At 46.2% G+C, this 461,373-nt stretch carries 364 protein-coding genes, 3 pseudogenes, 2 riboswitches and 1 other annotated feature (2 of these 370 only partly in view); of the genes and pseudogenes, 234 read left to right on the forward strand and 133 right to left on the reverse strand.

Features of this window, described 5'->3' with window-relative positions; genetic code table 11:
* The 3 genes from ACDE64_RS10190 to garR form a co-directional block, all read right to left on the reverse strand.
* On the reverse strand, positions 1-1,052 hold the 5' portion of the coding sequence (locus ACDE64_RS10190) for a GntP family permease (RefSeq protein WP_411346351.1). It extends 307 nt beyond the left edge of the window; 1,052 of the gene's 1,359 nt are visible here — the first part of the coding sequence; it begins with the start codon at positions 1,050-1,052; its stop codon lies off the left edge, out of view.
* 66 nt (positions 1,053-1,118) lie between these two features.
* On the reverse strand, positions 1,119-2,564 hold the full coding sequence (locus ACDE64_RS10195; protein WP_411349915.1) for a four-carbon acid sugar kinase family protein: 1,446 nt from the start codon (positions 2,562-2,564) through the stop codon (positions 1,119-1,121).
* Positions 2,565-2,694: 130 nt separating this feature from the next.
* Complete coding sequence (garR, locus tag ACDE64_RS10200; protein ID WP_411350263.1) at positions 2,695-3,612, reverse strand: 2-hydroxy-3-oxopropionate reductase; 918 nt, start codon at positions 3,610-3,612, stop codon at positions 2,695-2,697.
* 179 nt (positions 3,613-3,791) lie between these two features.
* Here garR and ACDE64_RS10205 point away from each other — a divergent pair, with 179 nt between their 5' ends.
* The 4 genes from ACDE64_RS10205 to ACDE64_RS10220 all read left to right on the forward strand — a co-directional run bounded on the left by ACDE64_RS10205 (position 3,792) and on the right by ACDE64_RS10220 (position 6,053).
* Positions 3,792-4,412: a GntR family transcriptional regulator gene (locus tag ACDE64_RS10205; RefSeq protein ID WP_411349916.1), complete on the forward strand. Its 621-nt coding sequence runs from the start codon at positions 3,792-3,794 to the stop codon at positions 4,410-4,412.
* Between the two features lie 107 nt (positions 4,413-4,519).
* On the forward strand, positions 4,520-5,071 hold the full coding sequence (locus ACDE64_RS10210; RefSeq protein WP_411349917.1) for a GNAT family N-acetyltransferase: 552 nt from the start codon (positions 4,520-4,522) through the stop codon (positions 5,069-5,071).
* 2 nt (positions 5,072-5,073) lie between these two features.
* Positions 5,074-5,625, forward strand: coding sequence for an NUDIX domain-containing protein (locus ACDE64_RS10215; RefSeq protein ID WP_411349918.1), 552 nt, complete (start codon positions 5,074-5,076; stop codon positions 5,623-5,625).
* Positions 5,622-6,053, forward strand: a complete 432-nt coding sequence (locus ACDE64_RS10220; protein WP_411349919.1) for a VanZ family protein — start codon at positions 5,622-5,624, stop codon at positions 6,051-6,053. Before ACDE64_RS10215 ends, ACDE64_RS10220 begins: the two co-directional genes overlap by 4 nt.
* Positions 6,054-6,273: 220 nt before the next feature.
* Here ACDE64_RS10220 and ACDE64_RS10225 read toward each other — a convergent pair whose 3' ends face one another.
* The 3 genes from ACDE64_RS10225 to ACDE64_RS10235 all read right to left on the reverse strand — a co-directional run bounded on the left by ACDE64_RS10225 (position 6,274) and on the right by ACDE64_RS10235 (position 9,370).
* On the reverse strand, positions 6,274-7,359 hold the full coding sequence (locus ACDE64_RS10225; RefSeq protein ID WP_411349920.1) for a S66 peptidase family protein: 1,086 nt from the start codon (positions 7,357-7,359) through the stop codon (positions 6,274-6,276).
* 230 nt (positions 7,360-7,589) lie between these two features.
* Complete coding sequence (locus ACDE64_RS10230) at positions 7,590-8,567, reverse strand: aldo/keto reductase (protein WP_411346358.1); 978 nt, start codon at positions 8,565-8,567, stop codon at positions 7,590-7,592.
* A 20-nt stretch (positions 8,568-8,587) separates the two neighbouring features.
* The gene (locus tag ACDE64_RS10235; protein WP_411349921.1) at positions 8,588-9,370 is read right to left on the reverse strand and encodes an ABC transporter ATP-binding protein; all 783 of its coding nucleotides are present in this window, start codon (positions 9,368-9,370) and stop codon (positions 8,588-8,590) included.
* Between the two features lie 105 nt (positions 9,371-9,475).
* Between ACDE64_RS10235 and ACDE64_RS10240 the strand changes: the two genes are divergently transcribed.
* From ACDE64_RS10240 to ACDE64_RS10275, 8 genes are all read left to right on the forward strand, one after another.
* Positions 9,476-10,441: an ADP-ribosylglycohydrolase family protein gene (locus tag ACDE64_RS10240; RefSeq protein WP_411349922.1), complete on the forward strand. Its 966-nt coding sequence runs from the start codon at positions 9,476-9,478 to the stop codon at positions 10,439-10,441.
* Position 10,442: 1 nt separating this feature from the next.
* Entirely contained in the window at positions 10,443-11,186 is a 744-nt protein-coding gene (locus ACDE64_RS10245; protein WP_411349923.1) for a DUF1361 domain-containing protein, read from the forward strand.
* A gap of 19 nt (positions 11,187-11,205) precedes the next feature.
* Entirely contained in the window at positions 11,206-12,990 is a 1,785-nt protein-coding gene (locus ACDE64_RS10250; protein ID WP_411349924.1) for a sensor histidine kinase, read from the forward strand.
* A 57-nt stretch (positions 12,991-13,047) separates the two neighbouring features.
* Positions 13,048-14,658 carry a response regulator gene (locus ACDE64_RS10255; RefSeq protein ID WP_411349925.1) on the forward strand — a complete coding sequence of 537 codons (1,611 nt, stop codon included), beginning with the start codon at positions 13,048-13,050 and terminating at the stop codon, positions 14,656-14,658.
* A 903-nt stretch (positions 14,659-15,561) separates the two neighbouring features.
* Positions 15,562-17,226: an extracellular solute-binding protein gene (locus ACDE64_RS10260; protein WP_411346364.1), complete on the forward strand. Its 1,665-nt coding sequence runs from the start codon at positions 15,562-15,564 to the stop codon at positions 17,224-17,226.
* A gap of 123 nt (positions 17,227-17,349) precedes the next feature.
* Positions 17,350-18,243, forward strand: a complete 894-nt coding sequence (locus ACDE64_RS10265; protein ID WP_367057191.1) for an ABC transporter permease — start codon at positions 17,350-17,352, stop codon at positions 18,241-18,243.
* Between the two features lie 27 nt (positions 18,244-18,270).
* Positions 18,271-19,149 (forward strand): carbohydrate ABC transporter permease, encoded by an 879-nt coding sequence (locus ACDE64_RS10270; RefSeq protein ID WP_411346365.1) that lies wholly within the window; start codon positions 18,271-18,273, stop codon positions 19,147-19,149.
* A gap of 534 nt (positions 19,150-19,683) precedes the next feature.
* Entirely contained in the window at positions 19,684-21,759 is a 2,076-nt protein-coding gene (locus ACDE64_RS10275; protein ID WP_411349926.1) for a beta-galactosidase, read from the forward strand.
* Between the two features lie 162 nt (positions 21,760-21,921).
* Here ACDE64_RS10275 and ACDE64_RS10280 read toward each other — a convergent pair whose 3' ends face one another.
* Positions 21,922-22,953: an arabinogalactan endo-beta-1,4-galactanase gene (locus tag ACDE64_RS10280; protein ID WP_411349927.1), complete on the reverse strand. Its 1,032-nt coding sequence runs from the start codon at positions 22,951-22,953 to the stop codon at positions 21,922-21,924.
* Between the two features lie 842 nt (positions 22,954-23,795).
* On the opposite strand from ACDE64_RS10280, the gene ACDE64_RS10285 reads away from it, so the two are divergent.
* The 3 genes from ACDE64_RS10285 (at position 23,796) to ACDE64_RS10295 (ending at position 28,663) form a co-directional block, all read left to right on the forward strand.
* A complete protein-coding gene (locus tag ACDE64_RS10285; protein WP_411349928.1) occupies positions 23,796-25,328 on the forward strand; it encodes an N-acetylmuramoyl-L-alanine amidase in 1,533 nt (510 codons plus the stop codon).
* 323 nt (positions 25,329-25,651) lie between these two features.
* Complete coding sequence (locus ACDE64_RS10290; protein ID WP_411349929.1) at positions 25,652-26,851, forward strand: SH3 domain-containing protein; 1,200 nt, start codon at positions 25,652-25,654, stop codon at positions 26,849-26,851.
* 192 nt (positions 26,852-27,043) lie between these two features.
* Positions 27,044-28,663 carry an ATP-binding protein gene (locus ACDE64_RS10295; RefSeq protein ID WP_411349930.1) on the forward strand — a complete coding sequence of 540 codons (1,620 nt, stop codon included), beginning with the start codon at positions 27,044-27,046 and terminating at the stop codon, positions 28,661-28,663.
* A 209-nt stretch (positions 28,664-28,872) separates the two neighbouring features.
* On the opposite strand, the gene acsA is transcribed toward ACDE64_RS10295, so the two are convergent.
* Positions 28,873-30,597, reverse strand: coding sequence for an acetate--CoA ligase (gene acsA, locus ACDE64_RS10300; protein WP_411349931.1), 1,725 nt, complete (start codon positions 30,595-30,597; stop codon positions 28,873-28,875).
* Between the two features lie 480 nt (positions 30,598-31,077).
* Here acsA and ACDE64_RS10305 point away from each other — a divergent pair, with 480 nt between their 5' ends.
* The 7 genes from ACDE64_RS10305 (at position 31,078) to ACDE64_RS10335 (ending at position 40,258) form a co-directional block, all read left to right on the forward strand.
* Positions 31,078-32,184, forward strand: coding sequence for an acyltransferase family protein (locus tag ACDE64_RS10305; protein WP_411346373.1), 1,107 nt, complete (start codon positions 31,078-31,080; stop codon positions 32,182-32,184).
* 329 nt (positions 32,185-32,513) lie between these two features.
* Positions 32,514-33,146 (forward strand): GNAT family N-acetyltransferase, encoded by a 633-nt coding sequence (locus ACDE64_RS10310; RefSeq protein WP_411349932.1) that lies wholly within the window; start codon positions 32,514-32,516, stop codon positions 33,144-33,146.
* A gap of 123 nt (positions 33,147-33,269) precedes the next feature.
* Positions 33,270-34,448 carry an acetoin utilization protein AcuC gene (locus ACDE64_RS10315; protein ID WP_411350264.1) on the forward strand — a complete coding sequence of 393 codons (1,179 nt, stop codon included), beginning with the start codon at positions 33,270-33,272 and terminating at the stop codon, positions 34,446-34,448.
* Positions 34,449-34,782: 334 nt separating this feature from the next.
* Complete coding sequence (locus ACDE64_RS10320) at positions 34,783-35,340, forward strand: imm11 family protein (protein ID WP_411346375.1); 558 nt, start codon at positions 34,783-34,785, stop codon at positions 35,338-35,340.
* Positions 35,341-35,527: 187 nt separating this feature from the next.
* Complete coding sequence (locus tag ACDE64_RS10325) at positions 35,528-36,661, forward strand: glucose-1-phosphate adenylyltransferase (RefSeq protein WP_411346376.1); 1,134 nt, start codon at positions 35,528-35,530, stop codon at positions 36,659-36,661.
* Between the two features lie 21 nt (positions 36,662-36,682).
* Positions 36,683-37,786 (forward strand): glucose-1-phosphate adenylyltransferase subunit GlgD, encoded by a 1,104-nt coding sequence (glgD, locus tag ACDE64_RS10330; RefSeq protein ID WP_411346755.1) that lies wholly within the window; start codon positions 36,683-36,685, stop codon positions 37,784-37,786.
* A gap of 33 nt (positions 37,787-37,819) precedes the next feature.
* Complete coding sequence (locus tag ACDE64_RS10335; RefSeq protein ID WP_411349933.1) at positions 37,820-40,258, forward strand: glycogen/starch/alpha-glucan phosphorylase; 2,439 nt, start codon at positions 37,820-37,822, stop codon at positions 40,256-40,258.
* A gap of 129 nt (positions 40,259-40,387) precedes the next feature.
* Here the strand turns inward: ACDE64_RS10335 and ACDE64_RS10340 are convergent, their stop codons facing one another.
* Entirely contained in the window at positions 40,388-41,668 is a 1,281-nt protein-coding gene (locus tag ACDE64_RS10340) for a helix-turn-helix domain-containing protein (RefSeq protein WP_411349934.1), read from the reverse strand.
* 344 nt (positions 41,669-42,012) lie between these two features.
* Here ACDE64_RS10340 and bglX point away from each other — a divergent pair, with 344 nt between their 5' ends.
* The 3 genes from bglX to ACDE64_RS10355 all read left to right on the forward strand — a co-directional run bounded on the left by bglX (position 42,013) and on the right by ACDE64_RS10355 (position 48,350).
* The gene (gene bglX / locus ACDE64_RS10345) at positions 42,013-44,268 is read left to right on the forward strand and encodes a beta-glucosidase BglX (protein WP_411349935.1); all 2,256 of its coding nucleotides are present in this window, start codon (positions 42,013-42,015) and stop codon (positions 44,266-44,268) included.
* A 1,120-nt stretch (positions 44,269-45,388) separates the two neighbouring features.
* Complete coding sequence (gene licT, locus ACDE64_RS10350) at positions 45,389-46,246, forward strand: BglG family transcription antiterminator LicT (protein ID WP_411346380.1); 858 nt, start codon at positions 45,389-45,391, stop codon at positions 46,244-46,246.
* 175 nt (positions 46,247-46,421) lie between these two features.
* Entirely contained in the window at positions 46,422-48,350 is a 1,929-nt protein-coding gene (locus ACDE64_RS10355) for a beta-glucoside-specific PTS transporter subunit IIABC (RefSeq protein ID WP_411349936.1), read from the forward strand.
* Positions 48,351-49,111: 761 nt separating this feature from the next.
* Here ACDE64_RS10355 and ACDE64_RS10360 read toward each other — a convergent pair.
* Positions 49,112-50,413 (reverse strand): oligosaccharide MFS transporter, encoded by a 1,302-nt coding sequence (locus tag ACDE64_RS10360; RefSeq protein WP_411349937.1) that lies wholly within the window; start codon positions 50,411-50,413, stop codon positions 49,112-49,114.
* Between the two features lie 230 nt (positions 50,414-50,643).
* On the reverse strand, positions 50,644-51,618 hold the full coding sequence (locus ACDE64_RS10365) for a family 43 glycosylhydrolase (RefSeq protein WP_411349938.1): 975 nt from the start codon (positions 51,616-51,618) through the stop codon (positions 50,644-50,646).
* A 540-nt stretch (positions 51,619-52,158) separates the two neighbouring features.
* Here ACDE64_RS10365 and ACDE64_RS10370 point away from each other — a divergent pair.
* From ACDE64_RS10370 to ACDE64_RS10415, 10 genes are all read left to right on the forward strand, one after another.
* Positions 52,159-52,584: a chemotaxis protein CheW gene (locus ACDE64_RS10370; protein WP_411349939.1), complete on the forward strand. Its 426-nt coding sequence runs from the start codon at positions 52,159-52,161 to the stop codon at positions 52,582-52,584.
* Positions 52,585-53,003: 419 nt separating this feature from the next.
* Complete coding sequence (locus ACDE64_RS10375; protein WP_411349940.1) at positions 53,004-53,675, forward strand: phospholipase D-like domain-containing protein; 672 nt, start codon at positions 53,004-53,006, stop codon at positions 53,673-53,675.
* 188 nt (positions 53,676-53,863) lie between these two features.
* Complete coding sequence (locus ACDE64_RS10380) at positions 53,864-54,430, forward strand: GNAT family N-acetyltransferase (RefSeq protein ID WP_411346386.1); 567 nt, start codon at positions 53,864-53,866, stop codon at positions 54,428-54,430.
* A 12-nt stretch (positions 54,431-54,442) separates the two neighbouring features.
* Positions 54,443-54,901, forward strand: a complete 459-nt coding sequence (locus ACDE64_RS10385; protein ID WP_411349941.1) for a GNAT family N-acetyltransferase — start codon at positions 54,443-54,445, stop codon at positions 54,899-54,901.
* Positions 54,902-54,915: 14 nt separating this feature from the next.
* Complete coding sequence (locus ACDE64_RS10390) at positions 54,916-55,461, forward strand: GNAT family N-acetyltransferase (protein WP_411346387.1); 546 nt, start codon at positions 54,916-54,918, stop codon at positions 55,459-55,461.
* Between the two features lie 12 nt (positions 55,462-55,473).
* The gene (locus ACDE64_RS10395; protein WP_411349942.1) at positions 55,474-56,013 is read left to right on the forward strand and encodes a GNAT family N-acetyltransferase; all 540 of its coding nucleotides are present in this window, start codon (positions 55,474-55,476) and stop codon (positions 56,011-56,013) included.
* Between the two features lies 1 nt (position 56,014).
* Complete coding sequence (locus tag ACDE64_RS10400) at positions 56,015-56,719, forward strand: response regulator transcription factor (RefSeq protein ID WP_411349943.1); 705 nt, start codon at positions 56,015-56,017, stop codon at positions 56,717-56,719.
* Positions 56,716-58,179 carry an ATP-binding protein gene (locus ACDE64_RS10405; RefSeq protein ID WP_411349944.1) on the forward strand — a complete coding sequence of 488 codons (1,464 nt, stop codon included), beginning with the start codon at positions 56,716-56,718 and terminating at the stop codon, positions 58,177-58,179. The genes ACDE64_RS10400 and ACDE64_RS10405 overlap by 4 nt, the downstream gene beginning before the upstream one ends.
* 99 nt (positions 58,180-58,278) lie before the next feature.
* Complete coding sequence (locus ACDE64_RS10410; RefSeq protein ID WP_411349946.1) at positions 58,279-59,304, forward strand: PepSY domain-containing protein; 1,026 nt, start codon at positions 58,279-58,281, stop codon at positions 59,302-59,304.
* 528 nt (positions 59,305-59,832) lie between these two features.
* Positions 59,833-60,468 carry a PepSY domain-containing protein gene (locus tag ACDE64_RS10415; RefSeq protein WP_411349947.1) on the forward strand — a complete coding sequence of 212 codons (636 nt, stop codon included), beginning with the start codon at positions 59,833-59,835 and terminating at the stop codon, positions 60,466-60,468.
* 186 nt (positions 60,469-60,654) lie between these two features.
* On the opposite strand, the gene ACDE64_RS10420 is transcribed toward ACDE64_RS10415, so the two are convergent.
* From ACDE64_RS10420 to ACDE64_RS10430, 3 genes are all read right to left on the reverse strand, one after another.
* A complete protein-coding gene (locus tag ACDE64_RS10420) occupies positions 60,655-60,837 on the reverse strand; it encodes a hypothetical protein (protein ID WP_411346393.1) in 183 nt (60 codons plus the stop codon).
* Positions 60,838-61,240: 403 nt separating this feature from the next.
* The gene (locus ACDE64_RS10425; protein ID WP_411349948.1) at positions 61,241-61,654 is read right to left on the reverse strand and encodes a hypothetical protein; all 414 of its coding nucleotides are present in this window, start codon (positions 61,652-61,654) and stop codon (positions 61,241-61,243) included.
* A 253-nt stretch (positions 61,655-61,907) separates the two neighbouring features.
* Positions 61,908-62,963, reverse strand: a complete 1,056-nt coding sequence (locus ACDE64_RS10430; protein WP_411346395.1) for a LacI family DNA-binding transcriptional regulator — start codon at positions 62,961-62,963, stop codon at positions 61,908-61,910.
* Positions 62,964-63,647: 684 nt separating this feature from the next.
* On the opposite strand from ACDE64_RS10430, the gene ACDE64_RS10435 reads away from it, so the two are divergent.
* Genes ACDE64_RS10435 through ACDE64_RS10445 form a run of 3 tightly spaced genes read left to right on the forward strand, consistent with a single transcriptional unit; the run spans position 63,648 to position 67,131 of the window.
* Entirely contained in the window at positions 63,648-64,940 is a 1,293-nt protein-coding gene (locus ACDE64_RS10435) for an extracellular solute-binding protein (protein ID WP_411349949.1), read from the forward strand.
* Positions 64,941-64,942: 2 nt separating this feature from the next.
* On the forward strand, positions 64,943-66,292 hold the full coding sequence (locus ACDE64_RS10440) for an ABC transporter permease subunit (protein WP_411349950.1): 1,350 nt from the start codon (positions 64,943-64,945) through the stop codon (positions 66,290-66,292).
* Positions 66,289-67,131 (forward strand): sugar ABC transporter permease, encoded by an 843-nt coding sequence (locus ACDE64_RS10445; RefSeq protein WP_411349951.1) that lies wholly within the window; start codon positions 66,289-66,291, stop codon positions 67,129-67,131. Before ACDE64_RS10440 ends, ACDE64_RS10445 begins: the two co-directional genes overlap by 4 nt.
* A gap of 311 nt (positions 67,132-67,442) precedes the next feature.
* On the opposite strand, the gene clpP is transcribed toward ACDE64_RS10445, so the two are convergent.
* Together clpP and ACDE64_RS10455 are read right to left on the reverse strand one after the other, a co-directional pair.
* On the reverse strand, positions 67,443-68,024 hold the full coding sequence (clpP, locus tag ACDE64_RS10450) for an ATP-dependent Clp endopeptidase proteolytic subunit ClpP (RefSeq protein WP_411349952.1): 582 nt from the start codon (positions 68,022-68,024) through the stop codon (positions 67,443-67,445).
* Between the two features lie 137 nt (positions 68,025-68,161).
* Complete coding sequence (locus tag ACDE64_RS10455) at positions 68,162-69,322, reverse strand: RNA polymerase sigma factor (RefSeq protein WP_411349953.1); 1,161 nt, start codon at positions 69,320-69,322, stop codon at positions 68,162-68,164.
* A 378-nt stretch (positions 69,323-69,700) separates the two neighbouring features.
* Here ACDE64_RS10455 and ACDE64_RS10460 point away from each other — a divergent pair, with 378 nt between their 5' ends.
* Positions 69,701-70,186 carry a DNA topology modulation protein FlaR gene (locus tag ACDE64_RS10460; RefSeq protein WP_411346401.1) on the forward strand — a complete coding sequence of 162 codons (486 nt, stop codon included), beginning with the start codon at positions 69,701-69,703 and terminating at the stop codon, positions 70,184-70,186.
* A gap of 153 nt (positions 70,187-70,339) precedes the next feature.
* Here the strand turns inward: ACDE64_RS10460 and fabF are convergent, their stop codons facing one another.
* Positions 70,340-71,578: a beta-ketoacyl-ACP synthase II gene (fabF, locus tag ACDE64_RS10465; RefSeq protein ID WP_411349954.1), complete on the reverse strand. Its 1,239-nt coding sequence runs from the start codon at positions 71,576-71,578 to the stop codon at positions 70,340-70,342.
* A 136-nt stretch (positions 71,579-71,714) separates the two neighbouring features.
* Here fabF and ACDE64_RS10470 point away from each other — a divergent pair, with 136 nt between their 5' ends.
* Together ACDE64_RS10470 and ACDE64_RS10475 are read left to right on the forward strand one after the other, a co-directional pair.
* Positions 71,715-72,560: a helix-turn-helix transcriptional regulator gene (locus ACDE64_RS10470; protein ID WP_411349955.1), complete on the forward strand. Its 846-nt coding sequence runs from the start codon at positions 71,715-71,717 to the stop codon at positions 72,558-72,560.
* A 207-nt stretch (positions 72,561-72,767) separates the two neighbouring features.
* Positions 72,768-73,634 (forward strand): MBL fold metallo-hydrolase, encoded by an 867-nt coding sequence (locus ACDE64_RS10475; RefSeq protein ID WP_411349956.1) that lies wholly within the window; start codon positions 72,768-72,770, stop codon positions 73,632-73,634.
* Positions 73,635-73,645: 11 nt separating this feature from the next.
* Here ACDE64_RS10475 and ACDE64_RS10480 read toward each other — a convergent pair whose 3' ends face one another.
* On the reverse strand, positions 73,646-74,170 hold the full coding sequence (locus ACDE64_RS10480) for a histidine phosphatase family protein (protein ID WP_411349957.1): 525 nt from the start codon (positions 74,168-74,170) through the stop codon (positions 73,646-73,648).
* A gap of 161 nt (positions 74,171-74,331) precedes the next feature.
* On the opposite strand from ACDE64_RS10480, the gene ACDE64_RS10485 reads away from it, so the two are divergent.
* From ACDE64_RS10485 to ACDE64_RS10515, 7 genes are all read left to right on the forward strand, one after another.
* Positions 74,332-74,535: a DUF4177 domain-containing protein gene (locus tag ACDE64_RS10485; RefSeq protein WP_411346406.1), complete on the forward strand. Its 204-nt coding sequence runs from the start codon at positions 74,332-74,334 to the stop codon at positions 74,533-74,535.
* 106 nt (positions 74,536-74,641) lie between these two features.
* Complete coding sequence (locus ACDE64_RS10490; RefSeq protein ID WP_411349958.1) at positions 74,642-76,189, forward strand: SMI1/KNR4 family protein; 1,548 nt, start codon at positions 74,642-74,644, stop codon at positions 76,187-76,189.
* 401 nt (positions 76,190-76,590) lie between these two features.
* Positions 76,591-76,790: riboswitch (cyclic di-AMP (ydaO/yuaA leader) on the forward strand.
* A gap of 83 nt (positions 76,791-76,873) precedes the next feature.
* Positions 76,874-77,086, forward strand: a riboswitch (cyclic di-AMP (ydaO/yuaA leader).
* A 287-nt stretch (positions 77,087-77,373) separates the two neighbouring features.
* Positions 77,374-77,454, forward strand: a complete 81-nt coding sequence (gene kdpF / locus ACDE64_RS10495; RefSeq protein WP_367061244.1) for a K(+)-transporting ATPase subunit F — start codon at positions 77,374-77,376, stop codon at positions 77,452-77,454.
* Positions 77,455-77,485: 31 nt separating this feature from the next.
* A complete protein-coding gene (gene kdpA, locus ACDE64_RS10500) occupies positions 77,486-79,150 on the forward strand; it encodes a potassium-transporting ATPase subunit KdpA (RefSeq protein WP_411350265.1) in 1,665 nt (554 codons plus the stop codon).
* 172 nt (positions 79,151-79,322) lie between these two features.
* Complete coding sequence (gene kdpB, locus ACDE64_RS10505) at positions 79,323-81,350, forward strand: potassium-transporting ATPase subunit KdpB (protein WP_411349959.1); 2,028 nt, start codon at positions 79,323-79,325, stop codon at positions 81,348-81,350.
* A 46-nt stretch (positions 81,351-81,396) separates the two neighbouring features.
* The gene (gene kdpC / locus ACDE64_RS10510) at positions 81,397-81,978 is read left to right on the forward strand and encodes a potassium-transporting ATPase subunit KdpC (protein WP_411349960.1); all 582 of its coding nucleotides are present in this window, start codon (positions 81,397-81,399) and stop codon (positions 81,976-81,978) included.
* A complete protein-coding gene (locus tag ACDE64_RS10515) occupies positions 81,975-84,314 on the forward strand; it encodes a histidine kinase (RefSeq protein ID WP_411349961.1) in 2,340 nt (779 codons plus the stop codon). Before kdpC ends, ACDE64_RS10515 begins: the two co-directional genes overlap by 4 nt.
* Positions 84,315-84,376: 62 nt before the next feature.
* Here ACDE64_RS10515 and ACDE64_RS10520 read toward each other — a convergent pair whose 3' ends face one another.
* Together ACDE64_RS10520 and ACDE64_RS10525 are read right to left on the reverse strand one after the other, a co-directional pair.
* A complete protein-coding gene (locus ACDE64_RS10520) occupies positions 84,377-85,318 on the reverse strand; it encodes a DUF4097 family beta strand repeat-containing protein (protein WP_411349962.1) in 942 nt (313 codons plus the stop codon).
* A 159-nt stretch (positions 85,319-85,477) separates the two neighbouring features.
* Entirely contained in the window at positions 85,478-86,623 is a 1,146-nt protein-coding gene (locus tag ACDE64_RS10525; RefSeq protein ID WP_411349963.1) for a family 10 glycosylhydrolase, read from the reverse strand.
* 723 nt (positions 86,624-87,346) lie between these two features.
* Between ACDE64_RS10525 and ACDE64_RS10530 the strand changes: the two genes are divergently transcribed.
* Entirely contained in the window at positions 87,347-88,447 is a 1,101-nt protein-coding gene (locus tag ACDE64_RS10530; RefSeq protein WP_411349964.1) for a hypothetical protein, read from the forward strand.
* A gap of 108 nt (positions 88,448-88,555) precedes the next feature.
* Here the strand turns inward: ACDE64_RS10530 and ACDE64_RS10535 are convergent, their stop codons facing one another.
* Both ACDE64_RS10535 and thrS read right to left on the reverse strand, forming a co-directional pair.
* A complete protein-coding gene (locus ACDE64_RS10535; RefSeq protein WP_411346414.1) occupies positions 88,556-88,888 on the reverse strand; it encodes a DUF3219 family protein in 333 nt (110 codons plus the stop codon).
* A 125-nt stretch (positions 88,889-89,013) separates the two neighbouring features.
* Entirely contained in the window at positions 89,014-90,933 is a 1,920-nt protein-coding gene (gene thrS / locus ACDE64_RS10540) for a threonine--tRNA ligase (protein ID WP_411349965.1), read from the reverse strand.
* Between the two features lie 653 nt (positions 90,934-91,586).
* On the opposite strand from thrS, the gene ACDE64_RS10545 reads away from it, so the two are divergent.
* Both ACDE64_RS10545 and ACDE64_RS10550 read left to right on the forward strand, forming a co-directional pair.
* The gene (locus ACDE64_RS10545; protein WP_411349966.1) at positions 91,587-92,951 is read left to right on the forward strand and encodes a hypothetical protein; all 1,365 of its coding nucleotides are present in this window, start codon (positions 91,587-91,589) and stop codon (positions 92,949-92,951) included.
* Between the two features lie 40 nt (positions 92,952-92,991).
* On the forward strand, positions 92,992-93,951 hold the full coding sequence (locus ACDE64_RS10550) for a D-2-hydroxyacid dehydrogenase family protein (protein WP_411349967.1): 960 nt from the start codon (positions 92,992-92,994) through the stop codon (positions 93,949-93,951).
* Between the two features lie 463 nt (positions 93,952-94,414).
* Here ACDE64_RS10550 and ACDE64_RS10555 read toward each other — a convergent pair whose 3' ends face one another.
* On the reverse strand, positions 94,415-95,320 hold the full coding sequence (locus ACDE64_RS10555; protein WP_411349968.1) for an alpha/beta hydrolase: 906 nt from the start codon (positions 95,318-95,320) through the stop codon (positions 94,415-94,417).
* Positions 95,321-95,519: 199 nt separating this feature from the next.
* On the opposite strand from ACDE64_RS10555, the gene ACDE64_RS10560 reads away from it, so the two are divergent.
* On the forward strand, positions 95,520-96,440 hold the full coding sequence (locus tag ACDE64_RS10560) for a helix-turn-helix transcriptional regulator (RefSeq protein ID WP_411350266.1): 921 nt from the start codon (positions 95,520-95,522) through the stop codon (positions 96,438-96,440).
* Positions 96,441-96,486: 46 nt separating this feature from the next.
* On the opposite strand, the gene cls is transcribed toward ACDE64_RS10560, so the two are convergent.
* Positions 96,487-97,938 (reverse strand): cardiolipin synthase, encoded by a 1,452-nt coding sequence (cls, locus tag ACDE64_RS10565; protein ID WP_411346418.1) that lies wholly within the window; start codon positions 97,936-97,938, stop codon positions 96,487-96,489.
* A 276-nt stretch (positions 97,939-98,214) separates the two neighbouring features.
* On the opposite strand from cls, the gene ACDE64_RS10570 reads away from it, so the two are divergent.
* The 5 genes from ACDE64_RS10570 to ACDE64_RS10590 all read left to right on the forward strand — a co-directional run bounded on the left by ACDE64_RS10570 (position 98,215) and on the right by ACDE64_RS10590 (position 104,045).
* Positions 98,215-99,264 (forward strand): NAD(P)/FAD-dependent oxidoreductase, encoded by a 1,050-nt coding sequence (locus ACDE64_RS10570; protein WP_411346419.1) that lies wholly within the window; start codon positions 98,215-98,217, stop codon positions 99,262-99,264.
* A gap of 278 nt (positions 99,265-99,542) precedes the next feature.
* Positions 99,543-100,757 (forward strand): threonine synthase, encoded by a 1,215-nt coding sequence (locus ACDE64_RS10575; protein ID WP_411350267.1) that lies wholly within the window; start codon positions 99,543-99,545, stop codon positions 100,755-100,757.
* Between the two features lie 195 nt (positions 100,758-100,952).
* Positions 100,953-101,522 (forward strand): hypothetical protein, encoded by a 570-nt coding sequence (locus tag ACDE64_RS10580; RefSeq protein WP_411349969.1) that lies wholly within the window; start codon positions 100,953-100,955, stop codon positions 101,520-101,522.
* Between the two features lie 440 nt (positions 101,523-101,962).
* Positions 101,963-103,276, forward strand: coding sequence for an amidohydrolase (locus tag ACDE64_RS10585; RefSeq protein WP_411349970.1), 1,314 nt, complete (start codon positions 101,963-101,965; stop codon positions 103,274-103,276).
* A 169-nt stretch (positions 103,277-103,445) separates the two neighbouring features.
* The gene (locus tag ACDE64_RS10590) at positions 103,446-104,045 is read left to right on the forward strand and encodes an undecaprenyl-diphosphatase (RefSeq protein ID WP_411350268.1); all 600 of its coding nucleotides are present in this window, start codon (positions 103,446-103,448) and stop codon (positions 104,043-104,045) included.
* 78 nt (positions 104,046-104,123) lie between these two features.
* Here the strand turns inward: ACDE64_RS10590 and ACDE64_RS10595 are convergent, their stop codons facing one another.
* Positions 104,124-104,477: a DUF3243 domain-containing protein gene (locus ACDE64_RS10595; RefSeq protein ID WP_411346422.1), complete on the reverse strand. Its 354-nt coding sequence runs from the start codon at positions 104,475-104,477 to the stop codon at positions 104,124-104,126.
* 581 nt (positions 104,478-105,058) lie between these two features.
* Between ACDE64_RS10595 and ACDE64_RS10600 the strand changes: the two genes are divergently transcribed.
* Entirely contained in the window at positions 105,059-105,640 is a 582-nt protein-coding gene (locus tag ACDE64_RS10600) for a hypothetical protein (protein ID WP_411349971.1), read from the forward strand.
* A gap of 268 nt (positions 105,641-105,908) precedes the next feature.
* On the forward strand, positions 105,909-106,439 hold the full coding sequence (locus ACDE64_RS10605; RefSeq protein ID WP_411346424.1) for a hypothetical protein: 531 nt from the start codon (positions 105,909-105,911) through the stop codon (positions 106,437-106,439).
* 181 nt (positions 106,440-106,620) lie between these two features.
* On the opposite strand, the gene mprF is transcribed toward ACDE64_RS10605, so the two are convergent.
* On the reverse strand, positions 106,621-109,272 hold the full coding sequence (gene mprF / locus ACDE64_RS10610) for a bifunctional lysylphosphatidylglycerol flippase/synthetase MprF (protein ID WP_411349972.1): 2,652 nt from the start codon (positions 109,270-109,272) through the stop codon (positions 106,621-106,623).
* A gap of 331 nt (positions 109,273-109,603) precedes the next feature.
* Complete coding sequence (locus ACDE64_RS10615; RefSeq protein WP_411349973.1) at positions 109,604-111,220, reverse strand: multicopper oxidase family protein; 1,617 nt, start codon at positions 111,218-111,220, stop codon at positions 109,604-109,606.
* A 461-nt stretch (positions 111,221-111,681) separates the two neighbouring features.
* Here ACDE64_RS10615 and ACDE64_RS10620 point away from each other — a divergent pair, with 461 nt between their 5' ends.
* Together ACDE64_RS10620 and ACDE64_RS10625 are read left to right on the forward strand one after the other, a co-directional pair.
* Positions 111,682-112,602 carry a cellulose binding domain-containing protein gene (locus tag ACDE64_RS10620; protein WP_411346427.1) on the forward strand — a complete coding sequence of 307 codons (921 nt, stop codon included), beginning with the start codon at positions 111,682-111,684 and terminating at the stop codon, positions 112,600-112,602.
* Between the two features lie 257 nt (positions 112,603-112,859).
* Positions 112,860-113,726, forward strand: a complete 867-nt coding sequence (locus ACDE64_RS10625) for a VOC family protein (RefSeq protein WP_411349974.1) — start codon at positions 112,860-112,862, stop codon at positions 113,724-113,726.
* A 174-nt stretch (positions 113,727-113,900) separates the two neighbouring features.
* Here ACDE64_RS10625 and ACDE64_RS10630 read toward each other — a convergent pair whose 3' ends face one another.
* Together ACDE64_RS10630 and ACDE64_RS10635 are read right to left on the reverse strand one after the other, a co-directional pair.
* Positions 113,901-114,326 carry a DUF4190 domain-containing protein gene (locus tag ACDE64_RS10630; protein WP_411346429.1) on the reverse strand — a complete coding sequence of 142 codons (426 nt, stop codon included), beginning with the start codon at positions 114,324-114,326 and terminating at the stop codon, positions 113,901-113,903.
* Between the two features lie 277 nt (positions 114,327-114,603).
* Positions 114,604-115,071, reverse strand: coding sequence for an IDEAL domain-containing protein (locus ACDE64_RS10635; RefSeq protein ID WP_411346430.1), 468 nt, complete (start codon positions 115,069-115,071; stop codon positions 114,604-114,606).
* Positions 115,072-115,326: 255 nt separating this feature from the next.
* On the opposite strand from ACDE64_RS10635, the gene ACDE64_RS10640 reads away from it, so the two are divergent.
* From ACDE64_RS10640 to ACDE64_RS10680, 9 genes are all read left to right on the forward strand, one after another.
* Positions 115,327-115,851 (forward strand): mismatch-specific DNA-glycosylase, encoded by a 525-nt coding sequence (locus tag ACDE64_RS10640; protein WP_411349975.1) that lies wholly within the window; start codon positions 115,327-115,329, stop codon positions 115,849-115,851.
* A gap of 209 nt (positions 115,852-116,060) precedes the next feature.
* Positions 116,061-116,663, forward strand: coding sequence for a TetR/AcrR family transcriptional regulator (locus ACDE64_RS10645; RefSeq protein WP_411349976.1), 603 nt, complete (start codon positions 116,061-116,063; stop codon positions 116,661-116,663).
* Between the two features lie 77 nt (positions 116,664-116,740).
* On the forward strand, positions 116,741-118,222 hold the full coding sequence (locus ACDE64_RS10650; protein ID WP_411350269.1) for a DHA2 family efflux MFS transporter permease subunit: 1,482 nt from the start codon (positions 116,741-116,743) through the stop codon (positions 118,220-118,222).
* Positions 118,223-118,433: 211 nt separating this feature from the next.
* Positions 118,434-119,051, forward strand: coding sequence for a flavin reductase family protein (locus tag ACDE64_RS10655; protein ID WP_411346433.1), 618 nt, complete (start codon positions 118,434-118,436; stop codon positions 119,049-119,051).
* Between the two features lie 61 nt (positions 119,052-119,112).
* Positions 119,113-119,928, forward strand: a complete 816-nt coding sequence (locus ACDE64_RS10660; RefSeq protein ID WP_411349977.1) for a uroporphyrinogen-III synthase — start codon at positions 119,113-119,115, stop codon at positions 119,926-119,928.
* Positions 119,929-120,104: 176 nt separating this feature from the next.
* Positions 120,105-121,046, forward strand: a complete 942-nt coding sequence (locus tag ACDE64_RS10665) for an oxidoreductase (RefSeq protein WP_411349978.1) — start codon at positions 120,105-120,107, stop codon at positions 121,044-121,046.
* Between the two features lie 316 nt (positions 121,047-121,362).
* A complete protein-coding gene (gene thiD, locus ACDE64_RS10670; protein WP_411346436.1) occupies positions 121,363-122,172 on the forward strand; it encodes a bifunctional hydroxymethylpyrimidine kinase/phosphomethylpyrimidine kinase in 810 nt (269 codons plus the stop codon).
* 135 nt (positions 122,173-122,307) lie between these two features.
* Positions 122,308-122,988 (forward strand): hypothetical protein, encoded by a 681-nt coding sequence (locus ACDE64_RS10675; protein ID WP_411349979.1) that lies wholly within the window; start codon positions 122,308-122,310, stop codon positions 122,986-122,988.
* Between the two features lie 263 nt (positions 122,989-123,251).
* Entirely contained in the window at positions 123,252-123,530 is a 279-nt protein-coding gene (locus ACDE64_RS10680) for an HPr family phosphocarrier protein (RefSeq protein WP_411346438.1), read from the forward strand.
* 233 nt (positions 123,531-123,763) lie between these two features.
* On the opposite strand, the gene ACDE64_RS10685 is transcribed toward ACDE64_RS10680, so the two are convergent.
* A complete protein-coding gene (locus ACDE64_RS10685; RefSeq protein ID WP_411346439.1) occupies positions 123,764-124,633 on the reverse strand; it encodes a helix-turn-helix transcriptional regulator in 870 nt (289 codons plus the stop codon).
* Positions 124,634-124,935: 302 nt separating this feature from the next.
* Here ACDE64_RS10685 and ACDE64_RS10690 point away from each other — a divergent pair, with 302 nt between their 5' ends.
* The 4 genes from ACDE64_RS10690 (at position 124,936) to ACDE64_RS10705 (ending at position 128,788) form a co-directional block, all read left to right on the forward strand.
* Complete coding sequence (locus ACDE64_RS10690; protein WP_411349980.1) at positions 124,936-126,192, forward strand: ABC transporter substrate-binding protein; 1,257 nt, start codon at positions 124,936-124,938, stop codon at positions 126,190-126,192.
* Positions 126,193-126,286: 94 nt separating this feature from the next.
* The gene (locus tag ACDE64_RS10695) at positions 126,287-127,159 is read left to right on the forward strand and encodes a carbohydrate ABC transporter permease (protein WP_411349981.1); all 873 of its coding nucleotides are present in this window, start codon (positions 126,287-126,289) and stop codon (positions 127,157-127,159) included.
* Between the two features lie 58 nt (positions 127,160-127,217).
* Entirely contained in the window at positions 127,218-128,027 is an 810-nt protein-coding gene (locus ACDE64_RS10700) for a carbohydrate ABC transporter permease (protein WP_411349982.1), read from the forward strand.
* A 149-nt stretch (positions 128,028-128,176) separates the two neighbouring features.
* Positions 128,177-128,788, forward strand: a complete 612-nt coding sequence (locus tag ACDE64_RS10705) for a GNAT family N-acetyltransferase (protein WP_411349983.1) — start codon at positions 128,177-128,179, stop codon at positions 128,786-128,788.
* Between the two features lie 283 nt (positions 128,789-129,071).
* Here the strand turns inward: ACDE64_RS10705 and ACDE64_RS10710 are convergent, their stop codons facing one another.
* The 3 genes from ACDE64_RS10710 to ACDE64_RS10720 are packed head-to-tail and all read right to left on the reverse strand — an operon-like array spanning position 129,072 to position 131,495.
* The gene (locus tag ACDE64_RS10710) at positions 129,072-129,773 is read right to left on the reverse strand and encodes a response regulator (RefSeq protein WP_411349984.1); all 702 of its coding nucleotides are present in this window, start codon (positions 129,771-129,773) and stop codon (positions 129,072-129,074) included.
* 34 nt (positions 129,774-129,807) lie between these two features.
* Positions 129,808-130,995 (reverse strand): sensor histidine kinase, encoded by a 1,188-nt coding sequence (locus ACDE64_RS10715; protein ID WP_411349985.1) that lies wholly within the window; start codon positions 130,993-130,995, stop codon positions 129,808-129,810.
* Between the two features lie 59 nt (positions 130,996-131,054).
* The gene (locus ACDE64_RS10720; RefSeq protein ID WP_411349986.1) at positions 131,055-131,495 is read right to left on the reverse strand and encodes a hypothetical protein; all 441 of its coding nucleotides are present in this window, start codon (positions 131,493-131,495) and stop codon (positions 131,055-131,057) included.
* 356 nt (positions 131,496-131,851) lie between these two features.
* Here ACDE64_RS10720 and ACDE64_RS10725 point away from each other — a divergent pair, with 356 nt between their 5' ends.
* The 23 genes from ACDE64_RS10725 (at position 131,852) to ACDE64_RS10835 (ending at position 156,225) form a co-directional block, all read left to right on the forward strand.
* On the forward strand, positions 131,852-132,997 hold the full coding sequence (locus ACDE64_RS10725) for an iron-containing alcohol dehydrogenase family protein (RefSeq protein WP_411349987.1): 1,146 nt from the start codon (positions 131,852-131,854) through the stop codon (positions 132,995-132,997).
* A gap of 127 nt (positions 132,998-133,124) precedes the next feature.
* Entirely contained in the window at positions 133,125-134,195 is a 1,071-nt protein-coding gene (locus ACDE64_RS10730) for an ABC transporter substrate-binding protein (protein ID WP_411349988.1), read from the forward strand.
* A gap of 149 nt (positions 134,196-134,344) precedes the next feature.
* A complete protein-coding gene (gene ssuC, locus ACDE64_RS10735; protein WP_411346449.1) occupies positions 134,345-135,292 on the forward strand; it encodes an aliphatic sulfonate ABC transporter permease SsuC in 948 nt (315 codons plus the stop codon).
* Positions 135,293-135,362: 70 nt separating this feature from the next.
* Complete coding sequence (locus ACDE64_RS10740) at positions 135,363-136,223, forward strand: ATP-binding cassette domain-containing protein (protein WP_411349989.1); 861 nt, start codon at positions 135,363-135,365, stop codon at positions 136,221-136,223.
* A gap of 66 nt (positions 136,224-136,289) precedes the next feature.
* Positions 136,290-136,934, forward strand: a complete 645-nt coding sequence (locus ACDE64_RS10745) for a GNAT family N-acetyltransferase (protein ID WP_411349990.1) — start codon at positions 136,290-136,292, stop codon at positions 136,932-136,934.
* A gap of 88 nt (positions 136,935-137,022) precedes the next feature.
* Complete coding sequence (locus ACDE64_RS10750; protein ID WP_411346452.1) at positions 137,023-137,328, forward strand: glutaredoxin family protein; 306 nt, start codon at positions 137,023-137,025, stop codon at positions 137,326-137,328.
* 48 nt (positions 137,329-137,376) lie between these two features.
* Positions 137,377-138,702, forward strand: a complete 1,326-nt coding sequence (locus tag ACDE64_RS10755) for an LLM class flavin-dependent oxidoreductase (RefSeq protein ID WP_411349991.1) — start codon at positions 137,377-137,379, stop codon at positions 138,700-138,702.
* A gap of 238 nt (positions 138,703-138,940) precedes the next feature.
* Complete coding sequence (locus ACDE64_RS10760) at positions 138,941-139,858, forward strand: LysR family transcriptional regulator (protein WP_411346454.1); 918 nt, start codon at positions 138,941-138,943, stop codon at positions 139,856-139,858.
* A 791-nt stretch (positions 139,859-140,649) separates the two neighbouring features.
* Positions 140,650-141,492 carry a transporter substrate-binding domain-containing protein gene (locus ACDE64_RS10765; protein ID WP_411350270.1) on the forward strand — a complete coding sequence of 281 codons (843 nt, stop codon included), beginning with the start codon at positions 140,650-140,652 and terminating at the stop codon, positions 141,490-141,492.
* Between the two features lie 51 nt (positions 141,493-141,543).
* The gene (locus ACDE64_RS10770) at positions 141,544-142,317 is read left to right on the forward strand and encodes an amino acid ABC transporter permease (protein WP_411349992.1); all 774 of its coding nucleotides are present in this window, start codon (positions 141,544-141,546) and stop codon (positions 142,315-142,317) included.
* A complete protein-coding gene (locus ACDE64_RS10775) occupies positions 142,314-143,024 on the forward strand; it encodes an amino acid ABC transporter permease (RefSeq protein WP_411346456.1) in 711 nt (236 codons plus the stop codon). The genes ACDE64_RS10770 and ACDE64_RS10775 overlap by 4 nt, the downstream gene beginning before the upstream one ends.
* Positions 143,021-143,773, forward strand: a complete 753-nt coding sequence (locus ACDE64_RS10780; protein WP_411349993.1) for an amino acid ABC transporter ATP-binding protein — start codon at positions 143,021-143,023, stop codon at positions 143,771-143,773. The genes ACDE64_RS10775 and ACDE64_RS10780 overlap by 4 nt, the downstream gene beginning before the upstream one ends.
* Before the next feature lie 126 nt (positions 143,774-143,899).
* Positions 143,900-144,967: an LLM class flavin-dependent oxidoreductase gene (locus ACDE64_RS10785; RefSeq protein WP_411349994.1), complete on the forward strand. Its 1,068-nt coding sequence runs from the start codon at positions 143,900-143,902 to the stop codon at positions 144,965-144,967.
* Between the two features lie 48 nt (positions 144,968-145,015).
* Entirely contained in the window at positions 145,016-146,179 is a 1,164-nt protein-coding gene (locus ACDE64_RS10790) for an amidohydrolase (RefSeq protein WP_411349995.1), read from the forward strand.
* Between the two features lie 52 nt (positions 146,180-146,231).
* Positions 146,232-147,479: a PLP-dependent aminotransferase family protein gene (locus tag ACDE64_RS10795; RefSeq protein WP_411349996.1), complete on the forward strand. Its 1,248-nt coding sequence runs from the start codon at positions 146,232-146,234 to the stop codon at positions 147,477-147,479.
* A 327-nt stretch (positions 147,480-147,806) separates the two neighbouring features.
* Entirely contained in the window at positions 147,807-148,241 is a 435-nt protein-coding gene (locus ACDE64_RS10800; RefSeq protein ID WP_411346461.1) for a MarR family winged helix-turn-helix transcriptional regulator, read from the forward strand.
* Between the two features lie 491 nt (positions 148,242-148,732).
* Positions 148,733-149,401 carry a hypothetical protein gene (locus tag ACDE64_RS10805; RefSeq protein WP_411346462.1) on the forward strand — a complete coding sequence of 223 codons (669 nt, stop codon included), beginning with the start codon at positions 148,733-148,735 and terminating at the stop codon, positions 149,399-149,401.
* Positions 149,402-149,573: 172 nt separating this feature from the next.
* On the forward strand, positions 149,574-150,200 hold the full coding sequence (locus ACDE64_RS10810; protein ID WP_411349997.1) for a GNAT family N-acetyltransferase: 627 nt from the start codon (positions 149,574-149,576) through the stop codon (positions 150,198-150,200).
* A 2-nt stretch (positions 150,201-150,202) separates the two neighbouring features.
* Positions 150,203-150,646: a GNAT family N-acetyltransferase gene (locus ACDE64_RS10815; RefSeq protein ID WP_411349998.1), complete on the forward strand. Its 444-nt coding sequence runs from the start codon at positions 150,203-150,205 to the stop codon at positions 150,644-150,646.
* Positions 150,647-150,999: 353 nt separating this feature from the next.
* Positions 151,000-152,112: a carbohydrate-binding family 9-like protein gene (locus ACDE64_RS10820; protein ID WP_411349999.1), complete on the forward strand. Its 1,113-nt coding sequence runs from the start codon at positions 151,000-151,002 to the stop codon at positions 152,110-152,112.
* Entirely contained in the window at positions 152,109-154,850 is a 2,742-nt protein-coding gene (locus tag ACDE64_RS10825) for a transglutaminase-like domain-containing protein (protein ID WP_411350001.1), read from the forward strand. Before ACDE64_RS10820 ends, ACDE64_RS10825 begins: the two co-directional genes overlap by 4 nt.
* A gap of 224 nt (positions 154,851-155,074) precedes the next feature.
* Positions 155,075-155,728 carry a YdcF family protein gene (locus ACDE64_RS10830; RefSeq protein ID WP_411350002.1) on the forward strand — a complete coding sequence of 218 codons (654 nt, stop codon included), beginning with the start codon at positions 155,075-155,077 and terminating at the stop codon, positions 155,726-155,728.
* A 38-nt stretch (positions 155,729-155,766) separates the two neighbouring features.
* Positions 155,767-156,225: a hypothetical protein gene (locus ACDE64_RS10835; RefSeq protein ID WP_411350003.1), complete on the forward strand. Its 459-nt coding sequence runs from the start codon at positions 155,767-155,769 to the stop codon at positions 156,223-156,225.
* Positions 156,226-156,524: 299 nt separating this feature from the next.
* Here the strand turns inward: ACDE64_RS10835 and ACDE64_RS10840 are convergent, their stop codons facing one another.
* Positions 156,525-156,896: an iron-sulfur cluster biosynthesis family protein gene (locus tag ACDE64_RS10840; RefSeq protein WP_411350004.1), complete on the reverse strand. Its 372-nt coding sequence runs from the start codon at positions 156,894-156,896 to the stop codon at positions 156,525-156,527.
* A gap of 308 nt (positions 156,897-157,204) precedes the next feature.
* Between ACDE64_RS10840 and ACDE64_RS10845 the strand changes: the two genes are divergently transcribed.
* A complete protein-coding gene (locus ACDE64_RS10845; protein WP_411350005.1) occupies positions 157,205-157,669 on the forward strand; it encodes a hypothetical protein in 465 nt (154 codons plus the stop codon).
* A 145-nt stretch (positions 157,670-157,814) separates the two neighbouring features.
* On the opposite strand, the gene ACDE64_RS10850 is transcribed toward ACDE64_RS10845, so the two are convergent.
* Positions 157,815-158,792, reverse strand: a complete 978-nt coding sequence (locus tag ACDE64_RS10850) for a pectinesterase family protein (protein ID WP_411350271.1) — start codon at positions 158,790-158,792, stop codon at positions 157,815-157,817.
* Positions 158,793-159,077: 285 nt separating this feature from the next.
* Between ACDE64_RS10850 and ACDE64_RS10855 the strand changes: the two genes are divergently transcribed.
* The 10 genes from ACDE64_RS10855 (at position 159,078) to ACDE64_RS10900 (ending at position 171,683) form a co-directional block, all read left to right on the forward strand.
* Positions 159,078-160,142 (forward strand): AraC family transcriptional regulator, encoded by a 1,065-nt coding sequence (locus ACDE64_RS10855; RefSeq protein ID WP_411350006.1) that lies wholly within the window; start codon positions 159,078-159,080, stop codon positions 160,140-160,142.
* A 340-nt stretch (positions 160,143-160,482) separates the two neighbouring features.
* Positions 160,483-161,823: a branched-chain amino acid transport system II carrier protein gene (brnQ, locus tag ACDE64_RS10860; RefSeq protein WP_411350007.1), complete on the forward strand. Its 1,341-nt coding sequence runs from the start codon at positions 160,483-160,485 to the stop codon at positions 161,821-161,823.
* Positions 161,824-162,058: 235 nt separating this feature from the next.
* Positions 162,059-162,955 carry an aldo/keto reductase gene (locus ACDE64_RS10865; protein WP_411350008.1) on the forward strand — a complete coding sequence of 299 codons (897 nt, stop codon included), beginning with the start codon at positions 162,059-162,061 and terminating at the stop codon, positions 162,953-162,955.
* Between the two features lie 293 nt (positions 162,956-163,248).
* Complete coding sequence (locus tag ACDE64_RS10870; RefSeq protein ID WP_411350009.1) at positions 163,249-164,241, forward strand: LacI family DNA-binding transcriptional regulator; 993 nt, start codon at positions 163,249-163,251, stop codon at positions 164,239-164,241.
* A gap of 185 nt (positions 164,242-164,426) precedes the next feature.
* Positions 164,427-165,329: a ribokinase gene (gene rbsK, locus ACDE64_RS10875; RefSeq protein WP_411350010.1), complete on the forward strand. Its 903-nt coding sequence runs from the start codon at positions 164,427-164,429 to the stop codon at positions 165,327-165,329.
* Positions 165,326-165,724 carry a D-ribose pyranase gene (gene rbsD, locus ACDE64_RS10880; protein ID WP_411350011.1) on the forward strand — a complete coding sequence of 133 codons (399 nt, stop codon included), beginning with the start codon at positions 165,326-165,328 and terminating at the stop codon, positions 165,722-165,724. The genes rbsK and rbsD overlap by 4 nt, the downstream gene beginning before the upstream one ends.
* Positions 165,725-166,254: 530 nt before the next feature.
* Entirely contained in the window at positions 166,255-167,736 is a 1,482-nt protein-coding gene (locus tag ACDE64_RS10885) for a sugar ABC transporter ATP-binding protein (RefSeq protein ID WP_411346477.1), read from the forward strand.
* 2 nt (positions 167,737-167,738) lie between these two features.
* Positions 167,739-168,704: a ribose ABC transporter permease RbsC gene (gene rbsC / locus ACDE64_RS10890; RefSeq protein ID WP_411346478.1), complete on the forward strand. Its 966-nt coding sequence runs from the start codon at positions 167,739-167,741 to the stop codon at positions 168,702-168,704.
* 239 nt (positions 168,705-168,943) lie between these two features.
* On the forward strand, positions 168,944-169,876 hold the full coding sequence (gene rbsB / locus ACDE64_RS10895; RefSeq protein ID WP_411350012.1) for a ribose ABC transporter substrate-binding protein RbsB: 933 nt from the start codon (positions 168,944-168,946) through the stop codon (positions 169,874-169,876).
* A gap of 697 nt (positions 169,877-170,573) precedes the next feature.
* The gene (locus ACDE64_RS10900; protein ID WP_411350013.1) at positions 170,574-171,683 is read left to right on the forward strand and encodes a hypothetical protein; all 1,110 of its coding nucleotides are present in this window, start codon (positions 170,574-170,576) and stop codon (positions 171,681-171,683) included.
* 161 nt (positions 171,684-171,844) lie between these two features.
* Here ACDE64_RS10900 and ACDE64_RS10905 read toward each other — a convergent pair whose 3' ends face one another.
* Positions 171,845-172,390, reverse strand: coding sequence for a MerR family transcriptional regulator (locus tag ACDE64_RS10905; RefSeq protein ID WP_411350014.1), 546 nt, complete (start codon positions 172,388-172,390; stop codon positions 171,845-171,847).
* Between the two features lie 430 nt (positions 172,391-172,820).
* On the opposite strand from ACDE64_RS10905, the gene ACDE64_RS10910 reads away from it, so the two are divergent.
* Complete coding sequence (locus ACDE64_RS10910) at positions 172,821-173,735, forward strand: SDR family NAD(P)-dependent oxidoreductase (protein WP_411350015.1); 915 nt, start codon at positions 172,821-172,823, stop codon at positions 173,733-173,735.
* A 309-nt stretch (positions 173,736-174,044) separates the two neighbouring features.
* Here ACDE64_RS10910 and ACDE64_RS10915 read toward each other — a convergent pair whose 3' ends face one another.
* On the reverse strand, positions 174,045-175,511 hold the full coding sequence (locus ACDE64_RS10915; protein ID WP_411350016.1) for a glycoside hydrolase family 1 protein: 1,467 nt from the start codon (positions 175,509-175,511) through the stop codon (positions 174,045-174,047).
* Positions 175,512-175,877: 366 nt separating this feature from the next.
* Here ACDE64_RS10915 and ACDE64_RS10920 point away from each other — a divergent pair, with 366 nt between their 5' ends.
* From ACDE64_RS10920 to ACDE64_RS10940, 5 genes and pseudogenes are all read left to right on the forward strand, one after another.
* The gene (locus ACDE64_RS10920; protein ID WP_411346484.1) at positions 175,878-176,222 is read left to right on the forward strand and encodes a hypothetical protein; all 345 of its coding nucleotides are present in this window, start codon (positions 175,878-175,880) and stop codon (positions 176,220-176,222) included.
* Positions 176,168-176,959, forward strand: a pseudogene (gene yidC, locus ACDE64_RS10925) (membrane protein insertase YidC); the annotation flags it as partial. The gene ACDE64_RS10920 and the pseudogene yidC, both read left to right, overlap by 55 nt.
* Before the next feature lie 601 nt (positions 176,960-177,560).
* Positions 177,561-178,196: a CidA/LrgA family protein gene (locus tag ACDE64_RS10930; protein ID WP_411350017.1), complete on the forward strand. Its 636-nt coding sequence runs from the start codon at positions 177,561-177,563 to the stop codon at positions 178,194-178,196.
* The gene (locus tag ACDE64_RS10935) at positions 178,193-178,882 is read left to right on the forward strand and encodes an LrgB family protein (protein ID WP_411350018.1); all 690 of its coding nucleotides are present in this window, start codon (positions 178,193-178,195) and stop codon (positions 178,880-178,882) included. The genes ACDE64_RS10930 and ACDE64_RS10935 overlap by 4 nt, the downstream gene beginning before the upstream one ends.
* 345 nt (positions 178,883-179,227) lie before the next feature.
* Positions 179,228-180,283: a cation diffusion facilitator family transporter gene (locus tag ACDE64_RS10940; RefSeq protein ID WP_411350020.1), complete on the forward strand. Its 1,056-nt coding sequence runs from the start codon at positions 179,228-179,230 to the stop codon at positions 180,281-180,283.
* A gap of 201 nt (positions 180,284-180,484) precedes the next feature.
* Here ACDE64_RS10940 and ACDE64_RS10945 read toward each other — a convergent pair whose 3' ends face one another.
* Entirely contained in the window at positions 180,485-180,862 is a 378-nt protein-coding gene (locus ACDE64_RS10945; RefSeq protein ID WP_411346488.1) for an ArsR/SmtB family transcription factor, read from the reverse strand.
* 434 nt (positions 180,863-181,296) lie between these two features.
* Between ACDE64_RS10945 and ACDE64_RS10950 the strand changes: the two genes are divergently transcribed.
* On the forward strand, positions 181,297-182,598 hold the full coding sequence (locus tag ACDE64_RS10950; protein ID WP_411350021.1) for an arsenic transporter: 1,302 nt from the start codon (positions 181,297-181,299) through the stop codon (positions 182,596-182,598).
* Positions 182,599-182,890: 292 nt separating this feature from the next.
* On the opposite strand, the gene ACDE64_RS10955 is transcribed toward ACDE64_RS10950, so the two are convergent.
* Complete coding sequence (locus ACDE64_RS10955; RefSeq protein WP_411350022.1) at positions 182,891-183,388, reverse strand: DinB family protein; 498 nt, start codon at positions 183,386-183,388, stop codon at positions 182,891-182,893.
* Between the two features lie 409 nt (positions 183,389-183,797).
* Here ACDE64_RS10955 and ACDE64_RS10960 point away from each other — a divergent pair, with 409 nt between their 5' ends.
* From ACDE64_RS10960 to ACDE64_RS10980, 5 genes are all read left to right on the forward strand, one after another.
* The gene (locus ACDE64_RS10960) at positions 183,798-184,352 is read left to right on the forward strand and encodes a CGNR zinc finger domain-containing protein (RefSeq protein ID WP_411350023.1); all 555 of its coding nucleotides are present in this window, start codon (positions 183,798-183,800) and stop codon (positions 184,350-184,352) included.
* Between the two features lie 67 nt (positions 184,353-184,419).
* Positions 184,420-184,717: a binding site (T-box leader), on the forward strand.
* A 175-nt stretch (positions 184,718-184,892) separates the two neighbouring features.
* Positions 184,893-186,707 (forward strand): glutamine--tRNA ligase/YqeY domain fusion protein, encoded by a 1,815-nt coding sequence (locus tag ACDE64_RS10965; RefSeq protein WP_411350024.1) that lies wholly within the window; start codon positions 184,893-184,895, stop codon positions 186,705-186,707.
* Positions 186,708-187,068: 361 nt separating this feature from the next.
* Positions 187,069-189,456: a heavy metal translocating P-type ATPase gene (locus ACDE64_RS10970; protein WP_411350025.1), complete on the forward strand. Its 2,388-nt coding sequence runs from the start codon at positions 187,069-187,071 to the stop codon at positions 189,454-189,456.
* Between the two features lie 485 nt (positions 189,457-189,941).
* Positions 189,942-190,592 (forward strand): flagellar brake protein, encoded by a 651-nt coding sequence (locus tag ACDE64_RS10975; protein ID WP_411346494.1) that lies wholly within the window; start codon positions 189,942-189,944, stop codon positions 190,590-190,592.
* Between the two features lie 592 nt (positions 190,593-191,184).
* The gene (locus tag ACDE64_RS10980) at positions 191,185-191,634 is read left to right on the forward strand and encodes a C40 family peptidase (protein ID WP_411346495.1); all 450 of its coding nucleotides are present in this window, start codon (positions 191,185-191,187) and stop codon (positions 191,632-191,634) included.
* Positions 191,635-191,834: 200 nt separating this feature from the next.
* Here ACDE64_RS10980 and ACDE64_RS10985 read toward each other — a convergent pair whose 3' ends face one another.
* The gene (locus ACDE64_RS10985) at positions 191,835-194,381 is read right to left on the reverse strand and encodes a DsrE/DsrF/DrsH-like family protein (protein ID WP_411350026.1); all 2,547 of its coding nucleotides are present in this window, start codon (positions 194,379-194,381) and stop codon (positions 191,835-191,837) included.
* Positions 194,378-194,692: an ArsR/SmtB family transcription factor gene (locus ACDE64_RS10990; RefSeq protein ID WP_411350027.1), complete on the reverse strand. Its 315-nt coding sequence runs from the start codon at positions 194,690-194,692 to the stop codon at positions 194,378-194,380. The genes ACDE64_RS10985 and ACDE64_RS10990 overlap by 4 nt, the downstream gene beginning before the upstream one ends.
* Positions 194,693-194,984: 292 nt before the next feature.
* Here ACDE64_RS10990 and ACDE64_RS10995 point away from each other — a divergent pair, with 292 nt between their 5' ends.
* Positions 194,985-195,215, forward strand: a complete 231-nt coding sequence (locus ACDE64_RS10995; protein ID WP_411346498.1) for a DUF896 domain-containing protein — start codon at positions 194,985-194,987, stop codon at positions 195,213-195,215.
* 121 nt (positions 195,216-195,336) lie between these two features.
* Here the strand turns inward: ACDE64_RS10995 and ACDE64_RS11000 are convergent, their stop codons facing one another.
* A complete protein-coding gene (locus ACDE64_RS11000; RefSeq protein WP_411350028.1) occupies positions 195,337-195,552 on the reverse strand; it encodes a hypothetical protein in 216 nt (71 codons plus the stop codon).
* Positions 195,553-195,851: 299 nt separating this feature from the next.
* On the opposite strand from ACDE64_RS11000, the gene ACDE64_RS11005 reads away from it, so the two are divergent.
* The 11 genes from ACDE64_RS11005 (at position 195,852) to ACDE64_RS11055 (ending at position 210,389) form a co-directional block, all read left to right on the forward strand.
* A complete protein-coding gene (locus ACDE64_RS11005; RefSeq protein WP_411350029.1) occupies positions 195,852-196,439 on the forward strand; it encodes a TetR/AcrR family transcriptional regulator in 588 nt (195 codons plus the stop codon).
* An 80-nt stretch (positions 196,440-196,519) separates the two neighbouring features.
* Complete coding sequence (locus ACDE64_RS11010) at positions 196,520-199,690, forward strand: bifunctional cytochrome P450/NADPH--P450 reductase (protein WP_411350030.1); 3,171 nt, start codon at positions 196,520-196,522, stop codon at positions 199,688-199,690.
* A gap of 254 nt (positions 199,691-199,944) precedes the next feature.
* A complete protein-coding gene (locus tag ACDE64_RS11015; RefSeq protein ID WP_411350031.1) occupies positions 199,945-200,577 on the forward strand; it encodes a GNAT family N-acetyltransferase in 633 nt (210 codons plus the stop codon).
* A 132-nt stretch (positions 200,578-200,709) separates the two neighbouring features.
* Positions 200,710-201,759, forward strand: a complete 1,050-nt coding sequence (locus ACDE64_RS11020; RefSeq protein WP_411350032.1) for an LLM class flavin-dependent oxidoreductase — start codon at positions 200,710-200,712, stop codon at positions 201,757-201,759.
* Between the two features lie 145 nt (positions 201,760-201,904).
* A complete protein-coding gene (locus ACDE64_RS11025) occupies positions 201,905-202,204 on the forward strand; it encodes a hypothetical protein (protein WP_411350033.1) in 300 nt (99 codons plus the stop codon).
* A gap of 93 nt (positions 202,205-202,297) precedes the next feature.
* Positions 202,298-203,164 carry a prolipoprotein diacylglyceryl transferase gene (locus ACDE64_RS11030; protein ID WP_411350034.1) on the forward strand — a complete coding sequence of 289 codons (867 nt, stop codon included), beginning with the start codon at positions 202,298-202,300 and terminating at the stop codon, positions 203,162-203,164.
* A gap of 43 nt (positions 203,165-203,207) precedes the next feature.
* Positions 203,208-204,620 carry a radical SAM protein gene (locus ACDE64_RS11035; RefSeq protein WP_411350035.1) on the forward strand — a complete coding sequence of 471 codons (1,413 nt, stop codon included), beginning with the start codon at positions 203,208-203,210 and terminating at the stop codon, positions 204,618-204,620.
* A 948-nt stretch (positions 204,621-205,568) separates the two neighbouring features.
* Positions 205,569-206,090, forward strand: coding sequence for an SMI1/KNR4 family protein (locus ACDE64_RS11040; RefSeq protein ID WP_411350036.1), 522 nt, complete (start codon positions 205,569-205,571; stop codon positions 206,088-206,090).
* Between the two features lie 752 nt (positions 206,091-206,842).
* The gene (locus ACDE64_RS11045) at positions 206,843-208,045 is read left to right on the forward strand and encodes a GTP-binding protein (RefSeq protein WP_411350037.1); all 1,203 of its coding nucleotides are present in this window, start codon (positions 206,843-206,845) and stop codon (positions 208,043-208,045) included.
* Positions 208,046-208,339: 294 nt separating this feature from the next.
* Positions 208,340-209,539, forward strand: a complete 1,200-nt coding sequence (locus ACDE64_RS11050; RefSeq protein ID WP_411350038.1) for a GTP-binding protein — start codon at positions 208,340-208,342, stop codon at positions 209,537-209,539.
* Between the two features lie 25 nt (positions 209,540-209,564).
* A complete protein-coding gene (locus ACDE64_RS11055; protein ID WP_411346510.1) occupies positions 209,565-210,389 on the forward strand; it encodes an AAA family ATPase in 825 nt (274 codons plus the stop codon).
* Here the strand turns inward: ACDE64_RS11055 and ACDE64_RS11060 are convergent.
* Positions 210,365-210,925 carry a hypothetical protein gene (locus ACDE64_RS11060; RefSeq protein ID WP_411346511.1) on the reverse strand — a complete coding sequence of 187 codons (561 nt, stop codon included), beginning with the start codon at positions 210,923-210,925 and terminating at the stop codon, positions 210,365-210,367. The two genes, ACDE64_RS11055 and ACDE64_RS11060, sit on opposite strands and share 25 nt — an antisense overlap.
* Before the next feature lie 164 nt (positions 210,926-211,089).
* On the opposite strand from ACDE64_RS11060, the gene ACDE64_RS11065 reads away from it, so the two are divergent.
* Entirely contained in the window at positions 211,090-211,557 is a 468-nt protein-coding gene (locus ACDE64_RS11065) for a DUF6678 family protein (RefSeq protein WP_411346512.1), read from the forward strand.
* Positions 211,558-211,740: 183 nt separating this feature from the next.
* On the opposite strand, the pseudogene ACDE64_RS11070 reads toward ACDE64_RS11065, so the two are convergent.
* Together ACDE64_RS11070 and ACDE64_RS11075 are read right to left on the reverse strand one after the other, a co-directional pair.
* Positions 211,741-213,459, reverse strand: a pseudogene (locus tag ACDE64_RS11070) (alpha-amylase family glycosyl hydrolase); the annotation flags it as partial.
* Between the two features lie 350 nt (positions 213,460-213,809).
* Positions 213,810-214,256, reverse strand: coding sequence for a hypothetical protein (locus ACDE64_RS11075; protein WP_411346513.1), 447 nt, complete (start codon positions 214,254-214,256; stop codon positions 213,810-213,812).
* Positions 214,257-214,725: 469 nt separating this feature from the next.
* Between ACDE64_RS11075 and ACDE64_RS11080 the strand changes: the two genes are divergently transcribed.
* From ACDE64_RS11080 to ACDE64_RS11145, 14 genes are all read left to right on the forward strand, one after another.
* Positions 214,726-218,400: a nitrate reductase subunit alpha gene (locus ACDE64_RS11080; protein ID WP_411350039.1), complete on the forward strand. Its 3,675-nt coding sequence runs from the start codon at positions 214,726-214,728 to the stop codon at positions 218,398-218,400.
* A complete protein-coding gene (narH, locus tag ACDE64_RS11085; RefSeq protein ID WP_411346515.1) occupies positions 218,390-219,970 on the forward strand; it encodes a nitrate reductase subunit beta in 1,581 nt (526 codons plus the stop codon). The genes ACDE64_RS11080 and narH overlap by 11 nt, the downstream gene beginning before the upstream one ends.
* On the forward strand, positions 219,933-220,538 hold the full coding sequence (narJ, locus tag ACDE64_RS11090) for a nitrate reductase molybdenum cofactor assembly chaperone (protein ID WP_411350040.1): 606 nt from the start codon (positions 219,933-219,935) through the stop codon (positions 220,536-220,538). Before narH ends, narJ begins: the two co-directional genes overlap by 38 nt.
* Positions 220,531-221,211, forward strand: a complete 681-nt coding sequence (narI, locus tag ACDE64_RS11095) for a respiratory nitrate reductase subunit gamma (protein WP_411350272.1) — start codon at positions 220,531-220,533, stop codon at positions 221,209-221,211. The genes narJ and narI overlap by 8 nt, the downstream gene beginning before the upstream one ends.
* Positions 221,212-221,260: 49 nt before the next feature.
* Positions 221,261-221,719, forward strand: coding sequence for a GAF domain-containing protein (locus ACDE64_RS11100; protein WP_411346517.1), 459 nt, complete (start codon positions 221,261-221,263; stop codon positions 221,717-221,719).
* A 35-nt stretch (positions 221,720-221,754) separates the two neighbouring features.
* Positions 221,755-222,795, forward strand: coding sequence for a sensor histidine kinase (locus ACDE64_RS11105; RefSeq protein WP_411350273.1), 1,041 nt, complete (start codon positions 221,755-221,757; stop codon positions 222,793-222,795).
* Complete coding sequence (locus ACDE64_RS11110) at positions 222,792-223,439, forward strand: response regulator (protein ID WP_411346518.1); 648 nt, start codon at positions 222,792-222,794, stop codon at positions 223,437-223,439. Before ACDE64_RS11105 ends, ACDE64_RS11110 begins: the two co-directional genes overlap by 4 nt.
* A 565-nt stretch (positions 223,440-224,004) precedes the next feature.
* A complete protein-coding gene (locus ACDE64_RS11115; protein WP_411350041.1) occupies positions 224,005-225,507 on the forward strand; it encodes an MFS transporter in 1,503 nt (500 codons plus the stop codon).
* A 223-nt stretch (positions 225,508-225,730) separates the two neighbouring features.
* A complete protein-coding gene (moaA, locus tag ACDE64_RS11120) occupies positions 225,731-226,747 on the forward strand; it encodes a GTP 3',8-cyclase MoaA (protein WP_411350042.1) in 1,017 nt (338 codons plus the stop codon).
* 176 nt (positions 226,748-226,923) lie between these two features.
* Positions 226,924-227,637 (forward strand): YwiC-like family protein, encoded by a 714-nt coding sequence (locus ACDE64_RS11125; RefSeq protein WP_411350043.1) that lies wholly within the window; start codon positions 226,924-226,926, stop codon positions 227,635-227,637.
* Between the two features lie 37 nt (positions 227,638-227,674).
* Entirely contained in the window at positions 227,675-228,955 is a 1,281-nt protein-coding gene (locus ACDE64_RS11130) for a radical SAM protein (protein ID WP_411350045.1), read from the forward strand.
* Positions 228,952-230,451: a protoporphyrinogen oxidase gene (gene hemG, locus ACDE64_RS11135; RefSeq protein ID WP_411350046.1), complete on the forward strand. Its 1,500-nt coding sequence runs from the start codon at positions 228,952-228,954 to the stop codon at positions 230,449-230,451. Before ACDE64_RS11130 ends, hemG begins: the two co-directional genes overlap by 4 nt.
* 390 nt (positions 230,452-230,841) lie before the next feature.
* Positions 230,842-231,354 (forward strand): histidine phosphatase family protein, encoded by a 513-nt coding sequence (locus ACDE64_RS11140; protein ID WP_411350047.1) that lies wholly within the window; start codon positions 230,842-230,844, stop codon positions 231,352-231,354.
* Positions 231,355-231,405: 51 nt separating this feature from the next.
* A complete protein-coding gene (locus tag ACDE64_RS11145; RefSeq protein WP_411350048.1) occupies positions 231,406-232,254 on the forward strand; it encodes an LD-carboxypeptidase in 849 nt (282 codons plus the stop codon).
* Between the two features lie 253 nt (positions 232,255-232,507).
* Here ACDE64_RS11145 and ACDE64_RS11150 read toward each other — a convergent pair whose 3' ends face one another.
* From ACDE64_RS11150 to ACDE64_RS11160, 3 genes are all read right to left on the reverse strand, one after another.
* On the reverse strand, positions 232,508-232,747 hold the full coding sequence (locus ACDE64_RS11150) for a hypothetical protein (protein ID WP_411346526.1): 240 nt from the start codon (positions 232,745-232,747) through the stop codon (positions 232,508-232,510).
* Positions 232,748-232,839: 92 nt separating this feature from the next.
* Entirely contained in the window at positions 232,840-234,519 is a 1,680-nt protein-coding gene (gene hcp, locus ACDE64_RS11155) for a hydroxylamine reductase (RefSeq protein WP_411350049.1), read from the reverse strand.
* A gap of 223 nt (positions 234,520-234,742) precedes the next feature.
* The gene (locus tag ACDE64_RS11160; protein WP_411346528.1) at positions 234,743-235,465 is read right to left on the reverse strand and encodes an SDR family NAD(P)-dependent oxidoreductase; all 723 of its coding nucleotides are present in this window, start codon (positions 235,463-235,465) and stop codon (positions 234,743-234,745) included.
* 160 nt (positions 235,466-235,625) lie between these two features.
* Between ACDE64_RS11160 and ACDE64_RS11165 the strand changes: the two genes are divergently transcribed.
* On the forward strand, positions 235,626-236,114 hold the full coding sequence (locus ACDE64_RS11165; protein ID WP_411350050.1) for a TetR/AcrR family transcriptional regulator: 489 nt from the start codon (positions 235,626-235,628) through the stop codon (positions 236,112-236,114).
* 184 nt (positions 236,115-236,298) lie between these two features.
* On the opposite strand, the gene ACDE64_RS11170 is transcribed toward ACDE64_RS11165, so the two are convergent.
* Positions 236,299-237,180: a LysR family transcriptional regulator gene (locus tag ACDE64_RS11170; protein ID WP_411346530.1), complete on the reverse strand. Its 882-nt coding sequence runs from the start codon at positions 237,178-237,180 to the stop codon at positions 236,299-236,301.
* A gap of 333 nt (positions 237,181-237,513) precedes the next feature.
* Here ACDE64_RS11170 and ACDE64_RS11175 point away from each other — a divergent pair, with 333 nt between their 5' ends.
* From ACDE64_RS11175 to ACDE64_RS11250, 16 genes are all read left to right on the forward strand, one after another.
* Positions 237,514-239,229: an NAD-dependent malic enzyme gene (locus ACDE64_RS11175; RefSeq protein ID WP_411350051.1), complete on the forward strand. Its 1,716-nt coding sequence runs from the start codon at positions 237,514-237,516 to the stop codon at positions 239,227-239,229.
* A gap of 332 nt (positions 239,230-239,561) precedes the next feature.
* A complete protein-coding gene (locus ACDE64_RS11180; RefSeq protein WP_411350052.1) occupies positions 239,562-240,527 on the forward strand; it encodes an AEC family transporter in 966 nt (321 codons plus the stop codon).
* 421 nt (positions 240,528-240,948) lie between these two features.
* Positions 240,949-241,458, forward strand: a complete 510-nt coding sequence (locus ACDE64_RS11185) for a GNAT family N-acetyltransferase (protein WP_411350053.1) — start codon at positions 240,949-240,951, stop codon at positions 241,456-241,458.
* A 366-nt stretch (positions 241,459-241,824) separates the two neighbouring features.
* Complete coding sequence (locus tag ACDE64_RS11190; protein WP_411350054.1) at positions 241,825-242,961, forward strand: NAD(P)/FAD-dependent oxidoreductase; 1,137 nt, start codon at positions 241,825-241,827, stop codon at positions 242,959-242,961.
* The gene (locus ACDE64_RS11195; RefSeq protein ID WP_411350055.1) at positions 242,955-244,631 is read left to right on the forward strand and encodes a nucleoside recognition domain-containing protein; all 1,677 of its coding nucleotides are present in this window, start codon (positions 242,955-242,957) and stop codon (positions 244,629-244,631) included. The genes ACDE64_RS11190 and ACDE64_RS11195 overlap by 7 nt, the downstream gene beginning before the upstream one ends.
* A 39-nt stretch (positions 244,632-244,670) precedes the next feature.
* Complete coding sequence (locus tag ACDE64_RS11200; protein WP_411350056.1) at positions 244,671-245,036, forward strand: DUF3024 domain-containing protein; 366 nt, start codon at positions 244,671-244,673, stop codon at positions 245,034-245,036.
* Positions 245,033-246,127 (forward strand): CobW family GTP-binding protein, encoded by a 1,095-nt coding sequence (locus tag ACDE64_RS11205; RefSeq protein WP_411350057.1) that lies wholly within the window; start codon positions 245,033-245,035, stop codon positions 246,125-246,127. The genes ACDE64_RS11200 and ACDE64_RS11205 overlap by 4 nt, the downstream gene beginning before the upstream one ends.
* 18 nt (positions 246,128-246,145) lie before the next feature.
* Positions 246,146-247,147, forward strand: a complete 1,002-nt coding sequence (gene folE2 / locus ACDE64_RS11210) for a GTP cyclohydrolase FolE2 (RefSeq protein ID WP_411350058.1) — start codon at positions 246,146-246,148, stop codon at positions 247,145-247,147.
* Between the two features lie 64 nt (positions 247,148-247,211).
* A complete protein-coding gene (locus ACDE64_RS11215; RefSeq protein WP_411350059.1) occupies positions 247,212-247,925 on the forward strand; it encodes an MBL fold metallo-hydrolase in 714 nt (237 codons plus the stop codon).
* A 79-nt stretch (positions 247,926-248,004) separates the two neighbouring features.
* Positions 248,005-248,481, forward strand: coding sequence for a MarR family transcriptional regulator (locus ACDE64_RS11220; RefSeq protein ID WP_411350060.1), 477 nt, complete (start codon positions 248,005-248,007; stop codon positions 248,479-248,481).
* A 130-nt stretch (positions 248,482-248,611) separates the two neighbouring features.
* A complete protein-coding gene (locus tag ACDE64_RS11225) occupies positions 248,612-249,856 on the forward strand; it encodes an MFS transporter (RefSeq protein WP_411350274.1) in 1,245 nt (414 codons plus the stop codon).
* 89 nt (positions 249,857-249,945) lie between these two features.
* Positions 249,946-251,121 (forward strand): sensor histidine kinase, encoded by a 1,176-nt coding sequence (locus ACDE64_RS11230; RefSeq protein ID WP_411350061.1) that lies wholly within the window; start codon positions 249,946-249,948, stop codon positions 251,119-251,121.
* 9 nt (positions 251,122-251,130) lie between these two features.
* Entirely contained in the window at positions 251,131-251,805 is a 675-nt protein-coding gene (locus tag ACDE64_RS11235) for a response regulator (protein WP_411350062.1), read from the forward strand.
* A gap of 304 nt (positions 251,806-252,109) precedes the next feature.
* On the forward strand, positions 252,110-253,660 hold the full coding sequence (locus ACDE64_RS11240; protein WP_411350063.1) for an efflux RND transporter periplasmic adaptor subunit: 1,551 nt from the start codon (positions 252,110-252,112) through the stop codon (positions 253,658-253,660).
* Positions 253,657-256,782 (forward strand): efflux RND transporter permease subunit, encoded by a 3,126-nt coding sequence (locus ACDE64_RS11245; RefSeq protein ID WP_411350064.1) that lies wholly within the window; start codon positions 253,657-253,659, stop codon positions 256,780-256,782. The genes ACDE64_RS11240 and ACDE64_RS11245 overlap by 4 nt, the downstream gene beginning before the upstream one ends.
* A gap of 120 nt (positions 256,783-256,902) precedes the next feature.
* Positions 256,903-257,679, forward strand: a complete 777-nt coding sequence (locus ACDE64_RS11250; RefSeq protein ID WP_411350065.1) for a hypothetical protein — start codon at positions 256,903-256,905, stop codon at positions 257,677-257,679.
* A 78-nt stretch (positions 257,680-257,757) separates the two neighbouring features.
* Here ACDE64_RS11250 and cyoE read toward each other — a convergent pair whose 3' ends face one another.
* A complete protein-coding gene (gene cyoE / locus ACDE64_RS11255) occupies positions 257,758-258,684 on the reverse strand; it encodes a heme o synthase (RefSeq protein WP_411350066.1) in 927 nt (308 codons plus the stop codon).
* Between the two features lie 371 nt (positions 258,685-259,055).
* Positions 259,056-260,330, reverse strand: a complete 1,275-nt coding sequence (locus ACDE64_RS11260) for an MDR family MFS transporter (protein WP_411350067.1) — start codon at positions 260,328-260,330, stop codon at positions 259,056-259,058.
* 188 nt (positions 260,331-260,518) lie between these two features.
* Between ACDE64_RS11260 and ACDE64_RS11265 the strand changes: the two genes are divergently transcribed.
* The 4 genes from ACDE64_RS11265 (at position 260,519) to ACDE64_RS11280 (ending at position 265,557) form a co-directional block, all read left to right on the forward strand.
* Positions 260,519-262,264, forward strand: a complete 1,746-nt coding sequence (locus tag ACDE64_RS11265) for an ABC transporter substrate-binding protein (protein WP_411350068.1) — start codon at positions 260,519-260,521, stop codon at positions 262,262-262,264.
* Between the two features lie 178 nt (positions 262,265-262,442).
* A complete protein-coding gene (locus ACDE64_RS11270; protein ID WP_411350069.1) occupies positions 262,443-262,952 on the forward strand; it encodes a hypothetical protein in 510 nt (169 codons plus the stop codon).
* A 270-nt stretch (positions 262,953-263,222) separates the two neighbouring features.
* On the forward strand, positions 263,223-264,191 hold the full coding sequence (locus ACDE64_RS11275; protein ID WP_411350070.1) for a helix-turn-helix domain-containing protein: 969 nt from the start codon (positions 263,223-263,225) through the stop codon (positions 264,189-264,191).
* A 169-nt stretch (positions 264,192-264,360) separates the two neighbouring features.
* Complete coding sequence (locus tag ACDE64_RS11280; RefSeq protein WP_411350071.1) at positions 264,361-265,557, forward strand: MFS transporter; 1,197 nt, start codon at positions 264,361-264,363, stop codon at positions 265,555-265,557.
* Positions 265,558-265,663: 106 nt separating this feature from the next.
* Here the strand turns inward: ACDE64_RS11280 and ACDE64_RS11285 are convergent, their stop codons facing one another.
* On the reverse strand, positions 265,664-266,920 hold the full coding sequence (locus ACDE64_RS11285) for a sensor histidine kinase (protein WP_411350072.1): 1,257 nt from the start codon (positions 266,918-266,920) through the stop codon (positions 265,664-265,666).
* Entirely contained in the window at positions 266,917-267,675 is a 759-nt protein-coding gene (locus ACDE64_RS11290) for a response regulator transcription factor (protein ID WP_411350073.1), read from the reverse strand. Before ACDE64_RS11290 ends, ACDE64_RS11285 begins: the two co-directional genes overlap by 4 nt.
* Positions 267,676-267,836: 161 nt before the next feature.
* Here ACDE64_RS11290 and ACDE64_RS11295 point away from each other — a divergent pair, with 161 nt between their 5' ends.
* The 4 genes from ACDE64_RS11295 to ACDE64_RS11310 all read left to right on the forward strand — a co-directional run bounded on the left by ACDE64_RS11295 (position 267,837) and on the right by ACDE64_RS11310 (position 274,272).
* The gene (locus ACDE64_RS11295) at positions 267,837-268,325 is read left to right on the forward strand and encodes a hypothetical protein (RefSeq protein WP_411350074.1); all 489 of its coding nucleotides are present in this window, start codon (positions 267,837-267,839) and stop codon (positions 268,323-268,325) included.
* A 73-nt stretch (positions 268,326-268,398) separates the two neighbouring features.
* Positions 268,399-270,129: an ABC transporter ATP-binding protein gene (locus ACDE64_RS11300; protein ID WP_411350075.1), complete on the forward strand. Its 1,731-nt coding sequence runs from the start codon at positions 268,399-268,401 to the stop codon at positions 270,127-270,129.
* Positions 270,122-272,017: an ABC transporter ATP-binding protein gene (locus tag ACDE64_RS11305; RefSeq protein WP_411350076.1), complete on the forward strand. Its 1,896-nt coding sequence runs from the start codon at positions 270,122-270,124 to the stop codon at positions 272,015-272,017. Before ACDE64_RS11300 ends, ACDE64_RS11305 begins: the two co-directional genes overlap by 8 nt.
* A 128-nt stretch (positions 272,018-272,145) precedes the next feature.
* On the forward strand, positions 272,146-274,272 hold the full coding sequence (locus tag ACDE64_RS11310; RefSeq protein WP_411350077.1) for a subtype B tannase: 2,127 nt from the start codon (positions 272,146-272,148) through the stop codon (positions 274,270-274,272).
* Between the two features lie 367 nt (positions 274,273-274,639).
* Here the strand turns inward: ACDE64_RS11310 and ACDE64_RS11315 are convergent, their stop codons facing one another.
* Entirely contained in the window at positions 274,640-275,680 is a 1,041-nt protein-coding gene (locus ACDE64_RS11315; RefSeq protein ID WP_411350078.1) for an NAD(P)-dependent alcohol dehydrogenase, read from the reverse strand.
* A 649-nt stretch (positions 275,681-276,329) separates the two neighbouring features.
* Between ACDE64_RS11315 and ACDE64_RS11320 the strand changes: the two genes are divergently transcribed.
* From ACDE64_RS11320 to ACDE64_RS11335, 4 genes are all read left to right on the forward strand, one after another.
* Positions 276,330-278,687: a cytoplasmic protein gene (locus tag ACDE64_RS11320; protein ID WP_411350079.1), complete on the forward strand. Its 2,358-nt coding sequence runs from the start codon at positions 276,330-276,332 to the stop codon at positions 278,685-278,687.
* Positions 278,688-278,737: 50 nt separating this feature from the next.
* Positions 278,738-279,208, forward strand: a complete 471-nt coding sequence (locus ACDE64_RS11325; protein ID WP_411350080.1) for a hypothetical protein — start codon at positions 278,738-278,740, stop codon at positions 279,206-279,208.
* A gap of 560 nt (positions 279,209-279,768) precedes the next feature.
* A complete protein-coding gene (locus ACDE64_RS11330) occupies positions 279,769-280,620 on the forward strand; it encodes a hypothetical protein (protein ID WP_411350081.1) in 852 nt (283 codons plus the stop codon).
* Positions 280,621-280,768: 148 nt separating this feature from the next.
* Entirely contained in the window at positions 280,769-281,638 is an 870-nt protein-coding gene (locus ACDE64_RS11335) for an aldo/keto reductase (RefSeq protein ID WP_411350082.1), read from the forward strand.
* A gap of 223 nt (positions 281,639-281,861) precedes the next feature.
* Here ACDE64_RS11335 and ACDE64_RS11340 read toward each other — a convergent pair whose 3' ends face one another.
* Positions 281,862-282,905 (reverse strand): 2-dehydropantoate 2-reductase N-terminal domain-containing protein, encoded by a 1,044-nt coding sequence (locus ACDE64_RS11340; protein ID WP_411350083.1) that lies wholly within the window; start codon positions 282,903-282,905, stop codon positions 281,862-281,864.
* A gap of 172 nt (positions 282,906-283,077) precedes the next feature.
* On the opposite strand from ACDE64_RS11340, the gene ACDE64_RS11345 reads away from it, so the two are divergent.
* The 3 genes from ACDE64_RS11345 (at position 283,078) to ACDE64_RS11355 (ending at position 285,158) form a co-directional block, all read left to right on the forward strand.
* On the forward strand, positions 283,078-283,677 hold the full coding sequence (locus tag ACDE64_RS11345) for a TetR/AcrR family transcriptional regulator (protein WP_411350084.1): 600 nt from the start codon (positions 283,078-283,080) through the stop codon (positions 283,675-283,677).
* A 101-nt stretch (positions 283,678-283,778) separates the two neighbouring features.
* Positions 283,779-284,360, forward strand: coding sequence for a LysE family translocator (locus tag ACDE64_RS11350; protein ID WP_411350275.1), 582 nt, complete (start codon positions 283,779-283,781; stop codon positions 284,358-284,360).
* A 60-nt stretch (positions 284,361-284,420) separates the two neighbouring features.
* Positions 284,421-285,158 (forward strand): AraC family ligand binding domain-containing protein, encoded by a 738-nt coding sequence (locus ACDE64_RS11355; RefSeq protein WP_411346766.1) that lies wholly within the window; start codon positions 284,421-284,423, stop codon positions 285,156-285,158.
* Between the two features lie 99 nt (positions 285,159-285,257).
* Here ACDE64_RS11355 and ACDE64_RS11360 read toward each other — a convergent pair whose 3' ends face one another.
* Positions 285,258-286,181: an AraC family transcriptional regulator N-terminal domain-containing protein gene (locus ACDE64_RS11360; RefSeq protein WP_411350085.1), complete on the reverse strand. Its 924-nt coding sequence runs from the start codon at positions 286,179-286,181 to the stop codon at positions 285,258-285,260.
* A gap of 223 nt (positions 286,182-286,404) precedes the next feature.
* Here ACDE64_RS11360 and ACDE64_RS11365 point away from each other — a divergent pair, with 223 nt between their 5' ends.
* The 6 genes from ACDE64_RS11365 (at position 286,405) to ACDE64_RS11390 (ending at position 295,619) form a co-directional block, all read left to right on the forward strand.
* The gene (locus ACDE64_RS11365) at positions 286,405-286,608 is read left to right on the forward strand and encodes a hypothetical protein (protein ID WP_411350086.1); all 204 of its coding nucleotides are present in this window, start codon (positions 286,405-286,407) and stop codon (positions 286,606-286,608) included.
* A gap of 30 nt (positions 286,609-286,638) precedes the next feature.
* On the forward strand, positions 286,639-287,619 hold the full coding sequence (locus ACDE64_RS11370; protein ID WP_411350087.1) for an aldo/keto reductase: 981 nt from the start codon (positions 286,639-286,641) through the stop codon (positions 287,617-287,619).
* A gap of 213 nt (positions 287,620-287,832) precedes the next feature.
* Positions 287,833-288,747, forward strand: a complete 915-nt coding sequence (locus ACDE64_RS11375) for a hypothetical protein (RefSeq protein ID WP_411350088.1) — start codon at positions 287,833-287,835, stop codon at positions 288,745-288,747.
* Positions 288,748-288,891: 144 nt separating this feature from the next.
* Positions 288,892-290,949 carry a beta-galactosidase gene (locus tag ACDE64_RS11380; RefSeq protein ID WP_411350089.1) on the forward strand — a complete coding sequence of 686 codons (2,058 nt, stop codon included), beginning with the start codon at positions 288,892-288,894 and terminating at the stop codon, positions 290,947-290,949.
* A 471-nt stretch (positions 290,950-291,420) separates the two neighbouring features.
* Positions 291,421-294,729 (forward strand): GNAT family N-acetyltransferase, encoded by a 3,309-nt coding sequence (locus tag ACDE64_RS11385; protein WP_411350090.1) that lies wholly within the window; start codon positions 291,421-291,423, stop codon positions 294,727-294,729.
* A gap of 20 nt (positions 294,730-294,749) precedes the next feature.
* Complete coding sequence (locus ACDE64_RS11390) at positions 294,750-295,619, forward strand: amidohydrolase family protein (RefSeq protein WP_411350091.1); 870 nt, start codon at positions 294,750-294,752, stop codon at positions 295,617-295,619.
* Positions 295,620-295,820: 201 nt separating this feature from the next.
* Here ACDE64_RS11390 and ACDE64_RS11395 read toward each other — a convergent pair whose 3' ends face one another.
* Positions 295,821-296,603, reverse strand: a complete 783-nt coding sequence (locus tag ACDE64_RS11395) for a PhzF family phenazine biosynthesis protein (RefSeq protein WP_411350092.1) — start codon at positions 296,601-296,603, stop codon at positions 295,821-295,823.
* Between the two features lie 258 nt (positions 296,604-296,861).
* Here ACDE64_RS11395 and ACDE64_RS11400 point away from each other — a divergent pair, with 258 nt between their 5' ends.
* The 5 genes from ACDE64_RS11400 (at position 296,862) to ACDE64_RS11420 (ending at position 301,674) form a co-directional block, all read left to right on the forward strand.
* Positions 296,862-297,560 carry a response regulator transcription factor gene (locus tag ACDE64_RS11400; protein WP_411350093.1) on the forward strand — a complete coding sequence of 233 codons (699 nt, stop codon included), beginning with the start codon at positions 296,862-296,864 and terminating at the stop codon, positions 297,558-297,560.
* 2 nt (positions 297,561-297,562) lie between these two features.
* Complete coding sequence (locus ACDE64_RS11405; protein WP_411350094.1) at positions 297,563-299,029, forward strand: ATP-binding protein; 1,467 nt, start codon at positions 297,563-297,565, stop codon at positions 299,027-299,029.
* A 2-nt stretch (positions 299,030-299,031) separates the two neighbouring features.
* Positions 299,032-300,183, forward strand: a complete 1,152-nt coding sequence (locus ACDE64_RS11410) for a hypothetical protein (protein ID WP_411350095.1) — start codon at positions 299,032-299,034, stop codon at positions 300,181-300,183.
* Between the two features lie 247 nt (positions 300,184-300,430).
* Positions 300,431-301,249 carry a hypothetical protein gene (locus tag ACDE64_RS11415; RefSeq protein ID WP_411350096.1) on the forward strand — a complete coding sequence of 273 codons (819 nt, stop codon included), beginning with the start codon at positions 300,431-300,433 and terminating at the stop codon, positions 301,247-301,249.
* 44 nt (positions 301,250-301,293) lie between these two features.
* Positions 301,294-301,674, forward strand: coding sequence for a hypothetical protein (locus ACDE64_RS11420; RefSeq protein ID WP_411350097.1), 381 nt, complete (start codon positions 301,294-301,296; stop codon positions 301,672-301,674).
* A 40-nt stretch (positions 301,675-301,714) separates the two neighbouring features.
* Here ACDE64_RS11420 and ACDE64_RS11425 read toward each other — a convergent pair whose 3' ends face one another.
* Entirely contained in the window at positions 301,715-302,530 is an 816-nt protein-coding gene (locus ACDE64_RS11425) for a hypothetical protein (RefSeq protein WP_411350098.1), read from the reverse strand.
* 324 nt (positions 302,531-302,854) lie between these two features.
* Here ACDE64_RS11425 and ACDE64_RS11430 point away from each other — a divergent pair.
* The 18 genes and pseudogenes from ACDE64_RS11430 (at position 302,855) to ACDE64_RS11515 (ending at position 325,972) form a co-directional block, all read left to right on the forward strand.
* Positions 302,855-303,826 (forward strand): annotated as a pseudogene (locus tag ACDE64_RS11430) (hypothetical protein).
* A 250-nt stretch (positions 303,827-304,076) separates the two neighbouring features.
* Positions 304,077-304,577 (forward strand): hypothetical protein, encoded by a 501-nt coding sequence (locus ACDE64_RS11435; RefSeq protein ID WP_411350099.1) that lies wholly within the window; start codon positions 304,077-304,079, stop codon positions 304,575-304,577.
* A gap of 163 nt (positions 304,578-304,740) precedes the next feature.
* Positions 304,741-305,265: a hypothetical protein gene (locus tag ACDE64_RS11440; protein ID WP_411350100.1), complete on the forward strand. Its 525-nt coding sequence runs from the start codon at positions 304,741-304,743 to the stop codon at positions 305,263-305,265.
* 107 nt (positions 305,266-305,372) lie between these two features.
* Positions 305,373-306,053, forward strand: a complete 681-nt coding sequence (locus ACDE64_RS11445; RefSeq protein WP_411350101.1) for a response regulator transcription factor — start codon at positions 305,373-305,375, stop codon at positions 306,051-306,053.
* Positions 306,054-306,080: 27 nt separating this feature from the next.
* Positions 306,081-307,856: a sensor histidine kinase gene (locus tag ACDE64_RS11450; RefSeq protein WP_411350102.1), complete on the forward strand. Its 1,776-nt coding sequence runs from the start codon at positions 306,081-306,083 to the stop codon at positions 307,854-307,856.
* Positions 307,849-308,412, forward strand: coding sequence for a hypothetical protein (locus tag ACDE64_RS11455; RefSeq protein WP_411350103.1), 564 nt, complete (start codon positions 307,849-307,851; stop codon positions 308,410-308,412). Before ACDE64_RS11450 ends, ACDE64_RS11455 begins: the two co-directional genes overlap by 8 nt.
* 691 nt (positions 308,413-309,103) lie before the next feature.
* A complete protein-coding gene (locus tag ACDE64_RS11460) occupies positions 309,104-310,087 on the forward strand; it encodes an ABC transporter substrate-binding protein (RefSeq protein WP_411350104.1) in 984 nt (327 codons plus the stop codon).
* Between the two features lie 151 nt (positions 310,088-310,238).
* A complete protein-coding gene (locus ACDE64_RS11465) occupies positions 310,239-311,252 on the forward strand; it encodes a FecCD family ABC transporter permease (protein WP_411350105.1) in 1,014 nt (337 codons plus the stop codon).
* Complete coding sequence (locus ACDE64_RS11470; protein ID WP_411350106.1) at positions 311,249-312,292, forward strand: FecCD family ABC transporter permease; 1,044 nt, start codon at positions 311,249-311,251, stop codon at positions 312,290-312,292. The genes ACDE64_RS11465 and ACDE64_RS11470 overlap by 4 nt, the downstream gene beginning before the upstream one ends.
* A gap of 23 nt (positions 312,293-312,315) precedes the next feature.
* Positions 312,316-313,134, forward strand: a complete 819-nt coding sequence (locus ACDE64_RS11475) for an ABC transporter ATP-binding protein (protein ID WP_411350107.1) — start codon at positions 312,316-312,318, stop codon at positions 313,132-313,134.
* Positions 313,106-313,903, forward strand: a complete 798-nt coding sequence (locus ACDE64_RS11480; RefSeq protein ID WP_411350108.1) for an IucA/IucC family C-terminal-domain containing protein — start codon at positions 313,106-313,108, stop codon at positions 313,901-313,903. Before ACDE64_RS11475 ends, ACDE64_RS11480 begins: the two co-directional genes overlap by 29 nt.
* A gap of 600 nt (positions 313,904-314,503) precedes the next feature.
* Entirely contained in the window at positions 314,504-315,562 is a 1,059-nt protein-coding gene (locus tag ACDE64_RS11485; protein ID WP_411350109.1) for a hypothetical protein, read from the forward strand.
* 1 nt (position 315,563) lies between these two features.
* On the forward strand, positions 315,564-316,913 hold the full coding sequence (locus ACDE64_RS11490) for a diaminobutyrate--2-oxoglutarate transaminase (protein ID WP_411350110.1): 1,350 nt from the start codon (positions 315,564-315,566) through the stop codon (positions 316,911-316,913).
* Positions 316,913-318,355 (forward strand): MFS transporter, encoded by a 1,443-nt coding sequence (locus ACDE64_RS11495; protein WP_411350111.1) that lies wholly within the window; start codon positions 316,913-316,915, stop codon positions 318,353-318,355. The genes ACDE64_RS11490 and ACDE64_RS11495 overlap by 1 nt, the downstream gene beginning before the upstream one ends.
* Complete coding sequence (locus ACDE64_RS11500; protein WP_411350112.1) at positions 318,324-322,100, forward strand: IucA/IucC family protein; 3,777 nt, start codon at positions 318,324-318,326, stop codon at positions 322,098-322,100. Before ACDE64_RS11495 ends, ACDE64_RS11500 begins: the two co-directional genes overlap by 32 nt.
* Positions 322,100-322,876: an HpcH/HpaI aldolase family protein gene (locus tag ACDE64_RS11505; protein ID WP_411350113.1), complete on the forward strand. Its 777-nt coding sequence runs from the start codon at positions 322,100-322,102 to the stop codon at positions 322,874-322,876. Before ACDE64_RS11500 ends, ACDE64_RS11505 begins: the two co-directional genes overlap by 1 nt.
* Entirely contained in the window at positions 322,873-324,165 is a 1,293-nt protein-coding gene (locus tag ACDE64_RS11510) for a type III PLP-dependent enzyme (RefSeq protein WP_411350114.1), read from the forward strand. The genes ACDE64_RS11505 and ACDE64_RS11510 overlap by 4 nt, the downstream gene beginning before the upstream one ends.
* Positions 324,116-325,972, forward strand: a complete 1,857-nt coding sequence (locus tag ACDE64_RS11515) for an IucA/IucC family protein (protein WP_411350115.1) — start codon at positions 324,116-324,118, stop codon at positions 325,970-325,972. Before ACDE64_RS11510 ends, ACDE64_RS11515 begins: the two co-directional genes overlap by 50 nt.
* Positions 325,973-326,197: 225 nt before the next feature.
* On the opposite strand, the gene ACDE64_RS11520 is transcribed toward ACDE64_RS11515, so the two are convergent.
* Positions 326,198-326,878 carry an expansin EXLX1 family cellulose-binding protein gene (locus ACDE64_RS11520; RefSeq protein WP_411346767.1) on the reverse strand — a complete coding sequence of 227 codons (681 nt, stop codon included), beginning with the start codon at positions 326,876-326,878 and terminating at the stop codon, positions 326,198-326,200.
* A 439-nt stretch (positions 326,879-327,317) separates the two neighbouring features.
* Between ACDE64_RS11520 and ACDE64_RS11525 the strand changes: the two genes are divergently transcribed.
* Entirely contained in the window at positions 327,318-331,214 is a 3,897-nt protein-coding gene (locus ACDE64_RS11525; protein WP_411350116.1) for an S-layer homology domain-containing protein, read from the forward strand.
* A 200-nt stretch (positions 331,215-331,414) separates the two neighbouring features.
* Here the strand turns inward: ACDE64_RS11525 and ACDE64_RS11530 are convergent, their stop codons facing one another.
* Positions 331,415-332,791 carry an SMP-30/gluconolactonase/LRE family protein gene (locus ACDE64_RS11530; RefSeq protein ID WP_411350117.1) on the reverse strand — a complete coding sequence of 459 codons (1,377 nt, stop codon included), beginning with the start codon at positions 332,789-332,791 and terminating at the stop codon, positions 331,415-331,417.
* A gap of 270 nt (positions 332,792-333,061) precedes the next feature.
* Between ACDE64_RS11530 and ACDE64_RS11535 the strand changes: the two genes are divergently transcribed.
* Positions 333,062-333,280 carry a hypothetical protein gene (locus ACDE64_RS11535; protein ID WP_411350118.1) on the forward strand — a complete coding sequence of 73 codons (219 nt, stop codon included), beginning with the start codon at positions 333,062-333,064 and terminating at the stop codon, positions 333,278-333,280.
* A 320-nt stretch (positions 333,281-333,600) separates the two neighbouring features.
* Positions 333,601-333,969 carry a hypothetical protein gene (locus tag ACDE64_RS11540; RefSeq protein WP_411350119.1) on the forward strand — a complete coding sequence of 123 codons (369 nt, stop codon included), beginning with the start codon at positions 333,601-333,603 and terminating at the stop codon, positions 333,967-333,969.
* A 470-nt stretch (positions 333,970-334,439) separates the two neighbouring features.
* Here ACDE64_RS11540 and ACDE64_RS11545 read toward each other — a convergent pair whose 3' ends face one another.
* The gene (locus ACDE64_RS11545; RefSeq protein ID WP_411350120.1) at positions 334,440-335,393 is read right to left on the reverse strand and encodes an alpha/beta hydrolase; all 954 of its coding nucleotides are present in this window, start codon (positions 335,391-335,393) and stop codon (positions 334,440-334,442) included.
* A gap of 348 nt (positions 335,394-335,741) precedes the next feature.
* On the opposite strand from ACDE64_RS11545, the gene ACDE64_RS11550 reads away from it, so the two are divergent.
* From ACDE64_RS11550 to ACDE64_RS11585, 8 genes are all read left to right on the forward strand, one after another.
* The gene (locus tag ACDE64_RS11550; RefSeq protein ID WP_411350121.1) at positions 335,742-336,872 is read left to right on the forward strand and encodes a tyrosine-type recombinase/integrase; all 1,131 of its coding nucleotides are present in this window, start codon (positions 335,742-335,744) and stop codon (positions 336,870-336,872) included.
* Entirely contained in the window at positions 336,865-337,680 is an 816-nt protein-coding gene (locus tag ACDE64_RS11555) for a hypothetical protein (RefSeq protein WP_411350122.1), read from the forward strand. The genes ACDE64_RS11550 and ACDE64_RS11555 overlap by 8 nt, the downstream gene beginning before the upstream one ends.
* 182 nt (positions 337,681-337,862) lie before the next feature.
* Positions 337,863-338,696: a BglG family transcription antiterminator LicT gene (gene licT / locus ACDE64_RS11560; RefSeq protein WP_411350123.1), complete on the forward strand. Its 834-nt coding sequence runs from the start codon at positions 337,863-337,865 to the stop codon at positions 338,694-338,696.
* A gap of 229 nt (positions 338,697-338,925) precedes the next feature.
* On the forward strand, positions 338,926-340,917 hold the full coding sequence (locus ACDE64_RS11565; protein ID WP_411350124.1) for a beta-glucoside-specific PTS transporter subunit IIABC: 1,992 nt from the start codon (positions 338,926-338,928) through the stop codon (positions 340,915-340,917).
* Between the two features lie 164 nt (positions 340,918-341,081).
* Positions 341,082-342,584, forward strand: coding sequence for a 6-phospho-beta-glucosidase (ascB, locus tag ACDE64_RS11570; RefSeq protein ID WP_411350125.1), 1,503 nt, complete (start codon positions 341,082-341,084; stop codon positions 342,582-342,584).
* Positions 342,585-342,925: 341 nt separating this feature from the next.
* Entirely contained in the window at positions 342,926-343,990 is a 1,065-nt protein-coding gene (locus ACDE64_RS11575; RefSeq protein ID WP_411350126.1) for a fatty acid desaturase, read from the forward strand.
* An 85-nt stretch (positions 343,991-344,075) separates the two neighbouring features.
* Positions 344,076-345,200 carry a sensor histidine kinase gene (locus ACDE64_RS11580; RefSeq protein WP_411350127.1) on the forward strand — a complete coding sequence of 375 codons (1,125 nt, stop codon included), beginning with the start codon at positions 344,076-344,078 and terminating at the stop codon, positions 345,198-345,200.
* A gap of 36 nt (positions 345,201-345,236) precedes the next feature.
* Positions 345,237-345,842: a response regulator gene (locus ACDE64_RS11585; RefSeq protein ID WP_411346611.1), complete on the forward strand. Its 606-nt coding sequence runs from the start codon at positions 345,237-345,239 to the stop codon at positions 345,840-345,842.
* Between the two features lie 209 nt (positions 345,843-346,051).
* Here ACDE64_RS11585 and ACDE64_RS11590 read toward each other — a convergent pair whose 3' ends face one another.
* The gene (locus ACDE64_RS11590) at positions 346,052-346,798 is read right to left on the reverse strand and encodes a GTP pyrophosphokinase family protein (RefSeq protein WP_411350128.1); all 747 of its coding nucleotides are present in this window, start codon (positions 346,796-346,798) and stop codon (positions 346,052-346,054) included.
* Positions 346,799-347,108: 310 nt separating this feature from the next.
* Here ACDE64_RS11590 and ACDE64_RS11595 point away from each other — a divergent pair, with 310 nt between their 5' ends.
* Together ACDE64_RS11595 and ACDE64_RS11600 are read left to right on the forward strand one after the other, a co-directional pair.
* Positions 347,109-347,411 (forward strand): Dabb family protein, encoded by a 303-nt coding sequence (locus ACDE64_RS11595; RefSeq protein ID WP_411350129.1) that lies wholly within the window; start codon positions 347,109-347,111, stop codon positions 347,409-347,411.
* Between the two features lie 224 nt (positions 347,412-347,635).
* On the forward strand, positions 347,636-348,730 hold the full coding sequence (locus ACDE64_RS11600; protein ID WP_411350130.1) for a glycosyl hydrolase family 18 protein: 1,095 nt from the start codon (positions 347,636-347,638) through the stop codon (positions 348,728-348,730).
* 5 nt (positions 348,731-348,735) lie between these two features.
* Here the strand turns inward: ACDE64_RS11600 and ACDE64_RS11605 are convergent, their stop codons facing one another.
* Positions 348,736-349,674 (reverse strand): AraC family transcriptional regulator N-terminal domain-containing protein, encoded by a 939-nt coding sequence (locus ACDE64_RS11605; protein ID WP_411350131.1) that lies wholly within the window; start codon positions 349,672-349,674, stop codon positions 348,736-348,738.
* 172 nt (positions 349,675-349,846) lie between these two features.
* Between ACDE64_RS11605 and ACDE64_RS11610 the strand changes: the two genes are divergently transcribed.
* The 4 genes from ACDE64_RS11610 (at position 349,847) to ACDE64_RS11625 (ending at position 358,147) form a co-directional block, all read left to right on the forward strand.
* Positions 349,847-350,581, forward strand: a complete 735-nt coding sequence (locus ACDE64_RS11610; protein WP_411350132.1) for a glucose 1-dehydrogenase — start codon at positions 349,847-349,849, stop codon at positions 350,579-350,581.
* 161 nt (positions 350,582-350,742) lie between these two features.
* Complete coding sequence (locus ACDE64_RS11615; protein WP_411350133.1) at positions 350,743-355,521, forward strand: S-layer homology domain-containing protein; 4,779 nt, start codon at positions 350,743-350,745, stop codon at positions 355,519-355,521.
* 254 nt (positions 355,522-355,775) lie between these two features.
* Positions 355,776-356,561, forward strand: coding sequence for an aldo/keto reductase (locus tag ACDE64_RS11620; protein ID WP_411350276.1), 786 nt, complete (start codon positions 355,776-355,778; stop codon positions 356,559-356,561).
* A gap of 1,034 nt (positions 356,562-357,595) precedes the next feature.
* Positions 357,596-358,147, forward strand: a complete 552-nt coding sequence (locus tag ACDE64_RS11625; protein WP_411350134.1) for a hypothetical protein — start codon at positions 357,596-357,598, stop codon at positions 358,145-358,147.
* A 365-nt stretch (positions 358,148-358,512) separates the two neighbouring features.
* Here ACDE64_RS11625 and ACDE64_RS11630 read toward each other — a convergent pair whose 3' ends face one another.
* From ACDE64_RS11630 to ACDE64_RS11665, 8 genes are all read right to left on the reverse strand, one after another.
* Positions 358,513-360,015: an extracellular solute-binding protein gene (locus ACDE64_RS11630; RefSeq protein ID WP_411350135.1), complete on the reverse strand. Its 1,503-nt coding sequence runs from the start codon at positions 360,013-360,015 to the stop codon at positions 358,513-358,515.
* 33 nt (positions 360,016-360,048) lie between these two features.
* The gene (locus ACDE64_RS11635; RefSeq protein WP_411350136.1) at positions 360,049-360,924 is read right to left on the reverse strand and encodes a carbohydrate ABC transporter permease; all 876 of its coding nucleotides are present in this window, start codon (positions 360,922-360,924) and stop codon (positions 360,049-360,051) included.
* A 1-nt stretch (position 360,925) separates the two neighbouring features.
* On the reverse strand, positions 360,926-361,891 hold the full coding sequence (locus tag ACDE64_RS11640; RefSeq protein ID WP_411350137.1) for an ABC transporter permease: 966 nt from the start codon (positions 361,889-361,891) through the stop codon (positions 360,926-360,928).
* 271 nt (positions 361,892-362,162) lie between these two features.
* A complete protein-coding gene (locus tag ACDE64_RS11645) occupies positions 362,163-364,502 on the reverse strand; it encodes a helix-turn-helix domain-containing protein (protein ID WP_411350138.1) in 2,340 nt (779 codons plus the stop codon).
* A gap of 220 nt (positions 364,503-364,722) precedes the next feature.
* Positions 364,723-366,228, reverse strand: coding sequence for a discoidin domain-containing protein (locus ACDE64_RS11650; protein ID WP_411350139.1), 1,506 nt, complete (start codon positions 366,226-366,228; stop codon positions 364,723-364,725).
* A 103-nt stretch (positions 366,229-366,331) separates the two neighbouring features.
* Positions 366,332-369,985, reverse strand: coding sequence for a carboxypeptidase regulatory-like domain-containing protein (locus tag ACDE64_RS11655; RefSeq protein ID WP_411350140.1), 3,654 nt, complete (start codon positions 369,983-369,985; stop codon positions 366,332-366,334).
* A gap of 276 nt (positions 369,986-370,261) precedes the next feature.
* Positions 370,262-370,873: an SGNH/GDSL hydrolase family protein gene (locus tag ACDE64_RS11660; protein ID WP_411350141.1), complete on the reverse strand. Its 612-nt coding sequence runs from the start codon at positions 370,871-370,873 to the stop codon at positions 370,262-370,264.
* Positions 370,870-371,808 (reverse strand): glycoside hydrolase family 43 protein, encoded by a 939-nt coding sequence (locus ACDE64_RS11665; RefSeq protein ID WP_411350142.1) that lies wholly within the window; start codon positions 371,806-371,808, stop codon positions 370,870-370,872. The genes ACDE64_RS11660 and ACDE64_RS11665 overlap by 4 nt, the downstream gene beginning before the upstream one ends.
* A gap of 598 nt (positions 371,809-372,406) precedes the next feature.
* Here ACDE64_RS11665 and ACDE64_RS11670 point away from each other — a divergent pair.
* Complete coding sequence (locus tag ACDE64_RS11670; RefSeq protein ID WP_411350143.1) at positions 372,407-374,359, forward strand: hypothetical protein; 1,953 nt, start codon at positions 372,407-372,409, stop codon at positions 374,357-374,359.
* A gap of 272 nt (positions 374,360-374,631) precedes the next feature.
* Here ACDE64_RS11670 and ACDE64_RS11675 read toward each other — a convergent pair whose 3' ends face one another.
* From ACDE64_RS11675 to ACDE64_RS11685, 3 genes are all read right to left on the reverse strand, one after another.
* A complete protein-coding gene (locus ACDE64_RS11675) occupies positions 374,632-378,327 on the reverse strand; it encodes an S-layer homology domain-containing protein (protein ID WP_411350144.1) in 3,696 nt (1,231 codons plus the stop codon).
* Positions 378,328-378,780: 453 nt separating this feature from the next.
* Positions 378,781-379,347: a GNAT family N-acetyltransferase gene (locus tag ACDE64_RS11680; protein WP_411350145.1), complete on the reverse strand. Its 567-nt coding sequence runs from the start codon at positions 379,345-379,347 to the stop codon at positions 378,781-378,783.
* Positions 379,348-379,465: 118 nt separating this feature from the next.
* Positions 379,466-380,314, reverse strand: a complete 849-nt coding sequence (locus ACDE64_RS11685; protein WP_411350146.1) for an ArsR family transcriptional regulator — start codon at positions 380,312-380,314, stop codon at positions 379,466-379,468.
* Positions 380,315-380,625: 311 nt separating this feature from the next.
* Between ACDE64_RS11685 and ACDE64_RS11690 the strand changes: the two genes are divergently transcribed.
* Positions 380,626-382,122, forward strand: a complete 1,497-nt coding sequence (locus tag ACDE64_RS11690) for a glycoside hydrolase family 43 protein (protein ID WP_411350147.1) — start codon at positions 380,626-380,628, stop codon at positions 382,120-382,122.
* Positions 382,123-382,369: 247 nt separating this feature from the next.
* On the opposite strand, the gene ACDE64_RS11695 is transcribed toward ACDE64_RS11690, so the two are convergent.
* Positions 382,370-385,495 (reverse strand): cadherin-like beta sandwich domain-containing protein, encoded by a 3,126-nt coding sequence (locus tag ACDE64_RS11695; RefSeq protein WP_411350277.1) that lies wholly within the window; start codon positions 385,493-385,495, stop codon positions 382,370-382,372.
* 374 nt (positions 385,496-385,869) lie between these two features.
* On the opposite strand from ACDE64_RS11695, the gene ACDE64_RS11700 reads away from it, so the two are divergent.
* Entirely contained in the window at positions 385,870-386,229 is a 360-nt protein-coding gene (locus ACDE64_RS11700; protein WP_411350148.1) for an MmcQ/YjbR family DNA-binding protein, read from the forward strand.
* A gap of 147 nt (positions 386,230-386,376) precedes the next feature.
* Here ACDE64_RS11700 and ACDE64_RS11705 read toward each other — a convergent pair whose 3' ends face one another.
* From ACDE64_RS11705 to ACDE64_RS11740, 8 genes are all read right to left on the reverse strand, one after another.
* Entirely contained in the window at positions 386,377-387,027 is a 651-nt protein-coding gene (locus tag ACDE64_RS11705) for a sugar O-acetyltransferase (protein WP_411350149.1), read from the reverse strand.
* Between the two features lie 186 nt (positions 387,028-387,213).
* Positions 387,214-387,357 carry a hypothetical protein gene (locus ACDE64_RS11710; RefSeq protein ID WP_411350150.1) on the reverse strand — a complete coding sequence of 48 codons (144 nt, stop codon included), beginning with the start codon at positions 387,355-387,357 and terminating at the stop codon, positions 387,214-387,216.
* 1 nt (position 387,358) lies between these two features.
* Positions 387,359-388,588, reverse strand: coding sequence for an MFS transporter (locus tag ACDE64_RS11715; RefSeq protein WP_411350151.1), 1,230 nt, complete (start codon positions 388,586-388,588; stop codon positions 387,359-387,361).
* A gap of 507 nt (positions 388,589-389,095) precedes the next feature.
* The gene (locus ACDE64_RS11720; RefSeq protein ID WP_411350152.1) at positions 389,096-390,094 is read right to left on the reverse strand and encodes an ROK family protein; all 999 of its coding nucleotides are present in this window, start codon (positions 390,092-390,094) and stop codon (positions 389,096-389,098) included.
* Between the two features lie 70 nt (positions 390,095-390,164).
* Positions 390,165-390,962 (reverse strand): NRDE family protein, encoded by a 798-nt coding sequence (locus ACDE64_RS11725; RefSeq protein ID WP_411350153.1) that lies wholly within the window; start codon positions 390,960-390,962, stop codon positions 390,165-390,167.
* A 392-nt stretch (positions 390,963-391,354) separates the two neighbouring features.
* A complete protein-coding gene (locus ACDE64_RS11730; protein WP_411350154.1) occupies positions 391,355-392,695 on the reverse strand; it encodes a dihydrolipoyl dehydrogenase family protein in 1,341 nt (446 codons plus the stop codon).
* A gap of 292 nt (positions 392,696-392,987) precedes the next feature.
* Complete coding sequence (locus ACDE64_RS11735) at positions 392,988-393,866, reverse strand: Cof-type HAD-IIB family hydrolase (protein ID WP_411350155.1); 879 nt, start codon at positions 393,864-393,866, stop codon at positions 392,988-392,990.
* A gap of 170 nt (positions 393,867-394,036) precedes the next feature.
* Complete coding sequence (locus ACDE64_RS11740) at positions 394,037-396,043, reverse strand: TerD family protein (protein ID WP_411350156.1); 2,007 nt, start codon at positions 396,041-396,043, stop codon at positions 394,037-394,039.
* Positions 396,044-396,325: 282 nt separating this feature from the next.
* Between ACDE64_RS11740 and ACDE64_RS11745 the strand changes: the two genes are divergently transcribed.
* Both ACDE64_RS11745 and ACDE64_RS11750 read left to right on the forward strand, forming a co-directional pair.
* Positions 396,326-396,691: a BlaI/MecI/CopY family transcriptional regulator gene (locus ACDE64_RS11745; RefSeq protein ID WP_411350157.1), complete on the forward strand. Its 366-nt coding sequence runs from the start codon at positions 396,326-396,328 to the stop codon at positions 396,689-396,691.
* The gene (locus ACDE64_RS11750; protein WP_411350158.1) at positions 396,684-398,261 is read left to right on the forward strand and encodes a M56 family metallopeptidase; all 1,578 of its coding nucleotides are present in this window, start codon (positions 396,684-396,686) and stop codon (positions 398,259-398,261) included. The genes ACDE64_RS11745 and ACDE64_RS11750 overlap by 8 nt, the downstream gene beginning before the upstream one ends.
* Positions 398,262-398,523: 262 nt before the next feature.
* Here the strand turns inward: ACDE64_RS11750 and ACDE64_RS11755 are convergent, their stop codons facing one another.
* The 5 genes from ACDE64_RS11755 to ACDE64_RS11775 all read right to left on the reverse strand — a co-directional run bounded on the left by ACDE64_RS11755 (position 398,524) and on the right by ACDE64_RS11775 (position 402,020).
* Complete coding sequence (locus ACDE64_RS11755) at positions 398,524-399,087, reverse strand: GNAT family N-acetyltransferase (RefSeq protein ID WP_411350159.1); 564 nt, start codon at positions 399,085-399,087, stop codon at positions 398,524-398,526.
* Between the two features lie 100 nt (positions 399,088-399,187).
* Positions 399,188-400,108: an NAD(P)/FAD-dependent oxidoreductase gene (locus tag ACDE64_RS11760; RefSeq protein WP_411350160.1), complete on the reverse strand. Its 921-nt coding sequence runs from the start codon at positions 400,106-400,108 to the stop codon at positions 399,188-399,190.
* 207 nt (positions 400,109-400,315) lie between these two features.
* Positions 400,316-400,723: an RrF2 family transcriptional regulator gene (locus ACDE64_RS11765; protein ID WP_411350161.1), complete on the reverse strand. Its 408-nt coding sequence runs from the start codon at positions 400,721-400,723 to the stop codon at positions 400,316-400,318.
* Positions 400,724-400,892: 169 nt separating this feature from the next.
* Positions 400,893-401,294 carry an NUDIX hydrolase gene (locus ACDE64_RS11770; protein WP_411350162.1) on the reverse strand — a complete coding sequence of 134 codons (402 nt, stop codon included), beginning with the start codon at positions 401,292-401,294 and terminating at the stop codon, positions 400,893-400,895.
* Positions 401,295-401,324: 30 nt separating this feature from the next.
* A complete protein-coding gene (locus tag ACDE64_RS11775; RefSeq protein ID WP_411342397.1) occupies positions 401,325-402,020 on the reverse strand; it encodes a Crp/Fnr family transcriptional regulator in 696 nt (231 codons plus the stop codon).
* Between the two features lie 184 nt (positions 402,021-402,204).
* Here ACDE64_RS11775 and ACDE64_RS11780 point away from each other — a divergent pair, with 184 nt between their 5' ends.
* Positions 402,205-402,795, forward strand: coding sequence for a GNAT family N-acetyltransferase (locus tag ACDE64_RS11780; protein WP_411350163.1), 591 nt, complete (start codon positions 402,205-402,207; stop codon positions 402,793-402,795).
* Between the two features lie 209 nt (positions 402,796-403,004).
* Here the strand turns inward: ACDE64_RS11780 and ACDE64_RS11785 are convergent, their stop codons facing one another.
* The 27 genes from ACDE64_RS11785 to ACDE64_RS11915 all read right to left on the reverse strand — a co-directional run bounded on the left by ACDE64_RS11785 (position 403,005) and on the right by ACDE64_RS11915 (position 436,368).
* Positions 403,005-403,433: a DMT family transporter gene (locus ACDE64_RS11785; RefSeq protein ID WP_411350164.1), complete on the reverse strand. Its 429-nt coding sequence runs from the start codon at positions 403,431-403,433 to the stop codon at positions 403,005-403,007.
* Positions 403,434-403,522: 89 nt separating this feature from the next.
* Positions 403,523-404,194 (reverse strand): serine/threonine protein kinase, encoded by a 672-nt coding sequence (locus ACDE64_RS11790; RefSeq protein ID WP_411350165.1) that lies wholly within the window; start codon positions 404,192-404,194, stop codon positions 403,523-403,525.
* Positions 404,195-404,565: 371 nt separating this feature from the next.
* Positions 404,566-406,401, reverse strand: coding sequence for a UbiD family decarboxylase (locus ACDE64_RS11795; protein ID WP_411350166.1), 1,836 nt, complete (start codon positions 406,399-406,401; stop codon positions 404,566-404,568).
* A gap of 329 nt (positions 406,402-406,730) precedes the next feature.
* Positions 406,731-407,198, reverse strand: coding sequence for a DinB family protein (locus ACDE64_RS11800; protein ID WP_411342402.1), 468 nt, complete (start codon positions 407,196-407,198; stop codon positions 406,731-406,733).
* Positions 407,199-407,294: 96 nt separating this feature from the next.
* Complete coding sequence (locus ACDE64_RS11805) at positions 407,295-408,248, reverse strand: MBL fold metallo-hydrolase (RefSeq protein ID WP_411342403.1); 954 nt, start codon at positions 408,246-408,248, stop codon at positions 407,295-407,297.
* 467 nt (positions 408,249-408,715) lie between these two features.
* Positions 408,716-409,381, reverse strand: coding sequence for an S-layer homology domain-containing protein (locus tag ACDE64_RS11810; protein ID WP_411350167.1), 666 nt, complete (start codon positions 409,379-409,381; stop codon positions 408,716-408,718).
* A gap of 314 nt (positions 409,382-409,695) precedes the next feature.
* Positions 409,696-410,418 (reverse strand): YebC/PmpR family DNA-binding transcriptional regulator, encoded by a 723-nt coding sequence (locus ACDE64_RS11815; protein ID WP_411350168.1) that lies wholly within the window; start codon positions 410,416-410,418, stop codon positions 409,696-409,698.
* Between the two features lie 169 nt (positions 410,419-410,587).
* Entirely contained in the window at positions 410,588-412,144 is a 1,557-nt protein-coding gene (locus tag ACDE64_RS11820; protein WP_411342406.1) for an ABC-F family ATP-binding cassette domain-containing protein, read from the reverse strand.
* Positions 412,145-412,488: 344 nt separating this feature from the next.
* Entirely contained in the window at positions 412,489-413,664 is a 1,176-nt protein-coding gene (locus ACDE64_RS11825) for a sugar ABC transporter permease (protein ID WP_411342407.1), read from the reverse strand.
* An 11-nt stretch (positions 413,665-413,675) separates the two neighbouring features.
* Positions 413,676-415,196 carry an ATP-binding cassette domain-containing protein gene (locus tag ACDE64_RS11830; protein ID WP_411350169.1) on the reverse strand — a complete coding sequence of 507 codons (1,521 nt, stop codon included), beginning with the start codon at positions 415,194-415,196 and terminating at the stop codon, positions 413,676-413,678.
* 177 nt (positions 415,197-415,373) lie between these two features.
* Positions 415,374-416,501: a sugar ABC transporter substrate-binding protein gene (locus ACDE64_RS11835; RefSeq protein WP_411342409.1), complete on the reverse strand. Its 1,128-nt coding sequence runs from the start codon at positions 416,499-416,501 to the stop codon at positions 415,374-415,376.
* A 296-nt stretch (positions 416,502-416,797) separates the two neighbouring features.
* Positions 416,798-418,105: a D-xylose ABC transporter substrate-binding protein gene (xylF, locus tag ACDE64_RS11840; RefSeq protein WP_411350170.1), complete on the reverse strand. Its 1,308-nt coding sequence runs from the start codon at positions 418,103-418,105 to the stop codon at positions 416,798-416,800.
* Positions 418,102-419,643: a response regulator gene (locus ACDE64_RS11845; RefSeq protein WP_411350171.1), complete on the reverse strand. Its 1,542-nt coding sequence runs from the start codon at positions 419,641-419,643 to the stop codon at positions 418,102-418,104. The genes xylF and ACDE64_RS11845 overlap by 4 nt, the downstream gene beginning before the upstream one ends.
* A complete protein-coding gene (locus ACDE64_RS11850) occupies positions 419,618-421,084 on the reverse strand; it encodes a sensor histidine kinase (protein ID WP_411350172.1) in 1,467 nt (488 codons plus the stop codon). The genes ACDE64_RS11845 and ACDE64_RS11850 overlap by 26 nt, the downstream gene beginning before the upstream one ends.
* Positions 421,081-422,058, reverse strand: coding sequence for a sugar ABC transporter substrate-binding protein (locus ACDE64_RS11855; protein ID WP_411350173.1), 978 nt, complete (start codon positions 422,056-422,058; stop codon positions 421,081-421,083). The genes ACDE64_RS11850 and ACDE64_RS11855 overlap by 4 nt, the downstream gene beginning before the upstream one ends.
* A 411-nt stretch (positions 422,059-422,469) precedes the next feature.
* Positions 422,470-423,030 carry a cysteine hydrolase family protein gene (locus tag ACDE64_RS11860; protein WP_411350174.1) on the reverse strand — a complete coding sequence of 187 codons (561 nt, stop codon included), beginning with the start codon at positions 423,028-423,030 and terminating at the stop codon, positions 422,470-422,472.
* Positions 423,031-423,196: 166 nt separating this feature from the next.
* Complete coding sequence (locus ACDE64_RS11865) at positions 423,197-423,781, reverse strand: hypothetical protein (protein ID WP_411350175.1); 585 nt, start codon at positions 423,779-423,781, stop codon at positions 423,197-423,199.
* 94 nt (positions 423,782-423,875) lie between these two features.
* On the reverse strand, positions 423,876-424,412 hold the full coding sequence (locus ACDE64_RS11870; protein WP_411350176.1) for a cysteine hydrolase family protein: 537 nt from the start codon (positions 424,410-424,412) through the stop codon (positions 423,876-423,878).
* 718 nt (positions 424,413-425,130) lie between these two features.
* Positions 425,131-426,855: an assimilatory sulfite reductase (NADPH) hemoprotein subunit gene (gene cysI, locus ACDE64_RS11875; protein ID WP_411350177.1), complete on the reverse strand. Its 1,725-nt coding sequence runs from the start codon at positions 426,853-426,855 to the stop codon at positions 425,131-425,133.
* Positions 426,856-426,907: 52 nt separating this feature from the next.
* Positions 426,908-428,749 (reverse strand): assimilatory sulfite reductase (NADPH) flavoprotein subunit, encoded by a 1,842-nt coding sequence (locus tag ACDE64_RS11880; RefSeq protein ID WP_411350178.1) that lies wholly within the window; start codon positions 428,747-428,749, stop codon positions 426,908-426,910.
* Positions 428,750-428,988: 239 nt separating this feature from the next.
* Positions 428,989-429,849: a hypothetical protein gene (locus ACDE64_RS11885; RefSeq protein WP_411350179.1), complete on the reverse strand. Its 861-nt coding sequence runs from the start codon at positions 429,847-429,849 to the stop codon at positions 428,989-428,991.
* Between the two features lie 120 nt (positions 429,850-429,969).
* Positions 429,970-430,512, reverse strand: coding sequence for a GrpB family protein (locus ACDE64_RS11890; RefSeq protein WP_411350180.1), 543 nt, complete (start codon positions 430,510-430,512; stop codon positions 429,970-429,972).
* A gap of 135 nt (positions 430,513-430,647) precedes the next feature.
* Positions 430,648-432,309 carry a DUF6138 family protein gene (locus ACDE64_RS11895; RefSeq protein ID WP_411350181.1) on the reverse strand — a complete coding sequence of 554 codons (1,662 nt, stop codon included), beginning with the start codon at positions 432,307-432,309 and terminating at the stop codon, positions 430,648-430,650.
* Between the two features lie 154 nt (positions 432,310-432,463).
* A complete protein-coding gene (locus tag ACDE64_RS11900) occupies positions 432,464-433,660 on the reverse strand; it encodes an alanyl-tRNA editing protein (protein WP_411350182.1) in 1,197 nt (398 codons plus the stop codon).
* On the reverse strand, positions 433,657-434,130 hold the full coding sequence (locus ACDE64_RS11905) for a GNAT family N-acetyltransferase (protein ID WP_411350183.1): 474 nt from the start codon (positions 434,128-434,130) through the stop codon (positions 433,657-433,659). The genes ACDE64_RS11900 and ACDE64_RS11905 overlap by 4 nt, the downstream gene beginning before the upstream one ends.
* A gap of 223 nt (positions 434,131-434,353) precedes the next feature.
* Positions 434,354-435,181 carry an aldo/keto reductase gene (locus ACDE64_RS11910; RefSeq protein ID WP_411350278.1) on the reverse strand — a complete coding sequence of 276 codons (828 nt, stop codon included), beginning with the start codon at positions 435,179-435,181 and terminating at the stop codon, positions 434,354-434,356.
* A 164-nt stretch (positions 435,182-435,345) separates the two neighbouring features.
* A complete protein-coding gene (locus ACDE64_RS11915) occupies positions 435,346-436,368 on the reverse strand; it encodes an acyltransferase family protein (RefSeq protein ID WP_411350184.1) in 1,023 nt (340 codons plus the stop codon).
* A gap of 254 nt (positions 436,369-436,622) precedes the next feature.
* Here ACDE64_RS11915 and ACDE64_RS11920 point away from each other — a divergent pair, with 254 nt between their 5' ends.
* The gene (locus ACDE64_RS11920) at positions 436,623-437,630 is read left to right on the forward strand and encodes an AraC family transcriptional regulator (protein ID WP_411350185.1); all 1,008 of its coding nucleotides are present in this window, start codon (positions 436,623-436,625) and stop codon (positions 437,628-437,630) included.
* 217 nt (positions 437,631-437,847) lie between these two features.
* On the opposite strand, the gene ACDE64_RS11925 is transcribed toward ACDE64_RS11920, so the two are convergent.
* The 4 genes from ACDE64_RS11925 to ACDE64_RS11940 form a co-directional block, all read right to left on the reverse strand.
* Positions 437,848-439,425: a sugar hydrolase gene (locus tag ACDE64_RS11925; RefSeq protein WP_411350186.1), complete on the reverse strand. Its 1,578-nt coding sequence runs from the start codon at positions 439,423-439,425 to the stop codon at positions 437,848-437,850.
* 241 nt (positions 439,426-439,666) lie between these two features.
* Entirely contained in the window at positions 439,667-441,088 is a 1,422-nt protein-coding gene (locus ACDE64_RS11930; protein ID WP_411350187.1) for a glycoside-pentoside-hexuronide (GPH):cation symporter, read from the reverse strand.
* Positions 441,089-441,425: 337 nt separating this feature from the next.
* Positions 441,426-442,472, reverse strand: a complete 1,047-nt coding sequence (locus ACDE64_RS11935) for an LLM class flavin-dependent oxidoreductase (RefSeq protein WP_411350188.1) — start codon at positions 442,470-442,472, stop codon at positions 441,426-441,428.
* An 82-nt stretch (positions 442,473-442,554) separates the two neighbouring features.
* Positions 442,555-444,207 carry a diguanylate cyclase gene (locus tag ACDE64_RS11940; protein WP_411350189.1) on the reverse strand — a complete coding sequence of 551 codons (1,653 nt, stop codon included), beginning with the start codon at positions 444,205-444,207 and terminating at the stop codon, positions 442,555-442,557.
* 381 nt (positions 444,208-444,588) lie between these two features.
* On the opposite strand from ACDE64_RS11940, the gene coaA reads away from it, so the two are divergent.
* Both coaA and ACDE64_RS11950 read left to right on the forward strand, forming a co-directional pair.
* Positions 444,589-445,518, forward strand: a complete 930-nt coding sequence (gene coaA / locus ACDE64_RS11945; protein WP_411342430.1) for a type I pantothenate kinase — start codon at positions 444,589-444,591, stop codon at positions 445,516-445,518.
* Between the two features lie 50 nt (positions 445,519-445,568).
* Positions 445,569-445,940: a DUF423 domain-containing protein gene (locus ACDE64_RS11950; RefSeq protein ID WP_411350190.1), complete on the forward strand. Its 372-nt coding sequence runs from the start codon at positions 445,569-445,571 to the stop codon at positions 445,938-445,940.
* A 224-nt stretch (positions 445,941-446,164) separates the two neighbouring features.
* On the opposite strand, the gene ACDE64_RS11955 is transcribed toward ACDE64_RS11950, so the two are convergent.
* The 14 genes from ACDE64_RS11955 to ACDE64_RS12020 form a co-directional block, all read right to left on the reverse strand.
* On the reverse strand, positions 446,165-448,975 hold the full coding sequence (locus ACDE64_RS11955) for a chitinase N-terminal domain-containing protein (protein WP_411350191.1): 2,811 nt from the start codon (positions 448,973-448,975) through the stop codon (positions 446,165-446,167).
* Positions 448,976-449,289: 314 nt separating this feature from the next.
* Positions 449,290-450,393 carry an AI-2E family transporter gene (locus tag ACDE64_RS11960; RefSeq protein ID WP_411350192.1) on the reverse strand — a complete coding sequence of 368 codons (1,104 nt, stop codon included), beginning with the start codon at positions 450,391-450,393 and terminating at the stop codon, positions 449,290-449,292.
* A gap of 77 nt (positions 450,394-450,470) precedes the next feature.
* Positions 450,471-451,349, reverse strand: coding sequence for a fumarylacetoacetate hydrolase family protein (locus ACDE64_RS11965; RefSeq protein WP_411350279.1), 879 nt, complete (start codon positions 451,347-451,349; stop codon positions 450,471-450,473).
* A 147-nt stretch (positions 451,350-451,496) separates the two neighbouring features.
* A complete protein-coding gene (locus tag ACDE64_RS11970; protein ID WP_411350193.1) occupies positions 451,497-451,808 on the reverse strand; it encodes an L-rhamnose mutarotase in 312 nt (103 codons plus the stop codon).
* Positions 451,809-451,927: 119 nt separating this feature from the next.
* Entirely contained in the window at positions 451,928-452,803 is an 876-nt protein-coding gene (locus ACDE64_RS11975; RefSeq protein ID WP_411350194.1) for an MBL fold metallo-hydrolase, read from the reverse strand.
* A 214-nt stretch (positions 452,804-453,017) separates the two neighbouring features.
* Positions 453,018-453,701, reverse strand: a complete 684-nt coding sequence (bshB2, locus tag ACDE64_RS11980; protein WP_411342437.1) for a bacillithiol biosynthesis deacetylase BshB2 — start codon at positions 453,699-453,701, stop codon at positions 453,018-453,020.
* Between the two features lie 20 nt (positions 453,702-453,721).
* Positions 453,722-454,069 (reverse strand): YojF family protein, encoded by a 348-nt coding sequence (locus ACDE64_RS11985; protein ID WP_411346774.1) that lies wholly within the window; start codon positions 454,067-454,069, stop codon positions 453,722-453,724.
* Between the two features lie 275 nt (positions 454,070-454,344).
* Positions 454,345-455,457 carry a rhamnogalacturonan acetylesterase gene (locus ACDE64_RS11990; RefSeq protein ID WP_411350280.1) on the reverse strand — a complete coding sequence of 371 codons (1,113 nt, stop codon included), beginning with the start codon at positions 455,455-455,457 and terminating at the stop codon, positions 454,345-454,347.
* Between the two features lie 468 nt (positions 455,458-455,925).
* Entirely contained in the window at positions 455,926-456,354 is a 429-nt protein-coding gene (locus tag ACDE64_RS11995; protein WP_411346905.1) for a universal stress protein, read from the reverse strand.
* 16 nt (positions 456,355-456,370) lie between these two features.
* Positions 456,371-457,465, reverse strand: coding sequence for a YhgE/Pip domain-containing protein (locus ACDE64_RS12000; RefSeq protein ID WP_411346906.1), 1,095 nt, complete (start codon positions 457,463-457,465; stop codon positions 456,371-456,373).
* 97 nt (positions 457,466-457,562) lie between these two features.
* Positions 457,563-457,994 carry a MarR family winged helix-turn-helix transcriptional regulator gene (locus ACDE64_RS12005; RefSeq protein ID WP_411346907.1) on the reverse strand — a complete coding sequence of 144 codons (432 nt, stop codon included), beginning with the start codon at positions 457,992-457,994 and terminating at the stop codon, positions 457,563-457,565.
* Between the two features lie 103 nt (positions 457,995-458,097).
* Positions 458,098-458,349 carry a YolD-like family protein gene (locus ACDE64_RS12010; protein ID WP_411346908.1) on the reverse strand — a complete coding sequence of 84 codons (252 nt, stop codon included), beginning with the start codon at positions 458,347-458,349 and terminating at the stop codon, positions 458,098-458,100.
* 327 nt (positions 458,350-458,676) lie between these two features.
* Entirely contained in the window at positions 458,677-459,105 is a 429-nt protein-coding gene (locus tag ACDE64_RS12015; protein ID WP_411342442.1) for a universal stress protein, read from the reverse strand.
* 325 nt (positions 459,106-459,430) lie between these two features.
* Positions 459,431-461,373 carry the 3' portion of a glycoside hydrolase family 127 protein gene (locus tag ACDE64_RS12020; RefSeq protein WP_411346909.1) on the reverse strand. The gene runs 16 nt beyond the window's last position, so the window shows 1,943 of its 1,959 coding nt (coding positions 17-1,959); its start codon lies beyond the right edge, outside the window — the gene reads right to left on this strand; the stop codon is at positions 459,431-459,433.

The raw sequence follows: 461,373 nt of genomic DNA on the forward strand, positions 1-461,373 counted from the left end.
AAGAGTGGTGACAGATGCGCCGTCTGGGCAAAGGCAGCGATAGCATCACCGACACCACTGGCAGTCAGAATTTTGTTGAATCCGCCACCTGCACCGATCAGCAATACGATGGAAGCGACCGGACCAAGACAATCATTAGTAAAGGTGAGCAATTGCTTGCTGTTGAATCCGCGTGCATACCCGAACGAATAGAGCGAGAATAGCAGCGCGATCAATAGTGCAATTACGGGACTACCAATAAAATCAACGACCTGACGGAACATATTCGTTTCCGGCAAAATCAGACTGACAACGGTGGAGATCAGCATCAGAATCACCGGCAGCAAAATCGTAAACAATGTAATGCCGAAGCCGGGTAATTCCTTTTGCTTCGTTTCGGTAAATTGCTCCATCAGCTCGCTGCTGCCTTGAACTACAATCCGTTTGGAAATCCAGCTGCCGTACAGTGGACCGGCAATCGCTGCCGCCGGGATAGATACGATCAGCGCGAGGAAGATTGTTTTACCAACATCCGCGCTGAAAATGCCTACTGCCAGCATTGCCGCCGGATGGGGCGGAATCAGACTATGTACAACCGCAAGCCCAGCGAGCAGCGAGATGCCGATTTTGATCAGCGAGGTGCCGGTTTTCTTGGCGATGACAAAGACGAGCGGGAATAGCAGTACAATACCAACCTGAATAAAGACGGGAATCCCACAAATGACAGCGACAACCATCATCGCCCAGTGAACATTTTTCTCGCCAAAGACGCGTACCATTGTATTGGCAATACGCTCGGCACCGCCGGATTCCGCCATCAGTTTACCAAGCATCGTACCGAGTCCCAGTACAATTGCGATAAAGCCGAGGACACTGGCGACTCCTTCCTGAAACGAGCTAACGATATCTTTGAGCGGCATACCGGCGATCAGACCCATAAATACCGCACCGAGAATGAGGGCGATAAACGGATTCATTTTGAAGCGGGCAATCAATACGATCAGCCCGATGATAGAGATGGCTGCATAGAGCAGCAGACTAGCATTATGACTTAAACCGAATACAGCGTACATAGGTTGTCCCTCCTGCATACATTTGGTAGGGAGAGCAGTGAAGGCTCTCCGTCTACCGATTGGAATTTACGAGTGATGCTGTTGTATGTTGTCTACAGTTTCCCGCAGTGTGGTATCGTTGCCGACATTGCCAGGGAATACGATATAAGGAATGCCATGGAATTTGGCTTCTGCACCTGTCAGCCAGACCGGGATACCAGCGCTCACCTGACCAAGTACTAGCGCACGTTGAATGGATAGACCACGGGTAGCGACATCACTTGAAGTGATTCCGCCCTTGGCGATAATAAACTTCGGAGCGACCTGCAACGATTGCACAATATGCACCAGCGCCGCAGAGACGGTAGCACTAATCTGGAAATTGTCCACCTTAGTACTTGCGGTAATCAGGCGACGACTGCTATACACAACGACATTGGTTCCGCTAGATAGATGGGTATTGGCTGCATGCTGTACACGCTGGATTTCTGGCTCACGGGTAGCATCATCCAATAGCTGCTCCACATTCATTTCCAATCCGATCACATGCTCCAATTGCAATAACTGCTCCAGCTGGCGCGTTGTCTTCTGTACGTACGAGCCAACAATGACGATACCGCCGTGCTCACTTTGCGCATCCGCAATGAGCTGATCCGCCGAAAGGTAATCTACATCGTTAATGCCTGCATACGATTTGACAAAGGAAGCTGCTGTACGGAAAATAAAGCGTTTACCATTTTGCTCTGCCCGTAGTAGTGCCAATGACAGCAGATCCATATCAGCGTACGAGATGACATTTGCGATAATCGGTACATTGTCTGTTGCCTGCATGAGCAGTGCATCGACCTGTTGGGGATGGCTACGCAGTTGCTCTAGCGAAATGACCAGACATTGAGAGGCGGTGAAGCGATCTGCCGTTTTCTCGGCTACCCATTGTGTAAGATCGCCGTTCTTGTATCCGAATACGCTATCCTGTGCAAATTCGGTTTCGTGCACTGGAATCAGCACAGCGTTATCTAGCATATAGTGGGTATTATTGATCGTAAATCGTCCGCCTTCTAAGAAAGCCGGAATGATCAGGTGCCCATCAAAAGAATGCCCCTGTCGCTTCGACACCTCCTCTGCCAGCACATCAATTTCCAGCGGATAATACCCGCGCAGCATCGAATCACTGCGGCTAATAAATGTAAATTCCTGTCCAACCTTGTCTGCCACTTTGCATACATTAGCGGCAATCTCGCGATTGATGCGTTCAGCGCTATCCGCATCCATTCCGCGTGTATTGGTCAAAATGTAAAACACCGGCTCTGGCGCCAGAAAAGCCTGTCGCAATAGTTCCTCATCCCACTGCGTGAGTACATAAATATCATGTACCGTCTGTACACCGGTTGGATCATCATCCAACACGATGATTTTGCGATTGCGTTGTTGTTGCCACTTCGCAATTTGCTGCCGTGCGCCGTCCAGCGGCGCTTCAGCAGGCAGATGTTGCGAAAGTTGTTCCAGTGTTACTTTGGAAAAAGGGGTATTCATTCTGCTCACCTCATGTCGTGATTTTGGTAGTATTTGTACGGCGGGCTAATATATGCGATGAATTGGCGGGTATTGGTGAAAATGACTCTTATCCCATACAGTCATGCTAATGATCAGTGGATCACAGATATCAATTTGCGGAATTCGCTCGAACCTCAACGCCTGCCAACTTTTCAAAATACTGCACGATTCCGCCGTGATCATCTGCTGCTTTGCCATCAATTTTTAACGCATGGAAGATTTCGAGCAGTTGGCTGCTGAGCGGTAGCGGAACTCCGATGTCATGCGCTGTTTCCATTACATTGGTCATATCCTTCAGATTAATATCGATTCGTCCGCCAGCGACAAAGTTACGTTCCAGAATGAGCGGTACTTTGGCATCCAGTACGGCACTGCCTGCCAGACCGCTACGAATCGCCTGATACATATTGCCAATATCGATCCCGGCTTTGGCAGCGAAGACGAGTGCTTCCGACATCGCAGCAATATTCAGGTTGACGATAATCTGGTTTGCCAGCTTGGCAGTCGCCCCAGAGCCGTTATCGCCGACTCGAATGACCTGACTACCCATCACTTGCAGTATTGGCAAAATAGAAGTGAATACGCTCTCATCTCCGCCTGCCATAATAGCCAGCGTACCGTCGATCGCTTTGGGTTCGCCACCACTAACAGGGGCATCGATCATATGTAAACCGGCAGCTTGTACAGCGGTGGCAATATCCCGTGAGATGACTGGTGATATGGAACTCATATCGACAATAATAGTGCCTGGAGCCGCCCCTTGCAGAACACCATTCTCACCAAGTACGACCTGCTGTACATGACTGGAGTTCGGCAACATCGTGAACACGATCTCGCTCTGCGCTGCCACATCTGCCGGAGTTGCACCACTATTCGCACCTTGTGACATGAGATGATCTACGGCGGCTGTATTAATATCGAATACAGTTACCTGATGACCAGCTTGTAGCAAGTTACTCACCATAGGTCGTCCCATAATACCTAACCCGATAAATCCTAAACGTTTTTGCATTGTATTTCCTCCTATCCTGCTTTTGAAAGCGGTATCAGTCTCTCTTCGAAAGTTATTGTACACAATAATTTAATTTTTGTATACAATTTTAAAGAAAATGTATTCTTTTTAAATTTGATCTCTTGAAAGCTTCTTAGTATCAGGTTGTGCATTAAAATGATTTTCGCTAAAGTAAACTACAGAGGTGAACAACAATGGAACAGGATCATGGCAAAGTGCGTTCCGCTTATGCACAATCGTATGAAGTGCTGCGGGATATGATTTTGAACGGTCATTTAAAACAGGGAATCAAGTTAACTGAGGAAAAGCTGGCTACCGAGCTAGGTGTCAGCCGTACACCGATTCGTGAAGCGATCCGCAAGCTGGAGCAGGAAGGGCTAATCGTCAACAAACGAGTGGTCAAGCTGACGGAGACGGATTTGCGTAATACATTTGAATTACGCATGCTGCTCGAAGGGTATGCCGCGCGCAGTGCCGCCACATTTCTATCCACCGCTGAGCTGGATAAGCTCAAGCACTGTGTGCAGATTGGCAGAGAAGGTAGCAAGGACGAGATTATGGAAGCTAACCGCGAATTTCACGAGATCATTATGCAGGCGAGCAACAATGCACGGATGATCGATCTGTTTGATCAGATGCAATCGGTCATTTACTTGTTCCGGCAAAAGGTTGTACTGCATGACCGACCATTTCTGATCGAAGAACATGCGCGGATTTGCGAAGCGATTCAGGCGCATGACGGCGATACGGCAGAGAAGCTGATGAAGGAGCATTTACAGGCGGATTTGGACTTTTGTCTGCATTTGATTCGTTAAGGGGTAGTATGTATTCGTAAGTTGATCGTTCATAAGATGATCTCAAAGAAGCAAGCTAAGATTGCAAACAAGTATGAAATCCACACAACCAAAGGAGGTCGCACAACATGATTATCCGCCATGCCAGACCGGGCGATGAAGCAGGGATTGCCATCGTTCATGTACATAGCTGGCAGACGACCTATGCTGGGTTGCTGGATATGGCGTATTTACAGCAATTGTCCGTGCCGCAACGTCAGCAGGCATGGCAGGAGCAATTGAAACGAATGAATGAGCAGTATCAGTTACTAGTGTTAGAGAATGAAGCGGGCGTAATTACCGGCTTTATTAGCGGTGGAAGCAGTCGTGAACTATCTGTATCCAACATAAACGGACAGCGCGAGGGGGAGATCTACGCGCTGTATTTGGTATCATCTGCACAAGGGCAAGGCTGGGGTGGACAATTGCTGTCCCGAATGCTGCAATGGCTGCAACAACAGCAGTATGATCATGTGATCGTCTGGGCACTGCGCGACAATCCAGCTGTGCGCTTTTACCAGCATTACGGAGCTGTACCTTACAAGGAACAAACGATCAAAATCGGCCGCAAATTGTACCGTGAAACCGCACTGCGATGGAGAGATATACAGAAGCAATCATACATAGCAAAGGAGTGGTGAAGATGAGTATACGCATATCCTGTCTCTGTCTGTTTGAGCATGAGGGACGATATTTGTTTCAAGAAGCGATTTATGCCAGTAGTGGACGTATCATGTATCGTCCAATCGGCGGAACGATAGAATATGGCGAGCGCAGTATCGATACCGTTGTGCGCGAAGTGCAGGAGGAGATTGGTGCTGTTATTGAGCAGCCTAGCTTACGTTATGTGATCGAAAATCATTACCAAACCAATAGACTGGAAATCGCCGAAATCAACGGTGTACAGGTAGAGGAGCTGCCTGAACATCCGCAATACGGGCATGACCTGGCTTTTATTTATGAAGGGAAGTTGCCGGATCAACAGTGGTATGAGCAGGAAGTGATCGAAGGTATAGAAGGAGAGGCGACGTATCGAGCGGTGTGGAAAACGCTAGAGGAAATAGAGCACCATCCACATGCATTGCTAGTACCGAATGGATTGCTGGAATTGCTGCTTGCTGATACGACGGGGGAGCACTACACTTCGCTTGAGCATCATAGAGTACAATCGCCATCTTCCATGCAATCTGTATGATGCGAACAAGAATCGCTGCTTTTTTGGTGATTGGGTATACGATTTTGCTGGTGTATTGGATGTTTTTCGGATTTGGTCGTCATGCGCCCGACGAGGATACGCCGTATCGGTATAATGTGATTCCGTTGCGAACCATTGCTGATTTTGCAACGATGCGTATTGGGACGACGATGGATCAGTGGATTAATTTGCTAGGAAATGTCGTTGTGTTTGTGCCGTTTGGTTTGTTGATTCCGGTCGTGCGTAGTGTGAGGGTGCTGCCGTTTGCAGGTGCATTTGCATTATTCATTCTAGTACTGGAAATCTTGCAGTTGATAACGAGACGTGGAACATTCGATGTGGATGATATTGTGCTGAATACGCTGGGCGCTTGTCTGGGCTACGGTATTTTGCATGGCGTTCGGCATCTATTAATAAGAAGAAAATGATAACATCCCCTGTGGCTGCATCTGGATCGTACACTGACTTGGGAACGGATTATTTTTAAAGTTCCGGCAGGTACAAGTCAATTTATCGATATGAGCAGCACAGGGGATGTTGTGGTAAGAATACGTATGAAGTTAGGATTGAAGGTAAAGCTGTTGATCAAGTGATGCTTTGCTGCATCTAGTAAAGTTTTTTTAGAAGGTAGTTTTCAAAATGTAGCGCTTAGTTCAGCGTCTGAACAATGGTTCCTTTGCCGTCTGTTACTGTAAGCTCTGCTTTTGCGCCGTTAATCAACGTTACCTGCGGCGGAATATGACCGATATCCACGTTGTAAATAACCGGGAAATCCAGCTCGTCAAACGCACTATGTAACGCATCGATCAGTTTGAAGTTTTTTACCGGTACATAACCAGCAGGACGACCGATCAATACAGCACGCGTATGCTGGAACCAGCCATTTTGCTGTAATTGCCATAGATGACGGTATATATCGGCGGCGTTCATCTCGCAGCTCTCTAGATACCAGATGATACCGTCTTCTTTTCCATATTGCTCAATAAAAGAGGGAACTGGTGCCCAAACGGTTCCTGTTAACGGTGTTAGTACATCCAGACATCCGCCCAGCAGTCGACCAGACACCCTGATCTCGGCTTGCTTCTGTTGTTCCTGACCGAGAATCTCCCAGCGTGTCGGCGCATCCAGCTTGAATCCCGCTTTGCTAAAATCACTAGTTGATTGGTAATGAGCAGACGACTGCTGTTCCACTGGTTGCCCGGCAACGGCGGTCAACAGATCATGCCAGCGCGATGTCGTCTCGTCATCCGCCCGTGCAATATCGACGCCGCTCGGTCCGTGAGCACTAGCATAACCAGTATACAAGGTATATACGAATGTTAACGTACTCGTATCAGAAAAGCCCAGAATCCATTTTGGTGGCAATGTCCGAATTTGCTCCCAATCTAGTAGCGGCAGTAGTTCCATCAGAAATTCGCCGCCCCACGGTGGAATGATGGCTTTGATCTGCGGATCAAGCAGGAATTGTTGCAGCTCAGCGGCACGTTCTTTTTTCGGTACACTTACGCATTTGTCATCTGTCCATACACTGGTGCCGATCACTGGCTCATAGCCAAGTGATGTCAAATAATCGCGCATATCATGAACAAGATGATGCAGCTGGGTGGGCACTCCACTGGATGGCGCGGTAACGGCAACCTTGTCGCCGGGCTGTAATGCAGGTGGAAACTGTATGTGCTGTGGATATGTAAAATTCGAATCGGTATGAGCGGAATGCTTGGAGAAATGGGACATCGGTTAACCTCCTTTGAATAGGAACAACATAGTAATATAACTAGAAGATGCGTAGAATGTGCATCCAACATAGAGTATGAAATCATTGCATATAACGCATAGTATAATCGTAACGTATGCAGGAAAAGGATGTAAACATGGATCAACAGATTGCATATCCATGTACATCCCGTATACCTCTGTAAGAGGCTAAACCTACATAACAAGGGTGGAGAGAACGATCATGTTGCTTACCAGAGACGATAAGTAGCGAATGGTTCACTATAACGAAACGGCTTGCTCAGATGCTCCAATTCTGCCTTTACTTCATCGCTCAGCGTAATATTGACGCTATGCATATTATTGTGTAGCTGGGAAACGGACGTAGCACCGGCGATGATGCTGGATACTGCTGGTTGCTCCATCAGCCATGCTAATGACAATACCGCCGGATCGATAGACATCGAGCGCGACAACCAGCTGATTCCGTCAGCCAGACCGATACGTTCGCCAGTCATCAGACGATTAAATGAAGGGTCTTTATCCGCACGCGACCCAGCTGGTGCTTCGTCCTCTTGCGAATATTTGCCAGTCAGAATGCCACCTGCCAATGGAAAATAAGGAATGATACCGACGCCCTGATCCAGACAAAGCGGAATCAATTCCTGTTCCGGAGTACGGTCGGCAAGGGAATACGACGTTTGCAAAGAGATAAAGCGCTCTACTCCCAAGCGGTCGCTCAGACCTAGCGCCTTCATTAGCTCCCATGCAGCATAGTTGGAAGCGCCGATATATCGAACTTTACCGGACTGCACCATATGCTCCAGCGTACGCAATGTTTCGTCCAGCGGCGTTTTCGGATCAAACGTATGAATCTGGTATAGATCAACATGATCGGTTTGCAGTCGGCGCAGACTGTCATCCAGCTCACGTTGCAAATGATACCGCGACGACCCTTGCTGATTGGCACCATCCCCGCGTGGTAATCCTGCTTTGGTGGCGAGAATGACCTGCTGCCGTTTGCCATTTTTCAAGCCTTCGCCAATAATTTCCTCCGAAGCAGTATTGGCGTAAATGTTGGCAGTATCAATAAAGTTAATGCCGCTATCAATGGCAGCATGCAAAATTTGAATTGATGTTTTTTTATCGGCACGTTTACCGAAGGAATTGGTTCCGAGACCGAGCAGGGAAACTTGCAAGCCGCTGCGGCCGAGATATCTGTATTTCATAGATGAATGACTCCTTTCGGCTAGTTGCCAGTTAGACGGATGGAATAGCGTTCTCCAGGTTCTGGGCGCACATCGACACCGGTTTGGAAAAATTCGCTCAGACGCTGGGAGTCCAGCATATCCGCTGTATTGCCAGCGGCGAATATATCGCCATCGCGCAGCAACAGCGTTTTGTTAAAGCAAGGCATAATCTCTTCAATATGATGGGTGACATAGATTAGTGTTGGTGCGTTTTCCTGCATGGCAATTTGTTGAACCCGGTGCAATAGCTGATCGCGTGCGAAAATATCCAGCCCGGTACATGGCTCATCCAGAATGAGCAATTCCGGTGACGCCATCAGTGCGCGGGCAATGAGGATACGTTGCCGCTCTCCTTGAGATAGGGTATCATAAGTGCGTCCGGTCAGATGCTGCGCATCCAGTTGACGCATCAGGAGTTGTGCTTGTTCGCGATCACTGTCGGCAACTTCGGTATAAATGCCGATTGATGCAAATTTGCCGCTCAGTACGATCTGTTCTGCCACATCGCGACCGTGTAATCGCTGCTGTAATGAAGTACTAACCCAGCCGATCTTTTTGCGATGCTCGCGCAGATTGACCTCGCCGAATCTCTCCCCAAGTACAGAGATATTTCCGGTGGTGGGCCAGATGTATCCGTTGATCATGTTAAGCAGTGTCGTTTTGCCGGAGCCGTTCAGACCTAGCAGACACCAGTGTTCGCCAGGCTGTACTTGCCAAGACACGTCGCCGATGATCAGCCCGGTTTCCCTGCGCCAGCTGGCGTGCTGAATATCAATAATCATGCTGCTCACTCCTCTATAGATTACATACGATTATAGCATCAATGTTATGTGGAATCATACGCATAAACAAGGAATATACCAACTTACCGAAAGGAAAGATACCTTATGAATACAAATGAACGTGTACGCGATGGCATTATTGGGCTGTTTGTCGGTGATGCAGTAGGCGTACCTTATGAATTTCAAAATCGTCAGGAAATTGCCGCTCATCCAGCTACAGATATGATTGGCTATGGCACGCACAATCAACTGCCAGGCACATGGTCTGACGATAGTACGATGACGTATTGTTTGTTGTACAGTTTGATAATGCATCCACAATTGAATACAGATGATCTCGGTCGCCGATTTATTCAGTGGTATCGGCAGGGATTATGGACAGCACATGATGAACTGTTTGATATCGGTATTGCGACTTCGCAAGCGATTGCCCTCATCGAAAGTGGCACTGTGCCTGTAGAAGAAGCGGGCGGAACGGACGAATATAGCAATGGTAACGGTTCGCTGATGCGTATTTTGCCACTTGTATATCGACTGGATGGACTGGATATTGCGACACGGTATGAATGGGTGCGCCGTGTATCTTCGCTCACGCATCGGCATCCGGTATCGCTACTGGCAGGCGTGATCTATATCGAACTCGGACTGGAATTGCTACATGCTGACAGACGTTCGATCGCCGATTGTTATGCGTCAGCATGTCAGACGATACAAATGAATTATGCACAGCATGCTGAATATGCACGATTTGAACGTGTGGTAAACGGTTCGCTGACGCATGCTTCTATAGAAGAAATCTCATCAAGCGGCTATGTGCTGCATACGCTGGAAGCGTCGATCTGGACACTGCTGCATACAGATCATTATGAAGATGCGGTGCTGAAGGCGGTTAATCTTGGGCTGGATACCGATACGACTGGTGCAGTAACGGGCGGGCTTGCAGGCATTTATTACGGATATGAGCAGATTCCTGCACATTGGCGGAAGCAACTGGTGCGGCGGGAAGAAATTGAGGAAGTTTGTGAGCGATTTGCCGCGACATTGTCTCATACAGGGCAAGGAGGGGCGTAGGATGAATGATAGTATCTGGGGAACAAAGCCGTGGACAGGCAAGTTGATATTATTAGGTGCTCTCTTAGTCGCGACATTGTTCTGCGTCTGGCTCGGTATGCATCTGCGCGTATATACGGGACGTGAGCTGTATCGATTTTTGAACTGGGATATCTTCCTTGCGTGGGTGCCGGTTGTACTTGCACTTATACTGGATGGCATATTGAGTTTGTATACACAGCGGCGCATGCGCTGGCACGGTAAGCTGCTGGTTGGATTTGTGGGCTTGTGCTGGTTGTTATTTTACCCGAATGCGGCTTATCTAGTGACAGATCTGATTCATCCGTTTGTGCATTATCGTCCGAATGGACGTTTTGTTAAGGATCTGGAATTCTGGTATCATCTGTATTTATTTTTCAGTGCTGGGTTGCTTGGTTTGGGGTTGGGGGCTTATGCGCTATCGTCGGTGCAGCAGCATATTGCTGAAGCTTACGGGCAGGTGCGCGGCTGGATTTTCGCGGCGATGATTCTGGTATTGAGCAGCATTGGTATTTACATTGGGCGATTTATTCGCTGGAATAGCTGGGATGTATTTACTGATCCCCATAAGATTCTAAATGATGTTATGATGATCATAACAGACCCGTCGGAGCTTCATTTTATGGTCGTATTTACCGGCATGATCCTGATGATCAGTGTGCTGGGTTATATTTTGATGAGAGGCGGCATGTATATGATCCGCCGCACCAGCCAACGCTGGGGATGATGAAGGAGTGCGAAGAACGATGTACCGCTATAACCTATTCACCAAGATTGTGCTGCTTGTCGTATTGATGTTGATTCCGGTAATTGTGCTGTATAGTTATTCTAATCGGACGACTGCGGATGTGCTGAGTGAGGAGCTTAACAAGTCCAATATGAATCAGCTGAGCTTTTTTCAAAATCAGGTGAATACGAATATCGAGCTGCTGGCATCGTGGCCGAATCTGCTCATTCATGATCCCGATATTGTCAGCTTTAACGATCTGTATTTGCAAAATGATTATCTAAATCTGGATGCAATCAATTTGGTCAAGCGTATCCAGAGCAAGCTGGCAATTCAGGAAAGTTCCTCGAACTGGCGCAGCCATCTGTCCATTTATTCGCCGTCCCTACAGCGACTTGTAACGGATAACGATGTGACCAGCATTAACAAAAGGGAAGCCTTGCAAAGCTTTCATTCTGGTTGGCAAGTAAGTCGTGAACCGGGCGGGAATATGACAGGTACGACGAATGGCACAGCGACGACGTTGCCGCCAACGTTTCTATTCTCATGGACATCCATTTCACCATATAATGCAACCGTAGAAGCAGACAATATTAGTACCGTTGTCAAAGTACAATTTGATAGCGGTAACATACAGGATATGCTAGATAAATTCAAAAGCGATGGACGTCGCGATCCATTTTATTACAATCCGTCCTTCGGCACCATCTATAATCGTTCGGCAGATCACGGGCTGACTGATCAATTGATTGCGTCCTTGCATGAACAGCCGCTGCAAGATTTGGAAAGTCGGACGATCAATGTGCAAGGCAAGCCGTATATGGTCAACGTAGTGCGTTCCGAGGCGACAGGCTGGTATATGGTTGATTATATTCCGCTGGATGATATTTTGAAGCCGATCTACGATTCGAATCGGCTATTTTATTTGGCGATGATTGTACTGCTGCTCATGAGCTGCCTGGCTTCTTATCTGCTGTATGCGCAGGTGCAGGTGCCGATGCGGCAATTGATCTACGGATTCAATCGACTCAAGCAGGAAGATTACTCCGTTCGCATCAAGCCGAAGGGACGTAACGAATTTGCATATTTGGCGGATCGCTTCAATTCGATGGTATCGCAGATTCAGACGCTGTTTGAACATGTCTATTTGGAAAAGATTCATGTGCGTGAGGCACGTCTGAAGCAGCTGCAATCGCAGATCAATCCGCATTTCTTCTATAATTGTTTTTCATTTATTACGAGTATGGCGAAGCTGAACAACCAGCAGGCAGTGATTGCGATGTCCAAAAATCTATCCCAGTATTACCGTTATACAACGCGTCAGGAGCGCGATCTGGTGCCGCTAGCAGAAGAAACAGCGTTTGTTAGCAACTATTTGGCAATTCAGCAAATGCGCATGTCGCGGCTTCATTATACAATTGAGTTAGAGGATGAACTGCGCGAAGTGCCGATTCCGCCGCTTATGATCCAACCGTTAGTCGAGAATGCAGTTATTCACGGAGTAGAGCCGTATTCGGCAGCAGGGCATATTGGTATCAAAGGCTGGCGTGAACAGGATCGCTGGTATATTAGCGTCGAAGACGATGGCAAAGGATTAGATGAGGAACGTCGCTTTAAATTGTGGAACAGCTTGCAGCAGCCACTTGGTGAGGAAATGGGCTGCGGGCTGTGGAATGTACATCAACGGATGCAATTACGCTTTGGCGAGGATGCGGGTGTCATTTTGTCGCAATCTGATCTGGGCGGACTAAAAGTAACACTGAGTTGGCAAGTGGAAATGGCAGACAGCCGTACCATTGCGTAAACGGCTTACATGCAATGGACAGAGTATCAGAGAAAGAGATCGGGGAAGTGAATGAACATGGTAAATATTTTGCTGGTGGATGATGAATCGTATGTAACGGAAAGTTTGGCGCTGACCATTCCGTGGGAACAACTGCGCATTGATCAAGTATTTTGCGCCGAATCAGTGAATCAGGCATTATCGCTGCTCACGGAAAAGGAGATCGACATCGTGGTGACCGATATTCGGATGCCGGATCGTGATGGGTTGGAGCTGCTAGGCGAATTGTCCCGCAATTGGCCTGCCGTACGCTCGCTCGTGCTGACCGGACATTCGGATTTTGAATACGCGCAAAAGGCGATTCGATTGAAAGCGAGCGATTATATTTTAAAACCTGTGGACGACGACCAGTTTATGGAGAGTGTCGGCAAGGCAGTGACTGCGATTGAGCAGGAATGGGGACAGCTGGATAAATACAATCGGCTTGCTTATCGCCGTCAGTCGGAACTGGAAGTGCTGCGCGACGGATTGCTAAGCGATATGCTGCTTGGGCGTGAACTGAATGAACGCGAGCTGCTGGAACGACTGAGCAATTACGAGATTGCCTTACAGCCTGGGCGTGTAGCACGGATGTTATACATGTCTACAGGCAATTCGCTGCGTGGGATGGAGGAGAGTGAAGCCAGACTGCTGGAATATGCTGTTGGTAATATTGCTGTTGAATTGCTCGGCAGTCAGGCACCTGTCTGGTTTGGTCGCGCTCCGCACAGTGGGCTAGTTATGCTCTGGCAGACATCTGCTGATGCGCTTAGCGATGAGGAGAGCCAGCGTTTGCAGGAGTTGGTCGATAGTGCACGTACGTATTTGAAAATGACATTGTCTGTCTATGTGAGTGAGCCGTTCGCGTTCCCCACGGAGATTGCGACTGCGTATCGCCATGTACTGCGCTCTGCCCAGCATTCATCCGGCAACAATGAGCCGCAGATTCACCTGCTACAACCGGAAGGCACCGTTCGTGAACGTCCAGTAATTATCAAATACATGGAGCCTCTGTATCGTCCGCCTACTCTGATCCATCTGTTGGAATCCGGTCAATGGAGCGGTGCACGTGATAAAGTGATGGCAGTGCTGGACACATTAGAGCCGTTGCCGCTCACCCATGAACATCTGTATGAAGTATATTTGGCAGTTAGCAATGCGCTCGTATACATGTCACACCACCATGGACATATGCTAGGCGAAAGTGATGCAGGCGGACTTGATCCATTTTCCGCTCAACATATTACAGGCTCGCTGGATCGCCTACGGAGTTGGTGCATCAATGTATTGGGACGCTTGGAAGTCCAACAAACCGCATCCCATGCCGAACCAAGTCGTAGCCGCGTCGTCAAACAAGTACAAGAAATCGTCTCCGAAAGCCTCGGTCAAGATGTATCCGTCAAAAGCATCGCCGACCGTGTCTATCTGCATCCCGTGTACCTGTCTAAAATCTACAAAGCCGAAACCGGCGAAGGTCTGGGCGACTACATTATCCGCATTCGCATGGAAAAAGCATTATACATGCTCAAACATACCAATCGCAAAATTTACGAAATCACCGCCGAACTAGGCTATCAGAATCCACAATACTTTAGCAAATTGTTCAAAAAGCACTACGGCATGACACCAAACGAATTCAGAGATAGCTGAGACGAGATCAATAATTTCGCTGGAGCGAGGACCGCTCCGCAAAGGGACAAAGGCATGAACTCCGATGGACGGACGAGAATCTACGAATGAGAAGGTAATTGTAGATTCCCGCCCATTTCCATTTCACACGCTAGAAAAAGCATAATCCATCGTCGCTCAGATCAAACCGCACCACCAAGCCCAATACGGCAGTATATTTGCTACATACAACAAACAAAGCAGATGCTTCAATGACAAAGACCAGCACGAACCCAATGAGCCTCAATTACAAAAAAGATGGATTGCCAACCAAATACTCCAAAAACCCATTTAAATAATATAATAAATGTTACTAAAACAAGCACAAATAAAAATCAAGAAAATGAATTCTACATACATAAGCGATACAACATTAACGATAAAATTCTGCAATCAAATACTATCCACAAAGTAACAAACCAACAAAGCAACAAACCAACAAGAGAACATCGCAAAATCTCCATCCACCAACCTACTACTCCCTCCCCAAAGTTGGATTATTGCCACCCTCCTTCATCGAAGTTGCTTTCAACCCGATCACCATACATGAGGGAAATGCGTCTAAGCGGAGGGAAGGGAATTGGGGAAAAGGACGACTTTGGAGCTGCGGGAATCTACAAGTATCACCTTTATCCGTAGATTCCCGCGGCTCCACCTGAGTCCGTTCCCCAATCCCTTCCCGCAGCGAGGTATGCCCCCCACCAAACTAAAGGTTTAAACAACCCCCCTACACCACCCAGTGGCAAAATCCCCCCCCAACATGTTGCAAAAGGTGCAGGAATATTAACTTCGTATCATAGGCGGAATCGTAACCCTCCCGTATAATAAAAACATGAACAACAGATTACGACATGCAGTGTTTAACCTGAAGGGGGAGCAAGAAACATGGGAATGAAAAAATTAGCTGCGGTTCTGCTGACAACCGTGCTGACAGCTGGAAGTTTAGCGGCGTGTGGCGGCGGTGGCGGAAGCAGTACAACGGCATCGGCTACAACTGAAAACGCATACAAAGAGAAATACGATCCACCGGTAACGATCTCGACCGTATGGGGAGTCGATCCGACACTGCAATTTAAAAATGGGGAAACGATTGAAAACAACGTAGCGACCAAATGGGCAAAAGATAAACTCGGTATTGATATCAAGTCACTCTGGTCTGTAACAGACACGAACGGAGCATTTGCTACCAAAATGCGTCTGGCAATGTCTTCTGGACAGGAAATGCCTGATGTTGTAACGATCGGCGACGCACAACTCGCACAGGATCTGATCGACTCCGGTATGTTCAGCGAAGTAGGACCACTGTTTGACAAATATGCATCTGATACATGGAAAAAAGCAATGGAGCAAGACCCGAACGCATGGAACCCATACATCCGCGAAGGCAAAAAGATGGGTATCCCGGTTCTCGATTACGCATACAACCACGATTATGTACTCTGGATTCGTCAAGACTGGCTGGACAAGCTGAACATGAAAGCACCAACCACGATGGACGAGCTGGAAACCGTAATGGCAGCATTCAAAGACAAAAACCCGGATGGTCTGTCCCCGGATAAAGTCGTTCCACTGAGCATCGGCTTCAAATCGTCGATGAACACATGGATGGGCGATCCATCTTGGATCTTCGGTGCTTACGGCACATTGCCACAACAATGGAATGTAGCTGCTGACGGCACGCTGCAATACGGTTCGATCCAACCGGGCATGAAGCAAGGTCTGGAAAAACTGAAAGAATGGTTTGACAAAGGCTACATCCCGAAAGAAGCAGCACTGTGGGATGAGAACAAAACATCCGAACCAGCTGTTGCAGGTACGGCAGGTATCATCCCAGGTCCTTACTGGATGAGCGGCTGGCCGCTGCAAGACACGGTGAAAAACGCACCGGGTGCAGTATGGAAACCAATCTCGATTCCTGTAGGTCCTGACGGTAAAGCAATGCGTCACGGCACAAGCACAACGAACGGCGTCATTCTGATCAACAAAAACATGAAACACCCTGAAGCTCTGTTCACGTACGAAAACTACATGTTCGATAACCTGGCGAACCCGACCAAAGATAGTGAGTTTAATAACGGTCTGTTCAAAGGATATGACTATGATCTCGACGCATCTGGCAAAAACGTGCCAATCGACAAAATCGATGGCGGCTACGTAAACAGCGTTCGTTACTTGCTTGTACGCGACGGTGCTCGTATTCCGAATGCACAAATGGATGCGCTGCTGAAACTGGCTGACGGTTCCCAACCGGAAACTCGTCTGGAACGCGACGTTGCTACTAACTATGGTAAAGAAACACCGGATGCAGCCAAAGTGCTGATGTCCCAAAAAGACATTTCGTATCCTGACATGTTTACTGGTCCAACCACACAAAGCATGAAAACAAAAATGGACTATCTGAACAAAATCCAAAGCCAGACCTTCAACGAAATCATCTACGGCAAATCTCCGATCGATTCGTTTGATACGTTTGTACAAACATGGAAATCGTCCGGTGGCGATGATGTAACCAAAGAAGTCAACGACTGGTATAGCAGCATCAAAAAATAAACTAGAATAGCAAACCAACTGTAGCAGGTACAGCCGCATACAAGGAGATAACGACCTGGACTCCGGGTCGTTATTTTCTTAAATGGCTATACCCGCATCGCCCCAACTGTAGGAGGAGAGTATATGAAAACATTAAAGAAAACGTGGCCGTTCCACGTGATGCTGCTACCGTCAATGATTTTCCTGCTGTTATTCAGCTACCTGCCGATGGGCGGGATTGTGATGGCATTTCAAAATTACAAGCCTTGGCTCGGTTTCACCGGTTCCGAATGGGTCGGGCTGGACAACTTCCGCTATCTGTTTGAACGTCAGGATAGCGTACAGGTGATCTGGAATACGCTGATCATCGCTGTACTGAAATTGATCTTTAACCTGCTTGTCCCATTTGTATTTGCGATTTTGCTGAATGAAATCCGTCGCGTCAAATTGCAACGGACGATTCAGACGCTTGTCTATCTGCCTCACTTTCTGTCCTGGGTTATCCTGGGCGGTATCCTGATCGACCTGCTGGCAACGGATGGTTTTGCCAACCGGATTCTCAGCTCGGTCTTCGGCATTCAGCCAATCTTTTTCCTCGGAGATAATGACTGGTTCCGCTTTACGGTGATCGTATCGGATGTGTGGAAGGAATTTGGTTATAACACGATCATCTTCCTCGCTGCTCTGGCAGGCATCAACCCGGCGCTGTATGAAGCTGCCGAAATGGATGGAGCTACTCGCTGGAAACAGACACTGCATATCACGATGCCAGCGATCTTCCCGATTGCAGCCGTTGTCGGCACACTCGCACTCGGTAACGTTTTGAACGCTGGTTTTGACCAGATTTTCAACCTGTACAACCCGCTCGTTTATGAAAAAGGCGATATTATCGATACGTTTGTGTATCGTACCGCAATCTTGAACGGCGAAATGGGCTTTGGTACAGCAATTGGTCTGTTCAAATCGGTTATCAGTATGGTGCTGATCCTGCTCGCTTACCGTGCTGCTGCCAAATGGGCGAACTATCGCATCTTCTGATGACTTACGAGGGAAAAGAGGGGAACTATGTACTATAAAACAAGCGGTTATCGCATTTTTAATGTCTTCAATATTATCTTTCTAGTCTTCCTGTCCATTATGTGTATCATTCCACTGATCCACGTACTGGCAGTATCATTCAGCTCCAAAGCGGCAGCTGACGCCAACTTGGTTGGACTGTTACCCATCCAATTTTCCATCGAAGCGTATAAGAAGACAATGTTCAATCCAGTCTTCCTGCATTCAATCTGGATTTCCGTACTGCGTACTGTTATCGGTACAGCGATCACCTTGTTCCTGACCTTCTTGGCAGCTTACCCGCTGTCCAAGGAAGAATCGGTATTCAAAGGACGCACCATTTATTCATGGTTGTTCGTATTCAGTATGGTATTTACCGGCGGTCTGGTGCCATTTTATATCGTCATTCAGAAGCTTGGTCTGATCGACTCCTTCTGGGTACTCGTATTGCCAGGTGCGGTAAACACATTCCTCGTCATCCTGATGATGAACTTCTTCCGCGGCATTCCAAAAGAACTGGAAGAAGCAGCATTTATGGATGGTGCAGGTCCATTCCGCACACTGTTCACCATGTATCTGCCGATCTCGATGCCATCGATTGCAACCATTACGCTGTTTAGCATGGTATTCCATTGGAACTCTTGGTTTGACGGTTTGCTGTATCTGAACAATTCCAATCAATTTCCACTGGCAACGTTCCTACAAACGGTTATTATCCAGCAAGATATGAGCTCGATGAGTGCCAGTCCAAAAGAGATGGAACTGATCTCCCAGACTACAGTCAAAGCAGCGCAAATCTTTATCGGTGCAGCGCCGATCCTGATCGTATACCCATTCCTGCAAAAGTTCTTTGTGAAAGGAATGACGCTCGGTTCGGTAAAAGAATAGGTAACAATGATTATCCAAAAATATAGTCAATCGTAGCAAGAACAATCGGTGGCTTGAAGATGGCATGAATGTCATAAGTGCATCCAATCTTGCCACATAGTAGATCGACCAAGTAGCCTGTCACCTCATAAGTGGAATCGAAACAGAGAGAAAAGCAACGGCTGGCGATGATCCATCCCAACCAACGGCTCCATCCTGACCATTCATTCAAGCCATCACTTGAAATGAACAATCCGGTAAGGTCACTCAATAGCTCTATCACCGTAGATCTACCCAAGCTGTATGATTGCAATCCAATGATCGCAAACGAGAACGGATCATACAACGCGTATTCGAATACACGCATCATCTACAAGCATCATTCAAATTGAATAGCTCAAAGCGGCTAAAGTCTGCACGCCGGTCTGCATTTCAGCGCTGTACCAGCAGCGTAGAGAATGTAGTCGGTGTACGGACTTTATGCTTTGATGATTACAAAACGTTCGTCAATGCATTGATATTTGTATTTTTGAACCCATCATAAAGGAGCTTATTATGACGAATCTAACGAACAACGTAACCCCAACCTGGACTGCCATGCTGCATGGTGCCGATTATAACCCGGAGCAGTGGAGACATCGCCCAGACATTCTGGAAGAGGATATCCGTCTGATGAAGCTGGCAAAATGTAATGTGATGTCGGTCGGCATTTTCTCTTGGGTATCATTGGAGCCAGAAGAGGGCGTATATACATTTGAATGGCTCGATCAGGTGCTGGATCGGTTTGCTGCCAATGGCATTTCTGCATTTTTAGCAACACCAAGCGGTGCACGTCCGGCATGGATGTCTGCCAAATACCCGGAAGTATTGCGCATTGAGAAGAACCGCGTTCGCAATCTGCATGGGTTCCGTCACAATCATTGCTTCACTTCGCCTGTTTACCGTGAAAAAGTGGAAATTATGAACACCTTGCTGGCAGAGCGTTACAGCGATCATCCAGCTGTTATCGGTTGGCATATTTCCAATGAATACGGCGGCGAATGTCATTGCGATTACTGTCAGGAAGCATTCCGCGGCTGGGTGAAAGCAAAATACAACAACGATCTGGAGCAGCTCAACCGTGCATGGTGGACGACATTTTGGAGTCATACATACACCGATTGGTCACAGGTCGAATCGCCAGCGCCACATGGAGAAACGCAAGTACATGGTATGAATCTGGATTGGAGACGTTTTGTTACTGATCAGACGGTAGATTTTTGTCGTCATGAGATTGAGCCGCTGCGCAAAGTAGAGCGTCTGCTGCCAGTAACGACGAATTTTATGGAATTTTTCGAAGGGCTGAATTACTGGAAATTCGCTGATCTGCTGGATGTTCTGTCATGGGATAGTTATCCGACATGGCATGATCTGGAAGGCGACAGTATGCAGGGCGCGAAGATTGCTATGATGCACGATATTGTGCGTTCAATCAAGCAACAACCGTTCCTATTGATGGAGAGTACACCAAGTTTGACCAACTGGCAGCCGATCAGTAAAAACAAACGTCCGGGCATGCATCTGCTGTCTTCGCTTCAAGCAGTAGCGCATGGTTCTGATTCCGTCCAATATTTCCAATGGCGTAAGAGTCAAGGTTCCAGTGAAAAGCTGCATGGTGCAGTTGTCGATCATGCCGGGCATGAGCATACGCGCGTATTCCGTGATGTCCAAGATGTCGGTCAAGCGCTGGAACAATTGCAAGCTATTCGTGGCAGTCAGGTGAAGGCAGAAGTGGCAGTTATTTTTGACTGGGAAAATCGCTGGGCAGTAAACGATAGTCAAGGTCCACGCAATAGTGGCATAGGCTATGAGCAGACGGTACTCGACTTCTACCGCGAATTCTGGAAACGAGGCATCGCTGTCGATGTGATCGATATGGAACAGGATTTGTCCAAATACAAAGTTGTTGTTGCTCCGATGCTGTATATGGTTCGCGATGGCGTAGGCGCAAGCTTTGAACAATTTGTGAGTAGTGGTGGTACATTGATCAGCAGCTACTGGTCAGGCATTGTGAATGAGAACGATCTGTGTTTCCTCGGCGGCTTCCCGGGTCCACTACGCAAAGTGTTAGGCATCTGGTCAGAAGAGATTGACGGATTGCATGAAGGTGAGCGTAACCGCATCATTCCGAATACAGGCAATACTTTATCGCTGGAAGGTGAATATGCGGTGCAGGATCTGTGCGATCTAGTACATCTGGAGAGTGCACAAGCACTGGCAACGTATGGCGATGATTTCTATGCAGGTCGTCCAGTACTGACAGTCAACTCATTCGGTGAAGGCGAAGCGTATTATGTCGCAGCTCGTACCCGCGATCATTTCCTCGGCGATCTGATCGAAGGAATTGCAGATCGTGCGCAGGTTACGCGTACACTGACGACTGTACTGCCACAAGACGTAACCGCTCATGCACGCGTACAGGGCGACAGCGAATTTGTATTCCTGCAAAATTACAGCGAAGAAACACGCAACGTACAGCTGGATGATCGCGATTATTCCGATCTGCTGAGTGGTGATAACATCGTTGCAGGTAGCAGTGTTGAGCTGGAATCGTTTGGTATCCGTGTACTGAAAAGAGCAGTAACCGTTTAATTCCAACTTTGAATTTCCAATGAACAAAAGATTGTGAATCAATAAAACAGCCGCAGTATCGTTACACAATAACGATACTGCGGCTGTTTGGATTATGTGTCTGGATGTACACGGATGTGCGTCCGTCTGCATCCATTGTTGCAGTAGATCAGTTCTCAGAGGTTAGTTCAGGAATGCGTCCAGTGCTACCGTTACTTTCCCTTTGGAATCAAAAGCACCTTTGGTGTATGCGTACCATGTGCCGTACGATTCAGGCTCCCAGTAAAATACGCCCAGACCTTTACCGCCCGAAACGGAGCGAGTTTTGGCAAGAATATCGGTCAGGAATGCTTTGGCAGTCGTTGGATCGCTTGCATCCATACCAACTTCGCAGACCATGACTTCTTTACCATAGCGAGATACCATATCGTTCATATTGGTCAGCGCTTGTTGATCCAGCGTTTTCCAGTTACTTTTATCTGGATAGAGGGACATACCGATGACATCATACTTTGCACCATTGGCTTTCAGACCATCGAACATCCAGCGGAACAGGGCATTGTCGTATCCATTGGACAGATGCACGATCACTTTTGTACCGGAATTTACCTTTTTGACTGCATCATAGCCGGAGTTGATCAGCTGGGCAAAATTGCTCATGCTTTTGGACGCGCGTCCATCTTCCCACAGCATACCGTCGTTGGTCTCATTGCCGACCTGTACCCATTCTGGTGTAACGCCTTGCGATTTCAGTGTATTCAGCACATCGTAAGTATGATCATAGACTGCCTGCTTCAGACCGCTAAAGTCTTTGCTAGTCCATGCAGATGGTTTCGATTGTTGAGCCGGATCTGCCCATTTATCGCTGTAATGGAAATCAATCATAATGCGGAAGCCCATGTTTTTGGCACGTACTGCCTGCTTCACAACATCTGCTTTATTGGAGAAATTGATCGATGGATTCACCCATACGCGCAAACGGATCGAGTTTACCCCGTGATCTTTCAAAATTTGCAGCGCATCTTGCTTGTTACCAGCATCATTATAGAAAGACCAATTGTAATTTTCCATCTCTGAGAGCCAACTTACATCCGCACCTTTGGCAAATGCCGTTGCTGCTTCCGCACGCGGAGCAGGGGAAGTCGCTACGCTCAGCCCGCCGATCAATGTAAAACTGAGAGCCAGCGCCGTAATCCGTTTCATCATTTTTCTCATCGTTAAGTGTTCGCCTCCAGCATGTTTGTATGCGTTTACAAAAATTAGTATTCCCAAAATGTTCTTCGCGAAGGAACATATTCATTGTAGCGTGAGCACGTCGTTATGGGTACAGACAAAAAGTCAATATTTCAGCACTTTTATAAAGATTGTGATGATGAGAAAATATCATTTTCGCAATCACTCCTAAATGATTGTCTCAGCTCGGCAGAAAGGTAACATTTTGCCCTCTGGCAGCAAGCAAAGTTTACAAGCCGCCAGATTCTGATTATCATAATAAAAGATATACATAGTGTACGGCATCATCAATCAGATGAAAGCGTACCACAGGACACACGCAGGCAGAGCGCAAACTTATTCGCAGGGTAACATCATTTGCAGACGAAGGGAGGCAGCGGCAACAACAGGTTGATCTGTTATTGGCAAGCCGGGATCAATTATGTACTGACGTGGACGGCAATATTGACTGGCATCATTTCGTCACGATTAATACAGGCAGCACATCCGCGATATTGTATCCAAGCTGTAGCATACATCTGGTCGTATTCATCGACAACCAGCTTGTATGGAATATCGGGTATGTAGAGCTGCCATTCATATACAGGTGAACACGGACAGAACGGACAATGAAATGATGTCAAGACTGTGCAATCTGTTATTTGCATCCGATATAATCGATAAGATATTTTGCTGAGGTCATCATCGCTTGTATGAACTCGTATATTTGAATATCATATGCAGATGAATCGGTATGAACATGCAGAAATGGCGCAGACAAACACAATACGGACTGGGGTATGACACAAGCTACAATCGTCAACCAGAGAATGGCAGGGGGATTTATGAACAAAAAACACAACTGGATACTGGGATTGATGCTAGTGTTATTCATGCTAGTACTTCCAACAGCAGTGCATGCAGCGGATCAGGCACATATTAACCTCAATGGCAAAAGCATTGACGTGCCGTCCAATGTGCAGATCACAAGTGTCAAAGGCAGTGTAATGGTGCCATTGCGGCTTGTCGTGGAACAGCTTGGTTACAAAGTAACCTGGTCTGATTCTACTCAGACGGCTACGATCAAACAAGGCAGTACTGTCGTGGCGTTAACTGCGAATAGCACAACAGCCAATGTGAACGGGAATGCGATTGATCTCGAAGCAGCCCCATTTGTAAAAGGCGGAACAACGCTCGTTCCATTGCGCTTTTTGAGCGAAAATACAGGCGCCACGGTCAAATGGGATAATAGTTCCAAAACCGTCTTCCTGAGCACGCCGTCCAAGTCACCAACGACTACACCGACAACCGGAACGACGGACAATGGTTCATCGTCTACACCAACAGACGGTACGGCAACGACTGCAAATGCAACGGTTGATTCGATCAGCTTCAGTGACAATCGGATGACGATCACAGTCGAAGGCAATGTGACGCCTAAGTCCAGCTCGCTGACCAATCCGAATCGAATTGTACTCGATCTGCCCAAAACAGCATTTTCCGCTGCTTTTCTGAATGGACAGCAATTGAGTGTCGGAGACATAGGCAAAGTGGATGTGACAGGTTATCCGCAAGTGTCCGGCATTCGCTACTCACTGTTTAGCGGCAATCCATCCGCTGTACGCGTAGTAATGGATCTGAATACAGCACAGAAATACAAGGTGATTACCGATACACCGGGCGTGATTATTGTCGAGCTGGATGGTGATGTGACTCCTTCCACAGGCAGCACTACGACTGGAACCAATACTCAGACTGGCGGTACGCCAACTGGTACAACGGATAACGGTTCGACAGCTGTACCAGTTACACCAAGTTCCGGTCCAGGTGATGATGGCAAGAAAATCGTCGTGATTGATGCCGGTCATGGCGGTTCCGATCCGGGTGCAATCAGCATTACGAAGAAGAACGAGAAGGACTTCACGCTGGCAGTCGTATTGAAAATTCAGGCACTGCTCCAGCAGGACCACAATATCGACTTCGTACTGACACGTAGCGATGATAGCTATCCAACCTTGCCGGATCGCGTCAAGATCGCCAACAATCTGCATGCCGATGTATTTGTTTCCATTCATGGTAATAGTACATCGTCAGCCGTATCACCGAGCGGCACAGAGATTTATTACACACGTTCCGACAGTGTAGAATTTGCCGATATGGTTCACGATCATGTCGTTCAAGCACTTGGTTTACCGGATCGCGGTATTCATGCCAAAAGCTTACATGTAATACGCGAAACGACCATGCCTGCTGTATTGGTTGAAGCCGGGTACTTGAGCAATATTGGCGATGAATCGTTAATGTATAGCGATGATTTCCAGCAGAAGCTGGCGCAAGCTGTTGTTGATGCGATCAAGCAATATTTGAATGTACAATAATGCTGAAACGTTAACAAAAAAGTGAAGCTATTGTTATTTTTGATCGACAGCATTTGATGAAGTGTGGTATAAATGTGGTAAGCAACTGTGATGAGAATATGACGTCGCTGTCATTTTCTACTCTACACAGACAGGCTTACCACATTTTTTTATCATTTTTGCACATATTTCATCATTTTTGCACATATTTCATCATATTTTCTTCATAACTTCTGTTGTTTTTGTCATTTTTGATTAATGGTTCTGACGGGATTGTCAGATATTATACATAACCCCATGATTACGCAGCATGAACAGCCCCATAACCGCTGAGGAGGACATCCATGAAAAGAAAGCTCATTACACTACTGACTGCTGCTGTATTATTAACTTCCGCTCCGGACATAAGCCAGGCAGCTGCAACGACCGTACCGGTCGGTAAAGTGAATATGCCGGTGAATTTCCGTTCCGGTCCTAACACAGACAGTTCCGTGTACAGTACACTCCAACCGGGAACAAGTATCAAAGTGCTACGTCAGGTGAACAATTACTGGCTGCGTGTCAAAGTCGGCGTCAAAACCGGCTATGTATCCGCTAGCTATATCGACTATAAACCTTCGGCTGAATGGGTCGCTGCGAATAGCAGCACGTCTGTCAGTACCAAAGATTCGGATACAACCACATCTGGCAGTGCGACTGGTAATGGTACGGTGACTAATGCTGCATCATCCGTAGTGAAAACGGGCAGTAATGTAACCGCATCCGCTGCCCCGGTAGGTAGCACTCCTTCGGCTAGCCTTCCTACTAGCACGGTCATTACACCGCCTGCTGTACATGCACCGGGCACCGGTCTGGTAGAAAGAGGCGTGAATTTCCGCGCCGAGCCGACAACTGGTAGCGCAGTGCTGCGCGTATTGCCTGTAGGCGAATCCTTCAGCGCTCTGGAACAGCCAAGTGCTGCATGGATTAAGATTCAGGACAAAGATGGCATTACTGGCTATGTATCCGCAGATTATGTGTCGTATACATTGCCAGCTTCGCAAACAGCTGTATTGGCGGAAATGCCCTCGCAAACGGTAGATGAAGTCGATGCGCAACCATTCAACCCACCAGCTCCATCGATCAGTTTCCCTTCCTTGTCTACCGGTTCGCCGCTAGACGAAGCGTCCGCTGACCGTATTATTGCCAGCGCGCTTGCATTGCAAGGTGTAACACAATATGGCTTTGGTAAAAACGAAGCTCCGACATTGTTTGATTGCTCCTCCTTTACTCGCTATATCTTCGGATTGGAAGGGATTGATCTGGCATGGGGAACCCGGTATCAAAAAGATGTCGGTATTGAGGTAGAACGAGGACAATGGCAAAAAGGGGATCTGCTCTTCTTCTCCGGCGGCGATCCTAACGTCATTACGCACGTAGGCATCTACGCTGGCGATAACAAGCTGATTCATAATAGCCCAAGCCTGAACGGAATCGCCATTTCCAATCTGGATCTGCAATACTGGGTGGATCATTATGTAACTGCACGCCGTATTTTGCGTTAACTGCACACAGATCTCTGCCTGTTCGGGTTAGAAAATAAAACCTGAGCAGGTTTTTTGTGTCTGAAATGCACCAAAGTGTCGTGTCCAATGGGTAGATGCATGGTAAAAACATATGTTTGTATGGTATGCTAGAAACATTATAATGGTAACGTATACTTACTGCAATTGATTACACCCACTTAGGGAGGCAGCATGAATATAGATCCTAAATTTCCAGCAATCGATTGGGAATATATAGTACAAAATCTAAAATCGTCTGTTACGATCGCAGATGCGCGCAAACCCAATTGCCCGCTCGTGTTTGTGAACAGCCATTTCACGGATCTGACCGGATATACCCATGAAGAGGCAGTCGGTCATAACTGCCGCTTTTTACAGGGAGAGGATACCAATCCGACTGCGGTTCAGATGTTTCGAGATGCTTTGGCAACCCGAACGTCAGCAACGATCGAAATTTTAAATTATCGCAAAGATGGAACTTCCTTCTGGAACGAGGTCAATTTGGACCCGATCTTTGACCAGAATGGAGAATGTCATTACTTTGTCGGTATTCAATTTGATATTACCAAACGTAAAGAAGCAGAATTTCAGGTAATGGATGCCAAAGATCAGGCAGAGAGCGCCAATGTCGCGAAAAGCCGCTTTCTGGCGAATATCAGTCATGAGATTCGTACACCGCTAAACGGGATTATCGGTATGACTGAATTGATCTTGCTGAATGAAGTAGAGGAAGATCTACGAGACAATATGAAAATTGTACAAAATAGTGCGGAAACATTATTAACATTGATCAATGATATTCTTGATTTCTCCAAAGCAGAAGCAGGTAAGATGAGCCTAGAAAGTATTGAGTACAATCTGTACGAATTGATGGATATGACGATCAAGGCGCACCGTCCGCTCACCTTGCAGAAGAAGATTAATCTGAATCTTCATATTGGTCATAATGTACCGGAGATCGTATATGGCGATCCACATCGGCTCAAACAGGTATTGAATAACCTGATTAGCAATGCAGTCAAGTTTACCCGTCATGGCGCAGTCGATGTGTCTGTGAATGGTGCGGGTGATACCGGTGAAGAGATTCAACTGCATTTCCGAATCAAAGATACCGGACTGGGTATTGCTGCCAAAGACCTGAACAAGCTGTTCCAGAGCTTTAGCCAAGTAGATGATTCTCAGAGCCGTGAGTTTGGTGGCACCGGATTAGGTTTGGTGATCAGTCAGCAGATTGTGGAACTGATGAATGGTAGCATTACAGTGGAAAGTGAGCAGGGACAGGGGAGTACATTCCAGTTTACAATTCCAGTACGTTATCCAGCCAAATCGAATCCGCGTAGCGATGCTAGTACAGTAGTTAAGAAGCTGTCCGAAACCGTCGTCGCGCATCAGCCCAAACTTGTCCATGGATTGGATAAACAATCTGCTCGTCTCAACGTATTATTAGCAGATGACGATCGGATCAGCTGTATCATTACATCGCGTATGTTGAACAAGCTAGGGTATTATGTCGATGTAGTGGACAACGGTCTGGAAGTGATTCGTATGCTAGAGCAAGATGACAGTTATGATCTGGTATTGATGGATATTCAAATGCCTGTAATGGACGGTCTCAAATCGACGCAAGCGATCCGCAATTCCAATACGATCGCAAATCGGAATATTCCGATCATCGCAGTAACCGCCAATGCCTTCAAAGATGACGAAGACAATGTGATTGCAGCTGGTATGAATGGAGCGCTGTCCAAACCGGTTCAGATGGAGCGTCTTGCTGAATTGGGACAACAATTGGAAAAGCAGAAAAATCGGTAACTACAAGTCGTCTGACAAACAAATAAGTATTTTATGCAACTGTAACAAGCTTGTATCGTCTATTAGTGCAGTATTTCAATAGACAAGTGTAAAAGATAATAGTGTCAAAGTATAAAAGCCATTTCTCAGTTATAGAGAAATGGCTTTTTTGATGAATGTTGTGATTTTTGGTACGATTTGATTTCTAATAAATCATTAATTATTACTCATTAATCCTCCAGTGTAGAGAGATCGCCTGTCGGCAATTCCAGCTCCCATGCTTTCAATACACGTCGCATAATTTTACCGCTACGTGTCTTCGGCAGCTTGTCTTTGAACTCAATCTCGCGCGGAGCAGCATGAGCGGAAAGTCCCTCTTTGACAAAACGAGTGATTTGCTGCTTCAATTCATCAGATGGCTCGAAGCCTTCACGAAGGGAGATGAAAGCCTTAATAACCTCACCACGTACAGGATCAGGCTTGCCGATAACACCTGCTTCGGCAACGGCTGGATGCTCTACCAACTTGCTCTCTACTTCAAAAGGCCCAACCCGTTCGCCAGATGTATTGATCACATCATCAATGCGCCCTTGGAACCAGAAGTATCCATCTTCATCCATATAAGCGGAATCTCCTGAAATGTACCAGCCATCAATCCGCATATACTCTTCATACTTGGCAGGGTTGTTCCAGATTTTGCGCATAATTGACGGCCACGGCGTTTTGATCGCCAGATTGCCCATGCGCAGCGGTGGCAATTCATTTCCTTGATCATCAAGAATCGCAGCTTCGATCCCCGGTAGCGGGCGACCCATAGAGCCGGGACGAATATCCATCCGTGGATAGTTACAGATGAGCTGTCCGCCCGTTTCCGTCATCCACCACGTATCGTGAATCCGTTGCTTGTACACGCGATGTCCCCAACGGATGACTTCTGGATTGAGTGGTTCACCGACACTGAGTACGTGACGAAGTGAGGAGAGATCGTATTGTTCAACTGCTTCATCCCCAGCGCCCATCAGCATACGGAAGGCGGTCGGCGCACTATACCAGACGGTAACTTGATACCGCTGAATCGTCTCATACCAGTCTTGTGGACTGAAGCGACCGCCGCGAATGACATTGGTGGCGCCGTTCAGCCATGGAGCAAAGATACCGTATGACGTTCCGGTAACCCAACCCGGATCGGCAGTACACCAGTAAATATCGTCAGGCTGCAAGTCGAGCACGATTCGTCCGGTATATTCATGCTGCACCATCGCCCCGTGTACATGATACACACCTTTCGGTTTACCGGTCGAACCTGATGTATAGTGTAGAATCAATCCATCTTCCTGATCCACCCATTCGATCTCTGCTTCATCGGACGCTTCTGCTACTGCATTGCCCCAGTGAATCTGACCTTCGCCCAATTCTGCTTCGTCTCCATACACAATAATGTGCTTTAATTCTGGCAATTCGGCAGCAGGGACACGATCTACCAGCTTGGGTGTGGTGACAATCGCAACCGCACCGCTATCTTGCAAACGATCCCGTACCGCAGTCTCCATAAATGCTTCGAATAATGGACCTGCAATAGCACCGACTTTGATAATACCGAGCAGAGTGAAGTACAGTTCCGGCGTGCGAGGCATGAAAATAAACACCCGATCACCTTTGCCAATGCCCAGCTTGCGCAGCATATTCGCCGCTTTGTTCGACTCACGACGCAATTGTTCAAACGTATACGATTCATCGCGTTGCAGATCGCTGTAGTGAAGAGCGATTTTATCCTTCAACTCAGATTGTGCATGACGATCAATCGCTTCATAAGCTAGATTGACCTTACCGGTTTGATGCCAGCTAAATCGTTTCTCGACATCTGCCCAGCTGAATTGCTGACGTGCCTGTTCGTAATCCATTAGATTTGCTTGCCCAGCTTCTACAGCAATGACTTCAATCGTGTCTTTTCCCATAATGACCTCCACAAATCAGAAATAGTGATGTTCAGTTGAGATGATTTCTTTCATTTACCATATATAGCGCTTACAAAATAACATACTACCATTTCACAAAATGTTCAAATATTTCTCCTCTATTGACCCAAATCATGCAAGAATCGTCTCAATTTACGAAAAAAAGCTGAAAATGCAAACGGATTCATGAATATTAATCATAAAATTAACACATTTTTCCACATCTTATTTTAAACATAGTGTACAATATACAAAAATTAACAACAGTTATTCAAAACGAGAACTTTTCAGAAGGCAGTCAAATCTGTATACTAGTGTACCGTACAACAAAATGGTAAAAGAGAATGCCAAAATCTGGTGATACGCACCATAATGAGAAAGAATGACTGCTATTCTGGCGATCCTACATACAAGGGAGGTATGCGAAACGCGAACTTTGAAACAATATTACGAATTGGATAAAGGAGGATGTATAACGTAATGAGCAATCAATCAATCAAGGCAACACCTAAACGGACGATCAGCGAAGTGTCGATCGTACGCGCCATTGCCTGCATGAGTGTAGTGTTGCTGCATTCGATCAAATTTTCAACAGGAGAAAGTACAGAGGGACCGGTTCAATTCGGGATGTGGACATTAGCAGGCTTGCTGTCGTTTGGTACATCGACGTTTGTATTTATTTCGGCATTGATTCTGGCATATTCCTATCCGAAGGACTTACCGAAAGGATTCTACAAAAAACGGATTCAGTTTCTGTTTATTCCATTTGCCTGCATGGCAGTCTTTTACGCGATTACATCGGGCATTATGAATGACTGGTCGATTCCGAAGCTTATTGTGTATAATATGTTAGGTGCATATCACGGCTGGTTTGTGCTTGTCATTTTTCAATTTTATATTTTGCATCAACTGTATGCGCGGTATATTGACCGTTTTCGTCCGATCACGGTATTGGCGGTATCGCTCGTAATCAATGTAGGCTACCTTGCCTTTTTCAATCTGGTACCACCGATCAGCGACAATCAGTATATTGCGTACATATGGGATCGTGGATATTGGATGCCATTTACCGGTTGGTTGTTTTATTTTTCGCTAGCCTATTATTGCGGCAAAAATTATCAACAATTCCTTGCTATTTTGGAAAAATACAAATGGTGGATATTGGCAGCCTTGCCGGTGTCTATCGGTCTGATCATTTACAATAATGCGTTCTCCAGCTTTGGATTTGGTTCCAAGCGCATGGATATGATTTTGTTTACCGTGGTCGTTATTTTCCTAATGTTCCTAGCATTCCGCCGGGTAACGACGATTCCGCCAGTGATCAACCTGATCAGCCAATATTCATTTGGCATCTACCTCGTGCACTGGTTCTATCTGGAAATGATGGACTTGGCAATCGAGACGTTTGGCATTCAGATTGGGTATTTGGAAATCCCACTGTTGTTCTTCACTGGAATTGCGCTATGTATCGTAACGATCAATCTGTTTAATCGCTTCAAGTTGGGACAATACGTAGTTGGACGAATCAATGTGCGTCGTCCTGCAAGTGAGAAGCGTTCATTCGGCACAGCCGCAGCTGAAAATTAAAAATCATCCTTCGCCTATTCAGTTGCATTGGTAAGCAGGAATGCAAGCAGCGAATATGTGTATAAAACAAGAAAAGCCTTCTCCAATAACCTGTACAGTTCTGGATCTGTATAAGGCGGGAGAAGGCTTTTTTGTGATTTTGCATATATTTTATGATTTTATTATATTTTATGATTTTGTATATATTGATCTGGAAGCATACTCACTATTGTCATGCTGGAAATGACATCATAGTATTCAGCAGGCATGCAAATATTGTAAAATCAGCTATAATCAAAGCAAGCATCATTATCGTAAGCGTTATCATAACGATTAGAAAGGATACCGTTATGGAACATATCAAACTCAAACAAACCGAGGTACTGGAGCATAACCATCTTCGACTTGTATTGGAAGGACCGGTGCCATCACAACGGATTGCTGCATGTCAGATGCATGCGCAATTGGATGCATTTCGCCGTCCTATTGAACAGCAAGAAGCTTTAGTCGAAATTGCCGAATTGCCGGAAGGACGCATCATTATGGCAACAGACGGTGATCTGATCGTTGGCTATGTCACCTTTCACTATGCTGATGAATACGAGCGCTGGTCGGAAGGCAACATGGAGGATTTGATCGAATTGGGCGCGGTGGAGATCGCTAACGATTATCGCGGGCTAGGACTCGCCAAACGATTGATCCAGCTCGCTTTTCGTGAATCTCAGCTGGATAACGTCATTGTGTTTACGACAGAGTATTACTGGCATTGGGATCTGGAGAGTACAGGTCTCAGCGTCTGGGACTATCGCAAAATGATGGAAAACTTGATGAAAAATGTAGATATGATCTGGTTTGCTACGGACGACCCGGAAATTTGCTCCCATCCTGCCAATTGTCTGATGGTGCGTGTGGGGCGACAGGTGCCGCAGGAGTCGGTGGAGGCGTTTGACCGTCTTCGTTTCCGACAAAGGTTTATGTATTGAAGCATCCGAGCAGCATCAGTGCCAGACAATGAATCGTCAAAAGGAACAGCAAACACAAGCGCAACAATCGCACCATCTAAATGGTCAAATCATCATTACGTTAGTAGGAGAGGAGACATGACAATGCCAGAAGCAGCGTATGTGTATCACCCGGATAGTCTGAATTATGTATTTCGCCGCGATCATCCATTTGATCAGCGTCGCTTGGTGATGACGATGGAATTGCTGCAACAGGTTGGCGCACTGGATGACTCCGCTCTGATTCAGCCGCCATATGCGTTAGATGAACAGTTACTACGCAGCATTCATATTCCGCAGTATGTCGATACCGTGAAGCAGCTCAGTCTGGACGACCCGGAAGAGCGCTATATTAGCCTTGCAGGTCAATATGGTCTCGATTATGATGAGACGCCTTTTTTTCCAGGAATGCATAAGAGTGCCAGTGCAATCGGAGCCGGATCGGTTCATGCTGCTGAATTGGTCATGAGTGGGCAGTATAATCATGCTCTGCACCTGGGCGGCGGTCTGCATCACGCACTACCACAAAAGGGAGCAGGCTTTTGCATTTACAATGATGCTTCTTTGGCGATTCAGCATATTCGCCATCAGTATGATGCCAAAGTGTTGTATATCGATACCGATGTGCATCATGGAGATGGCGTAGAGATGAGCTTTTATACCGATCCACATGTGTTTACGTATTCCATTCATGAAACTGGCAAATATCTGTTTCCCGGTACTGGGCGAGTGGAGGAGCGAGGCGCAGGTGAAGGATTCGGTTGTACGATCAACCTACCCGTAGAGCCGTATACGGAGGATGATTCATGGCTGGAATGCTTTGGCACACTGCTGGATCAAGTATTACAGCGTGCACAGCCAGACATTATCGTGAGCCAGCATGGCTGCGATGCCCATGCGCTGGACCCGCTCTCCCATATTCATTGCTCGATGCGCATTTATCGCGAGATGCCTCAGCTTATTCATCAGGCGGCTCATGAGTGGTGCCAAGGACGATGGGTAGCATTAGGCGGCGGTGGATATGATATTTGGCGTGTTGTGCCGCGAGCATGGTCATTATTGTGGCTAGAGATGAGCGAGCATCCGTTACTGCAAACACTTGATCATGATCCGCAGCTATTATTGCCAGAGCACTGGGTGAATCGCTGGCAAGCGCAAAGCCCTGTCGAATTACCACGTACATGGCTAGATGATGTGAGTCGCTGGGAACCGATGCCGCGGCGGCAGGAAATTATGAAGCAGAATCGGCATATATGCGAACTGGCTGCTTCTTATTTGAAGTGAAATTGCATCACAGCTATCTACAGAAAGTAGTGAAATGGATCTTCATCTGTCACATCATCGTAACAAAGCCGCTCTGCCAGGCATACACTGCGGCTTTATGAACTTATGGTGTAAAAAAGTGGCATTATGGGTGGATTCGGGTATATAGACTTAGCTGGATACAAATGTCGTTACTCATTCATTTGCACAAAACGCTCAACTTGTTGCCTATTGGCAGAAGGTGAAATGAATCTTCATGTCGAAATAAACAGCAGCAGGTAATGAAACAGAATCATCATGTTTGGATCAAGCAATACATATGATGATTTCCATGTTGCGAAAGGATGAGGTATGTATGTGTTATGTCCTGCTGCCGGCGGATATTTACCCGGACCGTTACTGGTTCAAGTACAATTTCAACGAATCTCCAGATCATCTCAGTTTCAAAAAAGGCACGCCGCAGCGCGATTGGGCGAAACCTCCCCGCTTTCATTTGCAGGGAAATATTGATCTGGATCGGTTGCTGCTGTTTGACTGGTTTATGACCGATGGACCCGATCTGATCGGACCGCGTCTTACAGCTATTATTCGTCAGTATGCGCCGAACGATGTGCAGCTGGTTGAAGCAGAGGTTATGGTCAATGGAGAGCCACTGCGTGGTTTTCATGTACCGAATATCACGACCGTGATCAATTGTCTGGATATGGAAGAATCGGTTTATGTGCCGCTATTGCCCGGTATACACGGCAGTCCGCCACATTTTATCTCGGTTGCCTTCCGACCCGACGCGTTGAAAAGACATGGACTTGTACGTTCCAACGAAGATATTAGCCTGATTGTGGCATCTGACGAATTTGCACAGGCTTGCCAGGCACAGAGTATTACCGGTATTCGATTTCAGCAAAATATCTGACTTTCCGTGGCGCGCCCTGATAACACAGCCCGTACAACAGCATATGGTGAGCTGATTCCAGCGGGAAAGTCTCCTTACATTTTCATTAGCGGCCAGTACTTGTTAAAACATGATTTTGCATTTGGTCTCTCTGCGTTATCGTATTTCAGCTAAAGAATATGACAACTTACACGAAGGAGGCTTTTCCATGAGTAAAAAAGAAGTCGTGGCTATGCTGCTTGCCGGAGGTCAAGGCAAAAGGCTAAAAGATTTGACCAAGTCCCTGGCAAAGCCAGCCGTTTTCTTCGGCGGCACGTATCGGATTATCGATTTTCCGCTGAGTAATTGCGCCAATTCCGGCATTGATACTGTTGGTGTATTGACGCAATATGAACCGACACTCCTGCATGCATACATAGGTGTAGGCAATGATTGGGATATGGATCGCAAAAATGGTGGTGTGTTTGTTTTGCCACCGCATGAACGGCAGGAAGGTAGCAGCTGGTATCAGGGAACCGCGGACGCCATTTATCGCAACCTGAAATTTGTGGAAAGCTTTGACCCGGAACATGTACTGATTCTGTCCGGTGACCATATTTACAAAATGGATTATCAAAAAATGATCGATTACCATAAAGAAAAAGATGCGGATTGCACCATTTCCGTAGTCAATGTGACGTTGGAAGAAGCGAGCCGCTTCGGCATGCTGAACACACATGACGATCTCAAAATTTACGAATTCGACGAAAAACCGAAACATCCGAAAAGTACACTTGCTTCCATGGGTGTCTATCTGTTCAAATGGGATGTGCTCAAATCGTACCTGATCAAAGATGAAGACAATCCTGCTTCTTCTTATGACTTCGGTAAAGACCTGATTCCTTTATTGCTTGGCGATAATAAAACATTGTATGCGTATCCGTTTGATGGATACTGGCGCGATGTCGGTACGATTCAAAGTCTGTGGGAAGCGAATATGGACATGCTGTCCGAGAATCCGCAGCTGGATCTGAATGATCCAGAATGGCGCATTTTCACCCGTAGCCCGAATCAACCGGCTGCCTTTATCGCACCTTCTGCTAATGTGCAAGATAGCATTATCAATGAAGGCTGCATCATCAATGGAGAAGTGAAGCATTCTGTGCTGTTCTTCAATGTGGAAGTGGGCGAAGGCAGCGTTATTACCGACTCCGTCATTATGCCAGGCGCCAAAATTGGCAAAAATGTACGTATTCACCGTTCGATTGTCAATGAAGGTATTATTATTGAGGACGGCGCTCAGATCGGCACCGAACAAGCCGAGAATAGTGAAATCGAACTGATCACAAGCAATCAATCATAAGAGACAGGGACGGTGACTGGAATGAAAGGATTTGTAGGCGTTATTAATCTTGATCATGAACTGGATCAACTGAAGGAACTGACGTATTTCCGCTGCGGAGCGGCCGTCCCGTTTGCAGGTCGCTACCGACTGATCGACTTTGCTCTGTCCAACATGATGTATGCGGATGTACAGGACATTTCATTATTTGTACGTCGGAAATATCGCTCGCTGATGGATCATCTGGGAGAAGGTCGTCCATGGGATCTGGATCGTAAGCGTGGCGGATTATTCATTTTGCCACCGGATTGGCATGACCCGACCGACACTTCCCTTGGTGATTTGCAACATATTCACAACAATATGGACTTCTTTTACCGTAGTCTGGGTGATACGGTTGTGCATACCGGCACGCAGCATGTGAACAAAGTCGACTACAAGGATGTATATGCATACCATCTGGAAAAGGGCGCCGATGTAACTGTCGTTTACAAAAAAGTCGATGAATTGTTGCCTGAACATGGAGCATGTCGTCGGATAGAAGTGGACGAGAATGGCTTTGTCACTGATATTCATCAAGATCGCAGCCATCATAACATCTACATCGAACTGTTTATTATGAGCAAGGAGCTGTATCTGGAGCAAGTGAACTACTGCATCGCGCATGGTAAGAGCTATTTCTTCCGCGATGTGATCCAGAACAATCCGAACAATCTGAAGATTGCTGGATATGAATATAAAGGCTATAACGCCGTTATTAACTCGGTGGAAAGCTATTATAAAAACAGCATGGATCTGCTATGCCCGGATACGTATCAGCAGTTGTTCCATGAGAAGCCAGTACAGACCAAGATCAAATACGAAGCACCAGCCAAGTATTTGGAAGGCGCGAACGTTCGCAATTCACTTGTTGCCAATGGCTGCGTACTGGGCGGCGATGTTGAGAACAGCATCCTGTTCCGCGGTGTAAAAGTGGAAAAAGGCGCCCGTGTCGTCAATTCCATCATCTTGCAGAAATGTACGATTGAAGCGGGAGCGGTACTGGAAAATGTCATTCTCGATAAAGATGTACAGATTTCCCACGACCGCACGCTGATCGGCGATGTAAGAAGACCATATGTAACTGCCAAGAGCACTCTTCTTTGATGCCGCAAAACTGACTTCAGGAGGAATGGCCACTTGTTTACCACTAAAGAGGAATTTAAGCAGATTTTTCAGGATAATGTTGTTTCCAAATTGGGCAAGCCGCTGGAGGAAGTCTCGCACGAAGATGTGTATACGATTCTAAGCCGGATGATGAGGGAATTTGCTGGTCGTGAATGGGCGGCAACGAATCGGGAGTTGCGCCAAGATCAGGAGAAGCAGGTATATTATCTGTCACTTGAGTTTCTAATTGGCCGTTTGCTCGGTAATAACTTGCTCAATATGGGCATGTTCCATATCGTGCAGGATGGGCTAGCTGAGTTGGGAATTTCGCTGGATGATATTGAGGAGCAGGAAGCGGATGCCGGTCTCGGCAACGGTGGTCTTGGTCGTTTGGCTGCCTGTTTCCTCGATTCACTGGCATCGCTTGGTTATGCCGGACACGGCTGCGGTATCCGTTATCGGTATGGTTTGTTCGAGCAGAAGATTGTAGACGAGAATCAGGTGGAACTGCCGGATGATTGGCTGCAAAAAGGATTTGAATGGGAAGTTCGCCGTGCTGATCGCCGAGTCGAAGTACGATTCGGTGGGCAAGTAGAGACGCGGGAAGAAGAGGGGCAATTGCGCTTCTCCCTGCGCGACTATGAAGCGGTATGGGCGATTCCATATGATGTGCCAGTTATCGGCTATCGTGGTGGTAAGGATGATTACCATATCAATACGTTACGATTGTGGAGCGCTGAACCGGTTCGTGAGATGGCAAATCGCAATCTGGGCGGTTCCAGCAATTATTACAGCTATCTCAACTACAATCGTTCGGTAGAATCGATCTCCGAGTTTCTGTACCCTGACGATTCTCATTATGAAGGGCGTTTGCTGCGCTTGAAGCAGCAATACTTCCTCTGCTCGGCTGGATTGCAGAGCATTCTGCGTACGTATGACAAGCTGAATGTAAGCTACGATCAGCTGCCAGACAAGATTGCCATTCATATTAATGATACGCATCCAACGCTCGTAATCCCTGAGCTGATGCGTATTCTGATGGATGAGAAGGGCTATAGCTGGGATCGGGCATGGGACATTACGACACGAACGGTGTCGTATACGAACCATACGATTTTAAGCGAAGCATTGGAAAAGTGGCCTGCTCAGATGATTCGTGATCTGACACCACGTGTGTATATGATTATCGATGAGATCAATGCACGTTTCTGCCGTTTGCTCATGGATAAGTACCCGGATGATCCAGATCGGGTTGCACATATGGCAATCGTTTACGATGATCAGGTGAAAATGGCGCATCTAGCGATTGCGGGCAGTTATAGCATCAATGGAGTAGCTGCGCTGCATACCGATATTTTGAAAGAGCGCGAGATGCGTAATTTCTACGAATTGTATCCACAGCGCTTCAACAATAAGACGAATGGCATTACGCATCGTCGCTGGCTTATGCACGCCAATCCGCAGCTCAGCGATCTGATTAGCGAATCAATTGGCAAGCGTTGGATTACACATCCGCAGGAATTGACGAATTTGATCAAATTTAGTGAAGATGCGTCCTTCCAGCAGCAAGTTGCGGGCATCAAGCAGCATAACAAGCAGCGACTGGCTCAATACATTGAGCAGAAGTACGGAACGGTTGTGAATACGGAATCGATCTTTGATGTGCAGATTAAGCGTCTGCATGCGTATAAGCGTCAATTGCTTAATATTTTGCATGTGATGTACTTGTATAACCAGATCAAGTCGATGCCATCGCAGAGCACCGTGCCGCGTACGTTTATCTTTGGAGCTAAAGCAGCTCCGGGTTATTATCTGGCCAAAAGCACGATCAAGTTGATCAATCGGGTCGCCAATGTTGTTAATAACGATCCAGATGTGAAGGATAAATTGAACGTCTTTTTCCTAGAGAATTACTCGGTATCGCTGGCCGAGAAGATTATTCCCGCAGCCGATATTAGCGAGCAAATCTCGACCGCTAGCAAAGAAGCTTCCGGTACAGGTAATATGAAGCTGATGATGAACGGTGCGCTGACCGTAGGTACGATGGACGGAGCGAATGTGGAGATGTTCGAGATGTTGGGCAATGCCAATATGTTTATCTTCGGACTGAGTGCCGATGAAGTGATGAACTATTACCAGCACGGTGGTTATGTGGCGCGTGATGTGTATAATAGCGATCCACGTATCCGCGAAGTGGTCGATCAACTGATCGTACCGGGAGCATTTGCGTATAACTCGTATGAGTTTGAATCGCTGTACCGTTCACTGCTGGATAGCAATGACGAGTACTTTATGCTCAAGGACTTCGATTCTTACGCAGAATCGCATGTACAGATCGAAGCCGCCTATCGCAACCAGAAAGAATGGCTCAAAAAGTCGATCCACAACATTGCTCATTCCGGCAAATTCTCCAGCGACCGCACGATCAGTCAATACGCGGCAGAGATCTGGAAGATCAAGCCAATCCATTAGCAATTCAGATGATCAACACCGGTGCAGGATACTCTCTGCACTGGTGTTTCTTTTATAATGGATGGACGTTCTACAGGTAGACATACATATCACGTTCAAAACGATGGACAGGCTTTCATTTGTCGCATTCTATCGCTGCATATGCTTGTCCAGCACCACCCGCTCACCACCGCTTCGCCGACTACTATATTGCTTCGGCGTCATCCCAACGACCTTTTTAAAAATCTTCGTAAAATAACTCTGATCGTGAAACTGTAACATCGCTGCGATCTCCGCGAACGCATAATGGGAACTGATCATCAGGCGCTGTGCCTCCTGCACACGAACTCGCTGTAGAAATTCCACTGGCGATACACCTGTTTCCTGCTTAAAACGCCGTGACAAATAATCTCCGCTCAATCCCGCCGCTTCTGCCAGTTGTTCCAATTGCACTGGCTCATACAGATGATTGAACATATAATTTCGCGACTTATTCACTTCTTCCGAATACTGCTGCCGCTGACTTTCCAGCACACGATCCACAAAATCGGTATGGCACTTCCGCAGCACATCCTGCACCTCTGCTGGATTCTGACATTCCTCAACACCCTGAATGTAAAAATCACTCAGTGTATACCCAATCTCTGCATTTACGCCGCCATCCATCGCTGCCCGTGTAGCAAGAGTAATGGAGCAAATCGCCAGATTTTTCTCGCTGCGCAGCAGGCTTTTTTTGGATAGCACGCCCAGCTTTTCTGTTGGAAATCCCAGCTCCCAGCGTACCAGATCTTCTTTACGCCCATCACGAATGTATTGCATAAAGATTTTCTCCATCTCCGGGTTATGGTGATAAGTCGTTTGCGGATAATGCTCATACTCATCATAAGGGGAGGGAAGTGTCGTTCGCTGGGTTGCAGGCTGAATATGAATATGCAGATTATGCTGAATCACCGCCGCGATATCGAGCTGCTCCTGATATAGCATATAATGAATCATTACCGCTGCATTATAAATACGCTCCTTCGAGATCAGCGGCACCTGATGGTAAAAGTCCTGAATGACATCCTGCTGTCGAAAGGACAGATGATAATCGCGAATAATCCCATTGACCAGCTCATCCGGCACAATCGCATGGAAAAAAGGTCCGGCAATCAACGTTCCTTCCTCCGTATCAGCGTCCCTCAACGGAATAATCAAATAATGCTCCAGTACATTGGTCGCCCGCACAGCCGGATAACGATCATGTTCCGATACCCGTGTCGCTAGCAACGCTAACGTCTGTTCTTGGCTTTCGTATATCGGATTAAAGGGACGCGCTGGATGCTGCTCCAGCAGTTGCCCCTTTTGATTCACTACATAGAGAGTAACCTGATATTCCGTATGAAGGAGTTTAAGCAAAAAGCGCAATGTATTACTAAATGACGGTTGCATGGTGCTACCCTCCATTTCTATCGAATAGATGCTGATCTATATGGTATCTAACGTATTCAGATTGTATCCAGAACTACACATTTATGAATGTAGCCAATGAGTTGTTATAGCAATCTTTATCTTTTGCAATCCAAATCCAGAATGTACAATTTCTGCAATTCTGTCGAAGAGGAAGAGACGTTTCTACTTTCAGTTCGCACATATTGTCTGTTATTTTACCAAAAAAGCAGGAATATAACCATAAATCAAATCCGTAAACGCCTACATTAATACTGTAAGCTGTATCACACTGCAATACCGAATACAGCAGGTTCACTTATTACAACGAAATGAGGATGATCTCAATGACAAATGTACAACATACGGAGACTCAGGAATTGGCGGCACTTGTAGCGCCTTATCATAAAACAGGTGTAACACCGCGTAGTGAAGAAAATATCACCGCAGCGGTTGAGGAACTGCTTGGGCAGATGACACTGGCAGAGAAGATCGGTCAGATGAGCCAATGCGCCGATTCAGAATTTGCTTTTGGTGGAGATGTAGAAGCCGATCCAACCGATATTTTGGTGCGGGAGGGACGTGTTGGTTCCATTCTGGGCGCATTCAATAGCCGCCGTACATTTGATTTGCAAAAGCTGTCAGTCGAGCAATCCCGTCTACGCATTCCGCTGTTATTCAATGCAGACGTGATCCACGGCTACCAGACGATCTTCCCAATTCCGCTCGGCTGGGCAAGTAGCTGGGATTTGGAGCAGATTAAAAATGCTTGTGTCATCGCCGCTCGTGAAGCGACTGCATCCGGTATTACGTATAACCACGCACCGATGGTCGATATTACGCGCGATGCACGCTGGGGACGTGTGATGGAAGGCGCAGGAGAAGATCCATATTTGGGTTCCCTGATTGCCAAAGCTCAGGTAGAAGGGTTCCAAGGTGAAGATCTGTTTAGCGAAGAAACGTTGATTGCTTGCCTGAAACACTTTGTTGCTTATGGCGCATCCGAATCCGGTCGCGATTATAATACAGTCGATATTTCCGAATGGACGCTGCGCAATGTGTACTTGCCACCGTTCAAAGCCGGGCTGGAAGCAGGCTCCGCTTCGGTCATGAACGCATTTAACTTTTACAATGGCGTACCGATTGCTGGTAACAAATTCATTCTGAATGATCTGCTGCGCAAAGAGCTTGGCTTTGACGGTATGCTGATCTCTGACTATGGTGCGATGGATGAGATTTATATTCACGGCGCCGCTCGTGATCGCAAAGAGGCAGCGCGCATGTCGCTGGATGCAACGATGGATATTGAGATGGTGACACAGCTGTATGAACAGTATTTGCCGGACCTGATTGCCGAAGGTAAAGTGGACATTGCTCAAGTGGACGCTGCCGTACGCCGTATTCTGACATACAAATACGTGATCGGTATTATGGATGATCCGTTCCGTTATATTCGTCCTGACAAAGAAGCTGAATACCATTTCCATCCAGAGCATCTGCAAGCAAGTCTGGAGCTGGCACGTAAATCAATTGTCCTGCTCAAAAATGAAGATCGTATCCTACCGCTGTCCAAAACAGGCGTGCTGAACGGTGACAGCACGATCGCTCTGATCGGTCCATTCGCAGATAGCAAAGACTTGCTCGGCGCATGGCAATTCTCCCGTTACGGTGAACAAACTGTAACCTTGCGTGAAGGTTTCCAAGCAAAAGGCATCAGCGACGACAAGCTGCTGTACGCACAGGGTAGCGCAGTAAACGAAGCTATCTCCGGTGGCATCGAGCAAGCGCTGCAAACTGCCCGTCAAGCTGATGTGGTCGTACTTGCACTGGGCGAAGATAGCGAAATGTCTGGCGAAGCCGCATCGCGTATGGATATTACCATTCCCGCATCACAGCAAAAGCTGGCGGAAGCAATCGTTAAGCTGGGCAAACCAGTCATTCTCGTATTGACCAACGGACGCCCGCTCGTGCTGGACTGGTATGAACAAAACGTCGATGCCATCGTCGAAACATGGTTCCTCGGCTCGCAAGCTGGTCATGCCATCGCCGATGTCCTGCTGGGCGATTACAATCCATCCGGTAAACTCACGATGAGCTTCCCGAAACATGGCGGACAAACGCCAATTTACTACAACCGTTTCAATACCGGACGCCCGCTGAATGACCAAAATAAAGACGAGAAATACATTTCCAAATACTTAGACGGTCCTAACGATCCACTGTATCCATTCGGTTACGGTCTGAGCTATACCAACTTTACCTATTCCGCCTTGAAACTAGATCGGGATATCATCAAACGCGGCGAATCCATCACCGTGCGCGCAACTGTAACCAATACAGGTAACGCAGCAGGCGAAGAAACCGTACAAATGTACATCCAAGATCTGTACGGCAGCACCGTCCGCCCAGTCAAAGAACTCAAAGGCTTCCGCAAAATCCAACTAGCTCCGGGTCAAAGCACACAAGTCGAATTCAAAATCTCTGAATCCGACCTGCAATACTGCAACGCGAAGCTCCAATGGATCGCCGAAGAAGGCGAATTCAAAGTATTCGTCGGCACCAACTCCAACGAAGTCATCGAACGCACCTTTGAACTCATTTAATTGTCTTCCATAGTTCTAATCTTTGAATTGATCTAGAACTAGCGCTCTTTGAATGAATATAGCCTTCACCGAACAAACCATATCATTCAAAACAAATAAAACAAATAAAATAAACATCACTCCAAACAAACCATCAAATATGACAACCAATAAAGGGATAAAGCCTGCCATCACCAAAAGCAGCCTTTATCCCTTTATTTGATCCAAATACAAATATATGTTAATTTCATATAGAAGATATCCTAAACTAAACAAACCAATCATAAGCCAACCCACCCAATCACCATTACCATCCAACAAAGAAAAGAGGAATCTCCCATGAAATCCAAATCCACAACCCGACGAATCCTAATCATATCCACCATCGCCCTAATCCTACTCGCCGCTTGGTTCACCCTTGCCCTAATCGTAAGATCCGTATCCGCAGCTGCTTAACTCTAACTCCAAATCCAATCACCAACCCAATTATCAAAAAAACGAACCCCCAACCCACAACGCCCTATATCAAAATAACGCCAAACTAAGCCACCACCCCAATCCCAAAAATCACCATCTAACCATCATCACATCCAGAATAAACCCTATACTTCAAAGCCCATATCCTTAAACCCCCACCAACCATAAACAAAACCACCTTAAACAAACAAATAAATCTTCATCCCCAACACAAATACATACATAAAACTCACCAGCCTGCCACCTTGCTCATCACCAAGATCTTCTCCCTACCACTACCCACCACAATGTTGTGTGTGCGGCGGAGCGGAGGGGGAGGAAAAATGCCATAAGGTCGACTTTGGAGAGTGGAGTTTTTACCGCTCACTACCTCATCCGTAAAAACTCCACTCTCCACCGGAGACCGTTGGCATTTTCCTCCCCCGCAGCGGTCCACCTCACAACCAACATATCCATCCATTTCAATCCGTCCAAAGTAACAATTACACACGTCAACTCGAAAAGGCTTACAAAAACGGTTGTCATTTTATGTCGGCTATGTTAGTATGAAAATATAGAAACCAAAAACACGGATTGTTACTGAGTAATCAGGCAAAACCGAAACTGACAATAGTGTCAATTTTGGTTTTGCCTTTTTGAGCATTCATATAAAAAGGTGATGAAGATGAGGATATCGCAGGTTCTGAATAACAATGTCGTCACCGTTGTTGATTCCGGCAAACAGGAACTGGTCGTTATGGGCAGGGGCATCGGATTCAAAAAACATCCAGATGACTTGGTTGATGAAGCGAAGATTGAAAAGGTATTCAAGCTGGAAAATAAAGAGATCTCAGACAAGCTGACCGCGTTGCTATCGGACATTCCGATGGAATATGTGGAATGCTCAGATGAGATTATCCGATACGCACAGACGGTACTGGGCAGCCAGCTTCATGACAGCATCTATATTTCGCTTACCGATCATATCCATTTTGCGATTGAACGGCACCGACAAGGATTGGAAATCAAGAACGCCCTATTATGGGAGATCAAAAAGCTCTACCGCAAAGAGTATTACATTGGAATCAAGGCACTCCAGATGATCGAAGATATGCTGGGCGTCTCGCTTCCCGAAGATGAAGGCGGCTTCATTGCACTGCATTTTGTCAACTCTCAGCTCAATGGACAGATGAGCGAAACTGTTAGCATGACGAATATCGTCAAGGATGTGCTGCGGATCGTAACTCGCCATTTTGTGATCGAGCTGGATGAGGAATCGCTGAATTACTTCCGCTTCCTCACGCATTTGAAATTTTTTGCCCAGCGTGTCATTAGTGGCACAGCAAGCGAGCAGGGGGATAGCCCGCTGCACGATATGGTCAAAAATCAGTACCCTCAGGCATATGCCTGTGCGCTGAAAATTCAGGACTACACGCGTAAGATTCATCAGCGTGACCTGTCCAATGAAGAACTGCTGTACCTGACCATTCATATCGAACGGGTCACCAAAAAGGAACATGTCGATTCATCAGAAAGCAATTGAATACCGGCTAGAGGGATTGTTACTTTGGGTAGGCAAAACCTAAATGTCGAAGAATGTTTACATCAAAATGTGCGGATGTTGCGCACCGATGGTATCATTCCTCTGCATTTAGGTTTTTTTATATCCCAAAACGGATTACAAACATGTAGAACAGCAATATAGAGGAGTGTTCATTATGGATAAAGTAAAAGTAGCTCAGGACGTATTGAAACTAGTAGGCGGCGAGCAAAACGTAGATCAGGTGACTCACTGTATGACGCGTTTGCGTTTTAACCTGCATGACGATAACAAAGCAGACAAAGCGCAACTGGAGAAAACAGAAGGCGTTATGGGCGTGATGAAAAATGGCGGTCAGTTCCAAGTGATCATCGGTAACGAAGTAGCTGGTGTATACAAAGAAATGACTGCAAAGATGTCTGGCGGCGGTGCCAAACAAGCACCAGTAGAAGGCGCAGCTCCCGAGCAAAAACGTAACGTAATCAGCGCACTGTTCGACTTCATTTCCGGTATCTTTACACCGATCCTGCCAGCGATTACTGGTGCAGGTATGATCAAAGGGATCGTGGCAATTCTGGTCGCACTTGGCTGGATGTCCAGTACAAGCTCGACGTACATTATTTTGTCAGCGATTGGCGATGGGGCGTTCTACTTCCTGCCGATTATTCTCGCTGTTAGTGCTTCACGTAAGCTTGGTAGTAATATTTATATCGGGGCGGCATTGGCTGCTGCGATTATGCACCCGACGATTACAGCATTGCTGTCTTCTGGTGAGAGCGTAAGCTTTGCCAGCATTCCAGTCATTGCAGCAACATACTCATCGACGGTTATCCCGATCGTTATTGCAATCTGGATCGCATCGTATGTAGAAAAAGCAGTTGATCGCATTACCCATTCTTCTATTAAATTGCTCGTCGTACCAACAGTTACTCTGCTGATTATGGTTCCACTGACGTTAATCGCAATTGGACCACTCGGTTCGATTATCGGTAACGGACTGTCAGGCGGTATCTCGTGGTTGTTTGATAATATGTCGATTGTTGCAAGTATTCTGATTGGTGGTACGATGTCCCTGCTGATCATCACTGGTATGCACTATGCATTGCTGCCAATCATCGTTGGTTCGATGACATCGCTTGGTTATGACTTTATCATTCCATTGATGTTTGCAGCGAACTGGGCACAAGCTGGTAGCGCATTTGGTGTCGGTCTACGTTCCAAAAATGGTAAAACCAAATCGCTCGGCTTCTCAACTGGTCTGACAGCGGTTATGGGTATTACAGAACCGGCAATGTACGGTGTGAACATGAGATTCAAAAAGCCATTTATCGCCGCTCTGTCTGGTGGTGCCATCGGTGGTGCCTTTATGGGGATCTTCCACGTCAAAGCTTATGTTATTACCGGTCTGGTCGGTTTGCCGAGTGTGGCTGCATTTATTAGCCCATCGATCAGCACACTGATCTATGCAATCGTTGGTGGTTTGATTGCACTGGTTGCCGCAGCGGTTATCACATACATTATTGGAATTAAAGAAGACGTACAACAAGAAGCAGAAGTGGCTGCTGTAACAGAACAACCGTCCACTAATGCAGTGGAACAAGCAGACGCTGTAGCAGCGACTCTGATCGAGAACGAAACGGCTCCACGCGCGATAAAAGCTACTCAAATTCTGAGCCCGATGAATGGCGAAGTGAAACCGCTAAGCGAAGTACCTGACCCTGCATTTGCTGAAGAAATTATGGGTAAAGGCGTAGCGATTGAGCCATCCGAAGGACGCGTTGTCTCACCAGTTAATGGTACGGTATTCTCAGTATCCAAAAGCGGTCACGCGATCGGACTCGTAAGTGAAGACGGTACAGAAATGCTGATCCACATCGGTATCGATACCGTGAAGCTAAAAGGCAAACACTTCACGCCACACGCTCGTTCTGGTCAAGAGATCAAAATCGGTGATCTGTTGATGGAATTTGATCTGGAAGCAGTACGTAGCGAAGGCTATGCGACAATCACACCAGTCATCGTGACCAATATCCACGATTACAACAATCTGGATCGTGCTGATCATGTACAAGTGCAACAGGGCGATATGCTCTACAAGTTGAACTAATATAGTAGAATGTAACATCAATTTCAATATCGATAGGCTTTAGCTTTAGTATGAATTGCAAAACTGATGATTGTATGTATTCCAAATCAGACAAATCAGTTATTACCTGCCATTCATCGTTCCTATCCAAAGAATCAATAGAATGCCAAAAGCCTGTAACCAAAGCGCATGATGAAGATGCGCAGGTTACAGGCTTTTTTCGTTTGATTGAAGGAAAATACAGTGGTACGTGCAGCAATATATGAGCAAGATACCTGCTACATACAAGCTTCTATCCTGACAAGATAAGCGTAGTAACAGTACAGTTTACAGATCGCCGCTGAACATTTTGATCACGACAATACCGCCCCATACAATCACGATACCAAGTGCTGCGTATAACCGATCTTTTACAGATGGATTCAATGGTCTAACCCCTTTGTTCATTTTGTGATAACCTCACATCATATGACCACATTGTACCAGACTGACAGAATGCCGCAAGCGAATTTGCGAAAAAAGAGGACAAGTGTAAGAGTATAATTATGCTGTAGTGTAGTCTAGAATTATAATCAAATGGGGATAACGCCCAGTATTGGTGCGTGGCAAGATCATCGTACTGAAAATATAGACATTGTTGTTAGGTGGTATAGTATCGCAATAGTCGCTATGCTCGTTATCCATACTTTATTATCGGAAGATCTGCCGAAACGAATAAGAGCCAAACGCTACTTAAAAGCAAGTGGCGTTTGGCTCTCTTGTTAAAGATACGGTTTGAATAGTTATACTTTTGATACACTCATAGCAGGTGACGCTTTGGTAGAAGCTGTATTCGTTGCTCCAACCGGATCGCGTCGTCTGCGGTCATTGGATAGCCCGAAGATCGAGATGATCGTAATAATCAGTACGATAGCACTCAGGAAATAATACGTATTCTGAAAACCAATATTGGTGTACATCTGACCGGCGATACTGGAGAAGATAACAATTGCTGCTTGCTTCGCAAAGTTGAATGCCAGCAGGTAGATCGTTGCTGAGAGTCGTACATCAAACACACCGGTAATGTATTTGAAGATGGATACGAGCAATAAAGGCATTTCAACTGCGGCAATCAGGCGCAGTAGCGACAAGCTAATGGTATCGGTTGCAACAGCGCTTCCAAAGATACGAACAAAGGTCAGCAAACCGAATAATAGCAGTCCATTTTTGGCACCGATGCGATTGATGATCCATGGCATGAAGATCATCAGCACGGCTTCAATTGCTGTTTGCAGCGATACTAGCTCACTGAAGCGCTGTGTACCGATCTGAGTCGTTGGGAAGAACTGATTGTAATAGTTCGGGAATTGCTGGTCAAAGACATCGTATACACTCGCTGTACCGACAATCAGTAAGGAAAGGAACCAGAAGTTTTTCAGCTTGAAGATGGAGAAGACGCGTTCCTTCGTAATCTCGCTGCCACCATCACCTGGTTCTGCGGCTTCAGCTGCTGCGGTAGATGGATCCACTTTAACCGTTTTCAACAGAATACCGAGAATGGCTGCCGAACCAGAAGCAAACCAGAAAATGCTAATCGGATTCGCTAGATACATCATACCGCCGATCAATGTCGCCGTTGCACCAGCGATCGAACCGAACAGACGCACACGACCATACTCAATCGAACTAGCGCGACTCGCACGCTCGATGTATGCTTCTACCACACCGACACCTGCTTGGAATACAGCACTGAGATAAATACCACCGATGATGGCACCGACCCAGATATTGTATTTTAGCAGCGGGATGAACAGCCAGGTGAAGAATGGACCCATCAACAGTGCCGCAACTACTACAAACCAGAATAGATTTTTGCGGAATCCGAGTTTATCGGAGATGACGCCGAAGAATGGTTGATAGCACAGTGCAATCAGCGAGATTGCCGAGAAGACCAGCCCGGTATGACCAGCATCCAGTCCCGCTTCTTCCTTGAGCCAGATTGGCAAAAAGGCAAGTACGACTGCCCAGATTAAGAAATAGAAGAAAAACAAACCGCCAAAGTTCCAGAAGTTCCATTTTGGTAATTTCAGATTACGTATATTCATGATGTTGCCTCCTATCCACAGTACTGCTACGCCGTTTGGTTTATGTAGGACGAGCAGTGAAGCTTATTTGGTTACCCCGTATGAAATGATGAATCCGCTGTTGCTCTGTTCTCATCAGAGAATGGAGGACGAGAACAGGACGACAGCTTGAACATTGAACATGCATTTGACTGCTTGAAGATGACAATTGTGCTATGGACAAGCAGGTTCTATAAGGTTTGTTGTATCGCTCAAGAATGAACGAATCCTTCGTCTGGTACTGGCTTGCCAAAGTTAGGCGTACCATCTTCGTTCCAAGAGATCAGCTGCGCACGAGTGTGCCGATTAGGATCGTACAGCGGATCGCCCACGATCTCGGTATAGTTACGTGCATGATAGATCAGTACGTCATGCTGATCATCTTCAGTACGTGTGAAGCTGTTATGTCCTGGACCGTATTGACCATTTTCCGGTGCGCTACGGAAGACTGGTTGCTCCGATTTGTGCCACGAGTTAATATCCAGCAGATCGCTATTCTCGTCAGCGGTGAGCAGACCCATGCAATAGTTGATGTCTGTTGCACTTGCAGAATACGTAATGTAGATTTTGCCGTTCTTTTTCAATACAGCAGGACCTTCGTTTACGAGGAAGCCGATAATCTCCCAATCCAGTTCAGGTTTGGTCAGCATCAATTGAGGACCTTTGAGTGTCCATGGGTTCTCCATTTCGGAAATGTACAGATTGGAGTTGCCCGGAATGTCATAATCACGCTGTGCCCAAACATAGTACAGTTTGTCGTTGTGCTGGAACGTCGTTGCATCCAGTGCGAACGATTCCCACTCTGTCACGACCTGTCCTTTTTCTACCCATTCGCCTTCTAATGGATTACTGGAACCGTTCTCAATCACATACATGCGATGGTTGAACGTATCGTTGACCGGATGATCGACATTCGCTGCGGCGAAGTAGATATACCATTTGCCATGAATATAATGAATTTCCGGTGCCCAGATCAGCTGGCTGAGTGGACCTTCGTCATGCTTGCGCCATACGGTAACTGCGGGCGCGTCAGCGATACCTTGAATGGTTTTGGAACGACGAACTTCCAGACGATCGTATTGCGGCACGGAAGCAGTAAAGTAGTAGTAACCGTCCGTATGTTTGTACACCCACGGATCGGCACGCTGCTCAACGACCGGGTTTTTGAAAGAGTATTCTGAATTCATACTTGGACAACTCCTTTTATAAAGTGGAATCATGTCGGCATAGTCATGTAAACGCCTGCAAAGAAAGGATGAGGAATAGTTCTGATAGGCATAGTTCGGCTGCATTGCAAAATATACAGATCAATAGCAATGAATACGGCATATCTTATGTAGAAAGCAATGCGTATCACTAACCCTTAATGCAACTATACACTCTTTGCGAGGGAACGCTTACATACACCAACAAAATAAATGTACGTACAAATATAATTAATATAAACATTAATAATAAATATTTACGTACATGATATGATTAAATCCTAGCACTTTTGCTTGCCGAAATCAACACTCTGGCGGAACTTTGCAAAACGAAATGCAGCATGCCTATTCTCAAATAGAGAAGGATGTCTGTTTTGACGCGGAAATTCCTATTCTTGTACGTACATCGTTTTTGCGAGAATTTCCTTACGATAAGCAGCTAAACAAATGGGTGTCTGCGGTCGATATAAACATATATATCATGGATTTGTAAGCCAGAAACCAGTTGAGGAGCTAAACGCTATGAAAATCGAGCTTATTGTCTTTTACGTGGCGAATCAGCCGTATGCAATCAGCTTTAATGAGATTGAAGAAATTCAAACTTCCAAAAAAGGCACACCGTTGCCGTTTGCCGAAGAATGGGATGAAGGTCTGATCACGATTCGTGGATCACTGTATCCGCTTGTGAATCTGCGCAAGCTGATGGCAGTATCTTATGACGGTCCCAAAGACACCGACAAGATGATTCTGCTCAGTCGTGCCCGGGTTGCCCTGCTTGTAGACGAGCTGGATAATACAGCGATTGTGGACGAAAGTGATCTGCGGGAAAATCCAGAAGTGAACAGCCGCGATATTTTACCGAACGCGTTTGAAACGGATGGCGGCAAAATTGTACCAATCGTGAATGTAGAGACACTGCTGGCATACACACGCAGCTCGTACGTATAAGTCGGGATATATGTAATCACGTAGCTTCATTGGTACGATGTTAAGCAATAATCGAAATGAATATGTAGCTAATGAGTCCCTTGTTCTCCTAAACTGTCGCTTGTAATGAGCGATAGATGGGAGAACAGGGGATTTTGGCGTTGATTTGTAAAAGGTGATTTTACCGTATGTTCGCATCTGGGTGTGAAATCTCGTATAATGAAATGAAATCCTTTCGTTGGCTATACGGATTAGTGTCCCTCTCTACATTTGCTTTATAATGAACAGAGAGTTATCGAATACGTCACAATCTACGCCTCCTTGGAGCGGATGGATGTTCTTATATGCAATGGTTGTATAGTCTCATAGGAAGAGGATGAACGGTAACCTCTATCTGTAATATGCAACATTGCTTATCTTCTCCGAAAGGAATGAATACGATGAATCAACAACTTTTCAACGATAGAGACGCACGTCGACATGGACGTGGCAAATGGATGCTTCCCGGCGCGATAGTACTTAGCGGCAGCTTGCTGCTAAGCGCATGCAGTTCGGCAACTAGTACGGATGCAGCTGCTGAGACGACGCCTAATACCAATACTACAGAAGCGTCATCTGCGGGAACATCAACGAATGGCGCAACTACAAACAGTTCGACTTCGATTGATTATGCTTTTACATCGCAGGGGCAAGATGCCGAAGGTATGGTTGTAGATGCGATCAAAGGCGCTACAACATCCATCGATCTAGCTATGTACAATCTGTCACGCGGCAAAATCATTGATGCCCTCGAAGAAGCCAAACAGCGCGGAGTTGACGTGCGCATCATTAGCGAACAGACCAAAGTGACCACGGCAGATCTACAGCCACTATTAGACGCGGGCATTCCGATCAAAACCAATACCTTTGACGGCAAAATGCATGAAAAGTTAATGCTGATCGATGGGAAAACTGCACTCACTGGTTCGTTCAACTATACCAAGGCATCAAGTGAACAAAATGATGAGATGATCATCAATATCCACGATCCATCGCTAGTGGGCAAATGGGTAACGATATTCGATCAAATGTGGAATGATACGCAGCGTTACGGAGATTGGACAGGGGAATGAGCTATTTGCTATAAACATGATACACGGATTGCTATACCTTCAAATGAAGTGTCTACGTAAAAGAGTACTGTTGTTGAGACAGTGCTCTTTTGCTTATATAGACAACAGGTTTTTCCAGATCGAATTGTGCTAAACTAGAACTAGTTATTTGATATCCATTCCAATATACATACAAAGGAGCGAACCCTATGAAAATTGAAGACGTATTTGGACAATTGCCCGTACTGGAGACGGAAAGGCTGATTTTGCGACCGCTCAAATGGGAAGACCGAGACGATATGTTTGCTTATGGCTCCGATCCTGAAGTGACGCGCTATGTTACGTGGTATACACATCAAAAAATAGAGGATACGGAAGAATTTATCCGTACTGTTCTGCATAACTATGAAACTGGGCAACTCGCTCCATGGGCTGTCGAGGAGAAGGCTTCTGGCAAAATGATCGGCACCGCCGGTTACGTTGGCTGGCAAACACGCCATTTCCGTGGTGAGATTGGGTATGCACTTGCCCGTCCGTATTGGAACCGCGGCTATGCAACCGAAATTACCAAACCTGTTCTGCAATTTGGTTGGGAAAAAATGAAGCTTATTCGGATCGAAGCGCGATGTATGCCCGGCAATATCGGTTCGTCCAAAGTCATGGAAAAGCTTGGCATGCAATATGAAGGCTTATTACGCAAGCATCTGTACGCCAAAGGCAGCTTCCATGATGCCAAAATGTATTCCATTATCCGTGCAGTTGACGATTACATTTGAGAGATGTCATCTATGCTATCCAAACTGAACCATTCTACAATCGCCCCCCAGCAAATTGCTCAACTACTGTCGATCTGCATGTGGACAGATGGCGATCTATCGCAGCTACTACGCCAATCGACAGCAGCATACGAACAGTATAGAATCCAACCAGAACGTGATTTATATGGTTGGCTGGATGAATATCGCGGTGCGTTTACAGGTGTTTTGGGAATGACTATACAGGATCGCATAGCTGAAAAAGATGAACCTATTTGTCATGTGATCAGTCATCTGGCAGTCTTGCCGGAATTACAGGCAATGGGAATTGGAAGACGCATGATAGAAGATTATATTAAGCAGCATCCAGACGTTAGCTTATACGCTGAAACAGACAGTGATGCGGTCGGATTTTACCAGCGGTGCGGATTTGACATAGTGGCGCTTGGAGAATATTATCCGGGCGTCTTACGTTTTGGCTGTACACGGTGAAAGGAGAGGCAGATATGGATGGGAATGCAAAACAGGGGTTTCGGTCACCGGAGCAGTCGGACGTGTCACGGCAACAGCTAGAGTTGTATTTATATGATCCGCAGTATTTGGACGATCTGTTAGAATTCACTTTGCCGCCAGAACAGCATCGGTTTACAGCGCTGCCAGCGGAGGTACTATCGATTTCGCTGCGCGATCCTGAACGTCATCCGATTGTAATGGTAGTGAATGGACGCGCTGTTGGTTTTTTCGTCCTGCACGAAGGAGATGGCATCATAACCTATCAATCGTATACAGATACGCCGCCAGACCAATTAATGTTACTACGTGCCCTGCTAGTGGATTCTTCTGAGCAGGGACACGGATATAGCAAGCAGGCGATGAATCGACTGGGAGAATTGGTGCGGAACCAGTTTCCACACATTCGCGAAGTGATTCTAGCTGTCAATGAATTGAATGAACGAGCGTGTCAGGTGTATTTGGCAACTGGATTTGAAGATCGTGATATTCGTCGTCAAGGAGCGCTTGGGTTACAGCGAATATTGCATTATTTGATATGACGGGGGATTCCTATGCAGACAACAATCACGTTTGATACGATTCAGGAGCAGCATTTGCCTGAAGTGTTGGACATTTACAATCATTATGTACAACATACGACTATCTCTTTTCATACTGAGCTACAGACGTTAGAGCAGATGCGTGAGCAGATTTTGCAGGTGCCGGAGCGTTATCGTTCCTATGCTATTTTGGAACAGAACAATGAAGCGGAAGAGCAGAGTGGACAGAAGTTGCTTGGCTACATACTGATCACCCGTCACAAAAACAAGCAGGCGTACGATACGACTGCCGAGATTACCGTCTACTTAAAGCCTGATCAGACAGGCAAAGGGCTTGGAAGCCAGTCGTTAACATTTATCGAACAAGCGGCTGTAGATAGTGGCTTTCATACGCTGGTAGCGACCGTTTGCACAGAAAATGAAAACAGTATCCGGCTATTTGAACGCCGTGGATATGAGAAATGTGCTCATTTCCGCGAAGTCGGACGCAAATTTGACCGTTGGCTGGATATTGCCAGCTATCAGAAAATTATCGGTAAACAGGAGGAATGAGATGCCCCGCATATTAATCGTTGAAGACGAACACAAAATCTCCCGTCTGCTGCAAATTGAGCTGGAAGCGGAAGGATACGAGGTCACCCAAGCTTACAATGGGGCACAGGCATGGGATATATATCAGGAAGGACAATGGGATCTCGTATTGCTGGATGTGATGCTGCCAGAGATGAGCGGAATCGAGATTTTGCGCCGTATTCGTTCGGTTGATCCCAGTATAATTGTTATTTTGCTGACTGCGCGTGACTCGGTTGAGGACAAAGTTGCCGGGCTGGATCTGGGTGCCAATGATTATGTAACCAAGCCATTTCAAATTGAAGAATTGTTGGCTCGGATTCGTGCTTCGTTGCGTTTGCGGGAACAGCAGATTCAAGCGACTTCAGCAGACGTCCATATCGACGGTTGGTTGCAGGCAGCAGATCTACGCCTGAATGAAGGCACACGCGAAGTGGAACGTGCCGGACAATCTGTGGAGTTAACGCCGCGCGAATTTGATCTGCTCGCGTATCTGCTCAAAAATAAACGTCAGGTATTGAATCGTGACCAGATTCTGGCGGCGGTCTGGGGTTACGATTATTATGGCGATACGAATGTGGTGGATGTCTACATCCGCTATGTGCGCAAAAAGATCGACCACGGTCATCAGCATGAGTTAATCCAGACCGTACGCGGCGTTGGCTACGCACTGCGAGAGCCATCATGAAGCTGCGTCACAAGATTCACTTATACTCGTCGGTCTTGTTTGCGTTACTGTTTATTGCGACCAATGTGCTTGTTTACTTTGTATTCAGCACCTTGACCATCCGTGAACAACAGAATCGTATCGAATCGCAGACAAGCAAGACAGCCGATAACATCCGTCTGTCATCGGCAGATACACAGGCAGCAGATCTATTGCGTGCGTATGTTCCGCTGGAAGGTATGATTCGCATTGTAACTGAACAAGGAAGCAACTCGCTGCTAGTCACTTCGTCTGGTGAGCAGGAGCTGTCCAAGCGTGCGGTGAGCTACAATGAGAGTCGGGTCTCAGAGGTGTTGAAGATTGGATCTCATCGGTATGTATTTGTATCTGTGCCTGTTATCTGGAGCGATGGACGTGTCGTGGATATTCAAGTGACTGAGAGCTTGCGGCAAACCGAAGAATATTTAAACGTGTTAGAATGGGCTTTGCTCATCGTAACCAGTCTGGCGATGATTCCAGTATTCCTATCCGGTCAGGTGTTGGGACGGATTGTGATTCGTCCGATTACCGCGCTTACGTCAACGATGAAGGATATTCGTCGCAATGGCAAATTCAAACGCATCGAGCTACCGGAACGTTCGCGTGACGAACTGTATGAGATGGGCGAGAACTTTAACCGTATGATTGATCTGTTGGAAAATAACTATGATAAGCAAAAGCAATTCGTTTCCAACGCTTCCCATGAATTGCGCACCCCGTTAACGATTATCGAGAGCTATGCTAGTCTATTAAAGCGGCGTGGATTGGATCGGCCAGATCTATTTCTCGAATCGGTAGAAGCGATTCATTCGGAAGCAGTACGGATGAAAGAAATGACGGAACAGCTTCTGTTGCTTGCTCGTCATGAGGAGCAGTGGAATATGACATTGGAGCCAGTTCATCTGCGTCAACAAGCGGAGCAGCTGGCTCGTGAATTTCAGCAGGCATATCATCGACAGCTGGATATTGAGATTGATGAACCTCTGCGTAGTGATGAAGCGTTGTTGGTTATTCAGACCGATGCAGGCAAACTGCGTCAGTTGTTATTCATTCTGCTGGATAATGCGCGTAAGTACAGTAGTGACGGTATTACACTCACCCTTTCACTGGATCAGACTGATACATCTTCGCAAGTGGAGCGAGCATCTGTTTCTACTGCTACTGCTCAGCGGAATCGATGTATCCGCATTACCGACCGCGGTATCGGTATTCCAGAAAAAGAACTGCCCAAAGTGTTTGATCGCTTTTACCGGGTAGATCAGGCGCGTGTGCGTCAAGATACGGGTGGCTCTGGTCTAGGATTAACGTTGGCGCAGCGCATTGCCGAAGCACTCGGCGGCTCGGTGCGACTGGAAAGTGTAGAAAATGAAGGCACAACCGCTATCGTCACATTGCCTGCAACGGCGGAACATCTTGCGCTTTTCTCAGCGAATTCTAATTAAACGCCTGTATACTGTTTCTTAAGAGACGGTACACAGGCGTTTTGGCGTTATTGTACCGATGACAGTCATTGTTATGATGTATCAGAGGGGGAATATGAGATGAAAAGTACAAACAGACGCTGGTGGCTGACCGGAGCGGCTGTATTGATTATAATAGCCTGTGTGTGCATTTTGACGTGGAATACGCTTCGCCAAGCACAGCCGCAATTGACGGCGGCTCAGATCAATGAACGCGTGCAGGCAGAATACCCGGGACAGATCACACAGATTATTCAGGAAAATGGTACGTATCAGGTGCAATTGAAATCGCAACAGGGAACCTACCTACTCACAATGGACGGACGTAGTGGAGAGATGCAGAGAATCAAGCAACTCGAAGCTGCTTCAACAACAGTAGCTACTGACCCTAATGCAAACAGCAATAACGATACAACAGCGTCTGCTAATACAGATACGAATGGAAATGACAATACCGATGCGACTGGGCAATCAGATACAACGGGGCAAACTAGCAACCCATCATCTTCGGATTCACCTGATAAGGATACCAATGAATCTAGCTCATCGCAGAATGATTCCACATCCAGTACATCTTCCAATACAAATGGCAGCACAACTAGCAATTCCAACTCATCCGATTCCACAGAGAGCCAGAGTTCTAATTCTAAGCCATCCAGTAATACAGGAAGTAGCTCTAATTCACAGGGATCATCAGGAACGAATACATCCAACAGTTCCCAAGAGAATAGCAATTCCAAAGGCAATAGCAGTTCAGCAGCGAATCCGACTCCGTCCGGTTCCAACAATTCAGCAAATCAGTCCAGTTCGTCAAGCAGTCCTGCAAAGGGCAATGCGGATAAAGGAAATTCGTCTAATTCATCCAGTTCCCAATCACCTACTGCCATTTCTGTAACTGAGGCACAAGCAAAACAAATCGCACTGAGTCAGGTGAAAGGCGAAGTGGATGATGTAAAATATGAACACAATTCCAAAAACGGTCAACAATATTATCTGGTCGAAATCGATACACCAGATGATCGCGAAGCTGTCATCCAAATCAATTCCATCACTGGTGCCGTCATGTCAGTTACCTGGGATGATGAAGACGATGATGATGATAAATAAGAATGATCGTAATGAATGAGTCATGATAAGTAGACCACAACTCAGTTGTATTGAAACCAGCTTGTATGACGTCATGTCAGCAGGCTGGTTTTTGATATTTAGTGCATAATCGCAATAGACAACAGGTGACTTCAAGCATGTAACCCACTGTATATACGTATAGGCATACGTCAAGGGGAGAATTAATGCTTTTCTAATGCTACTCACAATGCATGTAATCTTTCTCATCAATTTCTAATCTGATTATCAGAGTCATCTCATTTGCAGACTTTATATTTATATCATAGCCCGGCAGGCACAACCGGAACACACATCACTTCGGTTGCAGCCAGGCAGATCCAGGCAATAACTTGCAGCGTAACATGGCAGCATAAATAGGAACTTTATTTTACCGGCTTACAGAACATATCGGGTTCCATCGCTGGCATAGAATAAGGGCACTATAACATCAAGAACTGCCTGGTACAGCCATCAGACCGGCTGGAAAATCAAAAAACTTTTAGAAGAATTTAGAGGAGGAACTACACAATGATGAACAAATGGATGAACCGCAAAGCAGGAATTGGCGTACTTACCGCAGCGATTACACTCGGTACAGCAGGTACTGTAGTTGCCGCAACGAACAATAACAATACATCAGGCACAACGCCTACGAACAGCAGTAACTCCACTAGCGTAATTGGCATTCAGCGTGCAGAATCAATCGCTCTGCAACGCGTACCGAGCGGTGTGGTAGACAGCATTGAATTGGAGCGCGACAACGGCAAGCTGTACTATGAAGTAGACGTAGATCGCACGAATGCTTCTGATGTAGATGTGCATATTGATGCGCTGACAGGCAGTGTTATCCGTTCGGTAAATGACGATAACGACGATGATGATGCGTATGATCGCAATAACAGCAACTCGTCTGCTACAACAACCAACAACAGCAACCTGAAAATCAAAACTGCTGAGCAAGCCATTGCTGTTGCCAAAACAGCGGTGAATGGTACAGTAACCGATGTAGAGCGTGACCGTGAAAATGGACGCATTCAATACGAAGTAGAACTGAAATTCACTGGTGGTGAAGCAACGGTTGAAGTAGATGCTGCTACTGGTAAAGTCGTAACGGTCGACAAAGACTATGACGACAATGATGACGACGATAACGACAACGATTAATAACAGTTAATCAAAATCGTATCTTGAGGTAAACACGTCAGAGCCGTTGGGGTAACGGCTCTGATGTGCTGGAAGAAACGATACAGGGTACATCGTGAAATCATAAAAGCCAACATGTCGCTGGCAATATACAACAAACCCTCCATCATTGATGGAGGGTTATTTTAATATAACATCAGCAGATGATTATCGAAGGGAATGGTGTTCCAGCAAATCATAACGATTGCGCAACTCAAGGTGGAAACGGATACTTTCCAATAGCAACGGATTGTGTTCCTGTTCTGCTTCGGTCAGACGTTCTTCCTTGATGGAATCGGGGCTGCACAAAAATTGCGTCATCCACAGGGATAAATCAGTATCCTTTTTCATGATGGAGCCCTCCTCGTGATCAGAATCAATGCCGGTAGCGAATATCGTGTAAGCAACCGGTACAGTATAGTTACAGATAGGGAACTGGTTGTAAAGGCTGAGGTGTCTGCCTGTCTGTTATTTGTATTGTAGCGCCTGATCTTTAATACAATGTGATGTACTGCTTAAAATTACATTAAAATATACGCATTTTTTTGTAAAATGGCATAGATCTATTGTTTTTGTTTCTATGTATATTGCTTTACGATACTAATCATGCAATCGAAATACATACAAAAAGCATAAGAAGATCAAGAAGGAAATAACGAAAAAGCGTTCGCTTCTGTCTGAAGATTCAGAAGAAGCGAACGCTTAGAGATTGCAGGATTAAGCAGTGTACATAATTCTCATTTCAACACATGTATTACAAATAGCTTAATGAGAATGTACCACTACCATTACTAGATGTTACCTGAACGGAATAATTTCCTACCCAGCCAGTATTATTATTGAAGAAAGTGTACGAGCTACTACCGCTATACACTTGATTAGAAACAATGCTACCTGTGCTTACATTAACGATCTGAAGATTGAATGTACCATATCTCGCTGGGTTAACAGTCACAGCAAGTTCCCCGCGTAAAGGAACCAGAACTGCGTTACCATTAACTGGATAAGGTCCAGATACAGCGTCAACCGAAACAGAATCTTGTGAAGTGACCGGAGGGTTGTTTACAGTAACATTAGGTGATTCGGAACTAGCAAAACCTGTAGGTGCTGCGGTCAGAGTGACAGCCAAGGACAGAGCCGATAATAGTGCGATGTTTCTAGTTTTCATAATCATGTCTCCTTCATGTTAGATTTACAACCAACCCCATAATAACTTTAAATTTCATTAAATTCCACTAAATGGAATAATGTTCACATAATAGACAAAATTTTACAATGTGCATAAATGCGTCTATATATGAAGGGATTAACGTATACATTATATAAAAAATCAAATACCCTGATTCATATCCAACTCATAATTTGATAGTTGGAATGCAATCAGGGTATGAACATAATCGCTAAATGATTGAAAAAATATTTTACGAAGATGGTTTTGTATCTGATGGAGAATAGATAGACGATTCGCGCAAAACGAGACGATGTGGCACAATATGACGTTGATATACGCGCTCAACATCATCCTTATGCTTGTCTTGAATCGCCTGAATGAGAGCTTGCGAAGCGGTATAACCAAGATGGTAAATACCGATATCAATACTCGTCAGCGGTGGTGAGGACAGCTCAGACAGCGCGATATTGTTAAAGCTCGTAATCGCAATATCTTCCGGTACTTTATACCCCAGCTCATGCAGTCCACGCAAAATACCAAAACTGACCACATCATCGACCACCACGAGTGCAGTGGGGCGTTCCGGTAAATTCATGAAAAAGGACATGGCCCGATAACCGCTCTCTTGCAGAAATTCGCCTTCCACGATCCAATCCTGACGGAATTCCAATCCGGCTGTCTGCAATGCGCGCTTAAAGCCTTCCATTCGGTCAAGCGACACGACCAGCTCCGGTGGTCCACTTACAAAGCCGATCCGTCGATGCCCCATCTGGATCAGATGGCGAGTAGCATCTTCGGCTGCCTGCACATTGTCTGTATCGACAGTAATGATATTGTCATGCTGCTCACTGCGTCCGACCAATACCGCTGGAAACTGATTTCGACTCAAAAAGTCGACTACTGGATCGTTTTTACGTGAATACAGCAAGATCGCGCCGTCGATCCGTCCGCCATATACGAGCCGAGATACCGCATCTACTTCTTCCTGCTCGCTGGAGCCGGAGCTGAGCACCACATCATAGCCGCTTCGATTCGCCTGCGCGACAATTCCGCGAATCAATTCCATAAAGAATGTATTCAAAAATAGTTCTTCCGCCGGTTTTGGCAAAATAACACCCAGACTGTTAGTCGTTTTGGAAACGAGGCTTTTCGCCATAATATTCGGATGGTAGCCCATCTCTTCCATGATCGCCTTCACTTTCTCGGAAGTGGCATGGCTAATGCGTGGATGATTGGACAGCACACGCGATACAGTAGAAGGAGATACGCCCGCTCGTTTGGCAACATCTTTGATTGTAACTGACATATGTACCTCCTTGAATGATCATCTATCGTACATAGAGGATGCGAAGGAGCACGCTCTACAACGGATTTAATATGCAAAAACCAACATGAACGTCTATCTTATTATCCTCATTTGACGCCAGTTCTGCAATTCATAATCTGCGAAAAGGGTGCGGGATGTGTTTATATGGTAATCGAAATTCCGTACAGGTGTAAACCTTCCATTTATCATAACCGGAATGCCGTAAAATGAAAATATATTGTATGCGAAGCAGATAGACAGAGCATAGTAGCGATTATCTATATAAAATGAACATAAATCGCTATAAATGATTTGTGCAAACGTTTTAACAAAAATGAATTATGAGTTATGATGAATTTGCTTGATTAAGCGCTTCCAAAGCAGGATATACATATTTTAATTGGTATAAATGGAATTTTGTTGTTGGTTATAATAGGATGCTTTTATTAAAATGAACAAACGTTTGCGCAAATGCTGACATAGACTTGGCTGGCAACGGTTTTGTGAGTCTAAAGCAGTAGCCCAGCTTGTTCATTCATACTGATTTGTTCTGGAGTGCGTCAACATGTATACATGTTGCTGCAACTTATAACCGTATTCCATTTGCCGATTATCATCAAGATCATTGCTGGACTGCATACGTGGAAGCGCTACATCGATTACATAATGGAAGGATGAATGAATATGTTACGTCAAAAGTATGGTGCTCTGTTCAGTGCACTTCTCGTTCTAGTGCTGTTATTGTCAGCATGCGGTAGTGGAGGAAGTGGAAGTAGTACAACATCCGATCCAGCGGCAGCGCCGGCAACAGGTGAGGATATGCAGGAGCTGTTGCCTGAGGATGGAGCCAAGTTAACGGTATGGGATAGTGGGGATCAGAAAGCATTTATTGAAGAAGCAGCGAAGGCGTTTAAGGAAAAATACAATGTAGATGTCACGTTCGCGGAACTAGGACCGGATAAGTCAATGGGACAGATGGTTACGGACGGTCCGGCAGGCGTAGGTGCTGATGTATTCGCTGGTGTACATGACCAGATCGGACAAGGGGAATCGGCAGGTGTCATCTTACCGAATGACTGGTTCGAGGAAGAGACACGTTCCCGCAATAGTGATCTGGCGATTCAAGCGCTGACGTACAATGATATTCTGTACGGATATCCGAAGTCGGTTGAGACGACAGCTGTGTTTTATAACAAAGATCTGATCGACAGTGTGCCAGCAGATTGGGATGGCGTTATCAAATTCGCTGATACATTCAATGATGCCAAAGCGAACAAATTCGCAATCATGTGGGAAGTGGGCAACGGTTATTATGTATTCCCATTCTTGGGTGGATATGGAGCCTATGTGTTTGGCAGCAACGGTACAGATGCCAATGATATCGGTTTGAACAGTGAACAGGCGGTAGAAGGAGCGACCTTCATTCAAGGTTTGAATAAAATATTGCCACTCAAAACGTCCGACATTAACGCTGATATCAAAAAATCGCTGTTCACGTCGAACAAGCTGGCGATGAATATTAGCGGACCGTGGGATACCGGTTCACTCAAAGAAGGCGTGAAAAACCTAGGCGTAGGCATGTATCCGAATTTGCCAAACGGCAAGCCGATGACGCCATTCTCTGGTATTAAAGCGTACTTTGTTAACGCCTATACAAAATATCCGAATGCGTCCAAGCTGTTTGCCGATTTTATTACATCGGAAGAATGGCAGTTAAAAAACTTTGAGATGAACGGTGCGTTGCCTTCCAACAAAGAAGCTGCCGCTAGCAAAACGGTTCAGAGCGATCCAGTTGCATCCGTATTTCTGAAGCAATTTGAAAATTCTGTTCCGATGCCGTCGATCCCGGCAATGGCACAATTCTGGTCGCCGATGGAAGCAGCGATGTCGTCGATCTGGAACGATAACAAAAATCCCAAAGAAGCGCTGGACAATCTAGTCAACCAGATGAAAAGTAACATTACAACAGGGCAATAACGATGAATAAGGCAGCCATTCATTCAAAAGAAACTGCTGGAATGGGGAGCGCAGCGACAGCCGCTGTGCTCTCCGCTGTCATTATGGGTGCCGGGCAGATGTACAACCGACAGTGGATCAAGGGCGGACTGTTTCTGCTCGCTGGTCTAGTGAGTCTGTATCTCATTCTGAACGGGCTTGCCACCAATCTGTGGGGACTGGTTACACTGGGTGAACAACCTGCTCATCTGGAAAAGGTCGGTCGATTGTATCGCAATGTGCCGGGTGACCATTCCATCTTTATGATGATCTACGGTCTGGTGGCGCTTCTGTATATCGTGCTGCTGGCGTGCTTTTATGTCGCTAATATTAAAGACGCCTATACCATTGGCAAAAAGCGGGAACGCGGCATACACGTAAACGGCTTTCGTCAGACATGGCGGATGCTGGGCGATCAAGGCTTTCCGTATGTGCTGTTAGCGCTACCGACAATTGGGGTGCTGGTATTTACGATTTTGCCGATTATTTTTATGGTATTGATGGCATTTACGAATTACTCGGCACCAGATCATATTCCACCAAAAAATCTGGTCGATTGGGTCGGGCTTCGTACATTTACCAATCTGGTGACGCTAGAAGCGTGGAGTCATACGTTTGTCGGTGTACTGACATGGACGGTGATCTGGGCAGTTGTAGCGACCGTTACGACTTACTTTGGCGGGATTCTGGTGGCATTGCTCATTGAGCAGCAGGGGATCAGGTTCAAGGGCTTCTGGCGGACACTGTTTATTTTGCCGTATGCGATTCCGCAATTTATTTCGCTGCTCATTATGCGCAATCTACTGAATTATCAGTTTGGTCCTGTCAATCAGTATTTGCGTATGCTTGGACTGGGTGGTGTGCCTTGGCTAAACGATGCCTTCTGGGCAAAAGTGACGGTCATTCTCGTGAATATGTGGATCGGGATTCCGGTATCGATGATTCTAGTACTGGGCGTATTGACGGCGATTCCGCGTGATCTGTATGAAGCGGCAGAGGTGGATGGGGCGACCGGTTTTCAGAAATTCCGCAATATTACGATGCCATTCGTGCTGTTCCAGACTGCACCCATTCTCATTATGCAGTTTGCGGGCAATATCAATAACTTTAACGTGATCTTCCTGCTCACGAATGGCTTGCCAGCGAACGGCGATTATGCGTATGCAGGCAGTACGGATTTGCTAGTTACATGGCTGTATAAGCTAACGCTAGACAATCAGCGCTATAACTTCGCTTCGGCGATTGGCATTATTATCTTTATCATTATTGCGGCATTCTCGCTGTACAATTATCGACGTAGCCGCTCCTTCAAAGAGGAGGATATGATCCAATGAAGCAGAACAAACGTTTCAAGCTCGCGATCAGCTATATTTTACTTGGCTTGATCGCTATTGCCTGTGTATATCCAGCGATGTGGATCATTTTATCCTCATTTAAGGAAGGCGACTCGCTTTACAGTGAAACGCTCATTCCGCAAAAGCTGACGCTTCAGCATTATGCCGATCTGTTCCGTACGCAGTCGGATAAGGACTTGCCGTATGTACAGTGGTATTGGAATACACTCAAAGTGGCGGTTAGCAGTATGGTGCTCGGTACGCTGGTGCAGATTTTGACCGCGTATGCGATGTCGCGTTTTCGGTTCAAAGGTAGACAGACGATGATGTCGGTCATTCTTATTCTCGGTATGTTTCCGGGCTTTATGAGCATGATCGCGGTATATGTCATCCTGCTGCAAATGAATCTGCTGAACTCGCCGTGGGCGCTTGTGCTAGTATACACATCGGGAGCGGCGCTAGGGATGTTTGTCGCCAAAGGCTTTTTTGATACGATTCCGCGTGCGTTAGAGGAATCAGCGCTACTGGATGGGGCGAGTCATTTTCAGATTTTCCGGAGAATCATTTTGCCGTTGTCTACGCCGATTATTACGTATATTGCGATTACAACCTTTACCGGGGCGTGGGTTGATTTTATTTTTGCCCGACTAATCTTACGTTCGCGGGAAAATTGGACGCTCGCGGTGGGATTGTATGAGCTGGTAAGCAGTTATTCGAGTACGGAATTTACATTGTTTGCTGCGGGTTCAGTGCTGGTGGCGCTACCGATTACGGTGTTGTACATGTTCTTGCAGCGATTCCTTGTGCATGGACTGACGGCTGGGGCGACGAAGGGATAAGCGAAGCCAAGCCAAGCAGAGGTTAGAAGAAATCATAAGAAGTAAGAAGTAAGAAGTGAAAACAGGAAGAACGTTGTTTGTATGAAGCGGATCGTCAATATATTGGATGTTTGACAGTAATCCGTATCGAATGCAAAATAGTGAATCGAAACTGTCTTTACATTAGAACTATACGATATACGATCGCTTTAAGCTTTTTTTGAAAAAGAAAACAAGCCTGCTCACAGCTGGAGGAGAAGATATCCTGTAGCTGTTGGAGCAGGCTTGTTTGTTCACTATTTATCTTGAGGCGCTGATACCTATGCTAGCAATCAGCATTTGCTAACGATTTTGTCCACTAGTCCGTATTCGACTGCTTCTTCAGCGCTAAAATAGAAATCGCGGTCGGTGTCTTTTTCGATCTTGGCAATCGGTTGACCGGTGCGATCAGACAGTAATTCATTTAACTTTTTACGGCTGCGCAGTAAGCGTTCTGCATAGATCAACACGTCGGAAGCTTGCCCTTTTGCCCCGCCAAGCGGCTGATGAATCATAATCTCGCTGTTGGGCAGCGCTAGCCGTTTGCCTTTGGTACCACCAACGAGCAAAATAGTGCCAAAGCTTGCTGCCATACCTGTGCAAATAGTGGAAATGTCCGGTTTGACGAACTGCATCGTATCGTAAATGGCAAAGCCTGCACTAACCGAGCCACCCGGGCTATTGATGTACATATGGATATCCTTTTTGTCATCCTCAGCTGCCAGATGCAGCAGCTGGGCGACGATCAGATTCGCCATCTGGTCTTCAATTTCACCGTTGATCATAATGATACGGTCTTTTAACAGGCGGGAATAAATATCATAACTGCGTTCACCACGGTCGGTTTGTTCAATAACATAAGGGATCGTTGCCATATTGTTCAGCTCCTGATCTGCCTGTTATAGGCATGAAATGGGAAATGAACCATTCAGCAGATAATGCACATTTTATGAGTATCCTGTCTGTATTCGTACTTATGATAGCGAGGAGCCGTATAAGCAGTCAGATGATTCTATGCGGAATATCGATAGTCGGTATGCTCAGCTCGAGTATAAACAGATTGCAAACGCATAGACGAAGTAGAGTCAAAAGCATTGCTGGATGGCGTAGAACCAAGAACACTACCCGACGGCGTACGTGTCAGTTGTCCAATCACAACTGGTGCGAGTGCGGCTGGATCGGCAGTTGTGCTCAGAATGAGCTGAATCAGCTCAGCCGTCTGTCCATTGCGAAAAGCAGCCAGATAATCGCGCAGTAGCTTGCCATTGTGCGGCTGGATGTGTACGTTCGCGGCAGAAGAGGCAGGCTTCTTAGAAGATTGTTGCACCTCATCGTTATGTTGACTGTCGGATGTAACATCCGTGTCTTCGGCAGAACTGGATGCTTCGTTTCCGAGAGCTTGCCGATTGCGCTCAAGTGTCATGCGGGCGCGCTTGAGTGCCGATTTGACTGCGCCTTCGCTTGTGCTCAATAACTGCGCTGTTTCTGCTGCGGTATAATTCAGCAGCTCACGTAGCACATATGCAACATGTTGAAGTGGAGAGAGCACATTCAGCAATTGCTGTACAGCTAGCTCCGCTTCCAGCTGCTGCTCAGCAACGTTGCCAGTTTCCGTCTGCTCTAGCGTTCCACCTAGCAGCTGCAACTTATGCTGCAATACGGTGCGACGCCGTACCGTATCTGTCCACAGATTGCGTGCAATTCGGATCAGATAGGCTTCCTGATACTGTGAAATGTCGCGACAATCGGACTTCTGACGTAACCAGGCACGCAGTAGCGTATCTTGCATCAGATCCTGTGCATCCCATTCGGAACGTGTCAGACTGAGGCAATAACGATACAGTGGTCTGATCATATCAGTCAGCTCATCTTCTATAGATGTGGAACCGTCAGAAGATACAGCGACTTCGCCATACTGCTCATCTGTCACTGAGACGCTGTAAGACATATGCTGCTCGCTATATTCAGCATTGGATACATCATTATGTGCATTCTGCTGATGGTCATCATAAGCAATAGCTTGTTCATGAATAGGGATAAGCAGCTCGTTATTGGGATTCTTTTCAACATACGATTGTGCATGTGACGAGGAAGATGTTACCTTTTCCTGCATGATTTGCTTTTGCCTGAATATATCGCTGCGATCAATAATTACGGAGTTCACAAAGGCCATAGAGGGGGCCCTCCTTTGTTGATTCCGGTTACGGAATATTTAGTTGTATGCATCATAGCACGTTCAGCCGGCTGATACTCTGTAAACGAATAAATGTTGCAAAAAGATACGCCTGTGCCGATTGAATTGTTGTAATCGTTCTTCGCGCATATTTCCTTCCACACGACAGTTCTGGTAGTATGATAACAGATCAGCTGACGACTTGTTGGCTCAGGTAAGCGGCGAGATGTTGCAGGCTTGCTTATGACGGGTTAATGATAGGATAAGAACGTATTTGGCTGCAAACATACTAATACGATACACACCAATGTCTGTTATGATCCGGCATGGTGCAAGCGCTCCGAACAAGAGCGCTGAATGAGGAGGTCGTCGTCAGTCATGCCATCGTCCAAAAGAATACATATTGTCGGCGCACCTGGAAGCGGCAAAACTGAGCTGGCGATCCGCTTGTCGGATAAGCTGGGCATTCCATTTTACTCGCTGGAATCACTGCTGTGGACAAGAGACGGCAGGCGCAGACGCCGCAATACTCCGGCAGTACGACAGCGATTGTTAATGGATATCATTGCACAGGAAACGTGGATTGTGGAAGGGAATCTGATGGAGTGGCTTATTCCTAGCTTCGCACTGGCAGATCAGATCATTTTCCTGACACCGTCACCATTTGTGCGAGACGGTCGGATGCTGCAACGCTTTTTACGGCAAAAAATCGGAACCGATCCAGATCGCGAACGAATCAATTTGCTGGAATTGATGGATCGATTGTACTGGAATCATCGGTTTGAGCGTGAATCCAAACCAGCTATTTTAAAAGTGGCTGAGCCGTACAAGCATAAGCTTGTTGTGACCCGGCAGGTCGACTGATGCAGCACAAAGCAGATAGCAACGCATAAGGCTGTACTGTTTATCGTGACAGGTATTGATTCGCCAATAGTATATCTGGATAGACAATCGTAACTGGATCAACAAGTAAAACGGTATGAATACATTCATACCGTTTTTGTTATGTCTATACAATTATTGTTCATACGCTTTGAGCACAATGACCGCATTGTGACCACCGAAGCCGAATGAATTAGACAGTCCAATCTTCATATCTGCGTGACGTGCAGTATTGGGCACATAGTCCAGATCACACGCTTCATCTCGGTGCTCCAGATTGATCGTAGGCGGAATCAGTCCATGACGCAGTGTTTGTACAAGTGCAATCGCTTCTGCACCACCTGCGGCGCCTAGCATATGCCCAGTGATCGATTTGTTCGCGGTAACCGGAATAGTATAGGCGCGCTCGCCGAATAGTTCTTTGATCGCTTTGGTTTCTGAAATGTCACCCACGGATGTGCTGGTTGCATGGGCGCTGATTACATCAACTTCGTCTGGCGTAATACCAGCGTTTTTCAGTGCTTGACGCATCGCTTGTACGGCACCGCGTCCTTCTGGATGAGTGGCTACCATATGGTATGCGTCTGAACTGGCGCCATAACCGATCACTTCCGCATAAATATGTGCTTGCCGAGCCTGCGCATGACGCAATGATTCCAGTACGACGATCCCCGCACCTTCCGCCATCACAAAGCCGTCACGTTCCGCATCAAATGGTCGGCTGGCGCCAGCCGGATCATCATTGCGCTCGGACAATGCGGTAGCGTTGCTGAATCCGGCAAGAGCGACTTCATTGATCGCCGCTTCTGCACCCCCCGCAATGACCACATCGGCATCACCTGAGCGAATGAGTCGAAGCGCTTCGCCAATAGCGGTATTACCGATGGAACAGGCGGTGACCGGACAGAGCGTCGGACCCCAGCTTCCCAATCGAATGCTGATCGTCGCTGCTGCACTATTCGCAATCATCACCGGCACTAGCAGAGGGCTGATACGTTCCGGTCCGCGTTGGGAGAGAATCGTTTGCTGGTCGATCAGCGTATCAATACCACCGATTCCTGAACCTACATATACAGCGACCCGTTCACGATCGACTGATTCCATATCCAGCCCCGCATCGTGTACTGCCTGTTCGGCTGCCGCTACCGCAAATTTGGCGAATCGATCCATCCGACGTGCATCCTTGCGACCGAATAACGCATCCGCATCAAAGTCCCGTACAATGCCAGCAAATTTCGTTTTGAATCGTGCTGTATCAAAAGCATCGATAGCAGAAATGCCAGATTGCCCGCTGCTCAATGCCTGCCAAAATGTATCCACATCGTTTCCAATCGGGGAGATGATCCCCATACCTGTAATGACTACCCGTTCCATATAACATCCTCCTTGTATCGTGCTAATGATGTCATCATGACATGTAAAATATCCTAGTACAAGTTATCGTTTATACTGGTATAATTTATAACAGGCTAACAGGCTAACAGGCTAACAGGCTGGAACAGGAGGCGTTATGAATCAGCAGGCAAGATTGCACGCACTATCCGACTTTTTAAAAGCAAGGCGTGCGCGGATTACACCACAATCGGTCGGACTGAGCGCAGGTTTACGACGACGCACGCCTGGACTTAGGCGAGAAGAAGTAGCGCAGCTCGCTGGAGTTAGTACGACTTGGTACACATGGCTGGAGCAGGGAAGAGACATTCAGGCATCTGCCTCTGTACTGGAAAATATCTCGTCCGCATTACAATTGACGAACGATGAGCGCAAATATTTGTTTTCACTAGCGATGGATAAGAGCGCTAGTATGGTGCCCGCTGTAGAGGAGATTCCGCAGATCAGCCCCTCGCTAGCAAAGATTTTGGAACAGCTGCGGTACTGTCCAGCGATCATTTCCGACCGTCATTGCAATATCGTTGGTTGGAACGAAGCTGCCCGGCATGTATTTCTTGATTTTGAACAGGTGCCGGAAGCACAGCGCAATATGATTAGTTTGTTGTTTGAACGAAAGGAATTTCGCCGTCTGGCAGTGAACTGGAATGATTTTGCTGGTGATTTTCTATCGATTTTCCGAGCATATTATGGGCAATATGTTGATGATGAATGGTATGAGCGTTTTTTGGAAACGATGAAGGAAACGTATCCCGATTTCCATCCATTGTGGGAAGAGAGTAAGGTGAGTTCGGCGCCGCATGTTGTGTTGGAGTTCCGGCATGCTCGTGGTGGCAAAATGCTGTTTGAGCTTAGCTCGTTCATCGTACAGGGCAGTAGCGATCTGCGTTGTAGCATTTATACTCCTGTGCAGGATTCGGCAACAGAGGTCAAACTGATGGCGCTAATGGAGCGGGCAAGAGAATAAGTACAAGATAGTTTAGAAAATGGACGGTTGTTCTTATGTATATGTTCATACAGGGCGACGTTTGGGCGAACGCCGATTCGTGTAGTACAATAGAGAGATGCACCATACTATCTAAATGATGGATATGCACAACGACAACAAGCAAGATGAATCATTGTCGACATATCAGCACACTGTCGATGTTCATCGGAACAGGAGCAAGAACCTATGCAAATTATGCAGCATCTATCTTCGCATATTCATTATTTAACTCCTTATCAGGAAACAGATCGACCGATTCTCGCAGCGGTCACTGGTACGAAGTCTACATTGCTAATTGATGCGGGCAATTCATCCGCACATATTCAATATTTTATCGATCAATTGGTCAAGCTGGATATATCGCCACGCTGTCTCGTATTGACGCACTGGCACTGGGATCATGTCTTCGGTATGAATCAGGCGAACACAACGATCATTGCACAGACGATGACGACCGAAGCGATCAAACAGATGCAGCAATGGAGCTGGAGTGACGAAGCGCTGGATCAGCGGGTGGAAGACGGCAGTGAGATTGCCTTTTGCGCCGATGCGATCAAGAAGGAGCATGTCGAGACTCGCGATATTTTATTGCCAACACCGGATATTACCTTTGAACGCAAACTGGAGATTGATCTGGGGCGTGTTCATTGTATTATCGAGCATGTAGGTGGCGATCATTCCGCAGATTCCACCATCGTATATGTAAAAGAAGATAAAATGCTGTTTCTCGGCGATTGCATCTATCCGAATATTCATGTAACCCCGAACGAATATACAGCCGAAGGTGCATTGCAGCTTGTACAGGCGTTGCGACAATATGATGTAGATACTGCTTTGCGGTCGCATCATACCGAGACGTGGGATGGTGAACAATTCCGCCATCAGCTGGATATACTGGAAACGGTTGCTCTATTGGTGCGCGACGAGGACAACGATGAGGTATTCATACGTCAGCAACTGCAATCCAAGCTAGAGCGTGAGCTGAACGAGGAAGAATTGGAGATCATTGAACAGTTCATAAACGGACGAAACCGTCAGCAGCACAACGGCTAATAGTAAGCGGCTCAGGTATTCTTTTGCCGTACTCTTTGCCGCCGTACTGCTTCAGCTTCATGATCGCGGAACAGATGCAGCTTGCCATTCTCAACCATTCGCATACGCGGACCGGTAAACCCACGCTTGATCAGCTGCTTACGCATATACAGCATAAGTGCCCAATGGCTGACGATGAGAATATGCTCCGCTTCGGATGCGAGAATAACATCCAGCGCCCGGTCGATTCGTGCGTTCGCTTCGGCAACCATACGCTTGTACCGTCTGCTTAATAACGGCGCGATACGAGCGAAAGCAGCCCAGCCGATAAATGGAAAACGCAGCTCGGTATTAAACGTAGGCGGTGTAATCTCACGCAGCTCTGGCATAATGATAATCTCGCCAGAATAAATAGACTGCGCTGTCTTGATTGCACGCGGCAGATCGCTGGCAAAGCATAGTTCCCAGTTCAGCCCGCGTAGATCCGTCGTGCCCAATTCGATCTCGGCTACATCATATTCTTCAAGCCAAGTGACCAGTTCGCTGACGGTGACCATCTGCCGGATCGGAAACTCCTTATTCACTTTGAAATGTCGGACAAGTCCAATAGTCTTCATTAGGGGTCGTGTGTAACTCCTTATTCGTAATATGCTACAATAATGATTATACCCATTTCCGATAGGAACCGTATAATTGCTTCAGAAAGGAAGATCATAACATGAGTCAATGGGAATATAAAACGATAAAATTGGAACCGGGTGGTTTTCTTGGTGGCAAAGTCGATATGGACGATCTGCAAGGAACGTTGAACGACCTCGGCTTTGACGGCTGGGAGCTGGTATCTTCCTTTGATACAACCATTTCGCAAGGCAGCTCGCGTGAAGTTATTCTAATCTTCAAACGCAGTGCACTGCTGGATTAACTCTCGATAACGGTTACATAACCATATGGGACCTGTTAAAAACGTTAAAACGAAACATGACAACTGCGTTTGGCAATGACAAACGCCATACAGAGGAGGCAATCGCATGATCGGAACATGGATGGAAGAGATCAAATCCATTTTACGTACCGAGTTAAGCAGCCTGGAAGATTTTTTGCTGCCGCCTGCTGGCGATGTGGAAATTGCTCAAGTAGAGCAAGCGATGAATATTACATTTCCAGATGAATGGAAGCAGCTATATCATACGCATAACGGTGAATCCCGCAGCGGTCCAGGATTGTTTTTTGGGCTGCAATTTCTGAGCTTGAACGAAATGCTCAGCGAGTGGAAAATTTGGTCTGATTTGGAGAGTGATTATCAGGAGCTTGGTGATCATTATTCGATTCCTTCCGGCTGGGTCAAGGAGCAATATATTAACCGCAAATGGATTCCATTTTGCCATGATGGTGGTGGGAATCATCTCGGTATTGATCTGGACCCTGATGAGAACGGCGTTGTCGGTCAGGTGATTAACTTTGGGCGTGATGAAGAAACGAAATTTGTCATCGCTCATAATTTGGGTGAATTTATCCATTTCATGCGCAACACAGTGCGTGAAGGTAATTATACAGTCGAGCAAGAGGATGGCATGGGATACTGGATGTATGGACGCAATGATCAGGCGCGACTGTTGCGTGATGCTCAGCAGTTTGCACTGGGTGACGTAGTATCCTCGACATCTGTTCCTGCCTCGGCGACGGAATTTGCAGATTGGATGGGGCGCTTGTCTTTGCCATGGCAGGATTTGATTCGTATGGAAAATGCAGCTCCAGAAGACTTTGAACGTCAGTATCGCATTTATTTGACTGATGAGAATTTGACCGATGTGAGCGGACTGGAACGATGCAAGGAAGTACGTGAGCTGAGTTTGTCACGCAATCAGGTGACGGATATCCAGCCACTTGTTCATTGCCGGGAATTGAAGAATCTGTATTTGATCAAAAATCCGATTAGCGATCTGCGTCCATTGTCTCGGTTGCCTTATTTGTATTATTTGAACATTTCGGGCACAGCAGTGAGTGATCTAAGCCCTCTTGCTGAACTGCCACGTCTTACGCAACTGGATTGTAGCGATACCCCTGTTGAAGACTATCGTCCGTTAACAGGAATCGCTACATTGACCGATTTGACAATCTCATCACCTTCGCATGAGACGGCACAGATCATCAGTAGCATGCGTCAATTGCGTCATTTAACGGTGAACGAAGCCTATGCCTGGCGATTGCAGGACTGGCAGCAGATTGCCACCTTACCGTTAACTTCCTTGAAGGTCAACGGTGCTGCGTGGAACGATGTCGAGCATCTACGTGCATTGGATCAATTACAGGAACTATCGTTACAAAATGTACGTCTGGATGACGCTTCTGCGTTGGCACATATGCCATCTTTGCAAAAGTTAAGTCTGTTGCAAAATACTGATGTAGGGGAATTGGTGAACATCACTTCTTCGCCGACACTACGCAGTTTTCTCGGTAGCTTTGTACAATTCGATCAGGTAAAAGATGGCTTTGTGCAGAATGTCGATTTTTCTAGTTTGATTGGTGATGTAACCGATGAGCAAAGAGAAGTCTGGTCGAATTACAACCGCCGCTAAATAAACAGATACCTGCCGGAGCACGCATTGTGCTTCGGTTTTTTGGCGTGTCTATCATATCCACGCAGAGTAGTATTTATGAATACATAGGCTTACAAATGACATTGAAAATAATGACATATCTTGTTTCATTCAGTTGCGAAAACGATGCGTGATATGTCGAAATAAAATGTAAAAATTGAGCAAATGAGAGTAAAACGGAGGAAAAACTAGCCTGCGATAGGTAGCAATTTACTAAAGTTTTAAAAATCAAACTTGCGGGCAAAAAGGGCTTTTTTTGCCTTTTTGATCCACTTTACTCTTGAGAGCGACAGGCGTAATATACATTTCAGGATTTAGAGATTCACCGGTAACGGGAATCACTATTGTTCAGAATGAATCATAGCATCACAATGTTTCTTGTTCTTGTATTGCTGAGTTTCCGGTCATGCCGGAAAACGGGGGAACCAATCTGTAGTATGACGGAGGTGTGAGAGCCGCCGTTAGACTGCACGGGGTGAATCCGTCAGCACTGGTAACCATGGGACCGGCGCTGATGGTAGGGCGACTCTCACCGCCCGAATCCGACAGCTAACCTCGTAAGCAGAAGTCGAGAGAGGAGTGTGGAACTTGTGCCTACATGACACAGGGTAAACAAAGCTCTGTGTTTTCTTGTGCTCTTTTGGGAATATTCTGAACCTTGTACAATCAATTGCGCTTAATTTCCGAATGGTGGGCAGCTTCATCGTCTATCCGCCGGAAAGCGGGGGAACCAATCGTCACGCTGTATAGGCTGGTATTGCTTAGGCAACCGCTTTGTACAGTATAGACATGGGGTGAATTCCGGTAGTAACCGGAACGGGCAATCTTCCAGCCCGAACCCGACAGCTAACCTCGTCAGCGAATCAGGGAGAACTTATATCCGGCTTGAACCGGCGAAACGATTGCAGTCATCATATTATGACTGTGCAGGTTTCGTGCGGTCCATAGGAGAAGCCCGGTGAAAAGTTCCATTTTACCGAGGCTTCTTTTTTTGCGCCCAATTTCAGGATATATACGATGTTGACAAGTAATTAATTTGGATTGAAGGAGTTACGTACCATGCTAGATTTGATCATGATTGTGTTGATACTACTCATTGCATTCGCGCTTGGAGGACTGGGAGAATGGTCGTCCAGAGTGATCGGGGAAAGAGGGAAGGAACAATGACCTGGTTATTATGGATTATCATTGCAGGCGTACTGTTGTATCTATGTTATGCCCTAATCTATCCCGAGAAATTCTAAACCGAAACCAACAGAAGAGAGTGGAGTGAGTATGTTAGCATACATCGGAGTTGCTGTTACTTTATTAATCGCGCTGTTACTGGCTCGTCCAATGGGCTTGTATATGGCTCGCGTATTTGATTATAATCCGGGGCGTCTGGATCGCTGGTTCGGACCACTGGAGAAATTGATTTTTAAAATAGGCGGTATTCGCCAGAGCAACCAAACGTGGAAGCAATACGCCGCAGCGTTGCTAGTGAGCAATACAATTCTGATTTTGATTGTATATATCGTTTTTCGATTGCAGGACAAGCTGCCGATGAATCCTGCGGGTATCGCAGCGATGAGCCCGGACCTAGCGTTTAACACGGCAATCAGTTTTATGACAAATACAAATTTGCAGCATTATAGCGGAGAAAGCGGATTGTCGCTGTTCTCGCAAATGACAGCGATCATTCTAATGATGTTCATGTCACCAGCTACTGGTATTGCTGTAGCAATCGCATTTATTCGTGGGCTGGCGGGCAAGCCACTTGGTAACTTTTTCGTCGATCTAACACGAGCAATTACACGTATTTTGTTACCATTAGCGATTGTGGCTGCACTGGTATTCATCAGTCTGGGCGTACCGCAAACGATGCAAACGTCGGTTACTGCCAATACGATGCAGGGTGTACAGCAAGAGATTGGCATGGGACCAATCGGCAGCTTCCTGGCGATCAAAGAACTGGGCAATAACGGCGGTGGCTTCTTCGGTGCCAACTCAGCGCATCCATTTGAGAATCCGAACGGTTTTAGTAATATGCTGCAAATGCTGTTGATGCTGCTTGTACCGATGTCCCTGCCTTTTACGTATGGACGTATGGTGAACAATCTGAAGCAAGGACGCGTATTGTTCGTTTCGATGGCGATGATGTTTATTGTCATGCTGAGCGTATCGCTATACGCCGAGCATCAGGGCAATCCGCTGATCAATCAGCTCGGATTGCAGCAAAGTGCAGGTTCAATGGAAGGGAAAGAAGTACGCTTTGGCGTAGAGCAATCATCATTGTATTCGGTCGTAACGACTGCTTCTGAAACAGGCGCAATCAATACGATGCACGATACGTTGACACCGCTTGGCGGCATGGTCACGATCAGCAATATGATGCTGAATACAGTCTTCGGTGGCTCTGGGGTCGGTATGATGAACGTACTCATGTATGCGATTATATCAGTCTTTCTGTCCGGTCTGATGGTTGGGCGTACACCAGAATTCCTCGGTCGTAAGATTGAAGGAAAAGAGATGAAGCTGATTGCGGTTACGCTATTAATTCAGCCACTACTCATTCTGGCACCTACGGCGCTGGCACTCACGTATTATCCAGATACAATCTCCAATCCGAGCTTCCATGGATTGACGCAGGCATTATACGAATTTACATCTTCTGCGGCTAACAACGGATCAGGGTTCGAGGGATTGGGCGATAATACGCCATTCTGGAATATTTCGACTGGTGCAGTCATGTTTATAGCACGCTTCTTTTCGATGGTAACTCTGCTTGCCGTTGCTGGTTCGTTGCTCGCCAAGACGCCAGTTCCAGAAAGCAGCGGTACACTGCGTACCGATCAAGCGATATTTGGTGGTGTGTTCGTTGTGATCGTCGTGTTGGTTGGCGCATTGACCTTCTTCCCGGCGCTCGTACTGGGGCCGATTGCAGAACAATTGACCCTGTAATCTCATAACATGCTATATATCGCGCTGTATCCCACAAGCGATATCGTGATATCACCAACGTCGTTATATCATTAACGACATAGGCTGCGCCATGAATCCAAACATCAATACGTGTACATTCAGGTATGTCCATACAATAGAAATAAGTGACAATCAGGTGGAGGAATCAGCAATGAAAAATCAAGCTTCCGTGATGAACCGGGAACTGATAACGAAAGCATTACAGCAGTCGTTTGTAAAATTAAACCCGCTGCTTATGATCAAAAATCCGGTCATGTTTGTCGTCGAAGTTGGACTGGTGATTAGCATTCTACTGATCTTCGTTCCAAACGCATTTGGCGAATCGGTATCGACTGGTTTCAATATTACCGTTTCTCTGATCCTGCTGCTGACGATACTATTCGCCAATTTTGCCGAAGCACTCGCAGAAGGACGCGGTAAAGCACAAGCAGATTCACTCAAAAAAACGAAAAAAGAAATTACCGCCCACAAAGTCGATGGGGAACGCATCATCGAAGTACCGTCCACCGATCTGCGCAAAGGCGATATCGTCAAAATAACGCAGGGTGAAATGATCCCCGGTGACGGTGAAGTGATCAAAGGTCTGGCATCTGTAGATGAATCCGCCATTACCGGTGAATCAGCACCTGTAATCAAAGAAGCCGGTGGCGACTTTAGCGCTGTGACTGGCGGTACCATGGTCATCAGTGACGAGATCATCGTGCGCATTACTAGCGATCCCGGTGAATCGTTTATGGATCGTATGATCAGTCTCGTGGAAGGTGCTGAACGTCAGAAGACGCCGAATGAGATTGCGCTCAATACCGTACTGATCAGCTTGACCATCATCTTCCTCATGGTCGTTGTGACCTTGCCATTTATGGGCAACTATCTCGGCATCAATCTGGCTGTACCGGTATTGATCTCACTGCTAGTCTGTCTAATCCCGACAACAATCGGTGGATTGCTATCTGCAATTGGGATCGCCGGGATGGATCGGGTTACCCGCTTCAACGTACTGGCAATGTCCGGTAAAGCAGTCGAAGCATCCGGTGATATCAATACGATCATTCTCGATAAAACAGGTACAATCACCTACGGTAACCGGATGGCGAGCGAATTCGTTCCAACCGACGGTCATACCGCTGAAGAAGTCGGACAATGGGCAGCGATCAGCTCTGCTTACGATGAGACACCAGAAGGACGTTCCGTACTGGAATTGATGAAAAAGCAAGGCTGGACGTTTGATCAGGATGCACCTGTCGGTGCTGATGTGATTGAGTTTAAAGCCGAGACGCGCATGAGCGGTCTGGATTTAAACAATGGACGCAAAGTACGCAAGGGCGCTGTTGATGCAGTTCGTAACTGGGTGACCGCTCAGGGCGGAACGATCCCGCCATCGCTGCAAGCAAGCAATGACAAGATTGCTTCTGCGGGCGGTACACCACTCGCTGTTGCTGTCGATAACGAAATCTACGGATTGATTTATTTAAAAGATACCGTCAAAGCAGGCATGCGCGAACGGTTTGAACAAATGCGCAGTATGGGGATCAAAACGATCATGTGTACCGGTGATAACCCGCTGACCGCTGCTACGATTGCTCGCGAAGCAGGGGTAGACGACTATATCGCCGAAAGTACACCAGAAGACAAAATTGCTGTTATTCGCCGTGAACAGGCACAGGGCAAACTGGTCGCCATGACCGGTGACGGTACGAACGATGCGCCTGCGCTGGCACAAGCGGATGTAGGTATTGCGATGAACAGTGGTACAGTGGCAGCGAAGGAAGCTGCCAATATGATCGACTTGGATTCCGACCCATCCAAAATTATCGAAGTCGTCGCGATTGGTAAACAATTGCTTATGACTCGCGGCAGTCTGACGACCTTCAGTATCGCCAATGACGTCGCCAAATATTTTGCCATTATCCCGGCAATGTTTATGGTCGCTATTCCTCAAATGCAGCTGCTGAACGTCATGAATCTGCATTCACCAGCATCAGCGATTCTGTCCGCCCTGATCTTTAACGCGATCATTATTCCCATTCTGATTCCGCTGGCGATGAAAGGGGTCGCTTACAAGCCGATGAGTTCCACCCGATTGTTGCGCCGCAATTTGCTCATGTACGGCGTGGGTGGTGTAGTGGTTCCATTTATCGGTATCAAGCTGATTGACCTTATCGTCCAATGGTTTGTCTAAACGACATCCTATCCAGCAAACCCCAATTTGAGAGGAAGACATTATCGTGAAAAATGTATGGATAAGTTTGAGAACAACGGCGATCTTTTTCCTGATCTGTTGTGTCGGTTACCAGTTGATCGTGACTGGTATTGCCAGCGTCGCTCTGCCCAAGCAGGCGGCAGGCAGTCTCATTTATAACAAAGACAATCAAGTGATCGGATCCGAGTTGATTGGTCAATCCTTTACTGATCCACAGTACTTCCAAGGACGCGTATCCAGTGTCGAATACAATGCCAACGGTTCAGGCTCGTCCAACTTAGCGCCTTCCAATCCAGAGCTGATCAAACGGATGCAGGAGTCCATCGCCACTTGGCAGCAGCAAAATCCGAATGTGCCGATATCTCAGCTGCCGATGGATCTGATCACCAACTCCGGTTCCGGTCTTGACCCGGATATTACACCGCAGGCAGCACAGGCGCAGATTCCGCGTATTAGCAAGCTGACAGGCGTGTCAGAGCAACAATTGCAAAGTCTGATCACGCAACATACTACTTCGCCGCAACTGGGTATCTTCGGTGAACCGGCTGTGAATGTACTCAAGCTGAATATCGCACTGCAACAATTCAAAGCAGGTTCAGGATCATGAGTACCTTCCGGCGCAAAACGCCTGAAGAACTGCTGCAGATGATCTCCAAGCTCAAACAGGGAAAACTAAAAATCTATATCGGAGCCGTTAGCGGCTCCGGTAAAACATATCATATGCTGCGTGAAGGCCAACTGCTCAAACAGGAAGGTCTTGACGTGGCATTATGTGCTGTCTCGACCTTACAACGTCCAGAAACGGTGCAGCAATTGGGCGATCTGGAGCGTATTCCGAGTATCCACTGGATGAAGACGGACAAGTCCGGTCAACCGGTTGAGCAAAAGGATCTGAATCTCGATGCCATTATAGAGCGCAATCCAGAAGTATTGCTAGTCGATCATCTCGCTCATCGCAATCGTCCAGACGCAACTCATGAAACTCGCTGGGAGGATATCCAGTTCTTGTTGCAGCGCGGTATTAGCGTGATGGTTACGGTCAATGTGTATGAGCTGGAAGGAGCGGCGCAACTCGCACGGCATTATGTTGGTCGCGAAGTTGATTGTACTGTGCCAGAGGATGTGCTTGTGCAGGCGGACGAGGTACGATTGATTGACGTAACGCCGGAAGTGATCTTGCAACGTCATTCTGCCGGACATCTGTCAGGTAGCACAGATAGCGATTATTTTGAAAAAGGTAATCTGTCTGTGCTGCGCGAACTGGCACTGCGTACCGTAGCAGAAGGTGTGAGCGGTACATTGGAAAAGCATCGCGCCGAACAAGGCTTGAGCGGACCAACCGGTACAACAGAGCGGATTATGGTGCTGGTACAATATCATTGGAACGGTTCGATTTATATCCGGCGCGGGCAACAGATTGCGCGGCGTCTAAGCGGTGATCTGCTAGTCGTTTCCTTTCGCAATCGCGGAGTGAAACCAACGAATGAGGAAAGCACCTTTCGGCGATCTTTTCGCGATTTGACGGATCAGGTAGGCGGCGTATTTGAGGAGATTCTAATTCGCTCACGCTTTGATCTGTCCCGGCAAATGGTGCAATTCGCTCGTCAGCATCAGGTGACTCGCATCGTACTTGGTCATTCCCGGCAAAAGCGCTGGCAGGAGCTAATCAACAGTTCGGTGGTGAACGGATTGCTGCTGCATACACGGCATATCGATATTTTCCTAATGGCAGATCGTGCCGAACAGGAGGGAGAGCGCATTTTGCCAGCTCGTACTGCCGCTGTGAAAAAGCCGGAAAATTATCGTCGTCTGCCGTCCGATGAGATCAAGCGTCAGATTGAGCACATTCAGCGTGGCACATTCAAAGTGTATGTAGGCGCAGCGCCTGGTGTCGGCAAGACATATACAATGTTACGTGAAGGCAGAGAACTGATGCGCCAGGGCATCGACGTAGTGATCGGTCTACTAGAAACGCATGGACGAAAAGAAACTGCTGAACAGGCAGAGACATTGCCCTTAGTACCACGTCAACAAATTCCATATGGTGAACGGATGCTGGAGGAAATGGATGTGGATGGTATTATCCGCCGCAATCCTGAGGTAGTACTAGTGGACGAACTTGCGCACAGCAATGTACCGGGGAGTCGCAACAGTAAGCGGTACGAGGATATTCGCGAGCTACTGGATGCAGGGATTGCTGTCATTTCCACTGTGAACATTCAACATTTGGAAAGCTTGAACGATGCAGTGGAGCAGATTACGGGGATCAGGGTGCGAGAAACGGTGCCAGATTATATTTTACATCTGGCAGACGAAGTGGAAATGATCGACGTGACACCGCAAACGCTACGTCAACGGCTAAGTGAGGGCAAAATTTATGCCGCCACCAAGGTGGAACAGTCGCTGAATAACTTTTTCAAGCTAGGCAATCTGATTGCGCTGCGAGAATTGGCATTACGCGAAGTAGCGGATGATGTAGATGAACGTCTGGAGTCGTGGGAGCGCAGTGCATCATTACGTGGACCGTGGCGCAGAGAGGAAGTGATCTTTGTCGGAGTGAAGCTGGATCATGAAGCCGAACGATTGATCCGCCGCGGATTCCGTACCGCCTACCGGTTAAAGGCAAAGCTGATCGTGACGTATATTCATACTGGTAGTGAACAGTCGATGACTGAGGAGCAGCGAGGGAAAGCTGACAAATTCGGCAAATTAACCCGGCGATTGGGCGGACAATTTGGAGTACAATATCGCCCTCAATGCGCAGGCATGAAGCAGCTCGCACGCTGCATTAATGAAGAAGCAGTACGGCATGAAGCGACTCAGATGCTACTCGGACAATCAAGCACACCACGCTGGAAACGATGGGGTCGCGAATCGATTTTGAAAAAAGTACTGCGTGAATCGCGGAATATGGATGTGTTAGTCGTAGCCGACAGGGATTGAATGCTCCTGTGCGGCTACGACTTTTTTGTGTTTTGTCTCTTCACAGTAGTATCGTTGTATACTCATGAACCGATACGGATATTCCCTGATGTCGAGCGGAGCTGAATCTCACTTTTGGGATTGATATTGTGCTGTGGAGCCGTTACTGTACCGGATTCCGATTGTGCATCATATCCAGTAGAAGTAGCTGGAGGATGAGCAAGTATAATATCGCCAGAATCAGTCGTAATCTGCAAGGATTTGTGTTTGGATGGATTCTTATTCTGGTCAGTAAGCGTCGTCTGATTAATGACAATGTCACCCGATTCCGATTGAAGATGAGCGGAACCATGCAACTGCTGTACATTCAGTTTGCCTGAGCCAGCGTTAGAAATTAGCTCGCCTTGAACCGAACCGAGCTTCATATCACCGGAACCAGATTGTACATTCAGTGACGAGCCTTCCCATTGTTGCAATATCATATCGCCTGACGATGTTTTTAACGTTACATCACCATTCAGATGTTCTGCTTTGATTCGCCCAGACACGGACTGCACAGTGATCTGTTGTGCCTGCACATGATTCAGGTTCGTCTGCGCGGATGTAAGATGGAAATCGGCACTGTCCAGACTATCAGGATTGGCAAGCTGCACAGTAATATGCTGTACGTGCGGAGATAATTTGGGCGTTCGTAGCTGCCATGGCTTGCGCTGCAATTGCATCTCGATATTCAATATTCCATTTTGCACATTGGTTTGCTGCAAGTTGGTGCGAATAGCCGAGGTGACTTCACCTTCCAGCATAATATGATCCTGCTGATCTGGGCTATCTGTAAATTGGACGGCAATCTCATAGCCGGATTGAATGCGTAGATGCTTGAACTCACCGCTCTTTGCTTGCCATTGCCGGGTATAGACTTCATTGGTCGGTGGACCATTCAGTTGTAGTGCATTCACGCCCCATATGCCTGCTAATACGATCAGCAGCACGGGCACAATTATGTAAATCCATCTATTTCGCATCATTACCTCCTACGGTGGATACGGGTTAGATTATCGTACCATTCCCGTTTTACGAAAGCAAAATGGACAAATAAAAATCGCTTCATGCCTGACTTGCAGACATGAAGCGGTGGAGTAAAGCGTCATATGTGGATCAATCATTGCAATGAGACGTAAATGAACTTAGTAATTAACGCGTGTACCGATACTGTTCAGCATCGCTTCGGTAAATTCACCAGTTGCTACATAGTTTACAGTTGTGATATCGGATTGAGTGCTATGCAGACCATTGTAGATTTGTACAGAAGCATCGTTAGTCAGACCTGCGCTCAGTGCTGGAATGATAGTTTGTTTGGTATCAACTGTATCACCAGCTTGTGCTTGGCTGATTACGCCGTCTTTGCTGTAAACCCAATCGATGTTGCGACCCAGTTGTTGATAATCAGCAACCGGAGTGATGAAGTTTACGGAAGAGCTGTAAGCTGCTACATTTGGCGTGGTACCTTCTGTGTTACTTACATTGCTGTATACGCCAACAGTCAGATCTGGTTTGATTGTTTTGATGTCTGTGCTTACTTCTGTGATGTAGTTTGCCAGTTGATCGGATTTCCATTGATTCCATTGTGCAATTTTGGAGTTGCTGGAGCTTTTAGTGAAATCGATTTTTTTCGGATCAACATTGTTAGTGCTGCGGAATTGACTGATCGTTGTTGTATTCATATCAACACGGTTCGTATCAAAGTCCATGCCGCTTAGTACAACGCCGTCTACATTGTAGTTTGTAACTACTTCTTTGACAATGGAACGTTCGTAACTTTGAACATCAGTATCAAACGGATTTACATAGTAGCTGCTACCGTTTTGACCAGTGTAAGTGGAGATGTTGCCGTTATCGTTGATCGTACGCATTTGCCAAGAAGAGTTTACACCGATTGCGGCTTTATCTTGGAATTGTGGAATCCAAGCTTGTACTTTGATGCCATATTCATGTGCTTTTTCAATAACAGCTGCCAGAGCGTCAAAGTCAGTGTAACCTTCAGCTTCAGGAGCGATTTTGCTATCGTAGAACGCATAACCGGATGAACCGTTTACGTCGCTATCTTGTTTTACGCTCATGTTGATGACGGATACGTGATTGCGTGCTGCTTGTATAACAAACGAGTTCACATCATCAGCATTTTTGAAATTGGCTTCGGTTTGGACGGTAACTTCTGTAGTGATTGGAGTGGTGGTTGTCACGGCATCTGCTGCATTTGCAGTAGAGACTTGCCATGGCATAATAGTCAGAGCCAGCAGAGCGGCAGACAGGGAGTAAGCTAATTTTTTCATCGTTGATCGCGATCCTTTCGTTATGGAAACATGGTGTATAAAAGTGGGCAAATTCTTAAAACGACACATTCTTACTTTTTACAACTGTATCATTATAATATGAATAAATAATGAACGGTAGCGACAGCAGAGCGTGTAACACAGAGCCAGCAGAAGAAAGACGGACGAAAGGTTGGAAACCTTACAATTTTGCCAGCAATAAACTTAATTTTAAAGAATTTTGCACTATTATATTAGGTATACTATATATTACGTAAGCTAAACAAAAAAAGTTGCATTTATTTTTAAAATATTTTGAAAAAAATAAATTTATTTTGAGAATCGGCATTTTATTAACGAAAGACAATTATTGGTTTACAAAATAGATCGCTATTATTGTTAGTATGCAGATGATCAATGATGGGCAAAGTTTTAACTTGCCTGCTTTTCATGGTAAGGTAGAGAGGTGTCTCTACCTGAGGTATTACCCGTTTTATCGGCAGCGGTACAAAAGATTGAAGGGATTGGAACAACTTTTTGTAGGGATTCGCGTTTAACCACATAGAGACCAGATTATGAATGAATGCTCAAGTTTCTCCGCTGGAAGCTAAGCGGCTGTCTATTTGCTGGTGAACGGACAGTCCACCATCGCTGCATACATAAAGACAGACAGTGATATATCGGAATTCAATCGGTTATTGGCAGACATCAACTATCATTTTACGAACAGAAAGGATCGACATCATGAAGACATTCAAAACATTACTATCTCTTGGCTTGCTCGTAACTTCATTTACACCGGCATTGGCAGCACATGCAGAATCATCCACCACGACTCCGCAGGCAACGGTTCAGACAACGACTGCAACAACGGAATCAACCAATGATGCTTCAGCATCACAGAATACAGCACAGGAACAACCATCCATCAATTCGCAATTTTTTGCCAAGCAAAAAGCGGCAGTGTTGCGCGATCTGGCTGGTAGCGATCCAGTAACAACTGCGGGTACGGAAGATCAGAGCACAACGAGCACAAGTCAACAATTGAAAAAAGCAGATTATACCTATATGACTGTTACCGGGGAAGTGTACAGCTCCCAGCGTGGTTATCTCGGTTCAGCGAAAAAGGATGACGAGACTGACAACTCGCGTAGTGCCACCCAGTTTGATCCGAACAGTCCGATTTCGGTCAAAGATGTGAATGGTGGAACAACAGGTGCGTTTGAACGTCGTCAGCTTGATTTTGAAGGCTTTGATAGTATCAACTCGGACATTACCTTGCCAACAGTAAGCGGATTGGGTGAAGGGGAGCAGCCGTGGGTATATTATGGTTTTGATTCGCAAAGCGGCAATGCGATCGAAGCCGGGTACGCATATCAAACGGGTACGCATCGCTGGTTGCCTTATATTCGTTCCAATGGATTTTACTATGGTGATTCTACCGTACAGAAATACGATACTAACCAGATCAAAAATGTGAAATTCTATCTGGCAAAAACGGTTAGCTCGGATACGTATTACAGTGCCTATTTTGTCGTTGATAATGCGCAAATTCTGATCGCACCTACCAAATGGACAGACAGCGATACGAACTCGACTTCGGTCAAACGTGTAACGTCTATTGCCAAAAAAGCATTTGATGGCAGCAATATTCTAGGTCGTACGATGAATCAGCGTTACGAGAATGTACAGGTGTCTCGTTTTAATGAAGAACAGGCGTATCCATGGAGCCAGTACACCGAATATACGGAAAATCGTAACGGACGCTGGTACGGAACACTTGATAATTCACCGAAATATGTACATCGTGACTGGATTAATTCTTCTATTTATAGCGATAATTAAAAGACGCATCTACTATATGCTCCCAAATAAAACCAGCGTTTCCCTATATCTGCTAAGGGAAACGCTGGTTTTTCATGATGCTGCTCATTTTTAATTGGAGTAGTGCAGTTAAATTTTCACGCTTGGCGCTACTTGTAACAGTTCCAGATGCACATCAACGGTATCTTCTTCATTTTCAAGCTTCGGCACCGAAGTGAAATAACTGTGTACCGTTGCTTGGAATGCAAGTTGACGGCCGGGCACCTGAACATTGATGACCGACTCATATAATGTAGAAGTGACATCATGATACTCCTGTTGACCTGTAATCACAAAGTCAAAAACAATCAGTGTACGTCCGGTTCCTCCATCTGCATCATTCAATTGGTCTTCCCGGTAATTCAAACCTTCTATTTGCAAATCGGCAATATGGATTAACGTGGATACGTCGGAAGTTGACATGGGATATCATCCTTTCTTATGCACTACCTCATAATAAATGTTTGTAGTTCACGTTAACCGAATTGTTCATGATTCAATCAGTACTCATCCAATCTTCAGATATCTGCTATGGCAGTTAGAATAGATTATCGCTTGTGCTGAATTTCTTCCTGTGCGGCAGTGATCCATTCTTCGATTGCAAGTGGCTGTTGCTCTGTCTCATTATAGCGGCGCACATTCACCAAACCGGATTGTTGTTCCTTTTCACCCACAACGAGAATGTAAGGAATCTTTTCCTGCTGTGCCTGACGCATTTTGTAGCCGAGCTTGTTGCTGGATAGATCGGCTTGTGCACGAATACCGGCAGCCGCCAGCATTTGTTTCACCTCATGTGCATAATCGGTATAGTGAGGGGAGACGGGCAATACTTTGGCTTGGATCGGAGCAAGCCATAACGGAAAGGCACCTGCATAATGCTCAGTTAAAATGCCAAGAAAGCGGTCAATGGAACCATATACCGCGCGGTGAATCACGACTGGACGATGCTTCATACTATCTTCGCCGATATAAGAGAGGTCAAATTTCTCTGGCATCTGAAAATCCAATTGAATCGTTCCACATTGCCAGCTTCGTTTTAGCGCATCCAGCACATGAAAGTCGATCTTCGGACCATAAAAGGCACCGTCGCCTTCATTTAACCGATACGCCACTCCGCGTCGCTCCAGCACATTACGTAGCGCTTGCTCTGCTTGCTGCCACAGTTCCTCAGAACCCATAGAATCATCAGGACGTGTCGATAGCTCCACTTCATAATCAAAGCCAAACACTGCATACATCTCATCAATCAGATCCATCGCACGCCCGATCTCGTCTTCAATTTGCTTTGGCAATACATACAGATGCGCATCATCTTGGCAAAATGTCCGTACTCGCATCAGTCCGTTTAATGCTCCGGAAAATTCATGTCGATGCACCTGACCGAACTCCATCATCCGCATTGGTAGATCACGATATGAACGCAGTTCGTTTTTATAAATCAACATATGCCCCGGACAGTTCATCGGTTTAAGGGCGAAGCTCTCCTGATCAACCTCGGAAAAATACATATTGTCCTTGTAATGATCCCAGTGACCAGATTGTTCCCACAATTCGCGATTCATCATAAACGGAGTACGTACTTCTTCATATCCACGCCGTAGCTGAATATCACGTGAGAAAGATTCCAGCTGTGTACGCAGCGCCATGCCTGCTGGCAAATAAAATGGCATTCCCGGCGCTTCTTCTGAGAACATAAATAACTTCAGCTCGCGACCAAGTTTACGATGATCACGTCGACGTGCTTCCTGCAACCATTGCAGATGCTCATCAAGCTGTGCCTTATGTGGGAAAACAACCCCGTATATGCGCTGCAAAACGGCATTGTCAGCATCACCACGCCAATACGCGCCAGCAACACTCATTAATTTGAAATGCTGCAATTTGCCTGTCGATGGTAAATGTGGACCACGATCCAGATCGCTAAACTCTCCCTGGTCATAGATCACAAATTCATCATCCTGCTGATTATCTTCAATCATTTGCAATTTATAAGGCTCATCACGCTGACCGAAAAAGTCCAACGCTTCTTGCCGATTCAGTACACGGCGAGTGATAGGAAGCTGCTGCGAAGCAATGCGCCGCATCTGTTTTTCGATAGCGGCAAAGTCATGCTCTGACAATCGTTGCTCCAATGCAAAATCATAATAAAAGCCCTGATCTACAGACAGCCCGATCCCCAGCTTAACCTGCTGCTCGCCGTATAATTGCTTAACTGCCTGAGCGAGAATATGAGCGGCACTCACCTGATAAATCGGCAATGCAGCTGGATCATCATCAGTGATAATTTCGAATGTGCCATTTGCGTGTACCGGAGTTTGCAGATCGACCAATTGCCCGTTCAACCAGGCAGCGACAGCACGTTTACCGAGCGAAGATTGGATAGAAGTGGCAATGTCATGCAGTGAAGTACCTTGTTCAACGATGCGTACTGAGCCATTTGGTAATTCCAATTGAAGTGGATATAACATAGTGAAAACCTCCCAATGAATGCAATGATGAAAGCGCAAAAAAACACTCAATCCCAGTAGGGACGAGTGCGCTTAGCTCGTGGTTCCACCCTTGTTCGATCTGTTTCCGTAGTGACATGAAGCAATGATCCTGATAGTTGCATCCATGCCCGCCCGAAAGCAGATCCTCATTGGCATCCGTTAACGAGGATGAATCGGCAAACCCTAGACATACGCAGCGGACAGCGACAGGTAATGTTACTTACGACAAACTGTCCGGCACATGTTCGGCATTGCAGCTACAGAGTGGTAATTCCTCAACCGTCGACTGGAGAAGTTCTCAGCAATCACTTCTCTCTCTGGACAGCGCATGAAGGGAATCCTGTCTCCGGTCATCGCCAAAATGTGTTATTGGTTCTCGATTATAGGAGTCGTTTGGAAAAAGGTCAAGAGGGGAATTGGAATTTATTTTTCAGAAGGAGTGTATGTGGAGATGAAAAGAGACAGGAATTTTCAAGAGAGATGATAACGTAAAAACGATTTTTCTAGTGAAGTTATAACAAGAGCAACAAGCGAAATTGTCCAGAAATGGTAAAGACAGAAAGCGAGCAAGCAGTTACAATAAAATAGGACACAGAAATATAAAATAGATAGAAACAAAGGGGAAATATGGCATGTTAGGTGAAGGTCTTATTTGGAAAACGGCAAGTAAAGTTGTACTGGCAGGCAGTCTGTTCGCAGCAGGCTTCCAGCCGATCAGTGTAAACGCAGCAGTAGCAGTACAAACAGCCAATACAACGTCGACAGCACAAGCGCAAAAGAGTGTAAGTGTTATACTCGACGGCAAAACATTAAGCGGTGTAAAAGCGTTTTACAAGGAAAACAAAGTATGGGTTCCGGTGCTATCGTTTAGCAAAGCGGCTGGCATGAAGATCCAGTATACGTATGAAGATGGGTTAAAAAAGTGGGAAATGTCGTATAAGCAGCATGCAATTACTAGCCAGTTAAACACGTTTTACCTATATGTAGAAACAGATGATGTATATCTGATGACTGAAGGCGGTAGCTTTTTTGAAAATTTGAAAGTGATAAAAGGGATAGTATATGCACCTATTGATGCATTGTCGGCGCTGGCACAGTATAACACGATATATAAAAAATCCAATCAAGCGCTATATGTAAATACTATTGGGAAAAGTCAGGATCAGTCGATTCGCAAGCTTGCCTTTGCTTATTTAAAGGATTATGAACATGTAAACCAAATGAATCTAAATTTGTACCATCCTAATTATTTGTATTGGCAGTACATCACGAAGTATCCAACATTCATGAGTTCAATCCAGCCTGGAGAATCTGGAAATTCAAAAGATTCAAAAGTTAAAGTGGATGGTATTCAGCTAAACTCTTTGATGTACAATAACAAAGCTACTAAAGCTCAACTTGAACTAAAATATACTATTTCAAATACAGCACTACCAGTACATTATGATGTTGATTCCACAGTATGGTTGAGCAAATTTCATGGCAATTGGACAGTTGAATTTATTCGTGACGGCTATACAACTCGAATCAATACAGATGTTTTACAAAAACAACAGAATATACAGCAAACACAACCTCAATTGGTTAATAAGATCAAAGAAGATGCTACGCAATATTACAATGCATGGACTAATAAAGATGCAAAGCTGGTAACTTACTGGACGAATATGAGTAATCAATTGCATGATGATGGAAAGCCATATAGCGAAGAGCAATTTCAAAAGGAAGTAAATGATTTATTTGCATATTCATATGTTGAAAGAGAGTTAAAGGAAATTGAAATTATCAATATTGATCATGATATAGCTCTAGTAATGAAAACAGAAAATAATTATGATGTTGCCCAATTTTATGAGGGAGAGCCTATCGTTCAGAAGAAATTGAGTCGATTCAAAATGATGGAGGATGGTAGATGGGTATTTGACAGCGATATTGATTACATTAACGAAGTAACAGCTGGAAATAGCGGATATGGTCCTGCTACTACAGAGCAATAAATGAACGTGCGTTGAAATTTTAAACAGGAGAGGATACCAAATGACACTTCATTGCTCTATTTTGGATGATTATCAAAATGTTGCGTTTTCGATGGCGGATTGGTCTGTGCTGGACGATCAAGTGGAAGTCAGAAACTACAATCAGTATTTTCAATCCGCAGATGAACTTATCCATGCTGTGCAGGATTGCGAAATTCTAGTCATTATGCGTGAGCGAACCAAATTTCCAGCGGACGTGTTACAGCGTCTGTCCTCTCTAAAGCTTCTCGTGACGACCGGGATGCGCAATGCGTCTATCGATCTACAGGCAGCACACCAACTCGGCATCACAGTATGTGGAACAGGTGGCAAAGGTGCAGCACCAACTGAGCTGACATGGGCACTCATTCTCGGAATTACGCGTCATGTGGTGCAGGAAAATAACGCTTTTCGCCAAGGCGATGCATGGCAGAGTACCATCGGCATTGGTTTGTATGGGAAAACGCTCGGTTTGATTGGACTGGGCAAAATCGGTAAAGCTATGGCAACAATCGCGCAAGCGATGGGCATGTCTGTGCTGGCATGGAGCCCCAATCTAACTGCTGAACGTGCGCAGGAAGCGGGTGTAACCTTGGCAACTTCCCTGCATGAATTGCTGCGTCAGAGTGATATTGTGTCAGTGCATATGGTGCTGAGTGAGACGACCCGGCATTTGCTTGGTAAGCAAGAGCTGGAGCAGATGAAACCAACCGCGTATTTGATCAATACTTCGCGATCTGGATTGGTTGACCAACAAGCGATGGTAGAAGCTTTACAGCAGCACACAATCGCGGGTGCAGGATTGGATGTATTTGACGAGGAGCCTTTACCACTGGATCATGTGCTACGGACATTACCTAATGTATTGGCAACACCGCATATTGGATATGTATCAGACGATAATTATCAGACATTTTATCAGGATGCGGTGGACGATATTGTGCAATTTTTGCAAGGAACGCCAGTAAGAGAGTTGAAGTAATTGCCGGAATATCCAAACTTTGAATCTCAACTATAAGCCACATGCAGCTTGTATTTGCATGTGGCTTATATTCGTATGTAGAACTTTTATTTACGTTTATACAACTCTCTATACTTAGATTAAAAAAATCAATACATGAAAAATTCACAATAGAAAACCACATATATGATACCTTGTTCATATGAACATTTGCACTGTATCGTGCACTCTACACCATAACAAAGTAACAATAGTGATAGTACTTCAAATGAAAAACAATACCAATCAATGCTATTTGCATCCAAGAACAATAGTATGCATTGAGTAAATGAACAGCGATACGATCCGTTGTTTGGAAGCAAGCCCTTATTTGCAAAATAAAACAAAGGATTCAACCTCTCCAATCGCAATTCCAATCGAAATACATCAATATACAAAGAGCAGAACGGCTTCTAGCCAGAAACCATCCTGCTCTTTTATCAGATTACGCTTGTCCTTGTCCTATATGCTGTTTAATAAACAATGCAGCCCGATCAAGTGCCTGATCTGCTTCGTCTAATGTACCTGTGAACGCTTGAAACACATGTGGAACATCAGCGGTAATATCCAGAATCACATCGACACCTGCCGCGCGTGCACGCTCTGCAAGCATAGTCGAATCGTCCAGCAGCAATTCATTCGTGCCAACTTGAAGTAATAATGGCGGGAAGCCTTCGAGCTTGCCATACGTAGCCGGACTGACCCATTCATGACGAGGGTCTTGCCCTGCAAGAAACATAGCATCTGTATGATCAAAGTTCTCACGGGCGAAGAATGGATCGACATCTGCCTTGCTGCTCATGCTGGCACCAGAGTGCGTTTTATCCAAACCTGCCGAAAAGGTAATCACTGCCGCGGGTATCGGTAAACCAGCATCGCGAGCCATCATACATACAGCAACAGCAAGTCCACCTCCTGCCGAATCGCCAGCGAGTACGATATCAGCTGCATTCGTTCCGTTTGCCAGCAATTCTCGATAAGCCGCAAGACCATCTTCCATCGCTGCTGGAAAAGGATGCTCCGGTGCTAACCGATAATCGAGCGATACCGCACGAATACCGGTTCGGCTCACCAGACTACCTGTCAGCGACATTGCGGTAGTTGGAGAACCGACAACATAAGAACCGCCGTGAAAATACAATATGATTCCGGCATGCGTATGTTGTTCATGATCCACCTGTATTGCCGGACGATTGCCAAGCGTAATCGGAGTTTGTGTAATCATAGTGGGCACATACATATTCGACATCAAAGCGGCGAATCCGGTACGCATTTGCTCTGGTGTTTGTGGGACGAAGGTGGCGGGGCGTTTTAGCTTTTGATTCAATTGGGTGCGTTGTTGTCGTGTCATGGATATACCTCCAGCATGAGTGATTTTGTACAATGCAGTGTATGCAATGCAGTATACTGCTTGTCATCTATATGCAGTATAGATCATAATAGTGACAGAAATTGTCGTAAATATTCATACATATAGAATCTATCCAGTTAACAGTGAAAGTGAAGTGAGCATATTGTCCAAATCAGATCTATCCAAAGCACAGCGATTGATGCAATTGATGATGGCAGTCAATCGCAAGCGACAGTTCAAAGTTCGTGAGCTGGCAGAAGAATTTGAAGTATCTACACGCACGATTTTGCGGGATTTGCAGGAATTGAGTGAACTGGGCGTTCCGCTGTATTCAGAAGTCGGTCCACATGGCGGCTACAAAGTACTGCGCGAACGTGTATTACCGCCTATTGCGTTTACCGAAGTGGAAGCGGTAGCGATGTTTTTTGCTTCTCATGCGCTTCGTCACTATTCATCTCTACCATTTGAAGATGAATCGGTGTCTGCACTGCGCAAGTTTTATTTACATTTACCGGGTGATGTACGAGACAGTATTGATCGTATGAAAAGTCGGCTTGATTTTACCGCGCCTACTAGGCGGCAAAATGCACCTTATTTGCCCCTGCTGTTAGAGGCGGCAGTAGCGCAAAAAGTGCTAGATATTACTTATGAGCCAGAAGATCGTGCCAGTAGCCAACGAGCGATTCAACCGGTATTCATATATACCAATCAGGGATTTTGGTATTGCTCGGCGTATTGCTTTTTGCGTCAAGGGTACCGCCTGTTTCGCTGTGATCGTATTCGAACGGCAGTGTATGATACATCCGGCTTGCAGCCATTGGAGTTAGAACCTTCGAGTAGTAGCGGCTGGTATGAGGAACCGTCTGTTCCACATTCATATCGTATTCAAGCCAAGCTGAGTCGACGGGCGGTGCAGCGTTGTGAAGCGGAGATGTGGATCTCACTGGATATACACGAAGATGGAAGCGGGCAATTGGATACAATGGTGCCAGAAGAGGAATTGAGCTTTTATGCTAATTTTTTCATTGGTTTAGGTACAGAGGTGATAGTCGAACAACCAACAGAGTTAAAAGATGAGATTCGTCAACAGTTGTCTGATCTGGCTGCACATTACAAATAACCCCAGCATAACAGCGATCGTACTGTTACACTGGGGCAGATTGGTATTATAAAATTGGGGATAACAGACGGGCGAACGATTCGACCACTTTGCGATACCATGGGCGATTCTCGTATGCTTCCAGTGTCAGCACATCACTATCACGAATATCTTGCAAGAACAATGCTTCCAATTGCTGTGCTGTCTCAGAATCGTATAAAACTGCATTGATTTCAAAGTTCAGCTTGTAGCTACGAATATCCATATTCGCGGTTCCGACCGAGGCGATTTTACCGTCGATGACCATCGTTTTGGCATGCAAAAATCCTTTATTGTACAAATAGCAATGCGCATCCAACTCCAACAGCTCCTGCAAATAGGAGTACGAAGCCCAATACACCATCAGGTGATCCGGTCGTTTGGGAATCATCAGATACACTTCCACACCAGATAAAATCGCCGATTTGATCGCTGTAATCATACTCTCATCTGGGATAAAATACGGTGTTTGAATCATAACGCTACGTTTCGCTTCATAGATCATTTTAATATAGGAGTACTTGATCGTTTCCAGACTGCTATCCGGTCCGCTGGAAATAATCTGCATGCCGATATTACCGGAAAATGGCTTGGATACAGCAAACAACGAATAATCCTGATTCATATGCGTATTCAGTGCCAGATGCCAGTCACGTAGAAAATGCGCCTGCATTTGCAAAATCGCTGAGCCTTCTACCCGCAGATGCGTATCGCGCCAGTAGCCGAACTTTTTCACATGACCGAGGTATTCGTCGCCAACGTTGAACCCGCCGATATACGCGCACTCGCCGTCGATAATAACAACTTTGCGGTGATTGCGATAATTCATTTTGAAGTTGATCAGCGGAATACTGGGCGGGAAGAAGGCAGCTGCATGACCACCCGCATCTACAAAATCTTTGAGAAACTTCTTATTCACTTTGGAGCTGCCCCACGCATCATAGATCAGCCGCACGGTAATGCCCTGTTTAGCCTTTTCCGTCAGAGCAGCCAATAGCTGACGACCAAGATCATCGCGTTGAATGATGTAATACTGGATATGAATATATTCTTTGGCACGCGCGATATCACGGAACAGTGCATCGAACTTTTTCAATCCATCTGAGAAAATTTGTACACTGTTGTCCTGGGTATAGAGCGAGTAATTGCTGATCAGATGCATATGCACCAGTTCATGATACTTGTTGATCGACTTATCATTGAAGCTGAATGTGTAGTTATCAAATTCGGCAAGTTGATCATTGACTGCCGATTCAATAATAGAACGGAATTCTTTGCGTAGCCGGAAACGCTTGACCCGGCTCAGATTCTGACCGAGGAACAGATACACGATAAAACCGACAATCGGGATAAATAGCAAGATCATCAGCCACGCCCATGTCGCTCCAATATTGCGACGTTCCAGAAAGACGATAAATAGCGCCAGAAATAAGTTGATTACAAGTAATATCCAGGAAAAATGCGAGTAAAAGGTCAACATTCCCAGCTTCCCACCTTAATTAAATTGTCCATCATAAATAAGCACTTTACCAACAGCATACCAAAAAATACAAGATCACACACTACATGTTTATCATTCATATTACAAAATGTGGTAAATAATGCATCGTCATCTTGAAATCATAACTTATTTGTCCATTTTTCATTGCATAAGCATCTATCGTAAACTATAATGATAATCATTATCAATTATGTTTTGCAGATATCATTTTATAACAAACTGCATGAGCAGTTATGTATACAGGGGGAGCTACATATGACACAACAAGGACAGCTGGAACTTTATGATGTAACGATTATTGGCGGTGGACCGGCAGGACTGTACAGTGCCTTTTATAGCGGGATGCGTGATATGAAAACCAAGATTATTGAATTCAATCCGACACTGGGTGGCAAAATTCTACTGTATCCTGAGAAAATCATCTGGGATGTAGGCGGCGTGCCACCAATCAGTGGTGCCGGACTCATCCAGAATCTGACGGAACAGGCGATGATATTTGAACCTACGGTTGTGTTAAACCAGCAAATCACTGGTTTGGAGCGACTGGAAGATCAGACATTGCTGCTTACATCTAGCACAGGTGAACAGCATCATACCCGCACAGTTATTCTGGCGCTAGGTCATGGCATTCCGAAAATGCGCAAGCTTGAGATTGAAGGCGCTGATCGCTACGAAGTGACCAATCTGCACTACACTGTGCAGGAGCTGTCGATTTTCAAAGATAAGCATATCGTTATTTCCGGTGGTGGAGATTCCGCGGTGGATTGGGCGAATGCGCTGCATCCGCTAGCTGCGAGCGTAACCGTTGTACACCGCAGAGAAGAATTCGGTGGTCACGAACGTAACGTAATCAGTATGAAGCAAAATTGCAAAGAGATCATTACATCTTATGAACTGACAGGTCTGCAAGGACAGGGCAGTCTAGTAGAGGAAATTACGATTTGTCATGTAGAAACGAAAGAAACACGTACACTTCCAGTAGATGCACTGATCGTCAACCACGGCATGACGAGCGATCTGAAACCGCTGCTGGATTGGGGTATGGAGCTGGGCGAATACAACAAGCCTGTCGTAGACGAACGTCGTCAAACGAGCATTCCGGGCGTCTTCGCCGCAGGAGACGTCGTTCAATATAACGGCAAATTGTATCTGATCAGTGGAGCACTCGTAGACGGTGCAACCGCAGTGAATAGCGCCAAGCAATATTTGGAGCCAGACGCTTATTCTCAGGCATATGTATCCTCTCACAACAAGAAATTTGAGGATAAAAACAAGGAATTGGAACAGCAGACAGCACGCGTATAATATCGTTGTTTGTAGATTGGTAATGACTGTAATGACTGTAATGACGGTCATGAATCGCTAACAATGTTACTCGTTTAGAAGTAATAAGGTCCGGTGGCTCAGGTATATGCCTGAATCGCCGGACTTTTTTGTTGAAAATCAAGCACAATCTTCTTGATGCAATGATCCCAAACCTTGTCATATAACCAAGTGAGTAGATAAGAATAATTGGCAAAATAAAATCAGACTGGTATGATACTTATTAGTGTGTTGAACAAAGTGAAAACGGGGGATTCATGATGACCTATAGTTATGTATCGCATTTGCAGTGTCCGGTTTGTCAAACACAGTATGATACGGAGCATATTCACCAGTTGTGCGCATGTGGTTCACCGCTGCTCGTGGAATATAATCTGGAACAGTTAAAACAACAAGTAAAACGCGAAGATATTCAGCAGCGTAATCCGGATCTGTGGCGGTATCACGAATTGCTACCAGTGAGCAGTTCAGAACATGTTGTTACATTAGGTGAAGGGATGACACCATTGTTGCATCTGCCTACACTTGGTGAGCGCTACGGCATCAACCATCTCTATATGAAAGATGAGAGCCTTGTTCCAAGCGGAAGCTTCAAGGCACGCGGTGCAGCTGTTGGTGTGTCCAAAGCATTAGAGCTAGGCGTGGAAGAATTTGCGATGCCGACGAACGGTAATGCAGGTGCAGCATGGGCATTGTACGCTGCCCGTGCGGGTATTCGTGCGACGATTGTAATGCCGCAGGATGCGCCGCAGATTACACGTAGCGAAGTTGCTCTGGCAGGCGCATCTCTTTTTCTAGTAGATGGATTGATCAGTGACGCTGGTAAAATGGTTGCCGAGAAAGTGAAGCAGGATGGCGTCTATGACGCTTCCACATTAAAAGAACCTTACCGAATCGAAGGCAAAAAAACGATGGGACTAGAAATTGCCGAGCAATTGGGCTGGCAAATGCCAGATGTGATTTTGTATCCAACTGGCGGCGGTGTAGGATTAATCGGTATTCACAAAGCATTGAAGGAATTGCAACAGCTTGGTTGGATTAGCGGTACATTGCCACGTCTTGTTGCGGTACAGGCAGAAGGCTGCGCACCTATCGTCAAGGCATGGGAGAAGCGGCAAGAACGCTCGGAATTCTGGGAGCAGTCGACAACGATTGCGTTTGGTATTAATGTACCTAAAGCGCTGGGGGATTTTCTTGTGTTGCGTGCACTATACGAAACGGATGGTGTTGGCATCGCGATATCTGATGCCGAGTTGTTAGAAGTACAGCGCGAAGTTGCTTCACTGGAAGGATCATTTGTCTGCCCGGAAGGTGCAGCCACCTTTGCAGCGGCGCGTAAGCTTGCCGCAGACGGCTGGATCAAACCTGATGAAACGGTTGTAGTACTCAACACGGGCGCAGGCATCAAATATCCAGACACTGTACAGACAGAAGCACCATTGCTGCAAATCGGTGACTCTATCGTTGGTCGCTAATTTTTATTCACTATTCGCAACATAACGGTGTGGAAATATCGTACACTCTATTTTTCATATCTCTGACATGGTACTCTAAAAGAACGAGAGCAGACACTGAAGCGGTACCATATATCGTTCCGCGTTCAGATTTTCAACCTGCAAGATCGGCTGTTATCTAATATAATAGCCGATTTAGAGAGTATAGGAGGATTCATGTCCTGGAGTAAATTGAAGCAACAACTGGAAGGGTTTCTTAGCCCGGCACTGGTCGGTAAAGTAGAATACCGGGCGACTAGCTACCGATATCTGCCTGACAAAGCGGGGAACTGTTATATTTCCGTCAACAAAAAGAACGTGTTGCAGATGAACGATGTGACTGGTCCGATTCGCTGGTATCAGTCAGAGCAAGAGATCAAGAGCGATCCTACTATTGATATTCCAGTTACAGCAGCAGACATCGAAGCTGTGCGTGTCACAATGGGCGAGAATGTTCCTGAAGATCGTTTACAGGTTATCGCACGGAATCGCAAAGTAACGGAATATGCCAAAGAAATGATAGTGTTGCAGGCAGCATTGAGCAAATCGAACTTTACAACTGCTTCGACACGATTTCTAGCTACATCGATAGAAGAAAGTCTAGAAAGTAGCGATATGATGCTAAATATACTAGCTCTGATCGATCGTAGAGTAGGCAAAAAGCGGATTCTCAATATGAGTCAGACAATCAAGCTGAAGCATCCTGCTGTGCAATATTTTTACGAATTGCGGCGTAGTTATTCCTAAATCGTTGCCACAAGATACACACAGCCACGTAAAATATTGTTGATGTTGATGTTGATGTTGATGTTGATGTTGATGTTGATGTTGATGTTGATGTTGATGTTAGTTTTAGTGATGGCGGTAGAATAAGAAGCGTTGTAGATGGCGCGTTTTATTTTATCGCCATCTTTTTGTTTTGCAAACTCGATGCATCTCTATGCCAGCAGAGTATCCACTCCACTTATTGACTCCACATCCAATCCCACTACATCATCTAATTCCTTGTTATAGAACGAAATAAATCGTTATCTATTATCATCTATGTAATTACATAACATTCATGGTATCCATACTCATTTCTATATTGACCTTAACGTTACGTCAATGATTATGCTAGTCATAGGCGGAACGGAAGATTGTCCATTCCGGTCATAATCATATCAAAACTAGAGGAGAATGCTGTGATGAGAATATGGATTAGAAATGCGATCATTATTACGATGGAAGACGGGGATACACCATTTAACGGCGATATAACGATTGAAGGCGATCGAATTACTGGATTGTATCGTGAAGAAGATGTTCATCAGCATCAACTATCTTCGCAACAGTTTGACCGCATGATTGATGCTAATCATATGATTGCAATGCCGGGGCTGATCAATGCGCATCAGCACAGTCCGATGAATCTGTTAAAAGCCTTTTCCGATGATCTGAAGCTGATGGATTGGTTGGAGCAGAAGATGTTTCCAGCCGAAGCACGTATGACCGCAGAAGATATTTACTGGGGTAGCAAAATGTCGATGGCAGAGATGATTCGTAGTGGTACAACGACATTTGCTGATATGTATATTCATATGAACGACATCGCTACTGCGGTAGAGGAGACGGGTATGAGAGCATCGCTGACGAGAGGGCTTGTATTTATCGACGATCAAGCACAGCAGCGCCTTGTTGAAGCGGTAGATTTGGTTGAGAAATGGCATCATGCAGCGGATGGACGAATCACAACTATGTTTGGACCGCATTCGCCTTATCTCTGCCCACCAGAACAATTGCGTCATGTGATTGAGCTGGCAGAGCAATATAAGCGCCCGATCCATATTCATTTGGGTGAAACGAAGGAAGAGGTCGCTATTATGCGCGAACGTTACAATCAGACGCCAACACAGTATTTGCATGAGCTGGGTCTATTTGAGAATGCACATATCTTGCTGGCACATGGTGTCCATTTGAATACGGAAGATATTCATGCGTTAACAGGTATGCGTGGCGGAGTGTCACACAATCCGGTTAGTAATCTGAAGCTGGGCTGCGGTATTGCCCCGGTCACGGAGTTGCAGCGTAACGGTATTACAGTCGGCTTGGGAACGGATGGTGCAGGGAGTGCAACAACGCTGGATATGTTTGCTGGTATCAAAACAGCGACATGGCTGCAAAAGCTGCATTACGGTGATCCCACTGTCCTACCAGCGTACAAGGCAGTACAAATGGCGACACTAGACAGTGCGAGGTTGCTTAATATAGATCATGAGACTGGGTCATTGCAAGTTGGCAAAAAGGCTGATGTTATCTTGATTGATCTGGATAAGCCGCATGTACAGCCTGTACATGAACCGGTATCCTTACTTGCTTATGCAGTACAAGGAAGTGATGTGCATACAACGATTGTAAATGGACAGATTCTAATGGATAACCGTGAACTGGTCACTATGGATGAACAACTCGTGTTAGCAGAAGGCAAACAGCGGGCAAAGCGTATCGTAGAGGGTGTCTAATATTGGCGTGTGTGATTGTTGAAGCAGTCATGACATTTTACATTACATTTACACTGGTTTTACACAGAGTTGATATATGTCATGAACTGCTTTACAATTTTACAGGAAATCACACACGACAATACATACGCTGATTGCTTGATCAGCGGAGGGGAGTACATCATTGACTATGGAGCACATGGACGAATGGTTGTTTTTATGGATTAACGGTGGGGCAGAACAATTGGTATTTTTGAATCCGCTGATGATCTTTTTATCCAAATATGCGGTTCTGTTCTTTATGATCGGAGCGCTCGTATACTGGTTTACGAGAGCACGGGATAATCGGCGTATGATTGCGGAAGCGCTGTTGTCTGGGTTAATTGGAGTTACGGTAAACTGGATAATTGGAGAGATCATATACAGGGACAGGCCGTTTGTTACGCTGCACGCCATTCAACTGGTCGGTCATGAAGCCAATGCTTCGTTTCCTAGCACACATTCCCTTGGCGCATTTGTTGTTGCGATGACGATCTGGCAGTTCCGTCGTCGTGCAGGCTGGGTATGGCTGATTCTGGCTGCTGGTATCGCGCTCGGACGCGTCTGGACAGGTGTGCATTATCCAGGTGACGTGTTGGCAGGCGCATTGATTGGTATGCTGATCTCGGTGCTGGTGCATCGTTTGTTCACCCGCATCTCGCTGGCAAGCAATCTGATGGAGTTAGGCATTTACTGGTACGAACGAATGGAAAATAAAGTGTGGCCGCGTGCCAGCTACCGAAATCGTTAACTGAACGTATACAAAAAGAGCGCATCCTGCTATCAAAGCGGATGCGCTCTTTTGTATGTGATTGATTGGAATGCAGGATTAGCGTGCTTCCTGTGTATTTTTGACCATTTTAACAAGCATATGCGCCAGCTTGTGACGTTGTTCCTCGTCTCCCACTTTCCACAATTCATATAGCAGTTTCTCTTCACTGTTTTGTGGCTGCTCATGGGTAGCAAGATAATCGGCGATTTTTTGTGTAAGCTTGGCAATATTTTCTTCACTTAATCCAATAATTTCTGCCATGTGGATACGTTTGCTCAGATACGAACGGAACGACTCAAAATCATCCAAGATCTGCTTTTTCTGCTCATCACTGATTCGATTTAATGCCGCTTCGACTTTGTCTGGTTCGACCTGCCCCGATTTGTTCACAATATGATCTTGTTCTGACATGATGTACTCCTCCTCGGTGTCTGTTAATGGCTTTGCTTCTACGTATTTAACCGAAAAAAATGAAATCAATCCTATATTTATCTTTGGATCAAATAAATATCGATTACATTATGTTATAAGCATTTTCAGGCGTGTATTATTGATACTTAATCATAGTTAGGGCTAGATTTTAGAACCTGGTATTAATTTTGTAAATGAGTATTAACATTATTGCAACCAATTCAGCGAAAACAGGGTGTATAGTGGAGTAACAAAGCAAGCAATTCTATATCTCATTCGTTCCTAAACGATAAGACGTAAATACGAATTGGAAAATTTTTGAATGGTTCTTGCGTAAAGGTTTCTGGTTAATAACTTCTACACAGCAATCCATCATTGTACATATCGTACAGTGTGAATGCTGTAGCAAAGATCACAGAATATTGCCGGGCTTTGCAACAATTTGGGCGGATTGGTCGTTAGTAATAAGAACGACAATCATCCGCACAGACAATGTCAACATAAGTACATTGCAAATGGTAAGCGAGTTTCCTGACATTTCGTCAGACCAACCGGCCATTTAGAGAAGGGGAGATGCAGCGATGATGAAAACAATGATGGGAATACTAGGAGCAGGTGCTGCTTCTTTAATCTTTCTGACTTCGGGAAGTCTGGCAACAGGGAATACCGTAGATTCCACTACCAATGTCGCACAGGCGGCAACAGTAACCACGAGCGTTTACAAAGACACGTACAGCAGTACAACACCTGCTGACGGTACGTATACGGTATTTATTAATGATATTAAGCGTGATTCCAACGGTCAGTACAATCTAACCATTGATCCAATTAACTGGTACACTGGCGATGAAGCCAACAAAATCTTCGTCAAAGAAAATCCAGACAGTGGTCTGGACGGTGCACCAGATGGATATTACATCACGAATACAGATACCACCACATATCAATATGAAGCTCCAACCAGTGCTCAAGTATTGATGCAGATTTATGATCATACAGGCAACTGGGAAGACATCGACATCAACTGGAATGAGTCGATTACAATGTCCAAGCTGAATGCTATTTTCCAAAAACCGGATCTGCTCGATCCAACCGTTTTCCCTTATCATGTCACAGTGAAAAACGGTGAAATTGTCAAAGTCGTACAGCAATATATCCCTTAAATCACATTTATGACTGTACCGGGCATTATGCATTATCAAACTAATTAACCATTGATCCAAGGGATTGCTGTTCCGGTGCAAGTTGCATGACCGGCGTAGCAGTCCCTTTTTGCATAGTGGCTATGTGTGAATCAAGGAAGAGCGGCGATATTTTATTCGCTGCTCATTATCTGGTATGATGCTAATGGATGTTGTTTTGCCTGGTTGCTGAATTTGAAGCAACTTTTGGCGATGTGATGCGTTACACTATTGAGGAGGTGCATTTACGATGCAACGAAATAACCAATCATGGATGAAACGGAGTCCACTGGCGATTCTGCTGCTGCTCGGGGTGATTCTGCTCGCGGCATGTGGCAACAATCAATCCCAGCAACCTGCGGCAGCGCCTGCCGAGAATGGCAGTACGAGCACTGATACAGAAGTGACACAACCGCAGGATAACACAGAAACGACTCCTGCTGACAACGGTTCTACTGGAGAAGACAATATGGCATCTCCTGAAACGAATGAAGGTACGAGCAGTGAAGGTACAACCGAAGGCACTACAGATACCACTACTGGAGATGACCAAATGGCAACTCAAGTCGCAACCGGTACATTTTCTGGTCTGGCTGATGAGCACTCCGCTGAAGTCATGGTAGACGGTAGCCCGGTCGTTTATCAACTCGATGACAGCGTCCGCGATGCTGCCAACAAGCTGAAAGAAGGCTCCGAGATTACGTTCAAGTATACCGAAAAAGCGATTCCCGGCGATGCTACAACTAAGCTGAGAACGATCGTTGAACTGGAAAGCAAATAATGAAGGCATAACAAAAGCCCGACTGCGGATCGTGATGATTCGTAGTCGGGCTTTTTGCATACATGTTAGATTGAGTGTTGTAGGAAATAATGTTTTTATTACAAGCGAAGCGACAGATAAAATTTAGTTGATCTAGTTGATCTAGTTGATCTAGTTGATCTAGTTGATCTAGTTGATCTAGTTAAATCGTATGCTCCATTTTGCCAGGTTTACGCGATACGAGACGCACCAGATCGATCGTCAGGAACGGCAGCTGCATGCCTGCCGGGTAAGCGAGATAACGTGCTTCCCATTCGGGTGAGAATTTCTCTTTGTAGCGGCGTAGCCCTTCAAAGCCGTACCAGTGTCCGCCGTATTGGAATACGAGTCGTGCAAGTTTTTCCTCGCGATGGGCATTGGCATTTTCACCGACGCTGGATAAGGGAGACATGCCCAGATTAAAGTAGGCATAACCGGATTCTTTTGCCCATTCGATCAGGCGGACGAATAATACATCCATCGTACCGTTTGGCGTTTCGTTCAGATGACGCATCAGATCAATCGAAACGATCCGGTTATTGTCGTATGCTGGTGCCAGTGTAGCAAAGGCGAGAATACGACCACTGGCTTCACGTAGCAGCGCAATCGGTGCGCGCTGGAGATACGATTCATGAAACCAGCCAAGAGAGTAGGCTTTTTCCTTACGATCGCCCAGCCATTCGTTGGAGATTAATCGCAATTCGCTGATCAATTCAGCCGAGAATGGCGGTTGCAGAACCTCGAACAGCTGTCCTTCACGTTCAGATTTATTTTTGGCAGTACGTAGTCCTTGATTGCTTTTGCCAGATAGGGTGAATTTGTCTAGCGGCACCAAGGCTTCCTCACCAAGCTTGAAGAAGTTATAACCATTCTCGTGGTAAATGGACAGATACTCTGGTGCTGCTTGGTAGAATACAACGGTTAGTGCAAAATGATCGGCATAGCGTTGAAACTCCTGAATGGCAGCGCCAGCCAGTGACTTGTCACCAATCGGATCGCCCAGCACGACCAGCTTATCACGGACACGAGAGTAAGGAATCAGAATCTTGCCTTCTTGTGCCCAGTATAATGTTTTGTCACCTAGATAGAGTAGATGACTAAGCAGATTCCCCTGTTGATTTTGCAAAAATTCATTTAATTTATCTAACTGCTCGGCATCTGGCAAATCTTCTACATGTCGGTTAGGACGAAGAGCGAAGATTGCTGCCAGTACGATCAGTGCGCTAATAAAAGCAATCACTGCTGTTACGGCATACTCATGCGGATCAAGGAACCATTGCTGTGCTCGTGCAGGCAGATGGCGCAGTAGTGAAGGATGAATCTGCGAACCAACGAGATAGTAGCAGAGTGACGAGATAAAGGCGAGTATGACCCACACACCGATACTGCGTGGCGACAAGCTGGCACTTTCCCGATTAAATTTGGCACGGGACACCCAGAGGATGATCGCGACAATCATCAAAATGATCGCTTCTTCATAATCAAAGCCCTTGGCAAATGTAAATACCGCACCCGCAATGAGTAGCCCTGCCGTCCATACAAAGGCGCGGCGGATACGCAGCGAAATGCCGCGCGAGACGATAATCAGCATAATACCGATTACAACCGATAATTGCTCAGAAAGACGCATAATTGGCAAAGACAGAATATTTTCCATAAATCGCATACGTTCGATCAAGCCCGGTGTCGCTGCGGATAGCAACAAGATGATTCCGCTCGCAAGTACAAGCTTGCCGAGCGCCCATGCACCCAGATCACCGAGCAGACCAAATTGCGAAGGCCAGCCCCAGAATTTGGTCCACGCATTACGCGATGAATCCAGCCCGTTTGTAACCATATCCTTCATCTGTCGGCGGCTTGGAGTAATCTCAAAGGCTGCCAATACAAGACCGATTAACCAAGGAATCAAGAAGTAGAACATTCGGAACAATACGAGTGCTGTAATCGCACGCGTTGAATCGACACCGATCGTTTGCAGACCGAGTAGTGCTGTCAAATCGAATGCGCCGATACCACCTGGCGCCATACTGATAATTCCGGCAATGGCAGCGACCACATAGATTCCGATTGCAGTTGCAAACGGCAGATGATCCAGATCATGATACAGAATTAGCCAGAATAATACAGCCGCACACGCCCATTCCAGAAACGACGCACCGACCGAAGCGATTACGATGCTCCACGGCAGCTTGCCTTCGCCTTCTTTGTGGAACCATTTGGCGAATAAGGAGGAGCGCTGCATTAATAGGAAAAATGGCAAATACAGCGATACGCCCCAGACGGCAAATCGCAACCATGGATGTGCATCAAACATCGGCTCTACCGGGAAAATGCCGATAATCGTCAGCCAACCGAGTAGGGACAAACCAACCAGAATGATGGGCGATAGAAATAAAATGGCAGACCCCATCGTTTTGATCGGTACACCGCTCTTTTTGTATAGAATGGCACGTAGACCAACGCCAGTTAGACCAGCAAATCCAATCATGTTATTGAATGTATTGGCGATCCATGCGTAGCGGAAGGCAGCCTTCCATTCTACATCCAATTTAAAATGCTTGCGTAGCAAATAATCATAAGTACTCATCGCCGACACAGCGATGAAGGAAGCCAGTGAGATTTGAATAATTGCCGACACCGGCATACGGTGCAGCTCAAATAATACACGGCCCAGATTAATATGTTCAATTTCTTTGCGTCCTTGGATAATAATGATCACCAAAATAATAATGGGGATCAGAATTTTGATAATACGCGCTCTGAATAGAGCTGTCATCAGTTGAAGTATTTTAAGCTTGCGCAGCGTTTCTCTCATGTGATTATGAACTCCACCTTTGTCGATATAATGGGCGATTGCTGGATGATTCCATGATCGGAATTACGGTCTCTGCGTTGTCAAAAATCGCATTTACCCGGATCTGCTCAGATACTACATCGGTATATTGTGGAGCATTCATAAATGCTTTCCAAATAAATCCCATTACTATTGTATAACACCATTCGGATAAAGTTAAATGCGTTTACAGCAAAAAAGACGCCATCGCCGATAGAAATGCACATGCTCTATCATAAGGGAGGACGTCTTGTTATAGGATACAGGAATGTCATAAATGAGAATGCTGCGGCTAACTACGCTGTAAGTGAAGCTATTCAGAGATATTGTCGACCTTGGTATCAGGCTGATAGGACGTTTGAAAGTCTTCGTAATTGAAGTCAATCATCATGCCCATAGAAGCGTGATGAAGCTCATGACAATGGAGCATCCAGTTGCCTGGATTGTTTGCGAGCAAGGCGATTTCGTACGTTTCTCCAGGTCGTACATTGAGTGTATCTTTCCATACTGGAGCACCGGAAGCCGCTTTGCCATTACGGGATAGCACCTGAAATACATGACCATGCAGATGCATCGGATGATCTTCATTACCGGAAGGAGCAGACAAGGTGATGTGTACCGTATCGCCCGTTTTGACAGTCAATGCTTTGAGATGGTCGTAGGATTCATCATTGATCGTATATGTCATTTTGCCATCGCTAACGCCCATAGACAGCTTGAGATCGTAATTGCGATCATATTTCTGATTTAATGTAAATGTGGAAGCTGTTGGTTGTCCATAATTCATTAGATCCAGCTCTGACCAACGGGATACGTTAGCTGCTGTTAGATTCTGTTGCTGACGCTTCACTTCATCAATGACTTGCTGCTGATTAGGCTGCTGCCCACGATCAGATACCACAATCGGCAGACGCATAGAGCGGGCAAAGTCGGAATCGCCCACAGCTCCGATAGGAGCTACACCGTTGTCCGTAGCGGTAAAAGCGAGATCATACCGTTCGCCCGGAGCGATACGTAGCAGCCCTTTATTTAACGTCTGCGGCTGATAAATTTCTTCTCCATCTGTAGAGACGACAGTATAGGAAGATAGCGGAATGTACAACAATTGAGTCATATTACCTGCATTGACGAAGCGTAGACGTACATGCTGACCGTTGTTCACATATAGCGGATCAATTTGATCACCGCTGCGTCCATTAATCGTATACAGATTGTACGCACCCATATTGCTATTCAGCGCTGCCGTATTAGATTCCGTATTTGCCGGATGAGTATTAGGATCATTCCATTCGTCCAATACAAATGTTCGATCCACATCGGCAGTTGATGGTTGTTTTGGATGAACAACGAATGTACCATATAATCCGCGACCGATCTGATTCAAGCTATCCTGATGCGAATGATACCAATACGTGCCAGCGTGCAGCGCTTGAAAAGTATACGTAAATGTTTGGCCCGGCTCAACAGCATCCTGCGTCACACCAGGAACACCATCCATATCGTTAGGTAGAACAACACCATGAAAATGAATCGATACCGGCACGTCCAGCTTGTTTTTCAAATGAACGGTAACGATATCGCCTTCTGTAACTTCGATTTGTGGACCAGGTACGGAGTTGTTGAATGTCCATACCGGCAAGTATTTTCCTTTTTCTACTTCCAGATACGAAGATTGTGCTGTTAATGTAACTTCCTTGCCATTCACAATCTGTTGATCTGTAGTGATGCTGTTCGGAGTCGTAGACTGGCTGCCTTCCGGTGCAGCCATATTGCTCATATCGCCATGACTCATCGTATGACCGGACGTTGCTGTGGCTGCATCCGTTTGTGTAAGAGAAGAATCGCTTGAAGTCGTTGACTGATGATGAGTATGACCGGTGTCGGCAGAGCTGGAAGATGATCCGCTGCATGCACTAAGAACCGCAATCATGCATAACCCCAGCACAACATATGAAAAATAAGAATAAAGCCGCAGTGGCTGAATGAATGTATATTTCAATGCAAATCTCTCCCAGATTCAGAATAAACAACAAAAAGGGACACAGAGTCTTATTTTATTATGCCGTAACCTGAGTGGATGTAGGTCTAATGGAATTGTCGGTTTGTTGACGATTGCATCTTATCGTCTATCTGCAATTGATGACAAAAATGTTATAATTTGAGCTTGGTAAGTGTTTTATTTGATATTGTACTGTTTAATAATGGTGCACATGTCTCAAACGTGAAGAGATTCACAGGATATGCATTTGTTTGCAAACGGTAATAATATACCAAACAAAGGAGGGAAAAGGTACACCCACACATAGAGTTCTGAGCCGAATACTTAGCAGCACGATTCAGCAACCAAGAACATATAACTAACACCCATATAAACGGAGGTAGATGATAATTATGATTACCATGTCCAAAAAAGCTTCATTTATGCTGGCTGCATCCATTCTGGCGAGTGGAGGTAGTCTGTTTGCTGCGCCAAGCGCACATGCAGCAATTCAGTCCAATGTGGTGACAAACGATATCGCGTGGACTAACACATCCGCACCGGCTGCACCTACGAATGTAGCTGCGCGTTCTGGTTCTAATCAAGTCGTATTGACTTGGTCTCCAGTTGAAAATGCAAGCAGTTATGAAGTACGCCGTTACGATGTGATCAACAACACGTATAATAGTGTACAATCCAATACGTATACTGTACTGACTACAGGTGTCACAGATGCAGTATATGCGGATACATCTGTAACGAATGGCGAAGTGTACGGCTATGTAGTCAATGCAGTATTGGCTGACGGTCAAGTGACGCAAATGTCTTCACCTGTTGTAGGGACTCCAGTTACTCGCTCTGGCAATGTAAAACAGTCACTCATTTTGCAATACAAAGCTAACGGTAGCGGTTCCGGTGCGATTCGTCCAACGATCAATATCATGAACACTGGTACAGAAGATGTAAACTTGAGCGATATTCGCGTGCGTTACTACTTCACTGGCGGTAACGGTCTGACTGCACGTGATATATCGATAAACAGCGTACCGTTCAGCACTAACAATGTAGAGGCTCATATCGTTAATATGGAGCAACCACAAGCTGGAGCAGATAGCTACGTAGAATTGATCTTCAATGCTGAAGCAGGTATTGTTCCTGCTGGTGGAGATAGCGGAGATATTAGCTTCACAGTACAGAGAACATCTGGCGGTAACTCTTCGTCCGATTACTCTTACAGCGACAACACATCTATGGCAGATAACAACAAAATCGTTGTTTACTATCAAGGTGGTCCAGTATGGGGCTCTGATCCGGGTGTAACCGAAGAACAATAATACGACCATCGGTACTATGCGAATGGTAATACACAAATCGTTGCATCATATAAGGATTCATGCGTAGCATGGTGGAAGATATAAAACGCGATACAACATGCAAACGAATCATAGAGCGGAAGTCGGATCACCATTGTAGCGGCAATGGTGATCCAACTTCCGCTTTTTGTATTCTATATTTTACCGCTTGCATAGCTGCTTACAAAATGTTATCATAGTTACAAATAATAACTTAATTAACGAAAGGAACTTACCTTATGAGTACTTCCACCATTCATCCTGATCTTGAGATCGGACTTGTGAAAATTAAAGTGAGTCAATTGGAGCGTTCTGTTGCTTATTATTCTGACATCATTGGTTTGAAAGTATTAAATCAAACGGAAACCACTGCTGAAATGACGGCAGACGGACACAATCCGCTGCTTATTATAGAAGAAATTCCAAATGCGACGATCCCGCGCCGTCAATCCGTAGCTGGATTGTATCATTTTGCGATTCTGCTGCCTGATCGTACCAGCTTGGGATTAGCATTACGTAATATGGCAGAGCATCGTCAGCCGATTGGACAGGGTGACCACCTTGTAAGTGAAGCGTTATACCTATACGATCCTGATAATAACGGAATTGAAGTGTATGCCGACCGTCCACGTTCAACATGGCAAACAGATGAGCAAGGCTACTACGTCATGGGCACTGAGCCTGTCGATGTAGACGGATTGTTAGAGCTGGCAGAAGGGAAACCATGGACTGGATTGCCTGCCGGCACCAAAATTGGACATGTGCATTTCCATGTATCCAATCTGGAAGAGGTTCGCAAATTTTATGTAGATATCCTTGGTTTCGAAATTGTCCTGACAGATAATCGTTCAGTGCTGTTCATTGCTGCTGGCGGATATCATCATCATATGGGGTTGAATATTTGGGCAGGTGAAGGTGCTCCCAAAGCGCCTGCTCACTCTACAGGCATCGATTATTACACGCTGCAATTGCCTGATCGTGCTGCGTTACAAGAAGTTGCTGACCGCATTACCGCAGCGGGCTTGCCTTTTGAACAAGGAACAGATGAATTATGGATTACTGATCCGTCCAATATTCGCGTTCGTCTGTATGTACCCGCAGTATAATCTAGTAGTAGCTCATTCATTTGAATATGTACAAAAAAGGTTAGCGCCGGCGTGTGTGGCGCTAACCTTTTTCTTGTGTGCTGCTATCATATGCTGGTATAGTACGCTATGTTTGTACTCATTTCATAAGGAAGCTAGAAATCTAATCAAGCTTTTGCAGTAGTCATACTCATGTTAGTAAAAGTCAGAAGTGCCGTCCTGCTGAAAAGTCGGTGCCCAAGAATCGGTGCCATTTTCTGAATATTCGCCCAATGATAACAGGATTGCAAAAACAATAAATACAATGACAGCCGTATGCAGCAGAAACCCGACGATTGCACAGATTAGTCCGCTAATTGCCATGCCTCTGCCGCCTTCCATGCGGCGGGGAATTTCTTTGAGAGAAAGAATACCAAAGATTACACCTAGTATGCCAAGAATGATACCAATGCCCGGTAAGAAGAAGAGCGTTACAATAGACGAAATACCCAGCACGAGTGCAGCAATGGCTTTGCCATTATTCGGTCGTGGAGCATAGGGATGGTAAGGATCATACTGACCGTAAGGCGGCTGTGAACCATACGGTGGCGGAGATTGATAGGGCGGGCGGTTCGGATCCATAGTTGTTCCTCCTTTATCGATATGTATATGCCGTAAGCGTGTTTGCTGCTATTCAGCTATATACTATGTATTCAACCATCTTTTCTATCATAGCAACATTTTTCAGAAAAAGCATAACAATAAATACCTTTTATCTTGTAAAAGGTTTCAAAAAAATCTGCATGGTAGGCATGATCAGGCGTAATGGTCATGCATGTACATAAAAACAGGACTTTCCGCAAAAGGGAAAGTCCTGTTGACAGCAGAGCGGTGCAAAGCGCGTCTGCCGGTGTAATCATTACATAGTGCTGGATACGGAACTTGGCAATGGACGAGTCATGTTCAGATAGGAAGCAGTCAATTCTTCGAACCATTGTTTGTCTTTGACAACCAGTGCCAGATCGATCATTGCTTTTAATTGCTCAGCTTCCAGCGCGACATGATCCTGGAACGAAATTTCAGCGGTGGCATAAACTTCACCATCGGTATTTTGTTTCATGAATACGCGGATCGTGCTGTCCATATACTCTTGACGCAGGAAGTAGATTACTTCGCTCATGAGGATTGGACGGGAGTGAGTTGGATAGACGCAGTCCATTACTTTTACCCAGTAATGTTTGTTGGACAATTCGACTTCGCCTTCGGCATTGATGAGGCGGCTATCCGCTTCGATATGATAATTCAGTTCCATCGATTGTACTGGGAAGTTACGGTTCAATTGTTTATGGAGGACAGCATAAATTTGCTTTTCGTTTAATTGGATCATGCTAATCATTCCTTTTCTATATTATCGGATTATTCATTATGATGCCTGACGATTCATCGTATGAGGCAGTGTCAGTCGCTGTCTGTCCATCAATCTCATTCAGCGTTTCAATTGTGAAGTGAATGTGTGTTTTACCTGTCGTTGAATAAATATATCGGTCAATAGTCACGGATATTGTATAGTGTTTATGTCGAAAAAGATAAAAAATTGCTGAAAATGTTAAATTTTATAGTACAAACCAATGGAGGAATCATCGTGCCCACTATTCCCGATCATCTGCAAAATCATCTTGATATCTTATTTGTCGGTTTTAATCCTAGTCTTCGTTCCGGGGAGGTAGGGCATCATTATGCGAATCCACGCAATCGGTTTTGGCAAATTCTATACCGTTCTGGTCTGACACCTCGTCTATACACGCCGGATGAAGATGGTGATCTGCTGAAACTGAGTTATGGGTTTACGAATATCGTGTCTCGTCCCACGCGTGGTGTAGAGGATATTAAACCGGAAGAGTATGCACAAGGGCGAGTGGAGCTAAGAGCCAAGCTAACGGAATATCGTCCGCAGATCGCTTGTTTTGTTGGGAAAGGGGTATACACGCAGTACAGTAAAAAAGCAAAAGCACCGTGGGGATTTCAGGATGAATCCATTACGGAAGGTGTACGTGAATTTGTTGCGCCTTCGTCGAGCGGGCTTGTACGTATGCCGCTGGACGATATCGTCGACATTTACCGTGAATTGAAAGAAGGATTGGATTTGTTAAGAGAGGGACAAGCATGAGAAGGTATCGTAAGTCTTGCTTGACGGCGGAGTTTACAGACATAAGATTCAAATTGACAATGGGATTATAATTTTCTGGTATAAGTTATGTATCGGTTTGCATGCAAGCATTTTAAATTACAAATGAATTGACTTTTAAAATATTTTGCGTTTTAATTATATAGACCAATCGTTATAATTGGAGAGACGGAGAAAAAGGAGTGATTGGATTGGGCGAAAAGTCCAATGCAAAGAAGCAGATTGTTGATACAGCAGCGCGGTTGTTTTTCTCCCAAGGATATCATGCGACGGGACTCAGCCAGATTATTAAGGAGAGCGAAACGCCGAAAGGCTCGTTGTATCACTATTTTCCCAATGGCAAGGAACAACTGGCCCTCGTGTGTATACAGGAGGCCAATAAGCATGTTACGGACAAGTTCCGGCGCACCTTTGGCAAGTATGACAAAACGGGTGACGCCGTTTATAACTTTGTGCATGATATGGCGTTGGAGACGGAAGCGTCTGGATATACCGGCTTTATTCCGTTTAGCTTCTGGGCAGCAGTAGAGACATCCTGCATTAGCGATACGCTGCGTACCGCGTGCAAGCAAGTATTTGCTGACTGGCAGCAAATTATTGCGGAACGTCTGCTGTTGGAAGGAGCAAGTGAGGAGCAGGCTCAGGATGGTGGACTGCTCACGCTGTCGATGATGGAAGGGGCGCTGATTATCAGCCTTACCAACCAGAACAACAAGCCGCTACTAACGGCTGCCAAATATTTGTCCATGGTTATGAAAAGCTATGGAAATCAGCCGGGCGAACAACAGGATTGATAACATAATGCCCGGCGACAAACAAACTACACATAGACAGAAAAATAGTCAAGGAGGATGGGCTCGTGGATGCTTCCATGAAAAATGATCCTGCACAGGGTCAACAAGAAACAACGCAATATAAGGTATTACCGATTTTGTTCGCTATGCTACTCAGTGGATTCATCGGTCTGTTCGGTGAAACTGCGCTGAACGTAGCGATTACACCGCTGATGGGTGTACTGGGCGTAGGTGCTACAACAATCCAGTGGCTAACGACGGGCTATTTGCTCGTTATGGGTATTCTCGTGCCTGTATCAGGCTTGTTGCTGCAATGGTTCTCAACGAGACAGCTGTTTACAACTTCGCTTCTATTTTCCATTGCAGGGACGATTGTAGCGGCGATGGCACCAAGCTTTGAAATTTTGATGATTGCGCGCTTGTTGCAGGCAGTTGGTACAGCATTGCTGCTGCCGTTGATGTTTAATACGATTCTGGTTATTTTCCCAGTGGAGAAGCGTGGTTCGGCGATGGGATTGATCGGTCTCGTTATTATGTTTGCGCCAGCAAGTGGTCCGGCAATCTCCGGTTTGATTTTGGCGAATCTGACGTGGCACTGGATTTTCTGGATTTCGTTGCCTTTCTTCATTATCTCGTTGTTATTCGGTCTAAAATTCTTGCCTAACATCTCACGTTTGACTAAACCGAAGATTGATGCGCTATCGATTGTGTTATCGACGCTTGGTTTTGGCGGAATTGTGTATGGATTTAGTAGTGCTGGTGGACATGGCGATGCAGGCAGTGGTTGGAGCAATCCGATTGTTATTGCGACACTAGCAATCGGTATTATTGCGCTGGTATTGTTCAGTATCCGTCAATTGCGGATGGAGCAGCCGATGATGGATCTGCGTGCATTCAAGTATCCGATGTTTACGATTGGATTGATCCTTGTCTTTATTTGTATGATGATGATTCTGTCATCGATGCTGATATTGCCAATGTACTTGCAGCAAGGACTGGCGTTAACGGCGCTGGCAGCAGGTCTGATTCTGCTTCCAGGTAGTCTGCTTAACGGTTTCCTGTCGCCAGTTATGGGTCGTCTGTTTGATAAATTCGGGCCCAAATGGCTCGTTACGATTGGTATGGCGCTGGTAGCGATTGTGCTGTTTATTTATACAAGTATTGATGCGTCTACACCGGTTGGCTTGATCATTACGCTTCACGTCTTTATGATGGTTGGCATTTCGATGATTATGATGCCGGCGCAGACGAACGGTCTGAATCAGCTGCCAAGTCACTTTTACCCGCATGGTACAGCGATTATGAACACGTTGCAACAAGTAGCAGGTGCGATTGGTACGGCACTGGCAGTGAGTATTCTGAGCGCTGGTCAAGCCAGCTATCTCAGCGGTGTTGCTGATCCGTCCAGTCAGGCGAATCAGGCAATGGCATTTACGACAGGTATTCAGCACTCCTTTATCTTCGCACTGGTATTGGCAGTGATTGGATTGGTATGCTCGTTCTTCGTTAAGCGTGTCATTGTGAGCAAGCAGGCAGGCGCGCAAGGTCCAATGCATTAATGAAATTGCACATAACCCCGGTCTTCAAATGATGAAGATCGGGGTTATTTTGTATGAAGATTGCAGTTATGTTTTGATATCAGCTTTTGTCTTGAAGCATAATGGGGAGAGTCTGCATTGATGCTTGCATCTAACGGTGATGGATAACCATTTCGCTGCACTCTGAATTCTGCTATGCTGAATCCACTTTTCCATTACAGGAGGTCTTCTTATGATTACGATTGATCCGCAATCTATTACCAGTGTTCAGAATTACAAGCTTGTGACCGGTGCTGTTATTCCGCGCCCGATCGCTTGGGTTAGTACGTTATCGGAAACTGGCGTGTACAATATTGCGCCGTTCAGTTATTTTAATATCGTCGCTTCTGATCCACCGATTGTATCGGTATCGGTTGCAAGACGCGAAGGTCAAATGAAAGACACAGCGCGCAATGTCATTGACAACGAAGAACTGGTCATTCATATTGTGAATGAAGAATTGACTGAGCAAATGAATATGACGGGCTCGACGCTGCCGCCGGATCAGAGTGAATTGGAATTAACGAATCTCACCACCGTACCAAGTGACAAGGTTGCTGTACCGGGGATCGCCGAGGCGCTTGTACGATTTGAGTGCAAGCTGGAAAAGCATATTCCGATCAAAAACGATCAAGGCGAAATTGTGCAGGATCTGCTGCTGGCGCGCATCATATGGTATCATTTTGATGAAAAGGTAATTCAAGCCGACAAGTTTTATATTCATGCCGCCGAACTGAAGCCGGTAGCACGTATTGCCGGGAATGAATATGCTCGTTTGACCGAGCCGTTTGTGGTGGAGCGTCCGCTATAATCCGTCAGGCAACAGGGCTACTGGAACCGTTTTGGCAAAACAGACAGAGGGGGAGCATGTTTTGGCCAGAGCAATGGAAGGAAAAACAATTGTCATCGCCGGTTCGCGTAAGCTGGACGAGATGACATCGCTGATTGCGAGACAGGGCGCACAGGCCGTCGTCCGCTCGCTTCAGGGAATGACGATGTTTAAAGAAGAAGAAATGGAGCAGGAGCTGCGCGAGGTTATCGCTCAGCAGCCGGACTGGTTTGTATTTACAACAGGTATCGGTACTGCGGCACTGTTCGCAGCCGCTGATCGCCTCGGTATCGGGAAAGAGTTTCGTGAAACGGTACGGGGTGCGCGTATTGCGATTCGTGGCTACAAAACCTACAGTGCGCTCAAGTCTGAAGACCTTGCACCGGATGTGCGCGATTCCGACGGTACCGTCCGGGGACTAGAGGAACAACTGGAGGAAGTGGACCTACAAGGGGCACGTATCTGGGTACAGCTGCATGGTGAACCTGCGCCGACTCTTGTCTCTTTTCTAGAGCAAAAAGGGGCAGTCAGTGTGCATACACTGTTACCGTATCTGAGTGTTCCGCCTGAAACGGATACGTTGGAGCAATTGCAGCGAGAGATTGAACAGGAGACGGTGCATGCGATTTGCTTTACGACCGCGGTACAGGTACGACATCTGTTCGCTCATGCTAAGGAGCATAGTTACACAGAACAATTGCGTGAGAAGCTGCAAGGTCCGGTATTGGCAGTCTCTGTTGGTAAAGTGACTTCGGAAGCACTGCGCCAAGAACAAGTAACACGCATTGTTGCTCCAGAGAATGAACGGATGGGTGCAATGATTATCGAAATGACACGTTATTATGAGCAGCAGTCCTGATTTCCAGGGCTGCTGCTTGTTCATATTGTGCGAAATTGGGTTTTGCGGGTAAATGAAAGTATACTATACAGTAATGGAGCAATCTGCATTCGGTTCATACCAGAACGGATTGCAATCTGCCTTTCATCACAGTCAAATAGTAGCAGACATAATCACATGAGACGGGAGAGGATAGTATGAGTACACAATGGACAGCAAAGCAAATACCTGATCTTACAGATAAACAGGTGGTTATTACCGGTGGTAGCGGTGGGCTTGGACTGGAAACCGCAAAAGAACTTGCTGCACACGGAGCCAGCTTAGTGTTGGCTGTACGCAATCTTGAAAAAGGGCATCAAGCGGCAGCTGATCTGCTACGTCAATATCCACGCTCCAAAGTGGAAGTCATGCATCTTGACCTCGCTGATCTGCAAAGCGTGCATCAATTTAGCCAAACCTATATTCAGCGCCATACGTCACTCGACATCTTAATTAATAATGCAGGTGTTATGATTCCACCGCTGGGTCGAACCGTACAGGGCTTTGAGCTGCAATTTGGCAGTAACCATCTTGGTCACTTTGCATTGACTGGGGAACTTCTTCCTGTGCTGCTGGACACACCGGACTCGCGAGTCATCACTTTGAGTAGTATCGCTGCGCGCAGCGGATACATTTATTTCAATAATCTGAACGCCCAGATTGGCTACAGCGCGATGAAATTTTACGGTCAAAGTAAGCTGGCTAACCTGCTATTCGCGCGTGAACTGCAAAAACGTCTGCAAGCAACCGGCGCATCCACAATCAGCATCGCTGCTCATCCCGGTGTCGCCAACACCAACCTGATCTCCCGCGGCTCCGGTCAAAAAGCTGGCAAAGCTTCCAGCTTCATATGGAGCTTACTAAGCCAATCCGCCGAAATGGGCGCTCTACCAACACTATACGCAGCTACCAATCCATCTCTAAAAGGCGGCGAATACATCGGTCCCGACGGCAAAGGCAGCCGCAAAGGCTACCCACACATCGACCGCACCTTTGATCACAAATACAACGACAGCACCGCCGACAAACTCTGGAAACTCTCCGAAGACATGACCGGCGTCTACTACCAATTCCGCCAACCAGAAGCTATCGAAGAATAATTCCCAAGCCTACATTTCTACAAGCACCCCTATAAAATATTAACAATGGCTGTACGATCAATTGAATCGTACAGCCATAAACTTTGCATTCTCAACTCTAGAGGGGCGGGAATCTTCATTCTTTCTTACATTCAAAAGATTCCCGCGGCTCCACCGGAGTCCCGTTCCCTAATCCCTTTCCGCAGCAAAGTACCTCCAACACGCCCTGCACCCAACCCACCCAGCATGAAAACAAATGGACTTTTCATGAAAACCTATATTCTCATGTCAGCTTGTGTTAAAATAAAGTCATATTAAGCGAAGGAGAATCACTCACATGACCATACCCAAAACGTTAACGATAGCTGGCTCGGATACGAGCGGCGGTGCAGGCATACAGGCGGACCTGAAAACTTTTCAAGAGCTAGGCGTATACGGCATGACTGTGCTGACTACTATTGTGTCGATGGAGCCGAAGACATGGAACCATCAAGTATTCCCGGTAGAGCTGGGCGTAGTAGAAGCTCAATTGCGTACTGTAATGGAAGGCATCGGTTTTGATGCAGTGAAGACAGGTATGCTCGGTTCGGTTGAAATTATTGAACTGGTAGCCAACTACCTGAAGCGTTTCCCACTGAACCGTATCGTCATCGATCCGGTTATGGTATGTAAAGGTACGGATGAAGTGCTGCAACCAGAAAATACGGAAGCGATGCTGGAGCTGCTGATCCCGGGTGCAGATCTGGTAACGCCAAACCTATTTGAAGCATCTCAATTGGCGAAAACGCCATTGATCCGTACTGAGGATGAAATGAAGGAAGCAGCTGTGCGCATCTATGAGCGCGGTGCCAAGCATGTATTGATCAAAACGCGCGGCAAAGTCAAAGCAGGCAAAGCACTGGATTTGCTATACGATGGTAAAGAGTTTGACTGGTTTGAAGTGGATGCAATCGCAACCGAGTTTACACACGGTGCAGGCTGTACGACATCCGCTGCGGTAACAGCAGGGCTAGCCAAAGGCTTGACCGTCAAAGAATCATACAGTGAAGCCAAAAACTTCATTACGCAAGCTATCGCAAATGGCTTCCGTCTGAATGAATTTGTCGGACCTACACTGCATGCGGCACATCGTCTGCAATTGAGCTAAAGATACGAAGTATCGATATGGCAACTGCAATCCTTTGAATCCTCCGAAGCAGGCTATATAGGCTGCTTTACCAAGATCACTTTTCGTTGAACGATGTGTTTAACATTCGCAAGCACTGGAAATGGAGGAACTCCGATGAATCGCTTAAGTAAATGGGTGCTAGGGTCTGCGTTAGCGCTGATGATGATCATCGTCAGTGCATGTTCATCAGGCAATTCTGGTGAATCGGCACAGACACCACAGCAACCAACAACGAACAATGAATCTACCGGTACGACCGAGACCCCGGGAACGGATAATACGGGAACAGATGCAACTGGCGGTGGTGCAGGAGGTATGGACAATTCAACCGGCACCGACAATCAGGGATCGACTGAAGACAATACTGGCAGCAACGAATCTGGTACTGGCACAACGCCAGGAACGGGAAATAGCGGTTCCGGCAATACGAATGGCGGCTCCGAAGTCAATAACAACGCAGACCCGGAATTGACTCCACAAACGACAGAGCTGAAGATCAGCACAGTACAGCAGGGTCCTGGTCAAATGTTCCTGCGCGTGGAAAGCTTGCCGCAAGGGTACGGCGTTAGCCAGATGGAGTGGGAATCTAAAGGTTATACAGAATCAGCTACCTTTGATCAGGCAGTACAAAACGGAAAAAACGGCAAAGACGGTTTTTATGCAAGCAGTGACCAGCGTAATTTTGGTTTTATTTATAATCAGAGCCACAGTGGACAAACAGGCAAAATCACTCTGACGTTAAGCAATGCGTCAGGCGATGAATTAACCTGGTACGATGATGTGACCTTACAGTAAATAAAATGTCGAAACGCTCTTACCCGCACAAAAGCCTCTGCCGATAATAAAGGCAGGGGCTTTCCTACTGTATGGTAATATTTGTCGGAAATGATGATAAGAGCAAATCAATGATTGTAAACATTAAAATGTGGAAACAATGGAACATCGGTTGAAATTCTATACATGAACAAGGTATCATTTGCTGCGAAAAAAGGTAATGAATATCTATACCGCTTATTGAATATCGACACGTATCCATGATGAGAAAGGATATGAACAAAATGAGAGTACATCAATTTACGATTCAACACACCCTAGATCGCGCACATCTGCTGCGTATCGCCAATGAAGCATCAAGCTTCGCATCTGATATCCGTATCGCTTTTGGTCCAGAACAAAGTCGTCGTGAAGTAGACGTGAAAAGCCTGCTAGGTATGATGCTGACTATTATTCATTCTGGCACGGAGCTGCTGTTGAGCACGCGCGGCAAAGATGAGCTGGAAGCACTGGAGCGCATCCAACTGCTGTTTGAACAACCAGTTATCGCACCAAGCATGTAGTTACAAGTAAAGTCATAGAGATGATCCTTCATGTATAGCATGGAGATCATTGCATAACATGGAATACAACAGCCCCTTTCGGTCTTACCACACAGTGTTTGTGCGGTGAGAGAACGAAAGGGGCTTTTTGCTATTTTAGCGTTATGAATAGAATCAGCTATGATGATTACTATATTTTCGAGAGTTCATTATATGATACAGACGTGCGTATACATTGCTTGATAGTCATCGCATTATAGCATTTGTAGCCGATATTTTTTGGGCGTAAAGCCACTATGCTTTTTGAACGCTTTGGAAAATGAAAATACGTCTGGATAACCGATCGATTCGGCAATCTCGGATACGGGGTTGTTCGTATCAGTTAGCATGCGGCGTGCTTTTTCTAACTTGAGACTACGAATATATTCGGCGGGAGGGACTTTGTACTGCTGATGGAATTGTTTGCTGAAATGAGTGCGATGAATGCCGACGTGTTCAGCAACTTGATTCACGGTGATGCCCTGATGAAAGCGGGCATGAATATACTCAACCGCTTCTTCCATCCAGCTCTGTTCTTTCTTTTGCTCTGTATAATCGATTCGGCTACTTTCGTCGCTACACATCAGACTGAACAGGCGATAGATCATCTCCAAACGAGCAAGTTCGCAGCCGATCGTATCAACTTCCTGCTTTGTGTTTAATATAGTAGTGTAACAATGCAGCAGCTTCTCAAACAGCTTGTCGCTGACTTCACTGTAACCATCGTGCATACCGCTCTGACGAATCAATTCATCTGCCTGCGGACCGGTAAATCCAATGAAGAACGTTTCCAGCGGCTCATCGGTATTGTTAATATATTCAAGGGTGATGTGTGATGGCACACACCAGACGTTATTTTTGCCAAGTACATAATTTTGACCGTTTTTGATGATAATGCCATCCTGACGGGTGGCGACCCAGAAGGCAACATTGTTGCCGGAGAAAATGCGTCGGTTGTCGGGATTCAGCAGATAACGGCCTGCCTGCGTAATCCATAGACCACCATTCTGGGTGAAGGCGGAAGGTGTCACAACGAAACGCTCTGCGCGTTCACGTTCTGTGACGATAGTTACGTCTCTGGTCATGCTTGAGAAATCATCCTTTCGTATTTGAGGGTACAGTTCCATTATACAACACATTTTGACAAATAAAAAAGAACACATATTGACATTGTTTGACAAAGTTAAAATTTGCTATGATTTAAATCACGGTATTCCCACTATAATAATAGGGATATGTTCGTGGTTACAGTCACTTGGCGGGTCTGCATTGTATCGCGGTAGAGCGGTGCAGTTATGAGTATGAATGTAGATAGCTAAGACATTCGTATCATGATAAGGAAACTGTCAGGCAATATAGCATGCCAACATATAATGGAGGATCGATCATGAGAACAATGACAACCAAATGGGCATTTCTGCTAACGGCGGTACTGCTGTTATCTGGCGTACTCGCAGCGTGCGGCGGAGGCTCCGATAACGCAGCAGACGGCAAAGTTACGATCAGCTTCCTTCACTGGCGTGGAGAAGATACACAGGCATTCCAGAACATTATCGATCAATTTGAAGCAAAGAATCCGAATATCGTCGTTGATATGCAAACGCTGACGTCGGATCAGTATCAGACAACGGCACAGGCGAAGTTAACCGATGGCTCGGTCGGTGATGTATTTGCATCATTCCCGGGTTCCCAATTCGCAGCATTGTCCAAAGCAGGTCTGTTTACCGATCTGAGCAGCGAATCGTTTGTCAAAAACTACAACGAAAGTCTGATCGATGCAGGAAAGCAGGATGGCAAGCAGCTCGCTCTGCCATACCAGCTCGTATACAATCAGCCGATTTATAACAAAGCGATCTTTGAAAAATACAATCTGACACCGCCGAAGGATTGGGATGGCTTCCTGAAGCTATGCCAGACGCTGAAGGATAACGGGATTATCCCGATTGCTTTTGCAGGTGGCGATATCGGTCCGGGTCAGTTCATGAACACGATGGTGATGAACAATGAGCCAAGCGAAGATATTTTCACCAAAGTCGAAGCGGGACAGGCGAAGCTAACTGACGAATTCTGGGTGAAAACTTTGACACAGTTCAAAGAATTGAATGACAAAGGCTTCTTCCAATCCAACTCGCTCGGTACGAAAGATGCAGCAGCTGGTGCGCTGTTCATTCAGGGCAAAGCAGCAATGCTGGCAAGCGGTTCGTATCAGCTGGCACAAAATGCAAAACAAAATCCAGAGCTGCAACAGGGCTTGTTAGCACCGATCACGGTTTCCGCTGATCAGGCAAAATATGAGGGTGTGCATACAAGTACATTTATGTTAGGCGTAAATAGCCGCTCCAAGCATCCAGAGGAAGCGAAGAAATTCCTCGAATTCCTGAGTCAGCCGGATATTGCAGCACAATATGCGAATGCTACCGGTCAGAATGTAACATTGAACGATGTGACGTATGACAGCCCGGAATTGAAAATTGTTCAGGAGTGGGCAGATAAGAAGACGCTGTTCCAACCGCGCTTCACCATTCTAAATGCGGAAAATCAAAAAGCTGTAACCAACTCGATCCAAGCGGTACTCGGCGGTGCAACTCCAGAGCAAGCGGCTCAGGACGCACAGGCGATTGTGGATCAGCAGGTAGGTAAATAATTGAGCATTGCAGTACAAGGCAAATCCGGGACGGGCAATGATGCCGCCCGGAATTTTTGCCGCCAAGATGAAGTAAAGGGATACGGTAACGCTTATGATTAATCGTAAAATACTGTGGCTGTTCATGCTGCCAGGAATCGTACTGTACACAGGACTATTCGTATACCCGGCTTTATCGGGACTGTTTTATTCGTTTACGAACTGGGACGGGGTGTCCTCGGCGTATGATTTTGTCGGTATTTCCAATTACAAAGACAGCTTTGAGAGCATTACGTTCCGCAAAGCATTTGTAAACAATATTAAATTTATGGTCGTCGTCGTTGTGATCCAGACGGTCGTATCGCTTGTGCTGGCGCTGATTCTGGCACGTAATTCCAAGACACATGTCGTGTTCCGGGCGCTGTACTTTTTCCCGGCGATTCTGTCGTCAGTATCGGTCGGTCTGATCTGGTCATTTATCTATGATCCTTCGATTGGACTGCTGAATACTGCACTGCAAAATGTCGGATTGGAGCAACTCGGCAAAAGCTGGATTGGTGACGCCAAGATTGCGCTCTACTCAATCGCCTTTGTACAAATCTGGGCGCATGCCGGTCAGATGATGATTATCTTCATCGCTGGTTTGCAGGCGATTCCCGGTGAACTGGTGGAAGCGGCGCGGATTGATGGTGCCACGCGTTTGCAAGTATTCCGCAAAATCACTTGGCCATTGCTCGCACCATCCGCAGCAATCGTAATCTCGTATACGACCATTCAGTCGTTCAAAGCATTCGATCTGATCTTCGTCATGACGGATGGCGGACCAAACTACTCGACTGAAATCTTAACTACGTACATTTATCATCTGGCATTCTCGAATTATTCATTTGGACTGGCATCTGCTGGCTCAATGATCTTCCTGATTCTGCTCGGTATTCTGACCTTCTTCCAATTCCGGGCATTGCGCCGCGAAGGTGCGCATGGATAACATCTGTATGGTAATCAGTATGACCAATTTGATTAAACAAGCGGGGTGAATGACTGCGATGAAATGGGTCGGACGCATCATTATGATTTTGTACGGGCTGCTAGTTGCAGCACCGCTCTACTTTGTTATTGTTTCTTCGTTTAAAACAAGTCAAGGATTTTACGCCAATCCACTCGGTTGGCCAGATCCATGGAGCTTTCAGAACTTTATCAATATTTTTGAAGCACAGCCGATGCTACAATATTTCTGGAATAGTGCGCGTGTAACACTATTTACAGTAATACTGGTGCTGTTCTTAGGTAGTCTGATCTCGTATGGGATTGTACGGCTTGGTGGGCGACTGGGCAAATTCGCGTTTGCCTATTTTGTAGCTGGATTGATTATTCCGTCGCAGGTCATTATGCTGCCGCTCTATTCACTGGTGCGCAAGCTGGACTGGTCGGATAGCCTGACTGCGCTAATCTTCGTGACAGCAGCGGGGCTATTGCCTTTGACGGTGTTTACGTTGACTGGCTTTATGGAGATGATCAGTAAGGAAATGATGGAAGCAGGTAGTATGGATGGCGCAGGGGAATGGAAAATCTACTGGCGCCTCGTATTGCCATTGTCCGGTCCGTCGTTGTCGGCGACAGCGGCATTCTTGTTCGTCATGGTGTGGAATGATCTGTTAATTCCGCTGCTTCTATTGAACAGTACTGATAAGCTGACTTTGCCGCTAGCGCTGATGCAATTCCGCGGCGAGTATGTCACCGACTATACGATGCTGCTGACCGGAGTTATTATTACGGCATTGCCAATGGTGATTCTGTTCATGTTCCTGCAACGCTTCTTCGTAACCGGTTTGACGGCGGGTTCAGTGAAGGGTTGAGTAGGAAAGGATCTATGGAGGATGCCTAATAAGAATGGATTGAGGATTTAGATGATATGCGTTGAATGATAGATTGTGGAGTAGAAGAAACGACCTGCGGAAGTATACTTTTGCAGGTCATTTTTTATAAAATAATACGTGGAGGATGGATGATGACAGATATGAAATCGAATCATTTGGAACAAGAGGTGTTCACGATTGATTGTGGTGAGATTATGTTGCGTGAATTTGTTAGTGCCGATCTGGATGAGTTTCATCGTCTGACCTGGCAACCGGACATTTATACTTACTTGCCGGGGTGGAATGTATCAAGAGAGCAGCGAGAAGAATGGTTTATCCATTATGAACTTCCTGAAAATCGGCAATTTTTAGAAGCAGTAGCAAATAACAACGATATAGGTGATCTTCGTTTGCGCTTGGCTATTATTCTCAAACAAACAGGAGCACTTATCGGCTGGTGTTGCTCGGGAATCAAGGAAGAATTGCCGGAGCCGAATCGGGAGATTATGTATGCCGTTTCCAAAGATTATCGAAGCAAAGGATATGCTACAACAGCATCGCAGGGGATGATTCGGTATTTATTTGACCATACCAGCATACATACACTCAGCGCTATTGCTCTGGTGGAAAATCATCCATCCAATCAAGTCATAACCAAGTGCGGATTTCAATTTCAATCTATCGTGGAGATAGATGGGGAGCAGTGCCGTTACTACAAGCTGGATCGAGCACAATGGATACGTAATGAGAAAGAACAGTAGTATAAGATAGGCAGCAGCGTAAAATGTAGAGTAGAAATGTAAAGTAGAAAAGTATACATCTAACGTTCTTGGTTTCATCGTCTGACATTCTTAGCTGCATGTAGTACGATGGATGAGATGTAAAATGGATTATTTAGATATAGATGAAGAAAACGGAGAACACATATCATCTGTGTTCTCCGTTTTTAATTAGGAAATTAGCATGTTCAAGTGCTATCATAATACGGCAACCTGCACTTGGGCAGTTTGATCATTCACCATGCTGACTTATCGGGATGACGAATTATTTCACCATACCCTGACGGATTGCCACAACGGCTGCTTGCGTGCGGTCTTTGACACCGAGCTTCTGGATCAGATTGTGCACGTGGGTTTTGACGGTGCTTTCGGATACATACAGTTCATCAGCAATCTCAAAATTTCGTTTCCCATAAGCGATCGCTTGCAATACTTCCAGTTCGCGCTCGGTCAACGGTTCGATCAGCTCCAGTTGCGAACCTTGTGGTGCACGGAACGTGCTCGTATTATCGCCCTGCAATGGCAGAGGACGACCGACCAGTTCGATTAGCGCGCTACCTGCATTGGTTGTATTGTACACGGCACCGCCTGCGCAGACGGAGCGAATACCCTGAATCATCTCGCTCATATCGATATCTTTGAGCAAATACCCGGACGCACCGGCGCGGATACCTTCGATCACGTATTCTTGTACATCAAAGGTTGTCAGCAGCACGATCTTGGTATGGGGCAAGCGTTCCAGAATAGTACGTGTTGCTTCGATTCCGGTTTGACCCGGCATCTGGATATCCATCAGCATCAGATCGGGTTGGTATTGCTCTGCCAGCTGTACTGCCTGATTGCCATCGGAAGCTTCAGCTACTACTTGAATATCAGGTTGAAGATCGAGAATATAGCGGATGCCCTGCCGGATCAGCGCCTGATCGTCGGCAAGAATAATACGAATCACAGAATCGGTTTCGTTCATGAATGAACTCCTTTAGCGAGTAATGATCAATAGGTTAGGAGGATGCTATCGCTGCGGGTGCAGTGAGCGGCAATTCTACTTTGACAGTCATGCCGCCGCCAGGTGTTTGCCGGAAGGAGCAGCTCCCATGTAATTCGGTACAGCGGCGGCTCATATTGTTTAGCCCGAATCCATGCGTTAACGTCTGTTCTTCACGATAGCTGCCATTGTCTACAACTGTCAACTGTACAGTTGTGTCGGATTGCTGGATATTCACATCCACTTGCGTTGCATTGGCATGTCGTACAATATTCGTCAGCGACTCTTGCAATAACCGATATAACATCCGCTCTATAATATCGCCCCAACTATCATGATCGCCTTCGGAATGAAAAGTTAGCTCCAATCCGGAACGCTCTGCCACCTGAGTAGCGAGCATTCGTAGCTCGTCGTCCGTGCGCTCGCTGGCAGACCAATCCTTGACGACACTACGTACTTCAGCAAGACCTTGACGCGATACATCCAGCAGTTGATCGACCGTTTGCTCGGCTTGCTGTGGATTGGGACGGATCATCCATTTTAGTGCCTGTAGCTGCACAATAATAGAAGTAAAATGATGACCCAATCCATCGTGAATTTCGCCAGCGATGCGCGTACGTTCAGTGAGTGCGGCGTAGCGGACGGATTGTAGTGCATTTTCCTGTAAAGCATCATGTGCGCTTTGCAGCTGGCTGTGTACTTTTTCCAATTCTTCTAGCTGTTCACGGTTGATGCGATTGATACGAATATAGCGGGAAAAGCTGGTAATCCCTACATACAGACTGACCAGCGAAATGCCCATACTATACGGCAAACTGCCATCATAGCTGAATATGAGCATAAGGATACCGGTAAGAATGAGCAGTACAGTTGCCAGATGCTGACGCATCGCAGAACGAACGGATAGAATCGAGAACCATGCCCAGAGTAGCGCAAAGTATTGATCAATCGCTGTATTCAAGTACTGACTGATACATGTCATCGTAAATAAGAAGAGACTAATGATGATCAGCATCCAGTTTTTCATTTGAAAACGCCACCAGAGAAAGGAAGCGAAAAAGCAAATCATGATCAGATACACGACTGTGATCCAATCTGGATGCTGTATATAACTTTTGACCGCAAAATAGATCAAAATCAAGATGGCGCCTAACCGGAACCAAGGTCTGTTATTTTGAAGTCGTTCCAGCCGGGACGTATTCATGCACAGCTTCCTTCTTTCGTATTCAGTAATGGATGCGTGGATCATGCATGGCAATTGGATTAAAACGAACGATGATGTCGCACCAGTTGATTATATTGGATCAGTATAATGATGCGTGTCGTTACGATATTGGCAACGGCAGCTAGCAACAGTGCACCAGTCAACGCATTGCCGAGTGCAGCATGATGAGGCAATAGATAGCCTGCACCGATCATATACGATACGATGACGCGTAGTGCAATCAGAGCAACAATCGTTATGCGACTCATAATGGAAGCGCTAGTTACAATTTTACCACTGTCCGGGTCTTGATGAACAGTATGCCAGCGCGAACGGAACCAGCCCAGCATAATGCCGGCGATAGCTCCGCACAATAGCAGTAACTCAAGGGCAATGCTGCCCTGTAGTAGCGGCATAATTTGTGGAGATAGACCGATGATCAGAATAATAGGCAGAATGACTAGTGCGGTAGGGCGAACTTCTTTCGTTTTGGACATCATATTCACTCACTTTCCTGCGAATCCTAAGAACTCGCGGTTCGATTTGTTGGTTTTTTGAATTACATTCAGTATAGAAAAGATGGCATGACTCATCATCCGTATAGCGATGGAATATGCAGAAATGGTTCTCCATCCAGAGGTGGAGACGCGTGAAGAGAAAGTATGTATAGAACCTTTTAATACACATATAGAATTTATTGATTATCAGATGCGTTGACGCTGGTTCCTGCCGGATGCTAGACTGTATTCAAGTTTTAACCAACTTAAAAGGTCGGAATTATAAGATATTCAAAATTCCACATGACACGGAACGCTAACGGTTATAACCAGACCTGATCATAAAGGAGTGTTGAACTATGATTACAGTGAAAGCACCAGCCGTATACCGGAATGAACGTGGACTATTCAAACAAAGCGGTGAGCTGGTACACGCAATCGGGAACTATGCGCTAGTCATTGGAGGACGTAGAGCATTAGCAAGTGTCAGACCATCGCTGTTGCCTTCATTGGAGCAGGCAGGTGTACAGGTGCATGTGGAGACATTTGATGGATATTCCACACGGCAGGAGATTGAGTCGTATACGAATATTGCTCGTCAACTTCAAGTGAATGTCATTATCGGTGTTGGCGGTGGGAAAGTACTGGATCTGTCCAAGGCAGTTGCGCAGGAGGCTGGTATTCCGATTGTATCGGTGCCGACGATTCCGGCAACATGCGCGGCATGGTCGGCATTGACTGTACTGTACGATAGCGATGGTCAATCTGCTGGATACTTGCCGCTGAATCAATCACCTGCGTTGGTGCTTGCTGATCCCGATGTGCTGTCACAAGCACCGCGTCGTTATCTGGCAGCCGGAATCGGCGATACTCTAGTCAAATGGCATGAGTTTGCCGTCAATCTAAACGGGAATGCAGGCAGTCTTGCTTTGCGAAGCAGTGTAGGCACAGCCAAGCTCGCACTGGATATTTTGGAACGACACGCGCTCGAAGTATATGAGCAAGCAGGCAATGGACAGGTGACAGACGCTTTTACCGAAGTGACCGATTCGATTATCGTGCTTGCAGGGTTGGTCGGTACGATTCAGGATGGTTCCGCACATGCGGCGATTGCGCACGGATTGCATGATAGTTTGACCCGCTTGGAAGAAACGCATGATAGTCTGCATGGGGAAAAGGTAGCATTTGGACTGTTAACCCAGTGGGTGCTGGAAGGCAAAGAGCCGCAAGAGTTGCACCGACTTGCTTCATGGCTGCATCAGTTGGATCTGCCAGTCACTCTGAATCAGCTAGGGATTGAGAGTGATCATGAGCAGGCGGCAACGATTATTGCGAATGGATTGGCACTGCGTGAAGGTGCAGCGCAAAATCTAGCTTTTGCCGTGGATGCTGGAAGTGTGAAGCAGGCAATTCTGCGAGCGCATGAATTGGGACGCAGTTTACAGCAGCATGGAGATTATACAGCGGCTGAACAGGTGTTGCGCAGCATATCCAGCTCCCATTAAATGATCTGAATCGCTGTCGCTGTCGATCAATCCAGACAATCATTGTTACACGCCGCTACATAGCATGTAGATGCATATCTATTTTCAAAATCAGGCTTCACTATTAACGGGGAAAAGGTGATGGTTCATGAAACAACTGGTTAATCAGCGTAATTCAGCATTTGTAAGGCGCAAGTCCATATTCAAAATCGTTCCCGCACTGCTGCTTACTGCACTACTACTCGTAACAGCAGGCTGCTCCAAAGGCAGTCCAAACGCCGCCGCAGAATCGGCATCCGGTGGATCGGATAGTGGCGTTGTGCTGAAAGTCGGACAAACCGGATGGGGCAATCTGGAGCAAGGTCTAAAAGCAGCTGGACTCGACAATACGCCTTACAAGGTTGAATACAGCGTCTTCCAAGGTGGCAATCTGATTCTGGAAGCGATGGCTGCCAATCAGGTGGACTTTGGAACAACTAGCGAGATTCCGCCAATCTTCGCTTCACAGGCAGCGAATGGAGGCAATTTTAAAGTTGTTGCTGTCCAGGAAGGCAATACGCTAAATCAGGAAGTCGTCGTACCAAAAGATTCACCGATCCAAACACCTGCTGATCTAAAAGGGAAAAAGATTGCATTTGTCAAAAATACGACCGCTCACTATTTCCTATTAAAAATATTGCAGGATGCCGGGCTGACCTGGCAGGATATTCAGCCTGTTGAGTTGTCCACTGCGGATGGACTGAGCGCGCTGATCAGTGGCAAAGTTGATGTGCTGGCAAGCTATGGCAATGCGATTATCTCTGCGCACCAGAATGGAGCAACAACGCTGGCAAGCGCCAAGGACATTCTGTCCGGCAGCTTCCTCGTAACCGCTTCGGATAGCGCACTCGCCGATACCGCCAAAAAGGATGCGATCGCCGACTATCTTGATCGTTTGAACCAATTCTACGACTGGACACGCACGCATCAGGAAGATTGGGCGAAGATCACTGCCGCAGCTACTCACCAGCCGGAAGATCAGGCTTTAACGACGCTCAAAGAAGGCGAAGCACAACGCCCAAGTCATATTGTCGCCACATCCAAAGAAGCGATTGCTTCGGAGCAAGATGTCGCTGATACATTTACGGATGCAGGCGTATTATCTTCTAAAGTAGATGTATCTACTTTCTGGAGCGACGCGCTGAACGACAAGCTCAAAGCGCCGACAGCATCGAAATAAAAGAGTGAATAAAAATCGAAATAAACGCATAAATAAACACACTGTACTCTGATTACATTGCAGCGATGGAATAATCATTGTAGGAGGATCTGCTCAGATTCTAACCGAATCGCAAGGAATGGGAAATATAGTAGGGAGGTGGCACGAAGATGTCTTCCAAGTTCATATCTTCAACTGCATCTGCTCGGATGCAGGAACGTGCAGCAGCGCAGGATGCCGATGTTGAAGTGCAGCAATATCAAGCGGAAGCACCAGCCTCGTCGTCCGGTATTGTACAACAGCCGTCGACAGTCAGGACAACGACGAATGGTGGAACGGGTAGTCTGTTTCTACAGACGTGGGGCTCCCGTTTGCTACCATTCGGATTACCAGTACTGTTGATTATCGCATGGCAGTTGCTATCGACGACTGGCTGGATCACGAACAATATTTTGCCATCCCCAGCACAGGTGCTAGAAGCATTCTTCCGGCTACTAGGTACAGGTGAATTGGTAGATAATATCGCTATCAGTACGCAGCGTGCCTTGAGTGGATTTGCCATTGGCGGTGGACTCGGCTTCTTGCTCGGTGCACTTAATGGCATCTCGCGCTTGTCGGAAAAGGTATCTGATTCATCGATTCAGATGATTCGCAATATTCCACATCTATCGCTGATTCCGCTAGTCATCGTCTGGTTCGGAATCGGTGAAGAAGCGAAGCTGTTTCTCGTCTCGCTAGGGGTATTTTTCCCAGTGTATCTGAATACGTTTCATGGCATTCGTTCCGTCGATCACAGTCTGATCGAGATGGGGCGTGTATATGGACTGAGCCGGTTTGCGCTGTATACGAATATTATTTTGCCGGGTGCCTTGCCATCCATTCTGGTCGGTATCCGCTATGCGCTAGGAATTATGTGGCTCACGCTCATCGTTGCCGAGACCGTTGCCGCTGACTCTGGGATCGGGTATATGGCGATGAATGCACGTGAATTTATGCAAATGGATGTGATCGTACTAAGTATTCTGCTATATGCACTGCTCGGCAAACTGTCCGACAGCATTGCGAAGCTGTTGGAAAAGCGCTGGTTGCGCTGGAATCCATCCTTATCACGCAAGTAAACGTTGCAGCATGTACGAAACGACGAAACGCGTGCATACCATAAAATCCATACAGCAAGGAGGAAGTCAGATGACTGCATCTACAAGTGCCCCGTATTTGCATATCGACCGTATACAAAAGCAGTTCGGTGAGCGACTTATTTTGTCAGATATTGATGTACAAGTTCAAAAAGGTGAATTTATCGCCATTGTCGGTCGCAGCGGTTGCGGCAAAAGTACATTGCTGCGTCTGATTGCCGGGTTAGAGCAACCAACAAACGGGAACATCCACGTTCAGCAGGTACCCCAGTCTGCTGCCAAGGAGATGAAGCGGCAAACTACGCTGAGTTCGCGTCCCGGTGCGGACAGGCGGGGCAACATTAGTCGTCCGCGTCAAGTGGCGCGTCCGAATACCCGCTTCTTATTTCAGGAGTCTCGATTGCTACCATGGAAAACGGTGCTGGATAACGTAAGGCTAGGCATTCCAGATAAAAATCGTGATACTGCCCGTGAAGCGCTGCAACAGGTCGGATTGGGTGATCGCGAAAAGGATTGGCCTGCTGTACTGTCTGGCGGTCAGAAGCAGCGTGTCGCTCTAGCACGCGCCCTTGCCAGTCATCCTGATCTGCTGCTGCTGGATGAACCGCTCGGTGCGTTGGATGCACTGACTCGCATTGAGATGCAGCAATTGATCGAACGGTTGTGGATTGAGCAGCAATTGACGATCGTACTTGTCACGCATGATGTGAGTGAAGCGGTCGCACTTGCCGACCGGGTGTTGTTGATCGAGAATGGGCAGATTGAGCTGGATGTTCGTATTACGCTGGATCGTCCGCGTGAGCGAGATAGCGGATTTGCTCATTTTGAAAATCTGATTTTACACCGTCTGCTGAAGCGTGAGGAGCATCCGCATCCATTGGAACAGAAGCGCCAACCGAGCTTTTCGATCTGATATAGGCAGATGCCGTACGATACAGATGCAATGGATCAGAAACCATTCGACATAGGAGGGGATACGATGAGTGATCTGTCATCTCGGGATTCGCAGCTTCCTGCAACCGGTCAACTTGCCGATGATGTGTGGAAGCATGCAGATCAGCAACTAACAGGGGATGGGCAATCGACGGAATTAGAACATCATCATCCGCTCGCGTATCGGCAGGCGGTATTGGATGATGTGGTTGAGCTGCATCAGGTGATCATCGATGCGTACGAACCGTTACGCCAGCTACAGATTCCATTTCCGGCAGGCTATGCGACTGTAGAGGCGATTGAGCACAATATCGCTGCGCATGAGTGTTATGTGCTACTGCGTGACGGTCAGATTGCAGCTACGGTCACACTGGATCGCGAAGATCAGCCGCGCTTGAAGGCATTGAGCGATCTGCCATTTATTCGCTGGTTTGCTGTTGCTCCTCAGTTCAAAGGGCAAGGAGATGGCGCTCGTCTGCTAGATTGGGTTGAGCAGCAGATCATTCTGGGCAAACACAACCAGCCCGGCGTTATGCTGGCAACAGCATCGCGTCATCCGTGGTTGGCAGCAATGTATGAGCGCAAAGGGTATCGCATCTTTCACGATTATGTGAATAGTGGCGAGCATATTGTGTATATGGCAAAGCAATTGAATCCTGAAGTGAATTTTCAGTCCCTGCTGCATGTGTAGCAGAAGACAATGAGTATAGTAGAGTATCAGCAACGTCTACAAGACAAATACATTTCATCTGTTTCCATTCCAAAGGAGGAACTTTATCATGTCCAATTCACATACTAATGCACAGGAATTTCAAGCAAACAACGGGAAAATCGTCGTCTGGAGCAAAACGGGTTGCCATTTCTGCCAGGAGATCAAAACGTATCTGGAAACAAACGGCTACGAGTACAGCAATCTGGAAGTAGCGGGCAACGATGTACTGCGCGATGTGCTGGACGCCAAATACGGTATTCGTCATGTGCCGGTCGTGGAAGTCGGTCACGGGGGCAGTTATACGGCGCTGCTAGAACCGGATCTGGAGAAGCTGCAACAATTGCTGCAACAACAGGCTCAAGTATCGGTGTAAGTAGAGGCGCGTTATAACGTACAACGTACAATAGAGAGGATGAATGCAATGAGCAAGCGTCAATTGAAATTTGGAGCGATTATTCATGGCGTGGGCGGCAGTATGTCCACTTGGCGTCACCCGGAGGTGCTGTCGGATGCCAGCGTGAATTTTGACTTTTACAAGCGTCAGGCATTGAAGGCGGAAGAAGGCAAATTTGATCTGGTATTCATCGCAGACGGTCTGTTTATTAATGAAAAATCGCTGCCGCATTTTCTTAATCGGTTTGAGCCGGTAACGATTCTGTCGGCGCTAGCAGGCGTCACATCCAAAATCGGTCTGGTAGGCACGATCTCGACTAGCTATAGCGAACCGTTTACAATCTCGCGTCAGCTGGCTTCGCTGGATCATATTAGCGGTGGACGTGCGGGCTGGAATGTGGTGACATCGCCGCTGGAAGGCACAGCGTTGAACTATAGCCGCGACCGTCATCCGTCTCATCCAGAGCGCTACAAGATCGCGTCTGAATATCTAGACGTTGCCAAAGGGCTGTGGGATTCGTGGGAAGAAGATGCGTTTGTACGCGATAAAGAAAGCGGCGTGTTCTTTGACCCGGACAAGCTGCATACGCTGAATCATCAGGGAGAATACTTCTCCGTGCAGGGACCGCTGAATATCGGGCGTACGCCGCAGGGGCAGCCGGTGATTTTCCAAGCAGGCTCATCCGAAGATGGCAAAAACCTCGCTGCTCGCTCGGCGGACGCGATCTTCACTGGTCAGGAGACGCTGGCGGATGCACAGGCGTTCTATCAGGATGTGAAGAGTCGTGTCACCGGATATGGACGGGACGAGGACGAAGTGAAGATTTTGCCGGGCATTACGCCTATTATTGGACGTACGGAGGAGGAGGCAGAGCAGAAGTATCAGGAGATCGCTAGTCTTGTGACGATCGATAAGGCGCTGCAATACTTGGGACGCTTCTTCGATCATCATGACTTCTCGCAGTATCCGCTGGATGAGCCATTCCCAGAGCTGAACGGCATCGGAAGTAACAGCTTCCGCAGCGGCACTGACAAGATCAAAAAGGATGCCAAAGAGCGCAATCTGACGCTGCGTGAAGTAGCACTGCAATCGGCAACGCCGCGCAGCAACTTTATCGGTACAGCCGAGCAGGTAGCTGACCGCATTCAGGAATGGTTTGAGCAAAAAGGAGCAGACGGATTCATTATCCATTCTGATCTGCCGTCGGGATTGCATGATTTTGTCGATCAAGTGGTGCCGATTTTGCAGGCGCGTGGCATCTATCGTGAAGACTATGAGCATACTACATTGCGTGAGAATCTGGGTGTGCCTATTCCGCAAAATCGTTATGCTGCCAAGCCGGTGAACAGCTGAGCATAAGGTGATGACCAGAGATGTATGATTTTCCCATTCTGGTGACAAGTGGCGAAAGTGCGCGTCCCGCCTGACTTTTTCTTTTCCAAAAGCTGGCGGAACGCGTTCTGTACCCGCGAAACCCGTTGACATTGCACAGTTCACAACCTATGATACATAAAACCAAGTTAAATGATTGGTAAAATAAGATTTGGTGAATACAAGCTATATTCATACACTGATGAAAGGGGAATGCACCGTGAACATTGAGAATATGGAAGCTTTTGTGTACATCCATCATTACGGCAGCTTTAACAAGGCGGCAGAGATTCTGTTCCTGTCCCAGCCTTCCGTCACCGCGCGAATTCAATCGCTGGAGAGAGAACTAGGCTGCAAACTGTTCGAACGGCTTGGACGTCAGATTGTGCTGACCGAAGAAGGTAGACGCTTTTTGCCGTACGCTCAACAAGTATTGCAAGTGCTGCAAAAAGGTAGACAACGGATTCAAACGGTCAAGACAACACCAGAGGAGCTGACCATCGGATGCACCATTTCCGTATCCAATTATGTCATTCCGGAGCTGTTACCCCAATTGAAGTTACAATATCCACAAACCAATTTTAAACTGATTACGGCAACGACCGACCAGCTCGTCAGCCGTCTATTGAATAAAGAAATTGATATTGGATTTGTACGCAAAATGATGCATCCGTCGATCCGTACCGTATCTTCTTACGAAGATCCGATTTCATTGTATGTGTATGCCGACCACCCGTTTGCGTATCGTCCGCCTACATCGATTGCCGCACTGGAACGCCAGCAGCTCGTCTTTTTCGAATGCGGCTCACTCGACTGGCTGCGCATCCACCGTGTATTCGAAGCGATGGAATCGCCACCAGAGATCGCCTTTCAGGTTGATCACTCCGAAACCGCCAAGAAACTCGTTCTGCAAAAAGCCGGCATCGCCTTCTTACCCGGCTTGAGCGTACACGAAGAAGTCAAACAGGGCTTGCTCGTCCGTGTTCCACTGCCGGAAATCGAAGGCATCTCCCTGCAAACGAGCCTGGTCACGCTAAAAGAACAACCTGCCCACATGACATCCATGATGGCGGATCTGCTGCGAGACGTCGACTACTTCCGCCGCCAAGAACAACCCGAAATCGCCGTCCCCGGTTAACGAGGACGACCATACCAAAGAGAAACATAATCACCAAGCTCAATCAAACAAACAAATCTATACCAATGCATACCAATCGACACATAACACCAATCCATCCATACATCACGCAACACCCGACAAACAAACTGCAACCCATACCAGCCAACGACACCACCAGCGGGGCGAGCCAACCAAAGCACGCCCCGTTTGGCATTGTAAAATCAATAGCTAACTAACTATATACACCATTCACAACATCTTCCATGTTATATCATTTCATACCCTAATAACACGAATAGAATTTGCCTATATCAACTCACAACGATTTTTTCAAAAAAATTCTATTGATCACTTGATACTCTATTAATCATCAAGGTTTTCATGTTTCCCACTGCCGCCCACCCAAAAGGTGGAGGTTGCACGGAACGGAGGGAAGGAAATAAGGGAAATGGAACGACCTTGGAGGTGCGAGAATCTACATGTAATCCTAATCCGTAGATTCTCGTGCCTCCACCGGAGTTCCATTCCCTTATTCCTTCCCGCAGTGGATTCAACCATTCACCACCCTACCTATAGATTTGTTCAATACCCATATAGAATCTTTCGATTAAAACCTGCATTGACGCTACCCATCACAAGATGATAGATTTATCGCACATCCACTACATCTGGTTGCAACACACAGTCGCTGGATAAAATCCGATTAAAAAGATAAGAATTTGGGGGAATAGGTAATGAACAACAGACAAAGCCAATTCAAGACATGGAATTACTTCACAAAAGGACCGATATTCGCACTGATGGCACTGATGCTCTTTTTATCCGGGTGCGCCTCGGTTAGCGAATCAAGCGGCGGTTCCGCAAGCAGTACGACAACCGCATCATCCGGTAATGCCGATGCAGCAAGCTCCAATGGAGTTCGCAAAATCATTGTCGGAACAGGTACGCAATTTCCGAATGTGTGCTTTATCGATGAGAATGGCAAGCTGACCGGTTACGATGTAGAGCTGGTACGCGAGATCGACAAGCGTCTGCCGGATGTGGAGTTTGAATTCAAAACGATGGAATTCTCCAACCTGCTGCTGAGTCTGGAAACGAACAAAATCGACTTCGTTGCTCACCAGATGGAAACGAACCCGGAACGGGAGGAAAAGTACCTATTCAACAAAGTGCCATACAGCATTTTCCTGAACCGGGTAGCGGTAGCGAAGGATAACAATACAATCCAAGGTCTGGACGATCTGAAAGGTAAAAAAGTACTGACTGGCGCAACAAGCAACGCCGCGTACTTACTGAACCAATACAACAAGACACATAACAACGCGATTGATGTAGTCTACACAAGCGGTGCAGCTAACGATACCGTACAGCAAGTCGTTTCTGGACGTGTCGATGCAACGATCACAACGGACTTTGCCAACCGCTTCAACACCGATGCAGACGGCAATGTAGCACTGAAAACAGTCGGTGAGCCACTAAACGAGTCCAACGTATACTTCGTCTTCCGCAAAGACGAGCAAGCACTGTCCGATGAGATCGACAAAGCCGTAACGGAAATCAAAGCCGATGGCACACTGAAAAAACTGAGCGAGCAATGGCTGGGCGATGACTTTACCAAAACATTGGCTGAAGCCAAAGTGACAGGTCAATAAGGTTATACGTATGCATCATTCTAATTCTATTCATGGCAGGGAGGAACAGACATGAGCAGACGTTTTGACATTAACTATGTGTTTGACTTTATACCGAAGCTACTGGCGTATCTGAACATCACGCTGCTCATCGTCGGCAGCTCGATAGCACTGGGGCTGCTGATCGGTTTGCTGGTCGCACTGCCGAGACTGTACAACGTGCCTGTATTGCAGCGCATCTCGCGCATTTATGTATCGTTTTTCCGTGGTACGCCGATTTTGATCCAATTGTTTCTGATCTATTACGGATTACCGGAAATACTTGGTTGGCTGCATATCGATGTATCTCGCTTTTCCGTACTATACTTTGTCATTCTGACGTATGCGCTGAATAGCGGGGCATTCATCTCTGAGATGATCCGGGCAGCGGTGGAAGCAGTGGACAAAGGACAGATTGAGGCAGCACATTCCATCGGTATGAACGGGTATCAGACATTTCAACGTATTATTTTGCCACAGGCATTGGGAGTCTCAGTGCCGCTGTTCGGCAATCTAGTGATCGGGAATCTAAAAGACACCTCGCTCGCCTTCACACTTGGAGTTATGGAGATGACCGGGCGCTCGCAAACACTCGGTACGGCGACTCAACATTTTATCGAAACGTATATCGCATTGTCGTTGATCTACTTTGTCATCAGCGTCATTTTGGAACGCGGCTTTATCTGGTTGGAGCGTTATCTGAACCGGTATGCACGTACCGATCAGGTGGAACCACGTGCACGCTCTTTCCGGCGCTGGCAACTGCGACCCATTCCACTTAACGGAAAAGGAGGCAAAAACGGATGAGCTTTGATCCTTCATTTATGTGGACAGCGTTTCTCAGTCTATTCCAAGCGTTACCGACAACGCTGCTCATTACGGCAGTCTCCGTCATTGCTGGCTTCGTGATTGGCGGTGTGGTGGCATTGAGCCGGATTTATCGCATTCCGGTGCTGGCACAGCTGTCTGCGGCATATGTTACCTTTGTTCGCGGTACGCCGATGCTGATGCATCTGTTGCTCATTTATTTCGGGCTACCGCTCCTGATCGACGGCATCGCCAAAGCACTGGGGAGTTCTTTCACATCCGCTTCGATTCCACTCATCGGCTTTGCTTGTATCGCTTTTTCCATTACGGCAGGAGCGTACATGTCCGAGGTCGTGCGCGCCGGTATTCTGGCGGTAGATCGCGGTCAGATAGAAGCGGCACATTCGATTGGGATGACAACGCCGCAGGCATTGCGCCGGATCGTATTCCCGCAGGCATTGGCAGTGAGTTTGCCCAATCTGTCCAACTCCGTAATTGGTATGCTGCATGGTTCCACACTGGCGTACACGATATCCGTCGTGGAGATTAATGCGCAAGCACAGGTCGTCGCTGCGGACAATTGGAAATATTTTGAGGCGTATGTAGCAGCTGCATTGTTGTTCTGGGGACTAACTGTCCTGATCGAACGATTGAGCGGCTGGCTGGAATATAGACTAAACAGCTTTCAACGAGGAGGTGCGCTATGATCGCGCTGGAGAAGATCAGCAAGTCGTTTGGTAAGCATGAGGTGTTAAAACAGATCGACCTGTCGGTGGACAAAGGCGAAGTCGTCGTCATCCTCGGTCCTAGCGGCTCTGGTAAAACGACGCTGCTACGCTGTATCAACTATTTGGAGCGTCCAGATCAAGGACAGATTCAGGTAGGCAAGCACAAGGTGAGTGGCAAGCATCCGTCACGCCATGACATTCACCAGCTACGTCAACAGACTGCGATGGTATTTCAACAATACAATCTGTTCAAGCACAAGACGGCACTGGAAAATGTGATGGAAGGATTAACGGTAGTACGCCGCATTCCACGCAGTGAAGCGGAAGAAATCAGTACCCGAATGCTGCAAAAGGTCGGTCTGGGTGAGAAGCTCAACCACTATCCAAGTCAGCTATCCGGTGGTCAGCAGCAGCGTGTCGGCATTGCCCGCGCACTGGCGCTCAATCCTGAAGTGATTCTGTTTGACGAGCCGACTTCGGCACTGGACCCAGAACTGGTTGGCGAGGTGCTAGAAGTCATTCGGCGCATTGCGGAAGAGGGCATTACGATGATTATCGTTACCCATGAAATGGGCTTTGCCCGCGATGTGGCAAGCCGCGTCGTGTTTATGGATGGCGGGGTTGTAGTGGAGCAGGGCAAGCCGGACGAGATTTTCCAGCGTCCACGCGAGGAGCGTACCAAGCAATTCCTGCGCCGCATTACGCCAGAAGCGAATTATTCGATCTAGTGATCTGATGTCGATGATCTGATCCAAAGAAATGATACAGCAAGCATGTGAACCTAGTAGATACGGCAACAGATGAGCCTATATGCAACTTACTGAATCAAACAGATAAAGAATGGAGGATATGAGATGACTATGCCTGTTGGAATATTGGATCAAACGCCAATTTATGAAGGGGAAACTGCTGAGCAGTCCTTTGCCCGTACGATTGAACTGGCACAGCTTGCGGAACGACTCGGTTATCGACGCTTCTGGGTGTCGGAGCATCACGATTCGGCGAGTGTGTCTGGTTCGTCGCCGGAGGTGCTGATCTCCTATCTGCTAGCATGTACCAATCATATTTTGCTTGGTTCTGGTGGGGTCATGCTACAGCATTATAGCCCGTACAAAGTTGCCGAGAACTTCAATGTGTTGGCGGCGCTGGCACCCGGACGGGTGGAGCTGGGCATCGGTCGTGCACCGGGTGGACTGCCGCGTTCAACGCGTGCGCTGCAAGGCGAGCATGGAGATCCGCGCTCATTAACAGACAAGCTATTGGAGACGCGTAATTATTTGCACAATCGGATAGCTGATGATCATGCGCTGGCAGGCATTCATGTCAGCCCGCAATCCGCACATCCGGCATCTATTTTCCTACTCGGTGCAAGTCGTGACAGTGCGGAATTGGCTGCACGTCAGGGGCTGCCGTATGTATTCTCACTGTTCATTAATGGCGATGAAGAGGTAGCGCTGGAAGCGGTACAGGCGTATCGTGCATCGTTCGTACCATCCGCCGAGCTGGCAGAGCCGCATGTCATTCTGGCGCTGTCCATCATCGTAGCGGATAGCGATCAGGAAGCAGATGAGCTGGCAGGCGAGAATTTGTCAGTCAAAATCCATCTGGAAAGCGGTCGCGTGCTCACCGTGGGCACCGTTGCACAAGCCGAGGAATTCGGTCGCCAATCGAATGAAACGTTCCGCATCGAAGTAAAAGAAGCCAAAGTCGTCAAAGGCTCTCCCAATCACGTATATGAACAGCTATCTCATATCCGCGAACGCTTTGGCATTCAGGAGATTATTACACATACCGTAATTCGTGATTTTGATAAAAAAGTACGTTCGTTTGAGTTGTTGCAACAGGTATTCGTACAGCATGGAGAAGAGAATGGGATAACCAACTCTACCGCTGAACTGGACACATCGACAGCAGCGCGGTAGCATACCGTTATACATTTGCCATCACATCATGAGAGGAGCGGACTACCGATGACATTAACCGAAGCATTGCAGGAACGGCTGGTGGAGGTGCGCCGTCATCTGCACCGCCATCCTGAGCTATCTGGAGAGGAGATTGAGACGACAGCGTATATTCGCCAGCAGCTGCTTGCTGCTGAGATTCGTATTTTGGATACACCGCAGCTAAAAACAGGCATTATCGCTGAAATCGGATCTGCGAACGGCCCTATTGTAGCGTTACGTGGCGATATTGATGCGTTACCAGTGCAGGAGGAGACCGGGCTACCGTTTGCATCGGAAATTCCCGGTAAAATGCACGCCTGCGGGCATGACTTTCACACCGCATCGCTACTTGGTGCCGCCTATTTGCTAAAGCAACAGGAGGATCAACTGTCAGGTAAAGTCCGCTTGATTTTTCAACCTGCTGAGGAAAAGGCGAAAGGTGCTCAGCAAGTTATCGCTGCTGGTGCATTGGAAGGAGTATCCGCAGTATTCGGATTGCATAACAAGCCGGATCTGCCAGTCGGAACGATCGGTGTTAAGGAAGGCGCACTGATGGCGGCGGCTGACGGATTCCGTGTAGACGTGCGTGGCAAAGGTACACATGCCGCTGTGCCAGAAGCTGGACTTGATCCAATTGTAATTGCTGCGCATATCATTACCGCACTGCAATCGATCGTCAGCCGCAGTATTAGTGCACAGGATAGTGCCGTCATTAGCGTTACACAGCTGAATAGTGGTCATGTTTGGAATGTGATTCCCGATCTGGCTCGTCTGGAAGGAACGATTCGTACGTTTGATGAGAATGTACGCCGTCATGTACGTCAACAATTTGAGCAGGTGACTCACGGTGTAGCATCGGCATTCGGTGGCACCGTTACTGTCAAATGGATCGACGGTCCGCCGCCTATCCATAATGATGCCGAGTGGGTACCTGTGGTAGAGCAGGCTGTACAGGCTGCCGGGTTGCAGACGATTGTTCCAGCTGTATCGCCAGCGAGCGAGGATTTTTCTTTTTATCAGCAGGAAGTGCCGGGTGTATTCCTGTTTGTCGGCACATCCGGTCCGCAGGAGTGGCATCATCCGGCATTTGATGTGGATGAACAGGCGCTGAGCAGTACTGCTACTGTGCTAGCACAAACTGCGCAGCATGCGCTAAACAAACTATCCAGCTCCAATAACGTTCGCGTATAACATTTGGATCTGAACGATGTACAGTTTTCATATCAGAAAGGTGGTTATTCTTGTGACTCAACCTGTGTCGCAACCTGATCTGTCGCTGTTGTCTCGTCATATTCCATCAACACCGTCCATTGGTAGTACAACAGTTACGCATGAAGATCATGTGCATCTATCGTTTGGCTTTGCTGCACCGCATTTGTTCCCGATTGCTGAGTTGGAGCAGGCATCGGGGCAAGCGATCACGAGCCATGGGCGACAGGCATTGCAATATTCGGGCGCACCTGGTCCTGAGTATATTTTGGAATGGGTATTGAACCGTGCGCAGCATAACGGTATAGAAGCGCAGCGCTCTGACGTGCTGATTACATACGGTGCCACACAAGGCTTGTCGCTAGCTGCGCAATTGTTACTGGAGCCGGGCGATGAAGTGTGGACGGAAGCGCCGACCTTTTTTAGCGCTTTACAGGCTTTTCGTTTGTCCGGTGCGGCGATCTCTTCCTTTTCATTGCAGGAGGATGGGCTGGATATCGACGCATTGGAAGAAGCGCTCATTCAGGCAAAAACCGAAGGTCGCGCGTTGCCGAAACTGCTCTATACGATGCCAACGTATCACAATCCCGGTGGTGTAACGTTATCGCTAGTGAAGCGCCATCGTCTGGCGGCACTGGCACGCGATTATAATTTCTACCTGCTGGAAGATGATGCTTACGCGGAACTGAACTTTACAGGCGAGTACTTGCCTACCTTGTATTCGCTCGCACCGGAGCGGACCATCTACCTGAATACCTTTTCCAAAATCATCGCTCCCGGCATCCGTCTCGGTTGGGCGATCGCGCATCCGCTGCTGATCGATAAGCTGCGCATCCTGATGCTTGGTGGCAGCACGGGCGTCTTCACACAGGAGATTTTGGCATCGTTGCTGTCGCGCTTGAACTTTGAACAACACTTGGATCAGCTGAACGATCATTACCGGACACAACGCGATATTATGGCGCATGCGATTGATCGTCATTTTGGGGATGAAGTTCATTATGTACTGCCAGAAGGTGGCTTCTTCCTATGGCTCACGTTCCCAGAGTCCGTCGATACGACCATACTTCAACAATTGGCAGCCAATCAGGGCGTGAGCATCGTAGACGGGCGTAGCTTCTACCCAGATCGTAATACTCACCACCATGTACGCCTCTGCTTCAGCTATTGCACCAGCGACCAAATCGAAAAGGGCATTGTCCGTTTAGCAGCCGCCTACGCACAATACAAACAAAGTGCAACGACAAAATCAGATCAATCCATCTCAACCGCAACTATATAAGCATGTAAAGTAACTACAAATGATCGTGTAAATAAACCATAATAAACCCTTTGCCTATGCAAATGACTCTTATGTTTGACAAAGAGTGATGTGCATATGTGGAAGGGTTTTTGTGTATCTTTATACAAAGTCGTTACTTCATACGATGAATAAGAGAAATATATGCAACACATAGTAAGGAAATAAAATCTCAGGTCTAATTTAAATTAACAACAAATTAATTGTTGACAATATATATCAATCCCGTTATGATAAATGCAAGCAAGAATCATGTATGCAAGGTATAATACTATTTAAATTAATTAATTTATTTAAAGGGTGAGAAAAGTGGATAATAAAGATACACTGGCACTGGAACAGCACCTCTGCTTTTCTCTTTATGCAGGTTCACGGGCAATCACGCGCATGTACTGGCCGATGCTTGAAGAAATGGGCATTACCTATCCGCAGTATCTGGCACTTGTCGTGCTGTGGGATAAACGCGAGTGCACCATTAAGGAACTGGGTAAGGAGATTTATTTGGACTCTGGTACAATGACATCGATGTTGAAGCGGATGGAAGAAGCCGGATTGATCACACGTCAACGCTCGGTAGAGGATGAACGTGTTGTCAAAATTCGCATTACGGATAACGGTATGGAGCTGCGCGAGCGTTCTGCTTGTATCCCACAATCGCTGCTGCAATCAACGGGATTGAGCCGCGATGAACTGGAAAATCTGAATCAACAAATTCGCCAGATTATCGGTAAACTGAAAGTATAAATAGATGTATAGATCGCAAAGGAACCGGGTTTCGGAACATTTGTTTCGATGCCCATCCTTTTGTTTACAAATTTTGTATACAAAATAATTGTTAAAAATGCAGAAATGGAAAGTAGTAGAAGTTGAAAATAGTGTTTGTATATTCCGGATTGCTCATGCTGTGGCAAAGCGGAGGCAGTCGTTTATATAAATGATCGTATGTGTACGCAACCGCTGCTTTACTTTTTCCCTTATCGCATCATTCATATATGGAAAAGCGCTTGTTCCGCAGGTGGAATAAGCGCTTTTGTATGTTGCGCCGGAATATTCTATTTATTCGCGAAACGAGTAACACCTGCCGGGTGTACAAAAAACAGTAACATGCTATGATAATTTACAGGAATAAGAAAGAGAGGGACAGGATGGAGTGTCAATATGAGATGTACGGCACTTTCCCGTATACTATTCCGGGGATAATGGTAAAGGACAAGTCAGCACAGGAGGGAACAGATATGGGTTCACGAATGATGCATTATTGTATTGCCGCACTGATCGAGAGTAGGTTAGGCTGGCATGACCGTCAGTTTATGCTAGGCAATCTGGCGCCGGATGTGGTGGAATACGCAGCCAATGACCGGAGCAAGCGCCGCTCTCATTTTATTCGGTTGGATTCGACGGGGGAAGGTTTTTTTGATCTGGAACGGTTTGCCGCTACATATTTGCGGGAACAGCGCAGTCCATTTCATATTGGCTATTATTTTCACCTGCTGACCGATGATCTGTGGATCAAAAAGATTTATGCGCCGTATATTAGCAAACTTGCACCAGAGGACAGACAGGAAGCAAAAGAGAAATACGAACGCGATCTGTGCCGATTGGACAGCCAGTTGCCTGCTTATTATGGCGTTGTATATACACAATTGAACGATGAGGTTGTTGCCATGCCGGAAGCAGATCTGAAGCTGTTACCACTGCTGGTGAGTGATTTGGAAAATGAACTGCTGCATCCTGAAGATACGCCTGCGCCTGTGGAATCATTGGAATTGCTGCGATGGGATGACGTGATAGCGGTGCTGGAAGAGACAGTGCAAGCCTGCTTGACCCAATTACGCATGTGGGAAGAAGCGGATACAATGTTTTTCCGACACGGATATCGGCAGACGCTGGAAGGCAATCTGTAATGTTGTGGATTAGCTGGAAGTAGAGCTTGAAGGTTGTTTATCTGCTGCTGGATTATTGATTTGGCAGCGCGTTTTACATAGCAATAGAGGGATACATGGACTTCAAACAATCTATAATCAGATACACAGAATGATGCATCGTTGATTAATCTGGTCAAAAGGAGTGAAGATTGTGGGCGATTTTTTATCTGAATCTAAGCAGCGTGATCCGCTATTGCTATCGTTTCCTCAACAATGGACAAGTGAGCGGTTGTTGATCCGTGCCCCGCGTCCGGGCGATGGTGCTGTTGTAAATGAAGCGATTGTAGAGAGTGAAGTGGAGCTGGCACCCTGGATGACTTGGGCTCATCCGCTGCCAACGGTGGAACAGTCGGAAACAAATGCGCGGCGCGGGCATATTAACTTTTTGGCGCGTGAGGATCTGGTGTTGTATATATTTAATCTGCAAACAGGTGCATTTGTCGGTAGTAGCGGGCTACATCGGATCGATTGGGAACTTCGCAGCTTTGAGCTAGGCTATTGGGTCAGATCGTCGCAGGCGGGACAGGGCTTTATTACAGAAGCAGTACATAGTATTAGCAATTTTGCGATTCGGTATTTACACGCCAATCGTCTGGAAATTCGCTGCGATGAGAATAATCATGCGAGTGTGGCGGTTGCTCGCAGAGCTGGTTTTACGTTAGAAGCCAAATTGCGTAATGCGAGAAGGGATCAGCAGGGCAAGCTAGGTAATACGATGATATTCTCAAAAGTTCATGGTGTGGAATATGATCGGAATGAATGGGCGATGGAGGAATGAATATGACAACTATCAACATACGGCGTGCTCAGGCAGGAGATGCGGCAGAGATTGCCCGTCTGTGTGAACAGCTTGGTTATGCTGCAACGACAGAGGAAATTATAGAACGACTGACCGGATCGCTCAACAATGAGCAGCATGCAATCTATGTAGGCGAACTGGAAGCAGTTCCAACTCAGCTGGCAGGCTGGATTCATGTAGTGGGTAGATATTTGCTGGAATCGGCGCCTTTTGTAGAAGTTGGCGGTCTGGTCGTCGATGAACAAATCCGTGGCACTGGATTAGGTCGACGCTTGCTAGAGCAGGGCGAGCAATGGGGACGGGAGCAGAAGTATGAAATGATTCGTCTGCGCTCGGCTGGTCATCGGCTGGAGGCACATCAATTTTACAAACATGTTGGATATGACAATTTCAAAATGCAGCAGGTATTTCAGAAACGTCTGTAGATAGAGGCATGATAGCAAATCGTCGCTGAAAGTTCTTTGAAAGTTAGCTGAGAGTTAGCAGAGGGTTCGCTGAACGTTCGTTGTCCGGCAGGAAAAGGTATCATAGGTTGACCCGCATCTTCTATAGAAATGCGGGTTTTTGGCATGTTGATCTGCTTTCTCATGAGCCGTCGCACAACATAAGCCGCAGCGCAGAGCTTGATGAGGTAAGGCTTGATAAGGTTCGATAAAGCTCATATTTGACATACCGGACGATATATATGCCATATTTACGCGCAATTGTGAACATGTGTAGAATGTACATAAGCAACAACGATAACAAATCCAATCCTGACAAGCGAGGTAATCTACAGATGAATCCGTTATCCGCAGTTCCCGAACCGAAGCTTGCTTTTCAACCGAAACATTATGTATGTCGCCGTGCCGTCGGACAGAGTGATTGGAGTGGCAGACTGGATCAGCCGTTCTGGCAACATGCGGAGTGGACGGATGAGTTTGTCGATATTGAAGGGCATCTTCGTCCGCACCCAACCAAACAAACGAGAGTCAAAATGTTGTGGGACGACGACTATTTTTATATCGCTGCTGAGATGCTGGAGGACGAAATTTGGGCGTATCAGACAGAGCGGGATTCGGTTATTTTTTACGATAATGACTTTGAGATTTTTATTGATCCAGATGGGGATAGCCATCAATATTATGAATTTGAGATCAATGCACTTGGAACGGTGTGGGATCTGCTGCTGGTCAAACCGTATCGAGATGAGGGACCACCGATCAACGGTTGGGACATTAGCGGTCTGAAGACTGCTGTACATATCGATGGACAATTGAATCAGCCGAATGCAGACAATCGGATGTGGTCGGTGGAGATTGCGATGCCGTGGCGCAGCTTACAGGAATGTGCGCCTCACAAGCGTCCGCCGCTGGCTGGCGAGCATTGGCGGGTAAACTTCTCACGGGTGGAATGGCAGGTGGATGTGGTGGATGGACAATATGTGAAGCGCAGCGATCCAGCTACCGGCAAACCGTTACCAGAAGATAACTGGGTATGGAGCCCGCAAGGTGTCGTCAATATGCACTATCCCGAAATGTGGGGCTATGTGATCTTCGACGATGCAGCAGTAACCCAAACCACATCTCCACATACGATCCATGCACCACAGCAGAGTGAGCTGGAACAGCTAAAATGGACACTGCGCCGTCTGTATTACAAACAGCGACTCTATGCGGAACAGCATGGTGTGTACAGCAATGACATACAGTCACTTCTGACAATTGGCGATACGGACTTCCCGTTACTCGTTCCGTCGCAGTTATCTATTCAAACGACAAATAGCCTGTTCCAGCTATCCGCTCCCATGCGTGATCATCAGACGCTGGTCTGCATTCGGCAGGACGGTCTGATCTGGCAGGAACATACGAAGCCACATCCAACAACTGGCACCGGAGGGAACGCACAATGACAGTACAGCAGGAATATGGTCTGAATCGGCAGGACATCGCGGACAAGCTGGCATGGAAACGACAGCAGATCAGCGGGCGTGAGCAGGAATTATTTGGCGTGTTGGAGCAACCGTTAGAGCCGGAGGAGCGCCTGCTGCTGGAATGGCTGTATGCCTACATGCCGCTGCATGATCTGGCAGATTATGATGGTGAATATTTTCTGAAGCATGTGCGCCATGTATTACAAGTACGTCAGAATATGCCGTGGGGAACAGATATTCCAGATGAACTATTTGTACGCTTTGTGCTGCCGTATCGGGTGAATAATGAGAATATCGATAACAGCCGCATCGTGATATACGATGAGTTGGCACCGCGGGTGCAGCAGTTGTCGTTGCATGATGCGATTTTGGAAACCAACTACTGGTGTCATGAACGGGCGACGTATATCGGCACGGATATTCGCACCGTTTCACCGCTGACGATTATGCGAACAGCGCTCGGACGATGCGGAGAGCAATCGACATTTACCGTAACTGCGCTTCGTAGTGTCGGCATTCCAGCGCGTCAATGTTATACCCCGCGCTGGGCGCATTGCGACTCCAATCATGCGTGGGTAGAAGCGTGGGCAGATGGACAATGGCATTATTTAGGTGCTTGTGAACCGGAACCGGTGCTGGATGAAGGCTGGTTCCGCTTACCGGCAAAACGCGCAATGCTCGTCAATACGCGAATCGCTGGTCCAGCAGACGGTCCTGAGGAAGTTTGCTCTACCCATCCTTGGTATAACGAAATTAATATGCTGGATCGATATGCAGCTACTCGCACTTTGACTGTTAGAACAGTGGATAATCATGGACAACCGCTAGCTGCGGAGGTGCAGTATCAGCAGTACAATGCAGCTGAATTTTTCCCATTGTCGATTCTGAATAGTGGGGATAACGGTGTCGTGAGTCTGACAACCGGATATGGTGATCTGCTATTACATGCGCGTACAGTGGATGGACAGTTGTGGGGAGAGCAGTTGGTATCGGCGCAGGAGATGGATGTGACCTTGGTATTGACAACAGATGCCCAATTGGAGGCATCGCCGTTGAAGCAGTCTACCGGAACATTGCAATGGAAAATGTCGCCATCACCTGCACCTACCGCTGAAGAAGGACCAGAAGTAACGGATGCCCAGCGCGAACGACATGAACAGCGCGTACAGGAAGGCACTGCGATCCGCACCGCCTTTGAACAGACCTTTGTAACCGCAGAACAGGCAAAAGCAGCAGCGGAGAAATGGCAATTACCGGTGGCAGATATCCAATCGATTTTGCAGTCAGCCAAAGGCAACGGGGCAGAAATTATGGCATTTCTGGAGCAATGTGCCTCAGCGCAGCGTGAATTAGCGCTACGCTTGCTGCAAAGTTTGCGACCCAAAGATCTACACGATACGTTTACAGTGTCGCTCCATGATCATCTGCTGGGAGCAGCGGAGTATGAAGGGCAATGGAGCAGCGACCGAGATACCTTTAATCAGTATGTGCTGTGTCCGCGTGTGCATTTTGAGATGATTGCGCCGTATCGGAGTTATTTTGGCAGTCTGTGGAACGAGCAGCAGAAGACGGACTATCGTCAACATCCACAGCAACTGGCAGATGCGTTGCAGCAGCAAATTGTAGTGCTAGAGCAGATCGACCGTTATCCGGGTATGGCAACACCCGCTGGGGCGCATCGTCTCGGTGTAACCGATTCGCTGAGTCGGGACATCGTATTCGTAGCTGCTGCGCGCAGTCTCGGCATTGCCGCTCGTCTCGAACCGTTAAATCAGCTACCGCAGTACTGGCAGCAAAATCAATGGCATGATCTGCAAACTGGCGCAGCGGAACGTTATACTCAATCTGGTAAAGGAGTTGCCGAAGATGCAGCCAACGATCTGTTTACCGCTGTACCTTCGGCAGATGAGAACCCGACTGTTGTTCCATCGCACAACAACATTCTGTTAGCGGCAGATGGTGGCAAAGGGCATGTTATATTCCGTCAAAGCACCGAAGGCGATTCGGCACAGGAACCGGTGTACTATCAGAACTTTACACTTGCTTTGCTAGAGCAGGGGTTGTATCGTACGCTGCATCTGCCGTACGGGGGCAAGCAGGTGTGCGACCATCCGTATGAAGTGCTGCCCGGTCAATATCGGCTAACGACAGGTACACGGCTTAGCGACGGCTCAGTGCTTGGACGATTTGCCTATTTTACCGTGAAAGCTGGTGAAACGGTAGAGACGCCGCTCGTCTTCCGCCCAGCGCATGAAGAGGTGCCGATACTGAGTGAACAGTTGCCGGGCAAAGTACGACAATGGATTGCACCGCAGCCGGAAGCGGTATTGCCAAGCAGTATCATTCTGGCATGGCTGGAACCGGAGCGTGAGCCGACCAAGCATCTACTACGTGAATGGAGCGAATGGCAGCAGGAATGGAATCATCGACCAGAAGCACTGCATCTGCTTGTTCAGCATGAACGGGAGCGGGAGATGCTAATTACACAACCATTGCCGCGTCAGTCTTCCATTGCAATTGATGAGCGCTTAGAAGCATTGGCGCAGTTGCCGGAAGTATTGGAACAGGTGCGTGGTCAACAACGTCCGGTTGTGCTCGTCGTGGATGAGCAGCAACGGATTCGTTTCTCCGTACAAGGATACAAGCCGGGGACAGCAAGCGATGTTGTGAAGATTCTGGATCAATTGATGCCTGCCAATGCTGCAAGCGATCATTGAAACGGAGTATGCAAGCATAGATACAATGATGATATACCAGTAGCAAAATGGTCATGTTAGCGAACAAATTAGCGGACGAATATAGAGTTAAAGCTAAGGAAGCCGTATGTAGCACGGCTTCCTTTTTTTGGTTAGATGGATTGTTCGTGGTACAATAAACACGAACTTCTTACTTCCTACTACAACGTTATGCTACGAACATTTGCACTCAAGGTGGACTACATATGCTTGCATTCAACATTTTTAAACGTTGGCGTTACTCATATAACGCTTTCTTCCAGCATCATCCGGTACTGAAATGGATGTTACGATCCGCATTCCTGCTCATTGTTACTTCGTTTGTACTAGCAGAAATACTTGTGCTATCGCGTTTCAGTGAAGAAGACGATGTGACCGTCGATGCGCATTATATCATTATCCTCGGTTCCGGTCTGAAAGGAGCAGAACTGACCGACACGCTGCGTATGCGATTGGACGAAGGTCTATCATACTGGCAACAACATCGTGATCGCAAAATTATCGTATCTGGTGGGCAAGGTAAAGATGAAGATGTGCCAGAAGCGGTAGCGATGCGAGATTATCTACTTCAGCAGGGCATACCAGAAAACGCTATATTGCTCGAGCGCCGTTCAACCAGCACGTACGAGAATTTACTATTTTCCAAGCAAGTGATAGATCAGGATGGATATCATGCCGAACATGATGCAGCGGTAATCGTAACGAGTAATTATCATATGTATCGCGCTTGCTGGATCGGCAAGCAACTTGGGTATGATCCGGTATATGCTCGTACTAGTAAGGTTCCTTGGAAGGACTTGCCATACAATATGCTGCGCGAATATCCGGCGCTGATCAAAGCGCTACTGATGACCAGTTAGACAATGTTGAATCACAGGGATGGAAAGGGGATATGCGTATGAATACCTTACTTGTCAAAAATCCCAGCAATCGTTACGGACTGATGGCGGTGCTACTGAATATTTTCCTGATTGGCATTCTGTTCGGCAGAACGATGACTCCGCAAAATGAACAGAGTATCTGGTATTACGGTTTGGGCGCTGTGCTGATACTGTATGTAGTGTATGCCCTCATTTTGCTATTGCAGCAATTCAGCAAACCGAAGGAAGTGCATTTGGAGCCGACAGCGCTGCGTATTGGTAACCATCTGTTAGAGACGGATGACATTGATGAGATTAGAGTAGGTGGACGCTTTGCGACAGTGATCGCTATCAAGCCAAAAGGGAAAAAAGTCGTTCCATTGCGGTACTGCTTTAGCTTTGCCAATAATGAGGACGAGGGCATCGTCTCGCTCGGTACATGGGCGGAAGCACATCAGATAGCGATGATCAATCGTCAGTTCATGCGATGGATTTGAGTGAACTTATTGGTGTTGTTTGTATATTACTTGTAAATAACACTACACGGACACCGATAATGATTTTGATGAAGGAATGAAGGAATGAAGTAGTATTGCAAAATAATAAAAAGTCCCGGTACAGCTCCGATTCGTAATGGAGCAAGCTACTGGGACTTTTATTGATGCTTTAGATTGATCCAATATGATCGCCAGAATCATAATGAGCAACCGCCAGTTTGTGTTGTAATACCATTAACATCTTGTACAGCTAAAGTCGTCATATTTTAAAACCTCGCTGTCTTACTACCATCCTATACTTAACGTCGCAATTCACAAGAATGAGCAGGGATGCTTTCTGCAACTTCCTGACCGCGCATATCTCTAATTTTGACATTGTTACTGTATAGCATAGAATCGCTGCGCAGCTTGAAGGCGGTAAAATTCACTTCAGCGTCCAACGACATTTGTTTCTCGAAATAGATTTCTTGTTGAACATCAATCAGAATGGGAAGTGAATTGGTGTCGATCACATGATCATGCTCGCCCTGACGATCAACAATTAGCAGTACCGGAATACCGTCACAGCCACAGCCTTCACCTGTATCGTAAAATAATTTATAATGTCCATCTTGCTCGCCCAGTGCTGTTCTTAACTTCTGATCCGCAAGTTCCGTTACTTTAATGTTCATAATAGTCACCGTTCCTTTGATTGGAATAGGGCAAGAGAAGCGCCCACGAGAATGATGTATGCTTGGTTGAAGCTGCATTGTTTTGTTTACAAGATGAATATAGCATAAAATTATTTTGTGTGCAATGTAAATAAAGAAACAAATTTAATAAATGGTTTATTTTGTAACATAACATTTGAACGTCATCGTTTCCATGAGCGTAAATGTTCAACCCATGCTACAATATCTCTTATGATTACTATACCCGTACAGCCCACCGGCATATCAACCCGGTTGTACATGGAACTTACAGGACAAGGAGTCGGAGCATGATACCAACACAGGAATATATGAAAGGTTATTTACAAGGCATTGCCCAGATGAATATGAGCGTGAATTGTTCGCTTGATTATGATTTGGATGAGATTCCGGCAACCGGAACGCTGGTGGAGAGTGTATGCAAATATATGCAGCTATCACCGGGTCAGGTTAGTCTGGATCGACTGCAACAATGGGAGCAACCGCTGCTGGATATGCTGCCACGCTGGTTGTTTTATCGGCTGCATGAGCGAGGGCTACCAGCAGCAGAACAACGTACGCTGCATTATGACGAAGAGCAGGCGAGTCGTCAATTTATACATATTCTGAAAGAATGGCTGAGTCGGGAAGGCAGTTCTGCAACCGTATTTCGGGTCAATAGCAAACCGGATTCGTTTTATGAGCTGGAGTGGGACGACTATCTGTTTTTTACTAACGGTAAGCTGTATTTTTTGCATTTTGGGCGAAGTGATTAAGAGGGGATTGCTGCACACAGAGCAGTCATTCCAATTTATTATATAGAATGAGACAGGCTTACCCTGTAGTATGCGGGTAAGCCTGTTTTTGCGTGAGATGGAATGATAGAAGCTATGCTATTTCGATTCAGATCATATCTATGACTTAACTGCCTGCCGGATTCCAATTGTCACTGCCGCGTAGTACATTTTGCGGAGTCAGTTGGGCTGCTTGTTGGGCAGTAAGCTGCTTCGACCAGCTTACGCGCTTGCTTGTCGTGCCGCCGCTACCAGTGCTGCCATATTCGGAATAACGAGCAGTCTTCTCATTCTCGGCATTACTCCAGTTGTTCCATCCTTCGGGACGAATATGACTGTCCATACTGGAATTGAGAAAAGCAACCGAAGCGTACGGACGCCATGGACGACCAAGATACACACTAGCGTTAGCAACGCTGCTGGCACGCGTCAATTTGCAATTCCGAAACACGTAGCCATATGTCTGTTCTGCTGCTGTCGACGCGGCAGTCACATACCCGTTACCTAGACTTTTCAATTCGCAATTGTTAAAGTACGCGGTGGCACTGCCAAACACAAAATCAACGGTTCCTTCGATGTAGCAATTTTCATAATACTGTCGCCCTGTACCCGGAGTGTACAACGTATCCTGATTGCCGAGTATACGTACATTTTTGAAAATAGCCCGATCTCCGCGTACATATAAGGCGACTGCTTGCCCCGCATCTTTACCAGCGGTATTGGCAAAAGTAATGTTTTGCGCGGTGAAATGATCGGACATGACGAAGGTGCTGGAGCTATTAGTTGTGCCGCCGGCAGATGCGGACGTGTCGTTATACGTGAGAATCGTCTTGTCTGCGCTTTGCCCGGTTAGCGTAATGTAGGGCTTGTCCTGTGGGAAAGTAAGCTTTTCGGTATAGGTGCCATTTTTGACATAGATAGTAATCGGATTTTTGTTACCGCTTTCAATAGAGTTGATGGCAGCCTGAACAGTTGTGAATTGCCCGGAACCGTCTTTAGCAACTGTAATTGTCTGTGCTTGAGCAGCTTGTATCGATACGGTAGAGGTAGAATCCTGTGCATAAGCAGTTAGCGGTGATGCATGCAATAGACTGAAGCTGAGCATACAAGTGCACGAGATTAGTAGTGACTTTCTCCATGTTGGGAATAGCGACGATGTGGGATAGAGAATGGACGGCTTGTGCATTGGGCGCAATTTGATATTCATTAGATCACTCCTTTGCTGGTATACAGCGAATGGTCAGGCTACAGCCAGTATAGTATGTGCGGGGCTGTAATATTTTGCTGTAATTGTCCGAAAATGAGATCGATTTTGCTGTGATTGTCTTCTGGTGAACGAATAGAGGCATGTGTGACGAATGAGTGACATGTGGAAAGAGAGGATGCAATTATGGTCACATTAGCAGAAATGAATTACAGTTTGGAGCCGATCCAGCCGCTGCGTATTCATTATTTGCGGCAACATGGATATATGGCGATGCCGCGTTACCATGCGCACGATTGTTATGAAATCTTTTATGTGCAGAGCGGCGAACGTAAATATGTAATTAATAACGAGATGTACTACGCTTGCGCGGGCGATCTGGTGCTGATTCGCCCGGATGATGTGCACCGGACGGTTAGTACAGAGGCATTGCAATGCGAGCGGATCTTGGTTCATTTTGGTGAGGATTTTGTGATGCAAGGCAGTGGATTGCAATTTTCGTTAATGGAGCTAGGCAAGCACCCGATCTTCTCTTTGCCACTGAACGAGCGTAAGCAGGTGGAGCAATGCTTGCAAACATTACTGTCTGAAATGAAGCTGATGAAGCCGGGCTATGTGGAATTGAGTCGTTGCCTGCTGATAACACTGTTGATTGTGCTTTATCGGGTACGAACAAAAGAACAGAAGATGTCGCCGAAATGGAACGATATCGCAAGATATGAAGCTGCATCGGTGATAAGCATAGCTAATGTCGACACAATGATACACATAGAGCAGCAAGTAACAAACATAGATATTGAGCAGCAAGCGATGAAAGCCACAAGCGCTGATAATGTGCACGCTGCACAACATGTAGTCGTGCAGTGCCCATCCCTTCATCCAATGGAAGCGCAAATGGGCGAAATTGTGAATTATATTCGACAGCATTACGCTGCTCCACTCAGTTTGAGCGAGCTTGCTAGACAATTTTATATTAGTCCTGCGTACTTGTGTCGCATCTTTCCACGCATTACAGGGTTGCATTTTCGCGCCTTTGTACAGTCTATTCGATTGCAGGAAGCATGTCGTTTATTGGTGGATAGTAGTCTATCGATCGGTATGATTGCGGAGCGCACTGGGTATACGCATACATCTAATTTTAGCGTCATTTTCAAAAAGATGATCGGGTGCACACCAAGTCAATATCGGCGCCAAAAGCAAGAGAACGCACAAGAACTATCTGTATCTACAAATGAAAACGGTTCATTTTAAAATGTGAACAAATAATTAAGCCTATAAGATAATATTCCGATAATTGTCATTGAGTCCTGTCGCATAGTAGGTTAGAATATAACTCTGTGCGTCAGGTTTGGATGAATTGTAAACGTCAGATCGTCATCGTGTGAACGAAGAAAATGTCCCTTTTGTCACACGTATACTTCGTCGCGTTGCCGTAAAAAAGAGAAGCGGTAATGACATGGCGAATGAATCGGCGGATACAACAATCCTCTTGTGCGTAGGGCATTACGGCTGACAAGATTGCAGAGATAGCGGAATCTGAACAGCCGGATGACAGACATAATCTAGCAGTGACTTATTGGAGGTTTACACGTTGGAGAAGAAAATACCGTTTTCGTTTATTATCGTCATTGGTTTGATGTTGTTCGCATTGTTCTTCGGTGCAGGCAACTTGATTTTCCCGACCATGCTGGGGCAATCGGCTGGTACGAATTTTTGGTCGGCTAATATTGGCTTTTTGATTACTGGTGTAGGGCTGCCGACGCTGGGTGTTATCGCACTCGGATTTTCCGGCAAAGATGATCTGCAATCACTCGCTAGCCGGGTACATCCGGTGTTTGGCGTTGTATTTACAACTGTGTTGTACTTGTCGATTGGTCCGCTGTTTGCGATTCCACGGACAGGGAATGTGTCGTTTGAGATTGGTGTGAAGCCGTTTCTGACACCGGATCAATACACGGTAGCAGCAGCTATCTTTTCGATTCTCTTTTTTACAGTCACTTGTTTCTTCTCGCTAAATCCGGCGCGAATCGTAGATATTGTCGGTAAAGTGCTGACACCGATCAAGCTCACCTTTATCGGGATACTTGTTATTACCGGTTTGCTGTTCCCGATTGGTGCATTGCAGCCACCAACGCAGCAGTATACGACACATGCGTTTTTTAATGGATTCCAAGAAGGCTATCTGACGATGGATGCGCTGGCAGCCTTCGTATTCGGGATTATCGTGATTAATGCGATTCGTAGTCGTGGCGGTACAAGCCGCAAGCAGATCGTTACTGTCTGTCTGAAAGCCGCTTGTGTTGCTGCGGTAATTCTGTCGGTATTGTATGTATCGCTATCGTATATTAGCGCATCCAGTGTGACTCAATTCGGTTATCTGGAAAATGGCGGTCAGATTCTGGCGCGCATGTCCAGCTACTATTTTGGTACATCGGGCGGGATCTTCCTCGGTCTGATGATTACAATCGCTTGTCTGACGACGAGCGTCGGTCTGATCACGTCATGCGCATCGTATTTTAACAAATTGTTCCCACGTCTGTCTTACAAAAAACTAGCTATCGGCATGTGCGTATTCAGCGCTATCATTGCCAATATCGGTCTGACTCAGTTGATCTCGATCTCGGTGCCAGTACTGACCATTCTGTATCCGCTGGCCATTGTGCTTATGTTCCTGACGTTCTGTCATCCGTTGTTCAAAGGGGAACGTCTGGTGTATCAAGGCAGTATGCTGCTCGTATTCATCATCAGTCTGGCTGACGGTCTGGAAGCTACTCCTTTCCATATGGCATGGCTGGATCATTTCTTGGCAGGATATATCCCGATGTACAGCATCGGTCTTGGCTGGATTCTACCCGCGATTATCGGTGCATTCGGCGGCTATGTAATTAGCCATATGAGAAAAAATGAAGAAATCGCCAATCAGAAAATGTAATAAAGATATGCAAAGCCCGCATCCATCGTCGGTATATGACATGGATGACGGGCTTTTTGTTATAAAGAAGGTTGTAGCAGTGCAAATGGATCGCAGTAATACGAAGATACCAGATATTTTACATATAAATATAAGTTCGTCTATTATTTTGCTGTAAATAGGGTAATACTGTTACAGTGCATCGGACTGCCACATATCAGCAGTTCAAATACAGGCAAAGCGGAGGTTACTAATAATGGAACAGCGCAAATACGGAAATACCGACATGAAGGTGAGCGTCTTGGGATTCGGTGCTTCGGAAATTGGAAGCGGTGTCTCACAGGCAGAAGTGGAAACATTGCTACATAGTGCACTGGACGCAGGCTTGAATGTGATCGATACGGCTGAATGTTACGGCGACAGCGAGGAGTTTATCGGTAACGCACTTGCTGGACGACGCAATGATTATCACCTGTTTACCAAATGCGGTCATGCTGCCGGGTTTGATTCGCCAGATTGGGATCGGCAGATGCTGGAGCAAAGTATCGACCGCAGTCTGCGCCGCTTACAAACCGATCACGTTGACGTTATTCATCTGCATAGCTGCTCGGAAGAAGTGCTACGCCGTGGTGAAGTAATCGAAGTGCTGCAAAAAGCTAAAAAAGACGGCAAAACGCGTTATATCGGTTACAGCGGTGATACAACCGATGCACTATATGCGATTGAAACGGGTGTATTCGATAGTCTGGAAACGTCCGTTAACATCGCCGATCAGGAAGCGATCTCGCTCACCATTCCACATGCACGCGATCGTGGCATGGGCATCATCGCCAAGCGCCCAATTGCCAATGCAGCATGGACAAAAGCAAAAGTGTCGCCCCAAGATTACGAATTTGTGTATTGGAATCGTCTACGCGACCTTCAGTATGATTTCTTGCAGGATGAGCAGGTGCAGAACAGTATCAAGCAGGCGCTGCGCTTTACACTGAGTATTCCGGGTGTAGATACGATGATTGTAGGCACAACCAAGCCAACGCGTTGGGCGGAAAATGCCGCTCTGCTGGAAGAGGGTTTGCTGGCAAAAGAAGACTTTGACCGTATTCGTCAACGCTGGTTCGAGATCGCCGAGTCGGAGTGGGTAGGTCAGATTTAACGAAGAATTGTTTGTAACTGTGCGATAAATGTACAAGAATATGTTCGATTATCATCCCCTTAAGATGGACAGTGAAAACAGACTTCAAAGTACGATGAAGTTAACACTGAACACTGGAGGGGATGTTTGAGTTTGAGTCCGGTGACTGAATCCAGAGCAAAGACAGCAATGTACATAGCATCAGCCTTGTACATTCTGAGTGTCGTTTACATATTTATAAATAAAAAGGTTGTCAAACAAATCGTCTTGTGTTATTTTATTTCTGTAACCGGTTACACATTGAGGTGAATTGAGTGACAACGATCAAGGACGTAGCAAAACATGCCGGGGTATCGGTTGCGACCGTTTCCCGTGTAATTAACGAAACCGGATATGTACATGAAGATACGCGGCGTAAGGTGGAGGAAGCCGTGCGTGCGCTCAACTATACGCCTAACGAAGTAGCGCGTTCGCTCTACAAACGCAAATCGCGATTGATCGGGTTGCTACTGCCGGACATAACGAACCCGTACTTTCCACAGCTGGCACGCGGAGTCGAAGATCGGATGCAGGAAAGTGGGCTACGGCTTATTTTTGGCAATAGCGATGAGAGCAAGGAAAAGGAGCAGGATTACATCCAAACCTTTGTCCGCAACAATGTGGTTGGTTTGATCTCATCGACCAATTATCCGGGTAGCTCGACGTATCGCAATCTGTCTATTCCGGTTGTGTTTCTGGATCGCATCGCTAGTGATAGTCCTTCGGTGTATGCCGATGGGCGTGAAGGCGGACGGCTGGCAGCACGAGCAATCGTGGAGCGTGGCAGTCATACAATTACTATTTTGCAAGGACCGGAGCATATTCGGACGGCGCAAGATCGCTTTCAAGGTGCAGCCGAAGTGCTAAGCGATATGGGGATTCATTATCATGTAGTGCGTACCGGCTCGTTCTCATTTGACGAGGCAGAGCAATGGGCGCGTGAGCTATTCCGTCAATTTCCTAATACGGATGGAGTAATTGCCAGTAACGATATTACTGCTACAGCTGTCCTGCATGAAGCGCTACGCTTAGGCAAGAAAGTACCCGAAGATGTGCAAGTTGTTGGATTTGATGACATTCCGTTCAGCAGCTTATTATCACCTGCATTATCTACGATTCGTCAGCCCGCGTACGATATGGGACGCGCCGCTGCTGAGCTGCTAATCTCGCTAATAGAAGATCATCCAGTGATTCAGAAAAATATCCAGATGCCGGTACAATTCATCGAGCGGCAAACGACACGGTCTTTACCGGATCAACCAATTTGATTAACATTTCCGTTTCATAACGAAACTTAATAGCAACATTCATACGAGGTACTTGATATGCGAGATTTCCCAAGCAGGCTTCGTGTAGAAATTTTGCATCATAAATATATATCGCAGTACCCTGCTAAGACTTAGATAACATTCTGTTTCATACACATACACTAACAGGAAATGAGGTAATTCCTATGACAACATCCCCTGCAAAACAAGCAAAAGTCTGTGTTGTTGGCAGCTGCTCGATGGATCTGGTCGTATCTTCATCCAAACGCCCAGCAGCTGGTGAAACCGTACTTGGCGAGAGCTTCAAAACGGTTCCCGGCGGCAAAGGAGCCAATCAGGCAGTCGCCGCAGCCCGACTCGGCGCAGCAGTAACGATGATCGGTCGTGTCGGTGACGATCATCTCGGTGAAACGATTTTGAATAACTTTAAAGACAATCAAGTAAATGTAGAATATGTGAAACCGGTTACACATATGGAGAGCGGAACGGCACATATTATTCTTGCCGAAGGAGATAACAGTATCATTGTCGTCAAAGCAGCGAATGATGAAGTGACACCACAATATGTACAGCAAGCTGCCGATGTCATTCGTCATTCTGACATTGTGCTGATCCAGCAGGAGATTCCGCAGGAGACGATTGTGGAAGTAAGCCGCATCTGTGCTGAAGCGAATGTCCCTTTATTGCTCAATCCTGCACCTGCACGTCAGGTGGAAGCAGAAGTATTGGAAACGGTCGCTTATATTACACCAAACGAGCATGAAGCCGCTATCGTGTTTGAAGGAACAGAGCTGAAGGAGGCGCTGCGTCAGTACGCCAACCGTCTGATCATTACCGAAGGCAGCAACGGCGTACGTTACTACGATGGAGAGCAGGAAGTCGTCGTGCCCACATACAAAGTCGAAGCCGTCGATACAACCGGAGCAGGCGATACGTTTAACGCAGCACTCGGCGTTGCCTTGGCAGAAGGTCAATCGTTAGCAGACAGTCTGCAATTCGCCAACCGTGCTGCATCCTTATCTGTAACCAAATTCGGCGCTCAAGGCGGCATGCCAACCCGCGCAGAAGTGGAGGCTGCCTTATCATGAAAAAGAACGGCATTCTAAACAGCCATATCGCCAAAGTACTCGCCGATCTGGGACATACCGATTATATCGCCATTGGCGATATCGGTCTTCCAATCCCAGACGGCGTTCCCAAAATCGATCTGGCACTCACCTACGGTGTTCCTAGCTTCCACGACGTCGTCGAAGCCATCGCCGCCGATATGCAAATCGAAAAAGTTGTAATCGCTTCCGAAATGACTGAACATAACAAATCGACCCACCGCTACATGACAGGTCGCTTCGCAGACATCGAGCTACAACAATGCAGTCACGAACATTTCAAACAACTAACACAAAACGCCAAAGTCATCATCCGAACTGGAGAGTCCAAGCCCTACGCCAACTGCATCCTCCAATCCGGCGTCTATTTCGGATAAAAAGAAATAAGCGCAAAAGCTACTAAACCAACGTTTGCAAAAAATAAATACTCAACAAATCAAGCCCTATAAAACCATCACGATTCACAGAAGAATCAACTAACAACCAAATGTCAATAATGAAATATGTATCTACAATAAAACCCATTTCTTTATAACTAAAAACTACAAGCAAACCTAATCTTAAAACAAGCCCTAAACCTTTCAAAACTGCTACTACCCATCCAATACAGTAGGTACGGATGCAGGAAAAGGCTGCGAGCATTGCGGAACGGAGGAAAGGAAATAAGGGAAAAGGGACGACTTCTAGTGTTTGTGATTTTCAAACACGGGGTTCAATCAAAAGTGATTTTTGCGATAGCAAAATATCTTACTGCTTTGGAACACAGGAATCTACATTTAATTCCATTTCGTAGATTCCTGTGTTCCACCGGAGGACGTGTCCTTATTCCTTTCCGAAGTGAATGCTGCTCCCCAGCACCGTTTCCATTGCACCACCCCACCCATCCCAACCAAGAGGAGGTCACCCCATGCACATCCAAATGACTAATATCCACAAAGCCTTCGGCACCAATCAGGTACTGAGCGGCGTGGATTTCGAACTGCGCGAAGGCGAAGTTCATGCGTTGATGGGCGAGAACGGTGCCGGCAAATCGACGCTGATGAATATTCTCGTCGGGCTGCATGCCCGCGATGAAGGTACGATCACTATCGACGACAAGGAAACGTATTATACCGATCCCAAGCAAGCGGAAGAACAGGGAATCGCTTTTATCCATCAGGAACTGAATATCTGGCCCGAGATGACCGTACTGGAAAATCTGTTTATCGGCAAGGAAGTCACCACCTCCATCGGCTGGCTGGATTCCCGCAAAATGAAAGCGCTGGCACAGGAGCAGTTCCGCCGCCTCGCTGTGCATCTGCCTTTGCAACAGGAAGCGGGACAATGCTCGGTCGGTCAGCAGCAGATGATCGAAATCGCCAAAGCGCTCATGACTAACGCGCGCATCATCATTATGGACGAACCGACCGCCGCTCTGACAGAACGCGAGATTCAGAAGCTGTTTGAAGTGATTCGCGCTCTGAAAAAAGAAGGCGTGTCTATCGTATACATTTCGCATCGGATGGAGGAGATCTTTGCTCTTTGTGATCGGATCACCGTTATGCGTGATGGCAAAACCGTCGATACACAGGACATTCCACATACAACCTTTGACGATGTAGTACGCAAAATGGTTGGACGCGAGCTTACCGAACGTTACCCAACGCGTCATCCGAAGCCGGGCGAACTCGTGCTGGAAGTGAACAATGCCAGCAAGCGCGGACAATTTGAAAATGTCAGCTTCCATGTACGCTCTGGTGAGATTGTCGGCTTCTCCGGGCTGATGGGTGCTGGACGTACCGAGATTATGCGCGCGATCTTCGGATTGGATTCGCTCGATAGCGGCGAAGTCCGCGTACATGGTAAAAAGGTCAACATTCGTCGCCCGGATGATGCGGTACGTCATGGCATCGGCTTTATTACCGAAGACCGCAAGGACGAAGGATTAGTGCTCGACTTCTCTATTCGTGAAAATATGGCGCTGCCCAATCTGTTCAGCTTTACATCCAAAGGATTCATTTCCGGCAAAAAAGAGCAGGAATTCGTCGATACTCTGATCAAGCGTTTGCAGGTCAAAACACAGTCATCCGAAACGCCAGCACGCAGTCTGTCCGGCGGGAATCAGCAGAAGGTCGTGATCGCCAAATGGATCGGTATCGGTCCAAGCGTACTGATTCTGGATGAACCGACACGCGGCGTCGATGTAGGCGCGAAACGCGAAATTTATCAGCTCATGAACGAGCTGACCGACCGCGGCGTGGCGATCATTATGGTATCGTCCGAGCTGCCAGAGGTGCTTGGCATGAGCGACCGCATCATCGTCGTGCACGAAGGCAAATTAAGCGGCGAGCTGAATCGGGAACAGGCAACACAGGAAACCATTATGACATTGGCAACAGGAGGACAATAATTATGCAAACGACATCGCAAAGCAAGTCCGGCGCACTGAACGTTTCCGCTTTTACTCAGAAACTAGGTCCGCTGCTCGGTTTTATCATTCTCGTCGTGATCGTCTCTATTTTGAATCCGGCTTTTCTGGAACCGCTGAATATTCTCAATCTACTGCGTCAGGTGGCAATTAATGCGCTGATCGCATTCGGTATGACGTTTGTGATTTTGACCGGCGGTATCGACTTGTCGGTCGGCTCGATTCTAGCATTATCCAGTGCCTTTGTTGCGAACCTGATGCTGTCCGGTATGGACCCGATTCTGGCGATCATCGTCGGTTGTCTGGCAGGTGGAGTAATGGGGATGATCAACGGTCTGATGGTAACAAAAGGAAAAATGGCACCATTTATCGCTACGCTGGCTACGATGACCGTGTTCCGTGGATTGACCCTAGTGTACACAAACGGGAATCCGATTACAGGGCTTGGCGACAGCATGGCATTTCAATTGTTCGGTCGCGGCTATTTCCTCGGTATTCCGGTGCCAGCGATTACGATGATTATCGCATTTGCGATTTTGTGGGTGATTTTGCATAAAACAGCGTTTGGTCGCAAAACGTACGCAATCGGTGGTAACGAAAAAGCGGCTATCGTGTCCGGTATCAAAGTGACCCGTGTAAAAATTCTGATCTACTCACTGACTGGTGCACTGGCTGCGCTGGCAGGTGCGATTCTTACATCCCGTCTAAACTCAGCACAACCGACCGCAGGTACATCGTATGAACTTGATGCGATTGCAGCCGTTGTCCTCGGTGGAACGAGCCTTTCCGGTGGACGTGGACGCATCGTCGGTACATTGATCGGTGCGCTGATCATTGCAACCCTCAACAATGGTCTGAATCTGCTCGGCGTATCGTCCTTTTACCAGATGGTTGTCAAAGGTATCGTGATCGTCATTGCCGTTCTGATCGACCGTAAACGCTCGGCATAACGAGATCACACGTTAGGATGGAATCACGTCAGGATGAAATATTGTAATATAGTCGAATGTTACAATTCCCGGTGACAATGAGTCAGTTAAGCATCTGTTCTGCCTACGTATTGCAATCATCGTATAGATGACCTCATTCACATAGGATACAACTGAGAGCCATATATGTTACGCAGTCATTGTAGCAACACGATGACATATCAATTGCAAGCAAGCCTAGCGAAAGAAGGGAACTAACCATGAATACAATAAAACTATTGCTCGCCGCTATGCTGACCGTACTGCTACTGGCTGGCTGTTCTATGCAGCCGCCTGACTGGGCAAAGCCAGAAAAAGCGACTACTACTGGCGAGATGACCATCGGTCTGTCGATCTCTACACTAAATAACCCGTTCTTCGTTTCACTCAAAGACGGTGTAACCGCAGAAGCGCAAAAGCTGGGCGTCAAAGTGATCGTTGTCGATGCGCAAAATGACTCCGCCAAGCAGAGTAACGATGTAGACGATCTGCTGCAACAAGGCGTAGATGCGCTGTTAATCAACCCGACCGATTCCGCAGCTATCTCGGCAGCGGTACAATCGGCGAACGGTCTAGATATTCCGGTTATTACGCTTGACCGTTCCGCAGATAAAGGCGAAGTAAAAACGCTTGTCGCTTCTGACAATGCCAAAGGTGGACGCATGGCAGCCGACTACCTCGTCAAACAGCTAGATGAAGGCGCCAAAATCATTGAGCTACAAGGTGTACCGGGCGCTTCCGCTACTCGTGAACGCGGCAAAGGTTTCCACGAAGTCGCTGATAAGCAGCTGGACGTTATCGCGAGTCAGGCAGCCGATTTTGACCGTACCAAAGGGCTGAATGTTATGGAGAATCTATTGCAGGCGAACCCGGACGTACAGGGCGTATTCGCTCACAACGATGAGATGGCACTGGGCGCGATTGAAGCGATTGAAAGTGCAGGCAAGGACATTCCGGTTGTCGGTTTTGACGGTAACGAGGATGCACTGAACTCGATCAAAGAAGGCAAGCTGACGGCAACCGTTGCCCAGCAACCTGATCTGATCGGACAAATGGCAGTCGATGCCGCACGCGATGTACTGCAAGGCAAATCCGTTGAAGCTTCCATTCCAGCACCGCTGAAGCTGGTAACTAAGGATGGCGATCAGCATTAATATAAACGAGTAGTGAGCAAAAAATAGTAGTTTCCACTTCCATCATCTGCGTCTAAAATCGAAGTTGAAGTTGAAGTTGAAGTTGAAGTTGAAGTTGAAGTTGAAGTTGAAGTTGAAGTTGAACATAGCTGTGCAAATTACGTTTCACTTCAGCTGAATCATAGTGTATGGTATGCAAAAACGGCGACAGCTACAATCATGTCGTCGTTTTTGCAATGCTTCATTAAAAAGTGAGAATCGTGCTTGATTACAAATTCAACGGTGCTATGCTGCCAACAGCATGCTTCATATTTCATTCCAATATTGAATACATGCACAATACATATAGTTACACCTATACACGCGTTATTCAGCCATTTCCTCTAACCACGTTGCTAACGCCTCATGAGAATTCAATCGTTTTGCAATAATCGCGTTCGTCAATCGTTCTGCAAATGTCTCCATATGCTCACTCCTCCATTTCCTATGCTTGGGATCAAGTATAGTCCACCATGACAGTAATTCTATGTTTAGAAACGTTAGATATTATTGATCATAATTCTCATTATAAAATACACTGCTGCTCTCCATGATATGTTATAATTCGGAGTTCATACATCCTAAAAGATACATGTATCATTGTAATCGGATCTATCCGGTTGGTATAGAGGTTGTAAACGGTTTAAGAATACTATAAAAACTCAAGGGAGCATGATGTATGTTTATGATTTTGCTGTTGAGCTGCATCATCATCGGCTTGATTGCACTTGGTAAAAAGCTGCCTGCCGCACCGACAGCAGCAGGGAGTATGGTCATGGCACTTGGCATTTTTGTGCATGGCATCTGGCAACATCTGACTGGTCAGCCGCTGACCAGTCTTTCCGCTCGATTGCTGATTATTGGGATCGTACTTGTGTGGCTGTATTTGCTGGCAAGTTATTTGACCTCCATTCGCCGATCAACCTTTTACGAAGATCATGTCGCGCATCCGGTTGAACGCTTTGCAATCGGGACATGGGTAGCGGGTACTTCGGCGCTGCTTATGAATCTGTACACTGGATTCAATGCGGACTGGCTGAATGAAACGGTTCATATTATGGCGACGCTCAATCTGGGTTTATGGTTATTTTATATGGGCATCGTTGTTCAGGGATGGTACAAGCTGGCGACAGATTCCCATCCACAGCGGATCGACAGTGTAATATTGCTGCCAGCAGTAGCAACCCAATCCATCGTACTTATGTGCCATCAGGTATTTCAACTGCCAGTCGGTGTATGGTTGAGTCGTACTTTTATTATACTGGGCTTGCTTTGTTATGTAATCGGTGTGGCGTTGATGGTATGGCGTTACCGCAGAATGGAGCAACGCAGCGTACAGAATTGGAAAATCACCTATTGCATCACCTACGGAAGTCTTGCAATTACTGGCGTAGCGATCAGCTTGACTGGTGCATGGAGCAGTGGAGTAAGTTACGGATTCTGGTGGGCAAGTCTGATTGTTCTTGTTATCGTCGAAAGTGCAGAGACAGTGCGCGCCATTTGGCGCATACGTGCTTATGGGTGGCGTACAGGGGTAGGACGATATCATACGGCGCAATGGACGCGCATTTTCACGTTAGGCATGTTTTATTTTCTTACGATACAGACTGTGCAGACAGCGACTGGCAATGTCATCACAATGGGGCTACACAACGTCATTTTGTCGGTCGGTACATGGATCATTGGCATTTTGCTGGTGATGGAGCTGATTGTCTGGTTCCAAAAATCGTTTATGTATCATCCTGCCGTGCCAGCGCCAGCCGCCGAGCATACGCATAGCAAAATCTAAACAACAAAGCCGAATCACATTCATCGAATATGGAAGTCTGTTTGTAGTACAGCACTCCATTTGATGATAGCGGATTCGGCTTTTTGTTGTGGATATTGATCCTATGCATAGGCATGATGAAGATTGTTATCCCTATCTGATGTAGCATGGCATAGTGACATTTACCGAGACTGAAGCGCAGCCATACGTGCTTGCAAAGAATCCAGACGCGAAGGCAGCACTGGCAGTGTACAATCATCTACGTCATCTACATTCAGTCCGTATGACTCCTGCTGTGCATGTGGATGTTCCATGCTGCCAGCAAGGATTTTGGAATCGATAAAATCAAGAATGCTTAGCAAGGAGTCCACTTGCTGCTGGATTTGCTCACGATGCTGAAGCAGGTGATCGTGCAATTCCGGGGCGTCATCCAAACTACCATGAATACCGCCTAACTGGATATACGGTTTCATTTCCTCTAGCGACATGCCGGTTTTTTTGAGACATTGAATCATTTTCATCTGGCGAATACTGTTACGGTTGTAGGTGCGATGACCATTTGCTTTGCGAGTGGCAGCAGGCAATAATCCAGTTTTCTCATAAAATCGGATCGTATCTTCGGTTAATCCCGCCTGTCGCGCCGCTTCGCCAATAGATACGGGATCATTAGTAGGGGTAGCGCTTGTGGCGGAGTTCAAGTTCGTGGAATTGAAAAGTTGAGTATTCATCATCATCACTCCTTGGATTATTTAGACTACGGGACTACAATAGTGTTTTATTTTGCGGAAGAACATGGATGGATATTGAAGTTGCCGCTTTATTGGGTGAATAAGATGCTCTATTGAATAGACAAGATGCTCTATAAAATCGTGTTTACATTTGTATCTCTACCTCTATTGTAAAACCTGGAGTCAACTCCAAGTCAAGCCCAAACCAGTCCTAAACCAACCCCAAACCAACCCCAAACCAACCCCAAACCAACCCGTAAATTAACTTTCTATACTTCTATTCATTATTTATCCATTTCAGCGGTATAACTTTTCTAATCCAATCCCACATTTGCTACTTGACCTGGTGTCGACTTCAGGTTGTACGCTGGAATCCACTTCATCACGAGATATTGGATGAGAGGGTGTACATTTCGAGGAGGAGAATCATATGAGTACCGATTCATCTGAAGCTACAATGAATACCAGTCATATCGACACAAGTTATACTGACAGCAAGGCAACACAACAAGTTGCACTTGTCAGCGGTGCGAGTAGTGGGATTGGCTTGGAGTTAACTCGTTTGTTATTGAGCAAAGGCTACCATGTGATTGCGCTGAACCGGTCTGAATTTGAAAATAATGAAGACAATCAGGATATTCACCAAGCATTGCAGGAAGGGAGAATACGAATATACCGCGCCGATCTGAGCGATTTTCAGCAACTTCGAGCAGCATTGGAGCAGATTAAGGTGCAGGAGCAACGAATCGATATTGTATTCAACAATGCAGGTAATAGCCTGTCTCAACTAACGTTATCTCCGCAAGGACGAGAGCTGCATTTTGAATTAATGACCGTTGTGCCGTATATCATTACGATGGAATTGTTACCATTGTTAAGTGCAGGGCAGGGAGGAACCGTCATCCATACATCGTCTGCTGCGTTTGACTATTTACAATCATTTGACGTCGATACACTGGATCATCCGACTACATTCCGCAAGCTCATCGGTCCGTATGCGTCGTCTAAGCTAGCGTTGACTCTATGGGCGCGTGCCGCATCGTCTTCACTGGCAGCGCAAAACGTCATGATTCGTAGCGTTGATCCTGGTGGCAACAATACGCTGCGCAAAAACAAACCGAGTGGATTGCCACTATTCGCGCGTGTATTGATGAAGTGGTTTATGGCACATCCATCAACCGGAGCAAACAGGTTGTATAACGGAGCAGTTGGAGAATATCGTCAGCAAACCGGAATTTTGTTGAAAAAAGAGAAGCCGGTAGAGCCGCGTTTTATTGAAAAAGCTGAGGCAGTGTGGGAGAAAGTAGATCATATTTACCGTCAGGAATACTTGCCGATGTCTTAACAGGCAGTTACAATTTGATAGCCTGAGCCTGAGCCTGAGCCTGAGCCTGAGCCTGAGCCTGAGCCTGAGCCTGAGCCTGAGCCTGAGCCTGAGCCTGAGCCTGAGCCTGAGTAGAAACGAAAACAAAACAGGCGACAGTGCCGGATGAACCGGTGCTGTCGCCTGTTTCGGATGGTTGATGATTTATTTGGAGCCGAACGTTCCGTCATCCCCAATCGGGAGCGTCCAGCGTCAAACCTTGGATAGCGTATTGTCTAACATGCAATCTAGTACGGAATGTTTTTGATTATAGAGCAGCTACTGCTTGTTTTACAGCTCTTCGCCGTTTGTTGCGATTACATTCTGATACCAAGCAAACGAATCCTTTTTGGAGCGTGCCAGTGTACCATTGCCATCATCGTCCTGATCAACGTAGATGAAGCCGTAACGTTTGGACATTTCGGAAGTGGACATACTAACGAGGTCGATAGGACCCCATGCGGTATAACCCATCAGTTCCACGCCATCACGAACCGCTTCTTTCATCTGCTCAATATGCTTGCGCAGATACTTAATGCGGTACGGATCGTGAATAGAACCGTCTTCTTCGACTTTGTCATAAGCACCGAGACCATTTTCCACGATAAACAGTGGTTTTTGGTAACGATCATACATCGCGTTCAGCGTGACACGCAGACCGATCGGGTCAATCTGCCAGCCCCAGTCGGAGGATTCCAGATGCGGATTCACGACGCTGCCGGACACGAGGTTACCAACGCCCTCTTCACCTGTTGGGTTTTCCGAAACGGTGATTGTCATATAGTAACTGAATGAGATGTAGTCAACAGTGTACTGCTTGAGCAGCTCATCGTCGCCGTCTTCTTTTTGCAGTACGATATTGTTTTCTTCAAAATAACGATCCATGAACTTCGGATATTCGCCGCGTGCGTGCACGTCTGTGAAGAACAGGTTCATCTGATTGGCAACCTGTGCTTTGCGGATATCTTCTGGATTACAGCTGTTCGGGTACGTTTCCATACGTGCCAGCATACAGCCGATTTGTGCATCTGGAATGATGTCGTGACACAGCTTGGTTGCAATAGAGCTGGCAACGAACTGATGATGCAGTGCTTGATACATACCTTGCAATTTGTTGTCTAGACGATCTACGACAACGCCACCGCCAGTGAAGGCGCTAATGGTGATCACGTTGATCTCGTTGAAGGTCAGCCAGTATTTCACTTTGTCTTTGTAGCGTTTGAATACAGTCTCAGCATAGCGTGCATAATGATCCACAACAGCGCGGTCGATCCAGCCGTTATATTTTTGCGTCAGACCGAGTGGTGTCTCATAGTGGGACAGTGTTACCAACGGCTGAATACCATGTTTGAGCAGTTCGTCAAAGACGTTATCGTAAAATTGCAGACCTTCTTCATTCGGCTGCTCATCGTAACCATTCGGGAAGATGCGCGACCAGTGAAGGGACATGCGGAACACTTTGAAACCCAGCTCAGCGAACAGAGCGATATCTTCTTTGTAATGATGGTAAAAGTCAATACCGTCACGTTTCGGGAAGCGTGCTTCAAACGAACCATCCAGAATATCTTCAATTCGTTGGGAAGAGATTTCCATCGCATGGGACATATCTTTGCTGCGTTGGTCTTTCGGAATATAAGCGATCATATCAGCACTAGACAAACCTTTGCCGCCTTCATTGTAGCCGCCTTCCAGTTGATTAGCTGCGGTTGCGCCGCCCCATAGGAAGTTTTTCGGGAAACCTTTTGGTGCCATATTCATGACCTCTTTCTACGTATAGTATGGATTGACCGCTGAAACCAAAAAAAACCTAAACCGGAACAAAAGCAGCATCTTCATGCCGGTTTCGTTGCCAATTTAGGTTTTGCCTGCATCACCAGTAACAATCCTATGTTATGTTTTGCCTGTTTCATGTTCATTGTAAACGATGATAATAACGTTTTCAAGTTTTTCGTTGATGAAGTATTTTGAGAATGTGGCTGTTCACCGAATTGCCCTTGGTGCTGTCGAAATATGTCTTCTGCAAAGGATGTAAATAGTGTTATACTAAATGCAATCATCCGGATCGCCGACCGTTTGCGTGTATGATGCTGTTGGCTGATCTGAGGATAAAGGAGGTGAATCCCTTTGCAGGACTTTCAAGACTGGTTACCTTATGTCATGTCACTGATGCTGATTATCGTGCTGACCTGTTCCCTGATTTTGCGTTTATATTGCGATGTGACACGCTTTTGGCTGATTGGCAGCCGTAACGAAGATCATCATTTCTTTCCGCTGATCCTGTCCATTACGAGCCATCCGGCACCGCTGCGCTTATCGCGTATGATCCGCCGGAAGGAAGCGCCGGACGATGATAATTCAGACTGTGTATCCTTGTTGACCTCATCCACTATGAATGATCAACAAGGAGGAACAACATGGAAGGTTTCAAGGGATTCACAATCGGTAAAAGAGGTCGTTTATACGGTCTGATTATTATGGCATTGATGGTTCTACTATTATCAGGATGCAGCAACAATGTCAGTTCTATTGATGCCACTACACCGGGATTTTTTAACCATTACGTCGTTTATCCGCTATCCTATAGTATGCAGCATATCGCTGGCTGGTTTGGCGGCAGCTACGGAATGGCGATTATCGTGCTTACGCTGATCGTGCGGCTCGTATTGTTGCCATTAATGATGAGACAAGCCAAGTCACAGCAGGGCATGAAGAAGATTATGAGCAAAATGCAGCCTGAGCTGGATGCATTAAAGCAAAAATACGGCGACAAAAAAGACGCTGCTCAGCAACAGAAAATGCAGCAGGAAATGATGGAGCTGTACAAAAAGCATAATTTTAATCCGCTAAATATCGGTTGTTTGCCGATTCTGATTCAATTACCGATTTTGTCTGGTATGTACACAGCGATTCGTCTCACACCAGAGCTGTCCACGCATTCCTTCTTATGGTTCAAGTTGGGGCAGCCTGACTGGATTCTGGCGATTATCGTAGCGGTATTGTATCTGTTCCAAGCCAAGATTTCGCAGAAAACGATGACACCGGAGCAGCAAAAGCAAATGGCGATGATGGCGTACATTTCGCCGATTATGATGGCATTTTTCTCGTTTAGCGCACCGGCAGCGATGCCGCTCTACTGGATGGTAAGCGGTACGTTCCTGATTTTACAAACACTGCTGTTCCAGCGGATGTATCCGGTCGATGCAGCGCCAATTGCTGAAGCGGCAGAGGCGGTGATCGAAGAAGAATTTGGTAAACCACAATCCAAAAAAACGTCTACATCGTCCCAAACTTCTTCGGTTTCGACTTCATCATCGAAATCGGCAGTGCAACTGAAGCAAAACGATGCGTCAGATGCGACAGCAATGCGTGCTTCAACAGCACCATCTTCAAACAGTAGCAAACGCAAAAAAAATAAAAAGTCATCTGTCAGCAAACCAGCCAATCCGGCAAAGTTGTAACATTGTTCCAAAGCAAGGGTTTGCACCAATCGCAATGACGCTCATATCACCGTAAAATGCTATATTATCCTTTTCCAGCCATTTCCTATTCGAGGGAGATGGCTTTTTGCTATTGTTGGAAGGATGAACATGTGCTTCTCTGATATAAATTATGTTTGTATAGTAATCCATACAGGGATCATCAGGAATGAGCTGGATGATAAAAAGTGAAATAAAGCGCTTACCCAATTCTGTAATGGGAATTTGTCAGTTTTAGTATAGAACAGCTGTAAAATCTGGTAAGCTATATGTATAGAAATAAATAAAGATAGATAACCATCAGACGATGGAGTGGAAGGGAAATGAGGCAATGAAGCTGTTCAAGATCATCATCCAGATTGCGCTGCTGTACGCATTCGCCTGGCTGGGCGGTATGATTCAACAGTGGCTGCATCTGTCGATCCCAGGTAGTATTCTTGGATTACTGCTGTTATTTGTATTGTTATTGTGCCGGGTCATTCCGGTATCGTGGATTGAGAAGGGCAGCAATACGCTGCTTTTTTATTTGCCGCTCTTTTTCGTACCGGCAACGGTTGGTGTGGTCAACCATCTCGATCTGTTCGTCGGTAAAGGGCTATTGCTGGTCGCTGTTGTGATCGTTAGCACAGCGCTTACGATTGTGATTGCCGGTCATGTCAGTCAATGGCTAGCGATGCGCATGGAGCAGAAAACAGCTGCTGTTATAACCGAAGTATCGGAAACGACGAAAGAAACCGAATGGTCGCGGAATGATTCTGGCGAACGTGTAATGAATCTGACGATGGATAAGCATACTAGCGACGATAATATCGCTGATCAGCGCAATCCCTTTAACCATGAGGAGGATCAAAGCACCCCATTGCATCCTACATCTAAGCAGAAGGCAAATATTCCTGCACGAAAATGTGGTAGCAGTGGCGGTTCAACAGGAACTGCTGTGTATCGAGAGAAGGGCGATCGCTTATGAATATTTTGCTAGCTGTCATCATTGTTGTACTGACAGTGTTCATCTATGCGGTAATGGCGATCATTTACAAAAAATATCGGTTGCCGTTTCTCATGCCTGCGCTGACAGGCACGGCGGGGATTGTTGTTTTGCTCGTGTTATTTCATGTGCCGTATTCGACGTATATGGTCGGCGGGCAGTGGATTAATCAGCTGCTTGGACCGGGTGTAGTGGCGCTTGCGTATCCGCTATACAAGCAGCGGCAGCAATTGTTGAAAAACTGGCTGCCAATTGTCGGCGGATCGCTGGCAGGCGTATTTGCAGGAATGCTCAGTGGGATGCTGCTAGCGGTCATGTGTGGATTCAGCCGCAACTTTATTTTATCCGTCGTGCCCAAATCGGTTACCACGCCGGTAGCGATTCAGATCGTCAATCATCTGGGCGGCGACTCATCGCTAACATCGGTATTTGTGATGATCGCCGGATTCACTGGAGCGGTAGCGGGTGTCTATTTGTTAAAATTGTTCCGTATCCATCATATGATCGGTAGCGGTATTGCTCTGGGGAGTGCGAGTCATGCACTTGGTACTGCCAAAGCGCTAGAAATTGGCGAGCGTGCATCATCTATGAGTTCGATTGCAATGACGATTAGCGCAATTGTTGCTTCCATTATCGCGCCGTTCGTTGTTTGGCTGGTGTTTAATTAACAAAAATAAATCCCGTTTGCTGCTCCCAACAGCAGAGCGGGATCATTTTTTGTTTATGCTTAGTTGATTCCCACTTTATACTGCGTCACTCCTCGTGCAGGAGTATAGATTGAAAGTTCGCGAAGAAGTTAGCCGGATCGCTCTTACTGCATAACCTCTTATTATGCGTTACACTATGAAAATCCCTGTTCATTTCTTGCATATTCTAGTATTTATTTTTATTTCTACAGGTTGTCATCAGTAAATAGGAATACTATAATAAACATATGAACAATTGCTCATGTGTTTTATTTTATGAAAATACGGATAATAATACTAAGAACGAATGCACAAGGAGCTGATACTATGTCACCCCAATCTACCAAACCGAACAACCAATATAATAACGATGAACATCATGACCATGCTCATGATCACGATGAAACTACCCAGCATGATCATTCGCATCAACATCATCATGATCACAGTCATCGCGGACATTCACATAGCCATGGACATTCGCACAGTCACGGGCACGGTCATTCTCACGCCCACACAACGAACAAGAAATCGCTAACTATCGCCTTTTTCCTGATCGCCAGCTTTATGATCGTAGAAGTGATCGGTGGACTGGTCACTAACAGTCTAGCACTGTTATCAGATGCCGGGCATATGCTGAGCGATGCGGCGGCACTCGGCTTGAGTCTGTTAGCGATGATATGGGGACAGCGGCAGGCGAATCGGGATAAATCCTACGGCTACAAACGATTTGAAGTGCTGGCGGCATTTCTGAACGGGATTGCTTTGACGGTCATCTCCATTTATATTTTCTGGGAAGCCTTTGAGCGGTTTGGCAATCCGCCGGGCGTAGCGAGTTCTGGCATGCTGTTGATTGCGATTATCGGTTTGCTAGTTAATATTGCTGCCGCTTTTGTATTAATGCGGGGCGAAGGTTCGTCGGATAATCTGAATATGCGTAGTGCTTTATTGCACGTATTCGGCGATCTGCTCGGATCGGTTGGCGCGATTATTGCAGCGCTGCTCATCATGGCATTTGGCTGGAATCTGGCAGACCCGATCGCCAGTGTGATCGTGGCGGTGCTTGTACTGGTCAGCGCTTACCGGATTACACGTGATTCCATTCATATTCTGATGGAAGGAACACCAGCGAATATTGATACTGAAGACATGAAGCAACGTCTTGGACAGATTCAGCATGTGAACGGCGTTCACGATCTGCACGTCTGGTCGCTCACTTCGGAATTGCCGCTATTGAGCTGTCATCTGATCATCGACCACCGGGATAACGGATCATCCATCATGAAACAAGCTCGTGCTTTGTTGCAAAAGCAGTACGGTATCGGGCATATTACAATCCAGCTAGAAACCCCTGATATGAAATGCACAGGCAACGAACATTAAGCTACCCCATGAGTACAATGCCTATACGTAAAATGCATAGGAATCTGAATACCGTATAGCAATGTTGATATGTTGATGTACAATCGTAATGTTCGTTTACACTCCTGTATATGATCAGGAACCAGTTTCATCTAAAATAATATTATATGTAAAAGCAAAAGCTCTCCATGTCCTGATCATATACAGGATGGAGAGCTTGTGTTATTTATGGATCAAATGCTGATGCGTCTGTTTGAAAATCTCCTCAACGTGATGATCGTCCAGCGAATAAAATACCGTTTTACCTACTTTGCGCGGTTTCACGATTCGCATATTACGCAAATATCGTAGCTGGTGCGAAACGGCAGATTGCGTCATATCCAATACGTCGCAAATATCATGCACACACAGCTCTTGCTGCAACAGTGCGTAAATGAGTCGTACCCGTGTCGGGTCGCCCAATGCTTTAAAAATTTCCGCCATCGATAGCGCGGTGTCGTCGCTGATCAGTTCTTGCTTGATACGAGCAAGTGTCTGCTGTGAAGCTTCACTGGCGTTCTCGCAATGACCGCATTCCTCGATAAGTGTTTCCTGCTTCACGAAATTCACCTTCCTCGTATAACGTCGTATCTACATTATACCAAAAATCGTTGTGATTACGAATAACAATTTTGCAAAGGAAAGGCTCTACTTTCCATTGTGTATATGGCATATGATTCATATGAACAGGAACGGTGTAAAAATGCTCGTTACGAACTGTCGGAATTTGGCGACTATGTGGTATGATCATCTTCTGTGGTCTGTACAATGAAACGAATGTGTTGCGGTTAACAGTAAGTTGAATATAAGTTCAGTTTGTATGACGACAACATTGTAAATGAAACGGATGTATGGTTTATTGTGCAAGCATAATCGACTTTGACGCTGTAGACTAAACAAACAACAAGACATGAATGTGCGAAAACAAACGGTGGATGAGCAATAGAGCTGAGTCTGCTAATATGTTGCACTGCCTGTAACTGGAGGATGTAGATGTGGTTGAAACGGTACTCGCTATTGCTATTTTTATTGTCACACTGACGTTTGTCATCTGGCAGCCTCGAAATCTGTCCATTGGTTGGTCGGCATGTGGGGGAGCGGCGATTGCGCTGCTGACCGGCGTTGTTGGCTGGCAGGATGTGCAGGATGTGACTGGTATTGTATGGAATGCGACCCTTGCTTTTGTAGCGATTATTATTATTTCGCTCGTGCTGGATCGGATTGGATTTTTTGAATGGGCAGCGCTGCATATGGCGCGGCTGTCGCATGGGAATGGGCTGCGGATGTTTATTTACATCTCGGTGCTGGGTGCGGTAGTCTCGGCACTATTTGCCAACGATGGCGCGGCGCTCATTCTAACGCCGATTGTACTCGCAATGGTACGGGCGCTCAAGCTGGAAGAGAAGTATGTATTTCCATTTATTATCGCAGGTGGATTTATTGCGGATACGACCTCGTTGCCGCTCACTGTAAGTAATCTAGTCAACATTGTCTCGGCGGATTATTTTGGTGTGACCTTTATGGAATATGCGGCACGCATGATTATTCCGAATCTGTTCTCGCTAGCAGCGAGTATTCTCGTATTATATTTGTATTTTCGTAAAAGTATTCCGCATACGTTTGACGAAAGTCAGCTGAAGGAGCCGATTAAGGCGATTCGCGACCTCAAGCTGTTCAAACTGTCATGGTGGGTACTGGGACTGCTGCTGGTAGGGTATTTTGTCAGCGAATTTCTGCATATTCCGGTCTCGGTTGTGGCGGGTGTGATCGCGATCTTTTTCCTGATTATGGCGAATCGTAGCAGTACGGTGCAGGCGCGCGAAGTGCTGCGGAATGCGCCGTGGGCGATTGTCTTTTTCTCAATTGGGATGTATGTGGTTGTATATGGATTACGTAATGCGGGGCTGACATCGATTCTGGCAGAATGGATTCAAGCATTCTCGAATCATGGACTGCTGGCGGCGACGATGGGAATGGGTTTCCTGTCGGCAATGTTGTCATCTGTGATGAATAATTTGCCCACAGTGCTAATCAATGCGTTGGCGATTCATTCGTCCGGTGTACAGGGCGTCGTGCAGGAAGGTCTGGTGTATGCGAATGTCATCGGCTCTGACCTCGGTCCCAAAATCACACCGATTGGTTCGCTCGCAACACTACTCTGGCTACATGTGCTCGGTAACAAAGGCATTCGCATCACATGGGGTACGTACTTCAAAATCGGTCTGATTCTGACCATTCCGACGCTGTTCCTCACACTGCTTGGTCTATACTTGTGGCTGAGCATCTTGGGTGGTTAACGCATTTGATCAATAAAGGTACAAAAGAAACCGGCAAGTATACAAGATGTCAGCTACAGAGGCACATCTACTATACTTGCCGTTTTTTTGTGTTTTCATATAATATCTACAGCTCTATCCTATTATGACTCTGTTAGTTTCATGATGTTCTATCGCTTTTCAATGATTTATTAGGTTACGACGCTATATTACATTACGATAGTATATTGTACATTGATACTCTATTGCATGTTGATACTCTATTACACGTTCATACTATTTTATAATACATTGCCAGATCACTACACTATGTTCAATTGGAAGTCCGCCAGCAACCTTGCAATTTACGCAATAATACAATTTGCCCTGCATGATAGGCATCATGGATGAGCCAACCGGCAAGCTGTTGACCACGGTTTATATGGGTATCTGGATAAGGTGCAGCAAGCGATTCATCGTCATATGCATCAATCATATCGCGCAATGCTAGCGATGTATCGGTCACATCACGAACAAGCTGCTGCCAGCCTGCTTCATCATATGGATCGCCCGGAGAACCAAAGGTTTGCAAATTATTTTCTGCTTCAGCACCCGGATCTTTATCCTGATGGCGATTCAATACACGCTGATTATAATGCTGAATATGATTGACGTACTGACGAATCGTCAAATTATCGCCTTGCGGTTGCCATGCCGCTTGCTGAGCAGTCAAGCCTTCCAAAGCTAGTGAGAGCGGAACAATCCAGTCTTCATCCTTCCAGATTTGATCCTTTTGCAGTAATAACAGATCCACTTTGAGCTTACTCATCATATTGCCTCCTTCGGGTTGTATCCCGTATAGTGGACGATCTGTGAAGCAGCAGAAGATTGGTGGAAACCTCATTTAGAAAATAGTAGCGACATTATGAGTGTAAAAATGGTGCTTACAGAGATGTTATGTGTAAATGTAACTTTCTATCTCACTCATAGATCGTTACAATAGTATTAAACATAATAGAATATACGTAACCATCTATTTTATTTAAGATAGTTACGTCGGGTGTATCTATGACAGATGTATTGATGTATCTAAGACTAGTATATTGATGGATCTAACATATTTACATTGAATGCGTATGATCAAATGTTCCGCTAACTAGTAACATACACTAGTAAAGCATGAGCTAGTAAATAAAATTACAATCATATATGAGCAATAACGACAGGATAGGTGAATAATTATGGATATGATGTGGACTGATTTTTTGAATAGCGATTATCACGACTGGAAGGAAGGCAAGCATGACGAAGACAAATTGCCGCTACCTACATGGCAGCAGCGTTTTCTGGAGCAGCATCAGCTGAAGGCAGATGTACCGGCGAATGAGCAGCAACTAGCCATGTTATGTACATTACGTACACAACTAAGCAAAATAGCAGCAGAAGTCGCTACAGGTGAATCGTTGTCTGCCAAGCATATGCAGTATTTGAATGACATGTTGGCAGGTGCTTCGTTGCAACGACAACTACAGATGGACAAGGATCAGCTAACGCTACATTATGTGTGTCAGCAGACAGGTTGGGATGTGGTAGCGGCGGAGATTGTAGCTGATTTTGCAGCAACATTGTTACATGGTGATGCTCGGCGTATCCGTCATTGCGATAACCCGGATTGCCGCTGGGTCTTTTACGACGATACACGTAGCCGAACGAAGCGCTATTGCGATGACAAGTTATGCGGCAATCTCATGAAGGTTCGTCGTTTTCGAGCACGACAAAAGAACAAGAAATTATAAAGAAGCTCCAATCCTCATTATCCAATAGTTGCCAAACCTAACAACTGGCAGTACAATAAAATCCATATTACATGCGATGACGAGAAGAGTAGACTTGATTTGCGCTTCAACAGAGAGCTCCGGTAGCTGAGAAGGAGTGAAAGCAATCCAGTCGAAACAAGCCTCTGAGCAGCATATCGGAACCGGTCAGCGGGGATGGTATGACAGGCGCTCCTGTTATAGAGCTGGGGTATAATCGGCGTTTCCCTCATAGTCATATGAATCCATGTGAAATGATAGGCGGCACGACGACGTACCCGACAAGGCGGATGCAGTGATGCAGCCGCGAACTGGGGTGGCACCGCGATCACAATCTCGTCCCCAAGACAAATGTCTTGGAGGTGGGATTTTTTTGTTTTATGGCACATGTGGAGACGAGTTCTTCACACGGTCACAGTGGATTGCCAACTGGGAAATAGATGAGTAGCAGTATGTCATTCATATGTAGCTACCAATACGATTCATCGTTTCCTCAAACTTGAAGGAGGTCACCCCATCACCATGTTAAATACGAATAAAACCCATTTCATCGAACACGAACCTGCTGAGCATGAGCATTTTATTACTCGCATCATAAAAGAAGATGTAGCAGCAGGCACATTCAATCGCCCGATCGCCACACGTTTTCCGCCAGAGCCAAACGGTTATTTGCATATCGGCAGCGCCTTTGCCATTATTTTGAATGCAAGTATGGCGCAACAGTTTGATGGCAACTTCGTTCTGCGGTTCGATGATACGAATCCGCTCAAGGAGGATGAAGAGTACGTACATGCGATTATTCATGATCTGGCATGGCTCGGTTATCGTCCAGCGGTGCATTACGGTTCCGATTATAGCGAGGAATATTACGCTGCCGCGATACAACTGATTAACAAAGGAAAAGCATATGTATGCGACTTGACGCCAGTGGAAATGGCGCAATACCGGGGTACACTAACCGAAAAAGGAACAGACAGCCCCTATCGCAACCGTAGTATCGAGGAGAATCTGAAGCTATTATCTGCCATGCGTGCAGGTCAATTTGCTACTGGAGAAAAGGTGCTGCGTGCGCGTATTGATATGGGATCTCCCAATGTGAATTTGCGTGACCCTGTGCTGTATCGGATCATTCATACCCCGCATTACCGTACAGGCAAAGAGTGGTGCATATACCCGATGTATGATTTTGCTCATCCGATTCAGGATTGGAAGGAAGGTATCACGCATTCGTTATGCTCTATTGAATTTAAGGAGCATCGACCATTGTACGATTGGGTGCTGCGTGAGCTGGACATTGCCGAGCCGCCGAAGCAACGTGAGTTTGGACGATTGAATATTAGCGGTGTAGTAACGAGCAAGCGCTATTTGCGGCAGCTTGTGGAAGGCGGATATGTGGATGGCTGGGATGATCCGCGGTTGCCAACGTTACAAGGGATGCGTCGTCGCGGGTATACTGCGGATAGCATTCATGCCTTTTTTCGTGATGTTGGTATGATTCGGGCAAACACTACCGTGGATCTGGGCATGCTGGAGCACGCTGTTCGTCAGGATCTCAAGCCCAAAGCAATGTCTGTCATGGTCGTTCTGAATCCGGTTAAAGTGATCATTACGAACTATGATGCAGCTGCTACGGAATGGCTGGAAGTAGAGAATCATCCGCAACAGGAACATAGGGGGACACGTCTGCTTCCATTCACACGCGAGATCTGGATTGAGCGTGAGGATGTGATGGAAGTGCCAGAGCGCGGTTTTCATCGGTTATCGCCGGGTGTGGAAGTACGGCTGAAAGGGGCGTATTTTATCCGCTGCCAGCATATTCTGCACGATCCAGACACAGGAGAAATCAGCGAAGTACATTGTACGTATGATCCGGACACTCGAAGTGGAAGTGGCTTTGACGCACGTAAAGTAAAATCAACGATTCACTGGGTAGCTGCGCATCATGCAGTTCCCGTAGAAGTGCATGTATATCACTCGCTGCTTACGGAAGAGGGTGAAGTGAAACACGATAGTAACACAAGCCAAGTTCTTGAAGGAAGTAAACATGTTAAAGTTAATGAGGATATCAATGTAGACGAAGGTGTGAAGCCAGATGCCGAATCTCACACAGAACATAATATAGATGAAGATGATCCATGGCATCATCGCGTTCGCTCGGATTCGCGTATTGTGATGAAGCATGCTGTAGCAGAGCCGATGCTCCTTCATCCCGATCCTGAGGCACATTACCAATTTATCCGGCATGGTTATTTTGTGACCGATAGCCGATACAGCCGCGACGATCATCCTGTATTCAATCGTGTCGTATCCCTCAAGGACTCATGGAAAAGAAGCTGAGTGCAAAGAGGAATTACGATTCAATAATTCAATAGTCATCCAACAGCACACAGATTGATTTTGATACAAAATAGAAGCTCAGAATGCACTACTATGTAACAGCTCCTAATACAAAGCTAGCATATAGAAGCTGACATATAATAGAACGAAGAGAACAAACAATAGGTCAGATCAGTATCATCCCGATGCCGATCTGACCTGTTTTTGTCATATATACCGTTTTGGCTTTGACATTGGGATCGGTGAAACGTATACTGTACATAACATATGAACAATTACTCATGTATTGATAAAATAAAAAAATATAGCAAAGGCAGTAGGCAGATAAGATACAGCCTTTTCGCTAAAAGGAGGAATCAGCATGGGACAGACATCGTTACAGTTGACTACCCGTGAGCTGACATTAGACGGACTGCATTGTGCCAATTGTGCAAGGAAGATCGAGAACGGCGTCAGCAAAATCAAAGGCGTATCGTCATGCTCAGTCAACTTTGTCAACAAAACATTGACACTTGAAACGGAGCAAGAGCAGGCGGAACAAGTGGCTGGGGAAGCCGCACGTACTGTCAATCGGATCGAACCACACATACAGGTCAAGATCAAAGCACCCATCGCTCAGACAACTGCTGTCAACCAAAAGAATCGTATCCATGCAGATGGGTCTGCTTCACATACTCATTATGATCATCCGATGCTGGCGCCTGCGCAGAACGAGCGGATGAATGCTCCAACCAATACAGAGCAAACCCAGCAACATTCTCATGAATCCTTACACAACCACCAAGCACATAACCATGCTCATAACCACCAAGAACATACTCATGCTCATAGTAGTAATCAGCAACGGAATCTGCTTATCCGTTTGCTAGGCGGAGGTATTTTGCTGGCGGGCGGTTTGATCTTGCCAGTGTCTGGTTGGGCGGAGCTAACACTATTTCTGCTTGCTTATGTGATCGCTGGTGGCGATATTGTCTGGCAGGCAGTGCGCAATATTGTGCGCGGGCAAGTATTTGATGAATATTTTCTAATGGCGATAGCGACGATTGGTGCGTTTCTGATCGGTCAATACCCGGAAGGGGTTGCCGTTATGCTCTTTTACCAACTCGGTGAGATGTTTCAGGGATATGCGGTAGAGCGTTCACGTCGCTCCATCGCTGAACTGATGAATATTCGCCCGGATTATGCTAATTTGCAAACGGCGGAAGGCATGTCTCAAGTCTCGCCAGAGACTGTACAAATTGGCGATCATATTATGATCAAGCCGGGGGAAAAGGTGCCGCTGGATGGTATCGTAGTTGAAGGTAGCTCTATGCTTGATACATCCGCCCTGACCGGTGAATCGGTTCCACGCCATGCCCAGACTGGCAGCGAAGTACTGGCAGGCTTTGTGAACAAAAATGGTGTGTTAACGCTGGAAGTTAGCCGTGGATTCGGCGAATCGTCAGTCGCGAAGATTCTGGAGCTGGTGCAAAATGCCAGCAGCAAAAAGGCACAAACCGAGAAATTCATTACCAAGTTCGCCCGGTATTACACACCAGCAGTAGTCATTATCGCAACCTTGCTCGCTGTCGTACCGCCGCTGCTGATCAGCGGAGCGTCATTTACTGATTGGATCTATCGTGCGCTTGTCTTTCTCGTGATTTCCTGTCCGTGTGCACTCGTCGTTTCGATTCCGTTAGGCTTTTTCGGAGGCATTGGTGCTGCATCCCGTAACGGTATTCTCGTTAAGGGCAGTAACTATCTGGAAGCATTACATGGAGTCAAGTATGTCGTATTCGACAAAACAGGCACATTGACCAAAGGAACATTTGCTGTAACCGGCATGTATCCGGCAGACGGTACATCGTTTACACAGCAACAATTGCTGGAAATTGCCGCTTATGCAGAACTGCATTCCAGCCATCCCATTGCCGAATCGATCCGCGACGCTTACCCACATGCCTTGCAGCAGGAACGTATTCGCGACTATAGTGAGCATGCGGGTTATGGCATTGAAGTGATGTGGGATGATCGCCAGATACTAGCTGGTAATCGACGACTCATGGAGCAGCATCAGATTGTTCCAGCTGAGTCAGCAGAGGCAGGAACGGTTGTGCATCTGGCTGTAGATGGAATGTACGCCGGGCATCTTGTGATTGCCGATGAGATCAAGCCGGATGCCGCAGCAGCTATCTCCATGCTCAAGCAACAAGGCATTCGCAAAGTCATTATGCTCACTGGCGACAATCGTCAAACGGCTGAACGAGTAGCGTATCAACTGGGAGTAGATGAGGTGTATTCCGAATTGTTGCCTCAGGACAAAGTAGCCCAATTGGAACGATTGAATGACCTGCGCACACGCGGAGAGAAAATCATCTTTGTCGGTGATGGCATTAACGATACACCTGTACTTGCTCAGGCAGACATCGGGGTAGCGATGGGCGGTCTTGGTTCAGATGCGGCGATTGAAGCGGCGGATGTGGTCATTATGAATGACGAACCATCCCGTCTGCCAGCGGCAATTGGAATTGCTCGCCGTACCCGCCTTATTGTTTGGCAAAATATATGGTTTGCACTAGGTGTAAAAGTAATCTTTATGACATTGGGTGCTTTCGGTATCGCTACGATGTGGGAAGCTGTATTCTCGGATGTGGGCGTTACCTTACTGGCAGTATTAAACGCCATGCGGGTGCTGCGTATTAATATATCGTCTCTGTTACCGTCTGTTACTACCGTATTTGCCCCTATAAAATCGGTGAAAAGTAACTGATTTGTTACTGTGTTATGTATAAGGAAAGGCTGCACGACTGTGTGTAGCCTTTTTGCAGTACTATTTTTAATATCCAATATATGGGACGAACGACGTGAGTATGAGTAGATTCTTAACATAATTTCATAGTTAATCATTCGTAATACCTATCTGTAAGACGATATAAATACCCAATACATTACATCTTTTTCACAATTGCTTCATAATAAAAAGAAAGAAAACTAGTTCTTTTTAACCAAAAATCGACAAAATACATATTATCAACTTAGGTCTTTTGTGTTATGATATTTTTGAATCATTTACTTGCTTATATAAGTCATAAGCAGTCCAATTTTACAGTTTTGACTGAATTCTATCTAAAGCATGCAAACAATGGGAATGGACACTTGAGCATGACGCAGTTGCTGCATTTTAAACTAATATAATTCCTGCTGTATGGCTGTGCGAATACGTACAGACAGGTTAGAGATAAGGGGAACATGGTCATGAAATTGCAAAATTATATCTTTGGAAATCAATACTTGGATGTACAAGATGACGAAGGCAATATGTTTGTTGGTCGGGTAGAGGAATTTAACGAAGAGTTCATCATACTTGCTGATATTGCACGACTGGAGCATATCGCCCCGCGCGAGAAATTGCCTTTAAGTGAAATGATGAAAAAGGACGTTTTCGCCTTTTTTGTTGGTCAAAACAAGCTGAAATACCAGTTTAAAACGAGAATTACACGCAGTGATGAGAATCAAGTTCGTATCAAACTGCAAAGCCCTAACCCAGACGAGATCATCAAAATCCAAAACCGCGACTATTTACGGATTAGCACGTCACTACGCTGCGATCTACAGGTTATGGAAGAAGATGATCTGGAATTGCAAATTTACACACATGATATTAGCGGCGGTGGATTGTCCTTTTACAGTCGTCAACCGGTCAATTTCCAGAAATACGAAGGTACACTGTATTTGTACAAAGGCAGCAACGAAATGTCGCTACCGTTCAAAGCCGATCTTGTCTATATGAATCAACTGGAAGACCAGAAATATAAAGTAGCTCTTAAATATAGCGACATCAAGGAACAGCACCGGAACCATATTATTCGTTATGCTATTCAAGAACAGGTGCGTTTCCGTAAGTAAGAAAGCATATTGTTCCTATACATCCTGCCCCCGGTTGACACTGGGGAGCAGGATTTTTGCATTACAATGATCATAAATCAGTTTTTATATATGCGACGTATTAGCGTGTTTTTGACACGATTTTGTACCAGAAGGTTGATACATAAACTAATAATGCCATAATATTGATTATGGTTTTACGTTATTATCCATAAAAAGTTAAAAATATCAAAAAAATTTATAGATTCATATTTACGAAAAACGTCCTGCTTCTTCTAGTAGCAACTCGTTCTTTGGTGAAATGCATACAGGAGAATATACCCTGCATCTGACTGTAGATTCCGACGAAATTTGACAAACAAAGGTAAAATGATTTAACCTGTTAAAGGTTACAAAATTTTAACAAGTGATTCATTTTACTACTTAATGGAATCCTAAACAGCTATGGAATACGTTCCACATGAGCCGTTTATCTGTTACCCGACGTTCTTGACACGAATTTATTGCACAGCGGGTAGGTTACTTAATGGGAAAAAGCTCTACATAATGAATGTTTGCTGCCCGTGTATACCTCTGAAATAACTCCGCAAGCACCGAAGGGAGAAGTATTTGTTTGAAGAAATTGATATTGTCTCTGCTGGCTGCGGCTGTGATCTGCACAGCACAACCGGACGGCGCATCTGCCAGCACACCGACATTTAAAAGTGAAATCAAAAGCCAAGCAACTCGCGTGATGGGTACACCTTATGTAATGGGTGGAACGAGTACACGCGGTTTCGACTGCTCCGGCTTTACTCGATATGTATATAAGAAGTTGAATAAATCTCTACCTCGCACAGCGAGACAACAAGCCAAAATAGGCAAAGCAGTCTATAAGGGGAATTTGTCCGTTGGGGATCTGGTCTTTTTTAATACGATGGGATACGGTATCTCACATGTAGGTATCTATATCGGTAATAACAAATTCATCCATTCCGCCAGCAGCACAGGCGTAACAATCAGCAGCTTGTCTCAGTCGTATTACAAAAATCGGTATGTAACAGCGAGACGAGTTGTAAAGTGAATCGGCTGGCAATCGCTATCTAAATTTCAACATTGTACTGTAACGAGACATACATGTACCAAACGATGCTTCCTGTTATAAAAGTTGATGATAGCCGGATCAACGAAAGCAGCATCGACAAAAAGCGTTCCCTTTTCCATGGTATCTACATGAGAAGGGAACGCTTTTTGTTTTGTATGACTAAGCTGAGCTGCCATACATTAGATAAACAGATTATGACTCGCTTGATCGGCTTGACCAAGATAATAGCCGACGCCGCCAATCGTTACATTGTCCAATAGCTCCTCGCGCTGAATGCCCATCACATCCATCGACATCTGACAGGCAACCATCTCGACACCTTGTGCAGCTGCACTCTGGATCAGATCTTCCAGTGAGGCAATATTGCTATTGCCCATCACGCCGCGAATCAGACGCGGGCCAATGCCAAGCATATGCATACGGGACATGCCAAGTTTGCGGCTACCGCGCGGCATCATCAGCCCGAACATATGCCCTAATACACTTTTACGAACAGGTGGTTGTTGATGCTTCCGAATCATATTCAGACCCCAAAATGTGAAGAACATCGTCACCCGTCGTCCGCTTGCTGCTGCACCATTCGCAATAATAAAGGAAGCGATTGCTTTGTCCAGATCACCGCTGAATACGACCATTGTGCTAGCGCGATGAACGGGGGCAGAAGAATCAGCGATATATTGCTCCTGTTCAGGTAACGTTTCAGCTGGTTTATGAATGACCGCTTCAATCGTACCACCAGGTAGATGCTGCAAATGAAGCAGAGAACAACCCGACATGGTGCACCATGCTCGAATATCTTCGTAAAATCCCGGATCGGTGGCACGAACAATCAGATTATGTCCAGCAGGCAGATTGTCTATACTTTGCTTCACCTGAATCAAAGGACCGGGACAACTCAGACCGCATACGTCCAATTCTGTAGTGCTTACTGGATCAGGCGATGAATGAGAATATGATGGGGAAGTAGGAGCCGCTACGATGTCTGCTGGCTGCTGTTGACGTTCATTGGCTTGTTCTGCTTGAGGATCTGATGTAAAGGCTGAATGATGATCGTTGAATGGAGGTAGAGGTGTTGGCTGAAATTGTGCTTGCCGCCACGTTTTGTATCCGCCGCTCAAGTTTCTAACTTGGAATCCATGCTGCCGCAAAATCTGCGAAGCGGTATATCCTCTTAATCCTACCTGACAATATACCAGAATCAGTTTGGAATGATCCAGTTCATTCAGCCGTTCGCGCAATTCATCAACCGGAATCGATAATGAACCCGGAATATGACCATTCTCATGTTCCATCGTACTGCGTACATCGACCAACAATACAGGCTGTGCATCATCATGACGGATGGATTCCAGCTGATCATACGTAACCAGCTCTGCTCGTCCAGCAACAACATTATCCGCCGCATATCCGGCGATATTGACCGGGTCTTTGGCAGAAGAATACGGAGGCGCGTAACTCAGCTCCAGCTCTGCCAGATCGCTCACCTTCCCGCCAAAACGCATCGCAATAGCAATATCATCGATCCGTTTATCCACACCATCATAACCGACTGCCTGAGCGCCAAGAATCTTTCCTTCCGGTGTAAATAACAGCTTCAACGCAATCGGACTGGCACCCGGATAATAGGACGCATGAGAACCGGGATGTACGATCAGACTATGATAATTGATGCCAAGTTGTCGCAGTGATTTTTCATTCTTGCCTGTCGAAGCGGCAGTCAGCTGAAATATTTTCAGAATAGATGTGCCTTGCATTCCTCGATACAAGGCGGGTAAGCCAGCGATGCGATCCGCAGCAATACGTCCCTGTTTATTAGTCGGCCCTGCCAGTGGGATCGCCATCACATGTCCCTCAGAAGTATGCAATTGGATTGCGTCGCCGACAGCATGAATATGAGGCTGATTCGTTTCCAATGCTTCATTCACAATAATATGACCGCGTGCGCTCAGTGCAATGCCGCTATCCTGTAGAAATGTAGTATCCGGTGTGACGCCGATTGCGAGAATGACCAGATTGGCAGATAACACAGTGCCATCACTCAACTGAACACCGACAGCGTTTGGCTGGTCAATAAATCCTTGTACGCGCTGCTTCCATAGTAGCTGGATCCCATGCTGCTCCATATGTTGTGCAATGGATGCCGACATTTCTGGATCAAAAGGAGTCAAAATTTGCTCGTTACTCTCTATCAATGTAACGTCCATACCAGCTTCCCGCAGATTCTCTGCCATTTCCACACCAATAAACCCACCGCCAATAACAATTGATTGACCGTTGTTATTCGCATCTGACAATTGTTTGATATGATCAATATCGATAACATTGCGTACCGTGCGAATGAGCGGATGATTAATACCGGGCAACGGTGGAACAACCGGGCGCGCACCGGGGGATAATAGCAACTCATCATACGATTCTTCATATATGCCTAGCTCACGGCTACGTACGGTAATCGTGCGCTGTTCTGGATGAACAGCAATCACTTCACTCTCTGTTCGTACATCAATACAGAAACGATCTTTCATTCCTTGCGGTGTCTGTACAAGCAGCCGTTCGCGCTCTGTAATAGATCCGCCGATGTAATACGGTAATCCACAATTGGCAAACGAGATATGGGGCCCTTTTTCAAACATAATGATATTTGCATGCTCATCCAATCGGCGAAGCCGTGCAGCTGCGGACGCGCCGCCAGCCACACCGCCGACAATCAGTACTTTTTTGCTCATGATCTACATTCTTCCTCTCCGAATAAAATGGCGACAATAGAAGCGATCCGTGGATCAGCCAGCACATAATTGACTTCCAGACCACTTCGTTCGGTCTTGACGATACCCGCACTACGCAGCTTTTGTAGATGCTGCGATACCGTCGATTGCGGCATGTCCAGACATTCCTGCATATAGGACACATTGCATTTCTTTTTGCGAATGAGTCCGCGTACAATACATAGACGAACGGGATGCGATAGCGCTTTGAGAAGATTGGCAGGCTCGTCAAATACTTGTAAATCCCGTGCATCGAATGGAGCAGTATCCATATATAAACCTCCTGTAATTGATTGGAATGAAAAATGTACGAAAAGTGCATCTGTAATGTTATATCGTAATATTACGATATATTGATATTATAGTCAATATGCATTGTTATACTCTGTACATAATCTTCGTCACATAAAACAGATAGTTCGGACTGCCAATATTACATGCTAAATTATGGATATTGATTTGATGTTCAATTATGCTATACTGATAACACCTTAAATTGTAAAGATTACAAATTAAGATATCTAGCAAGTATAATGTGAATGCCATGTGCAAGGAGGAATACCAATGATCAAAAGTTTACAACGAATCAATGAACTGGCCAAAAAGCAGCGTGAACATGGCCTTACCGATACGGAAAAAGAAGAACAGCATGTACTGCGTCAAGAGTATTTACGCGAAATTCGCGGTCAGGTGCTGAGCACCTTTTCCCAATTGAAAGTAGTCGATGCCGAGGGCAATGATGTAACCCCGGAGAAATTACGGGTGGAAAAAGAAAAAGGATTTATGCTGGAATAGATGTAATTTGCAGGACGATTGGGTTCTGTATAGTCATGCCGTACAAGTAGCAATCGTATCGAAAATATAAAAGAAACGTCGCCAGATCCAGCCTGTTTCGCTGCATCTGGCGGCGTTTTATTTACTTGTAACCGTAACCGTAACCGTAACCGTAACCGTAACCGTAACCGTAACCGTAACCGTAACCGTAACCGTAACCGTAACCGTAACCGTAACCGTAACCGTAACCGTAACCGTAACCGTAACCGTAACCGTAACCGTAACCGTAACCGTAACCGTAACGTGGCGAATGCGACTTGGAAAGGATGCGTTGCGGATGGTCGTAACTAGTAGCCAAATCCCCATGCTATGCGGGGTGCCGGGTGTGCGGCTTGCATCTCGATTTGGAACGTGCCAGAATGGAAGTAGAAACCAATTACATCTGTCGCCACACTTGATGCACACGTATATAATAATGATGTACATTCATAAACTTAGGTTGGCAATCAAAATAAATTCGCTATATTCGCTGAATTTGCTGTAACAGACCTTTTAGCTGTAATAGATATTTTGTGTGTTCTGTTATCATACAATAATCAGCTTCGCATCTATGGGTAAAACGATAGTACAGCATGAATCTGTATAGGAGGTGAATATGTGAATCGGTTATTGGACAAAAGAACTCAAATTGTGGAGGCGGCGTTGGAGCTGTTTGCACAGCAAGGCTTTGACGCCACGACTGTACCGGAGATTGCCACGCGCGCTGAAGTTGGCGCAGGGACGATTTATCGTTATTTTACGAGCAAGGAAGCATTGTTAAATGCACTATTTCAGGACAAAATCGGTTGGCTGTATGAAGCATTCAAGCGGGACTTTCCGCATGATAGTGATATGAAGAGCCGATGGATTCACATTATTGACCGAATGCATCAAATGGCAAAGCTGGATTGGGATGCATTGCAATTTATCGATACGCACTATTATGTCCGGCTGCTGGATGAGCAGAGCATTGCCATCCACAATCAATTGCTGGAATTTGTATCGCAGCATATTATGGCAGGGCAGCAGGCTGGCGTGCTGAAGCCAATGGAGCCACTGCTCATGATCTCTATCACATTCGGTGCTTTCCTTGGTATTCATAAATACCGTCATGGACAACGCACAGGTATGCCGCGTGATCACGAACAATTGCAATCCATCGCCAGACAATGCTGTTGGGATCTCATTGCAGTACATGCGGAATGAATATTCATTCCGTTACTATAGCTCCAAGCGATCATTCCACAAGTCATTACGAATCAGGTAAAGGATAGGGAGGAACTATCATGTCAAAAGAAGCAACCATTCCGCAACCGAAAACGTACGGCCCACTGGGCAATCTGCCACAACTCGATTCTGAACAGCCGCTACAAAGTATTATGAAGCTACTAGGCGAATATGGCTCTGTAATGAAGCTTGGTCTAGGTGGCAAAGAGCAAATCTACACTTGCGACCCCGAGATTGTGAAGCAGATTTCCGATGAACGCAGATTTGATAAAGAAGTATGGGCACCGCTGCAACGGGTACGCCCATTTACCGGGGACGGTCTGTTCACGAGCTGGACGGATGAGCCGAACTGGGGCAAGGCGCATCGACTGCTGATGCCAAGCTTCAGCCAACGGGCGATGCAGGATTATCATGACAAAATGGTCGACATTGCTGTGCAGTTGATCCAGAAATGGTCACGTACGAATGCGGATGAGACGGTAGATGTCGCAGAGGATATGACGCGCCTGACGCTCGATACAATCGGACTGTGTGCGTTTAATTATCGCTTTAACAGCTTTTATAGCAAGGAGCCGCATCCGTTTGTAGAAAGTATGGTGCGTGCACTGGACGAAGCGATGACACAAGGACAACGGCTACCGATCCAGAACAAGCTTGCCTTTTCCAACAAGCGACAATTCCAGAAGGATGTCGATTATATGTTCCAAGTAGCGGATAGCTTGATCGCTCAGCGCAAAGAAAATGGCGATCAAGGCGAGAACGATCTGCTCAGTCGGATGCTGGAAAGTAAAGACCCGGAAACAGGCGAGACGCTGCCAGATGAGAATATCCGTTATCAGATGATCACTTTCCTCATTGCGGGTCACGATACGACTAGCGGATTGCTGTCATTTGCATTGTATTTCCTGTTGAATAACCCGGACAAACTGAAAAAAGCGCGTGCCGAAGTGGATCGGGTGCTTGCTGATCCTGTACCAACGTACAAACAGGTGCGTGATCTAAAATATATTCGTATGATTTTACGCGAATCGCTGCGTCTGTGGCCAACAGCGCCAGCATTTTCACGGTTTGCACGCGAAGATGTGATGCTGGGCGGCAAATATCCGCTCAAGGAGCATCAGAGTGTAAGTGTTATTTTGCCAGCACTGCATCGCAACAAGGAAGCATGGGGCGAAAATGCAGAGGAATTCGTACCGGAGCGGTTTGAGGATGAATCGCAAATTCCAGAGCATGTATACAAACCGTTTGGTCACGGGATGCGCGCATGTATCGGTCAGCAATTTGCACTATACGAAGCGACATTGGTGCTGGGCATGGTTGTGAAGCATTTTGATCTGATTGATCAGGAGAACTATCAGCTGCATATTCGTGAGGCATTGACGCTGAAACCGGATGAATTCCGTATGAAAGTTGTTCCGCGCGTACCCGAGGTAGCGGTAGCCATTCCGGGCAATAACGAACAGTCTGCACATGGAGATGTACACATTTCCGAAGCGGTGAAACGTCATGATACACCACTGCTGACTCTGTACGGCTCCAATCTTGGTACAGCGGAAGCAGTTGCACGCGAGCTGGAAGAAGGTGGACGCACGTATGGATTTGAATCGGCAGCGGCACCGCTAGACGATTATGCAGGCAATCTGCCTAAGGATGGTGTAATGCTGATTATTGCGGCATCTTACAACGGACGTCCAACGAGCAATGCGGAGAAATTCGTAGAATGGCTACAACAGGCGGACAACGATAGCTGCAAAGGTGTGAAATATTCTGTATTCGGCTGTGGTGACCATAACTGGGCAAGCACGTATCAGCGCATTCCGAAACTGATCGACGAGCTGATGGAGCAAAAAGGCGCAGAGCGTGTCTATCCACGCGGCGAAGGCGATGCGAGCGATGATTTTGAAATGCAGCTGGATGAATGGCGCAGTGGATTATGGGAGCAGCTGTTCAAAACGTTCCACATTGAGATGGACGAGCAGCAATTGAAAAAGGAGAATGCGCTGCAAGTGCAATTTGTGAATTCGCCAGTTGGCAGTCCACTGGTGCGTACGTATAACGCGGTGGAATGCCAGATTACCGAAGCACATGAATTGCAGCAGCCGGAGAGCGGACGCAGTACGCTTCATCTGGAAATTGCTTTGCCACCGGGTGAGACGTATCATGAAGGCGACCATATGGGCATCATTCCACGTAATCCGCAGGCTTTGATTCAGCGAGTATTACGCCGCTTCCGACTGGATGGCGGGGAACGCATCATTATTCAGGGCAAAGGCAGCAGTGCCGCTTATTTGCCACTGGATCGTCCGATCGCTATCATTGAGCTGCTAACACTGAGTGTGGAATTGCAGGATGTAGCAACTCGCGCGCAGATTCGGGCGATGGCAGAGAACAATCAGTGCCCACCGCACAAAAAAGAATTGGAAGCATTGCTGGATGACGAGACGTATCACCGTGAAGTATTACAAAAACGGTTAACCTTGCTTGATCTGATGGAGGATTATATGTCGTGCGAGATGAGCTTTGAGCAGTTTCTCGGTCTGCTGCCAGCGCTCAAGCCACGTTACTATTCTATTTCAAGTTCGCCATCGGTGCAGTCGGATCGCGTTACAATTACGGTGAGCGTAGTGTCCGGTCCAGCGCGGAGTGGTAAAGGCGAATTTGCCGGTATTGCTACGACGTATCTGTCCCATTTACAAAAAGGCGATACTGTACTCATGTTTATTCGTTCGCCAAAATCGGGCTTTGAATTGCCGGAACGTGCGGAAGTGCCGATTGTCATGATCGGACCGGGTACAGGCGTTGCGCCATTCCGTGGCTTCCTGCAAGCGCGCGAAGCCCAGCGTAACAATGGACAGCAAACTGGTGAAGCATGGCTGTACTTCGGTTGCCGTCATCCAGAACGCGATTATTTGTACAAAGAGGAACTGGAGCATTATGCTAACGAAGGATTGGTGCAGCTGCGAACTGCATTTTCTCGTCCAGACGATGGAAACAAGCAATATGTGCAGGATCTGATTCGTCACGATGCTATGCATATCGTGCGTTTGATTGATGAGGGCGCCAAGCTGTACATTTGCGGCGATGGCAATCGGATGGCACCGGATGTAGAGCAAACGCTACGCGACATTTATATGGAGATCAAAGGCGTAGATGCAGAGCAAGCAACTCAATGGTTCGATGAATTACAGCAAAACGGTCGCTATGTCAAAGATGTGTGGACAGGCATTTGATCATAAGTTAATATGCTGCTCATATTTCCTATGAGAGCTGTATAGTCAATAACAAGCATAGTAAAATGGACAGCCTCGCATGATACGGGCTGTCCATTTTATTAGGAAGTGAAGCATATCATCCCATCTTTTTATTCACAGATAGATGTCTTCTATCACCACCTATAGAAAAGTTCGATTAGTCATCGAGAAAATCAAATGTTAGATTTATATTCATATAATTACATCGATATAGTCGGAATAAGGAGTGCATAATGATGACTGAAATATACCGTCTTGCGACTGCGGACGACGCGCCGCGTGTGCAATATATAACGTATGAAGCTTATGTAACGATTCGGGAGTTGAAGCTGCAATGGCCTGCGGCATATGCGGATGTCGAGCAGATTCGCAACAATATTTTGAATAATAAATGTTATGTGTTAGAGCAGAATGGACAGATTCAGGCGACGGTTACGCTGGCGGATGCGGAGAAGCTGCAATTTCTCGGTAATGTGACAGATTTGCCATTTGTGATGTGGTTTGCGGTTGATCCGTATATCCAGAGCAAAGGGCTTGGACGTAAGCTGTTGAACTGGGTTGAGCAGCATGTCATTCGCGCGGAACTGAGCGCGCCAGCAGTCACGCTAGCAACAGCGGAAAAGCATCCATGGCTGTTGCCGATGTATGAGCGCTGGGGATATGAGCGTATTCATGCGTTTGAAGCAGGTGAGGATGGCGTGATGCATCTGCTCCGCAAAGTCGTAGACGAAGAGAAATTCGCTCGCTATGTACAATTGCAAAAGGAGCAACAGCAGATTGAAGACGGCGAAGCGGCAGAAGCACAGCCAGTCGGTCGTTCAGGCGTTAGAAGTGTACGTGAACAACTGCAATTCCGTCGTTTTTAGTCCAAGTCTCTATTGAGATTACTTTATGATGGATTAGAGCATATACGAAAAATGAAATCTATAGCGAGATGATATGTGCAGTACGGTTTGTATGATCCGTTGTTTACTATGCAGCCTACAGGGAGGAATACGATGAAATTTGCATTGTTTAGCCTGATGTCCAATATCCCACATGCCCTGACCGGCGAGCAGTTAACCGATCAGCAGAAGTTTAACAATGTATTGCGGCAAGCAGAATTGGCGGAGGAGCTTGGTTATGACGCGTATGGAATTGGGGAGCGTCATGGCGAACCGTTTTTGTCGTCTTCGCCAGCAATTGTACTCACTGCCATCGCTGCGCGTACATCACGCATTCGTCTGTTAACGACTGTGACTGTGTTAAGTGTGCTTGATCCGGTCCGGGTAGCGGAGGATTATGCGACGCTTGATCATCTATCAGGTGGACGATTGGAGCTGATTATTGGCAAAGGCAATGATCCGCGCCATTATCCGTTATTCGGTTTGCAGGAAGAAGAGCAATGGGATTCGATGGAGGAGCGCTATGAATTGCTGCGCCGCTTGTGGCGAGAGGAGAAGGTGACATGGAGCGGTCGGTATCGTCCGGCACTGCATGATTTCACCAGTCAACCACGTCCATATCAGCGCCAGATTCCGATCTGGCATGGTAGCGCGTCCAGCACACGCTCGACTGAGCTGGCAGCGCGCTATGGGGAGCCGATCTTTTCGTCCAATACGTTTCACCGGCTGGATAAATATCGCGATCTGATTGATCATTATCGCGAACGTTTAGCACATTATGGACATGATCCGTCTCAAGCGGTAGTTGGTGCGGGCGCTGGGGCGCTGTATTTGGCAGATACGTCCGAAGAAGCGGTTCGCCGTTATCGCCCGTATTACGATTCATTCCAAGGAACGGATGCCGCCAAGCATAACAACAGTCCGTTCAACGGATTGGAAGATAATATCGCTAATGGCCCTGCTCTGGTCGGCAGTCCGGAGCAGGTGATTGAGAAGATTCTACATTATTACCGAGCTTTTGGTCATCAGGTGCTCGGTTTGAGTGTGGACGGTCTGACCGAATCGGAACAGCATGAACAGTTGGAACGCTTCGCTACTGAAGTTGCACCGGTATTGCGTCGTGAGATTCCTTCTACAATATGGCAAAGCAAGCAGCTCATTTGAGCTGCTTTTTGTTATGAGACAGAATCGTATTGCCGTCAACTTTTTTGCCGATATAAGAAGGGGAATATTCCTATTCAGCGAATATCTTGTTTAGAAAGGATGGAAGTTCCAGATTTGTATACATATTAAGAAGTGAGGTGAACGCATGAATGAATTTCATTGTATGAATCACCCGGATCGAGATGCGCTCCATCAATGCTCCCAGTGCGGCAAGCCACTGTGTGCGGAATGTTATGATGCCAATACAGATGGGTGTCGCAACAATGATCATGCGGCTGTTCATAGTGCTGCCCCTACCCATCCACCAACGCTACAACGTTCTCAAGCGCCAGCAACAAGTCGCAGGCAAGTCGTCTGGCAGATAGTGGTTGCATTACTCGCTGTTCTGGGTGGTCTTACGCTATTGTTGCTGGCGATTTGTGGAGCGATGATTTTTAGTTATTAAGTTCGTTTGGCTTCGGTTGGGATGGGGATCAAAGTTGTAGCAGTAGAAGGATTTGTACAATTTGTAACGTTTCTAGGGAGCAGGAGGAGTGCGATGGAGTTTCCGGTGTATATTCATCTCGGTTCGTTGCGGATTCACCCGCATGTGTTGTTTGAGACACTGTCTTATTTTATCGGATTTCGGATCTATTTGTGGACGCGTCGTCCGAGTGGCATGCCCAAGCTGGTTAGCTTGCAGATTCTAGCGGGAACGATTCTCGGTGCGGCGCTTGGTTCCCGATTGTTATTCTGGTTCGAAGACCCGTCAGCCACATGGGCACAATTGAGTCAGGGACATCTGCTATGGGGAGGCAAGACGATTGTCGGCGGTCTGCTCGGTGGATTAATCGGCGTTGAGCTTGCCAAGCACTGGGCAGGATGGAACAGCTCGACTGGTGACGATTTTGCCTATCCGCTTATTATTGGTATGGCAATTGGACGCATTGGCTGCTTTTTGACCGGGCTAGAAGATCGTACATATGGTGTGGCAACAACGTGGATAACCGGAGTCGATTTTGGCGATGAAATTATGCGACATCCGACGCAGCTGTATGAGATTGTATTTCTATTGCTGTTAGCGGTGATATTATATCCGCAATACAAGCGCAGCCGCTATTTACCACTCTCAGCGATGAATGAACATTGTTCAACTATGGCGCATCCGGCTGGAGATGCTCATTCCAGTTCAAGTGCCGGCAATTACCAATCTGGTCGACTGTTTCAATGGTTTATGGCTTCGTACTTGCTGTTTCGTCTATTGATTGAATTCATCAAGCCGACACCGCATCTGTACGGAGGATTGAACAATATTCAATTGGCTTGCATTGCTGGAATCCTGTATTACGGTTGGTTATTAAGCGGCAGGGGCAAAGGCGGGCGTCTGATTCGCCGTTCTCCGGCAGCATCCGGGGCTTTGAAATAAGCAACGTATATCACGTTCGACTAAGATCAAGGAGGACTACATCATGCCCAAAAATCGTCCGTATCTGTATCACGAACTGACCAATAGTATCTGCTCCACCTGTTATCGCAAGGTAGAGGCGAAGATTGTAGAAGAGAACGGTAGAATGTATATGTTCAAGCGCTGTCTGGTGCATGGACCGGAAAAGGTATTGATATCAACAGATGTTGCGTATTATCATCGAACTCGCGAGTTTATCAAGCCTTCTGAGATGCCGCTCGTCTGGAACACACCAATCAAATATGGCTGTCCGTATGACTGTGGATTGTGCCCGGATCATGAGCAGCATAGCTGTCTGACACTGCTTGAAATTACTGATCATTGCAATTTGCAATGTCCAATCTGTTTTGCCGAATCGTCGCCACATCGCACATCCTATCGTACGTTGGAGCAGATTGAATTCATGCTGGATCGGATTGTGGAAAATGAAGGTGAGCCGGACATTGTGCAGATCAGTGGTGGCGAACCAACATTGCATCCGCATTTTTTTGACATTCTGGACATGTGTAAGGCACGTCCGATTAAGCATATTATGGTCAATACAAATGGCATTCGCATCGCGCGTGAACGTGAATTTGTAGCGCGTTTAGCAGAGTATATGCCGGGATTCGAGATCTATTTGCAGTTTGATAGCTTTGAAGCGGATGTACTGAAGGAGCTGCGGGGAGCCGATTTGCGTAGTATTCGCGAGCAGGCAATTGCGCATCTGAATGAATTCAATCTATCGACTACACTGGTCGTGACATTGAAAAAAGATCTGAACGATCATGAAGTAGGCAAAATTATTCAATACGGATTGGAGCAGCAGGCAGTTCGCGGGGTGACAATTCAACCGATTCAAGCGGCAGGACGTCTACAAGGATATGATCCCGCTACTGACCGATTGACAGTCAGCGAAGTACGGCAGATGATTGTTGATCAGTCTGGGGTATTTAATGCGGATGATATTTTGCCAGTACCATGTCATCCTGATTGTCTGGCGATGGGCTATGCGCTCAAGCTGAATGGTGATGTACTGCCGCTGACGCGCATGATTGATCCAGAAATCCTGCTGGAAGGCGATAGCAATACGATTGTGTTTGAAAATGAACCTGCCATTCGTGGCAAGCTGTTCGAATTGCTATCGACCGGTCATTCGCCAGTATCCTCGGCACTATCGCTCAAAAATCTACTCTGCTGTCTACCGCTTGCCGCCGTGCCAGAGCAGATCGTATATGATAATGTATTCCGCGTGATCATTATGCAGTTTTTGGATGCGTATAATTTTGATGTGCGCTCTGTGAAAAAATCGTGCGTGCATATCGCTCATCCGGATGGACGGATCATTCCATTTGATACGTACAATATGTTTTATCGGGATGACAAGGAAAAGCTGCTGGAGGAGCGCAAGCGGGAGATCGTTACAGCTTGGGATTAACGACGTGAGATTGTAGCGTAGCAAGCATATGATATTGCAACCTAGCAGAAGTTATATTGCAAAATAAGTGTGTGGAAGTATAGATGGTGGAGTATGCAGCTCCGGTACGCCTTTTGTTATAAAGGTGTGCTGGGGCTGATTTATGTTGCATAGAACATTTTATATAAGATACTAGGACAATGTGATTCAAAATCATACAAAAGCGAATATTTGAGACGAGAAGACGAGAAGACGAGAAGACGAGAAGACGAGAAGACGAGAAGACGAGAAGACGAGAAGACGAGAAGACGAGAAGACGAGAAGACGAGAAGACGAGAAGACGAGAATTAAAAAATCAACATATGAAAAATTCACAAAAATGATCTCATATTGAATTTAAAGTGATAGAACAATAGAAGGTTAATTTTGATGTGGAGTGCAATCTCTAATAAACCATTGTAACTGAGCAACTACCCAACGAGAAAGAGAAGATCAACTTACTTAAAAGAAATATTGACTTGTATTCATAAAATATTGAAATGTGTGGGAGCGAAGATAGAGCAGAAATAGTATTCTCAACATTCTATTTTCAAAATGAACAATAATCATTCAAATCTGACTAAAGAATATCTTGGAAAAAAAGCGTCAACGAAGCGGTAATTCAATTAACTATGGGACAAAGAAAGGAACAAACAAGCAATCAAGCAAGCTTAAATAAAAAGCGAAATAGGAACCGAGAACGGATGAGCGAGGAAAATAAAAAAATGATTCTTTAAAATTCCCAGTTTTCGAAATACAATTACTTATGCCACTAAAATAAATATTTCAACATATGAAAAATTCACAATAATAAAACCTAAATCCGAAAAAAAGAAATTGTAAAACCATCCAAGTCTACTGTCAAAAGGTATTTTTGCTGGTATGCTTATTACTTATCGTCCGACGTTATCACAAGGAGGTATACTACATATGAATGCAGCAGCTAGTCAGCTATGGCAAGCGATCCAACAACACGCAATGAATCTAAATTCATGTACAGTTGATCAACTAAACCTGATAGATGGGGCGACGTCTGAGCAGTTTATTCAATTGGAACAGAAGCTTGGTGTTACTTTGCCGGAGCCGATGAAGCAATTGTATAGTGTTCATGATGGTCAGGAAGAGACGATGGAAGTGCAGGTATTGCTGCGGAATCTGACTTTTTTGTCAGTAGAGCAGATGATGGAGACGTGGCAGTTTTTGCAGGAGGAGTTTGATCCAGATGGATGGGAGCCAGAAGCAGGTAAAGGTGTAAAACCATTTCTATGGAATCGGCGCTGGATTCCGTTGGCAACGAATGGGGCGGGCGATTACGTGTGTATCGATACCGACCCGGCTGATGATGGTGTACATGGACAGGTCTTATATTTCTGGCATGATTGGGAAAATCGTACAGTCGAAGCCGTCGACATCTTTCAATTTATAGAGTTGTGCTTGCAAGAGGAAGATTAGATGGTAGGTAAGTAGTGATATCGTCATTTAAATTTAGAGTGTTACAGGCTTAATCGCCAGGTGATCCGTATAATAGAAGAACAATGTAACAAGATTCGGGATATCATAACACGATATGATGAGCAGATCGATTATATGATGCTATATGAAGAATGGAAAGAACTATGCAGTGATTTTACAGATCATTTTCGCCGGGAACAACATCGAAAAGATCTGAAGCTGGAGTGGGATCAGTATACGTCGAATCTGTATGGACTAAGTTCACATTGCTATACAAATTGCCATACAAATTCTAAATGGAAAGATGCCATGTTTCGATACAAAAGGGAAGTATGGTTAGCAGATTCATTTTTTGATCGATGGAAGAGATATCGTTTCTTGCAATATTATGATCTATCGTCGTATCCCAATATTCATTTGGACATGGAAGTTATGGAGCAATTGCGGATTCATTTGCGGAAGTTGATCTGCGACTTGAACCAGCAGTATAGCAAATAATAAGAAGATAGCATATGAGCTAGAGTTCTATATTGAATATACGTTCCATTATCGTCCATAATAGCGTCTCTATAAAGAAAGATCACATGATATATGCCTGTTCGAAATGAATTGTGTAGTTGACAAACATTTCAAACAGGCATATATTGTTACATGTTAATCGTAATTATTACTATTTAATATATTGCAGGATGCTGCGGTCCGGAATGATGCAGCACTGCATAGATAACGATGAGGAACGGGGAGAATCAAACATGACTGGAAAACAGAAACCATTGCCGGTGACGGTATTGAGTGGCTATTTGGGAGCGGGCAAGACGACAGTATTGAATCATGTGCTCAACAATCGTCAAGGTCTGAAGGTAGCCGTAATTGTAAACGATATGAGCGAGATCAATATTGATGCTGCATTGGTGCGTGAGCAGGGTGGTTTGTCACGAACGGAGGAAAAGCTGGTTGAAATGTCGAACGGCTGTATTTGCTGCACCTTGCGTGACGATCTGTTGCAGGAGGTAGAGAGACTGACGCAGGAAGGTCGGTTTGATTATATTCTGATCGAATCGACAGGCATTAGTGAACCAGTACCGGTGGCGCAGACGTTTACGTATGCAGATGAAGAGTCTGGTATTGATCTGAGTCAATTGGCGCAACTGGATTGTATGGTTACAGTGGTCGATGCTCATCGGTTCTGGCATGATTATCAATCTGGCGAAACGTTATTGCAGCGCGGACAGGCGACAGGTCAGGAGGATACGCGTGATGTGGTCGATCTGCTGATCGATCAGATTGAGACATGCGATGTACTTTTGCTGAACAAATGCGACCTCATGGAACCCGCAGAGTTGGATAAGCTGGAGAGCGTTATTCGTCAGTTACAGCCACATGCTCAGATTATTCGTACAGTGAATGGAGAGATTGATCCAGCGCGGATTTTGAATACGGGATTGTTTGATTTTGAACGGACAAGTCAGTCGTCGAGCTGGATACGTGAATTGGAGCTGGACGAGCATACGCCGGAAACAGAGGAATATGGAATTAGCTCGTTTGTATATCGTCGACGTGCGCCGTTTCACCCAGAACGACTGGCAGAGTTTATGAGTTATTGGCCGGAAGAAGTTGTTCGTGCCAAAGGTCTTGTATGGGTAGCAACAGAAGGCGATATGGCGGCAAGTCTGAGTCAGGCAGGGCCTTCGATTCAATTCGGACCCGCTGGACATTGGGTGGCGGCGCTACCGGAAGACGAGCAGCATGTTATTTTACAAGAAGAAGACGATGTATGTGCACGCTGGGATGAACGCTGGGGCGATCGACTGACAGAAATGGTGATGATCGGCATTGGCATGGATCGTCAGCAGTTAGAATCAGAGCTAGACGAATGCTTGTTAGATGAACAGGAAATGCAGCAGGATTGGAATAAATTTGTTAATCCGTTGCCATGGCCGGTGCAGGTGCAATAGGAGTAACCACCACAGGATTGTAAGCCCTGTGCGTGTAGATGTGCATCTTGTACTTAGACACACCTGTATATCGAGATCATCTATAAACGATATAAGGGATACTGGATCAATGTTTAGTATAGTTTTGTAAGCTCTTAATAAAGTAAATACGTGCAACATCGTAATACTGTATTGTTAATTTTTAATGGGTATTTATTATTTTCAAATCGTAATGATTACGCATTTGGTGGGGATTCAGGGTATTACTATTACTTAGATACAAGCCAATCAACCAACAAAGGATGGTGCATAACTATGACTATGGTAGAGCAGGATACACGTATTCCGGTGACTGTACTTAGCGGGTATCTCGGAGCAGGCAAAACGACCATCATGAACCATGTACTGAATAACCGCGAAGGTCTGCGTGTTGCGGTGATCGTTAATGATCTGGGTGAAGTCAATATTGACGCGGATCTGATTCGCGATGGTGGCGGGTTGTCGCGTACAGATGAGAAGCTGGTGGAAATGTCCAATGGCTGCATCTGCTGCACACTGCGTGAGGATCTGCTGGTTGAAGTGGAGAAGCTCGCTAAGGAAGGCAAGTTTGACTATATTCTGATCGAATCGACGGGTATTGGCGAGCCAGTTCCAGTTGCGCAGACCTTCACATATGTCGATGAGGACAATGGAATTGATCTGAGCCGCCTGACCCGACTCGATACGATGGTCACGGTCGTCGATGCACCGCAATTCTGGAAAGATTACTATTCCCGCGAAAGTCTGATGCAGCGCGGACAAGCAGCTGGTGATGATGATACGCGCGGCGTAGTGCATTTGCTGACCGATCAGGTAGAATTTTGCGATGTGTTGATTATCAATAAGGTCGATCTGGTAAATGAGGATGAATTGAAGCGATTGGAACAAGCGCTGCGTGCACTACAACCGGAAGCACGGATCATTCACTCGGTACAGGGCAATGTGCGTCCAACGGATATTTTGAATACCGGGCTGTTCGATTTTGACAAAGCAAGCCAATCAGCAGGCTGGATTCAAGAACTGCTCAAGGAAGAACATACACCAGAGACTGAAGAATACGGAATCAGTTCCTTCGTATATCGGCGTAAGATTCCTTTTCATCCTGAGCGACTCATGAAATGGGTGACCCAGTATCCGTCTGATATCGTCCGTTCCAAAGGATTGATGTGGCTGGCGACACGCAACAATATGGCGATCTCCTTTAGCCATGCTGGAACATCCAAGCAGCTATCGCCAGCAGGATTATGGGTGGCGGCGCTGAGTCAGGAAGAACTGGATTACCATTTTGGCGGGGAAATACCGAGAACACCAGATTGGGATGAGCAGTGGGGCGATCGAGTAACCAAGCTGGTCTTTATCGGGATTGATATGAATCGTGAAGCAATCGAACGCAGTCTGGACCAGGCATTACTGACACCAGAAGAAATGAACGGCAACTGGCGCGATCTGTACGATCCGCTGCCGTCGTTTGGTTGAATCCATACAGAAAGGATACATTCTAATGAGTAAAAATCGCCGTAACTATGGCAAAATGCCACTGACAAAAGGCATCGAGATGGCTTCGGTCTATAGTGTAAAAGAGTGCGGGCATCGTGCGCGTCATATCGTACTATCCCCGGAAAATCGCGTCATCACCGAGGAGTTCCTCAAGATCGTCAATCTCAAAGATACATTCGCTTTACACGATGTACCTGTTCCGAACAAAGTGATGATGTTCGGTCCACCGGGAACGGGGAAAACGCTGACTGCGTTTCATCTGGCGCATGAACTGGAATTGCCGCTCGTAACGGTTCGATTGGATGCGCTAATTCATGCGCATCTAGGCGAAACTGGTAGCAATGTGCGCAAAATCTTCGAGTATGCCAGACAGGAACCGTGCGTACTATTTATGGATGAATTTGATGCGGTGGCACGTACGCGGGACAATAACGATGAAGTCAAGGAAATGGCGCGTGTTGTGAATACGTTGCTACAATGTCTGGACGAGTTTCCCGAGCATTGTATTTTCATCGCAGCAACCAATCTAGAAACGGAGCTGGACAATGCAATCTGGCGGCGGTTTGATACGAAGATGGTATATGGCAATCCAGCGGCAGAGCTGCGGCTGGATTATATTACTCGATTATGTGGAGAGTTCCCACGAGAGCAAGGATTGGAGCATTGGGCAGCGGAATGGATGGACGGCTGTAGTTATGCTGATATCGAACAGATTATTTTAAAAGCGAAACGCAAAGCGATTATCGACGATATTCCGATGTCGCAGCTACTGATCGAGATGTCACTGCATGAGTACCGTCCGTATCATCTGCTAGTCAAGCTGAAATAAACAGGAGCTTGTTGATATAATAACTCCTTGGTAACCATGAACTCCAACAGAGCGAGCACAGATTGAAAATCCGCTGGCGCAATGGCCTGAATCAGCACCTGTGCTGACTCGCTATTGGTGTTGGCTGTAGCCTTGGCGAGTTGATGCAGAAAATGACGGAAGAAAGCAACGTCGATTTGCGAATAGTCATAGATGAATACTTCAACTGCGATGCCCGTGTCACTCGTGAATAGACAATGCTCACCGTGCAGATGAATATACCAGTCTTCATGTTCGTAAACGATAGCCGGATCGGTGTCGACATCCTGCTCATAGATCTGATCGAATAGCGCTTCGAAGGAAGTGCTATTTGGCATTGATTGCGTGGATTCGGTAAACGATTGCAAGTGGTGTGAAGACGCAAGAGTCGTACATAGCCCGTAAGACATTTTCGTATACAATTGTATAAGATCGTGAGCGAGCTGAAGGGTGGATTCGCGATAGCTGATCCCGGACGTATCGGGCATTTCATTAGAATTTTGGTCTGTAGTATACATGGTATGGTCCTTTCTTTTGCTCTGACAGCGATGATTGGTATAAGATGGTTGAGATGGAGTTGATGCAGACGTAAACATATAGCTGCACAAAACGCCTATTCCAAATTCTAGCACAGTAGTAGCTAGGTATACCAAGATACGTATACTAAGAAAGGAAACCATCCATGGATTACATAACGTATAAACATAAAGTCAGGCAGGAAGTGGAGCGTCGTGGTCTAACGTCTATTATGAACGATACACGCTGGGAAAAATTAAAATTTGGCGTATATCACCAATTACCGTTTCCACCAGCATTTCAAGTGAAGTATGTTCTGTCTGCCGAGCCGCATCCTACCGCATTTGAACAGGACGTGAATTACAACGGTGATTGGACAGCGATTCTAGGTGATTTGTCAGATGACGCCCAATTTTGTAATTGGCAGCACCCATCCTTTAATGTGGAATGGGTTCGTGTCAAGCCAAGGCGATTGGAGTATCGTGGTCAATTGGTGGAGGATGAATGTATCGATATAGAAGCGCCGTTTGTAGCTTTGCTGCATGAGTGCAACATTCCTTATCTATGTAGGCAACATGATTACTGGATCTACGGATATGCCACCGCAACAGAGTTTGCACAGTTACGGACGTGAATTTCTGATATGGTCGCAGTCTGATAAGATCGCAAATAGTAGCATTTACAAGTATTAACTAGTAGCTTTGCAAGTACTAGATAACACTCTTATACGTATGGACATAGGATGAGCTTATATACATCATAACAAAAGCCTGTTTGCGCATCAGTATGCAAACAGGCTTTTGCAATAGCAAAGGAATTACTTGGTTAGGATTTTCACTTCTTTTGGTGCAAGCGTCACCGTGATGGAGCCGCTGTTCACTGTGACGGAATCCGTACCGAGTTGGTTTTTCAGCGCTGTACCATTGCCGAAGTTATCCAGATTCGGGATGGTGCGCGTTTCGCTGTTCCATGAGTTGTTAATGAGCACAACGACATCATCTGAACCGCTGGAACGCTGGAAGCCGTACACCGTATTATCTGACCATTTTTCCTTTTGCGTACCGTTTTGCAGTGCTGGATGGACATTGCGTACGGCGTTCAGTTTGGCAATATATTTGTACAGATCATTGCTCGTATCAAACGTCATATCTTCGCGGTTCGCCGGATCATCACCGCCGCTGAAGCCTTGTTCCGTGCCTTGATACACAATCGGAATACCGCGCGAAGTGAGCAGGAAGCCGAGTGCAGCTTTCAGTTGAGGCCATTTGTCATAGGTGGCTCCTGGTTTGCCAGATGCTTCGTTCAAGAAGCGTTTGACATCGTGATTATCGATAAAGGTGCCGTTCAGATTAACATTTTTGTAGCGGGAATCCTGTGCATAGCGATCCTTGATCAGATTCATCGAACCGTCTTTGGCAAATACATCGCGGATCGTGTAGTACATTGGGAAATCAAGCGCAGCATCGAGATAGTTGGTGTAATCACCAACATAGGCTGGATCGCCATTATACACTTCACCGATCGTGAAGGTGTTGACGGCAGTGTCGAAGTCTTTTAGGAACCATTTGGGTACGTGCTTCGCGGTATCCACGCGCAGACCGTCAACGCCGGATTGCTGGATGATCCATTTGCCCCAATTTTTCAATTCGGTAGCGACTGCGGTGTTTTCTTGCTTGAGATCGTCAAGACTGGCAACATCGCCATTCTCGATACGGGATTGGTTGTTTGTATTGTAGTCATTTTGCGTAATGTCGCCAGCGTTGTGATACCAGTCGGCATTGTCGAATGGTGCTTTGGCAGTGCCGTTGTTCGGACGGAAGTCACCGGTGTGGTTAACGACAACGTCGAGCATGACGGCGATGTTTTTGGTATGTGCGGTTTTGACGAGTTCCTGGAATTTTGCCATATTGCCCAGATGACCGTCAACAGAATAGAAGTCGTACGTATGATAGCCGTGGTAAGCGGTCACACTTTTTTGCATCGTTACTGGTGTGATCCAGATCGCAGTGAAGCCCATATTTTTGATGTAATCGAGTTTGTTGATAATACCTTGGAAGTCGCCACCGTGCCATTGACCCGGATTGCTTTTGTTGGAGTTGAAGCCGCCGTAGTTATCGTTGCTTGTATCGCCGTTGTTAAAACGGTCGGTCATGATGAAGTAGATACTACGCTTGCTCCAATCGACTGGTCCGAAGTTGTCACTCGGCGGAGTTGTTGGATCGGTTGGGGTGGTAGAGCCGGACGGTGCACCTGATGTAATCGTGCCGACTGCACCGTTGCTGCCCGGCGTGAAGGTGGATGTGCCAGTGTTGAAGAAATAATTTTTGGAGTTGTTGTTATCCCATGTGCCGCTGCCGTTATTGAAGACAGCTTCGAGCTGCGTATACGAACCGATATTGATCGTTGTCTTCGTATAGCCGCTTACTTCAGCATCTGCCATTTTGACACCCGGTGCAGTCGTCCAATTCCCGTCCGCCTGACGATAATGTATGTACGGAGTGGTGAAGCCTTTTTTGTAATAGACGGTCACCGAATTGTCTGCGGCATGCGTAATCGGACCGAAACCGCCCACCATAACAGCGAGCAGCACCAGCAAGGCAAGCGAAACGGAAAGCCATTTTCTGAATTGCGATTGAGCAGAAATCAACACAATCAATCCTCCCATGAGACGGTTTGTGCCGCCTTTGTAGTGTGGTCAATCTTTTGTGCAAACGTTTACGCAACTGATTATAAGATAACGCTTACAAAAATGGAAGAAGCAGTGAATATAATAATTTGGATACTGTGGCAGGGGTTAGTCATGGGATGGAGGGCAGGAAAGGGAGACTGTAAAGTGTTATGTCAGCGTGCTCACAGGCAACAGTCTCCCTTCAAGAATGGCGTTATTTACCAAGCCATATATTCGCCGTAAATATGAGCAGATGCAGGGGTAGGTGCGGTAGTTGTGATGCCGATTCGGTACACGCCAAGCTGCTCATAATAAGGGTCATTGAGGGTGAAATTGTAATACGTTTTCGGTCCGCTGATCACAGTCGTATTGACCACATCCCAACTGTTATTAGCTTCGTTATACCATTCATACGTGAACGTCAGGCTTTCGCCAGCATTGAGCACAATGTCTAGCCAAACGAATACATACCCGGTCGAAGCCAGTACTGGACTGTAATACGGCTCCGAATGATCCAGTACAAAATCATCTTCAAATTCGCCAAACAGCATCACCTGCATATCGGGATCAGGTTCATCGGCAGCATACGTTTGCGCAGGAGCAAGCGAGATTGTGAACAACATAGCAACCAACAGCATCATCGTTGAAACCGGTCTGATTCTCATGTTACGTTCTCCTTTGTCGTACTAGAGTATGAAATCATATAACGGTCAAGATGAAAAAAGGGAACAGCAGTGACTGAAATTATCAGGATTATAAGCAATCGCTTTTTCGATCATTTTTGATAACGCTCACATCATTCCTCTCTAATCTTCCTGATTAAAGCTACTTCGCATCGTCTGATCGTTTCTACACATGCGCATCAGCTTTGAAGATCACTTTTAATTTACCATTTATTTCTTATGAAATATATAAATTACCATAAGTTACTTGGGCATAGCTCATATATCTACATATCAGGAGATTCCCCACCCAGAAAAGGGAATTCCCTAATGTCCGCTACCTTATAAAACTTTCATACTGTACATATAGAACCTGTTCAGACAAGACCCATAGAGATTGGATTTGTACCACCACTTTTCATTGAACTCCATGTTCGCATAGCCGAGCATCGGAAAAGGAGTGTTCATTTACATGAAACGAAAATACAAATTGAATTTCTTCAAGCCGATCGAGAGTTATTCCAATAACTGGTCCGTGCTGGAAGAGAAAAATAGAGACTGGGAAAACATGTACCGTCAACGCTGGTCACATGATAAAGTCGTCCGCACGACGCACGGCGTGAACTGTACCGGCTCTTGTAGCTGGAAAGTATTCGTCAAAAACGGCATCATCACTTGGGAAAATCAGCAGATTGATTATCCATCCTGTGGTGCGGATATGCCAGAATTTGAACCGCGTGGTTGTCCACGCGGCGCAACATTCTCATGGTACGAATACAGCCCGCTACGAATCAAATATCCATATATGCGCGGGAAGCTGCTGCGATTATGGCGCGAAGCGCTAGCTCAGCACAACAACCCGATCGATGCGTGGGCAAGTATCGTAGAAGACCCCGACAAAGCACAGCAGTACAAAAAGGCACGCGGCAAAGGCGGTCATGTTCGTGTGAACTGGGAAGATGCGCTGTATCTAATCTCTGCACAGCTCATTTATACGATCCGCAAATATGGTCCCGACCGGATCGCAGGGTTTACACCGATTCCGGCGATGTCGATGGTCAGCTACGCATCCGGCGCCCGCTTCATCTCACTGCTGGGCGGACAGATGCTCAGCTTTTATGACTGGTATGCCGATCTTCCGCCCGCTTCCCCGCAAATCTGGGGTGAGCAAACGGATGTACCGGAATCGTCGGATTGGTACAACGCCGGTTATCTGATGATGTGGGGCTCTAACGTTCCGCTGACACGTACACCGGATGCTCACTTTATGACTGAAGTTCGCTACAAAGGAACCAAAATTGTATCCGTCGCACCCGATCTAGCGGAAAACGTCAAATTTGCGGACAACTGGCTTGCACCGCATCCGGGTACAGATGCAGCAATTGCACAGGCGATGACACATGTCATTCTGGATGAATTTTACCAGCAGCGTCAAGAACCGATGTTCATCAATTATGCGAAGCAATACACCGATATGCCGTTCATGATTCTACTCGAACCGCATGGCGATATGCTCAAAGGCGGACGCTTCCTGCGTGCTAGCGATCTAGGTCAGGACAGTGAGCATGCTGATTGGAAACCGGTTATCTATGACGAATCTACTGCGGAACTGCTTGTGCCAAATGGCACAATGGGTCAACGCTGGGAAAAAGGTGTCAAATGGAATCTGATCCTCGACCGCGAAGACGGCACGCGTATCGAACCAGCGATGAGTACAACTAGTCAGGAGCATGAATGGCTGGATATCGTATTCCCTTACTTTGACAATAACGGCAATGGTACATTCACGCGCACGATCCCGACTCGTAAAATTACGCTGGCAGATGGCAGTGAACGTTATATTGCTACCGTCTATGATCTGATGATGAGCCAATATGGTGTCGCACGGATCGACAGTTCATATAATGCGAAGAACTACGAAGATGGAGAATCGTTCTATACACCAGCATGGCAGGAAAAAGTAACGGGTGTGAAGGCTTCTGTCGTCACACAGGTTGCTCGTGAGTTTGCACAGAACTCCCTTGATACTGGCGGTCGCTCGATGATTATCATGGGCGCAGGCATTAACCACTGGTTCAACAGCGATACCATTTACCGTTCGATTCTGAATCTGGTCGTATTGACCGCTTCGCAAGGTGTCAATGGCGGCGGCTGGGCGCACTATGTTGGTCAGGAGAAATGCCGTCCGATCGAAGGTTGGTCGACGGTTGCCTTCGCCAAAGACTGGCAAGGTCCGGCACGACTGCAAAATGCGACTTCATTTTTCTATTTTGCAACCGAGCAGTGGAGATATGAGGAGAGCGGCACGGATTTACTGAAATCGCCAACGAGCGGTGATGTGCATTATCGTCACCCGGCAGATTATAACGTACTGGCGGCGCGCCTTGGCTGGTTGCCATCGTACCCGCAGTTTAACAAAAATAGTCTATTGTTCGCCGAAGAAGCGGCACGCGCAGGCAAAACATCCAACGAGGAAATTATCAAGCACTCTGTAGATGAAGTGATTTCTCGTGAAACGAAATTTGCGGTCGAAGATCCAGGCGCACCGGAAAACTTCCCACGCTCCTTGTTCATCTGGCGCTCCAATCTGATATCCAGCTCTGCCAAAGGACAGGAGTACTTTATGAAGCATCTGCTCGGCGCATCAGATGATCTAATCGCTCGTCCGAATGAAGAAGACAAGCCGGAAGAGATTATCTGGCGCGAAGATGTAGAGGGCAAGCTTGACCTGATGGTCGCACTGGACTTCCGTATGACAACGACGCCGCTGTATGCAGACATCGTGCTGCCAGCAGCAACGTGGTATGAGAAAACGGATCTATCGTCCACCGATATGCATCCATTCGTGCATCCGTTCAATCCGGCGGTCAACCCGCTGTGGGAATCGCGTTCCGACTGGGATATCTACCGCAGTTTGGCAGAGACATTCTCGGAAATGTCCAAAACCCATTTACCGGGTGTATACAAAGACCTTGTGACTGCACCGCTTGGTCATGACTCCATGGGTGAGATTTCGCAGCCGATGGGTATGGTCAAAGACTGGACACGCGGCGAAGTAGAAGCCAAACCGGGCAAAACGATGCCGAACTTCAGCATCGTCGAACGCGATTACACCAAAATTTACGATAAATTCACCTCGCTCGGTCCGAACCTGTTAACTGGTAAAGCTGGAGCGCACGGCGTCAACTTCTCGGTTGCCGAGGAATACGAAGAACTGAAGCTGCTTAACGGCATCCACTATGACGAAACGATCAAAAATGGACTACCGAAGCTACAAACGGCGCGCCAAGCGGCGGATACGATTTTGCATCTATCCTCTGCAACGAACGGACGTGTCTCGCAAAAAGCGTATATGCAAGCGGAAGAAGACCACGGCGTGCAGTTGAGAGACATCTCCGCCGATCGTGCTGCTGAGAAGATTACATTCCAGAGTATTACGTCGCAGCCGCGCGAAGTCATTCCGACTCCGGTATTCAGTGGCTCGAACAAGCAGGGCAGACGATATTCACCATTTACAACGAATATTGAACGTCTGGTGCCGTTCCGTACATTGACCGGTAGACAGCATTTCTATATCGATCATGAAATTTTTGAACAGTTTGGCGAATCATTGCCGGTGTACAAACCGACATTGCCGCCGATGGTGTTCGGTCCGCGTGACCGTGAGATCAAGGGCGGTCAAGATTCCCTCGTGCTGCGTTATCTGACACCACACGGCAAATGGAATATTCACTCCACCTATCAGGATAATCAGCATATGCTCACGCTGTTCCGCGGCGGTCCAACCGTCTGGATTAACAATGAAGACGCCGCTGCCAATGATATTAACGATAACGACTGGCTGGAAGTGTATAACCGTAACGGTGTAGTCACTGCTAGAGCTGTCGTCAGTCACCGGATGCCACGGGGCACGATGTTTATGTATCATGCTCAGGATAAGCATATCAACGTACCAGGTTCCGAAATTACCGATACACGCGGCGGCAGTCACAACGCGCCGACTCGCATTCATATGAAACCGACCCAGATGGTAGGCGGTTACGCACAGCTGAGCTATGGATTTAACTACTACGGTCCAATCGGTAATCAGCGTGACGTATACGTCGCTGTCCGCAAAATGAAGGAGGTCAATTGGCTTGAAGATTAAAGCACAAATCGCCATGGTCATGAATCTAGACAAATGCATCGGCTGCCATACATGCAGCGTAACATGCAAGACAACCTGGACCAACCGCAAGGGCGCTGAATATATGTGGTTCAACAACGTCGAAACGAAACCGGGCATCGGGTATCCAAAACGCTGGGAAGATCAAAGTATTTATCGGGGCGGCTGGCAGCTGCGCAAAGGCAAACTGGAATTGAAATCTGGTAACAAGCTGTCCAAAGTCGCACTGGGTAAAATTTTCTACAACCCGGATATGCCGGAAATGAAAGACTACTATGAACCGTGGACGTACAACTACGAGAACCTCACTCAGTCGCCGGAGAAAAAGCACTCTCCGGTGGCACGTCCACACTCTGCCGTCACTGGTGAGAAAATGGAAGTTAACTGGGGACCGAACTGGGAGGACGATCTGGCTGGTGCCCACATTACCGGTCCGCTTGATCCGAATATTGAGAAGATTGAAGAAGAGATCAAATTCAACTTTGAAAAATCGTTTATGGTCTACTTGCCTCGTCTGTGCGAACATTGCCTCAACCCGAGCTGCGTGGCATCATGCCCATCTGGTGCGATGTACAAACGCGACGAAGACGGCATCGTGCTCGTCGATCAGGAGGCTTGCCGCGGCTGGCGTTACTGCATGACTGGCTGCCCGTACAAAAAGGTCTACTTCAACTGGCAGACGAACAAAGCTGAGAAATGTACCTTCTGCTTCCCGCGTGTGGAAGCCGGGCTGCCGACCGTCTGCTCAGAAACGTGTACTGGTCGCATCCGTTACTTAGGTGTCCTGTTATATGATGCAGATCGTGTACAGGAAGTGGCATCTATTCAGGATGAGCAAGCGCTATATGAAGCGCAGTGTGGACTATTCCTGAATCCAAACGATCCTGAGATTATTGCCCAAGCGAGAAAAGACGGCATTACTGCCGATTGGATCGAAGCCGCGCAGAATTCGCCGGTCTACAAACTTGCTATCGAATATAAACTGGCATTCCCACTACACCCAGAATACCGTACGTTGCCAATGGTCTGGTACGTACCGCCGCTTAGCCCGATCATGAACTACTTTGAAGGGAAAGATTCGATTGATAATCCCGATCTGATTTTCCCGGCGATTGAAGAGATGCGGACGCCGATTCAATATTTGGCGAATATGCTCACTGCTGGCGATAGCCAATCGGTAAAAGAGGCATTACAGCGTATGGCAATGATGCGTTCGTATATGCGTGCCAAGCTGACTGGCGATCATTTCGACGAGCAGCGTCTGGAACGCGTCGGACTAACTGCTCGTCAAACGGAGCAAATGTACCGTCTGCTGGCAATTGCCAAATATGACGACCGTTTCGTAATCCCAACCTCGCACAAGGAAGGTCATATGAATCCGTATCGTGCGCAAGGTTCGGCTGGCTTTGGCGATGTGATGGGCAATATGGGCGGCGGTATGGATGGCGGCTGTAGCGGTTGCAGTGCTGTCGATTCGTTCAGCCCAGGACGCGACAAGGATGGCAAAACGATTTATGAAGAAAACTTCTATGGAGGGATCTGGCGTGATTGATCTGGAGCAGCTATATGCCTATAAACCGTCGTTTCACTTTTTTGCCCGGCAGCTGATGTACCCGGAAAAGCTGGATTTCCATCCAACTCTGCTGGAAGAGTCATTTGCGCCGGATCATCCTGGCGCGGAGGAAGCGAAGCTGTATTGGGAATTGATGCACGAGCGCAGTATGGAGCAGATTCAGGAAATGTACACTGAAACGTTTGATTTTCAAAAGGATTGCGCGCTGTATATGACCTATTTCAAATTCGAAGATGCACGCGAGCGTGGACAGATGTTAGCGAAGCTAAAGCTGCTGTACGAAATGTTCGGTCTGGAAATGCCGGATGAGGAATTGCCAGACTTTCTGCCGCTTATGTGTGAATTCCTGTATGCTGCCGACTGGCGCGGGCATCCTTCCGCAGGCGAAAATTTTCGGATGCCGATGGCAATTCTCGAAGATGGTACGTACCATCTGCTTCAGGCGCTGGACAAGTACGGCAGCCCGTATGTCCACCTGATCAAAGGATTGCGGAATACGCTGAAGGTGTGCATCACACAGGAGGAGCCGGTGAGTGAACATGATTGAGCAATTTCTATGGGTGATTTTCCCTTACGCATGTATGGTTATATTTGTAGTAGGTCATATTTTCCGCTATCGTACGGATCAGTTTAGCTGGACAGCCAAATCCAGTGAGTTTATTGAAAAGAAACAGCTGATGATCGGTAGTATGCTGTTCCATATCGGGATTATTCCGGTCATTATGGGGCATATAGTTGGACTTGGTATTCCGGCTTCGTGGATGACTGCGATGGGCGTAAGCGAGCATATGTATCATCTGGGCGCGGTGTATGGCGGTGGACTATTCGGTATTGTTACGCTGATCGGTATGCTTATTCTAACATCGCGCCGCTTCACGATTCGCAGTGTGCGTCGTCTGAGTAGCGCGTCTGATCTGGTTGTGAATACATTGCTGCTATTTATCGTGTTCATGGGTATGTATGCGACGCTATTCACCAATGCGGTGCAGCCGGATTTTGATTATCGGGAGACGATCTCGATCTGGTTCCGCGGACTGTTCATCTTGCAGCCGAATGCGTCGCTGATGCATGATGTACCGTTATCGTTCAAAATTCATGCGCTGACTGGCTTCGCGATCTTCGCCTTCTGGCCGTTTACGCGTCTCGTGCATGTGTGGAGTGTTCCATTGAATTATATTGGCAGAAGTTATATTCTTTATAGAAGACATAAATCAAGCTGAGGAAAGGGGGCGACGCCTTCTTTCCCTCTTGCATTAGGAGCGCGAGCGAATGAACGATAAAGTGGATTACCAGCAGGAGCTGGATGAGATACGTGCACTATTCGGTTACGACTTTATGGCACTGGCGCTGGCGGAACCAGCGGAATACCATTATGTGATCAAATGGAAGTATGCTTCCGGCAACCTGAATGAACGCTTTAGAGACATCGTGCTGCAAAGCGGGCGGGGCGTCGCCGGTATGGTGTTCAAAACGGGCAAGCCGTTTATGTTTGCGTCTGTGCAGAATGATGTGCCTCGGGATGCGCTGTTTAATTATCCGATCATTCGTACCGAGCAATTGACCAGTCTGGGCGCTGTTCCCGTGTGGAACGATACGCGTGTTGCTGGTGTATTGCTGGGCGGATATCGGGATGAGCGGCGGGTGGATCGAACGATGATGCAGGCATTGAATGATCTGGCACATCAGGGCATCGGGGAGCTGAACGGAAAGGAGTATATGCCGAGTTGAAGCAAACCAACGAGCAAGAGCAGATTAATCAATGGATGAGCAAATTGTACAGTCAGAGCAGAGAAGCGATTTTCTTTTTCAATCATGGCGGTCGGGTGCTGTATATGAATCCGGCGGCAGAGAAGATTGTTGATAACGATGTACTGAAGCAGCTATATGAAGGACATGCGGAGACGATCTGCCGGGTATGCCGGGGGTATATGAGCGAGACGGAGCTGCGTACCTGTATCGCGTGTTATTTTACAAGCCCGGAATCGGAGCGATTCTCTTCGTTTCAAGTGTATCTGGATACGGTCGGCAAAGGGGTTATTCCGTATGCCGCGTCATATCATACACTGGACGAGACGGAAGGCGTGCATGTACTGATGCTGCGCGATCTGTCGCAGCAGTTCAAAACGCAAGAAAGCTTTTACCAGAACAAAATGATGAAGCATGTCATTCATGCACAGGAAAATGAACGGCGCCGCATCTCGCGCGAGCTGCATGACAGTGTAGCGCAGGAGCTGATGAGCGCGGTGATTGACCTGCGTGTGCTGAAATATATGACTGGCGAAGAGGAATTGTTGAAGAAGATGCGGCAAACCGAGGAATCGATGACCCGTCTGCTTGACGATATTCGCAATCTGGCGGTAGAGTTGCGTCCGGCGGCGCTAGATGATTTTGGATTGGAGGCGGCATTCCGCTCACATTTCAAACGGATCAAGGAAAGTTACGGCTTTGCGATCTGCTTTGACTCCAATCTGGATAATCAACGGTATGGTAGCGAGGTGGAGACGGTCATTTACCGGATCGGGCAGGAAGCGATTCTGAATGCGCTCAAGTATGCGGAAGTGGATATTCTCAACTTCGTATTGCGTGAGGAGAATGGTCATCTGCGATTGATGGTTGAGGATAAAGGAAAAGGCTTTGATCCCGACGATGATCCGATCGGTACGGGACTCGGTCTGTACGGCATGCAAGAACGGGCGGAGTTGGTTGGCGGTAGAGTTAGCATCCATTCCGAAAAGGGCAAGGGAACTCGTATTACACTGGATATTCCTGTTCCTGAGCAGGCATATGGAGGGCATTGGTCATGAAGATTGTCATTGCGGATGATCATGCGATTGTTCGAAGCGGGTTTGCGATGATTTTGAATTTTCAGCCGGATATGGAAGTGGTTGGCACGGCTGCGGATGGAATCGAAGCGTATACAGTAGTCGCGCGTCATCAGCCGGATATTCTGCTCATGGATCTGAGTATGCCACCGGGAGAAAGTGGCTTGATCGCGACCGGCAAGATCAAGGAGGATTACCCAGACACGAAGATTCTCATTCTGACGATGCATGATGATGAAGAGTATTTGTTCCATGTGCTGCGTAATGGCGCTTCCGGTTATGTGTTAAAAAATGCACCAGATGAAGAACTGCTATCAGCGATTCGTACGATTCATGAAGGCGGCACGTATATTCATCCGAAGCTTGCTACATCGTTAGTGCGCGAGTTTGTGAAGACGAATGCCGGAGTGGATTCGGAGGATGTGTACGAGGTGTTGTCGCGCCGAGAGCTAGAGATTTTGCCGCTGGTGGCGAAGGGCTATAGTAACAAGGACGTCGCCGAGAAGCTGTTCATTTCCGTCAAAACGGTAGAAGCGCACAAAGCCAAAATTATGGACAAGCTACAATTGAAAAGCCGCCCGGAACTGGTCGAATATGCGCTACGGAAGAAGATTCTTGATTTCTGATCCTTGTAATCACTTAATGGAAACTGCAACTGTCTAGAGAAATGAATGATGCGATGTAGAGGATCGCATCTCCAATATAAGGTCATCTGAACAATAAAGGTGGACGATGATGAGAGTCGCCTGTTCCCAATGGAATTAGGGGGCAAAAGGCACAATTATGCGAAAGTCTGTATAGTTCAATCGTATAGAGTGAAGTAGAACCGCTGGTTACAACCGGCGGTTTTTTTGCGTTTATAGCGCCGTGTACCATTCGCGCTAACTTCACCACTACAGGCTTCATAACTACAGATTAGACTCCCTTGGAAGCACGATCTCCTTACTCCCTAATTGTATTCGGGGTTTCCCCGGGCATAGTCAGGGTACTCCCCTATATTCGGAGTCGTCGTCAAAATTCTACAATAAAGGAGAAAAGAAAACAGGCATCTGGCAACTCCTTCTGTTTCTACTTCATTCACTACTATCACAGCATACTATGTGATCATTAGCACAAATACACAAAGGACCAGCTACGCAGGATACACTGCCAGATGCCAAGCCGAACAGTTGACAGTAAAGGGTGAGTTGGATGATTAAAAAGATGCAGTTATCTTTGCAGACGTTAAATCTCGTATTGGGATTCATGGTCTGGGTAATTATTTCCTCGCTGATGCCATTTATTAAAGAGGACATCAGCATTCCGCAGGGCAGTCTGGCGATGGTTACCGCTATTCCGGTCGTACTCGGTTCGATCTTGCGGATTCCACTTGGCTATTATGCCAATATTGTGGGCGCACGAGTCGTATTTATGATCAGCTTTATTTTGCTGCTGTTCCCAGTGTATTACATCAGTACAGCAAGTACGATGTCCGATCTGATCATCGGCGGATTGTTCCTCGGGATTGGGGGCGCGGTATTCTCAGTTGGCGTCACATCGCTGCCGAAGTACTATCCACGCGAGAAGCATGGTCTGGTGAACGGCGTGTATGGGATGGGCAATATCGGTACAGCGATTACGACCTTCTCCGCACCAGTCGTAGCAACCCAGATTGGCTGGCAGTCAGCGGTACGTCTGTATCTGGTACTGCTATTAGTATTCATCGTGCTGAACTTCCTGTTCGGCGACCGCAAAGAAACCAAGATCAAAACCCCGATCATTGAACAGATCAAGGGCGTATACAAAAATGAAAAACTATGGTTCTTCTCTTTATTCTACTTTATTACTTTCGGTTCATTCGTTGCGTTTACCGTATATCTGCCGAACTTTCTAGTAGCAAACTTTGAACTGGATAAAGTGGATGCAGGATTGCGTACAGCTGGCTTTATCGCACTAGCGACCTTTCTTCGTCCAGTCGGTGGTTGGCTGGCTGACCGTTTCCAAGCGTTGTTCTTGCTGATGTGTACCTTTGCCGTATATACACTGGCAGCGATTTTGCTGGCATTCTCACCATCGATTGGACTGTATACCGTCGGTTGTCTGGCGATTGCACTGAGTGCCGGTATCGGTAACGGAGTTATTTTCAAACTGGTGCCGTTCTACTTCAACAAGCAAGCCGGGATTGCCAATGGGATCGTATCGATGATGGGCGGTCTGGGCGGATTCTTCCCACCGCTTATGCTGGCGGCGATTCACGGATTGACCGGACAGTATTCAATTGGCTTCATGCTATTATCGCAGGTGGCGTTGGCAAGTCTAATCATTGTCGTCTGGATGTATTATCAGGACAAATTAACGCTAGTATCCGAAGTGTTCAACTCGACCGCTCAGGGTATTCTCGTCACTGATCCCCAAGGTCATATCAAAACCGTCAATCCGGCATTTACTAAGCTAACTGGATATCGTGAAGATGAAGTGCTTGGTCAGCGTCCAAGCATTCTGAAATCAGAACGCCAACCTCAGGACTTTTACGAGAACATGTGGGCAGATATCAAGGCAAAAGGGTTCTGGCAAGGCTCTATCTGGAACCGCCGCAAAAATGGTGAGGAATATGTACAATGGCTCAACATTAGCGCGGTCAAAGATGCAACTGGTGAAGATGTACGCTATGTTGGCACATTCAGCGAGTTGACAGAGCAGCCCAACAAACTTTAACATCGCGCGTGCTAAGTGCTAAGTGCTAAGTGCTAAGTGCTAAGTGCTAAGTGCTAAGTGCTAAGTGCTAAGTGCTAAGTGCTAAGTGCTAAGTGCTAAGTGCTAAGTGCTACGTATAAATTTTGAAATGTGTGTTTCTATCTGTTGTATATTACTATCAACACGTACACCTTCCATATGCAGCTGATTGCTGTGTATATCACAATATAAAGGGGACCTTATCATGAATCCGTCTACTGATCTGCTGGAGCGACCGCTGCGTGATCTGCGTATCTCAGTCACCGACCGTTGCAACTTCCGCTGCCGTTATTGTATGCCAAAAGAGATATTTGGTGACGATTATGCGTTTATGCATGGCTCGGAGCTGCTCTCCTTTGACGAAATCGAGCGGTTGGTATCCTTGTTCGTCGGATTGGGTGTAAGCAAAGTACGCCTGACCGGAGGCGAACCACTGCTGCGTCGGGGATTGCCGGAGCTGATCAGCCGGATTACTGCCATTCAAGGCGTAGAGGATCTCGGTCTGACAACGAATGGACTGCTGCTTGGTTCACAAGCACAACCACTGTACGATGCTGGTTTACGTCGTTTGAATATTAGCCTGGACGCACTCAATCCGCGACGATTCGGTTATATGAATGGTCGCGGCATCAAGCCTCAGCAAATTCTAAAACGCATCGATTATGCCCGTTCGATCGGCTACAAGATCAAGATCAATATGGTTGTACAAAAGGGCATGAACGATATGGAAATTCTGCCGATGGCGGATTACTTCCGCGAACGCGGGATTACTTTGCGGTTTATCGAATTTATGGATGTGGGCAACGACAACGGGTGGAGACAGGATTACGTCGTATCTCAAGATGCCATTTTGAAAAAGCTGCGTACCCGGTATGAGCTAGAACCGGTGCATCATGGGGTGTACGGCGAGGTGGCAAATTATTACCGGTATGCTGGAACGGATACCGAAGTTGGGTTTATTAGTTCGGTCTCAAATTCCTTTTGCTCCTCCTGTACACGCGCACGATTGTCATCGGAAGGCAAGCTGTACACCTGTCTGTTTGCGACCGAAGGGTATGATCTGCGTTCGTTAATGCGGCGCGGAGCAGATGATGCTGTATTGCTGCAAGCGATCAAGCGTACATGGGAGCATCGATTGGATCAGTATTCCGACGAACGCGGCGAAGATGATCAGCCGCAGACTCGTAAAGGGAAAATTAACATGTCGTATATCGGTGGTTGACATTTTGAACTGATGAACTGATGAACTGATGAACTAACAATCTACTAATTAACAGCAAGCCAATGAAGTATGGAACGTTGCCAGTCCAGTATTCCTCCTCAGAATACAATGTTGAATTTATCATATAATGTGGAAATAATCATGTACGATTCAAGGAAGTCGAAAGGAGCGGACGTATGAACCGGTATATTCCGAATCAGCATGGAGCATGGGCGATGCTAGTTGTCCCTTTTCTATGCGGATTGAGTCTGTCCGGGGGAAGCTGGCTGCATGTGCCATTGTTTCTGTGCTGGTTAGTGATGTATCTGTTCAGCTTTCCGTTATTGCTCTGGATCAAAACGGGTCGAGCAGCGCGTTATCGGCAGCCAACCTTATTATATGGCGTGCTGCTCGTTCCATTGCTGACAACAATCGTCTGGATGGAGCCGCAGTTGCTCTGGTATAGCGTGATTTTACTGCTATTTTTTATTCCGAATATGTATTTTGCCCGTAAGCGTAAGGAACGTGCACTGCTGAATGATGTGCTGGCGATTGTATTGTTTTGTTCCTTTGTATATCCAGCGGCTTTTGTCGGTGAGGATATGAACTGGGCGACAGCCAGCCATTTGTTTCTGATACTAGTGATGTATTTTTGCGGCACCGCGGTGTATGTGAAGACGATGATTCGTGAGAAGAACAATCGCATCTATTATCGTATATCGGTATGTTACCATCTGCTGCTATTACTGATGGCAGGCTGGTGGAATGTGTGGCTGATGATCCCGGCAGCGATCCTTCTGCTACGTAGTATATGGCTACCACATCTACCTTTAAATATCAAAACCGTCGGCATGATCGAAATCCTCGGTGCGATGCTAGTCTGTGTCTCACTGATTGGCTTCAATAATTAATATGGCAACTCCAACAATCGGGAAGGGAGAGGCAACCATGAACACAACCACGGGCAGGCCGATCGTAACTTCCAGAGATTACAAGGTGAATCCCTTTATCGTCATCTGGGAAGTGACGCGTGCGTGTGCGCTAAAATGTCTACATTGCCGCGCCGAAGCGCAGTATCGTGCCGATCCTAATCAGTTATCTCACGAGGAAGGTAAGCAGCTGATTGACCAGATTGCGCAGATGCAGCATCCGCTGCTCGTGTTCACTGGCGGCGATCCGTTAATGCGACCAGATCTGTATAAGCTAATTCAGTATGCTGTGAATAAGCATGGACTGTCCGTTTCGATGACGCCCAGTGCAACGCCGCGTGTCACTCGCTCAGCAGTAGAGCAGGCCGCCGCCGCTGGATTGTCACGCTGGGCATTTAGTCTCGACGGTTCATGTGATAAAATTCACGATCATTTTCGTGGTACACCGGGTTCTTTTGAGCGGACGATGAACGGTATTGGTTATTTGCAGGACATGCACATGCCAATTCAGATCAATACGACCGTTTCACGTTATAATCTGGACGATCTACCGCGTATTGCCGAGTTGGTAGAAGAGATGGGAACCGTGCTGTGGAGCCTCTTTTTCCTCATTCCGACTGGACGTGCCAATGCTGACGATATGATTACACCAGAGCAGCATGAGCAGGTGATGAACTGGTTAGGTACACTTCGTCAGAATGTGCCGTATGGTATCAAAGCGACAGAAGCACCACATTATCGTCGTGTGCTGGTACAATACGCTGTCAAAGTCAAAGAATCAGGTGGACATCTACATGTGCCAGGCAAGGAGAATGTTGCATCCCAACCCAACCCCAACCATTTCGATCTGCCGTTATCGTCACCTGCATCTATCTCCACTCACACACAGCTGACTATGGATATTGCAGCACCAGCATCGTCTACCATTCCAGACAACTTGCCATTTGAAGTACCGATGCCACGACATGTCGATGTGCTGGGGCGTGCGCCGCAAGGTGTGAATGATGGCGACGGGTTTGTATTTATTAGCCATATCGGCGATGTGTATCCTAGCGGATTTCTACCTTTGCAATGCGGCAATGTGCGTCAAACGCCGCTGGCTGACATATATCGGCAATCGACCGTGATGCAGGAGCTGCGTGACAAGAGATTGCTCAAAGGAAAATGTGGTGTGTGTGAGTTCAAGACGCTCTGCGGCGGTTCACGCGCACGGGCGTATGCGATAACAGGAGATTATTTACAAAGCGACCCTGCTTGTGCATATGTACCGGCGGGCTGGACAGGAGAAGATGCACAATGACAATCATAACAACTAATCCAACAACGCCGGTACGGAAACGTCCACAAACAAAAACGTACAAAGCCGTTATTCTCGGCGGTGGCATTACCGGTTTGAGCGCTGCCTTTTATTTGCAAAAATATGCTACAGAGCAAGGGCTTCCACTGGAAATTACACTTGTAGAAAAGAGTGACCGTCTTGGCGGCAAAGTCCATTCCGTACGCCGGGAAGGCTTTCTGATCGAAAAGGGACCCGATTCCTTTCTTGCGCGCAAACAGCCCATTCTCGATCTGACTCGTGATCTCGGTATGGAACAGCAACTCGTGCCCACCAATCCCAAAGCCGGTTCTACCTATATTATGAACAACGGCAAGCTGCACCAGATGCCGCTTGGTCTCGTACTCGGTATTCCGACACGCATTACGCCGCTCATTCGCACCGGACTGATCTCACCACTTGGCAAAGCACGCGCCTTACTCGATCTGCTCATCCCGGCAGGCAAAGTAGACACCGACGAAGCGCTGGGCGATTTTATTCAGCGACGACTTGGACGTGAAGTGCTGGAGCAGATGACCGAGCCACTGCTTGCTGGTATTTACGCAGGTGATACGCGTCAGCTCAGTCTCGGAGCGACCTTTCCTCAGTTCAAGCAAATGGAGCGTCAGCACCGTAGCCTCATTGTCGGTATGGCAAGCAGTATGCTACGCCGACCGACAACTACTAAGACTACTTCAACCCCGCCCAAAAAGAGTATGTTTCTGTCTTGCGAAGGTGGATTATCGTCGATCATTGATGAACTGGAGCAGCAACTCTCCGATGTAAACGTGTTAAAGGGCACGCATGCTGTACAGGTGAAAAAGCATCCTGGGGAAGCTGCTTTTCCGTATATTGTTAAGTTGAACGATGGCAAAGCGCTGATCGCAGATGCGGTCATCTGTACGATTCCTGCGTATGCGGCAGCAGAACTTTTTCATGATATTCCACACGTATCCGAGCTAAAACATATCCGTTATGTGTCGGTGGCGAATATTGCGTTTGGCTACCGGCATGATCAATTGCGTCAGGACTTTGAAGGTACCGGATTCCTCGTCCCACGTAAGGAAGGACGTACGATCACTGCGTGTACGTGGTCATCTACAAAATGGAATCATGCCGCACCTGAAGGGCAAACCTTACTACGCACCTATATCGGTCGTGCAGGAGCGGAGGAATGGGTAACGATGAGCGATGACGAACTGGTAGCGGCAGTACGCAACGATCTGCGCGAATTGATCGGCTTCGATGCCGAACCCGATCTCGTAGAGATTAGCCGCTGTTATCATTCCATGCCCCAATATCCCGTCGGTCATCAGCAGATGATGGAACGGATTCATACAGCGATGCAGCGCTGGCTACCTGGCATTTCGCTATGCGGCGCAGGTTATGGCGGCATCGGCATTCCCGATTGCATCCAACACGGCAGAGAATCCGCCGAACAACTGATTCAAAGCTGGAATCAACAAGCAGTATCGTTGTAACGGTAACGGTGATGCGATTAGCAGCAATATGATCATTGTAAGGGAGAATAAAGCTTTTCATCTAGGTTTGATATGTCTCTTTGAATAAGAGTATATCTGGTAGATGAAAAGCTTTATTTGCCGTGCGCGCTTGCTTGCTCCATATGTCGGAATGATGATAAGATGAACGCAAAGTTCGATCACCGTTAGTACATATGAATCTGCACACCAGTTAATAAAATAATGATTTCCACCTATCAACAAGTAACGATATGCCATAGCGAATATTTTAATCATCTGAATCGTTCAAATTCAAACAGGGAGAAGCCTATGGAATTGATCTTTGTTCGTCACGGGCAATCGGAGCACAACCTGAATACTCCTGACCGCTTGTAAAGAATGCATCCGCATTTGACTGCACTTGGTGTACAGCAAATGCAAGCATTGCGCGCTGAAATTTCGATTACTGCCCATGATCTATTTGTAATCAGTCCCACGATACGTACAATAGAGTCTCTTCGTCAGCTTGCAGGTGATCATGATCCTGATCTGGTATGGATTCATCCATTGTGCGGTCCGCGTATGTATCCGCAAAATCCTGATTGGCCTACATTACCTTGTGATCTCATTTTGACGATAGAAGCGGTATCTACCCATTGTCCCGATTGGCAGGTAATGAATGAGCAAACGTTGGAGTTATGGGACGATGCAGTGAATACGATGCCACAATCACAATTTGAATATTATGCCCATCAATTGTTATCGCAAGTAAAACAAAGTGCCAGCACGAGAGCAATCATCATTTCGCATGATGGAACAATCAACAGCTATCGCGAATTACTTGGAGAGCAAGGGCTGAGTCGAAATGATTTTCTTGGTGAAGCGGGACATTATTATACGACTCTTCACGAAACGAATAATTAATAAAAATCAATATCAACACCCATACACAATTCACAGCAAAGGAGCAGCACAATGTCACAACTACAATTAAAAAGTGGCGATATCGTCGCCTTGATCTCGTGTTCGGATGGAGTTGCTTGGGGGAATCGAAGCAGTGTAGATGAGCTGATTCATCGGCTGAGTGAGTGGGGCTTGCAGGTGCAGGAAGCAAAGACGTTAATGCAGGCGGAATATGGGTGGAGCGGCAGTCCGCAGGATCGGGCAGCGGAGTTGAATCGTTTGTTTGCTGACGATCACGTCACAGCGATCTTTGATATTTCTGGTGGCGATTCGGCGAATGGGGTGTTGCCGTATCTGGATTATGATGCTATCACTCGTTCCAGCAAGCCGCTGTTTGGTATGAGTGATCTGTCGGTCATCCTGAATGCTATTTATGCGCGGACGAATGTATCGGGATATCATTATCAGGTGATGAATCTGGTGCGTCAGCACGGGGAAGTGCAGCGACAGAAGTTTTATCGTACCTTTTTTGAAGGTGGCAGCGATCTGTATGATCTGGAGTTTGAATTTTTGCGCGGTGAGGATTTGAATGGAGAGTTGATCGGTGGCAATTTGCGTTGTTTGCTGAAGCTCGCCGGGACACAGCATTTCCCTCATGCTCGCGGACGAGTCATTATGCTGGAAGGATTGAGCGGACGACTAAAACGCGTGATGTCCATGCTGGATCAACTGAATCAGACGGGACTATTAAATGAATGCTCCGGGCTGTTGATCGGTACATTTACTGAGCTAGAACAATATGGGGAACAAAGCGCACTGCTAGAGTATGTGTTGAACATAACCGCTGAGCGCAGCATTCCAGTGGTGCATACAACACAACTGGGGCACGGCAGCGATTCCGGCTGCATGATCATTGGTTGAATGGCAAAACTGATAATCGTTCGATAGATAGCGTTCACTAGGTAATTCTATAAGTCTGGATCAATTGACGATTTCTCGACAGACTCCAACGAGATGCACTACGAGGAATAAAATTCAAAAAGATATAGCAAAAGCGCTCTTATCTGTTGGAGTAGATAAGAGCGCTTTTGCTATATTCTCATATCCATCTATGGTGCATGAAATCATCTATGCAATAGTTGGCAAAAGGGACTGTATCCCTGTTTCCACCAGATCAACTATTGATCGAACTGTGGTGGTCACCGTCTTTTGCCGATTTGAAGTTGCCTTCACCAACGAGGCGACGGATATCGTCCTCTGATAACTTTGGTGCGATAGGCTGCGTTGGAATATCGGTTGCACCGCCGGGAACTTCCTGCTTTTCCACACGGGCAAAGCCTTCATTGATCTGCCGTCCAACCTGCTCACGCTCCTGGCGATCAGGTAATTGCACCTTTTCTGGGAATTCTGCCATTATGAAGCCTCCTTGTGTCAAATGAAATGTAGGATCGTCATTGCGATATGACCTGTAATTGTACATGATTACCCGTTCTGTTCAAACTGCAATCATACTTCTAACAGAATGCGCATATCCTCATCTACCGTAGAGATGCCAGCGATGCCAAAGTTATCTACCAGCACCTGAACTACATTCGGAGATAGGAAGGCAGGCAAGGTTGGACCGAGATGAATATGTTTGACGCCAAGATGCAGCAGGGAGAGCAGGACGATGACTGCTTTTTGCTCATACCAAGCGATATTGTATGAGATTGGCAGATCGTTGATATCGTCTAGTCCGAACATTTCTTGCAGCTTCATCGCAATCACGACGAGCGAGTAGGAGTCGTTACATTGCCCGGCATCCAGTACACGCGGAATCCCGCCAATATCGCCAAGCGGCAGCTTATTGTATTTATACTTGGCACAGCCAGCGGTCAGAATGACGGTATCCTGCGGCAGTTCCTCGGCAAAACGAGTGTAATAGCTACGCGATTTCATTCGACCGTCGCAGCCCGCCATTACGACAAAGCGCTTGATTGCACCGCTGTGTATCGCTTCGGCAATCTGGTCTGCCAATCCTAGCACCGTTTGATGCGCGAAGCCGCCGATGATCTCGCCCTGCTCCAGCTCGGTCGGCGGCTCGCATTGCAGCGCCTGCTCGATGAGTAGGGAGAAGTCCTTCGGTGCACCGTTCTCACCATTTGGAATATGCTGCACACCTTCATATCCGGTATTGCCAGTTGTGTATAGACGATGGATATAGCTGCTTTTTGGTGGCACGATACAGTTGGTCGTCATCAGAATCGGGCCGTTAAAAGATTCAAATTCACTCGTCTGCTTCCACCACGCATTTCCATAGTTACCGACAAAATGATCGTATTTGCTAAATGCAGGATAATAGTGGGCAGGCAGCATTTCGCTGTGGGTATACACATCGACACCTGTACCTTCGGTCTGTTTGAGCAATTGCTCCATGTCGTGGAGATCATGCCCGCTGATCAGAATACCGGGACGCTGACCGACACCGATATTGACTTTGGTTATTTGCGGATGACCGTAAGTGCTAGTATTCGCCTGATCCAGCATCGCCATCGCATCGACGCCAACCTTGCCTGTTTCCATCGCCAGAGCGAGTAGTTCTGGTACGCCGAGTGTATCGTCCAGCGTAGCAGCCAGAACACGGCGCATAAAGCGGTCGATTTCGATATTGCTGTAATTCAGATGACCGGCATGATACGTGTAAGCTGCCATGCCTTTTAATCCATACATCAGCAGTTCCCGCAGAGAGCGGATATCTTCATCCACGGTACGTCGCACACCGGCAGTCATTGCCGCATGTTCCAGCTCCTGATCGGTATGCCCACTCCAGGTTGCCGCATCGGGAATAATCGTATTCGTTGCTGCTGCGGTAACATCATATTCGTGTCGTACGCGATCCCGTAGTTCCAGTGCAGTACGAATATGATTCAAGAAAAATGCTTTATCAAAATTCGCATTGGTAATAGTAGTAAACAACGCATCTGTTATGAATAGAGAAACTTCCTGTTCCAGTACATCGGATAGACGTGCGTGTTCAGCTAACCACGAAATTCCTTTTAACGAATACAACAGCAAATCTTGCAAATTAGCAACATCGTACGTTTTACCACAAACGCCTTTGATCGTGCAGCCTGTACCTTTGGCGGCTTCCTGACACTGAAAGCAAAACATCGGTGTGGAATATGGTAAATTATCCTGAGCTTGCATGTTATGACCTCCTGATTGTGAACATATTTGTGTTCAACATGGACTGGTGTTGTACACATCGCAGCGCGTATCGCTGCATCCTGTGTTCAGCATATCGTGTTCACAGCAGGTGCCGAGTGATTACAATCACTTTATGCAAAAAAGTAAAAAAGACTACCTTCATGTCATTGCAACATGAGGTAGCCTTTTTATTAATACAAATTAACATACATAATTAATGAAATCACCATGGATAAACTCCGTCTTCATCAAAAAATCCGCCAGTCGGACCGTTATCATCTAATGTAGCAAGCTGAATAATAATTTTAGCTCCATCCTTGCCTGTACGTTCACCCATATTATTACTAAGTGCACTATTTACCAATCCAGGATGAGCAGCATTGATTTTGATTCCTGTGTCACGCAACTCATCTGCAAAAATGATTGTTGCACCATTTAATGCAAGTTTGGATGTACAGTATGCAAAAGGTTTTGGAGAATTTACATCATTTAAATATTGAAAACTGCCAGCAGCACTGGATGTATTAACAACACGTCCAGCTTTAGACTGTCTTAGAAGTGGAATTGATAATTGTGTTAGACGAACAGCTCCAAGGAAATTTGTATCGAAAATTTTTTTTACAGATTCCATAGAAATATTAGATGCTGAAAAATTATGTGCATCACTATCTGAAGAAGCAATTCCAGCATTATTTACTAGTACATCAAGACGTCCATGTTGCTTCTGAATTGTATGGATAGCTGAAGTCATTGAATGTTCATTAGATACATCTAACTGTATAAAACGAACATCACCATCAGAATGTAAATCATTCGCTGCTTGTATGCCCATTTCTTCATTACGACTGCCCAAATATACGATCATACCCATTTGCGCCAGTCCACGTACGACTTCAAAACCAATCGATTTGTTTGCTCCACTGACTAATGCAATCTTTTTATCCATATAAGTATCCCCTTCACATGTATGTTATCCGTCAGGTGTTGTTTTTTGAATATATATGCATCATAATATTTTATGAAATGAGCTTCAACCATCAAATTACTTATAAAATGTTAGGTAAACAACACAAAACTTAATTTTTGTTGCGAAACGGAGAGGAATTATGATTCAAGAGGATCGTAGAATACGCAAGACTAAAAATGCATTGATTAAAAGCCTAATGATACTGTTAAACAATAGAGATATTAAAAACGTTACTGTAACAGATATTTGTGTTAATGCTGATATAAATAGAAGCACATTTTATCAGTATTATAATAATCCTTTTGATATGTTGGAGCAGATCGAAGAAACTATATTTAAAGATTTTATCAACAAATGGGAGAAGTCTAAAATCGATAGTGAAATTCCAGACATTTCAGAATGGTTAGAAATTATTTATACTAATCAAAGTTATTGTAAGTTAATTTTTAGGAAGACTTATCATTCGAAAATGCTTATAAAATTACTGAGTATTTCAGACTACGAGTTTCAAAAAAATATAAAAAGTATGTATCCTAACTTAGAAAAAAGAGAAGTCGAGTATATATGTGATTTTTGTTCTTATGGTACAGTAGCGATTATTACAAAATGGATAGATGAGGGATTATAGAATCTATTGAGCATATTGCAAATATGATTAGCAGGTTAACTAATAATGCACTTAGAATGTCTAAATGACAAAATTTTGTTCTTTATTCTGAAATTATTATTAAAAATAGTAAAGAAACTACTCTCTTTACTATTTTTAATGGATTTATTTTAATGAATATATTACTAAAGCAAGTATGCTCCAATTAGTCTGTCGTCATCTGATTCTGGACTAGCTGGATAAACTGCTTGGCAGCGTAACCGAGGAACTTGTCATTCCGGTGCATAATGCCAATATGACGGATAGGCGGGAAATCTTCAATTTTGATCAGTCGTAATGTTGGATCGTTAAATGATTTCGATAGCGAATACGGCTGTAGACAAGCGCCTACATTGGAGCGGACAAAGCCGTACAGAGAGGAGGCAGTGGACGTTTCTACAATAATATTCAAGTTCATCCCATGCTCCCGGCAATGCGTTTCGATCAGCTCGCGCGCTTTGAAGCCTTTTGGGTAGGCGATCAGTGGCAGGTTGCCCAGCTGCTCCAATGCTACCGACTTGCGTCCAGCCAGTTCATGTCGCTCTGACACTACAAGTACGAATTCCTCGGTATACAGCGGAATCGTTGTTAGTCTTGGATCGCTGAATTCGATTAGTGTAATGCCAACATCGACCTGATTGCTAATGACCATATCGGCAACCTCAATCGCGGAGAATATTTTCAAATGCACCTTCGGAAATTGATGGTGAAAATCGATCAAGATCGGCGTGACACGATAATCCAGCTCTGCTGCCATCAGCCCGACCACCAGATTGCCACCATCATACTGGCGCAGTCCATTGATCTCATCATAGGTATCTTGTAGCTTCAACAGAATACTGCGCGCCTGCTTGAGCAGAATGTAGCCTGCTTCGGTAGGAGTGATGCGTTTACCAATCCGGTCGAACAGCTGCATACCTAATTCTTCTTCTATTGTCCGGATCTGAATGCTTAGCGTAGGCTGGGTAATACCTAGCTTTTCCGCAGCACGGGTAAAATGAAGCTCCTCGCAAACCGCTACAAAATACTCCAGTTGTCTTAGTTCCATTGCTCATTTCCCCTTATCATTGCTTTTGTCTATCATTATATTATTTTTGATTTATTTTTCCAATCCATCATATTCCGCGTCCTGTATACGAATTTTCGTTTTTTGGACACATGTAAGCGATATCTTGATTAAGAAAGAAGTTGTAAAAATGAAATAAATATTCTGTATTTTCATATTAATCATAGTTTTTGTCAATGATAAATTATAAATTGATAGAAAATATTCAAATTCAGCCTTTACAATATGTCAAAATGATACTATTATAAATATTGTGATTACTGTTGATTACCAAAAATAACAACTAGTAAAAAAGTAAGAAAGAAGGCTGTTAAAATGAACGCTTTTTATCTTGATCGTGATGGATCTCTACGTACTGTATTAAAAGGAAAAGATGTACTGGCTAACCCAACCTTGAATAAAGGGGTTGCCTTCACAGCGGAGGAACGCAAAGAACTCGACTTGAACGGAATTCTGCCTCCAACCATTTTGACAATTGAAGAACAGGTGAATCGGGTATACGAACAATTGCAAAACGAACCGAACAACCTGCGCAAAAATATTATGCTGAACGACCTGTCCAATCGTAACGTTGTATTGTACTATCGTCTGCTGAGCCAGCACCTGAGCGAAATGCTGCCAATCGTATATACACCGACTGTCGGTCAATCGATTCAGGAATATAGCCAGCAATATCATAAACCGGGCGGCGTCTATCTCTCGATTGACAACATGGACGGCATCGAAGAAGCATTCCGTAATTCTGGTATGCAGCCGGGTGACGTTGATCTGATCGTAGCGACTGACTCCGAAAGTATTCTCGGTATCGGTGACTGGGGCGTAGGCGGTATCAACATCGCTATCGGCAAACTTGCTGTATATACGGCGGCTGTTGGGATTAACCCAAGTCGTGTACTGCCTGTCGTACTGGATGCCGGTACGAACAACGACAAATTGCTGAACGATCCGCTGTACATTGGGAATCGTCATGAACGTATTCGTGGCGAGAAATACGACCAATTTATCGACCGTTATGTAGAAACTGCCCGTAAGCTGTTCCCGAACGTACTACTGCACTGGGAAGATTTCGGTAATGTGAATGCACGGAATATCATTAACAAATACGGCGATAACATCCTGACCTTTAACGATGATATTCAAGGTACAGGCGCGGTAACACTGGCAGCCATTATGTCCGGTGTACAAGTAAGCGGTACGCCGCTGCGCGATCATCGTGTACTCGTATTCGGTCCAGGTGCTGCCGGTATCGGTAACGCTGACCAGATTCGCGATGCAATGATGAAAGAAGGACTGTCTCAACAAGACGCGGAACAGCGCTTCTGGGCATATGACTATCGTGGTCTTCTGACTGAACAAACAGAGGGTGTATTGGAATTCCAGAAACCGTATGTTCGTCAGCTATCCGAAGTGAGTGACTGGGCAACCGATGCAGATGGCAAAATCAGCCTGCTGGAAGTCATTCGTCAGGTGAAACCAACGATTATGATCGGTACATCCGGCGTAACCGGCGCATTCAGCGAAGCAATTATCAAAGAAATGGCAAGCCATGTGGAACGTCCCATCATTATGCCAATGTCGAACCCGACTTCACTGGCAGAAGCTGTTCCTGCTGATCTACTGGCATGGACAGATGGTAAAGCGCTAATCGCCACCGGTAGCCCGTTTGCGCCAGTAGAATACAACGGCGTTACGTACGAGATCGGTCAATCCAACAATGCGTTTGTTTTCCCTGGACTTGGTCTTGGTGCGATTGTTGCCAAAGCTAGCATATTTACAAAAGGCATGTTTACCGCTGCCGCTGATGCGGTTGCTCATGCAGTCGATTCTTCTGCACCGGGCGCATCCCTGCTGCCACACGTCAAAGATTTGCATACGGTATCGTTTGCCGTGGCTGTTGCCGTCGCGAAAGCAGCGATTCAAGATGGTGTTGCGAACCATACTCCAGATGATGTGGAGCAAGCGATCAAAGACGCCATGTGGCATCCGGTATATCGTGATGTAAAAGTTGCCGAAATGTCTCAGGTTGGCTAATTCAGAGACGGGCATTGCTATAGAAAAGGTATCCAAAACGCGTCAAAGAGTGGAAGAGAAACGCTACAAAAAGAGAGAAACATGGAGTCAACGGAGAGAAATGATAAAAGCATCGGAATACCGGGTATGGATGATGCCCGGAATTATTCCCTTACCGTATTGCCGCGGTTTGTAGATATGTAAGATGCAAACACGCTGTCAGCTGCCACATACACACAATTATGCGACTGACTTCCGTTTGCATCGCCTGGCTGCCTGTCCTTATGGATGGGCAGCCGCCCTTTTGGGCATTACACAACATAGCGCAACCATAAGATGGAGGTCCTGTAATCATGTCAGTCGGTCATATCTTTGTGATCTTAATTCCGATTTTCTTTGTTATTATTCTTGGGTTTCTGGGCGGACATTTCAAAATATTCAATTCCGCCTCGTCCAAAGGTTTAAATACACTTGTTACCAAATTTGCATTGCCTGCGCATCTGTTTATCGGTATTACAACAACGAGCAAACAGACGCTGATCGAGAAGTGGCCATTTTTCATGACCATGTTTCTCGGTATTATCGGCTTCTATGTTGTGATGCTGCTAGTGATGCGTCTCGTATTCAAAATGGATCTGAACAAAGCATCCATTTTCTCGCTCAACTCGACACAACCGTCGTTTGCTTTTATGGGGATTCCCGTTCTGGGCAGTCTGTTCGGAGCCGCGGAAGTTGCCATTCCCATCGCGATTACAGGGGTTGTTGTCAACGCACTACTTGATCCTATTGCCACAATCGTTAGCTCGGTCGGCAAGAAAACACAAGCAAATAGCGAAAAAGAAGGGCATAAAGAAGGTCTGCTGAAGCTGACTGTGCATTCGATTTTGCATGGTTTGCGTGAGCCGCTCGCTTGTGTACCGTTGCTTGGTGTAGTCCTGACGCTGCTTGGTTTCCAGGCACCGCAATTGCTGCAAGATTCCCTTGATCAGATCGGTGATATTACTTCCGGTGCTGCCCTGTTTGCTATCGGTGTAACTATCGGCTTGAACCGTATCAAATTTAGCGGTAGTGCTATTGGCATCTCGCTGTTAAAAGTGGTTGCACTGCCAATTCTCACCTTTGCACTGGCGCTGGCATTCGGTCTGTCGTCAAATGATGTAACGATGGCAGTTCTGCTCGTATCCTTCCCAGGTTCAGCTGTTGCTGCGATGATCGCAACTCGCTTTGAGACACTGGAAGTCGAGACAGCTTCGTCCTTTGTCCTCAGCGCTGTCCTGTCACTGATCTCACTACCAATTCTGATTTCCATTTTGCTTTGACAGATGAGGTAGTTGCAATTTTAGATGATTTTTGGATAAATGAGATTTGAATGATTGTGCTACACTACTGAATATCGTTCTGGTAACTGTAGAGATTGTTTTATAGAGCTGGGAGATAAGCATCTTAGTGTGATATAGATAAACAAGCTGTCGTTGTTACGATATAGATGAAAAGCTGCTGTTGTATTGAAGGAATATACTTCGATACGATGGCAGCTTTTTATATTACAGTATGACTTTCGCATCGTAGACATGACGTTTATATCGTTCTCATCTGATATCGATACATCACATGATATACGTCTACGTATGCTTGTACAGATTCAGATGACGCATTATGATAGACATATTAACTTTTTACATACACAGACTACATGCACAGAGCCGGATACAACCGGTCATAGCGAAAAGGAGTGGTACGATGTCCAATCTATTGCGTATCCGTCCCTATGAACAGGATGATCTCGAACCTATTGCGGAGCTGATTGTGCATATTCAGCAGCAGGAGTATGGCATTGAGATTACGCGCGAGGATCAGCCTGATTTGGCGAACATACCGCAATTTTATCAGCAGCAGAACGGCAATTTCTGGGTCGCACTAGATGGTGAGCGTGTCGTCGGAACGATTGCACTGGTCGATATCGGTGGGCAGCAGGTCGCCCTGCGCAAAATGTTCGTGCATACCAATTATCGGGGCAAAGTGTGGAAAACTGCACAACTATTGCTGCAACAGGCAATCCAATGGGCGCAGCACAAGCAAGTGACCGATATCTATCTCGGCACCACTCCGCAATTCAAGGCAGCGCATCGCTTTTATGAAAAGAATGGATTTATAGAAGTGACAGAGCCGCAATTGCCGGAAGCTTTTCCAGTGATGAAGGTGGACAAGAAGTTCTATCGCTTGTCGATTCGGGATGCTAAGGAAGATTGAGGATGTGAATTAGGACGTAGATCAAGTGGAAGTGGATTTTTATAAAATACATCATCTGACAGTGACAGTACAGAGCAGACTCATCATGCTAGAAGTAAAAACAAACGCAAAGCTAAACAGAAAGTTAACAGAAAACCTAAACCAAAGAAACTCACGAGAAAGCTTCACAGTTCACGCTGTGGAGCTTTTTTCTTCTTGTTCTTCTGTATTCTTCGGCGTAATCTTCAGCAGTTCCATAGTTGACAAAAAGAACGATGAGGAATATATTGATAATCATTAATCGTAATTATTACGATTTAGAGTAATGGATGTGACCTTATCCATTACGAATACAGGAAGTACAGTCATAGAAGGTGGAGAAATGATATGGCATGGGAACAACGACTGGATTGCATTGTTGTAGGCGCAGGCGCTGCCGGAATCGGTATTGGCGCTGTGCTGAAGGAGATAGGATTAACCCGGTATTGCATTTTGGAAAGGGGAACGATTGGCTCGTCTTTTCGCGCGTGGCCAGAGGAGATGCGGCTGATTACGCCTTCATTTACCGGCAATGCGTACGGGATGCTAGATCTGAACGCGGTAACGCTGCACACGTCGCCTGCGTATACGCTCGGTACGGAGCATCCAACAGGTCGAGAATATGCGGAATATTTGCAGGCAGTTAGCGATTATCATCAACTCCCGGTACGTACTGGTGTTGATGTACTGGATGTACAGCGATATGAAGATGGATTTCGACTGGATACATCCGAAGGAGTGATGTACGCCAGATTCGTGATCTGGGCAGCAGGTGAATACCAATATCCGCGCGTCTTTTCTATACCGGGCAGTGAATATGGTATCCACAATAGTCAGATTGTGAGCTGGCAGCAGTTGGATGGCGATGATTGGGTCATTATTGGCGGGTATGAGAGCGGCGTTGATGCTGCCATTCATCTGAGTCGACTAGGGAAAAAGGTAACTATCCTAGAGCGGCGCAGTCATCTGCTGAACAAAGGCAGCAGTGATCCGAGCGTGAGCTTAAGCCCCTATACAAAAGATCGGCTGCGCGCTGAAATGAAGCATGATCGCATTACCTTTATCGGCAACTGCAATGTGCAGTGGATCGAACCGGCAGACGGTGGCGGTTATGTGATGTATTGCGAGGACGAGCACGGTGGGCGTCATCAGATCAATAGTCCGCAGCCACCGATTCTGGCAACTGGCTTTGATGGCAGCTTGCGACGAATTGATCATCTGCTGCAACGTGATGAGCGTGGACAGGTGCTGCTTGGACGGGCAGACGAATCGATGGTGACGCCGGGATTGTTCGTTAGTGGGCCGAATGTGATGCACGGGCAATTGATGTTTTGCTTTATTTATAAATTTCGCCAGCGCTTCGCCGTTATTGCTCAGCAGATCGGTAATGAATTGGGATTGGATGTCTCGGTACTGGAAACGTATCGGAAGGAGCATATGTTTCTGGATGATCTGTCCTGCTGCGGGGAGAGCTGTACATGCTAAATGAGCAACAACGAGACGCTTCACACCAGCAATCGCTACAACAGGCAGTGTTGATCGGATTCGAATCCGCTGGCAAATCGGCACTATTTCGCAGTTTGAGTGGTAAGCATACAGGCACAGAAGCGAATGTGCGCGGCTCCACAGTAGTAACGCGCCAGACGGTATTGCGAGATGAACCATTACGTCTGATCGATACACCGAGCATCCGAATACAGGACGATAGCGAAACGACCAGCTTGGCGCTACATACGCTGGCTGCCGGAGATACAGTCGTGCTGGTTGTACGCAGTACACATGCCAACACCGAGCTACCGCTGCTGTTGAATATGTTAGATCTGGATGGCAAACATGTCGTTCTGCTACTTACGTTTGCCGACAAAACAGGGCAAATGGTACAGGAGCATGCAGATCATGTTCGGCGGGTGCTGGGCATTTCGGTATTGACTGCCGATTGCCGTAAGCTGGATTCGGAGCGCAGAGCATTGTTGATTCGAGCAATTCGGCAGGCGCGACCAATGAAGCGCAAACCGGTTCTGGCGGATTTGCCATTACCGATCGGACAGCAACCGCAGCATACGTTGCTAGAGCATAGAATCATTGGGAAATGGCTGGCTGCCGCCGCTCTGCTACTGTTGTTTGCTCTACCAGTCTACATTGCTTATGTGCTATCCGGCTGGTTGCAACCGCTGGCAGATACATGGGTGCTTGATCCGCTTCGCAGTAGCAGCGTACACTCTCAGGCATGGTTGAACACATTACTACTCGGTGATTACGGACTGCTTAGTCTGGGGTTGTACTCGTTTATTTGGGCGTTCCCAGTAGTGCTATGTATGAGCATCAGTGTAGCGCTAACGGAGGAGAGCGGACTAAAAGATCGAATAACCGATGCGCTGGATAGCTGGATGCGGCGCATCGGTCTGAACGGTCGCGATCTGATTCCGGTATTGAGCGGATTCGGCTGTAACGTAGTAGCGGTATTTCAAAGTCGTGCATGCAGTCGATGTACACGACGGTCCTGCGTTTCGCTCATTACATTTGGTTCGGCATGTAGCTATCAGATTGGTGCCAGCCTGTCGATCTTCAGTTCAGGTGGCAGACCGTGGTTATTTTTACCTTATTTGATCACGCTCGTGTTCGTTGGTGCCCTGCATACGCGGATTTGGAATCGCAGCAATGTACAGAATGCAGCTCCGGTGTATCAAGGACAGACGTTTTTGCAAATACCATCGTGGCGCGCAGTTCAGTGGCGGGTACGCGGAGTGATCAAACAGTTTCTCATGCAGGCGATGCCGATCTTTTTGCTAATCTGCGTGATTGCGAGTGGATTGCAGTGGAGTGGATTATTAACATGGTTAACTGCTGTCTGCGCACCGTTATTATCGTGGTTTCATCTGCCAGGTGGCGCGGCGGAGGGGATATTATTTTCCATTCTGCGCAAGGACGGTCTGCTGGTGCTCAATCAGGGCAATGGGCAGTTGATCGCCTCGCTTGGTGCAGCGCAACTGTTCCTTCTCGTATATCTTGCGTCGACGTTGACTGCGTGTCTGGTCACGCTGTGGACGGTGGCGCGCGAATTGGGAGTGGCTTTTGCGATGCAGCTTGCTAGTAAGCAGATGTTAACTTCGGTAATAAGCGCGCTGCTGTTAGGTTGGTTGATGATCGGCTTGTAATACGACAATGGCAAATATGGAAACGGGAGCGTGAAGCAGATGACGATGGATACGTTCACTATGTACCGAGTACGGCGGACGATAGACGGTTATATTCATGCCAAAGTACCTGCGCCAATGCGCACATCGGTACAGCTTGTTTACGATCTGGATGATCAGAGTCTGACATTGCATGAACAGTTGCCGGGAGTAAAACGTCAGATATGGGAAAGCACACCAGTTGCGCGCTTTGTACTGGTGGATGGTTACTGGCATGTGCATGCATTTCAACCAAACTCGCAGCAATGGCGTCCTGTGGAAGAGATTGCGCCGACACCTGATTTTGACCAGCAATTGCAAATGGTGGAGGAAGATAAACATCGGCTGTTCTGGCCGGAATGGACAGAAGAGGAGGAATTGGGATGAGACAGGATCAGCTCGGCGATCCACGGATTCCGGTTACGATTGTGACAGGCTTTCTCGGATCTGGCAAGACGACGCTGCTGAATCATCTGTTAACAGGCGACCATGGGCAGAAGATAGCAGTCATCGTTAATGAATTTGGTGAAGTCGGGATCGACAATGAACTGATCGTTCGTGCGGATGATGAGATCATTGAGATGAACAATGGTTGTATCTGCTGCACTGTGCGCAGCGATCTGGTGGATATTGCAGTTCAATTGCTGCATCGCAAATTTGGTCAATTGGATGAGATATCGAATGAAGAGCAGCAGGAAGCATCAAGCAAAGGAGACTTTGATCGTATTGTGATCGAGACGACGGGACTAGCAGATCCGGGGCCAGTCATTCAAACGTTTCTGGCGGAGGAGCTACTGGCACAATTCTACAAGCTGGATGCGGTATTGACGCTGGTGGATGCCTATCATGCGCATTTTCATCTGGATCAAGGGCCGGAAGCGAAGGCGCAGATTGCTTTTGCTGATGTACTGCTGCTGAACAAGACCGATCTGGTAGCTGAACAGCAGTTGCAGCAGCTTGAAGCGCGACTGCGCCGCATAAATGCTTATGCACCGATTCATCGCACTCAATATTCAAGTCTGAACATTGGGCAATTGCTCGGCATCTATTCCTTTGATGTGGAGCAGAAGTTGGAAGTCAGTCCCGACTTTCTACATGCGCATCATCACCATCATGAGGACGAGGTACAGAGTATTGTGTTACAGGAAGATCGACCGCTGGACTTGCAGCGTATCAACCGTTTTATCGACGAGTGGCTCATGCTGCATGCGGAGGATACGTATCGGTATAAAGGCATCGTGCATGTAGCGAATGTGGAGCAGCGAGTGGTGTTTCAGGGCGTGCATATGATGCTTGGTATCAATACAGATCGTAGCTGGCAACAGGAAGAACCGCGTAGCAGTCGCATCGTCATTATCGGCAAGCATCTGGATGAAGCATGGTTTCAGAAGCAATTCGCGGATTGTGTAGCCGAACCAGCAACGTATAGCCCGCCATCCATACCACCACATCCTGTACATCCGTCATCTTTTACCTGATCTGCAAAGGAGTCAACGATGAATACGAAGCAGCAACGTATAACAACCGATCTGAACGATTTCCCTCACAAACGCAAACTACCAACCAAATCCGAGCGCCTGAGGTTGTTCGGTTCGGTAGAGCCTATGCATGGCAATAAGCCTGTTCGCAAGGAACAGATGCATGATCTGCAAAATACACATAACGACTTTCTATTTGCGCTTGAAGGGGTCGGCATCGGCAATTTGCATTATCCGCTCGTTGTTCAGTCTCTACTGGCGCCGGAGCAGATGACGGTCAATGCTTGCTTTCAATTGACGACCAGCTTGCCATCGACTGCGCGTGGCATCAATATGAGTAGATTGACGGAGCAACTGGAGCAAGCGAGACGACGCGGATTGAGCGATCGTCTGCAAGAGCTGTGCGCATTGACTGTTGATCTAGCAAACGCCATGAATCAGCAGCATAGTCAATTGCATGTGACGTACGATTGGTTTTACGAGCAGGCTGCACCGATGACAGCATTAACAGGGCTTAACTCAGCAAAAGTCGGCTTGCACATCGCATATCATGATCACGATGATCGCTCTACGACCATCGATCATCGTGATCAGCGATCATTTGATATAGAAGCCAGTTTGCAGGTGCAGGTGACAACGCTCTGTCCGTGCTCCAAGGAGATTAGTGAATATAGTGCACACAATCAGCGTGGATACGTGGAATTTACCATCACGCCGATTCATAACCTTCCATACGATTGGAAGGAGCAGCTGTTGGAAGCGGCAACGAGCAATGCCAGCAGTTTGCCGTATCCGGTGCTCAAGCGTCCCGATGAGAAGCATGTGACCGAGCAGGCGTATGAGAATCCGCGTTTTGTAGAGGATATGCTGCGACTAACCGCCGCCGATCTGTATGAAAAAGATTGGGTGCAGTCCTTTGTCATCCGTTGCCGAAATGAAGAATCTATTCATCAGCATGATGCGGTTGGCACTGTCTCATATCGACGACCGGATGCAATGAACAATAGAAATCAGCAGTAAACAATAGAAACTAGTACAAACGATAACGTCTGACGATAAAGCCCATCATTGGAGTGAAGACAGAATGATTGCAATCAATGATCAGCTTACGCTGCTAGAGCTGGATATGGAATTTATGGGGAAGCAGAGCATCATTTATCCCCTGCTGATCAAGGATCGACAGTATCGTATGCTTGTGGATACAGGGTTGCCGGGGCAATATGCAGAACTGTCGTATCAGCTTCAGTTGGCAGGTACATCGCCAGAGTGGCTCGATAGTGTGCTGCTAACGCATCAGGATCTGGATCATATCGGCTGTCTGCCGGAATTGGATGTCGCCAATCAGTATGCCACCTTCTATGCACACGCACAGGATGCACCGTATATTCGCGGTGACATTCCGCTGCTCAAACATAATGTTGTGCCATGGCAGTCATCGTTGTCTGTCCTGCCGTCTGGACGAGTCGACCGTTATGTGACGGATGGGCAGAAGTTCAACATAATGAGCGGAATCGAAGTGATTCATACACCGGGTCATACATCCGGGCATGTCTGCCTGCTGCTAGAGCGTGAGCGCGCACTCGTAGCGGGTGATCTGGTCTTTTATATCGACGAGGAGCTGGTATTACCGCCAGTACAATTGACGGAAAATATGCCGCAGTCAATCGCTTCGCTGCACAAGCTGATGCAGTATGATTTTGACACATTGATCTGCTATCATGGCGGCGTTTGTCATGATGGGAAGGCAAAGCTACAACAATTATTGGATCGTTTGGCGGTATGTCAGATGAACGGCTAGATTCTCTCCGTTTATTACTCGTTATTGTTGAAAAGGAAACAATAACGCCATATAATGGATGTATCAGGAGGGATCGTTTATGGACAAACAGGAACAGGTTATGCAGGAGTTCCGCGATTTATTTAACAAAATGGTGTGGCTCAACAAGAGCAAGATGGAAGTAAGCCTGAGAGGGCATACCTCATCAGAAGTGCACTGCCTTGAATATATCGGCAAATACGAAGATCCTAACGTGACCCGATTGGCAGAAGCTTTTTATATGACGCGCAGTGCAATTAGCAAAATGACCAAAAAGCTGATGGAAAAAGGCTTGATCGAGAGCTACCAGAAATCAGAGAACAAAAAAGAAATTTACTTCCGATTGACACCGAAGGGCAAAGCGGTCGATCAGATTCATGAAGAGCTACACCGGGAATTTCAGGAACGCGATCAACCAGTGTTTGAGCAGATTACAGATGCACAATACGACGGTATGCTTCGTTTTATCGATCAATATAGTCGTCATCTGGATGAACATATTCGCAAAGTGGAACACGACACCAAGCATATTATTTAATCTCTTTGGACACAATCAACAGCCATCCTCATATGAGGGTGGTTTTTTTATTTTGTATTTTTGTTGACAAGGAAACAAAATAATTCCATGATATTGTCAACCAGGAAACAAAATAACTATTCAAGGAGAGATCAACTTGTCCAAATCAACCTCTAATCCCAACTCTTCCACACCGGAACCCGCTGTCAATAAACAGGCACTCGTATTCGGTCTGATCGCCGTATTTCTATGCGGGATCGGCTTTAGCATTATTATGCCAGTGGTTCCATTTCTCGTTCAGCCTTATGTTAGTTCGCCGGGGCAGCAGGCAACAGTCGTGACGTTACTGCTATCCGTATATGCCTTTTGCGTCTTCATCGCTTCGCCCGGACTCGGCGCACTGAGCGATCGTTTCGGTCGTCGTCCATTACTGCTTATCTGCCTGTTCGGTTCTGCCATCGGTTATATCGTATTCGGTATCGGTGGCGCGCTATGGGTACTGTTCCTCGGACGCATCATTGAAGGTCTGACGGGCGGCAGTATCGGCACGATCTTCGCTTACTTCGCCGACATCACTCCGCGTGAGCAGCGTACCAAGTACTTCGGCTGGGTTGGCGCAATGACAGGCGTCGGTATCGTTATCGGTCCTACAATCGGCGGACTGCTTGCTCATTTCGGCTATGCGGTACCGATGTACTTTGGCGCTGCTATCACGCTTGTTACGATGATCTACGGTCTGATCTATATGCCGGAAAGTCTGGACGTGCGCCATCGCTTACCTCGCATGACAGCATCTCGCTTAAACCCGTTTACCCAGCTGTTCACTGTAATGTCTATGCGGAATCTGCAACGTCTGCTATTGTCAGCATTCTTGCTCTGGATTCCGAACGGATCGCTGCAAGCAATCTTCTCCCAATTCACAATCGATAACTTCCACTGGCAACCGACCGTGATCGGTTTGATCTTCTCCATCATTGGTATTCAGGATATCGTCTCGCAAGGACTTATCATGCCACGCCTACTCAAAAAGATGAGCGATTCACAGATTGCCACACTAGGCATGGTTGCAGAGATTGTCGGCTATATCTTTATTGCTGCATCAGCGATCTTCAGCTTCTATCCGCTGCTCATTATCGGTATGCTTGCCTTCGGCTTCGGCGATTCGATCTTCGGACCATCCTTTAACGGGATGTTATCCAAATCGGCAGAGGCGAGTGAACAAGGGCGTATTCAGGGCGGTAGTCAATCCATCCAATCGCTAGCACGCATTATCGGTCCCATCGTTGGCGGTCAGATCTATGTATCGCTCGGTCATACCGCACCTGCCTTTATGGGCGTAATATTGATCAGTCTGGCAATTCTCGTTTTGTATCGCGGACGCAAGACATACCAATAATCGTCTCACCAAAAAGGGCATACCCAAAAGTACAATATACAACTGCCCACACCTGATATAATGGAGTAGACAGGTGAAAGGGTGAAACTATGCAGAACAGTCATCATTTTTCGGGAATCGCTCGTGAAGCCAGAAAGATTACAGTACTCTGGATATTCATTATCCAGATCGGAGTCAGCATTATCGTGACCGTTGCCAGACAGAGCGCGGTACATGTAGGCATTTTGATGTTGCTACTGTTTGCGTTTATGGTGATGAACTGGTTTTTCGACCGATTTTCGCAAAAATGGGTATGGCTTTATTTTACCGTTCAGGTATTGCTGAGCGTATCCACTATTTATTTTTCCCATTATGGTTATGCGCTTGTACAGCTGGGCTTGTATCCGCTGCTAGCAGGGCAATTTCTATATGCGTATTATGACAAAGTGAAAATGTTCTTCTTCATGGCGCTCGGCTATGCGATCGTATTATGGTATACGTTGACGACGGATGGAGTAGCTGGACTAGCATTATCGCTATCGCTCGTAACCGTTATGAATATTATTGTCATCAGCATCGTGAATCTCATGCTGCGGCAGTATTATGCCCGCGTGCGTACCCAGAATTTCTTAGAAGAATTGGAAAAAGCCCATCGGCAGGTGGAAGAATTGACCGTTGCCAATGAACGTCAGCGGATGGCGCGCGATCTGCATGATACGTTGGCACAAGGATTGGTTGGTATTATCATGCAGTTGGAAGCGGTACATGTGCATCTAGGCAAAGACAATACAAGCCGTGCGCGTGAGATCGTCTCGTCTTCGATGGACAATGCGCGTACCACGCTGGCGGAAGCTCGTGAGGTGATTGACAATTTGCGGCTGCAATCGACGGATGATACCGATTTTGGTCATTTGCTGCAAAATGAAGTGAATCGTTTTCAGGCAGCGACAGGGATTGCGATGCATACTGAACTTACGATTCCGCAGGAGCTGTCTCCACTGCAAATGGAGCATAGTTTGCATATTGTACGCGAATGTCTGACCAATATTGCACGTCATGCCGAAGCGCATTATGCCGCATTGTGGCTCGGCTTACAGGATGAGCATATGCTAATTCGTGTCGTCGACGATGGACGTGGACTGGACACGTCGCAGATAGGCAAGCAGCCGGGGCATTACGGTTTGCTCGGTATTCGCGAACGGGTACGTATTATGTATGGGAACTTGAATATTATGCCCAATAAGCCGAAGGGCACGATTATTGAGATTGAGATTCCGCTCAGATAGGAGGGTGACATGAAATATAAAGTACTGATCGTTGACGATCACTTTGTCGTTCGTGAAGGGTTGAAGCTCATTCTGGAAACGAGCGACGATTATCAGGTTGTTGGCGAAGCAGAGAACGGGCAGGTTGCGGTACGGCTCGCACAGGAGCTACAACCGGATGTGATTCTGATGGATCTGAATATGCCGATCATGGACGGATTGGAAGCGATGGAGCAATTGCAACAACAGCAGTGCACCATTCCGGTTGTTATTTTGACTACGTATAACGAAGACGATCTGATGGTCAAAGGGCTGGCGATGGGCGCGCGTGGCTATTTGCTGAAGGATTCTAAGCGTGAGAATCTGTTCCGTACGCTGGATTCAGCGATTCGCGGCGAGACGCTGTTACAGCCGGAGATTATGCAGACTGTCTTTCAGGCGCGCAGCAAAGCAATGACGCCGACTCCGCCTGTACGTACTACAGCCAGTTCATCAGGCTATAGCGCTATCCTGTTATCTGATCGGGAAAAGGTTGTATTGCAGGCGATTGCACATGGACATCGGAGCAAGGACATCGCCTTCGATATGGGCATATCTGAACGCACGGTCAAGGCGCATCTGACGAACATTTATAACAAGCTGGGCGTCGATTCCCGAGCACAAGCGGTAGCGATTGCAATTGAAAAGGGCATCGTGCATCTGTAAATATACAATTTGGAGAGCAAGTAGCATGCAAGGATCAAATGGACAGCTGAAAATGAATCCTGTCACCAATCATCGCTCACCATAACAGTCATAGCTCCAACCCGTGTTTACACAGCACACTCATCCTCAGGGATGAGTGTTTTTTGCGTACTGCTGCAAAAAGGGCAATCCGCAACTGCCCTTTTGGGCAGAAAAGTAAAAAAGGGCAGTTGCACGTATGGACGATTCCGAATTTTGTCGATTTTGGTAGTGTGGAATACAGGAGTGCAGATCATATTAACGATTATGGGAGGATACTGGAAGTATGAATAGAAAATGGCCGATGGCCTTCACATCCGTGGTGCTGGTTGCCAGTCTGGCAGCCTGTTCCAGCGAACCTGCGGCGGTAGAGCCAACAACGAGTACCGTGCAGATGACAACGGTCAAAGAACAGCCACTTAATGCGAGTTATGATTTGTCCGGTACACTGACTGCTTATGAGCAGACCCCGGTGTCCTTTCAAACAGCTGGAACCGTATTAAGCGTAAGTAAGGATATTGGCGATACCGTTAGCAAAGGCGAAGTACTCGCCCGATTGGACACTGCCGATCTACAATTATCTCTGCAAAATGCGCAAGAGGATGTATCCGCAGCGAACGCTTCACTGGCAAGCGCCAAAGCGTCCCTGAGCGATGCCCGTGCGGGACAACAATCTGCGGCAGCAGGTGTATCATCGGCGCAGGCGAAGCTGGAAAGCGCCCGCATCAGCGAACAGGACGTACAATCCGGCGCTCGTTCGCAGGAGCTTGCTCAGGCGCAAAATGCAGTAAGTCAGGCACAAACTGCTTACAATCAAGCGAAGACTGAAGCGACTCGTTCGCAGACACTGCTCGATAACGGTCTGATGACCCAACAGGATTATGAAAAAGCACAAACCGCGTTCTCCGATGCCCAAACTGCACTTAATGATGCGCAGGAGAAATTATCCCTGACGCAGGAAGGCTCCAGCACAGCAGATCGTGCCAAAGCTGCTTCTGCTGTCAAAGAAGCAGAGGTCGGCATCCAGAGTGCGCAGGCAAGCGTCGAACAGGCAAATGCCGCGGTGAGTAAAGCGAATGCTGGTGTGCAGCAGTCGCAAGCAGCATACGACCAGAAAGTCGTCGCCGTGCAAACCGCAAAGCTGAACCTGTCTCGTGCGAGTATGAAGGCGCCCGCATCTGGTACGATTTTGGAGAAAAATCTATCCGTCGGTCAATCGGTTAGTGCTGGCGGCGGTGGAGGTAGCAATGGCAGCTCTCCCTTGTTCCAGATCGGCGATATTAGCAAGCTGAAGGTACAGCTTCCAGTGGCGGACAGCGATATTGCCAGCTGGAAAGTCGGTCAGCAGGTAAGTGTGCAATTGTACAACGATGTGCGTACAGGCAAAGTAACAAGCCTGAGCCCGCAAACAAACGAAAATACCGGCTCGATTAACGTGGAGGTTGTGATTAGCAACCCGCAGCGCGACTGGAAACCGGGACAGGTTGTGAATGCATCCCGTCAAACTTCTGCACAGCAGGGCATTCTATTACCAACCGAAGCTGTGATCAGCTCCGGCAACGATCCGTACGTATTCAAAGCAGTCAACGGCAAAGCGGTTCAAACGACCGTCAAGCTGGGCGAAGTCTACAACAATCAATATCAGATTACTAGTGGTCTGAAAGTCGGCGACAAAGTCGTGACCAGCGGTGCCGACCGCCTATTTAATGGAGATGAAATTACCGCCGGTGCATCTGATTCTAGTGCCAGCAACGGTTCAAGTACTACCGGAACGAACGAAACCAGCAGTCCCGCAGCCTCTAGCAATGGAGCTGACAGTGAGGCTGGTGCACAATGATCAAATATTTTGTCCAGAAGCGTAAAATTACGATTTTGTTCTTCGTGATGCTGATTATTTTCGGCGTCGCACAGGTTAGCCAGCTACCCAAACAGCTGATGCCCGACGTTATTGTCAAAACAGCTACCGTCACAACTACCTACGCAGGTGCTACACCTGAGCTGATGGAGCAGACCGTAACAGAAGTATTAGAGCAGAAGATCAAGGAAGTCACCGATCTCAAGACGATCTCATCGACATCTAGTAATGGGGTATCTCGTATTACTGTACAGGCGGAGGATGATGCCGATGCAACGGATACGTGGAATGAGCTGCGGCGCAAAGTCGAGGACGCACAAGCGCAATTGCCACAGGATGCCGATGCACCAGTCGTGAACGACAATCTGACGCAATCGTTCGTCAAATCGTACGCCATTTATGCCAAAAACAAAGACGATCTGTACGCACTGAATAATCTGATGACTACTTGGCAAAGTCAGCTGCGCTCGGTTCCCGGCATTACGCAAGTATCCATCGCCGGTATTCCTGATCAGCAGGTGCGCATCAGTGTGAACATGTCCAAATTGCAGCAATACGGCATCTCGTGGGAAACGGTGCAGCAGGCAATTCAAGGAGAGAATAACCGCGTACCAACCGGTAATCTCACCTATGACGACCGTACTTACCAGATCACCGTAGATAAGTCGACTGATTACAGTCAACTTCAAAATATTGTCGTTTCCCAAAACGATAACAGTATCCCTGTCTATCTGAAGGATGTCGCAACGATTGAGCTAGGTAAAGCAACCGAAACCCAGCTTAGCTATTACAATGGCAGCCCGGCAATCTCACTCGATATTAGCAGCCAGACTGGTTCTGACGTGCCAACGATGGAGGATCGCCTGAATACGAAGATGGCTTCATTAGAAAAAACATTGCCCAGCAATGTGAAGATGGAGTCGCTATTCGCTCAGAACGATGAAGTGGATCGCATTTTCAAAGATTTGATCAAGGAAATGATCATTGCGATCATCGCCGTTATTCTAATCTGTACGCTCGGTATGAACTGGCTGACTGCCGGATTCGTTGCATTGGCGATTCCAGTCTCGATTGCGCTCGGTTTGATCTTCTTGCCGGGATTGGGGATTACGCTCAATCAGATTACGATTGTCGGTCTCATTATCGTACTGGGGATTCTCGTCGATGATGCGGTCGTCGTGAATGACAATATCGAACGACGGCTATCCACACTTGGGGAGAGTCCAACCGACGCAGCGATCAAAGGTACGAAGGAAGTATCCGTCTCGATTATTACGGCTACACTCGCTACCATCTCGGCATTCGTACCTCTGATGCTGCTGCAAGGTGATATGGGTGCCTTTATCCGTCCGATTCCGACGGTTATCTCGCTCTGTATGCTGGCGTCGATGATTATGTCGCTCACGATCATCCCGATCTTCCGTCAGTGGTATGAAGAGCGTCAATTGGAACGTGGTAAGCGCCGTCTGGATCGTCCTGCCGGTATTCTCGGTCGTCAGATTCAGGCGATTAGCAATAGTTATGCGCATAAGCTAATGCCACGTGTATTGAAAAAGCCGCTTCTGATTGCATTGATCGGTCTGATTGTCAGTACTGGCATTTATGGACTGGCAGCAGCTACACCGGTCGAGTTGTTCCCAACTTCCGAAGACCCACGCATTACGATTAGTGTCTCGCTACCATCTGGCACATCATTGCAGGAAACGAATAAGGTCATGCAAAGTATGGCAACATGGGTTGGCAAACAAGAAGGAATTGAGAAAACCGCTTATGCAGCCGGCGGTGGAGCACCACTGTTGTTCAGTGGCATTGGCGGCGGTTCAGGCAGTGGCACGAACACCGGTCAGATTCTGATTACCGGTAAGACCGGAATGGATATAGAACAGGTAACAGAGCAATGGTCTGACCAGCTCAAACAGCTATATCCGGGTATTGAAATCTCGGTCAAAGGCGCAGCACTTGGCGTATCCGTCGGTAAGCCGGTATCGATTCGCATTGCTGGTGACGATCTGGATGAACTGCGCAGTCTGACCAATCAGATCAAGCAAATTATCAGCGAAACGTCGGGCACATTCGGGATTACCGATACGATGGGCAATGACAACTACGCACTGGATTTTGTTGTGAACAAGCAGGCGATGGATCGTTATAAAGTCAGCTACAACGATCTGACCCAGACGCTGTTAATGATGGGAAGCGGCATTAATGTCGGCGACTTCGACAATGGACAGGATCTTGTGGATATCAAGCTGTATATGAATGATGCAGAGTCGTCCAGTCCGAATAAACTGCTACAACAGGTGAATGTCACCAATAGCGCAGGTACACAGGTACCATTGTCGCAAATCGTACAAATGAAGCCGGGCTTTACGATTCAGCAGATTGATCGTTACGATCTGCAACGCGTGAATACAATTGAAGCAGACGTAAATGGTCGTACCGCTACTGAAGTGATGGGCGACATTACACCGAAGCTGGAACAGATGAATTTCCCCGAAGGTTATACGTGGGAAGTAGGCGGGGAGACATCCGATCAGGCAGATACATTCGGCGATCTGGGGCAATTGTTCATCGTCGCGGTATTCATTATCTTTATCCTGATCGTGATCCAATTCTACTCATTGTCCATTCCATTTATTATTATGACGACTGTGTATCTGGCGGCGGCAGGCGCAGTACTTGGACTGTTTATTACCCAGACACCAATTGGCTTTATGGCGATTATGGGTATTATCGCACTCGCCGGTATCGTCGTACGGAATGGTATCGTTCTGATCGAGTTTATCGAGGATGCACGGCGTGAAGGTATGGAGCTAAAAGAAGCGGTGATTCAGGCAGCATCTGCACGTTTCCGTCCGATTCTGCTCACGTCATTAACCGCCATCGTCGGTATGATCCCAATCGCTACGATTGGTGAGCTGCTGTTCCGCCCGCTTGGCGTTGTTATTATATTCGGTCTGATCTTCTCAACGATTCTAACGTTGTTCGTCGTACCATCCTTGTATATGGTCGTTGCACAGTGGAAAGAAAAGCGTCACATTCGCAAGGCAGAACGCAAGCAGCAACGGCTAGAAAAACGCAAGCAACAGCAGCTAACGCCTTAATTGGATAACGACTGCAAGCTGGAGGCAGATCTAGATTCTGCCTCCTATTTGTACACAATCAAGCTGGAGGCAGATCTAGATTCTGCCTCCTATTTGTACACAATGAGAGGAGGGCAAAGCATGACGACCAGGCATTCCTTTTCTGCGGAAGTATTCTCAGTGGAGAAGGCAAAGGTAAAAGGAAAGCTTGAGAACCCAGCACATGTATGGATAGCAGAAATCCAGCAGACAATGTTCCAATTGTATGCTGACCACACACTGGCACCACAGCATAAAATGGGCTGGTTGATCCAGCTATACATGACCATTGTGGATGATAACAAGAACAACGAGTATCTCTATGATACAAACGGAATATATACTTCTCACAAAGTAGATGCTCACAAAGTACATCACTACGAATATGATGATTATAACCAAGAGCAAAAGGAAACAGAGGGACAACAGCAGCAAGCGAAGCAATATGAATATTGGCTCAGTCAACTACTAATCGAAATGCTACAAATCTACATTCATGAACGTCACTATGGTAATGACCTCACGGATGCAATGCAGAAAAAAGAATGCGACGCCTTTACCGCTCATTTGCACCAATTCAAATTCAACCTGTCACCTTCCGCCAATCGTTTGCTAGACACCGGATTGCAGCGAGCCGCTTATCTGTACACCGCGAAAAAGAAGCTGCATAAGCAGTACCTGTACCCGTCGCTCAGACAAAAGCGCTGGCAGCAATTGCTGGATAGGGAAAGAGAGCAATTGCAGTCTTCGCATCGTGTACAGCTTGTGCGGCTATGGCTGGATTATATGGAACAGCATCCAGAATTGCTGGATGAATGTATGCAAATAAATGGACAATCACAGTTCATTTCTACACTAGGCACTGGGCGTGTACATTGAATGAATATGAAATCAACTACATCAAAAAAAGGCTGCACCGGAATATTCCAGTGCAGCCTTGCGTTTGTTATTTAACGATTATCTCAGCCATTCTGCGATCAGCGAGAAGGCGATGATGATCAGGAACAGCAATGTGATGTGGTTGAGGGAGAAAATGAACATTTTCTTCGCCCATGGAGCAACATCGGTTTTATCATAGCTTTTGAAGCTGAATACGAGCCATGCGGTGCTTAGTACGAATGCAACACCAGCGATGTACGGGCTAAGCGGCCAGAACATGAAGCTGGATAGTACGAGCAATACGAGGTAGAAATTCGTTTGTGCATACGTGCGTTTCAGACCTTTCACAACTGGCAGCATCGGTACGCTGGCTGCTTTGTATTCGTCAAAACGGCGAATCGCAATGGCGTAGAAGTGAGGCATTTGCCACAGCAGCATCGTTACGACCAACGCCCAGATTTCCCAGTGTCCCAGATCGCTAGATACAGCAGCCCAACCGATCAATGGAGGTACAGCGCCAGACAGGCTACCAACTTCGGTATTGTAGATCGTTTTACGCTTGGTCCACATGGTGTAAGGCACCACGTACAAGAACAGTCCAAGGAAGCCGAACAATGCTGCTAGCGGAGAGCTAACATACAGCAGCGCTACACCGCTCAGCGCCATTGTCGTTCCGATTGCTAGACCGTTCGGCGCATCCATTTTACCAGTTACGGTTGGACGCGTTTTGGTACGTTCCATAATCGCATCAATATCACGATCATACAAATTGTTAAACGCACCCGCAGAACCGATCACGAGCGAAGAACCGATAAATGCAAGAATGATCGCTCCGATATGCTCAAAAAAAGAAAGATGGAACACGTAGATCGCCATGCTCAACCCTGCGAACATTGCAATCAGATTGGATTTGATGATCCCCGTTTTGATCGTAGCAAAAAAGATGGCAGGCAGTGAATGTACCTGTACATTTGCATGTGCAGCTTGACCTGTTTGATTTTTCATCTCTATATATGTCACCCGTTTCGATGTATTGTATGCGTTTATCATACCATTTATAAGGTACAAACACGCGTTGTAAATGATGATTTTAAAAATTAAGACATGAAATTGTGAAAACTTTATAACTTTTTTCACAAAAGTATAGGAATCTTTGTGAAAATATGTATGAACATTGATATCATATTAAGATAAATACACATTAGACCAGCAAAATAAACCATATCTTCATGGAAAACGTTAATTGCCAGCAAAAAAGGCCGTTATGTGCGGCAACCGATGTTCGTTAGGGGGAAACAGTCGGTGAACCAGCCAGCATAACGGCCAGCGTGCATTGGATGATACTTTCTTGAGCAACAAAGCAATGGTTGCATCACTTACGCGCGAGCTGCACTGGATTTGTCAGGAAGCGAGTTTTGTTGTTGCTCTGTCTGATGTTGATCTCGAATCGTCAAGCGACGATGGGCGGCGAACAGGAAGGGTAGACCGACTGCGGTCAACAGCGCAAGTGGTACGAATACCATCCAGCCACCCTGTGCAGCGTAGTGATCTAGTAGCAATCCGCCTGTGATCGGTGCCAGCACATTACCGATGTTGTTGAATCCAATCGTTCCGAAATACGTGCCTTTCCAATCGGGATGCGCAATATGATCGATCAATATATCCATCATGGTGAACATCAATACTTCGCCGACGGTGAATACGAATACACCAATCAGGAACGAGAACAGATTGTGTGAGAAGCCAAAGATGATCAATGACAATACGACGAGAAGATTCCCCATAATCAACGGCACAATCGGGCGAAATCGGCGGGCAAAGCGTACAACCGGATACTGCACGATCAGTACAATCGCCGCATTGGCAGCCAGCATATAGGAGAAGATCGTACTGCCGTTTTGCAGGTCAGGTGTCAGTGATAAATATTGAGCTAGTGTAGAGCTGAAGTGACCGTAACCAAGCACACAGAAGATGGTTCCGATCAATACAAACAGGAAGATGCGATCCGATGTCGTCACACGCAATGCTTCACCAAGACGTGGCTTCACAACGTCACTGGATATGTGCACATTCGCCACATCGCGATGCGCGGCAAACTGTACGACCAGCACAATACCATACACAATATAGACGAACCCGGCAATGACGAAGGGAAAGGTCGATTGTGCCGAACCTAACTGTAATCCGATGATCGGTCCGAATACGACACCGATATTGATCGCAGCATACCGAAGATTGAACACAAGCAGCTTATGCTCTGGCGGTGTCGTTTCCGACAATAACGCCCGTGATGCGGGTTCAAATACAGCGCGGCAGATTCCGTTAAGTACATTCACAACAAAGAACATCCAGATCTGATCCGCAGCAGCAAAGCCGAAAAAGACAAGCGCCCAGAAAAAGGCGGAAAACAGCATTACTTTTTTGCGTCCAATCCGGTCGGATATGTACCCGCCGTAGAAACTGACAGCCACGCCTGCCAAGGAACTGGCAGCGATGATTAGACCCGTTTCCGTAGCGGCAATGCCAAGCGTTGAAGTCAGATAGATCGCCAGAAATGGAATGCTCATGGAAGTGACGAGACGCCCGAATACCGTCCCAATAATGACGGTCCAAGCGAGTGGATGAATAGCGGTAAGATGTTTGGCAATCATGATCAACACTCCTATGTTTTACAATACGTCAGATGAATTGTTATTATTGTAAAAAGAAAAAAGGAGAAGAAAAAGAGTAAGCTTTTATATGTAAGTTTCACCTTTTAGTGAAAATGACTTTACATATCGAATCGTCCCCAATTGCGATTAGCACGGATAATGCGGACAATAGGAGAGGAGTGAGATGGATGGAGCATGAGGCGCTGCAATATATGCAGTTGTATGACCGACTGAACCATGAGCGTAACGTGCCATCGATCTGTACAGCGACGATTGCTGAGCTGGCGGATATTCTGTACTGCACACCGCGGAATGTAAAGTTTGTACTGCGCAAGCTGGAGGATCGATGCTGGATTAGCTGGCAACCGGGACGAGGGCGCGGCAATCATTCGCAGCTTGAATTTCGGTGTCATCATCATGAATTAGTAGAGCAGCAGGTGGAGCAGCTGCTGCATCGAGATCGGGTAAAGGAAGCGCTGGAACTGACAGGTCGTATGGAGAATGACGAGCCATTTCGGGAACGATTATGGCAGCGGATCAATATCTATCTTGGTCTGCATCGCGAACAGGAGGAGAGCAGTACGCAGGATGTGCTGCGCATGATTCGTTACCGACCGCTGGAAGAACTGAATACGGTCAAAGTATTTACTGCATTCGAGGTGTTTCTGCTGCGACAGTTATTCGATACGCTCGTCTACTATGATCCACAGCACGAAGATTTTTCACCGCGTATTGCGCATCGCTGGGAAGCGAATGAGGATTATACGGAATGGACATTTTATTTACGCAAAGGGATTCGTTTTCACGATGGCAGCTTGCTCACAGCACGAGATGTCTATGCTACGGTGCAACGTTTGCAGCAGCGCGGGCGCAATATCGGCTGGCTGTATAGCGATATTCGCGATGTGGTTGTGCATACCGACTACACATTGACCTTTTACCTGATGCAGCCCAATGCGATGTTTTTGCATTTATTAGCTAATATTTTTATGGGGATCGTACCGGAACATGAGCAGGGTGAGGAGACGATTAATGGCAGTGGACCATTCCGAATTGCTCGTCGTTCTGACAGTAAGCTGTCACTGATCGCTTTTGACGGATATTATGGATATCGTCCGATGCTGGATCGAGTGGACGTATGGTTTATGCCGGAAGAAGGGCATAACAATCGATATTATCGACTGAGTAACGGCAGTGAGGAAGAGGAGCAATACAGCCGTCTGATTAATCAACCTGCGCAGGGCGGACGATATATGCTGTTCAATTTCCACATACCGGGTGTTCAGCATGAAGATAACTTCCGGCAAGCGATTCGTATGCTGTATGACCGGGAAACGATGCGGCGTGAGCTGGGGGGCGACCGAATCTCGTCGGCAGGCAGCTTTTTGCCATGGCAGAGTGCGAAGATGTCTTTTCCAGAAGTATCGCTGGAGCAAGTGCGTCAGCAATTGGCACAGAGCAGCTATGCTGGCGAGATATTGACGTTGACGTTCGTCGATAAATACGAGGAACGGCGCGAAGCGGAATGGTTGCAGCAGCGTGCCCAGCAGATCGGATTACAGCTGGAACTGGAGCCGCAGGAGCGCAAATTAGTCGCTGGCGGACATATGGTGCTCGCGGTGGAAGTATTAGAGGACGATTGGGAATGGGATCTGATCAATTATTTTTCGAATGAGGCGAATTATTTGCATCATATGCTGAATGCAGAGCAATTGCAGCAGATTCATGAGATGCTGTATGACATTATGCGCAAGGAGCAAGGAGAGCGAAGACAGCGGCTCACACAAATTGTTAATCGATTGCAGCAGGAACATTGGCTACTATTCGGGAATCATATTAATCAACGCGCCTATTTTAACCGGAATTTATACGGATTGCATCTTGATTCCTTTGGTTTTCCTAATTTGTCGGCGTTGTGGATCAAGAATCGGTAAGGAATCCGTAGAAAATCGTTTAGCTCGTATAAATATGCGTTACATGATGGTGTGGCAGACAAAATAGCTCAATTACGCGAAACACGCTTCGTTTTGGAAATGTGTGGGGTACTACTCCACCGGAATTAGAAAATCAATAGCGAAATGCACCATACCATGTCGGAATGAGGAGATAGCGATGATCTATTTTGTACGTAAAACCGAATTGGACAAGCTGCCAGCAGGCGGAGATGAACTACAACGCTGTCTGCAGCGAATGGTGGAGCACAATGAAGCGATTGGGATTGACCGAATGCCGGCTGAAATGCAAATGCAAAGCTTGCAGTTACTGTTGAGCAATCCGGCATTTGCGCTTGTACAAGTGCAAGGCGATTATGCGGATCGATTTGTGCGTTCGCCGCTGCAAGGTCATGCAAACGAGGTATATTTGGAATCGTTGGAAGTGGTCACCGATTATATCCGCGAATTGCAGGAAGAGATTATTCGTGGCGCCGAGTCACTCGCGCGCTACCGGATTAGCGAACAGGATGCCAGTATGGAGCGCGCTGGACTGCGGCAAGCATTGATTGACCTGAGCGAACGACGTGAGATTTTGACGATGGTACTGCACGAGATTCGGCATCGCATCGATAAACAGATGGAAAAGGAAAAAATGCGATCGACAGAACAGGCACTGGAAAGCGAATAATGAGCATGGTCTATTGCAAAGCTGCATCCATTAGAACAATGGATTGCGGCTTTTTTGTCGTGGGATTTGTACGGAAATGCGAGATTTCTTTCTAAAAGTGTCGTAGAAGATGGCAATATAAACGTTGCTCAGAAAGATAAAATACTGTACTTTTAATTGAGAATAATTATCATTTGTAAAAAAGAATATTTTGATTGCTGCGCATACTACGATATGCAACCATATCACACTTGATCATCTCAACCGTACCATTGAAAGGAGCAGAGGAACATGAATGTTGACGAGAATCTGGAGCGGATCTATAGCCTTTTTTTCGATCATATACCGTTTACACAGCAGCAGAGGAAGAATGGCGTTCAATATACGCTGTCTCCGCAGCTAGGTAATGGCAGTATTCAGCGAGTGACTACATATAGCGGATTGGAGCTGGCATATTGGGATTGTCATTACGATCAACCGAATCCGGGGCGATTCACATGTCAGGGGCAGATGGTGGAATTGCAATTTGCCTTTTCGGGTAAACGGTATGCGGCGATTGGTGACGTTTCGTATTGTATGGAAGAAGGCAAAGGATCACTGAATCTGCTGAGCGATTTTGCGATTGATTATGAGCATGGTACAACCGAGCGAATCGAGGCGTTGGGGATGGGAATTCCAGTATCCTTATTTCAGTATGCACTGCGCGGAATGGATCCGGCAGGCAAGCTGGATTTTGAATATTTGCGCAGTGGGGCGGCGTTTCGGCAAATGATATTTGATAACGGTCCATATGAGCAGCATCACGTACATGTATTGTTAGATGCGCTTCGTAATGACGATTATCCGCCGCTGCTGCTGGAATCGGCAGCGCTGGAGCTGCTTCAGCATTATATGTGTCAGCTGCTGGATCGACCGCGTTTGCCGGATGGGTTGTCGCGTGATGATCTGAGCAAGGTTAAGCGTGCGGCAGAAGTGCTTCAGCATCGCATGACAGAACCACCTTCATTGCTGGAATTATCGCGACTCGTCGGGCTGAATGATTTTAAATTAAAAAAGGGCTTCAAAGCGTGCTATGACACGACAGTCTATGGCTATCTGCGTCAGATTCGATTGCAGCATGCGATGCAGCTGTTGCGTAGCGGTGAGATGAATGTAACTGGGGCGGCAACAGCAGTGGGGTACAGCAATATGAGTTCCTTTGCTGGTCAATTCATTCGACAGTATGGGGTGAAACCGTCTTCGGTGCGCAAGCTCTACTAAATATACTGGGAATGATGTAGAAATGCGGTAGAAACGATATACAATAAAATCCGTCTTGCGTTCCTCTTATCCGTTACGCGGCGGTACGTGCATGAATTCTCTCTTATACTGCGTACAGAGCAGTCCATCATAACTGTAAACGGACTGTAGCAGGAAGGGAGAGAGCAGGATGAACAAGATTAAGATCAGTATCTTTTGCAGTGTATTCGTCGCCATGTTGGGACTGATGCTCATTGCGCCAATTATGCCTTCGCTCATTCGTGAGCTGGGCTTGCAGGAAATTCATTCCGGTTTCATTATATCGCTCGGTTCTGTCGCGATGGCGGTCATGGCGCCGCTATGGGGAAGATGGAGCGATAGGAAAGGGCGCAAACTAGTCATTTTGATCGGTTTTGCAGGGATGAGCATCAGCTGTCTATTATTTACATTGGTGCTGTATAGCGGTCTGCAAGCATGGTTGGGCGGAACGCTGCTTGTGGTGTTGTTGATCGTTACGCGTGCGTTGGTCGGAGCGTGTATTCCGGCGATCCTGTCGCCTTCACAAGCTTATATGAGCGATGTTACTTCAGAGCAGGAGCGTTCGTCTGGTATGGCGGTGATTGGAGCCGCGAATGGGATGGGATTGATATTCGGTCCAGCGACGGCAGGAGCGTTTATCTGGATTGGGCTGTTATGGCCGCTGTATTTTGGCATTGTACTGGCTGCGGCTGCTTTCCTGATGGTGCTCTGGATGATGCCACCAGCACCTGCGCCAGTTAGAAATGGCAAACCAGCAGCTATTCGTATGCTTCAACCGAGCTTGCGATTTTATCTGCTAACTGGGCTGTCAACGATGATCGGGATTGTGACATTGCAGGTTATTGGCGGATTTTATTTTCAAGATCAGCTGCAATTGTCGGCTACGGCTACGGCGCAGATGGTATCGGCGGGGTTAATGTTCTCCGGGGTTGCGATGCTGATCATGCAGATTGTACAGATGCGCTGGCTGCATTGGAATCCCGTACGTATGGTCGCTGTCGGGGGCGTCTTAATGCTGCTTGGTATCGTTTGCTTTGTGATCGGACGGCAGGCGATGGTGTATGATCTTGCCTTTTTCCTATTTGGACTGGGTGCGGGGCTATTGATGCCAGGCTTCATGGCGGGTGCATCGCTGTCGGTTCGTGCAGAGCAACAAGGAAGTGCCGCCGGATTCGTAGCGATGATGCAGGGAATTGCTGCGATTATTGCGCCGCTGTTGTCCACATTACTGTATGAGGTGAATCGGTATATACCATTCATGCTGATTGGAGGGCTGCTGATTATTGTACTGATTGCTGTTGCAGGTGTGTGGCGCAGATCGGTACAACAACAGACTGCGACACGGTGAGAATGATTCCAAAGAGTAATAATATTGTAGTACCAGTGTAGTACCAGATAAAAGCATTCACACCAACACGAAAACAATAAACAACTTAAAACGCGCGGGGACAGATTCACTTGTCCACCGCGCGTTTGATTGTAAAACGAAATGTACTGCCTTCTCCCGGACGACTGGTGACGCTAATCTTCTCACCGAGACTGTCTGCAATTTCACTCGCAATCGACAATCCCAAGCCGCTACCGTTGCCGGGATGAGATTGGTCACTTTTGTAAAATCGTTCAAAAATATACGGCAAATCCTGCGATGCAATGCCTTCGCCGTTATCCGTAATCATAATAACAATCTGCCTCGCTTCCACCACTGCATCCAGCTGGATGACACCTTCCTCACCCACAAATTTCATCGCATTATCTAGCAAAATATTGAGCAGCTGAAGTAGCTTATCCCGATTGCCATACGCATCCGGTAATTGCAATGCCGCTTTCGTTAGTTGAAAATCAATGTCCAAATCTTCCGCCAGAAAAGCGTACCGTTCCTGCACAAATTGCATACACGCTACCATATCAATCCGCTGTCGCTCCGGGCTATGGGGGTTATTTTGCATTCTGGATAATTCCAGCACATCGCCGATCAGTCGTTGCAACCGTCCACATTCCGTCAGGATGATGCTGTAATAATTACGCCGTTTCTCTTCCTGCTGGACCATGCCATCCGCCAGCGTTTCCGTCAGGGCACGAATGGAGGCAATCGGCGAATTCAGCTCATGACTAATGTTGGCGACATAATCACTGCGCAGCTTATCCAAGCGCCGTACTTCTTTGACATAAGCAGATAGAAAGTAGCCAATGACAAACGTACCGAGCAGCAGCGTCGCCGTGAATACGAGGTAGAAGCCGTTCAATACCGCCTGAAACTCGGCAATCGGCTGCAACAGAAAGATAACGCCAATAGTCTGCCCATCCCGAACGACCGGAGCAGCAACTACGACCGAATCGCTCGGCAATCCACCGATATTGCGAATGATGGCAAAGGGCTGCTGCTGGATCACATCGGGAATATATGCAGTCAATTGTTGACGGAATTGTTCTTCGTCCAGCAGGAATAGCTTTGGTACTCGATTCGCCGCTGCGGTCGCCAGTGTTTGCCCGTCCAGCTGGTACGCTTTGACGATCATGCCCTGCGGATAGGTCACATCGTCCTCGTTTACCGCAATTCGCTGGGCAAGTGTAACTGCCTGCGGGTAGTTGTCCTTGAGTTTGTAATTTAAAAAGAGCTGTCGAATAACCAGCGTCCCGGTCAGTTGCCCGACGATAAACAGAATCAGGATGGCGATGTAAATACGCTTGCGATTGCTAAGCAGTCGTTTCATAATATGCTCTCCAAGCGATAGCCCATGCCGTACACCGTTTTGATCTCAAAGCCGGGCGATTGCTCAGGAAACTTCTTACGCATCCGCTTGATCAGATGATCGACAGCACGAATATCACCTGCATAATCATATCCCCACAGCTTGTTCAAAATCTGCTCTCGTGATAGCAGGCAGTCCCGATTAGACGCAAATAAAATGAGCAGCTCAATCTCACGCGGAGTAAAATCAGGCTTCTGCCCGTGAATTCTTACTTCAAACGCATGTCGGTCGATGATCATATCACCGACACGAATTTCTTTTTCCGGCGGGGTGGTCTGGGTATGACCATGTGTGCGTTTCAAGATCGTCTTGATCCGCGTCACTACCTCGCGCGGCGAAAAGGGCTTCGTAATATAATCATCGGCGCCCAGCTCCAGACCGAGAATGCGGTCGCTTTCTTCAGAACGAGCGCTCAGCATAATGATCGGAATCTCGCTCTGTTGACGAATACTACGGCAAATATCTGTACCAAATAGCCCCGGAAGCATCACATCCAGAATCAGCAGGTCAAAATGCTCGTTCTCTAATCGCCGCAGCACATCCTCACCATGAAAAACCGACGCAAAGCTCATACCTTCCGTCTGCAAATAAGCAGATATGCTCTCATGCACCGCAATATGGTCATCGCAAATCAAAACATGAACAGGGACAGTCATCATATCACCTTCATTCAGAAATGTAACAGTCATGCAATCGGAATGGAAGCTCAGCTCCATTCGTTTTATCCTATTGTATTTTTAACAGTCATCGAAAGTAAACCATATAAAAAAGTGAAAAAATTATTGTGTATATATTGACACTCGTTCTTTTATTGTATACATTTGTATACATCAACAAAACGTATACAAATGTATACAAAACCTAAGGAGGAATTACTATGCGTGAAGGAAAACATGAACATCGCGGTCCACATCATCATGGGGAGCATCGCGGCCCAAGAGGCGGACGAGGCAGAAGTGAAGAGGATAGAAAGCATTTTCGCAGTGCACAAACGTTCCGGCGTGGGCGTGCAGTTGCTTTTCTGGAACGATTGGAAGTGAAGCGCAATACACTCGTACAACAATTGGAGCAGCCGGAATATACAGAGATCAAATCGGTGATCAGTGGCGAGTTGAAGGCGACAGATGCGATCATTCAGGAATTTATTCATATGTTCGAGCTACAGGAGCCCCAAGAATTAACAGCGCAGGATCCACAGACGGACGAAACCACCAGTGCTGAAACGTCAACAGATTCATCAGCGCAACAACAGACGGAAGAACCATCTGCAACTGCTGAATCAGCAGCCACAGCATCGGCAGCTACAGAGCAAGAAAGCGATACAGCTTCGACAGATAGCACGTCCAAATCAGACGATGAACAATAATGAATGTTGGCCGGTCGAGACAGCAGCTTTTGCATACACGTACCGGCAACATGCCGGAAAGAAGGGACAGTGAATGTGGAAACTGCGCGGGATGCTCAGACCGTACTGGGTATCAAGTCTGCTTGCACCGTTGCTGATGCTGTTAGAGGTTAGCATGGATCTGATGCAGCCAACTTTGATGGCGAGCATCGTGGACGACGGCTTAATGAAGAACGATCTGCATCATATTATTACGACCGGTTTGCTCATGCTTGGCGTGGCGCTGATCGGTCTGATCGGTGGTGTAGGATGTACGATTTTTTCCAGTATGGCTTCGCAACATTTTGGCAATGATCTGCGGATTCGGTTGTTTGAGCATATTCAGACCTTTTCCAATCGCAATCTGGATACATTGCAAACTGGCTCACTCATTACACGATTGACCAATGATGTCGTGCAGCTACAAAGCTTTGTACAGCTAATTCTACGGACAGTGCGCTCGCCGATGCTGCTGATTGGCAGTCTGATTATGGCGATTGTGATCAGTCCGAAGCTAACGATTATTTTGCTCATTTCGGTGCCTGTACTGACGGCGCTGTTATATATATTGATCAAGGTATCATTTCCTTTATTCGCGCGTATGCAGGCGCGGCTGGATCAGGTGAATACCGTATTGCAGGAAAATCTCGCTGGTATTCGCGTCGTCAAAGCGTTTGTACGTGGAGCGCATGAAGAACGACGTTTTGACGAATCCAACAGTGGGTATACTGCTGTCGCAATCAAAGCAGTACGCTTGCTGGCGCTCAATATGCCGCTAATGATGTTGATTCTGAATGTTAGTATTGTGGCGGTGTTATGGTTCGGCGGGATGCAGAGCTGGAATGGTTCACTGGAAGTAGGGCAATTGGTCGCTTTCATCAACTATGTTACTCAGTTGCTCATGTCGATGCTAATGCTTAGCGGTCGCCTGACGATGATCTCTCGTGCTAGCGTATCCGCGAATCGTATCAATGAAGTACTGGAAACGAATAGCGAGATCGTCAATCATCCATCTGCGGCTACTGATATCATTCGAGGGGGCGAGATTCAATTCCGTGATGTGTCCTTTGCCTATCATGCGGATGATAACGATGTGTTTCAGCATATTAGCTTTACCGCGAGACCAGGCGAGACGGTTGCTATTCTCGGCGCAACCGGTTCAGGCAAATCGACGCTCGTCAGTCTCATTCCGCGACTGTATGAAGTGAGCAGCGGTAGCATTCTGATCGACGGTACCGATATTCAGCAGATTGAGCTGGATCATCTACGAAGCCGGATCGGTTTTGTCATGCAGCAAAGTATTCTGTTCAGCGGTACAATCCGCGACAATATCCGGTACGGTCACCCGCAGGCAACCGAGGAGCAGGTCATCGAAGCAGCAAAAGCAGCAGAAGCACATGAATTCATCATTCAACTCAGTGAAGGGTATGATACGGTACTCGGTCAGCGTGGCATCAATCTATCCGGTGGGCAGAAACAACGGCTATCGATTGCACGCGCATTGCTTATTCGTCCATCGATTCTCATTATGGATGACAGCACTAGCGCGCTGGATGCTGTCACAGAATCGCGGATTCGCCAGCGGCTGCAACGCGGCACGCATGGCAGTACACATATTATGATTGCGCAGCGGGTATCGTCGATCAGCGACGCCGACCGAATTCTTATTTTGGAAAATGGGCAGATCGCTGCGCAGGGAACGCATGACGAGCTGATGCGAACAAGTGAAGCATACCGCGATATTCGTCAATCCCAGCTGCGTGAGGAGGAGGTACATCATGGCTGATTCGCAAAAATCATCTTCTCAGGCAGCAATGCCTCCAATGCCTGGTCCGGGCGGACGTGGACCGATGCGCGGCAATGTACCTATCGTTCGTGCCAAAAATCGTACCGCCACCATTCACAGACTGTGGAGCTATCTCAATCGTCAGCGCAAAGGCTTGATCGTTGTTTACATTTTCACCGTGTTGAATGCCATTCTATCGTTACTCGGACCATATCTGCTTGGACGCGTGATCGATCTGGCAGTCATTCCGCGTGATTACGCCATGCTGCTCAAGCTGGCGGGCATGCTGTTGACCATTTATGTGATCGGCAGCGCGGTATCATGGGTGCAAGCGTACGTAATGACAGGCGTATCACAGCGTACGGTGTACGATCTGCGTCGTGATCTGTTCAGGCAGTATCAGCAGTTGCCGATTTCCTTTTTTGATAAAAGGGCTAAGGGCGACCTGATGAGCCGAGCAACCAACGATATCGATAACGTATCCAATACGCTGAATCAGAGTGTGACTCAGTTGCTCAACAGCCTGATCATGCTGGTCGGTTCACTCATTATTATGCTGTCGCTCAATATTCCGCTTACGATTGTAGCATTGCTGACAGTACCGATGATTTTGCTGGCAAGTCGCCGCATTGCAAGAATGAGTCGTAAATATTTTAAAAGCCAGCAGCGGCATCTGGGTGAACTGAACGGTATGATCGAGGAGTCAATTGGTGGACAGAAGATCATTCGACAGTATCGCCGCGAACAAACGGAAGCAGCTACTTTCCGCCGTACTAGCGATGAACTGAATCAGGCAGGGATTCGGGCGCAGATCGCTTCTGGTCTGGTCGGACCTGTGATGAATATGGTCAACAATATCGACTTTGCATTGATTGCTAGCATCGGCGGCTGGATGGCTTTTCACAATCTGACGACGGTCGGGATTATCGTCAGCTTTCTGAACTATTCTAAGCAGTTTGGTCGTCCGATTGCCGAGCTGGCAGATCAGTACAATATGATTCAGTCCGCTATCGCTGGTGCAGAGCGTGTCTTTGAGATTATGGATACACCATCGGAATATGAGCAACGAACACATCAGCAAACAAGCGGTGTTTCGGCATCCACGCAGTCATCCCATACAAACGATACTGTGAAACTGCATGGTGAAGTACAGTTTGACGATGTGTCATTTGGTTATGATCCAGATCGTATGATTCTGAAGCATATTGACTTTACGGCTCAACCCGGCGAGAAGATTGCATTGGTGGGACCAACCGGAGCGGGCAAGACGACAGTCATTAATCTGCTAAACCGATTTTACGAAGTGAATAGCGGCACCGTGCGGATCGATGGACGCGATGTGCGTGAACTGGATAAAGATCAATTGCGCAGTCAGGTAGGTATGGTATTACAGGATGCGCATGTCTTCTCAGGAACGATTCGTGACAATATTCGATTTGGTCGACTGGATGCGAGTGATGCTGAGGTGGAAGAAGCGGCTCGGCTTGCCAATGCAGCACCGTTTATCGCGCGCTTGCCGCATGGGTATGATACTGTGTTGGCAGCGGAAGGCAGTAATCTGAGTCACGGTCAGCGGCAATTGTTAACGATTGCCCGGGCGATCTTGGCGAATCCGGCGATTCTCATTCTGGATGAAGCGACCAGCAGTGTGGATACGCGTACGGAGATGCACATTCAACAGGCGATGAAGACGCTGATGAAAGGACGAACCAGCTTCGTCATTGCTCATCGGCTCAGTACGATTCGCGATGCCGACCGCATTCTAGTGATCCGCGAAGGTACGGTTGCCGAGCAGGGCAATCATGAGCAGTTATTGGAGCAGCGAGGAGCATATTACGAGCTATATCACAGCCAGTTCCAGCATGGCGTGCATCAGGAATCGTCCTGAATAATAGCACGGTAAAATGCGAAATCTACATGCTATGCCATTTTTATGCCATATTTCCGATGTAGGATAGGACTGTTCATACAATACGGACACATTCCATACCTGATAACAAAGGAGATTATGTCACAATGAATAGCAAAAAATGGTTTGCCACCCTTGTCATGTCGTCTATGCTGGTCATGCCCTTGAACGGAATTACTGCCGAGGCAGCATCTACGACTGCAACAGGTTCGTACAATCTTGATTTTCATACAGCTAGCTATACCGAGAAGACCGCCACACTGGATGGCAAGACGATCAAATACCGGGCGTACGAGAAAATCGTTTATGTCAAACATCCTGTCGATACACAATACGAAATTATGAATATCTATGTACCGGAACAGTACTATGAAGGGAAATCCATCGGTAGCTACAACGCAGATAACGCACCGATCTTCTTCCCAAATGCGATTGGCGGTTATATGCCTGCTGAGCCAGACAGCCCGGGACAGGGCATGGGTGGCGGTGATAATGCTGCCCTGATTGCACTTGCTAACGGTTATGTAGTCGCTTCCCCGGGTGCACGCGGTCGTACGGCGACAACGGGTAAAGCTCCGGCAGCAATCGTCGATCTGAAAGCAGCAGTACGTTATTTGCGTTACAACGATAGTGTGATGCCTGGCGATGCCGATAAAATTATCTCCAATGGTACAAGCGCAGGTGGTGCATTGTCCGCACTGCTAGGCGCTAGCGGTAACAATGCCGATTATGAGCCATATTTAACAGAACTGGGCGCAGCGGATGCGAAGGATGATATCTTTGCCGTATCGTCGTATACACCGATCACGAATCTGGATCAAGCCAACGATGCGTATGAATGGCAATTCAATGGTATCAACACCTATTCCAAGCTGGAAATCTCCACAGATACCGATTACCATATCCAGCGCAAAACAGTGCAGGGCACGCTAACTGCTGATCAGATTCAAGTGTCCAACGATCTGAGCGCGATGTTCCCGGCATACCTCAACAGTCTGAATCTTAAGGATGCAGACGGCAATGCACTGACTTTGAACAGTGACGGTACAGGCAGCTTCCGTGATTACATTCAATCGCTAGTGATAGCTTCCGCGCAAAAAGCACTGGATAACGGCACTGATCTATCAGACAAGAGCTGGATTACGATCAGCAATGGCAAAGTAACGGATGTGAACTATGATCAGTATCTTGCGTATCTCGGTCGTATGAAAACGCCGGGTGCCTTTGACGCGCTGGACTTGAGCGCAGGGGAGAATCAACTGTTCGGTACGGCGACAACCGATACCCAGCATTTTACTCAATACGCACAGGATCATAGCACGGTAGAAGGCAGTAGCATGGCAGATGCTCAAACGATCAAGCTGATGAACCCGATGAATTATATCTCTACCTCTGGCACCGATACAGCGCCTAACTGGCGGATTCGCTTCGGTACGAAGGATAGCGATACATCGACCGCAGTTTCAGCGATGCTGGCACTAGATTTGCAAAATAAAGGCTACAATGTCGATTATGCACTGCCGTGGGATGTACCACATAGTGGCGACTACGATCTGGGCGAACTGTTCACCTGGATGGCAGGAGTAGCAGGCGGATCAACTGTCAATGCTACCGTTCCAGTAGCCGATCAGAGTACAACAACTGGCGGTATGAATATGGGCGGGGGAATGACGGGGGAAGCAGGAGCACCGGATGACAGTGGAACAGACAATACGTCTGCCCCTTCCGGTACATCTACCACAACCGGTAGCACGACATCACCATCATCCAACACATCGACAGCGCCGACATCTGCTACAACGACAGCTACCGCAGGCAAAGCAACAGTGAAAATCAACAGCAAAACTGCTACGTTAGCTAGCTACAATATCGCTGGCAGTCATTATGTGACCGCTGACGATCTTGCCACCGCACTGCAAGCAACAGACAAAGCGTTTACTGTTGCAGCAGATTCAGCAACAGGCTCCATATCGCTCACCAGCACGACAGCATCATCTGCATCAACTAGTAATACAACGAGCAGCAATCCAACCCGTTCTGCCAAAGCTTCGACAGCCAAGGCATCCGTAACCGTCGATGGCAAACAAGTACAAGTCACTGCCTACACGATTCAAGGCACAACGTATTTGAAACTACGCGATCTGGCTCAAGCGCTAGACGTCAATCTGAGCTGGCAATCAGCAACCCGTCAGCTGAACATCGATACGACAACAAGCTATTCAGCGGAACAGTAAGACGGTTCGTATACAGAAAACACAGCAACGATATGCGTGAGAGATAACCAGCCTTACTATAGGCGCTTGCTTAGTAATACATGTTCTTGTTCTTTTATGTATCGCATATGCGTATAGTCTCGCAATGGATTTTGAGCGCATATATGAACATGCATATGTGGCAGGAATCGGTCTCGTAAATACTCTAAAATGCAACAAAAACCCCCTGTTCTCCAGTATTGGAGTTCAGGGGATTTTGTATATTCATAGTAGGCACAAGCTTCCTTATTGATCCGAAATCAAAGAAATCTTCACAAGATTCCTTCAAAAGATCCCATCGGTTCAAATTCAATCTCACGCCTATTGTTTGCACATTTGAAGCAATAACCTACAGTGTAGCTACGTCGATAACGAAGCGATAGCGTACATCACTGTTCAGTACGCGCTCATAAGCTTCATCTACCTGATGCGCATGAATCACTTCGATCTTCGGCTCGATACCATGCTCGGCAGCGAAGTTCAGCATTTCCTGTGTTTCCGCGATACCGCCTACGAGAGAACCGGCGATGCTACGACGACCCATGATCAGCGAGAATACGCTATATTGGTCTTGCTCAGCTGGTGCACCTACGTTTACAAGTGTACCGTCTACACGTAGAAGTGACAGAAGCGCATTCACATCCATATTCGCGGATACTGTATTCAGAATCAGATCAAATTGACCTGCCAGTTGTTTGAACGTCTCTGGATCTTCGGTTGCAAAATAGTGATCAGCACCAAATTCAAACGCTTCATCCTTTTTGTTGACCGAACGACTCAATGCTGTAACTTCTGCGCCAAGTGCATGCGCGAATTGCAGCGCCAAGTGACCGAGTCCACCGACACCGATAACAGCTACCTTTTTACCCGGCCCTATATTCCAGTATTTCAATGGGGAATAGGTAGTGATACCTGCGCACAGCAGTGGGCTAGCTACATTCATTTCCAGCTTATCTGGAATGCTAACGACAAAGCGATCTTTCACTACAATCTTCTGGCTGTAACCGCCGTACGTTGGCGTGCCATCATATTCGCGCGAGTTGTACGTCTGTACAACGCCCTGTGTGCAATATTGCTCGTCACCGCGTTGACAGTATTCACATTCACCGCAAGAATCTACAAAACAGCCAACACCGACACGGTCACCGACTGCAAATTTCGTTACATCACTACCGACAGCTTCAACGATCCCGGCAATTTCATGACCCGGAACCATAGGGAAAATACCGCCGCCCCACTCATCGTAAGCACTATGAATATCGGAATGGCAAATGCCGCTGAATTTGATATCGATCAAAATATCATTCGGACGAAGTTCTCTGCGCTCAATCGTTGTCTTTTCAAAAGGTGCCTTAGCATGGGAAGCACTCAATACTCGTGTTTGTACCATTTTCTCCACTCCCTATTCTGTATGTTTTGGTAAGTATCTAAACAAAGTGTTATCTGCTAATCAATGAACACTTACTCATTTATTATATACATATTTTTGATAGATGCAATTTTAGGTAGACAATCGGGTGCAATTTAATAGGTTACTGTTTAATAGCTTCATCGTGATTTGCGATTAGGAATATAGAGGTGGTATAGCTGAGTTGTTAGCGATTTGTAGCTGTGTTTTGCAGCTGTGTACGGTGCAGGTAAAGCAACTCACCTATAGACTTCATAATATGAAGAACAACGTGAACATGGTTGTATATTTCTATTATTGTTCATTCGCCATACTTGTGCCCTGTTCGGAAGCTGAACGATCTCGTAAAGTGTAAGTATCAGCAAGACGAACAATATGAACATCACGAACAACACAAATAGCACACAGGAATAAAGCGGCAGGCTATGGATCAGCTTCCTTCTACTCATCGGAGCCAGAACGGAGACTTGTCTCCCCTGGCATAATTCAGCTTTTCCGCTCTCTTGCAGCTTTATACATTCCAACATCATACATCAGCCGCAGGCTATCAGAACACTTCCTTCTAACCCAAACTATCCTTTATCAGTGTTCCGGCTCTCCTGCGGTTGTTGTATATATAGGAGGATTACATATGAATATGAATAGATCCAAACACATAATACAGCAGCAAGCACTTAACAATACGCAGCAAATTCTACCTGCCTTTCAATGGTTGAACCCTATTTTGCTGCGACGTGTACAAAAGCTCATATTGCCTGAGTCACAATCCCAACCATCTCATCCAACAGAGCATGAACAGATCGACAACACAGCACCCGTCAGTGACTTGATTACTGAACATCCATCACCCAATGAACGTATGCTAGCAACGTTGCTCACACATATGAAACAGCTTGGCTACACATTTGACCATGATCTCCTGCAAGCTTGTCGTACTTTGCCAGTTACAGAACTGATTGCACTTCATCAACAGATTGTACCGACATTGCAGCATATGGTTGGCGATCATGTGAAGTATAAGCCGATGTATCCGAACTTCCCTGATGAAGTTATGGAGGCATCCCATGCACAGCTGTACCTGAATGCGATGCTGCATTACAGCTTGGGCACATTACCGGACAGTGCAGCGCAGACTCCTCCGTTGTTGCTGGACGATACCCAGCTTCGATTCATCTCGCTTGCTGAGGAATCCGCTGGTATATATGTGATGCGGAATTTGGCAGCCGCCAATGGTTCACTGTCCGAACAAGATAAAGAAGATCTCCGTATAGCATTGCATCATGTGGAGGACGTGGAACAGCTGTTGCCAGAGCAGATCCCATATAAGGAAAATGCAGCTTATGTTGCAGCTGTATTACTGGATAATAGACGTGCCAGCATTCAGCGATTGAGCGGTTATTTCCGCACCGCTACCGATGTCCTGCGTCTGGCGGCTGGTTTGTCCGGGCTGGATACCAGTCTGGCATGGGCGAAAAAACTGCCACAGTTAACCCGTCCATTTGCCAATGTGTATAACATGAATCAAGGTATCCATGTGCAGATGAACCCTACATTGAGTGTGAATGGAGAGAAACAAGCAGAGGTTGCCGATCCTGCAACTGCGTATCACTTTCGCAAGTTCAAACGGTCGGAGCGCAGACTGTTGCTCGGTTTGCTCGAATGTACTGTTCAGCCATTAGAAGATATGGTGCTGTACCGTGAGCAATGGAAGCGACTTGGTGAGATTCTACATCCGGGTGAGATGCGTAAGCAGTACCCGAATGCATTTGCAGCCTTTACCTCTTTGCGACGGGACAAGCATATCGTTACCTTTCGTAGTGAAATTCAGCATGGCTTGGCGAACGGCGATCCGGCTGTGATTGCCAAGCTAGGTACACGTCCGGGTGAACTGGCACGACGACTGGATATGCTGTTGCGTTCGCAGCCACAACGATCCATAGCTATTTTGGAGCAATTTGAGCAGCATATGAATGAGCTGTCTACTCCGTTACTGCTGCAAATGATGGCACATTTCAAGCATCGTCATGAGCCGCGACGGTATCGTGTCTTTTTCCCGAAAGGTAATATGGGGAAAGTCGTTGCGATTCCGAATACTTTGCCTGTGCTGTCAGATGCAGTAACGGAGCGCCTGACACAAGGCATTGAATATGAACTAAGACGGCGCTTTGCTGAACAACCATCGCTTGGACGGGTATACATCGAACCGACGTTGCAGCAGATTCCAGTTCCATTATCACAGCGTTCAGCAAGTCGTGCGCTGCGTGCATTACCGCGTGGAAGTCGAGTGGATATGCTGGATGGAGACACGGTGCGATTGTTCTGCTGGTGGAGTGATCTGCGGGAAGGACAGTCTACTCGTGTTGATGTCGATCTGTCCGTGATCCTGATGGATGACGACTGGAACCATGTCGATACGCTTGCTTTTTATAATATAAAAGCGGACTTTGGTGTTCATAGCGGTGATATTGTATCCGCACCCCAAGGCGCATCTGAGTTTATTGATCTTCATATTCCGGCTGTACTGGCACAGACTCGTGCACGTTATGCCGTTGTGCAGGTGAATTGCTTTACTGGACAGGCGTTTGCGGAACTGCCAGAATGCTTTGCTGGCTTCATGATGCGCCAGCATGTTCAAACCGGCGAAGTATACGATCCACGCACCGTACAGTCCAAGTTTGACCTGACCGTTCAAGCCCAGCAAGCTGTACCGTTTGCACTGGATCTGCATACCCGTGAGATGATCTGGATGGATGCCGTGCTGAAGAATCGCAGTTTCCAGATTACCGCACAGGATAATATGACAGGTCTGCAAATGCTCGGTCACGCTTTCTCCGATCTGCGCCGACCGATGCTGTCTGAACTGTTCACATTGCATGCCCAAGCGAGAGGTACACTGGTGGAACGTATGGAGGATGCTGATACAGTATTCGCGATGGAGCAGGGCATTACAGCATATGAGACAGATATGATTCTAGCTGAATTTATGTGACAGATTGCGGTATGGGGGGGGGATCTAATCTGGTAGAGAGGAAGAGTAAGATGGATTCCGATTCGGTAAAATATATAACGTATGATCAACGCCATATGGATATCATTCAAGCGGGGATTGAACCGATTCAAGTCTTTTTACAAACGGAAAGCCAGCAGGAAAAAGACAATTTGCTATTCTGCATGGATCGATTTCTCGACCCGTGGTTTGGGTATCAACTTCCTCATCTGGAGCAGATCTTCATCCTGTTACAGCAACACCTATTTACAGAGGAAACAGTGAAGATCAAGAACGTTATCTTGGAGCTACTGACGCAGTACGGAAGGCAGACATTGGATGTAATCGCCGATCAGATAGAGCAACTTGAGCTTGAATTGCTGGCAGACGCAGTATATGCACTCGGTATGACGTACAATCGTAAGTACATTGCGATTGTAGAGAAGTATCAATCTCACGATGATCCTCTTGTGCAAAAGGCTGCCAGTGAAGCGATACACGAATTGAATCTGTCTACATCATGAATCTGAGGAAGTAATGGATTTTGGGTTGTACAAAATGAAAGAATAGTAATGGGACAAAAATAGAAAACAAATGGAAAACAACCTGCTAAATTGTGAGATTCAGTAGGTTGTTTGTATGTTTGATAGTTTATTCGCATTATTCGCAAAGACTATCCAATTCACCTATTTTAGTTTACATAATATTTATTATGTAAATATATTGGTTTCTAATTTCGTTTTAAAATTTCAGAACACAAAATGAAATCCTAAGATAACCAAAATAAATGAAGGAGAACATAGTTTGATCAAATGCTACTGTATAGTAGTTTCTTCCACAATATACTATAATTTGTTCATATCTATGCGACAAACAACTTATTGCTATCCGTTGCAATACCTGTCAGTTTATTGCTTTGAAAATGTAGTTGCTTACATAACGAGTAGTAGGCTTCGATAGTTCAACATGAGCAGTCAGCTTCAATACTTCAATTCATACAAATAATTTATCTACTAACCTACAAGCAACTTAGCCAATCTATAAGCAACCTATCCAACCTACAAGTAAGGAGTCGTAATTCAGATTGAATGATAAAGAGAAACAACTACAGGAGAAAAGAAAGTTCAGGCTGCAAGTCATCGTTGTCATTTTTGGTTTTATGGCTGGTGGATTTATTTTGTTAAATATTTTGCTGGCGGGGATGCCTCTGTTTGCGTTTGCTTTTTGGTTTAAAGAAATTACTACTGATTACAGCGGAGCAGAACAAAGTATCATCCAACATTTGGAGAAAACGTACAACGAACCATTTGAACTGACCAATATCCAAAGTCCACTTTTACCAGATGACTATCTTGCAAGCGCTCGTCCGATCCATCATACCGAAATCAAATTTGGTATAAAAGCTACTGTACGTAAGAGGGTAGTAGAAAGCTGGAAAGACGACTATCTCAAAATCAAATGGCAAGCAAAGGCAGAGCAGGAGTTTCAGAGCATTGCCAAGCAGGGATTCCCTGCTAATGCGGCTGCAACCGTTCGCATCTATCAGGGGAAAAGCTATCCTACATACGATAAGCAGATCACGACGTTTAGCGATTTTGTAAACCAATATCCTCAAACCTTTAACACTTATATTACAGTTGTTATTGCATCCAAGCAGGGCACACAACAAAACTATATACACGATATTGAACATTTGGTGCATGTGTTGAAGCAGCATGGTTTTGGACCAAAGCAGTTAAAGTATGACCAATTGGAAGTTTATTTTATGGACGTGGATTCTTTGCCAAAGGGACGTGAATTCCAGCAAGTTGTTCAGGAGGAAGGTATCGAGCAAACCGTACTACATCATAACGATATTATTTTTAAAACGATTGTAGTTGACATGGACGATGATTATATAGACGAAATCAAACAAAAGCTCTTTATTACAAAATGATAATTACCATAATAAATATTATGTAAACTAAATACGTTGTGAAAAATAATATTGCCCTAATGTATAGAAAGATTCAATTAAGGGTAAAGGTATTATTGGGTGTACAATGACAGGTAGGCACCATCCAAAAACGAGAGGAGCTTTTCATATGACAACCGAAAACCTGAATGCCGCCGCATCTGGCACGTTCAAGATTGGCGGCGATCTGGAAGTGAATCGTCTTGGTTATGGAAGTATGCAATTGACAGGCAAAGGAGTCTGGGGTGATCCGAAAGACCCTGACGAAGCGGTGCGCGTCTTACAGCGTGCAGTCGAGCTGGGCGTTAATTTTATCGATACTGCGGACTCTTATGGTCCTTTTGTAGCGGAGCAATTGATCCGCAAAGCGCTTCATCCGTACAAGGATGATGTAATTATCGCTACCAAAGCGGGTCTGACCCGTTCCGGTCCGAACGATTGGCGTCCAGTGGGACGTCCAGAATATTTGCGTCAGCAGGCAGAACTCAGTCTGCGTCATCTTGGTCTGGAGCGCATTGATTTGTTCCAATTGCATCGTATCGATCCGAAGGTTCCGCTGGAAGAACAACTGGGTGAACTGGAAAAGCTGCGCCAGGAAGGCAAGATTCGTCATATCGGTCTGAGCGAAGTGGACGTCGATCAACTACAGGCAGCTAGCCAAATTACCAAAATCGCTTCCGTGCAAAACCTTTACAATTTATCTACCCGCAAAGCGGAAGACCTACTGAATGAAGCGGAAAAGCAAAATATCGCCTTTATCCCATGGTTCCCGCTGGCGACTGGTGAGCTTGCTCGCGATGGCGGTCCGTTGGATGAAATCTCCAAAAAGCTCAATGCCAAACCGGCACAGGTCGCTCTTGCCTGGTTGCTACGTCGTTCTCCAGTCATCCTGCCGATTCCGGGTACATCAACGGTATCGCATTTGGACGAGAATATCGAAGCAGCTACATTGCAATTGAGCGATGAGGATTTTGCTACATTGGACAAGTTGTCCGAATAAAGATGCTATTAGACGATATATGACTATTTCAAGGCGAATAAACAATATAACAAAGCTGTAGAACGAGGCTTTAACGTATAAAACCGGATGTCTGAAATAGACATCCGGTTTTTGCTTTATTGATCTCATTTTGCTTTATTGATCTCGTTTTATTTTAGATCCACCGTACTTTGTTTTACACTCATCCCATATTCATTACATACTTCCACGTACTGATCATCATTTACCGATTGTCAGCATCCGCGCGTTCATCTAGCAGTTGTAGCAACTGCTGCAATGCCGTCATTGGGTGTCCACTGCGCTGACCTTCCGCGAGAGAATAGCGCATAGATTCTGTATCCTGAGCCGCTACTTTGCCGCCGTGATGAAATTGATTGAATGCCTGATAGTCCAGCGGTAACAGCTGTTGCTCCATATTCTGATGAATATACGCTGTTGTCTGCTCATTCATGGACTGAGACATCTGCTGTCCTTCTGCTCCATGCTGCGGGAGAGAAGCAATCTCGGATTGTGCTGCACACGCCAGTGTCCATACGTGTTGATTATGAACAACCTCGGCAAAAGGTCGCCATCCTGCCAGATCACAAGCCGCATAAACGGGAAACCCAATACTGGAAAATAGATCAAACATAACCGGACTCGCCTGACTACACAGCGAAACCTGCGAGCGATTGTATAGATCGGTAAACTGCTGCGCCGCCAGATCGTTGGCTGTTTCAATTCGGAATCCATGCAAGTCCGCTGGGTGTCGGTACGCAATGATGGATTGAGCAATCTGCTCTGCATCCGCTGGTTGATGCACAGGCAGTGGGGCATGGGATTGATGAGCGAGTGTACCCAGCATACCGCGCAGTAGCTGGTGAGAAGGCAATCCCATTTGCTCCATGTAAAATGGTTTCAGCCCATGTCCAAAACCACACATAATCACGGGAGTTCCATGATGACGTGCCATCGTCCCAAGCCCTGTTAATAATTCTTTCCCTGTAGATGTACGACTGTGATGCCCATCCAATGTGATGATAATAAAATCATACGATTGAGCAGCTACTTGTTCTACATGATCCACGACATCATAATGGTCAAAATCTTTTAAGGACACGTCATCATAACAATACAGCTTTTGTGGTGCTGCAACGGTAGCGGCACGTCCTGAGCGAACAAGAAACGTAATCTTTGCGCCTGCTAGTGTCAGATGGTAACCGACGGAAAAGCCTGTAGCGCCTGCTCCAACGATTAATATGTTTGCAGAAGGGATGTTTGTAGTCATATACTATACTCCATTTCTCCGTTGTTCATGAAATGAACAACTGTTGATTTTATATCATGGTGTTAGTATAATTTGCCCACAACCACGCTTACAATCATCAATTTAGAGACAATTGGTATGCAATCAACAGATCATGGATAACCTGTTGAATAGATGAAAGGAAGGACGCCAAATGGTCGGTATGAAGAACAATCGCCGCACTCAATATACACGGGAACATATCAAGAAAAGTTTTCTGACATTGCTACAGGACAAGGACGTTTCGCAAATTACAGTGAGTGAAATATGTAGATTGGCGGATATCAATCGCGGGACGTTTTATTTGCATTACAAGGATTGTTATCATTTGCTGGAATGCTTACAACAAGAGATGTATCAACAGATTCACGGTATTATGACAGCGCAGCAGGAGTTTTGTCAGAGTGGAGGGGCGTTGACGAAGTTACTGCAAACGTTTCAGGAGCAACGGGCATTGTATCAATTACTTTTGCTTCGAGACAATGGCAGACAGCTGCTAACGCGGATTATTTTGGAGATGTACACTTGGAATGCTTCTATCCACCAGCCTATCACCGATGACGATCCCAATCTGTCAGCCAACGATACCAATGTGCAAATGGGAGATCTGGATTACCGTTTTACGTACATGGTGTATGGCGCGATGGGTGTGATCAATCAATGGCTGGAAGCTGGGGCGAAGCAAAGTGTGGATGAGATTGCCGACATTATATCTTCCTTTTCCCATTCGACTGACAAGCATGGAACGAAATAAGCGATATATGATTAGATGCTGCAATAATGTACTATAGCCATTTTCCGAAGACAGGTATATTGATGTAAAACACCGCCAACGTGCAGAGAGGGGTTTTTCCCATCAGTATCCTGTCTTTTTTGTTGTATTGTTTCATTATTACGTTTACACCCGGACCTAGTAACATCGTCATTCTCTCGATTGCGCAAAAAGAAGGGACGCAGCGGGCGCTACGCTACACATATGGTGCGACACTGGCGTTTGCTTTGCTGCTTACGACATCCGCTTTTCTGAATAGCATGCTGGCAATCGTCTTGCCGAAAATTATGATCGTAATGCAGATCATCGGTAGCTTATATATGCTGTATCTGGCTTATCAAATTTCGTGCAAATCCAAATCGTCCAAGTCCAGTACACTCATTGGCATGGGAACATTTCACTCCGGCTTTATTACGCAATTCGTGAATCCGAAAGTAATTATGTTCACGATGACTGTCATTCCAACGTTTATTATGCCGTACAATTCAGCGATAACAGGACTGACCATCGGTGTGCTCGTGATTACCTGCATCGGGTTTCTCGCCTATACAACTTGGGTGATGTTTGGTACAATTTTCAAACAGTTTCTACAGCGGCATCAACGGACAGCGAATCTGATTATGACTTTATTTCTGATTTATGCAGCTGTCATGATCTGGGTATAGGAGGAAGATCAATTGAATCCGACAGAGCATTTTGTATATAAAAAGGCAGCTGGTATTACGATGCTGTCCGCCAGTATCAACGAATTTACGTATAAGCGACATTCGCATCAGGAATATTCACTCGGCGTAACGCTGCGCGGGATTCAGCGCTTCACGATGGATGGCAGTTTGCAACTATCGCATTCTAGTGGTGTAATGCTGTTCAATCCTGAGCAGGCGCATGACGGTATGGCAAATGATAGAAGCGGGCTGGATTATGTTATGCTCTATGTCGATCCAGAGCTGATGAAGGAAGCGACTGGGCAAAAGGAGCTGCTGCGCTTCTCATCGCCGATTGTCTACGATCCTGTCCTAAACCGCAACATACTATCTTTATCCAAAGCGATGTTACATGATCAGGATGACGCCCTATGCAGTGAATTGCTCATTTCGTTGACCGACAGCCTTGCCCGTACCGATTGGACTTCACGTACTTCGCAGGATGTCGGACTGATCCGCAAAGCCAAAGATATGCTGCATGCTGATCTTGGCGGCGTGATGAAGCTGGAGCAGATCAGCGCGGAGCTAGGCTTGTCCAAGTTTCAATTCATCCGTATGTTCAAAGCACAGACTGGAATCTCGCCGTATCAATATTTTTTGAATCGTAAAATCGAGTATGCCAAGCAGCTGATTGAGCAGAACAAGGATGTATACACCGCTGTGACAGAGTGTGGATTTGTAGATTTGACGCATTTGAATAAGCATTTTAAAAGTGTGTATGGTATTACTGCTTTTGAATATATGATGTATCTTGGATAAATATGAAATAACCAAAAGCCAGATGAACGCCGGAATATCCTTTCCGATGAGCATCTGGCTTTTGGTTATACGTGAGTCATATTCGCCACACTGTATCCATCATACTGACGCATTCAGCGTCGTTCCGTACTTCTCCTTCAACTGCTTGATATCCGTCCGTGGCGGCGCTCCGAACAGACGCGCGTACTCCCGACTGAATTGGGAAGCACTCTCGTATCCGACGCGAAACGCTACATCTGCCGCATCCGCCGATTCTGCCAGCAGTAAGCGCCGTGCTTCTTGCAAACGGAGCTGCTTTTGGAATTGTAATGGACTCATCGCCGTCACTTCCTTGAAATTCCGGTGAAAGGATGACACACTCATGCTCGCCAACTCCGCCAATTCCTCTACTCGTAGCGGCTGATCATACTGCTGAATGATCTGCTCAATCACCTCACGAATACGATACGAACTACTACCTTCCAGCGCAATCTGCGCCAATGTTACGCCATATGAGGTCTGTAATAGCTTGTACAGAATTTCTTTGGTAAATAGTGGCGCCAGAAATGGAATATCTTTGGGTTGCTCCAACAATCGTGTTAATCGCACTGCCGCATCCAATAGATGCTGCTCACTTTCGCCAACGAATAACGCACGTCTAGCATTATCTCGCGGCATTTGCGGCAGATCGGTATCGTTAAGCACCTCAAGAATCTGCGCTTGCGAGAATTCCAGCTTAAAGCTCAAATATGGTTCATTCACCGATGCCTGCACGACTTGACCGACAACTGGTAAATTCATAGAAGCAACCAGATAGCTAGCAGGTCCATAAGCAAGATGCTCATTAGCGAGAAAGATATCCTTGGCACCACTGGCAATCATGCACAGACAGGGCTTGTACACACGAAATGCCCGTTCCGTTGTCTGCTGATGATGAATGAGAAATAGCGAAGGCACAGCCGTTTCGAACAAGCCCTCACCCGGGCAATGACGCTGAATCAGTGTTGCCAGTTCGGCATTCTGATGATGTAGATGCTGGATCATGCTATCTGTTCCTCCTCTGTACAGGCTAATGTGAAGCCTCCCTATGATTGCATTATATACCTGTGAACATACCGCTGTTAATGCCCGTAGTAGAAATAGGCAATCATTTAAGATGAATGAGATAACAGTTTTGTTTTTACTACGGCATACTAAAAGAGTAGCTGCTGTGTGTCATCTGCATAGGCAGTCTGATGAACGAGAGGAAGGAGGTGACTCCGGCGCCGTGATCATAATGGAGAAATGGATTATGTATTTTGAGAAAAGTCTCATCCGTCGTCTGCATACATTAATACAGCATGAAAAGGAAGCCCCATTCCGCGAGCTATATCGACAATCGTTGAATCAACTGGAGCGCAAATACCCAGAAGCTTCACCGTCCACACGCACGTCGTATCCGTGGCAAACACATTTTCGTACGCAATCCTAATCACAATAAATAGTAAAGGAGACATACCTTATGGAATATACCAAACTTGGCAATACTGGTCTCGACATCTCACGCATCTGCCTTGGCTGTATGGGCTTCGGTGATGCGAGCCGCTGGGTACACCCGTGGGTACAGGACGAGGAAACAAGTCGCTCTATTATTAAAAGAGCATTGGAGCTAGGCATTAATTTCTTCGATACCGCCAACATTTATTCGATGGGCAGCAGCGAGGAATATCTAGGTCGCGCGCTCAAAGATTACGCTAACCGTGACGAGATCGTCATCGCAACCAAAGTATTCATCCGCATGCAAGAAGGTCCGAACGGCGCAGGTTTATCTCGCAAAGCGATCATAAGCGAGATGGATAAAAGTCTACTGCGTCTCGGCACCGATTACGTCGATCTGTATCAGATTCACCGCTGGGATTATACGACGCCGATTGAAGAAACGATGGAAGCTCTGCATGATCTGGTCAAGGCAGGCAAAGTCCGCTATATCGGTGCCTCCGCTATGTACGCATGGCAATTTCAAAAGGCACTGCATGTCGCCGAAAAGAACAACTGGACGCGCTTTGTCTCTATGCAGAACCATTTGAATTTGCTATATCGCGAAGAGGAACGTGAGATGCTGCCGCTGTGCCGCGATGCAGGCATTGGCGTCATTCCATACAGTCCGCTCGCATCTGGTCGCCTCACTCGTGATCCAGAAGAACAAACCTTCCGCTCCGAAAGCGATCAGGTACAAAAATCCAAATACGACGCCACGCTCGACACCGACCGTGTGATTATCCAGCGCGTCGCCGAGCTGGCAGAGAAATACGGCGTAACCCGCGCCAATATCGCTACGGCGTGGCTGCTGCAAAAAACACCGATCAGCGCACCAATCATCGGCGCAACCAAAGTTTCACATCTGGAAGATGCCGTAGCGGCGCTGGATGTGAAGCTGACGGATGAGGATGTAGCTTTCTTGGAAGAACCGTATGTACCGCACCCTGTAGTAGGTGCGACCTGAATCTATGTCTAACAGTAACCGCTGCATAGAAGCAGTCGCTCATAATAGATTATAATACTCAGTACCCTATCCGATTCTGCCGAATGATGAATGGCGCAGGATCGGATTTTTATTATATATTGAAGAGAGTGAAGTACATAGGTATTCTTATGATGCTGCAATAAGATTTAAGATTTATAAAGTGACTACAAAAGTCAACAAACAGGGGGATCTATGACAACAACTTTGTTTTATAAAGGAACATTAAAATCACACGATGATAAGCGTCTATTGTTAGAAAAAGTAAAGACTTACGCCGAAAAGAAACATTGGTATTCTGAATATATCGATACTGAGGAAGGAAGCGGCTTACGCGTCAACATGCATCCAGATTCGGAGCAATTGAATTTTGTTTTCGATTCCGCATTGTATGTGGATGAGTTTGTGAAAGTAGGAGTTGTTCCAGAAGGTTTATATTTACAAGTCATTGAATTAATCTATTCACTAAAGCCTCATTTCAAAAATTTGAACGTCCTTGATGAATCAGATGAATGGGAGAAGTACGTTGAATCTCAAAATCCCCGCAAAAGAAAACCATTTGTATATGATGAAGTTCAACTAAACGATATGCAGAAACAAGGAGTAGCAGATTGGGTTCATACGCCAGAACCAGCTGCTAATTGGTTAGAGATTGATTATACATTTTGGTGTATTCAGGAGCAGGATCAATTATCCTTTCAAGTTATTTGTAATAAAATCAGACAAGATCTCAGTAGGGGTTACGATCACTTGTTGACTATCAACGAATTAAAAGAGCTGGCTATACGCGAGCATGATCTGTATTTTGAAGATCGCACTGGGATTCCTGAACTGGTTATTATTTCGTTAATTGAGCTTTGGGTTTTGAAGCGAACAACGATTTTGAACCGCAATCCTAAAATGATTAAGCAGCGTGGTATCATATTGGGAAGTATACTTTCTAATGCCTTTTTTGGTTTCTTTGGCGGCTGGATTGATAGAACATACCACAAAGAAGCACAGCAATTTCTAGAGATGTTTATTCAGAACAATGAAGATTCTTCTCAACCATTGCCTACACTAACATGCTTCTATTCGTTACTTGCTCTGTTGCAATTAGAAGAAACGTAATTAATGTAGAAGGATTCCCCTAATGACAAAATACTTCTAACTTCAACAAAAACCTATTATATACGCTATCCGGTTCCAAGCTTAAAATCATAACAGATACAACGATCCAGCAAGGGATCGATCTAATCCACCCGAGGTGATGTTATGAATAAATCGATCCAACTTCAATCGCTGCAAATGGGCGTCTGTTATTACCCGGAGCAATGGCCATCTTCGTTATGGGAAGATGATCTGAGACGGATGAAAGAAATGAACATGTCCTACATACGTATTGCTGAATTTGCTTGGACGGTCTTCGAGCCAGAGGAAGGCGTCTATCAGTTTGAGTTGTTTGATGAGGTGCTGGATCTGGCGCACAAGCATGGGCTTCAGGTTATTATGGGTACACCGACAGCAACACCGCCCGCTTGGCTGACACAAGCATACCCGGAAGTGCTAAATGCCACGCTGGAAGGCAATATGTATCAACATGGTCTGCGTCGTCATTACAATTATAGTAGTCCCATCTATCGCAAATTGTGCGCTAATATTACGCGCAAGCTGGCAGAGCATTATTATGATCATCCGGCGATTATCGGCTGGCAGATCGACAATGAATTTAATTGCGAGAGCAATGTATTTTATGCGGAGGCGGATCATATTGCCTTTCGCTCGTGGCTGCAACAGAAGTATGGGTCATTGGATGAACTGAATCGCGTCTGGGGTACGGTGTTTTGGAGTCAGACGTATACAGACTGGGAACAGGTGCATCTACCACGTCTGACACCAGCAGATTCGCATAATCCGCATCAGGTGCTGGATGAGAAGCGCTTTATTTCGCATAATGTGATTGAATTTGCGCGCATTCAAGTAGATATTTTACGGGAAGTGGCGCCGCATCATCAGATTACGACGAATGGATTGTTTGGACATCTGGACAGTCATACGTTAACCGATGAACTGCTGGACTTTTTCTCGTACGATTCGTATCCACAGTTCTCGACAGTCTTTGCTGGAGATGATGAACAACCGTTGCTGGATCGCAAATGGAGTTTGAATCTAAGTGTGACGCGGGATATTTCGCATAATTTCTGTGTGATGGAGCAGCAGGCGGGGCCGGGTGGCTGGTCTAATCGATTGGCGATGGCTTCGCCGCAGCCTGGACAATTGCGACTGTGGACATATCAGTCAGTGCTGCACGGTGCCGATCTGATCATGTACTTCCGCTGGCGCACGGCGACCTTTGGTACAGAGATGTATTGGCACGGTCTGAACGATTACCACAACCGTCCGAATCGTCGGGTAAAAGAAGCGGCACAGGTAGGCGCAGAGTTTGTGGATATAGGGTCGCAGATTGCTGGGACGAAGTATGCAGCAAACGTGGCTATTTTGCGTGATTATGATAACGATTGGGATGGTGAATTCGACATCTGGCATGGCCCGTTGTCAGCTCGTAGTGTGCAGTCGTGGTTCAAGCAGCTGCAATATCATCATATTCCGACGGATATTGTTTATTTGCGCGGACAGAGTGTGGAGCAATTGTCACAATACAATATAATCGTCTATCCACATGCTGCTATTCTGACTGAGACGACGGCGCAATTGCTGACTGCGTATGTAGAGCAAGGCGGCACGCTCATTCTCGGCGCACGCACTGGTTACAAAAATGGCGATGGTCACGCCAGAATGGAGCCGATGCCGGGTGCTGTCGCAGAATTATGCGGCATCTCGGTAGCTGATTTTACGATGATTACAGGCACGGTGCAGGCGCCCGGATTGACGTGGGCAGCGACGGGGCAACAACTGGATGGTACGGCGGTAGGATTTAATGATATTTTGCAAGTGGATGATCCGCAGGTAGAGATACTCGCTACATATTCCGGTTCGTATTATGATGGGGAACCGGCATTGACGATGCGTAAGCAGGGTTCTGGCAAGGTGTTGTATCATGGAGCGGCATTTCATGAAACGGTTGTGGATGCGTTGATTCAACAATTGGAGCTGACTTCGCCGGTAGTAGAATGGCTGGATGTGCCGCAACAGGTGGAGATCGGCATTCGTCGCGGAGATGAGGCGGATTATGTTTTCTTGCTGAATTATGGCGATCAACCAGCGGAGGTTGCGCTCAAGCAGGCGCATAGGGAGCTACTAAGTGGCGATACGCTAGATGGTCAGACGCAGTTGCCGCCGTATGGTGTATGGATTTTGCAGCATACGCGGTAGATGAAAATAATGACTCTAAGATAAATTATAATAACACTCATCCAATCAAATGGTACGACTACGATATGTATTAAGACAATTACGTTACATTCATTCGATTATATACGACCAGTTATATATGATTCTGTATTGTTGAAGGGATCATGTATAACTGGTTTATTTTGCATACGTAATAAGGATAGGTATAATAACAGCAAGGTGAGGATGAGCATAGTATTTGCACACCATCATGACATGCAGGGTAGCGATATATTTAATAAAAGGATGTATAAAATAGCCGTATAGCAACTAAATCACTCCTACGCTCGTCAAGTACAATGTAGTATGCTGTTCCGCTACCCACCTCTGCGCTGTATTGGTCAGCACAACATACTCACCTGCTTTACTAGATTCACAATATGATATACCAGATTGTAGCAATAAAAGAGTACCAGCTTCATATTACATACGATTACGGAGGAATAGACTGTTATGACGACCAATCTCACAGATATTCAAATTGTCGAATACGAACCGCGTTACGCCGCATCCATAGCTGATATGTGGAACGCCAGCAATGAGAGCTGGGGCGGAGACAATGCGATTCAAACGGAAGAAATGATTATGGAAGAGCATCATAATAGCGTGCATCTGAATGTATTTCTAGCTGTTATTGGCGAGGAAGTCATCGGATATTGTAGCTTCTCGCATTATAAGGACGATGTGAACGCACTTTATATCGCACTGCTCAATGTACGTCCAGATTATCACGGGAAGAAGGTCGGTAAACGACTCGTACTGCGTGCCATCGAAGAGACGATCACACTCGGTTGGCCGCGTATCGATCTCTACACTTGGCCCAGCAACGTCAAAGCAGTTCCTACTTACAAAAAAGCCGGATTTTTCTGGGAGCGTCGTGACGATGCAACCCATCTGATTAACTTGATTCCATCGGTATTGCAAACGCCAGCGGTACAATCGTACTTTGATCAATTGGATTGGTACAACGATAGCGTACGCGAGATTGTGACGGAGCCGGACGGAACGGGCGCCAATGGGTTTGATTATTTTACCTACGAATGGCGTAAGGATGATCTGCATCTGCGTATGGAATACGAGCGCACCGGTCGCGGTCTGCGCCTGATCGAAACGAATGATTATCTGATCTCTGCCACGATTCCGAAGCAGCATCGTCTGCCATTCGGTTTGAGTTATCCTATTGAATACGAGATATTCAACAAAACGGGCAAGCCGCTGCAAGTGGAACTTACTGGAACAAGCAATGAACAGGTGGATTTCACCCTGCAACAATCTGTTACTGTAAACGAAAAAGAAATGGTTTGTGGGAGCTTTCACCTGAACCCAATCGAACAGGAGCAAAATCCGTTCCAGACCCATCCCATTGTGGAAGCGAAGCTGCTGATCAACGGTCTGGCTGCGACCTTCAAGATCGGTGTGGAACCTAGATTCCCGGTACGGCTCAAGCTGCAACCGCCACATCGTACCCTGTATGTCGGTGAGCAGATGGAACTGGAGGTAACTGTCGAAAATGAATACGATACCGCTGAAACGTATCATATTCATTGGCCGAAGCATCCACTACTTGCTTTCGCTGAACCAGAGCTGTCGATCTCCGTACCCGCACAATCTCGCCAAGCAGTTCTGGTGAAGGCACATGTGCTCGGTTATGGCATCTGGCATCAGAATATTACCATTTACAAGACGGCAACAAGTATTAATCAACACTCAGCTAATGAACAAGTGAAATCAGCGAATCATACTGATTCCCATGCCATTCCACAATCAACTGTCACTTCCGAATCAACGAATAATGCAGATTCTCCGCTGTATTCATCATCAGCTGTTGCTCTGGTGAACGTGCTGGATCAGCATCTTAGTCTGCTACTGCCCGGCGCTGAGTCTGCCTTTGGAGGCGAAACGGACAAAGAATGGATTGTCAGCAACGGTCTCTATCATGTGCATTTGAACAAAGAGAGCAATACTATTCAGGTGTACCAGGGATCAGAGCGAGGCACATCTCTGCTACATCCACAGTTTGGATTGCCGTATAGCAATCTGTTTACCAAGAATCGTGCGCTTAGAGTACACTTCCGTCTGGAAGACGCTATGATCATGGAAGCAGAATACGAGCTGGAATCGCAACAAGTGCATCTGACAACCGTTATCAAAGTACAGCGCAACGGCATCATCACCCGTCATTGTATGATCCGCAATCTAGCAAATCATGAGCGAACAGAGCCGTTATTTATAAAAGAAAGAGTGGATGTTTCGCTGTACAACAGCGTCATTCCGTACAACAACCGATACATTCATACGCAAAGTGGCCCGGATGCGTCGGCCAAAGAATATTGGCCAGTCAGTCAGTTTAGCGAGAATTGGGTATTTACGCAGAAGGAACGTTCCGCTTGGGGGATCAGCTGGTCACAGGCAAGTGAATTGACGACCGATTACTGGTACTTCATGCTAGAGCATCCACTCGGTATATTGCAAAAGGATGAGGTCATCTCTACACCAGAGATGATCATAGCGGGTGGAACGTGGAAGGAATGGCAGGATTTCCGTGCTTTTGCCAGAGGGGAGAGTACGGTCAAGCCGTTATCTACACAGCCATCGCTGGAGCTTGTATGGAATGAGGGAAATCCATTTGTACAAGGAACGACAGCGCCAATCAAATTAATCGAACACAAAAACTCAGCACTGGACGGCACGATTATCGTGAATTCACAGCATTCGAAGCTGAACGATACTCGCCTTTCCAATGAACAAAGTTTGACGAATGCTTCTTCGTCTCAATCATTTGCCATACCGTCTGAACAGGAGCTTCGACAATATGAAGCGCAGGTACAGCTGAATGCTGAAGCTTCTGGCGATATTGATGTGTTAGACATTCATCTGGATACGGATAGCTACGAGTGGCGACAGCATCGTCTTGTTATTCCTGTCGCTGGCGATCCTGTGAAGCTGGATGTACTATCGGATGAGCATGGCGAGATTCATCGTGTGCATAACGGTGTACTGGAATTTCAAGCAAGTCAGAATTTTGCGGCGGCACTCATCTCCTTACGACATCAGGGACAAGAATGGCTGGATTCCTCGTATCCGCAACCAAGTCCGAAGTCATGGTGGAATCCGTGGCTAGGTGGATTGGCGATGGAGATCGAAACGATGTCGCAAGCAAGTCTGCTGCAAGAACGGCGCGAGGTTTCGTTTGCAGAGATCAAGGATACTCATGGCAATTGCTGGTCAGGCATCGCCATCGATATCCATATTGAAACGTTTGCCAAATTCAAGGGACTGTCGTTGCGACAATATTATGTTACATTGCCCGGTATACCTGTGATTGCTTCGGTCATACGGGTACAGCAGCAAACGAACACCAGTCTGGCACCGCTGAATGCTCGTTACTGGAATTTCTACAAACCGGGCGAACATGTATCGGCTGGGAAGTTGTCTATCGACAATACGGCACAGGAGACAATGGTCTACAAAGCGGGTAAAATACAATATGACATTCCTGCGCCAGATGGAATCATGCGCCTTCAGTCCAGTGAACGGAAGGAGCAGTTATATATAATTTCGGTGCCGGACAATGACAATGTGTGGGGATTCGTGGATGCAAACGGGATTTTGAATGCAACCGACAATCTGCTGTATCTTCAACATGGACAGACAGTACTGACGGCTCCGCAGTTCCATGTGTGGACGTCTGCCGACCTTACGCGCGAAGCACTGCTTGATCTGCAAAAGATCGTATTCGTACAAGAGGATCTTACTTTATAACAGCAGGAAAGGAATACGCTATGAAAATCATTGATGCACATATTCATTTTTCCGAAATTGAAGCGTTTCACGATACGGCGCGTAATCTGGCATCCATCGACTATACGACCGATGGATTGCTAGCTGAATTTGCAGCCTCGAATATTATTGCTGCGGTGGGGATGGGTGTAACCGAGACGAAGCCTGGCGCATTCCCAGATGCGAAGGCAGCGAATCCAATGCTGCTGGATCTGAATGACAGAATGCCGGACAATGTATTTACATGTGTCGGTATTAATCCTGAGACACTGCATGAACCGGGGCAACTGGAAGCACTAGAACAGTGTCTTGCCAATCCACAGGTGGTTGGCTTCAAGCTGTATGCCGGTTATTACCATTATAATGTGGGCGATGCCATTTACGATCCCGTATATGAACTTGCCCGCAAGTATGATTTGCCTATCGTGATTCATGGTGGATTAACGTATGCGGATCAGGGGCTGCTAACATATTCACATCCGCTGTCTATGGAGGAAACGTTCCTCAAGCATCGCGATATTACCTTTATGCTCTGTCATCTGGGTGATCCGTGGGTGATGGATGCAGCAGCCATGCTGGAAAAGAATCCAAATCTGTACGCCGATCTGTCCGGTTGGATCGTCGGCGACCATGCCAAAGTGCAGCGCCTGATGGGAGAGCCGACATATGTTGATCATTTCCGGCGCGCACTTGTATTTGCGGAAAAGTATGATCGTGTATTATTCGGCACCGATTGGCCGCTCGTACCGCTGGATGCATGGATTGAATTTATCAAAAATCTCATTCCAGAGTCGCATTGGGACGATGTGTTTTACAACAACGCGTTGAAGGTATTTCCAAAGTTAAAGCAGTGGGTGGAAGACAATTCCTGATTGCTGGCAATTGTTGATGCCAACTGGCTGATATGAGGCACAGAGAGGCTTCTGCTTTTGTTATTCAGTCAGTTACGGAGTGAAAATATTTTGCTATTGATTTCCAGTCAAAATAATACCCGAATGAACATCACCTATGTATGGTTGATATTCATTCGGGTATTTACTATTTTCACTATTCTGTTTGACAGGATAGGTACATTACATATCCAGCTTTAAGTCAGCTTCCGCATATAGTACGGCGTTGCCAGCGATCTTTACCCGTTCGCCTTGTGCGGTGCAATACAGCGTACCACCTCGTTTGGATAACTGTCGTGCGACCATCTCTGTTTTGTTCAAACGTTGCGACCAGAATGGGATAAAGTTGCAATGCGCAGACCCACATACCGGATCTTCATTCACCTGCAACTTTGGAAAAAAGCTACGCGATACAAAATCCACTTCGTTTCCCCGTGCCGTTACATTCACACCAAGCCCATCTGGCAAACTTTTCAATGCGGAGAAGTCAGGGGTCAGATTGCGCACCTGCTCTTCATTTTCCAAGACAAACATCAGATCACGACTGAGATATGCTTCGGACGGCGTTACACCAAGAGCTTGAATCATATCCTCGCTGATAGCAATTGGTTCTGGTATACGGCTAGGAAAGTCCAACTCATACCGATCTTCGCTTCTTTTCACTACCAACGTACCACTCAAAGTACGAAATACAAACTGCTCCGCTTCCGGCTCGTAAAATTGAGCGAGTACAAACGCTGTAGCCAGCGTCGCATGTCCACATAGATCAATCTCCGCAGCAGGAGTGAACCATCTCAATCGGTAATCCTCATCTTCTTTGACAGCAAATGCCGTTTCCGATAAATTGTTCTCCGTAGCAATCTGCTGCATCTGTTCAGGTGATATCCAGCGATCCAGAATACAGATACCAGCCGGATTCCCTTCAAAGATACGCGTGGCAAATGCATCTACTACATAATATTTCATTATCCTATTCCTCCCTTGCTGATAATGCTCATTGTAGAGCAACCTTTCATGTAACTGTTCTATTCACAGAACAGTTATTCATAGCAATTATTCATAGTTTTATTGCGCCAGTGGATCGTCACGATCTCATACGAGAGTTATGGTATTAACATTATTGTATCCATTTGGTGACAATCTGTATTTGCTTGTTTGAGGGCTGACCGTTAACATATGAACGATGTTTACAACACCGGATCAGGGATAGGGAAGAGGAAGATCATGAATAAAGCCAAAATTTTGATTATCGAAGACGATACGCCCATTGCTGATTTACTGTCTTACGGATTGACGATGGAAGGGTTCCAGACGCGCACAGCGTCTAGCGGAGCGGCAGGTATGAGCGAGATTTCATCGTTTCAGCCAGATTTACTATTGCTGGATTGGATGCTACCCGATCAAAGCGGTCTGGATATTTGCAAAAAAGTAACCGCACATCACAACATACCCATTTGCATGATTACCGCCAAGTCCGACATCACCGACAAGATTCTCGGTCTCGAGTTCGGAGCGGATGATTATATTACGAAGCCATTTGATCTGCGCGAGGTGGTGGCGCGTATTCGGACGATTTTGCGCCGTGTCGAGCAGGCAGGCGATAGTGTACGGCAACAACCGACGCCAGTCGTCATCCGTTTTCGCCATCTGGAAGTGATTGAAGACGAACGATTGGTGAAAAATGCTGGTGAACCGGTCGAGCTAACGCCAAAGGAATACGATCTGCTTATCATGCTGCTCAAAAATCAGGGCAAAACCTTTACGCGTTCCGATCTACTGGATCTCGTGTGGGGTTATCATTTTGCAGGTGATACCCGCACGGTCGATACACATATTCAGCGACTTCGCAAAAAGCTGGATGCCACTGATTGCATTACAACTGTATTCGGCATCGGCTACAAGTTTGAGAAGACGGGTCGATAGATATGGTACGCAAAATTAGTATCAAATTTCTGGTCGGCTTTTTTCTGATTTTCTCGCTATCCTTTGTCGTGCTGAATCAGACGGTCAAGGAATTCATTCGCAGTAGTAACCAGAGTCTAGTCACGAATGAGCTGGAAGGATTGAAAAATAACAGCAACGGCTACGTACGGCAGGCATTTCTGATCAACCACTATAGCAGCAATCAGTTGTATTTTGGGGAGATTGCCAAGGAAATTGCTATTGACCTCAACCGAATGACGGATAGCAGTGTCGGTATTTACAATCTGAGCGGCAAACTATTATACGCGCCAGATGCTAGTTCTTTTCCTGCAAATAGTCAGAGCGATCTGGAGCAAGCGATCGGCGGCAATACTGCCTACAGCATCACCTATAATGGCAAAAATACGACCGTTCTGTTTTCTTATCCGGTCGTAATTGACGGGGCAAAAGTCGGCATTCTGCGATTTCACAAGGACTTCAGTGCTCTGTATCAGCAGACGGGGCAGGTACTGCAAATTACGCTGTATATCGCGCTTGCGATCTTTGCAGCGGCATTTCTGTTTTCTTACATTCTGTCTCGGCATATTACCATTCCATTAACCCGACTAACACAAGCATCGACGGAAGTGAAGAACGGTAATCTGGATGTACGGCTGCATTTCAAACGCAGGGATGAGATCGGCAGGCTCGCGGACAATTTTAACGATATGATCGACCAGATCAGTCGCCAGATTCACATTATCGAAAAAGATCGCGATCACCTCAAGCAGCTGCATGAGCAGGAGAAGCGCTTTTTTGACAATATTACGCATGAGCTGAAGACACCACTGACCTCGATTCTTGGCTATGCAGAGATTATTCGCAAGAACAGGGAGAGAGACCCGGTGTTTTTTGATAAAGGCATGAATCATATTATCGAGGAAAGTCGGCGGCTGCATGAAATGGTGCTAAAATTGCTGGAAGTATCGCGCAACAACAATATCATTCACGAGTGGCAACAGGTGGACGCTGCACCGATTTTGCAAGATGTATGTGAATCGATGACCATGCGCGCACAGCGTTACAACAAGCACATCCATTACGAAATCGCTGAGTCTCTGCTGCTGCTCGGCGATGGCGACCGAATCAGACAGCTGTTCATCAACCTGATCGACAATGCGATCAAGTACAGCCTTCCATGCTCCACCGTCTCGGTCAAAGGAGAACAGGAGAACGACCGCATTCGCTTTCTGTTCAGCAATCCCAGCGATCCTATTGACGGCGAATATCTGTCACGGCTGTTTCAACCGTTTTACCTTGTACATTCCAGCAATGCCGAGGAAGGCAGTGTTGGATTGGGGCTTAGCATCGTTAAGTCTATTGTGCAGCAGCTTGAAGGTACGATTGATATTGCCAATGATCATCACCAGACGATCGTAATCGTCGAGTTTCCCGCATATGTTAGAACAGAGAGTGAGGGGACATCATGAACATGAGATCAACTACCATCGCAACAACGATTCTGAGCATGCTGTTCACCCTGATCCTGTCCGCATGCAGTGCAGCACCTAAGACCGATGTTGTGATCATTCCAGATAACGATGAATCCCCCATCGTCGATCAAACGTCCAAGCCTGTTCAGGTCAAAAAGATCTATCGACTCCCCGGACATTTCTCCAACACTGGTCGTCTGATGGGTTGGTCTGCTCACGATGAAGTGATATCGGCGATGGGCTTTATGTCAGTATTGGAACAGGGCACCTTGGAGCAGATGGCATATCCATTTGAAAAAAGTAAGCCAAACACCGTGATCGGTCATATCAACTACAATACATTTCTATCACCAGACGGTAATTACTTTTGCGAGATACTGAATTCATCAAACGAAACAGTGTTGAAGCTAGTGTCCATGCAGACTGGTAAAAAGACCATTTTGACACGAGTGAGTGATTCCAGCACGTATGTGCAGAATGTAACCTGGTCGCCGAACAGTCAGTATGTCAGTTATTTGATAGATAAGCCTGTATACAATATGAACGCAAAGCAAAGTGCCAATCTGCATATCTACAATATGGCTAGCCATACCGATACCAGCTATCCATTGACCCTGCTAGCCGCACAGGATTCACTGTTCCATGTGGACATTGCCAACAATGGAACGAGTGTTTTACTGCAATCCTATCAGGCAAATCATGATCACAAGAAGGTACTGACGATGGTAGAAGCTGCTGACAAGAAGCTGGATATCCAGTATGAGCGCGAGATCGGCGGCGACGATGTAAGCTGGATTACGAACGATCAATTTGTCTTTCTCGGTTCGGACGAATCGTTATATGAATATGACCGACGTAATGGGGAATTGTCTGTTATTCTGGATCATGTGCTGGATTTTGACTTTTCCCCAGATCGTAAAAGTATCGCTTACACGTCTGCTCAAGATCAGAACGTCGTATTCGTTGGCAAAATGCAAGGCAGAAACGTGTTATATCGCGAACCTGTCTATCGCGGCATGGTGCCTTACAATATGTTCTGGAATCAAGACAGCAAAAGCTTACTCATTCAAGGTTCCAAGCCGTGGAACCCTGCGCAAACGTCGTCTGCGGATGGTTATGCAGATGAAGCGCTCGTTATCGAATTGGAATAATCGATGGATATATGATTATCGATACCCTATAGGATAATCGATATATCTAAACCGATAGCGGATCAGATACTTACTATACAACCATACAATGATGAACCCCCTACTATGGCAATACACGCCATAGTAGGGGGTTCTATTTTTGACAACCGCTGTGACAATTTGTTTACAAGTTCATCAAACTTTGGCGACATCTGTTCTGCATAATGAAGACATCAAGAACAACACATACAGAAAAGGAATGGAACAGATGAACAAAAAACATACATGGATCGCAAATGCACTTTGGGGAGTCGTCGCGATCACAATGGCAGCAAGTGTCATATGGCTATTCAGCTCGCAAGAGCAAAAGGAACAAAAACAGGCACTAGGTGGCAATTCGGCAGTATACAACGCAGACGCTGTACAGACTGCATATCAGCAAAAGCACCCAGCTACCCAGCACCCAACTACTAACCAACAATCCGCTAATCCATCGTCCACCAATTCTACAGAGAAGAACGATGAGACCAATAACAATGTTGCACAACCAACATCGTCAGACAACAATAGCGAAAAAGATCCAGAAAGCACACCCTCGACATCCACACCGGATGCGCCAGATGGCACCGGCGTTAGTATGATCGGCGATTCCGTTACCGTAGGCATTGCGCCATATTTGCAAGAGCAGTTGCCCAACATGACCATCGACGGTAAAGTCAGCCGCCAAATGTCACAAGCCGATGATGTGATCAACAATCTGGTCGCTAACAATAAGCTGGGTGATCACGTTATTCTCGAACTTGGCACCAACGGTCCATTCAGCTCGGATCAGCTACGTAGTGTACTGCAATCGTTGTCCAGCGCCAAACAAGTACTGCTTGTAACGGCGCGTGTGCCAAAACCTTGGCAAGATACAGTGAATGATACAATGACTCAGGTCGGTCGCGAGTTCCCCAATGTCCAGATTGTGGACTGGTACGGGGCGAGCGCAGGCAAGGATCAATACTTTTACAATGACGGTGTGCATCTAAAACCGGATGGCAGCCGATACTATACATCGCTACTGGTAGCTGCGCTGGAGAAATAAAACTAGCGCCGCTCCAGCCAGCGCGAGACGGGGAGAAGACGGACATGGCGGAACAGGAAGAAAACAGACAACAAAGAAAAACATGGTGGACGATCGCATTGCTCAGTATACTCACAACTGGATTGGTGATCTGGTACTCACTATTTCTATTTGATGGCATTGCAATGCTGAATCGGGATGTGAACAACGCCTTGTTCATACAAGCAACACCGGGAGTGAGTGGTTCACAGGTTTATCAAGGAGAGGTGGACGATATGTCGTATGATGGGCAGGATACATCTCTATCCCTGCATGAGGATAAGGCGTCTTGGTATAACGGTATCATCTACACCACACCGGCTCAACTGGAAAAGCCGTTGCATAGTAGTTCACTTATCCAAATGTTGTATGAGTGGAGTCGTTTGAAGTTGAATGATTCCCATTGATATAGATGAATGGGGATATTATTTAAAGTGATTTAAAATGTTATTTCTCAGAGTTTGGATTGTAGAATTCATATAAATGTATAACTTCATCAGCAATAGTGTTGACTTCTTCATCTGAAAAAGTTGGAGTGAATACTTCGATAGGAGGCCATCTTAATTTCTGTCTTTGGAGAGGCCAAATCGGAATCATTGTATGCCTTAAATCGTACGGATTAGTAAGTTCAACTAAAGGTTCGGTTGAACTGGTTGCATGAATAAAGAGTTCGCCTAAAACAAAAGTGGAAGCTTGTGTATTTGCAAATTTCTCTTTAGGTAGCGGGGTGTTTTTTTTCACCGTCATTAAACCATGATGGCGATAGCGTTGATCCCATTGTGTCCCCCTATACTTACCGATCCATATTTTCCAATTATCTAAAGGTTTTTTATGTTGATAAAATTCTTTCTGCTCATCTTCTGAAATGGCTTTATGTTGGAGATCAGTATACTCTGCCATAATTGTTGATAAAGTCACCCAATTTGCTAAGTTTAATTGCGCTTCTTCATCTAAAAGGGTTTTATCACCTGATATAAGTGCAGTTAAATTTAATTTAGCTTTTGTCTCAATTAGGCTCATCCAACCACTGTTGCAATTGCCGCAGACATTCCTTGCTTTTCTACTCCAAGTATGACCATTCTTTTTTATTGGTGTTAAAGTCATTCTTGGTGGATTTTCATCAACTTCCGTTCTGGTTATAAGTTGTTCATGGCTCTGTCCTTCCCGAGGCAGTATTGTTTTGAGCCAATCAGGTAAAATGTGTTGCTTAGTTAATCCTTTACCATCACAAAATATACATGTTCTATAATCTTGCATACTCATTAAAATTCCTCCTTGATATTATTGGATAATAATAACACAATTAGTATAAAATATTTTTTATATTCGAGCTAGTTTTATATAAGGCATACGAAAGTAAAATTTATATAAATAAAACCCACAAAAACAGCGTATAATATAAATTATACGCTGTTTCTCTTTTAAAGAACTTTATATCTATCATTCGACCACTTTCCTTGCTCGAAAAGCCGCTTTTTCAACTGAATTCACACCCATAATCAAACGAATCAAACGAAGTCGAACTCCGAATCGAATTCTCCAACTACATCCAACTCACTTCATAAAAATTATTAAGGAGCGAAACTCATGGATTATAACATGCTGAATCAAGGACTACATATCATTGCCAATTGTAAAGCTAGCACAGGCGATATTTGGCAAGCTCATTTTGGCGCTGCCGGAATCGCAGCTTATTTTTTCATTCAGGAACATTCGATACCGCCTGTAATCGCCAATCGAATTACAACTCAAGCCCGAGCGATGCTAGATCATCATTCGTTCACCGAATCGGCTTTTTCTACAGTAGAAGTACATATTCCAAACGCAGAACATGCTATTCTGCAATCGCTACAATCTGTCATAGATGAACTACATTGGGTTGGGCATAATGTGATCTACACCGCATTGAGTTTAAAGGCTATTCGTGAGTTGGGAGGATGGGGGACGGCGCGTGAAATAGAAGGCATTTGTACACTGATCGAATCCTTCCGCAAAACAATCCCCGGTAGATCGTGGCTTGGTTATTCTGTAGCCGAGGTGAAAAGAATGGAGATCACGGAGAGTGATGGATTTCCGACAATTACCAATGCCAAGCAACTGTCCGCATTCATTTTGAGCGAATTATCATCCTTCCAGACAATCTATAGAGCCGAAGCGCATCACGATTTGATTGGTCATATGTTGACCTTTTCGCATGGGCTGAATATTCTGTTCGATCTTGGTCATGAAGAGTATGTCAGAAGTTGACTTCCAGCATTGTTGAAACTAGTCAAAGTTCTCAGAGCTTCACGCGATCTTCAATCAGAAACTTCCATCACATTAAGCTCACCCGTAGATCACTTACCTCTCATCCAAGCGACACGTTCGAAATGGTTGCCGCTCGAACAAGAGTACTGGGATGCTGATTTCCGTGATGATGATTGGAATTTCGGGCATGTATTCAAATTTCCATTCAGCTTTTACAATCATCTTACTAGAGTAGATTCTTCTACATTGGATTCCTTTGCGGCGGATGCTATAGAGAATTTCCGCTATATCATCTATTCTCCATCCAGTTAGATAATGATGTGCACGAAGCTTTTATACAATGAAGCGGTAGACAACTTCTGAATTTACTCAGTTGATGTCTGCCGCTTCTGCTCTATTCCATGTATAGAAATTCAGTTTACGATAAACAAAACGCTCAAAATACGAGATGAACAAAACCTTCGAAAAGCGAATGGATCAAAGTTACACTTCATGTACACCTGAACTACACATCGCCTATCTATAATAAACATATACCAAACAACACAGGAGGTCATTGATCATGAATAAAACATCCAAATTTCTGTTAAGTGTTACACTCGCAGGTGCCGCATTCGCGACATCATCCTCAGCCTTTCCGCTATATAGCGTTTCGGCTGCCGCATCAACTACGAGTGCAAGTCCATCCACAAGCACATCTGCAACGCCAACTAAGTCTAGTCATAACCCATACGAAGTAGCTGGAATCGACGATCCAGCAGCATTTCACCAATTCTTTTTCACTTTTCAACAAGCAGTGAAGAATAACGATAAAAAAGCCGTTTCTTCCATGATCAATTATCCGTTGAATGTGTATTCAAATGGCAAGACGTATAAAATCACCAATGCTGCACGTTTTATCGCCAAGTACGATTCCATCATGACACCAGAAGTCAAACGAACGCTTGCTTATGCTATCGAAGACGATTTGTTTGTAAATTGGAAAGGTGTTATGGTTGGTAGCGGCGAGTTGTGGTTTGGTCAATTTAACGACAAAATTGCATTATTTGCAGTGAATAAATAGACTCATATAGAAGTAAATGACACAGAAGTGAATCATATGACAAAAAGTGAAAATAATGCGACAAACAACGTAAAATAGACATCATATTGATATATGCAAATCAACAAACGTATATATGATAAAACAGATAAACATTCAGCAGAATCCACAGGAGGCATATATTATGAACAAAACAACGAGCATTCTTATGAACATCACATTGGCAGGTGCCGCATTGGTCGCAACGACCTCAACATTGCCGACAAGTGTAGCGTCTGCTGCCCAATCGGAAAAAGGGTATATTACATCTGCTTCGATCGTAACTGCCGCAGCAACAACTAGCAGTTCACAATCGAAGAAAAATAATCCCTATCAAGCGGCAGGATTTGAAGATCCAGGAGCATTTGATGCATTCTTTGGCAAACTTCAACTAGCTGTAAAAAAGAACAATAAGCAATTGGTATCTTCACTTGTGAACTATCCTTTACGTGTAAATTCAGGAAAAAAAGTATATTATTTTAAAAGTCCAACACGTTTTATTGCCAAATACGACTCTATTATAACGCCAAAAGTTAAAAAAGAACTATTGAACAGCACGCAAAAAGACTTGTTTGCAACGTGGCAAGGTGTGTCTACAAAAAACGGAGCTGTATGGATGACGTCAGCTGTACCTACCTATAAATTAGGTATATCGACTGTCAATAAATGAACTGCATGTTAGAATGAGTCAACACTCCTTGATACAGCTTTGACAGTATCTTCGTCTACAGGTAGCATGAAATGGATATCAAATCCGACTAATACGGAGTGTATACAATGAAGAAGAGTATTTTGCTTGTTGAAGATGACGTGCTCATGCGCGAGTTTATGACTGATTATTTCAAAAAAGACGATTGGCATGTACTGGAAGCAGCCAACGGGCGGGAAGCGCTGGAACTGTTCGAGCAGCATGAGCTTGATCTGATTGTGCTCGACATTATGATGCCGGAGATTGACGGCTGGTCTGTCTGTCGGCGCATCCGCAAACAATCTGCCATTCCGATCATTATTATTACTGCCAGAACTGATGATGACGACCAGGTGATGGGCTTTGAGCTGGGCGCAGATGAGTATGTAACCAAACCGTTCAGTCCGAAGGTGCTTGTTGCGCGCGCAACGGCTTTGCTAAAACGTACGCAGGGAACGCTGGGACGTGCGGACGATATACTCATCTATGCAGATGGTCAATTGAAGATTGATAAACGCGCATATACCGTACAGGTGCATGGCGAGAATGTAAGCCTGACACCGAAAGAATATAGCTTGCTCGATCTGTTGACTCGTCGTTATGGTGCGGTTCTGGATCGGGATGAGATTCTAAATGCGGTTTGGGGTGCAGATTATTTTGGCGATACACGAGCAGTCGATACCCATATCAAAAAGCTGCGTGCCAAGCTGGGCGATGAAGGACGGCACATCCGTACAGTGATCGGTGCAGGGTATAAGTTTGAAGTGTAATGTGAAGCGGAAAGAGGGACAGCAATCGTGAAAAAAAGGGGTATCGTGTTCAAGTTGTTTGTCGTCACATCCGCAGTGACGATTGGTATATTTGCTCTGATTTTGCTGGCGCAGGGATTATTTTTTGACAAGTTTTATCGGACAGTCAAGGTGCATGATCTGGAGCAAAGTATGCACACGTTCGGCAAGCAGTATGCAGAACAAGGAGACGATCCGGTAGCAGCAGCGCGCATTCTGGGGCAATTTAGTAATGACAATCGAGCAGCGTTGGCGATTTATGATACAGATCTACAACGCCGTAGTCAAGATCCATACTTCATTACACTGCAAACGAAGGATAAGCAGGTGTCGCTGCTATTTTCCTCACTGGGAACTACGATTGGAGATGTGCCTCCTGATTTACAGATTGGTGCTACGCTCAAGGTAGATGGCATATATATGGATCAGAAAGATACGATTATGCAGCCTTCGACCTTGCAACCACAAACACCGAATCCGGATCAGGGTTTAACGCGGATTGAAGGAACAATTACCGATTTGGTACTGCCACAGGGGCAAGAACTGAGTCCATTTTATACGAATACACTGGTCGACAATGCCTTCATTGCTTGGCGGAATACTCATCCTGATGCGGATATCCAACAATTAAAGGTAGATAACACGGTGCAATCGGAATGGACAGATCCATGGAGTGGCGTTACGTATGCGATGATTATCTTGCCAGTAACAGGAAGCGACGGTAAAACGAACTATGCGCTTTCGTTATCTTCTTTGCAACCGGTTGGAGAAGCATCTATGTTGCTACAGCGATACTATTTATACTTGGCTCCGATTATTGCGGTCATTCTGTTACTGTTATCGTTCCTTTATTCCCGGTTGCTATCTCGCCCGCTATTACAGCTTAGTCGTACATCAGCGCGCATGGCGAGACTGGACTTTCAGCCAATGAGCAATCACTCTTTGCGGTCCAATGATGAATTTGGCGAGTTATCTCGCAATCTGGACACACTCCGCCATAATCTGGATGCTGCATTGCGCAAGTTATCTGAAACGAATGAGGCGTTGAGTCATGAGATGGAAGAGAAGAATCGTGCCGAACAGCTTCGTAAAGAGCTAATTGCCAACATTTCGCATGAATTGAAAACGCCGCTCGGCATCGTCAAAGGCTTTGCCGAAGGTTTGCAGGATGACGTTGCTGCTGATAAACGTGAACGCTATGTCCAGTTAATCGTTACCGAAACCGACCGCATGAATGCCTTGATCATGGATATGCTTCAGCTGTCGCGTTTTGAAGTGAAAGCAGTGAAGCTCAAATCACAACCTATCGATATTGTACGGCATATTCAAGCGCTGTTGTATTCATTTGCACCGCAGCTGGAAAGTCGTCATCTGCGAGTTGTAACATCCGGGGACGAGACACTATGGGTGAATGCAGATCCAAGAAGAATCGATCAGGTGCTATTGAATCTGCTCAGCAACGCCGTGCGTCATACTCATGAAAGTGGTACGATTACAGTCGATTGGCAAGTGATGAACGATGAAGAGGTAGAGATTGCGATCGAGAATGAAGGTGACCCAATTCCTGCTCAGGATCTGGAGCGAATCTGGGATCAATTTTACCGTGCTGAACGTTCAAGAGATCGCAAAACTGGCGGAACCGGGCTAGGATTAGCGATTGTGAAGCATATTTTTGAATTACATGAGAGTCGATATGAGGTTAATAATACAGAGAATGGCGTGGCATTCCGTTTTACGTTGAAGCAAGCGCCAATCGATAGAGAGACGAGGGAGATAGATGAATAAAATGACGATTCCAGCAGCATGTGTGCTGCTAGCAGGTGTTGTACTTGTAAGTGGTTGTGGCAAACAGACGGAAAACACGACTGCCGCGCCTCAAACTTCCACGACTGAGCAGCAAGGAAGTGCCAATTCCTCCTCAGCATCCAATGAATCAACAGAATCGGCAATCGAGACGAATGATAATAATGAAGCTGCTACAGCTAACGATCCATCTGCCAGTTCGGACGATATTCTTATAATTATTGATCAATCGGAAAAACCCATCGAAAATGCCGGGAGTTTTGATTTCTTTATCAATCGTTTACCAAAAGGATATCATCTGGATAAAATGACTTGGACAGGTAAAGGCAAAGCGATCGTCAATACCTATGAACAAGCCGTGGAGAATGGTGGGAGCGGTGGTCCAGAGCAAGGTTCATTCTACATTAGTGGGGACGGACAATTTTCCGGATTCTTGTATCCTGAATCTAGAAAAGGCGAGCAGGGTACCGTATCATTTACGTTCGCCAATGATTCCGGAAATGAACTATCTTGGGAGAAAAAACTAACGCTGAAGTGATGGAAATGAAGATGCTTCGTCCTGATGAATAGGATGGAGCATTTTTGTATATTTAAAGAGACAATGATTGTCTGCTCAAGTTCTCGTTCTATAGCGTTGCTGATTTGGGACTGAAATATTAAAGATTACATACTATAGGTGAATGGAAGGTACCATTATAATAGAAGTAATTTTTCTGTAAATGGTTTAAAGGAGGGTATGATTTTATTTTGCAACTAATTTCATTTGGTCAATGATAATCCGTTTTAAGCAAAATACAAAGTGGATTTTAAATAGTGTAGTAGTGTGATCGGGCTAATCAAAGTATATACAATAGCAATTCTTTATTTTTATATGAAAAGGAATTGGAAACGGTCTAACATTCTACCTATGTATGCAAGAGGAGTATAAAACCATCAACATTAACATAATAATAGTTATGTAAACTAAAATGATATATATCGTTCTTAATTGAGAAGAAAATCAGTTTTCTACTATTGATATATGGAAACCTAACATCCCCTTATTTCCGACCATCAAACATTCCTTTTCACACACATACAAAACCGCAGTATCGTACATTTGGCTTACATACTTACCTATTTCTCTCTAAATACGGAAATAAAGCGCTTGAAAAAAGTTCCTGTTTCCTCTACAATTACAAACGATAATGAGATTCAATATCAATTACGCTATAGGGGGAATACAAATCATGTTCAGGCTTCAAAAATCGGTCGCTGGAATGATGGCATTATTATTCGTGCTGATCATGCTGGCAGGCTGTGCTTCTGGCACAAATACAGGGGAGTCCGCAAATGCTTCTGGCGAACAAAGTAGCAGTACACAAGCTTCAGCAAACACGCGAGTCATCAAACACGCAATGGGTGAGACGACCATCACTGGTACGCCCAAGCGTATTGTTACGTTATATCAAGGCGCCAATGATATCGTTGTATCACTGGGAATCAAACCTGTTGGTGTAGTCGAATCTTGGGAGCAGCAACCCGTCTACGATTATCTAAAAGCCGATCTAGGCGATGTGCAACAGGTAGGTCAGGAAACTCAACCGAATCTGGAGGAAATACATAAGCTAAAACCGGATTTGATCATTGCGACCAAAACGCGTCATGAAGATATTTATAATCAACTGTCACAGATTGCTCCAACGATCGTAACAGATAAACTGTACGATTGGAAAGAAGGCGTAAAACTCATTGGCGAAGCATCTGACCATGAGGATCAAGCGAACCAATTGATGGCAGATTGGGATAAACGTACAGCCGATTTTAAACAAAAAATGGGCGACCGTTTGCCGATTGTTGCCAACATCATTAACTTCCGTGAAGACGAAGTTCGTGTTTACTACCTCAGTTATGCAGGGATCATTCTGAAGGATCTTGGCTTCACCAGACCTGCCGGACAAAATGATGAGGATTGGGGCGCGGAGCTGACTTCTAAAGAAAGCATCCCGGATCTGAACGCGGATATGATCTTTAATTTTAACTACGATAAGACTAGCCCGGAAACGGTAAAATTGTATAACGACTGGACCAGCAGTCCCCTTTGGGCCAATCTGGATGCTGTGAAGAAAAATCAGGTGTATCAGGTTGATGAAATTATGTGGAATATGGCAGGCGGCTACAAATCAGCCAATCTGCTGCTGGATGACCTGTACAAGCAGCTCAAATTAAATTAAACATGAAATGCCAAAGCAAATAAGGGGACTGTTCGGACGGTGTATAGGTCGATGTTACTTACCACCGGACGGACGCCCTTTTTTTCATGACATGGAAGTATGATCCGGATTGCGGTTTGGATTGGAGATTATTACATGAGAGAGTGAGTCTATGTTTCCGTTATTGAAAACGAACAAATCCAGACTATTCGGAATGCTGCTGCTGGCGATCGTCTGTGTAGCTTCCGGCATGGCGAGTATGATCTTTGGACGGACGCCGATTACGATGAGCGATCTGATCCATACGTTTACCCAGTACGATCCGCAGTCTATTCCGGATGTCATTTTGAAAACGGAACGTTTGCCGCGTACATTGATCGCTGCGGTGGTAGGCGCAAGTCTGGCAGTTGCTGGTGCGATGATGCAGGCGCTAACACGTAATCCGCTTGCTTCGCCAAGTGTATTCGGTATTAATGCTGGTGCGATTTTCTTCATTGTCATTGCTATTGTTGTATTTTCCATTCGAGCATTGACAGCTCTGATGTGGTTTGGATTCGCCGGAGCAGCCGTATCTGCAATTATCGTATATATGCTTGGCTCGATTGGACGCGATGGATTGACGCCGATCAAGATTGTATTGGCAGGTACGGCGATGACGGCTTTGTTTTCCTCCTTTACGCAGGGCATTCTTGTTTTGGACGGTACTGGTTTGCAGGATGTATTGTTCTGGCTGGCTGGTTCTGTCAGCAATCGTTCATTAGAGATGCTGTACCCGGTGCTTCCGTATATGGGGATTGCCGCAGTGATCTCGCTTGGTATGGGTCGAGCGGTGAATCTGCTATTAACCGGTGATGATATTGCACGGGGCATGGGACAAAATGTACTCGTTGTTAAGCTGCTTATGGGTCTGGTGACCGTTCTGCTTGCTGGCAGTGCGGTGTCGGTCGCTGGTGCTGTCGGGCTGGTTGGGCTAGTTGTTCCACATCTGATGCGGTCGCTAGTGGGCAATGATTATCGCTGGTTAGTACCGTATTGTCTGTTCGGTGGCGGTATTCTATTGCTGCTGTCGGATGTCGTTGCACGATTGATTATTTCACCGTCCGAGCTGCCGCTTGGTGTGATGACGGCGCTGATTGGCGGGCCGTTCTTCATTTATATTGCCCGCAAGGAGGTGACCCGGATATGAAAAAGACATTTGTACTACGTAGCCGTGGGAATGGGTTCTCGCTTCAGCTAGATAAGCGTTCGCTGGGCATCATGCTAATTCTACTCGTGCTTGTGTGCATAGCGGCAGTACTAGGCACTAGTCTGGGTAGCGATTATATCGCGCCGCTGGATGTACTACGCAGCATTCTTGGGCTGGATAACGGTGACAACGATTTTGTCGTATTGACGCTGCGGTTTCCACGGGTGCTGTTGTCGCTATTAGTTGGACTCGCATTGGGAATGTCGGGTGCGATTTTGCAAGGTATTATACGTAATCCGTTAGCTTCGCCTGATGTAATCGGTATTACCGGTGGTGCAGCAGTCGCGGCAGTTGGATTTGTTACTTTGCTAGGCGGTGCAATCAGTATTAAAATGCTGCCACTGTTTGCGATCGTAGGCGCACTGGTGACGGCATTGATTATTTATATGCTGGCATGGAAATCAGGAGTTACGCCGATTCGGCTCGTGCTGATCGGGATCGGGGTATCTGCGATTACGGGCGCAGCAACGACCTTTATGCTGATTATCAGCCCTTTTTACACGGCAGGGCAGGCGTATGTGTGGCTAACCGGAAGCATATACGGAGCGACATGGACAGATGTGAATACGATCTGGCCGATGCTGGTCATCGCTGTTCCGGCAGCGCTGTGGCTTGCTCGTAGTCTGAATGCGCAGGAATTTGGCGACGATCTGGCAACTGGTCTTGGTGTGACGGTGCAGCTACATCGACTATTGCTGCTCGGATGCAGTGTTCTGCTGGCGGGAATCGCAGTAGCAGTAGCGGGAACGATCGGATTCGCGGGTCTGATGGCACCGCATATTGCGCGTCGTCTCGTTGGACGTATGTTTGGCAGTCTGTTAATCGTATCAGGGCTGGTTGGGGCATTGGTTGTGTTTGCCGCCGATCTGATCGGGCGCACACTGTTTGTTCCGCTCGATGTACCAGCTGGTGTATTTACCGCTGGTGTTGGTGCACCATTTTTCCTATATTTGCTATTCCGCAATCGTAATCAATATTAACATTTCGCCGAGGAGGAACAACGATGAGTATACTGGAAGCGAAAGAATTAACAATCACCTATGGCGCCGCTCCTGTTATTGAAAATCTGAATCTGACCATTCCGTCCGGGCAAATCACAGTACTGATTGGTAGTAACGGCTGCGGCAAATCGACGTTACTACGTACGATGGCGCGTCTGCTCAAGTCGCGCTCTGGCTCGGTACTGCTGGATGGTGAGGATATTGCACGTCTACCGACCAAAGAAGTGTCGCGGCGGATGTCTATTTTGCCACAGGGACCAACTGCGCCGGAAGGGCTGACGGTGAATCAGCTCGTGCGGCAGGGGCGTTATCCGCATCAGAGCTGGCTCAAGCAATGGTCGCGCGAAGACGAGCAAATGGTGCAGCAGGCGCTGCAAGCAACGCGTCTGACTGAGATGTCGGAGCGCCCTGTGGATGCCCTGTCTGGTGGTCAGCGTCAACGGGCATGGATTGCTATGACGCTGGCACAAGGAACCGAAACGCTACTACTGGACGAGCCGACAACGTATCTGGATATGACGCATCAGATTGAGATTCTGGATTTGCTGTTTGAGCTGAATGAGCAGGAAGGGCGTACGATTGTCATGGTACTGCATGATCTGAATCTGGCATGTCGTTATGCGCATCATATTGTGGCGGTGCAGAATCGTAATATTTTCGCTCAGGGCAAGCCAGAGGAGATTATCAATCAGGAGCTCGTGCGACAAGTATTCCATATGGAATGCGAGATTGCGGTAGATCCACTGTTTGGCACACCGCTCTGTATTCCGCATGGAAGGGGGCGTCGTCTGCATGATCCAGCAGTCACACCAAAGATTTGAACCGTATGAGCTGGATGTATTAACTTCGCAATATCGACTGGCATTGGAGCCGGGAGACGATCCGTCACTTTCGCTTGCCTGTCGTGATCTGCTGAAATTGGAAGTAAGTGAACCGTATTTGCAGCGGGTCGCTGGTGAGATTTTCGAGACGGATTCTATGAAGGCAAATGTATCGTTATTCGCAAAACGGTATGCGTATTTGACAATTGCGGCAGGGTTGTTTGCTATGTCGCGCTACAATAAGGCGCTCAATCTGACCCTAGAAAATTGTACGCTTGATTCGTATCGTAAAGGTGAAGCGTGGCTGCCGCGTGTACTGCTGCATGATCGATCCGTAACGATGCCAGAACCGGGACAGCGACATATGTGGCGAGATGAGCTGATCCGACGTATGTTTGCCGATAATCTGGCAAAGGTCTGGTCGGCATTATCTCAGCATACAGGTGTGTCAAAGGCGGTCTTGTGGGAAAATACGGCGATATACGTGTATTGGCTGTATGAGAATTCGTTTGCGGAAGGAGCCGAAGGTGAAGAATTGGAGCGGGTGAAGGAGGACTTCCACTATCTGCTGCATGATGCGCCAGCGATACTATTTGGCGAACGCAAAAATCCGCTTCATACCTTCAATACGCCCAAGCGCATTACATTGGTATCGGAAACACCGATTCGTGTGCGGAAAACATGCTGCTTGTATTATCTGGCGGCAGATGAACTGGATGATTATTGTCCTACCTGTCCAAAGCTGAAACATGGCGCAGTGAGCTGCTGATATACGATAGGTAGATCTATTTGTTCGTTCGTTTGTTTGTTTGTGATTAATTGTCATTCAACAGGCTTTATGGAAGGCTTGTACACTTGTGAATATTCTTCTAAAACATGTTGCTTTTTCACGGATACTATGAGGTGTGTATTTATACGTTTATGCTTGAGTCAGTAGTCAGGGCGCTCTCTATACGGCGATTGATGATGCTATGTGGAGATGGTTCTGACGTTGACCAAGTGTTGCTGAGATATGATCTTGTATGTTGGTCAAAGCGCAATATGTTGCAGATACAAGTCAAATAGCGATTCGTATCATTCACGTTTTAAGATGCAAGCGAAATAAAAACTTGTCGACATAAAAGAATAATATTCGACAAACAACGAGTTATCGCGTTTACATCGTATTCACATATTCGTTTACAAAATATATATTTTCGCATACAGCGTTTTATCCCGATTTTGCTGTAATTTTCTTATAAAATCCATATATCTCTTAGATTCCCTAAAAAGTTGATTGTTGACAACTATATCACGCATCTTATAAGATAGGAATCGAATTGCTGATACTGATAATCATTATCATTTTAGAAACCGGAGGAGATATGCTGTGCATTTTACAGAAATGCAAAACCTGCAAAATCGGTTGATTGCTAAAGCCGCCGATGAGCTAGGAATACAGTGTGAGCTGCTAGTTCCGGGTTGCGAGGATTTTATGAAATTGACGAAGCAGAATATGAGCATCGTTATTAACAAAACTCGCTCCCATCGCTTGCCGCTCATATCGGGATTACTTGCCAAAAACAAGCAGGCTGCGAATCAACTGCTATCAGAGCAAGGATTACCTGTACCTGCTCATATCGTCGTTAGCGAAAACAATGAGCAAGCATTATCGTTTCTGGCATCTATATCCGCAGCGGGACATTCACTCGTTGTGAAGCCGCTGGATGCGAGTAGTGGCAATGGAGTAACCCTTGATGTGCGTACCCCGCAGCAATTGGCAGAAGCGATACAGGATGCGGCAGTATTCAGCCAACAGATAATGCTGCAACAGTATGTGCAAGGTAACGATTATCGAGTGCTGGTGATCGACGGCAAAGTCGTAGCAGCGACTGAATATTCGCCTGCGTATCTGGTTGGTGACGGTCAACGAACGATTGGAGAACATCTCGCTGAATTGAATCGTCAGCATCTGCGGCAGACAGAGATTGGACCGTTAACCTTGTTCAACATGCTACAGCCTGATGATCCAGCGATTACAACGTCGTTAACAGCGCAGGGATATGAGCTGAGCACTGTGCCAGAAGCAGGCTGTATCGTTACATTGTATTCGCTAGAACATACCGAGATCGGTAAAGTAAGCGAATTCTCACGCGACTGTACAGACGAGCTACATGACCATAATGTGAAGCTGGCTATTCGCGCCGCACAGATCCTGAATATTGACGTAGCTGGTATCGATATTCGTTGTAACGACATTTCAATTCCTTTAACTTCGGATTGTGGAGGTATATTGGAAGTGAATGCATTGCCGGATTTTGTATTTCATGTCTATCCGTATGAGGGACAAGGCCGGGCGGTTGCACATCGGTACGTCGAATATATATTCAATCAACAAGTCAATGGACCCGTTACGACGAGTTCAAACCTACAAAGGAGTGTACATTAATATGTCACTGGAACTAAAAAGTCAGTATTTGAAAATGCAGGAGCAAAAGGAATCGAATGCACGCGCGTATCCACGCCATTTTCCACTTGTAATCAGCAAGGCAAAAGGCATGATGGTGACAGATACGGAAGGACGGCAGTATTACGATTGCCTTGCTGGAGCAGGAACGCTGGCGCTGGGACATAATCATGATGTGGTTGTGGAGGCGATTCGAGACGTGCTGAATCAGCAGATTCCTTTACATACGCTGGATCTGGCGACGCCGTTGAAGTTGGCATTTATGGAAGAACTGTTTTCCTTATTGCCAATGGAAATGAGAGATCATGCCAAAATTCAGTTTTGCGGACCGACTGGTGCAGATGCAGTAGAAGCAGCGATCAAGCTGGTGAAAACGGCAACTGGTGGACGTTCCATTCTTGCTTTCCAAGGTAGTTATCACGGTTCGACGCAGGCAACGATGGCGATGAGCGGGAATTTGAGCAAGAAGCAACATCTGCAAAGTCTGCTACCGGATGTGCATTTCCTGCCATTCCCGTATGAATATCGTTGCCCATTTGGTGTTGGGGGTGAGATGACAGCACAGCTAAGTGCGCAGTATATCGAGAACTTGCTGGACGATTGTGAGAGTGGTATTGCTGCACCATGTGGTGTCATTGTGGAAACGGTTCAGGGCGAAGGTGGAGCGATTCCAGCGAATATCCGTTGGTTGCAGGAGTTGCGCCGGATTACAGCAGAGCGCGGCATTCCGCTAATCATTGACGAAGTGCAGACCGGATTTGGACGGACAGGAAAAATGTTCTCGTTTGAACATGCAGGTATTGTGCCGGACGTTATCATCTGCTCCAAAGCAGTCGGTGGTAGCCTGCCGATGTCGGTGATCATGTATCGCGATGAACTAGATCGTTGGCAGCCGGGGGCACATACAGGCACATTCCGTGGCAATCAGATGGCAATGGCGACAGGGCTGGCGACGCTTCGCTATATTCAAGAACAGCATGTAATGGACAATGTGCGCGAACGCGGACAGCAGATCATGAACCGGTTGCGCAGTCTGCAAGAGAGTGTGCCTTCGCTTGGTGATGTGCGGGGTCGTGGTTTGATGATTGGCGTTGAAATTGTTGATACCAATGCTGTCATGGATCGGCTTGGTCATTATCCGCCGAGTGGCAAGCTGGCGGAACAGATTCAGCAGCGCTGCTTTGCCAATGGATTGATTATCGAAGTGGGTGGACGTCATTCATCGGTTATTCGCTTCTTGCCGCCGCTTGTTATTAGTGAGCAGGAAACAGATAAGGTGCTGGAGCTGTTTACGACTTCTGTACATGAAGCGCTGGCGGAGTATCCACGCTAATGTCGCTCATGAGTCGGTTACGGCAACATGCGGTATTAGGATCGATTCTGGTCGGTGCCTTTTCACTGGTGCTGACGAACAGTGCGTTTAATGTGCTGTTGCCTTATTTTGTACAGTACTACCATGTATCCACATTGACCGGTGGCTGGATTATTGCACTATATATGCTGGCGATGACACTCACGATGCCCGTTGCTTCATTGATCGTGGATCGTCTGGGACGTAAGCGCACGTATATGCTAGGCATCGTGCTGTATGGTTTTTTTTCGATTGTGGGCGCGCTGTTCTATCCATATGTGGCGGTCATGCTGATTGTACGGTTTGTCCACGGTGTAGCGGCAGGGCTGATGATTCCGCTATCGCTCGTATTGCTATTTGATTATTACGGCACCGAGGTGCGCGGACGCATTACCGGAGCATGGGGCATGCTGCTTATGATTGCTCCGGCGGTCGGTCCGACGCTGGGCGGCATTATTATTCAATTCGGGCGACTGGATCTACTGCTCTGGCTCAATGTACCATTTGCAATTGGAGCGTTGATCTGGTGTGGGCGATACATTCAGCCGTATGAACCGGCACGCCGCAAATCAGTGCAGCTATCTAGCCTAGGTCTGATGGTTGGCGGAATTGCGCTGCTTAGCTTTGGTATTCAGCTGCACGCATCCACTTGGCTGCCTGTCTGGTTGCCGTGGCTCATGCTGGTAGCAGGGCTATCTTCGCTAGTACTTTTCGTGCGGGTGGAGAATCGACGCCATGAACCGATGATTCGTTACGGATTGTTGCGTCAAAATGTGATTTTTGCATGGACGGTGTTCATTTCCACGATTCAGGATTGTGTAATGTTCGGTGCGATCTTTGCGCTACCGCTATTATTTCAGCAGGTCTTCGGCTTATCTCCATCATTGTCAGGCATGATGTTTCTGCCGACGGCGATTGGTACGAGCCTGTTTATGTGGATTGGCGGTACATGGATGGACAAAGGGCAATCGCGACGTTTTATTGCCTGGGGTGCATTGCTTGTAACCGGGACGTTGATGGCATTTGCCTGGTTGCCGTATATGACCGCAACGATCGCTGTTCTCGTTATCGTCGTGCTGATGGCATTGCGTGGGATCGGAATGGGCTTATCTGGTATGAGTGTATCAGCGATTGGGCTACAGGCGTTACCGGAAGAGGATATGCATGAAGGATCAGCACTGGCAACGACGCTGCAACGGTTGATTTCGTCGTTTGCGTTGATCATTCTGACGCTCTTTTACGATGCACGGTGGCAGATGCTGGTGACAGCCGGACAATCGGCGAGTCTTGCACAGTGGGCGGCATTGCGGGAGATTTTCATGATTCTTGGCGGGCTGCTGCTCTGTACACTACCGGTTATTTTAACCATAACAAGAAAGAAGGTTGGCATCATTGTTGAAGATCATAAGCAAACCACAGCCTGATTGCCTGCATCTAGCCGGACAACATGCCTGCAAATTGCTGCTGAACTGCTACATCCGCGAATTGAGACAGGAGCGCCCACAGCAGATTGTCGTAGATGAAGCAGCGCTAGCGGCAGTGATCCGGTTTCCGAATAGCGGCATGACGGTAAAAGCGCAGCTGTCGTACTATTCAGCAGCTGACGAGCATGAATATGCGTCGCTATTGTGGTCTGGCGATGGATCGACAGAGCAAGCATGGAGTGGAGCAGTATCGGGACTGCCGGCGGAAGGTGATTGGGAAGATGAAGCACAATCAGGAAAATATGTACCTGCACAGCAGTCAGCGTTCTTCCTGACCCATCAACCGGGCGATTCTCAGGAACAAGCGTCACAAGTCAGCCATTATCAGCTGCTACGCTGGATCATTGCCGAGCTGTCTACGGATCAGGATGTGAAGGCAGATGCTGTACGGGAATTTATGAGCCGAGTGGATAATAGTGTGCGTAATATGGCGCTATATATGCAGTATGCGCAGAGTAAGCAGCGCGATGTTTCTGACTATCAAACTTCCGAACAGGGGCTTGTATGTGGGCATCCATTTCATCCGTTTCCGAAAAGCACGGTCGGTTTCGGTGCGCAAGACAAGCAACGATATAGCCCGGAGCTGGGAGCTTCCTTTCAACTCTGTTATATGGCGGTACATCGGGATTGTTATCACACAGAATGGGTGGATGAACAGGCGGAGCTTCAGTTTGTACAGGTATTGGATACGTTGTTGCAGGAATTGCTAAGTACGCAACCGGGCATCAAGGTAGATGAATATGCGTTATTGCCGATGCATCCTTGGCAATATGAGCATGTGCAGCAATTACCTGATGTACAGCAGTATGTGGAGCGGCGGATGCTGATTCCGCTTGGTGCAGCTGGATCGCTGGCATATCCTACTTCTTCGGTACGCACGGTGTATATACCGGATATGAATTGCAATATGAAGCTGCCACTCAATATTCAGATTACCAATCTGACGCGCAATAACAGCGAAGAACAGATGCAGCGTACGCTGGAAGCGGCGCGCTATGTATTGGACAGAGATGGTTTTGCAGGAGAAGCAGGTACACATATCGCTTATGAAAAAGGAATCGGTACGTGTACATTTGCAGATGAGATGTTGACGCGCCTATTCACTGTTGCTTATCGACCAATCGCATTTGATCCATCGTGCACGTATGTCCTGTCCAGTCTAGTGGAGAGTCATGTGCCAGGCGGCGTATCTCGATTGGTCAACATGCTGAAAGCATCTGTTCAGAACAATGTACCAATCACGCAAATAAACGGGCAAACAGACGGGCAACATCATACTTCGGATGCACTGATCCGACAAGCGGAACGATGGTTGCAGGATTATCTGGAATTGTCCCTGCTGCCGATTGTACGAATTGCTGAGCAGGAAGGGATTCATTTTGAAGCTCATTTGCAAAATACGCTGGTGACGCTGTATGAAGGGATGCCAAAGCAGTTTATCATTCGTGATCTGGAAGGCGTTAGTGTCGAGGAGCAGCATGGACGAGAGCACGTATCCATTTTGTCTGACAAAGCTAATATGAGTGCGGAGCCGCATCATCAAGCGGAAAGCCAGCAATATGCTTCATCGGTATTGAACAGTGCGCAGCAGCCCAAGTATCTGTTCTATGATCAACAGTCGGCGCGAAACCGTACGACGTACTATTTTATTGTGAATCATCTAGGTTCGCTCATTCATGTGCTGGCGCGGGATACCGGATGCCGAGAGCAGCAGTACTGGCGCATCGCGCAGTCGTTGCTCAAACGGGAACAGGAGCAAACGGGCAATACATTTGCAGCATATTTGTTACAGACGGATGCGTTTCTGGCGAAACAGAATTTGCGTAGTTGTCTGCAAGGACATGGCGATACACCGGATTATGTATATGTAACCAACAGGCTAAAAGGAGTGAGCGTAATGGGAACAAGCGGATTTGTAACGACATTGCCGGGTAAGCAGTGGACGGCGTATACACAGGTACAGGAACGGATTATGCGGCAGACGCTGGAAGCACTTTGGTTTGAAGGCATCGTTTCTTATCAATGCGAAGGTCAGCGCTGGATGACAGATGGAACGACGGCAGACGGACAGACGGTTACATACACCTGCATCGCAGAGCAGAAAGCGAGCTTTGGGCGGGTGAAAATAGAGCAGGGCACGCTTCAGCGTAATGGCGAATCTTGCACCGACCTCTATGTATTTTTGGAAGAAGTAGTACATCATCGGCTGGAGGGCGAACGGGTTCAACATTTCATCCATGAGCTGTTGGAGACGCTTGCCAAAGACAGCCAGTGCCGTGCCAATCTGCCTGCACGTATCCCGGTAGAAGATCGTCATTATGATGCGCTGGAAAGTCATATGACCGATGGTCATCCGTATCATCCAAGCTATAAGTCGCGTCTGGGCTTCTCCCTGCGAGATAATGCCGCTTACGGACCGGAGTTCAACACCGATGTACAGCTATTCTGGGTAGCGGCGCAACGGCAATGGGCGGATACTGCATTGTCGCAGGGCGTGAGCTATGAGAAGCTGCTTGAACAGCATTTGACAGTAGAAGATCGGACACGGTTTGAACAGTTAATCACTGCAACCGGCAATTCGGTTAACGATTATGTGCTGTTGCCTGTGCATCCGTGGCAATGGGAGCATCAGATTCAGCCCGTATTCACTGGACAACTGTCGCGACAGGAATTGATTGCACTGGGCTATAGCGATACACCGTATCGGGCGCAGCAATCCATCCGTTCGTTATCCAATCGCCGTCATGCTGATGCGCCGTATATCAAGCTGGCACTGCATATGACCAATACCTCGACCAGTCGTATTCTGGCACATCATACGACGCAGAACGCACCGTTGATCAGCGACTGGCTGGAGCGTTTGATTGCGCAGGATGCGTATTTGCAGCAATTGGATTTTGACATTTTAAAAGAAATCATGGGCATTTCCTTCCGTTATGCTGAGTTGCCTGCGCTACAGTATGGTAGCGCATATGGATCGCTCGGCACGATCTGGCGCGAAAATGTAAGCACCAAGCTGCATGAAGGGGAAGACGCGTGGCCGCTCAACGCGGTATCGCTCATCCAGCCGGACGGCGAACCGTTCTGTGCCGACGTGATTGCACGGCATGGCGTACGTACATGGAGTCGCGAGCTGGTGCGCAACGTCGTTCTGCCGATTGTACATCTGCTGTATGCTCATGGCATCGCGCTGGAAAGTCACGCGCAAAACATTATTCTCGTGCTGGAACAAGGACTGCCAAAGCGTATCATCGTCAAAGATCTGCATGACGGTGTGCGGTATGTGCCGGATCAACTGTTACATCCCGAATGGGCACCAGAGCTGCATCCCATTCCCGAAACGCATCGCAAATTCAACCGGTATTCATTCATCCATGCGGAGACAACGGAGGAAGTACGGGATTATACGTATGACGCCTTTTTCTTCATTTGCGTAACGGAGCTGGCATTGACGATGGAGAAATTCGGCTTGCCAGAGCGTGAATTCTGGCAATTGTGCGCAGATGTGATTGGCGATTATCAGCAGCAGCATCCGCAGTACAATGAGCGCTTTGCAGAGTATGATCTGTTTGCACCGGATTCATTGATTGAGGAAATGACCAAGCGACGCTTATACGGAGATAGTGAGCTGTATTTCCGCAGTGTCAGCAATCCGCTACGTCAGGCGCGAGATGGGCAATGGTAATGAGAAATCATCTATTGCTGGATAGTATTCGAGACGGACAGCCGGTATTCGGTCTGTTCGTCTCCATCCCGCATCCGATTATTATCGAGATGATCGGGCATGCGGAATATGATTTTGTCATTATCGACTGTGAGCATACGACTACTAGTTTGGAGCAGGTTGAGGAGATGATCCGTGCTGCTGAGCTGGTAGGCGTCACACCGCTCGTTCGAATCGGACAGCTGGAACGCACGAATGTGTTGCGATTGCTAGATAGTGGCGCGCAGGGAATCATCCTGCCAAGTGTGGAGAGTCTGGATCAGATCGAGGAAGCGGTACAGTATATGTACTACTATCCAGAAGGACAGCGTAGTCTGAATAGCGGACGTGCGGGAACGTTTGGCAAATACAGCTTGCAGGAGTATGTACAGCAGGCAAATGAGCAGATCATGCTCATTCCGATGATCGAGAGTGCCACTGGGGTAGAGCGCAGCTTGGAGATTATGAGTCATCCGCAGGTGAGCTTTGTGCTAGAAGGAGCTGCCGATCTATCGCAATCGCTCGGTGTACCGTGGCAGACCGATCATCCTGACGTAGTGGCGGCGCTGGAGCAAGTATATGAAGCATCTCGTACCGCCGATGTGCCATATGCAACTGTTGCGCGGCAGGAGCAAGATATGCAGCGCTGGCGAGAACGAGGTGTACACATCTTCGTACTGGGCGATGATCGTAATACTGCTTTTCGTGCATATCATACCAAGCGCAAGCAATATCGTACTTCGGGAGGTTGGACATGAGACAAGCTGTAACAGAAGTCATACAACAGATTCAGGATAGCAGCAGAGAGCCAGTGTGCGCGTACGTGTATGATCTCGTATCGATGCAAGAACATGTGCAAGGCATGCTACAAAGCTTACCGACACAATGCTGGTTATTTTATGCGATCAAGGCGAATCCCGATCCGCACATTATTCGTAGTTTGTTACCACTCGTAGGCGGCTTTGAGGTTGCTTCGATTGGTGAGCTGATGAAGGTGCGCGAGATTAGCCGCGATGTACCAATCCTGTTTGGTGGTCCTGGTAAAAAGGAGTACGAACTGGAGCAGGCGATTCGCCAGCATGTGTATTGTTTGCATGTGGAAAGTTTACTCGAACTGCGCCGGATTATTTATATCACCCGACGTTTGCAGGCGACAGAGGGATCTGCTTTTAACGAGCCGACGCGGATTATGCTGCGAATCAATCTGCATTCCGGCGAATTGCCGCAGACGAAGATTACGATGGGGGGACGTGCCACGCCGTTCGGGCTGGATGAAGGCTTGCTGGAAGAAGCATTATCTATCGTGATCAGAGAAGGTGCGGGAGCGGTTAAGCTGAGCGGATTCCATTTCCATTCTCTGTCCAACAATCCCGATGCGGAATTGCACGCAGAGATGGTAGGTTTATACATGCAAAAGGCAGCCCAGTGGCAGCAGCAATATGAGCTGGAACCGCTAGAGCTGATAAATGCAGGTGGTGGATTCGGCGTGTCGTATGATGAGCAGACACCAGACTTTGACTGGAAGCTGTTCACTTCACTGGTGGTAGAGTTGCCGTTACGAGAGTTATTGCCGCAAGCGAGACTGATCTTCGAGCCGGGACGGATGATAGTGGCGGATTACGGATATTATGTCGCGGAAGTTAGCGATCTAAAAGTATCGCATGAACAGAACTTTGCCGTACTGCGCGGAGGTACGCATCATAATCGCTTGCCAGCGTCATGGGGGCATAACCATCCGTTCCTAGTAATGGCATCGGAGAACTGGAGCGCTCCATGGGCACGATCGGAAATTCGTCAGCAGGCAGTTCATCTAGTCGGTGAGCTGTGTACACCGAAGGATCGAATGCATAGTGATGCTATGGTGGAGCATTTGCGGGTTGGTGATCTAATCGTGTTCGTGAAGTCTGGCGCGTATTGCTGGACAATCTCGCATCATGATTTTCTCGGACATCCGCATCCTGAATTTTATTACATAACGAAAGGAAGTGACGGCGATCATGGTATCATCGGCAACGACGGCAATGCAATCTGGCAGACACATCGCTGAACGGCAGATTTGCCGCGATTTGATGAACTCTTTTTTAGCGGAGCAATTTTTCCCACTGGATCAAAAACAATGGATCCCATGGGAAGATGCACCGCAGGAGATCCAGCAGCTGTATAGTGATCAACAGGCACAGGGAGATCTATGGCTGTATGTGTCTGATCAGCTACTCTTTCTCGCTATTGACGGCATTCGGTTGGGGAGAGAATGGGTAGCAAATTCTCCCGTATATGTTCGGAATACAGCATCGACGGAATCAGACTGGCAGCCATTGCATGAAGCCAGTCTGATCGCTGAACATATCCTGTCATTCACATTGACTACAGAAGAATTCGCTCAGCCGGGCGTTGCGGACTTTATTACTGGTATTCGCACGGCTGTACAGCAATTATCGCTTAGTCTAAACCCAGACTCATTGCAGGCACTGATTGACCGTCAGCCGCAATCGGCGTACGAATGGTATGTATACGCCGAGCAGGTAGCCGCGCTACGAGATCGTCCATTTCATCCGTCGTCCAAGGCGAAGACAGGCTTCAGTGAGCAGGATTGTCTGGAGTATGCCGCTGAATTTGGCGAGTCTATTCCGCTGCGCTGGTTGGCAGTGCGTCATACCCATATTCAACAAGGCAAAGAAGACAGCTCCTTGTCGCTGACTGATCTGTTAAGCAGTACTGAGCAGCAAGCGCTGAATGCAGAATTACAGCGTCTTGATCTGAGCACGGCAGAATATAGTCTACTACCTGTGCATCCGTGGCAGTTGGAGCATGTGATCATTCCACGATTTGCGAGTGAATTGGAGCAGCGCATTCTCGTTATTTTAAAAATGGAAGCTGGTCAAGTGCAGGCGACTTCCTCGCTACGTTCTATGGCTCCACAGCAGCCGAATACGATGATGCTCAAGCTACCGGTAAGTGTATTATCCCTCGGCGCAGCACGGTACTTGCCGGTTGTGAAGCTGTTGAATGGATTGTCCGGCGAGCGAATGCTCCGGCAGGCAGTGGAATGCGATCCACAATTGCAGGATACAGTATGGCTCTGTCAAGAGAACCACTGGTGGGGCTATATGCCATCTGATATGGGATTGTATGATGATCATCCGCGTCATCTGGCAGCACAGCTGCGCTTGTACCCGGAGATTCTGCTGGATGAGCAATATCGCATCGTACCGATGGCAGCGCTGGGTGTGCAGATGAACGGGACGCATATTTTGACTGGGCTGTTTGGACGTTCGCTGTCAGCGGCAGAAGCGACAGACGTTTACCGTCAGTTGAGTGAATTGTTCTACAATGTAGTCATGCGGCTGTTCAAAATTGGTGTCGTACCAGAGATTCATGGGCAAAATTGCTGTGTCGTCTTGCGTGACGGTGTTCCGCACAGCTTGCTGTTCCGCGATCATGATTCTGTGCGTCTGCATCCACCATATACAGAAAAGCACGGCATCGCCGATCCACAGTATCATATCCGTCCGGGCTATTCGAACAGCCTGTATAATGAAACGCTAGAAAAGTTAATTTTCTACGTACAATCGCTTGGTACCCAGGTGAATCTGGCTGCTATTATGGAAAGTCTGAGCGAAGTATATGGTGCGGATGAGCGTCAGCTCTGGCAGATTACATCGTCATCGTGGCAACAGGCGCTCAGTGCAGTGGATGTACCAGACGAGGATCGCAAGCTGTTACATCAGTGCATTTTCGAAGCGGAGCAGTGGTCAACCAAGTTGATCGTATGTCCGCTGCTGGAAGCAGATGGTGTACCCGGTGCAATGCCTTCAGGCAAAGGGAAAGGTCACAACCCGTTTCACCAGTTGTAGGGTAGTAGCAAGATGCATGTGAAGCTACGCTGTCTTGAACGATGATTCCTGTCAGTCGAACGTCAATTAATATTGATAGTCGAACAATAGATCGTTCATACTGCAATTCATCAAATGGAGAACTGCATCTGTCATGTATCCATATGATCGCTAAATATCACTTACAAAAAGAGACAGTCGCACCACTCTGCGACTGTCTCTTTTTGTCCTACCTATTCGTCTAGATCAATCCGGGAATTGTACTTTGCCTGGTACGATGTATGCACTTGATGTGCCATTCGCAGGCAACGCTTGAATTGTATCCGTTACGGAAATACCGCGAATGTCGGTAATCCGTACTTTGAGCGGTTGTGTGCCTAGCTGTTCACCGACGAAGTGGTTATAATCCATCTTCGGCAGGCTTACCCAGCTACCGTTCTTTTGTACTTCCAGCTTCAGCACTGGATATTTGTGATTGCGAACTTGAATAGCTGCCCACCATTGGGAGCTGCCTTCTTTGATGCGATAGCTGAAGTTGCCTGTGATCGGTGCTTTAACGACTTTCCACGAAATATTGATTTTGCCGTCTGCGACATTACCGATTTTGGCAAACGCATTTGGCGACAGATCCAGTGCACCGCTTGGACCTTCTGGATACAGATCCGTCACGTAGACAACTGTTTTGCCTTTTGGTCCTTGTACTTCCAAATACGCGCCAGCCAGTGCCGCTTTGACACCGCCGTAGTTCATCTGTGTCGGATTGAGAGCTGTAATTTCCATATTTGCCGGAATCGGGTCAAGCAGTACCGCGCCGCCGGAATAACCGGAGCCGGTATATGTAGCGTAGCCCTGGTATGTATCGTTCCAGGCAGCTGAAGCTGGTACAGCGAACATGGCGAAGCTTAACGTAGCGATGAGTCCGAGCATGCTCCATTTCTTTGTTTTCTTTGTCTTGGTCATAGGAATCCCTCCAGAATGTTGGTTGAAGTGTTGCTGTTACAAGAAGTTCTATGAACAGGCGATATTGAATACGAACATGTTGTAACTAATCACATCACACTTCATCTAACAATGTACTATATCTTATATTTAATTACAATTATTATCAAATATAACAAAAAGGAACTATTGATACTATATAGTCAAAAATAGAATCCATACAGCATATGCAACTATATAACAGTACCTTGCGCGTACAAATTATTTAGCATCAGCGCGATATATTGAACCTCACATCCAAGCTTCGACACAAAATGAGTAACTGAGGCAAAACGACTATTTTTACATGGCGCTGATTCCATTTTGATTATTTTGTGATAGTTTAAAAAGAAACCCATTCTTGTAAGAACATTGGAGGACGATACATATGAGGCGATGGCAAGCAAAAACAGGGACAGGGCTGGCAGCAGTACTGCTAGCATCTTCCATATTACCTAGCGCTGGCTGGAATCCAACGATAGCTGAGGCAGCCGAACATAACGAAACAGCTCATCAGGTGACGATTCCATTAACAGCTGCAATCGAAAGTACATCATTGTCCCCTGGTAAGTCTCTTTTATCTACTGCAAGTGAAGATACATACTCGATCGCAAGCGCTCGTCAACAGACGGTTGGTCATACCGTAGTTGTTCAGGGCATCGTTACATATCGTCAGGACACAGGCAGTGGCTACAGCAATCTGTACATTCAGGACAATGGAGCAGGCATTGTGGTGCGCGGCAGTAATTTGTCGGCACAACAGGGACAGAGCGTTCGAGTTAGCGGGACACTAGGCGCCTATCGCAATCTGCTACAAATTTCCGCTTCAGCGAGCAACGTCACGGTTATCGATCCTAACAGCTCTACACCAGCGCCAACCGAGATCACATCCGCAGACTTTGCCGCAGACAATCCGTATGAAGCTCGTCTGGTCACTGTGAATACGATTGAGGTGGACAGTGTATCCGGCAGTCGTTACACCGTGTCAGATGACAAAGGAACCTTCGTCGTCTATTCCACCGAGCCATGGCTGGAAACAGGCAAATCGTATCGTTCCATTACTGGTGTCGTCACACGCTACAACAATGAATACCAGCTCATTCCGAGATCAGTTAGTGATATTGCTGGTAGTGTGCCGCCAGTGGAGCAGGAGCCGCTCAAGCTAACAATCAGTCAGATTCAAGGTACGGCGCAGACGTCTACGTATGCGGATGAACTGGTACAGCAAGTGGAAGGCATCGTGACGATGGTGAAGAGTAAATCCAGCTTTTACATGCAAATGCCAGATGAGCTGGACGATGGAGATAATCGCACATCGCAAGCTATTCTCGTCTATCGTGCTTCGCACGGAATGAAGGTAGGTGACCAGGTCAGTGTGGACGGCTCGGTTAAAGAATACCGTGAGACTGGATACAGTGATGCCGCCGATCTGACCACAACTGAGATCGCAGCTACTGCGATTCGAGTACAGAATGAGAATCAGACGCTGCCGAAGCCAACGGTTATTGGTGCGGGAGGACGTACGATTCCGTCACAGATTGCTTCACCGAATGGCTTTGTTACCTTTGATCCATCGACGTACAGCATTGATTTCTACGAAAGTCTGGAAGGAATGCGTATTCAGCTTAACGATGCGGATATTATCGGACCGTATGGGTATGAGATTCCGGTATCTGTTGATGTAGATAACAGTCCGCGCCGGACACCTGCTGGTGGCTTGATCATTACCGATGGTGAGTTTAACGCCAATCGTCTGCTTATTGCTGAGAAACCGAAGCAGCCGATCAAGACGGGTGATCGGTTTGATGGAGCGGTAACGGGTATTATGAGTTACAGCTATAGCAATTTTAAACTATTGCCAGATGCGACTCTGCCAACCATTATCGATGGCGGCTGGAAGCGTGAAGTATCTGCGCTGCATAACGGAGACAAGCAGCTGTCTATTGCTTCGTTTAACGTCGAGAACTTCTGGGACGATCCCGCCAATACCGCCAAAACAGAGCGAATCGCCCGCAATGTGATCGACAATCTGCATACACCGGACATTATTGGGCTGATGGAAGTACAAGACAACAATGGAGCAACCGACGATGGTACAACGGATGCTAGCGCCAGCTTCGGCGCATTGATTCGCGATATCGTCGCTGCCGGCGGACCGGAATATCGTTACGCCAGTATCGCGCCGCAAAACAATGAAGACGGTGGTGCACCGGGAGGCAATATTCGTGTTGGTTTCTTGTACAATCCAGCGCGTGTCTCGTTGCCTCAAGCAGCAGGCGGCGTAGGCGATTCGGTGACAGCCGTAACGTATGGACCGCAAGGACTCAGCGTGAATCCCGGTCGAATCGATCCGCAAAATCCAGCTTTTGCCGACTCACGTAAATCGCTGGCAGCACAATTTGAGTTTCATGGACAGACGGTCATCGTGATCGCCAATCATTTGAATTCCAAAGGCGGGGATCAGCCATTGTACGGTTCGGCACAGCCGCCAGTGCGCAGTAGTGAAGTACAGCGTGCCAAGCAGGCAGCAGCATTGAACCAATTTGTTCAGGATACGCTGGCGCAAAATAGCAATGCTAATGTAGTGCTGGTGGGCGATTTTAACGATTTTCAATTTTCCAATACATTTAACATTCTGAAAGGCACGCAGCTGACCAATCTCGTCGATACACTGCCAGTCAATGAGCGCTATTCCTATGTGTATGAAGGCAATTCACAAACGCTGGATCATGTGCTGATGACGCCGGGAATCGCGGACAAAGCCAAGCTGGACATCGTGCATCTGAATGCCGACTTTATGGAAGAGGATGGACGGGTGAGCGATCATGATCCGCTGCTCACCGTTATTGATTTTGCCAAAAAAGGACATTCGGACGACGATGATGATGATTCGGGCAGTAACGCTGGTGGCGGTTCAGGCAATACAGGCGTTGGAACGGGAAATGGTGGTGGAGGCGGGACAACCACTCCGACCATCCCGCCAACAACGCCGATCGTACCGACTGCCACTTCGCAAGGGTTATCAGCAGATGGCAAAACGTCTCGCTGGGTATTCACACCGACCATTTCTGAGCAAAATGGTAGTCAGCTGCGTTCTGTCACAATAACCGCCGATCATATTCAGCAGATGTTGAGCAGCGCAGGAGCAGCTACTTCGCTACAGATTAACCTAGATTCTAACGACACAACAGGCACTTTTCAGGTACAACTGGCTTCGGCTGCTACACAGGCGCTAACAAGTCAGCAGCAGGTGCAGCAATTAGTCATTCAGACGCCAGTGAGTAGTTATACTTTGCCGATCACTCTCGTTCGTGAATCTGTGAAGGATGCACAGTCACTCGTGCTGGATATTACGCCATCGCCAGCGGCAATCACTCAGGCAAGCCTTCTAGGGTACACCGCACGCGTAGCGGTGGATTACAATCTATATACATGGAGCAGTAACACATCCCAGCCTATAACTGAGCTAAACGGCTATATTCAGCGTTCGATCCCGATCGCTGGTATAAGATCGTCGAATCGTCTGGCAGTAGCGCGAGTGGAAGAAGCATCCAATGGCTCCATCACATATACACCGGTTCCATTTACCGTGCAAGATGATACTGTCACCGTATTCAGTCGTAGTAACAGCACCTATGTCGTACTAGATGCGAAAATGCAAACGTGGAATGATATGAACAGTCACTGGGCAGCGTCGTCAGTACAACAGCTTGCGGATCGTATGATTATCAATGGTACCGCCAAACAAACCTTCTCTCCGTCTGCTGCGATCACGCGTGCACAAATGGCAGCCCTGCTAACGCGCGCGCTCGGATTGTCCAAGACTGCGACAGGCATAGAGATAGGAACAGAGAATACTGTGAATGATGGAGCAGGGGGAGACACTGACTTTTCTGATGTAGCTTCCTCGGCATGGTATGCGGATAGCATTCATACCGCTGCTATTGCTGGGCTATTACAAGGCGATACCAGCGGCAAATTCCGTCCCAATGACACCATCACTCGTCAGGAAATGGCGGTTATGCTGGATCGTGTAATACAGCAAAATCATCTGCTCAGTGCCACCGCTGCGGAATCTGCGTCCAATCCAATGAATCGCTTCCCGGATCTGGGACAATCCGCGACATGGGCAAGACAGGCAATCGTTAATCTGGACGCTTCCGGTCTGCTGCAAGGAAATGAGAGTGGGTTGTTCAAACCGCAAAATTCCCTTACTCGAGCCGAAAGTGCGTCAATTATTACTCGCTTACTGGATAAAATCACAAATGAAAAACTTGATAATTAACATAATAATAGTTATGTAAACTAATTGTCATGAATCTAAATCTTGAGCTTAATCTCAATATCAATATCAATATCGATAAAATGAATCAATGATGGATTCGTAACATAAACAGCAAAATAGCCATCCTTTCTATTCGTCTATATTCAGACAAGAAAGGATGGCTGTTTGCTATTTTAATTCAGATTCATTCAGAGGCAGGGTCACTCCAATTCCAGCTTGGCAATGGATGAGCCAATGCCTGGTGTATTGGGATTGTTACTGCCACGCGGCAGATCGAAATTACTGATGTACAGCGTATTCCCTACAAAAGAAAGGCTTGCCGGAAACTCCAGCGGACCGTTATTGCCATTACGTGCAATATCTGTCACCGTGCCATCCAGCGTTACTTTCACAATCGCATTACGCTCGTTAGCAGCAATATACAGATTACCATCCGGTCCAATCGTCAGACCGTCGGCACCGTACAACAGCTCACTTTTGGCAATCAACTGCGGCTGATCTACTGTACCGTCATCTTCAATTGTAAACCGATTCACTTCCCCGGAACTAGTATTGGCAGTGTACACATATCCATCTGTACCGACCGCGATGCCGTTAACAACAATGGCTTGCTCCGGTCGTTCTGCTGTCAAACCGCTGGCATACGTACGCAACTGACCTTCCGGCGTCACTGCATAGATATTACCAGTCGCACCACCAGTTACATACAATGTTCCCTCGCGATCAAATGCCAAACCATTCGCACCCACCACACCGCTGACAAACGTTTCCACTTGGGAACCGTTGAATGGGTCGCCTTTTAGATCATCGGCATTGATTTTATAAATAAGACCTTCCTCGCCGCCGCTGGCAATATACAGATTGCCACTCTCATCCAGCGCCATGCCTGTACCAGTTCGTGGCAATACCGTTAGCACTTCTGCTGCGCCTGTAGTTATATCGATCCGATACAACTCGCGTGTATCCATATCGGCGGTAAAGACATAATCCGCATTGGCAATCACACCTTCAATGCGTGTTCCGGTATTCTGATCTGGCTTCAAATCGGTCAAAATCGATACAGGCAGCAATCCTGCATAAGTGTCAGAAGTTACACTATCATCTGTAGTGTTACTATTCACAGCATTGCCAACTGCATCATCGCCAGACGTATCCGTTGCTGACGGTGCTGCTGCACCAGCGGCTTGCACGTTAACCGATCGACTCGCTGCGTTATATGACACGGTATAACCGAACGCTTCGAATGCTTTGCGTACTGGAATCAACACTTCGCCATCCGCTTGAAATAGAGTAGACGTTGTACTTCCCTCGGTAAAAGCAATACGGTCATCTCCAAGCTGCAAGGTCAGCGATCCCGTCTGTTCCTTCCAATCGGCATCTGCACCCAGCTCTCTGGCAATCGCCGCATACGAAGCATACAAGCTATGATTCACCGTATATCCTTCTACCGTCAGCTCCTGCCCATCAACTTGCAGCTCAATATCCGTTGCTACCGGCGTCGCCGCCCAGCCTGTAGATGGCAATAGCAGTAATCCGCCAGCCAGTGTCGCAGTCATAAATACTTTGTTTCTGATCATAAATGTTCCCCTTTCCGAATTGGATTGGCTTTTGTGCCTATTACCCCTATTCCACAAAAGCGAGAGGTTTCCTTTGAAAAGAAGCAATAAAAGCAGTAATCACCGTATATTTTTTACTTTTTATGTAAATGATGACACGTTGTATTCCGTTTCTACATCCAGAGACCGAGATAACAGGTAGCACATTTCATCCTGTAAGCTGATTCAAACCTCTTCAATGTGTACTACTATGATAACAGGCAACATATTCCTGAATGGAGGGTGAATAGCATGAGGAACATGTTAAACGATACGGAGCAGGCGCATCGCGCAAACCAATCCCCGGAGGGGCAAACGCGTCTTTGCTACATCTGGACACCGGAGGCAACGATAATGAATGAAAATGATCCTACGGAAGATGAATGGTTGGACGGTCTGGACGAACAACAGCGGATTGAGCAGGAACTGGAATATTTGAATTCATGGGATCGAGTGTTGGAATTTTTGTAGATCATATTTGGTAGATTCTATACTACTAGATTGCATCATGAGACAACCGCAAACGATAGCATGACCAAACGCTAATGACTCCTTTTTCTTGTAACGCACAAGAGATGAGTCATTAGCGTTTTTATCTGTCGGAAGCGGGGTAAGTAAGCAGTATAGCTGCTGATACATTGGCGATGTCACACTTGACATATCAGCGTGACGACATCAATAACATCGGTAAACTAGCAGCTGCTGACAATCGCAAAGGGACATTGGCATAGCTTGGTAATGATCCCTTTTTCAAACCAAATCCAACACGAATATGAAGGAGGATGCTCATTATGGGCTTCAATCTCAATAACCTCAAGGATATGCTGACAGGATCAAACAAAGACGGTAATCAATCGGGCGGTTCTTCCGGCGGGATCATGGATATGATCAGCAAACTGCCACTGGATCAAATCATCCAAAAGCTGCCGCTGGACAAGCTCTTAACCCCAGAATTCATGCAAAAACATACACCATTCCAATCTGCTGGCGATATGCTACAAAAATTCGGTCTCGGCTCAACTACCGATTCTGCGGACAAAGTAAAACAAGTGCCGCAAGATCAGATCGATACACAGGTCAGTCAAAATACACAATTTGGCTCGCTGCAACAAATGCTACAAAAAGCAGCCGAATTCTATGCTTCACGCAAAGGTAACTAAGATTATCGGTAAGCCGGTGCTTGGTATAAGATCAAGGCAGTTGTCATTTTGTAACATATTAGAACTGAAATAGTATGTGCGCATTATGACAACTGTAGCAATATAAGTATCAATCGTAATCATTCTATTCAAATAGCGTCTATCGCAGATCTAACCTACGATAGACGCTATTTTATTATTGTTTATATATACATGCTATGTTGTCGTGGTTTGTATATATTTTATAAAACGGCAAAACAGATAACTAATTCAAATAAAAATAATTTAACATAATAATAGTTATGTAAACTATAAACAAAATAATACTTCTATATAGAAAAAGAAAATCCCTGTACACATCCTTTGGGGAATATTGTACAGGGATTTTAAGGAGTTTATCTTATAGAGAGCAAGCTGTTAACCTTCAAGTCAAAGAGCAAACCTGTAACAACAGCCAACCTTACTATCAGATGCATCCTTCACACAAAAGATTACAGTTCGTCACGCAGGAAGGCATTTGCGAGAATCAGTGCGCCCTTTTTGGCTTGTGTATCTTTCAATACATTCAGCATGACGAAGTCATGGATGATACCGCCAAAGCGAGCTTCGGTTACTTTTACGCCAGCTTCGCGCAGTTTGGCAGCATATTCTTCGCCTTCATCACGCAGTACATCGGCTTCACCTGTAATAACGAGCGCTTCTGGCAAGCCTTGCAGTTGCTCGGTTGTCGCACGCAGTGGAGAAGCAGTCAGTTGAGCGCGTTCTTCTGGATCGGTCGTATACTGATCCCAGAACCATTTCATACCTTCACGTGCCAAGAAGTATCCTTCGGCAAATTGATCATACGAATTGGTATCAAAGTTAGCATCCGTTACTGGATAGAACAGCAGTTGTTTGTTGATGGTTGGACCACTGCGTTCTCTTGTCAATAGCGTTACGGCAGCAGTCATGTTGCCACCTACACTGTCGCCGCCGACATACAGGCGAGATGTATCAAAGCCTTGCTCAGTGCCTTGTTCACCAATCCATTGCAGCACGGCATAGATTTCTTCGAGAGCGATCGGGTAGCGATTTTCGGGAGAGCGGCTGTATTCCGGGAATACAACAGCCACTTCGCCGCCAACTGCTAGTTCGCGGATCAGGCGATCATGGGTATGGGAGTTACCAAATACCCAGCCTGCGCCGTGGATATATAACAACACTGGCAGAGATGCAGGTGCGTTTTTGGGACGGAGGATACGAATGGCAACTTCACCTTTCGGACCAATTGGCAAAGTAACATCTTCAATATCTACATCCGGTTTGTCGATATCGCCGGATTGTACTTCATCTACCGTTTCGCGCCCTTTTTCCGGTCCTAATTCATATAGGAAAGGGGGCTTCGAGTTATCGTCAGCAAATTTCTGTGCAGCAGGTTCCAGTACAATACGTTTTTCTTTAGCCATGGTAATGCCTCCTTGAGTGGTTGAGTTTTAAAAGTGATATGTTGTACTATGTGAACAAATATTGCCCATATTCTTCGCTACTTGGATGAAGGAACAATAGGTGTAGCGACAATAAACAAACGACTATAGAAGAAGAATTGGCAATATTCATCGCTTCATTTTACATATTTTGCATTGAACATTGTTCCTAATCTCAAGGTAAACGAATTTGAAGTTCCTGAAACAAACGGTTGCATACAAAATGACCCGAAATCCGATGAATATCGTTTGTTTTCTGCTAAAAACAGCGTATAATTATAAAACACAAATGCCTGCAATCGGATGCAGCAGCGAAAGGAGCGGATCCGCTTGAATCGAAAGATAACATCCTCTATGTCTGCCGCACCGGCTTCTCATCGCCGCAATATATATGAAAATACAGATGAAGAATACAAGGAAACCAACAGCAATCGTCGTACTGACTATGATAAACATGCGGCTGTCTCTTCCCGTTCGGGGCAATACAGAGACGAACCTCATTACAATGACAATAGCGATGACGAGGATGAATCACTATCTCTATACAGCGAGGAACTAGAAGCCTTTCAGGATTGGATGAAGGATGCCGGTTATACGGGATATACTCGTCGCTCCTACAATCACGATGTGCACGAATTTCTCTCTTCCCATTCGGTGTACGGCAAACCGCTGGACGATCTGAAAAAGCGGCATGTGCTCTCCTATCTAAGCGGCGCGCGTTCGCGCGGAGTGAGCGATTCGACACGTAATCGCAAGCATGCGGCGGTCAGCTGTTTTTTCAAAGCGTTAATAGAAATGGAGCTGGCATCTCATAATCCTGCCGCCGGGATTAAAAAGGCAAAAACCGAGCAGAATAAAGAGCCACTCTATCTCGATCAGTCACGACTGACGACCTTTCTACAATCGGTGGACGGCAAGTATCGGACGCGCAATCTCACTGTATTTCTGCTCATGGCATATATGGGGCTGCGTGTCGGTGAGGTGCACCTGCTCAATGTGCAGGATTATAATGATGAGCGCCGCACACTACAAGTCTTTGGCAAAGGGCGCAAATGGCGGACGCTGCCAGTGCCAGAAGCGGTGGCAGATGTGCTGAACACTTGTATTCGTGAACGACTTACTCCATGGCGCGATGGTGAGCAAGCGCTGTTTATTTCGCAAAAGGGCAGTCGGTTATCGATTCGCAATATTCAGCAGATTGCCGCGGATACCTTTGATCGATTCCAAAGCGATATCGAGCCGTCCCGGCGATTGCCGTATTCCAGTCATAAGCTGCGGCATTCCTTTGCTACAATGCTGCTGCGTCAAGGAACCGACTTACGGACGGTGCAGGAACTGCTCGGTCACTCGTCGATCCAGACGACGATTATTTATACACATGTTAGCAGTCGCGAGAAAGAAGCGGCGATTTCGCAATTGCATGTGGAATTGCCGAAGATGGAGGAGGAAGAGGATGCTTGAATGGATGAGCCCGGCATGGGCACAGCTGCGAACGGCATTCGGAACGGCAGAGCAGGTGCCGATTCTGCTGGATCATTTGTCTGTACAGTTTGAGCTAGAAGTGTTTCGCGAATTGGCGGAGCTGCTCATGCATCAGTATACGATCTATGGGGCGACACTCGCTGCCGTCCCGCATCTACTACAATTGGCGAATACACTGGATGCGCATCCAACTGCCCAGGTCGACATTTATATACAATGCGGCATGATTGAAGCGATGTTTGCCGGTTCCGGTGCATGGATGACGGAAGTGATCGGCGATGTTACTCCGATGCAGTGGCAGCGTATTATCGCCGACTATCGGCTAGGGTTGGAGCAGGCGTCAACGTTGCATGACAAGGTGCTGGCGTATGCACAGCAACACATAGAGAGCGAATATGAACTTGATTACATACTGGCGGCGTATTGCGCCTATCATGGGCATGATCGACTGGCGAGATTACTCATTCACTATCCCGGCGGGGATGAATATGTAGGTGTCTGTCCGCAATGTGATGGGGAATGGTTTATCGATGATCTGGATGGAGATGTGATGCGTCTACATGGCACAGATCCTGTGCTTTATCCGGGCAATGCAGGGATTACGATTACGCCGATTGCGCTTGGTCTGACAGATACTTATGGATTTCACGATTTACAGCAGGCGGCGCATAGAATCGAAGCGGATTCGCTACTAGCACGATTATCTTATCTGAATGGCAATGTACTCTGTCCACACTGTCACAATTCAGTCAGTGTAATCGGCGGGCTGTTTAAGGAAGTAGGTTGATATTCGTCTATTTTTCTGTCCCAAAAAATGACTGACGGGTATTGACGCCGCTTTCATTCCATGCTACGTTTTTAGCGAGGCTTGTTACCGGTAATGCGGGCAAAACCACACGGAAATGGACATTCGTCTGTCGCTGTGTTTGGTTTTGCCCTTTTTTAATCCTCATAAACAGGTGGTCTAATGTGATTATCAAACAAATTTTCAATAACAATATCGTCAGTACGACAGATGAAAAAGGGCAGGAGCTGCTGATCCTCGGCCGGGGTATCGGCTTCAACTTCCGTGCCGGAGATGTCATTGACGATGCACGCGTGGAAAAGGTATTTCGTTTGCAGGATGCCAACATTTACGAGAAATTCAAGGCAACAGTGACGGAGCTACCCGTGAACATTTTACAGGTAACTGACGATATCGTGACACTAGCACGCACACAGTTGCGTAGTCAGCTGAGCGATGGCATCTACATTTCGCTATCAGATCATATCCATTTTGCTGTACAACGGCTAGAGCAGGGCATGATCGTACGCAATCCGCTCTCATGGGAAATTCAGCACTTTTATAAGGCGGAGTACGATGCTGCTCGGGAAGCACTGCATTTGCTAAAAGAACGGCTGGGCATTGACTTTCCAAAAGAAGAAATCTGTAATATTGCACTGCACTTTGTGAATGCAGAAATTAATGACTCCATGAATGATGTAACGCATATGATGCAGTTGCTGCAAGAAGTGATGAACATTATCAAATATCACTTTCATACAGAGTTCGATGAGGAGAGCGCCAGCTATTTCCGGTTCATTACGCATCTGAAATATTTCTGTCAGCGAGTCATTACGCAGCAAAGTCATGATGATGCCGAGGAGTATTTGTACGAAGTGGTCAAGAAGAATTATCCCGACACCTTCGTCTGCATTCACAAAATCGAAACCTTTATCCGCAAGCATTATCAATATGACATGACACATTCGGAGCAGCTGTATCTGACCTTGCATCTTGAACGTTTGATGAAACGCACCTAAGAACACTGCATCGCATGAATCTACAGCTTTTGAACAGCTGATTACGTGGTAGATCGTATACCTGTACCTGTATAATGCTGGATTCTCGGTGTAGTAAGAACAACTATATATTGCTTTTCAGGCTTGTTACTGTTTAATCAGGCAATACCTGAATGATGACGACTGACGCTGTAATGGCATCCGTCTATTCATTCAGGTGTTTTTTTCGCCCAAAAATGGAGGGAATCCAATGGATCATCAGACAACCGCTCGTCAGATCGTCGAAGCCGTCGGCGGCGAACGCAATATCAATTCGGTATATCACTGCATTACAAGGCTACGTTTTGATCTCAAAGATAACAATCTCGCCAACCGCGAAGCTATCGGTAACTTGGACAGTGTAATGGGAACGAATATCGCGGGGGATCAGTTCCAGATCATCATCGGTAATCAAGTAGCACAAGTATACGATGCGTTAGTGCAAACGCATCCTGCACTCAAAAACGGCGATTCCCAAACAACGAAACCCCCAACCGAACCAGGCAAAACGCAAAATCCGTTTTCGCGCTTATTTGAATTTATCGCTGGTGTATTCGCTCCGATGTTGCCTGCCATCGCTGGTGCCGGTCTGCTCAAAGGACTCATCGCGCTGCTCGTATGGCTTGGTGTTATGACTGCCGGGACAGATGTATATCGCATTCTGTCCGCTATTGGCGACGGGGTATTCCATTACTTGCCGATGCTCATTGCCTTCAGTGCCGCCCGCAAATTCGGCTGTAATCCATTTGTCGCTGTTGGTGTCAGTATGGCACTCATGTACCCGGATATGACTGCATTACTATCATCCGGTAATCCGATATCCTTTATCGGTCTGCCAGTAACTTCAGTTGTCTATGCGTCATCTGTCATTCCAATTCTGCTAGCAATCTGGATACAGTCTTATGTAGAAAAAGGGATCGACCGTATCATTCCAGCATCACTGAAATTGCTGCTTGTCCCTCTGCTAACGCTGCTGATCGTCGTTCCATTAACACTGATCGTGATCGGTCCACTCGGTACAATTGTCGGTAATGGTCTGTCCGGCGGCATCAACTGGTTACTCGCAGAAGGCGGCGTATTCGCCGGTATCATTCTCGGCGGTGCGATGCCGCTGATCGTTATGACTGGTATGCACTACGCGCTAGTTCCGGTTATTTTGAGCAATCTGGCCACGGTTGGTGCGGACAAATTCCTGCCGCTGACCTACATTTCCAATATGGGACAAGCAGGGGCAACGCTTGGTGTCTTCTTCCGTGCCCGTGATAAAAAGTTAAAATCAATCGCTCTGTCCACTAGCTTTACCGCGCTAATGGGGGTAACGGAACCTGCGATGTACGGTGTGAATATGCGTTTCAAAAAGCCATTCGTAGCCGGTATGATCGGTAGTGCAGTTGGTGGCGGATTCGCGCTTGCATTTGGTACCAATGCGTATGTACTTGCTGGTAATGGCGGTATTCCGGGCTTACCCGCGTTGATCGGTCCAACCTTCTTATATGGCGTTAGCGGCATGGCAATCGCCTTTGTTGTGGCAACGATCGTATCCGTAGTGATGGGGATTAGTGAGAATGTTGGCGATGCTGATCAGATTGCTGCTGCTTCTACGAATGGAGCGAATCCAGCTCCTACAACAACAACGGCAAATGCACAGGCAACTTCGTCTCAGCAGACGCAGACCATTGACACGGCAGCAACGAATACGTCTGCGACTGTCATTAGCGAGCCGCAACCGCCGACAGCTGGTGAAGTCGTTCAAGCGCCTTTACAAGGACGTTCTATTCCACTGAGTGAAGTGAATGACCCGACTTTTGGCGATGAATTGATGGGCAAAGGTATCGCCTTTGTTCCGACAGTCGGTACATTGGTGTCCCCAGTTAGCGGCGTTGTAGTGAATCTATTCAAAACCAAACATGCTATCGTTATCCGTAGTGAGCAGGGTGCCGAGCTGCTGATTCATATTGGCATCAACACCGTCAAACTGCGTGGACAACACTTTGAAGCTCTCGTTGCTACAGGCGATTCTGTACAAGCCGGGCAACCGCTACTGCACTTCGATCTGGAACAAATTGCGGCGGAATATGATATTACGACCGCAATGGTTGTAACCAATACCGCTGAATATACTGCTATCCTGCCATTGAAATTAGGCGATATCCAAACCGGCGATCCGGTCTTGCAATTGGAACTTCCGCGAACTGACAATTGAAACGCTAAACGCTAAACGCTAAACGCTAAACGCTAAACGCTAAACGCTAAACGCTAAACGCTAAACGCTGAACAATAGACTCTGTATGCAGAGGGAAGCATGACCGTTCTGATCATGCTCCATTACTGCATATATCCATCTACATTGCATAGGAGCTGAATCCAATGAAACCGACTGTTTCCACAACACCTACCAGCATTTTCCCGGACAACTTCCTCTGGGGCGGCGCCATTGCCGCGAATCAAGCAGAGGGCGGTTTTGATGCTGATGGCAAAGGGCTGTCCACCGCAGACATGGTACCGTATTATGCCAAAAAAGACTATGCCAATCTGAGCGCCCTTATGCATGTATCTAGCGAAACGATTGAACAGGCAATCCAGCATAAAACCGCAGACGGATATCCCAAACGCTACGGAATCGACTTTTTCCATCGTTATCAAGAAGATATTGCACTGTTCGCCGAATTGGGCTTCCAAACGTTCCGTCTGTCGATTAACTGGAGCCGCATTTTCCCGAATGGTGATGATACCGAGCCGAATGAAGCAGGGCTGCAATTTTACGATAATGTATTTACCGAGCTGCGCAAACACAATATCGAACCGCTAGTTACGTTATCTCATTACGAGATGCCGATTCATCTTGTTCTTCAATACGGGGGCTGGAAAAATCGGCGTGTAATCGACTTTTTCGTTCGATATGCCGTGACGGTGATGGAGCGCTATAAGGACAAAGTAACCTATTGGCTGACCTTCAATGAGATCAATACGACAATTATCGAGCCATTCACCGGCGGCGGTATTGTTGGCGACCGCGAAGACAATGTGATGCAGGCATCGTATCAGGCGCTGCATCATCAGTTTGTTGCCAGTGCACTGGTGACAAAGGCGGCGCGCAACATCAATCCTAATGTGCAGATTGGCTGTATGCTGGCGCGTATGATCCACTATCCGGCAACAAGTAGCCCGGAAGATGTACTGCAAGCGCAGATTGACAATCAGCTCAATCTGCTGCACACCGATGTACAGGTACGAGGCAAATACCCAGCGATTACGAAACGCTATTTTGCGGATCATGGAATCACAATTGAACAGCAGCCGGAAGATGCCGACATTTTGCAAATGAATACCGTGGATTTTATCTCATTTAGCTACTACACATCGCTGATTTCTACTGTAAATCCAGAGCAATATGGCGTAACTGGCGGCAATCTATACAGTACCGTGAAGAATCCGAATCTCAAAGTCACTGAATGGGGCTGGCAGCTTGATCCGATCGGATTACGTATCGTGCTCAAAGAATTGTATGACCGTTACGAAGTGCCGCTGTTTGTTGTCGAGAATGGATTGGGCGCACGGGATGTACGAGAAGAGGATGGACGCATTGTAGATGATTACCGGATTGATTATTTCCGCCAGCATATTACACAGCTTGCCGAAGCGATTCGCGATGGCGTGGACATTATAGGGTATACTAGCTGGGGAGCAATTGATATCATTAGCGCATCCACATCCGAGATGTCCAAACGTTACGGCTTCATCTATGTCGATCAGGATGACGAAGGCAATGGTACATTAAACCGATACAAAAAGAAAAGCTTCGATTGGTATCAAAAAGTGATCGCCTCGAATGGAGCCGACCTGAGCGATCTGGATAACTGGCAACGATAATCATACCGAATCATACAAAAAGCACTCTGCCTATGACAGAGTGCTTTTGTATTGTTTTTATATTGATTACTCTTATGTACGATATGGTTTACAGTTCCTATTGGAATATACAAACTACAGTATACAAAATCATCCCTTATTCACATTTAAATTGGAAAATAATTCTTGAAAACGCTTAAAAACATGACAAGTGTCATGGTCGTATACTGACACTTATGACTTCTACCAGTGTATATGCTTCTTTACAATGGAGATATACCCGGAGCAAATAGCAGCGAATCACTACATCCTTGTATCCGGTACTAAAATCAGGCGCATCCTGCCTGAGAGGGAGTACATTCATGTCTTTGACCAAACAACTCAAAAAAGAAGTCGCACCGTTCGAAAAAGTCGATTCCCGTAAAAGTATACAGCAACTGATTACAACGCTTGTGCCTCTGATTCTGTTATGGGCGGCTGCATACTGGAGTCTGTCCATTTCATACTGGTTGACCATACCGATTACGATGGTAGCGGCAGGACTCGTGATCCGTACATTCATTATTTTCCATGATTGCTGTCATGGTTCATTCTTCAAAAATAAAAAGCTCAATCACTGGATCGGTACCATTACCGGCGTGATTACGCTCACCCCATATATGCAGTGGAAACAAAGTCACTCGATTCACCACGCAACTAGTAGCAATCTGGACAAACGCGGTGTAGGCGATATCTGGACAATGACTGTAGTGGAATACAAAGAAGCCAAATGGTACACTCGTCTCGCTTACCGTCTGTATCGCAACCCGATTGTCCTGTTCGGCATCGGTCCGGTAGCTGTATTCCTGATTCAACAGCGCTTTAACCGCCGCGGTGCAAAGTGGGCGGAGCGTCGCAACACATATCTGATCAATGTACTGATCGTGTTACTGTATGCAGCACTATGCTGGCTCGTAGGCTGGCAGGCATTTCTGATGATTCAGCTGCCAATCTTCTACATCGCTAGCATGATGGGTATCTGGTTGTTCTATGTACAGCACACGTTCGAAGATTCGTATTTTGAAAAAGACGATGAATGGTCGTATGTACAAGCAGCAGTGGAAGGCAGTTCGTATTACAAATTGCCACTCATTTTGCAATGGTTCACTGGCAATATCGGTTTCCACCATGTGCATCACCTGAGTCCGCGTGTACCGAACTATTATTTGGAAGAAGCGCATAACGCAACACCACCTCTGCAAAAGGCAACGACGATCACGCTCAAAACGAGTCTGCAATCCTTGCGTTTCCGTCTGTGGGACGAAGAAGGAAAACGTTTTGTTAGCTTCCGTCAGTTCAAACGGAATGCCAAGCAAGCACTGCAAAACGCCAAAGCCGCAGCAAATGACAAAAAAACGTTTAATGCAGTCGGCATCGATCTGAAGTAGAATAGACGTATAGGAAAAAAGTCTGCGGCATCCGCCGGGCGCTGCAATCAGGTGCAATCTCCGGATGCCCGGCAAAGGTGAATACATGAACAATTGGAAAGATCTGTTTCGCAAAACGACTGGCGGCGTCAATCTGTACATCTGGCTGCTGTTTTGTCTGCTTCCGCTTTACTCTATTTTTAATAAGTTTACGATTGGTTATGTCATCGTTGGTGTGTTGATGATCATCGTATTTTTCACCTCAAATTTGCTGTCCCTGATTGTAAAGGGGCGGCAAATTTATGTTTGGTTTGGGGTGCAAATCGTGTTGTCAGTCGTGATGGGACTGATGTTTGGTTTTATTTATTTCTCGCTGTTTCTCGCTTTCTTCATTGGTACTGTACATCATCGCGTCGGCTTCTGGATTTTGTACGTAGTGAATCTACTCAGTACGCTCGGTTTGACGTATAGCAGCATTATTTCCGATCTGGATCAGTTTCTGTCTCAGCTGCCACTGCTCGTCATCAACCTGATTGCTGTGATTCTGGTGCCGATTCATGCGCATAACAAATCGCGCGAAGATCATCTGCAAGGACAGTTGAACGATGCCAATCGCAAAATCTCCGAGCTGGTTAAGCTGGAAGAACGTCAGCGTATCGCCCGTGATCTGCATGATACACTGGGACAGAAGCTGTCCCTTATCGGTCTGAAAAGTGAACTGGCATACAAGTTAATCGAGAGCAATCCGCAAAAGGCAGAGCAAGAGATGCTGGATGTACGCCAGACTGCTCGCACGGCACTGAATGAAGTGCGAGAGCTGGTGACTCGTATGCGAGGCATGCGATTGGATGAGGAACTATTCCGTGTACAGCAGATTCTGGATGTGGCAGATATTAAGCTGCATTTATCTCAGAATAACGATGCCGAGGATATTTCGCTTATTAGTGAAAATGTACTGGCGATGTGTCTCAAGGAAGCAATCAACAATGTGGTGCGCCATAGCGAAGCGACCGAATGTGATATTGTACTGGAATCCAGTACAACCGAATTTGTATTGACCGTGCAGGATAATGGCTCCGGCATCGATCTGAAGCGCCAGAAATATGCAGGCAACGGCTTAAAAGGAATCAAGGAACGACTGGAATTTGTAAACGGCAGTCTGTCGGTATCGTCGGATCAAGGAACTATGTTGCGAATGGTTGTACCGAATGCCGTGCAGCGCCAGTTGTAAGTCCAAATCAGCATTTGCGAGAGGGGGACGATAAGCATGATCAATATTGTCATTGCTGAAGATCAGCGCATGCTGCTCGGTGCGCTGGCTTCGCTGCTCGATCTGGAAAAGGATATGAACGTAATCGGCAAGGCAACGAACGGGGAGGAAGCGGTACAGCTCGTTCATGCGCTCAAGCCGGACATTTGCATTATGGATATCGAGATGCCGGCCAAAAGCGGTCTGGATGCCGCTGAGGAGCTGCGTGACAGCAGTGAATGCAAGATCATCATCTTGACGACATTCGCCCGTACTGGCTATTTTGAACGTGCTCGTCAGGCAGGGATTCATGGGTATCTACTCAAGGATAGCCCGATTGAAGAACTATCGCATACGATTCGTATGGTCATGGCGGGACGTAGAATCTATGCTTCCGAGCTGATCGACGAAGGGTATCGTGAGAAAAGTCCATTGACTGAACGTGAACAGGCTGTACTGGAACTTATCGCGGATGGCAAAAACACTCGTGAAATCTCCAACGAGCTATTCATCACGACTGGCACAGTGCGCAATTACGTTTCAATCATCATGGACAAACTGAATGTCAGCAACCGAATTGAAGCAATCAAGCATTTTAAGGAAAAAGGTTGGTTCAAGTCCTAAGTAGTTGAGGGGTACCCACATATTACGCTTTGACATGAATAAGCCATACTGTCATATGAGTAAAATAGTACACAATTTAACCTATATCGTACAAAATACGACATACAAAAGAGCAGTGTCTTCATAACAGAAGCACTGCTCTTTTGCATTATTTGTACTATGTTTTGATCCTATCGATATATCGGGATTGCATGACAAACGTCTGTGACTTACTTCTTATCGACAAATCCGCCAGTCAAACGAAGTAGCGCTTCTGGAATCTGCAACCCTTGCTCTCCAGTCAGCTTTTGCATCAGTTGGTATTCATCATCAAGTTCGTCTGCATGTTTGATCGACTCGATCTCATGACGCAGCTTTTCCATTTTCAAATCCAGCGCGGTTGCGGAGTCGGCAGCATCTTTGAGCTCGTTGGTCAGCTGTTCCGGTACAGAACCTTCGTATTTGTAAAAGATTTTGTGCTCCAGACTTGCCCAGAAGTCCATCGCAATCGTACGAATCTGCACTTCCACGTACACCGATTCTTGACGGTCGGACATGAATACGGGAACCTGAATGATCATATGCAGACTACGATAACCGTTTGGCTTCGGATCGCGGATATAGTCCTTGATCTCAATCACCTGAATATCCGACTGATTCTTCAGCATATCGCACACCCAGTAAATGTCTTCGGTAAACGAGCACGTAATCCGCAGACCTGCGATATCGCGTACACGCTCACGAATATCCTCCAGACTTTGCACGCCGCCTTTACGCTGAATTTTCTTCAAAATGCTATCCGGCGATTTCACGCGTGACTTGGTATGCTCAATCGGATTGTATTCGTGTAATGACAGAAACTCGTCGTTCAAAATCTCGATTTTTGTTTCCAGCTCTTTGAGCGCAAATTCATACATCATCATGAAGCGAATGACGTTCTGGCGAATATGTTTTAATTGTTCGATTTGGTTATCCATTTCATTCTCCTGTTTGCTCATCTAGTTTCGGCATATAATTGATTCATAAGAAAAATACTTATATATGTAGTGTACCTAAATAATTGGCTGTTGAAAAGTTTTGCTTTGGGATTGGTGTCTTGATTGGGTAGTAGAGAGGGCATAAAGCAACAGATTGGCTCGTCTTAACAAACTGCTACATATTTGCAGTTCAGAAGCAGGTATGTTATTTTGATAGCGGATACATAAGTCATCTTTATGGTACTTAGATGTGCAAACAAAGTGCAAGTCAGCACAAGATCATGAAGTATGAGATAAGGAGGAGCAAGTAATGAGTATAATCAAGCATATGGTGACATTCTCGCTTCACAGTGGCAGGAATAACGAGCAAGCAGAAGCATTTCTGCGTATGAGCAAGCAGGAGCTAGCAGACATTCCGGGTGTACAGCAATTTGAAGTCTATCGTCAGGTTAGCGGCAAAAACGATCATGATTACATGTTCTCTATGGCATTCGCCGATCAGGCAGCATATAAGGCGTACAATCAGCATCCGGTACATGTGAATTATGTAAAAGAGCGCTGGGACAAGGAAGTCCAGTCGTTTCAGGAGACCGATGTCGTGCTGTATGAATAACAGCCGCAATTGTTAGTACACAATCGATAATGCTATAGAAACAATCGTTGAGCAAGGTAGTATCCAGATGATCCAATCTGACGGATGCTGCCTTGTTTTGGTTTGTCATCTATCGATATATGTATGATCAAAGCTTCATTGAGCATTATTTTATCATCCATAGCTTCTTTCATTGTGATATCGTATAAACACACGATACGATCCGCGAGGAGAGAGAATCATTTATGATTAGAAAAAGTAGCATTATGGTTGTAGTCCTGCTCAGTATAGCTGCTCTTTGCACGGCTGCCGTCTGGGCAGCGAATAACAAAACTCCGATCAAGTCATCGACTTCAGCAACTTCATTCACTCGTCAAACTTCACCGATTGTGCTTGGCTATTACACCGACGCTTCACCAGAAGCATTTACCAAATACCATAACTATATGAATCAAGTATCCACGGATACGCTCAATACAGATGCAGAGGGCAATCTAGTCGGTACAACGCCCAAGCAAGCCGTACAGCAAGCACGCAATTGGAAGATGGGCACATTTGCGTTAGTTTCAAATTATGGTGAAACGGATTGGGACCCTGACGCCGCACATCAAGCAATCACCGATCCTACTGCGCGCAAAAAGCTGATTGCCCGTCTATTGCAAACAGTCAAACAAAACCATTATACCGGCGTTAATCTGGACTTTGAATCGTTGGTGCCAGAAGATCGTGATGCACTAAGCGCCTTTGTACGCGATACAGCCAAAGTAATGAAGAACAATGGATTCCAGATCATGGTATCCGTACCTGCCAAGCAGCAGGACGATCCTGAAGATGGTTGGTCTGGTGCTTATGATTATGCAGCGATAGGCAAGGTAGTCGATTGGCTTCAGGTTATGACATACGATGAGCATGGAACTTGGAGCGAACCGGGTTCTTCCGCAAGCTTGGGCTGGACAGAAGCATCACTTGCTTTTGCCGTCAAACAGGTGCCCGCCCGTAAAATATTGATTGGACTGCCTGCTTACGGCAATGATTGGAATGTGAAGCAAACAGCAGCCGGAGATAATAGCGACAATACGATGCTGCCATGGAATAAGACGAAGTCGTTACTGACCAAGTATCAGACAACTGACAAACGTGATCAGACATCCGGCTCCATGGTTGCACAATATACAGATAGTAATGGCGATCCGCACGAGGTGTGGTACGAAGATACAATCAGTATCAAGCAGAAAACCAAGCTGGTTCAAGCATATAAACTAGCTGGCGTGTCCATGTATGCGATTGGTATGGAGGATGAATCCTTCTGGAAAGCTGTGCAAGCAGGCTTGCACAAGTAACGTAATTACTCAACAGACATATTGGAATCGACTAACAAACTACGCATATCCTGAACATTTTGCATCGGTGGTTTGCCGTATAATCTTGCATACTCACGGCTGAATTGCGATGGACTTTCATACCCAACCATAAACGCAGCGTCCGCCGCCTGTACCGCTTCGGTCAACATCAGACGCTGCGCTTCCTGCAAACGAATCGTCTTCTGATACTGCAACGGGCTCATCGTTGTAATCCGTTTAAAATGCTTATGAAACGCCGAGCTACTCAGATTCACATCCCGGGCAAGTTGTTCCATCTCTAGCGGCTTATTATAATCCTGTTTAATCGACTGAATCGTTGTCGCAATTCGAGAAGAATAACTATCTGTAACCGCAAATGGATATAGAACATGCCCTTGCTCACTTTGCAACACCCGGTATACCAATTCCCGAATGATAAGTGGAGACAGAACAGCGATATCGTCAGGATGATCCAGTAATTGTAGGAGCCGCACTACCGTATTCAGTATGGAAGATGACATCGCATTCACTGTAATTCCTTGACCTGTTTCGGCTTGAACAGGGAGTGTATGGTCCATCATACGCACAACATCCAGGATCACATCGGTATCAAAGCTAAGTTTTAGTCCTAGATAAGGCACCTTAGATGATGCTTCGCTAATCCGCCCCATAATCGGCAGATCGACCGAAGTGATAAGAAAGGCGTGAGGATCGTAGCGGTACGTTTGATTAGCGAGCATAGCTGTTTTAGCGCCTTGAGCGACGATACAGATCGAAGGCTTGTAGACTGTAATGAGCGGCTCTGATACTTCTTCGGCGCGTACGATAGATAAGAGAGGGATGTTCGTCTGGTGCGTGCCTGTTGTAGGTGTATTGCGTATAATCATCTGCTGAAGCTCGTGTAACGCATGTTGCAGACGTTGCTGTTCATCGAATGGTTTCATAATCAGATGCTCCTGTCGAGAATGACTTATTGTATTATAAAAACAGCGAACAAAAATAGGCAAGCGACATACAGGATTAATCTATCGCCCCTTTTCCAAAACACTCTATACTGTTTACAGACGATCACCACAGAGTGGATCGAATCTTTCGATATAGAGGAGAGTATACATTATGGGAACAACCAGAACAGCAATTGTAACCGGAGCGTCACGCGGCATTGGACGGCAAATTGCGATCCAATTGGCTCAGTCAAGTGTAAACGTTATCGTTAACTACGCATCCAGCAAGGAGAAAGCTGACGAAGTCGTTCATTTGATCCAAACTGCTGGTGGTGAAGCTACTGCTATTCATGCAGATATTAGCAAAGTCAGTGAAGTAGAGCGATTGTTCGCTGAAACAATCAAGCAGTACGGAGCCGTTGATATACTGATCAATAATGCCGGGACGATGAATATGGCAACACTGGATCAGGTTACAGAGGAGGCGTTTGACCAGCATATTGCTCTCAATGTCAAAGGTACGTATTTTGCCTGTCAGCAAGCAATGGAGCATATGCAGGAGGGGGGCACTATTATCAATTTCTCGACCTCTGTATCGGGTGCTATGTTGCCGGGATATAGTTTGTACGGCGCTACCAAAGGGGCTGTGGAGCAATTGACACGCCAACTGGCAAAGGAGTTTGGACCGAAAGGCATTACAATCAACAGCATTGCACCAGGGCAAGTAGCAACCGATTTGTTCTTAAATGGCAAATCGGAGGAACTCGTTAATTCGTATCGCCGTATGAACGCATTTGGGCGATTAGGCGAACCAGAAGATATTGCCAATGCCGTAGAACTGTTGATCAGCGATAAAGCACGTTGGATCACAGGACAAACGATCCGCGTGAACGGTGGATTTAACTAATTACATTGAATGAAATGGGCAATTTGAATGTTTTTCTTTGCTTTTTGTGAAAAATGCAGTATGATAATCTCAATTAAATGAAGTCACGAGGAAGCACCTCGCTTATAGATATTCCTATATCTATGGCGAGGTGCTTTTTTGTCTTCTCGGAGGCGATTGATTTGACAACAACTAAAAAAGTAGATTCATCACCATATCAACCAAGTAAGTTTACGAATAGCAGTCGGTATGTATTCCGACCCAAACTGATTCAAACATCCCTTTGTATGCTCATTCTCGCATCTGCATTTGGTCCTGTTCCTATAGCTTCAGCAGCAACTGTAGCAGCTGATATTACATTGCTGAAGCCGAATACAAACTCGGTATACTTGGAGTTTTCTGTACCACTGGCTGATTCTGATGTTCTATTTAAAACTGGGTTTGAAAGCGGAGATCCGCAGCTGAATCTTACTTGGCATGGTACAGGTAATCAGTCATATGTGAATACAGGGACGTCGCGTGGAACGGTTCTTCAATTGGCAGATACGATGAATACAAAAAAAGGGAACTATTATGACGATGTAAGTGGAGCTGCATCCGGGATTGACAGTATGGCGCAATATAGTATCAAGTCGATTAAAGCGGCAAGTAAGCTGACCATGCAATATGATCTAAAAATAACAGGTGATAACGCGAACATATTACCTTTCTTCGGTAGTCTGTGGAAGATGAAAGGTGACGCTCTCGTCGATAATTCTGGTAATATAGTGAAATTTGTACAGCCTACAACGTTCTCATCATCATCTGCTCCTACCAAATTTTATGTAACCACAGATCATGGGGCTGTGAATATACAGGATGGTACGTTTCTCACTCTTATTTCATCCAAAGATTCGAATTATGGCTGGGGTTATATGTATTATCGATTCAATAAATCAGATAATAGTATGAATCTTCTAACCAACTACATGACCCAACCTACAGCAGTTATTATAGGTGGCTCAGGAATCTCTACATCACGCGCTGGAGAGACATTTGCTGCTGGAGATACCGTTCTGACACTTTCAAACTTTGGCGATGTCTGGGCAGGCTATAAAACATTCAATGCAACTACAGATTGGATTACATATAACAATAGCTTTGATTTACCAACAACGGGTTATGATCCAGATCGATACGGTGCTCAATTTTACACACGCTGGTCAACAAATGGTCAGCTCCAGATGGATAATATCAAAATCGGCTATGCTGAAAAAGCGATCATCTACCGTAACGGCGATCAAATCTATTCTGGTTACGATTCTAACTATACCGATACAGGTGCCACCGATCATCGTGGCCCTGATCCGGTTCCAGACGAGTCGTTAACATATAATTATTCCAAACAAACCAAGCAAGTAATCGCTTCCTGGGCACCAGCCATAGATCGTGGTACATACTACAATTATCAAATTCAAGGGCAACTACGCGATGGTACAGTCGGAGAAGTTCAACCTGCACAAACTGCGCTCGTGACTTCAGGTGTCAAAGGCTACATTGTAACGACAGACAAATCCTTTACAACGCAAATCACCTCAGGCGCTATCTCGACAACAACTACATCGTATGCATTTACGCCAACTGAAGGCGATGCTTACATCCATATCGCTCCCGTCGATTATGAAGGGAATATTGGTGAAACCAAAACAATGATGCTTTTGGATGGCGATCCACCATTATTAACGTTAACACCGTCAACACTTGCTCCTACGCAATCAGATGTGCTAATTTCAGTCGATGCATCAGATAATACTACTTGGATTACTAATACAACACTTCCGAATGGTGCAACTGTGATGTCAGGCAATACGTCATTTGTAGTAAATGCAAATGGAACGTACACCGTAACAACACAAGACTTTTTCGGTAACACGACTAGCAAATCCATTACTGTATCGAATATTGATCGAGATCGCCCGGTTATTGCTTTTACTCCCAATGGTTCAGAATGGCAACCGAACACGCTGGATGTTGATGTTCTCACAGAGGATCGCACGCTGAACACCGTAAAGTACGTAGTGAATGAGGAGAGCACACGCCCAGACGAGAATGCAGATTGGAACCAAGGGAGCGAAACGTTTTCGGTTAGCTTACCAGCAGCAAAAGAGGGCATGTGGTATATACATGTGGTAGCTACAGACGCTGCTGGTAATGAATCTTATAGTCGTTCAAAATCATTCAAAATCAAAGCTCTGCCAGCACAGTTGTCTAATGATGAAGTTCATCTACATTCGTACTCCGCAGAAAGTATTACAGGTGTCTTACCGGTTCATTCCGATCAGTCGTATGAAATTGTAAATACCACAACAGGAGCAAAGATGATCATTCCAGCAGGAGGTTCTACATTTGCAGATACGAATTTATCTGCTGGAACAATCTACGACTATGTGATTACACCTATTAACCCTTCAGGTAAAGGTCCAAGTACAACATTCCGTTATCTTACACTTCCAGCTGCTGCGACGTTCGATGGAGCCTACCCACATTCCGAAACATCGGTTGAGGTCAAATTGGAGTCTGTACAGTCGGCAACTGAGTATCTCTATACACTCACCGATGCAAATGGGGAAATAGTATCCAATGGAACGATGGATGTAAGCCATATCTTTAGCGGATTGCTTCCTAACAACAGATATACAGTAAGCACACAGGCTATAAACTCATCCGGGCAAAGTTTGGAGAGCCGCTACACATTTTTAACATTACCGTCATTATCTCATCTTCATGTAGTAACTGTCGGAGTGGATCATGCCAAGTTATCATGGGATACGGTGAGCGGTGACGTTTACTACGATGTGAAGCGCAACGATCAGCATCTCGTGACAGTGACGGGTGAAACGTACTCTACCGTTTCAGATGTTACATATAACCAATATGAACTAGCTTATACTGGCTCGAATGTATCATTTGGCGATTACCATCTAGCTTCGGGTACAGCTTACAATTATGCGATAGCTGTAACGAATGAGACCGGGCAAAGCAATTTTAAAAATGTATCGTTATGGACGTTACCAGCTGCTCCCGACCTCTATAAAAGAAATACGACAACAGAAGCCGCTACATATGCTTGGAATAGTGTGCGCGGTGCTAAAGGGTATGATGTATACCTAGATGGCGCCAAAGTAGCGGAGACCGATCGTACCACTTATGAATTTACGCATCTCCAACCGGGGAGTGTACATTCTGTAGCGATTGTACCGTTTAACGATTTTGGTACAGGAGAGGGTGCTCATACATCATTTATTACGTTATCTGCACCTGCTACTGATTTGCAGCTGGAGAATATCACTTATACGTCGGCTACTGTTTCTTTTGCGCCAGTAGAAGGGGCTGCTTCTTATGTTGCAACAGTGAATGGCTTGGCATTCACAAGCACAACGCCAGAGATTGATCTTATTGGACTGACTGCTGGGGAAAGCTATACCATTCATGTTCAGGCGATGAACGAAAGCGGCGCATCCGCGCAAAGTATAATTTCATTTCAAACATTGCCACTTGCACCACAAAATAGCCAAATAACATCCAACACGAATGATGATTTCAATCTATCGTTTACCCGTTCCTTTGGCGCACAATCGTATCGTATATATGATGGATATGGTCAATACGTTGCTACGACAAAGGATCTGGAAGTCACACTTCCAAGTCCTGGTGCGGGTATGTCGGCTTTATTTGGTATTGCTGCTGTAGGTAAGAATGGAGAAAGTTCAGATCGTCGTTGGATCACATACCAAGGAGCGGCAGTTCCATCTGAAGAGCAGGTAATGCATGTCCAAAATGTAGAGCATGATTCAGCAACCATTACGTGGAGACCTTTTAAAGGGGCAGTATCTTACAATCTCTATCATGCGGATCAATTAATCGGGAATGTGGAAGACAATCTTGTTACGGTTGATCAGCTGCTGAGTAGTACGGAATATAATGACTATGTAATCCGCGCTGTGAATGCAACCGGTATATTGAGCAACGTATATCATGTAGCCTTTGAGACTAAGCCATATTCGAATTTCGATCTGAATGTAGGAGATATTACAACATCAACTGCGACCATTAGCGTTACAGATGGAAGGGATTCCGATATATATGTGTTTGCAAACGAAAAGGGTGAAATCCAACGCTCTCAATCGAAGACGCTAACCATCCAAAATTTATCTGCTGCGCATAGCTATACAATTAAGATTTGGTCTGAGAACGCATCTGGTGTTAGATCGTCTATTCATTCTATCCATTTTAAGACGAAAGAAAAAAATGTAGGGAATGTATCTACTGCGATATCACATCCTTTAGTAGGGCAGATTCATGAGCAGGACGAAGAAAGTCCAAAACAGGATACGACGGAGAAGCGTTCGCTTCCAACTGTTCCTGCTGAAGATTCCAGTACTACGCTTATTCGATTTACAGATGTAATATCCAGATACTCTGAGAATGCGATTAACTTTCTGGCGGATCGCGGGATTATTAACGGCGATGACACCGGCAAATTTCATCCTCAAGCTGGAATTACACGCGCGGAGTTTTTAAGTATGTTACTGCGTTCCAGAGACGAACAGCATGAAGTGCATGCAGCAACATTGCCAAGCTCCCATATGTTTCATGATATTGATGGAAAATGGTATACAGCAAATGTACAAAAAGCAGCAGAGATGAAATACATCAGCGGTTATCCAGACGGCACATTCAAACCAGATAAAATTATTACAAGAGCGGAAGCAGCCAAAATCCTGCAAAACTTTATGAATCAAGAGCAATCCCAATCGTATGAATTCAAAGATAAAGGAAATATTCCATCATGGGCCAAATCAGCAATTGATCAATTAGGCGGCGAGTTATTCATCGGTTATGAGAACGGTCAATTCAAGCCTCAGCGCAAAATCACGAAAGAAGAAACTGCCGTGGTGATTTATCGATTGTTAAATAAATAAAAGAATGCGCTGCATATTCCATGCAGCGCATTTTTAATAATATAAGTGTTTGTTTAGTAACATAAGATAGATAAGCTAATTAGAGTAAACATAGAGTATATACATAACCCTTCGTAGATTTCGGATGCAATACCAGTCGTATTATTTGGTATACTTGAGAAAAGAACGCTTACAATGAAATGTTTCATTTTAACACAGTTTAGGAGGAGTAGAGAGTGAACGAAACTTTTACTATATTACATAATGGTGTGAAAATGCCTTGGATGGGTCTTGGGGTTTGGACAGCAGAACGTGAAAACGCAATAGAGTCAGTAAAATATGCACTACAAAACGGATATCGCAGCATTGATACGGCAACCGCATATCGAAATGAGGATCAAGTTGGACAAGCTATTATAGAATCTGGCGTAAGCCGAAAAGATATTTTCGTCACAACCAAAGTGGCAAACGGAGATCAGGGATACGAATCCACATTAGTAGCATTTAATAAAAGCCTTAAAGCGCTGAAAACAGATTATCTGGATTTATATTTGATTCACTGGCCTGTAGAAGGGAAATCTTTAGAAACTTGGAAAGCATTAGAAGAGTTATATCATCAGAAGAAAGTACGCGCAATTGGTGTTAGCAATTTTGAGATTGCTGATCTGGAGCAGTTAAAAGCAGTTGCTATCGTTCAACCTATGGTTAACCAGATCGAATTTCATCCTCACTTGATACGTAAAGAACTTAGTGTATATTGTAATCTTCATCAGATCCAGATGGAAGCATGGTCTCCGCTGATGAAAGGGATACTGAGTGACGAACCAATTCTTCTTGAGATTGCAAAAAAATACAATAAATCAGTCGCTCAAATTATCCTTCGCTGGGATATTCAAAGTGGGTTTGTAACTATTCCTAAATCGTTTAATAAAACCAGAATAGTGGAGAATCTTACTATTTTTGATTTTATGTTGACAGATGAAGAAGTAGTGAACATTGCTTCGCTGAATAAAGATGAAAAACTACCAATACCTGACATGAGTAAGTTTCGAGACAATTGACCATGTAAATGGATTTTATAATAAATAATGGCGATCATATACAAATTTGCGATTGTCATTATTTATTATAATTCAACTATATAAATAGACTGCACTAGAAGCTTGCAATGTTTAGTATGGCTTGAAATCAAGTGAGCGAATTACATTTTTATAAAGTTAGATTGCTAATTCGATTGAAGATAAGTAAGGATATGATCAGTTTAAGTTTATTTGATTCGACACATAAGAGTTGTAATAAATAATAATAAAAATACGATTATAAAGGAGATTATTTTACTATACAAAAGTTATTAAAGAGTTTGGAAATGAGATCAAGAATCTATAGCTAGTTTTTAATTTTATGTGTACATAATCACAAAACTCGTATTTTGTACATATGTATAAATTGAGAATCAATGTCCTATATTAAGCTTTCTTAAGAATTAGTTTACCTCTCAGTCTTTATTTCTTTTTCTCAAATGTAAAACTTTAATAAACCATTTATACATTTCATTTCGATAAGCGAATTGCTCTAGTGCTGTCTCTAATCTTCATTTACCAATATAAATTCGGACATATCTTGATGTTCATTCTGCTTGCTAAGATCTTACCAATTATTAAAAACCTATCAAGTATTCTAAATATTTTTCTTATGTTCGTCCGATTGCTCCATTTGCACTAAAAACAGTAATATTCACACATTCACTTTTATTGATTATACTTTGTCTGCTGTTATATACTCTTTAAAACAATCTCTATTAGAATATATGTCGTACCAAATATCAGTGATTTTATCTTAAACTCCTGAAATTGCAATTTTGACATTCCCCATTATTCGTACTAGATAGATTGTAGCGCCTCCAGTCGTAAATAATAGAGTACTGCTTTGTTGAGCCAGCATCTCCATTAGGAACTGTCGAACACTCAACAGCTCCCTTCACCTTTGCAGTATCAAATTGAAATTGTAGATTTTCTTAGATTGGGTTGGATCTGAAACTTCATAAACGATTCATGAACTTGTAGCAGAAAAATAGTACGTCGAAAGGAAGTTACATATGATAAGAAACGATAGAGATACCATTGTAGATGGTATCAAACATTTATGCGATGGAATTGGTCCATACCAAAAAATGGATACATTTGAGGATTATCTTAAAATGCAAACGGATGTCTACGATACGTTTGGTGACGATTCGTTCGATATTTTAATTGACATTTTATTGTATCCTCCCGATTTGGGACGCTTTGATCCGAAGGATTTTGAATTCGAATTACTAGAAGCTATTACCGCAATCGGGCTTAGAAATCCTCGCTATGCTTTAGATATACTACATGATCTGCTCGGTATGAAAAGTATACGGCTCGTCCTGATCATGATCATTGGTGGATTGAGAAACGAAGACGGTTCGTTTTTATTGGAGTCTTTATTGGAGCGGTCAGTAGAGTCGGATCCCTTGTTGGAAGATGAACTCATAGAGTTGGCTTGTGCACTCGGTGAGATTAGAGGCGAGAAAGCTACTGAACTTTTAAAAAAAATGAAAATAAAATACTATAATCATTCATCTAAGCTATTACAATATATAGAAGACGGATTAACGGTATACTAGTAGCTTGTTTTAAATTAAGAAAAACCTTTGAACTTTCATCTTTTAGTGTATAACGCATAGTATTACTATAAGCGTCCAATACGCCCATAACGGCGATGATCTCTTCTACTGTTGGCCAACTCCAAATGAAAGTGCTTCTCTTTCGTATGAAAAAGCTAAAGCCCTAAGCTGACAAGTTTGTTGTCAACTTAGGGCGAACGATGGTGTCCGATTTACCACCTAATTTAAGATTACTCTGCACTCTATCAATACGGGAGCTCTCCGATATTGTTTCCTGAATAACGGTGGAATTCCGTTGAAGCCTACTGAGATTGCTCTGTTCGGTTCACAGCTCCGAGACTGCTTCACTATTAAGTCATAGATTTTTATCCGTGTAGTTTGCTATAGGCTGCATTATACTCTTCAATGATTCGATTGCCACCAAGATTTTTCCAATTTGTAATAGCTTCACTGTATCCTGCATCATCAATCTCGCCCATAATATACTTCACACGAGCATCATATATGATTTTATCCAAATCACCGCCTTTTTCAATAACGGTATCTGACATATAAGGATCAACCAGATTAGGTACAGCTACGGGAGCATATTTTTCCATTGCATCCTTGACGATGGTTTCTGTTTTGGTATCATTCGGCCAACGGGTTACAATTGGAGCAATTCGTATCATAATTAAAGGCTTTTTGTCTTCTTGCTGTTTACTATCTGCTTCATCACTTACAAATTTGGGCGAGCCATCAACTATGTTATACGTAGTTCCTTCAATTCCATATTGAAATAGCGTATTAATATCTTTATTCAAAGCGCTATCAAAATAAGCCAGTATTGCATCCAATTCTTCTTTAGTTTTCACTTTACTTTTAGGAATAACAAATAATCCGTTGTGTCCACTGGTTGAGTCTGTTTTACTGTTCATTACTGGCTGTAAACCAATCTCGGCGTTGGGATCAATATCTTTGATACTTTTTTGAATACCGACCAGATCATCATATGCTGTAAAAAACATTGCTGATTTTCCAGTAGAAATAGCATTTTTCTTCTCTGCACCTTGTACAATAGCAAAATCCTTATTCATAAGTCCTTCATTGTACATTTTCTTAAAGGTATTAATTACGTTCATATATTCCGGAGTTTGATAATAAGGTTCAACTTTTCCATCTTTGATTCCCCAAATATTGTAGCCGCCTTGCGAAACGGTAAATAAATCCAAACCATTCCACGTTGTTTCTGTTATTTGATCGCAATAAGAGAACGGAATAATATCTGGCTTTTTCGCTTTCATCTCTTTCGCTGCATCATAAAATTCTTCGAGATTGGTTGGAACCTTAATACCAAGACTATCAAACAAGTCTTTACGATACAGTAATCCTACTCGAGCCGTTGGACGCGGAATGGGAACTCCGTACAGTTTACCGTCTACTGACGTATTTTCTATCGTAACATCACTCATATTCTTCATAATATTCGGATACTTTTGAATCTCTTCTGAAATATCCCAAAATGTACCTCCTCTTGCTGCATTAACAAAAGCGGTACTCTTGATAAAACTAGCAGGCACCATGACGATCTCTGTCAAATCACCACTAGCGAGTGATAAATTTAATTTGTCTGGATAGTTGGCATTGGGTACATAGTTGACAGAAATATCAGATTTCGTTAATGTTTCGTATTCTTCAAAAACTGGATTTCCCTCTAACTTATATGGTTGCGCATCATATAATGGACTTGTAAACGTAACCTTCAGCTTTCCAGAGGATTGGATTGGCGCTGTTTCTTCTCCACCACCACATCCAGCTAAACTTCCTACTATGCTGAGAGTCAATACTCCAGCAACCACGGTATGCCATGCTTTTCTTTTATACACCATATATGTTCATTCCCCTTATTATGAGATATGGAATTAGCCTTTCATAGAACCTAATGTAATACCTTTCGCGAAATACTTCTGTAAAAATGGATAGACACACAAAATCGGCACAGTTGCTACGGCAATAACTGCCAATTTTGTCGTTTCTGGAGGTTGAACAAAACCGGATGTTGAAGCATTGGCATCGAATCCCGCTTGAGACAAAATAACAATCTGTCTAAGCCATACTTGAATTGGCCACTTATCGGAATCTTGAATATACATTAATGCATTGAAGTAACTATTCCAGTTAGTGACAGCATAAAAAAGAGTCAAAGCAGCAATTGATGGCATGGACAAAGGTAGCGCCATTCGAAATAAAATCTGTAAGTCGTTACATCCGTCAATCTTAGCCGCTTCTTCAATACCATCTGGTAACTCTTGAAAGAAATTTTTCATCAAGATGAGATTGAATGCGAGAATTGCGCCAGGTAACCATAATGACCAGTATGAATTCAACATTCCAAGGTTTTTAACAACCATGTATGTTGGGATCATTCCACCATTGAATACCATTGTGAAAATGACCAACTTCATGATCAAACTTCTGCCTCGAAGCGTACGACGGGAAAGCGGATAAGCCATCAGCGCTGTCATAAATATATTGATAGCGGTTCCAATTACAGTGATCTCAATTGATCGCAGTAGGCTGGTAAAGATAACACCAGAAGAAAGAATATAGCGATAAGAATCTAGCGTTAGGTTCGTCGGAATGAGTACGATTTTCTTTACTGCCAATTCGGCATCAGATGTGAATGAACCAGATAGTACGTAAATGAGCGGTAATAGCATAAGTAAGGCAAATATCGATAAAAAACTGTAATTGACAGCATCGAATATTGCGCTTCCTTTGGAAGCTCTAAGTTTCATGTCAGTACACCCCCTCTTCTCCCAGCGCTTTGGCGATACGGTTAGTCAATACCACTAGAATGAGGCTGACCACCGATTTGAATAATCCAACAGCCGTACTATAACTGAATTGTCCACCAGCAAGTCCAACTGAGTATACATAAGTATCAAACACTTCGCCGACATCGCGGTTGAGTGAATTTACCATCAAGAAAATTTGCTCAAATCCAGAATCAAGAAATGTGCCCATTCGCAAAATCAGTAAAATAACAATGGTACTTTTGATAGCAGGAAGCGTAATATGAAACATTTGCTTAAACCGATTCGCCCCATCAATAACTGCTGATTCATACAATTCCATATTGACGCCTGCCAATGCTGCAAGAAAAATAATAGTTCCCCAACCAATCTCTTTCCAAATTTGCTGAATGATCACTAGCGGTCGGAAAGCATCTGGATTCATTAGTACGTTCACATCACTAAATCCAAATCGTTGAAGCAGATCGTTCACGATTCCGCCGTCGGACGTAAATAGAACGTAACATAAACCTACAACGACCGGCCATGAAATAAAATGCGGAATATATACGAGTGTTTGTATCGTATTTTTGAAAAATTTCCGTCGCACTTCATTTAATAAAAGAGCTAGAACAATAGGAGCCGGAAAAAAGAAAATGATGTTATACAATGCCAACAATAATGTATTTTTGAACAGCATCAAAAATACAGGCTCACTAAATAAACGGGTAAAATGCTTGAAACCTACAAATTCACTTCCTGAGAAACCAGCGATCGGTTGATAATTTTGAAAAGCCATAATAAGTCCATACATCGGTCCATATTTAAATACCAGAAAAAATACGACACCAGGAATTAACATAAGATATAACCAGCGATCTCGAACAATATCTTTCCATAATCGTGCACGCTTGGAATGACTTTTCTCTGAAAACTTACTCGCATATGATAAATTATTAATCTTACCCATGCTGCATCACCATAATCACTTCTTCATCCACTCCTCTAAATGATCTGCATTCTTTTTTTGTAGCGCTTACAATCGCATCTTAACGTTTTGCAAGCCTTCAAGTAAATCTCCATTTATCCCGGAATATCATCAAAAAGTATGATTATAAGACTCACGATATGCGATTCAATCCATATGTCCATATGGTATCTATCATACGTATAGATGATGCCAATCACTACAAATCAAAAGCGCCCTCGTTTTCATTTGAGAGCGCTCTAAATCTATCTTATCAAGTTCGATCAAGTTCTCTAAATTGTCCTAGCGTAATTCCTTCATGTTTGTTGAAGGCACGGATCAATGCGTTGCTATTGTTGTAACCAACCTTTTCTGCCACTTCTGCTATGGTAAGACTCGTTTCCGATAATAACTCTTTTGCTTTGGAGAGCCTTACTCTATTAATAAAAGTATTTAACCCTTCTCCGGTTGACTGTTTAAAAAAAGCAGATACATATTTGGTACTCAAGTCTACATGCTCTGCAATAATCGTCAAATTCAGATTTCCATCAGCATAATGAGATTGAACAAATTCAACGATACTGTCTTTCAATTTGATCTGAGTTTTGCCTTTATTATTTTCATTGATTACAGAACAGACTTTATTAAGAATAGACGTGATTTGATAACGCAAGTCATTTAAATTGTGGCATGTCAACAAACGATCAACAGGATTCAATTCATCTACAAAGGCAGGTTCATAAACGGAACTCAATTCGTTCATCGTTTTGATCATTGTTCCTACGAGATCAAACATCAGGCATTTTGCAATTTGCAGAGAAGTATCACCATCAGCAAAATTCTTCAAAAAAATCTCATCTACGATTTGTTCTGCTTGAGTATAATCTCCCGATTTGATGCTATTGGTTAGAATACGTTCAGTCTCTAAGCTGTAATGATACGCACCAGGCGAAGAAACAGTCTGCTTAATTGTGTCAAATCTTATAATACTTCCACTTTGTCTAAATAGCTTATATTCGATGGCTTCTAGCGATTCTTGATAAGCTTCGGCAATCGCCTGCGGTGTTTGATGGATTTCGCTAATTGCTGCTGTCAGATGGATCTGATATTTGTGGAACAATAGCTTCTGTATAGTGATGATTGCTTCTTCCATATCACGATACAATTCATGAATATTTTTATCTTCTAAATTCATTAAGCAAGCCAATAAACCGTCTGTTTCTGTAGTAAAGCTACGATGTTGACCACTAGACAATACCTCTTCCGTAACGTTATGAATAATAAATTCAGCCAAACGAACATTTTCTTCATCACTCGCATGAACCATCAACTGGCTATAATCGTCCAGATAGAAAACAATTACTGCAAAATAAGGAGCATCGAATGATATTCCATACATCTTTGATAACTCGTCTGCCGGAATAACTCTACCACTCCTTCCCTTTAACAGCATGGTAATAAAATTAGAACGCATAGCTGTCATTTGTTGTTCAAGCAGTAAGACGGAACGCTTTTTTTCGCTAATCGCATGCGAATACGCTTCACTTAGAAAACGATACTCTTTATGCCCTTTTTCTAAGCGAAATCCGCTATTGGAAGAAATACTCTGCATCAGCTGATATAAAGGGCTATAGTTTTTTCTCGTAAACCAGTAAGCAACAGCTCCGCCGATCAATATACACAGAAACAAACAAACCATAGTCAAATTTCGGATATATGCAGCGCGTTCGTAAAATAACGACGTTTGTGTAAGAGAAATATAATTCCATTGTCCTGAAGCAGACTTGATATATGTTGCAACAACCTCTTTGTTTTGCAACGTTCCATATAGAAAACCATGATGATCTGTCATTTGCTCATCATGCATAAAACTAGGTAGTTCGATATTTTGAGTCCCATACAATACGTGATTCTCTTTATCAACAATAAAAAACATATTTTGATTTGCCCAGTTTACACTGTTTACTAATTTTGATAATTCATTAGGATTGATGGACAGTGCTAATGTCGCATTAAAAGTTGTATTTTGCAGAGGTAATGAGCGCATCAACGTAATGGTCTTCTCATTTTGATTCAATGAAGGAGAAGATACAATATAATCGTTATAATACGGTTTAAGAATAGAGCTTCGCCAGTCTTCGTAAGACTCTTTATGTGTGCGAAATTCCGAATCATAAAAATCACGACTTTGATAATAGCCGCTGGAACTCAACACAATATCACTATCATGAAAAAACACATAAAATCCTTTAATAAAACTGTTGGAAAGCGTATAAATGTTGAAGTCTTGGAATAGTTGTTTGATTCGCTCAGTATAAGCGAAATTGATGTCGGAATCACTAGTAGCAAGTTCGTTATTTTGCAAACTGATCAATTTGGGATTCATCGCAATTTGAGTACTGATTTTCTCCAAATTGGAAATCTGACCATCCATAGTTTGTTGTAGCTGCTGAATCATCGCTTCATTAATACTGTTTACTTGATTTTTCACAATGGCTACGGATTGTATATACAAGATACCGCTAATAATCATTGGAATTAAAAGGATTGATAGATACGATCCTAACCATGAATATATAACGCTATCTCGAATGTTTCGTGACTTCGATGCCATTTTGCACGCTCCTGTTAGATGTACTCTTACCTATGTATATTCGTAAAGCGCTTACAATCAATATTAGCATATGATAATTTCTTTTAACGTATATGTAAATCTTTAATTTTCCCGATATCTATTCCATTTCCCATGTATGGAACAAGTGTAATAGAAAAAGACGACTAGATGGTATCGTATTTCCCCATCTAATCGTCCTTTCATTACGATCAAGATTACATTAAGGATTTCTAAGATTGGCAACCTGAGGTAGTTGAAGCTCCTTCATTCCTTGTACTACTAATTTCGCCATTTCATTTGCACCGTATCTACTAAAATGAGTATTATCATTTGCTTCTACCGTTAAATAGATTGCTTTAGATGCTTCGAAGCCTAGTGATTCGATCATTGCTTTACTTTTGGCTGTTAGATCAATCAATGGTACATTATGAGTAACAGCAACTTCTTTCATAGCTGCGACGAGATCTACACCTACATTGTTAATATGAAGTGCTGTCGGACTCAATGTTGCTTGATCGTCATTAAATAATCTTCTTACCGTAGGTGTAATCAGAATAGGTGTTGCTTCTTTACTTCTAATCTGAGTAATCATACTTGTCAAATTGGCTTGATATTTTTCCTTAGTTGTTGTTTTGTCGTTATGACCTAATTGGATCAACACATAGTCGCTTTTTTGTACTTGCGCTATAACAGCTTTGAATAAAGAAGGATTGCTCAAAAATGAAGAGGTGCTATCGCCTGGATCGGCGTAATTAGCGATAGCTGTACCTAGTTTGAAATACTGCGGTAGCATTTGTCCCCAGCCGATCTCTTTGCGTCCAGATGGCCAGTCGGCAACAGTTGAATCGCCAATCAGATAGATCATATTAGGATGCTGCGCTGGTGCAATCCCAATCCCTTGCAATTTGGGTGCTGTTCCAGACAGTAAGAAATTAAGCCCTACTGTACCCGGATTGCTATATGTTGGATATGACTCTGTGCTACGCACATTCATTGTGAACGTTTGAGTCGAGACAGTACCAGCAGTTGTAGTAAAGTTGGCAAGCATTTCTCGGCGCGCTTCGCCGACAACAGATGCAGAACTACTAGAAGTGTTATCTCCTAGTAATAACGTAATATCATAATTACCGGGTGCCAGATCACTATCCACAAAGCGAATCGGGCTTGTACCCGTTACCTTTTGCATACGTTCGGGATCGATAACAGGTCCATTATATCCAGCCATCACTTTACAATCATAAAAGCTCACCTCATTATCTCCCACAGTACCCGTTATTGTGACTTTCACATAACGAGCTGTTGCATAAGCATAATTGGTTTGGATTTGGTCTGTATTCGATTGATTTGTGTTATCGACAATTGTAATCCAGTGGGAATGATCAGTCGATACTTCAATTTTATATGGATAGACAATGCCATTTTTCGCCCACATTATTTGCGTACTGTTCACAGAATAAGCATTGCCTAGGTCAACCTCCCACCACTCTCCCGAACTATTTGTTTTCGCTATCCAGCGAGTTGCTGTGTTTCCATCATTGCCTTTCGCTGCTTCATATCCGCTCTGAGCACTACTTGAACGGACTGTTTTTCCTTGAGCAATATCAGTACTTGGCGCCACAGTCTCTGCTTCTGCATTCACATGAATCGGTATAGTTAAGATTCCAATAAACAGAGTGATCAAGCACACAATGGATGCTACTTTTCTAAAAGCAGGTTTGAACATCATTTTGACCTCCTCTGTATCCATAACAGATGGAATATTTCATGCAACTAACAACGTGGAGATACATCGAATCCTCTCCACGTTGTGTTTGATTACAAAACGTGTCTTATTGCAAAGTGGCTGTAATTTGATACGTTTGAAACTCTCCATCTCCTGTCACATCAAGCAGAATGGTATTGTCACCAGGCGCTAGAGTTAATGAAACAGGACTTTCACCCGATACTTGTGTTCCATTCAGCGTAACGACTACTGTGCTATTCGAATTAACTTTCGTATAACTAAGAGTATGCGTTGCTTCTGTGGTTGTTCCTGCGGAATACACAGCTACCGATTCTTCAGGATCGGTGCCATCAAATTCAGGATCCAGTGTAAGACCCGAAATACGAAGCGCTGTTAAATACGCAAGAACACTTGAATCTTGCTTTTCCAGTGAAATCGTGTAGGTCTGAGATGTTGAACCATCCGCACCTGTCACTGTAAATTTGATAGTATTCGTTCCTGCTGCTACTGGTACATCAACATACTCAGCATCATCCACACGATCTAGCTCAATCCCATTGACCGATACTTTGGCAAATGGACTGGACGGAGTAATATGCATCTTTACAGTGTCATACTGATAAGGAATCTCCGAATCGGCTGTGAATGTTCGAGTACTGGCATTGTAAGCAAGTGGGCTATCTCCTAATTCGTCTACTGTTACATTCGTTACCTGCACATCATTGGTGGTCGGTTCACCTTGATATACCCATAGATAATCAATTAATAGATCACCAACATTGTTGGCACCACCAAAAATTTGAAAGTAATTAAGCGCATCGCCTACTGTGCGAAGCTGTGCTCCTGATTTTTTCAATACACCATCAATATAAAAATCAAACGTATCTGTATCCATATCAACAACCATTTTCGTGGTATACCATTGATTCTTACTGTACGTGTAATTAGTATTGTTGGAAGAACCTTGTGTTGCTTGAATAAATAAATTGCTTCTGCTAAATCCAACATTTGCCATAGAGTTACTAATTACTCCACTGCTGCTTATGCCTTCACCACTATATATTGCAAACTGACTAGCTCCGCTTCCATTGTCTGCTGTTCGCATAATTCGAGATTCAATGGTAAATATGCCTTTTGCTTGAAGTGGTGTTTTATTCCATATTTTTACATCATTAGTGTTAGCTGTTTTGTTTAATTTCAAATACTTGCTACCTTGCTTATCTGCTACAATCTCAATCGTTCCGCCTGCATTACTTGCATTCCAAATGTCATTACCTGCAAAATTACCTGTCGCATAATTAAAGTTTTCTTTTAAAAAGTAATGTAATTCTTTTACTACCTGAGACATAGTAAAATTCACAACAGTGATATGATCTGCTTGCACTTCTATTGCATTTTGGACTGCATTATTAAAATTAGTTTTTGAGGCTGTAGCTGTATATCCGGTTCCAACAGGAACATTAGCAATCGTATACGTTCCATCTGCCCCGGTTGTAGCTTTTCCAATACTTGCTCCATTCTTATCTGTCACGATTATCGTTACATCAGCAATGTTAGTAGTTCCTGAAATCGTACCTGTCGTCGCAGTACTTGCACCCAGTGTTGAGTTCAGCGAAGTGACATCACCGCCTAAAAGGTGAATCGACTTAGGTGTTGATGATGCGTAATTTTGTAAAGATGCTGTAACAGTGGGATCGGTCGCTATAGGGATGTTAGATAGGAAGTAGAAGCCGTTAGCATCCGAAGTAGCAGTGTACACTTTACTACCTGCTTTCGCTGTTACTGTTACACCAGCTTTGACTTTGCCATATGGATCATACGTATATCCTCTCAGATAACCAACCGAATTATCGGTTCCTACATATTCATAAATACCAAGATCTACACCGCCAGCAGAAATAGACTTACCTGCTACATCTTTGATTGTTCCAACAGGAATCGTCGTATTAGGATGAGCACCTTTGGTATCAGTTGCAATCGTTTTGCCTGCATTGATAAATAGGGATTGAGGTTGTAATTGAAGTCCGCTAATACTGGCGGTTTTGCCAACTCCACCTGTAACAGACGCAGCATCTTTGAATTGAGGATCAGCAATGATAGCGGATGTGTCTTCCACAGGTACAGATGAAACGTTGTAATACCCATTATTACTAAAATCGAGACTAGTTCCGTCATCGATTCTTGCAGAAGCTCGTGGACTATAAAAAATATTGTTCGAAAAATAATGGAAATTATTTGTATCATTCAAATACGAATTTTTATCACCGGATGTAGAAACAAAAATTGCTTCACTGGTGCCAGAATTATAGAAAATATTGTTGTACACATAGTTATGACCTTTGACACCATGAACATTTAGATATCGCTTTCCCTTACCACTATCTTTGATTACATTGTAGCGGACTACAGCACTACCGTAAGTGAATCCACATAGTAAAATGCCATCACCATTATCATAGAGATAGTTGTATTGAATCAGTGCATTGGTAGAAGCTCTGTCCGGATCAATGGCGTTGGAGTCACCACCGACCTGTTTTTCTCTTGCTTTAAACACTTCATTCCACTCTACAGTAATGTTATCGGTGTAATATAATTCAATAGCGCTAGTGCCAGCTCCTCTTGATACATTATGACGAATAACCGAATCTTTGGTACAGGTGAGATAGATTGTATCGCCTGCATAATTGCTACCATCATTATCTACATAATTGTTTTGAATCGTAACATTCCTGTTAGGATACCATCCATCATAATCATAGGAAGGAGCGCTGGCATCCTGTCGTTCGCCCCATGCTTTCAATTGCTTAACAATAATTCCACCAAAAGAATTATCGATGAGTACGTTATTTTCCATTGTTACATCAGAAAACCAGGTAGGTTGATATCCCGAAACATCGACTGAGTTTGAGATGACTGGTAATCCGTTGTCTCCTTTAACAATGATTTCAAATAAAATACCCGCTGTTCGCTTGGAAGGGTCCCAGCCCGTGCCACTTACTCCATTAGTCTCCCCCACAACATCATGAATATACAGATCGTGAAGCGAATACCCTTTTAACTCAGTTGCCGTTTTATTATTTCCGCCCACAATATGAATACCGCGTCGATCTGCACGCATGGCAGCCTGACTACTTGATACCGCTCCCGTATATCCTGCCGGTTTACTGCTAATGTCTAAATCACGGATTTCGATATACTGCTGATTCTCCAAATATAGTGCATCGGAAGCATACCTTGTACTTCCATCCGTGAATTTCCATGGAACACCAATGTCTATTGCAGAGAACTTTGGTTTTGCCCCAGATCCATAAGCACCGATAACAATAGGCTTACTGGCTGTTCCTGAACCTTTGGGATGTATAGATTCGGTTAACTTCCACGAATCGCCTGCTTTGAATAAAATGTGATCGCCAGGTTTAAATGTCGTCGCATTTACTTTTTCGATCGGCCATGGACGAGCTTGACTTAAGCCATTATTACTAGTACTACCATCAACGGCAATATAATAAATCTTGCCAGTCACTTGTCCAGGATCTGGAGTAATAACTTGAGCATTGGCAGCGTCACTTCGAATGCTTTCTCCCAATTGCTTGATGGTATCATTACCAGCTTTAGTTACAACACTACTATACAAATTTGATGTTTCAATATCCTCCGCTTGCACCTTACCAGTAGTAATTGAACTCGTCATTAGCAAGGATGCCAGCAAAACGAAGATAGATTTGCGAATTTGACGATTTGTTTGTGTCCAACTTTTCAATAGTTGTCCCTCCTCTTTTGATATACCGATGTCCTGTGAAGTCATACCTTTAAGCAACCCTTGTATTGATTATGTCAATCTGGTCTACTCTTCTATTTCATTCCCCCTTCCTTCACACAAAGTGCTAAGAGCTATATATACTTGTATTGCAAGGGCTTACATTTGCATGTTAGCTTGCACATAATAGGGTGTAAATCTTCATATTTCTGGAATGGTCATCAGTAATCATGATTATGTAAAAAGAAAAGCCGTTCATAAAGAACGGCTGAATCTCTTCTATATTAGATAGTAGTTTTCCAAGTAACCGGCAATGTATGCTGCTTGCAGTTGCCTCACTTGTTCTGTGTAATGTACATGATCGCAGTAAGCGCTCTTCTCAAAGCAGCGAGTAAATGTGTACAAATCGATAATGGAAATGCCTTCCGATTTCATAATTTCATCAGCTGCGGCATTATAGGCAAGAACATCGTCGTGAAAACGAAAAAAAGTGGCAGGTGGCTGATTGTGAATATCATCAACAACATCGGTCGTACGAATCCATATAATATGTTGTGCCATTTGATCAGCAACGCGTAATATTTCTTGCAAATTCTCTCGGTATTGCTCCAAACTTATTTGTTTTTCTCGCTTATATCTATCCGTTTTGATATCGTGCAGACCACAATTTAGCAATAGTACATCATAACGAATATTGTTATGTTGTTCACTTTTTAAATATTGTAATACTCGTTCACTGTCTCCCCCATTTGCGCCTATCGGCTGATCTAGATCATATAAAGCTTCTTCTCCGCGTTTTCGATCATAGCGGTAATGACCTTCTAACATGTGTTTCAAATAGGGACCATATTGAATAGAAATACTGTCGCCAATAATAAATAGATCCTTCATTTTCGAATTTCCTCGTTTCTATTTACGGAAGCAAGCGGCATAAATTCATTTTGCCATCGAACGGTCAATAGATTGTGATCGAAAGTAATCGGGAGAATACTATAACCGGAGTCTTGCAAGTGTTCAGCATTCCAGTGATCCAACATTAGATGCGGCTGATCGTTTACATAAAAAATATATGTACTCTGCCCCCCAAATGTTTGACGATAATTAGGACCTTCACACGGATTATCAATCAACTTCCAAGGTCCAATCAGATAATCCGCTTCCGCATACAGAGCGCTATTGGGAGACCAGCCTGTACAACCTGAGGAGATCATGTAATATGTTCCATCTTTCTTCATAATCGCTGGAGCTTCTCGATATTGATCTATTAAAACAGGAAAGGTAAGCCCAGTCAGAGCTGTATAGTCATCTGTTAATGAAGAGAAATAAAGCGTTCGATTGTAGTTGGCAGCATGAACTAGATAAACAGTGCCATCCGAATCTTGAAATAGAGTCATATCTCTACTATCAAGTCTATTCGGCTTCATACTCGATAAGAAGGTAAACGGACCTCGCGGATCATCGGCAATCGCTACACCAGCACCGGCATACGTTCTTGCAGGATTATCCAGATGCATCCACATAACGAATGTATCTGTTTTTTCACAATAAAGAACTTTGGGACGTTCACAAATGTGGTCGGGAGCAAGCGGACTATCTGGATCATTCGGAACAGCAGACAATGCCAATCCTTCATATTCCCAATGAATCAAATCAGGTGATGAGTAACAAGATACACCGATCAATGGTACTGCTTGTTTGCCTGGAATATTAGGTTTTCCTTTATGCTCACCATACCAGTAATATACTTCATTGTACTGAATGATAGCCCCGCCATGTGCCTGAATTGTTTCCCCATGATTGTCGTACCATATGGTTCCGTTTTTCATATTGCAAATAATCTCCCTTCACCTACAATTCAATAGTTATGGCTCAATATCATACTTTCTTGTTAAGTGCCTATTTTAAAGCAAGCCATGGTTGCATCTTATGTGATTGCGTAAAAGGTGTACATGATCAGTTTTCCTTATATATCATCAAATTGACTTATCAAAATGAAAATACTTCTTTCTGAGCAATTGCTCTAGCATTTTGCCGATGTAATCTTTGTGGAAGTAATTGCGGATGACGCCGTCTTGTAGCTTCTTGAGCACATTCCAACGAATTCGCTTTCACCTTCTATTCACATTTATGCATTATTTAGACGTTTAACCATTTATTTATAATTTTTCCGAAACGTATTTAAGGTATAAAGCCACTTTTTATTTCAAATAACTTTATTTATATACACTTAAATGCAATATTATACAACTTTATCTATGTATAATGGCATACTTTTTTACTTTTTAAAGTTGTACCTGTAGCATGATAAACAATTTCTCAAAAACGACACATAATAAATTAAGTATCGCCAGCATATTTAAAATCAATCATTTGATTGGTGGACATTCTGGCTTATACATACACATCATGAGGGGCAGGGGTAAAATGAGACAACACAATTCGTATTACAAACGGTACAAAAAAGGTTGGCAGCTATGGATCATATTGGCTTTATTGATTACTTCCTTCAACTATCCCGTTTCTACAGTTGAAGCCGTTCAAGGTCCACGTCAAATGGAAAATTTGGGACGTGGTATTGTTGCCGTTCGCAGCGGCTATAGTGTGTTCATCAGTTGGCGCTTGCTTGCTCTTGATCCTGCTAATATCGGATTCAATGTGTATCGTGTTTCTACTTCTCCTACAAATAACACGGTTACTGAAAATGTTTACGAATCCGTTCATCAGCCTATCACAGATGTATATGGAGATTCAGTAGATATCGCTTCATTATCAGTAACTGATGCTGCGTATTCATTATCTGCTGTCAAAGTTAATCCTGATGTGCTATTTAAAGGTACAAACTACACAGATACAACAGCAAATCGCAAACTCGATAATACGTATTTTGTTAAACCAGTCATCAATGGTGTAGAGCAACAAGCAAGCGATACCTTTACACTTGCCGCCAATGCAGCTAATCAACCATTAATCACAGTTCCTCTGAAAAAAGGTGCCCAAATTCGCAATGTGTGGGTCGGCGATCTGGACGGTGATCACGAATACGATTATGTCGTTGACCGCGTATCCACTACCCCACAAACCTTGGAAGCTTATAAGCGTGATGGTACGCTGCTATGGACAATCGATATGGGACCCAACAGCAGTGACAAAAGCTCGATGAGACCGGGTTCTGCTGCGATCGATGTTGGTATGCTGGATGGGATAAATGTATACGATCTGGACGGTGACGGTAAGGCAGAAGTCATATTAAAAATCGCGAATGGTGTAAGCTTCCCGGATGGGACAGTCTGGACAGACGATAATAATAAAAAACAATGGCTTGCTGTTCTGGACGGTATGACAGGTACGATTAAAAGTACAGCACCATTGCCAGAAGATTATATTGCTACCGGTTCTCTGGCTGTACAACTGGGGATTGGTTACTTAAACGGAACAACACCAAGTGTTGTCGTCATGGGCAAAAATCGTCGTCCTGATTTGAAATTCGACCTATTATTTGCCGCATACCATTATGATGGAAATCGTCTGACAATGGACTGGAAATGGCTACGTGAATCGCAGGCAGCCTCAGACGGACACCAGATGCGCATTATTGATGTAGATGGTAACGGTACTGACGAGATTGCAGAGGTTGGCTTTGTGCTTAATGGAGATGGCACGCTTCGGTATTCCCTTGCCAAAGATAATGTTGGACATGGAGATCGCTTCTATATCGGTAAATTCGATCCCAATACGCCCGGTCTTCAAGCATATGGAATTCAACAGCTGAATGCCAAAGGTCTGCTTGAATATTATTACAATGCCGATACTGGCAAGATGTACTGGCAACATAGCCAGGAACCGCCTGCACCTGATGTCGGACGCGGCGATGTAGGTGATATCGATCCACGTTATCCGGGCTATGAAGTATGGTCGTTCTCTGGCATCTATAACGGAACAAATAATACGCAGATTACCGAGCCGGGTCAACAACCTTGGCCTGCGCTTCGACTATGGTGGGATGGCGATCTGTCCAGCGAAATTTATAATAATACTCGAATTGAAAAATGGAATTATGAAAACAATTCGACTACCCGATTAGTCACTGCCTACAAATATCAGAATGCGATTCAAAATAGTCGCAAGTTCCCTGTTTTTTATGGAGATATTATGGGCGACTGGCGTGAGGAAGTGGTACTCGTGGATCGAGATTATTCTAAACTAATTATTTTCACGACCTCTACTCCAACCGATCAACGAATCTACACATTGGCGCAAAATCCGGCGTATCGCAACAGCATGACGATCAAAGGTTACGTACAGTCTCATTTAACGGATTATTATCTTGGGGAAGGTATGAGTATACCACCGACACCGAATATTCGGCTCACTCCTTGATGTATCAGTAGTAGAGATGATGAACCCCCTATTCAAATGGATCTGTACTGTACATTCGATAGCTTAATCAAAAAATGTTGTTTCGCTTCATATAGTTTGCTGTTCCCTGCACGATGTACGATTATGACATCATCATGTTTGAGTGTAACTGATTATTCCACATCACCTGTTATTGCATATAATATAAAAGCCCATAGATCAGGTCGTAACTGCACCTGTCTATGGGCTTCATCATGTCTATCTGTAAGCTTTTATCATATCATACGATTCTCTTACATACTATGCTTTACCGAAGCTGCCATAATATCACCGTAAGCCCAGTACGATGTTGGTACATCGCTCCATTTGGCTGTTGTCGGTGTATATGCTGGACGATCTAGTAATTTGTTGATCAACGTAACTGCTTCGGCACGGGTGATCGGTTGGTTTGGACGGAATGTACCGTCAGCATAACCAGTCAGAACTCCTTGTGCCTGTGCATTCGTAATTGCTTGCTGTGCCCAGTGACCGTTCACATCGCTAAATGTAGACGATGTGCTCGTATTGGATGTCCATCCGTACACATTGGACAGCAATTGCGCCATTTCAGCACGAGTTACTGCTTTGGATGGTTGGAATTTGCGATCGCCGGTTCCTTTCAACCAGCCTTGTTGTACCGCTGTAGCAATATCACTGGCTGCCCAGTTTACTGTTCCCAGATCGGTAAAGGAAACATTGCTACCACCTGCTGATTCTTTGCTCATCATCGTACGACTGAGCACGGCAGCGATTTCGGCACGGCTTACACTTTTGCTTGGTTGGAAGGTGCCATCCGGGTAACCTTTCATATACGGATCGTATTCGCTTGTTGCGCCGTTATCTGCTGGCGATGTAACAGGCGACATTTTGAAGCTGTATTCTACAATCGTTTGACCGACATGAATGTTACCGTCTTTGATATAACTGTCTGTGCCGAAGGTAGCTTCTACATTATCTTTGCGGCTATCAAAAGCGAGATAGCCGTCTTTTTCACCCAGAATGTAGTAGTCGCCTTCTGGATAAACCATCCAGCCGTATTGTCCATTTGCATTGCTGGATTGAGGGTCTTTGTTCATATTCGGTGCAAAGTCTGGCAGTTCCGGCAATGTAACCATCGTTCCTGGCGTACGTCCTTTGGAACGGTTCAGCACGGTATCTGCCCAGTACAAGGTAACTTTTGCGCCTTCGATCACTTTCCCTGTCGAAGCATCGGTAATGACACCATATGGGTCAATCAGTGTCGCATCAATCGTGACCGAACCGCTGGAGCTGATACGAATCGTTGCCAACTGTCCTGCCAGACGCTCGCCATTCGGTGCAATCACACTCAGCGCAAGGCGATACGTACCAGATGGTACACTCGGAACGCTAAAGCTGCCATCTGTATTCACTGTAAATTCAGGTACATTCACAGCTTCACCATTGGCGTTGTACAATTTGCCGAGCAATTTCAGGTTTTTACCGACTTTATCGGTAATTGGTGCGTTGCTCACTCCACCGTTACTTGTATTCGTAATAACGACTTTCGCAGTATCTCCAGAAATAGAACCTGATGAAGATGAGGAATCCGTATCTTTGGATTTCACTGTTTTGAATGTAACTGTATCTCCGTAGATGATACCGGCAGGTGTCTCGGCATACGCACGTACATAGTAGTTCGTATTTTCTTTCAATCCAGTCAGATCTGTGGAGAAATAACCACCCGAGTTGATTGGAGCTATAACTGTGAATGTCTCACCAGAGAAGTCGGCACTTGTTCCGTACACGACGCCCGTTACGGTCGCTGTATTCGAGACATTACCACCTACGGTTGCCGATGTTTTCGTAATATTCGTTGCTTCCGCAGTATGAATGGAAATTTGATTGTATGCACGGAAGTTCAGAACGGTTACTTTGCCTTGCTGTGTGTTATCTACGATCGCTACATGTGGCACGCCATTAATAACCTGAATTTTCAGTTCGGACGCACTACCTGTTGTGAATGCTGCTTGACCAACAGTCACCCATTGCTGTCCACTGAACTTTTTGACCGTGATTTTGCCAGCGTTGCTGCTGTCGGCATACGCGATGTAGGCGACATTTTTACTGTCAAATGTCAAGGCAAGCAGTTGAGCAGGGCTAGATGTGATGGAACCTGAACCATAGGAGTACCAGCCTGAACCGTCATATGCGACTTCTTTGACTTGAATTCCATTGGCATCTTGATATGCGATAAAGGAACTGCCGTTACTATTCGTAGTCTGAGTTAACAAGGAGATTGGTGTGCCCGTTTGAGCTATCGTTTTCCATATATTATTGCCGGACACATAAGCCAGATGCAGTTCTCCATTTTGTGTAAAGTTGATCGTTGCGGGACTGAGATAGCTTTGTGAGATGAAGAGCGACTCTACCGTTCCCTTCGTGAATCCGCGCTGACCAATATTTTCCCATGTGTTACCGTTGTATCCGATGACGGATAACGAACCTGCTTGATCCTGATCGGCAAATGCAAGCAATGGATAGTTGTAAATGACATAAAAGTCAAACAGTGTCGATGAAGAGACAGTGACATTGGTAGCCAGCAATGGAGCCCAGCTAGTGCCATTGAATTTGGATACAACCAGTTTGTTCGTTTCTTTATCCGTATACGCAGCATACAGGGTGGTATTGTCCGCAGGGTCAAATTTCACAACCGTACGACCACCGACCGCTTTGTCGGAGAATCCTGGTGCACCTACATACTCCCATGATGTGCCATTGTATTTCATAACCGAAATCGCATTGTTATGGTTTGAATCGGCAAACGAAACATATGCTTCACCGCTAGCATTCTGAGCAAAGGAAAGCCCTTGTGCTGGTCCAGCAAATCCTGCTGGTCCTACTAATTGCCAGAGATATGGAACAACCGTTACGGTCACTGTTGTTGTCAGATTCTTAGGATTATAATATCCGCAATCTGCTTGTAATGACTGGATGGATTTGCTGTTACTGATCGATTCAGAAGCCAATGTCAGCTGAAAGCATGCTGGTGTGCCGACGAATGTGTAGGTTCCCGGAGTACCCGCAAAAGCTGGTGTCCCGTCATCCCATTTCACCGGAGTAACAGCCGATTTGCCATTATCAAAGGACATATTTAAATTTTTGGTCAGCAATCCTTTGACTGTTGACAAGGTGGAGCCTTCTGGAACTGTGATATTCTTCGGTGTTTCTGTAATTGCTGTCAAATTTGGATAATCGACAAAGACATCCAAACGAGGACGTACATAATAATTAGACGCGTATTCGACGGAACCATCGCTTGGTAATGTCAATTCGCCGTCAAAGGAGCGATATCCACCGGATTCTTTCAAAATCCAGTCCTCAATACCGGTGTAGGAATCATAATCGGACAAGTCCCATGTTACCGGGAATGTGCGAGTCGAATTATCATCCAGTGTAACGGTAATCGTTTGAGGAAGAGTCAGGTTCTCCTTGTTCGTCATGTTCGGTACGTTCAGCTGTGGCGGATCTTCCAGCGAAACGATCTGATACACTTTCATCAGTGTAGAGAAGTTCTGGATGCTTCCTAGTACCGTATGCTCTGTGGAATCAGGATATGTCACAACCGCACTTGCCTGATAATCGTAGCTTGTTTGCGGTGTCAGTCCAGTGGCACTACCGGAGAAGTTGCCATTGGGTGAGACTGTGATCGACGATGCTGCTACTGCATTAGAAGGACGTGTCGTTACGCCATCCACATGCGGCCAATAATAGATCGTTTCATTACTGGCTGTATACGTATTGCTCTGTACGGTGACATTCGCATTCAGTGTAGCTTGTGAGCTTGTAATATTCGTTGCCAGTTCGGTATACACATAATTGCCTACCGGTGCTGCTTCCGCTGTACGACTTGCTCCGATATTCAGTCCGCAAGTCAATAGCAATACAACTGCCAGTGTAAAACTTAAGCCCTTTTGAATACGCTTTACCATTTACTCATCAGCCTCCATAGCGATATATAATCATGTAGATCGACTCATCCTGCGCGATAAACGATGCTATGTTATGAATGTCGGTGCCGTCCCCTTCTTTCTATAATGGAGTCAACCAGAATCAGGTATATGAACAGATACCATACACATACCATTTTTTTACATAAAAGAATCAGATAAACTGGTTTAAACAACGAATTACGTATTAAAATAATTGCATAGCAGTCTTGTGGATATAGATTGATCCACTCGCGAGTCGTGTACATATGTATCTGCTGATGATTTCATCGGAAATATATATTTCAAAATGTATAGCAATTTATAAATATTTTGGAAAATTAACGTAAAAAAGAGCAACTCCTGTTGAAGTTGCTCTTTATGAATAGATGATTGTAGATTGTTAGTGGATTCCTCTTCGTCATTGATCGACATACAAGACAATCTTGGTACACGTCAAGAAGAGGTAGGAGTCTGTTCTGCTTCTGCCTGTTTACGTTCAGCGCTAAATTGCTCGAAACGTTCAGGATGTACGACTTTGCGCATCAAATGCATCGGTCCTTCCCCTTGCCCTGCATCGCGAACACGGATACTTTCATACCCACGCCGCTGATACATCGGCAGCAGCCACGGATGTTTCTCCGATGTTCCCAATGTCACAGCCGGTGCGCCAACCTCATCACGAATAATCTGCTGCTCTACCCAATCTAACAGCTTACTACCAGCCCCGGTTCCTTGTACATTCGGATCGACAGCGAACCACATAATAAACGGCAGTCCCGTAGAATCAGTCAATTCCTTGAAGCGTTCTGGATTGGCTAGTGTGATCGTAGCGGTAATCAGACCCTCCTGCTCCAGCACATAGCACTTATTGTGAGTAATATTTTCCTGAATCATATGCACATCCGCATTAGCGGCTGGCCAGCTTAATCCTAATTCGCGAATCGTAACATACGCTTCGTATATAATCTGCTGCACGCGCTCTGCATCGTCCAATGTTGCCAAACGGTATACGTCACTCATAGTGTTCACCTCATCATTCCGATGATATTGATCGGATTATTTATATTCTAATCTATCACTACTATTCGAGCTGGGACTAATTGAATATTTCGAATGAGCGATAGAATATATCAATACATTATACGTTATCTGATACTTCTTTCGCATAAATGCGCAACAGCATGTCCTGATCATGATTGCCAAACCCGGCTCCATATAAGGTCAATCCGCCGACATGCTCGGCATCTTCCTCCACTGCAAGTCGCAGCGTCCAATACGGTTCGTACACATTCAGATCAGCAAGCGTGACGTCTGACATCCACTCCCCATCTATATATGTACCCATATGATCGATTGTAATGACTTTCAACAGACCGTATTGATTCAGATTGCGATGCCACCATGATGGTGTATACCGTCCACGTGCCGCTCTGCCAAAGTCAGCCGGACTTCTCCATCTGCCAAGCGGAATGTGATTGAGGGTAAATGAAATATCAGACAGCCACGTATCTCGCAATCCGGGCGCTTCAGAAGCAATCTCAACGATCCACTCAATCTTCTCCACCTGCTGTGATGATGTTAAACGATTGCGCACCCTATATTCCACATAGCCGCTCGCAAACCATATAATAGCCGCTTCCACTCGCTCTGGATGATGAAAATATGACGGATCATCCCAGATGCCTAGCTCCTTTTCCCATGTACCAATCCCGCACGTAGGCTGAATATGACAATCGGTATAATGCCCAAGCGGAATCACATGCTCGATGCTGTGAAGAGGTTGCTCGACCGTTGGCAAAGTGATATGAATATACTGCTCCAACAGAAAACAAAGCTTGTGCGTTCCGCCATTACGACGTACTCTGCGGCTGCCGATCAGTTGTGCCTGTTCGAGCTTACTCACATGCATCGTTACGATCGATGGGCTGAGCTTCAGTTCGTTAGACAGTTGTTTGAGACTCATTTCGCTGACGGTAAGTAGCTCCATGATTCGCCAGCGGACGGTACTGGCGAGTGCTTCGTACAAACGGATAGATAATGCGTCGCCGTTGGCTTTCAGCGGTCTTCACTCCTTGTTGGGAATAGGAATTGGAATATTCTTTTACTTAGCAAGAGCTGTTGAATTCACATGTATATGAATTTAACTCAAATTGATTGCGATAACAAGCGTTATGCTCTTGAAAGGTGTGTGTTGCTGGTGTTTAATGTGTTGAGGTTGCAACCGCTTAATTCCAAATATTCAACTAGGTAAATAATAGTGAAATGGTACGCATACCATTTTAGAAAAGAGAGGTTTTTATGCGCTATAATAATCCGGTCATGAAAGGCTTTTATCCTGATCCGAGTGTGTGCAAGGTGAATGATACGTATTATCTCGTATGCAGTTCGTTTCAATATTTTCCCGGTGTTCCTTTGTTTGAGAGTACCGATCTGATCAATTGGCGGCAGATTGGGCATTGCTTGACCCGCAGCAGTCAGGTGCAATTGAACCAGATTAACAGCTCTGGCGGTGTATTTGCACCTACGATTCGTCATCATCGCGGACGCTTTTATATGACGACGACCAATGATACGACGCGTCATAATTTCTACATATGGACGGACGATATTTACGGGGAATGGTCGGAGCCGATTGAAGTCGATCAGGGCGGGATTGATCCTGATTTGTATTTTGAGGAAGACCGGACGTATTTTATGAGTAATGGACAGGATGATGAAGGTATTCCTGGTATTGTACAGTGTGAGATCGATATCGAGACAGGACGCAAATTAACACCTAGTCGCACGATCTGGCAAGGTACAGGCGGACGGTATCTGGAAAGTCCACATATGTATCGGATTGATGATATGTATTATTTGCTTGCTGCTGAAGGCGGTACAGAGTATGGGCACATGGAGACGTATGCGCGTAGTTCATCAGTAAATGGACCGTTTACACCGTATCCCCATAATCCCGTGCTAACCAATCGCAATCTGGGCGGGTATGAGCTGCAAGGTGTGGGGCATGGCGATCTAGTGCAGGATCATCAGGGGAACTGGTGGATGTTCCATCTTGGTTTTCGGCAGATTGGGCGCTGGCAGACGTATCATCATCTGGGACGTGAAGTATTTCTCAGTCCGGTGACTTTTCAGGAGGACGGCTGGTTTACTGCTGGAGAGCATGGTACGACAGTGCTGACTTTTGAAACAGATCGGATTGCTGATGATGTGATTCAGTCGGAGCTGAAACGGTATACTTTTGAGCATACCGATTGGCAGCTAGATTGGTGTTATCTGCGTCATCCTCATAAGGAGCATTATGTATTAGAAGACAAGCGGCTACTATTAACTGGAACGAACGTGTCATTGGATGACGCAGACTCGCCGACCTGGATTGGTCTGCGGCAACGTGATTTTGATGCTGTTATCTCCTGTGATGTGCAGATGTATGATGGCGATGGTGAAGCTGGAATGACGCTGTATATGGATGAGCATCATCATTATGAATTGGCGATGATTCAACAGGGATCGTATCGTGAAGTGTTCGTGCGGCTACGGGTTGGTGATATTCAGTCGGTTCAACAGCGTGTGGCGCTGGATACGAATCAACCGATGCAGCTGAGGATTGAAGCAACGCGGGAGAAGTATTCATTTTTCACTGTGCAAAATAATCGGCAGGTGTCACTGGGCTGTGCGCAAACTAAGTATTTATCCTCGGAAGTGGCTGGTGGATTTACAGGTGTCCTTATCGGGCTGTACGCGTATGGTGCTGGAGCAGTAGCAGAGTTTAAAAATTTTGAATGTACGTATGGATAATATTGCTTTGCAGACAATCTCGCACACCGAATTATGATCTGCCTCCTTCCACAAAGATTGACTATATTGAATACAACAATTGATGCTCCGGATATACGATGACATGAAATAATATTAAAGGTTTCAAATGCAGCTATATATGTTGGTATTCAGATTGAAAAATAACAGGCATCCGTACATGGCGGATGCCTGTTTACTATAATTGATTAATAGATGATATTATCCATTTGGTATACGATGGTTTGATTTAATTTTTGGCTTGTACCACAACAATATTCGGTCGCTCCGGTTGCTGCATACCGTTGCCAAGATAATAACTTGTATGCGGTGGCTGATTGTAGCCAGTGTTTTGCCATGCGATACCCAATCGGTACACCGGATCGTGCATCAATGTAACGAGACGAACATCGGTTGGCGCAGTGGTGGAATAGATGCGCAGTTCGGTACTGTCCTCATTACGCAGTACTACTTCCTCTCTCCAATCGCCTAGAATATCTGCCTGTAATGCCGGATTTCCTTTCGTATCGTTGTTGGAAAGTGTACCCGAAAAGGTTACCAGATTGCTCAATTGATTCGTAGCTGGGTTCCATTTATCAATCTTTGGTACACCTCGGCGCTCCGGTGTTGTCGTCCAGTTATGATCCAGCAGTTCACGGCTCAGATTGCCGTCCCACCAGATGGCAAAATTGGACGATGGAATGGAATTGGAGATTTTCTGTCCTTGTGCAGTAAACAGCCCGCCGGTTGTACTGTTCCATTCGCCGTCAATCGCCCACATCTCCTCGCCAGGATAACGCGAATCGATGTCTGCGCTCAAGCCACGTCCGACATCAATGCCAATCTGTGGCTGACCCCAGATGACACGACCAGTTTTGGCGTCTTTGAGATCGGCGGAGTATTTGGCATTCGTATTCTCTTGTACTGCCCATACTTCCAGACCGAGGCGGGTAGGATCAAGATCGCCGACATGCATTGCATCGCCGTGTCCCAAGCCGGAATTCCATAATCCTTTGCCATTGTCATCAATAGCGGCAGCACCCGTAATAATCTCGTCGCGTCCGTCATGATCGACATCCGCTACTGACAGCTGATGATTGCCCTGTCCGGCATAGCCTTCATTGCCCGGCGTGTTGGAATCAAATGTCCAGCGCTTGGTCAGTTTACCATCGCGCCAATCGTAAGCGACCAGCACCATCCGTGTATAATAGCCACGCTGCATAATGATACTTGGATGCTCGCCATCCAGATAAGCGATTGCCGCTAAGAAACGGTCGCCCCGGTTGCCATACGTATCGCCCCAATCGCCAATATTCCCACGCGCTGGCTCATAATCTGCGGTTGCCAGCTCGCGTCCAGTCGTCCCTTCAAAGATCGTATGGTATTCTGGACCGGTAATAATGTAACCGCCTGAATTGGCATAACGCGCATTCGCATCGCCGATTACATGACCTTGCCCGTCAATTGTACCGTCGGCGGTGCGGAATGTGACTTCGGCTTTGCCATCACCATCGAGATCGTACGCCATCATATCCAAATAGTGCGCACCTGCCCGGATGTTCGGTCCTAGATTGATACGCCACATAAACGTACCATCCAGTCGGTATGCATCTACTAACGTACTACCGGTATGACCACTCTGAGAGTTGTCTTTGGAATTGCTTGGGTCCCATTTTAAAATGATCTCGTATTGTCCATCTCCATCCAGATCAGCAACGGTTGTATCGTTGGCACGGTACGTATACACCTCGCCAGTTACGGTAACGCCATCTGCTGGCTTACGAAGTGGAATACTCAAGTGATCGCTGCTCCAGACTTTTGCTGTGTCCGAGCGTTTGGGACTATTTTTGCCACCGACGGTTTGTACATAGTAGGTGGATGTTGCTGTACCGCCTGGATCTTGAACATTCGTCGTTGTGCGAAGGGTAGATGTGTTGACCTTTTTGCCATTGCGGTACAGGTCGAAACCGACATTGTCCGGGTCAGTGCCAAGTAAGCGCCAGCTCACATAGACGCCACCCGGCTGCTGAATAGCGATCAGTCCACGATTCAGATATTCCATCTGACGTGGTGGCAGCTTGACTGGTGTTGCTTGTACGGTTACCCCATCGGATTCGGTACCATCGGTATAGGCTGCTTTCACGATAAAGGTGTAGGTTGTGTTGTTTTTCAGCTTATCGATGGTTGCGATATACGTATTTTTGCTCACGGTGTTCACCAGTTGCGGGCGTTGCTTTTTGTCCAATTGGTAAATGTGGGCTTCTTTGTAAGTTGGATCGATATTTTCCTGCCAGCCGATACGTACTTTGCCATTATCCGGCTCCGTATCTACGTATTGCAGCTCTGGTGATGCTTCCAACCGATTGACGGTTAATGTATACGTCCGCGTAATACCTGTGTACGTATCCGAGGTGACATTGACCGGAATCGTTGTAGATGATTCGGAAATAGGCACTTGAATCGATGAGCCGCTGTTTGCTGTTTGTCCAGCTACTGTCAGGCGCACATGCTCTGCATTGCTTGCCTGCGGTGTAACGGACAGAGACTGACTGGAATGTGGAAGATCCAGCTGATAATTCTGAACCGAAGGGTCAAAAGTAGGTGTTAATGCTGGTGTGAACCCGTTACTGCTCACTTTCAAATCTGTTAGCGCCAGATCCAGCGCAGTTACTTTCATATTCGCGAGCTGAATGGAACCGCCGTCACGACCGAGGTAAAAGCCAAAACTGCTAATTCGCGTAGCGCTTCCGGTAAACGTCTCCTGCCAGTTGGCGACTACACTTCCAGTTGTGAGATCAGTAATGGAAGTCGTATATGACTTTTGTGGAATATTCAGCACATAATTGAATCGATACCAGTGTGACGTGCTATAAGGAATAGAGAAGGACGAAGAACCAGCGCGCTTGATGATTCCACTGCCAAGCGCATAATTGATGCCGGTGGCGCTGGTAGCATTAATTTTGCCATCCATTGCGTAGAACGAACCGCCATTATTGCTCGGGATGCGTGCATCGAATGAGATCGTTACGCCTCCACTCTGCGGCGTAAAGCGTTGACCAACGTATACGGAGCCGGAGGTTGGATTGCTCATGGCAGCATACGTTATGCCTGTAACGGTATCGCGGTTAATTTGAATGTCTGGTGTATTGCCTTCTTTACTCCAAGCGTTGCCGCTGCCTACTGTGAATGCTCCTTGCGGGTACGTGGCAAAGTTCTCATTTACAAGGTCGGCGTCTGCGGCATGAACAGTAGCAGAAGCGCCGGGCAATGCCGGAACAGATAGGATGATAACAAGTAGGATGATCAGATAGCGGGTATAGCGGCGAACCGGTTTTCTCCGATGTGGTGGTGTTGCAGATGGAACAGAGTCTATCATGTGCGAAGATGATGTACTAGACGATTGCATGTTGTCATTTGTGTTTGAAGCGGAATTCATCAGCATCAATCCTTTCAGAATAGGTTGATATAGATTTTTTGAATACGCTTACAAAAATAAAAAACTCATTATGTTTACGTTAACATTTTAGGGCGTTATGTGATTGTAACTTCCCTCCTTTGCTGAAACAATCGAAATTTCACTTCGAATTTTAGTGTATCAGCTTGTTGTGCGAAATCTATATCGGAATTCAGATGTGTATAATAATATGGAATCTGGATATGAATGTTCAAATGATACAACATACGCCATAATGAATATAATATAGCGAGTATCGAATACTATTCAACTCGCGGAATTGGAGGAATCTTACGATGCAAACGCGTCAGCAAGCGATTGATCACTGTTTGACTCTGGCTCAGAGTTATGAGGATTATCCATTTCGCGATAGCGGTTGGACGGTGATTCGCCATGAGCAGAATCGGAAAATATTTGCCTGGATCTTTGAGCGGCAAGGTCATACATGGATCAATGTCAAAGCAACACCGGAACTGATCGATATTCTTCGGCAGGAGCATGAGTCCGTCATTCCCGCCTATCATCTCAACAAAGATCACTGGAATTCGATCATTCTGGATGGCTCCATTCCAGAAGAAGATATTCACGATATGATCTATCATAGCTATACGCTTACCCTGCCGCGCATACGCAAGTCGTCCAAAGAAAAGACATAGATTAGCTGTTGAGCGACTAGATTCGACTTCCACATAACACAATCCCGATACCAAGGCATTCGTGGTTCACACGTTACGCTTGGTATCGGGATTGTGTTTTTCAGATCTACATCTCTTGAGACATACATCCATGCACATCATACTCAGTTAGTCAGACTCATCCTGAATCACACGACAACCACCCAAAATATCTGGCTGCAACGCCATACTATCTTTTTCCGTAATCTCGCGAATGACCCGACACGGCACACCAGCGGCAAATGTGTTCGGCGGCATATCCTGTGTCACTACGCTACCTGCTCCAATCACGCAACCATCGCCAATCGTTACTCCACCGCAAATGGTCACATTCGCAGACAACCACACATCGTTACCGATCACCACGGGCTTGGCGTAACAGAGCGTCTTCAGCTGCCCATGTTGATCCAGCATCTGCCGCCGCTCAGAAGCGATCATCGGATGAATCGGCGTTACAATGGTCACATTCGGTCCGCAATTCACATGATTTCCAATAGTTACTCTGGCATCATCCTGCACCGTCAGATTGTAATTAGCGAAGAAATGATGCCCAATCTCAGTGTGCACCCCATAATGGAAAAAGACAGGGCCTTGAATAAAGCTATGCTCTCCCATCTTCCCGATCAACTGCTGCAAAATCCGCTCCCGCTCGTCCGTCTCATCTTCCAAAGTGCGACTGTACTGACTGCTCCAATTATGCGCTTTCAGCTTGATGGCTTTTAATTCTGGGTCAGCAGGCGAGAATAGCTTGCCGTCAAAGATACGTTGCTCCTCACTCATATGTTCAGCTCCATTTGTTCATAGTCAGATCATTATATGAAGTAGATTGTTGTAGCTACTCTATCATCGCAACTGCTATCGTTGCAAGGTGACTTTATAAACATTATTTATAAAGTACACAGTCGTAAATATGCTTATTCGAGTTTTAATATGTGTTTTCACATATGGAGAACAATCGTACACTAGTTATTCAAACCAGTCATCCGCACAGCGAATGCTGCGGATATTTGGTTCTTCGTTGGACATTTTCATACAGCTGTACGCGCCAATCCATACGATAGCACTCAACAGCGTGCAGATGAGCACTAATGCAATGATCGAAACTAACATCTTAATTCCTCCCTTTCCGGTACGATAATATTCGGTTTACTCGCTCAGCGCTGTATAACATCAGCACTAGAAATACCAGTACTACCCATGGAAACATGCCAACACTCGTACGTGTAGCGAGCAATCCAAACAATGGCGGCAAAAACGTTGTACCTGTATACGCGACCGCCATCTGATAGCCCATCAGCTTGGCAGAGTTGGATTTACCAAACCGCGTAGGTGTCTCATGCAGCAAACCCGGATAGATCGGCGCCAAGCCCAAACCGATCAAGATCAGCCCTGCCAGTGCCAAACCATCTGCCATCGGTAGTAGCAAAATAATCCCGCCAACAATACTAATCAGTTGTCCGCAGCGGATCAGCATCGTATTACCTACACGCAGCGTAATAAAGCCTGTAATGAAGCGACCAACCGTAATGCCGCCATAATACAGCGAAACCCATGCCGCTGCTGTCTGAGCACTTATGCCTCTGGCACCTACCAGATAACTCGCTCCCCACAGACCAACTGTCATCTCCACTCCGCAATAGAGCAAAAATGCCGCCAGTGTCGGCTTGATCCCGTGCAGGTTGAGAATGCCATTACGGTTCTTCATGGTTGCGGCATCCTTATGTTGTTCCCAGTTGTCATTCTGTTCTGCTGAAGATAATGGTGATTCTGCTTGTTCTCTCGCATGAATAGCAGCTACTTTTGACCAGAGTGGTAACGTAATTAGCAAAATAATGACAAGCCCCAGTTGAATGCCTGCCACCGTCAAATAACCGCTACGCCAAGAGTCGTTGGTCGCGATAGAATACGACATAATGATCGGTCCCATCGTTGCGCCGACTCCCCAAAAGCAATGCAGCCAATTCATATGATGCGCTTGGTAATTGGCTGCCACATAATGGTTGAGCGCTGCATCGACTGCGCCTGCGCCAAGACCAAGCGGAATCGCCAGCACTATGAGCCACAACATCGATGGTGCCGCAGAAAAGCCAAACAGCGCCGCCGCTGTCATCAGGCAGCTAATCAGCGTAATCTTGCCCGTACCGATCATTGCAATCAATCTACCACTGAACAGACTGGATACAATCGTACCCGCTGCAATAATCATTGCAATGATGCCCGCTGATCCAAGAGAAGCATGCAGGTCTGGATACATTACAGGCCATGCGGAGCCTAATAAGGAATCCGGAAGACCCAAACTAATAAAAGCCATATAAATAATCATCAAAAACCATGTTGCCATTTGACCCCTCACTCGCCCGACAATAAATTTGTAAACAGTGCCGCTGCCCGAATGATATCATAATAAATTAACTTTATAAAGATATTTTATTTAATGCTTATAAATACAAAGTGATTGTAAATATATATTGTAATTGAAAGATACATGACATGTGACGCTTCCTGGACTGTAAAAGCAAACATCCCCTGCCGCAATGACAGGGGATGAATACAATAGTTGATGTTGAGATGCATAAAATAGAAAGCATGCGTTTCTAAAAAAGGATACGCTTCTATAAGATACGCCGAATTCGATTCCGGATAGAAATCCACGCCATGCTCATTGAAAAAGTCGACCATATGACGAATATCCTGCGAATGTAGCTCCATGGAATCCATGCTACAGCGTTGAATGCTACAGAATCCAATGTGGTTCTATACACTCATATCTGTTTCCATAGAAATGATGAGCTTCCATACAAGCAATCATGCACCTTCCGTGAGCATATTCCGCATCAATCATTCCGTATTAATAACTCAATGACGGGGTCAATTGCTTTAGCGTCAGCCAGCGCATGCCTGCTTCAAAATCATGCTGAAAATCGCTTTCCAGCACGACATCCGGGTACGATGGCATCACATATTGTTGTTGATATGATTGCCAGTGTTGCTCCCACTGCGCATCCGTTAACAGCTCCTGATACATCACTACACGCTCCGGTGCCAGAATAGCATTGACCGACTGAATAATGCGACAAGCAATATCGGCAAATGCCGTAGATTCCATCGACGCATACCAATCGATAGACAAAGGCAGGAATTTAATCTCACCCGCCATACCATTTTTGCCACGTACAAGCTGACCGTCCAGATGAATGCCCATACCAGGTGGATGCAGCGGTGGAAAATATACACTCACTACCGTCTCGTTTCCCTCCAGATCATGCCTCGCACAATAGCCGCTAACGGCAGCATTCACGTCATTTTCTAGCAATACAGGCAGACCGAATCGCTGTTCCACCAGCTGGATAATATGTACTCCCTCCAGTTCGTGGTGACTGCTGACTGCGACTACACCGTCCATTACTTGTCCTGGCAGACCGATGCCGATTACTTTGATATCGCCATGTTGCGACAGACACTCTTCGATCAGTTGGAACAGCTCCTCTTGCTCAAAGACGGGAATTGCCTGCTCTTTTTTGAAAATCGTCTCGTCTTCCAGATTGATCACAATAGCAGAGATCAGTATCTTGCCCTGCTCATCCTTGATACCAATCACCAGACCAAGGCTAAAATTATAATTATAGCGATACGTTAGTGCTGGACGTCCACCATTGGATGGCACGGTTTGGTCCTCATATATTTCGCCGCGTTCCAACAGTTCGCGGATTAGCGAATTTACCGTAACCACACTCAGCCCGGTCAAAGAGGCGAGTTGCGGTTTGGTCGCAGTCTCTATGCGTTTCATCACCTGACGCACATTATTTAGATTAATTTCTTTCATCAGATTGGCATTCGCGTTTTTCATAGACACCTCATTCGTTACACGTTGTATATTTCATATCGATCTAGCAGAATGATATCTATATCAATTCTGCTCATCTATTATTTTCCTTTGAAAAAGGGATGACAAATCGTTTTTCTGGTCGTGCATCCGGCGAATACACGCGCTCGCGATAGATCATTTCCTTCTCACCCATTAACAGAACGGTGGAAGAACGTGTGCCATACGCTTGCTCCTGACTGTCAATGAAGATGGATGATAGCAGTCGCTCCCATTCCAGCGATACGCCAGTATTGGGCAAGCCTTCATCCTCTGGACGATCTGTTAATTGCAGCAGTGCAAACAGCTGATCGCTCAATTGCTGTTCATCGATCTCCTGCTCATCCATGTGGCGAACGATCTGATCCAGTCCATATTTGCCGGAGCGTACTTTGGGCCAGTCCGTATCCAGCAGATGATTGCTAATTCCATAGATGCCCGGTTGCAGCGGCTGGATCTCATTGCCCACATTGGAGTAATAATACAGGCTCTGCCGATCACCAACTAGCAGATTGTAACCCGGATATTGGTCACGGTCATCTGCCATCTGCTGTATATATTCCGCTGGCGTCTGTTGTTCTTTTAGAAAATGGGCGATCAATTCCCCACGCGATCTCTTCCCATCTGCCTGCTCCAATGGATTACGATAGTTAGTCAACGCTGCGAATTGCCCGCTATCCGAGACACCAATCCACGTCCCTAGCTTCAATAGATCACGCCCGGCAATAATATGCGGCGCGTCTTCCCAGCGATGCGCTTGCGCAGACGGACGTTCATAAAATTCATCCCGATTCGCAGCCATAATGAGTGGATACCGAGGATGTACGTGATATGCGAATAAAATGAGACACATGAGTGGATACGCTCCTTTGTCGAAAAGTGGGTACGATGCAATATGTATGCAGTCATTGTACCACAGCAACAGTATCATTCACGATATACGAGATTTTGCTGAATTTTTAGTCCTATCAACCGCATGACGGCTGGCTTATGTCTATCACTGTTTTAGATTTTATTTCGTATATTTGCCAATCACTTGGTGAAAGAATGCATCGTACTCTTTACACATGGAGAAAGCACATTCGGATTATTGGAATGTGCTTTCTCAGTCATTTGCTACAAGACTATTGTAAGATGCGATACTTCACAATAGGATGCGTTATAGACATTTTATGAATTGTAGCTTCAGACATGTTATAGATAGTGGTTTGGATAGTAGTAGGTTCTGGAATAATAGATTCTATTTTACTTCGCCTGTTGCAGATAATTCGGGATCATCGTCTCGAAGGATGGGAACGCATAGATCAGCTTCGCCGCATCTTCTGCTGTCAGACCGAGTGTAATAATTGGAGTGAGGCTATTGATCACTTCAAGTGCTTCTTGCGTATATGCCGCAGCACCGACCAGCTTTTTCTCGCTGCTATAAATGAGTGTCAGATGCGCTTCAGTCTCACCGCGTCCGGCAAAGTCCCATTGTTTCCCTAGCTCAATTGGAACGATGCTGTATTCCGACGATTCCTTGGCATCGTCTACACTCACACCGATCTGTGCAATGCGTGGTGTAGTAAAAGCAATCGTTGCAATCGGCGGATACTGGATTGCATCGGTGCTACTTCCCAGCAGATAATTTGCCAAATATTTCGCTTCAAATACTGCTGTTGGAGTTAGGCGCGGCTGCGTTTTATCCAGTACATCGCCAGTTGCGTAAATGTGCGGCTGCGACGTTTGCAGGAATTCGTTAACAATAACGCCTTTTTTGTTATATTCTACACCTGCCGCTTCCAAATTCAGCAGATCGGTATTCGGTTTGCGTCCGGTTGCATTGATCACTAGATCTGCACTGAGTGTTGTTCCTTTTTCAGTGGTAAGATGCAGCTGACCGCCTTGTTGTTCGATCTTGCTGACCTTCTCATTGAAATGGAATTGAACGCCGTCCTGCTTTACTTTTTCAATTAGCTTCTTGCTGTAATCCTGATGGAAGCCGGACAGAATGCTGTCTGTCGCTTGAATGATGTGTACATCGGAACCAGCCGTCCGTGCAATGGAAGCAATCTCCATCGATACATAACCTGCACCGATCAGTACAATTTGCTTCGGTAATTCAGTCAAATACAGAAACTCATTGCTTGTAATCGTCAGTTCTTCGCCCGGTACGCCGAGCGGAATCGGACGCTGACCGGCAGCGATGACGAATGTTTCGGATGTATACTGCTCACCGTTCACTTCCACTGTGCGAGAATCAGTAAATTTCGCTTCTCCGCGGATGATGTCTACACCGGATTTCTTGAGATTGGCTTCCATCATTTCCGGTAACGGTGTCAGGATATTGTTCTTATGTTCCATCAGTTTGCCCCAGTCGAGCTTGAACTCACTGCTCAGTCCGACTGGCTTGAACAGCTCGGCATCTTCCATCAACTTGATCGGTCCGTCCAGTATGATCTTGGGATTACAGCCGTAGTTCGTGCAGACACCCAGAATCTTATCCCGCTCAATGATCGCTACTTTTTTGCCTGCTTTACTGAGTGGTAACGCTGCGTTCCATGCCCCTTGTCCGCTGCCGATAAATAGAATGTCAAATGATTTCATTGTTCTTCCTCCCTGATCATATGAATAGTAGATCCAATTAAACACAATTAATAGCGCGTGATTAATTGGTATAGTGAAATGATTTTGTCCGTCTGTTCTACCATTACCCAATAAATCGCCATCGCAATAATATTCAGGGCAGAAATATTTGCAATATGTTGATATGCGACATGCTGAACATAACAAAAAGCCTGATCTGCCCGCATCTACGCGGCATCAATCAGGCTAACATTTGTAGTTTCATCGCTTATTATTCCAGCATCTATTGTATTCGCTGAATGACATATATTGTTCAGGAAGATAACGATGCAGACGTTTCAGCAAGCAATCCATGCTTGAGGAAGCTCTTGTACAAGCCGTCCTGCTCCAGCGTATCCGTCACTTCATCAGCAATAGCGATCAAGCCCGGCTTGGCATTGCCCATTGCGATGCCGACGTTGCAATATTCCAGCATTTCCGCATCATTCATGCCATCTCCGATCGCTATCGTATGTGCTTGCGACTCACCAAGATGCTCCAATAGGTCGGCAATGGCAATCGCTTTATGAATGCCGGGAATCATCAGCTCGCCACTATCCTTACCAAAGATCGGAACTGTACACTGAATCACTTCAAACTTGCCTTCAAACTCCTGCTGGATCATTGCAAACGGCAGGCTACTTTCCAGAAAGCAAACCTTGTTCACATCATCCTTATACAGATCGGTCTCTCCATACGTCAGTCCTTCGATAAATGGATGCGGCGACTGCTCCATTCGTGCTCGCGCCTGTTCATCATTCAGCACATCGCCGTAAATGAGCCGTTCCAGCTGCGGACGAAGCATAGAGCTTGCGTACAATGCCGAATTTGACTCCAGATAGAAATGCACGCCATGCTTATTGAAAAAGTCGACCATATGACGAACATCCTGCGACTGTACCTTTTTGTGATATAGCACTTCGTTGCCGATCTCTACATAACCGCCACCGGCACCGATCAATCCGTCAAAACCAATCTCCCAGATCGAGTCATAGATTTCCGCTTTAGACCGTCCTGTACATAAAAACAATAAGTGCCCGTTCTCGCGCGCTTGTCGACATGCTAACTGTGCTGACTCTGGTACATGACCATAATCGTCGACCAGTGTACCGTCAATATCGATAAAGCTGATCTGTTTTGCATTCATATTCATCGTTGCTTGCACTCCTTTATTGTAAAAGATGGCTTACTGTCTATTTCAATGTACCGTTTGGAACGGGTTACATGTCAATCTACATTTTCCTATGTAAAAAAGAAGCAGTGCCTGAACCGAGCAACTGCTTCTATACGATTTCTACGTATACCTATTAAATTATCACTCGTTCACGAAACGTCCAACCCATACAGTCTGCACGCTTCTTCCAAGCCACCGACAAAATACGAATCCGATGTCGTGAAGGCCCATTCGCCGTCGATTTTGCGGAATTGTCCGAGCACCAGCGTATCGCAAACTGCACTCGGCATATATTCAAAGGTGTGATACAGATCAAGTTCATTATCAATCGTTAGCTCGACCTTCTGCTTGTACGCATCCAGTGAACCGACAATAATCACACGATGGCAGTGATCCGGTAGCTGCTCCAGATTGAGATACATCAGCTTCTCCCATGCAGTATCGTTGATGATACGCACGCATCCGCTCTGATGCTCCGGCTGATTGTAAAAGACAAAATCTTCTTCGCCCACACACCGATCATGATCATCCACCAGAAACGCGGAGATATCAATATCGATCTCATCGTCTGCTTCTTGCTTGGAGAGCTTGAGCTTCAATTCATTATCCGGTGAGATACCGATACGCGAACGCAATCGATCTTCCACTTTCCCTAGTTGCGTCTTATCCCATACTTCCACCTGTAACTGTTCGGCAAGCTGTAATGCCGCACGGCTAAAATAGTTAGTTGCCACGACCATATATTTGGAGCATTCATACATACGTGCACCAGCATACACTTCTTGAATCGCCTTAATTGGCACGACATTGCTGAAGCATTTCAATTGTACAGCTGTACGAATCTTCGCTTTGGTAATGATCAGATCGACGCCATAATCCGGCGCATACGGATCACTGGTCGGCATCTCGACCTCATAGCCGAGCTTGGTGAACAAATCCTGCATATGATATTCAAAGCTTTTGCCGTCCAATGCGATCTCTTCCAGCACCTGAGCGGTAAAATCATACGTTTCATTCAGATCGGGGACTCCATACTGCGCACCAATCTTCTCCATACCAGAGTTGTAGCCATTCCCAATCGCGTGGAATCGCCACTCCTGCTTGTACTGATACAAAGCGCCAAGCTCCAGTGCCGTATTGCCTTCGCAGGTATGCATATCGACCGTATACCGCAGCAGCTCACGGTTATCGTAGGTAAGCAGACGAATATAGACTTCCTCCGGTATACCGCCCGGCATCACCAGCGAGAACAATACCCGATCCTGCTGTGCCTGCTCAATTGCCGACAAGTTCACAATATACTGCTCCATATCAGCTGTTGGCAACTCACGACCGTCAATATGCGTCATACCAATCGTAGATTTGTTGCCGAAAAAGGCGATATTTTCCGCATTGTTCAGCTTTTGATTGTCCAGCAACATGGCAGCGCTCAGGCATTCCTGTTCGGACGTTTTCCAGCCAATTCCGATCTTGATATTTGTTTGCTGAATTTGCGTTTTGGAGCCTTTGACTAGCGGTACAGAACCCGATATATCTTCCGTCCGACTCATACGCACACGACCGTTTAATGGCAGGTCTGTTTTGTTAATATACTGTGTGAATTTGTTCAGTAGCTTGCGGTACAGCTCCGATGTTCCCAAGCTCGAAATCTTCGGAATATGACTCAAGTTCATATTTTTGAGCGGTTTTACCGTGCAGCGTAGCGGATACCCTTTGATCGAAACGAAATTCCAGAACAGATGCGGTGCATTCATGGATTGGATAACCGTTATGTACGGTGTCACTTCCTCGTCGGTAAACCAGATAATGTGCGTTAATTCGCTCGTATGAAACAATTCAGAAAATAAATCTACTTGTTCGCCGCGTTGCGGGTCTTTGCCATAAATCTGATCTTTCATATATTTGGTAGCATTGCTCTCTGTAAATTCTGGTAACCGGTATAAGTCACCATCTTGCTGTGCTAACGTCTGCACCGGATGATGCATCGACAATGGAGCTAGCTTGTTGAACACGGTCTGCATATTGCCTCGCCGCATATAGCGTTGCAGCCCTTCCGCTGCGTTCATAATAAAGATGTATTTGATCTTGGTACCATCTACGTCCTGTCTTGTTAGATACGAGCTATAGGACATACGGTGTTTGTGCACGGAACTCATGATAAGACCCCTTTGAATGAAAGATATTGGAACGATGTGAAGAAAATGCTATCTTCTCATACTATCTTTTTATCGGCAGGAAATAAATGAAATATATGGGAAAGGTACAAAATGTCTATGGAGATTTTCCAAATCGAGAAATAAAAGATGAAAACATTGTAATGGTTTTGACATTGCTTTTCTCATAAGACAGTTGTATTATCGTAAATGTAGCAACCATACTACAATTGTCTTACAGAAGGAACAAGGTAGCTTGACCGCCGCCGCAGGAAGGAGGCAATCATGGATAAGCTGAATCTGGTGGATTCTGAACTGAAGGTTATGTCTGTTCTCTGGGAAGAAGGCGACTCGCCCGCACGGCATATTGCCGGTATCCTGTCAGAGCAGTATGGCTGGAATGTGAATACCACCTACACGCTCATCAAACGCTGTATCAAAAAAGGAGCGATTGCCCGCTCCGAACCGAACTTTGTCTGTCATGCGCTTGTCACGCGCGAAGAAGTACAGCGAAAAGGCACGCTTGATCTGGTAGACAAGATTTTCGACGGTTCTACCAATAAGCTGTTCGCTTCGCTGCTGGGCAAAAAGGAATTATCCGATGCCCAGATCGAACGTCTGAAGAAGATGGTGGATGATCTGGATGAATAATCTCCAGCATATGAACTGGCTGCAAATGGATCTGTCCGCAGCCCTGCTCATTGCAGTCGTCATGATCATTCGTGTATTCTTCCGTAACAAATTGCCACGGCAAACCTTTATCTGGCTCTGGGGTATGATCTGGTTACGATTGTGCATCCCCTTATCGTTACCATCCCCATTCCAGCATCTGGCGTTGCCGTCATGGATGACATGGAGCGGGCGCAGTGGAACTACCGGAACATCCTCAGCGGTTCATTCTACCGCTGCCGGTCGCGAATCTGCATCTGTCAGCAGTCATCTGTCTGGTAGTACTTCTGTCATTACTGGCACATCCTCTACTGAACATGCGTCTTCCAGCTTCAACGGCTGGATGGGCGGCTTTCATGCCCGACCGGCTGCCCCGGTCGATCTGATTGCTGTCTGGCATGTGATCTGGATTGCTGGTGCGATTGCCTGCGGAGCCTTTCTCATTCTTGCGTATATGCGCTGGTATCATCGCTTTGCGCAGGCAGAAATCGTAGATCATCCATTCGTTAACCATTGGCTGTGTCGCCATACTTTACGTCGTCGCATTCAAGTTCGTCAGAGTGCAGACATCGTCTCACCGTTAACCTATGGCATTTTCAAACCTATTATTATCATGCCCATAACAACCGATTGGAACGATCAAGATCGACTAGATTATGTGCTTACTCACGAATACGTGCATATCCGCCGCATGGACAGTCTGATCAAAATGCTGATGCTGCTGGCACTCTGTCTGCACTGGTACAATCCGCTTGTCTGGATGATGTGTGCGCTCGTGAATCGTGATCTGGAATTAAGCTGTGACGAAACGGTTGTGCGTCTAGTCGGTCATGAACATCGTGCCGATTATGCCCGCACCCTCATTTACATGGAAGAACAAAAAGTAATGCTGCCTTCTACTGCCAACTATTTTAGCAAACTTGCGATTGAAGAAAGGATTGAATCTATTATGAACATGAAAAAAATGACTGCTGCTGCCGTATTGTCCGCTTCGCTACTCGTCGGAGGGACTGCTGCGATCGTAGCAACTTCGCCTGCCAATGCCGCTGTCACTACACCAGCTGTTGCGAAATCGACAACTCCAGCTGCCACAGCGTCCCATACTCTACAAGTCGGCGACACATGGAAAGTGAATAACGAGTGGGAATTCACCGTGAATTCTGTGAAAACGACGACTCTACGCGGGAAAAAGGAAGATGGTTATACAGACGCTAAACAAGCTGTTATCGTCAACTACAGCTACAAAAACATTCGTCCAGCCGGCGGCGAAGAACTCGCCTTTTCCAAAGCGAACTTTGACCTGACCGATGCCAACGATGCGAACAATCTGGTAGACGGCGCGCACAATGGAATCTCCCCGGCTGGTTCCGACAAAGCAGTCGGCGTAGCACCAGGCAAAAGCATTGAAGGCGCTACATGGGCATACGCATTCTACGACAAAGCTGCCAAAACTGTAAAATTCAATGTAGCCGGTTATGATGCGAAGCTGAATCTGCACGAAACTACATTTGTTGTGCCTGTTGAAGATGGCACTGCCAAATCCGGTAAATAAGCGATATTAGATAATCGATAATTGCAATACTGGATATGCTTCCATGAATACTGGATGTTGATCCGTCGATTGATCCATTTCTTTGTACTACATGCATCGAGCTGAGCGGATGCATCGTTATACAACAATATCAATGCCAAATAAAAAGCAGGAACAGACGGTGTATATAACCTACACGCTGTTCCTGCTTTTTCGTTTCTACCTAGATTCTATAGCGATTCCACATACAGAGTAAGAGAAGTACCTATCGGTCTTGGAACGATTATGTCTGCAATCGCTTCATCGCTTCGTCAATATTCACTTCCATAAATAGCGCACCGTCCAACGGATTATAAATATACGCATCAATCTCTCGAAAACCAAACGACTCGTACAACCGACGTGCCGGAATCATACTTTCCAATGTATCCAGACGCATAGTCGCATATCCCAGTGTCTGTGCATGCCGGAGCGCTGTCTCTACGAGCAATCTCCCTAACTTGAGCCTGCGATACCGATCATCCACATACAATCGCTTCATCTCGCAAGCATCGTCTGACTCCGGGCGAATGCCGATGCAACCTGCTGCCTGACCATCCACAGTGACCAATAACAAGGCTCCTTGCGGAGCAGCATACTTGCCTGGTAATAGCTTCAGCTCAGATTCTACATCTTGAAAAGCAATGTCGACTGGCAACGCATAGACATAGTCAGTAAATAGCTGGCGGATCATATCCAGCGCTTCCGGTTGTTGCGCGTCCACCTGCTGAATCTCAACGTGTGGCGGCGAAGCAGCATCGATGGATGCAGATGCAGCAGGTGCCTTATTGTCTTCCGGTGTTGTCATAATTAAGTGTACCTCCTGCCAACATAGTAGTATTATCGTACACTATGTTGCTAAGGATGTGTATCATTTGCAAATGGTGATACAGGGCAGTCTTGTCCCATCAGTTGATCATTGCCCATTCTTCTTCCATCAATGCAGCGTGGATCATCGCACCTGTACGGCTTCCAGCAGCAGCGGCAATAATGAGCTGAGACGGTCCACTAATCGTTGTATCACCAGCGCTGTATACACCATTTGCCGTAGTCATGCCGGTGGCATCGGTGACGATACCACCGTTCTCGTTCACTTCATATTCCAAGCTGTTCTGATAATCCGCTTTGGACAGAAACTCCGGTATAATGAAGCCACCGCTGCGCTCTACCTTTGTCCCATCCTCTAACTCTACTGCTGTCAATTGTCCATCCAGATGCTGCAATGCTGCAATCCGTGTACTTACAACTGGAATATGATGCTGCTCCAATTGTTGCAGTTGCTCCTGATCCAGCACATCCAATCCATTCGTAAATACAACTAGCTCGCGATTCCAAGCATATAGCATTTTGGTCAGGTGCATCACGCCTGCTGGACCCGCAATGACAGCCAGCTTGTGATGCTGCATTTCCCAACCATCGCAAAATGGACAGTTAAACAAGCTTGTACCATAACATTGCTGTAAACCGGGTAACGATGGGAAGGCTTCCTTCAACCCAGTGGCGATTAGCAATTTGCGAGCATACAGGGTGCTGCCATCAAGCAACTGTACACCAAATGTATGATCTGCCTGCTTGTCTACCGTCTGAACACGCTTGACCATATGCTCTACTGTCGGATAACGTAGCACTTCTTCATATGCAATTCGCCGAAATTCTGCGGGTTTGATCCGATCGCGTGTAAGATACCCATGCGACTCATGGGTCACTTTATTTCGCGGATCGCCATCGTCGATAATTAGTACCTTTCGCTTCGCTCTGCCTAACACTAGCGCTGCATTCAGTCCAGCAGGACCGCCGCCAATAATAATGCAATCATAGATCGTCGTCATATTTATTTTCCTCCTGAGGTGTAGATTGTAGTTACATGATCGTGCAAGAATGGATTTTTAGAGAAGGTAAGAGATGTAAGGGATTTTCAGAGATATTAAAGACTCATTATATCTGTAATTAGGGCGCGATAAAACATGATCCCAATCCATTCGGCAGTCTGCCAATGCGCCAGACTTCTGCTGATACATTAGTTGATGTAAAGCGGCTCATCTATGAAGATGAGCGCGCATTTGGGCTGTTAGATCGGATAGCTTTTGCTGCCGAAGGTAATCTTCCATCGTACCTTCTGCTTTCACCATGACCTGCTCAATCAGACACTCCGATCCGTGGTTCAGATGACACTCGAATAGAGACGTTGTGCCCTCAATCGCATGAATGACATCAAGAAACGAAAACTCTTCCCAATTTCGCCGCAACCGATAACCCCCATTGGCACCGGATGAAGACTCGACCATACCAGCCTTCGCTAGCTTGGTCAGAATTTTGGATAGGTACGTTGGAGAAACCTGCTGCTGATCTGCAAGCTGCTGCACTCCGGTCAAGCGGTTCGGTTCTGCTGCCGACAGATGTAGCATCGTATGCAGAGCATAATTGGTTGCTTTAGAAAATTTCATACTGTATCGCCGCCTTCATAACAGACCATATTCGTCTATTCTATCTCTATTACTTCTCATCCATTGAATATCATGCAGAATGAAAAACATTCAATTGCAGACTTTACGGGTCTATAATATACGTATCCAGATCAAACGTCAATGAAAATCTCTGCTGCAAATTAGACAATCAAACGATCAATTCCTGCTTATGCAACTGTTCCAGCACTATCTTGCTAACAGCAGATACGCGCTCCAGATCAGTGTAACTCAGCCATGCCAGTTCTTCAATCTCGCTTTGTGGTGATAGCTCACCTTGATAATCGGCAGTATAACAAGTGAGTCGAACAGTGATGCCTTCCGCTTTGCCATCGGCAGCCGCTTCGAATGTCCCAGCGTGTTCAATCGTCTCCTGCGACAGCTGCACATTCAATTCTTCCTCTACTTCGCGAATTAGCGTTTGTTGATCCTGTTCACCTGATTCGCGCTTGCCACCAGGAATGTAAAATAATTCTTTGTCTTTGGAGCGTACGCATAGAATCTTTTGCTCGTTCAGGTAAATCCATGCGATTTTATCAATAGTTTGAGTCATGTGAAAGTCTCCTTTGGGGTATATTGTATTTTACAATGCTGCCTTGGATGCCAATTCTTCCAGTTGCGGTCTGTCCTTGATCACAATCAATCCGCGCTCACGCCGGATCATTCCTTGCTCGCTAAATTGACGAATGACGCGGTTGAGATGGCGGTAGCTTGTGCCGATCAGATTGGCAATATCGGTTAGACTGTAATCAGATGGATGACCGGTAGATAGTTCACTATACTGCTCGGTTGTCACTGAGAGCAAGTAACTGGCAAGGCGCGTCTCCACCGGGTACATCAGGTTGAAGCTCATCGAGTCGGATTTGACCCGGAATTTGTACGTGATGATATGCAGCAGAAAACGTAGCAATGGCGGGTGATCCTGACCGTACCGATATAGCCATTGATAGCGAATGCCGAGTACTTCCACTGGCGTTACCGCCTGCACCGTATTCATCAGCTCCACCTGTTCGACGTACTCGATATCGCCGATCATTTCCGGTGGTGTCTTCAAAGACAGCACTAGCGTTTTGCCTTCTGGTGAGGTGAGCGATGTTTTGGTTGTGCCTTTGACCAGTACATATAGAATCTCCGAGCGCTCTCCTTGCGCGCACAGCACCTCGCCCGGCTCAAATGCAAATAATCCTACATGCGGCAATAGCGGTTCATGAAACACATCCTCAATTCCAAATTGCTGCAAATACGCGTGCAGCCGCTGTTGATTGTGAATCTCCTGCATGATACCTACCACCGTTCTTTCGTTCTTGCTTTTATTATACCGAAACGTATCACAGTGTAGACTAGGACATATGTCCTTAAATCACAAATTTGAAATGGATAGACAGATTCAGCAGCATTATATATCGTTTATGATATTTGATATACTGCAAGAGCATAACTCTAAACAGACTGGAGGCATCGATATGGCTCTCGAACTCAATACACTGGATCATTGGGATGAATCGCTATGGCAGCAGATGAAGCCCATTTACGAAGAAGCATTTGAACATGGTGCCAAGCCGGAGCGCATCCTCAAAGTGATGCTGGAGCGGCGATTGGCTTATATGCATGCCGCATATGACGATGGTGAGCTGGTGGCAATGGCATTTACCGGATTGGGGGATTCGCCAGAGCAATCTGCGCTAATTATTGACTATATGGCGATTCGTAAGGATCGGCGTGGTCGCGGAGAAGGCAAGTTATTTTTCGAATTGCTGCGTGATTGGGCGGTATTGACGTATGATATAGCAGCGATCATTATCGAGGCGGAAGCAGCAGATACGCCGGAGAATCGGGAACGGATTGTATTCTGGGAGAAATGCGGATTTACTCCAACCTCGTATGTGCATCATTATATTTGGATACCGGAAACGTATCGTGCACTCGTATTGCCGATTGATCCTTCATTTGCAGTTGCTGATGATGGAGAGTCATTATTCCGACAGATTACCCACTTCCACGAGCAAGCTTTTCGTAAAAAATGGGATGATTCTACAGCGCAGCCACGCTCTTGATGCAAGCTGCATTGGTTTGCCATGATCGGAGATTTCCAGAGATTTTAGACTTGGCTCAGCATTCACCTTTCTAAAATTGTTGAGATTATATTCATACTCCGGGTCTCATATCCCTTGTCCAAACGCAAAGAAGACTCCTGCCAGCATGGAGTCTTCTTTGCGTGCAATTTAGAGTGAACCATAACATAGTAAGATCAGTCTCAATACAATCAGCTCAATCGCAGTACGATGACACCGATAATCATCAGCCCAATACCGAGCAGATGCGTGATACTAACACGTTGCCGAATCGTCCCGAACCAGCCTTGGCTGTCGATCGTAAACGTCATACATAGCTGCGAGATGAGCAAAATAGCAATCGTCAGCGTCGCTCCGATCCGGTGCATGGATGTAATATTGCTAAATACGATCACCGCTGCAAAAGCACCGCTAAACCAGTACAACTTTTTTACTTGTAACAAGCCCGTCCAATGATTGTTGCGCATGAACAGCATAATGATACCTGCCAGAATAAAGCCGCCTAGCTGGTTGATAATGACGGCTTTCCAAGTACCGACAAACTGCCCGGTATGCGAATTCACAATTCCCTGCAAGCCGAGAAAGATACCCGCCAGCAGCGAAAAGACTACGCCTTTCATCTGTCCGCCTCCTCTGTCTTCTACCTCTACAGTATACTAGAGTAGATGCAGCATGTAGTTAGGACATACGTCTTGTCGTATTGCATATGTTACAGCTTTTGCCCAGTTGGTGGTAAATTGTGCATTCGACGTCTGCGGCGGCGATACAGCTGATATCCTTTGCGTACGCCTTCAAGCATGAACGCAGGAATCGGGAAAATTAGATGCGAAGCAACTGGCCAATAGATGCGATAATATGCCTTTTTGAAATCGTCCCACATGCGACAGGACTCCTGCTTAGAAAAGTCGGATACATCAACGATCAGACCGCGTCCGTGATGCACCATGACATTTTTGGCATGTACATCATGCGGGCGTAAGTGGACAGAACGTGCATAATCAAGTGCAAGGTCAATATCGCGAATGGCGCGTTCTGGTACAACGACGCCTTTTTGCAGACATTCATATACGGTCATGCCCATCAGTCGCTTCAGAATTAGAAATTGTTCTCCTGCATAATAACAGGTTGAATATGCCGGATGATCACCTAGCAGACGATATACACCATATTCCTCTTCCAAACCGGGTTTTCCGTCGGCATAGACTTTGACCGCATGCTCTGGATACTGTGGATGGTAGAGCACAGCAGCATAATTGCCCGCGCCGAGCAGCACCCACGGCTGGGGATAAGATACAACTTGAATCGGCTCCAGCGGATCAACACTCTCAATGATCAACTGAGGCAGCAAATCAGTATATACATATTGGATTAACTTTTCCATACATGGCACTCCAGTCGTTAATAGATACGGATGATTGCAAAAGATAAACGTAGAATACAGCACGAATTTGAATACGGTGTGAAGTGATGCGTAATGATACTATGTTGGAATATATATAGGAACTACAGCAAGAATCGTCATAGTGGCAAAGCATAGATGGTATGTAGTTCAAATTTGACGCTTTGTATACTATATCGGCAATGCGCAATAAAATAAACAGCTGCCCTAATACAGGCAGCTGCTCAGATATATGCTTACATTCTTCCCATACAGAATAGATCAACGACCCTCTTATCTAAATATATCCAAGGTAGTTAGCATGGTTGCCCATTCATGAATACATGTATATATTCCAATCCGTTATCCACACATTAGCTCAGCTTGATGCTGCTCAGGCTACCGCCACTCGCAAATAATCGATCAATCTTCTTCTCTACATCCGCATCCGGTACAAGCGGTGGTGCCTGATGTGGTTTGATACGAGCGTCGATTATCATATTATCGCAGCCCCAGTGCTTGTATTCGTACGAGCTGTTTGTTCCATAGATATCATGCGATGGATTGCTACGCGTGAATGTTACCCAGAGGAAGTTGCTCAGATTAGCGCTGACCATTGCACTATCATCGCACAAAATGATCATCGGCGCGCCTTCCAATCCTTCCTGTGCTTCCAGACTGGCACAGATGTCGGCGAGTTCCTGACGAGCAGCTATATAATCGGTAAATGGCTTGCTCTGTATCGCCACTACACCCGGCATGACCAGATATGGATCATGCAGTGTACGCAGCCCTTTTAGTGCTTCTGGTACTTCACGGCATAGCTCGCGGCGCTTGTCACCGTAGGCAGCAAAGATTACTTTACTGCCTGTATTCAAGCCAGTACCAGAGTAATCCAGCGTATCTATCGTTGTGTTCGTTTGAAAATGAATATCCCGGCGCAGATCCATCCGTTCAAGAATATAACCGATAAATTCAACTTCCTTGTGTGTATCCAGCGGCTGCTGATCCTCGGCAGTGATAAAAAGGTATTTGGCAAGGCTAACTTGACCGGTGCCAAGAATCCGATTGGCAATTGTTAGCAGCTCGGCAGGCTGCTTCACCTGCTGATACGGCGTATACCGTTCACTCCCGATAGCGAATAGCAGTGGATGCACACCTGCGGCATCCACGGCGTGGACTTCTTTGACACCCGGAATCTCTTGTTTGACTGCATCGCCAGTCAATTCATGGATCAGCTCGCCAAACACCGTATCTTCCTGCGGTGGACGCCCTACAACGGTAAACGGCCAGATGGCACGCGGTCTCGCATACACACCATGCACTTTGAGCACTGGGAAATCATGTACCAGACTGTAATAGCCCAGATGATCGCCGAATGGCCCTTCCGGCTTCGTATCCTGCGCATGAATCTCGCCCGTAATTACAAAATCAGCATCGTTGCTGATCGCATAACCATCGAGATAGCTATAATTGAAACGACGACCTGCCAGCAATCCGGCAAACGTCAATTCGCTCAATCCTTCTGGTAGGGGCATGACTGCGGATAACGTATGCGCGGGTGGCCCACCGACGAAGATACTTACTTTTAGCGGCTTGCCCTGTTGATTCGCCTTCGACTGATGCACACCAATTCCGCGATGAATCTGATAGTGCAGACCGATCTCACGATTCAGCTCATAGTCATTGCCCGTTAGCTGAATGCGATACATGCCAAGATTGGAGTTCATGATGCCCGGCTTATCCGGGTCTTCACTGTAGACGAGCGGCAACGTTACAAACGCTCCGCCATCCATCGGCCAATGCTGAATGAGCGGCAGATCGGAGATTTGAATCTGCTCGGCTGCGGCAGGGAGACTATTGCCACGTTCATTCGGTAATGCTTTGTAAGCGGCAAGTCCGTTACGTACATTGGACAACGGTTGCTTGATCGCCTTCATCGGGTCGTTACGCAGAGCAATGACATTGCGTGTCGATTCCCAAGTATGTCGGAAAATAAAACGGCTGCGATCCATCGTACCGAAAATATTCGATGCCGCCCGAAAACGCGAACCTTTTACATTTTCAAATAATAACGCCGGTCCACCGGCTTCATATACACGCAGATGAATCGCCGCCATCTCCAGATGAGGATCGACCTCTTCCTTGATTCGGAGCAGATGACCATTCTTTTCAAGATCAAGCAGACATTCTTCGAGATTGCTATACATATCATTTCTCCATTTCATCATGACAGAGATAGTTGAAATTTTCGTTATTCACTTTATTATAATCGGATTGCGAAGCAGAGACAAAAGCCTAACGGCAGATTGTTCGACAATTTTGCAACAGCGACTGCCAGATGTACTGTTTCCTATGTATAAGCAGATATATATCCGCCTGTCTCCAACACATATTCCCCCAAAACAAAAAACTCCTTATGATACAAGCAGCTGTCTACGTATCGAGTCAGCACTTGTATCACAAGGAGTAGATGAATATCCTATGGATGCGAGCATCATTGTTGATTCTATTGCATCTTTGCTTGCATCGTTCTTTTTTATGCTTTGCGCAGCAATCGCGTCATTGCGTTGATCATACCAGAATGAGCCGCTTCATGCGCAATATTCATCTCCAGCAGATCGTGAACGATTTTGGCACCAGCAAAGTTATCCTGTACCGCCACTGGTTCGTCCAGCTTGCTACCAAATGTCTCGCGTAGCTCATCTACTTGACTGTTGAAGACGTTCAGTACTTCTTCCCAGCTTGGCGGCTCGCCGTGCCATTCCGATGGACGCGTATTCGGCGCGAAGAATGTGGAATATTCCACAGGCAAGCGGCGCGTCTGACCTGCAAACCCATAAATGATATTATCAGCAATCGTCACGATGTGACCGAATTGCCAGTGAATATTATTATTAAAATCCTCCGGAATGATCTCGATGTGTTCCTCGCTGATCCGGTCGAGATATTTCAGCATATTTTGGCGTGTTCTCGCCATCCAATCAAAAACAAATGCATTGGACATAATTATAATTCCTCCTGTATGTTCTGCATCATGACCTGTCATCAGGTCCTTGAACATCGTAACCCGAATCCGCAGGTCATGTCCAATCTGGTACTATCATTTCCGCTGAAAATACACTTTGTCTCCTTCTGTTACGGACTCTACGAAGCCTTCATTGCGCAAATATACGAGTCGCGCCAGTGCTGTATAAAATTCCAACAGCTCTTGCGACGCTGGTCTGCCAGTACCGTAAATCTCGCGACATAGCTGTCCAGCCGTTCGTCGCCCTTCTGTCAGACTGCCTAGAATCTGCTGCATACGAAAGTGATGTGCATTACGAATATCGCGAATCCGCTGATGCAGATCATGAATCACATGATCATGTCCGGGCAATACCAGCTCCGCTGGATACGTCTCAATCAGATCAAGCGAATGGAAATAATCCTCCAGCGGATTCACATCCTCCTCGCTCCAGAATGGAATGACAGGCGCCGTATCCGCAAACATCAAATCTCCCGCGATCAATAATTTGGATGGGGCATGCCAAAAGCAAAAATGATCCGCCGCATGTCCCGGCGTCCAGATCGCTTCATACGGTTCATCGCCAAGCATAACGATATCGTGATTTTTATACAATTCATCCGGCTCCAACCATACGCTACCCATATAACGGTAAAATTGCCGTTCTTCAATCTCTGGTCCATCATATTTACGGTTAAATGCATAAGGTGTATGGTCATCCGGCTGCTTTTGCTCTAACAGACGGTGATACGTGCTCATCAGTTCATAGCTGTTACGTGAACAAATGACGGGAACGTTCCACTCTTGTTGGAACCAAGGTGCCAGTCCAATATGGTCGGGATGGGTATGGGTAATGATCACCTTTTCGATCACAAGTCCGTTGTCGCGTAGCTGCTTCCATTCACGGCGCGTCGCTTCATCCTGTACGCCAGTATCCATAACGGTATATCCGTTCTTGCCTTCAAAGAGATAGCTGTTCACTGTGCCTTCCCCATAAGGAAGCGCCAGTCGGTATACGTGATCTGCCAGTCTAACAAGTCGTTTAACCATGATGTCTCCTTTTGAAGATAAGATGAGGCATGCGGTAATGCCGATGGTTCATGTTATAGTTTAATATACTTTTTCTGGCATCACCATAGCGGATGATACGGAATTACGGTGACATAACAAATAACCGCCGATATTCTCTCTACATCACCAGACCATCAGCAGATGGCGGCTATGTAAAAAGAGTCGGCGGTTCGTTGCAGTCATGAAAGCGATCCTGTCGGCAGGGTGCGTGCCAGTGATGCTTTTGACTGATCCGTAGTGGATGTGTTTGCCCGCAAATGGCAAAAGACTGGACGACAGAGCGACACTGCACGCACGGCTTTACGGAGCCGGGTGCACTTCCCGCAGAGACTTACGTATCGGCTCGGCGGGGTTGAGATACGTTGGAGCTAGATGCTGTTGTGTACGGTCATGATGTAGTGACATAGGGACGGACGACATGTGAAATGGGGAAATGCAGATCATCCTCATTGACCGGCATCTTCCGTTGGTGCCTGCTTTGTTCCTGTTTTCTCATGCAGGAGTTGTAAGCTGTTGTATAGCCACTGGGCAGCTTCGCCACGAGTGAGCTTTTCGTTTGGCTGGAAGGTGCCGTCCTCATGCAATGTGATGATCTTGTAATGCAAGGCACGCTGGATCGCTCCCTGATTGCCGGCGGTAATGTCGGATTCATCCTTGATGTCCGCCGGAACGAGATTGATCATCGGTAAACCGGCTTTACGTTCCAGTGTATCCATCAGCAGTGTCGCAAATTGCTCGCGGCTGATGGAATCTGCTACATTCACGCTTTTGTCCAGCTTGACGTCGTTGTAATACGCGAATACGAGGGCATCTGCATACCATGCTTTGTCGGATACATGGGTATACAGATCGGTCGCTACTGGCATTTTGATAAAGCGCATATTGTCGATGTTGAGATCATATGCGTTCATCAGTAACGTAATCGCCTGTGCGTAGCTGAGATCACTTTCCGGTTCGAAGCTATCCTTGCTCATGCCGGCAATCACTCCTTGCTGCTGTAGGCTCGTAATCGCTTGCTTTTGCTGCTGATTCACATCGTCAAATGCTAGTGCACTTCCGGTGCCGCTCAGCAGTAACGTAGCCGATAGCGCTGCCGTGATTACTATTTTCATGTGCATTTCCTCCTTTCCATGGAGCTGTGTACTTGCCTCTTCATGATGTACACAATGCAAACGGAAGGAATGTTGCAAACGTTATTATTTTTTGTGGAAAATATTTTTGCAGTTTCGGTATGCGTGTATGCATATTGAACAGACGAGTGAGGAACGTGTACATTTCGTTATGGACTAAGGACGGCTTGGCGACAGATCGTACACGCAAAATAGCAGTATACCTACTTCAAGTAGATATACTGCTACTTCGTATGCAGATTGGCATCATGTTCAATCTGCACGGATATGTTCAAACGATGGATATGTGGCGATGATTACTCAGCGTACTCAACGTTGTGATACACCTGTTGTACATCTTCCAGATCTTCCAATGCGTCGATCAGCTTCTCGAATTGTGCTTCAGCCGCTTCGTCTGGCAGTGTCACAAATGTTTGTGGCAGCATAGTCAGCTCGGCTACGCTGAATTCTTCGATACCGACATTTTTGAACGCTTCTTGAATGGCATGGAATTGATCCGGCTCCGCGTAGACGATGACAGACTCGTCTTCTTGCACGATATCGCGTGCATCGACATCTGCTTCCATCAGGATTTCCAATACTTCCTCTTCGTTCTTACCCGTCACGCCGATCACAGCGGTCGATTCGAACATGTACGCAACAGAACCGGCTACGCCCATGTTTCCGCCGTTTTTGTTAAATGCGGAACGCACTTCCGGGGCGGTACGATTGACGTTGTTGGTCAGTGCGTCGACGATGATCATCGAACCGTTCGGACCGAATCCTTCGTAACGCAGCTCAGAGTATTGTTCTTCTCCACTGCCTTTTGCTTTATCCAGCGCGCGATCAATGATCGCTTTGGGTACATTATATGTTTTCGCACGCTCAAGTACGACTTTCAGAGCACTATTGGATACGGGATCTGGTTCGCCTTTTTTGGCAGCAACATAGATTTCCACACCAAATTTGGCATAAATCCGGCTTGTATTAGCGTCTTTATTCGCCTTTTTTTCCTTGATATTATTCCACTTACGGCCCATACGATCCGCTCTCTTTCTGCTTGTGAATTTATACGCTATTCATTATAGCGCGTTTTGCAGCGTAATCAAAATATTTTACCTATTCCAAAAGAAAATCCTGTTCAAGTCGGAACTCAAACAGGATGTCCATTCATGATGTAACTACAAATGACTAAGCGCTATTGCTTGATTAGAATACTTTTGTCGTCCACGATTCGCAGTTCCATGTCTCCGTCACGATATCGCGGTAAAATTCCGGTTCGTGAGAGATCATCAGAATGCTGCCTTTGTACGCTTGCAGCGCACGTTTCAATTCATCCTTCGCATCCACGTCCAAGTGGTTGGTCGGCTCATCGAGTACGAGGATATTCGTTTCGCGGTTGATCAGTTTGCACAGACGAACTTTCGCTTTTTCGCCACCGCTCAGAACGGCGATTTTGCTCTCGATATGCTTGGTCGTCAGACCGCATTTTGCCAGTGCCGCACGTACTTCAAACTGGGAGAAGCCTGGGAACTCATTCCAGATCTCTTCGATACAGGAGTTGTAGTTGTCCGACTTCATCTCCTGCTCAAAGTAACCGATCTGTTGGTGCTCACCGCGTTCTACTGTGCCGGAGAGGGCTTGAATTTCGCCGAGAATGCTGCGCAGCAGCGTCGTTTTCCCGATACCGTTCGCGCCGACGAGAGCAATCTTCTGCCCGCGCTCCATACGCAGATCCAGCGGACGGGACAATGGATCGCCGTAACCGATGACCAGATCTTTCGTTTCAAAAATAACCTTGCCTGCCGTACGTCCAACTTTGAAGTTAAATTGCGGCTTCGGACGCTCCTGCGCCAGCTCGATCACTTCCATCTTATCCAGCTTCTTCTGACGAGACATCGCCATATTACGGGTAGCTACGCTTGCTTTGTTACGTGCTACAAAGTCTTTCAGCTGCGAGATCTCCTGCTGTTGACGTTTGAATGCCGATTCAAGCTGTTGCTTTTTCATATCATATACTTCAAGGAAATAATCATAATCGCCGACATAACGATTCAATTCCTGATTTTCCATATGGTAGATGATGTTGATGACACTATTCAGGAAGGGAATATCGTGAGAAATGAGGATAAACGCATTCTCATATTCCTGCAAGTAACGAGTCAGCCAAGTGATATGCACTTCATCCAGATAGTTGGTCGGCTCATCCAGAAGCAGGATATCCGGTTTCTCTAACAGCAGCTTGGTCAGCAGGACTTTGGTACGTTGTCCGCCAGACAAGTCGTTCACGTCTTTGTCCAGACCGATATCAGTCAGACCGAGACCACGCGCGGTTTCGTCAATCTTGGCATCGATCAGGTAAAAGTCCTGTGCGGTCAGTGTATCCTGAATTGTACCCACCTGCTCCAGCAGGTCTTCCAGTTCTTCGGGCGTGACATCACCCATTTTGCCGTACATATCATTCATTTCCTGCTCCATATCGAGCAGATATTGGAATGCACTCTTGAGTACGTCACGGATGGTCATGCCTTTTTCCAGTACGGCGTGCTGATCGAGATAGCCGACACGCATCCGCTTTGACCACTCAACTTTGCCTTCATCTGGTTGCAGTTTGCCTGTGATAATATTCATGAAGGTGGATTTACCTTCACCATTTGCGCCGATCAGACCGATATGCTCGCCTTTTAACAGACGAAACGATACATCTTTAAAAATAGCCCGGTCGCCAAACCCGTGGCTTAACTTTTCTACATTTAGTATGCTCATTCATTACACCTTTTCTATTGGACTTTATGCCTGCGTGGATTGCGGATCAATAGGGCAGGGACATCTCGTCTTATTATAGTGATATATGTGAGACAACTCAATGGAAAGTTGATTGATTTCATCGATTTTCCTGAGAATCCGTATTCTATATCATAATAGATCTTGTAACCTTCCAGTTGCTGACATGCAAATCAGATTGCAATCCAATCCATATTGATCAAACTTTGGAATACTACATATAGCAAAAAATACAACAAAAAAGTCTCCTGTCATCAATCATACAGGAGACTTGGATGATACTAAACAACACAATGTACTAAAAGCCATATACCAAAAGCTGTGTGCTAGCCTCTTTTTCTGCGAGTCATAACGTCAAAGATTACGGCGAGTGCCAGTACAGCACCGCGGATCATATATTGATAGGAAATGCCTACGCCGAGCAGGTTCATACCACTGGAGAGCGATGCCATAACGACGGCACCGATGATGGAGCCAGTGACTTTACCGACACCGCCAGCTGCGGATACGCCACCGACATATGCTGCTGCGATGGCATCAAGCTCGAACAGTGTACCTGCTGTTGTCGTTGCAGATTGCAAACGGGACGTGTACAGAATACCGGACAGCGCGGACAGCATGCCCATGGAGCCGAATACGATGTACGTAATCTTTTTGACATTGATTCCGCTCAGGTGAGCAGCTTCCGGGTTACTACCAACAGCGTAGATGTGACGACCGAGTACAGTACGTGTAGTTAGGAAATGGTACACGATGACAACCGCAAGTGTGATAACGACTGTCCATGAGAAACCGTGATATCCGGCGAGAATCCATGTTACGTAGGCGATAATGAGCGAAACGAAGATTAATTTGACGGCAAAGATCGGTTTGGATACGACTTCGAATTTGTATTTCAGCTTCTGATTGCGTTTGCTGAATTCGGAATAGATGAAGAATAAAATAATCAGTCCACCGATGATGAGAGACAGCAGGTTGAGTCCGCCTACTTGACTAAGTGCTGGCAAGTAATCGTTACCGATTGCGTTGAAGGTCTTATCTTTGACGATGATCGTACCGGTATTCTCGGTCACTTGTAGCAAAGCGCCGCGGAAGATGAGCATTGCAGCGAGCGATGATACGAATGACGGGATACCTACGGAAGCGACCAGTACACCATTGAACATACCGATCACGATACCGAGTACCATAATGATCGGAATCGTCAGGTACACCGGCATACCAAGCTGGGACAGCATAATGGCGGCAATCGCACCCATGAAGCCAGCGGCAAAGCCGACAGACAGGTCAATATGACGAATGACGATAACGAGTGTCATACCGACAGCGAGTACCGCGATATATCCGGTTGCATCGAGCAGGTTACTAATGTTGCGCGATGACATGAACAGACCGTCAGTCAGAATGGAAAATGTCAGCATGATAACGAACAGGGCGATATACATACCGTAATCGCGGATATTCACTTTGAGCAGGGATCTTGCTTCAGTAAAGAAGTTCACGGCCAGTCCTCCTATTGTGTGGCAAATTTCATAATTTTCTCTTGATCGGCTTCTTCAATCGGAAGTTCGCCCTTGATGCGTCCTTCCGCCATGACATAGATGCGGTCGCTCATGCCCAGCACCTCGCCCAGTTCGGAGGAGATCATAATGATGCTCATGCCTTCACTGATCAGCTTGTTCATGATCGTATAAATTTCAAATTTGGCGCCGACGTCGATTCCGCGGGTTGGCTCATCGAGAATGAGCAGCTTCGGTCCGACGAACAGCCATTTGCCAAGCGATACCTTTTGCTGATTGCCGCCGCTCAAATTGCCCACGACCTGCTCGATAGACGATGCTTTGATGTACATCGAGCTTTTGTAGCCACTGGCAACGTGAACTTCTTCGTTTTCGTTCAAGATACCGCCAGAGGAAATGCCTTTCAGGTTAGCGGCGGTGACATTGCTCTTAATATCCTGAATGAGGAATAAGCCGTCGCCTTTGCGATCTTCAGTTACATAGGCGATACCAGAGCGAATCGCATCGCTTGTATGCCGGAAGTTCTTTTTCTGACCATCGACGAACAGTTCGCCTTCCAGCTTGTAGTGCTTTGGATTGCCAAAGATACTGAGTGCAAATTCAGTACGCCCCGAGCCCATCAGTCCGGCGATACCGACGATTTCGCCTTTTTTGACATGCAAATTGATATGTTTGGCGACATGACGACCAAGTTCCTGATCGTAAGCGCTCCAATTTTTCACTTCAAGAATATGACTGCCAAACCGTTTGTCCGGGCGCTTCGGATAAATGTCTTCGATATCGCGTCCAACCATGTTTTTGATAATCACGCCTTCGGTCAATTCGCCTTGGGACGCATCTAGCGTACAGATCGTTTTCCCGTCTCGCAGTACGGTTGCTTTGTCTGCAATGGAGATAACCTCTTTGAGTTTGTGCGAGATCATAATGCAGGTGATGCCCTGTTGCTTCAGATCACGCAGCAGTTCGAGCAAGTTCTCGCTGTCATTTTCATTTAGTGCTGCTGTTGGCTCATCCAGAATGAGCAATTTTACGTTTTTGCTGAGTGCTTTGGCAATCTCGACGAGTTGCTGTTTCCCTACACCTAGATCACGGATGAGCGTCTCCGGGTTGACGTTCAGTTTTACTTTTTTTAGCAATTCGCGTGCTTGGATAATCGTCTCGTTCCAATCAATTACGCCGCCCTTTTTCACTTCATTACCGGCGAAGATATTCTCGTACACGCTCAGATCAGGAAACAGTGCTAGCTCCTGATAAATGATAGCGATGCCGGTTTTGACGCTGTCGCTGATCTTGGCAAAATTCTGCACATTGCCTTCAAAAATAATATCGCCTTCGTACGTGCCATAAGGGTACACACCACTGAGTACCTTCATCAGCGTCGATTTGCCAGCTCCGTTCTCGCCGATCAGGCAGTGAATTTCGCCTTGAGCGACTTTGAAGTTAACGTCGGATAAGGCTTTGACGCCTGTAAAGCTTTTGGAAATGCCTCTCATCTCCAGTATGTTTCCGTCCATTGATACTCCTCCTTACCCGCCTGCTTGCTCTCGTTTGTTTACTTATTCACCGTTCATTTTGTTCATTACATGACAATGTTCACCATGTGTATTTAATTGGATGGAATTGCAAAACAGGAACAGCATCCCGTCCCTGTTTTGCCGTTTGCCATCTGTAGCTGATGATGCCGACTGAGCTTACAGTCCAGTAAAGTCGGACGCTTTGTAGTAGCCGGAATCGATCAGTTCTTTTTTCACGTTGTCTTTGTCAACGACGATGACGTTGGTTTGTTTTGCTTTTACGTCAACGCTGCCGTTATTGTAGGAGCCTGTTGTTTCTGGTGTTTTGCCATCCAGAATTTCGACAGCCATACCCATTGCATCTTTGACAAGTGTGCGTACATCTTTGAATACAGTCATCGATTGTTTGCCGTCGATGATGTATTGGATCGAAGCTTGCTCAGCATCTTGTCCAGTGATGACATAGCTCTTAATTGCTGTGTCAGCGCCGAATACGTCAGCGATCGAACGAGCTGTACCATCGTTTGGTGCCAGAACCGCTACATCGCCTTTCATATCAGCTGCTGCGGCAGTTAAGTGAGTTTGTGCTTTGTTTTTGGCTTCGTTTGGATCCCAGTTCGTTGTAACTTGACCGATGATAGAGCCGAGTTGGTCACGAGACAGTTCTTTTGTAGCTTTCAGAGCTTCTGCTTGTGAGGAGTTAGCAATTTTGAATGTGCCATCAGCGATTTTCGGTTGCAGTACTTCCCATGCACCTTGGAAGAACAAGAATGCGTTATTGTCAGATGCTGCACCTGCATACAGGTAGAGCGGTTCGCCAGTACCTTTGGCATGGTCAACCAGGTATTTCGCTTGTGCTGCACCAACAGCCAGGCTATCGAATGTTACATAGTAGTCAACAGCATCAGTATCTGTGATCAGACGGTCATAGGCGATAACGGTAATGCCTTCTTTTTTGGCGGATTCAACAGCGGCTGCTGCGGCTGCACCGTCTTGTGGACAGATGATCAGCACTTTGATTCCTTTATTGATCAGTGTTTCCACGTTTTCTTTTTCCTTAGCGGATGAACCTTGACTGAACAGAATCTCTGTCGAGTACTTCGTGCCGGACAATGCTTCTTTGAAGCGCTGCTCATCCTGTACCCAGCGTGGTTCGTCTTTGGTTGGCAGGACGATACCTACGCTGATCGCTCCATCGCCACCACTTCCACTACTGCTAGTGCCTCCGTTATTACAGGCGGACATAATGAGCGAGAACATCATCACGATGATCAGCAGGGAGATTCCTTTAACATGTTTCTTCAATGGTAGTTGCCCCTTTCGATGCTTGTCTGTTTGCTTACAGGTCAATCATAGCATCGCTTTCTGGTAATGTAAGCGCTTAAATATAGCACTCTTTTGCGACCTTCTGTACTTTTTTATCCTAGTTAAAATTATACCCGTGTCATATTTAGCTGCTTGGGATGAATAACAAGTCTATGTGCGCTGACTTTGCGACAACTCGGTACGACAAAAAGCATCGATCTCGCGGAGTGCGATACCGATGCTTAGGACTAGTACTTGGATGTGCTGGTGTCCGATCTGACTGCAATTACATATTTTTATTTCCCGTACACTTCTTGTCTGGAATGAAATCCGTCAGCAATGACCGTCTGATCGATATTGTTGCGGTTGACCTCAATCGGGCTGAGCAATATAGACGGAACTTCAATCTTGCCATTATTCACATATTGTTTGGCGGTAATACTCTCATCCTTCGCCAGCTTGACCGCCATCTCAGCAGTAATCTCGGCAAGCTTACCGATAGGCTTATACACCGTCATCGTTTGCGTTCCTGCTACGATGCGCCGTATAGCAGCGAGATCGGCATCCTGCCCTGCAACCGGAATGCGTCCGGCAAGTCCATGTTCCTCTAATGCAGCCACTGCTCCCCCAGCGGTACCATCATTCGCTACAATGACGGCATCGACGTTGTTGTGGTTGGCAGTCAGCGCTTCACGCATGTTATTCTCCGCATTAGACGGCTTCCAGTCTCTTGACCATTGATCATATACGACGCGAATCTGCCCGTTGTCGATCCGTGGCTGTAATACATCGAATACGCCTTGCTTGAACATATGTGCGTTATTATCTGTGTCTGCGCCGCCGATATATACATATTTACCCTCTGGAACTAACTTGGTTATCGCTTCTGCCTGTAAGCGACCGACCTGCTCGTTATCAAAGGAGACATACAGATCGACATCGGCGTTTTTGACCAAGCGATCATACGACAGAACCTTGATGCCTGCGCGGTGGGCACGGTTCACGATAGCTGCTGTCGCTTCGGCATTATGCGGTACGATGACCAGCACATCTACCCCTTCGCTGATCATCTGCTCTGCCTGCTCAATCTGGATGGCATCATCGCTATTCGCAGATTGTACGGTAACTTCCGCTCCAAGGCGATGCGCTGCCTGAATGAACAACTGGCGATCCTTTTTCCAGCGTTCTTCGACCAGTGTATCCATTGCAAAGCCAATCCGAATAGGTCGGTCGGCTACAGACTTGCCAGCAGCTGCCGAACGTTGACTGGATAATGAGCTTGTGGAAGAGTTGGTAGATGGTGTGTATTGTTGCTTGGTAGACGGCGATCCTGCTGTAGAACCGTCAGTGGCAGAGTTCGGTAATGCCGTTGTTGCTGATGAAGTCGGTGGTTGCGGTTGTTCAGAGCTGGTTGTGCCGGGTGCCATAGTACAACCGCTCATGAGCAAGATGAATACTGTACTTAGAAAGATGAGCCATAGACTGTTGGTGAGACGATTGGTAGTCGATGTACAGCAGGTACTTTGCTCAGTTTCTTTTTCATATGATACATACGCTATATCTGCTTTGTGTATCACGGTAATTGCTGCGTCATCTAGCTTCATTCCCGTGCTCCCAGCAATGCCTTCCGATATTCCGTCGGCGAAACGTCACAGGACTTTTTGAATACTTTGCTAAAATAGTTCGGGTCACGGTAGCCGACCTCATAGGTGATCTCCTTGAGACTGCGCTGCGGATCTCCCATCAGCTTTTTCGCCCGATTGATTCGGCACTCGGTGAGAAAATCAATATAGTTCACACCCAGCTGCTCTTTGAACAATTTACTAATATAAAAAGGACTCAGCCCAAATTGCTCGGCGATGCCTTCCAGCGAAATATCCTGATGCGAATGTTCTGTAATGTACTGCTTCATTCGTCCAATCGTATCCGGCTTGACCCGCTGGGCGTATGCATCCGAAATACTGCGCATCTGCTCAATCATCAGCGACGTTTCATGACGCAGCTGACGATAATCCTGCACGGGTGAGGAATATACGGGCGGTTCCAGCTCCACTCCCATTTCGGTCAGCATGCGTGCAGCAATCCAGAGCCGCTGTAAAATTAACTGCTGCGCCTGTAACTGATCTCGCCCAGCCTGCTCATACTGATGCACCGCTTGCAAAATATCCTCTCGAATATGATCCCAATCGCCAAGGCGTACCTGATCAAATAATCGCTGCTCCGCCTGACGCGCCAGCGTACCTGTACCCGGCGAAGCAGTAGACGCATAATCATCATAAAACCGATACTTTACTGGTAAATAGGGATTGCTCGTTGCAATCAATGCCTCCTGATACGACTGCCGCAATCGCCCAAGCGAACTGCACGGATTGCCAATTCCGATAAAGCACTGCTCCCGCAGCTCCTGCCCGGCAACCGTCAATAGCTCGCGCGCCATATCTGATGCCTGTGCGCGAAACGATTGTCCAGCACGTCGGAAGCCGATGATCGGCACCTGTCGCCCGTTCAATGCACCGACCAGACCGTTGCCAGTGCGACTGATCGTTTCCCGAATCGCTGCATACAGATGCTCGGCGGCATCAGGAATAATGACCGCAAGTGCAAATTTCTCACTGTCGGGATCAACATCTAGCCAGCGCACCGTTTCGTCCAGATGCACATCATGTACATAGTCGAACAGCAGTTGGGTAACCATGTCGGTCTCAATGACCGGCAGTAGACGTTCCAATGTATCGTCGCGCTGCTTGCTCTGCTCACGGCTTTGACGTTCGGCATCAATCTCGGCGAACACCTTTTGGACCGTTGCCGTAATTTCGCCCGCTTTGCTTGGCTTGAGCAGGTAATCCTTTACTCCTAGCTTCAATGCCCGACGTGCATAATCGAAAGTATCATATGCTGTGATCATAATGAATTTGATCTCTGGAAAGGACGCTCCAATCTGTTCCGTCGTTTCTAGCCCGTCCATACCAGGCATTTTGATATCCATCAGAATGAGATGTGGCTGGAAGCTGGATGCTAGCTCTATTGCCAGTTTGCCATTTTTCGCCTGTGCAATCTCCAATTCCGGGAAACCTCGCTGCAAAATCGCTTCCAATCCTTCCCGCACCACCTGTTCATCATCGACGATAAGCAGCTTCATCATACGCGTCCCGTCCCCTTACTTTCGGTATTTTTAAAAGCACGCGTACGCCGCGTCCCTCGCTACTATGAATCTCGATAATATCGCGCACCCCATAAAACAGCCTCAATCGCTGCACTACATTCGTAAAACCAATACCCGTCGAATGCCCTTCACTCTCTACCTGCTCCTCATCCAGAATCTGCTGAATCTTCACATGACTCATACCGGGTCCGTCGTCAGCAATTTCCACCGTGACCGTCTCCCCGCTATCGCGGATCACAATCTCGATATTGCCACCATGCTCATCTGGCTCGACCGCATGAGTGATTGCATTCTCAATAATCGGTTGCAGCGTTAAGCCGGGAATTTGAATGGATAGGCAAGCTTCGTTAATATCGGTATGCAAGTGCAGCCTGTCGGTAAAGCGAGCTTTCTGAATTTCCATATACTGCCCGACCACTCGCACTTCGTCGTATAGCGTAACAGAACGATCCAACCGCTTGAGATTGTAGCGCAGCAGTCCGGCAACACTAACCAGCAGATCACTCGTCTCCTCCGCTCCTTCCAGAAATGCTTTCTTCGATAGCGTATCCAGAATATTGAACAGAAAATGCGGATTGATCTGACTTTGCAAGCTGCGTAGCTGGCTCTCCTGAAGCAGCAGCTTGTTCCGCTGCAATTCATTTTCCAGCTGTGCCTTCTGCTGAATCTCGGAGATCAGCCCATTGATGCTAATGCGCATATGCTCAAACATCTTTGCCAGAAACGAAATCTCATCCGACGAATTGACTTTCACTTGTAGATCAAATCGCCCTTTTGCTAGTTCCTGTGCTGCTTGAGTGAGCTGCTGAATCGGGCGTGTGATGCTGAGTGAGAACCAATAGGTGAACAGCAACAACCAGCAGGTCATCGTCAGCAGAATCCAAATGCCCAGTCGCTTCAATTCGCTGGATTGCTGAATAATTCCTCTGTAAAATTGCTCGTACGTCGTCAGTTCCCGATCCAGCAACGTAAGTGTCATATCAGAAATGTATTTGGAAATGCGTGTTGCTTCGGAAAAGGCATCCGCCGAATCTTCGGTTTCCTTTTCGGAGTGGAACATGACCGCACGCTCAGACGTTTCGATCAGACTATCGATTAGATTGATATAGCTCGTCAGCGCAAAATCGTTACCACTATTGCGCAGATTGCTAATATCCAGCTGGGCTTCCTGCAACTGCGTTTCTCGCCTGCGCAAACTGCTCAGATTGCCTTCGGTCGGCGTAATGAGATAACTGTTGAGCGAGGTAATCACCTGCTGGCTGGATGTTGTTACTTCATTCATGCGCAGGTAGCGCTGTAGAATCTCGTTATACTGATTCTCCGTCTTCTGGTTATAGTACATGAGCGTCACCCAGATCATCAGCATGATGAACATGATGATCGCCGTCAGTGTCCATATTTTCCGTTGGATGCTGATCATTGGACTTGCGCCGCCGTACGGATTGAAATGTCGGTCAGATACCCGTCTCTATTCAGAGGCAGCGTCTTGCCATTCAGCCACTGTATCATCATCTGTACGCTCACCTTTCCCATCTCGTCGGGCGATTGCTCCAGTATGCCATCTAGCTTGCCATCACGTAGCAAGGGCAGTACATCCGGGTTATCGTCAAAAGAATAGATTTTATACGATTCTATGCTAGAGCGTCGACTGATCTCCTGTACCATCGCTTCCGTCAGATTAGAATCAATCGATATGAAGGCGTTTACATTCGGAAAGCGGTTCATAATGTTTTGAGTAGCTGCGACGATCTTGTCGCGTACTTCCGGGGTTTGTACATATTCGGTATGAATACCGGGATATTGTTTGAGGATATGCTCCATGCCTTTGACACGCTGCTGCTGATCGTATTCATTGCGGTTATCGCCCATCAACACGACTGTGCCCTTTTTGCCCATATCTTGAATGAGCTTCTCGGCGATCAATTGGCCGGCAGCATGAGGGTCGGAACCGACATATGTTTTGCGCAGACTGCTCTGCATCGGTACATCACTAGCAACGGTAATGATGGGTATGCCGTAAAATGCTGCTTTTACCTTCGTCAAATTAACAAATTCGTCTGTGTCCAGTCCCTGCACGATAATACCATCTACCCGTGAATCGATGGCAATCTCCAATTGCTTGAGAAAGCTCTCCCGGTCACGTCCGTAACTGCCCCATACTTCGAGCTTGGCATCAAGATGCTGCGCCTGTTGTTCCGCTGCATTGCCTAACTGCTGCCAGAATGGAGTGCCCAGGTCAAAGGTGATCAGAACGAGCCGATACTTCGGTTGTTGTTGCGAACGGGTCAAAGGCAATTCATGCTCGGATTGAACAAATCGCATCGCTGCCATAATCGTAAAGATCAGTAGCGTCAAGGCGACAATCGCCAGTAAAGCGCTTACTTTTTTATGCAAATGAAAAATCCCTCATTTCGGCTACGATATCCGTATTATAGCACCGGAGAGGGTCAGGCTAGAAGATAGGAATGGATAATTTTTTGATGAGCTTTTGAGATGGGGATGTAGAGCAGCTATGTGGGGGGAAGTAGATATGCCAAAACGTAAAAGCATAACAACATCCATGCAACCATTGTTGATTCAGCTGTCCGTGTTCAATAACAATTAAATACAAATGCCGAATGAACCCATGTACGTTTTATTACTATACCAAACAGTACAAGCAGAACAACATCTATTCGCTGTTCTGCTTGTATCTATTATTATGTGTTGGAAAAAGTATAAATTTTATATACTGAATGGCTTTAGTCGAATCTTAGATTGTAATGATCCAACAACCTCTCTAAATGATGGCGTGGTTGAGATCAATTAGTGCAAGCTTTTCGCCCACTCATTTACTGTAATGACTTCTGCTTGTACCGGAAATACCTTTTCCGTTAACACACGATGTACTTCTGGGTCTGCATCAATACACGCATCGGACAATACCGTCAGCACATAATCCTTATCGGATGCTTCACGCAGTGTGGACAGTACAACACCACTGGTAGCAATCCCACTCAACACAAGATGCTCGATACGGTTGGAGCGTAAAATCACTTCCAGATCACTGCCGGTAAACGCACTAAAACGCTTTTTCATCACAACTGCTTCCCCCTCCTGCGGGGCAACGGCATCGTGAATCTTGATCTGCTCTGGATCTGTATTGCCACCGCGTGCAGCAACACCACCAAACATTTTGTTGCTTGGATGCACTTCCGGGTAACCGTCGCGGAAGCCGACATGAATATAGATGACTTGGATTCCATGTTCACGCGCGACTGCAATCGCTTGCTGGAATGGCTCCAACTGTTGCTCCTGCTGAACGAATCGGGATACGATGCTGTTTTGCATATCCATGACGAGTAGAGCTGTATTGTCTGCTGACATATGGAATTTCACTCCTTTAATTTGAAAATGGATGATCAGTACATTTCATGCTACGAGCTGAGATCACGACTTTAACTGCGACCAAATTATACTTGATCTTAGTATGACCAACCGGAGCGGGAAATGCAAAATGCTTGCTATTTTTATTTACAATCGAGCTCATCCATCACATGGAGGTCGATATCGGTGCAGTCAATGAGACAACAGACTTTCCGCTATCCTTTGAAATATTCAGCTTCAGCGATAACGCTTCTGCCAGTTGCCGAACCGGTACATACAAAGTACCATCATATACGATTGGACCTGTATATTTCGAAGTGATCAGCTGACAAATGTCGCTCTCTTGCTGGCATTGCATTGGTGGCTCGTACACTTTATTGTTATTGGGGCTACTGCCTTCGGACACGGTGTACGTCTCAATCTGATATCCCATGTCATGGCTCCCCCAAAAAATGGCAGCTTTGCCGTTGTGGGTTACCGTATATTTGTGATATGTAAACAGTTCATCTTCTATACTACCGCTAAACGAATAGCCTAATTTCTTGACGGTATCTCTGAGTGGTGCATAGAGAGTTCCGTTGTTCTCGTATACTCTGATCTTACTACTGGTAGTAGTTGTATTACTACCAGAGGAAGTATACAGGCGAAGCTCATATGCTGCTGAGACTGGAGTAGGCAACATACTTAGGAACAAAGTAGCGAGCAGAACGAAGGACAATAGTGATTGGATTCCTGATCTTATTGTTTTCATTATGTGGATTCCCCTTTCAAGATATATAGTATCTGTTTGAGGATATCATACGAAGCTAATGATGAGGTGTTTTGACTAACATTTTATTGAAATCTTATTGTCCAAATACAATCTCCTCAACTGATTGTACTGTAGCAAAACGTCGATGCCATACGTTCTCATGATGACGCATAATTTGCTCTGCTGATAATATACTGCTATCTAGCGTACTATGTGCATCGGCTGCGACAATATTATGCTGATAGCCAATACTGTAAGCATTACGAAGTGTCGTATCCAGGCAAAATTCTGTTTGTGCACCAGCAAAAATCATTTGTTCAATCTCATTTCGGCGCAACCAGTCCAATAAGCTTGTCCGATAAAAGGAATCCCAGCGCGTTTTGCGAATGACTGTGTCTTCTGGCTTACGCGACAACTGAGCACTGATCTCCCAATCTGGCGTACCTGGATATAACTCGTCGCTAGGATTCTCGTCACTGTGTTGGATAAATACAATCGGAATATCGTTATCCCGCGCTTTACCGATCAAAGTGTTCACATGCTCGATTAACGATTCGCGTTGATATAATGCGTTGTCCTTACTATTAAAAAAGATTTCCTGCATATCAATAATGATTAATGCCTGCTTCATTACGTATCCTCCATTCAATTGGGAATGCAATATAACCATTTTGAAATTTTAAATCGTTTGTTGTAATTGTGCAATGGCTTATGTTTCGATTGATTGTGTAAGGGTTGGTTGTAGTGGTTGTTGATACGGGTGATTTGGGTCTTATTATTGTGAATTTTTCATATGTTGAAATATTTATTTTGGGGTTGCAACTATCAAAATTGCAGAAAGATTGCTACATTTAATATTTCTTCTAATTTGTTCTCTTCCTCAGATCTTACTTAATCGCTTGGTTCGCTGGTTCGCTGGTTCGCTGGTTCGCTGGTTCGCTGGTTCGCTGGTTCGCTGGTTCGCTGGTTCGCTGGTTCGCTGGTTCGCTGGTTCGCTGAGCAATTGTGACTTGTTCTTTGGTTTATAACAAATTATTTTCTCATTTCGCTTTTCATTTTGAGGTTCTCTATTATGAATTTTTCATGTGTTGTTTTTTTTAATTATACTAGTATCGTAAAATTATGTTTTCTTTTCCGCCCATCATTTTTGCTCAAAAAAATCGGGAACACACGCCTCATTAAGCGAATGTTCCCGATTGATTCCAAGATTATTTTGTTTACTTTTGTAAAACTTACACCCCTGCTTATGCCGATAGTGCACGAAAATCCAGCACTCACACGGTTGCTCCCTCAGCATAACACACACAAGCACTAGCTCGTCTTGTCACATCTAACCGTGAGAACATTCATCAAGCATGAAACTGCTGACCATCATAAACCGCTTCCACGTACCCTGCACGAATAACAAAGTCACCGAAATGCTCATTGCTTTCGCGTTCTGTTGCATAGCGTTGGATGATCGGCTTCAGCGAAGACAGGATCTCCTCTTCACCGATATTTTCACGATACAGTTTGTTCAATCGACTACCGTCAAATCCGCCACCCAGATACATATTGTATTTGCCGGGTCCTTTGCCGATAAAGGACAGCTCTGCCAGCATCGGACGGGCGCAGCCGTTCGGACAACCGGTCATGCGTACGACGATATCTTCGTTGCGCAGTCCTGCCTGATCCAGCTCCAATTCCAGCTTGTCGATCAGCGTTGGCAGGTAGCGCTCTGCTTCCGCCATCGCCATACCACATGTTGGCAAGGATACACATGCCATGGAATTGCGGCGCAATGCGGAATAATGTGCGCCATCAGTCAGATGATATTGAGCGATGAGCGATTCGATCTTTTTCTTCTTCTGACTGCTGACATTGCCGATAATTAGATTCTGGTTTGGCGTCAAGCGGAAGTCGCCAGTATGAACTTTGGCGATTTCGCGTAGTCCAGTCATGAGCGGATAATCCTCCAGATCGACGATACGACCATTTTGTACAAATAATGTGAACATCCATTTGCCATTGTTGCCTTTGACCCAACCATATCGATCACCATTATGGTCAAATTGGTATGCACGCGCTTCCTGCAATTGCCAGCCGAGACGTTCATGCAGCTCGGCTACGAGCCAATCCAACCCACGGTCATCAATCGTATATTTGAAACGAGCGTGTTTACGTACAGCACGATCACCATAGTCGCGTTGAATGGTGACTACTTTCTCTGCTACATCGATCATTTGCTCTGGTGTAATAAAACCGATCACTTTGGACACCTGCGGATAGGTCGCAGTATCACCATGTGTCATTCCCATACCGCCGCCAACTGCAACGTTAAAACCAGCCAAACGACCATTTTCTACAATCGCGATAAAGCCAAGATCCTGTGAAAAGACATCTACATCGTTAGACGGTGGAACCGCGATTCCAATCTTGAATTTGCGCGGCAGATAGACTGCGCCGTAGATCGGCTCTTGCTCGGTTTCGGTGTCGCGGCTGTCGATAATTTTCTCCTCATCTAGCCAGATTTCGTGATAGGCACGAGTCTGTGGATCAAGATGGGTACTGACTTTACATGCCCAATTGTATACTTCGGCATGCACATACGATTGATCTGGGTTGGTATTACACATGACGTTACGATTCACGTCACCACAGGCTGCCAGTGTGCTGAGTAGTGCATCATTCACTTCGCGGATCGTGTTTTTCAGATTCCATTTTAATACGCCATGCAGTTGGAATGATTGACGTGTAGTAAGACGGATCGTTTCATTGCCATACTTGTGCGAAATGCTATCCATCATCAGCCATTGTGCAGGTGTAACGATACCGCCAGATGCACGAACACGCAGCATGAATTGGTACGCGGGTTCCAGCTTTTGCTTGTTCCGTTCGTTACGCAGATCACGGTCGTCCTGCATATAACTGCCATGGTGCTTCATCAAGCGGTTGTCATCCTCGGGGATGGAACCGGTAATAGGGTCTTTGAGCGTTTGCTCCAGACTACCACGCAGGTAAAAGCTATTTCGTTTAATATCCTCGACGTCACTATGCGGACAGTCATGAGGTGGAAATTTTTCATATTGGACCATGTTCAGTTCTCCTCTCGTAATCGCGGGCGTTTCCCCATTCAGCCATTGTCGCTCAATATACGTCCCGCTGATAACGTTTTTGCTGCAACATATTGCTCATATATTGTGCAGCTTCTTCCTGACTCATCTTGCCTTCTTCTATTAAAATACTTTCCAATGTCAGATGAACATCGTTTGCCATATGCTTCTCATCACCGCATACATACACGACGGCGCCCTGCTCAATCCATTCGTACAGTTCACGGCTACGCTCCTTCATCCGGTGCTGGACATACACCTTCTGGTCGCTATCACGAGAAAAGGCTACATCCATTCGTGTGAGCACGCCATCTTTGAGCCAGCGCTGCCATTCCGTTTGATACAGGAAATCCGTGCCGAAGCGGCGGTCGCCGAAGAACAACCAGCTCTTGCCCTCTGCTCCTGTCTCTTCACGCTCAGCGATAAAAGAACGGAATGGCGCTACACCTGTCCCCGGTCCAATCATAATGATCGGAGTGGAGTCATCATGTGGCAGCTTAAAGTTGTCATTGTGCTGAATGTATACCGGTAGCGAATCGCCTGCTTCCAGTCGTTCAGCCAGATGCACAGAGCAGACGCCATAGCGTTGACGACCGTGCTGCTCGTATTCGACTTTGCGTACAGTCAGATGCACTTCATCCGGTGATGCTTTGAAGCTACTGGAGATCGAGTACAATCGTGCAGGGATTTTACGCAGCAGGGATAATAGTTCGTCTGCTGGAATGTCGCTCAGTGCAAAGTCGCGGATCAGATCCAACAGATCGCGCCCCTGTACATACGTCCGCAGATCCTGCTGTCGTTCCTCTGCCAGCAAATTATCCAATTGCTCGTTATCCGCTAGTCCAGCGATCTTTTCCAATAACGGTTTGCTTAATGTTGTAATCTCATAATGATGCAGCAATGCTTCGCGGATGCTCAACTGATCGCCATTCTTGTTAATCGTAATGGATTCATCAGCATTCCAGCCCGTTTGCTGCAAAATATCTTCTACCAGCTGCGGGTGATTTTGCGGATAGACACCAAGACTGTCGCCCGGCGCATAGCTTAGACCGGAGCCTTCTAGTGACAGCTCTACATGCCGGGTTTCCTGATCTGAGCCGCGACCGTTCAGATTCAGATTTTCTAGTACTTCTGCTGGAAAAGGATTCGTACGATGGTAATCCGATTCCACTGCGGAACCAGCAGTACCTTCTGCTACCGCAGGTGCACTAGCCGATGCTGCACTGACTTGACCAAGGGCAGATAGTACCGCGCCAATCCACTCGCCTGCCGCTTCTTCAAAATCCACATCACAATCAGCACGATCTACAATGCGCTGCGCGCCGAGTTCTTCCAATCGTTTATCAAAGTCCTTACCCGTCTGACAGAAAAATTCATACGATGTATCGCCCAGACCGAGAACAGCAAATTTGGCTTCTGACAGCTTCGGCGCTCGCTTGCTATTCAAAAATTCATAAAATGGAATCGCATTATCCGGCGGATCGCCTTCTCCTTGCGTACTGGCGAGAATGAACAAATTGCGGACCTTTTTCAAATTGTTCGTTTTGTAATCGCCCATGGACGACAGTGTAACATCGAAACCTTGTGCGGTTAGTTGCTGAGTCAGCTTTTTCGCCAAGCCCTGCGCGTTACCCGTTTGCGAACCGAATAGAACGGTTACTTCTTTTGGTACGTCCGGTACTGCTGGTGTTGCAGCAGCTGATGTTGTTGCTTCATTCGCTGTGGTTGGAGCCGCTACGGTATTACCCGCTTGCAGTGAAGCGCTCAGATAACCGTTCAGCCAGATGCGCTGTGTGTCGTTCAAAGTTGGCAGCAGACGATTCAGCAGCTCTGCTTGCTCTTGTGTAAAAGGACTGTTAGTAGCTTGAAATTCCAACGATATCCACCCCATCATTTAGTAACGACCGTCATGTAGCCGTTACTAATTCCTAGTATACTGCTCAGATTAATCTATGCTTATTTGAACTTATCATAGTCCAGCAAAGCGGTCAATTAGAATGCCTTATAGGTCTTATCAGTTCTGCTGATGAACGGGGAAATCACGAAAAAAAGCCTTTTCCGCAGCGTGATCCAACGGCGTAATGACTGTTGAATTTGCTGGGAAAAGGCAGTTTGTTATTTTACATAAACACCGAATCCGTACGTGATATTATGAAACTCATCCCATTTTGCAGATACACTGTACTCGTAATATCCGGGTTTGGCTGGAACTGCGAAGCTACGATTGTTCAGCTTTTGTGGGATGTATTTGTCGTCTTTGACCATGAAGACATTCAATTGTGTGGGTGTGCCAGTTAATTGTACGTTCAGTTGAGAAGAAGGCTTGAGCTGTAGCGCCTTCTCCTTGATCTCCTGATCTGTTGTTCCAGGCAAATAACCAACACCTGCCACGCCCACCTCGTTGCCAGAATAATCGACCGTTGTCCAGATCGAAGCTAAATATTGTAGCGGCAGTGGTTTCGTTCCGCTGTTAATCTGCACTTTGTTTACGGCAAAGGTAAGTGGAGACTTGGTCTTCAACAGCAGATTGCGTAATATGTCCGCTTGTTTTGTCGAAATCTCCTGTACGATTTGAGATGAACCTCCTGAGATTGTAAGCAGCGCTGGTTCACTATATGTATGTCCAAGTGATAGTTGATACGATGCGACTTCGTTGTCTGTTGTTTTCATCGATAACTCATAGTCAGTTGCTTGCTGTGCACTACTTTGTGAAGGTGTACTATGAACAATCGCCTGCTGGAACAATTCGATAATCACTTTGTCGGTATACGTTCTTGAGGTACAGGTGGTGGAGCTTGCTTCTACAGGTGCTTGAATTTGCTCAGAACAGGTCGCCGTGATGGATTGTGTGCGGTTGACTATGTCCAGCATTTGTTCTGGTGTCGCTGCCCATGATGGAGTGGAAGGTGCGAGCAGGCTAACTACAAGCGTCGTCAGCGCAAGCCAGACCGTGCTTTTACGTGTGATGATGTGCATTCATGAATCTCCTCACTATATTCTATATTATGTATAACATTTAAATTATAGAATATTTTGGGATATCATGCATCATTCATTTGATATGCATATGACGCGGAATAATCAATCCGGCTTTAATCAACCTTTACGAAGAGAGAATATGTGCTGGATAAACTGTTCCTTATATTCTGTATACTCCGCAATGCCGTGCTGTTGCCGAGTAGTAAAGTCCATTTTCAACTGTGCATACTGCTGCCTCGCTTCCTCGTGTACATTCATATAATCGCGAAAAAACAACATATCCAACCAATGCTCGCTCCCATACGGAATCATATGAATAAAATGCGTTTTCACGCGAAACTCTGCATCGGCAAAACGGGCAAACACCACTTCTTGCTGGCGCTGTACCCGTAACCGATAAAATCCAACCGCACGCAGCGGTTGATCATAAACTGACCATTGCGATTCCTGTTTCTCTACACCAAGGGCAATGTCGATGATTGGCTTTGCCTGTAATCCCGTAATCGCCGTACTGCCAATATGCTGAATGCGATCTGCGGTAAAAGAAGGTAACTGCTGTAACAGCTCACTGCTTATCTGTTCATATTCCTTTTTCCATAATGGATCATGCTCTACCAGCAGCACTTGATCCGGCTGCAAGCCAAGCTGCGGACGCTTCATAGCCAACCTCCTAGTCTACATTCCTTTGAAGTGTCAATCTAACGAGTAGCTTCCCTTCGGATCACAGGCATCTCCGCATCTGTATCTTATAGAATCTAGGCACCTGCACGTTACGGAACCTAAGCATCTGTACGATTACTTTTTAGCCAACCCTGCTTGCTTGAGAAATGCATTCTGTTTACTTGTACTTCCAAACAGCAGGTACAAGATCGATTCGCGTTGATAATCTTCCAGCGTTTGTAATTGCTCTGCGACGAGCGGAATCCATGTACCCTGCTGCATCAGCTGATCTCCCAGCCCTTTGACGGGTTTGGCAGATTGACCGCTACCTAGCAAAATGTTCAATAATACGGGTAACGTTTGTTCGTCCAGTCCGTGAGCTTCGACAAAAGCAGCAGCATATGGATTATGCGCCGATTGATGCTCGGTATCTACCAATTGCATATACTGACTTAATAATGGGAAATAGTCACGACTGTACAATCCCAGCCCCAAAATAGCATACGTGCCCGGCATGACTGATTTCTCACCCGGCTCTACATCCTCATACCATGCAAACTCCTCCATCACCTTTTCGCCGTATTGCGCAAGTAGCGGATACAGATTAGGATATTGCAGCGCATTGGCGAAGAAACGATGTAACGGCGATTTTGCTAGACTCTTCACTGGTAGTAGGTGCTTCTCTTTACTGCTGAACTTCATTTTATATTGATGTGGAAATCCTTCTTCCAGCAGATCGCACAGATAGGTCAGCGCTTCACTATAGGCTGCTTCCTCTTCCGCTGCCAGTCGAAGTTCAATCTGTTGCAGCACATCGTTGGCTTTGCCGCTAAAATGTTCATTTTTACGCTCATGCTCTACATTACCGCTGCCTTGTTTTATATACATAGCAGCCCGCTGGCTATGCAGCTGTACCGCATATTGTAGATACAGCTTACGCTGCTCTGCATCCTCCTTACCAATTCGCATAGCAGCATACAGGAACATCTCCAGTTCATCAGGATCAACCTCTTCCGCAATTACTTCACCTCGCAGCGTTAGATCGACTGTATACTCATTGTCTGAATCAAAATATTGCTGCAAAAAGATATCATTCGCCCAGAACTTCAATGCCATCGAAGACGTAGACTGCCATCTCTCATATTGCGACCGGAATGAAAATAACTTCAGATCAACATACTCAAATAGCGGCGCCAGTGTCTGTACATCCGTCGGTGTAATATCCTTATTCAGCATCAGATTCGCAAAAAAATACAGATCGCGTTCGTTAGGTAAATGATGCAGATCTGCATAAATCTTTTCGTCAATAAACAACTGCAACTCTTGCTTCAACGCCTCTAACTTGACTGGATTGATAAACGTTTCAGTGTACACGTACACCTCATCTGGCTGTTCACTGGCAAATGCAAGCTGCCAATCCAGCTTGTAATCAAACATTCGCTTGCCGTATTGATCCGACAGGAACAAATCATGCAGCTGTTCACGAAACGCAGGCATGAATTCTTGTTCCAATGATGTAATTGTCAATTGTTCCCGATCCACATCGCTGTCCCATGTATAAGCCGTATCGCTCCATGAGAACGGCTCCTCGATCTCTACGAAATATTTCCCTGTTTGCTGACCTGAACCGCTGAATCCTGAACGCCCTGTCTGATAACCAACGCGCACATAATCGCGAAATCCCACCTGAAGCGGACTGTGCTTGCTGATCTCGTCAATTCGGCGCTGCTCCTTGCTGTAGACTTGCTCTAGCTGTGTCCATGTTTCGTCCAGTAACTGCTTTATATGCGGATTCATTACAATTGCTCCTTTGTTATAACGTAGTTTCTGGTCACCTATGCTATACCTATGTAGACTTACATATTGATCGCAATATGTAAGCTCATTTCTTACAACTCTCCATCGTCTTTCCCTGAACCTTTTCCTTGCTCTATCTCCATAGTGCAGTACTCTACTCCGTCTTCAGCAGCTCCGACTTGGCAAATGTACAAAATTCCTGCAACTGCTCGCTCGAAGCAAAGCCAGCCTGAGCGATGCGGTCGTTACCGCCACCTTTGCCGCCATACGTAGATAGATGCTGCTTGAAGAAGGCACCACAGGTCAACTGCGGATGACCGTTTTGTGCTAGTACGATTTTGTAATCCTGCTCACTGGACAGCAGTACGGTCAATGTCCGGTTATCTAGTAACTGTGCAGCCAGACGCTGCAAATCCTGTAACGATTTATCGGCAAAATGATGCGTAAGCAGCGGTTGCTCCTGCTGCTCATCGATTGAGGACAGTAGTGTATGCAGCAGATATGCATCGTTTTCGCTACGCAGACGCTCCAGCTCTTCCCGTTGTTGGCGCTGCTCCTGCTCCCATTTGTCAAAGCGTCCTACAATATCGCGCCGCCCCGTATTGAAGCGCGCAGCGATATGATCAAGAATGTGCAGACTTTCGCTATAATCGTTCCAGACGCGCCAGCCATATTTAAAATAGAGCCGGATATGCCCCTTTGTTTTCTCCGCTTTGTATAGCTTGATCATGCCCAGCTCGCCAGTACGCGATACATGTGTACCGCCGCATGCATTGTGCTCAATGCCTTCGATCTCTACGATGCGTACATGATCGGTCACCGATGGCGGCTTAACAAGCGTCAGCGTCGCTAACTGCTCTGCATCGACAAAATAGCTGTTTACCGGAATATTACGATAAATGATCTCGTTGATCTTCTTCTCTACTGCCAATAACTGACCAGCTGAACAATCCGGCGTATCTACATCAATCGTCGATTCCTGCTCACCCAGATGAAAGCTCAGCGTTGGCGCAGACAACATCTCCAAACAAATTGCCGACAGCAAATGCTGCCCGCTATGCTGCTGCATATGGTCGAAGCGACGCTGCCAATCGATCTCACAATACACCTCTGCACCGTTCGGCTGCTCTGGCAAACTCGGCAGCTGATGCAACACTTGCCCGTCTCGACGCTGTACATCCAGCACCGGAATCCCATCAATCGTACCGATATCGCACGGTTGCCCGCCACCATGCGGGTAAAAGGCAGTCTGACTGAGCGTCACATAATACTGCCCATCCTGCTCTACTATATGCTCAATGACCGCACTCCAGCTGGTCAAATACGATGAATCAAAATACAGTTCCTTCATGCTTCCTTCTCTCCCTGACGATGCTCTGCTGCTGCCAGTGTTTTGATCATGTTACGATGCGGAATGCCCACCTCGATAAACGGTTCATCGAAGACGGTATAGTTCAATTTTTCATAAAAAGGCAATGCCACTTGGCGTGCATGTAATACGATGTGTATGTACCCTAGTTCATGCGCTACCTGTTCCGCGCGCTCCACCAATCTGCGACCGATGCTCTTGCCACGCAGTGATTCGTCGACTGCAACCTGCTTCATCTGAACGGTATCATCGTCGACCTTTTTGAGCAGTAATACACCGACAATGCGACCTTCATACAGCGCACACAGATGCATCGCCTCATCTTCTCCGATCAATTGCTCGTTATGAATGCTCATGCCGAGCGGCTGACGAAGCACCAGATCACGCAACTCTAGCGTCAACGGGTACAGCTCACTAGTCGTATTGATTTGTTGAATGATAACTTCCTTCATCTCCTGTTCCTCCTACATCCATAAAATCATCTACGTTTATGACAAAGTTAATCATATCCACCGCCGAAGATCAAGGATGCGCAGGCAAAAGCCGCTGCTTGCCGTACAACAATCAAAAACGATGCGCCTGAATAGACGCACCGCAAAGAAAAATTATATTTTGTTATATGTCCTTATGATGTCATGCCCATATACTAAAACGTGCATTATTAACTTTGTGATATCAAAAATCAAAATTGTCGGGATCTGCACCAAAGCGCTGATCTTTGTTCAGATCATCAATGCGCTTCATATCAGCAGACGACAGCTCAAAGTCATAAATATCGGCGTTTTGTATAATACGCTCCTGCTTGATCGATTTCGGAATCGTAACGATGCCACTCTGAATATCCCAGCGCAGCAACACCTGCGCAATCGACTTGCCATACGTATTGGCGATTTCTTGCAAAGTGGGATCATTCAACAGACGACCCTGTGCAAGTGGTGCCCATGCTTCGATCTGAATACCGTTTTCTTTGGAGAACTTACGTAGCTCCACCTGACTGAGCAGTGGATGCAATTCCACCTGATTGACAACCGGCTTGATCTCCGCATCAGCAAGCAAATCTTGCAGATGATGTATTTGGAAATTGGATACGCCGATTGCACGGACTTTGCCTTCCTTATGCAGCTGCTCCAGTGCTTTCCATGTTTCTTTGTATTTGCCTTTGACCGGCCAATGTACGAGGTAGAGATCGATATAATCCAGACCAAGTTTGCTGATGCTCTGGTCAAATGCTTGTAACGTGCTATCATAGCCCTGATCAGAGTTCCACACTTTGGTCGTGATGAATAGTTCTTCCCGCGGTACGCCAGACTCACGAATCGCCTGACCAACACCGTCTTCGTTCTGATACAGAGCAGCGGTATCAATTAATCGATACCCTGCTTCAATCGCCCATTTGACCGAGCGGATTACTTCATCGCCTTCTTCGACCTTGTACACACCTAGACCGAACCATGGCATCTTCACGCCATTGGATAGTTCAACAGTAGATTGCAAATGTAGCATACTCATTCTTCCTCCTTCAGCGCTTACGATGTGGAAGCGCAATCTTCGATATATAGTCATAGTAGATGCTGTTGATCTTCCTTTTCTCATTATACCTTACATGAATATCAACTTGGAATTGAAGGAAATACAGATCACCTGAATCATTTACAGCTGCGATATACTTAGCTCATATCTGTGCGACTGTTGCGCCCGGCTTGTCGTTTGAAGATTCGCTTCACACCCGGCTCGACCAGCCAGCTCGACATCACCCGTACACTGCTCAGTGACAACATAAACGTAATCAGCAATCCTAATGGAATTAACAACAATCCGCGTACAGGCACATCCACAAACCATTCATAAAATCCGCTCACCGTCAGTGCCATCACGAGAAACCCATGCAGCAAATACGTATACAGCGTATTGCCGCCCATACCCGACACTCCGGCAATGCGACGCTGCGGCATCAGGCTCATTACCGATGCACCTACAAGCACAGCTAGCGCATATACACCGACCCGATAGATGCCGGCAGACCATTCGTTATGACCGAGCGATTCATACGAGAAGCTTCCATATAACCATTCTTTATCAATCTGCGGCGCATAGACGCCCAGCACAATGAACGCCCCGACCAATACAAACACCGCCATAATCCGCATCATCGGCGTACGCAACCGGTCAATCCACGACCGATCCATATAATACCCAAGCAGGAAAAACGGGAAAAATACAAGCGTCCGCGATACACTGGCATAATATTCCGCATCATTCGCATAACCTGCCCATAGCGCCAGCACAACGGTCAGCGGTAACGCATACTTAATACGAATCATATACGGCATCGCCGTTTTCCACAGGATCATGCTGAAGAAGAACCACATCAACCAATACGGTGTGAAAAAGGAAAATACCAGCTGCTCACGTCCATATAACCAGTAATCCCATACCGAATACAACGATTCAAAAATGAGATACGGCAAGATCAGCTTGCTAACCACTTTATTAAAATAATCGCCTGTCCCGATATGTTTGGCAAAATAACCAGATATCAGCACAAACAGCGGAATATGAAAACTGTAAATCAACAAATATAGCGGCTGTAACAATGGATTGTCATACAGCGGCTCAATCAGATGCCCGATCACGACCAGCGCAATCAGTACAAATTTTAAATTATCAAAATACGCATCCCTCGTCGGCATATTATATTGCACACTCCCTTCGCCCACAGACGGCACCGCCTCATTGTCATCATACGACTGCTGATGCCTTCTGGTTTTGTGATAATGCGATGGAGGGAAATCATCACGCTTGCTTTACATTTCTGGTATGATTAACAGCAACCAACGCTGTACAATCGCTTTGGGGTCTTATACCCTACCTCGCCGGACATGAACCCCATTATACCAACCTACCGGCTTGATATCCAATTTGGAACATATTGAGGTTGATGATCATGATGAACCACGCTGAGCTGGATCGATACTTGCGCAGCATCAATGCAATCGAAGCGATCCAGATTCATACCGGGCAAAATGTACCTGAATTTGGTGGCATCGAACTGCTGACACGAGCAGATGAGAAGTACCCGCGTATGCCAGAGGAGCTGTTTTTTGATAACGGTTCCATTTTTATAAGCAAGCACCATCGCTTTGCACCGATGCCGATTCATGTGCATTCGTTTGTCGAGATCAATTATATGTATGCCGGATGCTGTACACAGGTGATCAACGGTCAGCGTATTACATTGCAATGTGGACAGATGTGTCTGCTGGATATGGATGTTCCGCATGAATTGGAGCCGCTCGGTGAGCAGGATATTCTCGTGAATATTATTATGAAAAAGGAGACGCTGTCCGCTGCTTTTCTGAATCGACTCAGTCGCAACGGTCTAGTCGGGCAGTTTCTGCTGAACGTGATTACCGAGAACAGTCGGCATGACCGATATGTTATTTTTCATGCGCAGGATAACGACAATCTGCATTATATGCTACGCAATATGATGTGCGAGTATTTTGATCCGACTGCGTATTCGCAGGAGATGATCTATAGCTATACATTGGTCATGTTTACCGAGCTGATGCGTGTGTACCAGCATGATACGAATTATCAGGTGGCAGGCGCTTCCGGGCGTACAAGTCTGCTGGAAGTGCTGCAATATATCGAAGAGCATTATCGTACGTGCACACTGAAGGAGCTAGCGCGCCAGTTCAGCTTTAACGCTAATTATTTGAGCAATCTGTTGAAAAAGCAAACCGGGCAAACCTTTTCCCAGCTTGTGCGTTCCCAGCGAATGCTGCATGCCGCCGAGCTGCTACGCCAGACAGATCGCAGCATTGAGCAGATTGTCGAAGAGGTCGGGTATGAAAGTCTAAGCTTTTTCTATGATAAATTTGCCGGATATTACGGTATGACTCCAGCTCAATATCGCAAACAGCACCAAAATAGCCGCAATCCTCGCTGACGGATGATTGCGGCTATTGCGCTATGATCGTGAATGTAAATGTGCGATTTATGGTAACGCGTATGGAACGACATTACGATACGACTTATGGTACGACATCACGGTATAGCAACGGTCAAACTTATGATATGAGGTTACAGTATATTCGTATCTCTAATAACAGAGTTGTAGTTCCAATAATAGAGCGATGACTCTGCATTCTACTATTATGCCGTAACTACAAGTTATATTTGCGCAATAGATACGTCGGTGTGCAGCTCCACGCATGGCAATAGCTGTTGATCAGATGACTGCCATAAGGCGAAAATTCCTTATCCTGCGGATCATACAGCTCCCAGAATGTATCTGCTCCATCGTTTAACATACCGCCCCAGTAAGCTTTCATCTCGGAAATGGCAGTGTCATGATCTCCCGCAAGGATCAACGCCTCGATCAGATGATGCACCATGTACGGGGTCGTCAGTGGAACGGCAACGTTCTCTTGCAACATGCGATTCAATAGCTCGCGATTCTGTCGCTGATCCAGCACACCAGCAAGCACCATCCAGATTTGCGATGCTTGTGACACTTGTCGCTCATGACCGCTGACAAAATAGCCCTGCTGCTCATCCCACAGTTGTTCCAGTGTTGCATCTACGATCTTGTCCAACCATTGGCGCAGTTCGGCTTCCTGTTCATCATGCAGCAGATGTGCCAGCTCCGCCGCTTGTCGCAGCGCATAGATCAACACGCCCTGACTTGGTGCTTGCTTGTTCAGCTGCGGACGCCAGTCGATAAATGACCACCATTCTTCCGTATCGCGTACAATCAGCTGTTCATCCAGCCGTTGTAGCGCCAGCTCTACTTGTCGATGCGCGGTGCTCCATAATTGCGCTAACGTCTCCATATCCCCAGTTGCCTGCACATAGTCATACAACACCGAGACAAAGAACAACGAATAATCAAACAAATACGTATCATCTGGAATGACATGTGGCTTGATAAACAGATTGGCGCTCACCTGCCCCTGTTCATTCGGATACGCAGCGAACAGATATAGACAGCGTTTCACAAGATCGGGCTGCGGCAGACTGGTATAACTCGCTAGCGCCTGCAAACGCAAATCGCCTAGCCATAGACGGCGATCACGCTTCGGTCCGTCCTCGAATACTTCTTGCATACAATCCGCCAGCGTCTTAATGCTGACTTCATCCATGCGGTTCAGTTCGGCATCCATATGATTCAATGGCTGTACATTGCCCATATCCGCTGAACTCACTGTCCGGCAATTCACATGTCGAAATGAAACATTGTACTTTACTGAGGAAGCGATCACTTCTAATTTCACATACCGAAAGCTGTATCGACGCTCCAATACAAGTGAAGTCGGCAGTACGTCGATATAGACCGACTGCTCTTGTAACCATGAACTGCTTAACCAGCCATCATACTCGGCAAAAGGCACCGCCAGCTCTACCGGCATTTCTCCAAATGTCAGCTTCAGATGCAGTGGCGCATCCGGTGGACTGCCAATCGGCTCGATGTGCAGCGACAATTGCCCTACCAGATGCTGCCCAAAGTCTAATACAACTTCGTCTCCTTTACCAAACGTCATCTGTTCCAATTGCTCTGGCTCACCAGCATCTGCCGTGCGCCAGCCATGAATGACTTGATCATCAGGCACGAGCGTAACAAGTCGCACGGGCAATACATCGGTATGATGCATGACCGGCAGCAATGATTCTGCTGTAGTAGCAAAAGCTTTATTTTCAACAATTCGCTGTTCTGTAATCCTTTGTAGGGAAGGGTGGCTCATAAGTGGTTCCTCCTCTGTTGGCATATGAATAGTTTGGTTTCTGCTTGTTATACCAGTTGGATACTGACTTGCCGTACGGGCTTCATAGCTTGCTACCGCACTATGTGCATCACTTGTTGCCACATTGTATGGATTGCGTGTTGCGTGTTGCGTGTTGCGTGTTGCGTGTTGCGTGTTGCGTGTTGCGTGTTGCGTGTTGCGTGTTGCGTGTTGCAGCATTGTATTCATCACTTGTCATTTGTCAAGACGAAGTATTGTCATGAAATACTATGTTCCCCTGCGCAGCTGCTGGAACTGAAGCAGATGGTATCGATGCTTCGTCTTCACGACCAGCCGTCAATTCGTCCAGCTCCTGACGGATACGATCAAACTTTTTGTCCAGATTGTAAAAGCACATCACAATCATCGAGATGATGACCAGCACAAGCGGAATCCAGATATAGTTGAGCTTGATCGCGAACAATGCTTGCGGTGTTTGCTGCTGATTCGCCACATATCCGCCCCATGTAAGCAGCCAACCGGACACGGCGCCTGCTACCGCCATAGCGATTTTGCCAATAAATCCATTTAGAGATGAGATAATGCCTGCCGCATTGATACCTGTTTTCCATTCTCCATAATCGACCGGGTCTGCCTGCATGGAAAAATAAATACTTTGCCGCAATCCAAAGCCAATGGCTGACACGACTACACCCGTCATCAGAATAGTCAAATTCGTATTGCCAATCGCCATAATGACCAAACCAACCAGATTGATAGCACTCGCGATCATGAATACGGTCTTTTTGTACATCAATCGAGCGATTAACGGAGTGGCGAATACGCCGACCAATGGCACAAATGAACCGATGCCTGCTGCCAGACTCGCCAGCCCCGGCTCCCGCAAATAATACGTAAAATAATAGATCAATGCCCCCTGCTGGAAAAAGTACGATCCCCACATAAAAATAATATTCAGTGCAAAGATCAGCCACGGTGGATTCTTCGTCAGGCTGGCGAATGCTTGCGCTACCGGGACTTTTTTCGGACGCAGCACTTTCACCTTTTCCTCTACATTGCGGAAGGTAACGAAGAACATCATCATGCCGACAATCGCAAATATAACAATCGTCCAGAAGTACCCGGATGCTGTCGAGCCGCCGCCCAGACTTTGTACAAGTGGCAACGTACACAGACTCACAATCGTCGCCCCGATACAGGAAAAGATAATGCGCACCGTTGCCAGCACTGTTCGCTCCTGCCCATCACTAGTCAGACTTGGCAAAATCGATGCCATCGGAATATTGACCATCGTATACGCAATCGAGATGCCCAGATACGTCAGATACGCATATACGAGCCGTCCGGTCTGCCCGACATCCGGCACATAAAAAGCAAGAATCGCCAGTACTCCAAACGGAATCGCTCCCCACAAAAAGTACGGACGCGACTTGCCCCAACGCGTGTTCGTTTTGTCGATAATCACGCCCATCGCCGCATCTGCTACACCATCCACGATCCGGGTTACGAGAAACAGAATACTAACCTGCGCCGCTGCTAGACCAACCACGTCGGTGTAATAAATCATCAGATAGAGCGTAATCATCTGCCAGATCAGGTTGCAGGCAAAGTCTGCTAATCCGTATCCAATCCGCTGCTGCCACATTCCTGTAACCGCCTTCATAAAACTCACTCCCCATTTCGCATCAATCTATTCAGCTGCATCCTTCCGACCATACGCGGTGCAGCCATGTTCTTATTAAAGCGCTTTCTCAAAAGAGCAACAATGTGGGAAATACGGCTAAACTTCCTCTTTTTACAGGTGTGTTGTTTTGCAGGAATTTTGCAGAAGTTTTACAAAAGTCTCGTAACAGACTTCCTTTTCACCACCTATAATTTCCATGCAAAAAGGCAGGCACCGTCATAATGACAAGGTGCCTGCCCAAATATAGAAAGCATATTTTTGTAGCATAGAATCATGATTAAAAATCATCAATGAGAGGATTAATGAACAGCAATCCTTACTCCGCTGTTACCGATTCTCGCAATCCAGCGACACGACTAATAATATCGTATGAATGCAGTCGTGCCTGATGATCATGGATCATGCTTGTAATGATCAACTCATTGACACCCGTTTCCTGAATATACTGCTCTAGCCCGCGTTTGATCGTCTCAGGTCCACCCTTGATCGACGAGCGAAGCTGTTTTTCCACGGCTGCCTTTTCATAATCTGTCCATTTGCCAGACATATCGGCTGGCGGCTGAATTTGACCGGTGCGACCGCGAATGATGTTCAGAAATTGCTGCTGCATCGTTGTACTCAGCCATTCCGCTTCTTCATCTGTATCCGCCGCAACGATGTTGACGCCAAGCATCACATATGGCTCTTGTAGCACATCCGATGGCTGGAAGTATTCGCGGTACATACGAATCGCCCGCTGCAAGTAATCCGGCGAGAAATGACCGGCAAATGCGAATGGCAAGCCTTTTTGCGCTGCCAGCCGTGCACTGAAATCACTAGAGCCGAGCAGCCAGATCGGCACATGCAGACCTTCACCCGGTACAGCTCGCACTGGTGCGTGATACGATGTCGCTGATTCGTCAAAAAACTTCGTCAGCTCATCCAGCAATTCCGGGAAATCCTCACCGCTGTTTATATCCCGGCGCAGCGCCAGCGTTGTGCGGCGATCGCTACCGGGAGCGCGTCCCAGCCCTAGATCAATTCGACCCGGATACATCGATTCCAGCGTACCAAACTGCTCCGCAATGACAAGCGGGGCATGATTCGGCAGCATGATACCACCTGCTCCAATACGAATCGTGCTTGTGCCCGCAGCCAGATAACCAATTACGACGGATGTAGCGGAACTGGCTACGCCCGGCATGTTATGATGCTCTGCCACCCAGTAACGATGATAGCCCCATTTCTCAGCGTGCTGCGCGAGATCGAGGCTATTTTGAAACGATTGAGCGGCGGTTGATCCGGCGTTGATTGGTGCCAGATCCAGAATAGATAATTGTATATGTCCCGATTGATCGGGTTGATGAAATGATGATGCAGACATTGAACTGCCTCCTTTGAAATGAATGTCTAGAGGTTCAATATCCTATTATGATCTTGTTGAATCGTAAAATCCAGCTTTTGCATTAACTGACGGACTTGCAACCGACAACCCGATTGCGTCCGCCGCGTTTCGCTTCGTATAGATTGTGATCAGCAATGGATAACAGTTCTGTACGCGTAATGCGCGTCCCGTCCGTTGTGCTCACTCCGAGGCTGGCTGTCACTGACATCTTACCAGTGATTGAACTCCAATCCGCCGAACGAATCGCCTGACATAATCGATTAGCATAGAGCATACCCTGCTCCGCATCCGTATCTTTGAATACCGCTAGGAATTCCTCACCACCAATTCGTGCCAGTGCAGAAGAAGATGGAGCCGTAAGCGACATAATTTTGGCAAGGTGAACCAGTACGGTATCGCCGACCTGGTGAGAAAATGTATCGTTGATTTCTTTAAAATGATCCAGATCAATCAGCACCGCGGTCACTGGTTGCCCGCTAATAAGCGACTGACTGAGCAACTCATCCAGATACGGATCCATAAAGCGACGATTGTGCAATCCAGTTAATGGATCACGCTGCGCCATCTCCTTGAAATATTCACTATCTCGCCTTGCTTCTTCTGCATCGAATGTAATTTGCAAAATCCGTGCCCGCGCTTCCCGTTCAGCGGAGCGCTTGGCTTCATTTTCCTGATGATACAGCTTGTGCTCCTCATAAGCACGGCGATAATCACCAGTAGCGGCATACATCTCCGATTGCTGCAATCGCACCCGTACCATCAATCCAGACAATCCTTGCTCCCGGCACATATGTCTCGCTTCATTCAGCGTTTTCTGCGCTTGCTTGAGATTGCCTTGCAGTCGCTGTGCTTCTGCTGTAGTCAGCAGGCATTCCGGCAAGACGCTCAGATCGCCCAGACGACGACTAAGCGGATCATTGACAAGTGGAGCAAGTGTGGCTTCTGCCTTTTCCGGATGACCTAGCAACAATTCGATCACTGCAATCGTATCTAGGTGGGAAGCATTCAACTCTACATGATTGCGTTTGGCAATATCACGCAATTCGCATGCAAGACGATATGCTTCTTCCCCCTTACCTTCTTCACAGCGGCTGTACGCCATATTGTTGAGCGCGAACAACGCCAGCTGTACATCGTCTGTAATGGTAGCGATCTCCAGCACTTCGTTAAAATGCTTAATAGAATCTTCATATGCTCCCACTTCATCCAGCGTTAAGCCAATCATCATCAGATGGTCGGCGCGCAGCGAGAGTAGCGCATGATCTGGTAACTGCTGCATACTAATAATCGCATGCTGCAATGCGCTCTCATTATCACCAAGTCGGCGGAAGAATCCTGCCAGCAGGCGATGGCTACGCGCCAAAATATGCTTGTGTCCGTTACGCTCCGCCCACTCATTACTCTGACGGATAATACGACCAGCTTCTGCTACTTTCCCCTGTCGTGCCATGATATCGGCTTGAATCAGCTTTGTCCGAATCATCAGCGCCTCATCACCAAGCTCTTCCGCGATTGCCAGTGCAGGCTGTACAGCCGATACCGATGCATTCACATTACGATAAGGAAGCAATTCGAGTGTATCCAGCATGGCTACAAACGCTTCTGACGAGTGAAGATCGACCGACTCTCCTATTTGTTGAGCGGTATTCTCTCCTGACTGCGGCGTCTGCTCCTGCCGGGGTGAGGTTGATTGGTTATGGATTGGTTTGGACATACTGCTTCCTCCTTCATGACATGCACAGCACCAGCTTGCTTCGTTTATTCATTCGTAGTCGGTATAATCTGGATAATGTATTTAAAAAATATAAATCTATATAGGACAAATGCTTGTGTTATGTAATCCAAATGGGTTAAAAAACAAATATTTTTAATAATATACACGTTTATATAGTAACTCACGCATCATTTTATAAATCTATTACTAACTATAGCTCAATGGATTATGTATGATAAGTCCTTTTTTTCACTTTTCCTTTACATTCTGCAAACATTTTTTTATTTTGAAGTCATTTGCATCTTTTCCATTTGCCTAATGGGGTTTTTTTGCGGTACATTGGGTACATTGGAAATAAAACATTGCAGAAAGTGAGAGCACATGAGACGTTATTCGCCATACATCGAATTTGATCGTCAGGATTGGGCTGACCTGAGCGATCATTCCACACCATTACCTTTAACCGAACAGGAGCTAGAGCAGCTCAAAGGATTAAATGAGCATGTCTCGCTGCAAGAAGTGCAGGAGATCTATCTGCCGCTCACACACCTGATTCATCTCTATGTAGGCGCTTCACAGCAGCTGCATGAAATGACCAGCCATTTTCTAGGCAAAAAAGCACGTAAAACACCATTCATTATCGGTATCGCCGGCAGCGTCGCTGTAGGCAAGAGCACGACAGCACGTTTACTGCAAACGCTCTTATCGCGCTGGCACACTCATCAGAAGGTCGATCTGGTAACGACAGACGGATTTCTGTACCCGAATGCTATCTTGGAAGAGAACGGCATTATGAACCGTAAAGGCTTCCCAGAAAGCTACGATATTAAGCGGCTAATTACCTTTATGGGCGATATCAAGTCTGGTAAACCGAATGTACGCGCTCCACGCTACTCGCACCTGACTTACGATATTTTGCAAGGCGAGGAAAGTGTGATCAACAACCCCGACATCCTGATCGTCGAGGGTATTAATGTGCTGCAAGTGAAGAAGGAAAGCCCTTTGTTCGTCAGCGACTTTTTCGATTTCTCCATTTTTATTGATGCGGATGAGAAGAATATTGCCCGCTGGTATATCGAACGATTCCAATTGTTGCGCCAGACTGCTTTTCAGAACCCGGAATCCTACTTCCATGGACGATTCTCCAACTTATCCGAAGAGGAAGCACATGCGGTTGCCAAGCATACATGGAGCAGCATTAACGCCAAAAATCTGCATGAGAATATTTTGCCAACCAAAGGACGCGCACAGCTAATTTTAAAAAAAGAAGCAGATCATGCCATTCAGCACATCTATCTACGCAAATTATAACAAAAAAGATTATTGTACTTATACTTACAATTTTGATGGAGGATGTATTCATGCACATACTTATTGTCATTGGCTCGATTATGATGTTTCTTGCCGTAGCGATCGGCGCATTCGGCGCCCACGCGCTCAAGCCAAAGCTCACCCCCGAAATGTTAAAAATTTATGAAACCGGTGTTCAATATCATCTCATCCACGGGCTTGGTATCATTCTGACTGCGGTGATTGGCATCGTATTGCCATCCGCAAGCGGATTGGCTACAGCCGCAGGTTGGTGTCTGCTCGGCGGGATTGTACTCTTCTCTGGTAGTCTGTATGTGCTCAGTCTGAGCGGCATACGAAAGCTGGGCGCGATTACACCGCTAGGCGGTCTGTTATTCATCGCAGGCTGGATTGTGCTGGTAATAGCAGCAGTTCAGGCATAAGTTCTTCACTCTGCTGATTGCTCTGTATGAACATTTCTTATGTTCATTTTCCCGATTGACTATAGAGGCTTCCTACTCAAATTCACGTTCTCTCTATACATTTAATAATGAATACTTATGAAAAGTATGTAAGGAAACGCCCCGGCGATTGCTGCCTGACCCGTAAGGGATGGAGCAACTGTTCGGGGCGTTTTGAATATTATGCAAAAATCCTTGCTTGACGATTATTGTGTAACGTTTACCGTCAGTGGCTCACTGGATGTGGAACCAGAAGCATTTACCAGCTCTGCTGTGTATACATACTGACCCGGTGCTTTGCCGGAAATATTGGATACAGCGCTCTGCGCTTGCGGTGTGGCAGACTTCAACTGCTGTGTATCCACCAGCTTGCCATTTTCATATAAACGGTATTCGGTTGCATTGGTGCCCCACCATAGATTGGTCGTCAGCTGATAGTTGCCATCGCCATCCCAGTTGTCGCTTGCGAGCACAGGCTTGCCTGGATTCGCATCAGTCACTTTGACGGTTAGCGGCTGGCTTTTTGTTGTGCCATAACTATTGGTCAATTCCAATACATACGTATAGGTGCCATTGACTTTGCCAGTAACGGCAGTGCTGATCTGTTGCGCATTAGGGGATTGGTCAGACAGTTTGCCACTGGATATTACTTGATCATTTTCATACAGCTTATACGATGAACCGTTGTTGCCCCACCACATATTCATCGTAATATGGTAGTCGCCATCCAACAAGCCAGTATCATGACCATTATCATCGGACAGGACAGGAGTACCCGGTACGCCTGTTGCCTGCGGTTGTTCAGTTGGTGGTTCTGGCGTCGGTTCTTCTTCAACTTTCTCCAGATCAATCAGTCCACGCGGCTTCAGCTGGAAGCTGTCTTTGAAGATCGCTGCAACGCCGCTAATATTCACCACATCCCCTGCTTGATAAGGGAATGCTGATTGTGTCAGACCAGTACGTGCATCGACACGTACATGCGTCGTAACTGCCTGTGGTGTATATACATCACTCGTCACATCAAATTCAAAAGAACCTGTCGGTGTAGCACTTACGATATTGCTAATGGTTACTTTGTTCAGTTGCACCAATTGCCCTTGATTGTACGCATCTACCGTTACAGCGCTAACTGGCTGCGGCAATGCGGATGTTCCTTTTTTCTCCAAAGCAATTGGATCGGTTAATTCCAGTTCTGCATTGTAAATAGTCGTCGGTGCCGTAATGCGAATCACATCGCCTGGAGCAAATCCCGTTTGATTCTGATATACATAAATGCCGCCTGTTTGATCTTGAATATAAAACGCCTGTCCGCCAAAAGAACCCGGCGTTGTCGTTACAACACCTTCAACAGTTACGAGCGTATTGGCACTCTGGCTACGTGCACTGGAAATGGTACTGAGTGCCGGAATCTGCACACCGCCATTATCCTGTGGCAACGGTTCAGCTGGTACGTTGGCAATCGTAACCTGCTTGGTCAGCAGATTGCTGCCATTTTGACGCAGACGCAGACTTGCCGCTCCAGTTGTACCCGGTTTGATACGCACAGTCAGGTCTTTGATCGCATGACCTTTACTGTCTGCGGTCAGACTGTAGCTAGAGCTGTAGCCGTACGAAGTTGGCCATGTGCCATCTGCATTTTGAATCTGTGCAACTTGTGTACCACCCGTTACAAAGATACCTGCACTGAAGCCGGTTACGGTACTGTTAGGCGTCAAATCGTCAGCTACGATGCGAATCTGGAATTGCTCAGCATTCGGCAATTGCTCCTGATGCACCAGACTGTAGGTTGGGTTAGAGACACTGACTGTGCTGCCAAACGAACCTGGTTTAAATGTGGATGTATCCCACCATTTGTACCCAGCTGCCGGTGCTGCCCACGGTTCTGCCTGCGGTTCGGTTGACGTCTGTGGCGTTTCAATAGCCAGCAGTTGCGTCGGTTGATCCAATTGCAGTCCGTCCACTTGATCCAGACTTGTGTAGCTCTCATCACGAGACAGCCAGTTCACTGTGTTGACGAGCAGCTTGCCATCATCTACTTCTTTGAAGCCATCATATGTCGTTTTCTTGGCACCTGTTTCCTCGCGCAGGTATTTGGGCGTTACATCTTCGACAGGTGAAGAATCACCGATAAAAGCTGCTTTACCGCCACCCAGCTTGGATACTGCTACATAAGGTCCTTCGGCTACGCCGCCACCATTGTAGACACCCTGATCAACCGCATTGCCCCATGCTTCTTTCGTTTCCGGCAGATAAACGATACCTTTGGCTTTGGTTGGATCGGTAATCGCCAGTGTAGAGCCAGCGTGCATCGCTACACTGCTTACCCCTTCTGTGATGCCAAACGCCTGAGCTGGCGCTACGATATTGTTAGCGTTAATATCGCCAAGTGCATTGTAACGGAAACGCACGCCAAAGTTGTTGGACAGCCAATCAGAGCTGACAACATCTTTCATCGCAGCCGAATTGCGTTCCTCGTCAGACATGCCTTTTGCCGGGTCTTCCCATGCACCGCGACGATAACCGTTAATAACTTCGGAGCCGTCCCAGCGGTTTTTGTTACGATCCGCGTTGTAATGATCGCCAATGAAGAAGATGCTGCCGCCATTTTCCACGTATTGCTTCATCACAGCCTGTTCACTCGTTTTGAACGGGACGTTCGGCTCCGCGATAACAAATACATCATATGGACTCAGATCGGCATATGTAAATGAAGACGTTTTGCGCAGTTCTTTGACATAATACCCATCATTCGCCAGCGCATTGGCAAAGTCAGAGAATCCGCCATCAATGACCCAGTCTGCTGCCCCCGCCGTCTGTGCATGCGTATTATCGAACAGCACCTTTTTCCCTGCATTTTGATTGACAACTTTGGCTTCGATATACGGAGCCGGATCGCTTGCCGTCTCAGCGTGCGCAACGCCGCCCCCTGTCAACAGTGCCGTCGGCAACGGCATCGCCAGTGATAATGCCAGCAGACTTGTCGCCCATTTGGATCTAAACCCATTCCATGTAAGCATACATTTCCTCCTATGTATATAAAATTGAGATAACATTACTATATTATCATCGAAATATAGTAAAATGTATTTATTTTTGTAAATTTTTAATCAATAAGGATATGTAAATTTAATGTTTACTCACATGAATATAAGGAAATGATTGAATATTCAGTTTGAATTTACTGAAAACGTGAATATAGTTTACACAAGGAGCGATCTATTTCGTTTTACTCATCAAGCTATACTCCAACAAGCGCTGTTATATGAGAAACACAAAAAAAAACACGCCCCACTTTCGGAGCGTGTTCCTATATTTAGTATGTTCCAACTTGTTATTCTGGTAATTTCTCCGAAGCAGTGATGCCTGATTCTACAGAATGGTCGGCTGCAACTGGGGCAGGCGGATCTTTGCGCTTGTTGCCGCGATTCACTCCGATCAGATCAAGGAAGAACACAAACAGCGGAATACCGATAATCAATCCCCAAGGTCCGATAAAATGTTCGGAGAAGATCAGAATGACAAATGTATAAAATACCGGTAAATTCGTCTTGCTGGACATAAGTTTTGGATTGAGCAAATAAGCCTCAATCGCATGAATGACCAGAATCAGAATGAACAGATACAACAAGTATTTGATGCCGCCTACACTTAGCGCTGTCAATCCTAGCGGGATCAGCGAGATGAATACACCTGCTACCGGTACAAGACCGAGTACGAATACGATAACGGCAAGTCCGATTAGATTCGGGAAACCCATAATCCAGAGTGCGCTAATTGTCAGAATCGTATTAATAAATGAAATCAGCAGCTGCGCTTCGATAACTTTGCCAAATGTATTCAAAAACATACTGCCAAAATAGCCCACTTCTCGGAAAAACCAGCTCAGCTTGCTATCCTGAAAGGAAGCGGTAAACCTTGCAATATGCGAGCGATCCAGCAAGAAAAATAGACTGAGCAGCAGCGCGATAAACAACTGCGAACCAATCTGGCTGATCTTTAGCAATACAGTAAAGCCCGGACCGATAAACTGTCCAATATGCTCCAGCATCTGCTCAATATTAAGCGTACGCAGTAATTCCACTACATAATGATTCCATTTGGTATCCTGTGGGTTCGTATATACTCCTTGAATCAGCCCATATACTTGAGCAACCTGCATGCTAATGGTCGGCACCATCCGATAAATCCCCCAGCCGATCACACCAAGCAGTACTACATAGACAAGCGGTATAACAAAAAATGGCGATACATTCGGTACGACCTTCTGAAATGTCTTCATCACACCATTGTACAGACTGCCAATCAGAATGGTCAGCAGCAATGTCATCAGAATGATATTCATCATACTCGACATTGAATAGATGATCAGAATCAGAATCGCTAGTACGATAATCCGCCTGATTCCCTCATGGTTAATCCATTCCCTAAACTTCATCCACAGACCCCTTCTCTATTTCAGTCCACTACCTCCATCATACCGTGTTTAGCGTTTGCTGTCACCGCATTCCTGTACTAGACAAATGTATTGGTCAATTGACCCAGCTTTTCAATTTCAATCGTAACGGTATCGCCAGCGGTCAGCCAGTGTTGCTGTTCCTTCGGCTGTCCGAGAATAACGCCTTCCGGTGTACCCGTTAAGATTAGATCGCCCGGCTGCAACGTCATATGACGGGATAGATAATGGATAATCTCATCACAATGGAAGATCATATCGGATGTATTAGATTGCTGCACGGTTTCCCCATTACGACGTGCCGCAATATGCAACTGATTCGGATCACCGACTTCATCTGCGGTAACAAGATAAGGACCAATCGGTGCAAAGCGCTCGCATGTTTTGCCAAGTAACCACTGACTAGCACGCATTTGCAGATCGCGTGCGGACACATCGTTGGCAGCACAATATCCGAAGACATAATCCAGCGCATCCTGACGACTCACATTGCGCGCTTGTCGCCCGATAACGATACACAGCTCGGCTTCGTAATCGACCTGCTTACTCTCCTCTGGCAGCGGCACGTCATCACCGTGCGCCGCAACCGTATCCGAGAATTTGCTGAATACAACCGGCGTTTCCGGTTCAGGCATGTTCGTCTCTGCTGCGTGTTTGCGATAATTCAGACCGATGCAGATCACTTTGCCCGGCTGTGGTACACACGGTAACCAACGCAGCATATTTTCATCCAGCAACTCGGTTGTTAATTCAGACAGATGGGTATCCAGTATCGTCTGGATATCGGTATGTAGGTTGGATGCGCTTAGCAATTCTTCAATACGTTGCGGCAATGGTTGACTGCTGTAGCGAGCCAGACTTGGCAAAGGAATAACGCCATGCTCCAATCTAATGCCAATCGTAGGCTGTCCTTTCCATTCATAATGTACATATTTCATCACAAATACACCTCCAACATCTATGATGACAGGTTGGAGGTGCGGATACAACTTTTTCGATCACAGTGTAATGCAAATTTGGTATCCAAACGTATCCGACTAGCGTAGTTTATACTGTACGCTTGGCTGTCACGAGTAATTGGGCTGTTACGAGTGATAATGAAACACTTCCGGGATATCATGCGATGTACTACCATGTTCATTCACGATCAGCAGATCAGACATATACTCCTGCCAGCGCTTATTAGCAGGGTGTTCGGCAAGCGCATCCATCGCTTTGCGATAATTCTCCACTTCCATATAAGCAAACAGTGTACCTTCATGCAAAAAGATACTATACGTGAAGATGCCCACTTCGCCAAATGCCTGCAACAATTCTGGATATACTGCTTCATGACGCTTGATATACTCGTCCCGATCCTCCGGGCGAATCTTCAATACAAATGATACTCGTTCCATCCATCATACACTCCTTTGATTCGTAGTCTTAGCTTACTTTCTAAATTGTAAGCGTTATCTCAATCAAAATCAAAGGGTATCCAACATTTGTTTATTTCTGCTTTTTTCTATTTATTTGTTTACTTATCATCCAATCCCGGTGGTGTATCTGTAGGATGATCGACATATTTACCGTGCGCTGGTCTTGCCCATTCGTCAAAGTGCTCTGCCAATCCTGTCAGTGATGCCGCTAGCTCAGGTCCAACGATTGGCTGTCCATGACCAGTCAAGGCACTTTCCGGTTCGAGCGAAGCCAGACGTTGTACCGATTCGCGAGCCGCATCCCAATCGGTTGTCGCATAACGCGGCGGTCCACACAGTTCCCGTTTCTGAATCAAACTATCCCATAGCTTGTCCTGATCTACTGTGATGAAGGCATCGCCTGCCAGCAGCATCTTATCCTGTTCACGGAACAGCGAGATATGACCAGGAGCATGACCCGGTGTATGAATCCAGCGCCATTCTGGTAAACCCGGTACACTGTTATCAACCGGCAGATTGTGAATATACGGTCGCAGATCAATCGGTTGATTCGGGAAGACGGCTGACAATTTGGAATTGAGTCCACCTTCGACACCCGGATCATAGCTAGGGTAGCGTGATTCACCAGTCAAAAATGGCATTTCCAGTGCATGCGCATAAACAGGTACATCCCATTTTTCCGCCAATTCTACAACTGAACCAGCATGATCAAAGTGTCCATGAGTCAGAATGATCGCCTTAGGTCTTGCTCCTGTACCGAACCGTTCATTGGCAACTTTAATAATTTTGGACGCAGATTGCGGCAAGCCTGTATCCACCAGCACCCAATCGCGCAGACTACCTGGCTTCCCAATAAATGCTACATTAACAAATTGCAGCGTCAGCCCGTACACATCTTCCCGCAGCTCTACTTCATCTCCACTACCTACGGTCGTCATCGGAATTTTCAGATGTTTGAGCGGATTCTCAGCCATGTCGATCTCCTCCTTCAAAGTTGAATTGCTTATGGTATTATTACCCAACTGTTGCATACGCATTCACTTTGCGACAATACGTCTTTTCCTTTGTAACATTCATAATTGTAGACATACAAAAACCGGCTATGCTCCCATGAGCACAGCCGGTTTGATTGATCCATATATCGCTTGGATCATTTTTTAGATACTTGGATATCGTAGTGCAATGCTGTTAGGCATTAGGATAATTCGTATACGTCCAAAAGCGCTCGCGGCTAAAGCGTTCACGTAGCTCACGATCCAGCTTTTTGCTTTTGCCCAGTTCGCCGGGAGATGGAAATTGGGAATGATGCGCATGGATAGAGTTCAACTTCGTTTGTACAAAATCACCCACATCATTTTCCACATCAGGGAAACCAATCTCATCTGTGCAATTACGGGAAAATGCCATCGTATACAGCGGGGGACGTTCCGCTTCCGGCAGGCGGCTCATCGCACGAACGACCGCAGCTCCAGTTGCATCGTGGTCGGGATGTACACTGTACCCCGGATAAAAGGTAAATACCGCAGATGGCTTCAACTCATGGATCAGATCCAGAATCGAGCCGTCCAGTACGGTACGATCTTCAAATTCGATTGTTTTATCGTGAAAGCCCATCATGCGCAAATCTTGAATCCCGATTGCTTCGACGGACTTTTGCAATTCACCACGGCGAATATTCGGCAATTCTACACGGTTCGTAAATGGTGGTGTACCCATATTGCGTCCCATTTGACCGAGTGTCAGGCAGGCATATGTTACTTCGCCGCCATCTTGAATATGTTTAGCAAGCGTACCGGATAGACTGAAGCATTCGTCATCCGGGTGCGGAAGCACAACGAGCACGCGTGAATTGGCAGGAATGTGTAACTTCATCTGTTTCATCTCCTCACTCATTAGAACGGCTCCTTGCTCAGTTGCAGTGCTACAACCAGTTTGCCTTGAGCATCATGACCGGCAAGCAGCAGGCGCTCCTGTTCACTATCTTCATAATGAGTCAGTCCTTCTGAATAGACCCAACCTTGTTCCATCTTCAAACCGACACGGAAAAACGGTGATTTTTCGGAAATGGAGCCTGTGCTGTAACGAATCTGCGCATTGTTGATAAATGTCGCGGATGGGTGCTTGCTGCTATCCAAATGAGAGGCATAAGCACCAGTCGTCATTTCGAGGTGAATATACAAATCCTGATCCTGAAGCTCGTTCAAACGGCGCTGGATCAATACCGGATCGATTAGCTGCATTGTCATCTTTATCTTCCTCCATATCCTTGCAAAAATACTTATCATATTATACTACATTATTTTTCGTATGTATAAGGCTCGTTTGAAGCGGCAGGCAAAAGAGGACAGCCCAACGCCTACTTGGCGCTGTATTTCGCTGTCCTCGCATGTACATTCACGAAATGTTTACGTTAACATTTTAACATATCCATCATCTGAAATCGGATACTTTGTGGTCTTGTTGCTATTGCTTTTGTTGTTGATGTTTATAACAAGCAGGAATTCACACAGTCAGATTACTGATACAATCCCTGTCGTTTCAATTCTTCTACCACAAGCCGAGCAAGTTGGGCGGCTCCGGCACGGTTTGGATGCAGCGTATCACCCTCCATGTATAGTGCGAGTGTAGCATCTGCGCCAATCGAGGTAAAATAGGCGGAACTGAGTACATTCAGATCGACCAGCGGCACACTCTCCTCCGAAGCCAGTGCAACGGTGGCGGCGCGATACCATCTGCCTTCGGCGTTATGTACGCCTGCGCTGTTAAAATCGGTTGCACGTCCCTGCGGTGTCGATAATACGACGGTAGCGCCTTTTGCCTTCACCTGTCGGATCATATCGCGCATAATATCTTTGAATTGCGCTTCGGTTGTATTGTTTTTGGCATTGGTATCGTTAATGCCTAGCTGCACGATAAACATATCGCCCGGCTTGATGTATTTCAGGATTGCTTCCAGCTGTCCATCATCGCGGAAGCCACGAGCGATTTGACCGCCGGATGCCATATTGCGGACGAGGAAACGGGTTGGGTTAATATACTGTGCAAGCATCTGCCCCCAGCCGCCCTGTACGCTGGAATCTAGTGGATAATAGTTAGCAACTGTAGAATCCCCGCCTACATAGATCGTCGGACGAGTGACAGCAATCGTGGACAGCTGCTGAATCTCTAGTGAGCTTAATGTGAATGCCGCTCCTGCCTTGCCTTCGGTTACGAGCAGATTCAATTGCCCATCTGTCACCGGAATTTGAAATTGATCGACAGCATTGTTGCCTGTCATATTAATGATCTGGTAGACGCCTTCTGCCGCCACGCTGGAACGCGTCGTATTGCCAAGTGTGACTTTGACATTGTACAAACCGTTGGGTAGATCGACGTTGAAGGTATTCGTACTTTTCGTGCCAAAGGTAACGAATTGTACCGCATCACTATTCACTCCGGTGCCAGAAGACGTGACATTACGCATATTGGCAGGCGTGTTGAAGCCGTAGCCTTTTGCCGCAGTATACGCGTCTTCGGCGCGTAAGCCTGTGTAACCCGCTTCTACCGATCCACTGCCAAAATCGAATTTGTACGCCAAGGCGGCTGATGCCTGCTGCGCTGGAGCGACCGTATACAGAGCTGCCAGCATCGTTGCGCTCATTGCCAGCATCGTCGCCTTTTTCCAGATGCTGCGTTGTTGCTTGTGTGGTGCTGAATGTTCTATTACCGTGCGATTCGTGCAGCGACGTTCTTCTTTTGCATAATGTACCATCTAATCCCTCCCATTAATGTAAGCGTATTCATATTGCATGTTATACATTCGACTGTTAGACGTCGCCATCCTTTGTCCATATCAGTAATACATTATGATAATCGGGAAATGACAGGCATAAAATTATGGATAACGATATTGCAGCCATCGATGTTCCAGCCGCACTACTTGTATATCGATACCAATATACTTATGCCAAAAACCTCATACCTGCACGCACATGGCAATGCAGATCCTGAGGTTTCTGTATCATTCCGTTCCATTACATTACAATTTCAGTTCTATTACATTGCAATTCCAGTTCCATTCCATCGTTTCATCTTGATGCTATTTTACGATTTGATACTATTTTACGATGGTTACTGCACACTGAGCATGTTGAGCTACATAATGGCTAATACTGCCTAGCATCCACTCTTGAATCGTCCCCAGACCACGGCTACCAATTATGATCAGGTCCGCATTCACATGGGCGGCGTAGCGGACAATTTCCTTGCCTGCATGTCCCTGTAATACTGTGACGCGCGAAGGATGTGCAGATTGGGTCAACGCCGTCAATCGCTCTCTCACATCCTCTTCCTCCTCAGCAAAATAAGCATTCAGCTCATGCGTCGGGATGGCGAGCGGTTGCTCCAGCAGCTCCGATTGTGTGGGATCGACATACACAATATCTAGCGTAGCATGCAAGCCTTCTGCCAATCGTACCGCATGTTCTAAGGCGCGCTCTGCATGCAGGGAACCGTCATACGGTACAACAATATATTGAAATGCCATCGTTTGTGCCTCTTTTCTATTCATGATTGCCTGCGGGCTGCGTCAGGGGACTGATTGCTGGCTTGACCAACGCTGTACGCAGCACAGTAATGCCCCATGTGATCAGCGCAATCAGCAGCAGATGTGCAACAAAACTACCGATTGGTGCACCGTTGTAGATCAGTCGCAAATACCCTTGAATGGCATTCGGTGCAGGCAGGAAGGAACCGATATAACGGTAAAATGGTGTTAACATCGCAGACGGAATAATATTGCCTGCTGTCATCAATTGTAGCGGAATCAACGCTACATTAAATAGCGGTGCCGCATTGCCAAACAGTGCAAATGCCATCTGAGTGACACCAATGCTGGCAGCATATACTAGAATGTGGAATCCCCACATTTGCCAGAATGAAGCAGCTGTATCAGCGAACAATAGCGCTACACTTGTTACGATCAACGAACCGACGACAGCCACACCAAGCAAGAGAAGCTGTCTGCCCCAGAAAATCTCCCATTTACCGCGAGTCCGCTTGAGCATTATAGATGCTAGATTGAGCTGGATATTCATCGTCATCACACCGATGTACGTAACGAATCCAAGAATCATTGGCAACATCGATACAGCAAAATTACGAATGTCATGCGTCTTGACCACATTGGTCGTTACTACCTGCTTCTGCATATCACCAAATGCCTCTTTGCCAATCGCTGCTGAGATAGACGGCGCAGAGCTTTCCACTATCGACTTGGCTATATCTGAATTTGCTTGATTGACGTAATAAGACAGCTGCGTTTGTTGCTTGCTGCTACCCTGCTCACTGAATCCTGCCGGAATCTCAATGACCATCGTCAATTCACCGTTGTCCATTTGCTGCTGTGCTTGTTCAAGCGAGTTGTATATCGCCGATTGATACGGTAATTGTGAGGTCATTCCGCTAGCGATGATAGCGCCGTTCGTGCCATCTTCATTGACAATTCCGACCTTTAACTGCGCTACACGCTCAGTTGCTCCGTTATAACCAGTCATCCATACAATCGTGAATAACAGCGGTACGAATATAGCGAATACAAGCCCGATCTTCGTCTGTACAATGTTCAAAAAGTCTTTTGCTGTGTGTAATGCGTTCATTCTATCTCTCCACTCCAAGTCTTATATCAATTTTAAATAGATGTCTAGCCAATAAAAGGTTATGCATCTATTATTCTAAAAAATTTGCCGACCGTATTCAGTCGGACAAACTTTGATGAATATGATGGATCGCATTGCGCAATTGCTGCTCATCCGTATGATCCAGTCGATCATATATATCCCGATCCAGCTGCTTCATAATCGGCGCTACTTCCTGCAACAGCTTCGTACCGTCAGCAGTCAGATGCAAAATAACAGCACGGCGATCTGCCGGATCGACATGACGGGAAATCAGCTGCTTATTTTCCAGCCGCTCCAGCGTTTTGCCGATGCTCGTCTGGTCACGCTCATGAATACTGGCAAGCTTTTTTTGCGAAATGCCGTCGTATTTGCTAAGTTGATGCATAATGCCAAATTGCTCCGGGGTTATATCGAATGCGCTTAACAACTGGGAAGCTTTCTTTTTGTAAACCAGATAGGTACGTGATAACAGCAGTCCAAGCGACTGATCATCCGCATCCAGAGGCATCACAATTCCTCCTCACAAAAATACTAGCATAGCCGATAATCGACTATGCTAGTATATGATGTATATTTTACATTTGTCAAAGCTTTTTTCCCGGTGTTGCATCTCAATCACGCGGATAGTTGATATCCATAATGTCCATAAACGGCACTTTGTACAAACCTTCTACCGTTTGCATATGCACTCTGCCTGTACGAGAATCCATTTTCACAATTTCACCACGTACTGTCTCTTCCCAGCCCCAGACGGTCAGAACAATAATCGACTTCTCGCGAAACGCTTCGGTCAATTGATTGCCTAGCTCTTCCAGAACAAATTCATCGCGTGTTGGACGCTTGGCCACTTTTGCTTTAGCCAAAGTAAAACCCTCCCTAAATATATGCTGACCTCTATTTTATCGTGAAAAAGCAAACGTTACAATAGTTTACAACAAAAAATAAGAACATAAGTTCCTGATTTGTGACGGCGTTTGGAATAGGTACTGCCATCGTAAATGGATAGACCGAATTCGTAATTGTATAAACTACATCGCATAGCAAAACAGCCGCCTCTACCGAGACGACTGTATGAATATTTGCATGGATATTATATTAGGTTGAATTGCTGTATTCACGACGCATGTGGATCATATAGTGCTACCAATCACCACAACGATGATCATATTGTTTTCATAACGATGTTCATATTATTTTACAATCATGACAGGTGCTTGTGCGCGCTGAGTGACATAGCGGCTGACACTGCCTTTCATCAGTTCATTCATTGTGTTGAGTCCGCGACTACCCATAATGATCAGATCCGGTTTCGCTTGTAACGCGTATTCTACAATTCCTCTGGCTGCACTACCATAAATGATGACCGTTCTCGCATCCGGAATACGGGTAATCATTTCACGCAGATTTTGCCTTACATGGTCTTCCTTATGGTCAAAATAAGCTTCCAGCTCGCTTGACGTCATAATGAGCGGCTGACGAATTTCCTCTACGGTTGCCGAATCGACATACAGAATTTCCAGTTCCGCCTGCATACTTTCCGCCAGCGTAGCTGCACGCTCCAATGCACGCTGGGAATGCAACGAACCATCATACGGGACAAGCACATGCGAGATTGCCATCGTTATTTCCTCCTTTTGATATAGGGTTGGATTCACAAACGACATGCACAGCAATGAGACTTGTAACACAGAAAGCCTGCATATCATCAGGCAGAGAAATCGCCAGTGTAGACTTACCGTTCTTACTTCTAAAATATACCAATTTTAGCATAATTGCAAGCGTTTTCAGCACGGTGAGCAAAAAAAACAGGAAGCTATTTCTACATAACATTTGTAGAAACAGCTTCCTGTTTGAAGAATATATTTATCAGTACAATCGCTATTCGGTGAGGATTGATCTGGTAGTATTCATTTTACCAAGCGATTGTCTCCGATAGTTCAATATTTAAGAACGACGCAGCCAGACTGCCATCTCACCTTCCCCGCGATTGCCCCACATAAAGTACGGCACAGCAGTAAAGGATTGTCCGGTTCTGGTGGATTCACCTGTCCGATATAGATCATCATTCCAGTCTTGCTCCTGCTCGCGCAATGCACTGCCTTCGATCACGACACAGCCGCCAAGCAGTTCGTCGTCATAACGTGCTTGCATCGGCTTGTCCGTTTCAACAAGAAGTGAAGACAGTTGATCGCCGTTATCAGCTTGCTCCAGACAGTAAACGAGCGGTCCACGCTGCAATGCTACTTTGCCCACATTGGCACGCAGCTTCGGATTGGCATAGATTGTTTGTACATCCATCTCCAGTTTCCATTCTACTACATCATCCGCCGACCATTCGCGAGCAATATATACATACCCATCGCGCAGCTGATCGGCATAGGCTACATTCTGCCCATTGATCTGCAATGATGCACGACTGCACCAGCCCGGTAGACGCAATGCCAACGTAAAGCTGCGCTTGCTCTCTACGTCAAAGGTAAATCGGCTTGCGCCATCCCACGGATATCCGGTTTGCTGCACAATCTTCACCGTGCCATCTGATAGTGGCAATGTCGCTTCCCCGCCTACATACAGATGCGTATAGATTGTATCATCGCTGCTGCTATATACGTAGCTACCTAGCGATGTGATCAGACGCGCAACGTTCGGCGGGCAGCAGGAACAACCAAACCATTTTTGCCGTACAGGCTTGACGTGATGTTTGCCCGGATTGTGATGACACGCCTGCGGCCACACCTCCAACGGATTTACATAAAAGTAATGCTTGCCGTCCTGCGACATTCCGGCGGTTACTGTATTGTACAATGCGCGTTCCAGCACATCCCCATATTCGCCCTTCGGCTCGATTTGCAGCATCCGATGCGCGAAGAAAACCATTCCTACTGCCGCACACGTTTCTGAATACACGGTATCGTTTGGCAGATCATAATCAAATGTGAATGCTTCCCCGTGATGAGTAGAGCCAATTCCGCCCGTAATGTACATCTGACGCGTAACGATATTGTTCCACAGCGTCTTGCAAGCATCATACAGCGTTGTATCTCCATTCAATCCAGCCAGATCTGCCATCGCGCTATACATATAGACAGCACGCACGGCATGACCGACTGCTACCTTCTGCTCCCTTACAGGTAGATGCGCCTGATTGTATGCTGTGTCCATATGATCGATTTTACCGACAAAGAAATTGACTTTCCCGCGCTTCTCCCACTCATCATGCAGGAAATTCGGCTCCTGTCCACGCTCGTCAATAAAAAACTGACTCAACTTCAAATACCGCTCTTCTCCTGTTAAGCGATACAGCTTCACCAGTGCCAATTCGATCTCCTGATGACCATCATATCCACGCAGCTTGCCCGGTTCTGGTCCAAACACAGAATCAATATAATCAACAAATTTACAAACGACATCCAGCAATTGACGCTTACCAGTCGCTTCATAGTAAGATACCGCTGCCTCAATCATATGCCCTGCCGTATACAGCTCATGACAATCTGCGAGGTTACTCCACCGCTTATCCGGTTCCTTGATTGTAAAATACGTATTCAAATATCCGTCTTCGCCCTGTGCCTCCGATACAAGCTGAATCACATCGTCTGTCATCTGTTCCAGCTCAGGATCAGGGTGAGTCATTAAGGAGTACCCGACCGCTTCGATCCACTTCGCGACATCTGTATCCTGGAAGACGAATCCGTGAAATTCTCCTTCTGCACGACCAGCAGCAATCTCAAAGTTCTTGATCGCATGACTTGGTTCTGCATCGGGAATACGGTCATGCAGCGCATCGTATTGATACGGAATGACGACCTCGCGCACCAGTCGATTATAATCCGACCAGAACTTGTCTTGAATATGCACATGTTTCGGACTTACCGTTTGCAGCAGTT

Source organism: Paenibacillus sp. WLX2291 (assembly GCF_046603665.1).
Taxonomy (GTDB): Bacteria; Bacillota; Bacilli; order Paenibacillales; family Paenibacillaceae; genus Saccharibacillus.

What these genes read in the sequence shown, in the direction of transcription:
- ACDE64_RS10195 (WP_411349915.1), bottom strand. Translation starts at nt 2,564, where the DNA reads ATGAATACCCCTTTTTCCAAAGTAACACTGGAACAACTTTCGCAACAT.
- ACDE64_RS10205 (WP_411349916.1), top strand. Translation starts at nt 3,792, where the DNA reads ATGGAACAGGATCATGGCAAAGTGCGTTCCGCTTATGCACAATCGTAT.
- ACDE64_RS10210 (WP_411349917.1), top strand. Translation starts at nt 4,520, where the DNA reads ATGATTATCCGCCATGCCAGACCGGGCGATGAAGCAGGGATTGCCATC.
- ACDE64_RS10215 (WP_411349918.1), top strand. Translation starts at nt 5,074, where the DNA reads ATGAGTATACGCATATCCTGTCTCTGTCTGTTTGAGCATGAGGGACGA.
- ACDE64_RS10220 (WP_411349919.1), top strand. Translation starts at nt 5,622, where the DNA reads ATGATGCGAACAAGAATCGCTGCTTTTTTGGTGATTGGGTATACGATT.
- ACDE64_RS10225 (WP_411349920.1), bottom strand. Translation starts at nt 7,359, where the DNA reads ATGTCCCATTTCTCCAAGCATTCCGCTCATACCGATTCGAATTTTACA.
- ACDE64_RS10230 (WP_411346358.1), bottom strand. Translation starts at nt 8,567, where the DNA reads ATGAAATACAGATATCTCGGCCGCAGCGGCTTGCAAGTTTCCCTGCTC.
- ACDE64_RS10235 (WP_411349921.1), bottom strand. Translation starts at nt 9,370, where the DNA reads ATGATTATTGATATTCAGCACGCCAGCTGGCGCAGGGAAACCGGGCTG.
- ACDE64_RS10240 (WP_411349922.1), top strand. Translation starts at nt 9,476, where the DNA reads ATGAATACAAATGAACGTGTACGCGATGGCATTATTGGGCTGTTTGTC.
- ACDE64_RS10245 (WP_411349923.1), top strand. Translation starts at nt 10,443, where the DNA reads ATGAATGATAGTATCTGGGGAACAAAGCCGTGGACAGGCAAGTTGATA.
- ACDE64_RS10250 (WP_411349924.1), top strand. Translation starts at nt 11,206, where the DNA reads ATGTACCGCTATAACCTATTCACCAAGATTGTGCTGCTTGTCGTATTG.
- ACDE64_RS10255 (WP_411349925.1), top strand. Translation starts at nt 13,048, where the DNA reads ATGGTAAATATTTTGCTGGTGGATGATGAATCGTATGTAACGGAAAGT.
- ACDE64_RS10260 (WP_411346364.1), top strand. Translation starts at nt 15,562, where the DNA reads ATGGGAATGAAAAAATTAGCTGCGGTTCTGCTGACAACCGTGCTGACA.
- ACDE64_RS10265 (WP_367057191.1), top strand. Translation starts at nt 17,350, where the DNA reads ATGAAAACATTAAAGAAAACGTGGCCGTTCCACGTGATGCTGCTACCG.
- ACDE64_RS10270 (WP_411346365.1), top strand. Translation starts at nt 18,271, where the DNA reads ATGTACTATAAAACAAGCGGTTATCGCATTTTTAATGTCTTCAATATT.
- ACDE64_RS10275 (WP_411349926.1), top strand. Translation starts at nt 19,684, where the DNA reads ATGACGAATCTAACGAACAACGTAACCCCAACCTGGACTGCCATGCTG.
- ACDE64_RS10280 (WP_411349927.1), bottom strand. Translation starts at nt 22,953, where the DNA reads ATGAGAAAAATGATGAAACGGATTACGGCGCTGGCTCTCAGTTTTACA.
- ACDE64_RS10285 (WP_411349928.1), top strand. Translation starts at nt 23,796, where the DNA reads ATGAACAAAAAACACAACTGGATACTGGGATTGATGCTAGTGTTATTC.
- ACDE64_RS10290 (WP_411349929.1), top strand. Translation starts at nt 25,652, where the DNA reads ATGAAAAGAAAGCTCATTACACTACTGACTGCTGCTGTATTATTAACT.
- ACDE64_RS10295 (WP_411349930.1), top strand. Translation starts at nt 27,044, where the DNA reads ATGAATATAGATCCTAAATTTCCAGCAATCGATTGGGAATATATAGTA.
- acsA (WP_411349931.1), bottom strand. Translation starts at nt 30,597, where the DNA reads ATGGGAAAAGACACGATTGAAGTCATTGCTGTAGAAGCTGGGCAAGCA.
- ACDE64_RS10305 (WP_411346373.1), top strand. Translation starts at nt 31,078, where the DNA reads ATGAGCAATCAATCAATCAAGGCAACACCTAAACGGACGATCAGCGAA.
- ACDE64_RS10310 (WP_411349932.1), top strand. Translation starts at nt 32,514, where the DNA reads ATGGAACATATCAAACTCAAACAAACCGAGGTACTGGAGCATAACCAT.
- ACDE64_RS10315 (WP_411350264.1), top strand. Translation starts at nt 33,270, where the DNA reads ATGCCAGAAGCAGCGTATGTGTATCACCCGGATAGTCTGAATTATGTA.
- ACDE64_RS10320 (WP_411346375.1), top strand. Translation starts at nt 34,783, where the DNA reads ATGTGTTATGTCCTGCTGCCGGCGGATATTTACCCGGACCGTTACTGG.
- ACDE64_RS10325 (WP_411346376.1), top strand. Translation starts at nt 35,528, where the DNA reads ATGAGTAAAAAAGAAGTCGTGGCTATGCTGCTTGCCGGAGGTCAAGGC.
- glgD (WP_411346755.1), top strand. Translation starts at nt 36,683, where the DNA reads ATGAAAGGATTTGTAGGCGTTATTAATCTTGATCATGAACTGGATCAA.
- ACDE64_RS10340 (WP_411349934.1), bottom strand. Translation starts at nt 41,668, where the DNA reads ATGCAACCGTCATTTAGTAATACATTGCGCTTTTTGCTTAAACTCCTT.
- bglX (WP_411349935.1), top strand. Translation starts at nt 42,013, where the DNA reads ATGACAAATGTACAACATACGGAGACTCAGGAATTGGCGGCACTTGTA.
- licT (WP_411346380.1), top strand. Translation starts at nt 45,389, where the DNA reads ATGAGGATATCGCAGGTTCTGAATAACAATGTCGTCACCGTTGTTGAT.
- ACDE64_RS10355 (WP_411349936.1), top strand. Translation starts at nt 46,422, where the DNA reads ATGGATAAAGTAAAAGTAGCTCAGGACGTATTGAAACTAGTAGGCGGC.
- ACDE64_RS10360 (WP_411349937.1), bottom strand. Translation starts at nt 50,413, where the DNA reads ATGAATATACGTAATCTGAAATTACCAAAATGGAACTTCTGGAACTTT.
- ACDE64_RS10365 (WP_411349938.1), bottom strand. Translation starts at nt 51,618, where the DNA reads ATGAATTCAGAATACTCTTTCAAAAACCCGGTCGTTGAGCAGCGTGCC.
- ACDE64_RS10370 (WP_411349939.1), top strand. Translation starts at nt 52,159, where the DNA reads ATGAAAATCGAGCTTATTGTCTTTTACGTGGCGAATCAGCCGTATGCA.
- ACDE64_RS10375 (WP_411349940.1), top strand. Translation starts at nt 53,004, where the DNA reads ATGAATCAACAACTTTTCAACGATAGAGACGCACGTCGACATGGACGT.
- ACDE64_RS10380 (WP_411346386.1), top strand. Translation starts at nt 53,864, where the DNA reads ATGAAAATTGAAGACGTATTTGGACAATTGCCCGTACTGGAGACGGAA.
- ACDE64_RS10385 (WP_411349941.1), top strand. Translation starts at nt 54,443, where the DNA reads ATGCTATCCAAACTGAACCATTCTACAATCGCCCCCCAGCAAATTGCT.
- ACDE64_RS10390 (WP_411346387.1), top strand. Translation starts at nt 54,916, where the DNA reads ATGGATGGGAATGCAAAACAGGGGTTTCGGTCACCGGAGCAGTCGGAC.
- ACDE64_RS10395 (WP_411349942.1), top strand. Translation starts at nt 55,474, where the DNA reads ATGCAGACAACAATCACGTTTGATACGATTCAGGAGCAGCATTTGCCT.
- ACDE64_RS10400 (WP_411349943.1), top strand. Translation starts at nt 56,015, where the DNA reads ATGCCCCGCATATTAATCGTTGAAGACGAACACAAAATCTCCCGTCTG.
- ACDE64_RS10405 (WP_411349944.1), top strand. Translation starts at nt 56,716, where the DNA reads ATGAAGCTGCGTCACAAGATTCACTTATACTCGTCGGTCTTGTTTGCG.
- ACDE64_RS10410 (WP_411349946.1), top strand. Translation starts at nt 58,279, where the DNA reads ATGAAAAGTACAAACAGACGCTGGTGGCTGACCGGAGCGGCTGTATTG.
- ACDE64_RS10415 (WP_411349947.1), top strand. Translation starts at nt 59,833, where the DNA reads ATGATGAACAAATGGATGAACCGCAAAGCAGGAATTGGCGTACTTACC.
- ACDE64_RS10420 (WP_411346393.1), bottom strand. Translation starts at nt 60,837, where the DNA reads ATGAAAAAGGATACTGATTTATCCCTGTGGATGACGCAATTTTTGTGC.
- ACDE64_RS10425 (WP_411349948.1), bottom strand. Translation starts at nt 61,654, where the DNA reads ATGAAAACTAGAAACATCGCACTATTATCGGCTCTGTCCTTGGCTGTC.
- ACDE64_RS10430 (WP_411346395.1), bottom strand. Translation starts at nt 62,963, where the DNA reads ATGTCAGTTACAATCAAAGATGTTGCCAAACGAGCGGGCGTATCTCCT.
- ACDE64_RS10435 (WP_411349949.1), top strand. Translation starts at nt 63,648, where the DNA reads ATGTTACGTCAAAAGTATGGTGCTCTGTTCAGTGCACTTCTCGTTCTA.
- ACDE64_RS10440 (WP_411349950.1), top strand. Translation starts at nt 64,943, where the DNA reads ATGAATAAGGCAGCCATTCATTCAAAAGAAACTGCTGGAATGGGGAGC.
- ACDE64_RS10445 (WP_411349951.1), top strand. Translation starts at nt 66,289, where the DNA reads ATGAAGCAGAACAAACGTTTCAAGCTCGCGATCAGCTATATTTTACTT.
- clpP (WP_411349952.1), bottom strand. Translation starts at nt 68,024, where the DNA reads ATGGCAACGATCCCTTATGTTATTGAACAAACCGACCGTGGTGAACGC.
- ACDE64_RS10455 (WP_411349953.1), bottom strand. Translation starts at nt 69,322, where the DNA reads ATGGCCTTTGTGAACTCCGTAATTATTGATCGCAGCGATATATTCAGG.
- ACDE64_RS10460 (WP_411346401.1), top strand. Translation starts at nt 69,701, where the DNA reads ATGCCATCGTCCAAAAGAATACATATTGTCGGCGCACCTGGAAGCGGC.
- fabF (WP_411349954.1), bottom strand. Translation starts at nt 71,578, where the DNA reads ATGGAACGGGTAGTCATTACAGGTATGGGGATCATCTCCCCGATTGGA.
- ACDE64_RS10470 (WP_411349955.1), top strand. Translation starts at nt 71,715, where the DNA reads ATGAATCAGCAGGCAAGATTGCACGCACTATCCGACTTTTTAAAAGCA.
- ACDE64_RS10475 (WP_411349956.1), top strand. Translation starts at nt 72,768, where the DNA reads ATGCAAATTATGCAGCATCTATCTTCGCATATTCATTATTTAACTCCT.
- ACDE64_RS10480 (WP_411349957.1), bottom strand. Translation starts at nt 74,170, where the DNA reads ATGGTCACCGTCAGCGAACTGGTCACTTGGCTTGAAGAATATGATGTA.
- ACDE64_RS10485 (WP_411346406.1), top strand. Translation starts at nt 74,332, where the DNA reads ATGAGTCAATGGGAATATAAAACGATAAAATTGGAACCGGGTGGTTTT.
- ACDE64_RS10490 (WP_411349958.1), top strand. Translation starts at nt 74,642, where the DNA reads ATGATCGGAACATGGATGGAAGAGATCAAATCCATTTTACGTACCGAG.
- kdpF (WP_367061244.1), top strand. Translation starts at nt 77,374, where the DNA reads ATGACCTGGTTATTATGGATTATCATTGCAGGCGTACTGTTGTATCTA.
- kdpA (WP_411350265.1), top strand. Translation starts at nt 77,486, where the DNA reads ATGTTAGCATACATCGGAGTTGCTGTTACTTTATTAATCGCGCTGTTA.
- kdpB (WP_411349959.1), top strand. Translation starts at nt 79,323, where the DNA reads ATGAAAAATCAAGCTTCCGTGATGAACCGGGAACTGATAACGAAAGCA.
- ACDE64_RS10515 (WP_411349961.1), top strand. Translation starts at nt 81,975, where the DNA reads ATGAGTACCTTCCGGCGCAAAACGCCTGAAGAACTGCTGCAGATGATC.
- ACDE64_RS10520 (WP_411349962.1), bottom strand. Translation starts at nt 85,318, where the DNA reads ATGATGCGAAATAGATGGATTTACATAATTGTGCCCGTGCTGCTGATC.
- ACDE64_RS10525 (WP_411349963.1), bottom strand. Translation starts at nt 86,623, where the DNA reads ATGAAAAAATTAGCTTACTCCCTGTCTGCCGCTCTGCTGGCTCTGACT.
- ACDE64_RS10530 (WP_411349964.1), top strand. Translation starts at nt 87,347, where the DNA reads ATGAAGACATTCAAAACATTACTATCTCTTGGCTTGCTCGTAACTTCA.
- ACDE64_RS10535 (WP_411346414.1), bottom strand. Translation starts at nt 88,888, where the DNA reads ATGTCAACTTCCGACGTATCCACGTTAATCCATATTGCCGATTTGCAA.
- thrS (WP_411349965.1), bottom strand. Translation starts at nt 90,933, where the DNA reads ATGTTATATCCACTTCAATTGGAATTACCAAATGGCTCAGTACGCATC.
- ACDE64_RS10545 (WP_411349966.1), top strand. Translation starts at nt 91,587, where the DNA reads ATGTTAGGTGAAGGTCTTATTTGGAAAACGGCAAGTAAAGTTGTACTG.
- ACDE64_RS10550 (WP_411349967.1), top strand. Translation starts at nt 92,992, where the DNA reads ATGACACTTCATTGCTCTATTTTGGATGATTATCAAAATGTTGCGTTT.
- ACDE64_RS10555 (WP_411349968.1), bottom strand. Translation starts at nt 95,320, where the DNA reads ATGACACGACAACAACGCACCCAATTGAATCAAAAGCTAAAACGCCCC.
- ACDE64_RS10560 (WP_411350266.1), top strand. Translation starts at nt 95,520, where the DNA reads ATGCAATTGATGATGGCAGTCAATCGCAAGCGACAGTTCAAAGTTCGT.
- cls (WP_411346418.1), bottom strand. Translation starts at nt 97,938, where the DNA reads ATGTTGACCTTTTACTCGCATTTTTCCTGGATATTACTTGTAATCAAC.
- ACDE64_RS10570 (WP_411346419.1), top strand. Translation starts at nt 98,215, where the DNA reads ATGACACAACAAGGACAGCTGGAACTTTATGATGTAACGATTATTGGC.
- ACDE64_RS10575 (WP_411350267.1), top strand. Translation starts at nt 99,543, where the DNA reads ATGACCTATAGTTATGTATCGCATTTGCAGTGTCCGGTTTGTCAAACA.
- ACDE64_RS10580 (WP_411349969.1), top strand. Translation starts at nt 100,953, where the DNA reads ATGTCCTGGAGTAAATTGAAGCAACAACTGGAAGGGTTTCTTAGCCCG.
- ACDE64_RS10585 (WP_411349970.1), top strand. Translation starts at nt 101,963, where the DNA reads ATGAGAATATGGATTAGAAATGCGATCATTATTACGATGGAAGACGGG.
- ACDE64_RS10590 (WP_411350268.1), top strand. Translation starts at nt 103,446, where the DNA reads ATGGAGCACATGGACGAATGGTTGTTTTTATGGATTAACGGTGGGGCA.
- ACDE64_RS10595 (WP_411346422.1), bottom strand. Translation starts at nt 104,477, where the DNA reads ATGTCAGAACAAGATCATATTGTGAACAAATCGGGGCAGGTCGAACCA.
- ACDE64_RS10600 (WP_411349971.1), top strand. Translation starts at nt 105,059, where the DNA reads ATGATGAAAACAATGATGGGAATACTAGGAGCAGGTGCTGCTTCTTTA.
- ACDE64_RS10605 (WP_411346424.1), top strand. Translation starts at nt 105,909, where the DNA reads ATGCAACGAAATAACCAATCATGGATGAAACGGAGTCCACTGGCGATT.
- mprF (WP_411349972.1), bottom strand. Translation starts at nt 109,272, where the DNA reads ATGAGAGAAACGCTGCGCAAGCTTAAAATACTTCAACTGATGACAGCT.
- ACDE64_RS10615 (WP_411349973.1), bottom strand. Translation starts at nt 111,220, where the DNA reads ATGATTGCGGTTCTTAGTGCATGCAGCGGATCATCTTCCAGCTCTGCC.
- ACDE64_RS10620 (WP_411346427.1), top strand. Translation starts at nt 111,682, where the DNA reads ATGATTACCATGTCCAAAAAAGCTTCATTTATGCTGGCTGCATCCATT.
- ACDE64_RS10625 (WP_411349974.1), top strand. Translation starts at nt 112,860, where the DNA reads ATGAGTACTTCCACCATTCATCCTGATCTTGAGATCGGACTTGTGAAA.
- ACDE64_RS10630 (WP_411346429.1), bottom strand. Translation starts at nt 114,326, where the DNA reads ATGGATCCGAACCGCCCGCCCTATCAATCTCCGCCACCGTATGGTTCA.
- ACDE64_RS10635 (WP_411346430.1), bottom strand. Translation starts at nt 115,071, where the DNA reads ATGATCCAATTAAACGAAAAGCAAATTTATGCTGTCCTCCATAAACAA.
- ACDE64_RS10650 (WP_411350269.1), top strand. Translation starts at nt 116,741, where the DNA reads ATGAAAAATGATCCTGCACAGGGTCAACAAGAAACAACGCAATATAAG.
- ACDE64_RS10655 (WP_411346433.1), top strand. Translation starts at nt 118,434, where the DNA reads ATGATTACGATTGATCCGCAATCTATTACCAGTGTTCAGAATTACAAG.
- ACDE64_RS10665 (WP_411349978.1), top strand. Translation starts at nt 120,105, where the DNA reads ATGAGTACACAATGGACAGCAAAGCAAATACCTGATCTTACAGATAAA.
- thiD (WP_411346436.1), top strand. Translation starts at nt 121,363, where the DNA reads ATGACCATACCCAAAACGTTAACGATAGCTGGCTCGGATACGAGCGGC.
- ACDE64_RS10675 (WP_411349979.1), top strand. Translation starts at nt 122,308, where the DNA reads ATGAATCGCTTAAGTAAATGGGTGCTAGGGTCTGCGTTAGCGCTGATG.
- ACDE64_RS10680 (WP_411346438.1), top strand. Translation starts at nt 123,252, where the DNA reads ATGAGAGTACATCAATTTACGATTCAACACACCCTAGATCGCGCACAT.
- ACDE64_RS10685 (WP_411346439.1), bottom strand. Translation starts at nt 124,633, where the DNA reads ATGACCAGAGACGTAACTATCGTCACAGAACGTGAACGCGCAGAGCGT.
- ACDE64_RS10690 (WP_411349980.1), top strand. Translation starts at nt 124,936, where the DNA reads ATGAGAACAATGACAACCAAATGGGCATTTCTGCTAACGGCGGTACTG.
- ACDE64_RS10695 (WP_411349981.1), top strand. Translation starts at nt 126,287, where the DNA reads ATGATTAATCGTAAAATACTGTGGCTGTTCATGCTGCCAGGAATCGTA.
- ACDE64_RS10700 (WP_411349982.1), top strand. Translation starts at nt 127,218, where the DNA reads ATGAAATGGGTCGGACGCATCATTATGATTTTGTACGGGCTGCTAGTT.
- ACDE64_RS10705 (WP_411349983.1), top strand. Translation starts at nt 128,177, where the DNA reads ATGATGACAGATATGAAATCGAATCATTTGGAACAAGAGGTGTTCACG.
- ACDE64_RS10710 (WP_411349984.1), bottom strand. Translation starts at nt 129,773, where the DNA reads ATGAACGAAACCGATTCTGTGATTCGTATTATTCTTGCCGACGATCAG.
- ACDE64_RS10715 (WP_411349985.1), bottom strand. Translation starts at nt 130,995, where the DNA reads ATGAATACGTCCCGGCTGGAACGACTTCAAAATAACAGACCTTGGTTC.
- ACDE64_RS10720 (WP_411349986.1), bottom strand. Translation starts at nt 131,495, where the DNA reads ATGATGTCCAAAACGAAAGAAGTTCGCCCTACCGCACTAGTCATTCTG.
- ACDE64_RS10725 (WP_411349987.1), top strand. Translation starts at nt 131,852, where the DNA reads ATGATTACAGTGAAAGCACCAGCCGTATACCGGAATGAACGTGGACTA.
- ACDE64_RS10730 (WP_411349988.1), top strand. Translation starts at nt 133,125, where the DNA reads ATGAAACAACTGGTTAATCAGCGTAATTCAGCATTTGTAAGGCGCAAG.
- ssuC (WP_411346449.1), top strand. Translation starts at nt 134,345, where the DNA reads ATGTCTTCCAAGTTCATATCTTCAACTGCATCTGCTCGGATGCAGGAA.
- ACDE64_RS10740 (WP_411349989.1), top strand. Translation starts at nt 135,363, where the DNA reads ATGACTGCATCTACAAGTGCCCCGTATTTGCATATCGACCGTATACAA.
- ACDE64_RS10745 (WP_411349990.1), top strand. Translation starts at nt 136,290, where the DNA reads ATGAGTGATCTGTCATCTCGGGATTCGCAGCTTCCTGCAACCGGTCAA.
- ACDE64_RS10750 (WP_411346452.1), top strand. Translation starts at nt 137,023, where the DNA reads ATGTCCAATTCACATACTAATGCACAGGAATTTCAAGCAAACAACGGG.
- ACDE64_RS10755 (WP_411349991.1), top strand. Translation starts at nt 137,377, where the DNA reads ATGAGCAAGCGTCAATTGAAATTTGGAGCGATTATTCATGGCGTGGGC.
- ACDE64_RS10765 (WP_411350270.1), top strand. Translation starts at nt 140,650, where the DNA reads ATGCTCTTTTTATCCGGGTGCGCCTCGGTTAGCGAATCAAGCGGCGGT.
- ACDE64_RS10770 (WP_411349992.1), top strand. Translation starts at nt 141,544, where the DNA reads ATGAGCAGACGTTTTGACATTAACTATGTGTTTGACTTTATACCGAAG.
- ACDE64_RS10775 (WP_411346456.1), top strand. Translation starts at nt 142,314, where the DNA reads ATGAGCTTTGATCCTTCATTTATGTGGACAGCGTTTCTCAGTCTATTC.
- ACDE64_RS10780 (WP_411349993.1), top strand. Translation starts at nt 143,021, where the DNA reads ATGATCGCGCTGGAGAAGATCAGCAAGTCGTTTGGTAAGCATGAGGTG.
- ACDE64_RS10785 (WP_411349994.1), top strand. Translation starts at nt 143,900, where the DNA reads ATGACTATGCCTGTTGGAATATTGGATCAAACGCCAATTTATGAAGGG.
- ACDE64_RS10790 (WP_411349995.1), top strand. Translation starts at nt 145,016, where the DNA reads ATGACATTAACCGAAGCATTGCAGGAACGGCTGGTGGAGGTGCGCCGT.
- ACDE64_RS10805 (WP_411346462.1), top strand. Translation starts at nt 148,733, where the DNA reads ATGGGTTCACGAATGATGCATTATTGTATTGCCGCACTGATCGAGAGT.
- ACDE64_RS10815 (WP_411349998.1), top strand. Translation starts at nt 150,203, where the DNA reads ATGACAACTATCAACATACGGCGTGCTCAGGCAGGAGATGCGGCAGAG.
- ACDE64_RS10820 (WP_411349999.1), top strand. Translation starts at nt 151,000, where the DNA reads ATGAATCCGTTATCCGCAGTTCCCGAACCGAAGCTTGCTTTTCAACCG.
- ACDE64_RS10825 (WP_411350001.1), top strand. Translation starts at nt 152,109, where the DNA reads ATGACAGTACAGCAGGAATATGGTCTGAATCGGCAGGACATCGCGGAC.
- ACDE64_RS10830 (WP_411350002.1), top strand. Translation starts at nt 155,075, where the DNA reads ATGCTTGCATTCAACATTTTTAAACGTTGGCGTTACTCATATAACGCT.
- ACDE64_RS10835 (WP_411350003.1), top strand. Translation starts at nt 155,767, where the DNA reads ATGAATACCTTACTTGTCAAAAATCCCAGCAATCGTTACGGACTGATG.
- ACDE64_RS10840 (WP_411350004.1), bottom strand. Translation starts at nt 156,896, where the DNA reads ATGAACATTAAAGTAACGGAACTTGCGGATCAGAAGTTAAGAACAGCA.
- ACDE64_RS10845 (WP_411350005.1), top strand. Translation starts at nt 157,205, where the DNA reads ATGATACCAACACAGGAATATATGAAAGGTTATTTACAAGGCATTGCC.
- ACDE64_RS10850 (WP_411350271.1), bottom strand. Translation starts at nt 158,792, where the DNA reads ATGCTCAGCTTCAGTCTATTGCATGCATCACCGCTAACTGCTTATGCA.
- ACDE64_RS10855 (WP_411350006.1), top strand. Translation starts at nt 159,078, where the DNA reads ATGGTCACATTAGCAGAAATGAATTACAGTTTGGAGCCGATCCAGCCG.
- ACDE64_RS10865 (WP_411350008.1), top strand. Translation starts at nt 162,059, where the DNA reads ATGGAACAGCGCAAATACGGAAATACCGACATGAAGGTGAGCGTCTTG.
- rbsK (WP_411350010.1), top strand. Translation starts at nt 164,427, where the DNA reads ATGACAACATCCCCTGCAAAACAAGCAAAAGTCTGTGTTGTTGGCAGC.
- rbsD (WP_411350011.1), top strand. Translation starts at nt 165,326, where the DNA reads ATGAAAAAGAACGGCATTCTAAACAGCCATATCGCCAAAGTACTCGCC.
- ACDE64_RS10885 (WP_411346477.1), top strand. Translation starts at nt 166,255, where the DNA reads ATGCACATCCAAATGACTAATATCCACAAAGCCTTCGGCACCAATCAG.
- rbsC (WP_411346478.1), top strand. Translation starts at nt 167,739, where the DNA reads ATGCAAACGACATCGCAAAGCAAGTCCGGCGCACTGAACGTTTCCGCT.
- rbsB (WP_411350012.1), top strand. Translation starts at nt 168,944, where the DNA reads ATGAATACAATAAAACTATTGCTCGCCGCTATGCTGACCGTACTGCTA.
- ACDE64_RS10900 (WP_411350013.1), top strand. Translation starts at nt 170,574, where the DNA reads ATGTTTATGATTTTGCTGTTGAGCTGCATCATCATCGGCTTGATTGCA.
- ACDE64_RS10905 (WP_411350014.1), bottom strand. Translation starts at nt 172,390, where the DNA reads ATGAATACTCAACTTTTCAATTCCACGAACTTGAACTCCGCCACAAGC.
- ACDE64_RS10910 (WP_411350015.1), top strand. Translation starts at nt 172,821, where the DNA reads ATGAGTACCGATTCATCTGAAGCTACAATGAATACCAGTCATATCGAC.
- ACDE64_RS10915 (WP_411350016.1), bottom strand. Translation starts at nt 175,511, where the DNA reads ATGAATATGGCACCAAAAGGTTTCCCGAAAAACTTCCTATGGGGCGGC.
- ACDE64_RS10930 (WP_411350017.1), top strand. Translation starts at nt 177,561, where the DNA reads ATGAAGCTGTTCAAGATCATCATCCAGATTGCGCTGCTGTACGCATTC.
- ACDE64_RS10935 (WP_411350018.1), top strand. Translation starts at nt 178,193, where the DNA reads ATGAATATTTTGCTAGCTGTCATCATTGTTGTACTGACAGTGTTCATC.
- ACDE64_RS10940 (WP_411350020.1), top strand. Translation starts at nt 179,228, where the DNA reads ATGTCACCCCAATCTACCAAACCGAACAACCAATATAATAACGATGAA.
- ACDE64_RS10955 (WP_411350022.1), bottom strand. Translation starts at nt 183,388, where the DNA reads ATGATGAGTAAGCTCAAAGTGGATCTGTTATTACTGCAAAAGGATCAA.
- ACDE64_RS10960 (WP_411350023.1), top strand. Translation starts at nt 183,798, where the DNA reads ATGGATATGATGTGGACTGATTTTTTGAATAGCGATTATCACGACTGG.
- ACDE64_RS10965 (WP_411350024.1), top strand. Translation starts at nt 184,893, where the DNA reads ATGTTAAATACGAATAAAACCCATTTCATCGAACACGAACCTGCTGAG.
- ACDE64_RS10970 (WP_411350025.1), top strand. Translation starts at nt 187,069, where the DNA reads ATGGGACAGACATCGTTACAGTTGACTACCCGTGAGCTGACATTAGAC.
- ACDE64_RS10975 (WP_411346494.1), top strand. Translation starts at nt 189,942, where the DNA reads ATGAAATTGCAAAATTATATCTTTGGAAATCAATACTTGGATGTACAA.
- ACDE64_RS10985 (WP_411350026.1), bottom strand. Translation starts at nt 194,381, where the DNA reads ATGAGCAAAAAAGTACTGATTGTCGGCGGTGTGGCTGGCGGCGCGTCC.
- ACDE64_RS10990 (WP_411350027.1), bottom strand. Translation starts at nt 194,692, where the DNA reads ATGGATACTGCTCCATTCGATGCACGGGATTTACAAGTATTTGACGAG.
- ACDE64_RS10995 (WP_411346498.1), top strand. Translation starts at nt 194,985, where the DNA reads ATGATCAAAAGTTTACAACGAATCAATGAACTGGCCAAAAAGCAGCGT.
- ACDE64_RS11010 (WP_411350030.1), top strand. Translation starts at nt 196,520, where the DNA reads ATGTCAAAAGAAGCAACCATTCCGCAACCGAAAACGTACGGCCCACTG.
- ACDE64_RS11015 (WP_411350031.1), top strand. Translation starts at nt 199,945, where the DNA reads ATGATGACTGAAATATACCGTCTTGCGACTGCGGACGACGCGCCGCGT.
- ACDE64_RS11020 (WP_411350032.1), top strand. Translation starts at nt 200,710, where the DNA reads ATGAAATTTGCATTGTTTAGCCTGATGTCCAATATCCCACATGCCCTG.
- ACDE64_RS11025 (WP_411350033.1), top strand. Translation starts at nt 201,905, where the DNA reads ATGAATGAATTTCATTGTATGAATCACCCGGATCGAGATGCGCTCCAT.
- ACDE64_RS11030 (WP_411350034.1), top strand. Translation starts at nt 202,298, where the DNA reads ATGGAGTTTCCGGTGTATATTCATCTCGGTTCGTTGCGGATTCACCCG.
- ACDE64_RS11035 (WP_411350035.1), top strand. Translation starts at nt 203,208, where the DNA reads ATGCCCAAAAATCGTCCGTATCTGTATCACGAACTGACCAATAGTATC.
- ACDE64_RS11040 (WP_411350036.1), top strand. Translation starts at nt 205,569, where the DNA reads ATGAATGCAGCAGCTAGTCAGCTATGGCAAGCGATCCAACAACACGCA.
- ACDE64_RS11045 (WP_411350037.1), top strand. Translation starts at nt 206,843, where the DNA reads ATGACTGGAAAACAGAAACCATTGCCGGTGACGGTATTGAGTGGCTAT.
- ACDE64_RS11050 (WP_411350038.1), top strand. Translation starts at nt 208,340, where the DNA reads ATGACTATGGTAGAGCAGGATACACGTATTCCGGTGACTGTACTTAGC.
- ACDE64_RS11055 (WP_411346510.1), top strand. Translation starts at nt 209,565, where the DNA reads ATGAGTAAAAATCGCCGTAACTATGGCAAAATGCCACTGACAAAAGGC.
- ACDE64_RS11060 (WP_411346511.1), bottom strand. Translation starts at nt 210,925, where the DNA reads ATGTATACTACAGACCAAAATTCTAATGAAATGCCCGATACGTCCGGG.
- ACDE64_RS11065 (WP_411346512.1), top strand. Translation starts at nt 211,090, where the DNA reads ATGGATTACATAACGTATAAACATAAAGTCAGGCAGGAAGTGGAGCGT.
- ACDE64_RS11075 (WP_411346513.1), bottom strand. Translation starts at nt 214,256, where the DNA reads ATGAGAATCAGACCGGTTTCAACGATGATGCTGTTGGTTGCTATGTTG.
- ACDE64_RS11080 (WP_411350039.1), top strand. Translation starts at nt 214,726, where the DNA reads ATGAAACGAAAATACAAATTGAATTTCTTCAAGCCGATCGAGAGTTAT.
- narJ (WP_411350040.1), top strand. Translation starts at nt 219,933, where the DNA reads ATGAAGAAAACTTCTATGGAGGGATCTGGCGTGATTGATCTGGAGCAG.
- narI (WP_411350272.1), top strand. Translation starts at nt 220,531, where the DNA reads ATGATTGAGCAATTTCTATGGGTGATTTTCCCTTACGCATGTATGGTT.
- ACDE64_RS11100 (WP_411346517.1), top strand. Translation starts at nt 221,261, where the DNA reads ATGAACGATAAAGTGGATTACCAGCAGGAGCTGGATGAGATACGTGCA.
- ACDE64_RS11105 (WP_411350273.1), top strand. Translation starts at nt 221,755, where the DNA reads ATGAGCAAATTGTACAGTCAGAGCAGAGAAGCGATTTTCTTTTTCAAT.
- ACDE64_RS11110 (WP_411346518.1), top strand. Translation starts at nt 222,792, where the DNA reads ATGAAGATTGTCATTGCGGATGATCATGCGATTGTTCGAAGCGGGTTT.
- ACDE64_RS11115 (WP_411350041.1), top strand. Translation starts at nt 224,005, where the DNA reads ATGATTAAAAAGATGCAGTTATCTTTGCAGACGTTAAATCTCGTATTG.
- moaA (WP_411350042.1), top strand. Translation starts at nt 225,731, where the DNA reads ATGAATCCGTCTACTGATCTGCTGGAGCGACCGCTGCGTGATCTGCGT.
- ACDE64_RS11125 (WP_411350043.1), top strand. Translation starts at nt 226,924, where the DNA reads ATGAACCGGTATATTCCGAATCAGCATGGAGCATGGGCGATGCTAGTT.
- ACDE64_RS11130 (WP_411350045.1), top strand. Translation starts at nt 227,675, where the DNA reads ATGAACACAACCACGGGCAGGCCGATCGTAACTTCCAGAGATTACAAG.
- hemG (WP_411350046.1), top strand. Translation starts at nt 228,952, where the DNA reads ATGACAATCATAACAACTAATCCAACAACGCCGGTACGGAAACGTCCA.
- ACDE64_RS11145 (WP_411350048.1), top strand. Translation starts at nt 231,406, where the DNA reads ATGTCACAACTACAATTAAAAAGTGGCGATATCGTCGCCTTGATCTCG.
- ACDE64_RS11150 (WP_411346526.1), bottom strand. Translation starts at nt 232,747, where the DNA reads ATGGCAGAATTCCCAGAAAAGGTGCAATTACCTGATCGCCAGGAGCGT.
- hcp (WP_411350049.1), bottom strand. Translation starts at nt 234,519, where the DNA reads ATGCAAGCTCAGGATAATTTACCATATTCCACACCGATGTTTTGCTTT.
- ACDE64_RS11160 (WP_411346528.1), bottom strand. Translation starts at nt 235,465, where the DNA reads ATGGATAAAAAGATTGCATTAGTCAGTGGAGCAAACAAATCGATTGGT.
- ACDE64_RS11165 (WP_411350050.1), top strand. Translation starts at nt 235,626, where the DNA reads ATGATTCAAGAGGATCGTAGAATACGCAAGACTAAAAATGCATTGATT.
- ACDE64_RS11170 (WP_411346530.1), bottom strand. Translation starts at nt 237,180, where the DNA reads ATGGAACTAAGACAACTGGAGTATTTTGTAGCGGTTTGCGAGGAGCTT.
- ACDE64_RS11175 (WP_411350051.1), top strand. Translation starts at nt 237,514, where the DNA reads ATGAACGCTTTTTATCTTGATCGTGATGGATCTCTACGTACTGTATTA.
- ACDE64_RS11180 (WP_411350052.1), top strand. Translation starts at nt 239,562, where the DNA reads ATGTCAGTCGGTCATATCTTTGTGATCTTAATTCCGATTTTCTTTGTT.
- ACDE64_RS11185 (WP_411350053.1), top strand. Translation starts at nt 240,949, where the DNA reads ATGTCCAATCTATTGCGTATCCGTCCCTATGAACAGGATGATCTCGAA.
- ACDE64_RS11190 (WP_411350054.1), top strand. Translation starts at nt 241,825, where the DNA reads ATGGCATGGGAACAACGACTGGATTGCATTGTTGTAGGCGCAGGCGCT.
- ACDE64_RS11195 (WP_411350055.1), top strand. Translation starts at nt 242,955, where the DNA reads ATGCTAAATGAGCAACAACGAGACGCTTCACACCAGCAATCGCTACAA.
- ACDE64_RS11200 (WP_411350056.1), top strand. Translation starts at nt 244,671, where the DNA reads ATGACGATGGATACGTTCACTATGTACCGAGTACGGCGGACGATAGAC.
- ACDE64_RS11205 (WP_411350057.1), top strand. Translation starts at nt 245,033, where the DNA reads ATGAGACAGGATCAGCTCGGCGATCCACGGATTCCGGTTACGATTGTG.
- folE2 (WP_411350058.1), top strand. Translation starts at nt 246,146, where the DNA reads ATGAATACGAAGCAGCAACGTATAACAACCGATCTGAACGATTTCCCT.
- ACDE64_RS11215 (WP_411350059.1), top strand. Translation starts at nt 247,212, where the DNA reads ATGATTGCAATCAATGATCAGCTTACGCTGCTAGAGCTGGATATGGAA.
- ACDE64_RS11220 (WP_411350060.1), top strand. Translation starts at nt 248,005, where the DNA reads ATGGACAAACAGGAACAGGTTATGCAGGAGTTCCGCGATTTATTTAAC.
- ACDE64_RS11230 (WP_411350061.1), top strand. Translation starts at nt 249,946, where the DNA reads ATGCAGAACAGTCATCATTTTTCGGGAATCGCTCGTGAAGCCAGAAAG.
- ACDE64_RS11235 (WP_411350062.1), top strand. Translation starts at nt 251,131, where the DNA reads ATGAAATATAAAGTACTGATCGTTGACGATCACTTTGTCGTTCGTGAA.
- ACDE64_RS11240 (WP_411350063.1), top strand. Translation starts at nt 252,110, where the DNA reads ATGAATAGAAAATGGCCGATGGCCTTCACATCCGTGGTGCTGGTTGCC.
- ACDE64_RS11245 (WP_411350064.1), top strand. Translation starts at nt 253,657, where the DNA reads ATGATCAAATATTTTGTCCAGAAGCGTAAAATTACGATTTTGTTCTTC.
- ACDE64_RS11250 (WP_411350065.1), top strand. Translation starts at nt 256,903, where the DNA reads ATGACGACCAGGCATTCCTTTTCTGCGGAAGTATTCTCAGTGGAGAAG.
- cyoE (WP_411350066.1), bottom strand. Translation starts at nt 258,684, where the DNA reads ATGAAAAATCAAACAGGTCAAGCTGCACATGCAAATGTACAGGTACAT.
- ACDE64_RS11260 (WP_411350067.1), bottom strand. Translation starts at nt 260,330, where the DNA reads ATGATTGCCAAACATCTTACCGCTATTCATCCACTCGCTTGGACCGTC.
- ACDE64_RS11265 (WP_411350068.1), top strand. Translation starts at nt 260,519, where the DNA reads ATGGAGCATGAGGCGCTGCAATATATGCAGTTGTATGACCGACTGAAC.
- ACDE64_RS11270 (WP_411350069.1), top strand. Translation starts at nt 262,443, where the DNA reads ATGATCTATTTTGTACGTAAAACCGAATTGGACAAGCTGCCAGCAGGC.
- ACDE64_RS11275 (WP_411350070.1), top strand. Translation starts at nt 263,223, where the DNA reads ATGAATGTTGACGAGAATCTGGAGCGGATCTATAGCCTTTTTTTCGAT.
- ACDE64_RS11280 (WP_411350071.1), top strand. Translation starts at nt 264,361, where the DNA reads ATGAACAAGATTAAGATCAGTATCTTTTGCAGTGTATTCGTCGCCATG.
- ACDE64_RS11285 (WP_411350072.1), bottom strand. Translation starts at nt 266,920, where the DNA reads ATGAAACGACTGCTTAGCAATCGCAAGCGTATTTACATCGCCATCCTG.
- ACDE64_RS11290 (WP_411350073.1), bottom strand. Translation starts at nt 267,675, where the DNA reads ATGGAGCTGAGCTTCCATTCCGATTGCATGACTGTTACATTTCTGAAT.
- ACDE64_RS11295 (WP_411350074.1), top strand. Translation starts at nt 267,837, where the DNA reads ATGCGTGAAGGAAAACATGAACATCGCGGTCCACATCATCATGGGGAG.
- ACDE64_RS11300 (WP_411350075.1), top strand. Translation starts at nt 268,399, where the DNA reads ATGTGGAAACTGCGCGGGATGCTCAGACCGTACTGGGTATCAAGTCTG.
- ACDE64_RS11305 (WP_411350076.1), top strand. Translation starts at nt 270,122, where the DNA reads ATGGCTGATTCGCAAAAATCATCTTCTCAGGCAGCAATGCCTCCAATG.
- ACDE64_RS11310 (WP_411350077.1), top strand. Translation starts at nt 272,146, where the DNA reads ATGAATAGCAAAAAATGGTTTGCCACCCTTGTCATGTCGTCTATGCTG.
- ACDE64_RS11315 (WP_411350078.1), bottom strand. Translation starts at nt 275,680, where the DNA reads ATGGTACAAACACGAGTATTGAGTGCTTCCCATGCTAAGGCACCTTTT.
- ACDE64_RS11320 (WP_411350079.1), top strand. Translation starts at nt 276,330, where the DNA reads ATGAATATGAATAGATCCAAACACATAATACAGCAGCAAGCACTTAAC.
- ACDE64_RS11325 (WP_411350080.1), top strand. Translation starts at nt 278,738, where the DNA reads ATGGATTCCGATTCGGTAAAATATATAACGTATGATCAACGCCATATG.
- ACDE64_RS11335 (WP_411350082.1), top strand. Translation starts at nt 280,769, where the DNA reads ATGACAACCGAAAACCTGAATGCCGCCGCATCTGGCACGTTCAAGATT.
- ACDE64_RS11340 (WP_411350083.1), bottom strand. Translation starts at nt 282,905, where the DNA reads ATGACTACAAACATCCCTTCTGCAAACATATTAATCGTTGGAGCAGGC.
- ACDE64_RS11345 (WP_411350084.1), top strand. Translation starts at nt 283,078, where the DNA reads ATGGTCGGTATGAAGAACAATCGCCGCACTCAATATACACGGGAACAT.
- ACDE64_RS11355 (WP_411346766.1), top strand. Translation starts at nt 284,421, where the DNA reads ATGCTGTCCGCCAGTATCAACGAATTTACGTATAAGCGACATTCGCAT.
- ACDE64_RS11360 (WP_411350085.1), bottom strand. Translation starts at nt 286,181, where the DNA reads ATGATCCAGCATCTACATCATCAGAATGCCGAACTGGCAACACTGATT.
- ACDE64_RS11370 (WP_411350087.1), top strand. Translation starts at nt 286,639, where the DNA reads ATGGAATATACCAAACTTGGCAATACTGGTCTCGACATCTCACGCATC.
- ACDE64_RS11375 (WP_411350088.1), top strand. Translation starts at nt 287,833, where the DNA reads ATGACAACAACTTTGTTTTATAAAGGAACATTAAAATCACACGATGAT.
- ACDE64_RS11380 (WP_411350089.1), top strand. Translation starts at nt 288,892, where the DNA reads ATGAATAAATCGATCCAACTTCAATCGCTGCAAATGGGCGTCTGTTAT.
- ACDE64_RS11385 (WP_411350090.1), top strand. Translation starts at nt 291,421, where the DNA reads ATGACGACCAATCTCACAGATATTCAAATTGTCGAATACGAACCGCGT.
- ACDE64_RS11390 (WP_411350091.1), top strand. Translation starts at nt 294,750, where the DNA reads ATGAAAATCATTGATGCACATATTCATTTTTCCGAAATTGAAGCGTTT.
- ACDE64_RS11395 (WP_411350092.1), bottom strand. Translation starts at nt 296,603, where the DNA reads ATGAAATATTATGTAGTAGATGCATTTGCCACGCGTATCTTTGAAGGG.
- ACDE64_RS11400 (WP_411350093.1), top strand. Translation starts at nt 296,862, where the DNA reads ATGAATAAAGCCAAAATTTTGATTATCGAAGACGATACGCCCATTGCT.
- ACDE64_RS11405 (WP_411350094.1), top strand. Translation starts at nt 297,563, where the DNA reads ATGGTACGCAAAATTAGTATCAAATTTCTGGTCGGCTTTTTTCTGATT.
- ACDE64_RS11410 (WP_411350095.1), top strand. Translation starts at nt 299,032, where the DNA reads ATGAGATCAACTACCATCGCAACAACGATTCTGAGCATGCTGTTCACC.
- ACDE64_RS11415 (WP_411350096.1), top strand. Translation starts at nt 300,431, where the DNA reads ATGAACAAAAAACATACATGGATCGCAAATGCACTTTGGGGAGTCGTC.
- ACDE64_RS11420 (WP_411350097.1), top strand. Translation starts at nt 301,294, where the DNA reads ATGGCGGAACAGGAAGAAAACAGACAACAAAGAAAAACATGGTGGACG.
- ACDE64_RS11425 (WP_411350098.1), bottom strand. Translation starts at nt 302,530, where the DNA reads ATGAGTATGCAAGATTATAGAACATGTATATTTTGTGATGGTAAAGGA.
- ACDE64_RS11435 (WP_411350099.1), top strand. Translation starts at nt 304,077, where the DNA reads ATGAATAAAACATCCAAATTTCTGTTAAGTGTTACACTCGCAGGTGCC.
- ACDE64_RS11440 (WP_411350100.1), top strand. Translation starts at nt 304,741, where the DNA reads ATGAACAAAACAACGAGCATTCTTATGAACATCACATTGGCAGGTGCC.
- ACDE64_RS11445 (WP_411350101.1), top strand. Translation starts at nt 305,373, where the DNA reads ATGAAGAAGAGTATTTTGCTTGTTGAAGATGACGTGCTCATGCGCGAG.
- ACDE64_RS11455 (WP_411350103.1), top strand. Translation starts at nt 307,849, where the DNA reads ATGAATAAAATGACGATTCCAGCAGCATGTGTGCTGCTAGCAGGTGTT.
- ACDE64_RS11460 (WP_411350104.1), top strand. Translation starts at nt 309,104, where the DNA reads ATGTTCAGGCTTCAAAAATCGGTCGCTGGAATGATGGCATTATTATTC.
- ACDE64_RS11465 (WP_411350105.1), top strand. Translation starts at nt 310,239, where the DNA reads ATGTTTCCGTTATTGAAAACGAACAAATCCAGACTATTCGGAATGCTG.
- ACDE64_RS11470 (WP_411350106.1), top strand. Translation starts at nt 311,249, where the DNA reads ATGAAAAAGACATTTGTACTACGTAGCCGTGGGAATGGGTTCTCGCTT.
- ACDE64_RS11475 (WP_411350107.1), top strand. Translation starts at nt 312,316, where the DNA reads ATGAGTATACTGGAAGCGAAAGAATTAACAATCACCTATGGCGCCGCT.
- ACDE64_RS11480 (WP_411350108.1), top strand. Translation starts at nt 313,106, where the DNA reads ATGATCCAGCAGTCACACCAAAGATTTGAACCGTATGAGCTGGATGTA.
- ACDE64_RS11490 (WP_411350110.1), top strand. Translation starts at nt 315,564, where the DNA reads ATGTCACTGGAACTAAAAAGTCAGTATTTGAAAATGCAGGAGCAAAAG.
- ACDE64_RS11495 (WP_411350111.1), top strand. Translation starts at nt 316,913, where the DNA reads ATGTCGCTCATGAGTCGGTTACGGCAACATGCGGTATTAGGATCGATT.
- ACDE64_RS11505 (WP_411350113.1), top strand. Translation starts at nt 322,100, where the DNA reads ATGAGAAATCATCTATTGCTGGATAGTATTCGAGACGGACAGCCGGTA.
- ACDE64_RS11510 (WP_411350114.1), top strand. Translation starts at nt 322,873, where the DNA reads ATGAGACAAGCTGTAACAGAAGTCATACAACAGATTCAGGATAGCAGC.
- ACDE64_RS11515 (WP_411350115.1), top strand. Translation starts at nt 324,116, where the DNA reads ATGGTATCATCGGCAACGACGGCAATGCAATCTGGCAGACACATCGCT.
- ACDE64_RS11520 (WP_411346767.1), bottom strand. Translation starts at nt 326,878, where the DNA reads ATGCTCGGACTCATCGCTACGTTAAGCTTCGCCATGTTCGCTGTACCA.
- ACDE64_RS11525 (WP_411350116.1), top strand. Translation starts at nt 327,318, where the DNA reads ATGAGGCGATGGCAAGCAAAAACAGGGACAGGGCTGGCAGCAGTACTG.
- ACDE64_RS11530 (WP_411350117.1), bottom strand. Translation starts at nt 332,791, where the DNA reads ATGATCAGAAACAAAGTATTTATGACTGCGACACTGGCTGGCGGATTA.
- ACDE64_RS11535 (WP_411350118.1), top strand. Translation starts at nt 333,062, where the DNA reads ATGAGGAACATGTTAAACGATACGGAGCAGGCGCATCGCGCAAACCAA.
- ACDE64_RS11540 (WP_411350119.1), top strand. Translation starts at nt 333,601, where the DNA reads ATGGGCTTCAATCTCAATAACCTCAAGGATATGCTGACAGGATCAAAC.
- ACDE64_RS11545 (WP_411350120.1), bottom strand. Translation starts at nt 335,393, where the DNA reads ATGGCTAAAGAAAAACGTATTGTACTGGAACCTGCTGCACAGAAATTT.
- ACDE64_RS11555 (WP_411350122.1), top strand. Translation starts at nt 336,865, where the DNA reads ATGCTTGAATGGATGAGCCCGGCATGGGCACAGCTGCGAACGGCATTC.
- ACDE64_RS11565 (WP_411350124.1), top strand. Translation starts at nt 338,926, where the DNA reads ATGGATCATCAGACAACCGCTCGTCAGATCGTCGAAGCCGTCGGCGGC.
- ascB (WP_411350125.1), top strand. Translation starts at nt 341,082, where the DNA reads ATGAAACCGACTGTTTCCACAACACCTACCAGCATTTTCCCGGACAAC.
- ACDE64_RS11575 (WP_411350126.1), top strand. Translation starts at nt 342,926, where the DNA reads ATGTCTTTGACCAAACAACTCAAAAAAGAAGTCGCACCGTTCGAAAAA.
- ACDE64_RS11580 (WP_411350127.1), top strand. Translation starts at nt 344,076, where the DNA reads ATGAACAATTGGAAAGATCTGTTTCGCAAAACGACTGGCGGCGTCAAT.
- ACDE64_RS11585 (WP_411346611.1), top strand. Translation starts at nt 345,237, where the DNA reads ATGATCAATATTGTCATTGCTGAAGATCAGCGCATGCTGCTCGGTGCG.
- ACDE64_RS11590 (WP_411350128.1), bottom strand. Translation starts at nt 346,798, where the DNA reads ATGGATAACCAAATCGAACAATTAAAACATATTCGCCAGAACGTCATT.
- ACDE64_RS11595 (WP_411350129.1), top strand. Translation starts at nt 347,109, where the DNA reads ATGAGTATAATCAAGCATATGGTGACATTCTCGCTTCACAGTGGCAGG.
- ACDE64_RS11600 (WP_411350130.1), top strand. Translation starts at nt 347,636, where the DNA reads ATGATTAGAAAAAGTAGCATTATGGTTGTAGTCCTGCTCAGTATAGCT.
- ACDE64_RS11605 (WP_411350131.1), bottom strand. Translation starts at nt 349,674, where the DNA reads ATGAAACCATTCGATGAACAGCAACGTCTGCAACATGCGTTACACGAG.
- ACDE64_RS11610 (WP_411350132.1), top strand. Translation starts at nt 349,847, where the DNA reads ATGGGAACAACCAGAACAGCAATTGTAACCGGAGCGTCACGCGGCATT.
- ACDE64_RS11620 (WP_411350276.1), top strand. Translation starts at nt 355,776, where the DNA reads ATGCCTTGGATGGGTCTTGGGGTTTGGACAGCAGAACGTGAAAACGCA.
- ACDE64_RS11625 (WP_411350134.1), top strand. Translation starts at nt 357,596, where the DNA reads ATGATAAGAAACGATAGAGATACCATTGTAGATGGTATCAAACATTTA.
- ACDE64_RS11630 (WP_411350135.1), bottom strand. Translation starts at nt 360,015, where the DNA reads ATGGTGTATAAAAGAAAAGCATGGCATACCGTGGTTGCTGGAGTATTG.
- ACDE64_RS11635 (WP_411350136.1), bottom strand. Translation starts at nt 360,924, where the DNA reads ATGAAACTTAGAGCTTCCAAAGGAAGCGCAATATTCGATGCTGTCAAT.
- ACDE64_RS11640 (WP_411350137.1), bottom strand. Translation starts at nt 361,891, where the DNA reads ATGGGTAAGATTAATAATTTATCATATGCGAGTAAGTTTTCAGAGAAA.
- ACDE64_RS11645 (WP_411350138.1), bottom strand. Translation starts at nt 364,502, where the DNA reads ATGGCATCGAAGTCACGAAACATTCGAGATAGCGTTATATATTCATGG.
- ACDE64_RS11650 (WP_411350139.1), bottom strand. Translation starts at nt 366,228, where the DNA reads ATGATGTTCAAACCTGCTTTTAGAAAAGTAGCATCCATTGTGTGCTTG.
- ACDE64_RS11660 (WP_411350141.1), bottom strand. Translation starts at nt 370,873, where the DNA reads ATGAAGGATCTATTTATTATTGGCGACAGTATTTCTATTCAATATGGT.
- ACDE64_RS11665 (WP_411350142.1), bottom strand. Translation starts at nt 371,808, where the DNA reads ATGAAAAACGGAACCATATGGTACGACAATCATGGGGAAACAATTCAG.
- ACDE64_RS11670 (WP_411350143.1), top strand. Translation starts at nt 372,407, where the DNA reads ATGAGACAACACAATTCGTATTACAAACGGTACAAAAAAGGTTGGCAG.
- ACDE64_RS11675 (WP_411350144.1), bottom strand. Translation starts at nt 378,327, where the DNA reads ATGGTAAAGCGTATTCAAAAGGGCTTAAGTTTTACACTGGCAGTTGTA.
- ACDE64_RS11680 (WP_411350145.1), bottom strand. Translation starts at nt 379,347, where the DNA reads ATGAGTGACGTATACCGTTTGGCAACATTGGACGATGCAGAGCGCGTG.
- ACDE64_RS11685 (WP_411350146.1), bottom strand. Translation starts at nt 380,314, where the DNA reads ATGGAGCTACTTACCGTCAGCGAAATGAGTCTCAAACAACTGTCTAAC.
- ACDE64_RS11690 (WP_411350147.1), top strand. Translation starts at nt 380,626, where the DNA reads ATGCGCTATAATAATCCGGTCATGAAAGGCTTTTATCCTGATCCGAGT.
- ACDE64_RS11695 (WP_411350277.1), bottom strand. Translation starts at nt 385,495, where the DNA reads ATGATAGACTCTGTTCCATCTGCAACACCACCACATCGGAGAAAACCG.
- ACDE64_RS11700 (WP_411350148.1), top strand. Translation starts at nt 385,870, where the DNA reads ATGCAAACGCGTCAGCAAGCGATTGATCACTGTTTGACTCTGGCTCAG.
- ACDE64_RS11705 (WP_411350149.1), bottom strand. Translation starts at nt 387,027, where the DNA reads ATGAGTGAGGAGCAACGTATCTTTGACGGCAAGCTATTCTCGCCTGCT.
- ACDE64_RS11710 (WP_411350150.1), bottom strand. Translation starts at nt 387,357, where the DNA reads ATGTTAGTTTCGATCATTGCATTAGTGCTCATCTGCACGCTGTTGAGT.
- ACDE64_RS11715 (WP_411350151.1), bottom strand. Translation starts at nt 388,588, where the DNA reads ATGGCAACATGGTTTTTGATGATTATTTATATGGCTTTTATTAGTTTG.
- ACDE64_RS11720 (WP_411350152.1), bottom strand. Translation starts at nt 390,094, where the DNA reads ATGAAAAACGCGAATGCCAATCTGATGAAAGAAATTAATCTAAATAAT.
- ACDE64_RS11725 (WP_411350153.1), bottom strand. Translation starts at nt 390,962, where the DNA reads ATGTGTCTCATTTTATTCGCATATCACGTACATCCTCGGTATCCACTC.
- ACDE64_RS11730 (WP_411350154.1), bottom strand. Translation starts at nt 392,695, where the DNA reads ATGAAATCATTTGACATTCTATTTATCGGCAGCGGACAAGGGGCATGG.
- ACDE64_RS11735 (WP_411350155.1), bottom strand. Translation starts at nt 393,866, where the DNA reads ATGAATATGAATGCAAAACAGATCAGCTTTATCGATATTGACGGTACA.
- ACDE64_RS11740 (WP_411350156.1), bottom strand. Translation starts at nt 396,043, where the DNA reads ATGAGTTCCGTGCACAAACACCGTATGTCCTATAGCTCGTATCTAACA.
- ACDE64_RS11745 (WP_411350157.1), top strand. Translation starts at nt 396,326, where the DNA reads ATGGATAAGCTGAATCTGGTGGATTCTGAACTGAAGGTTATGTCTGTT.
- ACDE64_RS11750 (WP_411350158.1), top strand. Translation starts at nt 396,684, where the DNA reads ATGAATAATCTCCAGCATATGAACTGGCTGCAAATGGATCTGTCCGCA.
- ACDE64_RS11755 (WP_411350159.1), bottom strand. Translation starts at nt 399,087, where the DNA reads ATGACAACACCGGAAGACAATAAGGCACCTGCTGCATCTGCATCCATC.
- ACDE64_RS11760 (WP_411350160.1), bottom strand. Translation starts at nt 400,108, where the DNA reads ATGACGACGATCTATGATTGCATTATTATTGGCGGCGGTCCTGCTGGA.
- ACDE64_RS11765 (WP_411350161.1), bottom strand. Translation starts at nt 400,723, where the DNA reads ATGAAATTTTCTAAAGCAACCAATTATGCTCTGCATACGATGCTACAT.
- ACDE64_RS11770 (WP_411350162.1), bottom strand. Translation starts at nt 401,294, where the DNA reads ATGACTCAAACTATTGATAAAATCGCATGGATTTACCTGAACGAGCAA.
- ACDE64_RS11775 (WP_411342397.1), bottom strand. Translation starts at nt 402,020, where the DNA reads ATGCAGGAGATTCACAATCAACAGCGGCTGCACGCGTATTTGCAGCAA.
- ACDE64_RS11780 (WP_411350163.1), top strand. Translation starts at nt 402,205, where the DNA reads ATGGCTCTCGAACTCAATACACTGGATCATTGGGATGAATCGCTATGG.
- ACDE64_RS11785 (WP_411350164.1), bottom strand. Translation starts at nt 403,433, where the DNA reads ATGAAAGGCGTAGTCTTTTCGCTGCTGGCGGGTATCTTTCTCGGCTTG.
- ACDE64_RS11790 (WP_411350165.1), bottom strand. Translation starts at nt 404,194, where the DNA reads ATGGAAAAGTTAATCCAATATGTATATACTGATTTGCTGCCTCAGTTG.
- ACDE64_RS11795 (WP_411350166.1), bottom strand. Translation starts at nt 406,401, where the DNA reads ATGTATAGCAATCTCGAAGAATGTCTGCTTGATCTTGAAAAGAATGGT.
- ACDE64_RS11800 (WP_411342402.1), bottom strand. Translation starts at nt 407,198, where the DNA reads ATGTCCAATGCATTTGTTTTTGATTGGATGGCGAGAACACGCCAAAAT.
- ACDE64_RS11805 (WP_411342403.1), bottom strand. Translation starts at nt 408,248, where the DNA reads ATGGTTAAACGACTTGTTAGACTGGCAGATCACGTATACCGACTGGCG.
- ACDE64_RS11810 (WP_411350167.1), bottom strand. Translation starts at nt 409,381, where the DNA reads ATGAAAATAGTAATCACGGCAGCGCTATCGGCTACGTTACTGCTGAGC.
- ACDE64_RS11815 (WP_411350168.1), bottom strand. Translation starts at nt 410,418, where the DNA reads ATGGGCCGTAAGTGGAATAATATCAAGGAAAAAAAGGCGAATAAAGAC.
- ACDE64_RS11820 (WP_411342406.1), bottom strand. Translation starts at nt 412,144, where the DNA reads ATGAGCATACTAAATGTAGAAAAGTTAAGCCACGGGTTTGGCGACCGG.
- ACDE64_RS11830 (WP_411350169.1), bottom strand. Translation starts at nt 415,196, where the DNA reads ATGGACGGAAACATACTGGAGATGAGAGGCATTTCCAAAAGCTTTACA.
- xylF (WP_411350170.1), bottom strand. Translation starts at nt 418,105, where the DNA reads ATGAAGCTAGATGACGCAGCAATTACCGTGATACACAAAGCAGATATA.
- ACDE64_RS11845 (WP_411350171.1), bottom strand. Translation starts at nt 419,643, where the DNA reads ATGATGAAGCTGCTTATCGTCGATGATGAACAGGTGGTGCGGGAAGGA.
- ACDE64_RS11850 (WP_411350172.1), bottom strand. Translation starts at nt 421,084, where the DNA reads ATGATCAGCATCCAACGGAAAATATGGACACTGACGGCGATCATCATG.
- ACDE64_RS11860 (WP_411350174.1), bottom strand. Translation starts at nt 423,030, where the DNA reads ATGTCAGCAGACAATACAGCTCTACTCGTCATGGATATGCAAAACAGC.
- ACDE64_RS11865 (WP_411350175.1), bottom strand. Translation starts at nt 423,781, where the DNA reads ATGAAAACAATAAGATCAGGAATCCAATCACTATTGTCCTTCGTTCTG.
- ACDE64_RS11870 (WP_411350176.1), bottom strand. Translation starts at nt 424,412, where the DNA reads ATGAAGCAGGCATTAATCATTATTGATATGCAGGAAATCTTTTTTAAT.
- cysI (WP_411350177.1), bottom strand. Translation starts at nt 426,855, where the DNA reads ATGGTCCAATATGAAAAATTTCCACCTCATGACTGTCCGCATAGTGAC.
- ACDE64_RS11885 (WP_411350179.1), bottom strand. Translation starts at nt 429,849, where the DNA reads ATGCACATCATCACACGTAAAAGCACGGTCTGGCTTGCGCTGACGACG.
- ACDE64_RS11890 (WP_411350180.1), bottom strand. Translation starts at nt 430,512, where the DNA reads ATGAAGCGTCCGCAGCTTGGCTTGCAGCCGGATCAAGTGCTGCTGGTA.
- ACDE64_RS11895 (WP_411350181.1), bottom strand. Translation starts at nt 432,309, where the DNA reads ATGAATCCGCATATAAAGCAGTTACTGGACGAAACATGGACACAGCTA.
- ACDE64_RS11900 (WP_411350182.1), bottom strand. Translation starts at nt 433,660, where the DNA reads ATGAAGGAACTGTATTTTGATTCATCGTATTTGACCAGCTGGAGTGCG.
- ACDE64_RS11905 (WP_411350183.1), bottom strand. Translation starts at nt 434,130, where the DNA reads ATGAAGGAAGTTATCATTCAACAAATCAATACGACTAGTGAGCTGTAC.
- ACDE64_RS11910 (WP_411350278.1), bottom strand. Translation starts at nt 435,181, where the DNA reads ATGCTACATTTGCAATCTACTGTTGAACTATCCAATGGCGTGAAGATG.
- ACDE64_RS11915 (WP_411350184.1), bottom strand. Translation starts at nt 436,368, where the DNA reads ATGCCGACGAGGGATGCGTATTTTGATAATTTAAAATTTGTACTGATT.
- ACDE64_RS11920 (WP_411350185.1), top strand. Translation starts at nt 436,623, where the DNA reads ATGATGAACCACGCTGAGCTGGATCGATACTTGCGCAGCATCAATGCA.
- ACDE64_RS11925 (WP_411350186.1), bottom strand. Translation starts at nt 439,425, where the DNA reads ATGAGCCACCCTTCCCTACAAAGGATTACAGAACAGCGAATTGTTGAA.
- ACDE64_RS11930 (WP_411350187.1), bottom strand. Translation starts at nt 441,088, where the DNA reads ATGAAGGCGGTTACAGGAATGTGGCAGCAGCGGATTGGATACGGATTA.
- ACDE64_RS11935 (WP_411350188.1), bottom strand. Translation starts at nt 442,472, where the DNA reads ATGTCTGCATCATCATTTCATCAACCCGATCAATCGGGACATATACAA.
- ACDE64_RS11940 (WP_411350189.1), bottom strand. Translation starts at nt 444,207, where the DNA reads ATGTCCAAACCAATCCATAACCAATCAACCTCACCCCGGCAGGAGCAG.
- coaA (WP_411342430.1), top strand. Translation starts at nt 444,589, where the DNA reads ATGAGACGTTATTCGCCATACATCGAATTTGATCGTCAGGATTGGGCT.
- ACDE64_RS11950 (WP_411350190.1), top strand. Translation starts at nt 445,569, where the DNA reads ATGCACATACTTATTGTCATTGGCTCGATTATGATGTTTCTTGCCGTA.
- ACDE64_RS11955 (WP_411350191.1), bottom strand. Translation starts at nt 448,975, where the DNA reads ATGCTTACATGGAATGGGTTTAGATCCAAATGGGCGACAAGTCTGCTG.
- ACDE64_RS11960 (WP_411350192.1), bottom strand. Translation starts at nt 450,393, where the DNA reads ATGAAGTTTAGGGAATGGATTAACCATGAGGGAATCAGGCGGATTATC.
- ACDE64_RS11965 (WP_411350279.1), bottom strand. Translation starts at nt 451,349, where the DNA reads ATGAAATATGTACATTATGAATGGAAAGGACAGCCTACGATTGGCATT.
- ACDE64_RS11970 (WP_411350193.1), bottom strand. Translation starts at nt 451,808, where the DNA reads ATGGAACGAGTATCATTTGTATTGAAGATTCGCCCGGAGGATCGGGAC.
- ACDE64_RS11975 (WP_411350194.1), bottom strand. Translation starts at nt 452,803, where the DNA reads ATGGCTGAGAATCCGCTCAAACATCTGAAAATTCCGATGACGACCGTA.
- bshB2 (WP_411342437.1), bottom strand. Translation starts at nt 453,701, where the DNA reads ATGAAGTTACACATTCCTGCCAATTCACGCGTGCTCGTTGTGCTTCCG.
- ACDE64_RS11985 (WP_411346774.1), bottom strand. Translation starts at nt 454,069, where the DNA reads ATGCAGCTAATCGATCCGGTATTGATCCAGCGCCGTTTGAACGAGCTT.
- ACDE64_RS11990 (WP_411350280.1), bottom strand. Translation starts at nt 455,457, where the DNA reads ATGCTGGCAGCTCTGTATACGGTCGCTCCAGCGCAGCAGGCATCAGCC.
- ACDE64_RS11995 (WP_411346905.1), bottom strand. Translation starts at nt 456,354, where the DNA reads ATGGCATTTCAATATATTGTTGTACCGTATGACGGTTCCCTGCATGCA.
- ACDE64_RS12000 (WP_411346906.1), bottom strand. Translation starts at nt 457,465, where the DNA reads ATGAACGCATTACACACAGCAAAAGACTTTTTGAACATTGTACAGACG.
- ACDE64_RS12005 (WP_411346907.1), bottom strand. Translation starts at nt 457,994, where the DNA reads ATGCCTCTGGATGCGGATGATCAGTCGCTTGGACTGCTGTTATCACGT.
- ACDE64_RS12015 (WP_411342442.1), bottom strand. Translation starts at nt 459,105, where the DNA reads ATGGCAATCTCGCATGTGCTTGTCCCGTATGATGGTTCGTTGCATTCC.